The sequence below is a fragment of the Humidesulfovibrio idahonensis genome, from assembly GCF_054657715.1.
In genome coordinates this window covers 171,511-632,883 of record NZ_BAAHYE010000003.1, presented here as the reverse complement: position 1 = coordinate 632,883, position 461,373 = coordinate 171,511, and the positions used below count along the sequence as shown (strand labels likewise).

355 protein-coding genes, 9 tRNA genes, 1 pseudogene and 1 riboswitch (2 of these 366 cut by a window edge) are annotated in these 461,373 nt (G+C 66.2%); of the genes and pseudogenes, 213 read left to right on the top strand and 152 right to left on the bottom strand.

Going from position 1 to position 461,373, the window contains the following annotated elements; all coding sequences use genetic code 11:
- On the top strand, positions 1–940 hold the 3' portion of the coding sequence (locus ACYQ4W_RS09345) for a tyrosine-type recombinase/integrase (protein ID WP_459855641.1). Its footprint begins 131 nt before the window's first position; the window shows 940 of its 1,071 coding nt (coding positions 132–1,071); the start codon falls outside the window, past its left edge; the stop codon is at positions 938–940.
- A 286-nt stretch (positions 941–1,226) separates the two neighbouring features.
- Here the strand turns inward: ACYQ4W_RS09345 and ACYQ4W_RS09340 are convergent.
- A tRNA-Ala gene (locus tag ACYQ4W_RS09340) sits at positions 1,227–1,302 on the bottom strand.
- A gap of 173 nt (positions 1,303–1,475) precedes the next feature.
- Here ACYQ4W_RS09340 and ACYQ4W_RS09335 point away from each other — a divergent pair.
- The 6 genes from ACYQ4W_RS09335 to ACYQ4W_RS09310 all read left to right on the top strand — a co-directional run bounded on the left by ACYQ4W_RS09335 (position 1,476) and on the right by ACYQ4W_RS09310 (position 7,043).
- Positions 1,476–2,546: an ABC transporter permease gene (locus ACYQ4W_RS09335; RefSeq protein WP_459855639.1), complete on the top strand. Its 1,071-nt coding sequence runs from the start codon at positions 1,476–1,478 to the stop codon at positions 2,544–2,546.
- A complete protein-coding gene (locus ACYQ4W_RS09330; protein WP_459855637.1) occupies positions 2,543–3,403 on the top strand; it encodes an ABC transporter permease in 861 nt (286 codons plus the stop codon). The genes ACYQ4W_RS09335 and ACYQ4W_RS09330 overlap by 4 nt, the downstream gene beginning before the upstream one ends.
- 3 nt (positions 3,404–3,406) lie before the next feature.
- Positions 3,407–4,045, top strand: coding sequence for a YkgJ family cysteine cluster protein (locus ACYQ4W_RS09325; protein ID WP_459855634.1), 639 nt, complete (start codon positions 3,407–3,409; stop codon positions 4,043–4,045).
- Positions 4,038–5,684 carry a DNA repair protein RecN gene (locus tag ACYQ4W_RS09320; RefSeq protein ID WP_459855632.1) on the top strand — a complete coding sequence of 549 codons (1,647 nt, stop codon included), beginning with the start codon at positions 4,038–4,040 and terminating at the stop codon, positions 5,682–5,684. The genes ACYQ4W_RS09325 and ACYQ4W_RS09320 overlap by 8 nt, the downstream gene beginning before the upstream one ends.
- Positions 5,685–5,770: 86 nt before the next feature.
- Positions 5,771–6,565, top strand: coding sequence for a M48 family metallopeptidase (locus ACYQ4W_RS09315; RefSeq protein WP_459855630.1), 795 nt, complete (start codon positions 5,771–5,773; stop codon positions 6,563–6,565).
- 13 nt (positions 6,566–6,578) lie between these two features.
- The gene (locus ACYQ4W_RS09310; RefSeq protein ID WP_459855628.1) at positions 6,579–7,043 is read left to right on the top strand and encodes a hypothetical protein; all 465 of its coding nucleotides are present in this window, start codon (positions 6,579–6,581) and stop codon (positions 7,041–7,043) included.
- Positions 7,044–7,493: 450 nt separating this feature from the next.
- Here ACYQ4W_RS09310 and ACYQ4W_RS09305 read toward each other — a convergent pair whose 3' ends face one another.
- On the bottom strand, positions 7,494–8,018 hold the full coding sequence (locus tag ACYQ4W_RS09305) for a DUF2059 domain-containing protein (protein WP_459855626.1): 525 nt from the start codon (positions 8,016–8,018) through the stop codon (positions 7,494–7,496).
- A gap of 297 nt (positions 8,019–8,315) precedes the next feature.
- Here ACYQ4W_RS09305 and ACYQ4W_RS09300 point away from each other — a divergent pair, with 297 nt between their 5' ends.
- Positions 8,316–10,433 (top strand): YfhO family protein, encoded by a 2,118-nt coding sequence (locus ACYQ4W_RS09300; protein WP_459855623.1) that lies wholly within the window; start codon positions 8,316–8,318, stop codon positions 10,431–10,433.
- A gap of 425 nt (positions 10,434–10,858) precedes the next feature.
- On the opposite strand, the gene ACYQ4W_RS09295 is transcribed toward ACYQ4W_RS09300, so the two are convergent.
- Complete coding sequence (locus ACYQ4W_RS09295; RefSeq protein ID WP_459855621.1) at positions 10,859–11,383, bottom strand: GNAT family N-acetyltransferase; 525 nt, start codon at positions 11,381–11,383, stop codon at positions 10,859–10,861.
- 24 nt (positions 11,384–11,407) lie between these two features.
- Positions 11,408–12,295 carry a PilZ domain-containing protein gene (locus ACYQ4W_RS09290; protein ID WP_459855619.1) on the bottom strand — a complete coding sequence of 296 codons (888 nt, stop codon included), beginning with the start codon at positions 12,293–12,295 and terminating at the stop codon, positions 11,408–11,410.
- Positions 12,296–12,786: 491 nt separating this feature from the next.
- Here ACYQ4W_RS09290 and ACYQ4W_RS09285 point away from each other — a divergent pair, with 491 nt between their 5' ends.
- The 3 genes from ACYQ4W_RS09285 to ACYQ4W_RS09275 all read left to right on the top strand — a co-directional run bounded on the left by ACYQ4W_RS09285 (position 12,787) and on the right by ACYQ4W_RS09275 (position 14,049).
- Entirely contained in the window at positions 12,787–13,266 is a 480-nt protein-coding gene (locus ACYQ4W_RS09285; protein ID WP_459855616.1) for an Hsp20/alpha crystallin family protein, read from the top strand.
- 151 nt (positions 13,267–13,417) lie between these two features.
- Complete coding sequence (locus tag ACYQ4W_RS09280) at positions 13,418–13,582, top strand: hypothetical protein (protein WP_459855613.1); 165 nt, start codon at positions 13,418–13,420, stop codon at positions 13,580–13,582.
- A gap of 50 nt (positions 13,583–13,632) precedes the next feature.
- Positions 13,633–14,049 (top strand): universal stress protein, encoded by a 417-nt coding sequence (locus ACYQ4W_RS09275; protein ID WP_459855611.1) that lies wholly within the window; start codon positions 13,633–13,635, stop codon positions 14,047–14,049.
- A gap of 113 nt (positions 14,050–14,162) precedes the next feature.
- Here ACYQ4W_RS09275 and ACYQ4W_RS09270 read toward each other — a convergent pair.
- Positions 14,163–14,249 (bottom strand) — tRNA-Leu (locus tag ACYQ4W_RS09270).
- Between the two features lie 102 nt (positions 14,250–14,351).
- Positions 14,352–15,641, bottom strand: coding sequence for a citrate synthase (locus ACYQ4W_RS09265; RefSeq protein WP_459855609.1), 1,290 nt, complete (start codon positions 15,639–15,641; stop codon positions 14,352–14,354).
- 258 nt (positions 15,642–15,899) lie between these two features.
- Between ACYQ4W_RS09265 and ACYQ4W_RS09260 the strand changes: the two genes are divergently transcribed.
- Together ACYQ4W_RS09260 and ACYQ4W_RS09255 are read left to right on the top strand one after the other, a co-directional pair.
- Positions 15,900–16,940, top strand: a complete 1,041-nt coding sequence (locus ACYQ4W_RS09260) for a 4Fe-4S dicluster domain-containing protein (protein ID WP_459855606.1) — start codon at positions 15,900–15,902, stop codon at positions 16,938–16,940.
- Positions 16,940–17,452 (top strand): hypothetical protein, encoded by a 513-nt coding sequence (locus ACYQ4W_RS09255; protein WP_459855603.1) that lies wholly within the window; start codon positions 16,940–16,942, stop codon positions 17,450–17,452. Before ACYQ4W_RS09260 ends, ACYQ4W_RS09255 begins: the two co-directional genes overlap by 1 nt.
- A gap of 88 nt (positions 17,453–17,540) precedes the next feature.
- Here ACYQ4W_RS09255 and ACYQ4W_RS09250 read toward each other — a convergent pair whose 3' ends face one another.
- The 4 genes from ACYQ4W_RS09250 to ACYQ4W_RS09235 form a co-directional block, all read right to left on the bottom strand.
- A complete protein-coding gene (locus ACYQ4W_RS09250) occupies positions 17,541–17,804 on the bottom strand; it encodes a HypC/HybG/HupF family hydrogenase formation chaperone (RefSeq protein ID WP_459855601.1) in 264 nt (87 codons plus the stop codon).
- Positions 17,795–18,328, bottom strand: a complete 534-nt coding sequence (locus ACYQ4W_RS09245) for a HyaD/HybD family hydrogenase maturation endopeptidase (RefSeq protein ID WP_459855599.1) — start codon at positions 18,326–18,328, stop codon at positions 17,795–17,797. The genes ACYQ4W_RS09250 and ACYQ4W_RS09245 overlap by 10 nt, the downstream gene beginning before the upstream one ends.
- Positions 18,329–18,403: 75 nt before the next feature.
- Positions 18,404–20,104: a nickel-dependent hydrogenase large subunit gene (locus ACYQ4W_RS09240; RefSeq protein ID WP_459855597.1), complete on the bottom strand. Its 1,701-nt coding sequence runs from the start codon at positions 20,102–20,104 to the stop codon at positions 18,404–18,406.
- A 70-nt stretch (positions 20,105–20,174) separates the two neighbouring features.
- On the bottom strand, positions 20,175–21,152 hold the full coding sequence (locus ACYQ4W_RS09235; protein ID WP_459855595.1) for a hydrogenase small subunit: 978 nt from the start codon (positions 21,150–21,152) through the stop codon (positions 20,175–20,177).
- Between the two features lie 370 nt (positions 21,153–21,522).
- Between ACYQ4W_RS09235 and ACYQ4W_RS09230 the strand changes: the two genes are divergently transcribed.
- Both ACYQ4W_RS09230 and ACYQ4W_RS09225 read left to right on the top strand, forming a co-directional pair.
- Positions 21,523–21,837, top strand: coding sequence for an MTH1187 family thiamine-binding protein (locus tag ACYQ4W_RS09230; protein ID WP_459855593.1), 315 nt, complete (start codon positions 21,523–21,525; stop codon positions 21,835–21,837).
- Positions 21,834–22,451 (top strand): flavodoxin family protein, encoded by a 618-nt coding sequence (locus ACYQ4W_RS09225; RefSeq protein ID WP_459855591.1) that lies wholly within the window; start codon positions 21,834–21,836, stop codon positions 22,449–22,451. The genes ACYQ4W_RS09230 and ACYQ4W_RS09225 overlap by 4 nt, the downstream gene beginning before the upstream one ends.
- Here ACYQ4W_RS09225 and ACYQ4W_RS09220 read toward each other — a convergent pair.
- Positions 22,448–22,981, bottom strand: a complete 534-nt coding sequence (locus ACYQ4W_RS09220; RefSeq protein ID WP_459855589.1) for a hypothetical protein — start codon at positions 22,979–22,981, stop codon at positions 22,448–22,450. The two genes, ACYQ4W_RS09225 and ACYQ4W_RS09220, sit on opposite strands and share 4 nt — an antisense overlap.
- A 390-nt stretch (positions 22,982–23,371) precedes the next feature.
- Here ACYQ4W_RS09220 and ACYQ4W_RS09215 point away from each other — a divergent pair, with 390 nt between their 5' ends.
- The 3 genes from ACYQ4W_RS09215 (at position 23,372) to ACYQ4W_RS09205 (ending at position 26,161) form a co-directional block, all read left to right on the top strand.
- Positions 23,372–24,922, top strand: coding sequence for an L-lactate permease (locus ACYQ4W_RS09215; RefSeq protein WP_459855587.1), 1,551 nt, complete (start codon positions 23,372–23,374; stop codon positions 24,920–24,922).
- A 112-nt stretch (positions 24,923–25,034) separates the two neighbouring features.
- Positions 25,035–25,262, top strand: a complete 228-nt coding sequence (locus ACYQ4W_RS09210; protein WP_459855585.1) for a MoaD/ThiS family protein — start codon at positions 25,035–25,037, stop codon at positions 25,260–25,262.
- 2 nt (positions 25,263–25,264) lie between these two features.
- Entirely contained in the window at positions 25,265–26,161 is an 897-nt protein-coding gene (locus tag ACYQ4W_RS09205) for a HesA/MoeB/ThiF family protein (protein ID WP_459855582.1), read from the top strand.
- On the opposite strand, the gene ACYQ4W_RS09200 is transcribed toward ACYQ4W_RS09205, so the two are convergent.
- Positions 26,162–27,382: an HD domain-containing phosphohydrolase gene (locus ACYQ4W_RS09200; RefSeq protein WP_459855580.1), complete on the bottom strand. Its 1,221-nt coding sequence runs from the start codon at positions 27,380–27,382 to the stop codon at positions 26,162–26,164. It lies immediately after the preceding gene.
- Between the two features lie 75 nt (positions 27,383–27,457).
- Between ACYQ4W_RS09200 and ACYQ4W_RS09195 the strand changes: the two genes are divergently transcribed.
- From ACYQ4W_RS09195 to ACYQ4W_RS09185, 3 genes are all read left to right on the top strand, one after another.
- Entirely contained in the window at positions 27,458–28,186 is a 729-nt protein-coding gene (locus tag ACYQ4W_RS09195) for a phosphoribosylanthranilate isomerase (RefSeq protein ID WP_459855578.1), read from the top strand.
- 81 nt (positions 28,187–28,267) lie between these two features.
- Entirely contained in the window at positions 28,268–28,486 is a 219-nt protein-coding gene (gene infA, locus ACYQ4W_RS09190) for a translation initiation factor IF-1 (protein ID WP_089272379.1), read from the top strand.
- Positions 28,487–28,731: 245 nt separating this feature from the next.
- On the top strand, positions 28,732–28,968 hold the full coding sequence (locus tag ACYQ4W_RS09185; RefSeq protein ID WP_459855575.1) for a cold-shock protein: 237 nt from the start codon (positions 28,732–28,734) through the stop codon (positions 28,966–28,968).
- A gap of 72 nt (positions 28,969–29,040) precedes the next feature.
- Here ACYQ4W_RS09185 and ACYQ4W_RS09180 read toward each other — a convergent pair whose 3' ends face one another.
- From ACYQ4W_RS09180 to lpxB, 4 genes are all read right to left on the bottom strand, one after another.
- Positions 29,041–29,238 (bottom strand): hypothetical protein, encoded by a 198-nt coding sequence (locus ACYQ4W_RS09180; RefSeq protein ID WP_459855573.1) that lies wholly within the window; start codon positions 29,236–29,238, stop codon positions 29,041–29,043.
- Positions 29,239–29,347: 109 nt separating this feature from the next.
- The gene (locus tag ACYQ4W_RS09175) at positions 29,348–29,746 is read right to left on the bottom strand and encodes a YccF domain-containing protein (RefSeq protein ID WP_459855571.1); all 399 of its coding nucleotides are present in this window, start codon (positions 29,744–29,746) and stop codon (positions 29,348–29,350) included.
- Between the two features lie 21 nt (positions 29,747–29,767).
- Positions 29,768–30,076 carry a hypothetical protein gene (locus tag ACYQ4W_RS09170; protein ID WP_459855569.1) on the bottom strand — a complete coding sequence of 103 codons (309 nt, stop codon included), beginning with the start codon at positions 30,074–30,076 and terminating at the stop codon, positions 29,768–29,770.
- Positions 30,076–31,239, bottom strand: coding sequence for a lipid-A-disaccharide synthase (gene lpxB, locus ACYQ4W_RS09165; RefSeq protein WP_459855567.1), 1,164 nt, complete (start codon positions 31,237–31,239; stop codon positions 30,076–30,078). The genes ACYQ4W_RS09170 and lpxB overlap by 1 nt, the downstream gene beginning before the upstream one ends.
- 254 nt (positions 31,240–31,493) lie before the next feature.
- On the opposite strand from lpxB, the gene ACYQ4W_RS09160 reads away from it, so the two are divergent.
- Positions 31,494–32,411, top strand: a complete 918-nt coding sequence (locus ACYQ4W_RS09160; RefSeq protein ID WP_459855565.1) for a Gfo/Idh/MocA family oxidoreductase — start codon at positions 31,494–31,496, stop codon at positions 32,409–32,411.
- Between the two features lie 187 nt (positions 32,412–32,598).
- Here the strand turns inward: ACYQ4W_RS09160 and ACYQ4W_RS09155 are convergent, their stop codons facing one another.
- The 4 genes from ACYQ4W_RS09155 to ACYQ4W_RS09140 all read right to left on the bottom strand — a co-directional run bounded on the left by ACYQ4W_RS09155 (position 32,599) and on the right by ACYQ4W_RS09140 (position 37,592).
- Entirely contained in the window at positions 32,599–33,201 is a 603-nt protein-coding gene (locus ACYQ4W_RS09155; protein WP_459855562.1) for a BON domain-containing protein, read from the bottom strand.
- Between the two features lie 128 nt (positions 33,202–33,329).
- Positions 33,330–35,003 (bottom strand): ArnT family glycosyltransferase, encoded by a 1,674-nt coding sequence (locus ACYQ4W_RS09150; protein ID WP_459855559.1) that lies wholly within the window; start codon positions 35,001–35,003, stop codon positions 33,330–33,332.
- Positions 35,003–35,683 carry a phosphatase PAP2 family protein gene (locus ACYQ4W_RS09145; RefSeq protein WP_459855557.1) on the bottom strand — a complete coding sequence of 227 codons (681 nt, stop codon included), beginning with the start codon at positions 35,681–35,683 and terminating at the stop codon, positions 35,003–35,005. Before ACYQ4W_RS09145 ends, ACYQ4W_RS09150 begins: the two co-directional genes overlap by 1 nt.
- A gap of 142 nt (positions 35,684–35,825) precedes the next feature.
- Positions 35,826–37,592, bottom strand: coding sequence for a motility associated factor glycosyltransferase family protein (locus tag ACYQ4W_RS09140; RefSeq protein ID WP_459855555.1), 1,767 nt, complete (start codon positions 37,590–37,592; stop codon positions 35,826–35,828).
- 91 nt (positions 37,593–37,683) lie between these two features.
- On the opposite strand from ACYQ4W_RS09140, the gene ACYQ4W_RS09135 reads away from it, so the two are divergent.
- The 3 genes from ACYQ4W_RS09135 (at position 37,684) to ACYQ4W_RS09125 (ending at position 41,441) form a co-directional block, all read left to right on the top strand.
- Positions 37,684–40,056: a cysteine synthase gene (locus tag ACYQ4W_RS09135; RefSeq protein ID WP_459855553.1), complete on the top strand. Its 2,373-nt coding sequence runs from the start codon at positions 37,684–37,686 to the stop codon at positions 40,054–40,056.
- On the top strand, positions 40,057–40,464 hold the full coding sequence (locus tag ACYQ4W_RS09130) for a hypothetical protein (protein ID WP_459855548.1): 408 nt from the start codon (positions 40,057–40,059) through the stop codon (positions 40,462–40,464). It begins immediately after the preceding gene.
- A 134-nt stretch (positions 40,465–40,598) separates the two neighbouring features.
- Positions 40,599–41,441, top strand: coding sequence for an alpha/beta hydrolase (locus ACYQ4W_RS09125; RefSeq protein WP_459855544.1), 843 nt, complete (start codon positions 40,599–40,601; stop codon positions 41,439–41,441).
- A gap of 3 nt (positions 41,442–41,444) precedes the next feature.
- Here ACYQ4W_RS09125 and ACYQ4W_RS09120 read toward each other — a convergent pair whose 3' ends face one another.
- From ACYQ4W_RS09120 to ACYQ4W_RS09030, 19 genes are all read right to left on the bottom strand, one after another.
- Complete coding sequence (locus ACYQ4W_RS09120; protein ID WP_459855542.1) at positions 41,445–42,842, bottom strand: sigma-54-dependent transcriptional regulator; 1,398 nt, start codon at positions 42,840–42,842, stop codon at positions 41,445–41,447.
- On the bottom strand, positions 42,826–44,811 hold the full coding sequence (locus tag ACYQ4W_RS09115; RefSeq protein WP_459855540.1) for a two-component system sensor histidine kinase NtrB: 1,986 nt from the start codon (positions 44,809–44,811) through the stop codon (positions 42,826–42,828). The genes ACYQ4W_RS09120 and ACYQ4W_RS09115 overlap by 17 nt, the downstream gene beginning before the upstream one ends.
- Before the next feature lie 237 nt (positions 44,812–45,048).
- Entirely contained in the window at positions 45,049–45,531 is a 483-nt protein-coding gene (locus ACYQ4W_RS09110) for a Spy/CpxP family protein refolding chaperone (protein ID WP_459855537.1), read from the bottom strand.
- Positions 45,532–45,804: 273 nt separating this feature from the next.
- Positions 45,805–47,517, bottom strand: a complete 1,713-nt coding sequence (locus ACYQ4W_RS09105; protein WP_459855535.1) for a radical SAM protein — start codon at positions 47,515–47,517, stop codon at positions 45,805–45,807.
- Between the two features lie 6 nt (positions 47,518–47,523).
- Positions 47,524–48,753 carry a cell division protein FtsZ gene (gene ftsZ, locus ACYQ4W_RS09100; protein ID WP_459855533.1) on the bottom strand — a complete coding sequence of 410 codons (1,230 nt, stop codon included), beginning with the start codon at positions 48,751–48,753 and terminating at the stop codon, positions 47,524–47,526.
- A 62-nt stretch (positions 48,754–48,815) separates the two neighbouring features.
- Positions 48,816–50,063: a cell division protein FtsA gene (gene ftsA / locus ACYQ4W_RS09095; RefSeq protein WP_459855531.1), complete on the bottom strand. Its 1,248-nt coding sequence runs from the start codon at positions 50,061–50,063 to the stop codon at positions 48,816–48,818.
- Positions 50,064–50,117: 54 nt separating this feature from the next.
- Entirely contained in the window at positions 50,118–50,948 is an 831-nt protein-coding gene (locus tag ACYQ4W_RS09090) for a cell division protein FtsQ/DivIB (protein ID WP_459855529.1), read from the bottom strand.
- A 20-nt stretch (positions 50,949–50,968) separates the two neighbouring features.
- The gene (gene murB, locus ACYQ4W_RS09085; RefSeq protein ID WP_459855527.1) at positions 50,969–51,856 is read right to left on the bottom strand and encodes a UDP-N-acetylmuramate dehydrogenase; all 888 of its coding nucleotides are present in this window, start codon (positions 51,854–51,856) and stop codon (positions 50,969–50,971) included.
- Between the two features lie 22 nt (positions 51,857–51,878).
- The gene (murC, locus tag ACYQ4W_RS09080) at positions 51,879–53,258 is read right to left on the bottom strand and encodes a UDP-N-acetylmuramate--L-alanine ligase (protein ID WP_459858523.1); all 1,380 of its coding nucleotides are present in this window, start codon (positions 53,256–53,258) and stop codon (positions 51,879–51,881) included.
- A gap of 88 nt (positions 53,259–53,346) precedes the next feature.
- Positions 53,347–54,420 (bottom strand): undecaprenyldiphospho-muramoylpentapeptide beta-N-acetylglucosaminyltransferase, encoded by a 1,074-nt coding sequence (gene murG / locus ACYQ4W_RS09075; protein ID WP_459858520.1) that lies wholly within the window; start codon positions 54,418–54,420, stop codon positions 53,347–53,349.
- 14 nt (positions 54,421–54,434) lie between these two features.
- A complete protein-coding gene (gene ftsW, locus ACYQ4W_RS09070; RefSeq protein WP_459855525.1) occupies positions 54,435–55,544 on the bottom strand; it encodes a putative lipid II flippase FtsW in 1,110 nt (369 codons plus the stop codon).
- Entirely contained in the window at positions 55,541–56,881 is a 1,341-nt protein-coding gene (gene murD, locus ACYQ4W_RS09065; RefSeq protein WP_459855523.1) for a UDP-N-acetylmuramoyl-L-alanine--D-glutamate ligase, read from the bottom strand. The genes ftsW and murD overlap by 4 nt, the downstream gene beginning before the upstream one ends.
- Positions 56,882–56,890: 9 nt before the next feature.
- Entirely contained in the window at positions 56,891–57,967 is a 1,077-nt protein-coding gene (gene mraY / locus ACYQ4W_RS09060; RefSeq protein ID WP_459855521.1) for a phospho-N-acetylmuramoyl-pentapeptide-transferase, read from the bottom strand.
- The gene (locus ACYQ4W_RS09055; RefSeq protein WP_459855518.1) at positions 57,964–59,358 is read right to left on the bottom strand and encodes a UDP-N-acetylmuramoyl-tripeptide--D-alanyl-D-alanine ligase; all 1,395 of its coding nucleotides are present in this window, start codon (positions 59,356–59,358) and stop codon (positions 57,964–57,966) included. Before ACYQ4W_RS09055 ends, mraY begins: the two co-directional genes overlap by 4 nt.
- On the bottom strand, positions 59,355–60,761 hold the full coding sequence (locus ACYQ4W_RS09050; RefSeq protein ID WP_459858518.1) for a UDP-N-acetylmuramoyl-L-alanyl-D-glutamate--2,6-diaminopimelate ligase: 1,407 nt from the start codon (positions 60,759–60,761) through the stop codon (positions 59,355–59,357). Before ACYQ4W_RS09050 ends, ACYQ4W_RS09055 begins: the two co-directional genes overlap by 4 nt.
- A gap of 47 nt (positions 60,762–60,808) precedes the next feature.
- Positions 60,809–62,812 carry a penicillin-binding transpeptidase domain-containing protein gene (locus tag ACYQ4W_RS09045; protein ID WP_459855516.1) on the bottom strand — a complete coding sequence of 668 codons (2,004 nt, stop codon included), beginning with the start codon at positions 62,810–62,812 and terminating at the stop codon, positions 60,809–60,811.
- 17 nt (positions 62,813–62,829) lie between these two features.
- Positions 62,830–63,126, bottom strand: coding sequence for a hypothetical protein (locus tag ACYQ4W_RS09040; RefSeq protein WP_459855513.1), 297 nt, complete (start codon positions 63,124–63,126; stop codon positions 62,830–62,832).
- Complete coding sequence (gene rsmH / locus ACYQ4W_RS09035) at positions 63,123–64,097, bottom strand: 16S rRNA (cytosine(1402)-N(4))-methyltransferase RsmH (protein ID WP_459855510.1); 975 nt, start codon at positions 64,095–64,097, stop codon at positions 63,123–63,125. Before rsmH ends, ACYQ4W_RS09040 begins: the two co-directional genes overlap by 4 nt.
- 14 nt (positions 64,098–64,111) lie before the next feature.
- Positions 64,112–64,564: a division/cell wall cluster transcriptional repressor MraZ gene (locus ACYQ4W_RS09030; protein ID WP_459855507.1), complete on the bottom strand. Its 453-nt coding sequence runs from the start codon at positions 64,562–64,564 to the stop codon at positions 64,112–64,114.
- 345 nt (positions 64,565–64,909) lie between these two features.
- On the opposite strand from ACYQ4W_RS09030, the gene ACYQ4W_RS09025 reads away from it, so the two are divergent.
- Both ACYQ4W_RS09025 and ACYQ4W_RS09020 read left to right on the top strand, forming a co-directional pair.
- The gene (locus tag ACYQ4W_RS09025; protein ID WP_459855502.1) at positions 64,910–65,932 is read left to right on the top strand and encodes an HD-GYP domain-containing protein; all 1,023 of its coding nucleotides are present in this window, start codon (positions 64,910–64,912) and stop codon (positions 65,930–65,932) included.
- A gap of 337 nt (positions 65,933–66,269) precedes the next feature.
- Positions 66,270–66,959, top strand: a complete 690-nt coding sequence (locus ACYQ4W_RS09020) for a PilZ domain-containing protein (RefSeq protein WP_459855500.1) — start codon at positions 66,270–66,272, stop codon at positions 66,957–66,959.
- A gap of 81 nt (positions 66,960–67,040) precedes the next feature.
- Here the strand turns inward: ACYQ4W_RS09020 and ACYQ4W_RS09015 are convergent, their stop codons facing one another.
- Positions 67,041–70,508: a bifunctional diguanylate cyclase/phosphodiesterase gene (locus tag ACYQ4W_RS09015; protein WP_459855497.1), complete on the bottom strand. Its 3,468-nt coding sequence runs from the start codon at positions 70,506–70,508 to the stop codon at positions 67,041–67,043.
- A 215-nt stretch (positions 70,509–70,723) separates the two neighbouring features.
- On the opposite strand from ACYQ4W_RS09015, the gene ACYQ4W_RS09010 reads away from it, so the two are divergent.
- The gene (locus tag ACYQ4W_RS09010) at positions 70,724–71,893 is read left to right on the top strand and encodes a S1C family serine protease (protein ID WP_459855494.1); all 1,170 of its coding nucleotides are present in this window, start codon (positions 70,724–70,726) and stop codon (positions 71,891–71,893) included.
- A 123-nt stretch (positions 71,894–72,016) separates the two neighbouring features.
- Here the strand turns inward: ACYQ4W_RS09010 and pyk are convergent, their stop codons facing one another.
- From pyk to ACYQ4W_RS08995, 3 genes are all read right to left on the bottom strand, one after another.
- Entirely contained in the window at positions 72,017–73,438 is a 1,422-nt protein-coding gene (pyk, locus tag ACYQ4W_RS09005; RefSeq protein ID WP_459855491.1) for a pyruvate kinase, read from the bottom strand.
- Between the two features lie 100 nt (positions 73,439–73,538).
- On the bottom strand, positions 73,539–77,327 hold the full coding sequence (locus ACYQ4W_RS09000; protein ID WP_459855488.1) for a PAS domain S-box protein: 3,789 nt from the start codon (positions 77,325–77,327) through the stop codon (positions 73,539–73,541).
- Complete coding sequence (locus ACYQ4W_RS08995; RefSeq protein ID WP_459855486.1) at positions 77,324–78,205, bottom strand: transporter substrate-binding domain-containing protein; 882 nt, start codon at positions 78,203–78,205, stop codon at positions 77,324–77,326. The genes ACYQ4W_RS09000 and ACYQ4W_RS08995 overlap by 4 nt, the downstream gene beginning before the upstream one ends.
- Before the next feature lie 273 nt (positions 78,206–78,478).
- On the opposite strand from ACYQ4W_RS08995, the gene mdh reads away from it, so the two are divergent.
- The gene (gene mdh / locus ACYQ4W_RS08990) at positions 78,479–79,408 is read left to right on the top strand and encodes a malate dehydrogenase (RefSeq protein WP_459855484.1); all 930 of its coding nucleotides are present in this window, start codon (positions 78,479–78,481) and stop codon (positions 79,406–79,408) included.
- A gap of 81 nt (positions 79,409–79,489) precedes the next feature.
- On the opposite strand, the gene ACYQ4W_RS08985 is transcribed toward mdh, so the two are convergent.
- From ACYQ4W_RS08985 to ACYQ4W_RS08960, 6 genes are all read right to left on the bottom strand, one after another.
- Positions 79,490–86,677 carry a PAS domain S-box protein gene (locus tag ACYQ4W_RS08985; RefSeq protein ID WP_459855482.1) on the bottom strand — a complete coding sequence of 2,396 codons (7,188 nt, stop codon included), beginning with the start codon at positions 86,675–86,677 and terminating at the stop codon, positions 79,490–79,492.
- A gap of 307 nt (positions 86,678–86,984) precedes the next feature.
- The gene (locus ACYQ4W_RS08980) at positions 86,985–87,794 is read right to left on the bottom strand and encodes a DmsC/YnfH family molybdoenzyme membrane anchor subunit (RefSeq protein ID WP_459855479.1); all 810 of its coding nucleotides are present in this window, start codon (positions 87,792–87,794) and stop codon (positions 86,985–86,987) included.
- The gene (locus ACYQ4W_RS08975; protein ID WP_459855477.1) at positions 87,791–88,360 is read right to left on the bottom strand and encodes a 4Fe-4S dicluster domain-containing protein; all 570 of its coding nucleotides are present in this window, start codon (positions 88,358–88,360) and stop codon (positions 87,791–87,793) included. Before ACYQ4W_RS08975 ends, ACYQ4W_RS08980 begins: the two co-directional genes overlap by 4 nt.
- 12 nt (positions 88,361–88,372) lie before the next feature.
- Positions 88,373–90,646: a molybdopterin-dependent oxidoreductase gene (locus ACYQ4W_RS08970; RefSeq protein WP_459855473.1), complete on the bottom strand. Its 2,274-nt coding sequence runs from the start codon at positions 90,644–90,646 to the stop codon at positions 88,373–88,375.
- Complete coding sequence (locus ACYQ4W_RS08965) at positions 90,643–91,248, bottom strand: TorD/DmsD family molecular chaperone (RefSeq protein ID WP_459855470.1); 606 nt, start codon at positions 91,246–91,248, stop codon at positions 90,643–90,645. The genes ACYQ4W_RS08970 and ACYQ4W_RS08965 overlap by 4 nt, the downstream gene beginning before the upstream one ends.
- A gap of 108 nt (positions 91,249–91,356) precedes the next feature.
- Positions 91,357–92,676, bottom strand: a complete 1,320-nt coding sequence (locus ACYQ4W_RS08960; RefSeq protein ID WP_459855469.1) for a helix-turn-helix transcriptional regulator — start codon at positions 92,674–92,676, stop codon at positions 91,357–91,359.
- Between the two features lie 297 nt (positions 92,677–92,973).
- Here ACYQ4W_RS08960 and ACYQ4W_RS08955 point away from each other — a divergent pair, with 297 nt between their 5' ends.
- The 3 genes from ACYQ4W_RS08955 (at position 92,974) to ACYQ4W_RS08945 (ending at position 97,812) form a co-directional block, all read left to right on the top strand.
- Complete coding sequence (locus ACYQ4W_RS08955) at positions 92,974–93,339, top strand: hypothetical protein (RefSeq protein ID WP_459855466.1); 366 nt, start codon at positions 92,974–92,976, stop codon at positions 93,337–93,339.
- A 174-nt stretch (positions 93,340–93,513) separates the two neighbouring features.
- Entirely contained in the window at positions 93,514–95,649 is a 2,136-nt protein-coding gene (locus ACYQ4W_RS08950) for a Tex family protein (protein ID WP_459855464.1), read from the top strand.
- A 351-nt stretch (positions 95,650–96,000) separates the two neighbouring features.
- On the top strand, positions 96,001–97,812 hold the full coding sequence (locus ACYQ4W_RS08945; protein WP_459855462.1) for an ABC transporter ATP-binding protein/permease: 1,812 nt from the start codon (positions 96,001–96,003) through the stop codon (positions 97,810–97,812).
- Here ACYQ4W_RS08945 and ACYQ4W_RS08940 read toward each other — a convergent pair.
- Positions 97,809–98,930 (bottom strand): glycoside hydrolase family 5 protein, encoded by a 1,122-nt coding sequence (locus tag ACYQ4W_RS08940; protein WP_459855460.1) that lies wholly within the window; start codon positions 98,928–98,930, stop codon positions 97,809–97,811. The genes ACYQ4W_RS08945 and ACYQ4W_RS08940 overlap by 4 nt on opposite strands.
- 605 nt (positions 98,931–99,535) lie before the next feature.
- On the opposite strand from ACYQ4W_RS08940, the gene ACYQ4W_RS08935 reads away from it, so the two are divergent.
- The 4 genes from ACYQ4W_RS08935 (at position 99,536) to ACYQ4W_RS08920 (ending at position 106,048) form a co-directional block, all read left to right on the top strand.
- The gene (locus ACYQ4W_RS08935) at positions 99,536–100,114 is read left to right on the top strand and encodes a hypothetical protein (RefSeq protein WP_459855458.1); all 579 of its coding nucleotides are present in this window, start codon (positions 99,536–99,538) and stop codon (positions 100,112–100,114) included.
- A 277-nt stretch (positions 100,115–100,391) separates the two neighbouring features.
- Positions 100,392–102,305 carry an ankyrin repeat domain-containing protein gene (locus ACYQ4W_RS08930; protein ID WP_459855456.1) on the top strand — a complete coding sequence of 638 codons (1,914 nt, stop codon included), beginning with the start codon at positions 100,392–100,394 and terminating at the stop codon, positions 102,303–102,305.
- 230 nt (positions 102,306–102,535) lie between these two features.
- Positions 102,536–103,339, top strand: coding sequence for a substrate-binding periplasmic protein (locus ACYQ4W_RS08925; RefSeq protein ID WP_459855453.1), 804 nt, complete (start codon positions 102,536–102,538; stop codon positions 103,337–103,339).
- Positions 103,340–103,402: 63 nt separating this feature from the next.
- Complete coding sequence (locus ACYQ4W_RS08920) at positions 103,403–106,048, top strand: PAS domain S-box protein (protein ID WP_459855451.1); 2,646 nt, start codon at positions 103,403–103,405, stop codon at positions 106,046–106,048.
- Positions 106,049–106,157: 109 nt separating this feature from the next.
- Here the strand turns inward: ACYQ4W_RS08920 and mgtA are convergent, their stop codons facing one another.
- The 8 genes from mgtA to ACYQ4W_RS08880 form a co-directional block, all read right to left on the bottom strand.
- Entirely contained in the window at positions 106,158–109,106 is a 2,949-nt protein-coding gene (gene mgtA, locus ACYQ4W_RS08915; RefSeq protein WP_459855448.1) for a magnesium-translocating P-type ATPase, read from the bottom strand.
- A 440-nt stretch (positions 109,107–109,546) separates the two neighbouring features.
- Positions 109,547–110,215 carry a response regulator gene (locus ACYQ4W_RS08910; protein WP_459855445.1) on the bottom strand — a complete coding sequence of 223 codons (669 nt, stop codon included), beginning with the start codon at positions 110,213–110,215 and terminating at the stop codon, positions 109,547–109,549.
- A complete protein-coding gene (locus ACYQ4W_RS08905; RefSeq protein WP_459855442.1) occupies positions 110,205–111,443 on the bottom strand; it encodes a sensor histidine kinase in 1,239 nt (412 codons plus the stop codon). Before ACYQ4W_RS08905 ends, ACYQ4W_RS08910 begins: the two co-directional genes overlap by 11 nt.
- 119 nt (positions 111,444–111,562) lie before the next feature.
- Positions 111,563–113,203, bottom strand: a complete 1,641-nt coding sequence (locus ACYQ4W_RS08900) for a glutamate synthase-related protein (RefSeq protein ID WP_459855440.1) — start codon at positions 113,201–113,203, stop codon at positions 111,563–111,565.
- A gap of 112 nt (positions 113,204–113,315) precedes the next feature.
- The gene (locus tag ACYQ4W_RS08895) at positions 113,316–113,510 is read right to left on the bottom strand and encodes a hypothetical protein (RefSeq protein WP_459855437.1); all 195 of its coding nucleotides are present in this window, start codon (positions 113,508–113,510) and stop codon (positions 113,316–113,318) included.
- Positions 113,511–113,790: 280 nt separating this feature from the next.
- Positions 113,791–115,440, bottom strand: coding sequence for a nickel-dependent hydrogenase large subunit (locus ACYQ4W_RS08890; RefSeq protein WP_459855434.1), 1,650 nt, complete (start codon positions 115,438–115,440; stop codon positions 113,791–113,793).
- 12 nt (positions 115,441–115,452) lie between these two features.
- Complete coding sequence (locus ACYQ4W_RS08885; protein ID WP_459855431.1) at positions 115,453–116,427, bottom strand: hydrogenase small subunit; 975 nt, start codon at positions 116,425–116,427, stop codon at positions 115,453–115,455.
- Between the two features lie 12 nt (positions 116,428–116,439).
- Positions 116,440–116,838 carry a cytochrome c3 family protein gene (locus ACYQ4W_RS08880; RefSeq protein ID WP_459855429.1) on the bottom strand — a complete coding sequence of 133 codons (399 nt, stop codon included), beginning with the start codon at positions 116,836–116,838 and terminating at the stop codon, positions 116,440–116,442.
- 705 nt (positions 116,839–117,543) lie between these two features.
- Between ACYQ4W_RS08880 and ACYQ4W_RS08875 the strand changes: the two genes are divergently transcribed.
- Positions 117,544–117,795: a helix-turn-helix domain-containing protein gene (locus ACYQ4W_RS08875; RefSeq protein ID WP_459855426.1), complete on the top strand. Its 252-nt coding sequence runs from the start codon at positions 117,544–117,546 to the stop codon at positions 117,793–117,795.
- A 61-nt stretch (positions 117,796–117,856) separates the two neighbouring features.
- On the opposite strand, the gene ACYQ4W_RS08870 is transcribed toward ACYQ4W_RS08875, so the two are convergent.
- Both ACYQ4W_RS08870 and ACYQ4W_RS08865 read right to left on the bottom strand, forming a co-directional pair.
- Positions 117,857–119,110, bottom strand: a complete 1,254-nt coding sequence (locus tag ACYQ4W_RS08870; protein ID WP_459855424.1) for a type II toxin-antitoxin system HipA family toxin — start codon at positions 119,108–119,110, stop codon at positions 117,857–117,859.
- 11 nt (positions 119,111–119,121) lie between these two features.
- Positions 119,122–119,463 carry a helix-turn-helix transcriptional regulator gene (locus ACYQ4W_RS08865; protein ID WP_459855421.1) on the bottom strand — a complete coding sequence of 114 codons (342 nt, stop codon included), beginning with the start codon at positions 119,461–119,463 and terminating at the stop codon, positions 119,122–119,124.
- Between the two features lie 285 nt (positions 119,464–119,748).
- Here ACYQ4W_RS08865 and ACYQ4W_RS08860 point away from each other — a divergent pair, with 285 nt between their 5' ends.
- Together ACYQ4W_RS08860 and ACYQ4W_RS08855 are read left to right on the top strand one after the other, a co-directional pair.
- A complete protein-coding gene (locus tag ACYQ4W_RS08860) occupies positions 119,749–120,096 on the top strand; it encodes a helix-turn-helix domain-containing protein (RefSeq protein WP_459855418.1) in 348 nt (115 codons plus the stop codon).
- 18 nt (positions 120,097–120,114) lie between these two features.
- Positions 120,115–121,374, top strand: coding sequence for a type II toxin-antitoxin system HipA family toxin (locus ACYQ4W_RS08855; protein WP_459855414.1), 1,260 nt, complete (start codon positions 120,115–120,117; stop codon positions 121,372–121,374).
- A 227-nt stretch (positions 121,375–121,601) separates the two neighbouring features.
- On the opposite strand, the gene ACYQ4W_RS08850 is transcribed toward ACYQ4W_RS08855, so the two are convergent.
- The 6 genes from ACYQ4W_RS08850 to ACYQ4W_RS08825 all read right to left on the bottom strand — a co-directional run bounded on the left by ACYQ4W_RS08850 (position 121,602) and on the right by ACYQ4W_RS08825 (position 127,116).
- Positions 121,602–122,648 carry a hypothetical protein gene (locus ACYQ4W_RS08850; protein ID WP_459855411.1) on the bottom strand — a complete coding sequence of 349 codons (1,047 nt, stop codon included), beginning with the start codon at positions 122,646–122,648 and terminating at the stop codon, positions 121,602–121,604.
- Between the two features lie 1,078 nt (positions 122,649–123,726).
- Positions 123,727–124,161 carry a toprim domain-containing protein gene (locus ACYQ4W_RS08845; RefSeq protein WP_459855409.1) on the bottom strand — a complete coding sequence of 145 codons (435 nt, stop codon included), beginning with the start codon at positions 124,159–124,161 and terminating at the stop codon, positions 123,727–123,729.
- 999 nt (positions 124,162–125,160) lie between these two features.
- Positions 125,161–125,373, bottom strand: a complete 213-nt coding sequence (locus ACYQ4W_RS08840; RefSeq protein WP_459855406.1) for a helix-turn-helix transcriptional regulator — start codon at positions 125,371–125,373, stop codon at positions 125,161–125,163.
- Between the two features lie 354 nt (positions 125,374–125,727).
- On the bottom strand, positions 125,728–126,675 hold the full coding sequence (locus ACYQ4W_RS08835) for a tyrosine-type recombinase/integrase (RefSeq protein ID WP_459855403.1): 948 nt from the start codon (positions 126,673–126,675) through the stop codon (positions 125,728–125,730).
- Between the two features lie 19 nt (positions 126,676–126,694).
- A complete protein-coding gene (locus ACYQ4W_RS08830; RefSeq protein WP_459858516.1) occupies positions 126,695–126,811 on the bottom strand; it encodes a hypothetical protein in 117 nt (38 codons plus the stop codon).
- Positions 126,812–127,022: 211 nt separating this feature from the next.
- Positions 127,023–127,116: transfer RNA gene (locus ACYQ4W_RS08825), tRNA-Ser, on the bottom strand.
- Between the two features lie 190 nt (positions 127,117–127,306).
- Between ACYQ4W_RS08825 and ACYQ4W_RS08820 the strand changes: the two genes are divergently transcribed.
- Positions 127,307–127,726, top strand: a complete 420-nt coding sequence (locus ACYQ4W_RS08820) for a GNAT family N-acetyltransferase (protein WP_459855401.1) — start codon at positions 127,307–127,309, stop codon at positions 127,724–127,726.
- Between the two features lie 14 nt (positions 127,727–127,740).
- On the opposite strand, the gene ACYQ4W_RS08815 is transcribed toward ACYQ4W_RS08820, so the two are convergent.
- Positions 127,741–128,508: a Smr/MutS family protein gene (locus tag ACYQ4W_RS08815; protein ID WP_459855398.1), complete on the bottom strand. Its 768-nt coding sequence runs from the start codon at positions 128,506–128,508 to the stop codon at positions 127,741–127,743.
- A gap of 182 nt (positions 128,509–128,690) precedes the next feature.
- Here ACYQ4W_RS08815 and ACYQ4W_RS08810 point away from each other — a divergent pair, with 182 nt between their 5' ends.
- The 7 genes from ACYQ4W_RS08810 (at position 128,691) to ACYQ4W_RS08780 (ending at position 135,148) form a co-directional block, all read left to right on the top strand.
- The gene (locus tag ACYQ4W_RS08810; RefSeq protein ID WP_459855395.1) at positions 128,691–129,476 is read left to right on the top strand and encodes an ABC transporter ATP-binding protein; all 786 of its coding nucleotides are present in this window, start codon (positions 128,691–128,693) and stop codon (positions 129,474–129,476) included.
- 9 nt (positions 129,477–129,485) lie between these two features.
- Positions 129,486–130,643: a SufB/SufD family protein gene (locus ACYQ4W_RS08805; protein WP_459855393.1), complete on the top strand. Its 1,158-nt coding sequence runs from the start codon at positions 129,486–129,488 to the stop codon at positions 130,641–130,643.
- Positions 130,644–131,162: 519 nt separating this feature from the next.
- Entirely contained in the window at positions 131,163–131,624 is a 462-nt protein-coding gene (nrfH, locus tag ACYQ4W_RS08800; RefSeq protein WP_459855391.1) for a cytochrome c nitrite reductase small subunit, read from the top strand.
- Between the two features lie 86 nt (positions 131,625–131,710).
- Complete coding sequence (locus ACYQ4W_RS08795; RefSeq protein WP_459855389.1) at positions 131,711–133,183, top strand: ammonia-forming cytochrome c nitrite reductase subunit c552; 1,473 nt, start codon at positions 131,711–131,713, stop codon at positions 133,181–133,183.
- Between the two features lie 105 nt (positions 133,184–133,288).
- A complete protein-coding gene (locus ACYQ4W_RS08790) occupies positions 133,289–134,008 on the top strand; it encodes a hypothetical protein (protein ID WP_459855387.1) in 720 nt (239 codons plus the stop codon).
- A gap of 114 nt (positions 134,009–134,122) precedes the next feature.
- Positions 134,123–134,431 carry a hypothetical protein gene (locus ACYQ4W_RS08785; RefSeq protein ID WP_459855385.1) on the top strand — a complete coding sequence of 103 codons (309 nt, stop codon included), beginning with the start codon at positions 134,123–134,125 and terminating at the stop codon, positions 134,429–134,431.
- A gap of 30 nt (positions 134,432–134,461) precedes the next feature.
- Positions 134,462–135,148 (top strand): tetratricopeptide repeat protein, encoded by a 687-nt coding sequence (locus ACYQ4W_RS08780; protein WP_459855383.1) that lies wholly within the window; start codon positions 134,462–134,464, stop codon positions 135,146–135,148.
- Between the two features lie 301 nt (positions 135,149–135,449).
- Here the strand turns inward: ACYQ4W_RS08780 and tsaA are convergent, their stop codons facing one another.
- The 4 genes from tsaA to ACYQ4W_RS08760 are packed head-to-tail and all read right to left on the bottom strand — an operon-like array spanning position 135,450 to position 138,245.
- Positions 135,450–135,866 (bottom strand): tRNA (N6-threonylcarbamoyladenosine(37)-N6)-methyltransferase TrmO, encoded by a 417-nt coding sequence (gene tsaA, locus ACYQ4W_RS08775; protein ID WP_459855381.1) that lies wholly within the window; start codon positions 135,864–135,866, stop codon positions 135,450–135,452.
- 28 nt (positions 135,867–135,894) lie between these two features.
- Positions 135,895–136,878 carry a thiamine-phosphate kinase gene (gene thiL / locus ACYQ4W_RS08770; protein ID WP_459855379.1) on the bottom strand — a complete coding sequence of 328 codons (984 nt, stop codon included), beginning with the start codon at positions 136,876–136,878 and terminating at the stop codon, positions 135,895–135,897.
- Positions 136,879–136,923: 45 nt separating this feature from the next.
- Positions 136,924–137,841 carry a radical SAM protein gene (locus ACYQ4W_RS08765; protein WP_459855377.1) on the bottom strand — a complete coding sequence of 306 codons (918 nt, stop codon included), beginning with the start codon at positions 137,839–137,841 and terminating at the stop codon, positions 136,924–136,926.
- On the bottom strand, positions 137,838–138,245 hold the full coding sequence (locus ACYQ4W_RS08760; RefSeq protein WP_459855375.1) for a GIY-YIG nuclease family protein: 408 nt from the start codon (positions 138,243–138,245) through the stop codon (positions 137,838–137,840). The genes ACYQ4W_RS08765 and ACYQ4W_RS08760 overlap by 4 nt, the downstream gene beginning before the upstream one ends.
- Before the next feature lie 207 nt (positions 138,246–138,452).
- Between ACYQ4W_RS08760 and ACYQ4W_RS08755 the strand changes: the two genes are divergently transcribed.
- From ACYQ4W_RS08755 to ACYQ4W_RS08730, 6 genes are all read left to right on the top strand, one after another.
- Positions 138,453–140,498 (top strand): ABC-F family ATP-binding cassette domain-containing protein, encoded by a 2,046-nt coding sequence (locus ACYQ4W_RS08755; RefSeq protein WP_459855373.1) that lies wholly within the window; start codon positions 138,453–138,455, stop codon positions 140,496–140,498.
- Positions 140,488–141,015, top strand: a complete 528-nt coding sequence (locus ACYQ4W_RS08750; RefSeq protein WP_459855371.1) for a (deoxy)nucleoside triphosphate pyrophosphohydrolase — start codon at positions 140,488–140,490, stop codon at positions 141,013–141,015. Before ACYQ4W_RS08755 ends, ACYQ4W_RS08750 begins: the two co-directional genes overlap by 11 nt.
- Positions 141,016–141,708: 693 nt before the next feature.
- Positions 141,709–142,584 (top strand): methylenetetrahydrofolate reductase, encoded by an 876-nt coding sequence (locus ACYQ4W_RS08745; RefSeq protein ID WP_459855369.1) that lies wholly within the window; start codon positions 141,709–141,711, stop codon positions 142,582–142,584.
- 12 nt (positions 142,585–142,596) lie between these two features.
- Positions 142,597–143,628, top strand: a complete 1,032-nt coding sequence (locus ACYQ4W_RS08740; RefSeq protein ID WP_459855367.1) for an aspartate-semialdehyde dehydrogenase — start codon at positions 142,597–142,599, stop codon at positions 143,626–143,628.
- A gap of 18 nt (positions 143,629–143,646) precedes the next feature.
- Positions 143,647–144,585 (top strand): aminotransferase class IV, encoded by a 939-nt coding sequence (locus tag ACYQ4W_RS08735; protein ID WP_459855365.1) that lies wholly within the window; start codon positions 143,647–143,649, stop codon positions 144,583–144,585.
- 135 nt (positions 144,586–144,720) lie between these two features.
- Positions 144,721–144,806, top strand: a riboswitch (ZMP/ZTP riboswitch).
- Positions 144,807–144,874: 68 nt separating this feature from the next.
- Entirely contained in the window at positions 144,875–146,134 is a 1,260-nt protein-coding gene (locus ACYQ4W_RS08730; protein ID WP_459855363.1) for a benzoate/H(+) symporter BenE family transporter, read from the top strand.
- An 89-nt stretch (positions 146,135–146,223) separates the two neighbouring features.
- Here the strand turns inward: ACYQ4W_RS08730 and ACYQ4W_RS08725 are convergent, their stop codons facing one another.
- Complete coding sequence (locus ACYQ4W_RS08725) at positions 146,224–146,469, bottom strand: hypothetical protein (protein ID WP_459855361.1); 246 nt, start codon at positions 146,467–146,469, stop codon at positions 146,224–146,226.
- Positions 146,470–146,658: 189 nt separating this feature from the next.
- Between ACYQ4W_RS08725 and ACYQ4W_RS08720 the strand changes: the two genes are divergently transcribed.
- The 5 genes from ACYQ4W_RS08720 (at position 146,659) to ACYQ4W_RS08700 (ending at position 153,741) form a co-directional block, all read left to right on the top strand.
- Positions 146,659–147,801: a metallophosphoesterase gene (locus ACYQ4W_RS08720; RefSeq protein ID WP_459855359.1), complete on the top strand. Its 1,143-nt coding sequence runs from the start codon at positions 146,659–146,661 to the stop codon at positions 147,799–147,801.
- Positions 147,802–147,866: 65 nt separating this feature from the next.
- Positions 147,867–149,303: a sensor histidine kinase gene (locus ACYQ4W_RS08715; protein WP_459855357.1), complete on the top strand. Its 1,437-nt coding sequence runs from the start codon at positions 147,867–147,869 to the stop codon at positions 149,301–149,303.
- A gap of 144 nt (positions 149,304–149,447) precedes the next feature.
- Positions 149,448–149,966, top strand: a complete 519-nt coding sequence (locus ACYQ4W_RS08710; RefSeq protein WP_459855355.1) for a hypothetical protein — start codon at positions 149,448–149,450, stop codon at positions 149,964–149,966.
- Between the two features lie 13 nt (positions 149,967–149,979).
- Positions 149,980–151,401, top strand: coding sequence for a sigma-54-dependent transcriptional regulator (locus ACYQ4W_RS08705; RefSeq protein ID WP_459855353.1), 1,422 nt, complete (start codon positions 149,980–149,982; stop codon positions 151,399–151,401).
- Positions 151,402–151,710: 309 nt separating this feature from the next.
- Positions 151,711–153,741 carry a methyl-accepting chemotaxis protein gene (locus ACYQ4W_RS08700; protein WP_459855351.1) on the top strand — a complete coding sequence of 677 codons (2,031 nt, stop codon included), beginning with the start codon at positions 151,711–151,713 and terminating at the stop codon, positions 153,739–153,741.
- Between the two features lie 483 nt (positions 153,742–154,224).
- On the opposite strand, the gene ACYQ4W_RS08695 is transcribed toward ACYQ4W_RS08700, so the two are convergent.
- The 8 genes from ACYQ4W_RS08695 to asnB (ACYQ4W_RS08660) all read right to left on the bottom strand — a co-directional run bounded on the left by ACYQ4W_RS08695 (position 154,225) and on the right by asnB (ACYQ4W_RS08660) (position 163,965).
- Positions 154,225–156,120 carry a polysaccharide biosynthesis protein gene (locus ACYQ4W_RS08695; RefSeq protein ID WP_459855349.1) on the bottom strand — a complete coding sequence of 632 codons (1,896 nt, stop codon included), beginning with the start codon at positions 156,118–156,120 and terminating at the stop codon, positions 154,225–154,227.
- On the bottom strand, positions 156,120–157,310 hold the full coding sequence (locus ACYQ4W_RS08690) for a DegT/DnrJ/EryC1/StrS family aminotransferase (protein WP_459855346.1): 1,191 nt from the start codon (positions 157,308–157,310) through the stop codon (positions 156,120–156,122). The genes ACYQ4W_RS08695 and ACYQ4W_RS08690 overlap by 1 nt, the downstream gene beginning before the upstream one ends.
- 5 nt (positions 157,311–157,315) lie before the next feature.
- A complete protein-coding gene (locus ACYQ4W_RS08685) occupies positions 157,316–157,945 on the bottom strand; it encodes an acetyltransferase (protein WP_459855344.1) in 630 nt (209 codons plus the stop codon).
- Between the two features lie 68 nt (positions 157,946–158,013).
- The gene (locus ACYQ4W_RS08680; RefSeq protein ID WP_459855342.1) at positions 158,014–158,862 is read right to left on the bottom strand and encodes a hypothetical protein; all 849 of its coding nucleotides are present in this window, start codon (positions 158,860–158,862) and stop codon (positions 158,014–158,016) included.
- Positions 158,863–160,053 (bottom strand): DegT/DnrJ/EryC1/StrS family aminotransferase, encoded by a 1,191-nt coding sequence (locus ACYQ4W_RS08675; RefSeq protein WP_459855340.1) that lies wholly within the window; start codon positions 160,051–160,053, stop codon positions 158,863–158,865.
- A gap of 67 nt (positions 160,054–160,120) precedes the next feature.
- The gene (locus tag ACYQ4W_RS08670) at positions 160,121–160,723 is read right to left on the bottom strand and encodes a sugar transferase (RefSeq protein WP_459855338.1); all 603 of its coding nucleotides are present in this window, start codon (positions 160,721–160,723) and stop codon (positions 160,121–160,123) included.
- Positions 160,720–161,946, bottom strand: coding sequence for a glycosyltransferase family 4 protein (locus tag ACYQ4W_RS08665; RefSeq protein WP_459855336.1), 1,227 nt, complete (start codon positions 161,944–161,946; stop codon positions 160,720–160,722). Before ACYQ4W_RS08665 ends, ACYQ4W_RS08670 begins: the two co-directional genes overlap by 4 nt.
- 9 nt (positions 161,947–161,955) lie before the next feature.
- Positions 161,956–163,965 carry an asparagine synthase (glutamine-hydrolyzing) gene (gene asnB / locus ACYQ4W_RS08660; protein ID WP_459855334.1) on the bottom strand — a complete coding sequence of 670 codons (2,010 nt, stop codon included), beginning with the start codon at positions 163,963–163,965 and terminating at the stop codon, positions 161,956–161,958.
- 189 nt (positions 163,966–164,154) lie between these two features.
- Here asnB (ACYQ4W_RS08660) and ACYQ4W_RS08655 point away from each other — a divergent pair, with 189 nt between their 5' ends.
- From ACYQ4W_RS08655 to ACYQ4W_RS08595, 13 genes are all read left to right on the top strand, one after another.
- The gene (locus ACYQ4W_RS08655; RefSeq protein ID WP_459855332.1) at positions 164,155–164,973 is read left to right on the top strand and encodes a sulfite exporter TauE/SafE family protein; all 819 of its coding nucleotides are present in this window, start codon (positions 164,155–164,157) and stop codon (positions 164,971–164,973) included.
- Between the two features lie 837 nt (positions 164,974–165,810).
- On the top strand, positions 165,811–169,068 hold the full coding sequence (gene fabD / locus ACYQ4W_RS08650) for an ACP S-malonyltransferase (RefSeq protein WP_459855330.1): 3,258 nt from the start codon (positions 165,811–165,813) through the stop codon (positions 169,066–169,068).
- A 53-nt stretch (positions 169,069–169,121) separates the two neighbouring features.
- Positions 169,122–169,373, top strand: a complete 252-nt coding sequence (locus tag ACYQ4W_RS08645; RefSeq protein WP_459855328.1) for an acyl carrier protein — start codon at positions 169,122–169,124, stop codon at positions 169,371–169,373.
- Between the two features lie 17 nt (positions 169,374–169,390).
- Positions 169,391–171,379, top strand: a complete 1,989-nt coding sequence (asnB, locus tag ACYQ4W_RS08640) for an asparagine synthase (glutamine-hydrolyzing) (RefSeq protein ID WP_459855326.1) — start codon at positions 169,391–169,393, stop codon at positions 171,377–171,379.
- Positions 171,376–179,997 (top strand): SDR family NAD(P)-dependent oxidoreductase, encoded by an 8,622-nt coding sequence (locus ACYQ4W_RS08635; protein ID WP_459855323.1) that lies wholly within the window; start codon positions 171,376–171,378, stop codon positions 179,995–179,997. The genes asnB (ACYQ4W_RS08640) and ACYQ4W_RS08635 overlap by 4 nt, the downstream gene beginning before the upstream one ends.
- A gap of 260 nt (positions 179,998–180,257) precedes the next feature.
- Positions 180,258–199,655, top strand: a complete 19,398-nt coding sequence (locus tag ACYQ4W_RS08630) for an SDR family NAD(P)-dependent oxidoreductase (RefSeq protein WP_459855320.1) — start codon at positions 180,258–180,260, stop codon at positions 199,653–199,655.
- 74 nt (positions 199,656–199,729) lie between these two features.
- Positions 199,730–200,437 (top strand): HAD family hydrolase, encoded by a 708-nt coding sequence (locus tag ACYQ4W_RS08625; protein ID WP_459855317.1) that lies wholly within the window; start codon positions 199,730–199,732, stop codon positions 200,435–200,437.
- Between the two features lie 4 nt (positions 200,438–200,441).
- On the top strand, positions 200,442–202,064 hold the full coding sequence (locus ACYQ4W_RS08620; protein WP_459855314.1) for a cyclic peptide export ABC transporter: 1,623 nt from the start codon (positions 200,442–200,444) through the stop codon (positions 202,062–202,064).
- Between the two features lie 41 nt (positions 202,065–202,105).
- Positions 202,106–202,720, top strand: coding sequence for a YcjF family protein (locus ACYQ4W_RS08615; protein WP_459855311.1), 615 nt, complete (start codon positions 202,106–202,108; stop codon positions 202,718–202,720).
- Between the two features lie 89 nt (positions 202,721–202,809).
- Entirely contained in the window at positions 202,810–203,673 is an 864-nt protein-coding gene (locus ACYQ4W_RS08610) for a prohibitin family protein (RefSeq protein ID WP_459855308.1), read from the top strand.
- Positions 203,674–203,713: 40 nt separating this feature from the next.
- Positions 203,714–205,054, top strand: a complete 1,341-nt coding sequence (locus ACYQ4W_RS08605) for an ABC transporter substrate-binding protein (protein ID WP_459855305.1) — start codon at positions 203,714–203,716, stop codon at positions 205,052–205,054.
- Positions 205,055–205,074: 20 nt separating this feature from the next.
- Positions 205,075–205,248, top strand: a complete 174-nt coding sequence (locus ACYQ4W_RS08600) for a hypothetical protein (protein WP_459855302.1) — start codon at positions 205,075–205,077, stop codon at positions 205,246–205,248.
- A 135-nt stretch (positions 205,249–205,383) separates the two neighbouring features.
- Positions 205,384–205,974 (top strand): 4'-phosphopantetheinyl transferase family protein, encoded by a 591-nt coding sequence (locus tag ACYQ4W_RS08595; protein WP_459855300.1) that lies wholly within the window; start codon positions 205,384–205,386, stop codon positions 205,972–205,974.
- 787 nt (positions 205,975–206,761) lie between these two features.
- Here ACYQ4W_RS08595 and ACYQ4W_RS08590 read toward each other — a convergent pair.
- From ACYQ4W_RS08590 to ACYQ4W_RS08575, 4 genes are all read right to left on the bottom strand, one after another.
- Positions 206,762–208,672, bottom strand: coding sequence for a SurA N-terminal domain-containing protein (locus ACYQ4W_RS08590; RefSeq protein WP_459855297.1), 1,911 nt, complete (start codon positions 208,670–208,672; stop codon positions 206,762–206,764).
- 69 nt (positions 208,673–208,741) lie between these two features.
- Positions 208,742–210,664: an aconitate hydratase gene (locus ACYQ4W_RS08585; protein ID WP_459855295.1), complete on the bottom strand. Its 1,923-nt coding sequence runs from the start codon at positions 210,662–210,664 to the stop codon at positions 208,742–208,744.
- A gap of 39 nt (positions 210,665–210,703) precedes the next feature.
- Positions 210,704–211,012, bottom strand: coding sequence for a hypothetical protein (locus ACYQ4W_RS08580; protein WP_459855292.1), 309 nt, complete (start codon positions 211,010–211,012; stop codon positions 210,704–210,706).
- Positions 210,975–212,633 carry a hypothetical protein gene (locus tag ACYQ4W_RS08575; protein ID WP_459855289.1) on the bottom strand — a complete coding sequence of 553 codons (1,659 nt, stop codon included), beginning with the start codon at positions 212,631–212,633 and terminating at the stop codon, positions 210,975–210,977. The genes ACYQ4W_RS08580 and ACYQ4W_RS08575 overlap by 38 nt, the downstream gene beginning before the upstream one ends.
- A gap of 244 nt (positions 212,634–212,877) precedes the next feature.
- Here ACYQ4W_RS08575 and ACYQ4W_RS08570 point away from each other — a divergent pair, with 244 nt between their 5' ends.
- From ACYQ4W_RS08570 to ACYQ4W_RS08540, 7 genes are all read left to right on the top strand, one after another.
- Entirely contained in the window at positions 212,878–213,642 is a 765-nt protein-coding gene (locus ACYQ4W_RS08570; RefSeq protein ID WP_459855286.1) for an ABC transporter ATP-binding protein, read from the top strand.
- Positions 213,643–213,657: 15 nt separating this feature from the next.
- The gene (locus tag ACYQ4W_RS08565) at positions 213,658–214,818 is read left to right on the top strand and encodes a branched-chain amino acid ABC transporter substrate-binding protein (protein ID WP_459855284.1); all 1,161 of its coding nucleotides are present in this window, start codon (positions 213,658–213,660) and stop codon (positions 214,816–214,818) included.
- An 80-nt stretch (positions 214,819–214,898) separates the two neighbouring features.
- On the top strand, positions 214,899–215,801 hold the full coding sequence (locus ACYQ4W_RS08560; protein WP_459855280.1) for a branched-chain amino acid ABC transporter permease: 903 nt from the start codon (positions 214,899–214,901) through the stop codon (positions 215,799–215,801).
- Complete coding sequence (gene livM, locus ACYQ4W_RS08555; protein WP_459855277.1) at positions 215,782–216,993, top strand: high-affinity branched-chain amino acid ABC transporter permease LivM; 1,212 nt, start codon at positions 215,782–215,784, stop codon at positions 216,991–216,993. The genes ACYQ4W_RS08560 and livM overlap by 20 nt, the downstream gene beginning before the upstream one ends.
- Positions 216,994–216,996: 3 nt before the next feature.
- The gene (locus tag ACYQ4W_RS08550) at positions 216,997–217,719 is read left to right on the top strand and encodes an ABC transporter ATP-binding protein (RefSeq protein ID WP_459855275.1); all 723 of its coding nucleotides are present in this window, start codon (positions 216,997–216,999) and stop codon (positions 217,717–217,719) included.
- Positions 217,720–217,850: 131 nt separating this feature from the next.
- On the top strand, positions 217,851–218,297 hold the full coding sequence (locus ACYQ4W_RS08545) for a LexA family protein (protein ID WP_459855273.1): 447 nt from the start codon (positions 217,851–217,853) through the stop codon (positions 218,295–218,297).
- A 5-nt stretch (positions 218,298–218,302) separates the two neighbouring features.
- Positions 218,303–219,577 (top strand): Y-family DNA polymerase, encoded by a 1,275-nt coding sequence (locus ACYQ4W_RS08540; RefSeq protein ID WP_459855271.1) that lies wholly within the window; start codon positions 218,303–218,305, stop codon positions 219,575–219,577.
- 183 nt (positions 219,578–219,760) lie between these two features.
- On the opposite strand, the gene uraA is transcribed toward ACYQ4W_RS08540, so the two are convergent.
- Positions 219,761–221,050 (bottom strand): uracil permease, encoded by a 1,290-nt coding sequence (gene uraA / locus ACYQ4W_RS08535; RefSeq protein ID WP_459855269.1) that lies wholly within the window; start codon positions 221,048–221,050, stop codon positions 219,761–219,763.
- 119 nt (positions 221,051–221,169) lie between these two features.
- Positions 221,170–221,796 carry a uracil phosphoribosyltransferase gene (gene upp, locus ACYQ4W_RS08530; RefSeq protein ID WP_459855267.1) on the bottom strand — a complete coding sequence of 209 codons (627 nt, stop codon included), beginning with the start codon at positions 221,794–221,796 and terminating at the stop codon, positions 221,170–221,172.
- A 300-nt stretch (positions 221,797–222,096) separates the two neighbouring features.
- On the opposite strand from upp, the gene ACYQ4W_RS08525 reads away from it, so the two are divergent.
- The 10 genes from ACYQ4W_RS08525 (at position 222,097) to ACYQ4W_RS08480 (ending at position 232,308) form a co-directional block, all read left to right on the top strand.
- Positions 222,097–224,130: a bifunctional lysophospholipid acyltransferase family protein/GNAT family N-acetyltransferase gene (locus tag ACYQ4W_RS08525; RefSeq protein ID WP_459855265.1), complete on the top strand. Its 2,034-nt coding sequence runs from the start codon at positions 222,097–222,099 to the stop codon at positions 224,128–224,130.
- Between the two features lie 113 nt (positions 224,131–224,243).
- Positions 224,244–224,783 carry a GAK system XXXCH domain-containing protein gene (locus ACYQ4W_RS08520; RefSeq protein WP_459855262.1) on the top strand — a complete coding sequence of 180 codons (540 nt, stop codon included), beginning with the start codon at positions 224,244–224,246 and terminating at the stop codon, positions 224,781–224,783.
- Between the two features lie 16 nt (positions 224,784–224,799).
- Entirely contained in the window at positions 224,800–225,945 is a 1,146-nt protein-coding gene (locus ACYQ4W_RS08515; RefSeq protein WP_459855260.1) for a hypothetical protein, read from the top strand.
- A 24-nt stretch (positions 225,946–225,969) separates the two neighbouring features.
- A complete protein-coding gene (locus ACYQ4W_RS08510; protein ID WP_459855258.1) occupies positions 225,970–226,242 on the top strand; it encodes an amphi-Trp domain-containing protein in 273 nt (90 codons plus the stop codon).
- A 10-nt stretch (positions 226,243–226,252) separates the two neighbouring features.
- Positions 226,253–227,929, top strand: coding sequence for a phosphate signaling complex PhoU family protein (locus ACYQ4W_RS08505; protein WP_459855255.1), 1,677 nt, complete (start codon positions 226,253–226,255; stop codon positions 227,927–227,929).
- Positions 227,930–227,941: 12 nt separating this feature from the next.
- Positions 227,942–228,844, top strand: a complete 903-nt coding sequence (locus ACYQ4W_RS08500; protein WP_459855253.1) for a GAK system ATP-grasp enzyme — start codon at positions 227,942–227,944, stop codon at positions 228,842–228,844.
- Positions 228,841–229,956 carry an HprK-related kinase B gene (locus ACYQ4W_RS08495; protein WP_459855250.1) on the top strand — a complete coding sequence of 372 codons (1,116 nt, stop codon included), beginning with the start codon at positions 228,841–228,843 and terminating at the stop codon, positions 229,954–229,956. The genes ACYQ4W_RS08500 and ACYQ4W_RS08495 overlap by 4 nt, the downstream gene beginning before the upstream one ends.
- A 21-nt stretch (positions 229,957–229,977) precedes the next feature.
- A complete protein-coding gene (locus ACYQ4W_RS08490) occupies positions 229,978–231,189 on the top strand; it encodes a GAK system CofD-like protein (RefSeq protein ID WP_459855247.1) in 1,212 nt (403 codons plus the stop codon).
- A 45-nt stretch (positions 231,190–231,234) separates the two neighbouring features.
- The gene (locus tag ACYQ4W_RS08485) at positions 231,235–231,726 is read left to right on the top strand and encodes an amphi-Trp domain-containing protein (RefSeq protein ID WP_459855244.1); all 492 of its coding nucleotides are present in this window, start codon (positions 231,235–231,237) and stop codon (positions 231,724–231,726) included.
- Between the two features lie 342 nt (positions 231,727–232,068).
- Positions 232,069–232,308, top strand: coding sequence for an HU family DNA-binding protein (locus ACYQ4W_RS08480; RefSeq protein WP_459855242.1), 240 nt, complete (start codon positions 232,069–232,071; stop codon positions 232,306–232,308).
- A gap of 160 nt (positions 232,309–232,468) precedes the next feature.
- On the opposite strand, the gene ACYQ4W_RS08475 is transcribed toward ACYQ4W_RS08480, so the two are convergent.
- From ACYQ4W_RS08475 to ACYQ4W_RS08465, 3 genes are all read right to left on the bottom strand, one after another.
- Entirely contained in the window at positions 232,469–235,060 is a 2,592-nt protein-coding gene (locus tag ACYQ4W_RS08475) for a glycosyltransferase (protein WP_459855239.1), read from the bottom strand.
- Between the two features lie 31 nt (positions 235,061–235,091).
- Positions 235,092–235,445: a TraR/DksA family transcriptional regulator gene (locus tag ACYQ4W_RS08470; protein WP_459855236.1), complete on the bottom strand. Its 354-nt coding sequence runs from the start codon at positions 235,443–235,445 to the stop codon at positions 235,092–235,094.
- A gap of 194 nt (positions 235,446–235,639) precedes the next feature.
- The gene (locus ACYQ4W_RS08465; protein WP_459855233.1) at positions 235,640–236,326 is read right to left on the bottom strand and encodes a response regulator; all 687 of its coding nucleotides are present in this window, start codon (positions 236,324–236,326) and stop codon (positions 235,640–235,642) included.
- A 393-nt stretch (positions 236,327–236,719) separates the two neighbouring features.
- Here ACYQ4W_RS08465 and lon point away from each other — a divergent pair.
- Positions 236,720–239,191: pseudogene (gene lon, locus ACYQ4W_RS08460) on the top strand (endopeptidase La); the annotation flags it as partial.
- A 328-nt stretch (positions 239,192–239,519) separates the two neighbouring features.
- Here lon and ACYQ4W_RS08455 read toward each other — a convergent pair.
- Positions 239,520–241,271, bottom strand: coding sequence for a methyl-accepting chemotaxis protein (locus ACYQ4W_RS08455; protein WP_459855231.1), 1,752 nt, complete (start codon positions 241,269–241,271; stop codon positions 239,520–239,522).
- Between the two features lie 333 nt (positions 241,272–241,604).
- Here ACYQ4W_RS08455 and ACYQ4W_RS08450 point away from each other — a divergent pair, with 333 nt between their 5' ends.
- From ACYQ4W_RS08450 to ACYQ4W_RS08440, 3 genes are read left to right on the top strand one after another with little or no spacing between them, the layout of a single operon-like run.
- The gene (locus tag ACYQ4W_RS08450) at positions 241,605–241,850 is read left to right on the top strand and encodes an FmdB family zinc ribbon protein (protein WP_459855228.1); all 246 of its coding nucleotides are present in this window, start codon (positions 241,605–241,607) and stop codon (positions 241,848–241,850) included.
- 11 nt (positions 241,851–241,861) lie between these two features.
- The gene (hemC, locus tag ACYQ4W_RS08445; protein WP_459855226.1) at positions 241,862–242,791 is read left to right on the top strand and encodes a hydroxymethylbilane synthase; all 930 of its coding nucleotides are present in this window, start codon (positions 241,862–241,864) and stop codon (positions 242,789–242,791) included.
- A gap of 3 nt (positions 242,792–242,794) precedes the next feature.
- Positions 242,795–243,079: a helix-hairpin-helix domain-containing protein gene (locus ACYQ4W_RS08440; RefSeq protein WP_459855224.1), complete on the top strand. Its 285-nt coding sequence runs from the start codon at positions 242,795–242,797 to the stop codon at positions 243,077–243,079.
- Positions 243,080–243,409: 330 nt separating this feature from the next.
- Here the strand turns inward: ACYQ4W_RS08440 and ACYQ4W_RS08435 are convergent, their stop codons facing one another.
- Both ACYQ4W_RS08435 and ACYQ4W_RS08430 read right to left on the bottom strand, forming a co-directional pair.
- Complete coding sequence (locus ACYQ4W_RS08435; RefSeq protein WP_459855221.1) at positions 243,410–245,227, bottom strand: methyl-accepting chemotaxis protein; 1,818 nt, start codon at positions 245,225–245,227, stop codon at positions 243,410–243,412.
- Between the two features lie 297 nt (positions 245,228–245,524).
- A complete protein-coding gene (locus tag ACYQ4W_RS08430) occupies positions 245,525–246,757 on the bottom strand; it encodes an EAL domain-containing protein (RefSeq protein WP_459855219.1) in 1,233 nt (410 codons plus the stop codon).
- Positions 246,758–247,203: 446 nt separating this feature from the next.
- Between ACYQ4W_RS08430 and ACYQ4W_RS08425 the strand changes: the two genes are divergently transcribed.
- The 12 genes from ACYQ4W_RS08425 to trpA all read left to right on the top strand — a co-directional run bounded on the left by ACYQ4W_RS08425 (position 247,204) and on the right by trpA (position 258,849).
- Positions 247,204–248,007 (top strand): 2-amino-3,7-dideoxy-D-threo-hept-6-ulosonate synthase, encoded by an 804-nt coding sequence (locus ACYQ4W_RS08425; protein ID WP_459855216.1) that lies wholly within the window; start codon positions 247,204–247,206, stop codon positions 248,005–248,007.
- A 5-nt stretch (positions 248,008–248,012) separates the two neighbouring features.
- The gene (locus ACYQ4W_RS08420) at positions 248,013–248,999 is read left to right on the top strand and encodes a 3-dehydroquinate synthase II family protein (protein ID WP_459855214.1); all 987 of its coding nucleotides are present in this window, start codon (positions 248,013–248,015) and stop codon (positions 248,997–248,999) included.
- A 2-nt stretch (positions 249,000–249,001) separates the two neighbouring features.
- Positions 249,002–250,117 carry a prephenate dehydratase gene (gene pheA / locus ACYQ4W_RS08415; RefSeq protein ID WP_459855212.1) on the top strand — a complete coding sequence of 372 codons (1,116 nt, stop codon included), beginning with the start codon at positions 249,002–249,004 and terminating at the stop codon, positions 250,115–250,117.
- A complete protein-coding gene (aroA, locus tag ACYQ4W_RS08410) occupies positions 250,117–251,508 on the top strand; it encodes a 3-phosphoshikimate 1-carboxyvinyltransferase (RefSeq protein WP_459855210.1) in 1,392 nt (463 codons plus the stop codon). Before pheA ends, aroA begins: the two co-directional genes overlap by 1 nt.
- Positions 251,505–252,263: a prephenate dehydrogenase/arogenate dehydrogenase family protein gene (locus tag ACYQ4W_RS08405; RefSeq protein ID WP_459855208.1), complete on the top strand. Its 759-nt coding sequence runs from the start codon at positions 251,505–251,507 to the stop codon at positions 252,261–252,263. The genes aroA and ACYQ4W_RS08405 overlap by 4 nt, the downstream gene beginning before the upstream one ends.
- Positions 252,264–252,359: 96 nt before the next feature.
- Positions 252,360–253,772, top strand: coding sequence for an anthranilate synthase component I family protein (locus ACYQ4W_RS08400; RefSeq protein ID WP_459855207.1), 1,413 nt, complete (start codon positions 252,360–252,362; stop codon positions 253,770–253,772).
- Positions 253,753–254,337, top strand: a complete 585-nt coding sequence (locus tag ACYQ4W_RS08395) for an anthranilate synthase component II (RefSeq protein WP_459855205.1) — start codon at positions 253,753–253,755, stop codon at positions 254,335–254,337. The genes ACYQ4W_RS08400 and ACYQ4W_RS08395 overlap by 20 nt, the downstream gene beginning before the upstream one ends.
- 15 nt (positions 254,338–254,352) lie before the next feature.
- Positions 254,353–255,378 carry an anthranilate phosphoribosyltransferase gene (gene trpD, locus ACYQ4W_RS08390; protein WP_459855204.1) on the top strand — a complete coding sequence of 342 codons (1,026 nt, stop codon included), beginning with the start codon at positions 254,353–254,355 and terminating at the stop codon, positions 255,376–255,378.
- Between the two features lie 10 nt (positions 255,379–255,388).
- Positions 255,389–256,216, top strand: coding sequence for an indole-3-glycerol-phosphate synthase (locus tag ACYQ4W_RS08385; RefSeq protein ID WP_459858514.1), 828 nt, complete (start codon positions 255,389–255,391; stop codon positions 256,214–256,216).
- Between the two features lie 2 nt (positions 256,217–256,218).
- Positions 256,219–256,884 carry a phosphoribosylanthranilate isomerase gene (locus ACYQ4W_RS08380; RefSeq protein ID WP_459855203.1) on the top strand — a complete coding sequence of 222 codons (666 nt, stop codon included), beginning with the start codon at positions 256,219–256,221 and terminating at the stop codon, positions 256,882–256,884.
- Entirely contained in the window at positions 256,881–258,059 is a 1,179-nt protein-coding gene (gene trpB, locus ACYQ4W_RS08375; protein ID WP_459855201.1) for a tryptophan synthase subunit beta, read from the top strand. The genes ACYQ4W_RS08380 and trpB overlap by 4 nt, the downstream gene beginning before the upstream one ends.
- 10 nt (positions 258,060–258,069) lie before the next feature.
- Positions 258,070–258,849, top strand: coding sequence for a tryptophan synthase subunit alpha (trpA, locus tag ACYQ4W_RS08370; protein WP_459855200.1), 780 nt, complete (start codon positions 258,070–258,072; stop codon positions 258,847–258,849).
- A gap of 348 nt (positions 258,850–259,197) precedes the next feature.
- Here the strand turns inward: trpA and dinB are convergent, their stop codons facing one another.
- Positions 259,198–260,418: a DNA polymerase IV gene (dinB, locus tag ACYQ4W_RS08365; protein ID WP_459855198.1), complete on the bottom strand. Its 1,221-nt coding sequence runs from the start codon at positions 260,416–260,418 to the stop codon at positions 259,198–259,200.
- Between the two features lie 210 nt (positions 260,419–260,628).
- Here dinB and ACYQ4W_RS08360 point away from each other — a divergent pair, with 210 nt between their 5' ends.
- Entirely contained in the window at positions 260,629–260,994 is a 366-nt protein-coding gene (locus ACYQ4W_RS08360) for a hypothetical protein (protein WP_459855197.1), read from the top strand.
- Positions 260,995–261,067: 73 nt separating this feature from the next.
- On the opposite strand, the gene ACYQ4W_RS08355 is transcribed toward ACYQ4W_RS08360, so the two are convergent.
- Positions 261,068–261,967 carry a formate dehydrogenase accessory protein FdhE gene (locus tag ACYQ4W_RS08355; RefSeq protein WP_459855196.1) on the bottom strand — a complete coding sequence of 300 codons (900 nt, stop codon included), beginning with the start codon at positions 261,965–261,967 and terminating at the stop codon, positions 261,068–261,070.
- A 227-nt stretch (positions 261,968–262,194) separates the two neighbouring features.
- On the opposite strand from ACYQ4W_RS08355, the gene ACYQ4W_RS08350 reads away from it, so the two are divergent.
- Positions 262,195–262,638: a hypothetical protein gene (locus tag ACYQ4W_RS08350; protein WP_459855194.1), complete on the top strand. Its 444-nt coding sequence runs from the start codon at positions 262,195–262,197 to the stop codon at positions 262,636–262,638.
- Positions 262,639–262,697: 59 nt separating this feature from the next.
- Here ACYQ4W_RS08350 and icd read toward each other — a convergent pair whose 3' ends face one another.
- A complete protein-coding gene (icd, locus tag ACYQ4W_RS08345; RefSeq protein ID WP_459855191.1) occupies positions 262,698–263,852 on the bottom strand; it encodes an NADP-dependent isocitrate dehydrogenase in 1,155 nt (384 codons plus the stop codon).
- 377 nt (positions 263,853–264,229) lie between these two features.
- Here icd and ACYQ4W_RS08340 point away from each other — a divergent pair, with 377 nt between their 5' ends.
- The 3 genes from ACYQ4W_RS08340 (at position 264,230) to ACYQ4W_RS08330 (ending at position 268,524) form a co-directional block, all read left to right on the top strand.
- The gene (locus tag ACYQ4W_RS08340) at positions 264,230–265,576 is read left to right on the top strand and encodes a TrpB-like pyridoxal phosphate-dependent enzyme (protein ID WP_459855189.1); all 1,347 of its coding nucleotides are present in this window, start codon (positions 264,230–264,232) and stop codon (positions 265,574–265,576) included.
- Positions 265,577–265,702: 126 nt separating this feature from the next.
- A complete protein-coding gene (locus ACYQ4W_RS08335; RefSeq protein WP_459855186.1) occupies positions 265,703–267,742 on the top strand; it encodes a monovalent cation:proton antiporter family protein in 2,040 nt (679 codons plus the stop codon).
- A gap of 71 nt (positions 267,743–267,813) precedes the next feature.
- Positions 267,814–268,524, top strand: coding sequence for a superoxide dismutase (locus ACYQ4W_RS08330; RefSeq protein ID WP_459855183.1), 711 nt, complete (start codon positions 267,814–267,816; stop codon positions 268,522–268,524).
- Positions 268,525–268,593: 69 nt separating this feature from the next.
- Here the strand turns inward: ACYQ4W_RS08330 and ACYQ4W_RS08325 are convergent, their stop codons facing one another.
- The 10 genes from ACYQ4W_RS08325 to ACYQ4W_RS08280 all read right to left on the bottom strand — a co-directional run bounded on the left by ACYQ4W_RS08325 (position 268,594) and on the right by ACYQ4W_RS08280 (position 283,447).
- Positions 268,594–268,896 carry a YciI family protein gene (locus ACYQ4W_RS08325; RefSeq protein WP_459855181.1) on the bottom strand — a complete coding sequence of 101 codons (303 nt, stop codon included), beginning with the start codon at positions 268,894–268,896 and terminating at the stop codon, positions 268,594–268,596.
- An 86-nt stretch (positions 268,897–268,982) separates the two neighbouring features.
- The gene (locus tag ACYQ4W_RS08320; RefSeq protein WP_459855178.1) at positions 268,983–270,809 is read right to left on the bottom strand and encodes a tetratricopeptide repeat protein; all 1,827 of its coding nucleotides are present in this window, start codon (positions 270,807–270,809) and stop codon (positions 268,983–268,985) included.
- 22 nt (positions 270,810–270,831) lie between these two features.
- Positions 270,832–272,157 (bottom strand): glycoside hydrolase family 3 protein, encoded by a 1,326-nt coding sequence (locus tag ACYQ4W_RS08315; protein WP_459855176.1) that lies wholly within the window; start codon positions 272,155–272,157, stop codon positions 270,832–270,834.
- Between the two features lie 49 nt (positions 272,158–272,206).
- Positions 272,207–272,491, bottom strand: a complete 285-nt coding sequence (locus ACYQ4W_RS08310; RefSeq protein ID WP_459855174.1) for an Lrp/AsnC family transcriptional regulator — start codon at positions 272,489–272,491, stop codon at positions 272,207–272,209.
- Between the two features lie 149 nt (positions 272,492–272,640).
- Positions 272,641–274,452, bottom strand: a complete 1,812-nt coding sequence (locus ACYQ4W_RS08305; protein WP_459855171.1) for a carbon starvation CstA family protein — start codon at positions 274,450–274,452, stop codon at positions 272,641–272,643.
- A 590-nt stretch (positions 274,453–275,042) separates the two neighbouring features.
- On the bottom strand, positions 275,043–276,755 hold the full coding sequence (locus tag ACYQ4W_RS08300) for a LytS/YhcK type 5TM receptor domain-containing protein (protein ID WP_459855169.1): 1,713 nt from the start codon (positions 276,753–276,755) through the stop codon (positions 275,043–275,045).
- Entirely contained in the window at positions 276,752–277,531 is a 780-nt protein-coding gene (locus ACYQ4W_RS08295; RefSeq protein WP_459855166.1) for a LytR/AlgR family response regulator transcription factor, read from the bottom strand. Before ACYQ4W_RS08295 ends, ACYQ4W_RS08300 begins: the two co-directional genes overlap by 4 nt.
- 664 nt (positions 277,532–278,195) lie before the next feature.
- Positions 278,196–279,386 (bottom strand): THUMP domain-containing class I SAM-dependent RNA methyltransferase, encoded by a 1,191-nt coding sequence (locus tag ACYQ4W_RS08290; RefSeq protein ID WP_459855163.1) that lies wholly within the window; start codon positions 279,384–279,386, stop codon positions 278,196–278,198.
- Positions 279,387–279,407: 21 nt separating this feature from the next.
- On the bottom strand, positions 279,408–282,554 hold the full coding sequence (locus ACYQ4W_RS08285) for a bifunctional diguanylate cyclase/phosphodiesterase (protein ID WP_459855160.1): 3,147 nt from the start codon (positions 282,552–282,554) through the stop codon (positions 279,408–279,410).
- 146 nt (positions 282,555–282,700) lie between these two features.
- Entirely contained in the window at positions 282,701–283,447 is a 747-nt protein-coding gene (locus ACYQ4W_RS08280; protein ID WP_459855158.1) for a molybdopterin-dependent oxidoreductase, read from the bottom strand.
- A 146-nt stretch (positions 283,448–283,593) separates the two neighbouring features.
- On the opposite strand from ACYQ4W_RS08280, the gene ACYQ4W_RS08275 reads away from it, so the two are divergent.
- From ACYQ4W_RS08275 to proB, 8 genes are all read left to right on the top strand, one after another.
- Positions 283,594–284,220 (top strand): MBL fold metallo-hydrolase, encoded by a 627-nt coding sequence (locus tag ACYQ4W_RS08275; protein ID WP_459855155.1) that lies wholly within the window; start codon positions 283,594–283,596, stop codon positions 284,218–284,220.
- A 507-nt stretch (positions 284,221–284,727) separates the two neighbouring features.
- On the top strand, positions 284,728–285,093 hold the full coding sequence (locus ACYQ4W_RS08270) for a hypothetical protein (RefSeq protein ID WP_459855153.1): 366 nt from the start codon (positions 284,728–284,730) through the stop codon (positions 285,091–285,093).
- Positions 285,093–285,731, top strand: a complete 639-nt coding sequence (locus tag ACYQ4W_RS08265; protein WP_459855151.1) for a flavodoxin family protein — start codon at positions 285,093–285,095, stop codon at positions 285,729–285,731. The genes ACYQ4W_RS08270 and ACYQ4W_RS08265 overlap by 1 nt, the downstream gene beginning before the upstream one ends.
- Positions 285,724–286,521 carry a ComF family protein gene (locus ACYQ4W_RS08260; protein ID WP_459855148.1) on the top strand — a complete coding sequence of 266 codons (798 nt, stop codon included), beginning with the start codon at positions 285,724–285,726 and terminating at the stop codon, positions 286,519–286,521. The genes ACYQ4W_RS08265 and ACYQ4W_RS08260 overlap by 8 nt, the downstream gene beginning before the upstream one ends.
- Positions 286,522–286,617: 96 nt before the next feature.
- Positions 286,618–286,929, top strand: coding sequence for a 50S ribosomal protein L21 (gene rplU, locus ACYQ4W_RS08255; RefSeq protein ID WP_459855146.1), 312 nt, complete (start codon positions 286,618–286,620; stop codon positions 286,927–286,929).
- A gap of 18 nt (positions 286,930–286,947) precedes the next feature.
- Positions 286,948–287,223 carry a 50S ribosomal protein L27 gene (rpmA, locus tag ACYQ4W_RS08250; protein WP_459855143.1) on the top strand — a complete coding sequence of 92 codons (276 nt, stop codon included), beginning with the start codon at positions 286,948–286,950 and terminating at the stop codon, positions 287,221–287,223.
- An 85-nt stretch (positions 287,224–287,308) separates the two neighbouring features.
- Positions 287,309–288,394, top strand: coding sequence for a GTPase ObgE (gene obgE / locus ACYQ4W_RS08245; protein ID WP_459855141.1), 1,086 nt, complete (start codon positions 287,309–287,311; stop codon positions 288,392–288,394).
- Positions 288,391–289,557, top strand: coding sequence for a glutamate 5-kinase (gene proB, locus ACYQ4W_RS08240; RefSeq protein WP_459855139.1), 1,167 nt, complete (start codon positions 288,391–288,393; stop codon positions 289,555–289,557). Before obgE ends, proB begins: the two co-directional genes overlap by 4 nt.
- 88 nt (positions 289,558–289,645) lie before the next feature.
- On the opposite strand, the gene map (ACYQ4W_RS08235) is transcribed toward proB, so the two are convergent.
- Together map (ACYQ4W_RS08235) and ACYQ4W_RS08230 are read right to left on the bottom strand one after the other, a co-directional pair.
- On the bottom strand, positions 289,646–290,389 hold the full coding sequence (gene map, locus ACYQ4W_RS08235) for a type I methionyl aminopeptidase (RefSeq protein WP_459855137.1): 744 nt from the start codon (positions 290,387–290,389) through the stop codon (positions 289,646–289,648).
- A gap of 256 nt (positions 290,390–290,645) precedes the next feature.
- Complete coding sequence (locus ACYQ4W_RS08230; RefSeq protein ID WP_459855134.1) at positions 290,646–290,909, bottom strand: hypothetical protein; 264 nt, start codon at positions 290,907–290,909, stop codon at positions 290,646–290,648.
- Here ACYQ4W_RS08230 and ACYQ4W_RS08225 point away from each other — a divergent pair.
- From ACYQ4W_RS08225 to ACYQ4W_RS08170, 12 genes are all read left to right on the top strand, one after another.
- A complete protein-coding gene (locus ACYQ4W_RS08225; RefSeq protein ID WP_459855132.1) occupies positions 290,908–291,579 on the top strand; it encodes an anaerobic ribonucleoside-triphosphate reductase activating protein in 672 nt (223 codons plus the stop codon). The genes ACYQ4W_RS08230 and ACYQ4W_RS08225 overlap by 2 nt on opposite strands.
- Positions 291,527–293,587, top strand: a complete 2,061-nt coding sequence (locus ACYQ4W_RS08220; protein WP_459855129.1) for a ribonucleoside triphosphate reductase — start codon at positions 291,527–291,529, stop codon at positions 293,585–293,587. Before ACYQ4W_RS08225 ends, ACYQ4W_RS08220 begins: the two co-directional genes overlap by 53 nt.
- A gap of 734 nt (positions 293,588–294,321) precedes the next feature.
- Entirely contained in the window at positions 294,322–294,999 is a 678-nt protein-coding gene (locus ACYQ4W_RS08215) for a Crp/Fnr family transcriptional regulator (protein ID WP_459855127.1), read from the top strand.
- A gap of 311 nt (positions 295,000–295,310) precedes the next feature.
- A complete protein-coding gene (locus ACYQ4W_RS08210) occupies positions 295,311–299,066 on the top strand; it encodes a proton-conducting transporter transmembrane domain-containing protein (RefSeq protein WP_459855125.1) in 3,756 nt (1,251 codons plus the stop codon).
- The gene (locus tag ACYQ4W_RS08205; protein WP_459855123.1) at positions 299,059–300,018 is read left to right on the top strand and encodes a respiratory chain complex I subunit 1 family protein; all 960 of its coding nucleotides are present in this window, start codon (positions 299,059–299,061) and stop codon (positions 300,016–300,018) included. Before ACYQ4W_RS08210 ends, ACYQ4W_RS08205 begins: the two co-directional genes overlap by 8 nt.
- A 12-nt stretch (positions 300,019–300,030) precedes the next feature.
- On the top strand, positions 300,031–300,486 hold the full coding sequence (locus ACYQ4W_RS08200) for an NADH-quinone oxidoreductase subunit B family protein (protein WP_459855121.1): 456 nt from the start codon (positions 300,031–300,033) through the stop codon (positions 300,484–300,486).
- Positions 300,471–301,010, top strand: a complete 540-nt coding sequence (locus ACYQ4W_RS08195) for a 4Fe-4S binding protein (RefSeq protein WP_459855119.1) — start codon at positions 300,471–300,473, stop codon at positions 301,008–301,010. The genes ACYQ4W_RS08200 and ACYQ4W_RS08195 overlap by 16 nt, the downstream gene beginning before the upstream one ends.
- On the top strand, positions 301,007–301,558 hold the full coding sequence (locus ACYQ4W_RS08190) for an NADH-quinone oxidoreductase subunit C (RefSeq protein ID WP_459855116.1): 552 nt from the start codon (positions 301,007–301,009) through the stop codon (positions 301,556–301,558). The genes ACYQ4W_RS08195 and ACYQ4W_RS08190 overlap by 4 nt, the downstream gene beginning before the upstream one ends.
- Positions 301,558–302,658 carry a hydrogenase large subunit gene (locus tag ACYQ4W_RS08185; RefSeq protein ID WP_459855114.1) on the top strand — a complete coding sequence of 367 codons (1,101 nt, stop codon included), beginning with the start codon at positions 301,558–301,560 and terminating at the stop codon, positions 302,656–302,658. Before ACYQ4W_RS08190 ends, ACYQ4W_RS08185 begins: the two co-directional genes overlap by 1 nt.
- 145 nt (positions 302,659–302,803) lie before the next feature.
- Positions 302,804–303,190: a hydrogenase maturation nickel metallochaperone HypA gene (hypA, locus tag ACYQ4W_RS08180; protein ID WP_459855112.1), complete on the top strand. Its 387-nt coding sequence runs from the start codon at positions 302,804–302,806 to the stop codon at positions 303,188–303,190.
- Positions 303,174–303,785 carry a 4Fe-4S dicluster domain-containing protein gene (locus ACYQ4W_RS08175; RefSeq protein WP_459855110.1) on the top strand — a complete coding sequence of 204 codons (612 nt, stop codon included), beginning with the start codon at positions 303,174–303,176 and terminating at the stop codon, positions 303,783–303,785. The genes hypA and ACYQ4W_RS08175 overlap by 17 nt, the downstream gene beginning before the upstream one ends.
- A gap of 66 nt (positions 303,786–303,851) precedes the next feature.
- Entirely contained in the window at positions 303,852–304,448 is a 597-nt protein-coding gene (locus ACYQ4W_RS08170; protein ID WP_459855107.1) for a hypothetical protein, read from the top strand.
- Positions 304,449–304,734: 286 nt separating this feature from the next.
- Here the strand turns inward: ACYQ4W_RS08170 and ACYQ4W_RS08165 are convergent, their stop codons facing one another.
- Positions 304,735–305,517 carry a nitroreductase family protein gene (locus tag ACYQ4W_RS08165; RefSeq protein WP_459855105.1) on the bottom strand — a complete coding sequence of 261 codons (783 nt, stop codon included), beginning with the start codon at positions 305,515–305,517 and terminating at the stop codon, positions 304,735–304,737.
- A gap of 270 nt (positions 305,518–305,787) precedes the next feature.
- On the opposite strand from ACYQ4W_RS08165, the gene ACYQ4W_RS08160 reads away from it, so the two are divergent.
- Complete coding sequence (locus ACYQ4W_RS08160) at positions 305,788–306,168, top strand: winged helix-turn-helix transcriptional regulator (protein WP_459855103.1); 381 nt, start codon at positions 305,788–305,790, stop codon at positions 306,166–306,168.
- Between the two features lie 432 nt (positions 306,169–306,600).
- Here ACYQ4W_RS08160 and ACYQ4W_RS08155 read toward each other — a convergent pair whose 3' ends face one another.
- Complete coding sequence (locus tag ACYQ4W_RS08155) at positions 306,601–308,202, bottom strand: methyl-accepting chemotaxis protein (RefSeq protein ID WP_459855100.1); 1,602 nt, start codon at positions 308,200–308,202, stop codon at positions 306,601–306,603.
- A 106-nt stretch (positions 308,203–308,308) separates the two neighbouring features.
- Complete coding sequence (locus ACYQ4W_RS08150) at positions 308,309–309,178, bottom strand: GGDEF domain-containing protein (RefSeq protein ID WP_459855098.1); 870 nt, start codon at positions 309,176–309,178, stop codon at positions 308,309–308,311.
- A 139-nt stretch (positions 309,179–309,317) separates the two neighbouring features.
- Between ACYQ4W_RS08150 and ACYQ4W_RS08145 the strand changes: the two genes are divergently transcribed.
- A complete protein-coding gene (locus ACYQ4W_RS08145) occupies positions 309,318–311,612 on the top strand; it encodes an SLC26A/SulP transporter family protein (RefSeq protein ID WP_459855095.1) in 2,295 nt (764 codons plus the stop codon).
- A gap of 276 nt (positions 311,613–311,888) precedes the next feature.
- Positions 311,889–312,152 (top strand): hypothetical protein, encoded by a 264-nt coding sequence (locus ACYQ4W_RS08140; RefSeq protein WP_459855093.1) that lies wholly within the window; start codon positions 311,889–311,891, stop codon positions 312,150–312,152.
- 374 nt (positions 312,153–312,526) lie between these two features.
- On the opposite strand, the gene ACYQ4W_RS08135 is transcribed toward ACYQ4W_RS08140, so the two are convergent.
- A complete protein-coding gene (locus ACYQ4W_RS08135; protein WP_459855090.1) occupies positions 312,527–312,685 on the bottom strand; it encodes a hypothetical protein in 159 nt (52 codons plus the stop codon).
- A gap of 277 nt (positions 312,686–312,962) precedes the next feature.
- Positions 312,963–313,049, bottom strand: a tRNA-Leu gene (locus ACYQ4W_RS08130).
- A 151-nt stretch (positions 313,050–313,200) separates the two neighbouring features.
- Here ACYQ4W_RS08130 and ACYQ4W_RS08125 point away from each other — a divergent pair.
- The gene (locus tag ACYQ4W_RS08125) at positions 313,201–314,304 is read left to right on the top strand and encodes a BMP family ABC transporter substrate-binding protein (protein ID WP_459855087.1); all 1,104 of its coding nucleotides are present in this window, start codon (positions 313,201–313,203) and stop codon (positions 314,302–314,304) included.
- A 96-nt stretch (positions 314,305–314,400) separates the two neighbouring features.
- Here ACYQ4W_RS08125 and ACYQ4W_RS08120 read toward each other — a convergent pair whose 3' ends face one another.
- From ACYQ4W_RS08120 to ACYQ4W_RS08085, 8 genes are all read right to left on the bottom strand, one after another.
- Positions 314,401–316,095: a YcaO-like family protein gene (locus ACYQ4W_RS08120; protein WP_459855084.1), complete on the bottom strand. Its 1,695-nt coding sequence runs from the start codon at positions 316,093–316,095 to the stop codon at positions 314,401–314,403.
- 115 nt (positions 316,096–316,210) lie between these two features.
- A complete protein-coding gene (locus ACYQ4W_RS08115; protein WP_459855082.1) occupies positions 316,211–317,200 on the bottom strand; it encodes a 4Fe-4S binding protein in 990 nt (329 codons plus the stop codon).
- Between the two features lie 17 nt (positions 317,201–317,217).
- The gene (locus tag ACYQ4W_RS08110) at positions 317,218–317,673 is read right to left on the bottom strand and encodes a MarR family winged helix-turn-helix transcriptional regulator (RefSeq protein WP_459855080.1); all 456 of its coding nucleotides are present in this window, start codon (positions 317,671–317,673) and stop codon (positions 317,218–317,220) included.
- A 116-nt stretch (positions 317,674–317,789) separates the two neighbouring features.
- Positions 317,790–318,683, bottom strand: a complete 894-nt coding sequence (locus tag ACYQ4W_RS08105; protein ID WP_459855077.1) for a GGDEF domain-containing protein — start codon at positions 318,681–318,683, stop codon at positions 317,790–317,792.
- A gap of 121 nt (positions 318,684–318,804) precedes the next feature.
- The gene (locus tag ACYQ4W_RS08100; RefSeq protein WP_459855074.1) at positions 318,805–319,452 is read right to left on the bottom strand and encodes a hypothetical protein; all 648 of its coding nucleotides are present in this window, start codon (positions 319,450–319,452) and stop codon (positions 318,805–318,807) included.
- Positions 319,453–319,504: 52 nt separating this feature from the next.
- Positions 319,505–321,169, bottom strand: coding sequence for a putative nucleotidyltransferase substrate binding domain-containing protein (locus tag ACYQ4W_RS08095; RefSeq protein ID WP_459855071.1), 1,665 nt, complete (start codon positions 321,167–321,169; stop codon positions 319,505–319,507).
- Positions 321,170–321,383: 214 nt separating this feature from the next.
- The gene (locus tag ACYQ4W_RS08090; protein ID WP_459855069.1) at positions 321,384–322,931 is read right to left on the bottom strand and encodes a sodium:solute symporter family transporter; all 1,548 of its coding nucleotides are present in this window, start codon (positions 322,929–322,931) and stop codon (positions 321,384–321,386) included.
- Positions 322,931–323,239, bottom strand: a complete 309-nt coding sequence (locus ACYQ4W_RS08085) for a DUF485 domain-containing protein (protein ID WP_459855066.1) — start codon at positions 323,237–323,239, stop codon at positions 322,931–322,933. The genes ACYQ4W_RS08090 and ACYQ4W_RS08085 overlap by 1 nt, the downstream gene beginning before the upstream one ends.
- 337 nt (positions 323,240–323,576) lie before the next feature.
- Between ACYQ4W_RS08085 and ACYQ4W_RS08080 the strand changes: the two genes are divergently transcribed.
- The 3 genes from ACYQ4W_RS08080 (at position 323,577) to ACYQ4W_RS08070 (ending at position 326,230) form a co-directional block, all read left to right on the top strand.
- Positions 323,577–325,187, top strand: a complete 1,611-nt coding sequence (locus tag ACYQ4W_RS08080; RefSeq protein ID WP_459855064.1) for a glycosyltransferase family 9 protein — start codon at positions 323,577–323,579, stop codon at positions 325,185–325,187.
- 66 nt (positions 325,188–325,253) lie between these two features.
- Positions 325,254–325,859: a DUF8043 domain-containing protein gene (locus tag ACYQ4W_RS08075; RefSeq protein ID WP_459855062.1), complete on the top strand. Its 606-nt coding sequence runs from the start codon at positions 325,254–325,256 to the stop codon at positions 325,857–325,859.
- A gap of 2 nt (positions 325,860–325,861) precedes the next feature.
- A complete protein-coding gene (locus ACYQ4W_RS08070) occupies positions 325,862–326,230 on the top strand; it encodes a hypothetical protein (protein WP_459855059.1) in 369 nt (122 codons plus the stop codon).
- Here the strand turns inward: ACYQ4W_RS08070 and ACYQ4W_RS08065 are convergent.
- Positions 326,227–327,993: an ABC transporter ATP-binding protein gene (locus ACYQ4W_RS08065; RefSeq protein WP_459855056.1), complete on the bottom strand. Its 1,767-nt coding sequence runs from the start codon at positions 327,991–327,993 to the stop codon at positions 326,227–326,229. The two genes, ACYQ4W_RS08070 and ACYQ4W_RS08065, sit on opposite strands and share 4 nt — an antisense overlap.
- Positions 327,994–328,125: 132 nt before the next feature.
- Between ACYQ4W_RS08065 and ACYQ4W_RS08060 the strand changes: the two genes are divergently transcribed.
- The 4 genes from ACYQ4W_RS08060 to ACYQ4W_RS08045 all read left to right on the top strand — a co-directional run bounded on the left by ACYQ4W_RS08060 (position 328,126) and on the right by ACYQ4W_RS08045 (position 333,176).
- Positions 328,126–329,097 carry a DUF362 domain-containing protein gene (locus ACYQ4W_RS08060; RefSeq protein ID WP_459855053.1) on the top strand — a complete coding sequence of 324 codons (972 nt, stop codon included), beginning with the start codon at positions 328,126–328,128 and terminating at the stop codon, positions 329,095–329,097.
- Positions 329,098–329,191: 94 nt separating this feature from the next.
- On the top strand, positions 329,192–331,621 hold the full coding sequence (hypF, locus tag ACYQ4W_RS08055; RefSeq protein ID WP_459855050.1) for a carbamoyltransferase HypF: 2,430 nt from the start codon (positions 329,192–329,194) through the stop codon (positions 331,619–331,621).
- Positions 331,618–332,844 carry a class I SAM-dependent rRNA methyltransferase gene (locus ACYQ4W_RS08050; RefSeq protein WP_459855048.1) on the top strand — a complete coding sequence of 409 codons (1,227 nt, stop codon included), beginning with the start codon at positions 331,618–331,620 and terminating at the stop codon, positions 332,842–332,844. Before hypF ends, ACYQ4W_RS08050 begins: the two co-directional genes overlap by 4 nt.
- Before the next feature lie 29 nt (positions 332,845–332,873).
- The gene (locus ACYQ4W_RS08045; protein WP_459855046.1) at positions 332,874–333,176 is read left to right on the top strand and encodes a hypothetical protein; all 303 of its coding nucleotides are present in this window, start codon (positions 332,874–332,876) and stop codon (positions 333,174–333,176) included.
- A 17-nt stretch (positions 333,177–333,193) separates the two neighbouring features.
- On the opposite strand, the gene ACYQ4W_RS08040 is transcribed toward ACYQ4W_RS08045, so the two are convergent.
- On the bottom strand, positions 333,194–334,183 hold the full coding sequence (locus tag ACYQ4W_RS08040; RefSeq protein ID WP_459855044.1) for a 4Fe-4S binding protein: 990 nt from the start codon (positions 334,181–334,183) through the stop codon (positions 333,194–333,196).
- Between the two features lie 19 nt (positions 334,184–334,202).
- Positions 334,203–334,577, bottom strand: coding sequence for a hypothetical protein (locus ACYQ4W_RS08035; RefSeq protein ID WP_459855042.1), 375 nt, complete (start codon positions 334,575–334,577; stop codon positions 334,203–334,205).
- Positions 334,578–334,741: 164 nt separating this feature from the next.
- Here ACYQ4W_RS08035 and ACYQ4W_RS08030 point away from each other — a divergent pair, with 164 nt between their 5' ends.
- The 3 genes from ACYQ4W_RS08030 to ACYQ4W_RS08020 are packed head-to-tail and all read left to right on the top strand — an operon-like array spanning position 334,742 to position 336,538.
- Positions 334,742–335,356, top strand: coding sequence for a hypothetical protein (locus ACYQ4W_RS08030; protein WP_459855039.1), 615 nt, complete (start codon positions 334,742–334,744; stop codon positions 335,354–335,356).
- A gap of 12 nt (positions 335,357–335,368) precedes the next feature.
- A complete protein-coding gene (locus tag ACYQ4W_RS08025; protein WP_459855037.1) occupies positions 335,369–335,893 on the top strand; it encodes a hypothetical protein in 525 nt (174 codons plus the stop codon).
- Between the two features lie 6 nt (positions 335,894–335,899).
- Positions 335,900–336,538 (top strand): GDSL-type esterase/lipase family protein, encoded by a 639-nt coding sequence (locus ACYQ4W_RS08020; protein WP_459855034.1) that lies wholly within the window; start codon positions 335,900–335,902, stop codon positions 336,536–336,538.
- Here the strand turns inward: ACYQ4W_RS08020 and ACYQ4W_RS08015 are convergent, their stop codons facing one another.
- Positions 336,539–338,281, bottom strand: coding sequence for a glycosyltransferase family protein (locus ACYQ4W_RS08015; RefSeq protein ID WP_459855032.1), 1,743 nt, complete (start codon positions 338,279–338,281; stop codon positions 336,539–336,541).
- Between the two features lie 107 nt (positions 338,282–338,388).
- Between ACYQ4W_RS08015 and ACYQ4W_RS08010 the strand changes: the two genes are divergently transcribed.
- The 8 genes from ACYQ4W_RS08010 to ACYQ4W_RS07975 all read left to right on the top strand — a co-directional run bounded on the left by ACYQ4W_RS08010 (position 338,389) and on the right by ACYQ4W_RS07975 (position 345,209).
- Positions 338,389–338,988 (top strand): RlmE family RNA methyltransferase, encoded by a 600-nt coding sequence (locus ACYQ4W_RS08010; protein ID WP_459855029.1) that lies wholly within the window; start codon positions 338,389–338,391, stop codon positions 338,986–338,988.
- A 52-nt stretch (positions 338,989–339,040) separates the two neighbouring features.
- On the top strand, positions 339,041–339,784 hold the full coding sequence (locus ACYQ4W_RS08005) for a YebC/PmpR family DNA-binding transcriptional regulator (RefSeq protein WP_459855027.1): 744 nt from the start codon (positions 339,041–339,043) through the stop codon (positions 339,782–339,784).
- Position 339,785: 1 nt separating this feature from the next.
- On the top strand, positions 339,786–340,289 hold the full coding sequence (gene ruvC / locus ACYQ4W_RS08000; RefSeq protein ID WP_459855024.1) for a crossover junction endodeoxyribonuclease RuvC: 504 nt from the start codon (positions 339,786–339,788) through the stop codon (positions 340,287–340,289).
- 10 nt (positions 340,290–340,299) lie between these two features.
- Positions 340,300–340,911 carry a Holliday junction branch migration protein RuvA gene (gene ruvA / locus ACYQ4W_RS07995; protein ID WP_459855021.1) on the top strand — a complete coding sequence of 204 codons (612 nt, stop codon included), beginning with the start codon at positions 340,300–340,302 and terminating at the stop codon, positions 340,909–340,911.
- A gap of 13 nt (positions 340,912–340,924) precedes the next feature.
- The gene (gene ruvB, locus ACYQ4W_RS07990; protein ID WP_459855018.1) at positions 340,925–341,923 is read left to right on the top strand and encodes a Holliday junction branch migration DNA helicase RuvB; all 999 of its coding nucleotides are present in this window, start codon (positions 340,925–340,927) and stop codon (positions 341,921–341,923) included.
- Positions 341,924–342,285: 362 nt separating this feature from the next.
- Positions 342,286–342,483, top strand: coding sequence for a twin-arginine translocase TatA/TatE family subunit (tatA, locus tag ACYQ4W_RS07985; RefSeq protein ID WP_459855016.1), 198 nt, complete (start codon positions 342,286–342,288; stop codon positions 342,481–342,483).
- A gap of 143 nt (positions 342,484–342,626) precedes the next feature.
- The gene (locus tag ACYQ4W_RS07980) at positions 342,627–343,904 is read left to right on the top strand and encodes a magnesium transporter MgtE N-terminal domain-containing protein (RefSeq protein WP_459855013.1); all 1,278 of its coding nucleotides are present in this window, start codon (positions 342,627–342,629) and stop codon (positions 343,902–343,904) included.
- An 18-nt stretch (positions 343,905–343,922) separates the two neighbouring features.
- Positions 343,923–345,209, top strand: coding sequence for an Nramp family divalent metal transporter (locus ACYQ4W_RS07975; RefSeq protein WP_459855010.1), 1,287 nt, complete (start codon positions 343,923–343,925; stop codon positions 345,207–345,209).
- Between the two features lie 91 nt (positions 345,210–345,300).
- On the opposite strand, the gene ACYQ4W_RS07970 is transcribed toward ACYQ4W_RS07975, so the two are convergent.
- The 3 genes from ACYQ4W_RS07970 to ACYQ4W_RS07960 form a co-directional block, all read right to left on the bottom strand.
- A complete protein-coding gene (locus tag ACYQ4W_RS07970; protein WP_459855008.1) occupies positions 345,301–346,272 on the bottom strand; it encodes a chemotaxis protein in 972 nt (323 codons plus the stop codon).
- A gap of 29 nt (positions 346,273–346,301) precedes the next feature.
- A complete protein-coding gene (gene ispH, locus ACYQ4W_RS07965) occupies positions 346,302–347,150 on the bottom strand; it encodes a 4-hydroxy-3-methylbut-2-enyl diphosphate reductase (RefSeq protein ID WP_459855006.1) in 849 nt (282 codons plus the stop codon).
- Between the two features lie 103 nt (positions 347,151–347,253).
- Positions 347,254–348,285: a tRNA dihydrouridine synthase gene (locus tag ACYQ4W_RS07960; protein WP_459855004.1), complete on the bottom strand. Its 1,032-nt coding sequence runs from the start codon at positions 348,283–348,285 to the stop codon at positions 347,254–347,256.
- A gap of 221 nt (positions 348,286–348,506) precedes the next feature.
- Between ACYQ4W_RS07960 and ACYQ4W_RS07955 the strand changes: the two genes are divergently transcribed.
- From ACYQ4W_RS07955 to ACYQ4W_RS07720, 48 genes are all read left to right on the top strand, one after another.
- Positions 348,507–348,581 (top strand) — tRNA-Thr (locus ACYQ4W_RS07955).
- A 7-nt stretch (positions 348,582–348,588) separates the two neighbouring features.
- A tRNA-Tyr gene (locus tag ACYQ4W_RS07950) sits at positions 348,589–348,674 on the top strand.
- A gap of 68 nt (positions 348,675–348,742) precedes the next feature.
- Positions 348,743–348,819 (top strand) — tRNA-Gly (locus ACYQ4W_RS07945).
- 37 nt (positions 348,820–348,856) lie between these two features.
- Positions 348,857–348,932 (top strand) — tRNA-Thr (locus tag ACYQ4W_RS07940).
- A 43-nt stretch (positions 348,933–348,975) separates the two neighbouring features.
- A complete protein-coding gene (gene tuf, locus ACYQ4W_RS07935) occupies positions 348,976–350,169 on the top strand; it encodes an elongation factor Tu (RefSeq protein ID WP_459855001.1) in 1,194 nt (397 codons plus the stop codon).
- A 3-nt stretch (positions 350,170–350,172) separates the two neighbouring features.
- On the top strand, positions 350,173–350,322 hold the full coding sequence (gene rpmG, locus ACYQ4W_RS07930; protein ID WP_459854998.1) for a 50S ribosomal protein L33: 150 nt from the start codon (positions 350,173–350,175) through the stop codon (positions 350,320–350,322).
- Positions 350,323–350,331: 9 nt separating this feature from the next.
- Positions 350,332–350,407, top strand: a tRNA-Trp gene (locus ACYQ4W_RS07925).
- 23 nt (positions 350,408–350,430) lie between these two features.
- Complete coding sequence (secE, locus tag ACYQ4W_RS07920) at positions 350,431–350,691, top strand: preprotein translocase subunit SecE (protein WP_459854995.1); 261 nt, start codon at positions 350,431–350,433, stop codon at positions 350,689–350,691.
- A gap of 22 nt (positions 350,692–350,713) precedes the next feature.
- The gene (gene nusG, locus ACYQ4W_RS07915; protein ID WP_459854993.1) at positions 350,714–351,274 is read left to right on the top strand and encodes a transcription termination/antitermination protein NusG; all 561 of its coding nucleotides are present in this window, start codon (positions 350,714–350,716) and stop codon (positions 351,272–351,274) included.
- Positions 351,275–351,326: 52 nt separating this feature from the next.
- Positions 351,327–351,752: a 50S ribosomal protein L11 gene (gene rplK, locus ACYQ4W_RS07910; RefSeq protein ID WP_459854990.1), complete on the top strand. Its 426-nt coding sequence runs from the start codon at positions 351,327–351,329 to the stop codon at positions 351,750–351,752.
- A gap of 12 nt (positions 351,753–351,764) precedes the next feature.
- The gene (gene rplA, locus ACYQ4W_RS07905; RefSeq protein WP_459854987.1) at positions 351,765–352,472 is read left to right on the top strand and encodes a 50S ribosomal protein L1; all 708 of its coding nucleotides are present in this window, start codon (positions 351,765–351,767) and stop codon (positions 352,470–352,472) included.
- 150 nt (positions 352,473–352,622) lie between these two features.
- A complete protein-coding gene (rplJ, locus tag ACYQ4W_RS07900) occupies positions 352,623–353,150 on the top strand; it encodes a 50S ribosomal protein L10 (protein WP_459854985.1) in 528 nt (175 codons plus the stop codon).
- 60 nt (positions 353,151–353,210) lie between these two features.
- Positions 353,211–353,594: a 50S ribosomal protein L7/L12 gene (gene rplL / locus ACYQ4W_RS07895; protein ID WP_459854983.1), complete on the top strand. Its 384-nt coding sequence runs from the start codon at positions 353,211–353,213 to the stop codon at positions 353,592–353,594.
- A gap of 340 nt (positions 353,595–353,934) precedes the next feature.
- A complete protein-coding gene (gene rpoB, locus ACYQ4W_RS07890) occupies positions 353,935–358,035 on the top strand; it encodes a DNA-directed RNA polymerase subunit beta (RefSeq protein WP_459854980.1) in 4,101 nt (1,366 codons plus the stop codon).
- Between the two features lie 84 nt (positions 358,036–358,119).
- Positions 358,120–362,277: a DNA-directed RNA polymerase subunit beta' gene (rpoC, locus tag ACYQ4W_RS07885; RefSeq protein ID WP_459854978.1), complete on the top strand. Its 4,158-nt coding sequence runs from the start codon at positions 358,120–358,122 to the stop codon at positions 362,275–362,277.
- Positions 362,278–362,440: 163 nt separating this feature from the next.
- A complete protein-coding gene (rpsL, locus tag ACYQ4W_RS07880) occupies positions 362,441–362,812 on the top strand; it encodes a 30S ribosomal protein S12 (RefSeq protein ID WP_305570669.1) in 372 nt (123 codons plus the stop codon).
- A 22-nt stretch (positions 362,813–362,834) separates the two neighbouring features.
- The gene (rpsG, locus tag ACYQ4W_RS07875; protein ID WP_459854974.1) at positions 362,835–363,305 is read left to right on the top strand and encodes a 30S ribosomal protein S7; all 471 of its coding nucleotides are present in this window, start codon (positions 362,835–362,837) and stop codon (positions 363,303–363,305) included.
- A 15-nt stretch (positions 363,306–363,320) separates the two neighbouring features.
- Positions 363,321–365,396 (top strand): elongation factor G, encoded by a 2,076-nt coding sequence (fusA, locus tag ACYQ4W_RS07870; protein ID WP_459854972.1) that lies wholly within the window; start codon positions 363,321–363,323, stop codon positions 365,394–365,396.
- A 208-nt stretch (positions 365,397–365,604) separates the two neighbouring features.
- The gene (rpsJ, locus tag ACYQ4W_RS07865) at positions 365,605–365,922 is read left to right on the top strand and encodes a 30S ribosomal protein S10 (RefSeq protein WP_089271660.1); all 318 of its coding nucleotides are present in this window, start codon (positions 365,605–365,607) and stop codon (positions 365,920–365,922) included.
- Positions 365,923–365,935: 13 nt separating this feature from the next.
- Positions 365,936–366,568: a 50S ribosomal protein L3 gene (rplC, locus tag ACYQ4W_RS07860; RefSeq protein WP_459854970.1), complete on the top strand. Its 633-nt coding sequence runs from the start codon at positions 365,936–365,938 to the stop codon at positions 366,566–366,568.
- A gap of 15 nt (positions 366,569–366,583) precedes the next feature.
- Complete coding sequence (gene rplD / locus ACYQ4W_RS07855) at positions 366,584–367,204, top strand: 50S ribosomal protein L4 (protein ID WP_459854967.1); 621 nt, start codon at positions 366,584–366,586, stop codon at positions 367,202–367,204.
- A 1-nt stretch (position 367,205) separates the two neighbouring features.
- The gene (rplW, locus tag ACYQ4W_RS07850) at positions 367,206–367,496 is read left to right on the top strand and encodes a 50S ribosomal protein L23 (protein WP_459854965.1); all 291 of its coding nucleotides are present in this window, start codon (positions 367,206–367,208) and stop codon (positions 367,494–367,496) included.
- Positions 367,497–367,499: 3 nt separating this feature from the next.
- Positions 367,500–368,330, top strand: coding sequence for a 50S ribosomal protein L2 (gene rplB / locus ACYQ4W_RS07845; protein WP_459854963.1), 831 nt, complete (start codon positions 367,500–367,502; stop codon positions 368,328–368,330).
- 9 nt (positions 368,331–368,339) lie between these two features.
- A complete protein-coding gene (rpsS, locus tag ACYQ4W_RS07840; protein ID WP_305570686.1) occupies positions 368,340–368,618 on the top strand; it encodes a 30S ribosomal protein S19 in 279 nt (92 codons plus the stop codon).
- Positions 368,619–368,629: 11 nt separating this feature from the next.
- A complete protein-coding gene (gene rplV, locus ACYQ4W_RS07835) occupies positions 368,630–368,962 on the top strand; it encodes a 50S ribosomal protein L22 (protein WP_459854960.1) in 333 nt (110 codons plus the stop codon).
- A 9-nt stretch (positions 368,963–368,971) separates the two neighbouring features.
- Entirely contained in the window at positions 368,972–369,610 is a 639-nt protein-coding gene (gene rpsC, locus ACYQ4W_RS07830) for a 30S ribosomal protein S3 (protein ID WP_459854956.1), read from the top strand.
- The gene (gene rplP / locus ACYQ4W_RS07825; protein WP_459854953.1) at positions 369,610–370,026 is read left to right on the top strand and encodes a 50S ribosomal protein L16; all 417 of its coding nucleotides are present in this window, start codon (positions 369,610–369,612) and stop codon (positions 370,024–370,026) included. The genes rpsC and rplP overlap by 1 nt, the downstream gene beginning before the upstream one ends.
- Positions 370,026–370,220 carry a 50S ribosomal protein L29 gene (gene rpmC / locus ACYQ4W_RS07820; RefSeq protein WP_459854950.1) on the top strand — a complete coding sequence of 65 codons (195 nt, stop codon included), beginning with the start codon at positions 370,026–370,028 and terminating at the stop codon, positions 370,218–370,220. The genes rplP and rpmC overlap by 1 nt, the downstream gene beginning before the upstream one ends.
- A 4-nt stretch (positions 370,221–370,224) precedes the next feature.
- A complete protein-coding gene (gene rpsQ / locus ACYQ4W_RS07815; RefSeq protein WP_459854948.1) occupies positions 370,225–370,491 on the top strand; it encodes a 30S ribosomal protein S17 in 267 nt (88 codons plus the stop codon).
- An 8-nt stretch (positions 370,492–370,499) separates the two neighbouring features.
- Entirely contained in the window at positions 370,500–370,868 is a 369-nt protein-coding gene (gene rplN, locus ACYQ4W_RS07810; protein ID WP_459854946.1) for a 50S ribosomal protein L14, read from the top strand.
- A gap of 31 nt (positions 370,869–370,899) precedes the next feature.
- On the top strand, positions 370,900–371,220 hold the full coding sequence (gene rplX, locus ACYQ4W_RS07805; RefSeq protein ID WP_459854943.1) for a 50S ribosomal protein L24: 321 nt from the start codon (positions 370,900–370,902) through the stop codon (positions 371,218–371,220).
- A gap of 9 nt (positions 371,221–371,229) precedes the next feature.
- Complete coding sequence (gene rplE, locus ACYQ4W_RS07800) at positions 371,230–371,769, top strand: 50S ribosomal protein L5 (protein ID WP_459854941.1); 540 nt, start codon at positions 371,230–371,232, stop codon at positions 371,767–371,769.
- Positions 371,770–371,781: 12 nt separating this feature from the next.
- A complete protein-coding gene (locus ACYQ4W_RS07795; protein WP_305570703.1) occupies positions 371,782–371,967 on the top strand; it encodes a type Z 30S ribosomal protein S14 in 186 nt (61 codons plus the stop codon).
- A gap of 18 nt (positions 371,968–371,985) precedes the next feature.
- Positions 371,986–372,369, top strand: a complete 384-nt coding sequence (rpsH, locus tag ACYQ4W_RS07790; RefSeq protein ID WP_459854938.1) for a 30S ribosomal protein S8 — start codon at positions 371,986–371,988, stop codon at positions 372,367–372,369.
- A 12-nt stretch (positions 372,370–372,381) separates the two neighbouring features.
- Positions 372,382–372,921, top strand: coding sequence for a 50S ribosomal protein L6 (gene rplF, locus ACYQ4W_RS07785; RefSeq protein ID WP_459854935.1), 540 nt, complete (start codon positions 372,382–372,384; stop codon positions 372,919–372,921).
- A 12-nt stretch (positions 372,922–372,933) separates the two neighbouring features.
- Positions 372,934–373,293 carry a 50S ribosomal protein L18 gene (rplR, locus tag ACYQ4W_RS07780; RefSeq protein WP_459854932.1) on the top strand — a complete coding sequence of 120 codons (360 nt, stop codon included), beginning with the start codon at positions 372,934–372,936 and terminating at the stop codon, positions 373,291–373,293.
- An 11-nt stretch (positions 373,294–373,304) separates the two neighbouring features.
- Positions 373,305–373,796 carry a 30S ribosomal protein S5 gene (gene rpsE, locus ACYQ4W_RS07775; RefSeq protein ID WP_459854929.1) on the top strand — a complete coding sequence of 164 codons (492 nt, stop codon included), beginning with the start codon at positions 373,305–373,307 and terminating at the stop codon, positions 373,794–373,796.
- A 30-nt stretch (positions 373,797–373,826) separates the two neighbouring features.
- Positions 373,827–374,000, top strand: coding sequence for a 50S ribosomal protein L30 (gene rpmD, locus ACYQ4W_RS07770; RefSeq protein WP_459854926.1), 174 nt, complete (start codon positions 373,827–373,829; stop codon positions 373,998–374,000).
- Positions 373,997–374,443 (top strand): 50S ribosomal protein L15, encoded by a 447-nt coding sequence (gene rplO, locus ACYQ4W_RS07765; protein ID WP_459854924.1) that lies wholly within the window; start codon positions 373,997–373,999, stop codon positions 374,441–374,443. The genes rpmD and rplO overlap by 4 nt, the downstream gene beginning before the upstream one ends.
- 6 nt (positions 374,444–374,449) lie before the next feature.
- The gene (gene secY / locus ACYQ4W_RS07760) at positions 374,450–375,769 is read left to right on the top strand and encodes a preprotein translocase subunit SecY (RefSeq protein WP_459854921.1); all 1,320 of its coding nucleotides are present in this window, start codon (positions 374,450–374,452) and stop codon (positions 375,767–375,769) included.
- A 3-nt stretch (positions 375,770–375,772) separates the two neighbouring features.
- Positions 375,773–376,543 carry a type I methionyl aminopeptidase gene (map, locus tag ACYQ4W_RS07755; RefSeq protein WP_459854918.1) on the top strand — a complete coding sequence of 257 codons (771 nt, stop codon included), beginning with the start codon at positions 375,773–375,775 and terminating at the stop codon, positions 376,541–376,543.
- A gap of 135 nt (positions 376,544–376,678) precedes the next feature.
- On the top strand, positions 376,679–376,792 hold the full coding sequence (rpmJ, locus tag ACYQ4W_RS07750) for a 50S ribosomal protein L36 (RefSeq protein ID WP_089271614.1): 114 nt from the start codon (positions 376,679–376,681) through the stop codon (positions 376,790–376,792).
- Positions 376,793–376,810: 18 nt separating this feature from the next.
- Positions 376,811–377,191, top strand: coding sequence for a 30S ribosomal protein S13 (gene rpsM, locus ACYQ4W_RS07745; RefSeq protein WP_305570727.1), 381 nt, complete (start codon positions 376,811–376,813; stop codon positions 377,189–377,191).
- A gap of 111 nt (positions 377,192–377,302) precedes the next feature.
- Entirely contained in the window at positions 377,303–377,689 is a 387-nt protein-coding gene (gene rpsK / locus ACYQ4W_RS07740; RefSeq protein WP_459854914.1) for a 30S ribosomal protein S11, read from the top strand.
- 17 nt (positions 377,690–377,706) lie between these two features.
- The gene (rpsD, locus tag ACYQ4W_RS07735; RefSeq protein WP_459854911.1) at positions 377,707–378,333 is read left to right on the top strand and encodes a 30S ribosomal protein S4; all 627 of its coding nucleotides are present in this window, start codon (positions 377,707–377,709) and stop codon (positions 378,331–378,333) included.
- Positions 378,334–378,345: 12 nt separating this feature from the next.
- The gene (locus tag ACYQ4W_RS07730; protein ID WP_459854908.1) at positions 378,346–379,386 is read left to right on the top strand and encodes a DNA-directed RNA polymerase subunit alpha; all 1,041 of its coding nucleotides are present in this window, start codon (positions 378,346–378,348) and stop codon (positions 379,384–379,386) included.
- Complete coding sequence (gene rplQ / locus ACYQ4W_RS07725) at positions 379,376–379,795, top strand: 50S ribosomal protein L17 (protein WP_459854905.1); 420 nt, start codon at positions 379,376–379,378, stop codon at positions 379,793–379,795. Before ACYQ4W_RS07730 ends, rplQ begins: the two co-directional genes overlap by 11 nt.
- Positions 379,796–379,923: 128 nt before the next feature.
- Positions 379,924–380,820 (top strand): selenium metabolism-associated LysR family transcriptional regulator, encoded by an 897-nt coding sequence (locus ACYQ4W_RS07720; protein ID WP_459854903.1) that lies wholly within the window; start codon positions 379,924–379,926, stop codon positions 380,818–380,820.
- 14 nt (positions 380,821–380,834) lie between these two features.
- On the opposite strand, the gene ACYQ4W_RS07715 is transcribed toward ACYQ4W_RS07720, so the two are convergent.
- Genes ACYQ4W_RS07715 through ACYQ4W_RS07705 form a run of 3 tightly spaced genes read right to left on the bottom strand, consistent with a single transcriptional unit; the run spans position 380,835 to position 384,608 of the window.
- Positions 380,835–381,674: a menaquinone biosynthetic enzyme MqnA/MqnD family protein gene (locus ACYQ4W_RS07715; protein ID WP_459854900.1), complete on the bottom strand. Its 840-nt coding sequence runs from the start codon at positions 381,672–381,674 to the stop codon at positions 380,835–380,837.
- Positions 381,674–383,944 carry a cyclic dehypoxanthinyl futalosine synthase gene (gene mqnC / locus ACYQ4W_RS07710; protein WP_459854898.1) on the bottom strand — a complete coding sequence of 757 codons (2,271 nt, stop codon included), beginning with the start codon at positions 383,942–383,944 and terminating at the stop codon, positions 381,674–381,676. The genes ACYQ4W_RS07715 and mqnC overlap by 1 nt, the downstream gene beginning before the upstream one ends.
- The gene (locus ACYQ4W_RS07705; protein ID WP_459854895.1) at positions 383,925–384,608 is read right to left on the bottom strand and encodes a TetR/AcrR family transcriptional regulator; all 684 of its coding nucleotides are present in this window, start codon (positions 384,606–384,608) and stop codon (positions 383,925–383,927) included. The genes mqnC and ACYQ4W_RS07705 overlap by 20 nt, the downstream gene beginning before the upstream one ends.
- 131 nt (positions 384,609–384,739) lie before the next feature.
- On the opposite strand from ACYQ4W_RS07705, the gene ACYQ4W_RS07700 reads away from it, so the two are divergent.
- Positions 384,740–385,588 (top strand): 1,4-dihydroxy-6-naphtoate synthase, encoded by an 849-nt coding sequence (locus ACYQ4W_RS07700; RefSeq protein ID WP_459854893.1) that lies wholly within the window; start codon positions 384,740–384,742, stop codon positions 385,586–385,588.
- A 334-nt stretch (positions 385,589–385,922) separates the two neighbouring features.
- Complete coding sequence (locus tag ACYQ4W_RS07695; RefSeq protein ID WP_459854890.1) at positions 385,923–386,576, top strand: metallophosphoesterase; 654 nt, start codon at positions 385,923–385,925, stop codon at positions 386,574–386,576.
- Between the two features lie 9 nt (positions 386,577–386,585).
- Here ACYQ4W_RS07695 and ACYQ4W_RS07690 read toward each other — a convergent pair whose 3' ends face one another.
- From ACYQ4W_RS07690 to ACYQ4W_RS07665, 6 genes are read right to left on the bottom strand one after another with little or no spacing between them, the layout of a single operon-like run.
- On the bottom strand, positions 386,586–389,417 hold the full coding sequence (locus ACYQ4W_RS07690) for a PEP/pyruvate-binding domain-containing protein (protein ID WP_459854887.1): 2,832 nt from the start codon (positions 389,415–389,417) through the stop codon (positions 386,586–386,588).
- Positions 389,414–392,230 (bottom strand): PEP-utilizing enzyme, encoded by a 2,817-nt coding sequence (locus tag ACYQ4W_RS07685; protein WP_459854884.1) that lies wholly within the window; start codon positions 392,228–392,230, stop codon positions 389,414–389,416. Before ACYQ4W_RS07685 ends, ACYQ4W_RS07690 begins: the two co-directional genes overlap by 4 nt.
- Before the next feature lie 20 nt (positions 392,231–392,250).
- On the bottom strand, positions 392,251–392,697 hold the full coding sequence (locus ACYQ4W_RS07680) for a response regulator (RefSeq protein WP_459854881.1): 447 nt from the start codon (positions 392,695–392,697) through the stop codon (positions 392,251–392,253).
- Positions 392,694–395,282 (bottom strand): PEP/pyruvate-binding domain-containing protein, encoded by a 2,589-nt coding sequence (locus ACYQ4W_RS07675; protein ID WP_459854879.1) that lies wholly within the window; start codon positions 395,280–395,282, stop codon positions 392,694–392,696. Before ACYQ4W_RS07675 ends, ACYQ4W_RS07680 begins: the two co-directional genes overlap by 4 nt.
- 7 nt (positions 395,283–395,289) lie before the next feature.
- Positions 395,290–396,039: a TIGR02186 family protein gene (locus ACYQ4W_RS07670; RefSeq protein ID WP_459854876.1), complete on the bottom strand. Its 750-nt coding sequence runs from the start codon at positions 396,037–396,039 to the stop codon at positions 395,290–395,292.
- Position 396,040: 1 nt separating this feature from the next.
- A complete protein-coding gene (locus ACYQ4W_RS07665) occupies positions 396,041–396,982 on the bottom strand; it encodes a sulfite exporter TauE/SafE family protein (protein ID WP_459854874.1) in 942 nt (313 codons plus the stop codon).
- 409 nt (positions 396,983–397,391) lie between these two features.
- Between ACYQ4W_RS07665 and ACYQ4W_RS07660 the strand changes: the two genes are divergently transcribed.
- From ACYQ4W_RS07660 to ACYQ4W_RS07645, 4 genes are all read left to right on the top strand, one after another.
- A complete protein-coding gene (locus tag ACYQ4W_RS07660) occupies positions 397,392–398,852 on the top strand; it encodes a sensor histidine kinase (RefSeq protein ID WP_459854872.1) in 1,461 nt (486 codons plus the stop codon).
- Positions 398,842–400,185: a sigma-54-dependent transcriptional regulator gene (locus ACYQ4W_RS07655; protein ID WP_459854870.1), complete on the top strand. Its 1,344-nt coding sequence runs from the start codon at positions 398,842–398,844 to the stop codon at positions 400,183–400,185. The genes ACYQ4W_RS07660 and ACYQ4W_RS07655 overlap by 11 nt, the downstream gene beginning before the upstream one ends.
- 436 nt (positions 400,186–400,621) lie before the next feature.
- Positions 400,622–401,572, top strand: coding sequence for a sigma 54-interacting transcriptional regulator (locus tag ACYQ4W_RS07650; protein ID WP_459854868.1), 951 nt, complete (start codon positions 400,622–400,624; stop codon positions 401,570–401,572).
- A 359-nt stretch (positions 401,573–401,931) separates the two neighbouring features.
- Positions 401,932–403,026, top strand: a complete 1,095-nt coding sequence (locus ACYQ4W_RS07645) for an ABC transporter substrate binding protein (protein ID WP_459854866.1) — start codon at positions 401,932–401,934, stop codon at positions 403,024–403,026.
- A gap of 171 nt (positions 403,027–403,197) precedes the next feature.
- Here the strand turns inward: ACYQ4W_RS07645 and ACYQ4W_RS07640 are convergent, their stop codons facing one another.
- From ACYQ4W_RS07640 to ACYQ4W_RS07605, 8 genes are all read right to left on the bottom strand, one after another.
- A complete protein-coding gene (locus tag ACYQ4W_RS07640) occupies positions 403,198–403,377 on the bottom strand; it encodes a hypothetical protein (protein WP_459854863.1) in 180 nt (59 codons plus the stop codon).
- Complete coding sequence (locus ACYQ4W_RS07635; protein WP_459854860.1) at positions 403,374–404,453, bottom strand: prohibitin family protein; 1,080 nt, start codon at positions 404,451–404,453, stop codon at positions 403,374–403,376. Before ACYQ4W_RS07635 ends, ACYQ4W_RS07640 begins: the two co-directional genes overlap by 4 nt.
- A gap of 19 nt (positions 404,454–404,472) precedes the next feature.
- Complete coding sequence (locus tag ACYQ4W_RS07630) at positions 404,473–405,000, bottom strand: hypothetical protein (protein WP_459854857.1); 528 nt, start codon at positions 404,998–405,000, stop codon at positions 404,473–404,475.
- A gap of 30 nt (positions 405,001–405,030) precedes the next feature.
- Positions 405,031–405,624, bottom strand: coding sequence for a YcjF family protein (locus ACYQ4W_RS07625; RefSeq protein ID WP_459854855.1), 594 nt, complete (start codon positions 405,622–405,624; stop codon positions 405,031–405,033).
- 368 nt (positions 405,625–405,992) lie between these two features.
- Positions 405,993–407,669 carry a cyclic peptide export ABC transporter gene (locus ACYQ4W_RS07620; RefSeq protein ID WP_459854853.1) on the bottom strand — a complete coding sequence of 559 codons (1,677 nt, stop codon included), beginning with the start codon at positions 407,667–407,669 and terminating at the stop codon, positions 405,993–405,995.
- 140 nt (positions 407,670–407,809) lie between these two features.
- Positions 407,810–408,928: a serine hydrolase domain-containing protein gene (locus ACYQ4W_RS07615; protein ID WP_459854850.1), complete on the bottom strand. Its 1,119-nt coding sequence runs from the start codon at positions 408,926–408,928 to the stop codon at positions 407,810–407,812.
- A 25-nt stretch (positions 408,929–408,953) separates the two neighbouring features.
- Positions 408,954–412,367 carry an alpha/beta fold hydrolase gene (locus ACYQ4W_RS07610; protein ID WP_459854847.1) on the bottom strand — a complete coding sequence of 1,138 codons (3,414 nt, stop codon included), beginning with the start codon at positions 412,365–412,367 and terminating at the stop codon, positions 408,954–408,956.
- Positions 412,367–428,878, bottom strand: a complete 16,512-nt coding sequence (locus ACYQ4W_RS07605) for an amino acid adenylation domain-containing protein (RefSeq protein WP_459854844.1) — start codon at positions 428,876–428,878, stop codon at positions 412,367–412,369. The genes ACYQ4W_RS07610 and ACYQ4W_RS07605 overlap by 1 nt, the downstream gene beginning before the upstream one ends.
- Positions 428,879–429,351: 473 nt before the next feature.
- Between ACYQ4W_RS07605 and ACYQ4W_RS07600 the strand changes: the two genes are divergently transcribed.
- The 3 genes from ACYQ4W_RS07600 to ACYQ4W_RS07590 are packed head-to-tail and all read left to right on the top strand — an operon-like array spanning position 429,352 to position 432,196.
- The gene (locus ACYQ4W_RS07600) at positions 429,352–430,488 is read left to right on the top strand and encodes a KamA family radical SAM protein (protein WP_459854842.1); all 1,137 of its coding nucleotides are present in this window, start codon (positions 429,352–429,354) and stop codon (positions 430,486–430,488) included.
- 43 nt (positions 430,489–430,531) lie between these two features.
- Positions 430,532–431,368, top strand: coding sequence for a thioesterase II family protein (locus ACYQ4W_RS07595; RefSeq protein ID WP_459854839.1), 837 nt, complete (start codon positions 430,532–430,534; stop codon positions 431,366–431,368).
- A gap of 3 nt (positions 431,369–431,371) precedes the next feature.
- A complete protein-coding gene (locus tag ACYQ4W_RS07590) occupies positions 431,372–432,196 on the top strand; it encodes a 4'-phosphopantetheinyl transferase family protein (RefSeq protein WP_459854836.1) in 825 nt (274 codons plus the stop codon).
- A 468-nt stretch (positions 432,197–432,664) separates the two neighbouring features.
- Here ACYQ4W_RS07590 and ACYQ4W_RS07585 read toward each other — a convergent pair whose 3' ends face one another.
- The 4 genes from ACYQ4W_RS07585 to ACYQ4W_RS07570 form a co-directional block, all read right to left on the bottom strand.
- Positions 432,665–434,701, bottom strand: coding sequence for a methyl-accepting chemotaxis protein (locus ACYQ4W_RS07585; protein WP_459854833.1), 2,037 nt, complete (start codon positions 434,699–434,701; stop codon positions 432,665–432,667).
- A 508-nt stretch (positions 434,702–435,209) separates the two neighbouring features.
- Complete coding sequence (locus ACYQ4W_RS07580) at positions 435,210–435,635, bottom strand: DUF3783 domain-containing protein (RefSeq protein ID WP_459854831.1); 426 nt, start codon at positions 435,633–435,635, stop codon at positions 435,210–435,212.
- On the bottom strand, positions 435,608–436,492 hold the full coding sequence (locus ACYQ4W_RS07575) for a hypothetical protein (protein WP_459854829.1): 885 nt from the start codon (positions 436,490–436,492) through the stop codon (positions 435,608–435,610). The genes ACYQ4W_RS07580 and ACYQ4W_RS07575 overlap by 28 nt, the downstream gene beginning before the upstream one ends.
- Before the next feature lie 26 nt (positions 436,493–436,518).
- Positions 436,519–439,731 (bottom strand): SNF2-related protein, encoded by a 3,213-nt coding sequence (locus ACYQ4W_RS07570; RefSeq protein WP_459854826.1) that lies wholly within the window; start codon positions 439,729–439,731, stop codon positions 436,519–436,521.
- A gap of 211 nt (positions 439,732–439,942) precedes the next feature.
- Between ACYQ4W_RS07570 and ACYQ4W_RS07565 the strand changes: the two genes are divergently transcribed.
- Genes ACYQ4W_RS07565 through ACYQ4W_RS07555 form a run of 3 tightly spaced genes read left to right on the top strand, consistent with a single transcriptional unit; the run spans position 439,943 to position 444,118 of the window.
- The gene (locus tag ACYQ4W_RS07565; protein ID WP_459858512.1) at positions 439,943–441,598 is read left to right on the top strand and encodes a peptide-binding protein; all 1,656 of its coding nucleotides are present in this window, start codon (positions 439,943–439,945) and stop codon (positions 441,596–441,598) included.
- Entirely contained in the window at positions 441,598–443,769 is a 2,172-nt protein-coding gene (locus ACYQ4W_RS07560; RefSeq protein ID WP_459854823.1) for a RelA/SpoT family protein, read from the top strand. Before ACYQ4W_RS07565 ends, ACYQ4W_RS07560 begins: the two co-directional genes overlap by 1 nt.
- A 10-nt stretch (positions 443,770–443,779) precedes the next feature.
- Entirely contained in the window at positions 443,780–444,118 is a 339-nt protein-coding gene (locus ACYQ4W_RS07555) for a hypothetical protein (RefSeq protein ID WP_459854821.1), read from the top strand.
- Between the two features lie 13 nt (positions 444,119–444,131).
- Here ACYQ4W_RS07555 and ACYQ4W_RS07550 read toward each other — a convergent pair whose 3' ends face one another.
- Genes ACYQ4W_RS07550 through ACYQ4W_RS07540 form a run of 3 tightly spaced genes read right to left on the bottom strand, consistent with a single transcriptional unit; the run spans position 444,132 to position 457,314 of the window.
- Positions 444,132–452,780 carry a CHAT domain-containing protein gene (locus ACYQ4W_RS07550; protein WP_459854819.1) on the bottom strand — a complete coding sequence of 2,883 codons (8,649 nt, stop codon included), beginning with the start codon at positions 452,778–452,780 and terminating at the stop codon, positions 444,132–444,134.
- Positions 452,777–453,361, bottom strand: a complete 585-nt coding sequence (locus ACYQ4W_RS07545) for a DUF1318 domain-containing protein (protein WP_459854817.1) — start codon at positions 453,359–453,361, stop codon at positions 452,777–452,779. The genes ACYQ4W_RS07550 and ACYQ4W_RS07545 overlap by 4 nt, the downstream gene beginning before the upstream one ends.
- The gene (locus ACYQ4W_RS07540) at positions 453,358–457,314 is read right to left on the bottom strand and encodes a hypothetical protein (protein ID WP_459854814.1); all 3,957 of its coding nucleotides are present in this window, start codon (positions 457,312–457,314) and stop codon (positions 453,358–453,360) included. The genes ACYQ4W_RS07545 and ACYQ4W_RS07540 overlap by 4 nt, the downstream gene beginning before the upstream one ends.
- Before the next feature lie 509 nt (positions 457,315–457,823).
- Between ACYQ4W_RS07540 and ACYQ4W_RS07535 the strand changes: the two genes are divergently transcribed.
- Positions 457,824–459,263 carry a methyl-accepting chemotaxis protein gene (locus tag ACYQ4W_RS07535; RefSeq protein WP_459854811.1) on the top strand — a complete coding sequence of 480 codons (1,440 nt, stop codon included), beginning with the start codon at positions 457,824–457,826 and terminating at the stop codon, positions 459,261–459,263.
- A 276-nt stretch (positions 459,264–459,539) separates the two neighbouring features.
- Here ACYQ4W_RS07535 and ACYQ4W_RS07530 read toward each other — a convergent pair whose 3' ends face one another.
- Positions 459,540–460,070 carry a superoxide dismutase family protein gene (locus tag ACYQ4W_RS07530; RefSeq protein WP_459854808.1) on the bottom strand — a complete coding sequence of 177 codons (531 nt, stop codon included), beginning with the start codon at positions 460,068–460,070 and terminating at the stop codon, positions 459,540–459,542.
- A gap of 692 nt (positions 460,071–460,762) precedes the next feature.
- Here ACYQ4W_RS07530 and ACYQ4W_RS07525 point away from each other — a divergent pair.
- Positions 460,763–461,373 carry the 5' portion of a 4Fe-4S dicluster domain-containing protein gene (locus ACYQ4W_RS07525; protein WP_459854806.1) on the top strand. Its footprint extends 151 nt past the window's final position, so the window shows 611 of its 762 coding nt (coding positions 1–611); its start codon is at positions 460,763–460,765; the stop codon falls past the right edge of the window.

Below are 461,373 nucleotides of genomic sequence, written 5' to 3'. Positions count from 1 at the left end.
AAAACGCAAAGCGCTGCGAGAAGAGCTCGTCGATGCGCAGCCCCAGGTAGTCTACTTGCAAGACCTCGTGGAGTCGTGGGTCATTGCGAAGAAGGCAAACGGACTCAAACAGTGGGTTCGGGACTGGGTGTCCGTGTTCAACGCCGTGTTCCTCCCCGCGCTCGGCAGGGCGCCAGTTCACCTGCTCACGCAAGACGCAATCCTGGATGTCGTCAACGAGCACTACGCACTCAAAGCCCAGGCGACACGCAACCGCTACATCGGCTACATCAAGACCGCACTGAACATCGGCGTTGACCGCAAAATCATTGTTGAGAACCCACTTTCAAAATTCAAGATGGGAGAAGAGAAGAGGCACAAATCTCCACTCACGTTAGAAGGCCTGGATCTCATCATGGCAAATGCGCCGAAGCACCTCGCTTGGGCGATCCAAGTGGCGTGGAACATCCCCTGTCGCCCTGGACAAGATCTCTACTCGCTCACATTCTCGGAGAACGTGAAGTGGGGACGCGGCGGGGTGGAGGTTTTCCACCGGAAGGTCGAGAAATGGGTGTTCGTCCGGTGTTCGGACGAATTTATGCAGGCGCTGGAGGCGCGGCGCCATTTGCACAAGAGCGACTATCTCATCGAGTACAAAGGCCGACCGGTCGCGGACATCGGCACGGCCTTCAGCAACGCCGCCGAGCGCGCCGGGCTGAAGTACAGTGTCTGCCCGTACGACATCCGGCACCTGTGGATTACCACCATGCTCGACAAGCAGGTGGAGATTTCCGCCATCGCCCACTTGGCTGGCACCAGTGTGCGCATGATCATTAAAAACTACTACGAACCTCATTCCTCGGAGACGGAAAAGGCGGCTGCGTTGCTGCCGAAGCTCGGAACCGCGCAGGAGACGCCGTTGCGGTTGGTTGATCGTGTCAGGCCGGTTCAGGTGGCGTGAGGATTTGACACGGCAATAATGAAGGGGCTTGCCTTTGCGGAGGCAAGCCCCTTCATTTTTCTCGTGGGCATGCCATGCTTCTAGCGGCGCGGCACGGCCTGCGTTCTCAAATGAGGTGGCTGGGGTTCGCAGCTTGAAAGCGCGGTTGCATGGGCCGGTCAGTGCCAAATCGCGCGCGCGTTTGCCCTTGGCCGTTTCCGCTCGCGCGCAGAATGCAGTGCGAGGCTGCCGCGCCAAAACGAAAAAGGGCCTGCGATTCGCATCGCAAGCCCTTGATCTATCGAAGTGGTGGAGCTGGAGGGAATTGAACCCACGGCCTCTTGAATGCCATTCAAGCGCTCTCCCAACTGAGCTACAGCCCCACGTCGTTGGGAAGGCATGTTTAGCGAAGAGGGCCGGGTGTTGTCAACGGAGAAATAAAAAAAGTTGAAAAAAATGCCGGGGCTTCCGCGCGGCGTTGCTTCCGGGCCGTGTTTGGCGTAATTGTCCGCAAGTCCGGCAGCGCCCGGAACACCGCGAACCCCGGACCAAACACATGACCAGGACGCTTCTTCGTATCGCAGCCAAGCTCGCCTGGGTGGCCGTGGTCTTCTTCGGCATCACCGTCATCAGCTTCTGGGTCATCCACCTGGCCCCGGGCAAGCCCACCGATCTGCAGACGACGCTGAACCCCGGCGCCTCCGCAGTGGCGCGCGAGCGTTTGGAAAAGATCTACGGCCTGGACCAGCCCATCCACGTGCAATACGGCCAGTGGGTCACGCGCATGGCCCGGCTGGACTTCGGCCGCTCCATGTCCGGCGACAGCCGCCCCGTGTGGGACAAGATCGCGGAGCGCCTGCCCCTCACCTTCGGCATGAACATCGTCTCCTTATTTTTGACGCTTGCCGTGGCCATTCCCATAGGCGTGGCCTCGGCGTGGCGGCAGGGCGGCGCGTTCGACCGCCTCTCCACCGTCGTCGTGTTCGTGGGCTTCGCCATGCCGAGCTTCTGGCTGGCCCTGCTGCTCATGCGGCAGTTCGGCATCGTCTGGCCGGTGCTGCCCATTTCCGGCCTCACCAGCCTGGGCTTCGCCAAGCTGGGCTTTTGGGGCAAGACCTGGGACTTGTGCCGCCACCTGGCCCTGCCGGTGTTCCTGTACACCTTCGGCAGCCTGGCGGGCATGTCGCGCTTCATGCGCACCAGCATGCTCGAGGTGTTGCGCCAGGACTATATCCTTACCGCACGGGCCAAGGGCCTGCCCGCGCGCACGGTCATCTTCCGCCACGCCATGCGCAACGCGCTGTTGCCGGTCATCACCATCCTGGGCCTTTCCGTGCCGGGGCTCATCGGCGGCAGCGTCATCATCGAGTCCATCTTCTCCCTGCCGGGCCTGGGCCAGCTTTTCTACCAGGCGGTCATGAGCCGCGACTATCCGCTCATCATGGGCAGCCTGGTGCTGGGCGCGGTGCTTACGCTGGCCGGCAACCTGCTGGCCGACGCGGGCTACGGCCTGGCCGATCCGCGCATCCGCCAGTCCGGCGGCGGAGCCGGGGCGCAGTCCGGCGCGCAGCCTGAAGCGGCACCCGACGTTCCTTCCGCCGCGGCATCCGGCAAGGAGAGCGCATGAGCGCGCGCTCCGTCAGGAAACGCAAGCCCCTTGCGCCGCCCAGCTGGCTGGAGCGCTACGGCATGCTGGGCCTGGGCCTGCTGCTTGTGGGCGGCATGAGCCTGGCCGCGCTGCTGGCGCCCTGGATCGCCCCCTTTGACCCCAACGCCATCAACGTGGACGCGCTGCTGCTCACGCCGTCCTTTGCGCATCCGCTGGGCACGGACGCCCTGGGGCGCGACGTGTTCTCGCGCATTCTGTTCGGCGGCCGCGTGTCGCTGTGGGTGGGCTTTGTGGCCGTGGGCATCTCCACGGGCATCGGCCTGGCCCTGGGGCTCATTGCCGGCTACTTCGGCGGGCTCATCGACGAAATCATCATGCGCCTGGTGGACGTGATGCTCTGCTTCCCGTCCTTTTTCCTCATTCTGGCGGTCATCGCCTTTCTTGAGCCCAGCCTCACGAACATCATGGCCGTCATCGGCCTCACCTCGTGGATGGGCGTGGCCAGGCTTGTGCGCGCGGAGACGCTTTCCCTGCGCGGGCGCGACTTCGTGCTGGCGGCCAAGGTGGCCGGGGCCGGACCCGTGCGCATCATCGTGCGCCACATTTTGCCCAACGCGCTGGCCCCGGTGCTGGTTTCCGCAACCCTGGGCGTGGCCGGGGCCATTCTGGTGGAGTCGTCGCTCTCGTTTTTGGGCCTGGGCGTGCAGCCGCCGGACGCCAGCTGGGGCAACATGCTCATGGACGGCAAGGAAGTGCTGGAGATCGCCTCCTGGCTCTCGGTGTATCCGGGCCTGGCCATTCTTCTCACCGTGCTGGGCTACAACCTCCTGGGCGAGAGCCTGCGCGACATCCTCGACCCGCGCCTGCGGAGGTGAGCCATGGATGCGCAGAGCAGCGAACGCGTCCGCTACCCGGAGTTCGAAGCCAAGCACCCCTGGCTGGTGCGGCTTTTGGACGCCTATCATCTTTCCGACGAGGCCGTGCGCAAGGACCTGGCCGAGCAGACCGCCCTGCGCGGGCACGGCGTCGCCTGCGGTCCGGGCTGCCGCAACTGCTGCGTGGACCAGGTCATCCCGGTGTCGGAGTTCGAGGTGCTGGGCTTGTGGTGGTACGCCTCCGAGATTTTGGAAGGCCCAGTGCAGGACGAGCTGAAAGAGCGCCTGCTGGGCTACGGCGAGGTGGGCGAGTGCGCCTTTCTTGTGGGCGGGCGCTGCTCCATCTACCCCCTGCGGCCCTTTGTGTGCAGGCAGTATTATGTGTTCAACAAGCCCTGCGACCCCGGCGAGAACGTTTACGACACGCGGCGCAAGGACGCCTACCGCGCCGGGCTGGACAGCGCGCGCGACCTGGCCTGGCAGCTCATTCCCCTGTACGGCGTGGCCGAGGAAAACGTTGATTGGCTCTTCGAGAGCGGCTATATCACTCGAAAAGGAAAGCACCTGCACACCTTGCCCCTGGACAACATCGTCATGCACATGAAGACCACCGCACACCGCCGCAAGGCCCGCAATGCTTGAGCTGTTGCGCATCCGCGACCTGGCCCTCATTGAGGACGCCGAGCTGGAGTTCGGCCCCGGCATGAACGCGCTCACCGGCGAAACCGGCGCGGGCAAGAGCTTCATCGTGCGCGCCATAGATTTCTTGACCGGCGAGCCCATGAGCGCCGACCTGGTGCGGCCCGGCAAGGAAAAGGCCGTGGTCGAGGCCGTGTTCGTGATGCAGAATGGCGACGCCCCGGCAGAGGAGTTCATCCTGCGGCGCGAGCTCATCGCCGGAACAGGGCGCAGCCGCGTGTACGTGAACGACCGCCTGGGCTCCCTTGAGACCCTGCGCGACCTGCGCGCCGGGCTTGTGCTGCACACCAGCCAGCACGGCCAGCAGAAGCTTTTGCAGCCCGCGTTCCAGGGGCGCATCCTCGACAGCTTTCTGGCCGAGCCGGGCCTCTTGCCGGAGCGCGACGCAGCCCTGGCCGCGGTGAAGGCCGTGCAGGCCGCCCGCGCCGACTTGGCCGCCCGCGTGGCCGATCTTTCGCGCCAGCGCGAATTCTTGGAGTTCCAGCGGGCGGAGATCGCCAAGGTGAACCCCCAGCCCGGCGAGGAGGACGACCTGCTGGTGCGCAAGGCGGGCCTGAAGGACCGCGAGCGCCTGGACGAGGCCAAGGCGGCCGCCTTGAACGCCCTCTTGGGCGAGGCCCCCCTGGCCCTGCTCACGGGCGAGCTTTCCCGCGCGCTGCTGACGCTCATCCCCTTTGACGAATCCTTCAGCGCGGACAGGGACGCGGCAGAGGACTTCCGCCATCTGCTGGCCAATCTGGAGTCGCGCATCCGCCGCCTTTCGGTGGAGGACGAGAACGGCGACGACATCGAGGCCATCGAGTCCCGGCTGTTCGAACTGGCCAAGCTCAAGCGCAAGCTGAACAAGGGCCTGGACGAGATTGTCGACCTGGGCAGGCAGGTGGAGGAGAATCTTTCGTTCCTCGACTCCTGCGCGCTGGATGCGGGGCGCTTGGAGCGCGAGGAAGCCGAGGCCGCCAAGAAGCTGGGCGCCGTGCTCGCCCGGCTCAACGCCGCCCGGCGCGAGGCCTCGGAACGGCTGTGCGCCCGCCTGGGGCAAGAGCTTGCGGGCCTGGGCTTCTCGGAGCACGCCCGCGTGGAGTTCGCCTTTGAGCCCTTCACCGTCTATTCCGGCCCGGCTTCTGGCCCGATATCGGGTCCGGAATCTGGCCAGGCGTCTGGCGATAACGGCGCGGAATCCTCCGGCCTGACCGAACTGCGCGGCAGGCTCTTCTGGGTGCCCAACCCCGGCCAGCCGCCCCGGCCCCTGGACAAGATCGCCTCCGGCGGCGAGCTTTCGCGCTTTTTGCTCGCCCTCACCGGCCTGCAGGCCGAGAGCGCCCGGCCCACGCTCATTTTCGACGAAGTGGACGCTGGCATCGGCGGCCACACCCTCACCCGCGTGGGCGAACGCCTGCGCGCCCTGGCCAGCCGCCAGCAAATGATCCTCATCACCCACTGGCCGCAGCTGGCCAAATTGGCGGAGCGTCATTTCCAGGTGCGCAAAGAGGTCGTGGACGGCCTCACCTTCACCGGGTGCGCAAGGCTCGACGCCGCGGCCATCGAGGCCGAGCTGGCGCGCATGTCCGGCGGCGCCGCCTGATCCAGGCCCCTTGAGTCTCCGCAGCGCGCGGGGTATAAGGCGTGCGGTAACCGGGAGCCGACCACCCCGGCCAAGGAGATTCCCTCATGTTCCGCCGATTCGCCTGGGTGCTGTGCGCCCTTGCCGCAACGCTGCTCATGGCCTGCGCCCACGCGGCCTATACCAACAGAAGCCAGTTCATGATGGTGAGCGAGGGGCAGGAAGTGGCCCTGGGCCTTCAGGGCGCGCAGGACGTGCTCAAGAAGGAGAAGGAAAGCCACGACCAGTTCCAGACCGAGCGCATCAGGCGCATTGGCTGGCGCATAGCCGCCGCCGCCAACAAGCCGGAATACAAGTGGGAGTTCCATCTCATCGAGAAGGACACGGTGAACGCCTTTTGCCTGCCGGGCGGCAAGGTCTTTGTGTACACCGGCATCCTGAACCTCACCACGTCCAACGACGAGCTCGCCGCCGTCATGGGGCACGAGATCGCCCACGCTCTTTTGCGCCATAGCGGCGAGCGCATGAGCACGGCCCTGGCCGCCCAGGCAGTCGGGCAGGCCGGTTCCATCGCCATCGGCTCGACCGTGAGCCCGGGCGCGAGCCAGGTCTTCGGCCAGCTGTACGGCTTTGGCGCGCAGGTGGGGGTGCTTTTGCCCCACAGCCGCACCCAGGAGTCCGAGGCCGACGAGGTGGGCATGATTCTGGCGGCCAAGGCCGGGTACGAACCCGCCGGGGCGTTGAAGTTGTGGCACAAGATGGACGCCTACGCCAAGAGCAAGGGCCAGAACGTGCCGGGCTGGATGTCCACCCACCCCACCACGGAGGACCGCATCGCGGCCATACAGGCCAAGATGGGACCCATCCGCGCCAAGTATTTCCAGCAGGCGGCTCTGCGCTAGTGGCCGGGGCCGCATGATCGTTTGCACCGGCTGCGGCACGCGCAACGCCGATGCCGCGCAGAACTGCGCCACCTGCGGCCGCAAGCTGCAATCGCGCTGGGCCGTGGGAGCGCCCGCTCCGGATGGCAACGGCGCTCTCGGAGCGGCTGGCGGCCCGGCAGCGAATGCGGCGGGCGGCGGGGCGGACGCCTGGCCCGTGCCCGGCAGCGCAGCCAGTCCGCTGGACCTGGACGCCCTGGGCGGTCGGGCCGGCCTCAGCCCCACAGGCATGGACGGCGGCGCATGGGAATCCCTGGCGCCCGCCCAGCACACCCTGGACCCCCATGCCTCGCGCCTGGTGCGCGCCTGCGCCGAAACCTGGACCTACGCCCTCATGCTCGTGGCCGGAGCCGTCACCACCGCCATCCTCGAAGACTGGCGCTACCTCGCCGGAGCCATCGTGGTTGCGGGCGGCCTGGCCTGGGCCAGGAAGATTTGAGGGGAAGCGAGGTTAGTTACCGCAAGTCTTGGAAACGTTCGCGGAGACAAGTGGTTCCCCGCTGTCGAAAGTGTCGATGCGTGAATTACAGGCTGGGCAGAGGGGGATTATGTATGTGTCCCTATCAGAACTTCCTGATTTTATAACATGCCCACCTAGCTCAGCAAATTTAGAACAGTCAAGAGCTGCACACAGCGTTGCCTTTTTCCCTGCCCCATTTTCCCAGTGATCCAACCAACTGTCGCATTTGCACTTGTTTGTGCTTGTTCCATTGAGATTTTTGACCTTCATGATGGAGCCTCCTGTGTTTTGATTGAGCAGACAGGAGGAACGGTACTCGAAGATGAATATCATGTAAAGAATAACTTGCATGGTATAATTCGATGGATTATCCGCAAAACAAAAAACCAACCGCGGCATGGGCGAGTGCCTGAGCGGCAAGCTCAGCCCCTAGTCCGGCAGCCTGTCCAGCACCACCGCTTCCTTGGAGAGCGCCTCCACCAGACGCCGCTTGAGTTCCGGGCCCATCTCCTTGGCCAGGTCCATGCCGATCTTCTGTCCGCTGCGCATGAGGCCGGGCATGGCGGTCGTGATCTTTCTGCCCGCGGGCGAGCGGTAGAAGGCCAAAATCTCGCGGATCTCCTGATGGCTGAAGGTGTTGGCGTACAGCGGCACGATGCGGTCGATGAGCCCGCCGGGCGCGTCCACCTTCTCTGCAATGATCTCCGTGGTCACCCGCTCCACAACGGCCAGCACGCGCGGCGGAATGTCGGGCCTGGTCCGGCGCAGCACGGCCGTGTACTGCTGCGTCATGGCGGCGGCCAGCTGCCTGCCCATGGTCTGCGCACCGGAAAGCTCGATCATCTGGCGGATGTCCGCTTGCTTCTCCAGGGTCATCTCCTCGGCCTGGGCGCGGGCGGCGGGCAGAAGCAACAGCAGCGTGAGCGTCAGCGTGAAGACGAGGCGGTTTGGCATGGGGGCTCCCCTGGCAAGGGCTGAGGTGGATGGTGCGCCCGACGCTACCAGTCCCGAACGCGGAGCACAACGGCTGCGGCGCACGGCGTTGACAGGCCCTTGCCTATGCGGCACACCGCGCCTGAGGATGCTTTGCGCCGAGCCGTCCCGCGCCTTCTCCATTCCTGCAACGCCAGCCACGCCGCCCGCAAGGGCGAGGGAGCACTGCCCTTGTTCGCACATCCGCCCGATGCACATCCCCAGAATATGCCCGCAGAGCCGCTTTTGCAGGACGGCTGCCTCCGCAATGCAGCGTTGTTGCGCTGCGCGCCGTTTCTGCTGCTCGCCGGACTGTTCGCCGCATATTATCAGCTGGGCATCTTTGTGCGCGGTGATTCGTTTCAGAATTACGCGACCTTCAACTACGCCTACTGGAACATGCTGACCGCCGGGGAGTTTCCGCAGTGGTTCCCCTATGCCGCCTATGGCAGCCCTTCGGAAGGGTACATGATGACCTTCTTCGGGCCGTTCCAACTGCTGGCGGTGCTGTGCGGGGCGGCGCTGCACGTGCAGAACGTGTGGCTCCTGTTCTGCGTCTCGATCTTTGCGGAATCCATGGTGTATGTCTCCGGCGCGTATCTGCTCGGGTTGTATTTGTACAAAAGCGAATTCGTTGCCTGCGCCGTGGCCTGCTGGATAGCCGCCTCCCTGTACTGGAACGTGCAGGTGTTCTGGCCGCATCGGGCGTTGCTGTACATTCCCTTCATGGTGTTGTTCACCCTGCGCTTCCACAAGGACGGCGACCTGCGCGATCTGCTGCGCCTGGGGCTCGCGCTCGGCGTGTCCGTCATGGGCAACAACATTTACACCGGCCCGGTGTATGCGCTTTTCGCCTGCGTATTCTTCCTGGCGCTGCGCGTGTTCGACCGCAAGGGCGGCTTTGCGCGGCTGGCGCGGCCCGGGCTGGCGGCCCTGGTGGAACTCGGTCTTTTGGCGCTGCTTGGCGGGCTCTTTCTCTTTCTCTTCCTCAAGGCCCTGGACGGAGCCGCCTTCACCGCGCCCGGCCGGGACCCCGTGACCGGCGCGTCAGACATCACGACATTCCTGAACTATGGCGGCTCGGCCCTGGGCAAGCTGCCGGAGTTCGTGCTGGGCCGCAGCACCATGCACGCGGAGTATTTCTTCTACCTGGGCCTCGGGGCCACGGGGCTTGTGCTGTATGCCCTGCGCCGGGTGCGCGCCGGGGTGTTCCTGGCCCTGGTCTGCGCCACGCTGCTGCTGTTTCTGCTCAGCCTGGGGCCCACCGGACTGGTGGCTTACGGCGCGTATTGGTTTCCGGGCATGAACCGTTTCCGGCACCTCTCCTACCTGCTGCCCATGGTGCGTCTGCTGCTGTTCTTTCTGGCCGGATATGGCCTGGACCACGCACTGGAAATGCCGCGCCAGCGACGCGCAGAGGTCTTCCTCTGGCTCATGCTGGGCGCGCTCGGCATCCTTATGGCCAAGGACGTGTGGCTGGTCTGGAGCGGCATGGTGCCCGAGCTGGGCTTTGGACTGCTTGTTGTGGTGTGCCTGGCGTGCGGCCTGCTGGAGCGCCGCTGGCCGCGCGGTCTGGGCGTCGGCCTGGGCTTGGGCCTGGCGCTTTTGGGCATTCTGGAGCTTGGCTTCGCCCACGACCGCCTGCTGCACAGCACCGACACCATCTGCACCTGGGAGCAGCGCCATGCGGTGGGCGGCACTTTGGACGCCACGCTCCCGCAGCCGCAGCCCTTTCTGGCTGGCCGCCCCGCTTATCTTGGCGCGCATCCGCAAGCCCAGGCCCTGGTTGAGTTGTGCATCCGCCAGGCGGTGAACAACTACAGCATGCTGCACTTCACCGGCGGCGATTTTTGTGCGCCCGGCGTGCGCATCGACTACGCCATGCCGGCCGTGCTGGAGCTGCTGGAGCGCGCCGCACCCGGCGCTTTGGCGCGCATCAACGAGGAGCGCGACCTGAACAAGGCCCTGGGCTTCGTCTACTGGCTGCCGGCCCTTGCCCAACCCTGGTTCCGCGAGGCCCTGGGGGGCGATGGCAACCGGCTGGTGCTGGAGACGCCGCAGGGCGAACGGCGCGACGCATCGCCCGGCGTGCGGCGCTTTTCCGCCAACCATCTGGTGGTGGATGTGGACGCGGGACCCGAAGGCGGCGCGCTCTATTACGCCGATGCGTACCATCCCGGCTGGCGGGCGCTGGTGGACGGCCAGTCCGCGCCGGTGGAGCGCTCGCACGGGGCGTTCAAGGCCGTGGCCCTGCAACCGGGGGCGCATCGGGTGGAGCTTTCGTTCTACCTGCCCGCGCGCGAGTGGGCCCGGCGGGCGCTTGGCCTCACCGCTGTGCTGGCTCTGGGGCTGCTTGCGCTCACGGCGTGGCGCGGGCGTCCGCAAACCGGCTGCTGAAGCGATCTGGCGGCGTGCGCCCGGCTGAAGGCCGGGGCTGTGGCGGCTGCCGATGGGCATTGAGCCGGGGAGAAGACCGGGTTCGGCAGACGTTTGTCCCGATGTTGCCTGCTGGGCCTGACGGACGGCCATAAAGCGGGAAGGATGCGGGAGCAGGGCAGGCGGCCTGCTTCGGTCAGCGCTTGCCACAACCAGATGGCTGGACGCCGCTTTGGCGCAGCACTGGTGCCGAAGTGTTATTTGCCCCGCATTATGTGCCGGGTGCGGCCGATTCCGTTGCTGTTGCCCGGGCCCAAGGCGGCTCCCTCATCACGGGTGCCGGTGTTGGGCTTCGGCGTGGCAGGCGGGTTGCTGCCGGCAAGGGCGACAGGGGTGGAGCTTGGCGACAGGAAGGAAAGGGGCGACAGAAGCGTCGCGGGCTGTTCTCAGCGCGCGTCCAGGCGCAGGGTGAGGAAGGTGAGGTCGAGCCACTGGCCGAACTTCTGGCCGACCTCCTTCAAGGTGCCGGTCTGCTCGAAGCCCAGATCTTGGTGCAGCCGGAGCGAGGCCTCGTTGCCCGCTTCGACGCCCGCCACCATCACATGCTTGCCCAGGCCGCGCGCGCGCTCGATGAGGCGCCGCATGAGGGCCTTGCCGATGCCGGCGCCGCGGTGCCCCTGACGCACGTAGACGGAATGCTCCACAGTGTGCCGGTAGCCGTCAAAGGCCCGCCAGTCCCCAAAGGACGCATAGCCGAGGACCTGTCCGGCGGCCTCGCTGCCTGCGCCGTTTTCTGCGGCGATGGCGACGAGGACCGGGTAGCCCTGCCGCTGCCGCTCGGCCAGCCACTGGGCGCGGTTGGCCGCATCGACCGTCACCTCGTTCCAGATGGCCGTGGTGTTGGCCACAGCGTCGTTGTAAATGGCCAGAATGCCTTCGATGTCACCCTCGTGGGCGTCCCGTATCAACATGCGTCCTCCCGGGGCGGTTTCCCGCTACCCTTCGTCCACGCGCTTGTCGCGGTAGAAATCCAGCAGGTTCCACTTGAAGATGAACGGGCTCAGGTCGCCCAGTTCGTTCGCCTTGAGGGGCGACCAGACCAGGCGCTTGTTTTTGTCCAGCCTGCCCTGGTCCGTGTACTCGAAGCCGAGGGAGGTCTCGCCCTTTTGCGGATCGCTGAAAATGTTTCGCAGCACGGCGTTGACCATGAACGGCCTGGCCGGTGTTTCCGGCTCGGCGATGGCTTTGAAATAGAAGGAGAACGTGAAGCCGGGCTCTTTTTTGGGCAGCACGTCGTTGATGATCTCGTTCTGCACGACCAGGCGCAGGCCGCACGACGAGATGTTTTCGACCTTGAAGGGCTGCTGGGTTCCGGCCTTGCTGCACAAAAGCGGAGGCGTCTCGGAGATCAGGGCGCCGGCGGGCAGTTCGTGCCAGGCGAAAAAGAGCGGCATGCGCTCCTGGTCGACGCCCACGCGGACGCTGCGCCGCTGCTGGGCCGGGGCCAGCTCCGCGGGCGCGGGCAGGGCGAAGGCCACCACGCCGTTGGGCTGCGTCTGCACGGACTGGATGTGGCTGACGAAGGTGTAGAAGTTCGAAATCGAGCTGTCCGTCTTGTCGCGCACCATGAAATAGCAGGAGACGGAGACCCCGACGAAAGCCTGCGAGGCCTTCTTCAGCGTCGAGACCTCCAAGAGGATGCGCGAATTGTTGAAGCTGACGAAAGAGGCGGAAATGTCCTTGAGGCTGGTCGTGGTGTCCGCAAAGGCGAGCCTGACTTTGGCCCGCTGGTCCAGGGCGTCCGTGAGGATGCCGGAAACGAGCTGGCGATTGCGCTTGGCAGCGTCTTGGCCTTGTTTGGCGAGGTTCCAGAGTGCGCACATAGTTGGTGGTGGTGGCTTGCGGTTGATGGGGCGACGGTGTCGTGTCGAGCACCATTACCGGGGCCCAACCGGCTTGTAAAGCGGCTGGGGCCTCCCCCTGCCGGAAGCATGTAGCGTGATGTTTCCAACATGCCGGAAGCAAAGCACAAGCAGCGCTGGCGGGCGGCAAAGAAAACCGCAATTGCGGCCCACGTGGCTTGGATCAACTTATGCTGCTGAAAATACGGCAATAATTCTGATCTCTCCTCTTTGCGCTGATATGATTGCGTTAATTTTTATGCAGCGCACTTGTCCGATTCCATTGTATTATTTTTCGTCAATGTTGAGCCTGGCTGGAGTAAATCAATTTGTTATTGCATTTTTTTGTAGAGTGAATATTTTCACATAGCATCCCTCTCGTGCATCTGATTGTCCTGCCAAAGAGGTTTTGTCGCAAGGGCAAGACAAAACATAAGACCCCGGTCTGAACACAATCGACAGGAGGAATAGTCATGTTGAAGCACTGGCTTCCCACACTGCGCAAGAGTTCAGAAGAGACGATGCGTCCGGTGAGCATTGCGAACCTCATGGAGGAATTTTGGCGCAACCCCTTTGGCGTGGGCCTGGTGCCCGAGGGATTCTCCAAGAGTTTCTTCGGCGCAGAGGCCTACCCCGTGGTCAATGTGTTGGAGACGGACAAGGAAATCGCCGTGGACGCCGAGCTGCCCGGCCTCGAGGCCAAGGATGTCGACGTGAGCTTGCAGAATGACGCCCTGGTCATCACGGGCGAAAAGAAGTTTGAGGGCGAAGAGAAGAAGGACAACTACCACCGCATCGAACGCAGCTACGGCAAGTTCACGCGCGCCGTGCCCCTGCCCGCCAAGGTGAACGTCAAGGGCATCAAGGCGCGCTTTGAGAAGGGCGTGCTCCATGTTGCCCTGCCCAAGGCGGAGCCGTCCGCCCCGGCGCAGAAGATCAAGGTCGAAGGCTAGCCGACAACGAGTCTACACAAGGGGGGAGACGACAATGCGAGGGACATCCAGAGACAACGAGCGGTCCGCAGGCTCCGGTACGGCCAAAAGCACCGCAAAGCGCCAGAAGGCTTCGGGAGGCGGGACGCCGAAACAGGCCAGGGCGACGCCCATGGGCTTGACGGAAACCGTGCTGGCGCGTGTTGAGACGGTGCGCCTGGCGCAGCGCCAGGAAGGCAGCTTCGATTGCTTCGCCACGGCGAGGCAGGGGTACTGCGACCAGGGACAGTGCCTGTATCGCAACGAGTGCCTGGATTATTCACAACGGGTGCGCTGAACACCTTTGCCCTTTGCGAAGGACAGCTCCAACAACTCAAAGGAGGCGGCATGAAGATCCTCGTGGCGGTGGAAGATTCCCAGTATTCGACCAAGGCCCTTGAGTACGCGGTGGGACTGGCAAAAAAGGAAGGCGCCGACTTGACGGCGGTGAGCATCGCCGAACTGATGGTCGGGATGGTGGAGGTATTTCCGGATGCGTCCGTGGAGGAAGCGCTCTTGAAGCACGCCGCCATGACGGCGGAAAGGGCCAAGGAATACGCGAGCGGCAAGGGGGTCGCCCTCAAGACGGTCATCGAGAGCAGCGCATCCGCGGCGGAAAGCATCCTCGAAACGGCCGAAAAGCTGGGCGCGGACCTCATTGTCCTGGGAAGCCGGGGCAAGAAGGGCGTCGAGCGGTTTCTGCTGGGCAGCGTGGCCACGAAGGTCGCCGCCCATGCGCGCTGTTCCGTCTTGATCGTCCGGTAGCGTGCTGCGCGTTTGAGCCGCCGCCGTCATTGCGGCGCGGCATCCGCCCTGCCGACGTTTCACAGGCGCAAGAAAAAGGCGCTTCAGCTGTTCGCTGAAGCGCCTGTCTTTTTTGGTGCCGAAGGGGAGACTCGAACTCCCATGGCCTTGCGACCACTAGACCCTGAACCTAGCGTGTCTACCAATTCCACCACTTCGGCATTTCGCGGGCGGCTTGCGCTGCACCGTTGTTGCGAAGGAAGCATTTAGCTGCATCGCGGAATAATGGCAAGTGTTTTTTGCCAGTGCCCCGCAAATTTTTCCTAGCGCGGGCTGCGCTCGTCAATGGGCACATAGTCGCGCAGCACCTGCCCGGTGTAAATCTGCCGGGGGCGGTGGATCTTGCTCTTGTGCTCCAGGTGCTCCTCGTACCAGTGGGCTATCCAGCCGGGCATGCGGCCGATGGCGAACATCACCGGGAACATCTGCACGGGAATGTTGAGCGCGCGCAGGATGATGCCGGAGTAAAAGTCCACGTTGGGGTACAGCTTGCGCTCGATGAAGTACGGATCGGCCAGGGCGGCGGCCTCCAGCTCCATGCCGATGTCCATGAGCTCGTCGGGCTGGCCGAGTTTGAAGAGCAGCTCGTGGGCGGCCTTCTTCAATATGACGGCGCGGGGGTCGTAGCTCTTGTAGATGCGGTGGCCGAAGCCCATGAGCCGGAACTTCTTTTGCTTGGCCAGTTCCAGCACTTCGCGCGGGGTGCGCTGGCCGTCGCGGATCTGCTCCAGCATGGAGACCACGCCCGCGTTGGCGCCGCCGTGCAGCCGGCCCCACAGGGCGCAAATGCCGGCCGAGACCGAGGCGAAGAGGTTGGCCTGGCTGGAGCCCACCATGCGCACGGTGGAGGTGGAGCAGTTCTGCTCGTGGTCCGCATGCAGGGTGAGGAAAAGCGAAAGGGCCCGCACTGCCTCCGGGGAGGGATCGTAGTGCTGGTGCGGGATGGAGAACATCATGTGCAGGAAGTTGCGGCAATAGCTGAGGGCCGGGTTGGGGTACATGAACGGCAGGCCCATGCTCTTGCGATAGCTGAAGGCGGCGATGGTGCGCACCTTGCTGATGATCTTCGAGGCGGCGAGGTAGAACTCGCCCTTGCTCTCGATGTCGAGCAGGTCGCGGTGATAGCAGCCCAGGGAGTTGACGATGGCCGAGAGCATGGCCATGGGGTGTCCGTTGGGCGGAAAGCCTTCGAAATGATGCTTCACGTCCTCGTGCAGCAGTTCCTCCGCGCACAGGCCGGCGGAAAAGCGGGAAAGCTGGTCGCGCGTGGGCAGCTCGCCGAAAATGAGCAGCCAGGCCGTCTCCGTGAAGGAGCCGCGCTCGGCGATCTGGTCGATGGGGTAGCCCCGGTAGCGCAGCACGCCGTTTTCGCCATCAACAAAGGTGATGGAGCTTTTGCAGGGGCCGGTGTTCATGTAGCCCGGGTCGTAGGTGATGCAACCCGTTTGCGAGCGCAGGCGGGTGATGTCGAGGGCGCGGTCGCCCTGGGTGCCTTCGACGATGGGCAGCTCGATGGTCTTGCCGTCGATGATGAGTTGCGCGGTCTTGGTCATGGTCTGTCCACTTGTAGCCGGTGTGCGTGTAGCCGGGTTGCCGAATAATCTTCTGCTGTGCGCGGGCAAGGAGCCCGCAATCCAACGTGCTGCCTAACCGGATTCGCTCCGGTTGTCCAGCGAGCAGGTGCCAGCCCCCGAACCGCATACCCTGCGCCCGGCAGCGGGAAACCACCCCCGCGCATCGGTTGCTTCCCGAAGCAAAAGGATTATACTGCCGCGCATCGCAAAGAATGAACGTGAACTGGAGCATTTCTGGTGAGCAAAGACCCGTCCCGTCATGTGGACATTTCACGCAGGCGTTTTCTCACCGGGTTGGGAGCGACCAGCTTGAGCCTGCTGCTGCCTGGCGCGGCGCAGGCCGCCAAGGGCAAGGAGGGCGAAGAGCTCGCCACCCTGCACGACCTTTCCAAGTGCGTGGGTTGCGGCGCATGCGTCGCCGCCTGCCGCGAGGCCAACGCCCACAAGTTCCCCGAGCCGCAAAAGCCCTTTCCCGAAATGAGCCCGGCCACGGTCAAGGCCGAGGACTGGTCCACACGGCGCGCCGTGACGGACCGGCTTTCCCCCTACAACTGGCTGTATATCCAGACCGCGCGGGGGCAGTTTCAGGGCCAGAGCTTCGAGGTGCACATTCCCCGGCGCTGCATGCACTGCCAGAATCCGCCCTGCGCCAACCTGTGCCCCTGGGGCGCGGCCGCGCGCGAGGACAACGGCATCGTGCGCATCGACCCGGACATCTGCCTGGGCGGGGCCAAGTGCAAAACCGTGTGCCCCTGGCAGATTCCCATGCGCCAAACCGGCGTGGGCCTCTACCTCAAAATCATGCCGCGCTACATGGGCAACGGCGTCATGTTCAAGTGCGACCGCTGCGCCGACCGCGTGAGCGTGGGCGGCAAGCCCGCCTGCATCGAGGCCTGCCCGTATGAGGTGCAGGACATAGGCCCGCGCTCCGACATGGTGGCCAAGGCCCACGCCCTGGCCCGCAACATCGGCGGCTTTGTCTACGGCGAGACGGAGAACGGCGGCACCAACTCCCTGTATGTTTCTCCCGTGCCCTTCGATATTTTGGACGCGGCGGTGACCACGGGCGCGGGCAAGCCGCACCTGTCCACCGTGCGCGACATGATGGCCGACGAGGACAAGCTGGCCTACGCTGCGCTTTTCGCTCCGGTGGTGGGCGTCATTGCCGGGGCCTTGCGCCTTGGCTCGCGCCTGGGGGGCGGCAAAGCCCCGGAACCCCCGCGCAAGGCCGACGCCGGCGGCCCGGACGAGCCGGACAGCGGCAAGGGGCGGTCCTGATGCGCGCGCCCATTTCGCGCCGCGTGGCGCTGGCCTATGTCCTGTTCGTCTGCGTGCTGGCCGTCAGCGGCACCATGCAGATGCCCATCGCCAGCCGCTACCGCATCGTGGCCGTGCCCGGCCTGGCCTGGCTGGGCGACTTCTGGCTGACGCACAAGCTGCATTACCTTGGCGCCGTGGGCCTGCTCATGCTCACGGGCTATGTGACCACGCGCTGGGTGCTGGAGTGGCGGCGCGACTATTCCCTGTCCGCCCTTGGCTGGGCGCGCGCGGGCATCCTCGGCCTGCTGCTTCTGACGGGCGCGGTGCGCGTGCTCAAGAATCTGCCCTCGGTGTCGTTTTCGCCCGCGCCAACCATGCTTGTGGACTGGGCCCACCTGGGTCTGGCCTTCCTGCTGGGGCTTTTGGCCCTGCTGCGGCTCAGCTTTCGGGGGGCGTACTGGCAGGCCAAAGACGCTGCCCGCGCCGAGACGACGCGCCCCCGCACCCCGCGAGGCGGGGCGGTTTCCTGAAGAATCCCGGGCCGTGGGCTCCGGCAATGCAAAAGGCCATGCCGACAAACGTCGGCATGGCCTTTTTTTGCGTGCGCGGCAAAACCGGCTAAATCACGACGCAGTCCTGCTTGATGCCCGCTTCCTCGGCCGCGGCCATGACGTCGCGCAGGATCTTGAGCGTCTCCTGGGCCTCCACGGGGTCGAGCTTGCGGATGGCGAAGCCCGCGTGGATGATGAGGAAGTCACCAGGTTTGATGTCTTCGTCCAGCACCATGAGCGAAGCGGTGACGGTGGTTTCGCCCTCGCCCACGCGGCAGGTGGCGACCTGATCCTCGATGGAGATGACTTCAGCGGGAACGGCTAGGCACATGGCTCTCTCTCCTGTGTGGTGGGGCCGGGCACGGCCCTCTTGGTGAACGACCCGCCGGCCTTGGCGATTTCATCCAGCACGAAATCCATGAGGGGCTCCTGCCGGCTTTTGGTCGCGGGCGAAAGCTCCAAGGCCATGGTGTGGTAGTCGAAGGGCTCCATGCCGATGATGACGGCCTCCGGCCTGTTGCCCACAATCTCGCACATGATGAGCGTGTCCACAAGGTCGGTCTGGTGCATGGAATCTTTGAAGGCCAGGCTCTTGCGCAGGTCTTCGCCCGTCAGGCGGTAGATGCTGCCGGGCTCGCCATCGCCCAGCACGGCGTCGATGACGATGAGCAGATCGCAGTTCATGATGGGGTCCATGAGCCGGGTGCCCAGGGTGCCGCCATCCATCAGGGTCACGTTGTCGCTCATGTCGTAAAGGCGTTCCAGCTCCTCAACCGCGCGCACGCCTATGCCCTCGTCGGTGAAGAGGATGTTGCCCACGCCAAGGACCAGGATGCGTTTTTGCGTGTCGGTCATGAACCCTCGTTTGCTAGAAAAAGGACGGGAACCCGGTTGCCCGGATTCCCGTCCATTACAGGAAGCGTAGACGGTTTACAACACCTTGAAGCTGGCGGTCTGGCCGGTCTTGGCGTCGAGGACGTGCACGCCGCAGGCGATGCAGGGGTCGAAGCTGTGGACCGTGCGCAGGATCTCGACCGGACGGGTCGGGTCGAAGATCGGGGTGCCCATCAGGGCCTCTTCCACGGGGCCGAGCTTGCCGGCGGCGCAGCGGGGGCCAAGGCTCCAGGTGGAGGGCACCACGAGCTGGAAGTTGTCGATCTTGCCCTTCTTGATCTTGATCCAGTGGGACAGCATGCCGCGGGGAGCCTGCACGAAGCCGACGCCTTCAGCTTCCTGGGGCATCTTCCACGGAGTGTACAGCTCGTTGTCGCCGCTCTTCACGTTGCTGACCAGGGCGTCGAGCATGGCCGGGATCTGGTTGGCGATGACCAGGCACTCGATGCCGCGGGCGGCGGTGCGGCCCAGGGTGGAGAACAGGGCGTCGGGGCCCACGTTCAGGGACTTGAGCACGAAGTTGACGGCGTCAACCGTGGGCTTGTGGCCCCTGGCGAAGGCAACCAGCACCGTGGCCAAGGGACCGGTCTCCATGGCTTCGCCATTGTAGCGGGGAGCCTTCATCCAGGAGTAGCGGTCCTTGTCCTGCAGGTTGGTGTACTTGGGCTCGGTCACGCCCTCGTAGGGGTGCAGGGCCTTGTCGCCCACGTACCAGCTGTGGGCCACGTGCTCTTTGATGGCCTTGGGATCGAAGTTGCCGATCTTTCCCAGGTCACGGTTCATGATGACACCCTGGGGCAGGAAGCGCGAATCCAGGTTGTACTCGTCGGTCGGGAACTCGCCGCAGCTGAAGAAGTTGGTGGTGCCGCCAATCTTGCTCCAGTCCTTGTAGAAGCCGGCGACGGCCAACAGGTCGGGGATGTAGAAGTCTTTGATGAAGGCGGTGACTTCGTCGGTCAGGGCCTTGTACTCGGCGATGCGCTCGGGCTTGAGGGCGTCGTAGTTGGTGGTGCCGCCCACAACCGTGAACTGGGTGTGCGGGTTCTTGGCGCCGAAGATGGCCATGGCGCGCGCGGCCTTGACCTGAACGTGCAGGGCCTTCAGGTAGTGGGCGGTGGCCATGAGGTCGGCCTCGGCGGGCAGGTAGTAGGCCTCGTTCTTCTTTTCGCCCAGGAAGTAGGCGTTGGTGAAGATGCCGAGCTTGCCGGAGGCGACCAGGGCGCCGACCTTGTCCTGCACGGCTTTGAAGTCGGCAGCGGTCTCTTTGCGGTTGGGGGAGAGGCTGTTGGACAGCGCGGCGGTCTTGGCCGGGTCGGCCTTGAGCGCGTTGGCCACGTTGACCCAGTCAAGGGCGTGCAGGTGATAGAAGTGCACCAGGTGGTCATGCAGGAACTGGGAAGCCATGACCAGGTTGCGCATGATGGTGGCGTTTTTCGGAATCTTCACGCCCACGGCGTTGTCGACCGCGCGGGTGCTGGCCAGGGCGTGCACGTAGGTGCAAACGCCGCAGGAGCGCTGGGTGAAGTGCTGGGCGTCGCGGGGGTCGCGGCCCTTCAGGATGATTTCGAGGCCGCGGAACAGCTGCGAGCTGCTGCGCACATCGACGATCTTGCCGTTCTCGACGGTGGCGTCGATGCGCAGGTGACCTTCGATGCGGGTGACCGGGTCGACAATGACCGGGCCAGAGAAGTTGCTCTTCGGCGTGACCGGGATGGCCTGAGGTTTGGAACCAGACATATTCTGTCCTCCTATAGGGAGTTAAAGTCGCTTGTAAGTGCCTTAATCAACCGGGGTCTGTCCGGTTCGCCTACTTCTGCTCTTCGTAGAAGGGGCTCATGGTATCCCAGAACTTGGGCTCGCTGCAGCCGATGCAGGGGTGGCCGGCCTGAACGGGCCAGTTGACGCCGACGCCCTTGTCCAGGGGATTGAACTTCTTGGTCGGGCAGTTGTTGTAGGTGTAAGGGCCCTTGCAGCCGAGCTTGAACAGGCAGTAGCCTTTCTTGGCCTCGGGCGAATTGAAGGAGGGAGCGAACTCGTCCTTCTCGAAGTGGGGCAGACGCTCGCACTTGTCATGCACGGTCTCGCCGAAGAACACCACGGGGCGCTTCAGGTCGTCCAGCTTGGGCAGGGGCTTCTTGTTCACCACGGTGTCGATGGCGGCGATGACGGTGCCGACCAGGTTGGCCGGGTTGGGCGGGCAGCCGGGCACGTTGATGACGGTGGCCTTGGGGAAAACTTCGTCCACACCCTTGGTGCCGGTGGGGTTCGGTTTGGCGGCCTGCACGCCGCCGTAGGTGGCGCAGGTGCCGTAGGCGATGGTCGCCAGGGCGCCGGGGATGACCTTCTTGCAGATGTCGAGCATGGTGTGACCGCCGACCATGCCGTAGACGCCGCCGTCCTTCAGGGGAATGCCGCCCTCAACCACGCAGAGGTAGGGCTTCTTCATGGCGTCGTGCAGGGCCTTCTCGGCCATTTCGCCGGCGGCGGCCATGATGGTCTCCTGGTATTCCAGGGAGATGACATCGAGGATCAGGGCGTCGATGTACGGAGCGGCAGTGCGCAGGATGGACTCGGAGCAGCCCGTGCATTCGGCGTTGTGCAGCCAAATGACGGAGGGACGGTTGTCGGCGGTGAGAGCGGCGGCGATTTTGGGCGCAAACGCCGGACCCATGCCCATGGCTGCAGCGATGGTGCCGCAGAATTTCATGAAGTCGCGCCGGGAAATCCCACGCTCTTCAAGGCGTTTTTCGGCGCCGCTCAAGCCATGTCCTACGGAAACCTTCATACAACACCTCCAGATTAGGTAAAACGTGACGGGTACGCCTGTAAAACTCGCTGTCTTGGGCACGTGCCACGAAAGCTGATTACGTGGCACGTATGTCATACGATTTATAAAAAAATATACAACCAAATCAGCGGGTTAGCTGTGCATCCACTACACCGACAGGCGCACAATGGCAAGGGGATGATTGAAAAAAACTGGAAAGGGAAAAGGGGCGTTCTGTATTGCTGTACACGTAATATGCCGTCGTTGTTTTAAAATAACGCGCGAAACCCGCGTTGACGGCTGCGCAGTCTGTGGACCATAATCTCTTGTGCGCGTGGCGCGGGAGCGGCACTTTCGCCCCCCGGCAACGCGAAAAGGAAGGTCCGCCGTGAGCGTCATCGTTGAATTGTCACTCTTTCCAATGGATAAGGGGCAGAGCGTGAGCGCCTTTGTGGCGCGCGCGGTGGGCATAATCCGCGCAAGCGGCCTGGCGCACCAGCTAACGCCCATGGGCACCTGCATGGAAGGCGAATGGGAGCAGGTGCTGCCCGTGGTGGACGCCTGCTTCAAGGCCCTGGCCGCGGAGAGCGACCGCGTGTACCTGACCATGCACGCCGACTGGCGCCGCGGCCGCGCGGACGGGCTCGCCGGCAAGACCGCCTCGGTGGAGGCCAAGCTCGCGGACCGCAAGGGGGGCTCATGAAGCGCATCGTCTGCCTGCTGGGAAGCCCCCGGCCCAAGGGCAACAGCGCGGCCATGGCCGCAGCCGTGTGCAGTGCGGCGGCAGAGGCCGGGGCCGAGGTGACGACCTTTGCCCTTAACGCCCTGGACTATCGGGGCTGCCAGGGCTGCCTGGCCTGCAAGAAGAAGGCGGAGGCCTGCGTGCTGCAGGACGGCCTGACCCCGGTGCTGGCCGCCGTGGCCGCGTGCGACGCCCTTGTGCTGGCCACGCCGGTGTACTTCGGCGAGGTCACGTCCCAGCTCAAGGCCTTCATCGACCGCACCTACAGCTTTTTGACCCCGGATTATGCCCTGAACAAGGCGCACCGCACGCGCCTTGCCCCGGGCAAGACCCTGGCCTTCGTCATCGCCCAGGGACACCCGCGCGAGGACCTGTTCACGGATATCTTCCCGCGCTATGCCTATTTCTTCAATTGGCTCGGCTTTACGCACAGCCGCCTGCTGCGCGAGTGCAGGATTCTTGATCCTGGCGCGGCCGAGGCGCGGGCCGGACTCATCGAGCGGGCCGAGGCCTTGGGGCGCGATCTGGCGCTGGGGCGGGGCGAGCCGGATTGGCGGCCGCCGGCGCGGGGCTAGGGGGCTTTCGGGGCGGTTGTCTGCGTGTCCGCGGGCTGCGCGGGCGCGGCCTGGCCGTTGGCGGTCTGGCCCGGGCAGTTCACGCCGTCGAGGCAAAAGAAGCGCACCTGCTCGCGGTTGTATATGGCGCGCAGGTACTTGGGATCAGAGAAGCCGAGCCGGGTGCCGCTGGCGCACTGGGTGACGTGCCGCGCCTCCTGGGCGTGCACCTTGCGCGGCAGCCCCTCCACCACGAAACGCGCCAGCAGGTAGTCGCGCACCACGTCGCGCTGGGCCAGCTTGAGCCCGGCCTCGCTCACGCCGCGGCAGTTGGCGGCGACGTCGATGTCGCACAGCGCCTCCACAATGACCTTGCCGTCCTTTTCCTCATGGCTCGACCACGTGATGGACTTGAAGTACGGATAGCGCTCCAGGGCCTGGGCCACAGTGACGCTCTCGTCCGGGGCGATGCGCGCCTGCTTGGCCGTCTCCACCGCGTCGGAGCAGCCGCAGAGCAGGGCCAGGGCCGCGCAGAAAAGCGTAACCGTCATGCGTCTCAATATCATTTGGCGATGGTGGCATAGCCGCGCCTTGATTGCAATCCATAGGCTGCGTGAATGGCGCATAGGGGTTGCATTGCGCCGGGCAAACGCATATGCCACACTGGACAGCTGTAGCCGGACGCCCGTTGTGCGGCCCGGGGCCGCTTCCGCACCGCATTCCGAGCCAATTTTCCGCAGCCGCAGGCTGCTTTTGCCCTGGCGCGCCATTGACCATTGCACGCGCCTGTGCGTAAGTAAAACCCCGGATGCGGGCACTCACTTGCGCTTTGGCGGGAAGGGTGCGCGCCCGGCGGAGTGTTGCGGCGAATGGGGCGTGCAGGCCCCGGCAAGGCGTTTCAGGCTCTGATTCATCATTTTGAGGGAGGGAGAGAAAACCCAATGGAAATGGTTTCGGTACTGCTCGCGTTTTTCCCGGTCATCGCCATCTTCTTTCTGCTGCTGGTCTACCGCGTCGCCGCGGACACGGCCGGGTACATAGGCTGGCTGGTGGCGGCCCTGGTGGCCTGGCTGTATTTCGGCACGCCCGTTTCGGTGGTGCTCACCGCCTCCGTGGCCGGCCTTGTGGCCTCGCTGCCCATCGCCCTGGTCATGGCCGCCAGCATCATGCAGATCACCCTCATGCAGGAGACCGGAGCCGTGGCCCGCGTGGTGGCGCTCATGAAGACCATCGCGCCCGGCCAGCACGCCGTGCAGATCATGATCATCAACGTGGGCTTCGGCATTCTGCTCACCAGCCTGGGCGCGGTCACCGTGTCCATCCTGCCCCCGATCATGCTCGCGCTGGGCTATTCCACCTTCGCGGCCATCCTTCTGCCCGCCATCGGCTACGACGCCCTGTGCACCTATGCGCTTTTGGGCATCCCCGCCGTGGTCTTCGCCCAGTTCGTGGGCAAGCCCGTGCAGGAGGTGGGCATGTACTTCGCCTACTACATGCCGGTCATCAGCACCTGCATCGCCCTAGGCATGCTGCAGCTCACCGGCGGCACGCAGATGGTCAAGAAGGGCTTCATCCCCGCGCTCATCGCGGGCGGCACCGCGGGCGGCATCGCCATCCTCATGGCCAACGTGGGCCTGGTGACCATAACCGGCATCGCCGCCGGCCTGGGCGTCATTCTGGCCCTGGTCGTTTACGTGAAGCTGACCGGCAAGGAGCTTCAGGACCGCAGCCTGCTGAACGAAAAGGACATCGCGGCCGAGGCGCGCATCTCGCTGCCGCGCGCCGTTTCGCCCTGGGTCATCCTCACCGTGTTCTCGCTCATTCTGAACGCACCGTTTTTGCCGTTCTTCAAGCTCACCTTCGTGGACTACGCCATGCCGCTGGAGATCATTCCCGGCAGCCCGGAAAAGCTGCGCGTGCTGTGGCAGGCTTACTTCTGGGTGGTGGTGTGCACCTTCCTGGCCCTGCCCATCATGCGCGCCACGGGCGAGCAGGTGCGCCGGGGCCTCAAGACCTCGGCCAAGCGCGCCATGCGGCCCATCATGTCCGCCTCGGTGTTCTTCGCCATCGCCTATGTCATGAACCACTCGGGCAAGGGCGTGGACTGGAAGCTGGCCGTGCCCACCCAGAACATGATCTACGTCATGGCCGACGCCTCGGCCGGGGCCTTTGGCCGCTTCTACGCGGCTGTGGCGCCGTTCCTGGGCCTGCTCGGCGGGTTCATCTCCGGGTCGGAAACCTCGTCCATCGCCATGCTGACCAAGCTGCACCTGTCCACGGCGGACAAGATCGGCGCCTCGGGCGTGGTGGTGGCCGCGGGCAGCGCCATCGGCGGCGGCCTGGCCAGCGTCATCTCGCCCGCCAAGCTGCAGAACGCCGCCTCCAGCATCGACAAGATCCGCGAGGCCAGCACGGCCATCCGTCCGGCCTTCGTGGTGTCCATGCTCATCACCTCCGTGTGCGCGGTGATGACCATGCTCTGGGCCTACTAGGTCCCGCTTCAAAGCGTCCCTTGCGCGGGGCCGGGGGCATTGCGCCCTTGGCCCCGCGTTGCGTTTGGGCGCCGCTGTTGACCGCCAGATTGCTTCCATATACAGGGCGGATATGCACATCACGCTCAAATGCTTCGCCACCCTCTCGCGCTTCAGCCCGGCAAACGCCGAGGCCTACGACGTCAACGCGGGCGACACCGTCGCCGCCGTTGTGGCCCGGCTCGGCATACCGGAGGAGGAGCTCAAGCTGGTGTTCGTCAACGGCGTGCACGCCCCACTTTCCACCCCCTTGGCCGAGGGCGACCGCCTGGGCCTTTTTCCCGCTGTTGGAGGCGGCTAGCCATGCCTGCGACCCAAGCGTCCACCCGCGCCCTTCTTGAGGAGCGCATCCGCGGCTTTACCCAGAACACGCGCCTGGGCGACGGCCGGGAGCTGCCCACGCTGCCGTTTTTCTTCGTGCAGGACTTGGCGCGCGCCCTTGGGCGCAGCAAAAGCCTCAAGGAGACGCATCCGCGCGGGCACGCCGTGGCCCTGGTGGAGCGCACGGCGCTGGCCATGGGCGTTTGCCCGGAGCGCTACCTGCGCAACCACGACGCCTACAGCCTGGCGGAGCAGCTGCGGCTCCTGGAAAGCTCCGCCGCCCTGGTGGGCCTGGGCGGGTTGGGGGGCTACACGCTGGAGCTGCTGGCCCGCGCCGGAGTCGGGCGCATCCACGCGGCCGATGGCGACGAGTTCGTGGCCTCGAACCTGAACCGCCAGCTGTATTCCACCCGGCGCAGCCTGGGCGGCTACAAGGCCGCGGCCGCGGCGGCGCGCATGCGGCTGGTCAATCCGGCCGTGGACTTCGAGCCCGTGGCCCTGTTTCTGGCCGAGGAGGACATGGGGCGCTTTCTTGGCGAAGCGCAGGTGTGCCTCGACGCCCTTGGCGGCCTGAAGGACCGGGGCGCGCTCATGCGGCAGGCGGCGGCGCTGAAGATTCCGCTGGTGACGGCGGCTGTTGCGGGCGCAAGCGGCTACGTGGCCACTGTGCTGCCGGGCGAGAAGGGCCCTGCCGATTTTCTGGGCGCGGGCGCGGGCGCGGAAGACACGCAAGGCACGCCGGCGCCGGCGGTGGCCATGGCGGCTTCGCTCATGGCCGGCGAGGCGCTGGGCATCCTGTGCGGGCGCGGCCCCCGGCTGGCTGGCAAAATGCTGGTGTTCGACCTGAACCAGATGAGCTTCGAGACCGTGACGCTCTAGCTATCCCTGGTACTTGTGGCGGATGGCGCGGATGGTGTCCTGAATCTGCATGAAGGCGTCCACCACTTCGGGGTCGAACTGCACGCCCCGGTTCCGCACAATCTCGGCGATGACTTCTTCCTCCGGCCAGGCGTCCTTGTACACGCGTGTGGAGATGAGCGCGTCGTACACATCGGCCAGGGCGGTTATGCGCGCGCCCACCGGGATCTCCTCGCCGGTCACGGGCTCTGCGCACAGCTCCCGCACCTGCGAGAGGTCCTGGGGCAGTTTGCCGGGGTAGCCGGCGCCGTCCCAGCGCTCGTGGTGGCCCTGGATGACGTCGCGGCAAAGCCTGTCCAGCTCGGATGTGGTGTTGGCGAACAGCGCCGCGCCGTACACGGAATGCCAGCGCATGATGGCCGCCTCGTGGGGCTCGAACCGCCCCGGCTTGCGCAAAATCACGTCGGAGATGCCGACCTTGCCCACGTCGTGCAGCATGGCCGCCAGCCGCAGCATGTCCTTGCGGCGCTTGATGGTCAGCTCGTCGATGCCGCGGTTGAGCGCCCACTGCTGGTAGATCTCCGCCGAATAGGCGCCCACGCGCTGCACGTGCGCCCCGGTTTCCTTGGGGTCGCGCATTTCGGCCATCTTCATCATGCGCAGCATCAGCTCGCGGGTCATTATGCCGCGCTCTATGGTCACCGAGGCGGAATTGGCGAACAGCGGGGCGTAGTGGATGTCGTATTCCGTGAAGGGGCGCACCCGGCCGCCGCATTCCGTAGCGTTGATGAGCTGCATGACGCCCACGACCTTGCCCTGAAAGGTGCGCAGGGGGATGGTGAGCATGGAGCTGGTGCGGTAGCCGGTGTCTTCGTCGAATTTCTTGTTGAACGAATACGGCTCGTCGCCGTTGAGCCTGTAGGCGTCTTCAATGGCCAGGGTTTCGCCGCTCATGGCGACGTAGCCCACGATGGATTGCTCATTGATGGGCACGGTGTAGTCGGTGTAGAGGTGCTTGCTCGAATCCGGCCCCCTGAACAGGGTGTCGTTGTGCACGTAGCTGAAGCGCAAGGTGTTGCCTTCGATGAGATAAATGGAGCCTGCATCGGCGTGGGTCATGCTGCGCGCCTCGGCCAGGACCTTGTCGAGGATGGCGTCGACGTCCTTGAGGGTGTTGAGTTCCTCAATGACCTTGAGAATGTCCCGAACGATGTCGAAAGGCTGTCGATCCTTGCACTCCACGGGAATCTCCGCTGTTTTTGGGTAGGTTGCATCTCCCCTATAGCCGCTTCGTAGTCTGAAATCCAGGGGGCAGTTATGTCAATTTTGCATGAAATGATTCAGGCCGCCGGCGCGCGTTCTGTCGACGAGGCGCTCATGCTCGCGGCCTGCGGCGTGACGCACGTCGGCCTGCCTCTGCGCCTGGCCGTGCACAAACCGGACGTTTCCGAGGAGCAGGCGCACGACATTGTGGCCGCGCTCAAGGGCCGGGCGCAAACCGTGTGTATTACATATTTGAAAAATGCCGCGGAGGCCATAGCCCTGTGCCGATATCTCGGCGTCGACGGTCTGCAGCTGCACGGCCACATGCCCCTTGCCCAGGTGCGGGCCTTGCGCGCCGCCGCGCCGGATCTCTTCGTCATCAAGAGCCTGGTGGTGGGCACCGCGTCCGAGCAGGACATTTTGGCCGCGGCCCAGGCCCATGCGCCCTTTGTGGACGCCTACCTGACCGATTCGTATGACCCGGCCAGCGGCGCCACCGGGGCCACGGGCCGCGTGCACGACTGGGCCGTGAGCGCCAGGCTGGCCGCCGCGCTGCCGCGACCGCTCATTTTGGCCGGCGGCCTCAACCCCTGCAACGTGGCCGAGGCAGTGCTCGCAGTAAACCCCAAAGGGGTAGACGCGCATACCGGGCTTGAGGATACACACGGATTCAAGGATGCGGCCCTGGTGCGCCGCTTCGTGGACGAGTCGCGCCGGGCCTTCGCCAGCCTGAAAAGCGGCGGCGTGGGCGCGGGACTTGCCAAACCTTGCGAATCGAAGTAAGAAGCGGCACCTTTCAAGAGCCTTTGAAGCCGGACCGTTGCCTACAGCGGACGGCGCAGAGGTCGCAATCGAGGAGACTGCATGTCCAAAGAAGAAGCCATTGAGGTCGAGGGCGTCATCCAGGAAGCCCTGCCGAACGCCATGTTCCGTGTGGAACTGCAAAACGGCCACAGCATCCTGGGTCACATCTCCGGCAAAATGCGCAAGCATTACATCCGCATTCTGCCTGGCGACAAAGTTAAGGTGGAACTCTCGCCCTACGATCTGACGCGCGGCCGCATCACCTTCCGCTTGCGCTAATTTTCCCCCCGCACCGCAACGCATGATGAGCCCGCCTCTGGCGGGCTTTTTGTGTTTTCCGCGCCGTGCCTCCGGGTTTGGACAATGCGCCGTCGTTTCCACGGCCGCGCATTGCCAGGGCCGGGCCGGGTGGGCTATGGTCGCGCCCAGGGCTTGGCCAAAGCCGCGTCAGGACCATTGCGCCTTGCGTTTGGCCGTGCCCCAGGCATCCGCCGCACGCACAGATTGCGCCTCAGGAGACCGCCATGCAGCGACACACCGGCACCGTGAGCTATTTCGACGAGCGCAAAGGCTTCGGCTTTCTGACCGACGAGGCCGGGCGCGACGTGTTCGTGCACTACGCGGAGATCCAGCGCGACGGGTTCCAGACCCTGGCGCCGGGCGAGCGCGTGCTGTTCGACCTCGCCGAGGGCGGCGACGCCTTGCGGGCCGTCAACGTGGTGGTGCAGGAAGCGCCGAAGGTCGGCGCGCGGCGGGGGTAGGCGGGGGGCAAAAAAGGAAATGAAGAAGGGGCCGGGTGGCCCCTTTTTTCTGTCGACGCTCGATAATTTTGACTATTTTTTCTTTTTTTCGCCTTCGAGCTCCATGAAGCTGGCAAAGCGCTCAAGGTTGACACCATACCAGTCTTTGCCATTCTTGGGCGACCAGTGAATTCCGCTTGGTTTGACGCGGATATGGCCAACAATTTTCCCGTCCCCATCAACGATGACGTGGTCGACATATTTCTTAGGTTCGAATGAATTAGTTGCCATCTATCCCCCCTTGCTAGAAAATAAGTAAAAAAATTACGCTAACAAGGCACAATGCAGAAGGCAATAAAAAAGATTTGATGACCAGTGTGGTCACCTCGCAGCGTATCCCCTACCCCCGCACCACCACCATCTTCCCAATGGGCGCAAGGGTGGCTTCGGCCAGCTTCAAGTGCTGGAGCCCGAAGGGGATGCCGATGATGGTGATGAAGCAGAGCAGGGCCGAGCACAAATGCCCGATGCCCAGCCACACTCCCGCCACCACGAACCAGATGATGTTGCCCACAAGCCCCAGCGCGCCGGTGCCCACGTCGTCCACGCCCGTGACGAGCCTGCGGCTCACCACCTCCCGCCCGAAGGGCCAGAGGCAGAAGCCGCCCAGCATGAAGCAGGCGCGCCCCCAGGGAATGCCGAGGATCGAGGCGAACATGAGCAGGCCGAGCAGAAACCAGCCGAGCCCCATGACCAGCCCGCCGAAAATGAACCAGATGAGATTGCCGATGAGCCGCATGCGCGCCGCCTTTGGTGTCTGCTAGTTCATCCCTTCCATCACGTTGTCCACCAGCACTTCCGTGGCCTTCCATCCGCCCTTTTTGATGACGTAGCGCGTCAGGGCGTAGTCGATCTGGTCGATGTAATCGAGCTTGCCCCAGCCGTCCTCGTCCATGAGCCGCGCCACGTCGTTGAGGAAGGGCTCCACATCGATGTAGCAGCCCTCGAAGTCCACGTTCAGGATGCGGTCCTTGTATACCGCCTGGTCAAAGGGCATGGTCTGGCGGATCTCGGCAAAGGCCTCGGGCGAAAGCCCGTGGACATCGGCATACACGCGCACGGCTTCCATCACGCCTCCTGGTTATTGGCGGGCAAGGCGCGCAAGTCGTTCAGGATGATCCCCGCGGCGCGTCCGGCGGCGCCGGGGCCGCCGACCTTTTGGCGCAGGCCCGCAAGGTCGGCGCGGGCAACGGCCAGGGCGGACTCGTCCGCAAGCCAGGGCAACAGCCGCTCGGCGAAAAGCTCGGCCCGGGCCTTGTCCTGCAGCAGCTCGGGGAAAATCTCGCGGCCCATGATGAGATTGGCCAGGCTGGCGTACTTCACCTGCACCACGGCCTTGCCGATGGCGAAGCTCAAGGCCGAGAGCTTGTAGGCCACAACCGTGGGCGTGCCGATGAGCGCGGCCTCCAGGGTCACCGTGCCGCTGGCGGCCAACAGCGCGCGGCTCTGGCGCATCATGCGGTAGCGGTCCTCCGGGCCGTAGATGGTCACGGGCAGCTGCGGCGGCAGGAACTGGCGCAGAAAGGCCTCGTCCACGCCCGGAGCGCGGGCCAGGGCCAGGCGCAGGTGGGGCAGCCGTTTTTGCAGCAGGGCGGCCGCGCCGGCGAACTCCGTCAGCAGCGTGGCGATTTCCTTGCGACGGCTGCCGGGCAGCAGGCCCAGCAGATTCGGGTCCGGGGTCAGGGCGTCCAGCTCGGCCAGGGGAATCTGGTCCATGAGCGGGTGCCCCACGTAGTCCACGTCCATGCCGCGCGCGGCGTAAAAGTCCTTTTCAAACGGCAGGATGCACAGCACACGCCGCGTGAAGCGGCGCAGAAACTCCACCCGGCCGGAGCGCCAGGCCCACACCTGCGGGCTCACGTAATAATAGACCGGGATGCCGAGCTTTTTGGCGATGCGCGCCACACGGAAGTGGAAGTCCGGACAGTCGATGAGGATGACCGCGCGCGGCCGCGAGGCCTGAAGCGTGCGCTTCACCTCGCCCAGCAGCTTCAAAATGCGCGGCAGGCCGGAGAGCACCTCGGTGAGGCCCACCAGGGAGATGAGGCGCATGGGGAAGCGCACGTCGAGCCCGGCCGCGGCCAGGGCCTCGCCGCCCATGCCCAGCGCGGTCAGACCGGGTTCGCGCGCGCGCAGGGCGTCCAACAGGGAGGCGGCGTGGATGTCGCCGGAGGCCTCGCCCGCGCTGATCCAGAGGGGGCCCGCCAAGGGGGGTGTGTCGTGTGTGCTCATGGCCGGGAAATAGCGTGAATCAAGGCCTGGCGCAAGGCGGCGCGCCGGCGCGCGCCCATTGGCCCTGGGCGTTGTTCCGCGCCCATTGGACTGCGCCTATTGCCCCGTGTCCGTTGTTCCCCGCCTGGGCCGATTTTCACGCGCGGCGCGACCACGTTGCAATGCCCGGCCCGAGCATGTAGGGAAAGGCTGCCCGCGCGGCCCGGATTCTCCAGGCGGCAGGCGGGTCAGAAACCCCAATCTGGGAGATTCTCATGCAGAAAGTCGGCGTTATCGGCCTTGGCTCCATGGGCAAGATACATCTGCGCAATTACTGCGAAATGCCGGACGTCCAGGTGGTCGGCGTCATGGACGTGGCGCAGGCGAACCTCGACGACGCGCGCCAGCGCTTCGGCGTGCCGGGCTTTACGGACTTGGCGGGGCTTTTGGCCCTTGAGCTGGACGCGGTGAGCATCAGCGTGCCCACGGTGCTGCACTTCGAGGTGGCCATGCAGGTCATCGAGCGCGGCGTGGCCCTGCTGGTGGAAAAACCGCTGGCCGCCACGGCGGAGCAGGGGCGCAAGCTTGTGGAGGCGGCGCGGGCCAAGGACGTGCCGCTCATGGTCGGCCACATCGAGCGCTTCAACCCGGCCGTGCAGCGGGTCAAGGAGCTTGCGGGCGACGACCTCATCTCCCTGTCCATCGAGCGCGTGGGGCCGTTCCCCGTGCGCATCCAGGACGTCGGCGTCATCCGCGACCTGGGCTCCCACGACATCGACCTGCTGCGCTACCTGACCGGCTCGAACTTCGCCAGCGTGTCCGGCGTGTTCTCCACCAGCCAGGGCAAGCACGAGGACAGCGCGCTCATCACCGCCAAGATGGAGAACGGCGTGCTGGGGCACATCACCACCAACTGGGTCACGCCGTTCCGCTCGCGCAAGATCCGCGCGGCGTGCAAAAGCCGCTTCATCGAGGCCAACCTCATGACTCAGGAAGTGCGGGAGTACAGCCCCTTTTCCAACGAGGAGAAGACCTACGGCGTGCGCGAGTGGCCCGCCATGCACCGCGAGCAGATGCGCGAGGAGCTGACGCAGTTCCTGGCCGCCGTGCGCGACAAGACCCCGGTGCCCATCACGGGCGAGGACGGGCTTGAGGTGCTCAAGGTCATCGAGAAGGTTCTGGGCGAGGCCTAGGCCGTATCGGAAGGATGCTTGTTCGGGCGGCTCGTCGGGAAACCGGCGGGCCGCTTTTTTGCGGGCATTGATGTTGCCGCGGTGCGCCGTTATGGCGCCGTTGTTTCGCTGGAATTGCGCCGTAATCGCGCGTTGCCGATGCGCGCCCTGCCGCCAGCAGGGAAGACGCGGCCCCGCCCCGGCCGCGCTACTTGGCGGCCATGAGCCGCACGTAGTTGCGCACGGTGGCCGCGCCGGCTATGCGCGCGCTGTCCTGCAACTGCGTCTGCTCGGCCTTGGTGCGCACCAGGCCGATGAGCACGGCGTTGCCCTCCACCACATGCACGCGCACGTCGTTTGTGCGCAGGCCCGCCAGACGCACGATGTTGTCGCGGATCTCGCCGTCGGTGTTGCCCAGCGGCGGGCGCGAGCCGAAGGGGAACAGGCACAGCGTCGTTTCGGTGACGCCCTGGATGCTGCGAACGGCCTTGCGCGCCCTCTCCAGCTCTTGGGGCGAGCCATAGGTGCCCACCACGTAGGCCCGGCCCTGGGTGACCACGGGAACCGCGAAGCGCAGCAGGCCGCCTTGGGCGTCCAGCGCGGCGCGCAGCCGCGCCACGGCCTGGGTGTCGGGGCTGGTGTCCTGCGCCAGGGTGCGGCGCGAGCTCAAGCCCGTGGCCATGTCGTAGCCCGTCTTGCCCGTCTCGGCCACGTTCATCACGTCCATGGCCGCAAGAAACGGCATGGACGCGCAGCCGACCGTCAAAAAAACGAGCAGGCTGATGGACGCAAGCAGGCGGACGATGCGCACTGAAACCTCCGGCGACACCACGTCCGCGTTGTGCGAAGGCACAGGGCGCGGGCGCAAACGGGTTCACGGCCGCGCAAAGGATGGGGAAAGGCGGCCCGTGTTTCAAACCGCCTTTGCAAAGATCGCGCCTAGGGCGCTGGAGGAAGATTGTGCAGGACCGGAATCTCGCCGTCCCTGCGGCTGACGGCCACATAATAGGGCTGTCCGGCCAGCCATTGCTCGTAGATTTTGACCACGCCGGCCGGCCTTGTGGTCCAGGCGTCCCACTTCTTTTTCTTGATGACCAGCACGACGTCGCGCGCGGCCAGCTCCTGGTCCAGCGCGTCGAAGGCGGCGACCTCGCGGATGGGCCCGCCATAGTAATACGAGTAGATGCCGGAGTACACGTCCACGGAGACCGGGGTGTAGCCGTCGGCCGCGCAGGCCTTGAGCACAAGGGCCTGGGGCTTGGGGCTCATGATGGCGTCCAGGGCCGGGGCCATGGTTTGCGCGGCGGCCTGCACCCACAGGGCGGTGCACAGGGCCAGGGCCATGAGCACCACGCGGGCGTCCTTGCCGCGCAGGGCTATGAGCGCCAGCCCGCAGGCGGCGAAGCCCGCGGCCACGGCGTAGGCGCCGGGCAGGGAGCCGTCGGCGGCGATCTGCGCGGGCAGAAAGCGCGCGGCCTGGGAGGTGACCGCGGCCAGGGCCAGGAACAGCAGCCCGGCGGCCAGCCACAGCCTGCGCCAGGGCAGGCGGGAGTCGAGCAGGCCCAGGGCCAGCAAAAGGGCCAGGGGCGCCAGCTGCGGCAGCAGGTACACAACCACCTTGCCGCTCAGGATCGAGAGCAGGGCCAGGCCGCTGATGGCGGAGATCCACAGCCAGGCGCGCGCGTCCGACTCGGGCGCGGCCGTCTTGCGCGCTTTGACGAGCCCGCGCCAGTACGCGCCCTGGAAAAGCCGCCCCAGGGGCAGGGCCAGGGGCGCCAGCATCCAGGGCAGCCAGCAGGGCGGAAAGGCGATGGCGTAGAAGTACCAGGGCTCGGCGTGGTGGAAGGTGTGCGTGGCGCGCAGGAAGATCTGCTCCACGAAGATATGGTACAGGAATCGCGGCCCTTCCATGAAATACGCCGCCACGACCCAGGAGAAGACCACGGCCAGCAGCACGCCCAGGCCGGGCAGCATGGCGGCGCGGAAGAACTCCCGCGCGCGGCCGCGCCAGGCCAGGTAGAGCAGGGTGGTCAGCACGGGGAAGAGCAGTCCCAGCGGCCCCTTGGTCAGCGTGGCCAAGGCCGCCAGGAACAGCGCCAGGGCGGCCATGGATGCGCGTCGTTTTTCGTCGCCGGGGCGGAAGGCCAAGCAGAACGCGGCCTGCGCGGCGGTGATGAGCGCGGTGAAGAGCAGGTCCATGCGCGAGTAATGCAGCAGCCCGGCAAAGAACAGGGTGGTCAAAAGCACCAGCCCGGCCAGGGGCCCGGCGTCGGCGGGCAGGCGCAGGGCCTTGGCCCACAGCATGACGGCGAAGAGCACCAGCAGGCCGCTGACGGCCGTGCCCAGAAAGAACACCGCCGGGTCGTGGACGCCGGTCAGGGCGTCCAGGGCGCGCAGCAGCCAGAAGTACAGGGGCGGTTTGTCCGGGTAGGCCACGCCGTTCAGGTTCAGCACCAGCCAGTGCCCGCGCAGCAGCCCGGCGTAGGCGTCGGCGTAGCGCACTTCATCCGAGAACCACAGGGCCCGGGTGGAGAAGGTGAAGGCCGTCTGCAGGGCGGCGAAGGCGGTGAGCGCGAGCCAGGGCCAGCGGCGGACGAGGTTCCAAAGGGGCATCAGCGCCTTCCTTTCGGGTCGGTGGTGGTGGAGCGGAAGCGGGCCAGCAGGGGCGCCGCCCAGACGGCAAGGCGCGGGGTGAGGCGCTTGGTCACCACGCCGCCCAGGCTGCCCAGCGCCAGGCCGGCCAAAAGGTCCGTGGGGTGGTGCGCGCCCATCATCAGGCGGCTCAGGCCCATGAGCCCAAGCGAGACGCCCAGCAGCAGCGGCAGGGCCAGCGACCGGGAGAACAGCGCCAGCGAGGCGGTCTGCACGGTCATGTCCGTGGTGTGGCCCGAGGGCAGGGAATTGTGCGCGGCGTCGAAGGACAGCGGGACAAGAGGCCCGCCCACGCCGGGCCGGGGCCTGCCGATGCCGATCTTCAGCACGCGTTCGATGGCCAGGGACACGAGCAGCTGCGCCGCCAGATAGGCCAGGGCGCGCGCGGTCAAATCCGCACGGCCGCGCCATATGCCCAGGGCGAACATGCCTGCGAACACGAGATACAGGGCCGGGTTGCCCCAGTCGGTGTAGAAGCGCACCAGGGGCACCAGGCCGGGGTTGGCCGCGCGCCAGGCGCTGAAGTGCGCGGCCACGGCGGCCTCGTCGCCGATGCGGATGAACACGGCCGCCACCACAAGCAGCAGCGGCAGCGAAAGGGCCGTCCAGATGGCCAGGGGCGAGGGCTCTTTATTCGGCATGCGGCCTTATAGGTCGAAACCTCCCCGCGCGCAACAGATGCGGCGGGTTTGAAACGCCCGTGCCGCGCCTTGCGGCGCAAGGCAAAGCGCCCGCCGGGATTGCTCCGGGCGGGCGCCTTCGTGGGTCAGGTTATTCCGAGATTCAGGCCGCGGTCTTGTCCTGGGGGGCCACGCAGCGGTCCACCTCGCGCACCTTGTTGAGGATGCTCTTGCCGATGCGCTTGAACTCCGAGAGGTCGGCCGGGTGGTACGAGCGCCTGGTTTTGGCCAGGCCGGCCAGGTCGATGGTCTCGTTGAACAGGTACGGCAGGTAGAGCGGGTCCTGGCGGACGAAGAACAGCGCCTGCTCGAGCAGGGTGTGGATTTCCTGCTGGCTCTGCCCGCACTGGCGGAAGAGCTTCTGCATGCGCCGCTCCATGCCGCGGATGGAGCTGGTCCAGATGTGGCTGCGGGGCTCGAAACGCAGCTGCTTGCCGTGGGTGCGCGCCTGGTTCAGGATGTTCAGGAAGCGCTCGCGGCTGCCGGGCGCGCAGGAGAGGAAGCCGCCCTCGCGCGCTTCCTCAAGGTTCACGGCGGGCGCGCCGTCGATGACCACGCCGCCGCCGTACAGGTTGCTGATGCGGAAGGGCACCTTCTTGAGGTCGGCCTCAAGGTCGCGCTTGCTGGTCATGTACTGGATGCTCGAAATGATGTCCTCGCCCCAGAGGTTCTTGAGGCGCTGGTGCATGTTCGGGTCGAACTGCACATCGCCGCCGGCGGCGTGGTGGCCGGCCGCATGGGTGCTGCCGCCCTTCCAGGCGAAGTCCTGGCCCACCAGCAGCAGGCTCGAAACGCCCATCCAACGCAGCAAACGCACCAGGGTCAGGCTGACGTTGCCGCCCGCGTCCAGCACGAACTCGCGGTCCTGCAGCACGAAGGTGGCCAGGCCGCCCATGGTCCACATGGGCAGGGTGGGGCCGGGGTAGCGGTTCACCAGCTCCGGGTTGACCTTGGTGGAGTAGATGAGCGGGATGTCCTTGGCCCATTCCATGTCCAGCTTGTCGTACACGGAGAGCATGCTGCCGTCGTAGTCGAGGGCCAGGCAGAAGTGGGGCTTCAGCCCGTGGATCTGCAACGCGGGCAGGGTTTGCAGGGCCGTGGCGTACAGGGCGTAGCCGGGATTCTTGGCCAGCTCCGGGGCGAAGGTGGCCAGCGAGGGGCCGGCGCCCAAAATGACCGCGCCGACGCCGCGTCCGCCGTCCTGCATGCACTGGAGGCTGCCATCGGTCTGGGCGCGGCGGTAGTTCTTCAGCTCGTTGCCCACCATGACGTCCTGGCGGCAGCGCAGGGTGATCATCTCCACGCTGAAATTCTCCAGGCGGTTCTTCACGGTGGTCATCCAGCGGGCGTATTCCGGTCCCAACTGGCGGCTGGGCACGTCCGAGCGCAGGTAAATTTTGCCGTACACGTACTGCAGGTCGAGGTTCTTTATGTACTCCATCAGGTGGTCTTCGTCCGGCGTCACGAAGTGGAGCTTCTTGTTCTCAAAAAACGGGCGGTAGTCGGTTTGGCCGAGGCAGGCCAAGAGCAGCGCGGGGTTGGGTTCAACCACAAGAATCTTGTGGGAGTCCGGTGTGTTGACGAGGGTGTGGTTCAGACCGTAGCCCACGTTGCAGCCCACGATGATGCTGGCCGAGAGCTCGACCTTTTCCATGTCGGTCCATTCGCGGTACAACATGCCCGGCGGCAAGGACTCGAAAAGCCCCTGGCCCGACTCCATGCGCCAGTCAATGATTCCCCATCTGTTGACAAACACGCTCGTTTTCATGGACTGTTCGTCGAAGGTGCTGGTGGAGAGCCACCGATAGAGCTTCGGGTTGGCCTTTTCCAGTGCGGTGATGTTGTCTTTCAGGAAAGGATACATGGTCATATTGCCGACCTCGCTGGTTTGGGGTCGGCTTTGCAAATCACGGGCCAGGGTCTGCCGCAAAACGGGCGGACCCGCCGGACAGGGGCAGCAGATGGAGCGCACGGATATTTTGAGGCTGGTCGGCAACACTCCCCTGGTGGAGATTCGCCGCCTGAACCCCCACCCGAACGTCAAAATCATGGCGAAGGTGGAGAGCATGAACCCCGGCGGGTCCATCAAGGACCGCGTGGCCGTGGCCATGATAGCCGCCGCGGAAAAAAGCGGCGAGCTGACGCCGGACAAGACCATCATCGAGGCCACCAGCGGCAACACGGGCATCGGCCTGGCCATGGTGGCGGCCATCAAGGGCTACAAGATGACCCTCATCATGCCCGACTCCGCGAGCGAGGAACGGCGGCGCATCATGCGCGCCTACGGGGCCGAGATACGCCTCACCCCCGGCCGCCTCGGCACCGACGGTGCCATCGAGCTGGCCTACCGCCTGGCCCGCACCGAGCCGGACAAGTACGTGCTCATGGACCAGTTCAACAATCCCGCCAGCATAGCCGCCCACTACGACGGCACCGGCCTGGAGATTTGGAACCAGACCGGCGGCGCGGTGACGCACGTGGTGGCCACCCTGGGCACCTCGGGCACGGCCATGGGCTTGGCCAAGCGCCTGCACGAGTATCCGGGCGTCAGGGTCGTGGCCGTGGAGCCCTTTGCCGGGCACAAAATCCAGGGCCTCAAGAACATGCACGAGTCCTATCCGCCGGGCATATACAACAAGAAGACCCTGGACCAGATTTTGCGCGTGGAGGACGAGGAGGCTTTCGAGGCCTGCCGTCAGCTGGCCCGGTCCGAGGGGCTCTTCGTCGGCATGAGCTCCGGCGCGGCCCTGGCCGGCGCGCTCAAGCTCGCCGCGGTCATCGAGGCCGAGGGCAAGAGCGGCTACATCGTGGTCATCTTCCCCGATGGCGGCGAGCGCTACCTCTCCACCGCGCTTTTTGCGCCCAAGGCCCAGGACGGCCTGAAGCTCCTGAACCTGGCCACCGGGGCCAAGGCCCACCTGGACGCCACGGCGCCGCTCAACATCTACACCATCGGGCCCAGCCTGGACGAGCCCGACGACCCGGACGCCTGGCGCCGGCTGGTGCTCGCCGACGTTTTGGCGCGGCACCTGAGCGCGCGCGGCTCCAAGGTGCGCCTGGCCGTGGGCCTTACCGACCTGGACGACCGCACCCTGGCCGCAGCCCGCGCGGCCGGGCTTTCCCGCGCGGACTACGCCGCAAGCATCCTGGAGCGCATCCGGGCCCGCGCCAAGGCCATGGGCCTGCTGCCGGAGACCATCTTCGAGCCCGCCTCGGCCTCGGTGCCGCAGGCCCTGGAGATCTGCAAAAAGCTCATGGGCAAGGGCCTGGCCTACGAGAAGCTCCGCAGCGTGTACTTCGACGTGCGCCGCGACAAGCGCTACGGAGCCATGAAGCTCATGGACATGGACGGCCTCTCCGTGGGCAAGACCGTGGATTTGGGCGACTACGTGAAGGACAACCCCCTGGACTTCACCCTGCTCAAGCGCGCCACCCTGCAGGATTTGAAGCTGGGCGACATCGTGGAGACCGAGTGGGGCAACGTGCGGCCCAGCTGGTTCGTGCAGGTGGCCGTGGCCGGGCTTTCCGCCCTGGGCCGCGTGGACGTGCTCGTGGCCGGAGAGGACCATCAGTTCCCCCACCTGGAGAATCTGCGCGCCATTTGGAGCGCAGCGGGCGTGGAGCCCAAGGCCTGGCTGGCCGACCGCAAGATCGCCCGTGGCGACGAGCCGGAACAGGCCGGTCCCCTCGACCTGCCCGCCCTGCTCGACATGGCCGGGGGCGCGGCGGCGCTGCGTTTGTGGCTGTTGTCCGTCTCGTACCGCAAGTCTTTGGCCGCCACCACCCAGAGCCTGTCCATGTGGTCGCGCAACTGGCACAAGGTGCAGGAGGCGGCCTGCGGCCTGCGTCTGGCCCTGGACGGCGTCACCTCCGGGGCCAAGCCCGCGGGCGAATTGCCGGACGACGTGGAGCAGGCCGTGTTCGACCTCAAGGCCGGGCTTACCGCCGCCGTGGAGGACGACCTGTCCCTGCACCGCTACTGGTCCAAGCTGTTCACTTTCGTGAAGCGCGTCAACGCCTGGCTGACCACGGGCAAGATGAGCGAAGCCGCCGCCGCCGCCTGCCTGAAGCAGCTTGAGGCCGCGGACGCCGTGCTGGGCATTCTCGACGTGAGCCAGATGCCCGTTGCCCGCGCCAGCCTGCCCGCAAACGTGCAGGCCCTGGTGGGCCGGCGCGAGGACGCCCGCAAGGCCAAGGACTTCGCCGCCTCCGACGCGCTGCGCGACACCCTGGGCGAGGCGGGCTACCGCGTGGAGGACACCCCGCAAGGGCCGCGCGTGTATGTGAAGGGCAACGCAGCGGCAACCGCCGCCGCCACAGAAGGCAAGGCTTAGATGAACCACGCCGCGCTGCTGTGGGCCCTGGCCTTTTGCGCCTGGATAGGTTTCGCGGGCATCGCCATCCTGTGCGGGGCCCTGCGGGTGAAGCTGCTCGAACCGCGCCTGGGCGAGCCCGTGGCCCATGTGGTGGGCACAATCATCGCCTGCCTGGGCATCATGGCGGCCATTCAGCTCTTCGTGGCCGCCTCCGGGCTCAAGGACACCTGGCCGCTCATGCGCATCGGGGCCTTTTGGACCGCGCTCACCATCTGCTTCGAGTTCGCCTTTGGGCGCTTGGTGCTCAAAAAAAGCTATGAGGAGCTGTTCGCGGACTATAACTTCTTCAAGGGACGCGTGTGGCTGCTGGTGCTTGTCACCACCTTCTACGGCCCGGTCATCGCCGGAATGCTGCGCGCGGGGTGAACGCGCGGGATTGGCGCGCGGAACGTTCGCTGCAAGGCGACGCCAATGCTGACGCCTACCGGCGGCCGCGCCAGGAATGACTTCGGAAAACGCACAGCACCTCGACAGGAGAGCACCTCTACAGGAGCAGCGCCATGCTTCGACGTCGCCTCGCCATTCTTGCCGCTTCCGTCTGTCTCTGCCTTGCCGCGCCGCTCCGGGCGCAGGGGGCTGACCTGCCCGAAACCTACCTCGCCTTGCCCACGCGGCCGGGCGTGGTGCTGCCCATTGCCGTGGTGGTGCCGGAACATCCGCGCGCCGTGGTGATTCTGTTGGCCGGGGGCAAGGGCAAGCTTGGCCTTGCGGAGCAGGACGGCAGCGTTGTGGTGAAAATCGGCGGGAACTTCTTGGTGCGCTCGCGCCAGCTCTTTGCCGCCCAGGGGCTGGCCGTGCTGGTGCTCGACACGCCCTCGGACCAGCCGGAGGGCCTGAGCGCGGCGTTCCGCTTTTCCGCGTCGCATGTGGAGGATCTTCGTCAGGCCGCGGCGTACGCGCGGAGCCATTGGGGGCTCAAGCCCTGGCTCGTGGGCACCAGCATGGGGACGTTGTCCGCGGCCTGGGGCGCTGCGAACCTGCCGCCGGATGAGCTTGGCGGGGTGGTTCTGACCTCGACCATCGCCAAGGCGGCCAAGCGCTGGGACCTGTCCGCAAACCGGCAGCGCGGCGCACTGGACGCCCAGCTTGGGACCATCCGCGTACCCGCGCTGGTGGTGCGCCACAAGGACGACGGCTGCGCCTTCAGCGCGCCGGAGGCCGCGCCCCGGCTGCTCGACGGCCTAACCGCCGCGCCGCGCAAGGCGCTGCTGACGTTCGAGGGGGGCGCGCCCGCGCAGTCGGACGCCTGCGAGGCCAAAAGCCCGCATGGCTATTTCGGAATAGAGCCGGAGGCTGTGGCGGGCATTGCGGCGTTCATTCTTGAGGCCGCGCCCGCTCGCTGACGCCTATCTGCGCGTCAAACCATACTTCTTGAGCTTGTATTGCAGCGTGCGGCGGCTGATGCCAAGGGCGTCGGCGGTTTTTTCGCGGTGCCCGCCGGAGGCGTCCAGGGCCAGGCGCAGGGCCTCGCGCTCGGCGTCCTCCATGGCGCCCGGCAGCCCGGCGGACAAGTCCACGGCCTGGGCGGTCTCGCCCTCGGGCAGCGCGCCGCCGGAAATCAGCCCGGCGATCTGCGGGGGCAGAAGCTCCGGCCCCAGGGTGTCGCTGCGGGCCAGGATGAGCGCGCGCTCCAGCACGTTTTCCAGCTCGCGCACATTGCCCGGCCAGTTGTAGCGCGAGAGCCCCTCGGCAAAGGCCGGGGCGATGGAGCGGATCTCCTTGTGATTCTTGGCGCCCAGCTTGCGCAGCAGGTGCCCGGCCAAGAGCGGCAAATCGCCGATGCGGTCGCGCAGGGGCGGAATCTGAATCTCCAGCACGGCCAGACGGTAGAACAAATCCTCGCGGAAGCGCCCCGCTGCCACGTCCGTGCGCAGGTCGCGGTTGGTGGCGGCCAGGATGCGCACGTCGGTCTCCACGGCCTTCACCGAGCCCAGGGGCTCGACGATCTTCTCCTGCAGGGCGCGCAGCAGCTTGGCCTGCAATGAGGCGGGCATGTCGCCGATCTCGTCCAAAAAGAGCGTGCCGCCGCTGGCCAGCTGGAAGCGCCCTGGCTTGTCCTTCACCGCGCCGGTGAAGGCGCCCTTCACGTAGCCGAAAAGTTCGCTCTCCAAGAGGTCCGCTGGCAGCGCCGCGCAGTTCACCTTGATGAGCGGCTTGCGGGCGCGGGCGCTGGCGCGGTGCAGTCCATCGGCCACCAGCTCCTTGCCGGTGCCGCTTTCGCCCAGGATCAGCACCGTGGCCTCGCTCGGCCCGGCCTGTTCTATGAGCTCGCGCACGCGCAGGATGCCGGGGCTCGCGCCCACCATGACTTCGCTCAGGCCGCCGTTGAGCTCGGAGCGCAGGCGCGCGTTTTCTTCCAAAAGCCGCCGGTACTCGTAGCTTTTCTCCAGCACAGCGGTCAGTTCGTCGTTGTCCGCCGGCTTGGTGAGGTAGTCGAAGGCGCCCTGCTTCATGGCCTCCACGGCGGAGCCCACGCTGCCGAAGGCGGTGAGCAGCACCACGGGCAAGAGCGGCATGCGGGCGTGCAGCTCGCGCATCAGGGTCAGGCCGTCCATGCCGGGCATCTTCATGTCCACAAGGGCCACGTGGGGCTGGGCCTTGTCGAGTATGGCCAGGGCGGCCTCGCCGCTGGGGGCGTCGGCCACGCGCCAGCCCGCGTCCTCCAACACGGCGCGCACAAGCATGCGGTGGCCGGGTTCGTCGTCCACCACCAGCGCGGAGCGTTGATCAGTCTGCTGCGCCATTATCGTTGCCTCCGCCGCTTTCGCGGCCATCGGAATCGGGGAAGAACAGGCGCACGGAAGCGCCGGAGCCGGGGCAGGAGTCGATGACCGCGCGGCCCCGGTGCCCGCGCATGATGCCTTGGACAATAGCCAGCCCCAGGCCCGTGCCCTGGCGCTTGTCGGTGAAGAACGGCTCGAAGGCCTTGGCGCGCACGGTTTCGTCCATGCCGCAGCCGTTGTCGGACACGCTGATCCAGACGCCGCCGGGCGCGTCGCCGTTGCCTTCTGCGCGGGTGGCGGCGATGGTCAGCTGGCCGCCTGTTTCGGGCAGGGCGTCCAGGGCGTTGACCAGCAGGTTCAAGAGCGCCTGCCGCAGCGCGTCCTCGTCGGCGAACACAGTCTCGGACGCCAGATCCACCGCCGGGGTTACGCCCTTGTGCTCCAAATCGAAGCGCAGCAGGCCCCGCAGGCTCTCGATGAGGCGCGGCAGGTCCACCTCGGTGGGGGCGAGGTCGCGCGGGCGGGCCAGAAAGAGCAGGTCCGTGACCACGCGGTTCAGGCGGTCGGCCTCCTGAACCATGGTGCTGGCATACGATGCCAGCGGCTCCTGGCCCTTCAGCTTGGTGGCGAAGAGCTGGGCGAAGCCGCGCAGGGACGAGAGCGGATTTCGTATCTCGTGCGCCACGCCGGCCGCCAGGGAGCCGATGGCCGCCAGGCGCTTGGCTTCGGCCAGGTCTTCCTCAAGGTTCTTGAGCCGGGTGCGGTCGCGCAGCAGCACCAGGCGCTCGCCGCCGGCGCCCTCGGAGGACGCGTCGGCCTGCAGGGGCAGGCAGAGGATCTCCAGCACCCGCCCGGCGTGCTCGAACTGCCGCCACTGGTAGGGCTTGCTCTGCTCCGCGTTGGTGGAAAGTTCGGCAAAGGGGAACTCGGACCAGTTGCGGCCCAAAAGATCGCCCACGCCTTGCTTGGCCGCTTCGGGCGCTGTGGGTGCGTCTTCGGTCATGAGCAGCCGCGCGGCCGAGCCGTTGGCCGAGAGGATGGACCCGTCCGCGGCCAGGGTCACCAGGCCGTCGGGCATGTTGTCCAGAAGTTTGGATTGGAAGCGCTCCAGCCTGCCGGCCTTGAGGGCCTGCTCGCGGCGGCGCAGATAGGCGAAGGCCAGCACCCACAGCAGGCTGGCCGCGCCGAACACATAGCCCGCCTGGAGCATGGCCGCGCGGCGGTACGCCTGGAACGAGTCCAGGTGGCGCTGGGGGTTCAGGCCCGTCATGAGGAACATGGAGGGCAGCTCGGGCGAGCGGCGCATGGCGTGGCCATCGCGCGCGGGCAGGCCGTCCTGGTCCATGTCCGCGTCCGGGGGGCCCATGTCGGGCATTCCGGCCAGGGGGCCGCGGATTCCCTCGCTCCGTCTTTCCGCGTTGCGCAGGCCTTCGCCACGGGGACCGTCGTCGCGCGGGCCGAAGACATGCTCCGGCGGCAGGGGCAGGCCCAGGCGCACGCCCTCGCTCAGCACCGAGAGGCTGGGCCGGGCGCGCACGGCGGAGAAGATGGCGCGCTTGTCCTTGTACACCAGCGGCCCGGACCAATGTCCCTGCACCTCGAGGGAGGCGATGATGACCTCGGGCAGGACGAGCTGCTCCTTCTCGTCGCTCTCGGAGGAGGAGACCACGAGGCGGCCGTCCTCGTCGAAGATGCCCACGAAGACCACTTCGCCGGAGGCCGTCATTTCCTTGAAGAGCTCGCGGATGCTGGGGAAGAATCTGCTGGCCGCGTCGGGCGAGCGCCGCAGGCTGTGCATGACGCGCATGAGGTTGGCCTCGACCCCGTGCACCACGGCGGCCCCGGCCAGCTCCATGTGCTGGTCCACAAGGTCGCGCTGGCGGCGGATATTTTGCCACGTGAGGAACATGCTGCCCAGGCCAAGGACGAGCAGGGCGGCCACCGCCGCCAGGACCGGTCCCTTGTCCTGTTTGAAGGTGCGCAGTTCCATCCGTGTATCCTCAATTTCCGCCAGAGGGGTGAGCATTGCCAGTGCTAGGCTGGTTCCGGGCCGGGTGTCAACACTGCCGCCCGGAAGCATCGGGGCGGTCCGGCCTGTCGTGTGACTGGTCCGGGCCGCCCCGCGTTCGTCTTCATCGCGTATTTGGCTTCATCACATGTCCGGCTTCAACGCGAATCCGGCTTCAATGCGTGTCCGGGTGCGGATGGGCCGCACCGCCAGGGAGGTCTAGTTGCAGTTGCCGCCGATGCAGGAGCCCGCGCCGCGGCCGAAGCCGCTGCCTTGGCCGCCGCCGGGGCAGCCGGTGCCGTCGCCGTAGCCCATCATGCCGTGGTGGAAGCCGCCGGGGCCGAAGGCCTTGATGCCGGTCTCCTTCTCGATTTCGTTCTTCAGGGCCAGGCGCTCCTTGTGCATGTCGGCGCGCAGCTTGGAGATGTCGGCCACGAGGCCCTGGATGTCGCTCTTTTCGGCCTTGCCGGAGTTGGAGAGCGCCTGCAGCTCGGCCTGCTTGGCCCAGATCTTCTCGCGCAGGTCGTAGAGCTTCTCCTGGTGCGCATCCAGAATCTTCTGCACGGCCGCGCGCTTTTCCGGAGTCAGGCCGTTGTAGGCGCCGCCGACGTTGCCCTTGCCGCCTCTGGGCCCGGCAAAGGCGAAGGCGGACAGGGAAACCAGCGCCACCACGGTGAAAAGGGTGATCAGTGTCTTTTTCATGTTCAGGTCCTCCAAATACAGGGTGTCTGTCTCGCCATGTGCGGGCGCAGGGGGATGCGCGCCGCGTTGATTGAAACACCCTGAAGCATGCATTGTGCCAAACGTGAAACGCAAATATTCCGGAATGATAAAATGTCGTGCCGTGCAGCGTTGTGCATGCCGCTGCACAACGCTTGCACAAAATGCGGGGTGCGCGGTCTGCACAAGCGCCAACCGGCCGCACCGTGGCGGCGCAACGTCATGGGTGAAATCCGGGCGTCGCGCCCGGCCGGATCACGTCTTGGGCGCGTCCTTGAGCCACTCGTCCATGCCGCACAGACCGCATTGGTCGCAGCCCTTGGGTGAACAGCCGGGGCTGTGCAGGGCGCGCGCGCCGCGCTCATACTCGCGCCACAGCGAATCGCGCCGCACACCGACATCCACGACCTCCCAGGGGAAGGGCTCGTCCTGACCGCGCTCGCGGTCCAGTATGTCCGCGGTCTGCGCCTCGTAGCGGCGCATGGCCTTTTTCCAGCCGCCAAGCTCCGCGGCCAGGCGCACCAGTTCAAAGGCCTCCGCCCCCCCGCGGGAGAGCACGCCCTGCAACCGCGCCTGGAAGGGCGCGTCCACGTTGAGGGTCATGCCCCGGTGGCGCTTGACCATCTCGGCCAGGCGTTTTTGCGCGGCGATGAGCTTCGCCTCGCCCATCATGGGCGCCCACTGCATGGGGGTGAAGGGCTTGGGCACCAGCGAGCTGGCCCCCAGGGTGATGCGCATGAACTCGCGCGTCTTGGCGCCGTGGCCCCGGTCGCGGGCGTCCACAATGCGCGCCAGGAAGCCCTCCAACTCGTCATAGTCCTCCGGTCCCTCCCAGGGCCAGCCGAGGATGAGGTACACGCGCAGGTGGTTCACCCCCAGGCGCGCGGCGCGCTCCACGGCGGCCAGGAACACCTCGGGGTCGAGCTTCTTGTTGGCGGCGCGGCGCAGGCGTTCGCTCGCGCCCTCCAGCGCCAGGGTGATGGTGCGGATGCCGCACTGGCGCAGAAAGCCCAGCAGCTCTTCGGTCAGGCCGTCGGCCCGGAGCGAGGACAGGGAAAATTTTGTTTTGCGCGCGGCCAGCCAGTGCAGAAAGGGCAGCAGGTCCGGCCAGTCGGTGAGGGCCGTGCCCACCAGACCCACCTTGGGCGGGTCGGCCGCCTCCACCAGCTTGATGAGGTCGTCCATGTGCGCGTGGCGCGGCGGACGGTACACGAAGCCCGCGGCGCAGAAACGGCAGGCGTGCGGGCAGCCCCGGTTGATCTCCAGCAGCATGGCGTCGGGAAAGGCCGCGGTCGGGCCGGTGAAGCCGGACACGGCCGGGCAGTCGAGGAGGGTGGTGGTGGGATTGAGCGCCACCACCCGGCGCACCGGGATTTTGGAGAGGCCCGGCACGTACAGCCCGGGCATGTCCTTCACGGATTCAAGAAACGCCTGCTTGGGCACGCCTTCGAACACGGCGCGCTTCATGGCCAGGCAAAAGTCCGCAAGCCCGGCCTCTGCCTCGCCGACCCAGAAGGCGTCGGCCAGGGGCGCAAGGGGCGCGGGGTTCAAAAAGGCGATGGGTCCTCCCACCAGCACAAGCGGATAATCCGGGCGTTCCGCCTTTTCAGACGGAACGCCCGCTGCGATGAGCGCCCTGAGGAGGGGGAGGAAGTCCTCCTCGAAAGAGACGCTCGCCGCCATCAAGGGGAAGAGCTTGAGGCTTTTGCCACTGTCCTCTGATTCAGGCGCGTTGAAGCCCTTGCCGAGGAAGAATCGTTCCACGGCTATTTCCGGCTCCCGGGCAAGCAGGCGATGCACCACCTGCCAGCCCAGGGCCGAGAGACCCATGCCCTCGTCGCCGGGAATCAACAGCGCCGCAGGAAGACGGCCGCCGTGGTCCGGTGGCTGGGAACGGGCCGCTCCGGGTCGGGGGATGCGCTCGCGCCCTGAATGGCGTTTGCGCTCCGCCCCGGAAGGGCGTTTCATGCCTGCCTAGTCCGCGTTGCGGCGGATGAAGGCGGGCGTGTCGAGCGCCTCGTCCTCGAACAGGAACTCCTCTTCACCGGGAGCTCCCATGGCGCGCAGGGCGTGGCCCTGACGTTCCTCTCCGTTTTTGCTGGCGCCAAAGCGCACATAGGCGGGGAGGTCGCGGTTGGAGCTTGCGATGACGCTGGAGATGGTGCTGCGGCGCGTGGCGGCGCGGGGGGCCACAGGCACCGGGTTCAGTATGGATTTGGTCTCGTTCTTGGGCTGCGGGGCGGCCTCGCGCTGGTCGATGCTAGTGGCGATGACGGTGACGCACATCTCCTCGCCGCAGTTGGGGTCGGCCACCACGCCGAAGACGATGTTGGCGTCCTCGTGGGCTTCCTTGCTGATGAGGTCGGACACTTCCTGGATCTCGTCGGTGCTCATGTCCTCGCTGGCGGTGATGTTGAACAGCACGCCGCGGGCGCCGGCGATGGAGACGTCCTCGAGCAGCGGGCTGGTGATGGCCTTGAGGGCCGCCTCGCGCGCGCGGTTTTCGCCGCTGGCGATGCCCGTGCCCATGAGGGCCAGGCCGGAGTTGGTCATGATGGCCTTCACGTCCGCGAAGTCGAGGTTGATGAGGCCGTGCACGGTGATGAGGTCCGCGATGCCTTTGACCGCGTAGTAGAGCACTTCATCGGCCTTTTTCAGCATGACGCCGAACCCGGCCTTTTTGGCCGCCATCTGCAACAGGCGGTCGTTGGGAATGGTGATGATGGAGTCCACCACCTGGCGCAGTTCGCTGATGCCTTTGTCGGCCTGCTGCATGCGGCGGCGGCCTTCAAAGTAGAAGGGCTTGGTGACGACGGCCACGGTGAGCGCGCCAGCTTCCTTGGCAGCCTGGGCGATGACCGGAGCCGCGCCGGTGCCGGTGCCGCCGCCCATGCCCGCGGTGATGAAGACCATGTCGGTGTTCTGCAACAGGTCGCGGATCTGGTCGATGCTTTCAAGCGCGGCGTTGCGGCCCACTTCCGGGTTGGCGCCGGCGCCAAGGCCCTTGGTCAGCTTGCCGCCCAGCTGAATGGTGTGGTCGGCCAGGGATTTCTCGATGTCCTGCGCGTCGGTGTTGGCGGCGATGAAGCTCACGCCGGTCAAACGCGACTGGATCATGTTGTTGATGGCGTTGCCGCCGCCGCCGCCGCAGCCGATGACCTTGATTTTCGCGCTCATGTCGTTTTCGATTTCGAAATGTGCCATGGATTCCTCCTCCCTGAACATTGGCTAAAGTGCTAAGATCTTCCCCAAGATCGAAACGCCTCTTAGGCGATGTCGACGAACCATTTCTTCATGCGGCCCAGAATCCTGTTGAAGACGTTGTCCTCGCGGATTCTGAAATCCCCGCCGCCGCCGCCGCCGGGCGTGGTCATGCGCTTCTCGGCTCCGTAGAGCAGAAGGCCGACGGCCGTGGCGTACTTGGGATTGTTGACCATGTCGTAAAGGCCGCCCACATACTCGGGGTAGCCAATGCGCACCGGCAGGTCGAACACCTGTTCGGCCAGGTCCTGCATGCCGTGAATGAGCGATGTGCCGCCGGTCAAAACCACGCCGGCGGCTATCTGGTTCTTGTACCCGCTCTTGATGAGCTCCTGGTCCACCAGGGCAAGAATCTCCTCGCACCGGGGCTCGCAAATCTCGGCCAGAACACGCTTGCTCATGGCGCGCGACTCGCGTCCGCCGACGGAGGGCACTTCGATGCTCTCATCGACCTGGACCATTTCGGCCAGGGCGCACCCGTGGTCGATCTTGATTTTCTCGGCCGAGGTCATGGGCGTGCGCAGGCCGAAGGCAATGTCGTTGGTGAGGTTGTTGCCGCCAAGGGCCAGCACCGCGGTGTGCTTGATGCTGTCCTTGGAGAAGATGGCGATGTCCGTGGTGCCGCCGCCCAGGTCCACCAGGCACACGCCGATCTCGCGCTCCTCGGAGGAGAGCACGGCCTTGCTGGAGGCCAGCGACTCGAGCACGATGTCGGCCACGTCGAGGCCCGAGCGGTGGCACGAGCGCACGATGTTCTGGGCGCTTGTGACCGCGCCGGTGACGATGTGCACCTTGACCTCAAGGCGCACGCCGGCCATGCCGAGAGGATCGGCGATGCCGCGCTGGTCGTCGACGATGAATTCCTGGGGCAGAGTGTGGATCACCTCGCGGTCCAGGGGAATGGCCACGGCCTTGGCGGCCTCGATGACGCGGTCCACGTCCTTCTGGGTCACCTCGCCGCCCTTGACGGCGATGACTCCGTGGCTGTTGAAACCCTTGATGTGGCTGCCGGCAATGCCCGCGTAGACCGAGTGGATCTCGCAGCCGGCCATCAATTCCGCCTCCTCCAAGGCTTTCTTGATGGACTGCACGGTCTGTTCGATGTTCACCACCACGCCCCGGCGCAGTCCCGTCGAGGGGCTGGTGCCGATGCCGATGATGTCCACCAGGCCGTCGTCCTTGGCTTCGCCCACCACAGCGCAAATCTTTGTGGTGCCGATGTCCAGGCCGACGATGATGTCGCTCTTGGCCATGTTTTCCTCCCTTGTTTAACTCGCCAACTTCCGGGTCTTCCCTATTCTTCCCCGTCAGGAAGGCCCGGGCTTCTGCCTCTTCTCAACCCAAATCTTTCCACCGCTGGCCTCTATGGCCGCAACCTGCCCGGATTCCCCGCGCAGCTTGAGATCGCGCCAGACCGTCTCGATGCGGTTGAAATGCGTTTCCCAGTCCGAGAGCTGGGCGCGCACCCGCAGGCGCAGCGCATCCAGGTACAGCTCCACCTGACCGGACTCCGAAATTTTCACCCAGGCCATCTGCCCCAGGGCGAAGGGCAGGTCCTGGCGGTTCATGCGCGCCACCATGGCCGCCACCACGGCCTGCTGGTCGCCCAGCTCCGGGGCCACCTCGAGCAGCGGCAGCGAGGCGGAGTCGCCCGGGGAAAGCTGGGTGATGATCTTGCCCTCGGCATCCGCGAAATACAGCTGGCCGTCCTGGCGCACCCAGAAGGAGGGCTGCCGTTCGACCATGGTGATGAACAGCTTGTCCGGCAGCTCGCGCCGCACGGTGACGAACGACACCCACGGATTCTGCGAGAGCGCGGCCTCCACGCGGGTCACGTTGACGCCCAGGCTGTTCTGTCCCAGGCGCAGCCCCGCGATCTCGAGCACCTGCCCGTAGGCCAGGCGCTGGTTGCCGGAGACGCTGATCTCCGTGAGCCCCAGGGCCGGAGTGGTGGTGACGAGCCGGTAGCTGTAGATCAACCCGGTGCCGAGCAGCCCAAGCACCAGCACCGAGGCCAGAAAGAGCATCATGCCCTTGACCGCGCCGCCCGGATTGAGCGGCAGCGAGGGACCGGAGTCCCTGCGGGGACGGTTGATGCGCACCGGGGCCTTGCGGGCCGGCTGGGTTCTGCGCTGCATGCCGCTGCCGCCAGGACGGATCATTTGAGCACCACCACTTCGGTTTCAAGCTCCACGCCGAAGCGCGCCCGCACGGCGTTTTTGCCAAAGTCCATCAGCTCCAGGGCCTGGGCCGTTGTGCCGCCGCCCAGGTTCACCAGAAAATTCGCGTGCAGCTCGGAGAAGGCCATGTGCCCCAGGCGTTTGCCGCGCATGCCGCTTTCGTCGAGCATTTTGCCCGCGCTCATGCCCGCGCCAACAGGGTTCTTGAACACGCAGCCCGCGCTTTTGGCGGTCACGGGCTGGCTGGCCTTCTTCTTGGCGTACACGGCCTCCATGCGCGCGCGCACGGCCTGGGCGTCGTCCTGGGCAAGCTTGAACTCCGCCTCCCACACCAGGCAGAACCCGCTCACGCCCGGGTTGAAATGCCGGTAGCCGAACTCGCAGGCCGAGACCGCGCGCCACACAAGGCCGCCCTCGGGCGTCCACAGGCGCACGCGGGTGAGCGCCGCGCCCGTCTCGACTCCGTATGAACCGGCGTTCATGGCCACTGCGCCGCCAACCTTGCCGGGAATGCCGGTAAGGCCCTCCAGCCCGGTGAGGCCCAGACGCTGGCAAAAGCCCAGCAGCCGCGGCAGACCGAAGCCGGCGCCGGCGCGCACCAGCACCGCGCCCTGGGCCTTGGCCTCGATGACCGGGACCTCGTCGTTGGCGGGGCGCACCAGCACCAGTTGGTGGGGGCCGTCCGCCGCGAGGAGATTGCTGCCCGCTCCCAGCGCCAGGGGATGACCACCGAGGGCGGGCAGCACTTCAGACAGCTGGTCCAGATCGGCCTCAACACGCGCCACGGCCTCGGCCAGGGCGGGGCCGCCCAGGTGGAGCGTGGTGCGCTCGGAGAAGCGCGGATTCCGGATCACTGTCAGAGTCATGCAAATACCTTTTGTTTCGCCGTTACTTGGCTTCGTCGTGGGTGGGGTTGAGCCATTCCTCGCCGATCTTCCAAATGCTGCCCGCGCCCAGGGTCAAAAACAGGTCGCCGGGCTTCAGGATGTCGTTCAGCTGGCGCTGGATTCCCGCAAAGTCCGGGAAGAAGCGCACCTTGGTCTTGCTCACCTGCTTGATGCCCTGGGCCAGGCTCATGCCGTTGACGCCGGGGATGGGGGCCTCGCTGGCCGGGTAGATCTCGGTCAACAGCAGCAGGTCCGTCTGGGCGAACACGGTGCAGAAGTCGCCGAAGAGCGCCTGGGTGCGGGTGAAGCGGTGCGGCTGGAAGGCCACGACCAGGCGGCGGTCCGGGAAGCAGGCCCGCGCGGTGTCGAGGGTGGCCTTGATCTCCGCCGGGTGATGGCCGTAGTCGTCGACAACCAGCACGCCGCCGCGCTCGCCCTTGCGCTCGAAGCGTCGGCCAACGCCGCCGAAGTTGGCCAGGCCTTGCAGGATGGCGTCCTTGGGCAGACCGGCCTCCAGGGCCACGCCGATTGCGCCCAGGGAGTTCAGCACGTTGTGGATGCCAGGATGCGCCAGGGTGACCTGCGCCCAGGGCTCGCCGTCCAGGGTCACGTCGAAGATGCTGCGCAGGCTGGTGGCCAGAACATGGCCGCGCAGGCGGTTCTTGGGGCCCAGGCCGTAGGTCATGCACGGGCGCTTGATGGCGGGCAGCAGGCGCTGCACGCCGGGATCGTCGCCGCAGACCACGTTGACGCCATAGAAGGGTATGGAGTTCAGGAACGTGGTGAAGGATTTGTCGATGGCGTCCAGGTCGTGGTAAAAATCCAGGTGGTCGCGGTCCACGTTGGTCACCACGGTCATGATGGGCGAGAGGCACAGGAAGGAGCCGTCGCTCTCGTCCGCCTCGGCGATCAAAAATTCGCCCTCGCCCAGGCGCGCGTTGCTGCCGTAGGTGTTCAGCCGGCCGCCGATGATCACCGTGGGGTCCAGGCCCGCCTCGGTGAAGATGGTGGCCAACAGGGACGTGGTGGTGGTTTTGCCGTGGGTGCCCGCAACGGCGATGCCCGTGCGCATGCGCATGAGCTCGGCCAGCATCTCCGCCCGGGGAATGATGGGGATGGAAAGCTCGCGGGCGCGCACCAGCTCGGGGTTCGTGTCCTGAATGGCCGTGGACTTGACCACGACGTCGGCCTTGCCGATGTTTTCCGCCCCGTGGCCGATGAACACGGTTGCGCCCAGCTTCTTCAAGCGGTGCACGGCGCTGCCCGCGGCCATGTCCGAGCCGGTGACGGTGAAGCCCATGTTCAGGAGCACCTCGGCTATACCGCTCATGCCGGCGCCGCCAATGCCCACCATGTGCACGGTGCTCACCCGGCTGTACATTGCCGGGCTGGCGCTGCGGCCGGGAACCGCCACTCGTTTGGTCTGCTGCAATTCATCCATGTCCGTTTCCTTTTCCTTCCGCCGGGGCTTACGCCGCCTCGCGGCAGAGTTCTTCCAGCCCGTCGGCGATGAGGGACGCCGCCTCGGGCCGGGCAAAGGTCCTGGCCGCGCGGCCCATGGCGGCCAGCCGGGCCGTGTCGCCCAGAAGCCCGGGCACAAGCTCGGCCAGGGCGTGGGCGGAAAGATCCTTCTGATGCACCAGAACGGCCGCGCCAAGGTCGGCCAGGTGCTGCGCGTTGACGCGCTGGTGGTCGTGCGCGGCAAAGGGGAAGGGCACCAGCACGCTGGGGGTTCCCGTGGCCGCCAGCTCGAACACCGTGGAGGCGCCGGAGCGGCACAGGGCCAAATCGGCCCAGGCATAGGCTCCGCTCATGCCCTCGATGAAGCCGAACACGTTGGTCGGGTCGGCACCGGCCTTGGCGTAGGCTTCGCGGATGCGCGCCTCGTCGGCCGCGCCGGTTTGGTGCAGAATGTTCACGCGGGCGGCCATGAGCTCCGGCAGGGCGGCCACGATGGCGTCGTTGAGGGCCTTGGCCCCCTGGCTGCCGCCCAGCACCAGCAGGTTGCGGCGGTCGCCCAGCTGCGTGCGGTGCATGGCGGCTATCTCCGCGCGCACCGGGTTGCCCGTGCGGGTCACCTTCACGGCCGGGAAGTGGCCCAGGCGGTCGTCGAAGGACACGAACACGCGCTTGACCAGCTTGCCCAGCACCCGGTTGGTGACGCCGGGAACGGAGTTCTGCTCGTGCACGGCGCTGGGGATGCGCAGAAGCGCCGCGGCCAGCACCGGGCAGAAGCCCGCGTACCCGCCGAAGCCGATGACGGCCTCCGGCGCGAAGCGGCGCAGGGCGCGGGTGGCCAAAATGACGCCCCGGCTGACCCAGATGATGGAGAGCAGGCTCTTGGCGCCCTTGCCCAGCACGCCGCTGGCGGGCAGGGCCTTGAAATCGAGCCCGGCCTTGCGCGCCAGGTCGCCCTCCGGACCGGCGCCGCCCAGGAACAGGATGCGCGCGTCGGGGTTGCGGCGCTTCACCTCCGCCGCAACGGCAAGGGCGGGGAAGATGTGCCCGCCGGTGCCGCCGGTGGTGACCACCAGGCGGGAGATTGGCTTGCGCGCGCTCATGAGCGGCTCCTCGAAAGATTCAGCAGCACGCCGACGCAGATGAACGAGGCGATGAGCGAACTGCCGCCGTAGCTGATGAAGGGCATGGGCACGCCCTTGGGCGGCACGGTGCCCAGCACCACCGCCAGGTTGAGGCAGAAGCCCAGGGCCAGGATCACGCTCATGCCGAAGGCCGTGAAGCGGTCCATCATGTCCTCCTGCATGAAGGCCACGCGGAAGGCGCGCACCATGAGGAAGGCCACCAGCAGAAACACCAGGGTGATGCCGAAGAAGCCCAGCTCCTCGCCCACCACGGCCATGATGAAGTCGTTGTGGGCCTCGGGCAGGAAGAACAGCTTCTGCTTGCCCGCGCCAAGGCCGGTGCCGAAGAATTTGCCGGAGCCGAAGGCGTACAGCGATTGCACCAGCTGGTAGCCCTCGTCCTTGGCCACGGCGAAGGGATCGAGGAAGGCGGTCCAGCGCTTGAGCCGGTACGGGGCGGAGGAGATGAGCATCCAGCCCGCCAGCACGCCGATGATGGCGGAGCCTGCCAGATAGATGACCCGCGTGCCGCCCACCAGGCACATGCAGAACAGGATGAAGCACAAGAAGGCCGTGCCGCCGAAGTCCGGCTGCAGCATGAGCAGCGCGGCCATGATGCCCGTGACCAAGAACGGCGGCACAACGCCCACGGAGAAGGTTCTGGTCTGCACCAGCTCCTGCTTTTTGGCGAAGAAGAAGGCCAGGTAGAACACCAAGGCGATTTTGGCGAACTCCAGGGGCTGCAGCGAAACCGGGCCCAGGTGGATCCAGCGCTTGCCGCCGCCGACCGTGGCGCCCATGAGCTTGGTCAGAATGAGCAGCACGATGACCCCGAAGACCCAGAAGTACGTGAGGTCGTAGAAGAACTTGCGGTTCACCCGCGCGCAGAAGATCATCACCGCCGTGCCCACGACGGCGAAGATCGCCTGCTTTTTGAAGAACAGGTATTTGTCGTTGTAGAAGCGCTCGGCCATGATGCCGGAGCTGGAGAAGACCATGATGAGCCCGACCCCGGCCAAAAGCAGCGCGGAGAAGAGCAGCCAGTAGTCCATGGGATAGTACTGCACGTTGCGGCGCTGGTTCATTCGCCCACCCCCGCGGTTTCGGCCTTAAGGGCCTGGGCCACGCGCGCGAAGTCGCGGCCGCGTTCGGCATAGCCCTTGTAGGCGTCGAAGCTGGCCGTGGCGGGCGAGAGCAGGATGGCGTCGCCGGGCTTGGCCAGGGCGAACTGGCGGCGCACGGCGGCCTCCAGGGTCTGGTCCCACGCGGTGGGGAAGTGCGGGGCCAGCACGGGTTCAAAAATCTCGCGCGCGGCGCCGAAAAGTCCGATGGAAACCACGCGGCCCGTGAGCGCGGGCAGCAGGGTGGCCACGTCGCCGCCCTTGAACACGCCGCCCAAGAGCAGGCGCACGGGGCGCTCGAAGCTCTTGACCGCCGCGCAGACGCTCTCCAGGGTCGTGGCCTTGGAGTCGTCGACGAACAGCACGCCGGCCGCCTCGCACACGGGCTCGATGCGGTGCGGCAGGGCGTTGAAGCCCAGAATGGCGGCGCGGGCCTGGTCCTCGGTGACGCCGAAGGGCCGCACCATGCGCCAGGCCGCGGCGATGTTCTCGCGGTTGTGGCTGCCGGGCAGGCCCGGGCACTCGAAGACCGTGTCGGCCGTGAAGTAGTCGCGGCGGGCTTTGCTGAAGGCGCGCGCCTCCAGCTCATTGCGCATGGAAGCGGGCGCGATGGCGAGGCAGCCGTGGTCCTGCCGGGCGAAGAGCTGCAGCTTGGCCGAGAGGTACTCCTCCATGTCCAGGTGGTAGTCCAGGTGGTTGGCGGAGAAATTGAGCAGCGCGGCCACGCGCGGCTTGAAGGTGCGGCAGTTCTGGAGCTGGAAGCTCGAAATCTCGATGACCAGCACGTCGGCCTGCTTTTCGGCCATGAGGTAGTCGCACAGGGGCGTGCCGATGTTGCCGCCGACGAAGGTGGACAGCCCGGCCTTTTCCAGAATGTGCCCAACCAGGGTCGTGGTGGTGGTTTTGCCGTTGGTGCCGGTGATGGCGATGACCGGCTCCGTGAGGAACCAGGAGGCGAACTCCATCTCGGCCACGACGCGCTTTGGGTCCACATCGGCCAGCACGTGCGCGAGCTTCTTCACCGGCACGCCGGGAGAGAGCACGATGAGGTCGGCATCGGCGAACTGGGCCGGAATGTGCGTGCCGGCTTCAAGGGTCAGGCCCACGGAGGCCGGGTCGGCATGGACCTTCAGCAGCACGTCCTGGGACAGGTCGGCCTTGGCGTCCACCAGGCGCACGCGCGCGCCGAGGGACAAAAGGAAACGGCACGCGGCAAGGCCGGAGACCCCGGCGCCCACCACAACAGCCTGTTTGCTCTGGAAAATCTTTAGACTTTGGAAAATGAGTACTGTCCTGTCCATGCCTGCCACCTAGCGAAGCTTCAGGGTGCTCAGGGCCATAAGGGCCATGAGGATGGAAAGGATCCAGAACCTGATGATGATTTTGGATTCCGGGATGCCTTTGAGCTCAAAGTGATGGTGCAGCGGGGCCATGCGGAACATGCGCCGTCCGCCGGTCATCTTGAAGTAGCCCACCTGCAGAATGACCGAGAGGGTCTCGAACACGAACACGCCGCCAACCAAGGCCAGGATGAGCTCCTGCTTGGCCAGCACGGCGATGAAGCCGAGGATGCCGCCGAGGCTGAGCGAACCCACGTCGCCCATGAACACCTGCGCCGGGTAGGCGTTGAACCAGAGGAAGCCCAGGCCCGCGCCCACAAGCGCGCCGCACACCACGGTCACCTCGCCCACGCCGGGCACCGGGGTGATGTTGAGGTACTGGGCGATGACCGCGTTGCCCGCCGCGTAGATGAACAGGGCGAAGCAGGCCGCGCTGACCACCAGCGGACCGATGGCCAGGCCGTCCAGGCCGTCGGTAAGGTTCACGGCGTTGGAGGCCGCCACCAGGATGAACACGGCGAAGGGCACGTAGAAGAGCCCCAGGTCCGGGTGGATGTTCTTGAAGAACGGCACCGCCAGCTGGGTGGAGTAGGCGGGCTGGAAAATGAGCAGGGTGATGGCCGCCGCGGCCACGGCGAGCTGTCCCGCCAGCTTGGCCCGGGGCGAAATGCCCTTGTTCTGCTTCTTGACCACCTTGGTGTAGTCGTCCCAGAAGCCCACGGCCCCAAAGCCCACAAAGACCAGCAGCGAGAGCCAGATGTACACGTTGGTCAAATCGGCCCAGAGCAGCACGCTGGCGATGAGCGACACGCCGATGAGCAGGCCGCCCATGGTCGGGGTGCCTTCCTTGGCCTGGTGGCAGGTCACTTCCTCCAAAATGTGCTGGCGGCAGCGCAGGGCGTTCAACCACTCGATGAGCTTGGGGCCCAGCAGGATGGAGATGACCAGCGCGGTCAGCAGCGCGTACACGCTGCGGAACGTGATGTACCGGAAGACGTTGAAGACCGTGAATTTGGCCGCGAGGGGGTAGAAAAGATGGTAGATCATGCCGCCCCCTCTTCCTTGTCGCACAAGGCGGCCACAAGGGCCTTGGCGTAGCGCTCCATGCGGCAGGAGCGCGATCCCTTGACCAGCACGGTCGCGCCTGCAAGGCCGGACATTTGCGCCAGCACCTGGGCGGGGTCGTCCACGCTGGTGACGGCGACCGAGGCGCCGGCGCCGCGCGCCACATCCGCCGCGTGCTCGCCCTGGAAGAACACCGCTTCGGCCTTGGCCGCGGCAACGACTGCGCCCAGGTCCTGGTGGGCCTTGGCCGCATCCGCGCCCAGCTCCTTCATGTCGCCCAGCACCAGCACAAGCCTGCCCTCGCCCGCCATGAGGCGCGTGGCCTCTATGCTGCGGCGCATGGACAGGGGGTTGGCGTTGTATGTGTCGTCGATGATGCGCCAGGCGCCGGCCTCGCGGCAGCAGAAGCGCTGGTCCGGCAGCGTCGCGCCGGAAAGGCCGCGCACGATCTGCTCCGGCGAGAGGCCCAGCATGTGGCAGGCACCGGCAACGGCGGCGGCGTTTTCGGCAAAGTGCGCGCCGCAGGCGGGCAGCTCGGCCCAGAAGGCCTGACCGTCCACGATGATTTCATAGAGCCCGCGACCCTGGGGCAGGGCTTCCTCGAAGCGCGCGTAGTAGCGGGCAAAGGCGTTCTTGGCCGAGAAGCCCAGCACCGTGGGCAGCACGCGCTTGGCCTCGTCCCACAGCTCCGGGTAGTCCATGCTGCACAGGCCGCGTCCGCCGGGTTTTATGTGCGTCAAGAGCGCGGCCTTGGCCCGGGCCACGCCCGCGATGTCGCCAAGACCCTCCAGATGGGCGGGGCCGATGTTCAGCACGATGGCCAGGTCCGGCGCGATGATGACGCCAAGTTCCGCCATGTCGCCCGGCTTGCTGATGCCCGCCTCCATGACCCAGATGTCCTCTTTGCCGGTGGCGGCCAGCATGGACAGGGGCAGGCCGACCTGATTGTTGAAATTCTTGTGGTTCTTGGCCACCCGCAGCACGGAGCCCAGGGTCTGGGCCAAGAGCTCCTTGGCCGTGGTCTTGCCCGCGGTGCCGGTGATGGCGATGACCTTGGCCGTGACGCTGTCGCGCCAGTGGCGGGCAAGGTCGCCCAGGGCCTTTTGCGTGTCGGGCACGAGGATGACCGGGCAGGGCAGCCCGGAAAGTTCCGGCAACTCGCGGCTGGCCACGATGGCGCAGGCGCCCGCGGCCGCCACCTGCGCGGCGTAGTCGTGGGCGTCGTGGCACTCGCCCTTGAGGCAGAAGAACAGGTCGCCGGGAGCGACCTCGCGGCTGTCCGTGCGCACGGTGGTGACCGCCAGATCCGCCTCGGGACCGGTGAGCACACTGCCGTTCAGGCACTGGGCGATGTCGCGCAGGGTCAAGTTCATCCGAGAACCTCGCGGATGGCGCGGCCAACGGCCTCGACATCGGAGAAGGGGTGCTTCACGCCGTTGATGAGCTGATAGGGCTCGTGGCCTTTGCCCGCCACAAGCAGGGCGTCGCCCGGCTGCAGCAGGGCCACGGCCTTGCACAGGGCGGCGTAGCGGTCAGGGTCCTCCACCACCTGCTTGGCGTTCGCCAGGCCGGGGCGCACGTCGCTTATGATCTCCAGCGGATCCTCGAAGCGCGGGTTGTCCGAGGTCAGCACGGCCACGTCCGAAAGCTCGGCCACGGCCTTGCCCATGAGCGGACGCTTGGTGCGGTCGCGGTTGCCGCCGCAGCCGAACACCGTGACGAGGCGCTTGAAGCCCGCGTCGCGCAGGGCGCGCTGCACGTTGAGCAGGGCGTCCGGGGTGTGCGCGTAGTCGACGAAAATATCCAGGTCGCGCTCGTTGTGCACGCGCTGCAGCCTGCCCGGCACGCCGGTGAAGGGAGCCAGGGGCTGCATGTCGGCCGGCCCCAGGCCCAGGCCCAGGGCGGCGGCCTGCGCGGCCAGCAGGTTGCTGGCGTTGTGCGCGCCCACCAGGCCCGACTTGAGGCTCCAGCACTTGCCTTCAAACTCCATGCGCAGGGTCATGCCCTTGGGGGTGCATTCCACCAGGTCGCCGCGCAGCATCTGGTTGCCCTTGGGCGCCTGCGCGCCCTTGAGGGTGAAGCCGATGGCGTCGGGGTATTCGGAAAGCAGGCGCAGGCCGTAGGCGTCGTCGGCGTTGGCGGCCTTGTGCTTGTCCAGGCGCGGATAGGTGCCGAACAGCAGGTTCTTGGCCTGATAGTACGACTCGAAATCACCGTGGTAGTCCAGGTGGTCCTGGGTCAGGTTCGTCAGCACGGCGGCGTCGAACTCGAGCCCGGCCACGCGCTTTTGCTGCAGGGCGTGGGAGCTGGTCTCCATGACCACGGTGTCCACGCCGGCCTCGCTCATCTGGGCGAAGAGCTCGTGCAGACGCCAGCAGCCGGGGGTGGTCAGGTTGGCCTCGATGCTCGTGCCCGGCCAGCGGTAGGCCACGGTGCCCAGCACGCCGACATTGCGGCCGCAGGCGGAGAGCAGACCCTCCAAAAGATAGGTGATGGTGGTTTTGCCGTTGGTGCCGGTGACGGCGACAACCTGCATGGCCTGCTCGCGTGTGCGGAAGTGCGCCTCGGCCAGGGTGCCCAGAGCCTCGGCGGTGTCGTCCACGCGCACAAGGGCGGCACGCATGCTCTCGGGCGCGGGCTCGTCGTGGTTCAGCACAACCCAGGCCGCGCCGTGGGCCAGGGCATCGGCCAAAAACGCGGCGGACTTGTCCGCGGCGGCGGGCATAAGCACAAAGGCCTCGCCGGGCTTCACCTGGCGGGAGTCGGTCTGGACCATCAGGCCCCTGCTGACGAGCGCCAGCAGTTCATTAAAGCGCGGGCCGTTCACTGCTTCCTCTCCTTCTCCGCATGGCCCAGCCAGAGGACGAATCCCTCGCCTTTGCCGGCGTCGCCGCCTTCCGGCCAGGGTTCGCCCGGAGCGGGCTTCTGATTGGTGATCTCCATGCCGCCGCCCTTGAGCGAAGGCACGATGCCGCGTTTGCCCAGCACCTCAAGAGCGCGGCGCACGGACAGGCCGACGAGGTTGGGCACGCTTGCCCCGCCGCCTTCGGCCGTGGGCGAGTGCAGGGCCCGGGCCGTCATGCTGTTCTCCGTGGCGTTGCTTTCGGGAGCGCCCTTGGCCTCGGGCAGGCGGCCGAAGTACGAAAGCGTCTTGATGGCGATGTCGCGCACGGCGGGCGCGGCCACAACGCCGCCAAAGCTCACGGGCGTGGGTTCGTCCACCGCGACCATGAACAGAAATTCCGGCTTGTCCGCGGGCACAAGGCCCACAAAGGAAGCCACGATGCCGTCGCCATAGCCCTTGCCGGCGGCGCCGCCGACCTTCTGCGCCGTGCCGGTCTTGCCGGCCATGGGCACGCCGGGAATGCGCGCCACCTTGCCGGTGCCGTCCTCCTCCACAACCTCGCGCATCATGGAGAGCACTGTGTCCGCGGTCTGCGTGCTGAACACGCGCACGGACTCCTGCTCCGGCTCCTGCGGCGGGTCGAGCACCAGGCGCAGGGGCTTGCTCACGCCCCGGTTGGCCAGGGTGAGGTAGGCCTTGGCCATTTGCAGACCGGTGACGCCGATGCCCTGGCCGAAGGAGATGGTCGCCAGGTCGAACTCGGACCATTCCTTGGGCTGGCGCAGCATGCCGGGCGACTCGCTGGGCAGGGAAAGCCCCGGGCGTTCGCCGAAGCCGAGCTTGCGCAGATAGCCGTACAAGGGCTGTGCGCCGAGGGAGAGGCCGATCTTGGCCGAGCCGATGTTGCTGGAGTAGCGCAGCACGCGGTTGGCCGGCAGCCAGCGGTACGGGTGGGTGTCGCGGATGGTTTTGCCGCGCAGGTTCCACTTGCCGTTTTCGCAGTCAAAGATCTTGTTCTGGTCGATGACCTTCTGCTCCAGCGCGGCGGCGAAGGTGAAGGGCTTCATGGTCGAGCCCGGCTCGAAGATGTCGGTGGCGGCGCGGTCTCTGCGCGCGGAGGCCTTGGACTCCGAGGGGTTGTTCGAGTTGAAGTACGGGTAGTGGGCCAGGGCCAGAATCTCGCCCGTGGCCACGCGCACCACGATGGCCATGCCGGAGCGGCCGTTGTAGCGGTTCACGGCCTCGGCCACGGCCTGTTCGGCGGCGTCCTGCACCACGGTGTCGATGGTCAGGCGCACGTCCTGGCCGCGGATGTTCATTTCCTTGCCCTGGGCGTCCAGGTACAGCCTGCGGCCGGAGGCGTCGCGCTGGACCACGAACTTGGCGCGGCCGCCGGCCATGCGCTCGTCGAAAAGTCCCTCGATGCCCTCCAGGCCCTTGCCGTCCACGTCCACAAAGCCCAGCACCTGCCCGGCCAGGTGCCGGTTGGGGTACATGCGGCGGTATTCGCTGGTCAGATGCACGCCGGCCAGATTGGCCTTCTGCAGCTCCTGGGCCTCGCGGTCCTCAATCTGACGCTTGATCCAGACAAAACCCTTGCTCGACGCGAGCTCGCGCTCCAGATTCTTCTTCGGCGCGCCGAGAATCTGGGCCAGGGTTTGGGCCGTCTGGGCCGGGTTCTGAATTTCAACCGGCGAAGCGTACACGCTCTTGCTCTCCACACTGGTGGCTAAAATGGCGTTGTTGCTGGCGTAGATGCGCCCGCGCTCTCCCAGCTCGAACTCCGTGGCCAGGTTCTGCTTGCCCGCGGCGTCGGAAAGCTTCGGGCCCAGAAATATCTGCACATAGGCGGCGCGTCCCCACAGGACCACCCAAATGAGCGCGAAAATCAGCGCAACGCCAGCGAGCTTCGCTCTGCCGGAGTCCGATTTGCTGCGCGCCTCTTTGGGCCGCTTGCGCTCTATGCGGCTTTGTATCGCCATTCCCCATATCCCTGCCGCTATTTGGTCTGGCCCTTGTCCTGGCCCGTCATGATGCGCATTTGCCCCGGCCCGACGGGCACGAGCCCGTACATGGAAGCCAACCGCTTGAGCCGGTAGGGCGAAATGAGATTGTTGCGTTCGAGCTCCAGCTTGGAGGCCAGCGAGGTGCGGGCCGCCAGCTCCTTTTCGAGCTTGTTCAAGTCGTAGGCCAGGTCCATGCGCTCAATGTTCAGCCACACGCTGGAAAGACCCAGCAGCAGCGAACCGGCGATGGCGCACACGAACGCCAGCACAAAGCCCTTCATGCGGCTCATTTGGCCTCCCCGGCGGGAGCCAGCCGCTCGGCCACGCGCAGTTTGGCGCTGCGGCTGCGGGGATTGCGGTCCATTTCAAGCTGCGTGGGCAGCTGGGGCTTCTTGGTCAAAATGCGTAAAAGCGGCGTGCGGTCGCAGGTGCAGAAGGCCTGCTCCAGCGGGCAGCGGCAGCCCTTGGCCCAATAGCGGAAGCTTTCCTTCACCTCGCGGTCTTCGGCGGAGTGGAAGGAGATGATGGCCACGCGGGCGCCGGGCTTCAGGTATCGCACAATGCGCTCCAAAAACGTCTTCAATTCCTCGATTTCCTGGTTCACCGCCATGCGCAGGGCCATGAACGTGCGGGTGGCCGGGTGGTTTCTGGCCTCCCGGCGGCGGTCGGGGGGGTACGCCCTGGACACGATTTCCGCAAGTCTTGACGTGGTGGTTATCTCGGCCTGCTCGCGCGCGCGCACGATGGCCCGGGCGATCTTGCCGCCCAGGGGCTCGCCGCCCAGGTCGCGGATGATGCGCTTGAGCTCCTCGAAATGTTCGCAATTCACCAGCGTGTGCGCCGAGTCCATGCCGCTCGTGGCGTCCATGCGCATGTCCAGCGGGCCGTCGGCCATGAAGCTGAAGCCGCGCTCGGCCTCGTCGAGCTGCAGGGAGCTGACGCCCAGGTCCAGCACGGCGCCGTCGATGCTGTCCCAGCCGGCTTCGGCCAGGGCGGACTCGAATTCGCTGAAGGGCGAATAGAACGTCTGCGCCCGGCCGGGAAATTCCTCCAGGCGCTTGCGCGCAAGGGCCAAGGCTTCCTCGTCGCGGTCCAGGCACACGAGGTTCGCCTCGCCGCCGCTGGCCCGCAAAAGCCCAAGGCTGTGCCCGGCCAGGCCCAGGGTGCCGTCCAAATAACGGCCGCCGGGCTTGGGCGAAAGGTAGCCCACCACCTCGTCCAGCATGACTGGTACGTGGGGAACGGCTTCTTCTGCGGGCATTCTTGCTCTCCCTCTTAGAACGGCAGCTTGATGTCTGCCCGGGCCAGTTCTGCGGAGACGTCCTCGTTGTTCTGCTCAAGCAGTGCCTCGAAGCGCTCCTTGTCCCAAATTTCGAAGCAGCGGCCCACGCCCACCAGCACCACGTCGCGCTCCAGCCTTCCGCTTTTGCGCAGGTGCGTGGGCAGCTGGATGCGGCCCTGCTTGTCCAAAATAACTTCCGAGTAGCCGGCAAAAGCCACGCGGCGGATGTGCTGCAAAGTGGTGGAGGGTGCGCTCAGCTTCTCTTCCATCTCGGCCACGAACACGTCCCACTGCGCGGGGGTGATGCCGATGATCTGACCCTGGTAGATGGTCAGAACCAGCCGCCCGTCTGGAGATTCCGCCAAAAATTGGTCGCGGAACTCCGGGGTCAGCATGAGCCGGCCCTTGGGATCGAGACTGCGGTGAGCATGGCCTAGAAGTCGCACTTATTTCCCTCTCCAAACCACTATTTACCACGAATTACCACTTCGACCCACCTTTTTATGAAATCCAAGGGAAAGTCAACACAAAAAACATTTGCATCCCTAAGAAATGCGGTTAGTAATCGAACCAGTTCTGGGGCGGGTGAGTGCTTCCCGTAGAACAGCAAATAATGTTGGAATGTTGGACTCTATCAAGGCGGCGGCGGCGTAAAGCCGGCACGGGGGATAAATGCGGGGAGAGCAGGGCATGCACACCGGAATGAACGCCGTTTTTGCGGCCAGCGAGACCAGCCTCGCCCAAGGCGGCCAGGGCTCCAGGAGCCGCATGACCGGGGCGGGCGCGTAAAAATGGCCGCAACGGAAAAAAAGGCGAGCATTGCCGATGCCCTGGACGAGCAGTTCTATCAGATCAACCTGGATATTCTGGAGAGCTTCAGCAAATACCGGCCGCCCCTGGACCTGTTTCGGTTCAAGGAGGACGTGGCCCGCGTGCTGCCCTACTGCAAGGCCGGCGAGCGCCTGACCAACGAAAAGGTTGAGGAACTGGCCCAGCTTGTGGATGAGGGCGTGGTCTTCGTCTCCCGCGCGGACCACCCCGTCTACGTCAAGCACATCAGCTACCAGCTCGATCTGGTGCTGGTGGACAAGAACCTGCACGAGACCGAAATCGCCGACATCTTCGCCCAGGCCCTGACGCGCCGCCTGGCGGAGTTCTTCGACCAGCCCGTGGCGCCCGTGTTCGCCAAGCTGTGGACCGACCTCATGGTCTTCACCGAGTATCTTTCCCAGGACCCGCACCGCATCCGCGCGCTGACCAAGCGGCTGCACCAGGAGCACAGCCTGGAGAACCACTCCTTCAACTGCGGCGTTTTGGGCCTGGCCGTGCACATAAAGGCCCACACCACCCAGTACGAGGCGGGCGACATCAAGCGCAAGTTCCTGAACCACCTCACCACCGGGCTGTTTCTGCACGACATGGGCATGAGCAAGGTCCCGGCCTTCATCCGCGACAAGGACAAGCCCCTGACGCCGGACGAACGCGGCAAGGTGCAGCGCCACCCCCAGTCCGGCTACGAAATGCTGACCAAGCTCGACCTGCGCTTCCCCGAAGTGGAGGAGTGCGTGCAGGACCACCACGAGCGCGTCAACGGCTCCGGCTACCCGCAGAAGAAATCCGGCGCGGCCATTGGCACCCTGGCCCGGCTGTGCGCCGTGGTCGATTCCTACTGCGCCATGACCGTGAAGCGCTCTTTTGCCCCGGCCATGGAGCCCATGAAGGCCACGGCCGCGCTGACCCAGGACCCCGGCTACGACCCGGAGTGGGCGCGCGTGCTGCAGGCCCTGGTGCTGACCCATACGAAGATCAAGTAGGCGTCCGCTCCGGCCTTGCGCTGCCGGCCTTGCGCCGGTCCAGTCTTCCCGCCCCATTTCCCCGGCGTGATTCCCGCGCGTTCTTCCGCGCGGGGGGGTACGTGCTGCCGTAAAGAACGTTTGGGCTATTGCCTGAATCCGCACCGCACGGTGCGCGGTTCTTGCCCCGCGCCCGCCTTGCCGGCGATGAACCGGCCTGCCGCAAAATACGTAGTCTCCGCCGCTCTTGATGGAAACAATATCCAGCAGGGGGGCGAAGTTCACGCCATGCTTGCGCGCGTTTGAAAAAATGCTATACGTGGTGGCAATCGGCACTCTATTGCACTTGGAGGCTCCCATGCGCGCAACGGACTATTCCTCCGTGGATCTGGATGACGCCCTGACGCGTCCTGTTCTGGTTTTGACCAAGCACCCGGAGGACTACAGGCAGACGCTCCAGGCCTCCGGGCTGACGCCCGTGTTCGCGGCGGACATGCGGGAGCTGGGACAGCGCTTGCAGGATCAGGCTGTGAGCGGTTTTGTGCTGGAGTTTGACGCGGTGTGGCAGACCCGCGGCTTGCAGCGCGAGCATCTTTTCCAGTTGGCCGAGGCCTTTCCGCTTCTGCGCGTGCACCGCGCGCATGCGAACGACGCTCTTGAATTCATGGACAAGCCCCAGGACTTCGTCTCCCAGGTGCTGCGGTTTTTCCCGCGCCGGGCGCGTCTTGCGCCGCGCGCGCCGGTGGTGCTCCAGGCCTTGCTGGCCAACGCCAACGATCCGGGCTTCAACGCCGCGAGCCAGGCGACGATCCTTGATGTTTCCACCAATGGCGGGCTGGTGCTCGGCGCAGAGTCCTTCAGCAAGGGCGATCTGTTGAATCTGCGCATCGGCGGGCTTTCGGACCCGGCGCCCATAACCGCGGGCGTGTGCTGGCGGGGCAAGCACGGCCAGCAGGGCAGAAGCCGCCATTGCGCGGGGCTGCGCTTCATGGGCCTTACGCCAGGGCAGGCGGAGGAGATTGAGACGCGGCTTTTGGCCGGGGCTTAGCATCCGGCCCGCGGAGTGCCGCCAACCGGTCGGCTGGGAGAAAAGCTGGGGACGGTTGCGGCGCGTGATGCGCCCGGCGGCCTAGCCTGGCGTGCCTGGCGTGCTGCACACGGCCTGGTTGATGACGCGCAGGGAGTCTTCCAGGGGCACCGCCTCGGCGCAGAGGTAGCCCTGGCCCAGCTCGCAGCCCAGGTCCTCCAGGGTTTGACGCTGGGCCTCGGTCTCTATGCCCTCGGCCACGGTGCCCAAATGCAGGCTTGCCGCCAGGGTGATGATGGCGCGGACGATCTCGCGGTCTTCCGCGCTTTCCGTTATGCGCGCCACAAAGCTGCGGTCGATCTTGAGGCAGTTGAGCGGCAGATGCTGCAGCGCGCTCATGGAGGAATAGCCGGTGCCGAAGTCGTCGATGGCGATGCCCACCCCGCGCGCCTTGATGCGCGAGAGGATGTTGGCCGAGGCCTCGGGGTGCTTCATGATCGACGACTCGGTTATTTCGAGCATGAGGCACCGGGGCGGCAGGCCGGAGGCCGCCAGGGTGCGGTCTATCTGCTCCGCCAGGCCCTGGCGCGAGAACTGCCGGGGCGAGAGGTTGACGGACAGGGTCAGCGGCCCGGCTTCCGGCGTGGCGCGCAGAAATTCGGCCATTTCGCGGCAGGCGCGGTCCAGGGCGAAGCTGCCCAGCTCGAAGATGGACCCGGACTCCTCGGCCACGGGGATGAACTCCGTGGGACCCACCATGCCCCGCGAGGGGTGCCGCCAGCGCAGCAGCGCCTCGAAGCCCCGCAGGGAGCGTTTTTGCAGGTCGAAGGTGGGCTGGTAGAGCATGTAGAATTCGCCGTTGGCCAGGCCCCGGCGGATGTCGTTCTCCATGCTCATGACCTCTATGGCCGCCTCGTGCATGCTTTGCTTGTACACCACCACGCGGTTGCGGCCCAGGTGCTTGGCCCGGTGCAGCGCTATGTTGGCGTTGCGCAGAATGTCCTCCGGCCCGATGGGCTCGTTCGGGGGGTAGGCCACGCCGAAGCTGGCCTCCACCTGGATGCTGTGCCCGCCGATGTCCATGGGGTCCTTCAAGCTTTGGCGGATGCGCCGCAGGGTGCGCAGCACCTCGCGCTGGGTCAGCTCCTCCAGCACCAGGGCGAACTCGTCGCCGCCGTAGCGGCACACGGTGTCCATGCGCCGTGTGCAGGCCAGAAGCCTGCTCGCCACCTCGCGCAGCAGCATGTCTCCCGCCTCGTGGCCCAGGCTGTCGTTGATGACCTTGAAGCGGTCCAGGTCCATGAACACCACGGCGAAGCGCATGCCGGGCCTGCGCTGGGCGCGCTCGTTGGCCAGGGCTATGCGGTCCAGGCACAGGGTGCGGTTGGCCAGGCCGGTCAGGGGATCGTGCAGGGCGCGGTAGCGCAGCTGGCTCTCCATCTGCTTGCGCTCGGTGATGTCCACGACGATGGCCGCAAAGCCTCCGTCCACCCAAGGCACGGCGGAGTGGGCCAGGTGCTTGCCCAGGGGCTGGTACAGGGACTCGACGTGGGCGTTTTCGCCCGTGTCCACCACCTGGCTGAGCTCCGCCAGGTAGGGCGGCTCCGGCAGGGAGAATATCTCCGTCACCAAGCGGCCAAGCGCATCCGCCGCCTTGATGTTGAAGATTTCCTCGTAGCTGCGGTTCACCGCCTCGAAACGGTAGTTGACGGCCTTGCCCTTTTCGTCGCGCACCAGAGTGCACAGGGCCACGCCCTCGGCCATGTTGTCGAAGAGCGAGTGGAAGCGGCGCGCGCTTTCCTCCAGGGCGGCCTGGTCGCGCATGCGCTGGGTGATGTCCTCGAAGATGGCCGCGAAGCCCCCGTCCACCCAGGGCACGGCGGAAAGGGCCACATGCTTGCCAAGCGGCTGCAGCATGGTCTCGACGCGGTACGGGTGGCCGTATTCGACCACATCGATCATCTCGGCCAGGAAGGGCGGCTCGGGCAGGGAGAAGGCCTCCACGACCGTGTGGCCCACCGCGTCCTCGGCCTTGATGTTGAAGATCTCCTCGTAGCTGCGGTTTACCGCCTCGAAGCGGTAGTTGACGATCGTGCCCTTTTCGTCGCGCAGCAGGGTGCACAGGGCCACGCCCTCGGCCATGTTGTCGAAGAGCGAGTGGAAGCGGCGCGCGCTTTCCTCCAGGGCGGCCTGGTCGCGCTTGCGCTGGGTGATGTCGCGGAAGGTGCCCTCCACGCCCAGCACCTCCCCGTTCTTGTCGTGGTAGAAGCTGGAGGACGTGGCCACATGGACGGCCTTGCCGTCCTTGGTCATCAGCTCCACTTCGAAATCGCGCACGGAGCCGCTCTTGCGCAGCTCCGCCAGCAACCGTTCGCGCTCGGCCGGGTTGCGCCAGAAGGCCGCGCTGGGCCGGCCCAGAATCTCCTCCTCGGAGTCGTAGCCGGCCAGGGCCACGCCGGAGGGGCTGACCATGATCAGGTGACCGAGGGCGTCGGTGCGGTAGAACACGTCGGAGATGTTCTCGATGACCGAGCGGTAGCGTTCTTCGCTTTCGCGCAGGGCGGCTTCGGTCATGCGGCGGCGCACTATTTCCTTTTCCTGCACAAAGTGCTGCAGGCCAAGGCCCACGCCAAGGGCCGTGAACAAGAGCACCAATGTGCCCAGGGGCAGCAGGTACAGGCCGAAACGCTCCAGCGTGGCCAGAATTTCGGATTCCGGCGTGGTGACGCACACGGACCAGAAGGTGTCGCCCAGCTTGACGGGCATGAACGCGGCGTGCTTGCGCACCACCTCCGGGGCATGGTCGCGCACGCGGTCGAAGGTGAAGCTCGCCGTGCCGGATTCTCCCGCCAGCATGCGCTCCACCACGGCCCGCAGCTCCGGAAAGCTCTTCGTCACTTCAGAGTAATGCTTGGTGGCAATGCCCGGCACCGGGCTGTAGATGAGGATGCCCTTCTGGCTGTAGACGAAGGCGTAGCCGGTTTCGGCCACGCGCACGCCCTCCAGGTAGCGCCGGGCAATGGCGTCGAAGTTGAGCAGCAGGCCCAGGGTGCCGCGGAACTCCTCGCCCTTGAACACGGGCACATGCAGGATGACGGAGCGGTACCCCTGGGTGGAGGTGACGACATCGCTGACGACCGGGCTGTGCGACGAGAGGATGCGCGCCACGTGTTCCTGGTCGGCGATGCTGCGCCCGGCTACGCTGTTGTCCGGCGTGGAGAACTGGATGACGCCCTCCGCGGTGACGCGCGAGATGCCGAGGACCTCGTGGTTGTTTTCGCGCAGGACGGTGAGGAGGTACTTTTCGCCCTCGTCGTCCAGCTTCACCACGTGGGTGTTTTGCGCCACGGACCAGGCCAGATTCCTGATGTTGGAGAAGTAGTCCTGAATGCCCTGGGCTGCTTGCCGGGCAAGGATGATCTGCTGGGCGTTCAGATTCTCCAGGGCCTCTTGCCGGGCCACGGTATACGCGCCGTAGAGCAGGCCGCCGCACGCAAGAGCCCCGCAAAGCAGGCTGATCAAAAGAAGACGGGTCGGCAGGGGCAAACGGCGCATTTCTTGAGGATACATCAGTATAGCCGATAGGTAAAGTGATGAAGCCTGTCCTTTTCGGCCTCTGGCGGCGTCTGGGCCGATCCGGCGGAAGGCTTCTTCCTTTCCGGAATCCGGGGGGCTGTTGGCCACTTGAAAATCTTGACGGAAACAGTACAAAACGGGCGGCGGCGGTTGGGCGCCCGCCTTGCGCGGACCGACTACCGCAAAATACTCAGGCCTTGGGGGCGTGCATGGAAACGAAAACTGGCGGCGACACCTTTCTGCGGCGGCTCAAGTGGATCACTCTGGCCGCCATCGTCGTGATCGCGGTGTGGAACGCCGCGCCCTACGTGCTGCGCATGCTGGGCCGAGAGAACGCCGCGCCCCGCGCCGTGACCCCGCGCGGCGAGCTTGCGGCCGACGAAAAGGGCACCATCGAGCTCTTCGAGCGCTCGCGCGATTCCGTGGTGTTCATCACCACCACCCAGCGCGTCATGGAGTTCTGGACCCGCGACGTCATGACCATTCCGCGTGGCGCGGGCTCCGGCTTCGTGTGGGACGACAAGGGCCACATCATCACCAATTTCCACGTCGTGGCCGGCGCCGCGGAGGCCCGCGTGCGCTTCTCCGACGGCAAGGAGTTCACGGCCACCCTGGTGGGCGCAAGCCCCCTGCACGACCTCGCGGTGCTGCGCATCGACTCCGCGGGCAAGCGCCAGCCCCTGCCCCTGGGCACCTCGGCCGACCTCAAGGTGGGGCAAAAGGTCTTCGCCATCGGCAATCCCTTCGGGCTCGACTGGACGCTCACCACGGGCATCGTCTCCGCCCTGGACCGCTCGCTCAAGAGCGAGGATGCCGGCGGCGTGGAGCATCTCATCCAGACCGACGCGGCCATCAATCCCGGCAATTCCGGCGGCCCGCTGCTCGACTCCGCCGGGCGGCTCATCGGCGTGAACACCGCCATTTACAGCCCCTCGGGGGGCTCGGCGGGCGTGGGCTTCGCCGTGCCGGTGGACACGGTGAACCGCGTGGTGCCGCAGCTCATCAGCAAGGGCAAGTACGTGCGCCCGGCCCTGGGCATAGAGGTGGACCAGCGCACCAACGACATGGCCGCCATGCACCTGGGGCTCAAGGGCGTGCTGGTGCTGCGCGTGCTGCCCAACTCCGCGGCGGCCGCGGCCGGGCTGGAGGGCGCGCGCTTCGCCCAGGACGGCTCCTTTGTCCCGGGCGACGTCATCACCGCCGTGGAGGGCAAGGGTGTGGACAGCGTGGCCGCGCTGCTTTCCCGCCTGGACGATTTCAAGATCGGCGAGCAGGTGCGCCTGACCGTGAAGCGCGACGGCAAGGAGCGTGAGGTGCGCGCCACCCTGCAGGCCGAGGGCCAGAGCACCCGGCCCATCGAGCCGGGCCTGGGGCAGTAGCGGCGCCGCGCCGCCTCCCCTTGTGCGAAAGCACAACGACAAGCCAAACAAAAGGCCCCGTGAGCATTCTCGCGGGGCCTTTTTCGTTGTGCGGCGGCGGTTGCCGGCTGGCGGCGCGGGCCGCTATTTGTAATAGACCTTGAGCTCGTTGGTGTGGGCCTCCACCTGGCCCGGCGTGGGCTGCCCGGCGATGAGGATGGCGCTTTTGCCCGGCGTGAACTTGGGCGACTCGTGCACGTACTTTTCCGCGCGCTGCACGTGGTTCTCCAGGCGGGTGTCCACCAAACGCGGTTCCACGCCCCAGAAGAAGTTCAGGTGCTTCACCGTGGGCTGGTTCGGGGTCAGGGCGTGGATCATGTGCTCCGGCCGGCGGGAAGACAGGAAGCGCGCCGTGGAGCCGGACTCCGTGTGCGCCACCAGGCCTTCGCTCTCCGCGTTTTGCGCCAGCAGGCAGGCGGCGTAGGCCAGGTACTTGGCCGGGTTCTTCTCGATCTTGGGGGCGAAGGGGCCCTTCATGCGCTCGATGTAATACGGCTCGGCGTTCTCGGCGATCTCGCTCATGAACTTCACGGCCTCGACCGGGTAGTTGCCCATGGCCGTCTCCTCGGAGAGCATGACGCAGTCCGCGCCGTCGAGCATGGCGTTGGCCACGTCCGCGGCCTCGGCCCTGGTGGGCAGCGGGTTGTTGACCATGGAGAGCAGCATCTGCGTGGCCACGATGACGGACTTCTGCGCGTGGCGGCAGGCGCGGATGATGCGCTTCTGGATCACGGGCACGGCGGAGAGCGGGCACTCCAGGCCCAGGTCGCCGCGCGCCACCATCACCGCGTCAGTGAGGCTCAGGATGGACTCCAGATTGTCCACGGCGTTCTGCCGCTCGATCTTGGCCACCACGGGAATGAAGCGCCCGTGCTTGTCTATCTCCGCGCGGATGTCGCGGATGTCGTCCAGGGTCTGCACGAAGGAGAGGGCCACGGCGTCCAGGCCTATGTCCATGCCCTCGTGCAGGTCGCGGCGGTCCTTGGCGGTCAGCGCGGGCAGGGGGTGGAACTTGCCGGGGAAGGCGATGCCTTTTTTGGAGGTCAGCACGCCGCTGTTCTTCGACTGCATGACGAAGAGCTTGTCGGCTTTGCGCACCTCGGTGACGGTGAACTGGAGCATGCCGTCGGACAGGGACACGGGCATGCCCGCGGCCAGGCCCAGCAGAAGTTCGGGCATGTCCAGGCTCACAAAGGGCATGTCGGGTATGGCGCCGCGCTCGTCGGGCAGGCCCAGGGCCAGGCGCTGGCCTTTGGTGATCTGCAGGGGCGAGTTGTCCACGTCGCCGATGCGCACCTTGGGGCCGCACAGGTCGCCCATGATGGTCAAGGGCTGGTCCAGGTCGGTCTCCAGCTTGCGGATGAGCTGGACCGTGGGCAGGAAGGTGGCGGCGTCGGAGTGGGAGAAGTTCAGGCGGAAGATGCGCGCGCCATACCCCACCATGGCCTTCATGGTTTCGTAGTTGTTGGAGGCTGGCCCAAGGGTGGCGACGATTTTTGTGTGCATGTCTCTTCCTCGCAGCGGTGCAAAAGTTGTGAAGCAATACCCGTTGTCTATGCCGTAATGGCCGCGGGCTCAAGGAAAATGACCACCCCCGCGCGCGGGCCTACTGCATCAGCTTGCGCTTGATGCGGCCCAGGGCGGCCTCCAGTTCGTCCTGCTGCACGGGCTTGGCCACGTGGTCGTCCATGCCCGCGGCGAGGAAGCGTTCGCGGTCGCCCTCCATGGCATGGGCGGTGAGGGCGATGACGGGCACCTTGGCGCGCTCGCCCAGCTCCGGCATGGCGCGGATGATCTGCACCGCCTCCACGCCGTCCATGTCCGGCATCTGCACGTCCATGAGCACACAGTCGAAGTCCTCGCGCTCCAGGGCCTCTATGGCCTCGCGTCCGTTGGCCGCGGCCACGCACACGTGGCCCATGCGCCGCAGCATCACCTGGGTGGAGAGCAGGCTTATCTCGTCGTCCTCCGCCACCAGGATGCGCAGGCCGGGAGCGGGCGCGTGGGGCACGGCGAACCGGGGCGCCGTCTGCGTCGCGGCCTGCTTGAGCGCGGCTAGAGCCGGCGCGATGGTCATGGGCAGGGCCACATGGACGGTGGTGCCCGCGCCCAGGTCGCTCTCCACGCAGAGGCTGCCGTCCATGAGCGAGACGATGCGCTTGACGATGGCCAGGCCCAGGCCCGCGCCCTCGTAGCGCCGCGCGTAGGAGGCGTCGCTCTGGGTGAAGCGCTCGAACAGGTAGCCGATCTTCTCGTCCTCAATGCCCACGCCGGTGTCGCTCACCCACAAATGCAGGTGCGAGATCTGCGGATTGGTGGCGCATGGCCTGGCCCAGGCTCCGATGCGGATGAAGCCCGCCGGGGTGAACTTGATGGAGTTGCCCACGAGGTTGAAAAGGATTTGGCGCAGGCGGGCCTCGTCGCCCACAAAGAACTCGGGCACGGAGTCGTCCATGTCGCTGCGCAGCGAGAGCCCCTTGCTGCGGCTGACGAACCCAAGCACGTTGACCACGCCCGCGCAGACCTCCCGCAGTTGGAAGGGCTCCCGCGCGAGCACGGTGCCGCCAGCCTCCAGGCGGGAGAAGTCCAGAATGTCGTTCAAAAGGTCGAGCAGCCTGCGGCCGGCGTCCAGGGCCATGCCCACAAAGCGCGTCTGCTCCTCCGGCGTGGCGCCGCCCTTGAGCAGTTGCAGCATGCCCAGCACGCCATTGAGCGGCGTGCGGATCTCGTGGCTCATGTTGGCCAGAAACTCGCTTTTGGCCTTGGTCGCGGCCTCGGCCAGCTCCTTGCTGCGCACCAGGGCCGTCTGGGCGCGTTCGCGGTTCGCCACCTCCCAGGCCATGCCCGCCAGGGTGGCCAGGGTGTCCGCATCGCGCTCGTCGTAGTCCAGGGGCTTGTTGCCCACGGCCATGCAGGCCACCAGGCGGCCCTTTTCGCGCACGGGCACCAGCAGCTCACGCGTCAGGGGCACGTGGCCCGGCGGCAGGTCGTTGGGAAGGCTCTCCGGTGTGTTTCGCATGACGGGCTTGCTGGAGCGCATGCCCTTGGCCCAGCCGCGCATGCCCTCGCCTTCGGCTTGGCACTGGGCCTTGGTGCGGGTGGACCAGTGCAGGGGCAGGGGCTTGCCGTCCTCGTCCGAAAGGTAGAAGAAGCCGACCGTGCTGCCGGTGATGGCCTCGGCCTGGTCCAGGGCGGTGGTGAGGGCGGCGTCCAGCCCTTCCTCCTGGGCGGCGCGGGCCAGTTCCAGGCGCGTTTCCAAAATGCGCTGCACGCGCTTGCTTTCGGTGATGTCGGCGCACATGCCGAAGCTGCCGCCGAACGCGCCGTCCGGTCCGATGATGGCGCTTGCGCTCACCAGGACCCAGATTTCGGCGCCGTTCTTTGCGCGCAGGCGCCGCTCGTAGCGTTCGGACTGGCCGCTGTGTCGTGCGCGCATGTGGTTTTTGTAGTCCTTGTGGTCCTCGGGGTACATGAAGTCGGTCATGGGCCGGCCCATGGCCTCCTCCACCTCGCAGCCCAGCAGGGCGGCCATGGTGGGGTTCATGTAGCTGGTGCTGTCGTCCGGCCCCAGGGTCCATATGCCTTCGTTGGCGGTCTCCACAATGCGCCGGAAGCGCGCCTCGCTCTCCTCCAGGGCCTGGGCCACGGCCTTGCGTTCGGAGATGTCCTCCTTCACCGCGATGACGTGGGTGATCGTGCCGTTGGCGTCGCGCAGGGGGGAAAGGCTGGCGGCGGCCCAGTACGGCTCGCCGTTCTTGCGCCTGTTGCGGAATTCGCCGTGCCAGTCCGTGCCGGAGACGATGCCTTGCCAAAAGCCCCCGGCGAGCTCCGGCGCGAGGTCCTGCAGCTCCAGGAAATGGGCGCGTGCGCCCATGGCCTCCGCGGCGGTGAAGCCGGTGATGTGCTCGTAGGCCGGGTTCATGTACTCGATGCGGCCGTCGAGGTCGGTGATGACGATGGCCGCGGGGCTTTGCTCCACCGCGCGCGAGAGCTTGCGCAGGCGGTCTTCGGCGCGCTTGCTCTCGTGGATGTCCAGGCAGTGGCCGATGTAGCCCGTGAAGACACCGTCGCTGTCGTAGCGCGGGGTGCCCTGGTCCACAATCCAGCGGTATTCGCCGCTGGCGTGGCGCAGGCGGTATTCCATGCTGAAGCGCTCGCGCCGGTCAAAGGCGGTGACGTAGATCTGCAGGCAGCGGTCGAAGTCGTCCGGGTGCACGCCCTCGGCCCAGCCGTTGCCCAGCTCCTTTTCCAGCGGTCTGCCGGTGAAGGTGAGCCAGGGCTCGTTGAAGTAGTTGCAGAGCTTGTCGAGCCCGGCTGTCCAGATGAGGGCCTGGCCGTTGTCGGCCAGGGTGCGGTAGTGGTGCTCGCTTTCCCGAAGGGCCTGCCTGAAGGTGTGCTCATGGGACTGGTCGCGGAACACCAGCACCGCGCCGATGACAGCTCCGTCTTCGTCCTTGATGGGCGCGGCGCTGTCTGAAACGGGCCGGTGCTCTCCGCTTTTGGCGAGCAGCAGCGTGCCGTTGGCCAACTCCACCTGGACGCCGTCGCGCAGCACCTGGGCCACGGGGTTGGGCACGTTTTGGCGTGTGCGTTCGTTGATGATGCTGAACACCTGGCTCACCGGCGCGCCGCGCGCCTCGGCGTCGGTCCAGCCGGTCAGCTGCTCGGCCACGGGGTTCAGCAGCTCCACGCGGCCCTGTTCGTCGGTGACGATGACGCCGTCGCCGATGCTGCGCAGGGTGGTCTCGTGGCGCTTGGCCTGGGCCCGGCGCAGCGCCTCGGCGCTCTCACGCGCGCGCGTGGCGAACAGCAGCACGATGCCGCCGCCGCAGAGCAGCATGGCCGCAAACAGCAGCGCCAAGCCGTATTCCCGCGCCAGGTCCTCGTGCAGGCGCATCATGTCCTGGCGCGTGTCCGCGTCCAGGCGCTCGGCTTGTTGCTCCAGTTCGTGGAAGGCTATGCGCAGAGTCGCGGCCTTGTCCGCGCGGGTGTTGCGCAATTCGCCCATGCCGGCCAAGGCGTTCTGGAAGGCGCGGGCGCTTTGCTGGAAATGCGCTGCGGAGGCGGCGTCCGTGGTGTTCCGCGCGGTGAGGGATTCCTGAAATGACCGCAGCGACTGGTCGATGAGCGCCATGCCCTGGTCGCGCTGGTAGGGGGAGTCGGCTCCTCCGGCCAGGCTCAGGGCGAGCAGGCCCCTGGCGAGCTCCACCCGGGCCTGGCGCAGGGCGTCCTGCCGCTGGGTGGCCTCGGTGAGCCGCTCCTGGTGCGCCAGGTGTACCCAGGCCACAAGTCCGCAGACCAGGAGAGACAGGCCGATGATGCCCCATATCTCCCAATGGCCTTGGCGGGGTTTGCGCTCCGCGGGGCGAAGGTGTGTCTGGTCCGCGGGCGTCATGGCGCGAGTATCTCCTTGGCGCTGAGCGCGCCGGGATAGTCCTCCGGCGTGAAGCCGAACTCCTGCATCAGCGCCGCGTAGGCGGCGCTGGCGAGGACCTGCTTTTGCGCGGCGTTCCACGCGCCGAGGAGCTTCGCGTCCTTCTTGCGGAAGGCGAAGGCCCCGTAGCCCGCGCGGCGCATGAGCTTCGGGTCGGGCTGCTCAAAGGGCCGGGCCTTTTCCGTGCGGCCCAGCTGGTCGTGCCGGATCATCCATTCGATGGTGGGCGAGGAGAGGGCCAGGGCATCGGCCATGCCCGTCTCCACGGCGACACGCCCGGTCTGCGCGTCGGGCACCGGCACAAGCTGCGTGCCCGGCAGGCCTATGCGCCGCAGGAGCAGCTCCTCCACCGCGCCGGAGAGCACGGCCACGCGCACGCGCGGCTTGCCCAGGGCGTCCTGGTAGGAGCCCAGCTTGTGCGGGTTGCCCGCGGCCACCAAAAGCCCTTGGGAAACGTGGAAGATGGGCTCGGAGAAGTTGGCGCGCTGGGCGCGTTCCGGCGTGATGAACATGCCCGCGGCGATGACGTCGATGCGCCCCTGCTCCAGTTCGTCCAGAAGCGCGCCGAACTCGGCCATGCGCCACTCGACGCGCGCGATGCCCAGGCGGTCCGCCACGAGCCGGGCCGTCTCCGGCGACTGGCCCGTGACCTGCCCGCCGGGCTTGAGAAAGGCGTGGGGCGCTTCCACCGCGTAGCCGATGCGCAACACGCCGCCGCGCAGGGCCCCGCCGAAAGGATCATCTTGCGGGCCGGTCGCGCCGCGCATGACGGTGAGCACAAGCACGAAGGCGAGCAATATGCCCGCGGCGGCAGTGGCGAGTAAGGCTGTTCTGCTCATGAACGGCACCAGGTCCAGAAGGGTGAGCCCGCGTCCGAAAGGGGGAACTCCGGCGTATGCGGCGCAAGTTGCGTAACAAATGAGGGTCCCAGATATTTTTCTATACCTCCCTAGCGCGAAAGGAGTCAACACGAACGCCGGAAATGTTTGCCCCGCATGCGGATTATGTCTCTGGGCGGGAGCCTTGGCCGGGCCGGATGTTTGACAACCAGCCCCGACTGCGCCATGAATATTGAGGAACCAGGTCCCTGATTGAAAACGGAGGGCGCGGAAATGAACGGCAAGATCACGGTGTTTGGCGCGGGCAACGTCGGCGGGGCGGTCACGCGCAGGCTCATTGAACGCAAGCTGTGCAAAAGCGTGGTGCTGGTGGACAAGGCGCCCGGCAAGGCCGAGGGCATCGCTTTGGACATCCTCGAGGCCAGCCCCATCGACCTGCTGGAGCCCGCCTGCATTTCCGGCGACAACCTGGAGGAGACCCGCAACTCCGACGTTGTGGTCATAACCGCCGGGGCCACGCGCAAAGAAGGCATGACCCGCGACGACCTGCTCAAGATCAACGCCAAGATCGTGGGCGAGTGCGTGGCCAACGCGGCCAAATACAGCCCCTACGCCTTCTACATCATCGTCAGCAATCCGCTGAACGTCATGTGCCACGTGGCCATGCGCGCGGGCCAGCTGCCGCGCACGCGCGTCTCCGGCATGGCGGGCATCCTCGACTCCTGCCGCTTCCAATACTTCATCGCCAAAGAGCTCGGCGTCAGCGTGGAGAACGTGCAGGCCATGGTCCTGGGCGAGCACGGCGAGGACATGGTGCCCATTCCCCGCTACTCCACCGTGGCCGGCATTCCCGTCACCGAGCTGCTGCCGCCCGACAAGCTGGAGACGCTCATCCAGCGCACGCGCGACGGCGGGGCCGAGATCATCCGCCTCATGCAGACCAGCGCGTTCTACGCTCCGGCCTCGGCCGTGACGCAGATGGTGGCCGCCGTGATCATGAACAAGCGCAAGATTCTGCCCTGCGCCACCTACCTCACAGGCGAGTACGGCATCAAGGACGCCTTTGTGGGCGTGCCCGTGAAGCTTGGTGCCAACGGCGTGGAGGAAGTGCTGCAGATTGAGCTGACCGACGAGGAGCGCGCCAAGCTGCTGCACAGCGCGGAAAAGATCCACAAGCAGTTGCAGGTGCTGGACGAGGCCTAACGGCGACGCGTCCGCTGATTTGTCCGAGGGGGTCCGGGGGGAATCATTCCCCCCGGCGGGTCAAGGGCGGAGCCCTTGGTTCTATTCTTCTCTCCCGTCCCCATCCCCGTCCCCATCCTCGCCGCGCCGCATGACGCGCTCCAGGGCCTCGCGCAGCTGTTCCTCCTGCACGGGCTTGCTGATGTAGTCGTCGAGCCCGGCGGCCAGGAACTTCTCCTTGTCGCCGGTCAGGGCGTAGGCGGTGAGGGCGATGATCCGCACAGCCGCGTGCTCCGGCCCGAGCTTGCGTATCTGCTCCGTGGCCTCCACGCCGTTCATCTCCGGCATCTGGATGTCCATGAGCACGCAGTCGAAGCGCTGGCGCAGCACCGCCTCCACGGCCTCGCGGCCGTTGCCGACGCAGACGGCCTCGTGCCCCATGCGGGTTATGAGCGTCTTGAGGGCCAGTTGGCTGATGGTCTCGTCTTCGGCGATGAGGATGCTGAGTTTGCGGGCCGGTGTGCTGGAGTCGTCCAGGGCCGAGGCGGAAAGCGCGGTCGGCCGCTGCTCGAGCCGCAGCGGCAGGTGCAGGTAGATGGCGGTGCCCAGGCCTATGGCGCTGTCCACGGCGATGTCGCCGCCCATGACGTGCATGAGGCGCTTGACGATGGCCAGGCCAAGGCCCGCGCCCTCGTACTGCCGCGTGTAGGAGGCGTCCGTCTGGGTGAAGCGCTGGAACACATGGTCGATCTTGTCGTCGGGAATGCCGATGCCCGTGTCGCTGACGCAGATGTACAGGTGCGCGCGGCCGGGATCTTGGGCATGGGGCCGGGCCCAGGCGTGTACGCGCACGAATCCGGCCGGGGTGAACTTTATGGCGTTGCCCACGAGGTTGAAGAGGATCTGGCGGATGCGTGCCTCGTCGCCGATGAACCGGCCGGGCATGCCCGTCTCGGCCTCGCACGAGAGCTCCAGCCGCTTGGACATGCTGGCCAGCTTGAACACGTTGGTCACGGAGTCGAAAATGTCCTTGAGCTGGAAGGGCTCGCTGGTGAGGGTGATGCGCCCCGCCTCCATGCGCGAGAAGTCCAGAATGTCGTTCAGCAGCGAGAGCAGCCTGCGCGCGGCGTCGAACGCCATGCGGGAGTAGAGCACCTGCTCGGAGGGCGAGGCGCCGTCGCGCAGGAGCTGCAGCATGCCCAGCACGCCGTTGAGCGGAGTGCGTATCTCGTGGCTCATGTTGGCCAAGAACTCGCTCTTGGCGCGGTTGGCGGCTTCGGCCGCCTCCTTGGCGGCAAGCATGGCCAGCTGGGCATTTTTGCGCTCGGTCACGTCCATGCCGTAGATGTTGACGTAGTCCTTGTCGGCTATGGGCACCGCGGCCATGTCCAGAATGGTGTTGTGCAACACCACTTCAAAGGTCGCGCGCCGGTGATGGCCGACGGCCTCGGATATGTGCTGACGTAAAGGCTGCGGGAAAATGTCTCCCGGGTCGATGCCGAAGTATTCAAGGAACGCTTCGCTGGCCTTGTTGGCATGGGTTATGCGCATGTCCGGGCCCAGGCGCAGCACGAGCGAGGGGTTCTCCTGCGGGAACTTGGCCCAGCTTTGGGCCTCCAGCTCGGCCAGCTTGCGGTCGGTTATGTCGCGGTTGCTTATGCGCCGGCCCAGGGCCTGCCCGTCGTCCGAGCGGATGTCCACGCAGTGGTGGCTTATCCAGACGATGTGCCCGTCCTTGTGGATGATGCGGAAGTCGAGGCTGGTGCCCTTGGAGCGGTCGATGTCTGTATCGCGCAGGTGCTCCTCGTAGAGAATCCTGTCCTCGGGGTGGATGATTCTGACGATATGCTCGGCGTCGGTGAGGAATTCCTCCGCGTTGTAGCCGGTCACCCGCGCGCACGAGGGCGAGACCCAGACCAGCTTGCCCTTGGCGTCGCGCCAGTATTCCCAGTCGTAGGTGTAGTCGGCCACGGTGCGGAACTTGAGCTCGCTTTTGCGCACGGCGTCCTCGGCCGCGCGGCGCTCGCTGATGTCGAAGAAGGTGGCCATGAAGCCGTCGGCCACGGGGATGCCGGAGACGATGACGGTGCGCACCTCGCCGTTCTTGCAGGTGACGCGGTATTCCTCTGGGGCGATGTCGGTGTGGTTCCGGGCGGCGTCGCCCAGGGCGGCGTCCCAGGTCTTGAGCACCCATTCGCGGTACTCGGGGTCGGGGTAGGCGGCGCGCCACCACTCGTCCAGGGTCGGCACGTCGCGCAGCTCGTAGCCGAAGGTGGAGGTGAAGCGCGCGTTCAGGTCGAGGATGCGTCCCTCGCGGTCGACAAAGGACAGCGGCACCGGCGAGAAATTGAACAGGTCGCGGAAGCGCTGCTCGCTCGTGCGGACGTTGTCCTCGGCCTTTTTGCGGTCCGTTATGTCGATGACGATGCCGTGGAAGCGCTTGACGCGGCCCTTGACCACAAGCTGCGGTTGCCCACGGGTGAGCAGCCAGTGCAGGGTGCCGTCCGCCGCCAGGACGCGGTACTCCATGGAGAGCGGCCCCGCGGCCTCTACCGCGGCCTGCACGGCCTGCACGGCGGCCTCGCGGTCGTCCAGATACACGGACTCGCGCCAGGCGTCATAGCAGGCCTGCTTCTGCGTGGGGTCGACGTTGTACAGGCGGAACAGCTCCTCGGACCAGATGTTCTCGTTGGTCTCGACATCCCATTCCCAGGTGCCGGCGTTGGCTGCCTCAAGGGCCAGGCCCAGGCGGCGCGAGGTCTCCAGAAGCGCTTCGTCGGCCTGCTTCTGCTGGGTCACGTCCTGGAAGATGACCGCGAAGGTGCCCTTTTGCGCCGGGAAGGCCGAGACGCGGAAGTGCTTCTTCAGCTCCGGCACGTAGCTTTCGAAGGAGACCGGTTCGCCCGTGTCCACGAGCTTGGTGTAGGTCTCCAGGTCCGGCGCTTTCTTGAGGCCGAAAATCTGCGTGACCCGGCGGTCGAGGATGTCCTCGCGCCGGACGCCCATGATGCGCTCGTACGCGGGGTTCACGTCGCGCACGGTGTAGTCGACGGCCTCGCCCTTGGCGTTGCGGTATAGCTCCAGCACGCACAGGCCTTCGATCATGGACTCGAAGAGCGTGCGGAAGCGCTGCTCGCTTGTGCGCAGCACCTCGCTCGCCAGGTGCCGCTCCGTCACCTCGAAGGCCAGGACGAGGATTTGGGCCACCTTGCCCGCGGCGTTCCGCAGGGGAATGTAGTCCGCGTCCCACCACGTCTGCCTGTCGCCTATGGGCACGGGGAAGTCGCGCACGTTCGTGGGCTCGCCCGTGTTGTAGACGTGGTCGAACAGGGCCGTCACCTGTGCGGAGACCTCGGGGAAGAGTTCGGCGATGGTGCTGCCCACCACAGGGCGCGACTTGTCCGCCGGAACGGTCTCGTACACCGGGTTGGCCAGGACGAAACGGTGCTCCGGGCCTTCCACCACGCCGATGAGAATGGGCGCGTGCCGGATGAGGTTTTCCAGAAACGCCTTTTGGCGCTCAACCTCGCCGAAGTAGGCGGCGCGCTCGGTTTCAAGGCGCTTGCGCTCGGTGATGTCCTGCACGGTGCCGTGAAGGCCCGTAACCTGGCCCGCGCCGTCGCAGAGCACCTCGCAGCGGGTGTTGATCCAGATGGGACGGCCCTGGCGCAAGGCCGTGACCTCCAGCTCATAGCCCACGCCTGTGCGCACCGATTCCTGCACGGCGGCGTTGATGCGCTCCCAGCTGTCCTCGGGGTAGAGGGTGCCCTTCTGGTCCGCAAAGTCGGGCATGGCTCCCGCGGGGTCCAAACCGTAAATGCGCAGCAACTCTTCGGTTCCTGTGGTGGCGTCGGTGGCGGCGTCCCAGTGCCACGAGCCGATGTGCGCGATGCGCTGGGCCTCGCGCAGGTCCTGCTCCTGGTCGCGCAGGGTCTTTTCCGCCCGCTTGCGCTCGGTGATGTCCAGGGCGTAGGCCACGCGCGAAACCGACCGGCCCTGATCGTCCTTGAGGATGGTGAGTTCGAGCAGCACGGGGAAGGTGCTGCCGTCGCGCCGCTGGTGCGCGGATTCGAACACGCCGTGCCCCACGGCCTCCAGGGCCTTGAGCCGCTCGAACAGCGCTGTGCGCTCCTCCGGCGGGAACAGTTCGGCCACGGGCAGGCCCGTCAGCTCCTCTTGCGTGTAGCCGCGCTCCTTGGCGAAGGAGGGGTTCACGGAGGTGAGGGTGTTTGTGGCGACGTTCGAGATGGCGATGCCGAACTCGGCCCTTTCGAACACGTGCTGCCAGCGCTGGGCCTCTGTCTGGGCGCGTTTCAGGTCGGTGATGTCGAGGAAGGCGCCCACCGCGCCGGAGACGTCGCCCAGGAAATTGCGCAGGGGCGCGGCATTGCCCAGGATGGTGCGGGGATTGCCGTCGGCGAAGACCAAGTCGAGTTCCAGGCCGGCCACAAGCTCGCCGCGCGCGGCCACGCGCATGGGCAGCTCGTCGTAGGTCAGCTCCTTGCCGTGGCTCCAGAACGTGTAGGGCAGCTGGTCTTGCGATTTGCTGACATTGACCCCAGGCGGCATGCGCAGCAGGCGGTAGCTGGCCTGGTTGCCGATGATGGTACGCGCCTCTGTGTCGCGGGTTATCCAGACCGCGGCCGGCACCTGCTCCATGATGGCCTCAAGTTCTGCGGCGCGCCGCTCGGACTCCTTGCGGGCCAGATCGAGTTCCCGGGTGCGGGCGGCCACAAGCCCTTCCAACTCCTCGTTGTTCAGGCGCAGCACTTCTTCCGCGGCCTTGAGCCTGGTCACGTCCGTGTAGGTCATGACCAGCCCTTCCACATCGGCGCGGGGGCTGCGGTAGGGGAAGGCGCGCTTGATGAAGCTGCGGCCTTCGCGGTCGTGCACCTCGCGTTCCATTTCGCGGCATTCGGCCAGAACCCGTTTGGCGTCGGCCACCAGGTGCTCGTCCAGCACGCGCGGCTTCACATCCGCAATGCTCCGGCCCTGGTCCGTCACCGCAAGGTGGAAGATCTCCGTGGCCGTGGGGGTGGTGCGCACTACGCGCAGCTCGTTGTCCAAAAACACAGTGGGCACGTTGGTGCTGCGCAGCAGGTTCTCCACAAAGCCGTGGGCCTGGGCCAGCTCCTCCACCTTGACGGAAAGCTCTTCGTTCAGCGACTGCAGCTCCTCGCGCGAGGCGTCCATCTCCTCGTTGGAGGACTGCAGCTCCTCGTTCATGCTGATGAGCTCCTCGTTGGAGGCGCGCAGCTCCTCGTTGAGCTTCTCGTATTCCTCCACGGCCTTTTGCAGCTGCTCCTGGGTCAGCTGCAGCTCGTCCTCGTAGCGCTGCACCAGGCCGGACTCCGTGAGCCGCTCCATGTCGCGCCAGCCGGCCTGGGCCTCGAGGCTGGGGCTTGGCTCAAACACCACCAGCAGCGAGGTGAGCATGCCCGCCTCGTCCAAAACCGGGTCCACGCACAGGTCCACCTTGCGGGTGGGCTCGCCCGAGAGGCGCAGGCCCGGCGCGCGGGTTTTCTGACCAGTGGCGGCGGCATTTTGCAGCGCGCCGCGCAGGGCAAGGCGCAGGTCCTTGCGCACAAGCTTGAGCATGTGCAGGCTGGGCGCGCCCGGGGTGAGGGAAAGATAGGGCGCTGTGTCGCCGCTTAGGTGCAGCACGTTGAATTCCGGGCTCACCAGCACGGCCGGAGGATCATAATGGCGCAAGAGCGCCTCGGCCGCGATGGTGGCGGAGCTTTTGGACCGGGCGCCTCCGGCGGGTTCCTGCTGCTCCGGCATGGCGGGCGCGCGGCGCAGGCCCAGCACCTTGTGCAGGCTTGGGCGCTCCGTGGTGGCCCGGTTGCGGAACAGCCGCCATTTCTTGTCCAGGGGCTCCAACTGCAGCAGGGTCGTGTCCGCGTTCTCCGCCGAGCCCAGGAACAGGTAGCCGCCGGGGTTGAGCGCCCCGGTGAGCAGCGTCAGGGCTTTCTCCTGCAGTTGGGCCGTCAGGTAGATGAGCAGGTTGCGGCACAGAACAAGGTCCATGTGCAGGAAGGGCGGGTCTTGCAGCAGGTTGTGGTGCACGAAGACGATGCGCTCGCGCAGGCGCTGGCGCACGGTGCACTCGCGGCTGTTGCAGTGGAAGTGCCGCTCCAGGCTCTGCGCCGGAACGTGCTGCATGGCGCGCTGGGAGTATGCGCCCCGGCGCGCGGCGTCCACGGCGGTCTGGTCGATGTCGGTGGCGAAGATTTTGACGGCGCAGGCTTGCCCGGTGCTTTCCATGTAGTCGTCTATGAGCATGGCCACGGAATAGGCTTCCTCGCCCGTGGAGCATCCGGCTATCCAGACCCGCACCGGGTCGTCGCCGCAGCGCCCGGCGAAGATGCCCGGCAGGACCTTGTCGCGCAGCAGGTCGAAGGCCTCCGGGTCGCGGAAGAACGAGGTGACCCCGATGAGGAGGCTTTTGAAGAGTTGGAGGCGTTCCTCCGGGTTGTTCTCCAGCTCCTCCAGGTAGGCGTCCAGCCTGCTGTGGCCCGTCAAGAGCCTGCGCTTGTTGATGCGCCGGACGATGGTGCTTTGCCGGTAGCCGGAAAAGTCCTGGCCGGTCTGCTGGCGCAGCAAGGCCAGCACCTTCTGTATCTGGGCCGTCCTGTCCGCGCCGCGCGGGTTGGCGTGGATGAGCAGCCTGGGCAGGCGCTCGCCCAGGTCCTCAAGGCTGAGCACGGCGTCGGCCACGCCCGATTCCAGAACGCTGGCCGGCATGCCGGCATGGATGGCCGTGGCGGGGTCCTGCACCAGCACCAGGCCGCCGGCCTTGGCCAGATGCACCGCGCCCCGGGTGCCGTCCGTGCCGGAGCCGGAGAGGATGACGCATATGGCGTTCGCGCCCTGGTCTTTGGCCAGCGCGTCCAGAAAACGGTCGATGATGCGGTAGCCCAGGTCGTGTCCGGGCGGCAGCAGCCTAAGCACGCCGCTCTCGATGCCCAGGTCCCAGCCGGAGGGCACGGTGTAGAGATGGCCGGGCCTGAGGGGCGTGACTTCCCGCACCACCACGACGGGGATGGCGGTGAAGCTCGCCAGCACCTCGGACATGTGGCTTTTCTTGTCCGCCGGCAGGTGGGTGATGACCACCAGCGCGGCTTGCGGGGTTTCTTTCAGATTGTGCAGCAGGATGCGCAGGGCCTCAATGCCGCCGGCCGATGCGCCCAGCGCCACCACGGGGAAGGGCAGGGGCGTGCGGGGTCTGGCCGCGTCCGCGTCCTGAGGCCCGCCTGGTGCGGGTTCTGGCGGCTTCCGTCCGCTCATGGGGCTCCTTCTAAAGCGGAGGGCTGGCCTGGCTGGCGCGGCAGAGACAACGATATGGATTCATAGTTAGTCTCTACCTCCGGTGTCCGGATTATTCAACACAAAAAGAGAAAAAGCGGTGACGGCGCACATGCGCGCGGCAGGGTGCAGGGCAGGGCGCAGGGCAGGGCGCGCGGCAAGGGCGGAAAGAAAAGCCCGGCCGGGACGCGTGGTCCTGGCCGGGCAGAGGGAAGGCCGCCCCAGGCGGGCCTGCAAGCGGGGAAGGCCGTGGCAAGGCGGGGCGGATGGACCGCCCGGCGTTGCGGGTTTAGTACAGTCCGCCCATGTTCACGGCGGTGTGCACGGTTTCAAGGTAGAACACGATGCGGCCGCACAGGGCGCCCAGCATCAGGGCCCAGGGCAGCCACGCCGGAATGGTCCTGGTCCGCGTCACCACGGCCAGCGGCAGGGCCAGGCCGATGACGATGTGCGCCCAGTAGAGCGGCGAGCTCAAGTAGGCTTGGGCTGTCAGGCGCGTCACCGTGCCGCCCGTGAGCCAGATGCTCGGCGCCAGCAGGTGCACGCAAAGGGCCACCCACAAGGCCGGGACAAGCACACGCGCCAGGGCGGGCTTGGCGTCCTCCGGCGCGAACATGCTTGCCGCGCCGGCGCCCAGCACCAGCGCGCTCAGCAGGAACAGCGCAAAGGGCAGGCCGTTGTCCACGGCGGGGAAGCTCGGCGGGGCGTAGGTCATGCCCTGGATGAACAGGGCGGCGAGCCCGAGCGCGGCGCTCAGACGCACCAGGATCGCGGGCAGGCCCTTGAGTGCGGTGACGGCGACGAGGGCGGTGAGCAGGCCGAAGGCCAGCGCCTCACGCGAGAGCCAGGAGGTGGACAGGTGCTTGAGCGCGGTGATGGAATCCAGCGGGTGGCCCAGGTGGAACAGCGAAAGCAGCAGGCCCAGCGCCAGCATGCCCGCGGCGGTCAGCCACAGCTTGCGGTCGGGATCGGCGGCGGGGGCTTGTGCGTCCGCGCCGGCCAGGCTCCAGCGGCGCGCGCCGGAGAGCAGCGTCAGGCCGATGGCCGTTTGGCTGAGCAGCGTGAAGAACACAAGGGGCAGCTCCATGCTCGGTTTCATATGTCCTCCCTCCTCTGGATCTTGGGCAGCTCCGCCTGGCGGAAGCGCGTGGACGGGTTGAGCTTCTCCATTTTTGGGTAGCCCGGGGGATATTGCACGGCGTTGGTTTCGCCAAAGGTCGCCAGGTCGATGAGCGTCAGCGCGTTGACCGGGCAGCTCTGCACGCAGGCGGGCTTGAGCCCGGCGTCCAGGCGCTGCCAGCACAGGCTGCACTTCTCGGCCCGCTTCTCCACGGGGTTGTAGTGCGGCGCGCCATACGGGCAGGAGCGCACGCAGTTGCCGCAGCCGATGCATTTCTCCTGCTCGTGCACCACCACGCCGTCCTTCTCGCGCTTGTAGTAGGCCTCCACAGGGCAGGCCTCCAGGCACACGGGTTTTTCGCAGTGGTTGCAGGCCAGCGAGTAGAACGCGCGCTCATGGTGCGGGTAGATGTCCTCCTTGAGGGGATGCACCTGCCGCCAGGCCACGCCCTGCTCGGTCTGATACTGGTTCTTGCAGGCCATGGCGCAGGTGAAGCAGCCGATGCAGCGCTTGGCGTCGACGTAGAAGGCGAGTTGCTTTTTCATGGTGCGGTCCTCCTATGCCCGCGCGATGTCGGCGAATTGGTCGTGGATGGCCACGCCGGGCGCGCCGGTCTTGAACTTGCCCATGTCCGACGAGGTGTCGTCCACCAGATTTTGGCAGTTGAAGCCCAGGCCCCGGAACCAGGCCTCGTAGAGCAGCAGGGTGTCCGCCGGGACGTTGGCGGTGAGCTTGGCCTTGAGCCGCACCTCGCCGGTCTTGTTGAACACCTTGACCAGGTCGCCGTCCTTGATGGACCGCGCCTTGGCCGCGGCGGGGTTGATGTACACGATGGGCTCGTTGTTGAAGTCCATCATCCAGTCCAGGTTCTGGAACTGCGAGTGCAGGCTGAACTTGCTGTGCGGGGTCAGCACGCGCAGCTTGTCGTAGGGCTTGCGGCCTTCCACGAACACGGGCAGGGCGTTGTTGCCGTTTTTCTCGCACAGCTCGGACTTGAACTCGTACTTCTTGGAGGGCGTGGCGAACTTGAGATCGCTCCAGGCGGCCTGCGGCATCTTGGCCTTCACCGGGCCCTTGCGCAGCTCCTCCCAGCTCTCGATGCCGAAGAGGTCGTAGATCTTCTTGTTGAACTCCTTCTCCATCCACTCCTTGGTGTCCAGCTCGGTGGGATAGGTGCAGGAGCCCGCTTCCAGCTCGTTCATGCGCTTGGAAAGCGCCGCCGCGATTTCGATGTTGCTCTTGCTCTCGAACAGCGGCTTCACCGCCTGCTCGTTGATGGACAGCCAGTAGTGCCAGTACGAGACGTTGACGGTCCATTCCTCGAACAGGCTGGTGACGGGCAGCACGATGTCGGCCTGCTCCACGGTCTGGTTGAAGAAATGGTCCACAACCACCACAAGCTCCAGCTTCTTGAAGGCCTCCAGGAGCTTCATGCGGTCGAAGTCCTGGGAGAGCACGTTCTTGCACGAGACCCAGAGCATGCGGATGGCCGGGTCCTTGGCGTCCAGAATCTCCTGGGCGGTCTTGTTGATGTTCAGGGCCCGGTCCGTGTAGGTGGGGGCCTTTGCGCCGCCGCCGAAGTCGAATTCGCCCTTGGGCCCGGCCGCGCCCACAAAGCCCTTGCTGCCCTCGGGCGGCTTGCGGATCATGGCGTTGTAGTTGAATCCCCAGGTCTGCAGGTGGCCGTAGCGCGCGCCGCCGCCCACCTTGCCCACGTTGCCGGTCATGGCCACCAGGGCGTCTATGGAGCGGACCATGGCCCCGCCGTTGGTGTGGCGCTGCATGCCATAGCCGATCCAGATGGTGGCGGGCTTGGCCTGGGCGAATTCCTCGGCGATGGCGCGGATGCGCCCGGCCGGAACCCCGCTGACCTTGGCCGCCCACTCCACGGTGACTTCCCTGCGCAGATAGGCCGCGAACTCCTCAAAACCCACGGAGTTGGCTGCAACCCAGGCCTTGTCGTACATCTCCTTGTCCAGCAGGTGCCGGCACATGCCCAGCGCCAGGGCGCCGTCGCCCCCGGCGGCCACCTGCAGGTACTCGTCGGCCTTGGCCGCGGTCTGTGTGAACACGGGGTCGATGACCACCAGCTTGGCTCCGGCGTCCTGCGCGGCGTAGAGGTATTTCATGCTGTGCACGGAGCACCAGGCCGGGTTGCCGCCCCACACGATGATGTAGCGGCTCTTGTCCATGTCCTCGGGGTCGTTGCACCACATGTTGCCCAGGTCATAGTTCTGGGCGTCTATGCCCGCGGGCCAGCAGGGGGTGCCCACCAGGCGCGTGGTGTAGCCCAGGGACGACATGAGCCCCTCCACGCCGTAGTTGGTGATGCCGAAGTTGCCGGAATATTTGGTGAGCGCCAGGCCCAGCAGCGAGCCGTCCTGCTTCTTGAGCTCCAGAATCTTTTTGGCGATGCGGTCCATGGCCTCGTCCCAGCTGATGCGCCGCCACTTGCCCGTGCCCCGGCCCTCCTGCAGCATGGGGTACTTGATGCGGTCCGGGCTGTAGGCATAGCGCACGTAGGAGTTGCCCTTCACGCACAGGCCGCCGTTGGTGAAGGTGGATTCCGGCGCGCCCTCCACGAAGCGCACCACGCCGTCCTTGACGAAGCTCTTGATGGAGCAGGTGTCGTAGCAGTTGCGCGGGCAGGCGTTGCGGAACACCTGGTAGCCCTGCTCGAAGTTCTGGTTGGCGTCCGCGTCGCGCGCGCGCAGCATCAGGCAGGGGGCCAGCGCGGCCGCGCCGCCCAGGGCCAGGCCCTTCAGAAAGTTCCGCCGCGAGATGCCGCAGGCCAGAACCTTCTCCATCTTGTGTTTGTCCCATCCGCTCATGAGCATTCTCCTTCTGTTGCCGGTTGGGTGTCGTCGCCATAGGGCGGCAGAACGGCCTTCTCCGCCCGGAGCCACTTTTCCAGTTTGCGCACGGCGAAGCCGATGACCGCCGGGGTTGCCGGAGAGCGCAGCACCCGGTCCGCGAACACGGGAATCCAGGCGTCCATGTGCTCGGCCACGAAATAGCGCCGCAGCGCGCGCAGGTTTTCATCGTTTGGCGCGGCCTCTTGGCGGGCGCGCAGGGCAAGGGCCGTGTCGATCTCCACCGAGAGGTGGTCGTCGGGCGCGCCGCAGCCGCGCACCGTGGCCTCCAGGCCGAGGATCTCGTGCACGGCCCGGACCATCTCCGTGGCGCGGCCCAGCAGCCTGGGCTCAGGGTCCAGATAGACCGAGGAATAGGGCGGGGCCACAAGGGCGCCCGGCCCCACGAAGAGACGGTTGAAGGCGTATTCCGTCTCCAGCCAGGAGACTGGCTCCGGCGGGGCCGCGCCCCCGGCCGCTATGCCGGCGTAGGCCCGCGCCAGGCCGGCCGCGTCGGCCGCGGCGAAGAAATCGCGCAGGGCCTGGGCCAGCCGGATGCTCTCAGCTGGATTCTCGTTCATGATTGCTCCTTCTCGCCACATGTTGCTGCCATGATGCGAAAGTGAAGGAATCGTGACTGGAATCAAAGAGGAGAAAATGGGGAGATAATGGGTATACCCATCTCCCCATTATTCGTCGGCGGGCGAGTGCTTGCGCGTGCGCAGGAAGGAAAAGAGATTGGCGTTGCCGCCCTTGAGGTTCAGCTTCTTTCGGATATTCTTGCGGTGGGTCTGCACGGTCTCCACCGAGAGCTTGAGCGCCTCGGAGATGTCCTTGGTGCGCTTGCCCGCCTGTATGAACTGGCAGACCTTGAGCTCCATGGGCGAGAGCCTGAGCAGCCTGGCGTCGTCGTCCGCGCTTTGGCCGCTGCACAGGCGCAAAAGCTGGTCGCCCAGCAGGTCGGCGTAGGCGCTGCGCACCGCCGGGGCCTCCTCCCGCTGGAAGCGGGCCAGGGTGGGCATGAACACCTGGCGCACCGTGCGGGCCAGCTCCTCGTGGAACTCCTCGCGCTCGCGCTTGATGGAGCTTATGACATTCCTGAGGGTGATGTTCATCTCCACCAGCCGGGCCTTTTCCGTCTCCAGCTCGGCCGTGCGCTCCTGCACCTTCTGCACCAGCACCTCGCGGTGGCGCACATGGGCGGTGATGTTCATGAGCAGGAACAGGTAGCCCTTGGAGGCCAGGCTCACGTCGCGCAGGGGGGCGATGTTCAGCTCGAAGTAGTAGATGTCGTCGTAGATGCCGATTTCGTGCTGGGCGCTGGGCGGATAATAGGCCAGCACCTCGCCGATGGACGAGCCCTCCAGGCCGAGGACCGACCACACGGGCTGGCCCACGCACAGAAGCTCGCCCAGCAGCCGTTGCGCCGTGGCGTTGGCCTCGGTTATGATGCCTGCGGCGTCCGTGGCCAGCACCAGGTCGGAGGTGCAGGCGAAGATGTTCTCGAACTTGTTCTTTTCAAGGGTGAGCTGCCGGTTGGAGGCGTCGAGCCGGGCCTTGTTCTCGTCGCTGCCCATGAGCACCGTATCGGCCACCAGCAGGGTGACGGCGGCGTCGGCATGGCGGTGGATGATGCGCACGGCCGCAAGCGTGCGCGGCCCCTCGGCGTCCATTTCCTCGAGGATGTCCTCCACCGCCTGCACCAGGGTGGTGAAGCAGCCGATGAACATCTCCGGGGTGACGCCGCGCAGGCGGTGCCGGTGCGACATCTGGATGAGCCCGTCGGCCCAGCCGCCGCTGTTCTGGATCAGCGCGGGAAAGTCCTCCAGGGGCAGCCCGCGCTCCAGCCGCTCCCAAAGGGGCTCGAGGAAGCCGTTGTACGAGCGGATGCAGTCCTCGCGCTTGGCCGTGGTGCTTTGCAGATATCCGGCCAGGGCCATGCCGCGCTCCCATTTGTCGAGGAACGCGGGCACGGTGCGGCGCAGGTCGAGGATGAGTTGTTCAGGCATGGCGCGCAAACCCGTGTTGGCATGAAACAAGGAGGCTTTGCATTGCTCTCCATACGAAGGTCGCGGAGCGTTGGCAACTGGTTCCGGGGGCTGGCGCTCGGTCTTGCTGCGCTGCTGGCCCTGCCGTGCGGGGTCTCCCTCGGGGCCGCGCGCGGGGCGGAGGCCTCGGCGGATGTCCTGGCGGATGTTCCGGAGAACGGTCCTGCGGATGCCCCGTCTGCCGGCACATCCGCGCGCCCATCTGTCCGCCCTCCGGCCCGCCCAGTTGTGCGGACGTCAGCCGGTCCGGCCGTCCGGGTGGCGGAGAGGGCCGCGGCGCGCCCGGCGGACGCCGCCTGTCCGCTCACCACGCCGGTGTTCACGGCCCGGCTCGACGCCCGGCGCTATGCCGCCAGCGCGGGCAGCCCGGCGCACCTGCGCGTGCGGCTCACCCCGGCGCGCGTGCCCGAGGGCTTCTTCGTCACCTGCATCATCGACGTGCTTTCCGGCCCGTCCGGCCGCAAGCCCGCCATTCTCACCGGCTATCCGGTGAGCGACGTGACCGCGTACGAGCCAGGAGAATACCGCCTGCGCGTGCTGGTGAACCTCATCGCCAAGTCCAGCTGCGGCGGGGTCAAGGCCGTCACCCTGCTCGACCGGGAGGTGGCCCTGCGCGTGCAGTGAGCGGCGCTTGCCGCGCCTGCCCATGTGCCGTCTTTCGCGCTGCGCACTTTCAGGCCGCGGCATTCTCGTGTAGTTCCCCCGGTGGCGTGAGCACACGCCAAGACAGGGCCGCGCCGGCCGCGACAATTTCAATGATCCGCCAGCGCGGCATCCACCACAGCAAGGAAGCGCCCAGTGAACGAAGCATACTCCCCCCGCATCGCCGGGGAATTGTCCCTTTCCGCCGCCCAGGTGGCCGCCGTGGCCAAGCTGGTGGAGGAGGGCGCCACAGTCCCCTTCATCGCCCGTTACCGCAAGGAGGCCACCGGCTCCCTGGACGAGGTGGCCGTGGCCGCCATCCGTGACCGCCTGGCCGAGCTGGCCGAGCTGGACAAGCGGCGCGAGGTCATCCTGGCGTCCCTCGACGAGCGCGGGCTGCTCACGGCGGAGCTCAAGGCCGCAGTGGAAAAGGCCCCGGACAAGGCCCGCCTGGAGGACGTGTACCTGCCGTACCGCCCCAAGCGCCGCACCCGCGCCATGATGGCCCGCGAAAAGGGCCTGGAGCCCCTGGCCAAGGCGCTCATGCTCCAGCAGGGGCGCGACCCCAAGGCCCTGGCCCGGCCCTTTGTGGACGAGGCCAAGGGCGTGCCCGACGTGGACACAGCCCTTGCCGGCGCGCGCGACATTTTGGCCGAGGCCATGGCCGAGGAGCCCCGCCTGCGCGCAACCGTGCGCGATTTGTTCGCGCGCCGTGGCCGTTTCCAGTCCAAGGTGGTCAAGGGCAAGGAGCAGGCCGGGGCCACGTACCGCGACTGGTTCGCCTGGGACGAGCCCCTGCGCGCCATTCCCGGGCACCGCGCCCTGGCCATGTTCCGGGGCGAGGCCGAGGGCTTTTTGTCGCTTTGCCTGCGCCCGGCCGAGGAGGAAGTCTTTGAGCTGGCCCGCCGGGCCTATGTGCGCGGTCGCGGCCCGGATTCCCTGGAGGTGGAGGCGGCCCTGGCCGACGGCTGCAAGCGCCTGCTCGCGCCATCGCTGGAGAACGAGCTGCGGGCCGAGGTGAAGGCCAGGGCCGATGCCGAGGCCATACGCGTGTTCGCCTCCAACCTGCGCGGGCTGCTGCTGGCCCCGCCCCTGGGGCAGAAGCGCGTGCTGGCCCTCGATCCCGGCTTCCGCACCGGGGCCAAGCTGGCCGTGCTGGACGCCCAGGGCGCGCTGCTGCACCACGCGACCATCTACCCCACCACCTCGCCAAGCCAGCGCCAGGCCGCCGCTGCTACCCTCAAGGAGCTCTGCTCCCGGCACAAGGTCGAGGCCATCGGCATCGGCAACGGCACTGCCGGGCGCGAGACCGAAGCCTTTGTGCGCGAGCTGGATCTCGGCATTCCCGTGGCGCTGGTGAACGAGGCCGGGGCGTCCATCTATTCCGCGTCCGAGACGGCCCGGCGGGAGTTCCCCGACCTGGACCTCACCGTGCGCGGGGCGGTCAGCATCGGACGCAGGCTCATGGACCCCCTGGCCGAGCTGGTGAAGCTCGACCCCAAAAGCATCGGCGTGGGCCAGTACCAGCACGACGTGGACCAGGCGGGCCTGCGCAAGGCCCTGGACGACGTGGTCATGAGCTGCGTCAACGCCGTGGGCGTGGACGTGAACACGGCCAGCCAGGAGCTGCTGGCCTTTGTTTCCGGCCTTGGCCCGGCCTTGGCCAAAAACGTGGTGGCCCACCGCGACGAGAACGGCCCCTTCGCCACCCGCGACGCCCTGCGCAAGGTCAAGCGCCTGGGCCCCAAGGCCTACGAGCAGGCGGCGGGCTTCTTGCGCGTGCGCGGGGCGGAGCCCCTGGACTTAAGCGCCGTGCATCCGGAGCGCTACGCCCTGGTCAAGCGCATGGCCAAAGACGCCAAGTGCGCGGTGCCGGAGCTGCTGGCCAGCGCGGAGGCACGCTCGCGCGTGCGCCTGGCGGACTACGTGGCCGAGGACATCGGCCTGCCCACGCTCAACGACATCATGGCCGAGCTGGAGAAGCCCGGCCGCGACCCGCGCGCGGCCTTCAGCGCCTTCGCCTTCGCCGAGGGCGTCAACCGCATCGAGGACCTGGAGCAGGGCATGGAGCTGCCGGGCATCGTCACCAACGTGACCAAGTTCGGGGCCTTTGTGGACATAGGCGTGCACCGCGACGGCATGGTGCATGTGAGCCAGCTGGCGGACCGCTTTGTGGCCGATCCCGCGCAGGTGGTGCACGTGGGCCAGGAGGTGCTGGTGCGCGTGACCGAGGTCGACTTGCAGCGCGGGCGCATCGCCCTCAGCATGCGCACGGCGGGCGCGGCAGGCTAGGCCGCGCGGAGCGGCGGCGCGCCGCCTCCGGGCCAGCGCGGCGGCTAACCGACCGGGAACGCATGCTTCTTGACATTGTCACGAGAATCTCGCGCATGGTTCAACCTCCGCCGGGGCCGTGGCCGCCACGCGGAGCCGCGCGCGTCGCCATGCGCTATTTCGTCCCAAGGATGATTGCGGACCAAGGCGATGCGTGGAATACTGGCGTCTTGGGGAGGAGCGCCTCCCAGCTTTTGCTTGTGGTTCAAGGCGACTTGCCGGTATATCGGAGCGTCAAGCGTTCGTGCGTCCTTGCCGGGGCCGGCCGCGCCAAGGCCTGTAACATCATCCGCAGCGTGAAATTGAAGAACAATGACTGACCCGACCCCAGTTCAAACACCCGCGCCGTCCGCACCCGCGCCCGCCGCGCCAGGCGTCATCGGCTCCCAAACGCGTTTCATCCGGCTGGTGCTGCGCCTTGCCGGCCCCTACTGGAACTGCGAGCACCGCATGAAGGTGCGCGGCGCCACGCTGCTGCTTTTGCTGCTCACCATGGGGCAGGTGGCCCTGAGCGTTTGGGGCAACTACTGGAACCGCGCGCTGTACGACGCGCTGGAGCAGCATTCCGTGCGCCGCGTGCTGGTCCAGGTGGCGGTGTTCGGCGTCATTCTGGCGTCGTCCCTTGGTGTGACGGCCGCGCATCTCATGGTCAAACGCTGGCTGCAAATCGACTGGCGCGCCTGGCTCACCGAGCGGCTGGTCGAGATATGGATGGGCGACGCCCACCACTACCGGCTGCTCTTCACCGCGGGCGAGCACGACAACCCCGACCAGCGCATCGCCGAGGACATCCGCATCGCCACGGAAAGCGCCATCGGCCTGGCCCATTCCCTGACCTTCAGCCTGCTGACCCTGGGGCTTTTCATCAATATTTTGTGGTCCATCTCCGGCGCCATGGACGTGCCGGGCACCAACGTGCACGTGCCGGGCTACATGGTGCCCCTGGCCTTTTTGTACGCCATTCTGGGCAGCGTGTTCGGCTGGACCTTCGGCAGGCCGCTGGTGCGCACCACAAACGCCCTGCAGACCGCGGAGGCGACCTTCCGCTTCGGCCTTTCCCGCGCGCGGGAGCACACCGAGGCCATTGCGCTCATCCGGGGCGAGGCGCAGGAACGCGCCGGGTCCTCGTCGCGCTTCCGCCAGGTCATGCACGACTGGACCAGACAGTCTTTGGCCTACATGGGCCTGGTCTCCTTCGGCACGGTCTACGGCTCGCTCCTGCCGGTGCTGCCTATTCTGGTCGCCGCGCCGCAGTACATCGCCGGGGCCATGACCCTGGGTGCGCTCATGCAGGCGGCGCAGGCCTTCCAGCAGCTCACCTCCGCGCTCTCCTGGCCGGTGGACAGCATCGGCGAGATAGCCCGCTGCCGCGCCTCCGCCGACCGCGTGCTCTCGCTCTACGAGGACATGCAGAACCTGGACGCCAAGACCCAGGCCTCGGACAAGCCGCAAATCCAGCTGGAGCGCTCGCAGCAGGCCAGCCTGACGATACAGGACCTGTGCATAGCCGAACCCTCGGGCCGCGTGCTCATCGAGAATTTCAACGTGGAGATCCGTCGCGGCGAACGGGTGCTCATCTCGGGCGACCCGGCCGTGACCGGCAGCCTGTTCAAGGTGGTGGGCGGGCTCTGGCCCTGGGGCAGCGGGCGCGTCAGCCTGCCGGGCGATGGCGAGATGCTGTTTCTTGCGCAGCGGCCGTTCTTGCCCGAGGGCAAGCTGCACGACGCCATTTGCTACCCGCGCCCGCCGGAGGCTTTTTCCGCCGCAGCCATTTTGCGCGCGCTGGAAAGCGTCGGCCTTGGGCGGCTGGCCCAGCGCCTGGACGAGACCGACAACTGGGAACAGGTGCTGCCGCCGCGCGCCCTGCAGCAGTTGGGTTTTGTGCGCGTGCTGCTCCAGCAGCCGGCCTGGATCTTTTTGGAGGAAGCCACCGACGCCTTTGACCCCGAAGGCGAACGGCAGATACTTGAGATGCTCTGCCGCGAGCTGCCCCACGCCACCTTGCTGAACATCAGCTTCCACGCGGATCTGGGCAAACTGCACGGCCGCACCCTGGTCCTGAACCGCGTCGGCGAGACGAAGCTCTTGTTCGGCCAGCGGCGCGAGAGCAACGGCTACCACTAGAAGCGCGGCGGCAGCCAGCCCCTTTCCACGCATTCGCGGAAACACCATTCCGGCGTGGTTTCCGTGCGGTAGCTCCAGAAGAACCAGCCCCTGTACAGCTCGTTGGTCAACAGCTGCGCGGCCCCGTAGGCCCGGTAGGACACGTCCTTGCGGAACTCGTCCATGTTGGTCAGGGCGTAGTCGTACGGGCCCTCGGCCCAGAGCGAAACCACCTCGAGATTGAGCCCCAGGCTCCATTCGCCCACAATCGCGGGCAGCTTCAACTCGTCGGCTATGTCGTGGGCCTCCTGCCGCCACAGGTTTCCGGCCTTGTGCACATGGCCGTGGATGTCCATGTCCAGGTCCTCGCGGCTGAAGCACTGGTAGCGGTGGATGTCGAAGATGACGTTCTGGTGCTGCGGCGGTTGCAGAAAGCCCAGGTACTCGGTGTGCGAGCGGAAGCCGTCGTGGAAGACAATGGCCACGCGCTCCGGCGGGCAGTGGGCGCGTATGGCCTCGCAGGCGCGCAGGTAAAAGCCCTTGAGCAGCTCCGTCGGCACGTCCCAGCGCGGCTCGTTCAAAAGCTCTATGCCGTAGAGCATGGGCTGGCCGCGGTAGCGCTGCGCCAGCCGCCCCAGCACGTAAACGGAGTGCGCCAGATATTCCTCCTTGGTGTGCCACTCCACAACGTTCATGATGCCGCCGTTGTCGAAGCCGTTTTGGCAGCCGGGCGCGGCGTGCAGGTCGATGATGACGCGCAGGCCGAACTCGCTTGCCCAGGCAAAGGCCCGGTCCAGCACGTCTATGCCGCCGGTGACGAAGGGATGCGGATTCGCGCCGTATTTCTCATGAAAGGGGTACGGCGGGCCGAAGACCCAGTGCCCGACCGGGATGCGCACCGCGTTGATGCCGACGCCCGCGAGCCAGGCGAAGTCCTCGCGCGTGATGAAGCTGTCCCAGTGGGCGCGCAGCGTTGCGGCCGCCTTCGGCCCCAGTTCCGCGCACCAGGTGGTCTCGTCCGTGGCCTCCAGCCCTTCGAACAGGCTCGGCGTCATCCATTTTTCCAGCACCAGCCAGCCGCCAAGGTTGACGCCGCGCAGGTGGGCAGGGTGGGGGGAGGGCAGGGAAGTCTCCGGCATGGCGGTTGCTCGCAGTTCCATCGGCGCGTTGAGGAGAGCTTGCCGGCCCGTCGATGGATGCGGGCCTGCTCATGGGTGGACTGACAGTCTTGCCGCATGATTATAAAAAAGCACGGCGATGGCAAGGGCGGCGGCTCCGCCAGCTTCCCCCTTGCCCCCGGCGGAAACACCGGCTAACCAAGACAAAACTGCGTGGGCTTCATGGCCGCGAGGTCCCTGTGAGGGCGTGGTCAGCGCAACCGGGAGACGCGCCGCGCACGCGACGGCCATGGCAACGCACACCCGGCCACACAAGGCGCGATGCGCGCCCGGCCGACGCAGCCCGGCCGACGCAGCCCGGCCGAAGCAGCCCGGCCGAAGCAGCCCGGCCGAAGCAGCCCGGCCGAAGCAGCCCGGCCGAAGCAGCCCGGCCGAAGCAGCCCGGCCAGAGCAGCCGACGCAGACGGACTATGTAGGCAGGCCAGGCCAGAGCAGACAAGCCAGACCAGAGAGGTCAGGGCAGATAGGCCAGGGCACAGGCCAGCGCAGCCCGGCCAGCGGGCACAGACCAGAGCGCCGGTCAGGCCAGAGCATGACGGCACGCGACAGACCGGGAGGGACAGCCCATGCGAAACATCTATGCCCAGGGCGATTTTGACGGCGCCTGCTTCTTGTACAGCATCGTCAACGCATACGTTGCGCTGCAGGGGCGTTCGCCGGAGTTCGGCGCGGTGTGCGCGGCCTTTGGCCTGGTGGACCACCCCGGCGATTTCCTCAACGGCTGCGTGGGCACCACCGGCGCATACGACAAGGACTACGGCCTGCTTGCGGCGAACATCTCGCGGGTGCTTGCGGCCCTGGGCGGCGGCCCTTTCGCCGTGCGGCGCGTTCCCGGCCCCTTTGCCGAAAGCGCCCTGGCGGAGCTGCTCAGCGAGCGCAGCGTCGTGCTTCTGCGCTACATGGGCAGCTCGCGGCACGCGGCGGGCATGGACCACTGGGTTTGCGCCGTGGACTATGACGCCGAAAGGGGCGAGGCGCATGTGGCGTGCTCGGTGCGCTTCAACCATGCTTGCGATGACCCCGCCTGCGCCTACGCCGAGACCCGGTGCCCGCGCTTCGGCCGGTGGGCCAACGACATCCTTTCCGCCGCGGACGCGCACACCATCGTCGAGGGCGAGGTGTTCGTGATCTCCATGCCCGCATAGAAAAGAGCCGGGACGGGGCGACGCCCGCGGAGCACGCCCTGTCCGCCCTCTGGGTCCGCCGGGCCGGAATGCCGTCCCCGGGCCCTCGTCAGCCCTTTCGGTCCGCACCGCCGCAATGCCGACCGGACTTGCCGGCCGGGTTTGCCGGCTGGACTTGCCGGCTGGGTTTGATGACGGGCCTTGCTCGATGGGCGTCGCCCCTGCCGGAGGCGTTTCGCGTTTGTTCCCGCCCGCCTTGGGCGTCCCGGCCAAAGCGCCAAACCAGGAGAATCCTCACGTGAACGCACTGCGCGCCCTTGCCCTGTTCCTTGTGCTGGTCCTTGGGGCGTCGTCCCCGCTTTGCGCCTGGCCGTGGGACTCCGCCCCCCCCAAGCCCGAACTCATGGCCGCCATCAGCAAGGGCGACCTGGCCCGGGTCCGGGCAGCCATCGACGGCGGCGCGGACGTCAACGCCGTGTACGACCGGGACACCATGCTCTGCTGGGCCATTCGCGAAAAGAACACGGAAGTGGCCAGGCTTCTTTTGCAGTCGCCCCGGCTGGACGTGAACAAGCGGGGCATCCTCTACGACTCCTTCGGCAGCATCTGGGAGCGCACGCCGCTGATCCAGGCCGCGCACATGGGCCAGGCGGACATCGTGGCCCTGCTGCTTGGGCGCGGGGCTAACCCCAACGCCCGCGACCGCACGGACACTGTGCCCGAGGCGCGCGGAAACACCGCGCTCATCAAGGCCGCGCAGCGCGACCACACCGAGGTCATCCGGGTGCTCGTCACCCAGGCCAGGGGCATCCTCGTCGATGCGCAGACCCCCGAGGGCGAGACGCCGCTCTCGCTGGTGGTCGCGGCCGAGGACCTGGAAGCGGTGAAGCTGCTGCACGCCCACGGGGCCAGGATCAACCACCAGAACAACATCGGCGCCTCCATGCTTGTGGGCACGGTGCTGCATAAGAAGTTCGAGGTGCTCGAATATCTCGTGGCCAATGGCGCGGATATCAACATGCCGGACAATAATGGCCAGTCGCCGTTGATGCAGGCCATTATGGTCAACAACAAGGAACTGAAGAAGATCGGCACGTGGCTGGAGAAATTCATCACCTGCAAGCCCAAGCTGGATTTCGAGCAGCTCAGGGGCGAGGGCGGCTACTCCGCCATGCACTTGGCCGCCCGCTTCGGGTATGTGGACATCGGCAAGCTTTTGCTGGACAGCGGCGCCACCCTCGACATCAAGAGCCTGCTCACCGGCGGCACGCCCCTGCACACCGCCGCCAGCGCGCATCAGATCGATTTCGCCAAGATGCTCATCAAGCGCAAGGCCAACCTGGAGATCGTGGACAAGCTCGGCTCCACGCCGCTTTTGACCGCCGCCGTGCGCGTCGACCCGGACATGGTGGAGGTGCTGGCGGACGCGGGCGCGAACGTCAACGTGAAGTCGAGCGTCAATCCCCTCGTCACGCCCATGGTCTTTGCCGCGGGCAATCCCAATCCCTTGGAGCACAGGAAGAACGTCGCCATCATCAAGTGCCTGCTGGACCACAAGGGCGACATCGACTTCCCCTCCGCCAACGGCACCACCCCGCTCATGGCCGCTGCGCAAAAGTCCGACGCGTCGGACGGGTACGACCGCGCGGCGCTGCTCATCGGCCGGGGGGCGCGGCTCGACATGGCCAACGACAAGGGCGAAACCGCGCTCATGCTGGCCGCGGGCGCGGGCAACGAGAAGCTGGTGAAGCTTCTTGTGGACAAGGGCGCGGACGTGAACAAGAAGAACGGCGCGGGCGAAACGGTCGTCAACTACGCTGGCCGCGCCGGCGGCAAAAACACCGCCAGCCTGCTCGAGGCGAAGGGCGCCAAGGCCGGGGCGGCCATCACCACCGGCAGCGGCGCGGGCGGCGGCGCCCTGGCGGGCACCTGGCAGGGCTTTCACGACGGGCTACCCCAGGCCCTGTATACCGTCGTGCTGAACAAGAACGGCAGCTTCGACTTCAATTCGCGCTTCACGGCCGAGGCCTTGAAGCAGCTCCCCAAGGGCTCCGTGAATCCGGTCATCGCCAAGCAGAAGGGAACCTACGTGCTCAACGGCGACACCATGATCTGGAACCTGGTGGGCGCGCCGCCGACCTCCATGAAGTGGAAGCTTGAGAACGGCATGCTCATCCTCGACGGCAAGATCCGCCTGAAGAAAGCGCAGTGAAGAAACCCTGCGGATGCAAGGCCGCAGGGCCTTGCGCCAACGCCCGCCCGCCGGGAGCTGGAGGGAAAACGGGAAAAGGCTTGCATTGCTGTTGCGGCAGGACGTATCGTGTAAACAATTTCCCCCCAGGGTGTGAGGTGTGACGGCAACGGACCGATTGTCGAAAGGGAGGGGGCTCGGCGGCATCCAAGCGCGCGGAGGGGCCTTTCGATCACGACCGAGGTGGAGCCATGCGAATACCCGTCCGCCGGATGCTGCCGGTCTTGCTGCTGTTCGCCGCGCTGGCCGCGCAGCCTTCCTTCGCCGTTGCGGCGGGCCAGTGCCGTGAGCTGACCTATTCGACCAATCCCAATTATCCCCCCTACGACTGGGCCGTGAGCGAGAGCGCCTTTGACGGGGCGAGCATCGAGCTGCTGCGCATGGCCGCCCCGCCGGGAGTGGCGCTCAAGCCCGCTGTGCTGCCCTGGCCGCGCGCCTTGGAATTGGCCAAGACCGGGAAGATAGACCTCTTGGTGAGCCTGCGCGTCACCCCGGAGCGCTCCGCGTTTCTTCTGTTCACCAGGCACCGCGCCTTTCCCAATCCCATCGTGGTCTTCGTCCGCAAGGACCGGGCCTTTCCCTTCAAGTCCTGGGCCGACCTGAAGGGCCGGCGCGGCGGCGTTAGCCTCGGCGACACCTTTGGCGGCGGCTTCGATGAATACAGTCGCCGCGAGCTGAGCCTCGAGGAATCGCCGACCATGGAGAACAACTTCAAGAAGCTCGACGCCGGGCGCATCGACTACTTCATCACCAGCAGGTACGTGGGCGAGGCCTACGCCGCCAGCCACCGCCTGACCCACGAGTTCGTCACGTTGAGCCCGGCCATCTCGGAGATGGACATCCATTTCGGCTTCAGCCGGGTTTCGCCCTGCGCCGGTCTTGTGGAGCAGATGAGCCGCAGACTGGAGGAGCTTGATCGCAAGGGCGTGCCGGAACAGCTGTTGCGCAAGCATCTGCGCCGCATTCAGGAGAAGACCGCGACCCTGCCCGAGTAGGCGGGGCGGTCCAAGGGGAAAAGCCATGCCGAAACGGCGGAACCAGCCAGCGGAGCGCGGGCGATGAACGAAGACTTTCTGGCCGTGCGCTCGCCCCTGACCGTGCGCCTTTTGCGGCGCATGCTGCTGTGCAGCGCGGCCTTCATCGTGCTGCTGGCGGCGGGGCGGCTCTGGTGGGAGTACCGCGCCGCGGTGCAGGCCGTGCAGGAGGTGTTCGCGGTCATCGGCGAAACCGCGACCAAGGGCATGAGCGCCTCGCTTTGGGACTTCGACCGCAAGCAGCTCCACCTCCAGGTGGAGAGCGTGCGCCACTTCCGCTACATCACCTATGCCGCCGTGAACGACGCCTCTGGCGTGGTGGACGCCTCCGGCCAGAGCCGGACCGACGACGTGCTGAACCGCGAGTTCCCGCTCTCCGTGCCGTGGAGGGGCCACACCGAAAACGTGGGCGCGCTCCATGTGCAGGCCGACCTCGGCGCGGTCAAGCGCCAGGCCTTGTCGGCGGCGCTGAGCGGGCTCGCCTTCAACGCCGTGCTCGTGTTCCTGGTGATGGGGCTGCTGTTCGCCCTGACCAGAAGCATGATCTCCCGGCATCTTGCCGCGGTGGCCACGCATCTGGGCGGCCTCAGCCTCAAGGACGGCCGGAAGCGCCTGCATTTGGACAAGAGCGCGGACGGCGACGAGCTGGACGTGCTGGCCCAGGCCATCAACGTCATGCAGGACAGGCTCGCGTCCTCGTACAGCCAGGTGCTGGCGACCCAGGAGGCCCTGCGCGAAAGCAGCGAGCGCTACCGCTCGGTGATTGAGAACATGCAGGACGTGTATTACCGCACCGACGCCCAGGGGCGCATCGTCATGATGAGCCCTTCCGCCCTGCAGCTTTTGGGCTGCGCGTCCATGGACGAGCTTTTGGGCCGGCCCATCGCGTCCTTGTACCTCGCCGAGGCGGAGCACCAGGACTTTCTGACCAAGATAACCCGCCAGGGCGTGGTGCGCGACCACGAGATAACCCTGAAGCGCAAGAACGGCACGCCCCTGGCCGCGGCCGCCACCAGCACCCTGTACCGCGACGAGACGGGCAATGTTCTGGGCGTGGAGGGCATCTTCCGCGACGTCACCGTGCGCAAGTCGCTGGAGCTGCGTCTGGCCGAGCAGCTGGCCTTCCAGCAAACGCTCATCGACACCATTCCCCATGCCATCTTCTACAAGGGCAGCGACACGCGGTTCCTGGGCTTCAACAAGGCCTACGAGGAATGTTTCGGCGTCCGGCGCGAGTCGCTCATAGGCCGGCGCGTGCTGGACCTGGAATACCTCTCGCCGGAGGACCGCCGGAACTACCAGGCCGAGGACGAGGCGGTCATCGCCCGTGTTGGCCAGGTGCGCAAAGAGATGCCCATTCCCTTCGCCGACGGCCAGGTGCACCAAACGCTTTACTCCGTCACGGGCTTCCGCCTGATGGACGGCAGCCCCGGCGGGCTCATCGGCATCATCGTGGATATTTCGGAGCGCAAGCTGGCCGAGGAGCAGCTGCGCCAGAGCGAGGAAAAGTTCTCGCGCATCTTCGAAATGGCTCCGGAGAGCATCAGCTTCGTGCGCCTCAAGGATTCCGTGCGCATCGCGGCCAACGCGGCCTTCGAGACCATCACCGGCTACAGCCGGGAGCAGGCCATCGGCCGCTCGATCCAGGAACTGAACGTCTGGGAGGAGCCCCCCCAGCGCGAGGAGTTCCTGAAGCAGCTGCAGACGAACAGGAATGTCAGGGATTTTGAGTTCATGCTGCGGCGCAAGGACGGCACGCTGCGGCGTGTTGTCAGCTCGGCCAGGCTCTTGTCCATCGCCGGCGAGGACTGCTACGTGAGCATCATCCACGACATCACCGACGAGCACCGGATGCAGGAGCTGCTCATCCAGTCGGAGAAGATGATGTCCGTGGGCAGCCTGGCCGCGGGCATCGCGCACGAGATCAACAATCCCCTGGGCATTGTGCACCAGGCCGTGCAGAACCTCATGCAGCGCATCAACCCGGAGCAGAAGAAGAACCTGGAGACGGCCGCCAGGCTGGGCCTGGACATGCCGCTGCTCCAGCAATACGTGCGGGAGCGCAAGCTCGACGTGTTCCTGCACGACATTCAGGACGCGGCCCTGCGCGCCTCGGACATCATCCGCAACATGCTCAACTTCAGCCGCCGCAGCGAATCCAGGCGGCAGGCCTGCGACCTGACGCACATCATCCGGCAGTCCATGTTCCTGGCCTCTTCGGATTATGATCTCAAGAAGGCGTACGACTTCAAGCGCATAGAGATAGTGCTGAACCTTGCGGAGAACCTGCCCGCCTGCATGTGCACGGAGACGGAAATAGAGCAGGTGCTCTTGAATCTTTTGCGCAACGCGGCCCAGGCCATGTCCATGGCCCAGCCGCCCACGCCGAACCCGAGAATCGAAATCCGCCTGCGCGCCGGGGAGGGCTGCGTGCGCATAGAGGTGGCGGACAACGGCCCCGGCATGGACCCGAAGATCCAGCACAAGGCCTTTGATCCCTTCTTCACCACCAAGCCGCCGGGCGTGGGCACCGGCCTTGGGCTCTCCGTGTCGTACTTCATCATCACCAAGAGCCACGCGGGCAGAATGTGGTTCGACTCCGCCCCGGGCAAAGGCATGACCTTTTTCATCGAGCTGCCCACCGAACCTGTGGGGGCGGCGCCGGTCTGAGCCGAAGCGCTTTTGCCTTGGTCCGTCTTGTGGGGTGCGTAAGCCCTCCGTGCGGAGAGGCGACGGCATGGCCGCCTCTCCGCACGGGCGCGGGCACGGCTCCCCGCGGCTATTCGATGTTGAAGCGCTTGAGCAGCCAGAACTTCACGGTCTGGGTCAGGGCCGCGTAGCAGAAGAGCATGCCGAGCAGAAGCGGCCAGTAGGCGGCGGGCAGACCCACCAGGCCCAGCTGCGCCGCCACGGGCGAGAAGGGCAGCCACAGCCCCACAAGACACACCAGCCCCGTGGTCAGCATCAGCGGCACGCTGGCCCGGCTTTGCACGAACGGAATCCTGTTGGTGCGGATGACGTGCACGATCATGGTCTGCGAGAGCAGCGACTCCACGAACCAGCCGGTCTGGAACAGGGCCGGGGAGTCCCAGGCGTTGAAGACGTAGAGCATCATGAAGAAGGTGCCGTAGTCGAAGACGGAGCTGATGGGCCCCACGCAGAGGATGAAGCGCTTGATGTCCTCGATGCCCCAGCGTTTGGGCTTGGCCACGAAGTCGTCGTCCACGTTGTCCGTGGGAATGGCCGTTTGCGAGAAGTCGTACAGCAGGTTGTTCACCAGAATCTGCAGCGGCAGCATGGGCAAAAAGGGCAAAAAGGCGCTGGCGCCCAGCACGCTGAACATGTTGCCGAAGTTGGAGCTGGCCCCCATCTTGACGTACTTGGTGATGTTGTTGAAGACCTTGCGGCCCTCGATGACGCCTTCCTCCAGCACCAGCAGGCTTTTCTCCAGCAGGATGATGTCGGCGGACTCTTTGGCGATGTCCACGGCGCTGTCCACGGAGATGCCCACGTCCGCGGCGCGCAGGGCCGGGGCGTCGTTGATGCCGTCGCCCAAAAAGCCCACCACGTGGCCGTTCCGGCGCAGGGCCGTCACCAGGCGCTGCTTTTGCGCCGGCTCCAGCTTGGCGAAGACCGTGGCCTTCTCGGCCAGGACGGACAGCTCCTGGTCGGAGAGCCGGTCCAGCTCCTCGCCCAGGACGATGCGGTCGCCATAGTCCAGCCCCACGGCGCGGCAGGTGCGGGCCGTGACGATGTTGTTGTCGCCGGTGAGGATCTTGACTCCCACGCCGTGCTTGGCCAGGGCCGCTATGGCCTGGGCCGCCGTCTCCTTGGGCGGGTCGAGGAAGGCCAGGTATCCGGCCAGGGTCAGGCCGGTCTCATCCGCGCTGCCGAAGTCGCGCCGGGTGCCGTCCACCGCCTTGTAGCCCAGGGCCACCACGCGGAAGCCGTCCTCGTTCAGCTCGCGCACCACGTCGGTCATGCGCTGGCGGAAGCTTTCGTCCAGGGGAATGGTCCTGCCGTGAGACAGGCAGGTTTCGCAGCTGGCGAAGACCTCCTCCACCGCCCCCTTGCAGATGAGCAGGCTCAGGTCGGCCTCGGTGTCGTGCACCACCACGCTCATGCGCCTGCGCACGAAGTCGAAGGGCACCTCGTCGACCTTCTCGTACTTCTCCGGGTGGATGGCCTCGGCGTGCTCGTCGCCCGAGTGCAGCACGGCGCGGTCCAGGGCGCTCTTGAGCCCGGTCTGGTGCAGGCTGTTGACGTAGGCGTATTCCAGAATGCCGTCGTCCTCGTCGCCGTACACGTCCAGGTGCTTTTCCAGAATGATCTGGTCCTGGGTCAGGGTGCCGGTCTTGTCGGTGCACAGCACGTCGATGGCCCCGAAGTTCTGGATGGCCGAGAGCCGCTTGACGATGACCTTGCGCTTGGACATGGCCAGCGCGCCCTTGGACAGGCACACGGTGACGATCATGGGCAGCATCTCGGGCGTCAGGCCCACGGCCACCGCCAGGGCGAACATGAAGGCCTCGCTCCAGTCGTGTTTCATCACCCCGTTGACCACGAAGACGATGGGCACCATGACCAGCATGAAGCGGATCATGAGCCAGGTGAACTTGTTGATGCCCAGGTCGAAGCTGGTGGCGGCGCGCGGCTGGGCCATGCTGCCGGCCAAACCGCCGAAGTAGGTCTTTGTCCCGGTGGTGATGACCACGGCCGTGGCCGAGCCGCTTTCCACGTTGGTGCCCATGAGGCAGATGTTGGGGCGCTCCAGGGTGGGGCCGGCGTTCTCCATCTCCAGCCCGGCGCCGGCGGCGTATTTCTCCACCGGCATGGCCTCGCCCGTGAGCATGGCCTGGTTCACGAAAAGATCCTTGGACGCGGTGAGCTGCACGTCGGCCGGAACCATGTCGCCCGCGGACAGGAAAACCACGTCGCCGGGGACGAGGTGCTTGAGGGGAACCTCCTGCCGCACGCCGTCGCGCAGGGCCGTGGCCGTGGTGTGGACCATGGCCTGAAGCTGCTCCGCCGCGTTGTCGGCCTTGGTTTCCTGAATGACCCGCAGGGCCACGCTCAAAAAGGCCATGGCCGAGATGACCACGGTGGCCCGCATGTCGTCGGACAGATAGGAGACCGTGGCCAGGGCCAGCAGCAACAGCACCAGCGGGTTCTTGAACGCGGAGACGAGCCGCGCAAGCACTCCCGCCTTCTTTTCGTGGGCCACCTCGTTCAGGCCGTGCTTCTCCAGGCGTTCCTCGGCCTCAACGCTGGTCAGCCCCTCCAGGGCCGACTTCACGACCTCGGGAATTTCCTCCAGGGCCTGGCCCAGTTCGGCTATCTGCCGCCAGAGCGCCTCCAGGTCGAGAAAGGCCTGCCGCGCGGGCAGCTTCTTGTTGATGGCCAGGGAGGCCAGCACGTGGGCGCGCTGGGAAAAGTGCTGGAGCTGGTAGCCGAACTCCGTGGCCGGGGTGGGCATGGGCGGTGGTCCGCCAGCGTTTGCGGGAGGTTCTGCCGCCGAGCCCGTGGCCTGCCCCACGGAGAAGAAGGTGTGGCGCAGGGCCGCCCAGGGGCGGGGGGTGTTTGCTGGATATGGCCCGCCCGGCTGTGCGGTCGAATGGGCGCCGGCAAAGGCGGCGGAAAGGGCGGGGCCGTTGCGGAGGGCGCTTCCGGCGCAGCACGCGCCAAGGAAGACCTTGAGCCGGAAAAAAGCTTGGGAGAAGAAGTGCATGTCGCCTCCGTTGTCCACCGTGCCAGACGGCACGGCCCGGAGGCGTTCTTGACCGGAGGTGTGGCTACCTGGGGAAGAACGGCCCGCTGGAGCGGAGCGCCTGGAAAACGATGGGATGATCGGTTTCAGGTCGAGGGGTACTGTCGCCAGCGTCCATGATGTCCTCAGGTTGAAGGGTTGCAGAAACGTGTGTCACAACGGCGTCTCCAATGTGTCAATACGGGAAAAAAGTCAAGCTTTCGTCTGCCCGCGGGTTGTGCTGCCCCGGACATGGCTACAGTGCTGGGCCGCAGTGCTTGTGCGCCACGCGGGGGCACGCGTTTGCGCGGATCAGCACGAGCAGGCCCGGGCGGGCTCGGCAGCGGGCCGGAGGCGGGCCAGCGAACGCGCCGGGAAATGTGCCGGATCCCGGCGGGCCAGCGCGCCCCTGGCCCGGCCGCTCAGGCCTCCAGATCGATGAGGCCCATGCGCGCGGCGTAGCGCACCAGCTCCACGGGGCTGTTGATGCCGAGCTTGTGCTGTAGGTTGGTGCGGTGGTTCTCCACCGTCTTGCGCGAGATGAACAGCCGCTCCGCGATGGCCGCGGGGGCCATGCCCTCGGCCAGCAGCCGGAGCACCTGCTGCTCCCGGCGGGAGAGCGTTGCGTAGGAAGCGTCGGCCATGCGCATCTCCGAGCCGGGCCGCGCGAGCAGCTCGCTCAACACGCGCGGAGAGAGCGCCCCGTCCAAATACTGCTTGCCGGCCAGCACCGCGTCCAGTGCCTGCAGCAGCTGGTCGCGGCTGGAGTCCTTGGCGAGAAAGGCGGAGGCTCCGGCCTGGAAGGCCGAGATGATGAAGTCGACCTTGGAGTGCATGCTGAGCATGACCACCCGGGCGTTGGGGGCGTAGGAAAGGATGCTGCGCGCCAGGTCGATGCCGTTGCCGTCGGGCAGGGAGATGTCGATGATGACGATGTCCGGCTGGAGGCTTCTGGCCTGGGCCAGGCCCTCGGCGCAGGTGCCCGCCTCGGCGGCGATCTCAAAGGCCGGGTTGGACCGGAGGATGGTCTTGACCCCGTCGCGGAACATGGGGTGGTCGTCGACGATGAGCAGCTTGTGCTTAGACTTCATTACTTTTTGTCTCCACGGGTATCTCGATGTGGATGCGCATGCCCTTGCCCGGACTGGAGCGCAGGGAGATGCGCCCGCCCAGGAGCCGTGAGCGTTCGCGCATGCCCCATATGCCCATTTTTTTGGCTTGGTAGAATTCGTCCAGCCGGTGTTCCAGGTCCACGCCACGGCCGTCGTCCTCGATGCGGACGATGACGCTTGGGTGCGAGCCGATGACGCGCACCGTGGCGCTCTCCGCCTGGGCGTGCTTGCGCGTGTTGTTCAAGGCTTCCTGCACCATGCGGTAGATGTTGATCTGCGTCTCGAAGGACAGGCGCACGCCGTCCATGCCGTCCGCGAAAAAGTCCACCGCCAGCCCGCTGCGGTTGGCGAAGTCCGCGCAGTAGCGCGCCAGGGTGCGCACAAGGCCCAAGTCCTCCAGTCCCGGCGGCAGCAGGTCGTAGGCGAGGTCGCGCGTGCAGGTTATGGCCCGGGAGAGCCCCTCCATCAATTCGGCCACGCGCTGCCGCTGGCCGGGCGTGGCGTTCTCCGCGCCGTCTCTCGCGTCATCTTTGGCGCCGTCCTTCGCGCCGTCCTTCGCGTCATCCGCCGCGTCATCCAGGGGCTCATCCAACAGGCCGCCCAGGTCCAGCTTCAGCGTGGCCAAGTCCTGGGCCAAATGGTCGTGCAGCTCCGTGGCGATGCGCAGGCGCTCGGTCTCCTGGGCCTTTATGAGCTCGCGCGAGAGCACGCGCAGATGGGCCTCGGTGCGGTTGGCCTGCACCAGGCGGCCCAGCTGGTCGGCCACGGTGTCGAGGAGATGGCGCTCTTCCTGAAGAAAAGGCCCCTCGTCGCAGTCGGGCCGCTCTTCCAGGTAGCGCACCTCGATTTCGCCCAGCAGCTCCTCCTGGATGAAGATCTGGCTCGACTGGAGCCAGGGGCTGGACCTGAAATTGCGGGTGGTCATGTCCAGCGCGCCGATGCGTATGCGCGCGCAGGCGATCTCCGGGTGCTGCCAGGAGGCGCAGACCAGCTCGGCCACCTGCCGGATGAGCTCCGCCAGGGAGAGCTCGCGGTTTTGCGCCAGGTGCGAAATGCCGTACAGACAGTTCAGTTCCTTCACGCGCTCGCGCAGGGCGCGTTCGATGCGCTCGCGCTCGCTCGCTGGCGCGCTGGCGCGCTCCTCGCTGGCGCGCAGCCGCCGGAGCTCCTCGATGAGCTGGGCTTTGGTCCTGCGCATGTCCTGCATGGGTTCCGCCTGGGCCTGTTCGGTTTGCGAAGCGTGTTCTTGCGTACCATGCCCGCACGCCCCAGCCAAGCCCGGGCGGAAGGCCCCTTCCCGCCACCTGGAAAGGGGCCTTCCCGGGATCAGGCCCCCAGAATCTTTCTGGCGGTCTCGTCCTGAATGTCGGTGATGAAGGGAATGCCGGTCTCGTGCGCGGTTTCGCGGTTGGCGGCGGCGATGTCGTTGCGGCACAGTTCGGCGAGGTTGAACCGGCGCGCCCCGGCGAGCAGCTGCTGCAGCCCGGCGGAGAGCTTGTCGGCCAGGGTGACGAAGGCGATGGCTCCGTAGGGGATGTTCTTCATCTCCTTGGCGCCCACGCGCTTCTTCACGTCCTCGTAGCAGGCGAAGATCTGCTCCGGCGAGGTACCGAGCTCGCTCACGGTCTTGGGCAGGGCGTCCCAGTTGCCGTGCACCGTGTCCCTGCGGCCGGGATTGAGGGCGCCTTCGATGTTCGCGCCCAGGAAGCCGGGAATCATGATGGCGCGGCCCATGCAAATGAGCTTGGTGAACGGCGCGCCCAGGGCCATGGCCTTGAAGATGTGGTCCTCGCGGGCAAAGCCGCCGGCGAAGGACATGTCGACCACCTTTTGGCCGCGGGCGGCGAGCAGGGCGGCGTACTCGCGCGCCTTGGCGTGCAGCAGGATGCTCGGCACGCCCCAGGTCTCCATCATGTTCCAGGGGCTCATGCCCGTGCCGCCGCCGGAGCCGTCGATGGTCAAGAGGTCGAGCTTGGCGTCGCTGGCGTACTTGATGCTCATGGCCAGCGCCTCCATGCCGTAGGAGCCGGTCTTGAGCGAGATGCGCTTGAAGCCCAGCTTGCGCAGGTAGGCCACGGCCTCCATGAAGTTCTCGCGCACTTGGGCTTCGGTGGAGAGGTCGGTGTAGCCCAGGCGGCTGTGCCGGGCGAAGCCGTGGATGGCGCCGCTCTTGAAGGCGTCCTGGACCTTCTTGTCCTCGGGGTCCGGGTCCACCAGGTAGCCGCGCTTTTTCAGGAACAAGGCGTAGTCCAGGCTCTTGACCTCGATCTCGCCGCCGATGTTCTTGGCGCCCTGGCCCCACTTGAGCTCCAGGCAGACCTTGTCGCCGTATTTGCCGATGACGTACTCGGCCACGCCGTTGCGCGTGTCCTCCACGTTCATCTGCACGATGATGGCGCCGTACCCGTCGTTGTAGCGCAGGTAGGTCTCCACGCGGCGGTCCAGCTCCGGGGCCTTGGTGATCTTCTTGCCGGTGAGCTTGCTCTCGCGGTCCACGCCGACGACGTTCTCGCCCACGACCACGGGAATGCCCACCAGCGAGCCGCCGATGGCGAAGGAGTCCCAGTATTTCGCGGCGATGAAGGTGGAGCCCAGGGCTCCGGTCATGAGCGGCAGGCGGCACTTCACCGGGCTTTCGTTGCCGAAGCTGGTCTCCAGGTTGACCTTGGTGAACAGGCAGTTGTCCGGCGAGCTGGACACGCCCCCCGCCAGGCCCTCGGCGCCGTAGTTGTAGCCCTGGATGCGCAGGGCGTTGTAGTTCACGCCCACGTGGGTGGTGTTGCCGCTGCCGGCGGTGACGGTGCCGAAGTCGCGCGGGTAGAGCAGGCTGCGGCCCTTGAGGCTGGAGAGCCAGGTTTCGCACTTGCCGCCGCAGTCGGCGCGGCACAGGGTGCACAGGCCGGATTCACAAGGGTTGCCCCGGTTCACCGTATTCAGAACATCGTTGCTTTTGGACCACTGAGACATGTTTCCTCCCGTTGCATTGATTCCAACAACTGACCCCTCACGACCTTGAATCGCGCATCCTGTCCATCCGCGTCGGCAAGGGTCCGGGGACTCTGCCGGGAGTGCCGCTTGCTCAGGAATACCCGCGCTTGTTCTCTCCAATGATCTTTCGCGTCGAAAGCTCCGCGGAGAGGCTGGAAATTTTCTCCTCCAGGGCCCGGACCTTCTTGCGCAGCGTGCGCAGCTCGTGGTCCACCTGTTCGCTTTTGGCCCTCTCGGCCTTGGCCGCGTGGAATTGCCTTTGCGCGTATTCCGAATCGCCAGACATGCGGGTCCCTCCATGGGGGCGCACCCGCTGCAACGAATTGGGCGGATGCGGCCAGAGCGTTAGGTGAAATCCCTATGCTGGAATCATTTATGTGTGGGCGCTTGGCGGGTAAATAGGGAAACGGCCGGATGCCCTGCGGAGAATGGCGGGTCTTTCCTGGGGGGCACCCCCAAAAGCGGGAGAATCTCCCGGCCGCGCCTGGCGGCATGACGCGGCGGAACGCAAAAGGCCCGCCCCGGCAGATGGCGCGGGACGGGCCTTGCTTGTCGGTTGGCCGGGTTTACAGCACCTTGAAGGTCTTGCTGCCGCCGGCGTGGATCACGTGCACGGCGCAGGCGATGCACGGGTCGAAGGAGTGCACCGTGCGCAGTATCTCCACCGGACGGTCAGGATCGGCCACGGGCACCCCGACCAGCGACTCCTCCACGGGCGAGAGCTTGCCCGCGGCGCAGCGCGGCCCAAGGTTCCAGGTGCTCGGCACCACCATCTGGTAGTTGGCCGTCTTGCCGCCCTCGATGCGGATCCAGTGGGACAAGCCGCCGCGCGTCACCGCGCAGTAGCCCACGCCCTTGGCCTTGTCGGGCATTTTCCAGGGCCTGTAGATCTCGACATCGGGGTGCTTGGCGCGCGCGGCCAGGTCGTCCAGCCAGCCGCCCAGGCGGTTCATGAGCACCACGGCCTCCACCATGCGCGCGGCCGTGCGGCCCATGGTCGAGAACAGGTTTTCCGGCTTGAGCCCGCAGGCGGAGAACCAGGCGTCCAGCCGCGTCACGGTCTCCTTTTCGCCCCGGGCGTAGGCCATGGCGCGGCGGGCCAGGGGGCCGGTCTCCATGGGCTCGCCCTTGTAGCGCGGCGCCTTGGCCCAGGAGTACTTTCCGTTGGGATCGAAGCCGGAGTATTCGGGGTCGGTGACGCCCTCGTACGGGTGCTTCGGCGCGGAATTCTTGTACCAGCCGCGGGTCACGTCCTCCTTCAAAGCGTTGGGGTCGAACTCCTCCACCTGCTTCAGGTTGCGCTTCCACATGACTCCGCCCCTGATGAAGGGGTTCTTGCCCGTTTCCGGGTCGTAGAAGTCGGAGAAGTCGAAGAAGTTGGTGGTGCGCCCGTAGGCGGCCACCTCCGGGTAGCGGCGGCCCAGAATCGTCAGGTCGCCCACGTAGTTGTGGTTCAGGAAGGGCAGGCATTCCTCGTACAGGGCCTTGAACTCCGCAAGGCGTTCCGGCCTCAGGCTCTCGTAGCAGGTCACGCCGCCCACCTGCATGGTCTGGGCGTGGGGGTTCTTGCCGCTGAAGATGGCCATGGCCCGCGCCAGCTTGAGCTGCACGCGCAGCCCCTCCAGATAGTTGGCGGCCAGGATGAGGTTTTCCTCGGGCGTCAGCCTGTAGGAGGGGTGCCCGCCCAGGAAGTAGGCGTTGGTGAGCCAGCCCAGCTGGCCGCTCTCCACGAATTTCTTGAGCCTGGCCTGAACCATGTAATAGTCGCCGGGCTGGGCCTCGCGTCCGGAGACCTGGGTGGCCAGCTTGGCCGCGGCCACGGGGTCGGCCTTGAGCGCTGCGGCCATGTCGAAGAAGTCCAGCGCGTGCAGGTGGTAGAAGTGCACCAGGTGGTCGTGCACGTCGAGGACGCCCAGGATGAGCAGGCGCACCAGCTCCGCCGCTGGCGGGGCCTTGAAGTTCATGGCGTTTTCCACGGCGCGGATGCTGACCAGGGCGTGTGAGGTGGTGCACACGCCGCAGGCGCGCTGCACGTAGTTGTGCACGTCCTCGGGCGGGCGGCCCAGGACGATCATTTCGAGTCCCCGGAAGAGCTGCGTGCTGGACCAGGCGTTGCTGATGACCCCGTCCTTCACCTCCACGTCGATCTTGAGGTGTCCTTCGATGCGGGTGATGGGGTCGACCGTGATGCGGCCGGTGTATGCTTTTTCAGCCATGACAGCGCCTCCTTAGGCCTTCTCGCCCTTCATGAGGACGTCGCGGTTGAACGGGGCGTACTGGTCCCAGAAGCCGGGCTCGCTGCAGCCGATGCAGGGCGCGCCGGCGCGCACGGGCCAGTTGGTCTGGTTGAACTGTGCGGTGGGGCAGTTGTTGTAGGTGTATGGTCCGCGGCAGCCGAGCAAATGCAGGCACCAGCCCGCCCGCGCCTCCTTGGACTGGAAGCTCGGGGCGAACTCGCCCGCGTCGAAATGCTTGCGGCGCTGGCACTTGTCGTGGACCGTGGAGCCGAAGAACATCTTGGGCCGGCCCACGGCGTCAAGGTCGGGCATGCCCTTGGTGAGCAGGTGGACGACTGTGCCGATGTAGTTGACCGGATTGGGCGGGCAGCCGGAGATGTTGATGGGCTTGATGCCCATGGCGGCCAGCGCCTCGCCCACGCCCACCGCGCCGCTTGGGTTCGGCGCCGCGGCTTGAATGCCGCCGTAGCAGGCGCAGGTGCCCATGGCGATGACGCCCTTGGCCTTGCCCGCCACGCGGGCGAAGAGCGAGAGCATGGTCTCGCCGCCCACCTTGCCCCAAACGCCGCCATCGCGGAGCGGTATGGCTCCCTCGATGGTGCAGTAGTAACCCTCGGGGTTCATCATGGCCTTTTCCAGGGCCTGCTCGGCCGCGTGCCCGGCGGCGGCCATGATGGTCTCGCAGTAGTCCAGCGAGATCACTTCCATGATGAGCGTGTCGATGTAGGGATCGACGGCGCGCAGCAGGGCCTCGGTGCAGCCTGTGCACTCGGCCCCGTGCATGTAGATGACGCTGGGGCGCTTCTTCGTCTCCAGCGCCTGGGCCACATCGGCCGCGAACGCGGGCGGCATGCCCATGGCCGCGGCCACGATGCCGCAGAATTTCATGAAGTCGCGGCGGGACATGCGCCCGCCCTCAAGCTGCCGGTCGAGCAGTTTGGCAGAGATGCGTGAACTCGAACTCATGGTGGCCCTCCTTTACTGCTTCTTGTGGCAGCCGCGTGTGCAGGAGATGGGTGGCGTGCCCTGCTTGGTCAGGCGCTTTTGCTTGTGGCAGCCAAGACAACTGGTGGGGCTGGAGTTGTGGAAGGCCCGGTAGAAGCCTGTCGGCTCATCCTGGCCGGACTTTACATGGCACTGGGTGCAGGGGAGGAATTGCCCCAGCGAGCGGTCGGATTCCTCATGATGGCAAGCTTTGCAGTTGTTGTACACGGCGTGAAAGCCGTGGGGAAATTTGACCTGGCCGATCCAGGTCGATTGCTGCGGCGTTTTTTCCGGCCGCTTAATGATGAGGTCCTTGGGCACCTCGTAGGCCGACGCCAGGCTGGGGAGCGTCAATATCGCCATTGCCGTCATAATGCAGAGCAGTTTCCTCATTGCCTCCTCCCGAAGTAAGGATATCAGACATATGGCACAATACATAATATCGGATGCTGGTCAAGAACAATGGAGCGGATTTGGCGGCTTGAATCCCGGCCGGGCGTGTGCGTTGAAGGCCTGCGGAGGGGGGCGCGGCGGTGGACCCTGCGATCGTGTCTGGAAGGATGCGGGCGGGCCGCTTCTTGATGAACACGGGCCTCGGCATGGGCAAGCGCGTTGCGCGGCCTACGCGGAAGTGCTGCGCAGCCTGCGAGCCTGGGCGGCGGTGGAGGAATTTGTGGCCTTTGTCACGGCGAGGGCGGTGGCCAGCCCGGTGGGGTAATGCGCTGGCATCTGGTGCAATAAAATGGGGCGGAAATTTTCGCCCCTTTTTCGGGAAGCAGGTCATTTCAGCTTTTGCGGAACCGGGCCTGTTGGCTAGACCTTCGCGAGATTTTTCAAACCTGTGCTCTTTGTGGCCAGCAGATGCTGCCATGGACAACAAACCGGACAGGTTGACTTGGCTACTCATGTCATCCTTTGCGATAACAAATTGTTGCTAGGTTTGAGCGACTGACGGGCCAACATTCGAACCTCTCCGGACACCGGCTTCTGCCAGATGACGCCCCCCTAAGTTGTCTCCCGCATGATCCTCCTCCCTATCTGTGACAAAAATATTATTCAAATATCGATGTTAGGTTTGCTTTGAATAGTATTTTGTTCATGAGTCAGATAGGAAAAGCCATAGCTCGTCTCCGTCGTGCCAAGGGCTTGAACCAGACGGAGCTCGCCAATCAGGCAGGGGGTTCGCGGCCTCTTGTGAGTGCTTTGGAACGAGGGGGTGCCGTTGGAGCTGGCCTGCAGAAGGTTGAACGGATTCTCGCGGCATTGGGACACGAACTCGCCGTGGTCCCCAAGGCGAGTCCCCCAACGCTTGAGGACCTTCAGAAGATGAACGAGGGAGCCTGGGAGTAGGCCAGTGAGGGGGGACAACGTCGAGCCCCTCGTGCGTATTGGACGCTAGCCTCTGGAACGACTAATGTTCCGCGGCAAGCCGGAAGACGCTGCGCAACTCCGGGAAGTCCTTGGCCGGGACTTCCTCCGCATGAAAAGAATCCTCCCAGCGGCGCATCCTGCCGCGCACCCGCTCAATAATCTCGTTTGCCGCATCTCGGGTAAGCCCGAAGTGCTGACAGCCTGCCAGGGCATTCCCATATGTCGCGAAGGGACCTTCAGGCCCAACGCCTAGAGCCAGTCGGCCCGGCTGATCCGGCTCAAACACCGGCTGCGGCACGATGTCGTAGGCAGGCGCCAGCCGCCAGCCCTCTTCGTCCCAAAGGAAGCCATGATTGCGCAAGTGGTCGTCTGTATTGTGGCAGGCCACATTGAAGACCATGCGGCAAAACAGCTCCCGGAGATCCTCCTGTAGATGCCTGGCAGAGCAATGGACGCGCATCGCCTCGGCGATGTCCCGGTAGGTGGCGCCAGTGGTCGCGTCGTCAGCCATGCCGAGCAATGTCGCTGCCGAGATGAAGTGCCTGTGACGCAATACGCCATCACGGCTTAGCCGACGATCGAACCGCTCCACAAGCAGCACGTCGCGTTTGCCGGGAATCGTCACGGTCATGGCCCAAGGCGTGCGTATGCCGCACTCTTTGGCGAGAGCTAGCGTGGCGAGCTCAATGCGGGGAGTATTCCAGGCTTCTCGCTCCCTCCCGAACTTGGCGATGCAGTGCTTGCCTTCCCATATCGTGGGAGCCTTGGGCGTCGCCCCGCCCAGGGAGGAGCCGCGCACGAGGAAACGCCGGTGCCGCGCATCGAGTTCCTCATGACGTTCAACCTGATCAGCTGCGTGGAGCATCTCCTCAAGATTCAAATCCTCGCCATCCAGACGCTCGTTTTTCATCCACTCAGGCAGCACCCGCCCGGGGCCAGAGAGATCCGGGCCGAAGGCGAGTGCTCCAATGCGGTCCTGGTGAGCCATCAAGAGGTAATCGATGGCCCGGAGTCTGACTCCGTGCGTCTGCGCCAACGTGTCCAAGAGGTGCCGCCCCCAGGCATCCGGTGCGGCGTCACGGATGGCGCCGTACAGCGGCGAGCCGAGCGGAGAGACATGAGGCGCTGTGATCAACGGCCGCGAGGGATCCAAGGGGACGGGAGCCTTCCCCTGCAGATACGCTCGGCCATAGACGAACTCCGCGAATCCGCCTTGCTCCTCGTGGATAGAGAGAAGGCCAGTCGGGACAAAACCCTCCCCTAGATCCATGTAGACATAGCAGCGCTCTGGCATTCAGCTCTCTCCTAGAATCCCGGATCCAACGTCCGCTTCCGGGACACGCGGTTCACGCCGCGGGCAAGCTCCAGTTGCATGCCGATGGTGTCCCTCTCCGGTGAAGCCAAGGCTGCGAGCTCGGGGATGAGTTGCAGGACGAACAGCACCTGGGCAAGGACGCCCACGCTGACGGCTTCTGGCGTGCGTTCAAGCCGGATGATCGTGCCGACGGATACCAGCACCTTCTGGGCCAGTTGGGCTTGAGTCATCTTGCGCCGCTGCCTGGCGAGCTTGATATTGCCGCCTAGGCGCTGGAGAGCGTCTCTTGCCGGGAGCGGAAGGGCACTATGTGCGAGTGAATCTTTGGACATCTTGGCCTCAAGTATTGCATAAAAAGATTTTAAATGCCAGTTAGCAGCGTATATATGCAATATTTATGTCTTGGTCAAGGGCGACCGTCCTGGGAGGGGAGGGCGTATGATGCTTCGCCTATTCCTGCGCGGGAGTGTCGACTGCTCGGCTGGTGCCTCAGCGTGTCAGTGGTTAAGCTCAAGGATATCAGATGTCGCCACAGGATGGCGGAGACCGCTTGGTCATGTGTTGACGTAGTGAATGTGGTCATATATTACCGGTTAAACCAGTCTTGGAGGTCATATATGCCCAAAAGTACGCTCTCCGGGATCGGGCTGCCGGATTCGCAGCAGACCGCTTTGGCGAACCTGGGCGAGCGCATCCGGATCGCTCGTAAGCGGCGTGGCATTACGATCGCCGAGCTTGCCGGCCGGATGCTCGTGTCGGAGAAGACCCTGCGGAGGCTGGAGAAGGGCGACCCGGGCACGAGCTTGGCTGTGCTGGTGTCGGCACTGTTCTGTCTGGAGCTCTCCGACGGTTTGGGGCAAGTGGCCTCAATGGAGCAAGACCAGCTTGGGCTGTTTCTTGAGCGTCAGCGGCTTGCGCAGATGCCCAGTGTGCGCCGCCGCAAGAATTCCAAGCTGGACTTCTAGCCCACGAGGTGACCCGCCATGGACATCTACGTCTTTGTCTACCCGCCGGGAGAGGCCGTCGCTGTGCCGGCCGGACTGTTCACGTATGATGCGCAGCGTCGGCAAGGGCGCTTCGAGTATGGCCGACTGTATCAGGAGCGTCCTGGCGCTCTGCCCGCCGACCCTGTTTCCCTGCCGCTCGGACGCCCTGGGCAACTGATCGAGACCAACGGTGGCCTGTATGGTGCGTTTCGCGATGCCTCGCCAGACCGTTGGGGGCGTCTCGTGATCGCGCATCGGTTGGGCGTGCCTCCCGAAACGTTGAACGAGGGAGAGCTGCTGCTGAGCCCGAACGCCTTGCGGATCGGGAACCTCGACTTTCGAGCCAGCCTTGAGGCCCCGGAGCCGGTTCCTGCTCCCCCGGGGTTCCACCAGATTGAGGAGATCATGGACGTCGCCTCGCGCATTGATGCTGGCGAGGCGCTGGATAGGCCCGGACAAGGGGATATCGCCCAACTGCTGGAGCAGGGCTCCAGTCTTGGCGGAGCCCGTCCGAAGTGCACCATTGAGCACGAGGGGGCCTACTGGGTGGCCAAGTTCCCGGCAGCCGGCGATCCATGGAACAACCCGAGGGTCGAGTGGGCCACCATGCGGTTGGCTGCGCGTTGCGGCATCACGATCCCGGAGATGCGTCTTGAAACGGTGGGGACGCGGGACGTGCTGCTGCTGAAGCGGTTCGACAGGCGGCCAAGTGCCGCAGGCGCCGTCACGCGCTTGGGATACCTGAGCGCCTTGTCGGTGCTCCAACTGGACGAAGGCGACCGTCAAGGCTTCAGCTATCTGCGGCTGGCCGATGCGTTCCGGGAGAAGGGAATCGGCGACAGGGCAAGCCTTGAGCAGCTCTTCCGGCGAATGGTGTTCAACATCATGTGCCGCAACACGGACGACCATCCCAGGAATCACGGGGTGCTCTTCGACGGCGCACAGGGCGACCTGTCTCCGGCCTTTGACATCACGCCGGCCGTGGCGCGCCGCGGCGTGGCCGAGGAGTTCTCCCTGGCCATGACTGTCGGCCAGCAGGGACGTGCCGCGACAATCGGGAACGCGCTGAGCGCGGCCGCCCGTTTCGGTCTGACCGCTGCCGCAGCGGCCAATGTCGTCGCAGGCATGGCGGCCGAGGTTGCGCAGTGGCGTGGTCTTTTCCGAGAAGACGGCGTCTCGGACCGTGACCTCGGCTTGTTGGAGCCCAGCTTCCAGGAACGCCACCTGCCGGACGCCCAACAGACGGCACCACGGTGATTGGCTCCCTTTGAGCCCTCAAGGGGAATCAGTGAGGGCGCAGTGGCTATCCCGGTTGCACTGTGTGTAGATGTTTTAGCCTGATTATTTGGTCGCAAACGATTGTCTAGACGCGTGCGGAACTCTTGCTCACGAGGGCGGACGCTACAGGGCAGACCTTCGTAGGGTTCGTTTCAGCAAGGCTAGCAGTTCCTTAGACCTTTGCGCCTATCCCTCCTGACTTCGAGCTAAAATTCTTGCAGGGGGACACCCTTGTACTCGGTACCCCCCGTGTTTTGTACCTCAGAGGCTCTCGCGCATGCAAACAGCAGGCGCGTAATCTGGAATCGATCGTTGAAGAAGAGGTCGAAGTCGGGGTACATGACCAACTGGATCATACGGGTGCCGCCGAACTTTGACGGGACATCGTAATCCCGACCATGGCCCATGGGGCGCCGCCAGCACTTCATCAGGGTCGTGATATGCTCCACGATCTGTTCGTCCGTGCGGTCGCCGTCAGCGCGGAGTTCGGTCAGGTACTTCTTCATCTGACCGATCGTCTTCCCTGTCACCTTCTCCACAAAATGCTCGCTCACGTGGTCCTGGGCCAACTTCTCCCACCAGGCCAAGCCCGCACGCCCGTTGGGCTTGCCTGCCTTGTTAAAGAGCGGCTCCGTCCTCAATTTGTTGCGCTTTGACGCAGTCGGCTCATCTATGCGGGGCGTTGCCTTGGTCGTGCTTTCATCTGGTCCGTTCACCACGGTCTCAACTCTCTTCGAGACATTCTGTGTCACCGCCGTTACTGTATTGCGTGCAATCTCAGTGAACTGTGCCGCAATAGTACGGATGCCAGCGATGATTTCCTTACTGTTGCGGCCGGTCACCTGGGCGAACGCCAATATCTTCTGGCCCAATTTCTCAAGAACATGCAGGTACGGAGTGACTTTTTCAGTCCACATGCTGTGAAGATATCGCGCGTCATTAGATTCGTCGACTTTGCGCTCCGCGAGCATCTTTTGAATAAAAGCAACGATGCGCTCCGGGGCGAGGCCATAGAGGATACTCTCACCAGAACGGGCAAGTCGATGCACCAAGCCAGACGCACATAACGTTTTCATGTCCCGACTAATCTGCCGAACGCATGTGCCAGTACCAGTCTGGAACAAGCTGGGCGTCCCCTGGCGCAGTCGATGAAAATCAAGTTCCTCATACGGCTTTCCAAACTGTAAGGTGGTCGCCGCGATCTGCGTGCAGAGCGTGCCCAGTCCAGTTTTGGTAGCTTGTTTTCGCGGCAACAGAAGAGCATCATCCCGCCCCAACTCAGAATGTCACCCAGGCCGCGAAGGAGTTCTTTTTCCTCGTCGGTGCATGTGTCAGAAATTGCGCGGGAAGTCGCGTAAGCGGGCTTTTGGGGGGAAGGAAGGCAGTTGACTTGTGGGGGTGAGGGGAGAGTCAGCGTTCTCCGCTGTGATTCCTGTGGCGCACATTAGGGGTCTCGTTTGGTTCAGGGTTGCCGAAGGAACCTCGTCCAACGCGCCATTATTCGCGTTGGTGGGACCCTCTGGAGGGAACAGTCATCTCCGCCTGAGGACTTACTTCTCTTCTTTGAGATTCAAAGAGGTTTTCTTCTAAGAGCTTATGGCGGAAAAAATGTCATGGGTTACCCCCGGTCATGATGTCCGGGGTATCCCCAGACAAAATGTCATGGGGTGCCGTTCTTCTGCGTAATCTGCGCAACCATTGAATGGCGTGTCGCTGTGATTGATCTAATCATTATGGATTTACGCTGAGCACGATTTGATGTATCTTGAATCTGCTGGATGAATTTTCCTGAGAACGAGTGGCCGCTCACCATTCGACCAGACAAACTCTGAGGTTCCGGCAGGGGAACCAATCTAGTTCGCTGACCATTATCAGCGGCACCTGCACTTGCAGGCTTTCAAATGAGTACCCACAGCAGCTTGTTGTGGATACTCCTGCTTTAAAAGTACGTTGCTGTATTGCTCTGTTGTGCCAGTCTGAAGCATCACCACAGCAAGTATCAGGCCGTATTATGCTCGTTCTTCTCACGCTAACGCCAGCGGAATACCGTCGCGTCGCCCAGATCAACACCAACGGGCAACCACCCTCCAGAATTGAGTGATCCGAAGAAACCCGGCGGGTCATGCGCCCGTTTCTTCACTGTGGATGCACCCTGGGGCGTCTCGTCTGCATCGTGTGCCAGTAGCGTAGAACAATCTGGACCAGCAGCGGGCTTATGCGGAAGATTCTCCCTGTCGCTAATCCCTCGGAAGAGCCGCGAGGTGGGAAACGGCCAGAACGTGACGGGATACATCATGTCCTGGCCGAGAGGGCTTGTTCTTAGTCAGCGTGTCAGGACTTCATCAGGGCGATCCGCTCGTCGAAGATGATGCGGAACTGCGTCAGGTTTTCCAGGTCGAGAGGCCCATGGAGATGCTGCCCCGCGGAATTCCTAGCCACGTACCACCGGAGGAGGACGCTCTGCGGTCGCTTGAGCAGGCGGAAGGCCCTGCGAGTAAGCGCGGATCCCTGCTCCGAGTCGTCGAACGCCAAATACACGCAAGGGAAGGCCTCAAGGTCCGTCAGGTCCAGATTGCCAGAGGTCGTCGTGCCCACCACGTTCTTGAACCCGAGCGTCTCCAGCCTGAGTGCGGCGAGGGGGGGCTGGACCAGAATGACCGAGGCGTCTGGCTCAAGCCGCTCCAGGCCAAACAGGGGGTGGGGCCGATTCGAGGGCTGGCTGCCGTATGAAGAGGGGAAGACCTGCCGCCCCGAGTTCGAGTCCATGGGCCACCCCCACAATTCCGTGGGGTGATTCCCTCCCGGGCCAAAGACGGGGATCGCCCCCCCCGGGTTCCTTGGTGATCTGGTCGTAGTAGAGGCGCAACTGGGCGCGCCGGATAACGCCAGGGCTGATGCGCCAGTGGGTGCGGAGCCACTTGATGACCAGCTCAGAGTCGCGCTGGTCCAGGCGGATCAGCAGGGGAAACAGATCCAGCGCCTCCGTGTCGATCGGATCGTATGTCCGGAAGGGAGGGCAAAGCACTTCCGGCGGCGGCAGGTCGACACGAATCCTCCGCGGACCGTGCCCCTTCTTCCAAGGATCCTCCGCCTCCCACTGCGCAAGCAGCGAAGTCGCTTCGGGGTAAAGCTCCGTCGAGAGGGTCTGAAGCTCGTGGAGGAGGTCGGTCAGGCTCCCGCGCGCCCCGCAGACCGAACAGTGAAAGCGGGGCTCCTGCTGCGATTCGTACATGCGGACCAAGAGGTTCTGCATCTTGGGGTCGGAAGGCCGGTGCAGCCATCTTGCCAGCGGACATGAAGACTGCACTATCTTCTTGCCCTCCCTGATCGTGGCGTCGTCTGCCCCGAGCAGGATCAGGAATTCAACGACAAGGGAAGCGTGCATACGTATTCTGGATCTCCTGATGTTGAAGTTCCAACCACGTTATGTTGGTTGAACTTTTTTTATGCCAGGAGACGCGCGGAATACAATGATTGTATGACAGGGAAATCACGTTCTTTCACTGTTTCTATATGCGATGATAATGTAAATGCTTGGCGCTAAGAATGGACTTCTGGGGTGATGGCGAAGCCCAGAGGCGTGAATCATCATACCAAGATGCAAAGACTTCGAATCGGTGGTGATGGTCTGTAGATACGAGTTCGGTAGATGAATAGATGGCTGGCAGTATGGCGGGAGCCAGACGCCTTAACGCCTGACTCCCGGTTGTGGCAGCTGTAATGGTAGTTCGTCGCAAACCGTGTACAGATCGACGCTGGTTGTGTTCATTGCGGGTACTCCACCTTCCCCTGGTGCAGCCGCACGATGAGTTTCTTGATCTCGGATTCGAGCCAGGCGGAGGTCCGCGGAGCCAACCGCACGGGAGCCGGATACACCCCCTTCCTGATACCATCGTACCAGGTCGTCTTCGAGACGGGGATCCGCTCCAGCACCTGGCTGATGCGCAGCAGCCTCCCATGATTGCCAGTCGCCTGCATAGTTTCCTCCTCCTGCTTTGTGAATTTTCCCCTACGGGCCTGAGGCCTGCCTGCCTGTATCTCCTTCTCGCCACATGCCTGGTGGTGTGACCTCTGCCGACCATCTGGCTGAGGGGGATCTTGTGTGTATAGCACAGTGGAAAAATGATTGCATGTCGCTGCCAAACAGATCGAGCACCCGAGCAGAAAGTCAAGGGCGGCCGAACTCGTTCTTTGGCAAACGCTCACATTTATGGGCATAGAAAGGCTGTGGAGGGCACCGCATGCGCTGGTGCAATCGATTGCAATGTGAAATCGCGTGCTGTATAGAACTGTAGCCGGAAAAGATTCGTCGCTGAGCGAAGCCCGTCAGCTCTATCCCGCCTGAAAAATGGGCACGACCTTCCCGCCTTCGCGCAAGGCGTCCAGATAGTCGGCCCAGGCCTGCATCATGCGCCTGCGCTCGGGAAGGTGCTGGGCGAAGTTGTAGCTCGTCCGGATCTTGTTCCTGTCGCCGTGGGCCAACTGCCGCTCAATGACCTCGGAGGGCCAGCCCTGCTCGTGCAGGATGGTGCTGGCCATGCTCCGGAACCCGTGGCCGGTCATCTCGCCCTTGTCGTAGCCCAGGCGGCGCAGGGCAGCGAGCACCGTATTCTCGGACATAGGGCGAGCATAGGAGCGCTCCCCAGGGAACACGTAGCGTCCCGTCCCGGTCGGGGGGAAGAGTTCCCGGAGCACTGCCTGAGCCTGGGTGGACAGGGGGACGATGTGCTTCTCCTTCATCTTCATCCTGGCGGCGGGGATGCGCCACTCGCTGTTCTCCAGGTCGATCTCCGACCACTCGGCATGCCGCAACTCTCCGGGGCGGACAAAGGTCAGCGGAGCCAGCTTGAGGGCGCAGCGGGTGACGAAGCTCCCCTTGTAGCCGTCAATGGCCCGCAGAAGTTCACCGATGATCTTCGGTTCGTGGATGCTGGCAAAGTGCCGTTTGGCAGGAGGGGCGATGGCACCGCGCAGGTCGGCGGCCACGTCGCGTTCCGCACGTCCGGTGGCGACGGCATACCGGAAAATCTGGCCGCATTTCTGGAGGTCCCGGCGGGAGGTTTCCACGGCGCCGCGGCTCTCGATGCGCCGAAGCACGGCGAGCAACTCAGGAGCCGTAATCTCGCGGATCGGTCGACCGCCAATGAACGGGAAGATGTCCTTGCGCAGGCGTTCGATGATGGTTTTGGCCGTGTTCGCGGTCCAGGTATGCTGGAACTTTTCGAACCACTCCTCGGCGATGATCTGGAAGGTCTCCTGATCGGCGTTGACGCTGCTCAACTGGGCGTTGCGCGCCTCGTCACGTCGTTCGCAGGCTTCCTTGAGGGTGATGTCCGGGTAGACGCCGAGCGAGAGCCGGTTCTCTGCCCTTGAACCAGTACCGCAACCGCCACCATTTGCCCCCCGCAGGGGATATCTCGAGGTAGAGGCCCCGCTCGTCTTTGAGGCGGATGGTTTTGGAGTTGTCCGGTGCAAGTTGTCCGGGTGGCCCTTGCTGTCCGGTATGCTATCCGGTGGCTTGTCCGGTTGTCGACGCACGTAACCGGTCTATCTCGGACTGAAATCCGAGATATTCCTTTGAATTTTTAGCTGTTTTTGACTTGCTCGGAGGGGGCTGGATTTAATGATGGCGGAGAGGGTGGGATTCGAACCCACGTACGGATTATTAGTCCGTAACCCGATTTCGAGTCGGGCGCGGTACGGCCACTTCGCTACCTCTCCGCACTTTTGAAGGCGGGTGTGATGCCGTTTCGAGAGGGGGGATATACATTGTGCCGGGGGCGCTGGCAAGGGGGATTGCGGGCGAGGAAACGCGCGGCGTCTGCGTCTTGCCATCAATCTGCTTGTGGTATAGCGGGGCAGGCCAAACTGCGGGCCACTCCGGGCCGCACGGGACAGGAGGACGCGGCGCATGCTGGTGAGGAAGAATGACTGCTCGCTGACGGATTGGGCGCAGGTTGCGGATGTCTTGAAGCGCGTGGGCATGGCGCATTTCGCCCCCGATGCCCACAGGCGCGCGTTTACGGCCAGCCACACCACGGTGTTCGTGTACGATGACGCCCAGCTTGCGGGCTTCGGCCGGGCCATTTCCGACGGCGTGTACCAGGCCGCCATATATGATGTCGCGGTTGTGCCGGAATTTCAGGGGCGGGGTGTCGGGCGCTTGATCGTCCAGACGATTCTGGACGCGCTGCCGGGCTGCAACGTCATCTTGTACGCCTCGCCCGGCAAGGAGGACTTCTACCGCAAGCTCGGCTTCCGGGTCATGAAGACGGGCATGGCGGCGTTTGTGAAAGCCGACGCCATGGCGGAGAAAGGCTTTACGGAGTAGCCCGGGCCCGGGCGCTAACGCTCCAAATCCTCCCAGTTCATCTGCTTGTCCCAGGCGACCTTGCCCTGGCTCTTCTTCATCTTGCGCAGCAGGATGTAGACGGCTCCGGTGCCGCCGTCCCTCGGCTGGGCCGTGCAAAAAGCCAGCACGATGCGCCGGAGCGGCTCGCGCGTGAGCCAGGTTTGCAGCTCCTGGCGGAGGACGCCCAGGCCGCGCGGGGAGTTTTTGCCCCGGCCGGGAATGACCAGCACCATGCGCCGGCCGGAAAGATAGCTCTCGCGCATGAAGAACAGGAGCGAGTCCAGCGCCTGGTCCGCGTTCTGGCCGTGCAGGTCCAGGTGGCCCTCCGCGCTCAGGCGTCCGGCCTTGAGCTGCTGGAAGATCTTGGAGTCGAGCCCGCGCACGAAGCCGTGCATGTACTCCTCGGAAAGCTCCAGCTCAAAGTCCACATCGCCCTGCATGGCCTGACGCATGAGCTTGGCCTCGGGGTCGGTGTCGTCCTGGGGCAGCTCCGGCGTCGGGGGCGGGGGCGGCTGGATTTGCCTGCCTGCGCCGCCAATTTGGGCCACGCCCTGCATGGCGCTGAAGAACAGCGAGTCGTCCTGGGCCGTGTCGTCATCGGCCGGCAGCGGCGCTTCAGGCTTGGCCTTGGGCTTGGTCGGGGCCACGTGGCCCTTCTTGCCCTGGCGCAGGGCTTCCTTGGCCTGGGCCAGCAGGCTCGGCTTGGCGTTTTCCAGCTTCAGTTCGGCCAGCGCGTCCAGTGAGTTGAGCTTCTTCTTCATGAGGTGCCTCGCTCGCGTCAGTCTACATGAAAGCCCTTGCGGAGCAAAGCGTCGGGAGGGGGCGCCATCCAGCGGGAACCCGGCTGGACTTCAGCCGCCAAAATCGGTAGGAATCGTTCCCCCAGCCCGCTGTCTCCCGCATCCGCGGGACCGAAATTCAGGCGGGGCAAAGCGAGGCGTCCATGCTCAAAATCGAGGATCTGCGCGTCAGCATAGGCGACAAGGAAGTGCTGCGCGGCATCAATCTGCACATCCGCGAGGGCGAGACCTTCATCCTCTTCGGACCCAACGGCTCCGGCAAGACGTCGCTGCTCATGACGCTGATGGGCTTTTCCGGCTACAACGTCACCGGCGGCCGCATTCTCTTCCGCGGCACCGACATCACCCATATGCCCATGTTTGAGCGCGCCCGCCTGGGCATCGGCATGAGCTTCCAGCGCCCGCCCACCATCCACGGGCTCAAGACCCGCGACCTGGTGCAGCGCTGCGCGCGCGGCCGCGAGATCGACCCCGAGGCCATGGCCCGCAAGGTCAACTTCGAGGAGTTCCTGGAGCGCGACATCAACGCGGGCTTTTCCGGCGGCGAGATCAAGCGCTCCGAGCTTTTGCAGCTCATGGCCCAAAAGCCCAGCTTCGTGCTCTTCGACGAGCCGGAGAGCGGCGTGGACCTGGAGAACATGCAGCTCATCGGCAAGGTGGTGCGCCGCCTGCTGGACGGCGAGGTGGACCTGCCTCCCGGCGCCTGCGCCAAGCCGCTCAAGTGCAAGGTGCGCACAAGCGGGCTCATCATCACCCACACGGGCTACATTCTGGACTACATCAACGCCGACCGCGGCCAGGTGCTCTACCAGGGCCACCTGTGCTGCGAGGCGCGCCCCCGCGACATCCTGGAGCACATCCGCAGCTACGGCTACCAGGAATGCATCAAATGTCTCGACGAGCCCGTGCCCGGGCAGATCGTGCTTTAGGGAGAGGCCATGAAAGAAGTTACGCTTTCCAACTACGCCTTCACCGGCATTGAGCACGGCGAGATAGCCGACCTGCGCACCCTGGACGCCAACGACAAGAACCGCATCCTCTACGCCGGCGTCGACCTGGACGCGGGCGACGGCAGCGCGCTGTTCATGCACATGGACCAGAGCACCGTGCACTGCGAATCGCGCGATCCAGGCCTGGAGCTCTTGGACATCAAGGCGGCCATGAAACGCTACGACGGCCTGCCGGAATACGCCTGGAAGCTGGTCGACCGCGACAAGGACGAGTTTACCAAGAGCGTGGCCGAGAACACCCACGGCGGCTACTTCATCCGCACCAAGCCGGGCGCCGTCATCAAGAAGCCCGTGCAGTCGTGCCTGTTCCTCAAGGCCGATGGCGCGGGGCAGAACGTGCACAACATCGTGGTTGTTGAGGAAGGCAGCGAGGTCCACATCATGACCGGCTGCTCCACGGCCCACGGCAGCACCCACGCCGCGCACCTGGGCATCACCGAATATTACGTCAAGAAGGGCGGCAAGCTCACCTTCACCATGATCCACAACTGGGGCGAGAACGCCACTGTGCGCCCGCGCTCCGTCGGCGTGGTGGAGGAGGGCGGCGTGTTTCAGAGCAACTACGTGCTCTTGAACACCGTGGGCACCCTGCAAATGTACCCGGCCATCCATTTGAACGGCAGCGGCGGCATCGCCCGCTTCAACTCCGTCATCGTCACGCCCGAGGGCTCCAACGTGGATTGCGGCAACCGCGTCATCATGAACGCGCCCAACACCCGCTGCGAGATCATCTCCCGCACCATCACCACCGGCGGCGTGAACATCGCCCGCGGGCACATAGCCGGCAACGCCGTGCCCTGCCGGGGCCACCTGGAGTGCAAGGGCCTCATCCTGGGTGGCGGGCAGATGCTGGCCGTGCCGGAGCTGGACGCCACAGTCGAGGGCGTGGACCTCTCGCACGAGGCCGCTGTGGGCAAAATCGCCCAGGACGAGATCGAGTACCTCATGGCGCGCGGCATGGACGAGGCCGAGGCCACCTCGACCATCGTGCGCGGCTTTTTGAACGTGGACATCATGGGCCTGGAAGGCCCCCTGGCCAAGGCCATTCAGGAGCAGGTGGACAAGATCGACGCGAACGCCATGTAGCCGCCGCAGTCTGGAACTTCAGCGCCCCCGCAGGTCATGGACTTGCGGGGGCGTTTTCGTTTGCGCATCGGCATCGCCGCCGCCCTGGGCTGCAAAATCACCCTTGCGGGGCGCTTTCGTTTGCGCCCTCGTTTGCGGCGACATCTGTGCCCCTCCGTCATGGGCTTCAAGCATCACTCTGCATCGCCGCCCGTTGCGCCCAGGGAATCGGGGGCGGTGGAGCTGCCAGTGGAGAAGGGGCATCTCGGCCAGCGCTACGCCTCGCGCAGACGGCCGGTACGCGCCTCTCGCGGCGCAGGCCGATGGAATTGTTCGCGTCATCGCTGTGCCGCCCGTTCACGGGCATCTCTTGCTTTCCCTCCCCTTCCTTGACCTAAGTCAATTCTTTCGGCACAGAATGGGATAAGGCTACATATATGTATGCTGTGCAAAGGGTGGGTGGCCCGGCGCGCGGCAAAGTGTTTGCCGGTCGGGACGCGTCCCGGCGGGCCTCACGTCTCAAGCAAGGTGGTGGGGTTGATGAATGAAACAACGCGAAGACGGCTGAAGTACGGCCTGCTGGGGGGGCTTGTGACCCTGGCGGCGGCGCTTTTCCTCATGGTGGGGCCGCCCAAGCTGCTGGCGAAATCGGAGACGCCGGAGTTCTGCGCCTCGTGCCACATCCACGAGTCGCACTACGAGGCCTGGTTCCACCAGGGTGCGCACCGCAGAAAGGCCTGCGTGGACTGCCACTTGCCCAACGAAAACATGCCCGTGCACTATGCCTGGAAGTCCATTGACGGCATGAAGGATCTGGTGCTGTTCAACGCCGGCCACGTGCCGGACGACATCCGCATCACCGAGCATGGCCGCAAAGTGGTGCAGGCCAATTGCATCCGCTGCCACTCGGAAACGGTCTCCATGATCAACCAGGAGCGCCCGTGCACGGACTGCCACCGGCGCATCATGCACAAGCGCAGCGGGGCAATTGAAACCCAGTAGTCGCGGCGGCCCCTCATGCGGGCCAAAAGAATCGCATACGAATTTCTCCGTTGCAGGGGAACAACGCATTTCATGGGAGGAGCGAGATGGCATTGCGAAACAAGAGAACCCTGTTCATCGTCGTCATGGCCCTGGCCCTGGCGTCTCTCATCATCCCGTACGGCTGCGCGCCGGGCAAGCCCGAGATGGTCAAAACCGTCACCATTCCCGATGGCGAAGTGGACCCGGAGCTGTGGGGCAAGGCCTATCCGGAAGAATTTGAGACCTGGAAGAAGACCAATGAGCCCGAGCCAGCGGGCAAGAGCAAGTACAAGCGCGGCTTCGACGCCGACCACCTGACCTACGACAAGCTGGCCGAGTATCCGTACATGGCCCTCTTGTTCAACGGCTGGGGCTTCGGCGTGGAGTACAACGAGCCCAAGGGCCACTCGCGCATGCTGCGCGACCAGCTCGATGTCGACGCCTCGCGCCTCAAGGCCGGCGGCGTGTGCCTGAGCTGCAAGACGCCCTACGCCCCGGAGCTGCAGAAGAAGCTTGGCGTCGACTACTACGCCAAGCCCTACAAGGAAATCCTGGCCATGATCCCGGAGAAGAACCGGGAGCTCGGCGTGGCCTGCATCGACTGCCACGACAACAAGGACATGGGCCTCAAGCTCTCTCGCGGGTTCACCCTTGGCGCGGCCCTTGGCGCCATGAAGGTGGAGGAGAAGAACCTCACCCGCCAGGAGAAGCGCAGCGCCGTGTGCGCCCAGTGCCACGTCACCTACAACATCCCCAAGGATAAGGAGATGCACTCCACCGGCCTGTTCTTCCCCTGGCAGGGCAGCAAGTGGGGCGCCATCACCATCGAGAACATAATCAAGGTCATCCGTTCCGACGACTCGTACCGCGAGTGGAAGCAGAACGTCACCGGCTTCAAGATGGGCTTCATCCGCCATCCGGAGTTCGAGCTGTTCAGCAACAACAGCGTGCACTGGAAGGCCGGGGCGGCCTGCGCGGACTGCCACATGCCCTACACCAAGGTGGGTGTGAAGAAGATCAGCGACCACCGCGTCATGAGCCCGCTGAAGAACGACATGAAGGCCTGCATGCAGTGCCACACCGAAACCGCGGCCTGGCTCAAGGAGCAGGTGACCGCCATTCAGGACCGCACCGTTTCCTTGCAGATTCGCGCCGGCAACGTCACCGCCGGTTTGGCCAAGCTGTTTGAGATGGCCCACAAGGCCCAGGCCGAGGGCAAGGTCATCGACAAGGCCCTGTATGACAAGGCGCGCGACTACTACGAGGAGGCCTTCTACCGCTCGCTGTTCATCGGCGCGGAGAACTCCATCGGCTTCCACAACCCCACCGAGGCCATGCGTGTGCTGGGCGATTCCGTCGCCTTCGCCACCAAGGGCGAGGGCTACCTGCGCCAGGCGCTCACCAAGGCGGGCGTGAACGTGCCGATCAAGATCGACCTGGAGATCGCCAAGTACCTGGACAACCGCGGCGACAAGAAGATCAAGTGGGACAAGAACGTGGAGTTCAAGGACCCCAGCGGCGTGCAGGACATGTTCTAGGTCCGACCCCGCAGAGTTGAGGCAAAACAGAGGCCCGTCGCGCAAGCGGCGGGCCTTTTGGGGCGCCGTTATTGACTTTGCAAGGGGGGTGAGCAAGAAAGACACATGCCTGAAAATAAATGCTGGATTTGTGGTGGCCAAGCTAGCTCGGGTGAGCACTTCATCAAGGCTTCTGATTTGCGCTCGGTGTTTGGTAAGGTCTCCTTGAAACGCCTCCTATTTAAAAAGGTAAAAGGTCAGAGTGTCAAAATTCCTGGGGTGAAATCAGATAAGCTAAAATACAATGTCAAGCTGTGTCAGAATTGCAATAACAGCTTAACTCAGCGCTATGACAAAGCTTGGGAGCAGTTGTCTCTACATTTACGTGAACGCCGTCCAAATGTTGTCGTAAATTCAATTGTAAATCTGCAGAATGTATTCCCTGGGAACGTTAAACAATCTATGCTTTATGTACATCTTTTTTTCGTGAAACAGTTTGGATGTAAAATTAATGATTGCTGCGCTCCGATAGATACTTCTGAGATTGCAGCATGTTTAAGGAATTGTGCAGCACATCCGCACGTGTGGTTGACATTTTGTGGTGGTGTTGGTGACACAGTTGTTCATCGTGCGGATAATGGGCCAATAAATCTGAATGCTATGGGGGATGACGTTACTTTTGCAACTTGGTTTTATCGCATAGGTTCGATTAGTGTCGTATTGGCCTATGCCCCGCATGGGGTGGGGAATGGTGATCTGAAGCACGCTTGGCACCCTCTGTTTGTTGGAAATAAAATTAGAATTGTTGAAAAGCCACAAACGGAGCTCACCCCTCCCCCATATTGACAAACCCCGCCCCAGGAGCGAAGCAGGGCAACGTGCGGCGCGAGTCGATCCCGCGCGTGCGCCGCGCAGGCAACCCGCCCGCAGCCAACCCGCCCCAAGCCCCAAGGTGACCCCATGGCCATGAAGAAAGAAGCCGTGAAGAAAGAAGTGGACATTGAGGCGCTCAAGCTCAAGCGCAAGACGCTTTCCGGCCGTGTGGCGGTCTGCGAGGGCAAGATCAAGAATCTGATGCGCGAGATGGACGAGGAGAAGGCCAAGCCCTCCTTCAAGACCAGCAAGGACCCCCGGCACGCCAAGTACCAGGAGGCCGCCCGGCGCAAGCTGGAGGAGCTCCAGCGCCGCATCGACGATTACGGGAAGGAGCGCGCGGCCCTCAACGCCGACGTGAAGAAGCTGAGCCTCATCATTAAGGGCCAGGCGTAGGCCGCAGGCCGCGCCATAAGGAGCGAGAGAATGTTGAAACGCGCCGCGTTGATCGCCGTTCTGTCCATGTTCTGCGCCACCGCCGCCTTTGCGGCCCCGGCGGACAACACCCAGCCCTTTTATGGCGGCGGCGAGAGGACCCCGGCCCAGCTCCAGGCGGACAAGGTCTTCATCGAGGAGCTCACAAAGAAAGCCGGTTCGCGCGAGGCGGCGGCGAAGAACGTTTTGCTGCGCGGGTGGGAGCTTCTCAAGAGCGGCGACGCCACCACGGCGATGAAGCGTTTCAACCAGGCCTGGCTGCTGGCGCCCAACGATCCCGACGTGCTGTGGGGCTTTGCCTCGGCACAATGCAACCTGGGCAAGTTCGACGTCGGCCTGCCGCTGTTCGAGCGCGCCAACGCGCAGATGCCCGGCAACGGTTCGCTGGTGTCCGACTACGCCTACGCGTACATCAGCAAGGCCGCCACCATCGACGACACCCCGGCCCAACGCGAGGTCTCCTTCGGGCGCGCCCTTTCGCTGCTGGACCAGGCCGAGGCGCTGCAACCCGCGAACCCGATGATCCACAGCAACCGCGCCATCATCCGTTTCTTCCAGGGGCGCTACGCCGAAGCCTGGCAGGGCGTGGAAAAGGCGGAGAAGCTGGCTCCGGGCAGCGTGGACCAGCGCTTTCTGCGCGACCTTTCGGCCAAGATGCCGCGCCCTCAGGCCAAGTAGGGCAGCAGGCCCGGCAGGCCAAGCAAGCTCAGCAGGTCCGACAGGCCAAACACGCTCGACAGGCCCACAGGCCAAGCCGTCGAGGTCAATCAAGCCCGTCTGGCCAAGCAAGCCAGTCAGGTCGGTCAGGCCAAGCAAGCTAAGCAGGCCCGACAGGCCAAGCAAGCTCAGCAGGTCCGATCAGGCCAAGCAAGCCAGTCACCCCACACCGGTCCATCAAGCCACGCAGGCCCGACAGGCCAAGTGGGCCAAGCAAGTCCGTCAGACCAAACCGGCCAAGCGGTGCGGCAATCGGCGCGGCTTACGGCTTCCAGTCCATGCTTTTGATGTCCACCACGGGCGTGCCGTCGATGGCCTCCAGCGGGCCCACGCGCAGGCGCGCCGGGGCGGCGATCTCGAGAATTTCCACTTCATGCAGGCCGAGGGGATTGGGCCGGTCCGGGGAGCGGGTGGAGAACACCCCGCGCTTGGGCTTGGTCTTGTCGCCGCGCGGGTGGCACTGCAAGGTGGTGCGGTCGCCCTGGTGCAGCCAGGTGACGAGCAGCACGCGCTGGCTCGGCGCAAGGCCGGCCAGGGCCGGGGCGTAAAAATCGTCCAGCTCGATCCAGGCTTCGGGCGCGCCCTCGGCTCCCTGCTTGGGGGCCTCGTCGCGTTCGGTGAGGCTGGAGCGCACATAGCCCAGAATGGTCAGACGCGGAACAGGGGGCAGCATGTCCATGGGCGGCTCCTTTGACGGTTGGGGGGAATCAGCCCTCGCCGGGTTTGGCGAAATGATCGAAGCCCTGGCGCAGCACCACGCCGCTGTTCAGACGCAGGCCCGGCTCCGCGCACACGCGGCCGATGACGCGGGCCTGCGGCAGGGCGGCCAGCACCAGCGGCAGCCGCTTCTGCGTCGCGCTGGCGATGAGCGCGTAATCCTCGCCGCCAAGCACGGCGGCCTCCACCGGGTCCTCGCCGTGGGCGGTGAAGAACGCCGCCACCTCGGCGTGCAGGTCCTCGCGGCCCAGGGTCAGCTCCGCGCCGTATTGCCCCAAAAAACGCGGCAGGTCGCGCGCAAGCCCGTCGGAAACATCCATGAGCCCGCTGACGGCCGGTCCGTCGGGCGCGGCTATCTGCGCCAGGGCCAGGCCTTCGGCGATGCGCGGCATGGGGCGCAGGTGTGCGGCCACGGCGCCGGGCCACTGGCGGGCCTCGTCGCAGGCCATGTGCTCCAGCTCCATGAGCCCCGCGCGGGCAAGGCCTATGTCGCCCAGCAGCAGCAGGGCGTCGCCGGGCTGGGCCGCGTTGCGCCGCAAGAGCCGCCCGCCGGGACCGGGCTTGCCGAAGACGACCACATCGAGCGCCAGCTTGGGGCCACGGCTCAGGTCGCCGCCCACCAGCGGCATCTCCAGGCTGTTGGCCAGCGCGGCCATGCCGCCCAGCATCTGATTCAGGAATTCGTCGCCCACGTCGTCGGGCAGCATCAGCGAAAGGGCGAAGCCCACGGGCTGCGCGGCCATGCCGGCAAGGTCGCTGGCCGCCGCGGCCAGGGCCTTGTGGCCGATGTCGGCCGCGGAGAAGTACGCGCGGCGGAAGTGCACGTCCTCGACGAAGATGTCGGTGCTGAGGCACAGCGGCCCGCCGGAGTCGATGATGGCGCAGTCGTCGCCGCGGCCAAGCAGCACGCCGGAGCCGTGGTTCGGGAAGTGGCGGTCGATGACGCGGAGGAATTCCTGTTCTGATGTCGGCATGGAACCACCGTAGCAAGACTTGCGGAGTTCGTCGAGGTCCGGGCTCTATTTTTGCGTAAAGTCCGGCGTGTAGTCCGCGCTGGAGCCCACCTGCTGCACAAAGCCCCGCGTGAAGCCCAGCTCGTCCATGTGCGCCAGCACCGCGGCGTATTCCTCCGGCGTCACCCCGCGATTGATCTCCGGAAATTCCTGCGCCCGATGGGTGGGGTAGTACTGGCCCATGAGGCTCACCGCCGTGCGCGTGCCCAGGGTGTCGGCTATCCAGTCCAGGGCCAGGTCGGTGCGGCCAGCGTTGCCCGGCAGCACCAGCAGGCGGATGATGAGCCCGCGCCGCGCAAGGCCGGTGCCCCCCGGCGCATCGTCCACCACCAGGCCGCCCACCTGGCGGCGCATTTCGCAAATGGCGTAGGTGGCGACCTTGGGATAGTCCGGCGCGGCCGAGTAGCGGGCGGCGGCGCGCGCGTCCATGTAGCGCAGGTCCGGCAGGTAGATGTCCACCAGCCCCTCCAGGCTGCGCAGGGTGGCGACGCTCTCGTAGCCGCTGGAGTTCCACACCACGGGCACGGTCAGGCCGTTGGCCTTGGCCTGCGCCAGGGCCTGGCGCACCTGCGGCGCGTAGTGCCCGGCGGTGACGAGATTGATGTTGTACGCCCCTGCGAGTTGCAGCTCCAGCATCATGGCGGTCAGGTCGTCCACGTTCATGTCGTGGCCCGCGTTGCCCATGCTGATGTCGTGGTTCTGGCAGTACACGCAGCGCAGGGCGCAGCCGGAGAAGAAGATGGTGCCGCTGCCGCCGCGCGCGGGATCGACTCCGCTCAAAACCGGCTCCTCGCCATGGTGCAGCTGGGCCAGGGCCACGCGCAGGCGCGACCCCGCGCCGCAAAAGCCGGGAGCCTTGGCGCGGATGGCCTTGCAGCCGCGCGGGCACAGGGTGCAGGGCAGGGTGGGGTTGAAACTCGTCATGCCGCGCCGCCTTCGGTCAACGCAGCGGCGCGGATGTCGGCTTTGTCAGCGGTCAGCGCATCGGCCGCTTGCCAGGCCGCCGTGTTGGCCGCCGCCTGAAGCGGCTCGGCGGGGCGCTTCTCCGCGGACGGGTCGCCCGCCGTCGCGTCCGGCTGTGCCAGAAGATAGTCCAGCTTGGCCGCGCGCGGGCGTTTCTTGACCGCCAGCTCCAGGCGCAGGGCGGCGGACTTGTCCGCGCAGGGCGCGTGGGCCGCCAGCGCGACAGGTCTGCGCGCACGGGTGTACTTGGCGCCCGCGCCGGAAGGCCCGCCGTTGTGCTCGGCCAGGCGGCGCGCCAGGTCGCTGGTGACGCCGCAGTACAGGGTGCCGTCGGCGCAGGTGAGGAGATACACGTGCCAGGACATGCCCCGCAGCATAGCCGCCAAGCCCGTCCTTGCCAAGGGCCCGGCTCCGAGGCCCTGCGCGCGCTTCGCCCCGCCCTTGCCGCGAATCGCCGCCGGCTTTCCGGCATTCTGGAGCGGGCGGGCACTTGCCAAGTCCGCGGGGGGCGATATATCAGCACAGCGCCGCCCCGTGTCCAAACCGCCGGGACGAGCCCATCGGAGGTCCCTTTGTCCAAGATCACCGTCCAGAACATCGAGAAGTCCTACGGCGGCGAGACGCTCTTCAGCGGCCTGTCCTTCGAGGCCCTGCCGGGCATGCGCCTGGCCGTGGCCGGTTCCAACGGCTCGGGCAAAAGTACGCTGCTGCGCATTCTGGCCTCCCGCACGGAACCGGAATCCGGCAGCGTGGTCATGAGCAAGGGCGCGCGCGTGGGCTATGTGGCCCAGGAGCTTTCCGGCGCGGACCTCTCCGAGCCGCTGCTGGGCTGGGTGCTTTCGGCCCTGCCCTCCTGGCGCGACTTCTGGCGCGAGTGGGAGGAGGCGGTGAACGCCCGCGACGAGGCCAAACTGCACCGCCTGAGCGAACGCCAGGCCCGTTTCGAGGCGCAGTACGGCTACCACCCGGAGCACAAGGCCAGGGCCATCCTCTCCGGCCTGGGCTTCCGCGACGATGATCTTTCGCGCAAGCTGGAGCACCTTTCCGGCGGCTGGCGCGAGCGCGCCAAGCTGGCCCGCGTGCTGCTGCAGGGCGCGGACATCCTGCTGCTCGACGAGCCCACCAACCACCTGGACCTGGAAGCCGTGCAGTGGCTGGAGGACTACCTTCTGGCCTTCAAGGGCACGCTGATCTTCGTGGCCCACGACCGCGTCTTTCTGGAGCGCGTGGGGTCGCATGTGCTGGTGTTGGGCGGGGCCAAGCCCATTTTGCGCAGCGGGTCCTTCAGCGATTTTCTGGCCTGGATGGAGGAGAACGCCGAGCAGCGCGAACGCGAGGCCGCAAAGATTTCCGCGCGCATCGACCACGAGCAGGACTTCATCCGCCGCTTCCGCGTCAAGGCGCGCAAGGCCGCCCAGGCCCAAAGCAAGCTCAAGAAGGTGGAGAAACTGCAAGGCGAGCTCTCGCGCCTCAAGGGCGACCAACTGGCCGCCCGGCCCGGGCGCAGGCTGTCCTTCCGCCTGCCGGAGCCCGTGCGCGGCGACAAGGTGGCCGTGAACGTCGTCGACCTGGAGTTCCAGTACGCCAAGGAGGCCGGGCGCAGCGGCAAGCAGCTGTGGCCGCGCCTCAACTTCCAGATCTTCCGCGGGCGCAAGATCGCGCTGGTGGCGCCCAACGGCGCGGGCAAGTCCACGCTGCTCAAGGTGCTCACCGGAGCGCTCACCCCCACCCACGGCTACGCCAAGCTGGGCAACAGCACCCAGCTGGCCTACTTCAGCCAGCACCAGACCGAGATTCTGCGGCCCACGGGCACGGTCATTGGCGAGATGCGCCGCCTGTGCGACCCCAAGTGCACGGAAGAACAGCTCATGGGCGTGCTGGGCCTGTTCCTGCTGGGCGAGAGCTATTTCGAACGCCCGGTGGCCGCGCTCTCCGGCGGCGAGAAAAGCCGGCTCGTCATGGCCAGCCTGTTTCTGGGCCGGTCCAACCTGCTCATCCTCGACGAGCCCACCAACCACCTGGACCTGGAAAGCCGCGAGGGCCTTGTGGCCGCGCTGAAGGACTACGAGGGCACGCTCTTCATGGTCGCGCACGACCGCTACCTCATGGGCGAGGTGGCCGAGGAGATCTGGACCCTTGGCCCGGAGGGGCTGGAGCAGCATCACGAGGGCTTTGAGGACTACGACGCCAAGCGCCGCGCCGCGCTCATCGAGGCCAAGCAGGGCGCCAAGCGCGAGGCGAAGAAGGCGGAATGCGCGCCCGCGTCCCCGGTCGGCGAGTCCGAAGACGAGGAGACCGCGGGCTCCAAACGTTTGACCAAGGAAGAAAAGCGCAAGCTGGCCGAGCAGCGCAACGCCCTTTCCCGCGCGCTCAAACCCCTGCGCGAGGAATACGCCAAGTGCGAGAAGGACCTGGAGCGCGTGCTCTTGGAGCAGGGCGAGCTGGAGGCCAAGATGAACGACCCCGCCACGTACGAAAGCGCGGGCGAGGCCCTCACCGTGAACAACCAGTACCGCGAGGTCTCCGACTGGGCCGAGACGCTCATGGAGCGCATGGGCGTGCTGGAGGAGAAGATGGCGGCGATTCAGACCGACATGGGGTTCTGCCTTGACGCCTAAGCGGGACCGCGGACAATTGGCCGGGCTGTCGGACGGCCCGAGCTGCGCCGCGAGCGCTGCCCCAGGCGCTTCATCCGTCGTTGCTCCGGGCGCGGCCTCGGGCGTTGCTCCGGTTGTCGATGCGGCAGGCGCGCTGCTCGTGGTGGCGGGCATCGTCTGGAAGGACGGCCTGTTCCTCGGCGTGGAGCGGCCCAAGGGCAAGGCCCACGCGGGCTGGTGGGAGTTCCCCGGCGGCAAGGTGGAGCAGGGCGAGAGCCTTAAGGCCGCGCTCATCCGCGAACTTGAGGAGGAGCTTGCCTTCACCTCGACGCGGCTGGTCTTCTGGCGGGAGAAGCGCTTCGTCTATCCCCAGGGGGCAGTGCACCTCAACTTCTTCCACGTCACGGCCTTCGAGGGCGAGGTTATTCCCCAGGAGGGCCAGCGCTTCGCCTGGTTCAAACCGGGCGAGGCCGACGTGTCCCTCTTTCTGCCCGCCAACGCGGACATCGTGCCCGCGCTCTCCTGGCCGCTGCCGTAGACGCCGGGCGCCGGTTCCGCTCCCCCCGCCACGCGGCCGTTTTCGGCAATAAGGACGCCGATGGGGTGCGGGGCGTCGTCCGTCCCGCGTCCCTGTTCCCCGCCGCCGCTCCCGCCAGCCTCGCCGTCTTGCCTCGCCGTCCTGCGCGTACATCCAGATCGTTCCGTCGCGCAGGGACACAGCGCCGCCCTGCGCGCCGACATTGGGCCCGGTGTAGCGGCCGTGGGCGTCATAGGCCTGCGGCTTGCGCCCCGCGCCGGTCTTCATGCCGCTGCCGCCCGGCCCAGCGTTGCTCCCCGCGTTTGCCCCTCCGAGATCGGGAGAATCGACATCCACGCCGCCCGCTCCGCCCGCACCGATGCCGCGTCCGTCTTCATTCCATGGCCGTTTGCCGTTTCTGCTTGCGAACATAAAGAACCGCCAGTGTATTTGCAATAAAGTATAGTTTGCTCGTTTTGCGGTGGACACAAAGGCGGCCTTTTGGTCGGTGAAAAGACAAAAATAGCGGGTTGACAGCATGTTGCGGCAAGGGGCTGACGGCGGCGCGTAGTGACGGGCATCGCCGCTTCCGGCGCTTCGCCAGGGTGGGCGCAAGACGTTGCGGCCCGCGTGAAGAAAGAGTAAGGCTGTTTTTTCTGCGCCCAACCCCGGATGTCCCTCCCTGGCGCGGCAACCTTGAAGGAGCCTAGACGCTTGCGCATCGCGGATCTGATCCCCACACGCCGTCCCTTCCTGTCGCTGGAGTTTTTTCCGCCCAAGGAAAGGGACACCTGGCCTAAGTTTTTCGCCGAGGTCGAGAAGCTCAAGGCCCTCGACCCCCTGTTCGTGTCCGTCACGTACGGCGCGGGTGGCGGCACCCAGGCCAACACCCTGGATGTGGTTACCCACCTGAAGTGCGAGATGGGCCTTGAGCCCATGGCGCATCTCACCTGCGTGGGCGCGTCCTCACAGGCTTTGCACGGTTTTTTGTCCGCCATCTCCAAGGCGGGCATACAGAACGTGCTGGCCCTGCGCGGCGACCCGCCCAAGGGCGTGGCCGACTTCCGCTTCGAGGACCAGGAATTCCAGCACGCCTCGGACCTGGTGCGCTTCATCCGCGCCAACTTCCCGGACATGGGCATCGGCGTGGCGGGTATTCCCACCATGCACCCGGAATCGGCCACGCTGGACGATGACCTGAAGTGGCTCAAACACAAGGTGGACGCGGGCGGACAGTTCGTGGTCACCCAGCTCTTTTTCGAGAACGCCCTGTACCTGAACTACGTTGCGCGCCTGCGCGAGCAGGGCGTCAACGTGCCCGTGCTGCCGGGCATCATGCCCATATTGAGCATGAAGAGCGCGGAGTTCATTGCCTCCTTGAACGGCCGGGCCGTGTTCGGCGGGTTCTACGAGACCCTGGAGGCCGCCTTCGCCAAGGGCGGCGACACCGCCGTGCGCGAACTGGGCCTGGCCCACGCCACCCGGCAGGTGCAGGGCCTTGTGGACGCTGGCGTGCCCGGGGTGCACCTGTACACCCTGAACCGCGCCGAGGCCTGCCTTGAAATCATCAACAACATCAAACTGCGATAAGCGGAGAATATCATGAGCGCGAAGAATCCCAGAGTGGCAGTTGTGGGCGCAACGGGCGCCGTTGGCCGTGAAATGCTTGAAGTGCTGGCCCAGCGCGATTTCCCCGCGTCCGAGGTCGTGCCCTTCGCCTCCGCCCGCTCCGCCGGCACCAAAGTGGAGTTCAAGGGCGGCGAGCTCACCGTGCGCGAGCTGAAGGAAGACTCCTTCGAGGGCTTCGACCTGGCGCTGTTCTCCGCCGGCGGCTCCACCTCCGAGAAATTCGCGCCCCTGGCCGCCAAGGCCGGCTGCGTCGTGGTCGACAACTCCAGCGCCTGGCGCATGGACCCCAAGTGCCCGCTGGTGGTGCCCGAGGTGAACCCGAGCGACCTTTCCTGGCACAAGGGCATCATCGCCAACCCCAACTGCTCCACCATCCAGATGGTGGTGGCCCTGAAGCCCCTGCACGACGCGGCCAAGATCAAGCGCATCGTGGTCTCCACCTATCAGGCCGTTTCCGGCACGGGGCAGAAGGCCATCACCGAGCTGGAAACCCAGGTGGCCAAGCTCATGAACGGCAAGGAGATCGAGCCCAAGGTCTACCCCTACCAGATCGCGTTCAACTGCCTGCCGCAGATCGACGTGTTTTTGGACAACGGGTACACCAAGGAAGAAATGAAGATGGTCAACGAGACCAAGAAGATCATGGGCGACGACTCCATCCGCGTCACCGCCACCACGGTGCGCGTGCCCGTGTTCTACAGCCACTCCGAGTCCGTGAACATCGAGACGGAGAGGAAGCTCACGGTGGAGGAGGTGCGCCAGATTCTGGCCAATGCCCCCGGCATCGTGGTGGAGGACTTCCCCGAGAAGCAGATCTACCCGCTGGCCATCAACGCCGCCGGGCAGGACGACGTGTTCGTGGGCCGCATCCGCGAGGACGAGTCCATCGAGAACGGCATCAACCTGTGGATCGTCTCCGACAACATCCGCAAGGGCGCCGCGCTCAACGCCGTGCAGATCGGCGAGGAGCTTCTTCGCCGCAACCTGCTGCGCGTGCCGAAGTAACAGAACGAGGAGAACGCCATGCGCGTCGCCGGTTCACAGGAATATCTTGAAGCCCTGCTTGAGGCCATACGGCCCGGCACGGAAGAGGTGCTGGCCTTTTACGACCACCGCGTGGGCGTCATCGGCACGGACCCGAAGCTCATGCTCATGCCCTGGGACGACCACCTCGTCCACCGGGGCGACGGCGTGTTCGAGTCCCTCAAGTACGAGGGCCGCAAGCTCTATCAGCTCGACGCGCACCTGAGGCGCATGCGCCTGTCCTGCCAGACGATTCACCTGGAGCCGCCGTGCTCCTGGGCGGAGCTCAAGGAGTACATCATCGAGGTGGCGCGCGCGGGCAACGAGCCGGACGGGCTCATCCGCGTGCTTCTGGGCCGCGGTCCCGGCGGTTTCGGCATCAACCCGTACGACAGCCCGGTGCCGAGCCTGTACCTGGTGGCCTACCGCCTGCACCTGCGCCCGGAAAGCGCCTTTGAAAAGGGCGTTACGGCCATGCGCACCAGCATTCCGGCCAAGCAGCCCTGGATGGCCACGGTGAAGACCACCAACTACCTGCCCAACGTGCTGATGAAGCGCGAGGCCGTGAACAACCGCGTGGACTTCCCGTTCTGCTTCGACGACAACGACTTCTTGGCCGAGAGCGCCACGGAGAACGTGGCCCTTGTGGACGAGGCGGGCAGGCTGGTCATTCCGGAGTTCACCAACGCCCTGGCCGGCACCACGCTCATGCGCGCCGTGGACCTGGTGAAGAACGACATGGACATCATCTTCAAGGGCGTCACAGAGACCGAGATCCTCAACGCCCGCGAGGTCATGATGCTGGGCACCAGCTTCGACGCCATCGGCGTGGTGCGCTACAACGGCAAGCCCATCTTCGACGCCCGGCCCGGCCCGGTGACCAAGAAGATCCGCGCGCTGCTCAAGGACGATCTGCAGAAGACCGGCCTGGTCTTCTAGGCCCGTCCGCACACGGCAACAGCCCGACCGCGCCCGGTTCCTGCAAAGGGGCCGGGCGCTTTTTCGTGCCGAGTGGTTGCGGAAAGAGGCAAAGCTTGACGCCGGGCAGGCTGCGAATATACACCGGCATCTTGTTCGGGACCGCGTGACTGGCGAAACGTGGAGTTCACCACGAGGAAGCGCGAAACGTCCCCATCCTGCCGCTCGCCTGGGCCGCACCTTGCCATTGCTTGGCGTGGTGTGTGACCGATACCCTTCCCCGACGTGGAAGGCATTTTCGGAGGCGCCCATGCCCAGCGATTCCCCACGAGCCCTCTCCCTTGCAAAGGCCGTCAACCTGGCCGACCTGCGCCGCGACTTCTCCCTCTCCGCCGCCGTGGCCGGGGTCGTCGCGGTGATGGTCTCCTATGGCGGTCCTGCGGCCATCATCTTCCAGGCGGCCAAACTCGCCGGGCTCAGCTCCGGGCAGCTCACCAGCTGGATCTGGGCCATCTCCATCGGCTCCGGCCTGGCCGGGCTCGTGTTGAGCCTGGTGTACCGCGCTCCGGTCATCATCGCCTGGTCCACGCCCGGCGCGGCGCTGCTCGCCGCGGGCTGGGCCGCGTACCCCTATCCGGAGGCCATCGGGGCCTTTGTCTTCGCCGCCGCGGCCATCACCGTGTTCGGGGCCACAGGACTTTTCGGCTCGCTCATGGCGCGCATTCCCGGCGCCGTGGTGGCGGCCATGCTGGCGGGCATCCTGTTCCGCTTCGGGGTGGAGGTGTTTACGGCCATGCGCGCCACGCCGCTGTTGGTCGCGCCCATGCTGGCGGCCTATCTGGGCATGAAGCGCCTTGTGCCGCGCTACGCCATCGTGGCCACGCTCTTGACCGGCCTGGTTGCGGCCGCGACCTTGGGCCTGCTCGATTTCTCCCTTGTGGACGCGAACCTGGCCCGGCCGGAGCTCACCTCGCCCGTGTTCAGCCTGGGCGCGCTCATCGGGCTCGGCGTGCCGCTGTTCCTCGTCACCATGACCGGGCAGAACGCCACGGGCCTGGGCGTTTTGCGCACGGCGGGCTACAAGACCCCGGGCGGGCCGCTGGTTGCCGCCACTGGCTTTCTGTCCGTGCTGCTCGCGCCCTTCGGCTCCCACGGCATCAATCTGGCGGCCATCACCGCGGCCATCTGCACCGGTCCGGAGGCGAACAGCGACCCGGACAAGCGGTACGTGGCCGGCGTGGTCTGCGGGCTGGCCTATCTGGTGGTGGGGCTTTTCGGCGCCACGCTGGTGGGGCTGTTCACGGCGCTGCCGCCGGGACTCATCGCGGCCATCAGCGGGCTGGCGCTTTTCGGCGCGCTGCAAAGCGGGCTCACCCAGGCCATGGCCGACGAATCCCGGCGCGAGGCCGCGCTGGTGACCTTCCTCGTCACCGTGTCGGGCGTGTCCATCGCGGGCGTCGGGTCGGCCTTCTGGGGGCTTTTGGGCGGCGTGCTGGCCAACGCCGCGCTTTCCGGCAGTTGGCGGCGCAAGACGCTGGTCATCGAGGGGGCGGACGGCGAGACGGAATAGAACGATGCGGCCGTTTTAAAGAGCACCAAAGCCGCAACGCGGACGAATCAAGCGATGAGGCCCGGGCGCACAGCCGGGCCTCGCGCCGTTTAATAGGGCATGGAGCGGGAATCCGCCGGGGCGATCTCTTCCCAGTCGGCGGCCGAGGCCTGGTCCTGGGGCACGAAGGCCCAGCGTTCGCCCTCGCGCAGGGCGTTCTCCGGGGCGTCGTCGTTGATGAGCTGGTTGAGGGCCTTCTCCGCGCTCAGACGGTCGCTCTCGTCCAGGGCCATGATGGTTTCCGGGTGCTGGGTGCCGTCGGGCATGATGCGGTACACGAGATACAGTTGGCGCATGGGGCCTCCCCTTGGCTGTTTGCGGCATGATGCCCCAGGCCGGGGCCGGAAGTAAAGCGGCGCGGGGCCTCCCGCCGCCTGCATGGCCTTCCGGTCCTGACGTGCAGGTCTTGACGGGCAGGCCTTGGCGCTTTTACTGTGTGCCGCATTTCCTGAGGCCCGCCTCCCCCCAACCCCGGAGTTCCCTCCATGCGTTTTTACGTCATCTTCACGGTCGTCTTCATGTTCATGCTGGCCGTCACCCTTGTGCAGGTGGGCAGGCAGATCCATCTGCACCGCCACGCCTCCTGGGGGCTTTTGGCGCTGGGCCTGGCCGTGAGCGCCGTGCTGGCCTCCACGCGGCTCATGCCCGAGTCCTGGTCCATGAGCGTGGCCACGCCCGTGTGGTGGGTGGGCTACAGCATCTTCGCCCTGGTGGCGTACCTGTTCCTGTTCCAGGTCATGCTCTTCGTGGCGGAGATGTTTGCCCGCGTGGCGCTGCCGGGCTTTGCGCCGGCGCTGTGCTCGCCCCGCGCCCTGGTGGGCGTGGTGCTGCTCACCGGCCTGGTGGTGGGCTACGGCACGCGCGAGCTGGACAACGTGCGCGTGCTCAAGCGCACGGTCGTCTCGGACAAGATTTCGCAGCCCGTGCGCCTGGTGGCCGTAAGCGACCTGCACCTGGGAGCCATGACCCTACCCAGGCGCGTGGACGCCCTTGTGGCGCTCATCAACGCGCAAAAGCCGGACGCCCTGCTCCTGGTGGGCGACATCGTCAACGACCACCCCGAGGCGCTCAAGCCCCTGGCCTCCAAGCTCGCGGCCGCGCGGCCCCGGTTTGGCACCTTTGGCGTTTTTGGCAACCACGAGCGCTACGAGGGCGACGAAAAGAGCGCGGCCGTGTTCCGCTGGGCCGGAGCCGAGCTCTTGCGCAACCGCGTTGCCCCCCTGCCCGAGGCGGGCATCCAGATCCTCGGCGTGGACGACCCCGGCCGCGCGGGCAACGTCACGGCCACCCTGGCCGAGGAGATACGCTCCCTTGCGCCGGATCTGGACCCCAAGCGCGTGAGCGTGCTGCTGAACCACCGGCCCCAGGCCTGGCGCGAGGCGGCCAAGCCCCTGGGCATCGAGGTCATGCTCTCCGGCCACACCCACCGGGGGCAGCTGTATCCGTTTTACCTGGTGGTGAGCTTGAGCTACGAGTTCATGGGCGGGTTCTACGAGGAGGACGGCAAGCTGCTCGGCGTCAGCGCCGGCGCCGGGTTCTGGGGGCCGCCCCTGCGGGTGCTGGCCACGCCGGACATCCTCGTGGTGGATCTGCTGCCCCAAAGCGCGGCGGACAAACTGTCGTTCTGAGCATGGACCAAAGCCGCGAACTCGTATAGGCCTTGGCCACAAGCTTTCAGGCAAAGGACGCGCGCGTGGACAGAAATTCGCCCCGTCGGCTCGGCATAACCGCCAAGCTGCTCCTCTGGTGCATGGTGCTGGTGGGCATCTTTTACGCCACCACCAGCGTGCTCATTCTGCGCATCCAAAGCCTGGTGGATGTTTCGAGCGCCATCGTCAACGTGAACTACGACGTGGACCTCTCGGCCCAGCGCATGATCCAGCAGCTGCTCTCCCTTGAGGAAAACCGCAAGCGCTACGAGATCCTCCAGAAAGACGCGTACATGGACGCGTTTGTTTCAGACCTGGAGGACTTCGGCAAGACCCTGACCTCGGTTCTGGCGCACCATCCGGAGTACAAGGAGTCGTGGGCCGTGCTCACGCGGGAGTACGCGGAACTGCTGGCCCGCAGCCACGACACCGGGCCAAAGGTCCTGCCGGACAAGACCGTCACCCGCTGGCTCGACATTCTTTCCGAGGCGCGGCAGACCAACCAGCAGGAGATGGAGGCCCGCCTGAACGAGCTGGCCGACAAGAGCCGCGCGGCGGAGCGCCTGGGCTTTTTCGGCCTGGTGGCGAGCATCGCCTTCGGGGTTCTGGGCAGCGTGTTCATAGCCTACCGCCTGAACCTCTCCCTGTCCGAGATCCGCCGCGGCATCCGCGAGCTGGGCAGCGGCGAACCCGCAAAGCCGGTGCGCGTCACCACCCACGACGAACTGGGCGAGCTGGCCCAGGCCTTCAACAGCATGACCGCCCGGCTGACCGAGGAAGAGCGCATGCGCCAGGACTTCATCGCCATGCTCTCCCACGAGATCCGCACGCCGCTCACCAGCATCCGCGAATCCGTGGACCTCGTGGCCGACGGTGTGTTCGGCGACGTGAACGAGAAGCAGCGCCACTTCCTGGATATCTCGCGCCAGGAGGCCTTACGGCTGACGCACCTTCTGGAGCGGCTCATGAAGGTCTCGAGCCTGGAGGCCCAGCGCCTCAAGCTGAACACCGAGCCCCTGGACGCCGCGGCCCTGGCGCGCCAGGCGCTGGACAGGCTTCAGTCCATGGCCCTGGCCAAGAACATCGAGCTCATGGCCGAGCTGCCCCAGGACTTCGTCTTTGTGGAGGCGGACCAGGAGCACATAACCCAGGTGCTGGTGAACCTGCTGGGCAACGCCATCAAGTTTTCGCCGCCGGAGAGCGTGGTGCGCATCAGCGTCACCCCGGAGCCGGCTGGCAAGTCCGTCATCTTCTGCGTTGTGGACGAAGGCCCGGGCATCGCTCCGGAGGAACAGGAGCGCATCTTCCTCAAGTATTACCGCGAACCCTCGGTGCGCGGCAGCGTGGACGGCCTGGGGCTCGGGCTCTCCATCGCCCGCGGCATAGTGGAGGCCCACGGCGGCGCGCTTTGGCTCAACAGTGCGCCGGGCCGCGGCTCCAGCTTCTGCTTTTCCCTTCCCAAGCCCAAGACGATGGTATAGAAAATGCGCATGACACAGCACACTTCGCGGCTCCGGAGCGCATCTGCAAAGATGGCGCCTTCGGCTTTTGCCGTTTTTTCGGTTTGTTGCCTCCTTGCCGCCTCCACGCTTTCGGGGTGCGCCTTGTTCTCGCGCGGGGGCGACATGGTCCCGCCGGACAAGGACCCGCGCTCGGCGTACATTCTGGCGGTGGACTCCTATTTGGCGGGACAGTACGAGAAGGCCACGAGCATCTTCCAGCGCCTGTCCGGCAACAGCTCCGACCCCGTTGTGGCCCGCAAGGCCTATTACGGGTTGGCCTGCGCCCGCCTGGCCACGGCCAAGACCCCGGTGGAGCTGCACGAGGCCCTGAGCATTTGGAACACCTGGGTGCAGATGACACCCGAGGGCCTGCCGAGCGAGGACCCGCGCCTCATCACGCCGCTGTTGCCCCGGCTTGCGCCCTCCGGCAGCAGCGTGGAGAGCCCGCCCATGCTCACGGACGAGGAGATCGACCGCGAGCTGGCCCGCACCAAGCGCCTGGCCGGCTGCCAGGAGGAGACGGGCAAGGTGCGCGAGGCCCTGCGCAAGAAGACCGCCGAGGCCGAGGCACTGCGCAGCCAGTTGAACGCCCTGGAGCGTCTGCACCAGGAAATCAGCATCAAGAAAAAGGGCCTGGAGTAGGGTCCGCGCGCCTATGGAAAACACCACCCGCGAGCACGCCACCATCCTCATGGTGGACGACGACAAGAACATTTTGCAGGTGCTGGAGGCGCGGCTTTCCTTCGCCCACTACAAGACCCTTACCGCCAGAAGCGCGGAGGAGGCCGTGGAGGTGCTGGCCCAGCACCCGGTCGACCTCGTGGTCTCGGACGTGAAGATGCCCGGCATGGGCGGCGTGGGCCTGCTGCACGAGATCCTCGTCCAGTGGCCGCACATCCCCGTCATTCTGCTCACGGCCTATGGCAGCATCCCCGACGCCGTGTCCACCATCCGCTCCGGCGCGGCGGACTACCTCACCAAGCCCTTTGACGGCCACCAGCTGCTGCAGAAGATAGCCACCCTGCTGGGCCGCGTGCACGAGACCGAGCCCAAGCGCACGCCCGTGAGCAAGGGCAAGAACGTCAGCGACGTCATTTGGGGCGGCAAAAGCCCGGTGATGCGCGACTTCTATGCCGTGCTGGAGCGCGTGGCCCCAACCGACGTGGCCGTGCTCATCCTGGGCGAAAGCGGCACCGGCAAAGAGATGGTCGCGCGCATGCTGCACGACCTTTCGCCGCGCGCCAAGGGGCCTTTCGTCATCGTTGACTGCGGCTCCACCCAGCCCACGCTGCTGGAAAGCGAGCTCTTCGGCCACGTGAAGGGTTCCTTCACCCATGCCGTGCGCGACAAGAAGGGGCTCATGGAGGAGGCCGAGGGCGGCACGCTGTTCCTCGACGAGATCGGCAACATCAGCCCCGAGATGCAGACCCGCCTGCTGCGTTTTCTGCAGGAGCGCACCATCCGCCGCGTGGGCGACACCCGCGCCATTCCCGTCAACTGCCGGGTGGTGGCCGCCACCAACGCCGACCTGCCCTCGCTGGTCAAAAAGGGCGAGTTCCGCGAGGACCTCTATTTCCGTCTCAAGGTGGTGACCCTGAAGGTGCCGCCCCTGCGCGACCGCAAAGAGGACATTCCCCTCTTGACCGAGCGCTTCCTCGAAACCTTCAGCGTTGACCAGCACCGCCCCAAGGTGACGGCTTCGCCCGAGACCCTGCGCCTGCTCATGGCCCACAGCTGGCCGGGCAACGTGCGCGAGCTGCGGCACGCGCTTGAGGGCGGCGTGGTGTTCTGCACCGGCACGGTGCTGGAGCCGCGCGACGTGCAGCTGGAGCAGGCCCAGAGCCTGCACGCGGAAGCGGCCCCGGCCGTCGTCTCGGCCCCTGGCGAGCCCAAGGCCGCCACGCCGGATTCCCTCTCCCTGGAGGAAAACGAGCACCAGGCCATTCTCCGCGCCCTGGAGCGCACGGCCTGGGTCAAAAAGACCGCCGCCGACCTGCTCGGCATCAGCCGCCGGGCCATCCATTACAAGATCAAAAAATACAACATCCAGATTCCAGGCAAGGACCAGGACGAATAGCCCCGCATCCGCCAGCCCTTGAATTGAAACCGCCGCGCCGCTTTATGACGGTGCGGCGGTTTTGTAATTGTGTGATTTGATAGGACTACGTATATTTCGCATGCCCGGCTATTTTTCGTTTCATTTTCTATTGGGCTGCGATAATCCTGCCGATAAGTGATGAAAATGTCAGGCGTGTGGCACGTTGCGTCGTCGGCGTTACGAGACGCAGACGGGCCCCGCAAGTGAAATTCATCACGAGCGTGCTGACAATTGTCGTCGGCAGCTTGTTGCGGGCGGGGCGCCCGCATTCCCCCCAGGAGGCCCCTCATGCGCGTTACCTTGCTCACCAAAATCATCGGGCTGGTTTTCGTTTCCGTCGTCCTTGTCGGGGGCGGAAACTACTTCGCCAACCGGTACTTCCTCACCAACACCCTCGACGAGCAAAACATCCACGAAGTCGGCATCCGGGCCGACGTGGTGAGCCACCAGTTCGAAGAACAGAAAAAAAGCCTCATCGCCACCGGCTTCCTCATGGCCTCCAATCCGCAGGTGGCCAGCCACATAGCCGATGCCGACACGCCCTGGCTGCAGGCCTACGCCAAGAAGGTCATGGCCGAGACCGGGCTTGAGTCCATCACCATTTCCGACCGCGAGGGCAAATGCATCGCCCGCGGCCACTCCGACAAGGTCGGCGACAGCGTCGCCAAGCAGTTCAATGTGCAGAAGGCGCTCAAGGGCGAAACCATCGTCGGCGTGGAGCAGGGCACCGTGGTGAAGTTCTCGCTGCGCGCCGGCTACCCCGTGAAGAAGGGCGACGAGATCGTGGGCGTCATCACCCCGGGCTTCACCCTTTCCAGCGACCGCTTCGTTGACCAAATAAAAAAGAACCTGGGGCTGGAGTGCACGCTGTTCCAGGGCGACACGCGCATCTCCACCACCATCATGAAGGACGCGAACCAGCGGGCCATAGGCACCAAGCTGGACAATGCGGCCGTCATTGAGACCGTGCTCAAGAAGGGCCAGCGCTACCTGGGCCACAACGTCATTCTGGGCGTGGCCTACAACACCGCCTATTGGCCCATCAAGGACGTGAACGACCAGATCGCGGGCATGTTCTTCATCGGCCAGAAGCGCGCGTTCATAGAGCGCGTGCTCACCGAGACGCACCTCTCAAGCCTGGCGTCGACCGTCGTCGTAGGCCTGCTCATGCTCACCTTCGGTTTCTTCTTCTCCAAGGCTCTCGTGCGGCCTATTCTGCGCACCATCGACTTCGCCAACCATGTGGCCGCCGGCAACCTCGACGGCGAGCTGGTGGTGACCTCCAATGACGAGACGCACACCTTGGCCGAGAGCCTGCGCACCATGAGCGCCAACCTCAAGGTCAAGATCCAGGAGGCCGAGGCCAGCACAAAGGCCGCGGACTCCAAGGCCCATGAAGCCGAAATAGCCACCCAGCAAGCGCTGGAAGCCAAGCAACAGGCCGAGAGCGCCAAGCGCGAAGGCATGCTCGACGCGGCGAACAAGCTTGAGGAGATCGTGGAGCGCATCACCTCCAGCTCCGAGGAACTCTCCGCCCAGGTGGAGCTGATGAGCAGGGGCATGGACCTCCAGCGCGACCGCGTGGCCGAGACCGCCAGCGCCATGGAGCAGATGAACTCCTCGGTCATCTCCGTGGCCCGCCAGGCGGGCGAGGTGGCCACCTCCGCCGACATGGCCAAGAGCAAGGCCTCCGGCGGCTCGGAGGTCGTCCGCCGCTCCCAGCAGGCCATCAGCCACGTGAACGACATCGCCACCCAGCTCAAGACCAACATGGAGCAGCTGGGCAAGCAGGCCGAGGCCATCGGGCAGGTCATGAACGTCATCAACGACATTGCCGACCAGACCAACCTTCTCGCCTTGAACGCCGCCATCGAGGCGGCCCGCGCGGGCGACGCCGGGCGCGGCTTCGCCGTCGTTGCCGACGAGGTGCGCAAGCTGGCCGAAAAGACCATGGGCGCCACCAAGGAAGTGGGCGAGAACATCCGCGCCATTCAAGAGTCCAGCCGCAAGAACATCGGCAGCATGGACAAGGCCACCGAGGCCATAGGCGAGGCCACCAGCCACTCCAACGAGTCCGCCCAGGCCTTGGAGGAGATCGTCGTCATCTCCAAGAGCAACGCCGACCAGGTGCAGGGCATCGCCGGCGCGGCCGAGGAGCAGTCCGGCGTGTCCGAGAAGATCAGCTCGGCCATCGAGGAAGTGAACCGCGTGGCCTCCGAGACCGCCGAGGGCATGAGCCAGTCCGTGGCCGCCATCGGAGAGCTGGCGCGCATGGCCGCAGAACTGCGGCAGCTCATCGGCGATTTGAAGGAATCGTAACCAAGCGCGATAAAAGGGACACGGGGCTTTGCCTCATGTTCCGGCCGGGGAGTCTGATTCCCCCTGGCCCTGCCCATGATCCGAAAAGAGCCTCTTCCAGCGTTTTCGCGCCGGAAGAGGCTCTTTCCATTTTCGTTGCCCGGGCCCAGACCGCCTGCGGGGAGTCGCTTGGGCCGCCTTCCGCAGGATGGCCGTGCCGCTCTCACCATTCGCTTTCAGCTCTTTGGCTAGCCTTCAGCGCCGGGGCTTTGTCCGGGCGTCTGCCTGGGCGAAGCTCCGGAGCTGAAACCGAGGGGGCTTGGGGGAAATCATTTCCCCCAACGGGGTCAAGGGGCGGCGCCCCTTGATTCTCCCGGCGCTGCCGACGTGTGGCGCAAAGATGCCTCCGGCGGCCGGGGCTGACCGCCCCCGGACCCGGCGAAATGGGGAGCAGGATTGTTCTGCTGACCGGCTTTGAGGCTTGGGCTTTTCCGACGCAGGCGGCTATTGCAGCGGCGTGGCCGGCTCCTGCGTCAGCTCCAGGGCATGCTCCGGCACCAGCGCCGCCAAAAGCGCGCGTATGGCCGGGGCGTTCTGCGCCTCCGCCGCCAGGGCCAGTTGCGCCAGCTGGGCGTCCAGCCATGCGGCGGCGCTTAATGGGGCGGCATCGGGCGCGCCGCCGAGCACCATGATCTTCTCATGCTCCGTGCGCAGCACGCCTTCGTCGGCGGTGAGGAGCTCCTCGACGATCTTCTCGCCCGGGCGCAGGCCGGTGAACACGATGTCCACGTCAACGCCGGGCTCCTTGCCGGAGAGCCGGATGAGGTCGCGCGCGAGGTCCACGATGCGCACGGGCTCGCCCATCTTGAGCACGAAGATTTCGCCGCCGCGCCCCATGGCCCCGGCCTGCAGGATGAGCTGGCAGGCCTCGGCGATGCTCATGAAGTAGCGCGTCATGTCCGGGTGGGTCACAGTGACCGGGCCGCCGCGCTCTATTTGCCGCCGGAACAGCGGCACCACCGAGCCGGAGGAGCCGACCACGTTGCCGAAGCGCACGGCCATGAAGCGCGTGCCGCCCCCCGCGTCCGTGCCGGTGAAGCAGGCCATGAGCCGCTCCGTGACGCGCTTGCTGGCGCCCATGACGCTGGTGGGCTTGACGGCCTTGTCGGTGGAGACAAGGACGAAGCGCGCCACGTTGTGCCGGGCCGCCGCGCGCATGAGCACGCGGGTGCCCAGGACGTTGTTCGTCACCGCCGCCCAGGGGCAGGCCTCCAGCATGGGCACGTGCTTGTAGGCCGCCGCGTGCAGCACCAGCTCCGGCCGGTGCGCGGCGAACACGCTCTCCATCAGGGTTTCGTCGGCCACGCTGCCCAGAATGGTGACGAAGTCGGTGAAGCGCAGGTCGTCGGCCAGCTCGCCCGCTATGGCGTAGAGATTGAACTCGCTCTGGTCCACCAGCACCAGCAGGCCGGGGTGAAAGCGCGCCACCTGGCGGCACAGCTCGGAGCCGATGGACCCGCCGCAGCCCGTGACCAGCACCACGCGGCCGTGCAGCAGCTCGGCTATGCCGTCCTGGTCCAGGGCCACCTCGGAGCGGCCCAGCAGGTCCTGGTAGTCCACGGGGCGCAGGGTGAGCACGGCCTTGCCGTCGAGCAGCTGGCTGGTGGCGGGCAGAATGCGGTGGGGCAGGCCGGAATCCTTGCACAGGGTGACGATGCGGCGCATTTGGCCCGCGCTGGCGCGCGAGACGGCGATGAGCGCTTCCTCGGCCCGGTGCTGCGCCGCTAGGGCCGAAAGCTCGGATACCGGGCCGAGCACCTCGCGCCCGTGCAGGGAGCGCCCCAGTTTGGCCGGGTCGTCGTCCACAAAGCCGACCACGTGGTAGTTCAGCTCCGGACTGGTGGCTATTTCGCGCAAAAGCCGCTCGCCCAGGTTGCCCGCGCCGATGACCAGCACGCGCCGGGGCGGGGTTTTGGGGCGCGCCGGCGCGCCGTCGCCGCGGGCGTACAGCACGCGTATGCCCAGGCGCAGGCCCGTGGTGAGGAGCAGGGTGAGCAGGCCGTCCATGGCCAGCACCGAGCGCGAGAAGCCGGTGAAGCCATAGCGGAAGGCCACAAAGGCGATGAACAGGGCCGAGGAGAGCACCACGGCCTCCACCAGGCGCTTGAAGTCGAGCAGGCTGGTGTAGCGCCACATGCCCCGGTACAGCCCCAGGGCCAGGAACACGCCGAGCTTGAGCGGCAGCACGTACTTGAACATGGCGCGCAGTTGCAGGGCATAGGGCTCGGGCAGGCTGAAGTCGAAGCGCAGCAGATAGCTCAGGCTCAGGGCGGCGGCGAAGCAGGCGGCCTCGGCCGCGAGCATGAAGTAGAAATGGCGGTTCTTGGGGTTGCAGAGCATCAGGCCCGGCTCCCCTTTGCGCGGCTGGGTGCGGCGAGGATGACGGCGCACACGCGGTCCACGTCCTCGCGCGTCATGGCCGTGCCCGAGGGCAGGCAGAGCCCGCGGGCGAAAAGCTCCTCGGCCACGTGGCCGCCAAAGGCGCGGCATCCCGCGAACACGGGCTGCATGTGCATGGGCTTCCACACCGGGCGGGATTCGATGTTCTCCGCCTCCAGGGCCAGACGCAGGGTTTCCGGTCCGGCGCCGAAGGCCATGGTGTCCACCTGCAGCACCGTGAGCCAGCGGTTGGCCTTGCCCGTGGGGGCCTCGGGCATGAAGGACAGGCCGGGTGCGCCGCCCAGGGCCTCGCGGTACCAGCGGAAGATCTGCCGCCGCTTGGCCACGCGCGCCTCCAGCACCTCCAGCTGCCCCAGGCCGATGCCCGCCAGGATGTTGCTCAGGCGGTAGTTGTAGCCCAGCTCCGCGTGCTCGTAGTGGGGCGCGTTCTCCCGCGCCTGCTGCGAGAGCTTGCGTGCATGGGCGATGAGTTCCGCGTCCTCGGAGGCCAGCATGCCCCCGCCGGAGGTGGTGATGATCTTGTTGCCGTTGAAGGAGAAGATGCTGGCGGCGAGCCCCGGCCAGGCTCCGGCGTGGCGGCTCGCGTCGTCCTCGGCCAGGTCCGCGCCGCAGCGCGCGCCCATGCTCTCCGCGCTGTCCGCCACAACGGGCGCGCCAAAGGGCGCGCACACGTCCAGAATGCGCGCATAGTCCGCGCACTGGCCGTACAGGTCCGTGGGGATGACGGCCTTGATGCGCCGGCCTTCGGCGCTGAGCACGGTCAGGGCCTCGCGCAGGCGCTCCGGGTCCATGTTCCAGGTGCCGGGGCTGGCGTCCACGAAGGCGGCCTGCGCTCCCAATTGCAGGGCCGGGCTCACGGAGGCGATGAAGGTCAGGCTCGAGGCCACCACCAGGTCGCCCGGCCCCACGCCCAGGCAGCGCAGGGCAAGATGCGTGGCCGCGGTGCCGCTGGACACGGCCAGACAGTGCGCAATGCCCGTGTGTTCGGCGAAGGCCGCCTCAAAGGCGTCCACCTGGGGGCCCAGGGGGGCGATGTAGTTGCTGGCGAAGGCCTCGGCCACGCGGGCCTGCTCCCGGCCGCCCATGTGCGGGGGGGAGAGGAACAGGCGCGGCGGCTTCTGCGCGCTCATGACGTTTACGCCAGGGGCTTGGCGGGCACGCCGCCCACGGTGGTTTTCTCCGCCACGTCCTGGGTGACGGCGGCTCCTGCGCCGATGACGCTCCACGCGCCGATGCGCACGCCGGGCACCGCGCAGGACCCGATGCCGACGAAGGCGCCCTCGCCCACGCGGACGTTGCCCGCCAGGTGCGCGCCGGGCGCAATGTGCGCGTGCGCGCAAAGCTCGCAGTGGTGGTCGATGCTGGCGCAGGTGTTCAAAATGGCGTTCTCGCCTATCCGCGCGCCGGGGTTGGCCACGGCTCCGGCGGCCAGCACCGCGCCCGCGCCCACGATGACGTCCGGGGCCAGCACTGCCGAGGGGTGGATGGCGGTGACGAAGCGTTTGCGGGCCTGGGTCAGCTCCGCGTAGACGCGGGCGCGCGCGGCGTTGTCGCCGATGCCGAGGGCCAGGCAGTCATGCGGGGTGGCGGCAAGGTCGGCAAAGCAGCCAAGCACCGGCAGACCGAGAATGCGCGAGCCTTTGAGCTTCGGGTCGTCGTCCAGAAAGCCCACAATCTCCATCTCGCGGCCCTTGGTCCACATCTGGAAGAGAATGTCGGCCACAACCTGCCCGTGTCCGCTCGCGCCCATGACGATGATCTTCATTGCTGCCTCCGGCGGGTGCGCCGCCGCGTTGTGGTTCGCCCTCGCCCAACGAGGGTACTGCCTCGTGTCTACTTGCCCTCGGCGGCGGTGAGGAGCTTTGAAAGCAGCTCGGAAAAACCGGCGCGCGCCGCTTCCTGCTTCGGCTCCCACTCCACGCGCGGGAGGAACTTCGGCGTGTAGTCCTTGTCGCTGCGCAGCACCATCTGCCTGCCGATCTGGCCCGGTTGCGCGGGAACTTCCTCATAGGCCTTGTCGCCGTATTTCTTGGAGGTATCCATGTGTTCCTGCAGGCCGAAGCGGCACAGATACTTGTCGTCCGCGCGCTGGGCGGCGAGCTTGCGCTCCATGGCGACGGCCGTGTCGAGGACCACCTGCTTCTGCTTGTCCGTAAGCTTCGCCGCGTGCTGGAACTGGCGCTTGTAGCCTTGCAGGATGCTGGTGACGTGATGCTCCGGGGCGGACTTGTCCGCGCATTTGGGCGCATCCGCTATGGCCGCCAGCAGCCCGTACATGGCCATGAGATCGGAGGTTTGCCGCATGAAGTCGTAGTCCGGGTTCATTTCCGCCGCCTTCCACAAAAGGGCGGAGTAGGTGAGCGGCGCGAGTATGGCGCCGCCGTCGAGGGTCCGCGCCCTGCCCCAGTCCAGGGCGGCGGAGAGGTGCGGCCCGTCGTTGGTGTTGGCCAGGGCTTCCCGGAATTTCACGTAGTCCTGCGCCGCAAGCAGTTTGTCCAGGCTGTCCATGTACGCTTTCTGTTCGGGCGTGTAGGTGCGCGCCTCGGGCTGCTTGGGCGCGCCGGCCTCGGCCGCGTAAAGGTCCGCCGCGGAAAGGAAGACGACGCCCGCCGCCAGCAGAAGCGGCAAGGCTTTGAACCTCAGGGCGCGCCATGCGGCGGCGCTGCCGTGTCGAAGCTCCATCTACTCCGCTCCCAGCACCCGGCGCACGGCGGTGATGACGTCGCTGACGTCCTGGTCCACCAAACGGGCGGAGATGGGCAGGCTGACGATCTGCCGGCCGATGCGCGCGGCCTCGGGGTAGTGCTCCGGCTTCCAGCCCAGGCGGTCCTGATAGTACGGGTGCTCCGGCAGGGAGAGGTAGTGCACGCCCACGCCGATGCCCTGCCTGGTCATGGCCATGAGGAAGTCGTCGCGCTCGATGCCGCTCGTGTCCTTGTCCACCAGCACGGTGAACAGGTGCCTGGCGTGCAGGGTGTCCGGCTCCTGGGGGCTGGGCAGGCCCAGGCGCTTGCCCCGGGGCAGGGTGGCGAAGTCCGCCATGTAGCGGCCCCAGACGATTTCGCGCTTGGCGTGATAGGCGTCCACGCGGGGCAGCTGGTGGATGCCCAGCGCCGCCTGCAGGTCCATCATGTTGTATTTGAACCCGGCCTCGACCACGGCGTAGTGCTTGTAGCCCTCGTCGCCGAAGCGCTTCCAGGCGTCGGCGCTCATGCCGTGCAGCCCCAGCACCTTGATGCGCGCCAGGTCCTCCGGCTTTTTGGCGATGACCATGCCGCCCTCGCCGGTGATGATGTTCTTGGTGACGTAGAAGCTGAAGCAGCCGAAGTCGCCCAGGGTGCCCGCGTGCCTGCCGTGGTACAGGGTCTCGATGGCGTGGGCGCAGTCCTCGATGACGGCGAGGCCGTGCTCCTTTGCGATGGCGATGAGCGCGTCCATGTCGCAGGGGCGGCCGGCGAAGTGCACGGGCAGAATGGCGCGCGTGCGCGGGGTGATCTTCTCCCGCACCTTTTCAGGATCGATGTTCAGGGTGGCGGGGTTCACATCGGCCAAAACCGGCGTGCCGCCCGCGTGCAGAATGGCGTTCACCGTGGCGCAGAAGGTCAAGGGCGTGGTGATGACCTCGTCGCCGGGCTTGAGGTTCAGGGCCACCATGGCCAGGTGCAGGGCCGCCGTGCACGAGTGCAGGGCCACGGCCGCGGGCACGCCCTTGTACGCGGCGAAGTCGCGCTCGAACTGGGCCGTGCGCGGGCCGGTGCCGATCCAGCGGCTTTTGAGGCAGGCGACGACCTCGTCGATTTCTTCCTGCTCCAACGCCGGGGAGCCGAATACGAGAAAATCTTCCTTGCTGCGGACGGGGGGACGCTCGGACATTGCTTTTCCTTGTTGCTATTGTGGGCCGCTCCAACGCCTTTCGGGGTAGCAGATGCGGTCGGGATGTTCAATCGCGGCCGGTCGGGCCGTGTTTCTTGCCGCCTTCAAACTCCGCCATGCTCACGTCGCCGCTGGCGTTGATGCCTTGGCGCCGCAGCACGGCGGCCACTGTGCGCGCCAGAATGCGGATGTCCAGGCCGAGGGAGCGGTTGTCCACGTACCACACGTCGAGGGCGAAGCGCTCCTCCCAGGAGATGGCGTTGCGGCCGTTCACCTGCGCCCAGCCGGTTATGCCGGGCGGCACCTCGTGGCGGCGGGCCTGCTCCGGGCTGTAGAGCGGCAGGTAGGACATGAGCAGCGGGCGCGGCCCCACCAGGCTCATGTCGCCGCGGATGACGTTCCACAGCTCAGGCAGCTCGTCCAGCGAGGTGCTGCGCAGCAGGCGGCCAAAGGGCGTCAGGCGCTCCGCGTCGCTGCCCGGGCTGTCGGTCATGGTGCGGAACTTCAGGATGAAGAAGGGCTTGCCGTGCAGGCCGGGGCGCAGTTGGCGGAAGAAGACGCCAGGCCCCAGAGCCGCGCGCACGGCCAACGCGGTCAAGAGCATCAGGGGAGAAAGGACGAGGAGACCCGGCACGGCCAGGGCCAGATCCAGCAGACGCTTGGCCGTCACCGGGGCTCCCGGCCTGCCGCGGCCGCGGGCGCTGCGGCCTGCGCGTGCTGGGCGTTTTCCGGCAGGGGCAGCGCGGCGAGCATGTCCGCCGTCACCGCGCGCACGTCGAAACGCTCCTCGGCCAAACGGCGCGAGGCCTGGCCCATCTGGCCGATGAGCTCCGGATTGAGCACATAGCGCTCCATGGCGCGGGAAAGTTCGCCGGGCTCAAAGGGCGGCACGAGGAAGCCGGTCACGCCGTCCTCCACGGTCTGCCTGCAGCCGGGCACATCGGTGGTGATGACGGGCCGGGCCATGGCCATGGCCTCCAGGCTGGAGCGCGGCGCGCCCTCCCTGTAGCTTGGCAGCACAAAAACGCTGGCCGCGGCCAGATGCGGCCGCACGTCGTCCACGGCGTCGATGATCTCCACCACGCGGTCCTCGCGCCAGCGGCGGAGCATCTCGGCGGGCACGGCGTCGGGCACGTCGTCCATGGGGCCAAGCAGGCGGCACACCACATGCGGGTGGTGGCGCTTGAGCATGCGGCAGGCCTCCACGAACACGCCCACGCCCTTGGCCCACAAGAGCCGCGCCACGCAGAGGAATACCGGCGCGCCGGTCTCCGGGTGGGCCAAAACCGGCGGCGCGGGTGCAAAATGCTCCAGGTCGACCCCGCTGCCGCCCACCACGGCCACGCGCTGGCCGGAAGAAATGATGCCCAGACGCTCGAACAGCTCCCGGTCGTCCGGGTTCTGGAAGATGACGCTCTGGTTGCGCTCCAGGGCCTTGGCGTACAGGCGCACCACAAAATCCGTGAGGCAGCGGCGCGACAGGGTGCTGGGCGCGCCCGGCAGCTGGCTGCCCAGTCCGCCGAAGGCATAGCCAAGGCCGGTGATGAGCGAGGCCACGCGGGGCACGCCGGCCCAGCGCGCGGCCAGGGAGGCGTAAATCACGGGCTTGATGGTGTAGGGCAGCACGAGGTCGGGTTGCAGGGCCAGGAACTTCTGGCGCAGGACGAAGATGGTCTTGGCGTCGCGCACGGGGTTCACGCCGCCGCGGTCCAGCGGGTAGCGCAGAAGCTCCACCCCCAGGCCGCGCAGGGCGCTTGCCGTGCCCGCGCCGCCGCCCGGCTCCGGCGGGGCAAGCGCGATGACCTTATGGCCGCGCGCGGCCAGGGCGGCCAGCAGCGGAGCCCGGAAATTCAGCAAAGAGGGAGCGTGGCCAGCTACGACGATGATGCGCATGGCTTTCCTCTACCCCGAAATCCCCGCGCTTTCCAGCCATGATTGGAACATGAGAATGGGCCAGAGGCGATACTGGCGGTTGAAGCGGCCGGACTGGTGCTCGGCCCAGGCGCGGGCCACGGGCGCGGGCTCGAAGTAGCCCTCGCAGGCCAGTCGCTCCGGGTCGATGAGCGCCGCGGCCCAGTCCTTGAGCGGTCCGCGCAGCCAAAGGTCCAGCGGCACGCCGAAGCCCATCTTGGGCCGGTCCCACAGCTCGCGCGGGACATAGCGGGAAAGCAGCTGGCGCAAGGCCCACTTGCCCTGGCCGCCGCGCACGCGCATGTCCGGGGGCAGGCTCCAGGCAAAGGCCGCCACGCGGTGGTCCAGGTAGGGCGCGCGCGATTCCAGCCCAACGCTCATGGCGGCGCGGTCCACCTTGGTCAAAATGTCGCCCGGCAGGTACCAGGCCGTGTCCAGGTACTGCATCCAGGCCGTGCTGCCCTCCGGGCACAGGCCGGGCGCGGGCCAGGTGGCGCGGTGGCGCAGGGGCCAGCTGGCCTCGGCCGCGCCGGGCACCACGAGGCCGGGGTCGGGCCAGGCGGAGACGAGCGAGGCGTAAAAGGCCGGGGCCACGCGCACGGACATGGCCTGGGCCAGCTTGTGGATCTTCTCGCCCGGCAGACGCATGTGCGCGCTTTTGGGCAGCAGCGGGCCAAGAATGCGCAGGATGCGGTCCCAGGCGCGGGGCGAAAGGCTCTGCAACAGTCCGGCGGCGGCGCCGCGCAGACCAGGCGAGACCCCGGCCAGCTGCGCCCACAGGGCCGCGCCCTGCACGTGCCGGTTGTACCCGGCGAAAAGTTCGTCGCCGCCATCGCCCGTGAGGCAGACCTTGACCTGCGTGCGCGTGAGGCGCGACACAAGGAGCATGGGCAAGAGCGAGGCGTCGGCAAAGGGCTCGCCCGCGATCTGCGCCAGCTTCGGCGCCAGGGCCAGGGCGTCCTCGGCGCGGAAGGCCAGGCTCGTGTGCTCCGTGCCCAGATGCCTGGCCACGGCCTGCGCCTGGGCGGATTCGTCGTAGGCGGCGTCCGCGCCCTCGTAGCCGATGGTGAAGGTGCGCACCGGCCCGTTGCCCAGGCCCGCCTCGGCCATCAGGGCCGTGATGAGCGAGGAGTCGATGCCGCCGGACAAGAGCGCGCCCAGGGGCACGTCGGCCAGCATCTGGCCGCGCACGCTTTGGCGCAGGCGGTCCAGCAGGGCGTCCAGGGTCTCGGCCTCGGAGCCGGCAAAGGGCACGGCCAGTCCGGTTTCGGCAACGGTCTTGAGGGACCAGAAGGGCTTGGGTTCGGGCAGGGCGGTCAGGTCCTGGCCGCGCAGGGTCAGCACGCAGCCGGGCGGCAGCTTGCGCACGCCGGCAAGGATGCAGTGGGGCGCGGGGATGCAGGACAGGCGCAGGAACAACGCCAGGGCGCTCTTGTCCACGCCGGGCGAAAAATCAAGGGCGGCGGTGAGGCCGGGCAGCTCGGACGCGAAAAGCAGCCGCCCGCGCCGCGCGGCGTAGTAGAGGGGCTTTTCGCCCATGCGGTCGCGCGCGAGGGTGAGGATCTTGTCGCGCCGGTCCCACAGGGCCAGGGCGAACATGCCCGCCGCGCGCGTGAGGCCTTCCTCCACGCCCCACAGGGCCAGGGCCTCCAGCAGGGTCTCGGAGTCGCTGCGCCCGCGCCAAGCTATTGCCGGGCGGCCGGAATAGGCCCGCGCGGCGTCGACTTGCCGACGCAGGTCCGCATGGTTGTAGATTTCGCCATTGTAGCAGAGCACGAACCGGCCGCAGTGGCTCGCCATGGGCTGGGCCCCGGCGTCCGTGAGCTCCAGCACGGCCAGCCGCCTGTGGCCCAGGGCCAGCCCGCCGTCCGGGTCGGCGTAGACGCCGCGGCCGTCCGGCCCTCGGTGGGCCTGCATGTCGGCCATGCGTCCGGCGGTGTCCGCCAGCTCGGAAACGGAGCGCGTCCCCGTGGGGTCCAGTATGCCAGCAATTCCGCACATGATGAGCCTTTTAGCAGGTCCGCGCGAGGGTGGCAATGCGGCGCCATGCCTTTCCTTGGCGGCTGTTGACATTTGAGCTTCTTTACAAGCGCTTGCGCGAAACGTAAGGCTTTTGCTTTCTGACAGCATAGCGCCCGCAAAGCGGCCCAGCCGCGCTTCGCCGGCGTGCAACCCCCCGGAGGTCATCGCATGCTCACCGCCTGGCTTTTGTACATAGCCACCGGCGCCCTGGCCGGAATCCTGGCCGGTCTTTTGGGCATCGGCGGCGGGCTGGTCATCGTGCCCATCCTGAACCTGGCCTTCACCGCGCAGGGGCTGCCGGGAGACTACATCCAGCATCTCGCCCTCGGCACGTCGCTGGCCACCATCATCTTCACCGCGGTTTCGTCCATGCGCGCGCACGACAAGCGCGGGGCGCTGCTGTGGCCCGTGTTCAAGGCCATCACTCCAGGCATTCTGATCGGCACTTTCCTCGGCTCCAAGGTGGCGGCGCACCTCTCCACGCGCTTTCTCTCCGGCTTCTTCGTGGTCTTTTTGTATTATGTGGCCGTGCAGATGCTTCTCAACATCAAGCCCAAGGCCGCGCGCGAGATTCCCGGCACCGCCGGCATGCTTGGCGCGGGCGGCGTCATCGGGGGGGTCTCGAGCCTGGTGGGCATTGGCGGGGGCACGCTTTCCGTGCCGTTTCTGACCTGGTGCAACGTGCCGCTGCACACCTGCATCGGCACAAGCGCGGCCATCGGGCTGCCCATCGCCGTGGCCGGCGCGGCCGGCTACATCCTCAACGGCATGGACGCCGCTTTGCCCGGTATTTCCGAGGGCTACCTGGGCTTCGTGTATCTGCCCGCGCTGGTCGGCGTGGCCCTGGCGAGCATCGTCACGGCTCCGCTTGGGGCCAAGCTCGCGCACAGCCTGCCCGTCAGCAAGCTCAAGAAGATCTTCGCCTGCCTGCTTGTGGTGGTGGCCACGCGCATGCTCTGGGCCCTTGTGGCGCATTATTTCGCTTAGGCCGCGAACTCGCCGCCGTGGCGTTCGGCGTACACATCCAGCGCGTGGGAGAGCTTCGTGAGCGCGGAAATTTCGCGCTCAATGGTCTGGAACGAGCCGCCAGCATCGCGCAGCGCCTGTCCACGGTCTGCGATGTACGTGCGGACAAACTTGGAGACGCGCTGGGCCTGGCGCAGGTCGTGAAGGGCCGCGCGCTGCAGGAATTCGATGAACCGGTGAATGTCACTCCGGCAGATGCCCCAGGTGCCAATGCCCCGGATGAAGCGCCCAACAACGCTTCTCTGTCTTGCGCCCGATGGCGCGGATGCCGCCGGGCAGCGCCTCGGCTTGTGAGTGCAGCGATTACAGCCATCTGTTTGTTCTCATCTACTTATCCTTCCTTCTGCTCTGATCCGTTCCGCCGCCAGGTCCGTTGAGTCGTGTGCTGTTTCTACAGGCTGGGCCTGCGTGCCAAGCTTGTCGGCCTGTGCGCCAGGAATTGTCCTTGCGCCAGCGGCGGCTTCGCCCGTCAGATCGGATGGGAAGGGTGTTCGCGCCGGTGCGCGGTCATGGTGCGTGGTCATGGTGCGCGCACGAGAAGTGCGCCTTTCCGCTCTGGCCCTGGGGTGCGTCGGCGCTCAGCGTGCTCCTGCCAGGTACACACAACGTCGCCCCGGCTGTAAGGTGTGGAAATGGCCAGAAGCACGCCTAAAATATTTTCCGCTTGATATTGCCGTATGGACTTGATTGTGCAAGTATTATTTAATATAAATTATTATCATCGTGGTTGCATCCGAATGTCCGAGGCAGTCAAAACCCACTGTGTTGGCTATTTTGAATGTTTCAAAGGCGGGTGGAATGGGCGGACGCGTTGTGTATCTCCTCTCCGGGCAGGGCGGGCAGCACCGGCAGATGGGCCGGGCGCTCTATGACACTGACGCCACCTTCCGCGACAGCATGCGCGAACTCGACGCCCTGGCCGAGTCCATGGGCGCGCCGGTGCTGGATGAACTCTATGGCCCGCAAGCCCGCAAGTCCGACCCCTTTGTGCGCACGCTCCTCACGCACCCGGCCATCTTCATGCTGGAGGTGTCGGCAGCCCGCGCGCTTGCGGCTCAGAACCTGCGCCCCGCTGCGCTTCTCGGCAGCAGCCTGGGCGAGTTCTCCGCCGCGGCCATCGCCGGGGCGGCCGACGCCGGAGAGATGCTCGCGGCCCTCATCGCCTGCGCCCGCGCCGTGGAGCAGCTCTGCCCCCAGGGGGCCATGCTGGCGGCGCTGGGACCGCTGGCCGCCTTTGCCGACGATCCTGAGATGGGCCGCGAGGTCACGCTGGCGTGCGTCAATTCCGAGAACCACTTCGTGCTTTCCGGCAACCCCGCAGCCATAGCCGATGCCCGCAAACGCTTGGAGGCGCGCGGCCTGACAACCGCCCCGGTCGCCGTGTCCCACGCTTTTCACTCCCCGGACATGGACGCCTGCGCCGATGCCGTGCGCCAGGCCTTCGCGGGCGTGCGCTGGCGCACCCCAGAAATTCCCATCATTTCTTGTCGACTCGGAGGCATTCTGCCCGAAATGGATGCTGCGTCCATGGGCGAGCACTTTGCCGCCGTGGGCCGCGAGGTCGTCCATTTCGACGCGGCTCTGGAGGCCGCCCGCACGATCTTCGCCCCGGACACGGCCTTTGTGGACATCGGCCCCTCGGGCACGCTGGCCGGATTGGCCCGGCAGACCCTGAGGACAAAGGGCCTGGACCGTTGTTTCGTCTTGTTCTCCCCCTTTGCGGACGGCACGGCGGACTTTGACCGCGCCGCGGCCCTGGCCCGAAAGGATGCCTGCAACGCCAAGGCCACCCCCCCGGCGACCGGCCCCCTCACGGCCTGCATCTTTCCTGGCCAGGGCGCGCAGGAAAAGGGCATGGGCGCGGCGCTGTTTCCGCGTCACCCGGAGCTCATGCACCAGGCAGACGCCATCCTGGGCTGGTCCGTGGAGGAGCTCTGCCGCGATGACCCAGGCGGCAACCTGCGCCAGACCCGCTACACCCAGCCCTGTCTGTTCGTGGTCAACGCCCTGATCTGGCTGGACCGCCAGGCACGCGGCCTGCCGGACCCCGCGTTTCTGGCCGGGCACAGCCTGGGCGAATTTTGCGCCCTGTTCGCCGCCGGGGTTCTGGATTTCCAGACCGGGCTCCGGCTTGTGGCGCGGCGCGCGGAGCTCATGGCCCAGGCCCCGGCGGGCGGCATGGCCGCGGTCATCGGGTTGGCGCCGGAGACCATCGCCGAGGCCCTCCGGCGCGCGGGCCTGGACCGGGTGGAGGTGGCCAACCGCAACACGCCCACGCAGGTGGTGGTGTCCGGAGACGCCGGGCAGATCGCCAGGGCCGAGGAGCCGTTGCGGCAGGCTGGCTGCGTGGCCTACATCCCGCTCAAGGTGAGCGGGGCCTTCCACTCGCGCTTCATGGCCGAGCCCGCCCAGGCCTTCCGCGAGGAGCTGTCTCGTTGCCGGTTCTCCGAACCGCGCATCCCTGTGGTGTCCAACGTCACCGCACGTCCTCACGAGCCGGAAACCGTGGCCGAACTGTTGGCCCTGCAGATGACCAACCCGGTGGACTGGCTGGGCAGCGTGCGCTACCTTTTGGACTGCGGGGTGGAGCGGTTCGAGGAACTGGGACCGAGGCCGGTGCTTTCGCCTCTGATTCTGGAGATCCGTTCGGGCCAGCCCCCCGCCGCCCCCACAGCAAAAACTCCGGCCAAGCCCCGCACCGCGCCAGCCCTCTTGGCAGTGATCGAGCCGGAGCGGCTGGGCGCGGAGTCCTTCCGTCAAGAGCATGGCGTGCGCCTGGCATGCGTCTGCGGCGGCATGGCCCAAGGCATCTCCTCGGTGGCCATGGTGGAGCGCTGCGCCCGCGCAGGCGTACTCAGCTTTTTCGGAACAGGCGGGCTCGGGCCTGAGCGCGCGCGCGAGGCCGTCGCAGACCTGAGCCGTCGCCTGCCGGCGGGGACCCCCTGGGGCGTGAACCTCCTGGCAGGATCGCGGGAGGCCGCCGTGGTGGACCTGTGCCTGGAGCACGGGGTGCGCCGGGTGGAGGCCTCGGCCTTTGTGCGCATGACGCCGGATCTGGTGCGCTACCGCCTGCTCGGCCTGGAACGCGACGGCACCGGCGTGGCTGCGCGCAACCGCATTATGGCCAAGCTTTCGCGCCCGGAGGTGGCGCGCGATTTTTTGGCCCCGCCTCCAGAAGAGATCGTTCAGAACCTGTTGCAGCACGGCCTGGTGACCCCGGAACAGGCGCAGCTGGCCCGGCGCGTGCCCATGGCCGACGACATCTGCGTGGAGGGCGACTCCGGCGGGCACACCGACCAGGGTTCCCTGGGCACGCTTTTGCCGCCCATCATCCGCATGCGGGACAAGGCCGCGCGGGAGCTTGCCACTGCCAAGCCGGTGCACATCGGGGCCGGGGGCGGGCTGGGCACGCCGGAGGCCATGCTGGCGGCCCTGACCCTGGGCGCGGACTTCCTGGTCACGGGCTCCGTGAACCAGTGCAGTGTGGAGGCCGGCACCAGCGACCTGGTCAAGGACATGTTGGCGGACATGGAGGTTCAGGACACCGCCTACGCCCCGGCCGGAGACATGTTCGAGCTGGGCGCGCGGGTGCAGGTGCTGCGGCGCGGGGTGTTCTTTCCGGCCAGGGCCAACCAGCTCTACGATCTCTACAGGCTGCACGCCTCACTGGACGACATCCCGGCGGCGGAGCGCACGCGCTTGGAGTCGCGCTATTTCCACCGCAGCTTCGACGAGGTGTGGGAGGAGTGCTGCGCCCGCAACGGCTCCGGCCGCACGACACCCGACGCCGACCCCAAGCGGCGCATGGCCCAGGTGTTCCGCTGGTACTTCGGGCAGTCCACGCGCCTGGCCATCCAGGGCGTGGCGGAACGCAAGGTGGACTTCCAGATCTGGTGCGGCCCGGCCCTGGGAGCCTTCAACCAGTGGGTGGCCGGGACGGACCTGGCCCCCTGGCGTTCGCGCCACGCGGACGACTTGGCCCTGCGGCTCATGACCGCCACGGCGGAGCGGCTGGGCCGCTTCGTGGGGGGCTGGAGCGGGGCAAGTGGCGTTTAAAGTCAAACTTTGCGGCGGAAGCATTGGACAAAAACACGCCGGCAGGAGCATGAATGATGCAGGTAGCAAAAATCAGAGCCTTCATGGAGGAGACCTTCCTGTTCTCCTTCGGCAATGGCGTGGACGACGACACCAACCTGTTCCAGGCCGGGATCATGGATTCCTTCGGCTATGTGCGGCTCATCGGCTTTCTGCGCAGCGAGTTCGGGGCGGAGTACAGCGACGAGGACATGCTTACGGACATCCTGGTGAGCTTCAACAAAATACGCGACTCACTCCAGGCCAAGCTGGGCCAGAGCGTCTGACGGGGAGACAGTCAGCCATGTGCGGCATCGCCGGATATATCGCCTTGGGCCCGGGGGCCACGCCGCCCGGACCGCAGGACATGGTGGAGATGCTCGCGCGTCTCGGCCATCGCGGCCCCGACGAGGCCGGGTATCTGGTCGACGACGGCGCGGCTCTGGGCAGCGTGCGCCTGCGCATCATCGACATCGCCACCGGCGCGCAGCCCATGTGCGACCCCACTCGGCGGCACTGGATCGTTTACAACGGCGAGGTCTACAACTACCTGGAACTGCGCCGGGAGCTGGAAGCGCTGGGCGAGACCTTCGCCACCCGCAGCGACACCGAGGTCGTCCTGCGGGCCTGGCTGGTCTGGGGCGTGGCTGGTTTGACGCGGCTGAACGGCCCCTTCGCCTTCGCCGTCTACGATACGAAAACCCGACGCTGCCTGCTGGCCCGCGACCGCTTCGGCAAGCGGCCCCTGTACTTCACCCGCCACGACGGCGGGCTGGCCTTCGCCTCCGAGTCCAAGGCCTTTGCGGCCCTGCCCGGCTTCCGCTTCGAACTCGACCCCGCCGCCGTGGCCGGAGCCTTTGCCCAGTGGACCGCGCTGCCGCACCAGTCGGCCTTTCTGGGCGTGGAGCAACTGCCCTTGGGCGGCTGGCTGGAGGTGGGCGAAGGCCTGTGGCGCTCCGGCATTTTTGCCGCGTGGCCGCCCGAGGCCCTGGCCGTCCCAAACTGCCCGGACACCCCGGCCGAGGCCGCCAGAACGCTGCGCGAAACCTTGCGCCAAAGCGTGGAGCTGCGCCTGCGCAGCGACGTCGAGGTGGGCTTGTACCTCTCCGGCGGCCTGGACTCCACCATCACCGGAGTGCTGGCCAGCGAGGTCTCGGGGCGCGTGCCGCGCACCTTCTCCGTGGCCTTCGAGGACCCGGAGCTGGACGAGTCGCGCTACCAGGCCCTGGCCTGTCGCCACCTGGGCTCGCAGCACACCACCCTGAACATCACCGGCCGCGACATCGCCGAGGCCTTTCCCAAGGCCGTGCTCCACGCCGAGGTCCCGGTGTTCCGCACGGCGCTGGTGCCCATGCTCCTGCTCTCCGACGCGGTGCGCGGGGCCGGAATCAAGACCATCCTCTCCGGCGAGGGCGCAGACGAAATCTTCCTGGGCTACGGCCTCTTCCGCGAGACGCTGCTGCGCCGCCGCTGGGAGGAGTTGGACACGGACACGCGCAAGGACTGGATCGCCCGCTCCAATCCCTACCTGGGGCACTACAGCCAGGAACATCACGGCCCACTGCTCGGTATGTACCGGCAGTACCTTGAGGAGCGCATCCCGGGGCTTTATTCCCACGAACTGCGGCTGCAGAACGGCCGTTTCGCCCTGCGGCTGCTGCGCGGCGCGCCGGATCCGCTGTCCGCGCTCTCTGCATACGCATTCGGGCAGCCAGGCTTCGCAGCACTGGGCGCAGTGGAAAAGGCCCAGTGGCTGGAGCTGCACACCCTGTTGCCCGGGTACCTGCTCTCCAGCCAGGGCGAGCGCATGGGCATGGCTCACGGGGTGGAGAACCGCTGCCCGTTCCTGGACCCGGCCGTGGCCGCAGCCGCGCGCGTGGCGAACCCGCTGTTCCCCGAGGGCGGGCTGGACAAGGCGGCCCTCAAGGCGGCCTTCGCCGCCGACCTGCCGCAGGAAATACTGCTCCGGCACAAGCACCCTTACCGCGCCCCGGACAGCGCCTCCTTCGTGGCCCACAGGCCGGACTATCTGGAAGCCTTGCTCTCGGAGGCCGAGCTGGCCAAGGTGCCGCTCATCGAGCCGGGCTTCGCCGCCGCGCTCACGCGCAAGATTCTTACCCAGGCTCCGGAGACCATCAGCGTACGCGAGAACCAGGCCTTCATACTCATGCTTTCCCTGGCGCTTTTGCACCGGCAGTTCTGCCAAGGCCCAGTCCCCTGCGCCTCTGGCGCGGGCGCGGCCATTCTGGCGCGACTCACTGTGGCCCAGGACCTGCGGACGGAGGCGGCATGACGAAGCCAAGTCCACGCAGCAAGGTTCCGGCACCCCCGGCAAAGACACCGGTCGGGTCAACCTCCGCAGCCCCGGTGGCGGTCATCGGCCTGGCCCTGCGCCTGCCCGGCGCAAACGACCTGCACGCCTTCTGGAAAAACCTGCGCCAGGGCCGCTGCCATATCACGCCCATGTCCGAGGCCCGGCGTCGGCTCATGGGGCCGGAAGCTCGGGCCCGGGTCGAGGGGCAGCCGCTCTGGGGCGCGTACCTGGACGACGTGGACCGCTTCGACGCGGGCCTTTTCCGCATCTCCCCGCGCGAGGCCCGCACCATGGACCCGCAGCAGCGCTTGGCCCTGGAGCTCTCCCGTTCGGCCATGGAAGACGCCGGCCTGGCCCCGTCGTCCCTGGCGGGCTCACGCACGGGCGTATTCATGGGCGTGTGCCACTGGGACCACGCGGAACTCTTCGAACACTCCGGCCAGCCTGCGGACGCCTATCTGCCCACCGGCTTGGCCTATGCGCTCATCGCCAACCGCGTGTCCTTCGCTTTCGACCTCACCGGGCCAAGCGTTGTCAACGACACCGCCTGCGCAGCCTCCCTGGTGTCCGTGTGTCAGGCTGTGGACGCCCTGCGCTCCGGCCAGTGCGAGCTGGCCCTGGCCGGCGGGGTCAACGTCATCAGCGCGCCCAACCATTTTCTGGCCTTCGCCAAGAACGGCATGCTCTCCAAAACGGGCAGCTCCCTGGCCTTTGACAGTAAGGCCGATGGCTATGTGCGCGGCGAGGGTGGGGCGGTGCTGCTGCTCAAGCCGCTGATCCGGGCCCTGGCCGATGGCGACCCCATCCATGCGGTGATTCGGGGCCATGGGGTCAATCACGGCGGTCGCACCAGCGCGCTCACCGTCACCAATCCCCGCGCCCAGGCGCGGGTCATTGCCGAGGCCCACCGCCAGGCGGGCGGCGATCCGCAGAGCGTGGGCTTCATCGAGGCGCACGGCCCGGGCACCCCCGTGGGCGACCCCATCGAAGTCCTCGGGCTCAAGCTGGCCTTTGCCGAACTGTACCGCGAGGCCGGGACCGAGCCCCTGCCGGGGTCCTGCGGGCTCGGCTCGGTGAAGACGAACATCGGGCACCTGGAAGGCGCTGCGGGCGTGGCGGGGCTGGTCAAAGTCATCGCCGCCATGCACCACGGGCAGTTGCCGCCCAATGCCGGTTTTGCCGAGGAGAACGCCCTGCTCAAGCTCGCGGGCGGCCCCTTCCACGTGCTGGACAGGCTGCGCCCCTGGCCGCGCGGCAAGACCCCGCGCAGGGCTGGCGTCAGCGCCTTCGGATTTGGCGGAGTCAATGCCCACGTGGTGTTGGAGGAGCCCCCGCGCCGTCGCAGCAGCACAGCCAAGAAACCTGCCGGGCTGGAGCTGATCTGCCTTTCCGCCCGCGACCCGGAGCGCTTGGCCGAGGCCGCGCTGGCGCTGGCGTCGGAGCTAGGACGGCGCGGCCTGGACGTGGACCTGCGCGCCCTGGCCCGCACTCTGCATTTGGGGCGCGACGCCATGGAGGCCCGTCTGGCCATTGTCGCCGCCGGCATCGGGCAATTGCGCCGGACGCTGACCGACTGGCGCGAGGGCCGCAATCCTCCCGGCTCCTTCGACGGCGTCTCGGCTGGACAAGCCGCGCCCTCATCCTCAGAACTGTCAGACTGGCTGGCCGGAAGAGAGCTTGCCCGCCTGGCCGAGGCCTGGGCCGGGGGCGCGACGGTGGACTGGCTGCCGCTCTACGGGGGCAAGCCTGCGGAGCGCCTGCGCCTTCCAACGTATCCATACGCCCGCGAACGGCATTGGCTTTTCGAAGACGATGCCGCGATCAACCCAACCGTCGATCTACAGAGCGGCACAATCCCCAAGACGCAGCCCACACACCATGAAGGCGCGCAGCAGACGCATTTCGCCCCGGACAACCCCCTGCTGGCCCAACATGAGATCGACGGCCTGCGCACCCTGCCGGGCACGGTCGGCCTGGCCCTGGTTTGCGCGGCCCTGACGGCGCGCGCACAAATGGGCGACTCGCATCCCGTGCGCTTGAGCGATGTCCTCTGGCTGAGCCCGCTCCAGGCCGGGCCCCAAGGGCTGGACCTGAGTCTGACGCTTTCAACTGTGGACGCACGCGGCGCACGCTTCGCCCTGGTTGCGGCGGCGGAGCCGGGCATCGAGCGCTGCCGTGGCCTGGCCGAACATCTGCAATCCGGCACGTTGGAGCTGCCCCATGTCCCGCTTACGGAGGCCTTCCCAAGGCAATCCAGCATCGCGGCACTGTACGACCGGCTGCGGCTCGCGGGCATCGCGCACGGCCCGGCCTTCCACGCCGTGCGGGAGTTGCGCCTGGGTAAAAATATGGCTCTGGCCCGGCTGCGCCTGCCTGACGACTGGCGCGGTGTTGCCGGTCCCGGCCCCCTGGCCGTGTTGCTGGACGCCGCCATCCAGGCCGGGGCGGCCCTGCCGCCGGCGGGGGAGACGCCAGGCGTGCCCTTCGCCCTGGAGCGCGCCGACCTCCTGCGTGACCCCGGCCTTGAGGCCACGGCAGTCATCCGTTTCGCCTCCACCGAGTCCGGCTCGCACCGCCTGGACATCGACATCTTCGACGCTTCGGACCGCTGCTGCGCCCTGTTGCGCGGGTTGACCACCCGGCCCGCGAAGCGTTCCGCCCCGGCGCTGTTCCTGGCTGTGCCGGTCTGGACGCCTCGGCCTGCGGCGCAGCAGTCGCAACGCGTCGTCCGCCTGCTTTGGGGCGGGGATTTGTCTCCTCCCGCCGGGTTGGCGGCCCTGCTTAACGCCACTGTCGAGCCCCTTTCCCTGCCCCAAGACCCCCAGGACGCGGCAGGCTGCCGCGCCATGCTCTGGACCGTGGCCCACGCCGCCCGAGAAATGCTGGAACGCCCGGAGCCCAGCCGCCTGATCGTTGCGCTTCAGGGCGAAGCCGAGGCCTTCTGGCTGCCGTCCCTGGCCGCGCTTCTGGGCAGCCTTGGGCTGGAAAGCTCGCGGGCTGACGGCCGTGTCGTCCTGCTGCCCACTCCTTTCGTGATGGATGCCGAAGCCCTGGCCAACTTGCTGGGGCCTGAGCTGCACTCGGCGGATCATGCCCCGGCCGTGTCCCTCCTGGCCGATGGGCAGCGTCTTGTCCGCGCCTACTCGCCGCGCCAAGCCGAGAAGGCTCCGGCGCCGGCGCTCTGGCCGTCGGACGGCGTGGTCTGGATCACCGGCGGCGCAGGCGGGCTGGGGCGGCTGTTCGTGGAGCGGTTGGCAAAGGCCGGCGCCAAGGACGGGGCGGCAGCCGTGGCCGTGAGCGGACGCTCCCCGCATGAGGCGGCAGACCCGCTGTTGCGCCGGTGGGCCCAGGCTGGCATCCGCGCCGAATACATCCAGCTCGATGTGACCGACGCTCAGGCGGTGCAAAGGGCGGCGGCGGGATTGCGTCAACGCCATGGGCGCATCACGGGGGTGCTGCACTGCGCCGGGGTGCTGCGGGATTCCTTGCTGCGCAGCAAGGTCGAGGCGGATTTCCAGGCCGTGCTGGCCCCCAAGGTGGACGGCGCCGTGCATCTGGACGCGGCCACTGCCGCAGATCCTCTGGACTTTTTTCTCATGTGCTCCTCCGTGGCCTCGCTGTTCGGCAACGCCGGCCAGAGCGACTACGCCGCCGCCAACGGTTTTCTGGACGCCTTTGCGGCTTGGCGCGCTGGGGAAGTTCTGGCGGGCCGCCGCTCCGGGCGCAGCCTGGCCGTGTGCTGGCCCTTGTGGGAATCCGGCGGCATGCGCCTGTCCCCGGCCATACGGGAGACGGTGTCCAGGCGCATGGGCATGGCCGCTTTGCCCACGGAGACCGGGCTCAGCGCTCTGCAAAGCGCTTTGAACGGCCATGCAGGAGCCGGATCGGCTCAGGTGGCCGTGGGCTACGGCGACGCTCTGGCCATGACGCGTTTTTATGCCCTGGGCAGCGCCCAGAGCGAGCCCCCGGGGGGCCGCAGCGATTCGGCCGGGGCAAAGGCCGCCACCTCTGGCTCGGACTCCCTGGCGGGTCGGCTCCTGCCCCGGCTGCGCGAACTTTTGCGCGGGCTGCTGGGGCGAGTGCTGTCCCTGCCTGCGGCCTCCATCCGGGCCGACGCGCCCATGTCCGCTTACGGCTTCGACTCCATCGTGGCCGTGGAGATGACCGCAGAGCTGGAGAAATCCTTCGGCACCCTGCCCAAGACGCTTTTCTTCGAGCACACCAACCTGGACGGCGTGGCCCGCTGGCTCCTGGCCGAACGCCCCGGAGCTTGTCTCGACGACGGCTGCCGGAATGGCAGCAGTCAGGATGACGACCCGCCTTCCGCCCCCTCGCCATTGCTTGCCGCCGAAACGATCCTGGACGCGCCTGCTCGCAGCCAGGACGCTGCCCCACCCCAGAGCATCCACACAGGGGACCGCCACGCGGACGACCGGCACGACATCGCCATCATCGGCCTGGGCGGGCGCTATCCCGGTGCGGCAAACCTGGACGACTTCTGGGAGAACATCTTGTCCGGGCGGCACGCCTTCCGACCGGTGCCGGGAGAGCGCTGGGACCACAGCGCCATCTACCACCCCGAGCGCGATGTCCTGGGCAAGTCCACCATCCGCACCGGCACCTTCCTGGACGGCATCGACCGGTTTGACCCGCGCTATTTCAACATCTCCCAGCGCGAGGCCGAACTCATGTCGCCGGAGGTCCGCCTGTTCCTGGAAGTGGCGGTGGAGACCTTTGAGGACGCGGGCTACTCGCGGGAGACCATGCAGCGGCGCTACGGCGGGGATGTGGCCGTGCTGGCCGGAACCATGAGCAACCACTACAACCTGTATGGCTTCCAGAACATGCTCACGCGCGGAGCCAGGGCCAGCGGCAGCTACACCGGCGCGTTGCCGAACATGGTCTCCTACTTTTACGGCCTCACCGGACCCTCCATGTTCGTGGACACCATGTGCTCCACCGCTTCGGTCTGCATCGACATGGCCGTGCGCATGCTGCGCACGGGGCAGACGCGCATGGCCCTGGCCGGAGCCGTGAACCTGCTGCTGCATCCCTACAATATGATTTCAAGCTCTCAGGAGCACTTCACCACCAAGACCGGCGAGGTTATCCGCAGCTTTGGGCTGGGCGCGGACGGAACCATCCTGGGCGAGGGCGTGGGCGCGGTGCTGCTCAAGCCCCTGGCCGACGCCCTGCGCGACGGCGACGCCATCCGCGCGGTGATCCGGGGCACGGCGGTGACCAACGCCGGGGTACGCAACGGCTTCACCGTGCCCACTCCCGCCATGCAGGCCAAGGCCGTGCGCGTGGCCCTGGATGACGCCGGCGTGGACGCGCGCACCATAAGCTACGTGGAGGGCCATGGCTCGGGCACCAGCCTGGGCGATCCCATCGAGATATCGGCCCTGGCCAGCGCCTACCGGCCCGACACCAATGACCGCGGCTTCTGCGCCATCGGTTCGGTGAAGTCCAACGTGGGGCATTTGCTGGCCGCAGCGGGCATGGCCGGCCTGACCAAGGTGCTGTTCCAAATGCGCCACGGCCTGCTGGCCCCCTCGCTTAACGCCGAGACGCTCAATCCGGCCATCGACTTTGAGGCCACGCCGTTCGTGGTGCAGCGCAGCGCAGCTGCTTGGCCGCGGCCCGGAGCCTCCCCCCGCCGGGCCGGGCTCACCTCCATCGGCGCAGGCGGCGTCAACGCGCACATGATTCTGGAAGAGCACGAACCGGGTCCGGAGCCCTTTGTGCCGCCAGGCCCGAGGCTGCTGGTGGTCTCGGCCATGCGCCGCCAAGGCTTGGAGGCATTGCTCCTGCGGCTGCTGGCCTGGCTGGACCGCAACCCGGACAGCGATTTGGCGCGGCTCGCCTATACCTTGCAGGCCGGGCGCACGGCGTTGCCCTGCCGCCTGGCCTTTGTGGCCGAAACCCTGGCCGAGGCCCGCGCCGGATTCGAGGCGGCCCTGGCCGGAGCAGTCCCCCGAGGCGGCGTGTTCACGCCCAATGTTCTGGCTGTGGAGGCCACGCCCGAGCTGGCCGAACCCGAAGCCCTGGTTCGGCTGCTGGACTCGGGGGATTTGGACGCCCTGGCGCGGGCCTTCGCCGCCGGGGCCGACCTGGACTGGGACCGCCTCTGGGCCACCGGCAGGCCGCGCCCGCTGCCCCTGCCCGCATATCCCTTCGAAAAGACGCGCTGCTGGTACGAGGTGGACCCCGACGCTCCGGATGTGCTTCGGCCAGGGGCCTTTCGGCACAGGCCGCACGCCCTGCTCGGAGGCAACGAGCCCGACCTCACCGGCGTGAGCCTGGACCGGGCCGCTTCCGAGAAGGCCGCCGAGGACGATCCCCCGCCCCAGGCGCCCGATCACGGGCCGGGGGCAAATCTGCGGTCCTCGCTGCGCAAGGTGATGGCGGAGATTTTGAAGTTCGCGCCTGAGGATATCGACCCGCGCTCCAGCTTTCAGTCCCTGGGGTTCGATTCCATCAGCCTGGCGGAGCTGGCCCGGCGCGTGGGCGACGTGTGCGGCCTGGCCCTGAGCCCGGCGGTATTTTATGAGGCCCCGACCCTGGAGCGGTTGACCCGGCTGCTGCACGGCAAGGGCGCGCGGCCGCGCCAGCCCCAGACGACGCAACCCGCCGCGCAGGCCCCTGCGCCCGTGGCCGTCGGCGCCGCCACGCCCGTGGCCATTATCGGCGCGGCTTGCCGCCTGCCCGGCGCACCGGATTTGGACGCCTACTGGCAGCTGCTGGTGGATGGCCGGGAGGGCCTCGGCCCGCTGCCTCTGGAGCGATACGGCGCGGATTACGCGGCGCGCATGGCAGCCGCGCCCTTTCCGCAGCGCGGAGGCTTTTTGGAGGATGCGGCGCGATTCGACGCGGACTTCTTTGCCCTGTCCCCGGTGGAGGCCCTGCGCATGGACCCCCAGCACCGCCTGTTCCTGGAGACCGCCTGGCTGGCCCTGGAAAGCGCGGGCCTGCGCCCGGTGGACCTGCCCAGGGAGACCGGCGTGTTTGCCGGCGTGTCGGGCATGGACTACGCCGAACTGCTGCGCGCCCACGGCATTGAGGCCGATGCCCACACCGCCACGGGCAACTCCCACGCCATGCTCACGAACCGGCTGTCCTTCCTGCTGGACCTGCACGGCCCCAGCGAGGCCATCGACACGGCCTGCTCCAGCTCCCTCGTAGCCGTAACGCGGGCCGTGGAGGCCATCCGCTCCGGCCGCTGCCCTGCGGCATTTGCCGGGGGCGTCAACATGGCCCTGAGCCTGGAGTCCTTTATGGGACCGCATCAAGCGGGCATGCTCAGCCCCGAGGGCCGCTGCAAGACCTTTGGCAGCGATGCCGACGGCTATGTGCGCGGCGAGGGCGCGGGCGTGGTGCTGCTCAAGCCGCTGGAGGCCGCCCTGCGCGACGGCGACCCGGTGCTCGGCGTCATCGCCGGGGCCGCGGAGAACCACGGAGGACGGGCCGGGTCCCTTACCGCGCCGAACACCTTGGCCCAGGCCGAGGTCATCGTGCGGGCCATGGCCGGCATCGACCCGGCCACGGTGGTCTGCGTGGAGACCCACGGCACAGGCACGCGCCTGGGCGATCCGGTGGAGGTGGAGGCGCTCAAGCTGGCCTACTCCCGGCTGGCCGACTCCGCGCGACCGGTGCTGCCCCCCGGCAGCGTGCCCCTGGCCTCGGTCAAGACGAACATCGGTCATCTGGAGGCCGCCGCGGGCATCGCCGGGCTGCTCAAGGCCATGCTGTCCCTGCGCCACGGACTGTTCCCGGCGGGCCGCAACCAGGTCCGGCTCAACCCCTACCTGGATTTCTCCGGCGGGCCGTTCTTCGTGGCGGAACATCACCAGCCGTTAACACGCGCGCCAAGGCAGGACGCCGCGCCGCTGCACGCCGGGGTAAGCAGCTTCGGCTTCGGCGGCTCCAACGCCCATGTGGTGCTGGAGGCCTTTGCCGCGCCACCGTCCGCCGCAACCCCGCAGACGCCCCAGCCAGAGGCCGTCATTCTTTCCGCGCGTACCCCCCAGGCCCTGCGCGCCCGCGCCGAAGCCCTGCTGGCGGCGCTTCCGGACCTTGCCCAGACTGGCGCGGACCTCGCCGGCATTGCCCACACCCTGCAAACCGGGCGCGAGCCCATGGAGCAGCGGCTGGCATTCCTGGCGCACTCCCTGGATGACGTGGCCGCGGCCCTGCGCGACTTTCTGGCGGGCAAAACCGGAGCTGCGCTCTCCGGACGGGCTCGGCTGGCTGGGGGCTTCCCTGATTTTTCCAGTGAGACGGCGCCGGCGGATCCCCCAACGTCCATGGACGAATGGCGGGCGCTGCTGTCGGCCTGGGTCGAGGGTCGGGCCGAGGGGAACATGGATTGGAAGGCGCGGCGGCATGGCCCGGCACCGCGCCGCGTGGTCCTGCCGGGCTATGCCTTCGGCGGGGAGCGACACTGGCCGCCCCTTGATCCGCCCGAGCGTGCCCAGACCTCAGACGTGGCGGATGCGCCGCGCGCTGGTCGCGCCGAAGCCCTGCTGACCGCCCTCGCGGCTGGCCGGAAGGACCTGGACGAGGCCGCGCTGGAAGTGGAGGGATGGGCACAATGAACCGCCAAATCCCACCCGAACTTGCGTTGCTGCGCCCAGCGTGGCGGCCGGTGGAGAGCGTCGCGCCCGCCCCCAAGGCTCCTCCGGCGACAACCCGGAGCAGGGTGCTCCTGGCGGCGGCCCCCCTGGTCCACCTCCTGGGCGGGGCGGCAATCCCGCTGCCCTGGAGCCAAGCGCCCTGGACCGCGCAGGAAGCCCTGAAACTGGCACGTACGGTGTTGGCGCACGTCCAGCAAGCCGTGCGCGGCCATGAGCGGACGTTGATCCAGATTGCCGCGCCCCTGGCCGACGACGAGTCGCCGCTGTTGGCGCTGGCCGCTCTTTTGCGCTCCGCGGAGGCCGAATGCCCCCAGGTGCGTGGACAGGTTGTGGCCCTGGATGCCGAGCGCCAGGCCTTGCCGCCCACACGGCTGTCCGCCCTGCTGGAAGCCGAGTCCCTGCGGCCCGAAGACCGCCTGGTGCGCCACCGCTCCGGCATCCGGGAGGTCCACCGCCTGGAGGATGTGCGGCCGGATGCTCCGCCGCCCTCGCCTTGGCGTGACGGAGGCGTGTACCTTTTCTCCGGCGGAGCAGGCGGCCTGGGGCGCATCTTCGCCCGTCACATCGCCAGCCAGGTGCAGCGGCCGACGCTGCTGCTCCTTGGCCGCTCGCAGGAGGGCGCGAGCCAGCGCGGCATCCGTGCCGAGCTTGAGGGCCTGGGCGCCAGGGTCGAATACCATGCCGTGGATGTGGCCGACGCCGGAGCCCTGACAGCCCTCGTCCGTGACGCTGTCGCGCGTCTTGGCGGTCTCGCGGGCGTGCTGCATGCCGCCGGGGTGCTGCGCGACGCATACCTGTTGCGCAAGGACACCGCCGACCTCGATATCGTGCTGGCCCCAAAGATCGCCGGAGCCCTAGCCCTGGACGAGGCCACCCGTGATATGGACCTGGATTTCTTCGCGCTCTTCTCCTCACTGGCGGGCGTCATGGGCGGCGCAGGCCAAGCGGATTACGCCTTTGCCAACGCCTGGCTGGACGGTTTGGCCGGGCGACGCGCCAATCTCGTCTCCCAAGGTCTGCGCCGGGGCCGCACCCTGGCCATGGACTGGCCGCTTTGGGCCGACGGGGGAATGGCTGTGGACGAGGCGGCCCTGACCCTGTTGCGCCGCGAGTCAGGCATGGTCCCCATGCCCGCCAGGGCTGGCCTCGACGCCTTCCACACGGCCTTGGCCTCGGGACATGCGCAGGTGCTGGCGGCCTGGGGCGAACGCCAGGCCATGCTGAACCGCCTGCGCGGCGTTGCACCAGAAATTCTGACGGGCAAGACGACGGGCGCAACCGGCGCACCAGGCGCCGGACTGCGGCGGGCCGTACTGGAGACCCTGCGCCAGACCTTCGCCGAGATTACGGGCCGGGCCGCCGCCGCCATTGACGCCGGAGAGCGGCTGGAAGCCTACGGCCTGGACTCCATTCTGGTGGGACGCATGAACGAGCGGCTTTCGCGGCACATCCCGCGCCTGTCCCGCACCGTCTTGTATGAATACAACACCCTGGACAGCCTTGCCGGGCACCTGCTGGACACCAACGCCCCTGCCTGCGCCGCCTGGTGCGGGCTGGAGCAAGCGTCCCCCGCGCCTCCACTCGCACAACCGCCTCCCGCCCCCAGGCTCCCTGCCCACGCGAGGCATCAGGCCCCCCTGGCGGAGCCCGTGGCCATCATCGGCGCGGCCTGCCAGTTCCCCCAGGCGCCGAACCTGGAAACGTTCTTCGCCAACATGGAGGCCGGGCGGGATTGCGTGGGGCAGATCCCCGCCGAGCGTTGGTCCCTGGTCGATTTTTTTGAGCCCGACAGGACCCGGGCCGCGTGCGAGGGGCGCAGCTACTCCAAGTGGGGCGCGTTCCTGGATGGCTTTGCGGACTTCGACCCGCTGTTCTTCGGCATCTCCCCGCGCGAGGCCATGTGCATGGACCCCCAGGAGCGGCTGTTCCTCACGGTCTGCTGGCGGGCGCTGGAAGACGCTGGGCTCACCCGCGAGAGATTGGCGAAGGACCACAAGGGCCGCGTCGGCGTGTTCGCAGGCATCACCAAGACCGGATACGAGCGCCACGCCGCCGCCCTGAAGCTCGCCGGTTCAGACATCCGGCCGCGCACCTCCTTCGCCGCCGCCGCCAACCGCGTGTCGCACTTTCTTGACATCCACGGCCCCAGCCAGCCGGTGGACACCATGTGCTCCTCCTCGCTCACGGCCATCCACCAGGCCTGCCAGTCCCTGCGCCAGGGTGAATGCTCCCTGGCCCTGGCGGGCGGCGTGAACCTGTACCTGCACCCGTCCAATTACGTGGACCTCTGCGCCACAGGCATGCTCTCCCATGACGGGCGCTGCCGCAGCTTCGGGCAGGGCGGCTCGGGCTTCGTGCCCGGCGAGGGCGCGGGCGTTGTGGCGCTCAAGCTTTTGTCCCGGGCCGAGGCCGACGGAGACCGCATCCTGGCGCTGCTGCGCGCCACGGCGGTGAACCACGGCGGCCACGCGGGCGGCTTCACCGTGCCAAACCCGGCGGCGCAGGCCGCGCTCATCCGCGCGGTGCTCAATGATGCGGGCGCGCCCCCGGCGAGCATCTCCTGCGTGGAGGCCCACGGCACGGGAACAGAGCTGGGCGACCCCATCGAGGCCCAGGGGCTGGCCCTGGCCTTGGGGCCGCGGGCGACTCCGGGCCGCATCGCCCTGGGCTCGGCAAAATCGGCCATCGGACACCTGGAGGCCGCCGCCGGAGTGGCCGGGGTCATCAAGGTGCTGGGGCAGTTGCGCCGCGGCGTGCTGGCTCCGACCCTGCACGCCGATGAGCCAAACCAGAACATCGACTGGACCAGGAGCCCGTTGCGGCTCATCCACCGGGCGGAACCCTGGCTGCCCCCGGATGGCGGCCCCAGACGGGCGCTGGTGAACTCCTTCGGCGCGGGCGGGGCCAACGCCTGCGTTCTCGTGGAGGAGTATCCGCAGCCAACCCAGACCATTGCCGCACGCGGCCCTTGGCCCGTGGTGCTTTCGGCGCGCTCGGACGAGGCCTTGCGACGCGCCGCCGAGGCGCTCCTGGCTTGGCTTTCGCCCGCGCCCCGCCCAGAAGCGGACCAGAAGGAAATTGCGGCTGTTCTTGAAGCGCTGGGCCAGGTCCTGGGCCTGTCGGTTTCGGAGTTGGAGCCCGACGTCCCACTCCTGCACTATGGCCTGGATGCCCTGGGGCTGCGCCGCCTGGGCCTGGACCTGGGCTGCGGCGAGGGGTTGGACCTGGGCCTGAGCGCGCGCGATCTGGCCGCGCGGCAGACCGGCGCACGGGCATCCCTTGCCGCGCCCGCCGTGGACATGGCGGCCCTGGCCGCGACCCTGCAAACCGGGCGCGAAGCCATGGACCACCGCCTGGGGCTGCTGGCCCGCGATGCCGCGCATCTGGCTGAATTGCTGGACCGCTTTCTAGCCGGTACCCATCCAGATGGCGGGATTTGGACCGGCATCGTCAGCGCCCGGCTGGAGAGCAGAAACGCCCTGGCCGCCTCGGAGGACCTGCAACAGGCAACGGCTGGCTGGGTTGAGCGCGGGCGCTTTGCGGACGTGCTGGCCCTATGGGTGCGCGGCGTGCCCATCCCCTGGCCGCGCAGGCCGGAGCTGACCGCGCGCCGTCCTCTGGGGCTTCCGGGACATCCCCTGGCCAAGCGCCGGTTCTGGGTGGGCGACCTGCTGCAAGCTTCGCCGCAGTCTTTTGAACCGTTTCCGGTGGGGTCCAACGCGCCGCAGCACCAGCCCATGTCGAGCCGCCAGGCCCCGGCGGCCACAGAAGACAACGTGCGCGCCAAAGTGGCAGAGGAGTTGTGCCGCCGCCTGGACCTGCTGCCCGCGGACATCGCTCCGAGCCGCCCCTTTGCCGACTACGGCCTGGACTCCATTCTTTGCGTCGGGCTGGTGGAGGGCCTTAACGCCAGCTTGGGTACGGGGCTCACCGTCACCGATATTTTCGACCACAGCACCCTGGACCGGCTGGCTGGGCATATCCTGTCGCAAGGCCCAAGCCTGGGCTCGCAGCCGTCGCAGCCATCGCACCTGTCGCACCTGTCGCACTTGTCGCAGCCGGCCGCGTCCAGCGCCGGATGTTCCGGCCCTGACCATCGCAGCGGCCTGGAGCCCATCGCGGTCATCGGCATGAGCGGGCGGTACCCCGGCGCGCCGGACTTGAACACATTGTGGGAACATATCCGGGCGGGCCGGGAGCTCATGGAGCCGGTGACCCGCTGGCCGCTGGAACCCGGCCTGTGCCCACGCGGCGGGTTCCTGGACGGCATCGACCGCTTCGACGCCTTGTTCTTCAACATCTCAGGAATCGAGGCAGCCTCCATGGACCCGCAGCAGCGGGTGTTTTTGGAGCAGTGCTGGGCCGCCCTGGAAGACGCCGGGCATGCCGGTCCGGCTCTGGCCGGGCGGCGCTGCGGGGTCTACGCCGGGTGTTGCTCCGGCGATTATCAGGACCTCGCGCCCGGCGCGGCCACGGCTCAGTCCCTGTGCGGCAACATGGCCTCGCTGACTCCGGCGCGCATCGCCTACCTGCTGGACCTGAAGGGCCCGGCTCTGGCCGTGGATACGGCCTGCTCCAGCTCCCTGGCGGCCATCCACCAAGCCTGCCAGGCGCTGCGCCAGGGCGAAACGGACCTGGCCCTGGCGGGGGGGGTGTTCATCCAATCCACCCCGCGCCTGTACCGGACCGCCGGACTTGCCGGGATGCTTTCGCCCACGGGCCGCTGCCGCTCCTTCGACCAGCGCGCCGACGGCTTCGTTCCCGGCGAAGGGGCCGGGGCACTGGTGCTGCGCCGTCTGGCCGACGCGCTGGCTGACGGCGACCACATCCACGGCTTGATCCTGGCCTCGGGCATGAACCATGACGGAACCACCAACGGCATCACCGCACCCAGCGCCCGCTCGCAGGAGACGCTGCTGCGCGACGTGCATGCGCGCTCAGGCGTGCTTCCCGGCACCATTGGCCTCTTGGAGGCCCACGGCACGGGCACGGCCCTGGGCGACCCCATCGAGTTCCGGGCTCTGAGCGCGGCTTTCTCCGGGCCGGCGGCAACGCCTGGCGGGTGCTCCCTGGGCTCGATCAAGGCCAACATCGGCCATGCCCAATACGCCGCCGGAGTCGCCGGTGTACTGAAGGCGCTTTTGTGCCTGCGCAACGGGGAAACCGTGCCCCTGGCCGGATTCGAGCACCTTAATCCCGGCATGTCCCTGAAGGGCGGACCGTTCCGCATCGACACGGCCCCGCAGCCCTGGCGAGCCGCCAGCGGCCTGCCGCGTAGGGCTGCGGTGAGCGCCTTTGGGGCAAGCGGGACCAACGTGCACCTCGTGCTGGAGGAGGCCCCGACACCTGCGCCCCGGCTCCACGCCAGCACAGCGCTGCTCTTCGCGCTCTCGGCGCGCAGGGCCGAGGCTCTGCCCCTGCTGGCCCGGCGGCTGGCGCTGCATTTGCGCGCCCACCCCGGTCTGGACCTGGCCGACGTCTCCTTCACCCTGCTGACCGGGCGGGGACATTTCGAGCACCGCCTCGCCTTTGTGGCCCAGGACCACGCGGCGCTGGTCAGGGCGCTGGATGAATTCGCCGTTGGGCAAGCCGTGCCCGGACTGCACTGCGCCGAGCTGCTCCCCGGCGCGCCGTCTGCTTCGGCTCCCGCGAAGCGACATGACCGCCAGGAGTACGTCGAGGCCTGGGCCAAAGCTTACGTGGCCGGGGCCGCGCCGGACGTGACCGCCCTGTTCCCCGCCACCATTCACGAAGGCCGCCCACGCCGCGTGCCGCTGCCGACCTATCCCTTTGCCCAAACCAGGCACTGGATCGTCCCCAAGCCCGATGCCGTGGCCGCCCGAACCGGCTTCGTCGGGAACGTGGCCGCTTTCCGTCTGCGCCGCCTGGCTGAACAAGAGGAGCAGGCCAGACAGAATGGGCAGGGCGGACAGGCCGTCTTCGTCGTGGAGATAGACGCCGCATGCCCGCTCTTGGCCGACCACCATGTCTCGGGCCAGGCGGTGCTGCCGGGCATGATGGCGGTGGAGCTGTTCCACGCCGCCCTGGAACAGTCTGGCCTGGCCTCCAGCATGTCAGCCCCTTGGGATCTGACCCTACGCGACCTGACTTGGCTGCGGCCCATGCAGGCGGACGAAAATGGCCTGACCCTGCGCCTGACCCTGACCCGCAGGCCGGAGGGCGGCTTCGACGCCCGTCTTGACCAGGAGGGCGCGCCGGCACCTTGCTGCCAGGCCGTGCTCCTGTCCGGCGCAGCGGAGCCCCTGAGCCTGTCGGCCAGGCTGAGTCCAGCTCCCGCAGCGAGCGTCAACCTGTCCGCAGAGGCCGCCTACGACATGCTGCGCACAGCGGGCATCGCACATGGCCCCCGCCTGCGCCCGCTAGCGGCGCTGCGCGTGGCTGCAGGGCAGGTGTGGGCTGAGTTGCGCCAGCCCGAGGGGGCGCCCAATGCCGCCCCTGGCGGGCTCGACACCATCCTCATGGACGGCGCGGTGCAGGCCGTGGCGGGGTTCATGGTCGGCCGGGCGTCCGTCTCCGCAACGTCCGTACCCTTTGGCATTGAGCACGCGAGCTTTTCTGGCCCTCTCACCTGGCCCGCCCAAGCCGTGCTTTCCCAGGTCGAGCGTGCCCCGGACGGGAGCCTGCGCCGGGTGGATGTGGATATATTTGACGACCAGGGCGTGCCGCGCGCACGGATCAAGGGCATGCGCTTCCGCCCGCTGCCGGAGCAGACGGTGACCACAGGGCATACGAACCAGGCCGAGCTGTTGGTTCCGGTCTGGGAACCCCTGACCGGGGACGCCCTCGTGCCGCAACGGCTTTCCGGAGCCGCGCTGGTCCTGGCCCTGGCAGCGCCGGATTCCGCCCGGCTGGAAGGTCTGCGGCACATTTGGTCGGAGATGCGGGTTTTTCCCGTTGATGCGGAGGAGTTGCAGGAGTCGGTGGTCGAACGGCTGGCCGCTGCCGGAGCGCCAAGGCACATGGTGCTGGACGCCCGCGCCGTGACAGCCGCACCGGATGATCACGTCCACGCCGCTGCAGCCGACCAGGATGATGCCGAGCAGCTCCGTCAGGCCAAGGCCTGGCCCCGCATCGTGGCCCGCGTTGTGCGCGCCCTGACTGCCCTGGGCTGGGAGGGCCAACCGCTGGACTGGACCGTGCTCACAGCCGGAGCCCTCTGCGTCGATCAGAGCGAGTCCTGCCGGGTGGAGGGCGCCGCCCTGCACGGCCTGCTGGGCAGCCTCGCCAAGGAGTATCCGCACTGGTCCGTGCGTCTGGCGGACTTTTCGGCGGATTCGCCCTGGCCTCCGTCCGCGCTGGCCGAGGTCCCCGGCCTGCCCGGCGACACAGGCGGAGCGAGCTTTGCGCACCGCCACGGGTTCTGGCACCGCCACACGCTGGCGCGCCTGGCCCGGCAGTCCCAACCGCCTCCCTTGGCCGGCCGCGAGGGCGGGGTCTATCTCGTTGTGGGCGGGGCAGGGGGCCTGGGCCGCGTCTGGTCCGAGGCCATGTTGCGCCGCCGCAGGGCGCAGGTGGTCTGGCTCGGGCGGCGGTCTTTCAATGCCTCCATCGAGGCGCACATTGAGACTCTGGCGGCCTTGGGACCGCGCCCGGTGTATATCCAGGCCGACGCCAGCGACCGCGCCGCCCTGGGCCGGGTGCGCGAGGCCGTGCAGGAGCGGTTCGGCAGGCTGGACGGCATCGTCCTCGCGGCCATCGATCTGCGCGATATGACCGTGGCCCGGCTGACGGACGAAGCCCTGGACGCTTCGCTGCGCGCCAAGGCCGACGTGGCGCTGCTTCTTGGACAGGTTTTCGACCTCGCCGCGCTGGACTTTGTGCTGATTTTTTCGTCCCTGCAATCCTTCGCCCGCATGCCTGGGCAGGGGGCATACGCCGCCGGGTGCACCCTCGGCGACGCCCTGGCGCACAACCTGCGCCACGCCAAGGGGGCCCGGACGGCCGTCATGCACTGGGGCTACTGGGCCGAGGTGGGCGCGGTGGCTACCCAGGAGCACCGGGAGCGCATGGCCCGGCTGGGGCTGGCTGGCATCGATCATGCGCAAGGCGTGGCCGCCCTGGACACCCTGCTCACGGGAAGGCTGGAGAGCATGGCCTGCGCGGCCCTTGCTCCCGGGGCAGGAGAATCCGGCGTGACGGGCCTGCGCGGAGATGTGGAGGTTTTGGCGCACGAACCGGCGCTGCCGCCCATGGCCGCAACGGCGGCGCAGGGCGTCGGTCCGCAGGAGGAGCCCTCCTGCCGGCTGGCCCTCCTGGTGGGCGGCCAGATGAGCGATCTGGACGCGGACATGGGCCGGTTCCTGTACGCCCAACTTCAAGACGCAGGAATATTCGCGGGCGCGCCGCTGGACCTTGCCTCCATGGCCGCGCGCATCCCGGCTTATCTTGAGCGCTGGCTTGAAGAATCCCTGCATGCGCTGGCCCGGCTTGGGCTGGTGGAGCGTATGAAGGACGGACGCTGGCGGCCCGTGGCCGAGGCGCCGGGCCCGCAGCGGGCCGCAGCGGATTGGGACCGGGCCCTTAAGCCCTGGCGGGAAGATCCGCACCGCCGCCACCACATCAGGCTGGCCGAGGCCACGCTTATGGCCCTGCCGGACATTTTGGCGGGCAAGCGCAAGACCACGGAGATCATCTTTCCCGGCGCCTCCCTGAGGCTGGTTCAGGGGGTTTACAGCGACAACGCCGTGGCCGACCACTTCAACGACCGGCTCTGCGACGCCCTGGTTGCGGCGGTTAACGAGCGCCTGCGCCTGGACCCCGGCGCGCGGCTGCGCCTGCTTGAAGTGGGCGCGGGCACCGGCGGCACCACCCGCCGGATTCTGTCCCGGCTTTCGCCCTATGCCGCGTCCATGGCCGAATACGCCTTCACCGATCTGTCCAAGGCCTTCTTGCTGCAAGCGCAGCGGGAACTCCAGCCCGGGGCGGCGTATTTGACCCCGCGCCTGTTCGACGTGTCGCGCCCGCTGCAAGGCCAGGACATCGAACCCGGCGGGTACGACATGGTCATCGCCACCAACGTGCTGCACGCCACGCGCGACATCCGCCAGAGCCTGCGCAACGTCAAGGCCGTGCTCAAGGGCGGCGGGCTGCTCATGCTCAACGAGCTTTCGGCCAACGTGCTCTTCAGCCACGTGACCTTCGGACTGCTGGAGGGCTGGTGGTTGTATTCCGACCCGGCCCTGCGCCTGCCGGGCACCCCGGCCCTGGCCCCGGAGACCTGGGCGCGGGTGCTTGCCGACGAAGGCTTCACGGGCGTCACTTTTCCTGCCTCCCCAGCCCACGGGCTGGGCCAGCAGATCATCCTGGCCGACAGCGACGGCCTGGCGCTTCAGGAGGTCAAGCGGCAGCCCGTGCCCCTTGCGGCGGCTGCCGCATCGCCCGCGGCGTCGCTCTCCACGCCATTAGGACCATCGTCCCCTCTGTCATCCGGCCCGCACGCCCGGACGCTTCCGCCCCACACGGGCCCAATGGAGATTCCCATGGACACCGCCCGCCGCTTCCTGCGAAATCTGGTGGCCCAGGCCATCCAAGTTCCCGAGGCGGACATAGCCTTTGGCGCGCCCCTGGAACGCTATGGCGTGGACTCCATTCTCGTCCTTCGGATCACGAGCCTCCTGCGTCGGCATTTCCCGGAGGTGTCCTCCACACTGCTGTTCGAGGCCAACACTGTGGACGCCCTGACCCGACATGTCCGCCAGCACTGGCCCGAGGCCCTGGCCCAGGCCCTGGGCGCACAGCAGCCGGAGCAAACGGCGCAGCCTGCCCCCCACGCACCGCAGCCCTTGCCCGAGCCACGCCCGCCCGTCCGACCGGCAAGAACGGCCCACGGTCGCGACATCGCCATCGTCGGGCTGTCGCTGCGCGCGCCGGACGCGCCGGACGCCCAGACCTTCTGGGCCAACCTGCTGGCCGGGCGCGACAGCATCCGCGAGATTCCGGCCGAGCGTTTCGACTGGCGAGCGCACTACGACCCCAGGCCGGGCTTGGCCGGGCGCATCTGCTCCCAGGTCGGCGGGTTCATGGACAAGGTGGACTGTTTCGAGCCCTTGTTCTTCCACATCTCGCCAGCCGAAGCCTTGCGCATGGACCCGCAGGAACGGCTGTTTCTGGAAGAATGCTACAAGGCCCTTGAGGATGCCGGATTCGCGCCCTCCACTGTGGGAGCCCGGCACAAGGTGGGCGTGTTCGCCGGGGCCATGAACGCCCACTATCCCACCGGCGCGGCCTTCTGGTCCATAGCCAACCGCGTCTCCTACCTGCTCGACCTGAAAGGCCCCAGTCTGGCGGTGGACACGGCCTGCTCCTCGTCGCTCACGGCCATCCATCTGGCCGTGCAGTCCCTGCGTGGCGGCGAGTGCGACATGGCCCTGGCCGGCGGGGTCAACGTCATCGCGCATCCCAGGCACATGGCCGCGCTTTCGGAGCTGTCCATCCTCTCTCCTGGCGGCCCGTGCCGGTCCTTTGGCGCCGGGGCCGACGGCATAGCCGTGGGCGAGGCCGTGGCGGCCCTGGTGCTGCGCCCCCTGGACGACGCCGAAGCCGACGGCGACGCCATTTACGGTGTCATCGCGGGCACGGCCCTGAACGCTGGCGGGCGCACCTCCAGCTATACCGCTCCGAGCCCCTCGGCACAGGCCGCCCTGGTGCGCGACGCCTGGCGGGACGCCGGAATAGCGCCCTCGGACATCGGCTGCATCGGCTGCATCGAGGCCCACGGCACCGGCACGGAGCTTGGCGACCCCATCGAGGTGGAGGCCCTGACGCGCGCCTTCGGGCAGGGGAGCATGGGATCGGGCTGCGCCCTAGGCTCGGTGAAGTCCAACATCGGACATTGCGAGAGCGCCGCCGGGGCAGTCGGTCTGGCCAAGGTCCTGCTGCAACTGGCCCACGGAGTCATTGCACCCAGCCTGCATTGCAGCGAGACCAACCCGCACATCGATTTCGCGGCCAGCCCTTTCTTCGTGCCAGGTCAACCCACGCCCTGGCCCAGGCCCGAAAGCGGCCCGCGTCTGGCCGGGGTCAGCTCCTTCGGGGCCGGAGGCGCCGGGGCGCATGTTCTGGTGCGCGAATTCGCCCAGCAGACGGCAGAGGGGCGCAACACACCCCCCGCCGAAGTGCTGCTGGTCCTTTCCGCGCGGACGCCAGAGCGGCTTCGGATTATGGCCGGGCGTCTGGCGGAGCGTTTGCGCGCCCGCCCGCTCGACGCGGCGGCCCTGGCCGATTTGGCCTGGACCCTGCAAGACGGTCGGGAGGCCATGGAACACCGTTTGGCCTTGGCGGCTTCCAATGCGTTGGAGGCGGCCGCGATGCTTGAGGCCTTCGCCCTTGCAGGAAACAGCGCCGAGGCTGTGACCGGCAATGCGGAAGGCGGCCTGGACGACCTCTCGGCGGACCATGACTTTGCGTCCATGACGGCGGCTTTGGCCCGGCGCGGCGAATTGCGGCGGTTGGGGGCGTTGTGGACGCGCGGCGCCACCCTGGACTGGCTCTTGCTGACCCCCGGATTCCGCCCGCGCAGGACTCATGCCCCGACGTACCCCTTTGCCGGGAAGCGCTACTGGCTGCAACCCGTTGAGACTGCTCTTGCGCCTGCGGCCACCAGCGGCCTCGCGCCCAGCCCTGCCGCGCCGGAACCCCAGCCCGTCCCTGTCGCTGTCCCCGCCGCCACAGATGCCGCCACAGGTGCCGCGACAGATGCCGCCACAGATGCCGGCTCGGCCATGCTGGCCCTGCTCGAAGATCTGCTCTGCCGCCACCTGGGGTTAGAGGCCCAGGACATCGAGAGCGACCACCCCCTTGAGGAATATGGCCTTGACTCCGTGCGCGTGCTTCAGGTGCTGCGCGAACTGGAAGAACGCCTGGGACCGGTCCCCCTCACCGTATTCTACGAGCACCGCACCCTGGGCGATCTGGCCGCGCACCTCGCGGTTCTGCACCCGTCCAGCTCCGGCACCGAGACCATCATTGACCAGGCCGCTTCCGCGCCGAGGCCTGTGGCATCCGCCGCCCCCGCGCCGCGGTCCTCCACCGGACGCCATGAGGACATGGACATCGCCATCGTCGGCGTGGCCGGACGCTACCCCATGGCCAAGGACATCGACGAATACTGGGATAATCTGCGCCAAGGCCGCGACTGCCTCAGCGATGTCCCAACGGACCGCTGGGATCACGGGATGCTCTACGACCCCGACCGCGCCGCCCCCGGCTCCACGCGCTGCCGACGGGGCGGATTCCTGGACGGAGTGGACCTCTTCGACGCCGCGTTTTTCAGCATCCTGCCCTCCGTGGCCGAGACCACCGACCCGCAGGAACGTCTGTTCCTGGAGTGCGCCTACCATGCCATGGAGAACGCCGGGCACCACCGCGACAGCCTGGACCCGGCCGAGGACGGACGGCCCGGCCGCGAGGTGGGCGTGTTCGTGGGCGTGATGTACGAGGACTATCCGCTGCACGGCGTGGAGGAGACAATGCGCGGCAGGCCCTTGGCCTTGTCCGGCTCCCCGGCCTCCGTGGCTAACCGTGTGTCATACTCCTTCGACTTTCGGGGGCCCAGCCTGGGGGTGGACACCATGTGCTCCTCCTCGCACATGGCCATCCACCTGGCCTGCCAGTCGCTGCGCCTGGGCGAATGCCGCGCCGCCCTGGCCGGTGGGGTAAACCTGTCGCTGCACCCCAACAAGTACCGCATACTCGGGCACGGCTCCTTCGAGTCCGCCGCAGGACGTTGCGCGGCCTTCGGGGACGGTGCCGACGGATATGTACCCTCGGAGGGCGTGGGCGTGGTGGTGCTGCGCCCCCTGGACGCCGCCCTGCGCGACGGCGACCGCATCCTGGCCGTTCTGCGCGGCTCCGCCGTGAACCACGGCGGCCATACCAACGGCTACACCGTGCCCGACCCCTCGGCCCAGGCCAGGGTCATCGTCTCTGCGCTGTCGCGTTCCGGCCTGGACCCGGACACTGTGAGCTATGTGGAGACCCACGGCACGGGCACGAGCCTGGGCGACCCCATCGAGATCGCGGGGTTGATGCGGGCCTATGGCAAAAATCCGCGTCGCGCGCCCTTGCCCATCGGCTCGGCCAAGTCGGCCATCGGCCACTGTGAAAGCGCGGCAGGCATCGCCAGCGTGACCAAGGTGCTGTTGCAGATGAAGCACGGCGAGCTTGCGCCAACGCTCCACGCCGACCCGCCCAACCGGCACATCGATTTCGCCGCCACGCCCTTTGTGGTGCAGAAGACCCTCGGCTCCTGGCCACGGCTCACGCAGAACGGCAGGGAATTGCCACGCCGGGCGGGCATCAGCAGCTACGGCGCGGGCGGGGCCAATGCCCATCTTGTGCTGGAGGAGCGCATCGAGCCGCCCCGGCACGAAGACCAAAACGCCGGACCGCAGGCGCTGGTGCTCTCCGCCCGCACGGCCACGGCCCTGGCTGCGCGCGTGAGCGACCTGCGCCGCGCCCTGGACCGCATGGCCGGGGCGGGACAGGCAGAACCGCTGGCGGACATCGCCTTCACCCTGCAAATGGGCCGGGAGGCCATGGCCGAACGCCTGGGCTTCGTGGCCGCAAGCCTGGACGAAGCCCGCGACGTGCTCGCCGCCCTGGCCGAAGGCCGACCCCACGCTGTTTCCGTCACCCGTGGCTTGGTGCGCGGCAGCGGAGCCCGTGGCGCGTCCGTGGTGCCGGCTTCGGCCGAGGCGGCTGTGACAGCCTTTGTGGAGGGGCGGGCCGTGGACTGGAAGGCCCTGCATTCTGGTCTGCCCCGACGCCGCGTTGCTCTGCCGGGCTATCCTTTCGAACGCAAGTCCTACTGGGCGCCCCAGGCCTTGCCCGGCACAGGGCTGCAAGGCGTGGGCGAACACGACGCCCTGTTCTGCATGGCTCCGCTGTGGCTGGATGCTCCGGCCCAGAAGGGAATGCGGCCGACCTCGCGGCGCGTGGTCCTGACCTTGGGCCTGCGGCCGGGCGCGGCTGAAGAGCTGGCCCAGACCTTCAACGCACAGATGGGGTTGCAGCCGGGATCACAGGGAGACAGACACACCGATGTCCGCGAACTGGGGGCCGACCCCCTGGACGGCGCCAATGCAGTCGCCAATGCCCAGGCGCTGCAACGCGCAGCTCAAGCCGCCCTCGCCACACTTAAGGACCTTGCGCAAGGGCTTGCGAGAGGCAAGTCGCGCGCGCCGCTCACCGTGCAGTTCGCCGTGGCCGAAAGCCTCCCAGCGGCCTTGGCTCTGAACGGTCTGGCGGGCACCGCAGCCCAGGAATCCCCACTGCTCCAGACGCAGACGGTGTTTTTCCAAGAAACGGTTCCCGCCGCTCGCATGGCGGCGCTGCTTGATGCCGCCGCCGCCACCCCTAAGGAAACACTCTTCCTCCACCGGGGCGGCCTGCTACAGGTGCGGGGCTTGGCTGAGGCCGCCACCGGGCCGTCCATGTCGCGGAAGGGCGACGAGTCGCCGAGGCCATGGACGGATGGCGGCGTATATCTTCTCACCGGCGGGGCAGGGGGCCTTGGCTTGCTCTTCGCCCAGGAGATCGCCGCGAAAACGCGGGACTCCGCCGTGGTGCTGGCAGGCCGCTCGCCACTGGACGACAAGCGCCGCGCCACCCTGGAGACGCTGCGCGCCTTGGGCTTACGGGCGGAGTACCACGCCGTGGACGTCTCCGACATCGAGGCCGGGACCGCACTGGTGGCCGGAATTCTTGAGCGGCATGGCCGCCTGGACGGGGTGCTGCACGGGGCAGGAGTGCTGCGCGACGGGCTGCTGCTGACCAAGAGCCCGGCGGCCTTGGACGCCGTGCTGGCGCCCAAGGTCCTTGGCGCGGCGGTGCTGGACGAGGCCACGCGCAACCTCGACCTCGACTTTTTCGCCTGCTTCGCCTCCCTGGCCGGAGTGAAGGGCAATGCCGGTCAGGCGGACTACGCCCTGGCCAACGGCTGGCTCGACGGGTTCGCTGCCTGGCGCAACGGGCTTGTGGCGCAAGGTTTGCGGCGCGGCCGGACAGTGTCCTTGGACTGGCCGCTGTGGGCGGGCGGGGGCATGACCCTGGACGAGAAGACCCAGGCCCAGATACGCCGGTCCTACGGCCTTGCCACGCTCCCCGCAGCCGAGGGCATGCGCGCCTTCGCCCTGGCCCTGGCCTCGGATCATGACCAGATGCTGGTGGCCTATGGCGACGTCGCGGTTCTGCGCCGCAAACTGCTCGGCGGAGTGGTCCAGACCCCGCAACCGACCGCAGCCAAACAGGTTGCCCCGGAGCGCGCGCCCGCAGCGGCCAGGCTCGAAACCGCGCAGCCAGCGCGACCTGCGGACCAACACGCCGCAGGCCTCGCCAGCCGGCTCTCCGAAATGGTGGCAGGCATCCTGCGGGTGTCCCCGGCGGATGTGGCCACGGACAGCCCCCTGGGCGAGTACGGCTTCGACTCCATCACCTTCACGCAGTTGGCCAAGAATATAGAGGACAAGCTCGGAGCGCCCGTGACTCCGTCGTTGTTCTTCGTGCACCAGAGCATCGATGCCCTGGCCGCGCATTTTGCCACCAACCCAGACTTCGCGCCGGTCCAGGCATCCGTGGAGACCTCGTCCTCACCCGCACCCGCCGCGCCCATGCCGCGAGAAGACGCGCACACTTGGCGCATCCGGCTGACGGGCGACGACCCCTTCCTGCGCGACCATCGCATTGGCGGGGTTCCGGTGCTGCCCGGCGCGGCGTATCTGGATCTGGCCCTGAAGGCCGCCGCAGCCTGCGACCCGGCCCACGGGGCACGCCTGGCCGAGGTGCGTTGGGAAAGCCCCTTCCGTGTGGACGCAGATGCCAGAGAACTCGTGTTTTCGCTGGAGCAACGGCCCGGCGGGGTGCTGGCCTTCGAGGCGGCCAGCCATGACGGACGCGGCGGCGTGACAAAGCGCACGGTGCATGCGCGTGGCCTCTCCCTCCCCGGCGCACCGCAGCAGCAGCCTCGGACCGGGCTTGCGGCGGCGTTGCAGCGCACGGGCGGGCTCCGGGCGGACGGCGCGCGCTGCCGCGAGGTACTCTCCACCCTCGGCCTGGATTACGGTCCCTCCCACCAGGGGCTTGTCCGCGTCCAACTCGACGGAACGGAACTTCTGGGTGAGCTGTCCCGCCCGGCAGGGGCCGCGTCCGGCTCCTGGCGACTCGATCCAGGGCTCATGGACGCGGCCTTCCAGGCAACTCTGGGCCTGCTGCTCCAGGCCGACGGCGACTTCGGCGTGGTGCCCGCCGAGGTGCCCTTCGAACTCGCCGGGCTGGAAGTGTTTGGCCTGCTGCCGGACCATGTCTTCGTCCTGGCCGCCAAGGGGCCCGCGCGCACGGACATCAGCCTGTGCGCCCCGGACGGGACGCTGTTGGCCGCGGCGCGGGGTTTTCTGACCTTCGCCATGGCCCGGCCCCAGGCCGCCATTCCAGCGCATCAACCCGCACTTCGGCCCGTCCGGCACGAGGCTCGGCACGAAGCACAGCCCGGGGAGCCCGTGGCCATCATCGGCATGAGCGGAGCCTTCCCCCAAGCCCCGGATCTGGACGCGTTTTGGTCCAACCTGTTGGCCGGGCGCGACTGCATCGGCGAGATCCCGCCCGACCGCTGGGACTGGCGCGCCATCCACGGCGACCCGAGCCTGGAGCCCGGCCGCACGGACATCATCTGGGGCGGGTTCATGGACGACATCGATCGTTTCGACCCGGAGTTCTTTGGACTTTCGCGCCGGGAGGCCCTGTGCATGGACCCCGGCCAGCGCCTCACCATGCTCCATTCCGTGCGCGCTCTGGAGGACGCGGGAATCGCGCCGCACGCCCTCAACGACAGCGATACGGGGCTGTTCATCGGCACCGCCACCAGCGGCTACGACCAGCGGCTGCGGGCTGCGGGCATGCCGCTCGACGCCCTGTCCGCCACCGGCGGGGTCGGGTCGCTTGGGCCCAATCGGGTGAGCCATTTCCTGGGCCTGCATGGCCCCAGCGAACCGGTTGAAACCGCCTGCTCCAGCTCCCTGGTGGCGCTGCACCGCGCAGTGCGCGCATTGCAAGGCGGAGAATGCGGCCTGGCCCTGGCTGGCGGGCTTAATGTCATTCCCACGGCGCAGGGGCACATCTCCCTTTCCCAGGCAGGTCTCTTGAGCCGCACCGGACGCTGCCGCGCCTTTTCCAGCCAGGCCGACGGATATGTGCGCGGCGAGGGCGCAGGCCTGCTCGTGCTCAAGCCCCTGTCGCGGGCCGAGGCCGACGGCGACCCCATCCACGGGCTGATCCTGGCCACGGGCGTCAACCACGGAGGCCGCGCGCACTCCCTTACCGCTCCCAATGCCAAGGCCCAGGCGGCGCTTATTGCCGAGGTCCACGCCAGGGCCGGCATCGACCCGCGCACCGTTGGGTTTATCGAGGCCCACGGCACCGGCACGCGCCTGGGCGATCCGGCGGAGATCGAGGGCCTGCGGATGGCCTTCGAGATACTCTTCCAGCGCTTTGGTGCAACGCCGGAAGCAGGGCGCATCGCCATCGCCAGCCTCAAGACGCACATCGGACATCTGGAGCTGGCCTCGGGCGTGGCCTCGGTCATCAAGACCCTGCTGCAAATGCGCCACCGCACGCTCATCGGCAACCTGCACGCGGGCAGCCCCAATCCGCTCATCCGGCTCGCTGGCGGTCCGTTCTACCTGTTGGACCACACCGCCCCATGGACTTCCGCCACGGACAGCCGGGGGCAGGCCGCGCCATTGCGTGCCGGGGTCAGCTCCTTCGGCTTCGGCGGGGTCAACGCCCACATCGTGCTGGAAGACTATCAGCGGGCCAGGGCCCCCCGGAACTCGTTCCAGGCCGGACCGGACGCCGCCCAGACCATCGTGCTCTCCGCCCCTGACCGCATGCGTCTGGACGCGGTGTGCCACGACCTGCTGTCATGGCTGGCCCGGCAGAAGCCGGAGGCCTGGGCCGAGGGTTTGTTCGCCTCCATGGCCTGGACGCTGCAAACCGGCCGGGACGCCCACGCCGAACGCCTGGCCTTTGTGGCCAAGGACCACCGGCACGCGGCGGACATGCTGCGCCGAGCACTGTCCGGAGAGCAGACGCCGGGAGTCCGCAGGGGCCGCGTTCAGCGCGCCGCGCCTGTGGAGGTTGTGGCGGTCGGCTCCCTGGAGGAGGCCGCCCTGGCCTTTGTCCAGGGCCAAGGCGTGGACTGGGCGGGCTTAGCCGGTTTAGAGCAAACAGGTCTGGACCTGGCGGTCGGCATGCAACGCACGCACCTGCCGCCGTTGCGCTTCGCCCTGGAACGGTTCTGGGTGGAGAGTCCCGCGCCGCAGAACCTCGCAAGCGAGCCCACGGAAAGACCAGCCGCCGGGACTCCCGATCCGTCCACCCGGCAAAGCGATGAGCCTGCCGCCAATGCCAGGGCCAATACCAGCGCCCAGGCTGGCGCGCAGGACCCGGCCGAGGCGCTGCGGTGTTTCGCCGCCGAGCTCTGCGGCATGCCCGCGGAGGAGGTGGACCTGGACACCGGGCTGCGCGAGCTCGGGCTCGACTCCATCGCCGCCATGCGTTTGGCCTCGCGCCTCAAGACCCTGATCCCCGGCCTGGACCTTGACACCATCGGTGACGCGCTGCTGGGGGCGGGAACCCTGGCGGACATGCTGCGGGCGGCCACCGGCGGCTCCGGCCCGGCCCAGGCAGGGCCCCAGGCCTTGGCCCTGGCCTGGAAGTCGGACCCGGCCAACCAGGCGATGCAGGACCCGCGCCTGCTCTCGCGCACGCCCCTGGCGGCGGAGGCGCGCCTGCTGGTGAACCAGGGCCACCCCTTCTTCTTCGACCATGCCCTGGACCACGTTTCGGGGCTGCACCTGGCCGAGGCCATGGCCGCCACGGCCAAAGCGGCCTTCCTGGCCGGACGCGGCCTGCCCCCGGAGACGCCGCTGTTCCTGTCCGAGCTGACCCTGGCCTTCCCCGGCATGTGCGCCCTGGAGCCGGCGGCACGCGTGGAGGCCCGCTGCGAGGCCCCACAGGAAACCCCCTCCCTGTTCCTGGCCCACGTGGAGCAGGAGGGGCACGCTGTGGCCACGGCTTCCCTCCGGCTGGAGCCGCTTGCGCCCTGCGCGGTGGTGACCTCCCTGCACACGGCCAATCCGAAGCCCCTGGCGTGTGAAGCCGTGAACAAGGCGCGACCGGAAAACGTGCTGCTCTCGTCTCCGCGCCGGGACAGCAACGGACGGCTGCGTTTCGCCTTGCTATTGCCGGCCATGTGCACCTGGGCCGCGGATTTCCCCGGCAACTGCGTGGATGCTGTGGTCCTGGCCGAAGCCGCGCGCCAGACCCTGCGGGCTGGGCCCGCCATGGATATTGCCGGCGGCGTGGCCGCAATGCCCACGCCGGGGGTCACCGGGCTGTTGCGGGGCATCGAGGTGCGGCTGACGCGGCCCTTGCAGCGCACCGAGGCGACGGAGCTGGTGCTCGACGACCTGGAGGTCTTGGCTGTCGGCGCCACGCAGCATGTGCGCACGGCCGGACGCGTCCTGGTCAGCGGCAGCGAGGCCGGGACCTTCTCGGCCAGCGCCCTGGCCGTTTCCAGCGCGGTGCACCAAGCTTGGCGGTAAACTGGACATTGGACGAATACTGTGGGATGAATAATGGTCTGAAAAAGGATGTTGCTGTGCGCCATGTAACGCTGATGGCCTTAGACCTGGACGGGACGTTGCTCACGGACACGTTTTCTCCCGTGCTGCGCCGTGTGTGCTCCCATTACGGATGGGAGTACACCGAGGCGTTTGAGCGCAACACCTTTTCCCAGCCGCGCGAGAAAGCCGCGGCCTACATCCGGGACAACTACGGAGACCTCTTTGGGCCAGAGGGGGCTGAAAAACCCCTGGCGGACATGGTGCAGAATTTTTTCCGCTTCCGAAGTGAGCACGTGAAGGAACACCCGGTGCGCCTGCAGCCCGGGGCCGAGGCCCTGCTGAAGCGCCTTGCCGGCTTGGATGTCAGGCTGGTCTGCTACGGAGGCATGGAGGAGGACCATATGCGCAGCGAACTGGGCCCGCTGGCCGGGGTGTTCGAGCGCTACGTGTGCACCAACGACATCCGCCCGGGCGTCCGCCACATCGTCGACGAATTCTGCCCGGCGGACCCCAGCCGCGCCCTGTTCCTGGACGACGTGTTCAGCGCCGGGGTCGAGGCGCGGAACATCCGTGCGGGGTTCATCGGCACCCCCTCCGCCGACCCGCAGTGCCACCAGCGGCGCATCATGGAAACAGAAGGCTTGCCCCGCTTGGTGGACGAGCTTTCAATGATCGACGCGGCGCTTTTGGCCGAGGTGGATGCGCGCTTGGCCGCCGGAACCTTTTGGAGCCCAACCAGGGCCGAAGCGAACCAGGGCTAGGCGCATGGAACTGCTTCGCCTGCTGTATGCCCGGTCGCCAAGGCCGATGCGCCAGATTTTGATCCTGACGCTCATCTCCGGCGCGGCCAACGCCGGGCTGGTGGCGCTCATCAACGCTGGCGCGGCCGCGGTTTCTTCCAGAAGCACTGCCACCCGTGAATTCATCATGTTTCTTGTGGGGCTGGCCCTGTTCCTGACCAGCAAATCCTTTGCCGAGTTGCAAGGCAAGCAGCTCATCGAGCAGACGGTTTCGGAACAGCGCCTGCGTTTGTTCCGCAAGATTTCCGAGGCTCGCGTGGCCCGCATCGAGGCCATGAGCCAGGGCGAGATGATCGCTAAAACGACCCGCATTTTCAGCAGCATTCTCCAGGCCTCCAACCATCTGGCCTATGGCCTGCAATCGCTGATCATGCTCTTCTTCTGCATGCTGTACCTCTTGTGGCTCTCCATCCCGGCATTTTTGGTGGTTTTGACGGGCGGCGCGGCTCTGGGCCTGGCCCGGCATCTGCGCAATCAGTTCGGGAGAGCCAGCCAGACCGAGGTCGTCCAGCGCGAAGGGCTGCAATCCGAATACCTCACCAGCCTGTTTCAGGGCTTCAAGGAGATCAAGATTAACCGGGCCAAGCGCGAGGCCCTGTCCCACGACTACGAGGAACTGGTGAACGAGACCAGCGACCTCGGCGTGCATGCGGCGCGCAAGATGGTGCAGGGCCGGGCCGTCGCCCAGGCCACGTTCTTCATCACCCTGGGAGTGGTGGTTTTTGTCGTGCCGCGCTTCAGCTCCACCTACACCTTCCGCGTGCTGGAGATCACTGCGGTGGTGCTGTTCATCGTCGGGTACATGTCCGGCTTTCTGGAGGTGCTCCCGGTATTCGCCAGCTCCAACGCCTCACTGGCGAGCCTGAACAAGATCGAAGCCGTGCTCGATGCCGCGCACGAGGACGTGGCCCCGGTGGGCGAAGAGCTGCGCCAGCGCTTCGCGGACTTCCAGACCATCAGCGCTCGTGGCCTGAGCTTCAGCTATGATGCGGCGGAAGGCGAGACGCCTTTTCGTTTCGGTCCGGTGGACCTTGACCTGAAGCGGGGCGAGACGGTGTTTCTTGTGGGTGGCAACGGCAGCGGCAAGTCCACCCTGGTGAAGTTGCTCACCGGCATGTACGCGCCGGAGGGTGGCGCCCTGGAGGTGGACGGCACATCCGTGGGGCCGCAGAACATTGTGGCCCTGCGAGAGGCCTGCGCGGTAATTATGAGCGATTTCCACCTTTTTGGCCGCTTCTACGGCTACGACCACGTGGACGCGGAAGCGGTGAACGCGCTCATCAACGACATGCGCCTGACGGGTAAGGTCACCTACGCCGAGGGCAGGTTCTCGACCCTGAACCTGTCCACCGGCCAGCGCAAACGTTTGGCGATGATCGTGGCCCTCATCGAGGACAAGTCGCTCTATGTCTTTGACGAATGGGCGGCGGACCAGGACAGCCACTTCCGCAGGCACTTCTACGAGCAAGTGCTGCCGGAACTCAAGCGGCGCGGCAAGACCGTGCTGGCCGTAACGCACGATGAATTGTATTGGGATAGGGCGGACCGCTTGATCCGCCTGGAGTACGGCAAAATGGCCGGAAGCTGACCGGAAATGGATCACAACCCGCAGCCACGGAGGACAGCCCCATGAACGCGACAAAGGATGACCCCCAGAACCAGAAGGCCGAAGAGACCCAGGAAGCTCCGGGCGCCAGCGCCACGCTGGAGGGCGAGGTCATCGACCCCGAGCCCACTGAGCAGCGCACCATCAAGGCCCTCAAGGTCAGCAAAACCATCGACAATCATGTCCTGGGAGCAATGGGCGTCGGCGTCGTGCCCATCCCCCTGGTGGACCTGCTGGGCGTTGCCGGACTGCAGCTGCACCTGTTGAACAAGATCGCCGACATCTACGGGATCAGCTACTCCTCTGAAATGGGCAAGAAGCTCATCGCCTCCGTCACCGGCGGCGTTGTCTCCGCCTATGCGGCGTATCCCCTGTCCATGCTTCTGCGCAGCATCCCCGTGGTGGGCTGGACCTTGGGCGCGGGCAGCCGCTCCATCCTGGCGGGGGCCACCACCTACGCCATCGGCCACGTGTTCGCCCAGCATTTCGACCGGGGCGGCAGCATGCTGGACCTCGACCTGGACAAGGCCAAGGCCAGCTTCAAGGACCAGTACGAGAAGGGCAAGAAGTGGTGCTCCACCTTTGGCAGGAAATCGGCGACGACCGAGCCCACGGCCGAGGCCACGACCACGGCCTGAAGCGGACCGACGTCAACAGAGACGCCTGACGGCCTTTGCGCCGGGGCGGCATAACGCGCGGGCCTGCCCGCGAATGATGAGGTATGCGCATGGCGCAGGAAGCCACCGAGGCCACCCTCCCCAATCCAGGCAAGAAGAAAATCTTGCGCTACCCTCAGGTCATTGTCGGCTTTCTGCTGACCTTGCTCTTGTTCATCTATTTCATACCGGAAATCTTCGTCAACGTGGGTGCGGGCGAGGCCGGGGTGATGTGGTACCGCTTCTTCGGCGGCACAGAGGTGGACAAAGTCTATGGCGAGGGCCTGCATGTCATCTGCCCCTGGGACAAAATGTACATCTACGACGTGCGCGTGCAGGAGCGTCCCCGCGAGATAGCGGTGCTGACCAAGGAGGGCCTCACCGCGTCGCTTTCCGTGTCCATCCGCTTCTACCCGGAGTATGCGCTCCTGGGCGTTCTGCACAAGAAGGTCGGGCCGGAGTACGTGGAGAAGATCGTCATCCCCGAGGTGGACTCCGCGTTGCGCACAGCCATCGGCAAGCTCACCGCCGAGGACCTCTACTCCTCCCGCCTCGACATCGTGACCCGCGTGGTGAGCGAGTCCGTGGAGCAGGTGGCCAACAACTATATAGCCATCAACGACGTCATCATCCGCAGCATAACCCTGCCCGCCCTGGTGCGGGAGGCCATTGAAACCAAGATCCAGCAGAAGCACCTCGCCGACTCCTTCGTCTTCCGCATCCAGGCGGCGAAGCAGGAGGCGCAGCGCAAGACCATTGAGGCAGGCGGACTCGCCAGCTACAACGACATCGTGAACAAAAGCCTCTCCGACAAGGTGCTGCGCTGGGAGGGCGTGCAGGCCACCAAGGCCCTGTCCACCTCCAACAACGCCAAGGTCGTCATCGTGGGCAACAACAAGAGCGAGCTTCCGGTCATCCTGGGCGGCGACAAATGATCCTGCCGACGCCGACATCTGAACCCCGGAGCGGCGCCCCGTGCTGAAGTTCATCTACCTCGCCTATGGCGTCTTCTCGTTGCTGTGCCTGGTGCTCGGCCTCAACGCCATCCACGCCTGGATGCGCGGCCGGCCGCTGACGCGCTGGCCGTACTGGTGGCTGGCTGGGTTTGTGGCCATCGCCCTGGGCTACTATTTTTGGGGCGCCTCGTCTGAGTATTCCGGCGCGGCCCGGCACCGCCAGGAAACCCTCATGGCGCAAGAGGGCCCGATCGTCATCGCCGCCGTATGGCCCGCGCGGGACGACGGATTCTTCCATGGGGCCGAGTTGGCCGTGCGCCACGTCAACCAAGGAGGCGGCGTCCAGGTCATGGGCCCCGATGCGCAACTGATCTGGCGCAAGCTTGAACTCAAACCCGTCCTGGAGCGCCAGGAGGAAGTGGACAGGTCTGCTTACTCTTCCGTGGTATTTGACACCAAAGTCCTGTTTGCCGTGGGCCACGCGTATGCGCCGCAGGCCATTTCCGCATCCATCGCCTACGATGATGCGGGCGTGCTCTACCTCGCCAGTTCCGTGAGCGACCCTTTTCTGACCATCCACGGATTCTCCAGGGTCCTGCGGACCATCTCCAACGACCGCGATTCCATGTTCGCACTGGCTGCCGCGTGCCAGCACCTGGGGCTGAAGCGGATCATCGTGCTCAAGGCCCGCTCCATGTATTGGGAGACTGTGGGGCGGCAGTTTGCCGACGCGCTGAGCACCCTGGCCGTGCCGGCCCCGTCACCCGCCGCGGAGATGGAATTTCCGCGTGTGATGGCGGTGCGTTCCTACCCCACAAATGACCCGGACTTCATTGCCCTGCTGTCGGACATCGCGACCATGGATTTCGATGCGGTGATGCTCGCCGACGAGTTCCCTCGCGCCGCGGGCTTCATTCGCGCCATGCGCGAACGGGGAATGAACCAGCCCATACTCGGCCCGCATGGCCTGGAGGACACAGCTCTGTTCAAGCTGGCCGATGGCTGGGCAACTGACATCTACATCGTGACCAACCACGCGGGCCAGGCGGCGGTCCGCGAGTCGACGATCATGGCCAAGCCTTTCTACGACGACTACACCAAGACCTACGGGCAAAGGCCGGACGCAGCTTCGACAGAGGCCTATGAGACCATCCGGCTTCTGGCCCAGGGCATAGCCGCGGCCAGGACCGTCAACCCCGCTGTGGTGGCGAGCAAGCTGCGCTCCCAGGATGACTGGCAGGGGCTCTACGGGACCATCGGTTTCGACCACAGGGGCGACGCCACCAACCGCAAGCTCTTCCTGAAGCGTTCTGCCCAAGGGACTTTTGTTCTGGCCGACCCTGAGGACATGATCAAATAGGAAAGTGGAGGCAGCAGGCCATGCATATCTTTATTCTTGCCTATCTGGCGATCTGTTGGTTGATCGGCATATGGGGGTCCAACCGCCGCATGGGCTTCTGGGGATATTTCTTCGGCTCCATCCTGCTGACGCCGGTTTTTGGCCTGCTGCACATTCTGGTGACCGAGCCAAGGCCGAAAACGGTCAAGGGCTAGCCTGTGGCAGACCTCCGACTCGGGGACCTTCTGGCCCGCCCGGAGGCTCTGCCGCCCTGCGCGCCCGGACACGTGAGCCTGTGGAGTCTGCAATACGCGCTTACGTCCCCTCTTCCAGAATATCTCCTTCCCCTGTTGGACCAAGCCGAAGCCAAGCGGGCCGCTGCCTTCGTGCGCGAGGTCGATCGCAGGCGCTTCGTGCTGGCCCACGCAGCCTTGCGGATCATTCTCGCCGCTCAGACCAAGACGACGCCGGCGCGCATCGCCTATCGCTTCAATGCGCATGGCAAACCCAGCTTGGTCCAAGGCGGATCGGAGTTCAACCTGAGCCACGCGGGAGACTGGATTCTTGTGGCGGTGAGTGTGAGCGGGCCTGTGGGCATTGACGTTGAACCGCTGCGGGTGCTGCCGGACGCCGACGCGTTGGTGGAGAGATTCTTCGCGCCAGAGGAGCGCAGCGCCTACCTGGCCTGCTCGGAGCCCGACCGCGCCAGGGCGTTTTTTACCCTCTGGACGCGCAAAGAGGCCTATGCCAAGGCCCTTGGCCAGGGTTTGGGCCTGGGGTTCGACGCCTTCGCCGTAGGGCTGGACAGCCCGGCTCGAGTGTTGCGCCCGCATGTCTCTTCGCCGGACCTGGACCTCTGGGACATCCCTGCCCCAAAAGGCTATGTCGGTGCTCTGGCCGGGAAGACAGACGGAATCGCCGTCTATGAGCTCTCCCCATGATTCGCCGCCCCGGCCGCACGTTCAGGGAAAGTGACGGGAGTGGGCAGTCTCTGGGGCTTAACGCATGATGGACGATATTGGAGAGATGGCATCGCCTGTGGGTAATTCGGCAGCGTAGAATGCTGCCCCAACCGCTCCAGGCGCTAAAGTCCGCAGTCTGCGCCTTCAACCTAAGACATGGAAAGTAATAGGTTTTGCCACTTTGTATTGCACTACAAAGGACAATATCTTGGCGCTACAAATCCGCATTGCAAAAGTCCCGGAAGGTCGTGTTTGGGAGTGCAGGAACACTTTTGTACCATGATTCCTGAGCATTCGCGTCACGCTGTTTGAGTGGCATTCAAACGGGCACGGCCTTCGCTGACAGAGGTTGGCCGGGGAGATCTGTCCGTCCGGTTCGGGGGGGACATTGCTTCTCTTGACCGGGGCCAAGGGGCAGAGCTCCTGGATTCCTTAGCCGACGCCAGCGGAGTGCATGGAGACGCCTCCGGCGGCCGGGGGCTGGCCGCCCCCGGACCCGGCGAAGTGGGGGAATGAAATTGCTCTCTTGGCTGAGGTGCAGGCACGGAGCCACGTTGTTTTCTCCCCTTCTGTCCGTCCAGACCTTTTGCCCCGCCTCTTTCTTCCCTTCGCCCGCGCCGATGCGCAGCAACTCGTCCCGGCAGGCGGTGCGACACGGCGAGCGTCGATGTTGGCGCATATGCAGGGCCTTCACCAGCGGGCGGACGCAAAAAAAAGGGGGGCAGCCTTGGCCGTCCCCCTTTCGTTTCGCAGATGCTTGCGTGCGTTAGTTCAGCAGATCCTGGCGCACGATTTCGACCTTGGTGGTGGCGCGCAGGTTCTTGAGCAGAGCCTCGAAGACCTCCTGGCGGAAGGCTGCGGCGCCCTGGCCGAGCCAGCCGCGCTTTTCCTTCTCCCAGGTCTCCTCGGGCGCGGGGATGCGTTCGTTGATGCGGGCGAGGACGACGGCCTCGGGCAGCTCGTAGGGCTGCTTGAGCCAATTCTTGTCTGCGGCGGCGAAGACATCCTGCAACATTTGCGGGTTGCCGCCGGTCTGTGCGATGGCGTTCTGGCGGTCCAGGGGGCCGCTGGTCTTAAAGTCGGCCTTGTACTGGGCAAGCACCTTGGCCTGGGCGTCCGGGCTCTGCAGCTCGGCCAGCACGGCCTTGGCCTTTTCCAGGGCCTGCTTGCGGCCTTCCTCGCGCTTCACCTCGGCCGTAACCTTGTCCTTGACCTTGTCGAGGGGCAGGATGGTTTCGGGCGTGCCTTCGATCTTTTCCGCCAGCAGGTAGCCGCGCGCGGGCTCCATGGACAGCGGGGTCTTGGCGCCCGCGCCGTTGGCCAGGGCGAAGAGGGTCTCGGCGGCTTCCTTCTTGAGGCCGAACACGGCCTGCACGGTCTGCATGTCGAGCATGTCGCTCTTCTTGGTCTCAAGGCCCAGGCCCTGGGCGATCTTGGCCAGCTTCACGCCGGCGGCGATCTGGTCCATGCTCTGGTCGAGCAGTTCATTGATCTTTTCGCTGGCCTTTTCCTCGGCCAGGCGCTTCTTGATTTCGGGAGCGGCCTCGTCGAAGGGCACCTTGCCGGCGGGGCGCACGGCCTCCACCTTGATGAGGTGCCAGCCGTACTGGGTACGCACGGGCTCGCTGATCTGGCCGGGCTTGAGGGCCAGGGCGGCGTCCTCAAAGGGCTTGACCATGGCGCCCTGGGCGAACCAGGGCAGCTCGCCGCCCTTGGTGGCGCTGCCGGGGTCCTGCGAGAACTTCTTGGCCAGGGCCTCGAAGCTCGCGCCCTTCTTGAGCTGCGCCTGGATGGTCTTCATCTGCGCCAGGGCCTTGTCCGCGGCCTCCTGCGGGGCCGAGGCGGGCACCAGCAGCAGAATGTGCCGGGCGTGGACCTGGGAAGGGTGCTTGTAGGTCTCGGCGCCGGCCTCGTACTGCTTCTTCACGTCGTCGTCGCTGACCTTCTGCGCGGAGGCGAGGTCGGACACGGTGATGGGCAGGTACTCCAGGCGGATGCGCGCGGGCTCCTTGAAGCGGTCCTTGTTCTGGTCGTAATAGGCGGTCAGCTGGGCGTCCGTGGGCTTCACCTGATCGGCGAAGGTCTTCACGGGGAAGCTCAGGGTGTCCAGGCGCACGGTCTCGCGCGCCCACTGGAACAGGCCCTTGGCCTCGGACTCGCTGACCATGGCGGAAACGGCGGTGTAGCCCTGCAGCTTCTGGATGATCTGGTTGCTGCGGAGTTCCTCCTCGAAGCGCGCCGGAGTGGTGTGGTTCTGCAGCAGGGCGTTCTTATACACGGCGGCGTCAAACGCGCCGTTCGGACCCTGGAACGCTGGAATGCTGCTGATGACGGAGCGCAGTTCCGCCGGGGAGACGGTGATGCCCATCTTCTTGGCCGCGCCCAAAAGCAGCTTGGTGTTCACCAACTGGGTGAGCACGGCCTGCTTGAACTGCGGGGTGTTCAGCTCCTCGGCGCTGGCGCCGGGATTCTGGCGGCGCATGGCCGTGACGGCGTCTTCATAGGCCTTCTGGAACTCACGCGCGGAGATGGCGTCTCCACCGACATAGGCCACCACGGGTTCTTTTTTCTCCGTGAAGTTGCCCATGCCGAAATAGAAGACGAAGACCACGATGATGATGGCGAAGGCGATTTTAATGCCCCAGCTCTCGGCGTTCTGGCGTAACCTTTCGAGCATGTTGTCTCCGATGCTTAGCGGACTGAAGTGCTGCCTTGACGCGTGCGGGTTTTCCCGGCCCTGCGGGCGCTAGGAAATGCGCACGGTATTGAGCAGTCCGCCCGATTGGATAATCTCCAGTTCCTTGGCCGTCAAATCATTTGTAACCGAAACCTTGGCGCCGCCGGCCACCTGGATGTCGATGGGCTTGCCTGGCTTGATGTCGCTTGCCGGGATGGTGAGCTGCGCGCCCTGGGCCAGGGTGTCGTAGTCGTCCTTGTTGACGAGCAAAAGCGGCAGGATGCCGAAGTTGACCAGATTGGCGCGGTGGATGCGCGCCAGGCTCTTCACGATGACCGCGCGCACGCCCAGGTGGCGGGGAGCCAGCGCCGCGTGCTCGCGGCTGGAGCCCTGGCCGTAGTTCTCGCCGCCGAGGATGAACCCGCCGCCGAGGCTGCGGATGCGCGCCACGAACTCCGGGTCCACCTTGGTGAACACGTGCTCGGAGATGGCGGGGATGTTGGACCGCAGGGCCATGATGGCCGCGCCCGCGGGCATGATGTGGTCGGTGGTGATGTTGTCGCCCACCTTGAGGGCGATCTGCCCCTCGAGGTTGCCGGTGAAGCCGCTGAAGCGCTCCAGGGCCACGATGTTCGGTCCGCGCAGCACTTCCACCTGGGCGCCGTCTTCCTCGGGGAAGATGAACAGCTGGCGGATGCTGGGCACGCGCTTGGGCAGCTCGGCCTTGGCGGGCGGGGTGCCCCAGGTGGCGGGGTCGGTGAACTTGCCGTTCAGGGCCGCGTGGACGGCGGTCAGCGGGCTCACCAGATACACCTGGGCGTCCTGGGTGCCGCTGCGGCCTTCAAAGTTGCGGTTGAAGGTGCGGGCGCACACGCCCTTGCTGACAGGCGAGCCGCCGATGCCGATGCAGGGGCCGCAGGCGCATTCGAGGATGCGCGCGCCGGCGTCCAGCAGGGGATCGAGCAGGCCCTCGGCCGTGAGCAGCTTGAGCACCTGCTTGGAGCCCGGGGCGATGAGCAGGTCGGTGCCGGGGTCGATGCGCTTGCCTTTGAGGATCTGCGCCGTGGCCTTGAGGTCGGTGTACGAGGAGTTGGTGCAGGAGCCGATGGCGGCCTGGTCGACCTTCATGCCGTCCAGGTCCTTGATGCGCACCATGCGGTCGGGCATGTGCGGCGCGGCGGCCAGGGGCTCCAGGGCGCAGAGGTCGATCTCGACCTCCTCGTCATAGGTGGCCTTGGGGTCCGCCGCCATGGCGACGAAGTCCTCGGGGCGGCCCATGCGCGACAAAAACTTCTTGGTCTGGCCGTCGCTGGGGAAAATGCTCGTGGTGGCGCCCAGCTCCGCGCCCATGTTGGTGATTGTGGCGCGCTCCGGCACGGTCAGCGTGGCCACGCCGGGACCGGTGAACTCCATGACCTTGCCCACGCCGCCCTTGACGGTGAGCATGCCCAGCAGGTGCAGAATGACGTCCTTGGCGCTGGCCCAGCCGGTCAGCTGGCCGGTCAGGTTCACGCGCACAACCTTGGGCATGGGCAGCATGTAAGGCTGGCCCGCCATGGCCAGAGCCACGGAAAGGCCGCCCGCGCCAATGGCCAGGGCGCCCACGCCGCCGGCGGTGGGGGTGTGCGAGTCGGAGCCGATGAGCGTCTTGCCGGGCTTGGCGAAGTTTTCCAGGTGCAGCTGGTGGCAAATGCCGGTGCCCGTGGGCGAGTACACGATGCCGTACTTGGCGGCGATGGTGCGCAGGTAGCGGTGGTCGTCCGGATTGCGGAAGCCGGTCTGCAGGGTGTTGTGGTCCACGTAGCTCACGGAAAGCTCCGTGCGCACGCGGGGAATGCCGATGGCCTCGAACTGGAGGTAGGCCATGGTGCCCGTGGCGTCCTGGGTCAGGGTCTGGTCTATGCGCAGGCCGATTTCGCTGCCGGGGTTCATCTTCCCCGAAACGAGATGATGGGCGATGATTTTTTGCGTGAGGTTGCGTGCTTTGGCCATGCGGGTCGCTCCTTCTGATGCGTGATTTCTTGTGCTGGGCTAGAACGGCATGCCGCCCGGACCGGGGACCGACGTGTCCTCCATGCCCAGGCGGATGCGATTGATTTTCTTGCGCCGGAACTCCATCTCCACCTCAAGGCGCAGCTTGTCCTGCTTCAGGCGGAAGATCTCGGCCGCGTGGAAAACGCCAGCGGCCGGGTCTTCGGCGGCGATGAGCTCGTTGCAGCGCGCAACGCAGGCGTCGCGCTCCGCGGCGAAACCGGCCATCTCCGCCTCGGCGCGGGCAATGGCTTCGGCGTCGGTCGTTTCGCTAGACCTTGACGCGTCGATTTTTGGGCTTTGTGTCATGCTTCTCTGGCTCCTTGGGGGCGGGCGCCATGTCGCGCACCATGGGCATGGCGTTGAACAGGGCCCAGAACCTGGGCCACAGCGCGGCCAGGCCGCCCGGGTTGTCGAGGGAGATTCCGGGCCGGATGAAGGACAAAAGCGCCAGGGCCAGGGTGCACCAGGGGTCCGGGGTGGTCCACACGCCTTCCCAGGCGCGGGTGGGGCCGCTGGTGATGACGAGCTCTTCGCGCGGGGTCTCGTCCGTGTCCTCGTAGCCTGCGCCCAGGCGGTCCAGCAGGTCCATGGCCCAGGCGCGGGAAACGGGGCCTTCGGCTCCGGCGGGCAGGGCCACGCGGGCGCCGCCGGCGCGCACGGCCAGGGCCAGGGCCAGGGGCAGGAACTTGGGCGTGCGGCCCATGACCAGGGTCTGGCCGGCGTTCAGCGGCGCGTTGCGGCAGGTGGCCGCGCCGCCGTCGAAGCCGGGCTCCAGGCCCAGGGCCTTGAAGTCGGCCAGCACGTCCTGGGGCATCTCAAGCTTGCCGGAAAGCCGGGCGAAACCGCCGGCCATGGCGGGCATGGCCAGAATGTACGAGGAGAGGGCGGGGTCCAGCGGCAGGGCCGGAGCCTTGGGCAGCTTGGGCTTGCCGGCCGGAATGACGTATTCCTGGCCTTTGCGCTCGGCCTTCACCTGGCAAAGGTTCAGCACGGTCAGCACTTCGTCCAGCGCATCGGCCTGGGCGCTTGCGGCGCGCGGGTCGGAGGAAAGGGCCAGACGCAGGCCTTCCGGGTAGCTCCAGGCGGCCAGGGCCACAGCCTGGGCGAACAGCGGCGGGGTCTCCGGTCCAAGCTCCAGGCGCGAGGCCATGCGGCCGCCGGACTCGAGCCGGGCTGGCAGGCCGCGCGTGCGCGGATTCATGGGGGCCAGGCGCGCGCCGAGCACGGGCAGCAGGGCGTCGAGCTGGCGCAGGTCAAGGGCCTTCAGGCTCGCGCCGCCGGCGAACTTGCTGCGGCCCACATCGCGCAGGGCAAAGGCCAGCAGCACATAAAGGGTGAACGGCTCCTCGCCCGCAAACACGAGGACGTCCTCGAAGCGCAGGGGGAAATCGTCGGTGAATTTCTCGGGCGAACTGGCGTCCAGGCTGTCTTCCGTCCACGAAAGGTGCGCGCCGCACTGGTTGAGCGCCTTCACCAGCTCGATGAGCGGGTCGGACAGGACGACGCCGGAAAGGCGCACGCTCTGGTTCGTGGCCGCGGCCAGCACGGCCAGCATGCGGGTCTGCGTGCGCGAGCGCGGGCCGGTGATGTCGATGTCCGCCGCTTCGGAGCGGGGAATGAGGGTGAAGGGCTTGTCCGCCGCGCGGCGGGAGTTTTGTCCCTCCAGGCCGAAGCTGCCGAGGAGCGCGAAGAGCTGGCGCGTCAGGCGCGGATCCAGGCCCTGCTGGCGGCTCAGCTGGTCAAAGGCGCTCCAAAGCTGTTTCTCGATCTCGCGGTCGAGCACCTGGCGGCCCTTGGCAGCGCGCTGCACAAGCTTCATCCGGCGGGCCACCTGCGAAAGCAGGCGGGCGTCAATATCAAGCAAATCCGCCAGAATGGAGGTTCCGGGGCGCGGTCCTTTGTCGAAGGTGATGGGACGGTCGGTCATGGAGTCTCTTTTTAGGATTGGTGTAAAAAAGGGACTCATAGCCGGAATTCACGCCACGGGCAAGTGCGCACGGGGTGGCGAAAACACGAGCGTTCAGCCTTCCGTTTTCAGAATATTATTCTGCATATTGCGTACATTCGTGAGATATTCATTGATACCCGCCGTTTTTCGCGTGCGCTGACAATTTTTGTAAATCTACACACTTGATTTTAATTGCTAGGCGTCTGTATAGTGGGCGGCACCTATGGCAACTTTGGAACTCTCCGAAATCAGTGTCCGCTTCGGCGGGCTGCAGGCTCTGACCGATGTGTCCTTTCGCGTCCGCGAGGGGGACATCGTCGGTCTCATTGGGCCTAATGGCGCAGGCAAGACCACGGTTTTCAACGTCATTACGGGCGTATACCAGACCTCTGCCGGGCAGGTGAGCTACGACGGAACGCCGTTGCGCTCCCTGCGTCCGCACAAGATTCTGGCCCTCGGCGTGGCGCGGACCTTTCAGAACATACGCCTCTTTCAGAACATGACGGCCCTTGAAAACGTCATGGTGGCGCAACACTGCCGCACCCGCACCGGCGTCTTGGGGGCCATATTGCGCTCTCCTGCGCAAAAGCGGGAGGAAGCGGTCATCCGCGAGAAATCGTTGCAGGCCCTCGAGTTCATGGGTCTGGGCGAGTTCGCCGGCGAGCTGGCCTCGAACCTGGCCTACGGCCTGCAGCGCAGGCTTGAGATAGCCCGCGCCCTGGCCACGGAGCCCAAGACGATTCTTCTCGACGAGCCCGCTGCGGGGCTGAACCCGGCGGAAAGCCGCGAGCTCATGCACACCATCGGGCGCATCAGCGAACGCGGCATCAACATTCTCATGGTGGAGCACGACATGAAGGTGGTCATGGGCATTTGCCGCCACATCGTCGTTCTTGATCACGGCGTGATGATCGCCGAGGGCAAGCCTGAAGAGATTCAGCGCGATCCGCGGGTCATCGAGGCGTATCTTGGCAATGAACTTAATTAAAGGGGGATTAACGAGATGAAACGCGCATTGTACCTGCTTTCCGTGCTGCTCCTCGCGTCGTTCGTGGTTGCGGGCTGCGGCAAGAAGGAAGAAAAGACCGCAGAGGCTCCCAAGGCCGGCATCAAGATCGGCAGCCTGGGCCCCCTGACCGGCCAGTACGCCGCCGACGGCAACGACATCAAGAACGGCGTCATGGCCGCCATCGAGGTCATGGGACCGGAGATGGGCGCCCTGGGCCCCATCACCCTGCAGGCCGAAGACGACGCCTGCGACCCGCGCCAGGCCGTTGCCGCCGCCAACAAGCTCATCAACGAGAAAGCCACCGCCGTCATCGGCGCGTACTGCTCCAGCGCCACCATCCCGGCCTCCGAGCCGCTCACCGCCGCCAAGATTTTCATGATCACCCCGGCCTCCACCAATGAGAAGGTCACCGAGCGCGGCATGCCGTACATGTTCCGCACCTGCGGCCGCGACGACGACCAGAGCAAGGCCGCCGTGAAGTTCATGACCGACCACCTGAAGGCCAAGGGCGTCTACATCGTGGACGACAAGACCACCTATTCCCAGGGCTTGGCCGACAACGTCGAGAAGCTGGCCGCCAGCTCCGGCCTCAAGGTGCTTGGCCACGAGCACGTGAACCAGGGCGACAAGGACTACTCCGCCGTTCTGACCAAGGTGAAGGCCGCCAAGCCCGACGTCTTCTACGTCAGCCTGCAGAACAGCGCCTCCGCCGCCCCCATGCTCATCCAGATCGCGCGCATGGGCATCAAGACCAAGATCCTCGCCCAGGACGCCGTGTACCATCCGCAGCTGATGGAGCTGGCCAAGAAGGACGCCGAGGGCGTGTACCTGACCTTCGGCTACACCGACAAGGAAACCCCGGCCTACAAGAAGTTCTATGACGCCTACAAGGCCAAGAGCGGCGAGCCCGGCGCGTATTCCGCCTACTCCTACGACTCCACCGTCGCCTACCTGAAGGCCGTGAAGGCCGCCGGCTCCACCGACCCGGAGAAGGTCAAGGCCGAGATGATGAAGCTCGACTTCGACGGCGCCTCCAAGCACATCAAGTACAAGGAGAACGGCGATTCCGGCTCCAACTACGTCATCCAGGTCGTGAAGGACGGCAAGTTCGAGAACTTCTGGAACCCCGAGAACGGCGAGCTGTACAAGAAGTAGTCTCCCGCTTCCCGCGAGAACAAGCGAACACACGGCGGAGGCCCGATAAGGGCCTCCGCTTTTAAAAGGCGCAAACACACGTGGAATTCTTTCTCCAGCAGCTCGTGAACGGCATCACCCTGGGCGGGGTGTACGCCCTGGTGGCGCTCGGCTACACCATGGTCTACGGCATCATCCAGCTCATCAACTTCGCCCATGGCGAGATTTACGCCGCCGGCGGCTACATGGGGGTCATCCTCATCAGCTGGCTGTTCGCCCAGGGCTTTCCGCCCTTTGTGTGCCTGGGCGCGGCCCTTGTGCTGGCCATGGGTTACTGCGCGCTTTTGGCCATGGCGGTTGAGAAGCTGGCCTACAAGCCCCTGCGCCAATCCTCCCGGCTGTCCGTGCTGCTTTCCGCGCTCGGCATGTCCATTTTTCTGCAAAACGGCCTCATGCTCACCCAGGGCGTTTACGACCGGGCCTACCCCGGCGAGATGGTCCAGGGCGGCTTCGAGCTCGGCGGCGTGATGCTCTCCTACATGCAGCTCATCATCGTGGGCGTCACCGCGCTGCTTTTGGTGGCCCTGAACATCCTGGTCTACAAGACCCGCATCGGCAAGGCCATGCGCGCCACCGCCCAGGACAAGACCATGAGCGCCCTGGTCGGCATCAACTCCAACCGCATCATCAGCATCACCTTCGCCATCGGCGCCGGGCTGGCCGCGGCCGCGGGCATCATGGTCGGCCTGTACTACGGCTCCGTGCGCTACGACATGGGCTTCGTGCCCGGCATCAAGGCCTTCTCCGCCGCCGTTCTGGGCGGCATCGGCAACATCACCGGCGCCATGCTGGGCGGGCTCATCATCGGCATGATCGAAGTCTTCGCCGCAGGATACATCTCCAGCGAATACAAAGATGTGTTCGCCTTCATCATCCTCATCGCCGTACTGTATTTCATGCCCACCGGAATCATGGGAGAGAACGTTGACGATACGCGCGTCTAAGCTCTGGTTTGGCTACGCCATCGCCATGGCGTGGTTTTATGTGCTGCTTTGGCCGCTTTTGGGCATAAAAGCCCAGGGGCTGGAGTTCGCCGCGAGTTTTGCCATTTGGGCCAAGGTGGCCGCCGCCGCCGCGATCCTTCTGGTGTTGTACCAGCTGAAGCAGGCCGGAGTTTTCGGCTTTGCGGCCAAACCGGCCGAGGCCCTGGGCAAAGCGGCCGCCGCCGTGTCCGCCCGGGTGCCCACCTGGCTTGCGCTCACCCTGGTTATGGCCGTTGCCGTGGCCTTTCCGTTCTTTACGGAGCGCTACGCGCACGACGTGGCCATCAGCGTCCTGGTGTACATCATCCTGGGCCTGGGCCTGAACGTCGTGGTCGGCCTGGCCGGCCTGCTCGACCTCGGCTACATCGCCTTTTTCGGCGTTGGCGCTTACACCTATGCGCTGCTCTCCATCCATTTCGGCATATCCTTCTGGCTCTGCCTGCCCATCGCGGCCTGCTTCTCGGCCCTGGCCGGGTGCCTCATCGGCTACCCCACGCTGCGCATGCGCGGCGACTACCTGGCCATCGTGACGCTTGGCTTCGGCGAAATCGTGCGCATCGTCATCAACAACTGGATGAGCCTGACCAACGGCCCCAACGGCATCCTGGGCATCCAGGCGCCGGGGATATACTGGTGGAACGGCACCGGGTTCGAGCACATGTGGCTCAACAGCCTGGAGCAGCTCTACTACATCATCCTGGCCCTGGCGGTGTTCACGGTGCTCGCCGTGTACCGCCTCAACCACTCGCGCATCGGGCGCGCGTTCGAGGCCGTGCGCGAGGACCAGACCGCGGCCGAACTCATGGGCGTCAACACCCTGCGCATCAAGCTTTTGGCCTACGCCCTGGGCGCGGTGTTCGGCGGCCTTGCCGGCACCTTCTTCGCCGCGCGCATGAAGTTCGTCAGCCCGGAGTCCTTCACCTTCATCGAGTCGGCCATGGTGCTGGCCATGGTGGTGCTGGGCGGCATGGGCTCCATTCCCGGCGTCATCCTGGGCTCCGTGGCGCTCATCGCCCTGCCGGAGATGTTCCGCGGCTTCGAGCTGTACCGCATGTTCGTGTTCGGCGGCGTCATGGCCGTCATGATGATCTTCCGCCCCAAGGGGCTTTGGCCCGCCAAGCGTTTGGGCGTGCGCAGCGAGGAGAGGGATTAATCCATGGACCAGCAGCCCATCCTCGAACTGAAAAACATCACCAGCGCCTACGGCCGCATCAAGGCCATCCGCGACGTGTCGCTCAAGGTCTACCCCGGCGAGGTCGTCAGCATCATCGGCGCCAACGGCGCGGGCAAGAGCACCACGCTCATGAGCATCTGCGGCGTCATCAAGCCGGAAGAGGGCGAGGTCTGGTACGACGGCGCGCGCATCGACGGCCTTGCCGCCGATCTGCTGCCCTCGCGCGGGCTGTGCCAGGTGCCGGAGGGCCGGCGCATCTTCCCCCGGCTCACCGTGGAGGAGAACCTGGACATGGGCGCGTTCTTCCGCAACGACCCGGACGGCATAGAGCGCGACAAGAACCGCGTGTTCCAAATGTTCCCCATTTTGCTGGAGCGCCGCAAGCAGCACGGCGGCACCCTCTCCGGCGGCGAACAGCAGATGCTGGCCATGGGCCGCGCGCTCATGAGCCGCCCGCGCCTGCTGTTGCTCGACGAGCCCAGCCTCGGCCTTGCGCCGCTCATCGTGCAGCAGATCTTCCGCATCATCCGCGAGATCAACGAGACCGACGGCGTGACCGTGGTGCTGGTGGAGCAGAACGCCAATCTGGCGCTCAAGAGCTCCAGCCGGGGCTACGTGCTCGAGACCGGCAGCGTGGTCATGGAGGACTCGGCGGACGCGCTCCTCGCCAACCCGGCCATCCGCGCGGCGTACCTGGGCGAGTAGCCTCGGCGAAAGGGCCCATTTCCACAGTTTTGTTCAAACGACCTCAGCCCCTGGCGTTAGCGACGCGCCAGGGGCTTTTTCATTCCCTTTGACGCCTTGACCAGCGCCCCGCGCTCCCGTAGCCTGCGCCCATGAAACTCCGCACCAACGGCCTGGAACTCCTCGGCCCCATCGATATGGACACCGCGCCGAAGATGCTTCTGCCCCTGCTGCTCGCCGGGGTGCAGGCCGGTTTTCCCTCCCCGGCCGACGACTTCATCGACAAGCGCCTGGACCTGAACGAGCATTTGATTGCGCACCCTGCGGCCACGTTCTTCGTGCGCGCCGTGGGCGACTCCATGCTGGGCGCGGGCATCCACGACGGCGACCTGCTGGTGGTGGACCGCGCCGTGGAGCCCAGCGCCGGCCGTGTGGTCATGGCGGCCATTGGCGGCGAGCTGACCGTGAAGCGCCTGGAGCGCAAGGGTGAGCGCCTGTTTTTGGCCCCGGCCAACCCGGACTATCCGAGCTTCGACGTCACCGCGCGCGAGGATTTCGAGATCTGGGGCGTGGTCTGCCACGTCATCCACAAGGTGTAGCCGCCATGCCGCTTTACGCCCTGGTGGACTGCAACAATTTCTACGCCTCCTGCGAACGGCTCTTCCGGCCGGAGCTCAAGGGCAAGCCCGTGGTCGTGCTTTCGAACAACGACGGCTGCGTCATTGCGCGCTCCAACGAGGCCAAGGCCGTGGGCATCCCCATGGGCGCGCCCGCCTACCAGTGGGAGCACGCGTTCCGCAAGCACGGCGTGGCCGTGTTTTCCAGCAATTACGCGCTCTACGGCGACCTTTCCGGCCGCGTCATGAGCCTCCTTGAGGACATGGCCCCGCGCGTGGAGGTCTACTCCATCGACGAGGCCTTTCTGGACCTCACGGGCGTGGCCGAGCCCTTGGCCCTGTGCCGCGCTGTGCGCGAGCGGGTGACGCGCCACACGGGCATTCCGGTGTCCATCGGCCTGGCGCGCACCAAGACCCTGGCCAAGCTGGCGGCGCGCCGCGCCAAGAAGGATGCGAGTCTGTGCGGCGTGTTCGATCTTGCCGCCGCCAGCGCCGCCGAAGCGGAAGCGATTCTGCGCGGGACGGAAGTTGGCGACGTGTGGGGCATCGGCTTCCGCCACGCCAAACGCTTGCTTGCGCGCGGGGTGCGCACGGCCCTTGATTTTTCGCGCCTGCCCGCCGACTGGGTGCGCAAGGAGATGACCGTGGTGGGCCTGCAAACCCAGCTGGAGCTCAAGGGCGTCTCGTGCCTGAGCGTGGCCAGCGCCCCGGCCGCGCGGCGCTCCGTGCTGTGCTCGCGGTCCTTTGGCCAGCTTGTGGAGGACAAGGAGCACCTGCGCGAGGCCGTGTGCGCCTTTGCCGCGCGCGCGGCCGAGAAGCTGCGCGTGGAAGGGCTGGAGGCCCAGGCCCTGCAAGTGTTCACCCTTACGCCGCGCCATCGCCAGGAGCTGCCCCAGCACCAGGGGCAAGCCACGGTGACGCTGCCCGGGCCGACGAATTTTACGCCCGACATTGTGGCCGCAGCCCTGCGCGCCCTCGACGAGGCCTTCCGCCCGGGCTTCGCCTACCAAAAGGCCGGAGTGCTGCTTCTGGGGCTGGCCTCGGCCACGGGGCGGCAGCGGTCGCTCCTCGACCTGCCGCCGGAGGAGCGCCAACGCAAGCGCGCGCTCATGAACGTGCTGGACAGCGTGAACCGCCGCCACGGCCGGGGAGCGCTGCGCCTGGCCATTTCCAGCGCGCCGGACCGGCCCTGGCACATGCGCCAGCACCGGCGTTCGCCGCGCTACACCACGAACTGGGACGAGCTGCTGCGCATCGGGTAGGGGGGATTGTCCTGGCGTGCGCGGATCTTCGCCGCGTCGCGACTTTCTTGCGCTACGGCGCGGGCTGGCCGGTCGGGCAATGGCTGGTTTCTTCCGTTTTTCCTGTCCCCACGCGCCAGCAAGTCTTTAGCCAAAAAAAAGGGACGCCGGAGCGTCCCTTTTGCTTTTGCCTGGTGCGGCGGGCTAGATGTCCGTCTGCTCGTTGGTCAGACCGGTGCGCTCCAGCACGCGGAACACGATGGACAGGAGCATGCCGACCACGGTGGCCAGGGCCATGCCCTTGAGCTGCACGGTGCCGATCTTGATGGCCGCGCCGCTGATGCCCACGATGAGCGTGATGGCGGTGAGGGAGAGGTTCACGGGCTTGGAGTAGTCCACCTTGGCCTCCACCAGCATGCGGATGCCCGAGGCGGCGATGACGCCGAAGAGCAGGATGCACACGCCGCCCATGACCGGCGCGGGAATGGACTGGATGAAGCTGGAAAGCTTGCCCACGAAGGCGAGGCAGATGGAGATGACCGCGGCCCCGCCGATGACCCACACGGAGTACACGCGGGTGATGGCCATGACGCCGATGTTTTCGCCGTAGGTGGTGGTGGGCACGGAGCCGCAGAAGCCGGAAAGCATGGTGGACACGCCGTCGCCCATGAGCGAGCGGTGCAGGCCCGGGTCCTTGGTCAGGTCGCGTCCGACGATGTTGCCCGTGACCACGAGGTGGCCGATGTGCTCGCTGATGACCACCAGCGCCGCGGGGATGATGATGATGATGGCGTTGATGTCGAACACCGGAGTGTAGATGGTGGGCATGGCCAGCACCGGGGCGGCCAGCACGGCGTCGAACTTCACCACGCCCATGCCCAGCGCGGTGCCGTAGCCCACCAGAATGCCGATGAGCACCGGGATGATGGCCATGAAGCCGCGGAAGATGACCGAGCCGAAGGCTATGGTCAGAAGCGTCACCATGGAGATGATGATGGCGTTCATGTCGTAGCCGCCGGTCTTGGCGTCGGGCATGATGCCCGCCATGCCGGTGGCCACGCCCGCCAGCTCAAGGCCGATGAGCGCCACGATGGCGCCCATGGTGGCCGGGGGCAGCACGAAGCTGATCCAGCCGGGTCCGAAGCGCCAGATGATGAGGGCCACGGCCACGAAGATGAGGCCGGAGGCGATGAAGCCGCCCAGGGCCATGGGGTAGTTCGCGCCCCAGAAGGCCTTGTCCGCGCCGAGCACCACGAACACCGGGGAAAGGAAGGCGAAGCTGGAGCCCAAAAAGGCCGGTGCCTTGCCCTTGCAGAGCACCAGGTAGATGAGGGTGCCGATGCCGTTCATCAACAGCACGATGGCCGGGTCGATCTTGAACAGGGTGGGCACCAGCACGGAAGCGCCGAACATGGCGAAAAGGTGCTGGAAGCTCAAGGGAATGCCCTGCAAGAAGGGTACTTTCTCCTCTACCTGGATGGTCTTTCTGCTCATCGCGCGTCTCCCTCTTTATGGTTCTCGAACCGCATGTCGGTTCCGTTGACCGTACCGGCGCCCGCCAAAGCCGCATGCCGTGCGCGGGCCGAAAAAAGGGGGGCTTGCGCCCCCCGTGCTCACTTGGTGCCGAAGATCTTGTCGCCCGCGTCGCCCAGGCCTGGAAGTATGTAGCCCTTCTCGTTCAGGCGTTCGTCCACGGCCGCGCAGTAGATGTCCACGTCCGGGTACTTGTCGGTGATGCGTTTTATGCCCTCTGGCGCGGCCACCAGGAACAGGCCGCGGATCTGCGTGCAGCCGGCGTTCTTGAGCAGCTCGATGGTGGCGTCCAGGGTGCCGCCGGTGGCCAGCATGGGGTCGAGGATGAGGGCCATGCGCGCCTTGATGTCGCGCGCGAGCTTCACGTAATATTTGACAGGCTTGAGGGTTTCCTCGTTGCGGTAAAAGCCCACCACGCTGACCTTGGCGCCGGGCACCATGTCGAGCACGCCGTCCATCATGCCCAGGCCCGCGCGCAAAATGGGCACCACGGTGATCTTTTTGCCCTTGATGCGCTCGATTTCGACCTCGCCGGCCCAGCCCTTGATGGTCTTCTTTTCCGTCTCCAGGTCCTTGGTGGCCTCGTAGGTGAGAAGCCTGGCGATCTCCTGGGTCACGTCGCGGAACAGGCTGGTGGTGATGTCGTGTTTGCGCAAAAGGCCGAGCTTGTGCTTGACCAGGGGGTGCTGGGCCACGTGAACGGCCATGTATGTCTCCTTGTGGTTGGGCGGTGAGCGGAACAAATCCCCTTCTTCTAAAAAGGCAGGCATGTGAGGTCAAGGGAATAACGGGGCACTCGGTCGGCTTTTTGACGTAAAGTGCAAAAGAAGAGGCAAAATCGGCGTGTTGAACCGAAAAATATCCGGGCGGGGCAGGGGAGCGGCTCCGTAATATTCACAGCGCCGTCACAGTGCGGACACCCAGGCGTGGGGCAAGGGGCTTAGGTTTGCCGCACTGCGGTAAGCCATAGCGGCGACCGCCAACCCCACAAGCCAGGGAGAACGCTCATGCCAGAACCCAGGCCCAGCCTCGAACAGCCCTTCCGGTTCACGCCAACCACCAACTCCGCCTTTAAAAACGTCCTGCTCTCCGCCATCAGCAAGCCGCTGGCCAAAGTGCTCCGCCTGGACACCCTGAACAGCATGTACGCCCGCGCCCACACCCCCATGCCTGAAGCGCCCGGCCAGCCCGGCAGCCAGCCCAGCTGTCAGCCCAGCTGTCAGTCGGACGGTCCGGCTTTCAGGCTTTCTGGCGATTTGCCTGGCGATTGCGCGGGCGGCCCGGTCTGCGGCCCCCCGGAAGTGCCCGGCGAAGCGGACCGGCGCGCCGCCCTGGCCCGCACCGGCGAGTTTCTGGACCGCGCCCTTGCGGAGCTGCGCGTCGGATCGGACATCGCCGAGGCCGACCTCAAGCATGTGCCCGCCAGCGGGCCGCTCGTGGTGGTGTCCAACCATCCCTTCGGCGTGGTGGAGGGCCTGGTGCTGGCCAAGCTGCTGCTCACCATCCGGCCGGATGTGAAGATCCTGGCCAATCATCTGCTGTCGGCCATTCCGGAAATGCGGCCCATGCTCATCGAGATAGACGCCTTTGGCGGCCAGGGAGCCAGGACCCGCAACATGGCGGGCCTGCGCGCCGCGCTTTCGTGGCTCAAAAAGGGCGGGGTCATCGTGGCCTTTCCGGCCGGGGAGGTCGCCAGCCTGGCCCTGGCCAAGCGCATGGTGGCCGATCCGCCCTGGCAGCGCGGCGTGGCCGCCTTGGTGCGCAAAGCGGGCGCGCCCGTGCTGCCGGTGTTTTTCGAGGGCCGCAACGGCGCGCTGTTTCAGGCCGCCGGACTGGTGCACCCGCGCCTGCGCACGCTGCTTTTGCCGCGCGAGAACCTGGGCCAGTGCGGCCACAGCCTGCGCCTGGCCATGGGCGCGCCCATAGCGCCGGAAAAGCTTGCGGCCATCGCCACGGACGAGGAGGCCTCGGCCTACATGCGCTTCCGCTGTCATTTGCTGCGCAGCCGCGAGCAGAAGCAGGCCCGCCGCGCCGAACCCCGCGCCAAGGGCTGGGTGGCGGGCAGGCTTTCGGGCAAGGCGCCGCGCCCGCAAAAGGCCCTGGCCGCCCCGCGTCCCCAGGAGCTGCGCCTGCGCGAGATAGAGAACCTGCGGCCGGAACAGATCCTGGTCGCCAGCGCGCCGTTCATGGTCTTTGAGGCCACCGCGGCGGAGATTCCGGCCATACTGCACGAGGTCGCCCGCCTGCGCGAGAGCACCTTCCGCAGCGTGGGCGAGGGCACGGGCGAGTCCTTGGACACGGACGCCTACGATGCCCGCTACCGGCACCTCATCCTCTGGAACACCCAGGACCAGGAGCTTGCCGGGGCCTACCGCTTCGCCGGCACGGACGAGATCATCCGCGCGCACGGCGCGGCCGGGCTGTATACCGCCAGCCAGTTCCGCATCAAGGCGACCTTTTGGAACCGGCTGGGTCCGGCCCTTGAGCTGGGCCGCTCCTTTGTGCGCACCCGCTACCAGAAGTCCTACCAGCCGCTGCTGCTCTTGTGGAAGGGCCTGGCCGAATACGTGTCGCGCAATCCGCGCTACCGCGTGCTCTTCGGCTGCGTCAGCATCTCCGGCGATTACAGCCCGCTGGCGCGGGAGCTCATGATGCAGTTTTTGCGGCGCCACAGCTTCGACGCGGGCCTGGCGCGGCTGGTCAAGCCCACGCGCCCCCCGCGCGAGCGTCAGCTCTCGCGCCTGGACGTGTGCGTGCCCGAAACGGTGTTCCGCGACCCCGGCGACCTGAACGATCTGGTGGCCGAGGTGGAGAAGGGCCGGGGCATTCCCGTGCTGCTGCGGCAGTACCTCAAGCTCGGCGGGCGCATCGCCGCCTTCAACCTGGACCCGGAGTTCGGCGACTGCCTGGACGGGCTCATCTGCGTGGACCTGGCCCAAACGGACGAGCGGACCCTGGCGCGCTTCATGGGGCAGGAGAACGCCCGGCGGTTCCTGGCCCGGCATGTGGCCGCGCGGATCATCTCGCCCCGCGCGGCGTGAAGGGGCGCATCTTCAGCAGACATTCACCACGGCGTGACGCTGCCGTAACACTTGTCCACGCAACTTCAGCTACTTGGAACCTGCGGATACGAAACGAACCAAAGGAGCGCCCCATGGGAAGCGACGACATGAAGATCGAGATCATTCTCCAGGCCGACGAGGTCGCGCTGGTGCTGAAGGCCCTGGCCGGCGGCTTTCGCCACGCCGTGGAGCCGGAGGCTCTGAAGGCCTTTGCTCCGCACCTGGAGACCTGCACCAAGCTCGAGCTCTCCATCAAGCAGGTGGGCGGCATGGCGGAGATGAAGCTCAAGGTGAAGGGCATCGCCCTGCCGGGAGAGGGCGCGGACGCCGTGCTTGGCCCCGCGGGCACCTCCTACAAGTCCATCAAGAAGCGCATGAAGACCAGCTTCAAGTTCTTGCAGCACAGCATCAACGCCCTCACCCTGCCCCCCGCGGAGATCGTGGACGCCTTCCTCAAGGACTCTCTGGCCATGTGCGCCCACCCGGACCGCGGCCCGGCGGACTATGGCCCGTACATGGAGGTGCTGAACGCCTTCAAGACCGCCTACGACAACAAGGACCGCGCCGCCCTGGCCGCCACGCTGGAGGCCCTGAACGCCTCCAAGAAATCCTGCCACGCGCAGTCCAAGTAACGGGGGCGAACGCACAATGAAGCAGCACAAGCACGCGGCCGCGCCCCTGGACCCCGCCGCCGCGGCCGATGCCCCAACCGAAGAGGACGAGCGCGCGTTCTTCGCCATCACCGCCACAAGGCTCACCCCGCAGGAGGAGGAGCTCATCGCCGCCCCGGCCGAGGTGCTGCCCCGGCAGGAGCGCGTGCTGGCCCTGCACTGGCACCCGGAATACGTGCCCATGCCGCTCATCAAGCGGCGCATCGAGGCCACCTTTCCCGCCTGTGCGCAAAGCCTCATCATCCCCACCCAGCACAACGAGATCGTCACCTACGGCGACTATGCCGGGGTGGAGGTGGACTGCTACTCCAGCGGCTTCAACCAGAAGGTGCAGCTGCTCATTCACTTCCGCGCCGAGCGCCTGGAGCGCGCCGGAGTGCTGGCCGCCATGCTGGCCCACACCGCGCGCTACCGCGCAAGCCAGCTCTTTGAATTTCTGAACGTGCTCTCCGGCCGGGACGAGGAGCGGCTTTCCGCCGTCGCGGCCGATACCGGCGCGGCCGAGGAGACCATCCGCTTCGCCCGGATGCACGCGCTCAAGCTGCTGGCCCTTTTGGACAAGCACATGGGCGCGCTGCCGCTGGACGCCCTGAAGAACAAGCTTGTGCGCGGCTTTCTGGACGCCCAGCGCCCGCGCTACGGCGAACGCCTGGTGACCCGCGTGCAGGCCTTTGCCCAGGCGGTGAAGCTGCGGGTGAAGGCCCAGTTCCCCATGCAGTACTTCTATCGCGCCAGCGAGGTCATCGAGGAGGCGCGGGGCTTTGGCGCGGGCATCGTCATTCCGCACCCGGAGCAGTTTTGGCCCGTGCTGCTGGCCGACTACGACGTGGATGGCTGCGAGGTGTGGAACCCGCAATCGCAACGCTACACCGAATTTCTCATCGACACCCTGGCGCGCAAGAACCGCAAGGGCTGGACCGAGCGCCGGCAGCTCGTGTTCATGGGCGACGACACCCACATGAGCGAAAAGATCAGAAACCCGGACAAGACCTCCGACAAGGTCCTGCGCGAAATCGGCGTGCAGCCCGCGTGGGAGGACATCGGCATCCGCAAGCGCCTGCTGGCCAGCGGCATGGACCGCGCTTGCGTCATAAACGAGTACACCGCCCGCCTTTCCGCCTAGGCCGGGCACTACAAGGAGACCGCCATGTCAAACGACGGCAAGTTCGAGTTCGATTCCGTGCAGGACGAGAAGAGCATCCAGGCCTTTCTGGCCGCCCTCACCGAGGGCTTTGGCAAAGGCCGCGTGGTGCTGCGCAGCGAGGCCGAGGAGATAACCCTGGCCCCGGGCGCGCTCATGAGCTTCGCCGTCAAGGCCAAGCGCAAGGACGGCGAGAGCAAGATGACCATCAAGATCGCCTGGAAGGACGCCAAGAGCCCCATCGCCACGGGCGAGCGCACCATCCGGGTTGAAGCGTAGGGCGCGGCGGATGATCACCTTCGAGGGCCTTGAGGAGAACTTCACCTTCATGGTGGCCGAGGTGGAGCGCCAGGTGCGCGCCACCCTGAACTTTCTCGACGCGCCCAGCCACAGCCTCTACGATCATATCGTCGGCCGCGACGACTACATCGACAACCTCAAGACGGTCATAGAGAACAAGTGCTACGGCCACTTCCACGAGACCGAGGCCGGCCGCGTGCTGGACAAGACCACGGGCAACCGCGTGCGCGCCATCCAGGTCATGTGCGTGAACCTGGAGCGCGTGGCCGACTTCTGCGTCAACGTGGTGCAGCAGACCAACTACCTGACCGACCACACCTTCCTTTCCAGCTACGCCTACCGCGAGATGTTTCAGGAGATCGAGTCCTGCATCGCGGGGGTGCTGCCCGCCTTCCAAAAGGCGGACATCTCCGGGGCGCTTTCCGTGTGCCGGGCCGAGTACTCCCTGGACCGCATGTACAAGGTGGGCTTCGACCGCATCATGGGCGAGCTGCGCACGGGCAAGAACGTGCAGAACCTCATCACCGTGCTGTTCATCTTCCGCTACCTGGAGCGCATAGGCGACGCGCTCTTGAACGTTGGCGAAGCGCTCATCTTCTCCATCCTGGGCGAGCGCATCAAGATCGAGCAGTTCGAGGCCCTGCAGCAAACCCTCACCAAGACAGGCTTTGCGGGCGGGCTCACCAGCGTGGACTTCAAGGCCATCTGGGGCACGCGCAGCGGCTGCCGCATCGGCCGCGTGGACTCCAAGGTTTTGGCGGGCGAGGGCGACACCGGCGGCCCCGGCGTGGATCCTTTGGGCAGCATCTACAAAGAGGGCGCGCGCAGCAAGATACTGGCCGAGAAAGAAGGCCTGGAGCTCTGGGCCAAGACCTACCCCGGACTTGTGGCCGGGGTTTTCGGCTATCACGAGGACAACGACAAGGCCTCGCTTCTGGTGGAGTTCTTGCCCGGGTGCAACCTGGACGAGGTGCTGCTTACCGCCGGCGAGGACGTGCTGCAGAACGCCGTGTTCATCATGACCCAGACCGTGCAGGACATTTGGGAGACCACGCGCACCAATGAGCCCGTGCCCGCGGCCTTCATGACCCAGGTGGCCTCGCGGCTGGATTCGGTGCTGCAGATCCACCCCGGGTTCCTGCGGCCGGAGAAGACCATCTGCGGCCACCGCGCGCCCGCCACGGAAGAGCTGCTCACGGTTTGCGGCGGCATTGAAAAGGATCTCGCCGCGCCGTTCTCGGTGCTCATCCACGGCGACTTCAACGTCAACAACCTGGTTTACAACCACCAGACCCAGCGCCTGCACTACCTGGACGTGCACCGCTCCAGGCCCTCGGACTACGTGCAGGACGTGAGCGTGTTCCTGGTGTCGAACTACCGCATGCCGGTGTTCGAGTCGCACCTGCGCGCGCGCATCCACTGGATCATGGGCGAGTTCTTGGCCTTTGCCCGCACCTTTGCCCAAAGCAGCGGCGACACGGCCTTTGAGGCGCGCATGGCTTTGGCCTTGGCACGCTCGCTCTTCACCTCCACACGCTTTGAACTCAACCCGGCCTTCTCGCGCGGCATGTGCCAGCGGGCGCACTACCTGCTGGAGCGCGTGGCCGAACACCGGGGCCGGCCCTGGCGGGATTTCGTCCTGCCGGAGCAGGTGCTCTTTTCCTGAGGACGGGAACCAATGACGCAGACGAACACGAAAGCCGTTCCGCCCCTGGGCGTGGTGGGCGTGCGCGGGGGGTGGTCCTCCGAGCTTCTGGCCCGGCGCGCGGCCGAGGCCTGCGGGGCAGAGCCCCTGCTCATCGAGCTGGACCGGCTGAGCCTGGATCTGGACACGGGCCGGGCCTTGTACGAGGGGCAGGACATCTCGCAGTGCCGGGGCCTGCTCCTTAAGAAACTGGGGCCGGAGTATGCGCCGGGCTTGCTCGACCGCCTGGAGATGCTGCGCTTTCTGGAAGGGCGCGGCGTGGCCATGTTCTCCCGTCCTGGCGCGGTGATGGGCCTGCTGGACCGGCTCTCCTGCACCACGACCCTGGCCCTTGGCGGCATGCCCATGCCGCCCACCACGGTGACCGAGGACCTGGACGCGGCGTTTGCGGCTGTTTCAGGCTACGGCGAGGCCATCGTGAAGCCGCTGTTCTCCACCAAGGCGCGCGGCATGCGCATCCTCAAGCCCGGTCCGGAGCTGCGCGAGGCACTTGCGGAATACCAGCGCGAGCACGGCCTGTTCTACATCCAGAAGACCATCGCCCTGGGCGACCGCGACCTGGGCGTGGTGTTTCTGGGCGGCGAGTACCTGACCACCTACGCCCGCTGCCGCAAGCCCGGCGCGTGGAACACCACCACGGCCTCGGGCGGGCGCTACGCCCCCTTCGACCCGCCGCAGGACGTCATCGACCTGGCCTGGCGCGCCCAGGATCTGTTCAAGCTGGACTTCACCTGCGTGGATGTGGCCCTGACCGACGACGGCCCGCGGATCTTCGAGGTTTCGGCCTTCGGCGGATTCCGGGGCATTCAGGAGGCCAGGGGCATCGACGCCGCCAAGCTGTACGCGGACTACGCCGCGAGGAGGATTGAAGCATGAGCCGCCACGGTTATGTCATGAGTTCCCTGGCCGAGATGCTGGGCGGCGACGCGCCGGCCCCGCACGCCCTGTACCTTGATCTGGGCGACTGCCGCATCGAGGTTCGCTCCAACTCCGAGGCCCTGCTGGCCGAGCTGGACGCCTACTTCGGCGGATTCGTGGCCGCCAAAAGCCCGGTGGACGTGAGCGTCACGGCCCTGGAAGGTCCGGCCCCGTCCATTCCCCTCGACCTGGCGGCCAAGGCCCCGGACCCCGGCAAGAGCAAGGTCAAGGAGGAGTACGTGGATGTGCCCGGCGGACGCCTGGTGCGCAAGGTGCTCACCGGTATGGTGTTTCTCTTCGGGCACGGGCGCAACCTGGCCATCGGCCCCTGCCTCAAGAACGCCAATCAGGTCATCAATTTCGTCAACAACCGCTACATCGAGCACAAGCTGCACCAGGGCTGCCTGCTGGGCCACGCCGCCGCCGTGGGGCACCTCATGGCCGATAGCGGCGGCGGACGTCTGCGCGGGCTTGGCCTGTGCGGCTTTTCCGGCGCGGGCAAAAGCACCCTGGCCATGCACGTCATGAGCCGGGGCGCGCTCTTCGTCAGCAACGACCGGCTGCTGGTGGCGGCGGACGACACCGGCAAGGGCCTGTGCATGTGCGGCGTGCCCAAGCTGCCGCGCATCAACCCCGGCACGGCGCTGAACAACCCCAATCTGTCCGGGGTGGTGCCCCTGGCCGACCGCGAGCGCTTCCTCGAAATGGACGTGGACCACCTGTGGCACCTGGAGCACAAGTACGACGTCTATCTGGACAAATGCTTCGGCGAGGGGCGCTTCGTGCTCCAGGCGCCCATGCGCGGGCTTGTGGTGCTGAACTGGAAGCGCGGCGCGGGCGAGACGGACATCCGCTTCGTGAAGGCGGCCGAGCGGCCGGACCTGCTGCCCGCGTTCATGAAGGCGGCCGGGCTCTTTTCCCTGCCGAGAAACGGCGACAGCCAGTGGCAGGACCCGGAGGCCGCAGAATACGCGGAGCTGCTGGCCCGCTGCGACATGGTCGAAATCACCGGCGGCGTGGACTTTGAGCGCGCCGCGGACTTCTGCATCGAATATCTGGTGCACGGCTGAGCCTTGCGAGGAGAAACAACGGTGGCCAAGACCTGGATTCGCCGCGAGGTGGAGATTCCCAATCACATGGCCCTGGCGCGGCTGGAGAAGTGCCCGGAGCTGGGGCCGAAGCTGCTGTTCTTCAGCGGCGGCACGGCCCTTAAGCGCGCCAGCGCGCGGCTGGTGAACTACACCCACAACTCCGTGCACGTCATCACGCCCTTCGACTCCGGCGGCAGCTCGGCCAAACTGCGGCTGGCCTTCAACATGCCCGCCGTGGGCGACATACGGAACCGGCTCATGGCCCTGGCCGACCAGAGCCTGCGCGGCAACCCGGAGATCTTCGCGCTCTTCGCCCACCGCCTGCCCGCCGGCCCCGCTGGACAGAATGGGCAGGATGGCCCGGACCAGGGCGCCCTGCGCCACACCCTGGACCACATGGTGCGCGGCAAGAACGAGCTTGTGGCGCGCATCCCCGACCCCATGCGCAAGATCGTGCGCAACCACCTGGCCATGTTTCAGCAAAACATGCCCGATGACTTCGACCTGCGCGGCGCAAGCATAGGCAACCTGGTGCTGGCGGGCGGCTACCTGGCCAACCGCAGGCACCTGGACCCGGTGATCTTCATGTTCTCCAACCTGGTGCAGGTGCGCGGCACAGTGCGCCCGGTGGTGAACAAGAACCTGCACCTCGCGGCGGAGCTGGCCGACGGCAGCCTCGTGGTGGGCCAGCACCGCATGACCGGCAAGGAGACGGCCAAGCTCGCCTCGCCCATCACCCGGCTGTACTTGTCCGATGACACCGGCCGCACGGTGGAGCAGCCCATCCGCGACAAGATGCGCACGCTCATCCAGGGCGCGGAGCTCATCTGCTACCCCATGGGCAGCTTCCACTCCAGCGTGCTGGCGAACCTGCTGCCGCGCGGCGTGGGCCAGGCCGTGGCCCAGGCCACCTGTCCCAAGGTCTATGTGCCCTCCACCGGGGTGGACCCGGAGTGCCTGGGCTTAAGCGTGGCGGACCAGGTGGAGCGTCTGGCCGGGGTGCTCATGAACGACGCGCCGGGCATAGCCCTGTGCGACGTGCTGCACTTCGTCCTGGTCGACACCGCCCACGGCCAGTACCCCGGCGGGCTCGACCTTGCGCGCATCCGCAACCTCGGGGTCGAGGTCATCGACTGTCCGCTCATCGGCTACGGGCACAGCCCGGACATCGACGACCGTTTTCTCGTGCCCATTCTGCTTTCCCTTGCGTAACCCGCCTTGAATCGCCCCCAACCGACGAACATAACGGAGGTTCACATGGACAAGGACAAGATCGAGATGAAGACGCTCATGGAGAGCGCCGCCGTGGCCGAGTACCTGACCCAGCTCGCCGAAGGCTTCAAGAGCGGCGTCATCGTGGTGGAGAAGGACGGCGAGAGCCTGACCCTGAACCCCACGGAGACCGCCGAGGTTGAGGTGGAGGCCCGCGTGAAGAAGGACAAGGCGCGCTTCAGCCTTGAGGTTTCCTGGCGCACCGCGCAGGCCATGGACGAGCCGTCCAGCCTCAAGATCTCCGCCGAGACGGCCGAGTCCGCCAAGGCCGCCAAGTGCGGCGACAAGCTGTGCGGCGGCAAGCCCGCGGATGTGTCCGGCGCGAAGCCCGCCGAGAAAAAGGACGAGAAGAAGCCCGTCGTTCCCGTTGCCGCCAAGCCCGCCACAGAGGCGGTGAAGCCCGCCGCATCCGCTCCCGCGTCCGTTTCGGTGGTCAAGCCCGCCGCGCCCGCCGATTCCAAGAACGCGTCCAAGTAAGCCCCCCGCGTTTTCGCCTGCCCTCGCCCCGCGCCCGGAACCGACCGGACGCGGGGTTCTTTTTGGGCATGCCTGCAGCTATGCCTCCATGCACTTTGCTACGCCTGCACGTTGTTTAGATTTGCACAACTGTGTATTGTTTCGATTCCTGTGATGATTTTCTTCATTCCGCCTTGGTCTGTCGATTGTGAATGAATGAATTATTCATAACGCATTGACACGGTGTATGCAGGCATTACTTTCATTTCCTGAAATACAACATGAGAATGGCGTCGTTGTCGATGCTGAACAGGCCCGACCCGCCGTTGTTCCGGCACATTGCCGGATATGAAGGAGAAACATATGATCGACCGCAACACATACGTGAACGCGCTTATGGATGCGCTGCCCGACGTGATCTCCAGCCAAGAGCTCGCGGGGCAGATCGTGGACGTGGTGTTCTCGGTGCCGACCAGGGCGCTGGAGAACGGAAACGAGGTGGAGCTGCCCGGACTGGGGTCCATCTCCCTCGACAGGAGCAGAGGGGCGGGCTGTCTCAGCTACTCCTCGGCCGGGGCGCACATGCAGTGCTCCGTGCAGTAGCTTGCTGCGCCGGGCGGATTCCGGCAGGCGTAAGCCGCTGGCCCGCCGCCCGCCCTTGAACGGGCAGCAGCCTCGTCAAGAGGACGCTCCCGTCCCCAAAATAAAGCCCCCGCATCCGACCAGGACGCGGGGGCTTTTGTTTGCTTTGCGCCTGCGCGGGCTATGCGGCCTTGGCTTGGCCGCGCGGGCTGTCGCTGCCGCAGGAATCGCCGCCGCCTCCCGCGTCCGGTCCGCTTGCGCCCGGACGTGGCGTGTTCGGGGCCCCCGCGCCCAGGGCCGCGGCGGCCGCGTTATGCCCGCGCACGATGCCCGCGTAAATGTCCCAGGTTCTGAGGAAGGCCTGGTCGAAGGAGGTTTGCGCCGCGAACTTGCGCGCCAGCCCGGCCATGCTCGCCAGGCGCTCGCGGTCCAGCATCAGGTCGAGCACGCTCATGGCCAGGGCTTGCGGGTCGTACGGCGCCACCACAAGGCCGGTGCGGCCGGGCTGCATGGCCTCGCGCGGGCCGCCTGCGCTCGTCACCACCACTGGCAGGCCGCTGGCCTGGGCCTCCAGCACCACGTTGCCGAAGGTGTCCGTGGCGCTGGGGAACACGAAGAGATCCGCCCCGGCGTAGGCGCTGGTGAGGGCCTCGCCCTGCAGGTAGCCGGTGAAGACCACGGGCAGGTCCGCCGTCTGGGCGCGCATCTCCTCCAGGTACGGGCCGTCGCCCACGATGACCAGCCGCGCGTCCGGCCTGTGCTTGTGCACCTGGCGGAAGGCGTCGGCCAGGACATCGAGGCTCTTCTCGCGCGAGACGCGGCCCACATAGAGTATCTTGAACTGCCGGGCCAGGCCCAGGTCGGCGAAGAACCGGCCCTGGCTGTCCGGGTGGAAGCGCTCCGCATCCACGCCGCGCGGGTGCACCACGATGCGCTCGGCCTTGATGCCGCGCTCGGCCAGGTCCTGGGCCGTGGAGCGGCTGGGGGCGTAGATGGTGTCCATCTGCCCGTAGAACCAGCGCATGTAGCGCCAGGCCGCGTCCTCCATGGCCGGATCCTCGGTGAACATGCGCACGTACTGGGGGAAGGCCGTGTGATAGGTGCCGTGCACCGGAATTTTGAGGATGCGCGCAATGGCCAGCCCGGCCAGTCCCATGGGGCCGGGAGTGGCGGTCAGAATGCAGTCGAAGTCCTGCTCCGCGCACCAGGCCAGCAGCTTGAGGAAGGGCGGATAGTGCAGGGTTATCTCCGGATATTCCGGCATGCTGAAGGACCCCACCGGGGCGAAGCGCGCCGCGCCCTTGGCGATGTCGTCGCGCTCCAGGCCCTCGGTGCAGGTGACCACGGTCATGTCCTTGCCGTGCTTGCCCGCAAGCTCGATCTGCTGCTGGATGGTGCGCGCCACGCCGTTGACCTCGGCGAAGGTGTCGGTGAAGTGCGCGATTTTGAGTTCGCTCGTCCGGCTCCGCGGGGCCGTGAGGCCGAAGCGGTCCAGGCACTGGCGGGCGAAGGCGCGCTCGCTGGCGAACAGCTCGCAGGCCAGGAAGAAGGGCGAGAGCATGGCGTAGAGCGACCCGGCCGAGGCCACCTCGTGGAACAGGCCGAAGATGTCCGCGCTTTGCACGGCGGCGAGGGTGCGCCCGGCGAAACGCGCCAGCAGCCGGTCGGACACGCGGGAGACGAAGCGCCGCCAGGTGTCCTCGGGCGCGGCTCCGGTGTCGCGTCCGCGGGCCGCGTCCATCATGTTCGCGTCGGCGCGGATGACTTGGCTGGCCTCGGCCAGGAGCATGGCGCTGGTGGCGTTCTTGTCCGCGACCAGGGAGTAGAGCCCCAGGCGCGCCCGGTCGGAGATGGCGCGCAGGGAGGACCGCAGGTTCCGTTTGCGCGGCGCGGCCGGGTCCAGCAGGGCGTCGGCGAAGCGCACGCAGAGGTGGCTTTCCGGCAGGCGGCCGCTGCGGCTCTTGTAGAACTGGAAGGCGATGCCGCACAGGTTGTGGGCCATGTTCCAGGGGCTGGCCGGTTCGCCCTCGATGCGCCCCTGCCCGGCGGGGATGGCCGCAAGCAGATGGGCCACAGTGGCCGGACCGCTGAAGCGCGTGTGCATGCGCGCAATGCCCAGCGACGAGTGGTCGTCGCTGCCGGCCACCAGCGCCTTGAGCCAGGGCGCGCCGCCAAAGGGATCTATGCCGTGCTTGTCCGCCAGGCGCTCCAGAACCTCCGGCGTCAGCGCGGCGGCTATCTGCCGCAGGGCGCTGTTCTGGAAGGCGTCGCGCGAGCCGTTCAGCTCCAGGGTGTTGAAGAGCAAGAGCGCCTGCTCGAAGTGCTCCGGCGTGAGCTTGCCGTTGACCGCGAAGAGCGGGTGGGCCAGCACATGCACGATGCCCTCGGCCCGCAGGTAGGGCACGAGTTCGAAGACGTTGTCGCGCAGGCGCTGGAACTCCGCGTGGTGTGCCTCGGTGATGTTGTAGGCCAGGACGTGGAGCTTGCAGCGGTCCTCGGGAAAGTAGGTGGTGATCTCCTCGCTCACGAAGGCCCCGGGCAAATGCGCTATCTCCAGGGCTCCGGCGATGGTGTTGTGGTCGGTTATGGTGACGAGATTCATGCCGCGCGCGCGGGCGATGTCGTAGATCATGCGCGGCTTGGTGAAGCTTTCCGGGCAGCCCATGCGCTGGAGCACCCACTGGGAGGGCCGGGTGGAGTGGCGCGAGTGCACGTGCAGGTCGATGGCGAAGGTGTCCGGGGGTAGCATGAGATCTTTCGCGTTGCCGTTCATAAAGCCTCCCGCGGTGGCGTTTTGAACCATGTTACGCGCACCGGAGGTAGGGCGAGCTTTCGCGGTCGCTTTGGCAGTGCACGCACAGCCGGGCCGTGGGGTTGGCCAAAAGCCGCGCCGGGGCGATGTCGTCGCCGCAGTCCTCGCACACGCCGTACACGGCGGCGTCCATGCGTGCGAGGGCTTCCTCGATTTCCGCGCGGCGGGCCTCCATGCGGCGGCGCAGGGCCAGCTGCATGCCCACCTCCACCACGCGCGAGGCGTATTCGTTTTCGTCCGCGCAGGCGTCCAGGCGCGGGGTGTCGTCCATTTCGGCATCGGGGCAAACGGGCGGGGTCAGGCCGGTCAACGCGTTCAACAACTGCTGGCGCAAGGTTCCGTGCATGCTGTCCTCCAGAGGTGTGGCCCCGGCGGCGCAGCCGCTCCGGGGCGGAAGACCATGGCGCGGATGATTCCTGCCGGGCCTTCCGGGTTTGGTTGGGCAAACCTAGCATGGCCAGCAACGGCGTGGGTTACCGGGGTGTGACGGCAGTGGAACAAGTGCGCAAGCGCCGGGGCGATAGCGGGGCTGCCTTGACCCTAGGCGCGGAAGCGGTACCCAACGCCGCGCACGGTCTCGATGCAGTCGGCGTAGCGGTCGAGCTTGGCGCGCAGGCGGCGCATGTGCGTGTCCACCGTGCGCGAGGCGCCCTCGAAGTCCGTGTTCCACACGGTGTCGAGCAGGCGGTCGCGCGAGAGCACGCGGCCGCGCGCCTGCACCAGCTCCTTCAAGAGCCGGTGTTCCGTGGCGGTGAGCTGGCGCTTTTCGCCGTCCACGTCCATCTCGTGCGCGGCGAAGTTCACCACCAGGCCTTCGTGGCGCCACACGTCGTCCACCGCGGCGGGCTCGCCTCCGGCGCGGCGCAGGGCGTTCTTGATCCGCAAAAGCAGCTCGCGCGGGCTGAAGGGCTTGACCACGTAGTCCTCGGCGCCGAGCTCCAAGCCAACCACGCGGTCCACCTCGTCGCCGCGCGCCGTGAGCATGATGACCGGCACGGCCCGCAAAGTGGGCAGCTGCTTGAGCCTGCGGCACACCTCCAGCCCGTCCATCTCCGGCAGCATGATGTCGAGCAGCACCAGGTCCGGCCGCCAGCGGCTCATGGCGTCGAGCCCCTGCTCGCCCGCGCCGGCCGTGCGCACGTCGTAGCCCGCGGCCGTGAGGTTGTATTGCAGCAGTTCTCTCGTCTGGGCGTGGTCTTCAACCACCATGATGCGGCGTTGTTCCATGCGCTTGCGCTCCCTTGGGCGTGTCCGGCGCGGCCTTGGCGCGCCGATGTTCGGCGCGACCGCACCGCCGGTTGCCGGTTGACCCTAGCGTGACCTGCTGGCTTGATTGTTACTGCCCGGTGACGGGCCGGAAAAGGTTGCGAAACAGGGCAAAAGTGAGCCAAAGCAGAGTTCTGGGCGCTTAATTGCGCCGTTCGCCCTTGCCTCCCGCGAAAGCGGCATTAGAATAAACAGGCTCGGTATCGTGGACTCCTGTCCCCGGTGCACGCCAGAGGGCAAGGAGACGTGAATTTGAAACGCAAGAAAGCCCCAACCAAACCGGTCCGCCTGCGCCGTCGAAAGGACGCCCCCACAGCGGCGAAGCGCATGGCCCAGGCGGCCAATGGAAAACATATGAACGACAAGAAATTCCTGCACTTGGCCGGTGACCCCGGCGATTCGGGGATCCCCGTCGGCGGCCCCGGCGGCCCCGAGGGAGACGCGGCCCAGCGGCCGGAGATCCCCTCGGTGATGCCCGTGCTGCCCGTGCGCGACATCGTGGTCTTCAACTACATGATCCTGCCCCTGTTCGTGGGGCGCGAGAAGAGCGTCAAGGCCGTGGACGCGGCCCTTTCCGGCGACCGCTACATCCTCATCCTTTCGCAGAAGGACGAGACCGTCGACAACCCCGGCCCGGACGACATGTACCAGGTGGGCACGGTGGGCATGATCATGCGCATGCTGAAAATGCCCGACGGCCGCCTGAAGGTGCTTGTGCAGGGCCTTTCCCGCGCCAAGGTGAAGCGCTTCGTCACCGACGAGCCCTTCCACCTGGCCGAGGTGGAGCCCCTGGCCGAGGCCGAGCCCGTTGAACTGACTCCGGAGCAGGAGGCGCTCGTGCGCTCCTCCCGCGAGCTTTCCGAAAAGATTCTGACCCTGCGCGGCATCTCCCCCGCGGACATCATGGGCGTGCTGAACTCCGTGGCCGAGCCCGGCCGCCTGGCCGATCTCATCGCCAGCAACCTGCGCATGAAGGTCGTCGACGCCCAGGGCATCCTCGAGTGCGAGGACCCCTTGGAGCGCCTGCGCCTGGTGAACGGCCAGCTGGTGAAGGAGGCCGAGGTCGCCTCCATGCAGAACAAGATCCAGTCCATGGCGCGAGAGGGCATGGACAAGGCCCAGCGCGACTTCTTCCTGCGCGAGCAGATGAAGGCCATCAAGCGCGAGCTGGGCGACGCCGAGGGCGAGGACGAGGAGATCGAGAACCTCAAGAAGGCCATCGAGAAGATCGGCATGCCCAAGGACGTGAAGAAGGAGGCGCTCAAGCAGTTGAACCGCCTCGAGTCCATGCATCCGGACTCCTCCGAGGCCACGGTCATCCGCACCTACCTCGACTGGATGACCGAGCTGCCCTGGAAAAAGCAGTCCAAGGACCGGCTCGACGTGAAGGCCGCCAAGGAGATTCTGGACGAGGACCACTTCGACCTGGAGAAGGTCAAGGAGCGCATCCTCGAATACCTCTCCGTGCGGCAGCTGAACCCGAAGATGAAGGGCCCCATCTTGTGCTTCGTGGGGCCTCCGGGCGTGGGCAAGACCAGCCTGGGCCGTTCCATCGCCCGCAGCCTGGGCCGCAAGTTCCATCGCCTGAGCCTGGGCGGCATGCGCGACGAGGCCGAGATCCGCGGCCACAGGCGCACGTACATCGGCGCCATGCCCGGCCGCATCATCCAGGGCATAAAGGGCTGCGGCACGAAGAACCCGGTCATCATGCTCGACGAAGTGGACAAGCTCGGAACGGACTTCCGGGGCGATCCTTCCTCCGCGCTTTTGGAGGTGCTGGACCCGGAGCAGAACTTCAGCTTCACCGACCACTACCTGAACGTGCCCTTCGACCTGTCGTCGGTCATGTTCATCTGCACGGCGAACACGCTCGACACCATTCCCGGCCCGCTTTTGGACCGCATGGAGGTCATCCGCATTCCCGGCTACACCGAGCAGGAGAAGGTCAAGATCGCCCGGCGCTTTGTTTTGCCGCGCCAGGCCAAGGACAACGGCCTGAAGGAAACCGAGGTGAAGCTTGGCGACGAGGTGCTGGCGCAGATAGTGCGCGAGTACACCCGCGAGGCGGGCCTGCGCAACCTGGAGCGCGAGATTGGCTCCGTGTGCCGCAAGCTGGCGCGCAAGAAGGCCGAGGGCGAAAAGGGCCCCTTCACCGTGACGGACAAGAACCTGCACAAGTACCTGGGCGTGCCGCGTTTTCTTGAGGACGAAAAGGAGAACACCCTGCCGCCGGGAGTGGTCACAGGCCTGGCCTGGACCCCATACGGCGGCGAGATCCTGCACATCGAGGTGAGCACCATGCCCGGCACGGGCAAGCTCATCCTCACGGGCAAGCTGGGCGATGTCATGAAGGAGTCGGCCCAGGCGGCGGTCTCCCTCTGCCGCGTCATGGCCGGCAAGTACGGCATCGCGCCGGACTTCCACGAGAAGCGCGACATCCACATCCACGTGCCCGCCGGCGCCACGCCCAAGGACGGCCCCTCGGCCGGCGTCACGCTGGTCACGGCGCTCATCAGCGCCCTGACGGGCAAGGCCGTGAGCGCGGACACCTGCATGACCGGCGAGATAAGCCTGCGCGGCCGCGTGCTGCCCGTGGGCGGCATCAAGGAGAAGATCCTGGCGGCCGTGTCCCTGGGCATGAAGCGCGTCATCATCCCGGCCCAGAACAAGAAGGATCTGCAGGACATTCCCGAGGACCTGCGCAAGAAGATCATCGTCAAGTTCGTGGAGCGCGTGGACGAGGTGTGGCCGTTGGTGATGGGCGGCAAGGGCGCCAAGGGCGAGCCCGCCACTTCCGCCAAGGTGGAAGCGAAGGTGGAAACCAAGGCGGAAGCCAAGTCCGAGGTCAAGCCGGAGGCAGGAAAGCCCGCCGCCGCCAAGGCTTCGGCCAAAACGGCCGCCAAGACCGTGACCCCGCCCCCTGCGCCGAAGGGTGCTGCGCCGAAGAAGTCGGCGGCTCCAAAGCCCGCTCCGAAGAAGCCCGCTCCGAAGAAGCCTGCTTCGAAGAAGGCCGCGGCCAAGGCTCCGGCCAAAAAGACCGGGCCCAAGGGCAAGTAGCCCCGCGCGGCAGCGCGCAGGATGCGTCAAAAAGCCAAACGAAAGGCGGCCAGGGTGATTGCCCCGGCCGCCTTTTTTGTTTTGTGGCGTGCGGTCGCTAGCGGGTGTGCAGGCGGGAGATGAGCCCCTTGAGTTCGCCCGCCATGCCGGCCAGGTCGCGCACGGCGCGCTCGGACTGGCTCATGCCGATGCTCGACTCCGAGGCCACGCGGCTCACGTCCTCGATGGCCTGGGTGATTTGCTCCGAGGCGGCGGACTGCTCGCGCGCGGCCGTGGCGATGCTCTCCACCTGCGAGGAGCTGGAGGTCGCCAGATGCACGATCTCCTGCAGGGAGCTGCCGGAGCGGGTGGAAAGCTCCGAGGCGGCCTGCACGGCCTCGGTTGCGTGGTCCATGCTCTCCAGGTTCTTGCGGGCCGATTCCTGGATGGAGCCGATGATGGAGCCGACCTCGCTCGTTGCGCCCATGGTCTTTTCGGCCAGCTTGCGCACTTCGTCGGCCACCACGGCAAAACCGCGTCCGGCATCGCCCGCGCGGGCCGCCTCGATGGCGGCGTTCAAGGCCAGCAGGTTGGTCTGGTCGGCAATGTCGCTGATGACGCTCATGACCTGACCGATGGCCTGTGTTTGCTGGCCCAGGCTCTGCATGTTCTCGCGCAGGGTCTGGGAGACGCTGCTCACCTGCTCGATGGCGGCCACGCTCTCGCGCACCACCTCGAAACCCGTGGCCGCCATGCCCTGGGTTTCGGCGGCGCTGTCCGAGGCGCCCTGTGCGCTTTTCGCCACGTCTTCGACGGAGGCGCTCATCTGCTGCATGGCGATGGCCGTCTCGCTCATGCGCTGCTTCTGCACCTCGGTCCCGCGGGAAACCTGCTCCACCTGGGCGGAAAGCTCGTCGGCCGAGGAGGACAGACGCTCGGCGATGTGCGCGGCGTCCGCGGCGATCTCCTTCATCTGGACCATGAGCTCCTTGCTCTGGGCCTCGCTCGCGGCGGCCTGGCCCATGGCCTCGTGCGCGTTCCTGGCCTGTTCCGCGGCCTCGGCGCTCTTTTGGTCCGCCTCGGCTATCTTGGTTTGCAGCACCTTGACCATTTCGCGGATGGCGCGGGCCAGCACGCCCACCTCGTCCGCCTGGCGCACGGGAATTTCGGCGTCCAGGTTGCCGCCGCTCACTTCGTCGGCGTAGTCCACGGTGGCCTTGAGCGGCCGGGCTATGGCCCGGATGACCAGGAGGCTCAACAGCAGGCCGAGAAGAATGCTGGTGCCGGCCGCGCACAGGATGATGATGCGCGAGAGCTGCGCATCGGCGAGCATCCGCTTGCTCGTGGCGTCGGCCTTGTCGTTGCTGAGCGTGCGCATTTCGCCCAACAGTTCCTGCACGGCCTTGAGCTGCGTCAGGCTCTCGGTCTCGTAGATCTGCCTGGCCTTGGCGTTGTCGCCCGCGGCGCGCAGTGTGGCGATTTCCACCGCCGTGGCGTGCAGCTTTTTGTGGGGTTCGTCGATTTTCTCCAGCATGGGGCGCAGGTCCGGAAAGAGCACTTCCGTCTGCTTGCGCTCGTCTCCGTTGAACCATTGTCCGAAGGCGCACTTGGTGTCGTCGGTCTGGACCTTCAGCTCCGAGGCTTTCTCATCGTTGACGAAAAGGCTCACGTTTTGCGCCCATTTCAGGTGATCGATCTCGCGCTGCAGCAGATTCATCTGCAATTTGCGGGTCAATTCAAGTTCCGTGGATTTGTTCGTCATGGTGCCCATGGACATGTACGCCCAAAGCGCCACGATGCAGAACAACAGCAAGATGGGCATGATTGCCGCGATGATTTTTTTGCTTAGGCTTGCATCCTTCCAACTCATGAGATGGCTCCTTAACGAAAGTAAATTAAAAAATTGAATACAAAAATTATCCCAAAAAGGTTAATCCAATAACACTGCTGGCGCAACACCGTATTTTATAAGCAGCGGCATCACCATCGGAAGAACAATTCCGTTTCAAGAGATGCCGAGTGCGTTCCCCGAAACAATCGTGGAAATAGGCCGTGGCTGCGGGGCATGCGCGAAGACGCCCGCGAGAGCGGCGCCCGACAGTCTCCTTGTTGGCGCGTTGCCAGCGGGGCCGAATTGCGCTACAAAAAACGCTTGCGAAACCCGCCGCGCCGCGCGGCCGGAATAACTCAAGAGGTGAGCGCCATGCCCATATTCGAATATACCTGCCGTGATTGCGGCAAACCCTTTGAGGAGCTGGTTCTTGGTCAGGACGAGACGGTCGTCTGCCCGCACTGCGGCTCCGCCAAGACCGAAAAGCTCATGAGCTGCTGCCGCAGCAAGGTCGGCGGCGGCTCCGATGCCGGCGACTCCATCGGCAGCGCCGCGCCCGCGCCTTCGGGCGGCGGCTGCGCCGGCTGTTCCGGCGGCTCCTGCTCCTCTTGCCACTAGGCCCGGCGACAATGAAGAAAGTCACCATAGCCACACGCGGCAGCCAGCTGGCCCTCTGGCAGGCGGAACACATCTCCTCCCTCTTGCGCGAGCGTTATGACGGCCTTGAGGTCGAGCTGCTCAAGATCAAGACCACGGGCGACAAGATCCTCGACGTGCCCCTGGCGAAAGTGGGCGGCAAGGGCCTTTTCGTGAAGGAGATCGAGGAAGCGCTTTTGGACGGCCGCGCCGACCTTGCCGTGCACAGCATGAAGGACGTGCCCACCGAGCTGCCGCCCGAGCTGGTGGTGGGGGTGAACCCCGTCCGCGAAGCGCCCACGGACAGCCTGCTTTCGGTCCAGTACAACGGTCTGGACGCCCTGCCCAAGGGGGCCAAGGTGGGCACCAGCAGCCTGCGCCGCCAGGCCCAGCTCATGACCTTGCGCCCGGATCTCGTCATCGAGAGCCTGCGCGGCAACCTGGACACCCGCGTGCGCAAGCTTCTGGAAGGGCAGTTCGACGCCATTGTGGTTGCCACCGCCGGGTTGAACCGCTTGGGCCTCACCGCGCCCAAGGTCGAAATCCTTGGCCCGCCGCGCTTTTTGCCCGCCGTGGCCCAGGGCGCCCTTGGCATAGAATACCGCAAGGACCGGCCGGAAATGGCCGAACTGCTGGCCTTTCTGAATCACCCGGAGACCGCCGCCCAGGTGGCCGCGGAGCGCGGCTTCCTTACCGGGCTCGACGGCGGGTGCCAGGTGCCCATCGCCGCCTGGAGCCAGCTTGAGGGCGACAGCCTGACCCTGACCGGCTTTGTGGCCGGCGTAAACGGCGAGAACCCCATCCGCATCAGCGCCAGCGGGACCACGGCCAAGGCCTGGGACCTGGGCGCGGAGCTTGCACGGCAGGTGCTGCGCGCGGGCGGCAAGGCCATTCTGGACGAAGTGTACGCGAGGAACAGCTAGGCCGTGGACGCGCGCAGCGCGGCAGCTCCAGATCCGTTGGTTCTGAAGGACCTGCGGCGCATTCCCGGCGTGGGCAAGACCATCGCCGTGGACCTCTGGAACCTCGGCCTGCGCTCGGTGGAAGACCTGCGCGGCCGCGACCCGGAAGTCCTTTACGCCAGCCTGGAAGCCCTGGCCGGGCAGCATGTTGACCGCTGCATGCTCTACACCCTGCGCTGCGCGGTGTACTTTGCACAGACCCCGTCCCCGGACCCGGCGCGCCTGAAGTGGTGGGCCTGGAAGGACTAGGGCAGGGCAGGGCGCGCCGCCGCTTCCCGACAGTTTGGCTTCTCCCGGCGGGGCCTGCCGATGGGCACGCCCTGGGCCGACAGGCTCTGGCTGCCGCGCTCTGGCTGCCGCGCTCTGGCTGCCGCGCCCTGGCCCGGCCACCCAGGCGGACGCGCCCTGGCGGAGTTGCGACGAACCTCATGCGAAATGAAAGCCCCGACGTGGTTGCTACCGCGCCGGGGCTTTTTATCGTTCAACAGTCCGAGGCTGATGCTGCGCGCTTGATGCCGCGCCTGCTCACCGTTTCACCGGCATTCCCGTCAGCTGGCCTCTCTCCACGCGAGCTTTGTCCTACGATTGCCCTTCGCGCTTCAGGTCGGCCACCAGGGCGCGCAGGTTCTCGGCCTGCTCCGCCAGTTCGTGGATGGCGATGGTGGTCTGCTGCATGCTTGAGGCGGTCTCGCTGGCGATGTCGTTGATCTGATCCACGGCCTGATTGATCTCCTCGCTCGCGGCGCTTTGCTCCTCCGCCGCGGTGGCGATGCTCTGCACCTGCAGGGCCGTGGATTCGCTCATGCGCACGATCTCGTCCAGGGCCTCGCCCGACTGGCGCACCAGCGCCGTGGAGTCGGCTATGGCCCGGCCGGCCTCGTCCATGCCGTGGATGTTGCTGGCCGAAACCTCCTGGATGCCGCGCACGGTTTCGCCCACTTCCTTGGTGGCGGTCATGGTCTTTTCGGCCAGCTTGCGCACTTCGTCGGCCACCACGGCAAAGCCGCGTCCGGCATCGCCCGCGCGGGCCGCCTCGATGGCGGCGTTCAGGGCCAGCAGGTTGGTCTGGTCGGCTATGTCATTGATGACGCTCATGATCTTGCTGATATCCTGGGCGCGCTGGCCCAGGATGTCCATGTTGCCCTTGAGCCGGGTGGACAGGGCGAGCAGGGCCTCCATGGCGGCCACGGACTTGCCGACAACGGCGTTGCCCTCGGTGGCGCGGGTGCGGGCGGTGTCCGCCCCGTCGGAAGCCTGGGTGGCGTTCTTGGCCACCTCGAGCACCGTGGCGTTCATTTCTTCCATGGCCGTGGCGGTTTCGGTGATGCGGCTCTTCTGCACATCCGTGGAGCGGCCGATGTTCTCGGCCTGGCCGGAGATCTCCTCCGACGCGGAGGAGAGGCGCTCCACCACGGCCTCCAGGCGGTTGGCCGCCATGAGCAGGCCCTCCTGGCGGGCGCGTATGGCTTCGGCCTTGGCCTCGTTGGCCTGGACCGTCGCTTCCTCGGCCGCGTGGGCCTTGTCCTCGGCCTCCTTGGTCTTGGCGGTAATCTCGGCCATGTTGCGCCGCAGGGTCGCCACCATGGTGTTCAGAGAGGTCTCAAGCTTGGTGATCTCGTCGCGTCCGGCGGTGGTGAGGGCGACGTTCAGATTGCCTGCGGCCACGTCCTCGGCGGCCTTGGTGGCGGCGGTGAGGGGCCGCACGATGCTGCGGAGGATAAGCAAGGAGAGCGGCAGCACGCCGATGGCCAAGAGGCAGAGCACCACGATGGCGATGAGCATCGTCGCCTTTTGGACCATGGTGGAGATGGCGGCGTCGATGGCGGCCTTTTCGGCGTCGATGCTGTCGATGTAGGCGCCGGTGCCGATCCAGAACTTGGTGCCGGGAATGAGCGTGGCGTAGCTCAGCTTGGGCTGCACGCCCTTGCCCGGCTTGTCGAAGACGTACTCGACGAAGCCGCCGCCCTTCTCGGCCGCGTCGCGCAGGGCCTTGACGAAGGCGACGCCGTTCTTGTCCGCCAGGCCGCCAAGATCCTTGCCCTGGTTTTCGGGCTTGATGGGCATGGAGACGCAGGTTGTGCCCTCATAGATGAAGAAGTATCCGGACTGGTCCTCCTCATAACGGATGGGGTAGGTGTCCTGGCGCAAGGCCGCGAGCTGGATGTTCCTGTCGGGCGGCAGAGCCTTGACTGTTTCGCCCAGGGACGTGGCGAGGGAATCCACGGCGAGCTTGAGCCGGTCCTTGTCGCCGGCGAGCATCACGTCCTGGGTTTGGCGGATGGAGAAGCCCTTGAGCTGTTGCAGCTCATAGTAGAAACCGGCGCCGACGATTCCGGCAAAAGCCACGGCAATGGCGATGAGCAAGATGATGCGGGTGCGGATGGTGATGTTGCGCATGGTCCCTCCTCCTGGAACGCGGCTGGGGGGCAGCGGGCATCCAGAATGCTAATGGTGCATATGAATACTATCGGATATGCCGGCCATAATGCAAGAAAGAATGCGAGTATCCGCTTACATTGTTGCGGGCGTGTTGCGGCGTCATCCGCTGCGTTGATGCGGGCTATAGGCGAAGGGAATGCATGGGGGCGCCGCGGCCCTTGCAGAAGGCGGAGCCGGCGTGGCAGCGGTTGCCGGAGGCTGGGGATTGGGGAGGTCGTGCGCGGCTTGGGGCTGCGTCTTCTGAAAGCTTCGGGGCTAGTTGTCCTGCTGGTCGTCGATGTCGGCGCAGAGGATGCACGAGCGGTTGTCGCGGTCCTTGTAGGAGGCGGAGATGGTGATGCAGCGGTTGCCGGAGGCCAGCGATATGTAAGGCTGGGTGGTGAATTTGGGCAGGCCCGCGCGCAGGGGCAGGTAGTATTCCTTCAGCGAATGGTCCGCGCCCACGCGGGCGGGCTCGTAGATGAAGCGCTTGCGCTTGCGCAGCTTTCCCGGATTGCACACCGTGCCGGAAAGCTGCACGCCCTTGGCGCTCAGCACATACAGGCACTCTATCTGTTCCCATTCGTCGATGAAGCCCGTGAGCGCCTGGTCGAGCCCGGTGGAGCCCAGCTCCGAAAGTCGCTCGCACAGGGTGAACACCAGGGCGTCGTGCCTGGCGTACAGCGCCTTCTGCGTGGCGAAGCGCTCCGTGGCGCACACGCGGAACTTTCGCGCCAGGTACTCGATGCGCTCGGCGATGGTTTCGTTGTCTGGCATTTGCCGGGCCGGCTTGCCGAAGTAGAAGCCCTGGAACACGTCGACGCCGACCTCGAGCAGGCGCAGAATGTCCTCCTGGCGCTCCACGCCTTCGGCCAAGGCCAGGGAGCCCAGGCGCGAGGCCATCTGCACGAAGCTCTTGACGACCTCAAGCCGGGTCATGTGCCCGGCCACGCCGGAGACCAGGCTGCGGTCGAGCTTCAGCACATCGGGCCGCAGCAGGGGAATGCGGTCCAGGTTGGAATGGCCCACGCCCACATCGTCCAGGGCGATCAAAAAGCCGTTCTTGCGGTAATAGCTGACGAAATCGGCCAGGGCTTTCGTGTCGCGCGCGCGCGACTCCACAATCTCGATGAGCACGTTGTTCGGGTTGACGCCGTGCTCCTTCACCACGCGCAGCAAGTAGCCGGAGCGCGCCACGTCGGAGTCGATGGCGTGGCCGTCGACGTTGAGCGACAGGATGAGCCCGCGGTTCTTGGCATGGATGGGGGCAAAGGCCTCCACGGCCTTTTTGCGGCACAGGCGGTCCAACTCCAGCAGGCAACCGGCCTCGGCGGCCATCTGGAACAGGTCCAGGGGCGGAATGTCCTCGCCGGGGGCAGTGCAGCGCGTCAGCGCCTCAACGCCGAGCAGCGCCTTGCGTTTGATGGAAACCAGAGAATGAAACGCGGTGCTGATCCACTCGTGTTCGATGATCTCGTGGATCGTGACGGCTTCCGCAGAATTTTCCATAGTGTGGGCATCCTGTGAGCAAGACTCGAGCCAGCACCGCAACGCTCTGGTTTTGATTGTTTTTGATCTTTTTATCGCCTGGTGCAATATGATTTATGCACAAAAATGTGGAACACCCCGCGCCTCTCTATACATAAATGGACAAGCGCGAAAAGTCGCTGATACTTGAAAAAAGTGTTGACAGCCAGAAAGGCCGCGAGTAAACACTCTCTTCATGAACCTCTCCTTCGCCAACAATACCTCCTTTTCCTTTAGCCAGTACTGGTATTATTGGTTTAGCTGCGCCTGCGGCCAGGGAGAGGTTTGTTGACGGAGACAGGACGTTAACCAAAGCCTCTTCAGGAAGGGCCGCAGGCGAAAGCCGGCGGCCCTTTTTTAATGTTTTCCGCCGGCTAACGCCACTCAGTTCCGCTTGACGAGACGCAACCAGTCCATTGGAGGACGCCATGCACATCGGAAAAGCAATTCGCCTGGAACGCATTTTCAACCGCGACACGAAACGCACCATCATCGTGCCCATGGACCACGGCACCACGGTCGGGCCCATTCCCGGCATCGTGGACATGCGCGAGGCCGTCGGGGCGGTGGTCGCGGGCGGGGCCAACGCCGTGCTCATGCACAAGGGCCTTGTGCGCTGCGGCCACAGAAGCCAGGGCAAAGACATCGGCCTCATCGTCCACCTCTCCGCCAGCACCACCCTCTCTCCCTTCCCCAACGCCAAAACTCTCGTCGGAACCGTTGAAGACGCCATCCGCCTCGGCGCGGACGCCGTGAGCGTGCACGTGAACCTGGGTGACGAGACCGAGGCCAAGATGCTGTCCGACTTCGGCCAGGTGACGAGCACCGCGCAGAGCTGGGGCATTCCCGTTCTGGCCATGGTGTACGCCCGCGGCCCCAAGGTGCGCAGCGAGTTCGACCCCGAGATCGTGGCCCACTGCGCCCGCGTGGGCGTGGAGCTCGGCGCCGACGTGGTCAAGGTTCCCTACACCGGCGATGTGGACACCTTCGGCCATGTGGTGGACTCCTGCTGCGTGCCCGTGGTCATCGCCGGCGGCCCCAAGCTCGACAGCACCCGCGCCTTTTTGCAAATGGTCCACGACTCCATCAGCGCGGGCGGCTCCGGCTTGTCCGTTGGCCGCAACGTGTTCCAGCACAAGAACCCGGCCATTTTGTGCCAGGCGCTCTCCAAGGTCGTGCACGAGGACGTGGAAGTGGAAGAAGCCTTGGAAATGCTTGCGGGCAAGGAATAGACACAATGAAGAAGATCATCTTCAAGGCCGTGCCGTTCCAGAAGGAACTGGTGACCCTGGCCCTCGAATCCGGCGTGGACGCCGTGCTCACCGAACCCGCCAAGGCCGACGCCGTGCGCGCCCTGGGCCGTGTGGAGGTGCTGACCGAGGCCGAGCTGCCCACCTTGCCGCTGGACTCCAAGGCCGACGAGGAAGCCGCCACGGCCAGGCTCGTGGCCGGGCAGCAGGTCTCGCTGGCCAAGGGCTGGGAGATCATCCCGGTGGAGAACATTCTGGCCCAGGCCTCCGGTTTGGGGCTGGAGTGCGAGAGCTTCGACCGGGCCGTGCTGGCCGCCGGCATTCTGGAGCGCGGCGCCGACATGATCGTCGTGCTGCCCGAGGCTGCGGCCGACCTCAAGGCCATCGTGGCCGAGCTCAAGCTCTCCCAGGGGCGCATCGACCTGCAGCGGGCCGAGGTGACGGAGATCGTCTCCGCCGGCCTGGGCCACCGCGTCTGCGTGGACACCATTTCCATGCTCAAGCGCGGGCAGGGCATGCTCATTGGCAACTCCAGCGCCTTCACCTTCCTGGTGCACGCGGAAACCGAGTCCAATCCCTATGTGGCCGCGCGGCCGTTCCGCGTCAACGCGGGGGCTGTGCACGCCTACGCCGTGCTCCCCGGCGACAAGACCTGCTACCTGGAGGAGCTTTCCGCCGGGCGCGAGGTGCTCATCGTCGGAGCCGACGGCAAGACCAGCCTCACCGCCGTGGGCCGCGTCAAGGTCGAGATCCGGCCCATGCTCAAAATCACCGCCAAGGTGCAAACGGCCGACGGCTGCGACGTCACCGGCCAGGTGTTTTTGCAGAACGCGGAAACCATCCGCGTCACCGGCGTGGACGGCAAGCCCATCAGCGTGGTGAACCTGAAGCCCGGCGACGAGATCCTTTGCCGCACCGATGTCGCGGGCCGTCACTTCGGCATGCGCATCTGCGAAGACATCAAGGAGGGCTAGGCGTGAGCGACACCAAAACGCCGGCGCAGGAGCTCGGCTCCCTCCGGGCGGAGATAGACCGCCTGGACGACGGCATCCTCGACCTGCTGAACCGCCGCGCCATCATCAGCATCGGCGTGGGCCGGGCCAAGAAGGACTCGCCGGACTCGGTGTTCAAGCCCTTCCGCGAAAAGGAAGTGATGGACCGGCTGGCCAAGCGCAATCCCGGCCCCCTGCCGGACAGCCACCTGCACGCCATCTACCGCGAGATCATGAGCTCCTCGCGCCGGTTGCAGCGCCCGGAGCGCGTGGTCTACCTGGGACCGGAGGGCACCTTCAGCTACTTTGCCGGGCTGGAATACATGGGCCGCAGCGCGGAGCTGACGCCCAAGGCCAACTTCGAGGAGATCTTCCGCTCCGTGGTCGACGGCGAGGCCGAACTCGGCGTCATCCCCCTGGAGAATTCGCTCCAGGGCACGGTGGGCCAGGTGGTCGACCTGTTCATGCTCTTCCCGGTCTACGTGCAGGCGGAGCTGTTCTGCCGCATCACCCATTGCCTTATGGGCAAGGCCAAGACCCAGGCCGAGGTGAAGGAGGTGCACTCGCACCCGCAGCCGCTGGACCAGTGTTCCGACTGGCTCAAGAACAACCTGCCCGGCCGCACCCTGGTGCCCTCGAGCAGCACGGCGGCCGCGGCGGAGATAGCGGCGGCGCGCGGCCCGGAGGTCGCCACCATCGGACACATCAGTCTGGCCGAACGCTACGGGCTGAACATCCTGGCCGCGCACATCGAGGACCTGCCCGACAACTGGACGCGTTTTCTGGTCATCGGCCCGCGCGTGAGCGAGGGCGGCAACCGCGACAAGACCTCGCTGCTCTTCACCGTGCCGGACAAGCCAGGCGCGTTGGCGGGCGTGCTCGAAACCTTCGCGGGCCGGGCCATCAACATCACCAAGCTGGAAAGCCGCCCCCTGCGCGGCGAGAAGTGGAAGTACGTGTTCTTCACCGACCTTGAGTGCGACCTCTCGCGCATGGAGTACGACAGCTTCCTGGCCGAGCTGCGCGAGAAGTGCCACACCTTGCGCATCCTTGGCTCGTACCCCTCCGGCCCGCACCTGAACGCCACGGGGAGGCAGTAATGCCCAAGGCTGCGGTCCGCGTCCAGGCTCCGGCCTCCAAGTCCCTGTCGCACCGCGCGCTCATCGGCGCGGCCCTGGCGAACGGGGAAAGCCGCCTCAGCGGCGTGCTGGAGAGCCAGGACACGGCCCGGACCATGGACTGCCTGACGGCTTGCGGCGCGGGCTTCATCCGCGTCGCGGCTGGCGGGTATGTGGTGACCGGCATGCCCGCCGGTCCAGTGGGCGGTCCCGTTGGCGGTCCTGCGGGCGCTGGCGACGGCGCGCCCGCCGACCTCAACGTGGGCGAGAGCGGCACCACCTGCCGCCTGCTGGCCGGGGTCGTGGCCGCTGGGCAGGGCAGTTTCCGCATCCACGGCGAGGGCCGCATGCACCAGCGGCCCCTGGGCGAGCCCGCCCGCGCCCTCTCGCCCCTGGGCGTGCGCTACCGCTTTGAGGAAAAGCCCGGCTATCCGCCCGTGGTGGTCGAAACCTCCGGCCTGCCCGGCGGCGCCATCGACGTGCGCCTGGAGGAGAGCAGCCAGTACCTTTCGGGCGTGCTGCTCGCCGCGCCCCTGGCGCGCGGCCCGCTGACCATCAACATCAGCGGCGAAAAGGCCGTGAGCTGGCCCTATGTCTCCCTCACGCTGCAGGCCATGGCCGACTTCGGCGTGCCCGCGGTGGTGGAGGTTCTGCGCGAGGGCCGCTTCCAGGCCGTGGACCACGCCAGCGTGGCCAGCGCCGCGCCCGGCCAGCTGCGCTTCAAGGTGGAGCCCGGCCGCTACCAGCCGCGCAACCTCCATGTGGAGGGCGACTGGAGCAACGCCTCCTACTTTTTGGCGGCGGGAGCCGTGGGCGCGCATCCCGTGTGCGTCACCGGCCTGCGCCAGGGTTCGCTCCAGGGCGACCGCGCCATTCTGGACATTCTTTCCGCCATGGGCGCGCAGGTTGCCTGGACCACGGACCAGGGCGTGGAGGCCGTGACCGTCCGCGCCCCGGAGGGCGGACGGCTGCGCGGCGTGCACGTGGACATGGGCGCTTGCCCAGATCTTGTGCCAACCGTGGCCGTGGCCGCCTGCTTTGCGGATTCGCCCACCACCATCGTCAACGTGGCGCATTTGCGCATCAAGGAAAGCGACCGCCTGCAGGCCCTGGCCACGGAGATCGCCAAGACCGGCTGCGGCACCGAGATCCTGCCCGACGGATTGATCGTCACGCCCGCGCCGCTCCAGGCCGGGCGGCGCATCGAATTCTGCGCCTACTCCGACCATCGCCTGGTCATGGGGCCGTCGCTGTTCGCCTTGGCGGGCATCGAGGCGGTGTTCGACAACCCCGGCTGCGTGGCCAAGAGCTTTCCCGGTTTCTGGGACGCCTTTGCGCCCATTGCCGCCGCGGCCAAAGAGGCCGGGAAATGAGCGCGCCCGTCCGCACCATCGCGATCGTCGGCGCGCGCGGCCAGATGGGGGCGCTCTTTGTGCGCGCCTTCCACAAGGCCGGGTATGCGGTGACCACCCTGGACCGCCCCTATGCGGACGAGGCCATCACGGCGGCTCTGGCCGGGGCGGAGCTGGTGCTCATCTCCGTGCCCGTCACCGCCACGCGCGCCGTGGCCGAGCGCCTGGCCCCGTTCATGCCCGCCGGGGCCATCCTCTGCGACGTGTGCTCGGTGAAGGTGAACCCCCTGGCCCAGATGCTGGAGGCCTACGCCGGACCCGTGGTGGGCACGCATCCCTTGTTCGGGCCGGTGATTCCCGAGGGCTTTGAGCCGCGCGTGGCCGTGACCCCCGGACGTGGAGACGGCGCGGCCGAGGCCGTGAGCGACGTGTTCGCCCGCGCGGGCTTCACGCCCTTCGCCAGCACGGCCGAGGAGCACGACCGGGCCATGGCCGTGGTGCAGGGGCTCAATTTCATCACCACCGTGGCCTACCTGGCCGCCGCCCGGCAGACCCCTGGCATAGAGAATTTCCGCGTGCCCTCCTTCGAGCGCAGGCTTGAGGCGGCGCGCAAAATGCTGACGAAAGACCGCGAGCTGTTCCAGCTCATCGCCGAGGACAACCCCTTTTTGCAGGAGACCGTGCGCCAGTTCACGGCCTACCTGGACCTGGCCGCCGGGGGCGATCTCGACCTGCTCTCCGCCAGGGCTTCCTGGTGGTGGCGCGACATGGCATAGGGACGCGGCTTTCGCCTGAGGGCGAAGACGGACGGTAAGTGTTGGCCGCGTCCCAAGGTGGGGTGCGGCCATTTTTTTTACGAAACGGAGGAATCCATGGATATTCATCTGAAACATTACGGGAAGTGGCTCCCGGCCGACGTGCAGACGCCCATCAGCCTGTACCTGGGCCTTGTGGGCGACCAGCCCGGCATCCTGCTCGAAAGCGCCGAGGTCGACGGCCGTTTGGGACGTTACAGCCTGATCGCCTGGGACTTCCGGCTCATCGCCACTCAGAAGGACGGCAACCTCGCGCTCGACATCCGCGACGAGCGTCTGGCGGGCCTGCAGCCCCTGGCCGGAATGCCGTTCATGGAAGGCCTGCGCAAGTTGCTGCCCCAGGTGGAGATTGAGCAGCCTGCCCTCAAGGAGCCGCTGCCCGCGCTGACCCGCGCACTGTACGGCTACCTGGGCTACAGCGTTGGCGGCATGCTGGAGCCGAAACTGCTCAAGGCCCTGCCGCCCAAGGACGCCGAGGTGCGCCTGGTGCTGCCCGGCCAGACCGTGCTGTACGACCATCTGCGCCATCGCTGCTGCTACCTTTCCCTCGACGACAACGGCGGCCCGACGCCCGCCAAACTCGGCGATCTGGGCTCCTTTGAGCTTGTGACCCAGGAGCCCACGGCCGTGCCCGGACGCGAGGAATACATGGAGCAGGTGCGCGAGGCCAAGCGCCTCATCACCGAGGGCGAAGGCATCCAGCTCGTGTTCTCCGTGCGCTTCAAGACGCCCTTCAAGGGCCAGCCCTTCGGCGTGTATCGCCGCCTGCGCCAGGCCAATCCCTCGCCGTTCATGTTCTTCATGCGCTTCGAGGAGGAGACCGTCCTCGGCAGTTCGCCGGAGATGATGGTCAACTGCCAGGCGGGCAAGCTCGAGGTCCGGCCCATTGCCGGCACCCGGCCCCGCGGCGGCACCGAGGCGCAGGACGCGGCCTTTGAGCGCGAGCTTTTGGCCGACCCCAAGGAGCGCGCCGAGCACGTGATGCTGGTGGACCTGGGCCGCAACGATTTGGGCCGCATCGCCAAATCCGGCAGTGTGGAGGTCGCCAAGTTCATGCAGGTGGAGCGCTTTTCCCACGTCATGCACCTGACGAGCTACGTGGAGGCCGACCTGCGCGACGACCTGGACGCCATCGACGTGTTGACCGCCACCTTCCCGGCGGGCACGGTGAGCGGAGCGCCCAAGATCTGGGCCATGGAGACCATCGCCCGGGTGGAGCAGCAGGAGCGCGGACCATACGCGGGCGCGCTGGGCTGGCTGGGACTGGGCAAAGGCCCTGTGCACCTGGGCACGGGCATCACCATCCGCAGCATGTGGTTCCGCGACGGCGTGTGCAACTGGCAGGCCGGCGCCGGGCTGGTCTACGATTCCGACCCGGAAAAGGAATGGCAGGAGTGCAACAACAAGGCCCGCATCATTAAAGAGATTCTCTCCTCCAAGGGGGTTGGCGATGTTTTTGCTGATCGATAACTTCGACTCCTTCACGTTCAACCTCGTGCAGGCCTTCCAGCAGCTGGGGGCAGAGCCCGTGGTGCTGCGCAACGATCGCGCCGAGCTGCTTGACCCCGCCTTCGTGGCGGGCCTGACGCGCGTGTGCCTTTCGCCCGGGCCCAGCCGCCCGGAAAACGCGGGCAACTGCCTCAAGTTCCTGGCCCTGCTGGAAAAGACCGGCATGCAGGTGCCAACCTTGGGCGTGTGCCTGGGCCATCAGACCCTGGGGCACTTCGCCGGGGCCAGCGTGGTCCGGGCCGACCGAATCATGCACGGCAAAACCAGCCCGGTTGAGCACGACGGCACGGACATCTTCGCCGGTCTGCCCAATCCCTTTGAAGTGTGCCGCTACCATTCGCTCATCGTCCTGGCGCACGAGGCCCCGGAAAAGCTGCGCGTCACCGCCAAAACGGCCGAGGGCGAGGTCATGGGCATGTGCTACACCGACCGCCCGTGGAGCGGGGTGCAGTTCCACCCGGAGTCCATTTTGACACCGGACGGCCCGAAACTTCTGGCCAATTTCCTTGGCCGCGCCAAGGCATAACGGAGGCTTAGCGTCATGACCGAGAACATGCGTGACATTCTGGACACCCTGGGCAACGGGGGCAACCTGTCCGTCAAACAGGCGGCCCACGCCTTCGGCCAGCTCTTCGAGGGGCTCTTGACCCCGGCCCAGGCCGGGGCGCTGCTCATGGGCCTGCGCGCCAAGGGCGAAACCCCGGTGGAGCTGGCCGAGGCCGCCCGCGCCGGTCTGGCCAAGGCCCGGCTGGTGCGCGACCTGCCCACGGACAAGCCCGTTCTGGACATTGTGGGCACCGGCGGCGACCGCACCTCAAGCTTCAACTGCTCCTCGGCCGTGTCGCTCTATTTGGCGGCTTTGGGCCACCGGGTGGTGAAGCACGGCAACAGGGCCGTGTCGTCCTCCAGCGGCAGCGCCGACGCCCTGGAGGGCCTGGGCATCTCGCTCTCCACCGGGCCGGACCAGGTGGCGGAGGAACTGGCGAAAACAGGCTTCGTGTTTTTGTTCGCGCCGAACTACCACCCGTCCTTCGCATACATCGCCCCGGTGCGGCGCGAGCTCGGCATACGCACGCTGTTCAATCTCATGGGCCCGCTCTTGAACCCGGCGCGGCCCAGCCACCAGCTGCTCGGCGTGGGCACAGCCGCATCCCTGCCGCTCATGGCCGACACCCTGGCGCTCATCGCGCCCACGGTCACGGCCCTGGTCATACATGGTTCGGATGGCGGCACGGGCGGCTTCGACGAGTTGACGCCCTTCGGCCCCACCACCGGCTTTGCCGTGGCCGGCGGCGGCGTGTCGCCCTTCCGCCTGAATCCCGCGGACTACGGTCTGGCCGGATTTTCCACGGAGGACGTGCGCGTGGCCGACAAGCCCGCGGCCCTGGCGGCCATCAAGGCCGTGCTTTCCGGCCGGGGCAACGCGGCCATGCAGGCCATGACCGCCCTGAACCTGGGCGCGGCCCTGCACCTGGCCACGGGCAAGGACATGGCCCTGTGCATGACTGAGGCCAAGGACGCCGTCGCCGATGGCGCGGCCAGGAGGTTTGCCGGGCATGACGCATAACATGGGAAAAATGCTCGCCCGTTTCCGCGAGGCGCAGCTGCCGGGCATCTTGCGCTTGCGCAAACTGGCCGAGGCCGGAGAAATGCCGGCGCCGTGGATCTTTCCGGGCCGGGGCGAACGGCCCCTGTTCAGCCGGGCCCTGCGCGGCGCGGGCGCTCCGGCGGTCATCGCCGAGTACAAGCGCGCCTCGCCCTCGCGCGGGGTCATCAACCTGGACCTGACCCCGGCGGACGTGGCCCGCATGTATGCGGCAAACGGCGCGGCGGCCTTTTCTGTCCTGACGGAGCAGGCGCACTTCCAGGGCAACCTGGACTTTCTGGAGGCCATGGCCTTTGCCGGCAAGCCCATGCTGCGCAAGGACTTCCTCCTCGACCCCGCGCAGGTGCTGGAGACGGCGGCCACCCCGGCCTCCGCGCTTTTGCTCATCATGCGCATGTTCCCCGGCGCGGACGAGGTGCGGGAGATGCTCGAACTCTGCGCCGAACATGGCCTGGAGGCCGTGTGCGAGGTCTTTGACGAGGCGGACCTGGACATGGCCCGCTGGGCCGGGGCGTCCATCATCCAGGTGAACAACCGCGACCTGGACACCCTGACCACGGACCTGGCCGTTTCGCGGCGGTTGGCGCGCACCAGGGGCGACGGCGAGGTCTGGATCAGCGCCAGCGGCCTGGAGACCCCGGACCAGCTGCACGAAATGGCCGACCTGGGCTTCGACGCCGTGCTCATCGGCACCTCGCTCATGAGCCGGCCCGACCCCGGCGCGGCCCTGGCCGAGCTGACGGGCGTGGCCCAGGCCCGGCGCGCGGCGCTGGAGCTGGCGAAGAAAGAGGGCGCATAGCCATGAGCCGCCTGTTGGTGAAGATCTGCGGCAACACGAGGCCCGAGGACGCGCGGCTCGCCGCGGCTCTGGGCGCGGACATGCTCGGCTTCATCTTCCACCCCAAGAGCCCGCGCAACGTGGACCCGGCGTTTCCGGCCGGGCTCGACCGCGCCACGGACCTCATGGGCGCGCTCAAGGTGGGTGTGTTTGTGGGGCAGGGCGTGGACGAAACGCGGGCGCTCATGGACGCGGGCAGGCTTGATCTGGCGCAGCTGCACGGCGGGCAGGACGAGGCTTTCTGCACAAGCATGGGCCCGGAGCGCGTGATCAAGGTGCTCTGGCCCGAGAGGGCCGCAAATGTTGAGACCTTTCAAGCCGAGGTGGACCGCTTCGCCTCCTTCTGCCGCCTGTTCCTGGTGGACGCGGGCAGCGGCGGCGGCGGGCATGGACGGGAAATAGAGCGGAACGCGGCGGAGATTCTGGCCGCGACGCGCTTTCCCCGGCCCTGGCTGCTCGCCGGGGGCGTCGGCCCATCGGCCATCGGCCCTTTGCTGGCCCGGTTCCGGCCGGCTGGCCTGGACATGAACTCCGGCGTGGAGAGCGCGCCGGGCATAAAAGACAAAACGAAGCTGCGCGAGGCGTTCAACGTTCTCCGCGCGGCCCAAACGAAAGGGGAGAACCCGTGAAAAAAGGTTACTTCGGCGATTTCGGCGGGCAGTTCGTGCCCGAGCTGCTCATGCCGCCGCTGCTTGAGCTTGAGGAGGCCATGGAGCGCATCCTGCCCTCCAAGGAGTTCCAGGACGAGCTGGCGAGCGAGCTCAAGCACTTCGTGGGCCGGCCCACCGCGCTCACCTTCTGCCCCAACCTTTCGGCCAAGCTGGGCGTCAAGCTCTGGCTCAAGCGCGAGGACCTGGCCCACGGCGGCGCGCACAAGGTGAACAACACCATCGGCCAGGCCTTGCTGGCCAAGAAGCTGGGCAAGACGCGGCTGCTCGCCGAGACCGGCGCGGGCCAGCACGGCGTGGCCTCGGCCCTGGCCGCCGCCCGCCTGGGCCTGGAGTGCACCATCTACATGGGCGCCCTTGATGTGGAGCGGCAAAGCCTCAACGTGCGTCGCATGCGGCTTTTCGGCGCGGAGGTCGTCTCGGTGGATTCCGGCACAAAAACCCTGAAGGACGCCATCAACGCCGCCCTGCGCGCCTGGATTGCCGAGCAGGAGACCACCCACTACTGCTTCGGCACGGCGGCCGGGCCGCATCCCTTCCCGCTTCTGGTGCGCGAGCTGCAGGCCGTCATCAGCCGCGAGGCGCGGGCGCAAATGCTCGACCAGGCGGGCGCGCTGCCCGATTACGTCGTGGCCTGCGTGGGCGGCGGCAGCAACGCCATCGGCGCGTTCCACGAGTTCGTGCCCGACGCCTCGGTGCAGCTCATCGGCGTGGAGGCCGCAGGTTCCGGCAAGCCGGGCGACTGGCACTCCGCGCCCCTGTCCAAGCAGGGCAGCCCCGGCGTGCTGCACGGCATGCACACCCAGCTCATCCAGACCGATGAAGGCCAGATCCTGCCCTCGCACTCCATCGCCCCCGGCCTGGACTACCCCGGCGTCGGCCCGGAGCACGCGGCCTATCAGGCCAGCGGACGCGCCCGGTACGTGTCGGTCACGGACGACGTCGCCCTCGACGCCTTTGTGGACCTCTCCCGGCACGAGGGCATCATGCCCGCGCTGGAAAGCTCGCACGCGCTGGGCTGGGTGCTCAAGAACGCCGGCAGCCTGAAGCCCGGCGCCAACGTGGTGGTCTGCCTCTCCGGCCGCGGCGACAAGGACCTGGACATCGTGAACGATTACCTGGCGCACAAGGCCTAAGGGGGCGAACGTGAGCACCAACATATTGACCAAACGCATCGAGGCCGCCCGCGCCAAGGGCCGCCTGGCCCTCATTCCCTTTCTGCCCGCTGGCTACCCGGACAGAAAGCGCTTCTGGGACGAGATAGAGGCCCTGGACGTGAGCGGCGCGGACATCATCGAGATCGGCATGCCGTTTTCCGACCCCGTGGCCGACGGGCCGGTTGTGGAGCACGCCTCCCTCAAGTGCCTGGACGATGGCGTGAACCTGAAGTGGATTTTGGGCGAGCTGGCCGCGCGCAAGGGCCGCTTCCAGGCCGGGCTGGTCCTTATGGGCTACCTGAACCCGGTGCTGCAATACGGCCTGGAGTCCTTCGCCCGCGACGCGGCTTCGGCCGGGGTGCATGGCGTCATCCTGGCCGACGTGCCCTTCGAGGAGGCGGGCTTCATCCACGCGGCCTTTGATCCGCAGGGTTTGACGCTCATTCCCCTGGTGGGCCTGAACACCACGCCGGAGCGCATGGCGCTTTACGGCGCAAAGGCCAAGGGCTTCGCCTACTTCGTGTCCGTGCTGGGCACCACGGGCGTGCGCGCCAGCTTCGACACCGGGTTGCCCGCGCACCTGAAGCAGGGCCTGCAGGCCGCCAAGGCCGCCTTCCCGGTGCCGGTGGCCCTGGGCTTCGGCCTCAAGCACCCGGACCAGCTGAAGGACCTGACCGGTCTGGTGGACGCGGCCGTGTTCGGCAGCGCGCTCATCCGCCACCTGGACGCGGGCGGCGACGCCAAGGGATTCATGCAAATATGGAAGTAGCCCGGCGCGGCCGGGTTTGAAAGGGACGGCGGGCTTCGGCTCGCCGTCTTTTTTTGTGTGGAGGAGGCTTTGTGCGCGGGGACGTTTCGAGGTGAGGCTTGTCCCGGCGTTCGACGCTGTTTGCCAGGGCGGAAGCAGGCGCGCGAACCGGCTGGCCTTTCGCCCTCCCGGCGCCACGCGGTTGCCGCTCGTCGCCGCCTCATCGCCGTCCGGTCGTCATCCAGACGCCGGGCGCTCGCCCTTCATTCGCCGCCTCATCGCCGTCCAGTCGTCGTCCTGGCGCTGCCTGGCCGCCGGGGAGTCGTCGCAATTCAGGAGGGCGCCTTCCGCTCGCAGTCCCGTCGCCGCCTAGTCGTCGAAGTCCAGCAAATCGCCGCGCACGATGGCGCCCTTGCCGAAGCGCCCGCGCACCGTGTCGAGGGCCTGGTCCAGCGCGCCCTTGGGCTTGGCCTTGATCGTGGCCGTGGGCCGGTCCTGCTCGGCCGCGAGGTCCAAGAGCGACAGCTGGCGGGCGGGCCGCTCGCCGAACTGGCTCACCCCCACGCCGATGAGCCGCAGGTCCTTCTTCGGGTTCAGCTCGGCCAGCAAGGCCAGCGCGGTGTCGAAGATGCTCTGGAAGTCGTTCACGGGCTCGGCCAGCGTGCGTGAGCGCGTCACCTGGGTGAAGTCCGCGAACTTGGCCTTGAGCGTCACCGTGCGGCCGCGCACGCCCTGGGCGCGCAGGTCCGCTCCCACGCGCTCGCTTTGCAGCAGCAGCCAGCGCCGCAGCACCGCGGCGTCGCGGGTGTCTTTGCTGAAGGTGTTTTCCGCGCTGGAGCTTTTGGGCGGGGTGAAGGGCGTCACGGGGCGGTCGTCGCGGCCCTGGGCCAGGGCGTGCAGCCACAGGCCGCGTTCGCCCAGGTGGCGCTTCCAGAATTCGGGCGGGTGGTTGAGCACATCGCCCGCGCGCTGCACGCCCAGGGCGTTCAGCGTTTCCAGGGTGCGCCCGCCCACGCCGGGGATCTTTCGCACCGGCAGGACGTCGAGGAACGCGCGCACGTCCTCCGGCCGGATGATGGTCACGCCGTCGGGCTTGTGGAAATCCGAGGCGATCTTGGCCAGAAAGCGCACCGGCGCAATGCCCACGGAGCAGGTGAGGCCGGTTTCGGCCTTGACCGCGGCGCGCAGGCTTTCCGCAAATTCCTCCGGCGGGCCGAACAGGCGCTCCAGCCCCGTGGCGTCAAGGTAGGCCTCGTCCACGCTGGCCTGCTCCACCAGGGGCGAAAAGCGCTGCAGCACGGCCATGACCCGGCGCGAGATCTCCTTGTAGCGCCACATGCGCACGGGCACGAAGAGTCCATGCGGACACAGCTTTTTGGCCTGCTGCACGGGCATGGCCGAGTGCACGCCAAAGGCGCGGATCTCGTAGCTGGCGGCGGAGACCACCGAGCGCGGACCATCGCCCACGGCCAGCGGCTTGCCGCGCCACTCCGGGTGGTCCAGCTGCTCCACGGAAGCGAAGAACGCGTCCATGTCGATGTGCGCGATGCGCCGCTGCGCGCCCGGTGCCATGTTTGCCGCCTCGTCCATGTGCTCCTGGTACGACAGACCGGGCCATATGGAAAGAGGGCGCGGCTGGCCATCGTTTCGCCATCGTTTCGCCATTGGCCCGCCGCGTGCGCCTTGTGCCTGTGGACAATGCATTTTAAACAACGGGAACCGTTTACATAAAAATTCAGCGAGGGTATGGAGGGGCCGTTTGGGTGGGCTGGAAACCAGACCAGCAAGGAGAGGTTCCCGATGGACGAAGTGAAGCAGCACGTGTTGGATTCGTTTCACCTGATGTGGGACATGTTCCCCGGACCCGTGATGCTGGTGCACGCCAGCAGGACGATTCTGGCCGTGAACCAGGTTGCGGCCGGGCTCGGCATCTGCGCCGGGGTCACCTGCCATTCGCTCAACGCCAGCGACGCGCCCTGCAAGGGCTGTCTGGCCGCAAAGGCCCTGCGTCAGGGGTCGGGCGTGCGCAGCACTGCCTGGTCGCAAAAGTCGCGCAAGTTCATGGACGCCTTCTGGAGCCCTGTCGCGGGCGAAAAGGACGTCTACGTCCACTTCGGCAACGACATAACGGAATTTGTGCGCGCGGAGCTGCTGCCCCAAGAATAGCGGATGACCGTGTCTTGACACGGTTCAGGGCGCGCTCCTCGCCGGGGCGCGCCCTTTTTTGTTTGCGCGGGCCTTAAAAGCCCCAGGCGGAAAGGGTGGGGCGCTTGTAGCCCTGCTGCTGGGCCAGAATGTCCAGCGCAACGCTGGCCATGTCGTCCAGGGCGGGCAGATGCCGCTTGTCCAAATCGCGGAAGTCCAGGGTCTTGATGTACATGTTGCAGGTCTCGCACACGTCCACGCGCACGCCGGGGTATTCGGCCACGCGGAAGAGCTTGAGCTTGCCCTGGTCGCTCTCGTCGCAGTAGGCGCAGGCGATGCGCCGGATGTGGTGCTCGAACCCGCAGAAGGAGCACACGCCGAAGCGCTGGCCTTCTTTCTCCTTCAGCAGCGAAACATAGGGCAGGCTGCCGCACAGCGGGCAGTGGCCGTGCTCGTGGGGCAGGTTCTCCGGCAGGTAGGCGGCCAGCCCCTGCGCCGCAACTGCCAGGCTGGGGGAGAGTGCGGTGGTGATGACGAAGTCCAGGGCCCGGGGGCTGTCGGAGAGCTCCTTGCGCCAGTGGGCGAAAAGGGCGTCGTCGCCCTTGGGCAGGGCGAGAAGCGCGGCCTTGGCGTCCAGCGCGCCCGATTCCAAGGCCTGGCGCAGGGCTTGGGCGGCCTTGGCCGCATCGTCGCCCGTGGCGGCCAGGATGTCGAGCAGGGCCGGAACAAGCGCCAGCGCCTGGTCCATGTCGAAAGGAAAGTCTTGGCGCAGCAAGAGCGGGCTGCCGGCGAACATGGCTTCGTCTGAGGCGCAGGCCGCACGCGCGGGCAGCGCGATCTTGGCTTCGGCCATGGCCCGGCGCGTCAGGGGCAGCACCTGCTCCACCAGGCCGATGAGCCCCTCGGGCAGAATCTCCTGGGAGCGTATCTCCGCGAAGCGTGCGGTCATGGTCCGGGCGTCAATCTCATCCTCAACCTGATTGGCAATGTGCATTCAGTCATCCTTCAGAGGTGGTTCGCCCTCAGGGTATTTTGCAGGCGGGCTGCTTGCTTGGCTAGCGAATCCGCGTTTTCAACCATACCTGCTGCCGCCGGCGGATGCAACCGGGAACGGCGCTTTCATGGTCTGGACCCCGGAATTTCCATATTCCTCTTGCGGCTGTGCTTACGGCAGTATACGATAAGTAGGAGTTGGAGAATTTTGCAAGCGTATGGTGGTGTATGGAAAAGACCTTTGTGGCGACCGGAATCAACCTGTCGAGCCTTGAGGAAGCCTTTGCCGGGAGCGAGGATGTGCTTTCGCAGATGCTGGCCCTGTTTCAGGTGCAGGCTGCGGAGCGCGTGCAGCAGTTGAGCACGCACCTGGCCGATTGGGACGAGCTGGGCGCGCGGACCGTGCTGCATTCCCTTGTGAACATTGCCGGGGCCGTGCGCGCCTACGGCATGAGTGACCTCGCCAAATCCGTGGGCGACGCGGTGAAGCGGGGCGACCGGGCCAAGGCCCAGGCCATTGCCCGCTGCCTGGTGCGCGAAAGCGTTTTTGTGCTGGCCCAGGTGCGCCTGTTGCTGGAGGCCGCCCAGCAAGGTCCGCGCGAACTGTGGACCGTGGACATCACGCCCGACACTGTGTCCGACGCGTCGTCGGAGCCTCTGCCCAACGCATAGAAAAAGGCCGCCCGCCCAGAAGATCCGGAGGGACGGCCCGTCTTCGTCTTGCCGAATCCTTACAGATTGGCCTGGAGAATCTCGCCGAACTCCTTGCAGCCCACGGCCTTGGCGCCCTCGATCTGGGAAGCCAGGTCCACGGTGACCTTGCGCGCGGCGATGGCCTTGGCCACGGAAGCGTGCACCAGCTGGGCGGCCTCAAACCAGCCCAGGTGCTCCAGCATCATGGTGCCGGAGAGGATGAGGCTGCCGGGGTTGGCCATGTCCTTGCCGGCAATGGTCGGGGCGGTGCCGTGGGTGGCCTCGAAAAAGGCCAGGGTGTCGCTCATGTTCACGCCCGGGGCCAGGCCAAGCCCGCCCACCTGCGCGGCCAGCGCGTCGGAGATGTAGTCGCCGTTCAGGTTGGTGGTGGCCACCACGCTGTATTTTTCGGGGCGGATGAGCGCCTCCTGGAACATGGCGTCGGCGATGCGGTCGTTGATGACCACGGGCTTCTTCATGCCCTCGGCGGCCTCGGCCTCGGTCATGGTGAACTCGCCGAACTCGGCCGCGGCCATCTCGTAGCCCCAGGCGCGGAACCCGCCCTCGGTGTACTTCATGATGTTGCCCTTGTGCACCAGGGTGACGCTGCCGCGCTTCTGGTCGATGGCGAACTTCACCGCGCGCCGGGCCAGGCGCTTGCAGCCCTTTTCCGTCATGGGCTTGATGCCGATGGCGCAATCGTCGGTGAGCTTGGCGCCCATTTCATCGCGCAGGAAGGCCACCACGCGTTTGGCCTCGGGCGTGCCCGCGGCCCACTCGATGCCCGCGTACACGTCCTCGGTGTTCTCGCGGAAGATGACCATGTCCACGCGCTCGGGGTGCTTCACTGGGCTTTCGATGCCGGGGAAGTACTTGATGGGGCGGATGCAGGCGTAAAGGTCGAACATTTGGCGCAGGGTGACGTTGAGGCTGCGGAAGCCCTTGCCCACCGGCGTGCCCAGCGGGCCCTTCATGGCCAGCTCCGCGCCCTTGAGCGCGTCCAGCGTGGCCTGGGGCAGGTTCTCGCCCGTTTCGCGCAGGGCCTTTTCGCCCGCCAAAAGCTCCTTCCACACGAGCTTCTTGGAATCGCCGTAGGCCTTCTTGATCGCCGCTTCGAGCACGGGACGGCCAGCCGCCCAAACCTCGGGGCCGATGCCGTCGCCCTCAATAAAATAAACGACCTTTTCCACCATGATGCCTCCCGAACAAAATTCGCGGTCCCGCGCCGTATCGCTGCGGCGTCCGCGTGCCACCCCTGATAGCCGGGCTTCGGCCGCAAGGCAAGTGCCCGCGGCTCAGGCGGGGCCAAGGCGCCGTCCCGGCGGCTTGACAATTGCGGCCGGGCCAAGTAACCACAAATCATGCGTAAAAGTATTGCTCATATTTCCAGCAAGGGCTGGTGGCTCTGGTGGCATAGGCAATGAAGCCGCCGGCTTGACGGATGCTCTACTCAAGGGCCGCGGACTTCACAGGACCGTGGCCCTTTTTTTGCGCCGGATGCGCGATGGGGCGGTTCCTGGCTGCGGGCTCAAACACTCTGCGACGGAAGACACTTCCGAGGAGGACACGGATGGAAACCAGAATCAACCTGCCCCAGAACGAGATGCCGAGCGCCTGGTACAACGCCCTGCCGGACCTGCCCACCCCGCTGGCCCCGCCCCTGGATCCGCAGACCCACGAGATAATGACCCCGGACAAGCTGTCCGTCATCTTCCCGGAATCGCTCATTGAGCAGGAGATGAGCCCCAAGCGCTTCATCGAGATTCCCGAGGAAGTGAAGGACATCTACCGCCTGTTCCGCCCCACGCCGCTGGTGCGCGCCAAACGGCTGGAGGAGGCCATCGGCTCCAAGTGCCGCATCTACTACAAGAACGAATCCGTCTCGCCGTCGGGCTCGCACAAGACCAACACCAGCGTGCCCCAGGTGTTCTACAACAAGCGCGAGGGCGTGCGCAGGCTCTCCACCGAGACCGGCGCGGGCCAGTGGGGCACGGCGCTCTCCTTCGCGTGCAGCATGTTCGACATGCAGTGCACGGTCTACATGGTCAAGGTGAGCTACGAGCAGAAGCCCTACCGCAAGATCCTCATCAACGCCTACGGCGGCGAGATCTTCCCCTCGCCCTCCGAGCAGACCAACGCCGGACGCGCCATGCTGGCCAAGGACCCCGGCTGCAAGGGCAGCCTCGGCCTGGCCATAAGCGAGGCCGTGGAGGACGCCGCCACCCACGACGACACCAAGTACACCCTGGGCAGCGTGCTGAACCACGTGCTGCTGCACCAGTCCATTGTGGGCCTGGAGACGGAGCTGCAGCTGAAAATGGCGGGCGAGAAGCCCGACTATCTCATCGGCTGCGTGGGCGGCGGCTCGAACTTCGGCGGGCTGGTGCTGCCTTTTTTGCCGCGCAAGCTGGCGGGAGAGAACATCACCTTCGTGGCCGCGGAGCCCAAGGCCTGCCCGAGCCTGACGCGCGGCGCCTACCGCTACGACTACGGCGACATGGCCCGGCTGACCCCGCTGATGAAGATGCACACCCTGGGTCACGCCTTCATGCCCGCGCCCATCCACGCGGGCGGCCTGCGCTACCACGGCGACGCGCCCATCGTGTGCAACCTCATGGCCGAGGGACTGGTGGACGCGCGCGCCTATTATCAGGGCGAGTGCTTCGAGGCCGCGCAGCTGTTCCTCAAGACCGAGGGTTTTTTGCCCGCGCCCGAAACCTCCCACGCCATCAAGAGCGCCATCGAGATCGCCAAGGAGGCCAAGCCCGGCTCCTGCGTGGTCTTCCTTTACTCCGGCCACGGCATGCTCGACCTGGCCAGCTACGACGCCTTTTTGCGCGGCGAGCTGACCAACTACGAGCTGCCCCAGGAGTGCATCGACGAGGCCCTGTCCGTGTGCCCCACCATCAAGGGCTAAGAAGACTCAAAGCCCACCAGGGCTCGCAAACGAGGGGGGGGCCGGCCGGTCCCCCCTTTTGTTTGAAGCGCGGCCGAAAGCCGCTTGCGTATTGACCTCTTGGAATTGATCGTCCACATAAGAACGATGGATCTGACACTCTTTTCGCAAATACTCACTGTCTTCGGCCTTTCCGTGGCCGTCATCTACCTGTGCCACAAGGTGCGCATACCGCCCATCGTGGGTTTCCTCATCACCGGCGTGCTGGCCGGACCTTACGGCCTGGGGCTTGTCAGCGCCGTGCACGAGGTCGAGGTCATGGCTGAGGTGGGCGTGGTGCTGCTGCTGTTCACCATCGGCCTGGAGCTTTCCATCGGCGAGCTTGTGCGCCTGAAGAAGAGCGTGATGCTTGGCGGCGGCGGGCAGGTGCTGTTCACCATCGCCGCCTTTGGCGCCCTGGCCTACGGCCTGGGGCAGAGCGTCTCCCACTCGGTCTTCATCGGCTTTTTGGCCGCGCTGTCGTCCACGGCCATCGTGCTCAAGATTTTGCAGCAGCGCGCGGAAATGGACTCGGTCCACGGCCGCATCAGCCTGTCCGTCCTCATTTTTCAAGACCTCGCCGTTGTGCCCATGATGCTCGTCATCCCCTTTTTGGCCGGCGGCATGGGCGGGGAGGGCGGCTCCGGCCTGTCGTTTCTGTGGCCCACGGTAAAGGGCATCGGCATGGTCGGGCTGGTGTTTTTTCTGGCGCGCAAGGTGGTGCCGCCGCTTTTGCACCGCATCGTGCAAACGCGCAGCCGCGAGCTGTTTCTCATCAGCACTCTGGCCATGTGCCTGGCCACGGCCTTTCTCACCTCGCAGGTGGGGCTGTCGCTTTCCCTGGGCGCGTTTCTGGCCGGGCTCATCATCTCGGAATCCGAGTACAGCCTGAGCGCGCTGGAGGGCATCATGCCCTTCCGCGACGTGTTCACCAGCCTGTTCTTCATCTCCGTCGGCATGCTGCTCGACGTGAACTATCTGGTGAACCACCTGCCGCCGGTCATTGGGGCCACGGGCGCGGTGCTGGTGCTCAAGGCCCTCATGGCGGCCTTGGCCGCCTTCATGCTGGGCTTTCCCGTGCGGCCGGCGGTCATGGTCGGCCTGGCGCTGTGCCAGGTGGGCGAGTTCTCCTTCGTGCTGGCCAAGGTGGGGCTCGCCCACGGGCTCATGGACGCCGAGGACTACCAGCTGTTCCTGGCCGCCAGCATCATGACCATGGCCCTCACCCCGCCGCTCATCGGGCTTTCGCCCCGGGTGGCGGAATGGGTGCGCGGGCTGCCGTTCTTTTCGCGCATGCGCAAGCGCCCCTTTGAGCAGGAGATGGACGCCGCCTGCTCCGGCCACGCCTGCGTGGCGGACCATCTGGTCATTGTGGGCTTCGGCGTGGGCGGCAAGCACCTGGCGCGCGCGGCCAAAAGCTTCGGCATCGCCTACCGCGTGGTGGAGATGAACCCGGACACGGTGCGCACCAGCGCGGCCGCGGGCGAGCCCATCATCTACGGCGACGCCAGCCAGACCGCGGTGCTGGAGTACGTCGGCGTGCCGGACGCCCGCGTGCTGGCCGTGGTCGTCAGCGACCCCGTTTCCGTGCGGGGCATCACCGACGCCGCGCGCAAGATGAACCCCGGTCTGCACATCATCACGCGCACGCGTTTTTTGAGCGAGATAGAGCCCTTGGTGGAGCTTGGCGCAAGCGATGTCATCCCCGAGGAGTTCGAGACCAGCGTGGAGATCTTCACCCGGGTGATGATGCGCTACCTGGTGCCGCGCGGCGACATCGAACGCTTCACCGAGGAGGTGCGCTCCGAGGGCTACGAGATGCTGCGCAGCACGGAGGTGCGGGGCGAGTCGTTCTGCACCTTGAACCGGCAGTTCCCCGGCATGGACGTCAGCGCCCTCACCGTGGAGCTCGGGTCCATCCTCGACGGCCAGACGTTGCTTGAGGCCGACCTGCGCAAGACCCACGGGCTGACCATAGTGGCCGTGGGACGCGAGGGCGAGGTGATGGCCAACCCGGACGGCACGCTGAGGCTCATGGCGGGCGATGTGGCCTATGTCTTCGGTCCCCATGCGGACATCAAGGCCAAGGCCGGGCTGTTCACCGGGCGCGTGCGCCCCTGGGAGAGGACGGAGCCGATGCCCGCTTGACAGATCGGGGCCTTTGGGCGGAGAGAATAGGAATGACTCCCATCTTTACCCCAATCCACAAGGAGAGCCCCATGAGTGAGACCAAAGACGCCGCGACCGGACTGAACCGCCGTGAATTCATGACCTTGGCCGGAGTTGCCGGAGTGGGGCTGCTGGCCCCGACGCTGTTCCCCTTCTCCTCGGCCTTTGCGGCCGACTCCTTGGACCAGGCTCCGCTGCCCTACGCCATGGGCGCGCTGGACCCGGTCATCTCCGCCCGCACGCTGGAGTTCCATTACGGCAAGCACCACGCGGCCTATGTGGGCAACGTGAAGAAGATGCTGCCGGGCTCCGGCCTGGAGGGCAAATCCCTGGAAGACATCATCAAGGCCACGGCGGCCAAGGGCGGCGGGCTGTTCAACAACGCGGCCCAGTCCTACAACCACGCCTTTTATTGGAAGTGCATGAAGCCCGGCGGAGGCGGCATGCCCAAAGGCAAGCTGATGGAGGCCATCATGGGCTCGTTTGGCGGGTACGACGCCTTCCGCAAGGCCTTTGTGGACGCCTCGGTGGGGCAGTTCGGCAGCGGCTGGGGCTGGCTGGCGCAGGAGGGCGGCAAGCTCAAGGTGGTGGCCACGTCCAACGCCGACACGCCCCTGGCCCACGGCGCAACGCCGCTTCTGGTGGTGGACGTGTGGGAGCACGCCTACTATCTGGACTACCAGAACCGCAGGGCGGACTATGTGAACGCCTTCATGGACAAGCTGGTGAACTGGGACTTCGTGGCCGCGAATTTGAAATAGCGGCCTTCGGAATCGAGCATCAGGCAAGGGCTGCGGCGACGAACCGCAGCCCTTTTTTGCGTCCGGCGTCTACTGCTGGCATTCGCCGTCGAGCAGAAAGCGTATGGCCTTGCCCGTGCGCGTGGCCTTGAACTCGATGATCTCGTAAGTGGCCGCGCCCTCGGTGACAAAGGGGTCCTGCTCCAGCACGGCGGCCAGCTCCCAGCGGCTGCCGGCCTGGGCCATGATGATGCCGCCGTTGCGCGGCTCGCGCGGGCCGGAGAGCAGGAACAGCCCGGCCTGGTAATTGGCCTCCAGGAACTTCCTGTGGGCGGGCAGCAGTTCATCGATGACGGACAGGGGCTTCACGTAATTCATGAGCACGAGGTACATTGGATCTCCTGGGTTGAATGGAAGTGGTCGTTATTCTGCCAAGCCGTTGTGTGCTGTTGCCGGGTGCGCCGGAGCCTGTGGGCGGCTCAGGGAGCGGCCTTGGCCCGCGCCAGATTGCCCTGGGCCACCACGTAGCCGGGGTCAAGGCGCAGCGCCTTCTCGAAGTAGCCTATGGCCTGCTCGCGCCGGCCCTGGGCCTGGGCGATGTTGCCCAGGTCGTTGTACGCTTGCGGATAGTCCGGCCGGAGCTGCAGGGCCTTCTGGTAATGCTCCTTGGCTTCGTCGTAGCGGCCCAGCTGCGCCAGGCAGAAGCCCATGCCGTAGTGGTCCTCGTAAGCCTCGCCGCCGAGCCGTTCATCTTCCTGCAGGGCGCTGGCGAAGAATTGCATGGCCAGGGCGAACTTGCCCTGCGAGGTGTAGAGGATGCCGAGGTTGCCCAGGGCCTTGCCGAAGCCTGGCCGCACGGTGATGGACCTGCGGAACCATTTCTCCGCCGCGTCGCCGTCGCCCGCGTGCATGCGCAGCACGCCGTAATTGTTCATGATGAAATAATTGTCCTCGGTGACGGCCAGGGCGCGCTCGTACAGGCTGGAAGCGTTGCGCCACCAGCCGAGCTGCAGGGAGGACACGGTGCCCAGCACGACCAGCAAAATGCCCGCTGCGGCCAGGGCCACGCGCTTGCGCAGGGCTTCGTCGGCCATGCGCAAGAGCCCCTCCCGCGCAAGCAGGGCCAGGGCCAGGTACAGGCCCAGGAACGGAAAGTAGGTCCAGCGGTCGGCGTAGGGCGTGTGCATGCCCACCTTGGGGGAGATGAGCACCGGCGTCAGGGTGCCGATGAACCAGAGCCAGCCGGCCAGCAGGTACGGGCGGCGGCGGGCCTGGCGCAGGGCGGCCCAGGCGATGCCCGGCACAAGCAGCAGCGCGGCGCAGAGCTTGGCCAGGGGGATGCTCTGCGGATAGGGGTAGAACGCCGCAAGCCCCGCCGGGAACACCAGCAGGCGCAGGTAGTCCACATACGCGGCCGCGCCCACGGCCAGCCTGTGCCCCAGGCCCGGATTGAAGGAGTCGTAATTGGCCGGGTGCGACGAGAGCGTGAGCAGGGCCATTGCCGCCGCGAGCAGCAGGAAGGGCAGCTTTTCCAGCAGCAGGGCGGGCAGGCCCGGCGCGCCGGGGGCATCGTCTTTGCGCTGGAAGCGCCCCAAGGGCCAGAAGTCGAGCACCAGGAGCAGGGCGGGCAGGGTGGCCAGCATGGGCTTGGCGGCCAGGCTCGCGGCATAGGCCAGCAGCGCGGGCCACAGATCGAGCAGGCCGCCTTGTCCCTGGGCCCGCTTGCGCGCGTAGATGGTGTAGCTGCGCAAGGCCAGCAGTCCGAAGAACATGAACAGCACGTCCTTGCGCTCCGTCACCCAGGCCACGGACTCCACATGCACGGGGTGCAGGCCGAAAAGCAGGGCCACCGCGAACGCGGGCCACTTGAGGCCGGTCCAGCGCAGCACCAGGCCGTAGAGCAGGGCCACGTTGGCGCAGTGCAGGGCCAGGCTCGTCAGGTGGAAGCCGCCCGGCCAGTTTTCGTACAGGCTGCTGTCCAGCATGAGCGAAAGCCACGTGAGGGGCTGCCAGTAGTTGAGTTCGTTCAGGCCGAAGGCCCAGCGGATGTTCTCCCAGCTGAGCCCGGTCATGACGTGCTTGTTGTCGAAGATGAAGGCGGAGTCGTCCAGGTTCACGAACTCGAAGCCCGCCACACGCGCATACAGCGCGGCCACAAGCACCACGGCCACGGCGGCCAGGGCCCAGGGCGGCGCGGCCAGAAGCCCGGCAACACCGGGCACGCCGCCGCGCATGTCTGTGCGCGGGCGCTGGTCCGTTGCCGCTGCCTGGCGGACGGGGGCGGAAGTCTTGCGGGGCCTGCTCACGATCGGTCCTTCACGGGTTGCCTTACTGCCCGGCCGGAGCTGCGGCAGCGGGCTTGAGCCCGGAGCTCTTGGTTTCGGGCGACGGGGTGCGGACCGGCTCGGGCGCAATCGGCAGCGCGGTCGGCAGCGCGGTCGGCAACGTCATCTTGAGCGAAAGGATGCGCGCGTAGGATTCACGGATGCGCGCGGCCGGGACCTTGCCCTCCGCAACCAGCGCCATGAGCGCGTCCAGCGCCTTTTGCCCTATCGCGTCATCGTACTCCAGATTGTTGCCGATGAGCAAGACATCGGCCCCGGCGTTGACCGCCAGCCCAAGGGCCTCCTTGAAGCCGTAGGCGCTCGTCACCGCGCGCATCTGCAAATCGTCGGTCACCACCACGCCGGAGTAGCCCAGCTTGCCGCGCAGCAGGCCGGTTATGACCGCGCGCGACAGGGTGGCCGGACGCTTGGGGTCCAGGCGCGCGTTGTACACGTGGGCGGTCATGACCATGTCCGCGAGATTCTCGCGCATCAGCGCGGCAAAGGGCAAAAGCTCGGTCTCGGTCCAGGTGCCGGTGACGTCGGTGAAGCCCAGATGGCTGTCTGAGGTGCTTGAGCCATGGCCGGGAAAATGCTTGGCCGCGGTGAGCACGCCCTGGCTTTTGAGCCCGCGCGCAAAAGACGCCGCGCACATGCCCGCGCGCAGCGGATCAGCCGCGAAGCTGCGGCCCAGGCCGCCGATGACCGGGTTTTGCGGGTTCACGTTCACGTCGCACACGGGCGCGAAGTCCAGGTTCAGGCCCGCGTCGCGCAGCATGCGGCCCGTGGCCTGGCCCGCGTTGAACGCTGGACTTGCGGCGAGGACCGGCCCTGCGCCGCCGCCTGCACTGGCGGGCGTACTGGCGGGCGCATTGGTGTTCGGGCTGGAGGGCGGGCTTGCCGCGTCGCTCGGGCCGGGGGCGCCGTCCGGGCAAAGCTCGGCGGCGGCGGGAGAGTCCGGGAAACCGTAAACGGGCTTGAGCCGCTGCACCCGGCCGCCTTCCTGGTCGACCGCGATGAACAGCGGCGGCAGGTTGGCCTCCGCGGCGGCGCGGGCAAGGGCGGCGGTGAGGCGGGAGAGCTGTGCCGGGCTTTGGACGTTGCGCCCGCCCGATCCCAAAACCGCGTCGCGGTCGAACAGGATGACGCCGCCGAGGTTTTGTTCGGCCACCTGGCGCAAAATGGGCAGAGGCGCGCCGTTCTGGTCCGCCGGTTCCGCACCGCGGAAGCCGATGAGCAGCATCTGGCCGGCCATGCGCCGCAATTCCGGCGTGGGCTGCTTGTGGCGGACGAGGGCGCAGCCCTGGAGCAGGGCGAAAAGCGCCAGCACAAGCGCGGGCCAATGACGCCGCGCCGCGCCGGAGCCGTGGCGCGCGGGCCTAAGGCCGCTCGCTGCCCAGAGAGAAGGTGCTTTCAAGGTCGTAGCTGGAGATGACGCGGTAGGAGATGAGCGTCTCCGTGCCGGTGATGCCCTGGATGAGCAGCATCTTTTCCGTAACGATGGTGGCCAGGTCCTCGTTGTCCTTGGCGCGGATGATGGCCACCAGATCGTAGCGGCCCCCCACGGAGTGGACTTCGCTGATGCCGTCGATGGCGACGAGTTTTTGGGCCACCACGTTGATGGCAGTGGGCTGCACGTGCATGAGCACAATGGCGTTGGTCATGGCGTTCCTCCGTTGGCCGTTCATAGCGTGTTGCGCGCCCCGGGTCAAAGGGCTGTGGCGGGTCAAGGCGCTTTGCGGGCGAAAAAAAGGCCCCCGGACGTTGGTCCAGGGGCCTTGCCGCAACGCGGCGCATTGTTGTTTTGCGCTTGTTATTCCTCGGCCAGGGCGACAACGGTCTCGCCGTACTCGTCCTTCACCGTGGTCTTTATGGCCAAAAGCTCCATCCAGCGGCGGATGGCGCCCACGAACACGAAGACCATGAGCACCATGACCAGCCCGCCGAGACCGGCCAGCAGGTACTTGCCGGCGGGCAGGTAGTTGTTGAAGATGTTCAGATAGCCGGCGTACATGGTGATGAAGGCCATGGCCACGCCCGGCACTGCGGTGATCCAGGCATAACGGGCCTTGCCCATGCGGATGATCATGGTGGTGCCGATGATCAGCGCGCAGGAGGCCAGCAGCTGGTTGCTCATGCCGAACAGGGGCCAGATGGTGGAGATGTCGCCGGTGTAGACCAGGTAGCCCCAGGAAACCGTGAACAGGGCGCTGGTGGAGATGACGCCGGGCCACCACCGCTTGTCGTCGAACTTCGGAATCACTGTGCCGATCATCTCCTGCAGGAAGAAGCGGCCCACGCGGGTGCCGGTGTCGACTGCGGTGAGGATGAACACGGCCTCGAACATGATGGCGAAGTGGTACCAGTAGCTCATCAGGTGCTGCATGAACGGCACCTTGGCGAAGATGTGGGCCATGCCCACGGCCAGGGAGACCGCGCCGCCGGGACGGCCCTGGATGTTCTCCTGCACGGCCGCGGCCAGGGCGGGCAGATCCTGCACCGGCATGCCAAGCTTGGCGAAGGCGGCCGGGGTTGCGTTGATGGCGAAGTAGTCGGCCGGGACCAGGGTGCAGGCGGCGATGAGGGCCATGATGGCCACAAAGCCTTCCACAAGCATGGCGCCGAAGCCGACGAACAGGATGTCGCGCTCGTTGCCGATCATCTTTGGCGTGGTGCCGGTGCCGATGATGGCGTGGAATCCGGACAGCGCGCCGCAGGCGATGGTGATGAAGATGAAGGGGAACACGGGGCCGGGAATGACCGGTCCGCCGCCGTTCATGAACTGGGTGAAGGCCGGCATCTGCATGGTGGGCTGCACGAAGATGATGCCCGCAGCCAGCATGACGATGGTGCCGATCTTAAGATACGTGGACAGGTAGTCGCGCGGGCACAAGAGCAGCCACACGGGCAGCACCGAGGCCACGAAGCCGTAGACCGGGATGGTCAGCGCGATGGTCTTCTTGCTCATGTTGAAGAAGGGCCCCAGGGTGGGGTCGGCCACGACGTACGGGCCGGCGATGATGGCCAGGAACAGCAGCACAACGCCGATGATGGAGGCGCCGGTGACGTCGTTTTCGCGCCAGACGTGCAGGTAAACGCCCATCAAAAGCGCGATGGGAATGGTGGCGAACACGGTGAAGGTGCCCCAGGCGCTTTCAGCCATGGCGTTCACCACGGCGATGGAGAGCCCGGCCAGGGTCAGGATGAGGATGAACAGCACCGCCCACGAGGCCACGTGGCCCGTCACCTTGCCGATCTCGCTGTCGGCGATCTTGCCCAGGCTGTGGCCCTTGTGCCGCACGGAGGCGAAGAGCACCACCATGTCGTGCACGGCGCCGGCCATAACGCAGCCGATGATGATCCACAGCGTGCCCGGCATGTAGCCGAACTGCGCCGCCAGCACCGGTCCGAGCAGCGGTCCGGCCGCGGCGATGGCCGCGAAGTGGTGTCCAAAGAGCACGAACTTGTTCGTCTTCACGTAGTCGCGGCCGTCGGCCATTTTAATGGCCGGGGTCACGCGCTCGGCCTTCAGCCCCAACACCTTGTTGGCGATGAACAGGCCGTAGAACCTGTAGCCGATGGCGAAGACGCACAGTGAGACGAATACTAGTGTCAACGCATTCATGCAGTCCTCCTTGCTTTTGGCAATTGTGAGAACAATCTGGCAGTTGCCCCCTGGTTATGCAATGCCCTGTGGGCGAAAAGGCGCATATGGGGGATGAAGCGTCGGAATGGCGGGTTGAAATGCATCGCCGCGCCGGGGCGGATCCACGGCGTGCCGGGCATGAAGCCGAACTGCGCCGTCGGCACCGGTCCGGGCACCGTTTCGACCAACGTTCACGGCACCCTTGCGGGGACCGGTATGGCCCGGGCGATGGCCGCGAGGGGGGCTATGGGCACGCCCCGGGACAGGTTTGCGGCCCCCTGTGGGCAGGCCCGCTCGGTCGGCAGGCCCGCTCGGCAGGCTCGGTCCGTCGGCCAGTCGGCGAGCTGCTTTCGTCCGGTCGGGGGCGCAGTCTGTATACGGTCAGCGGCCCGGTGCCCGTGTGCGGGGCGGTCTGGTGCGCATCCGCGTGTTGGCCAGCCGGTTCGCTAAAGTCCGTCCGCGAAAGTCCGTCCGTCAAAATCCGGCCGCCCAAATGCGTCCGCCAAAATCCGGCCGCCCGAATCCGGCCCTTTGCAGGCCTGAAAAGCTGCAGGGCCGCTTGGCGGGCCTTATTGGGGAATGCGCAGGGTGATGCTCGTGCCCTCACCCGGCGAGCTCATGACCAGCATGCCGTAGGCCGGGCCGTACAACTGCACCAGCCGCTGGTTGGAGTTGCGCGCGCCAATGCCCTCGGTGAGCGACTCCAGCTCCACCGCGGCGGTTATGGCCCGCACCTGCTCCGGCGGCATGCCCACGCCGTCGTCGTGCACCTCCACCAGCAGGTGGCCGTCCTCGCGCCAGGCGGTCAGCTTGACCACGCCGCCCTCGGGCCGGGGCAAAATGCCGTGGCGCACGGCGTTTTCCACCAGTGGTTGGATGATGAGCGGCGGGGTGACGCAGTCCTCGGCCAGGGGGCCTATGTCCAGCTCGGCCTTGATGCGCAAGCCGAAGCGGGCCTGCTCGATGGCCAGATAGGCGGCCGTCTGCTCGATTTCCTCCGAGAGCTTGATGAGCCCCCGGCTGGAGTCGAGGTTGCGGCGCATGTAGCGCGAGAGGTCGAGCAGCAGCTCCCGCGCCTGGTTTGGGGCCGTGCGGCAGAAGCTGGCAATGGTGTTCAGCGAGTTGAACAAAAAGTGCGGGTTGATCTGGGCCTGCAGGCGGCGGATTTCCGCGTGGGCCAAAAGCTGGTTCTTTATGCCGATGTTCTCCAGCTCCAGCTGGGTGGAGAAGAGGTCTGCCAGGCCCTTGGCCAGGGCGAACAGGGTCTCGTCCAGGGGGCGGCGGCGCGTGCCGTAGAGCTTCAGGCAGCCCTGGATGGCCTCGCCCTTGCGCAGGGGCACGATGATGGCCTCGGTGAGGGGGCAGGTGGGTTCGGAGCAGCAAATCTCGGACTTTTCCCGCACGAAGAGCGGCACGCCGGTCTCGATGACCTTGAGGGTGGCCTTGGTGCGCACCTCGCCCCCGGCCCGGTGGTGGTCCTCGCCCTCGCCCAAATGGGCCAGAATGGTCTGCCCGCTGGTGACGGCCACGGCCGGAACCTGCGCCTCGCGCATGATGATGGCCGCCGTGGCGTGGGCCGAGGTCTGGTTCAGCCCGGCGCGCAGGTGGGCCAGGGTCTGGTTGGCGATGGAGAGGATCTGCCGGGCCAGGTCGCGGTTCTGGGCCTCGCGGAAGCTCATTTGCAGGTTGAGCGCCTGGACGAACAGCGCCGCGCCGATGGAGTTGAAGACGATCATGGGCAGGGCGATGACCTGCACCACGGCCGCGGCGGTGATGAAGGGCTTGGAAAGGCCGAGCACCAGGCCCTGGTGCATTATCTCGCCCCCCAGGCACAAGAAGAACGCCAGCCGCCAGTCCAGGCTGTTGCCGTGGTAGCGCCGGGCGATGATTCCGGCCGCCGTGCCCTCGATGAGCGTGGCCAGGCCGCAGGGCAGGGCGGAAAAGCCGCCGATGTCCATGAGGTAGCGGTGCCCGCCCGCGATGAGCGCGCTGCCGAAACCCACCAACGGCCCGCCGAAGAGCCCGGCGGTGATGACCACCATGCCGCGCAGGTTGGCGAAGGACTGGAACACCACGTTGCCGGAATAGGTGCCGAGCACGCCGAACACGCCGAACATGAAGATGAGCAGCACCGTGGCCCACAGGGGGCGGTCGCGCCTTGGCCCCAGCTTGTCGATGCTGGTGACGGTCATGATGGCGAAGCCGCCCGCCAAAAGCAGGCCGAAGCGCTGCGAGAGGTTCAGGAACAGCTCCGGCACCTGGGGATTGAAGAAGTCGTTCATAGAATGCCGAGCCCTTCCTTGAAGGCGCGCACCCGGTTGCGGCTCACCGTCACCTCGGTGCGGGCCGGGTCGGCCATGACCACGCAGTATTTGCCGCCATACCAGGGCGCGAACTCGGCTATGCGCTCCATGTTGATGAGCTGGGCGCGGTTGGCCTGGAAAAAGGGCAGCCCGGCCAGACGTTCGGCCGCTTTGGCCAGGGTGGCCAGACCGTGGCAGGGCAGGCGCTCCTCGTTGGTGATGGCGAGCAGGCGCTTCTCCTCGGCCTCGATGAGCACGATGTCGGAGGTGGGAATGAGCCCGATGCGCCCGCCTTGCTCCACGGCCAGCCGGCCCAGGGGCTTTGCGCCCAGGCCCCCGGCGGAGGACAACAGCCGCGTGAGCGCGCTGCTCAAAAGCGGGGGCGCGGGCTCGGCCAGCAGCTTGCGCACGCGCTCCAGGCTTTTGGCCAGCCTGTCCGGCGAAACGGGCTTGAGCAGATAATCCGCGGCGTTTTCCTCAAAGGCGCGTATGGCGTGGGTGTCGAAGGCGGTGACGAAGACGAAGACGGGCGGGCGCTCCAGCTCCTGGGCTCCGGCCAGCACGTGGAAGCCGTCCTGTCCTGGCATCTGGATGTCTTGGAACACCAGATCCGTGTCGTCTTGGGCGATGATGGCGAGCGCGGCCTCGGCCGTGTCGGCCTGGGCGCATTCTATGTCCGGGTGGGCTTGCAGAAGATAGAGCAGCTCGTCCCTGGCCGGAGCCTCGTCGTCCACGATGAGCGCGCGTATGGGCATTGTCGCCTAACTCCCGGCTGCGTGCGGATGGAACAGCCGCTCCTGTCCTGTCCATTCCGGCCTTGGCCATTCGGTCTTGTCCGCACCGGCCCTGGTCTGTCTGATCCGGGTCGGTTTTGGCTGCGCTTTTGGGGCGGTCCAATGCGGACGTTGCCTTTCTTGCGGGCAGGCCCTTGCGCTGTGGCGGACGCATGAAGCTCGCGTGTGTTTACCTGAAAGTATTCACGTTGCGAAACTACGCGTGGGGAACAAGCCTGTCAACGCGGCGGGGCGCAGGGCGGGCAGGGGAGCGCTTCGGTCCGCAGTTTTGGCCCGTCGCTGTGCCTCGCCGTTTTTCTCTGCGCTGGCGAAGCGCGCGGCCGGGTAACAGCGCCAGCCTCTGGATGAGGCGCAAGCTTGCCGCTGCGGCGCATGCAAGCGTGACAGCGAGAAACTCCGCCGGTGCGCATGGGCGAAAGCCTTCAAGGGGATGCCGGCATGCTTGGGTTCACAAGCCTGCAACCCTCAAGCCTGTACGGCAGGCAGGAGTCTGGCGGCGCGCATGTCCTTTGGCGCGCATGTCCTGCGGCGTGCCGAAGCCTGAAGCGTGCGGGCGTATGCCGGTGCGCCGGGTGCGAACCCGGCAGGGAGCGGGCAGGCGCGTTTGCGCACGGGGTCCGCCTGCTCAGGCCTTGGCGTCGGCGTCCTTGGGGAACACCCGGCGCGTGCCCTGGTACATCTCGTATTCCAGCAGGCGGCATTCGATCTTGGCGTTGAACAGCGGGGTGCGGCGGCGGGGCTTGAGCCCCACGCGTTTGGCCAGCTCCGGATTGCCCGTGAAGAGAAAGCCGCGCCAGCCGGGCAGCCGCTGCTTGAAGAAATCGCCGATGGCCGCGTAGATGGGCTCCAGCCGGGGCGTGTCGCCCAGGCGCGCGCCGTATTCCGGGTTCAGCACGCACACGCCGACGCCTTCCTCCGGCACCAGGCTCTCGCGGAAGTCCGCCACCTGGAACTCGATGTGCCCCTCCACGCCTGCCGTGCGGGCGTTTTGCTGCGCCGCGACCAGTGCCTCGGGGTCTATGTCGCTGGCGATGATGCGCCCGGCGTACTGCTTTTTCGCGGCCTGGTTGGCCTCGCGCCGGAGTTCGGCGTAGCGCGCGGCGTCGAAGCCCAGCAGGTGCTCGAAGGCGAAGCCGGTGCGCAAGAGCCCGGGCGCGCGGTTCAGCGCTATGAGCGCGGCCTCGATGGCCAGGGTGCCGCTGCCGCACATGGGAGAGAGGAAATGCCCGCCGCTTTCGCCAAAGCCCGTGGCCAGCACGATGCCCGCGGCCAGGGTCTCCTGCAGGGGGGCCTTGTGCGGCATCTTGCGGTAGCCCCGGCGCGAGAGGGGCGCGCCCGTGGTGTCGATGTACACGGTGACGGCGTCCTCGCGCCAGTGCAGAAACACCGAGGCGCCCACTGGGTCCGGGCCGGAGTCCGGCCTTCTGCCCTTGCGCGAAAGGATGCGGTCCACGATGGCGTCCTTGGCCTTCTGGTTGGCGAAGCGCGAGTCGCGCACGTATTCGTTCTGCACCGAGGAATCCACGGTGATGTGCCCGTCGGCCGGAACGATGTCCTCCCAGGGCAGGCGGCCCAGCTCCTCGGCCAGGGCGGCCGGATCCGCGGCCTCCAGGCGGTCCAGCTCCAAAAGCACGCGGTGCCCGGTGCGCAGGTGCAGGTTCAGGCGCATGCAGTCGGCCATGTCGCCCTCGGTCAGCACCCCGGCGGCCAGCTCGCGTCCGGCCAGGCCCAGGGCTGCGGTTTCGCGGGCGAGGAAAGGCGGCAGGGCCTTGGGGCACGTGACGAGAATGGGGCGCTTTTGGGCGAAGAGGGACATGGATGGTCCTTTATGGGGGGCTTATGTTGCGGGGGCGAAGGGGCTCACTTGGTCCAGAAGCTTGCCCATGTCAAGGCCGGGCAGGGGCCTGCTGAAGTAATAGCCCTGGAATTCCGGGCAGCCCAGCCGCAGCAGAAAGTCGAGCTGCTCGGCGCTCTCCACGCCCTCGGCCACCACGCGCAGCTCCAGGTTCCTGGCCATGGAGAGGATGGACTGGACGATGGCCGCGTCGTCCTCGTCGTGCGGCAGCTCGTCGATGAACGAGCGGTCGATCTTGATGGCCTGGATGGGCAGCTTCTTGATGTAGCTCAGCGACGAGTATTCCTTGCCGAAATCGTCGAGCACGATGGCCGAGCCCATGGCCCGCAGGGCGTGCAGGGTGTCCAGGGTCTCGGGCCGGATGTCGAGCAGCAGGTTCTCGGTGATCTCGAACTCCAAAGCCTCTGGCGGGGTGCCGGTTTCGGCCATGATGTCCTTGATGCGCTGGGCGAGCCCGGGCTGTGAGAACTGCCGCGGCGAGAGGTTCACGGCCACGACGAGGTCCCTGTACGCGCCCTTGCGCCACAGGGCCGCTTTTTGGCAGGCGTCGCGCAGCACGATGTCCGAGAGGGCCATGATGAGCCCGGTGTTCTCGGCCACGGCGATGAACTCCACCGGGGGAACCAGGGTGCCGTCCTCGCGCCGCCAGCGCACAAGGGCCTCGGCCCCGACGATGCGGCGGTCCGCGCCAACCTTGGGCTGGTAGAACACCTCTATGCCGCCGGCGGCCAGGGCCCGGCGCAGGCCGGCCTCCACGTCCAGGCGGCGCACCACCTGGTCGTTGAGCTCCTTGGTGAAGAACTCGTAGGTGTTGCGGCCGCGTTCCTTGGCCCGGTACATGGCCAGATCCGCGTTCTTCAAAAGCACTTCCGGGGTCTCGCCCTTGCCGGTGAACAGGGCGATGCCGATGGACAGCCGCACATGCAGGTGGTGGCCGTCCAGCTCAAAGGGCGCGGCGAAGCAGTCCAGCACGTGGCGGGCCACCATGCCCGCGGCGGCCTCGCCGGCCGGACCGTCCACCACCACAACGAATTCGTCGCCGCCGAAACGGGCCACGGTGTCGCTGCGGCGCACGGCCTTGTCCAGCCGCGCGGCCACGAGCTTGAGCAGGCGGTCGCCCGCGGAGTGCCCCAGGGAGTCGTTCACGTCCTTGAAGCGGTCCAGGTCCATGAGCAGCACCGCCACTTCCTCGCCCTCGCGCCGGGCGGACTCCACGCTGCGGCCCAGGCGGTCGAGCAGCAGCTGGCGGTTGGGCAGGCCGGTCAGGGTGTCGTGGAAGGCCTGATGGCGCAGCTCCTCCTCGGCGTCCTTGCGCTCGGTGATGTCCTCTATGGAGACCACGCTGGTCTTGGTGTCGGGAATCATGCCCACGGTGAGCAGCACGACGCGCACCTCGCCGCGGCTGTTGAGGAAATGCGCCTCGTAGTTGCGCGGGGCCAGGTCGGGCGACTGGCGGCGCTTGGCATGGTGCCGCAGCATCCATTCCACATCCTCCGGCACGAAGAACTCCGTCCAGCGCCGCTTGCCTTCCACATCCTCACGCTGGTGGCCGGAAAGGTGCTCGAACTCCTGGTTGATGAGCGTGATGGTCGTGTCCGCCTCCACGAGCAGGGTGGCCGTGCCCGTGTTCATGAACACCGCGCGGTAGTTCTCCTCCGAGCGCTTCAGGGCCTCCTGCGCGTTTTGCAGATCGGTCACGTTGATGAAGGTCTCCAGCAAAAGCGGCTGGCCCGCGCGCTCGATGCGCGAAACGCTCTTGAGCACCGGCATGGACGTGCCGTCGGTGCGGGGCAGCTTGTCCATGGTCTGGCCGCCGGGCAGGCCGTGGTCCAGCACCGGGCAGTCGCCCTGTTCGTTGGGGCAGACGAAGCCGTGGCACAGCCGACCGACGATTTCCTCGCGCGTGCGGCCCGCGCTGGCGGCGGCGAAGGCGTTGACCTCGCGGATGAGCCGCGTGTCCGGGTCCACAAGAATGACCCCGGCCTGGATGGAGTCCAAAAGCTGCTGGAGGTAGCTCTCCTGCTCCAGGGTCATGACGCACTGGGTGGAAAGGTTCTGGCGCGAGCGCTCCAGTTCGGCCAGGGTCTCGTTGATGCGCCGCGCCAGGGCGGAGAGTTCGTCGCCGCCGGGCATGGCGACGCGCAGGGGAACAGGCTGGCTTTGCCCGGGCGAAAAAGGCTCGTTCACCGCGGCGCCCACGGTCTCCACCTGGTCCTTGAGCCGGGCCAGCCGGCGCAGCACCCGCAGTTCCAAAAAGCCGATGAGCATGACCAGGAACACCAGCGCCCCGGCCGTGGCCCACAGGTGCGACTGTGCAAGGGCGCTGTCGCCCCGGTTCTTGATGTCGCGCGTGTCGCGCAGGACCAGCCGCAGGGCCGGTTTGCCCAGAATATCCGGCAGCACCTGCACGCCGCCGTACAAGGAATTCGAAAGGGGGCCGAGGGCCATGCCGTTTGCGTCCGGCGCCGGCAGGGCGGCCAGGTCCGCGTCCATGGGATGGGAGGCGCGCTCAAAGGAGATCGGCAGCCGCAGACGTTCGGCAATGGCCGCCGACTCACGCTCGCCCAGGGCCCGCGCCATGATCAGCGTGCCGGAGGGCGTGCCCACGCTCTCGCTGTTGGTGATGGGGCAGCTGGCGATGAGCAGGAGGCCTTGGGGCAGCAGGACCAGTCCCTTTTTCCGGTCCTCCGGGAATTGTGCCGAAAGCAGAGGGGACCCGGGCCGCAGCAGCGCCAAAAGTTCGGCCGGCACGGGCATTCCGGTGTCCTGCCTGGGGTCGAAGGCCCGCATCCACACCGGTTTTCCCGCGCGGTCCATGAAAAGGATGGCGGCCAAATGCAGGGAAACAAGGGTGCGGTCGTTCAGGGACGATTCTTCGAAACTGCGCGAGCCGTGGAGCATGTAATTGTTCGCGTCGTCCCAAATGGCCCAGTCCTGGAGAATGGTGTCGAGCTTGTCCAGCTCATCGGCCACGGCGTTGCGCGCGCGCTCCATGTTGTCCAGGGCCTGGTCGCGCTCCATGTCGGCGAAGCTGGCGTCGATGGTGACGTGCGTGATGACGGCCACCGCGAGCATGAGCGCGAAGGACCCCAGGCAGGTCAGCATGATGGTGGCTTTGCGGAGCGTCATGGTGTCTCGGCCGCGAGCGTTTGCTCCTTGCACCCCGCGCGCGGGAGGCGGCGGGGTGGAGTTTTCGGACTCTACCGTCCTTTGAAATTAATGAAAAGGCAGGAAACAAGACGATTGCTGATGTTGCCAAAAATGTGCAGGACAGCTCAGCGCCGCGCGCGGCGCGGGTCCGGCGTCCGCAGCCGCTCGGGCTGCACAGGCGCGTTCACGGGGTAGATGGGATTGGCGCGGGTCCACCAGCCCTCCACGGGCGCGGCGGTGAACTCCGCCCGGGTGACGAACTTGATGTTCTTGTACGCCAGGTCGAAGGGGCTGACCACGCGGGCGGGCGCGCCGCGCGCATCGGGCAGGGGCGCCCCCTCCATGTCCAGCGCCAGCAGGCTGCCCAGGGCCGGGTCCAGCAGGTCGGCCAGGGGAAAGCTCTCCACATAGTGCGACAACCCGCCCACGCGCTCGGTCTGCCCCAGGGAGTGGAACACCACGTACCGGGCCGCGGGCTTGATGCGCACGCGCGAGAACAGCGCGCGGAACTCCACGCCGCCCCAGGGCGCGTCCTTCACGCTCCAGCCCTCCACGCAATGGAAGTCCGCCGTGCGGCGAACCTGCGGCAAGGCGCGCAAGTCCGCATACGAAAGCCGCGCCGGAGCCTCCACCAGGCCGTCCAGAACCAGGGCGTACGGCTCCCTGCGGCCGCCTTGCCACACCACCTCGCCGCGCGCGGGATCGAAGCGGAACGTGCCGCGCTCCACCGTGCGCGTGGGAAAGGTGTCGGCGAAGGCCGCGCGGGCCTTTTCCGGCAGCAGGCCCCACAAGGCGGCTCCAGCCGTCAAAAGCAGAGCGGGTATGGCCTTGAGCACTGTGCGTCGCGTGGCGTCCGGGGTGCGTTCCTTCATGGCGGCCTCCTGGGCTATCCTCATACATAAGATGCCCCGCGCCGTTTGTGAAGCCTGCCCGCGCAACTGGCCTCCGCCCTTTGCCCTTGCCAATTCGCCTGCCCGTGGCTACCGTCCGGACAACACATACCCCGGAGGCCCACACCATGCGCATCACGTCCTATCCGCTGGGACCCCTCGACACCAACTGCCACATCCTCGACCACCAGGGCCAGGCCCTGGCCGTCGACCCCGGCGGCGACCCGGCGGACGTGCTGGAGTTCCTCCAGGCCGAAAAGCTCACCCTGGCGCATATCCTCATCACGCACCTGCACTTCGACCACATCTACGGCTGCGCGGCGTTGAGCAAGGCCACGGGCGCGCCCGTCCTGGCTCCCGCGGCGGACGCCTACCTGCTCGACACGGAGCTTGGCCGGGGCGGCGTGTACGGCTTTCCCGTGGTGGAGCCCTTTGACTACGCGCCCCTGGCGGAAGGGCCTGCGCGGTTCCTCGGCCTTGAATGCCGATGCCTGGCCACGCCCGGCCACACGCCCGGCAGCTTTAGCTTCTACTTCCCCGCAGCCAAGGCCGCCTTTGTGGGCGATCTCATCTTCTACCGCTCCGTGGGCCGCACCGACTTTCCCGGCGGCAGCAGCGACGACCTGAAGAAGTCCGTGCAGGAAAAGATCTTTACCCTGCCCGGCGAGACCGCGCTCTACTCCGGCCATGGGTTGGATACGAGCGTGGCCGATGAGAAGACGCATAACCCGTTCTTTTTGAACGATATGTTTTGAAGGGTTGCACGGGCGCAGTCCTTGGCCTTTGGCCGGGGGAACAAGCGGCTTTCCCTTTCGCCGGGGCCGGGGTGGGCAGCCTCCGGCCGGCGGTGGCGTCTCCCTGCTCCCCGCCGGCGTCGGCTGGAGAATCCAGGGGCGCCGCCCCTGGAACCCCGCCAGAGGGCACGAGGCCCTCTGGACTCCCCATGCGCCGTGCCTCCTGGTCCGCAAAGCCGGACCGGCAGGCCCGGCGAAAACGGCTGGCGCAAGCAGGGAACTGGCGTGTCGGCTGCCAAAAGCCGGGTGGCGCGTCTGGAGGCGTATGACCGCTGGGGGAGTACGCAAAACGGCCCGGCAATGCCAGGTGGGGACAAGAGACCAGAGGGCGCGCCGGTCATGGCGCGGCGCTTCGAGAATGGTTCTGGGGCAGCGGTGTGAATTCACTGGGACTGCCGGAGATATCGGCATTCAAGCTGGAGCGTTATGACGACGGTTGATCTGCGCGACAAGTGCTGAGGCGTGGGCATGGAGGTGGGATGGCACCTCCGTTTCACCCGCGAGGACGCGCTCGTGTTCCTCGTCCAGCCCAAGCTTGCGCCCAATGTGGAGGACGCGGTGTTCGTCGCTGGCGGCTGGCTGCTGGAGTGGAACCGGGACCACGAGGCCTGCGCGGATCGTGGAGTCGGCGCGTCCGCTGCGGTGCATGACGTGGATGAGCGGCGAGCGCCGGAACGGTCCGGCGGGTTTGCCGTGCCGGGCGAAGCTGGTGTGCCCGAAGCGTCTTGCGCGGCTGGCGGATGCGGAGAGCCCGGAGAGTCCGGCATCGGGCCTGCTGGCGGGCCAGGGGGCTGGTTGCAGGCCACGGTGCGGCGCAAGGCCAAGGAGGGCTGATGTTCGAGAGCGTGAAGCATGAGGTGGCGGTATTCGCGTGCAGCCATCGTGGCGGCGGCAACTCCGACGCGGCGGCCGCGCTCATCGCCCGCGGCGTGCGCGAGGCCGGAGCCCCGGCCCGGATCATTGAGCTGCGCCGGTTCCGCGTGCTGCAATGTCTGGCCTGCCGGGCCTGCGCGGGCGAGGCTCAGTCCCGCTGCGTGCTGCGCGAGAAGGACGAGGCCGAGGTGCTGTTCGGGGTGCTCATGGCCGCGCCGGCCGTCGTGTTCGCCTCGCCCATCTATTTTTATGCGCTGCCCTCGCTGTGCAAGACCTGGATAGACCGCTCCCAGCGCTTTTGGGAGGCGCGGCGCAAGCAGGACCCCTGGATCATGGCCCTGGCGCGGCGCCCGGCCTTTGCCTGCTTTGTGGCGGGCCAGCCCGCCGGAGCCAAGCTGTTCGACGGCGCGCGGCTGACCCTCAAGTATTTCCTGGTGAACTTCGGGCTGACCCTGGCCGAGCCCTTGGGCTTGCGCGGCATGGACGCGGCGGGAGATCTTTTGTCCTCGTCGGAGAACGCGCGCGCCGTGCTGGAGCTGGGCCGCGCCGCTGGCCGCGAGGCTCTATCGGGCAAGGCGGGCGTGGAAGCGGATGCGTGAGGGCCCGCGGCATAAGAGTTTGCTGCGGCTGGCGGGCCGCACGCTTTCAGCCCTGTTCTTGACCGAGGGGCGTTGCCCCGCGTGCGGCCGCGTGGCCGAGAGCGCCGAGGAAGCGGGAGAGGGCGGGCCGGGCGCATCCGCCCTGTGCCGCGCGTGCCGGATGCTGGACGAACGGCGCGAGGCTGTCGATTGCGGCGCGCCATGTCCCGGCTGCGGGGAATACCCGTCCGCGCCGCAGGCGCAGCCCCTGCTGTGCGGGCGCTGCCGCGCGCAGCCCCGGCCCTGGGGGCGCGTGCTGGTGCACGGCCCGTACGACGCCGAATTGCGCGACATGATTCTGGCGTACAAGTTCGAGCATCGGCTGGACCTTGGTCGGCGGCTCATGGAATACGCCCTTGAGGCCTTTGAGTGCGGCGTTGCGGCGTTCCCGGAGGTCGCCGCGTGCCAGGGCATAGTGCCTGTGCCGCTGCACACGCGGCGGCTGCTCTCGCGCGGGTTCAACCAGAGCCGGGAGCTCGCCCGGCTGCTTTCCGCGCGGCGCGGGCTGCCCATCTGGCAGAACGCCCTGACCCGCGTGCGGCGCACGGTGCCCCAGGTGGAGCTTGCGCGTGAGGCGCGCGCCGAGAACATCCGGGGCGCCTTTGCCGCAGATGAAAGAATTTTGGCCGGGCGCTCCGTGCTGTTGGTCGACGACATCATGACCACGGGCTCGACGCTGGAGGAATGCGCCCGCGCCATGCTGGCGGCCGGGGCTTTGCGCGTCGACGTGCTGGTGCTGGCCAGGGCCTGAGTTTTGGGGTAGCATGAAAAATATGGGGCCCGGAGCTTGACTTTCCTTCCCGGACCAAGCTAAGAGATCGCCTCTTACGCGATGGAGGTATTCGCAATGTTCGCAATTATCGAGACCGGCGGTAAGCAGTACCGCGTGGAACAGGGACTCGAGTTCAAGGTGGAGCTTCTTCAGGCTGAGCCCGGAACCGAGCTGGATCTGGACAAGGTGCTTTTGGTGGCCGATGGCGGTCAGACCAAAATCGGCGCCCCTTACCTCGAAGGCGCCAAAGTCGCCTGTGAGGTCCTCGGCCATGGCCGTGGCGAGAAGATCATCATCTTCAAGAAGAAGCGCCGCAACGACTTCCATAAGAAGACGGGCCACAGGCAGGATTACACCAGCCTGAAGGTCAAAACCATCCAGGCCTAGCGGGCAAGGAGGGATAACATGGCTCACAAGAAAGCAGGCGGCAGCTCCAGAAACGGACGCGACAGCGCCGGGCAGCATCGTGGCGTGAAGCGGTTTGGCGGTCAGAAAGTTCTGGCCGGCAACATCCTCGTCCGCCAGGTTGGTTCGTCCATCCACGCCGGCAAGAATGTCGGCGTCGGCAAGGACTGGACCCTGTTCGCCCTGATCGACGGCGAGGTGAAGTACGAGAAGTACACCCGCAACAACAAGGTCAAGACCCGGGTCCATATCATGCCCGTGAGCGCCGAAGCTTAGTCGGCGGCTCCTCGAAAGATCCATAACGCGGGCAGGAGCGGCTTAACGGCGGCTCCTGCCCGTTTTTTATCTGGGGTACAGCCACATGCGATTCGTTGACGAAGCCAGCATCACGGTGCGGTCCGGCAGGGGCGGCAGGGGCAGCGCTTCGCTCAAGCGCGCCAAGAACATGCCCAAGGGCGGCCCAGACGGCGGCGACGGCGGCAAGGGCGGCGACATCATCTTCCGCGCCAGCCCGCGCCTTTTGACCTTGTACGACTTCCGCGCCCAGCGCCTGTTCGAGGCCGAGAACGGCGTCAACGGCAGCGGCCAGGACAAGTACGGCCGCAACGGCGACGACCTCTACATCGACGTGCCCGTGGGCACCCAGGTGTTTTTGGAGAACGAGGGCGGCGACGGCTACACCCTGCTGGCCGACCTGCGGCGCATCGCCCAGGAGTTCACCGCCTGCCCCGGCGGCGAGGGCGGCCGCGGCAACCTGCATTTCAAGACCTCCGTGAACCGCGCGCCCAAGCGGGCCGAACCCGGCCTGCCCGGCCAGGAAAAGCGCCTGCGCCTGGAACTCAAGGTCATTGCCGACGCGGGCCTGCTCGGCCTGCCCAACGCGGGCAAGTCCACCTTTCTTTCCGCCGTTTCCGCGGCGCGGCCAAAAATCGCCTCGTACCCCTTCACCACGCTCACGCCGAACCTGGGCGTCGTGGAAGGCCCGGACGCCCGTCGCCTCATCATCGCCGACATTCCCGGCCTCATCGAGGGCGCGAGCGAGGGCCTGGGCCTGGGGCACAAGTTCCTCAAGCATGTGGAGCGCACGCGCTTCCTGGTGCATATCTTGAGCGGCGAGGACGCGGACCCGGAGAACCCGGCCGAGGGTTACGCCATGCTGAACGAGGAGCTGCGCGCCTTTGACCCCGAACTGGCGGAGAAGCCGCAGATCCGCGTCATCAACAAGATCGACATTTTGCCTGCGGAGCGCCTGGCCGCCCTGCGCGCCAATGCGCCCCAGGACGTCATCTTCGTCTCCGCGCTGACCGGCGAGGGCCTGCCCGAACTGCTGGCCGAGATGTGGAGCCGCATGGGCGAGGCGGAACCCGAGGGCGACGGCGAAGACGACGTGACCACGCCTGGCCACGTGCTGGGCTATGTGGACGATACGGAGGAGGATGAGGCATGAGCGCCTCGGCGACTGAGCTGCGCGCCGACATTTTGGGCCGTGCGCGCACTGTTGTTGTGAAGGTGGGCAGCGCGGTTCTGACCTCGGCCGACGGGCTGGAGGCCGCCACGGTGCACCGTCTGGTGGAACAGCTTTCCGCCTTGCTCGATCGCGGCCTCAAGGTCGTGCTGGTCAGCTCCGGCGCGGTGGCCGCGGGGCGCATGCGCATCCGCAAAAGCGTGCCCGGCGCGGAGTCCATCGATTTTTCCGAACTGCCCGCGCGTCAGGCCGCCTCGGCCATCGGCCAAAGCCGCCTCATGCACGAGTACGACGAGTGCTTCGGCCTCGTGGGCAAGACCGTGGCCCAGATTCTGCTGACGCGCGAGGACCTGAAAAGCCGCTCGCGCTTCCTGAACGCCCGCAACACCATGCAGCGCCTGCTCGACTGGGGCGTCATTCCCATCGTGAACGAGAACGACACCGTGGCCGTGGCCGAGCTGGAGTTCGGCGACAACGACACCCTGGCCAGCCTCATGGTCGACCTTGTGGGCGCGGATCTTTTTGTGAACATCACCAGCGCCGGCGGCGTGTTCGACAAGAACCCGGACAAGCACCCGGACGCCTGCTGTCTGCCCGTCATCGATGACGTGGAGGGGCTGGACATAGAGGGCATGTGCGACGGCAAGACCAGTGTGGGCTCCGGCGGCATGTACTCCAAGCTGCGCGCCGCGCGCCGGGCCGCCCAACTGGGCGTGGCCACGCTCATCGTCTCCGGCAAGACCGAGATTCCCCTTGATCGCATCTTCGGCGGCGAGGATCTGGGCACCCTGGTGCTGCCCTGCAAGCGCACGGTCTCGCACCGCAAATTCTGGCTGGCCTATCACGACAACCCGGCGGGCGGCATCAGCGTGGACGCGGGCGCGGCAAGCGCCCTGCGCGAGCACGGCAAGAGCCTGCTGCCTGCGGGCATCCGCGCGGTGGAGGGACGCTTCGCCCGGGGCGCGCTGGTGCGCATCATCGACGCGGCCGGCTCCACCGTGGGCGTGGGCCTGTCCAACTATTCCGCTGGCGAGCTGCGGCGCATCATGGGCCGCAAAAGCGGGGAACTGGCGTCCGTGCTGGGCCAGGCGCCCTTTGCCGAGGCCATCCACCGCGACAACCTGCTGCTGGACGCCGCCCTGTAGCACGCCCTTTACGCCCTTGCGCCTTGCACATTTTGAAGCGGGCCGCTCTTCCCATGGGGAGGGCGGCCCCTTTGTTTCCTCGCCCGGTCTACGCCGCGGTGACCAGGATGGGCCTGCCGCTGGTGATGACCAGGGTGTGCTCGTAATGGGCGGAAAGGCTGTGGTCCGTGGTGCGGTAGGTCCATTTGTCGGGCTGCAGCGCAATGCTTCCGGCCCCGGCGGCGATGATGGGCTCGATGGTGATGACCAGCCCCTCCTTGAGCCGCATGCGGAAGCGTGGATCGAAGTGGTTCGGCACCGTGGGCTCCTCGTGGATGGCGCGCCCCACGCCGTGGCCGCACAGGTCCTTGATGACGCTGAAGCCGCCGCGCCGGACCTCTTTGCTCACCGCGCGGCCGATGTCGTTGACGCGGTTGCCGGCCTTGGCCGCGTCCAGGGCATGGTAGAAGGCGCTTTCGGCGCATTGCGCCAGGGATTCCGCAACGGCGGAGACCGCGCCGACCCTGACGGTCACTGCGGAATCGGCGACAAAGCCGTTCTTTTCGGCCGTGAGGTCCAGCTTCACCAAATCGCCGTGGCGCACCGCGCGGCCGCCGGGTATGCCGTGCACGGCCTCGTCGTTCACGCTGATGCACGCCGTGCCGGGGAAGTTGTAGGCCTTGGGCGGGGAGGATTCCGCGCCGTGACGCGCCAGCGCGGCCGCGCCCACGGCGTCGATCTCCGCGGTGGTGATGCCGGGTTCGACCGCGGCGGACATATCCTCCAAGGTCTGGCGCACTATTTGTCCAATGGCCCGCAGCTGGTCCAGCTCGGCCTGTGATTTGACCGTCATCGTCTCTCCTTTTGATCCCGCCTGGCGTCTGGGCGGGCTGTGCTCAGAACCGGCGCGGTTATCCGGCCGTGTGGCCAATGACGCGAGCTTAGTCGGAACACGCGCCGAGTCAAGGACCGCGCAGCAGGCGCGAGCCCCCTGTGGAGGCGGGTGCGCCCAGGCGGCGGCACCAATGCGGATTTCCCTTCGCCTTAGCGCGGCGCAGGTGTCGAAAACCCGCACGCGCCAAGGCCAGAAAAAATCTTCTACACGATCTCTAGAATATTCCATGAATATTGCCATATTCAGAATGTTCATTAGCTGTGGAAAACAGATAATTTTCAAGCGTAATCGGCAGCAATGTGCTGTAATCGCGAAATTCGGTAAAGGTGTCGTGGGCAGACGGCGCGGGCACCTGTACAGAAAAATGGGCTTGGGGTAGGGTGGCTCCTGTCGTGCCGCCCGGGCTTGCCGTTGCAGCGGCTGGGCCCGGCCAGCGTCTGGCGCGGCGCAAATTTCCAAGGGAGCATCCGCCGACCATGACCCAAACCGCCTGGAACCACGTGCGGGGCCTTGAGCCCATGAGCCTGTGCGACTGGCCGGGGCGCCCCTGCGCGGTGCTGTTTCTGGGCGGCTGCAACCTGCGCTGCCCCACCTGCCACAACGCGGACCTGGCCTGGAACATGGAGAGCCTGCCCGTGGTGACGCAGGCCAGCCTGCGCGCCCTTCTTTCCAAGCGTTCGCGCTGGCTTTCCGGCGTCACGGTGACGGGCGGCGAGCCCACGGCCGTGCCCGGGGTGGGGGCCATTCTGCACGAGGTTGCGCAAAGCGGCCTGCCCATCAAGGTCGACACCAACGGCATGCTGCCCGAGGCCGTGGAGCTCATGCTGGCCGAGGGCCTTGTCTCGCAGTTCTTCGTCGACGTGAAGGGGCCCTTTGAGAAATACCCGGCGCTTACCGGCGGCGCGGTCTCGGAGTACGACGCCCGGCGCAATCTTTCGCGCATGTTCGCCCTGGCCGAAGCCCGGCCCGGGGCTTTTTTGTTCCGCACCACCCTGGTGCCGTTGTTGGACGATGCTGACGTTAAGACCGTGCGCGGCCTGCTGCCGCACGGTTTTGCCCTGACCACGCAAGACTATAAGCCCCCAAGGAGGCCCCATGCCCTCACAGATTCTGAAGCGCGACGGACGGCTGGAAACCTGGTCGACTGACCGCATCGCCAAGGCCATCTTCAAGGCCCTTTCCGCCAGCGGCATCAAGGATCCGCTTCTTGGCCGCCGCCTGGCCCAGAAGGTGGAGGCGAAACTCGCGGATGTGGAAATCCCCGAGCAGGAGCACGTGCAGGACATGGTGGAGCTGGTGCTCATGGAGATGCGCCAGTTCAGCGTTGCGCGCAAATACATCGTCTACCGCGAAAAGCGCCGCCAGCTGCGCAACCAGCGCGAGGCCTTCCTGGACATCAAGGAGACCATCGACGACTATTTGGACAAGAGCGACTGGCGCGTGGCCGAGAACTCCAACATGAGCCACAGCTTCCAGGGGCTCATGCTGCATCTTTCCGGCACGGTGCAGGCGCGCTACGCCCTGGAGAAGTACCCGGAGGAGATCCGGCAGGCGCACGAGCACGGCTACTTCCACATCCACGACCTTTCCTTCGGCCTGGCCGGGTATTGCGCGGGCTGGAGCCTGCGCGACCTGCTGCTGGAGGGCTTCAACCTGGAGGGCCGCTCCTGCGCCGGCCCGGCCCGGCACTTCGACTCCGCCCTGGGGCAGATGGTGAATTTCCTGGGCACGTTGCAGAACGAATGGGCGGGCGCCCAGGCCTTCAACAACGTGGACACGTACCTTGCGCCGTTCATCCGGCACGACGGCCTCCCCTATGAGAAGGTGCGCCAGGCCGTGCAGAAGTTCGTATTCAACCTGAACACCACCAGCCGCTGGGGCGGGCAGTCGCCCTTCACAAACCTGACGCTGGACCTGACCCCGCCCAAGCACATCGCCAAGGAGGCGATCATCATCGGCGGCGAGTTGCAGGACTCCACCTATGGCGAGTACGCTGCCGAGATGGAGATGTTCAACCGCGCCTTCCTCGAGGTCATGCTCGACGGCGACTACGCCGGGCAGATCTTCTCGTTCCCCATCCCGACGTACAACGTCACCGAGGACTTCCCCTGGGAGTCGCCCATCGGCGAGCTGCTGCTCCAGCTGACGGCCAAATACGGCGCGCCGTATTTCCAGAACTTCATCAACTCCGACCTCTCGCCCGAGGACGTGCGCAGCATGTGCTGCCGCCTCAAAATGGACCTGCGCGAGCTGCGCAACAAGGTGGGCGGGCTTTTCGGCGCGGGCGATCTCACCGGCTCCATCGGCGTGGTGACCCTGAACCTGCCCAAGCTGGCGTACCTGTCCCAGGGCGAGGACGAGTTTTTGACCCTGGTGGAGGAGTACGCCACCATGGCCAAGGACTCCCTTGAGTTCAAACGCAAGCTCATCACCGACAATCTGGAACGCGGCATGTTCCCCTGGACGCGCCGCTACCTCAAAAACGCCTTCCGCGGGCACTTCTCCACCATCGGCCTGCTCGGCGGGCACGAGGCCTGCCTGAACCTCATCGGCAAGGGCATTGAGACCGAGAACGGCACGCGGCTCATGGCCCGCACGTTAAACCGCCTGCGCGAGATCACCAGCCGCTTCCAGGAAGAAACCGGCAACATGTACAACCTGGAGGCCACCCCGGCCGAGGGCACCAGCTACCGCCTGGCCAAGATCGACCGGAACCTCTACGCGGACATCATCACCAGCGGCAACGGCACGCCGTACTACACCAACTCCACCTGCCTGCCCGTGGGCTACTCCACGGACGTGGTGGCCTGCCTGGAGCACCAGGACCAGTTGCAGCCGCTGTATACCGGCGGCACGGTGTTCCATACCTTCCTGGGCGAAAGCGTGGCCGACGTGGCGAGCTTGCGCGAGTTCATCGTCAAAAGCTTCCGCAACACCAAGCTGCCGTTTTTGTCCATCACGCCCACGTTCTCCGTGTGCAAGGACCACGGCTACATCCACGGCGAGCACGAGACCTGCCCCACCTGCGGCGCGGACGCCGAGGTGTACACGCGCATCGTGGGCTACTACCGCCCGGTTTCGCGCTGGAACAAGGGCAAGCAGGCCGAGTATGTGGATCGCGTGGTCTATTCGAGCATCTGCGGCTGCGACAGGTAGCAGCGCACGGCACAGGGGCTCCGCCCCGGAACCTGCCAAGGGACAATCGCGTTCCCCACTGCGCCGGGTCCGGGGGCGGCCAGCCCCCGGCCGCCGGAGGCAGATCCATGCACCTCACTGGCTGTGGTGGAAAATCCAGGGGCTCCGCCCCCGGCACCCCCGCCAAAGGGCATTCGCCCTCTGGACTCCCGCTGACGCGAAAGGGCTTCTTCCAGCGGTTGCGCCGGAAGAAGCCCTTTCACGTTGGAGCGGACTCGATACTTCCCTCGTGATTGCTGCCTGCATGCGGGGGGCTCTGCACGGGAGCATCGCATAGAACCGCCTGAAGCCCCGTGCTCCGGCGGTTCCTCTGTTTTGCGTGGGGCGCTGGGTCGGATTGCGCAGGGCAGGGCGGAGATTCGCCCGCGGCATCCGCTTTACGTTCTCGCCGTTCGCCGCGGGCAGCACGCCATGTCGGTGTCTGATATAGTTCGTTGCGGCGAAAAATGGCGTGCGCAATTTCGTTGACCGATCAGAAAAGATACTCTAGCCTTTTAGTCGGTGAGGTTCACAAGGGACCTTCCGGCGTGTGGGGCGATGGGAAGTGCAGGCGTAAGTGCCTGGCGTTCCAAGACAGGTTGCCAAAAACATTGCATCAGCCAAGATTGTCATCTTGGTCGGAGGCTTGCCAGCTTATAAGCATGGTTGAACGGATTCTCTTCAACTTACTGTAACGTCAATGAGAGGAACATTGCATGGCCGGTCACCCGTCAGGCAAGGTAAGATCAAGTCTTATTGAAGTTTTATCTAAGGATGAAGAAAGCAAGTCCATTCTGGCTCAGCTCAGCGAACGCCGTTACAACAAGAGAAGCATCCTGTTTATGCCCTTCCATAAGGAAGATCTTATTTTTATTGTCAAACAGGGCAAGCTGCGCGTGTACCTGGGGCTGCACGGCAAAGAGATATCCCTCGCGTTTCTCGGTCCGGGCAGCGTTTACAGCACGCATACACGGGCCGTCGTGGAGGCTGTGGAGGACACGACGATCCTGGCCGGTCCCACCGACGTCTTCATCAATCTCGCCAGCCAACAGCAGGCGTTCATCAGCGCCTTGATGGGCTCGGTCGGCTGCCTCATGACCGGGGCCATCAGCATCATCGAAAACCTCTATTTCAACTGCACCGACAAGCGCGTGGCCGTGTTCTTCTATGAGCAGGCAATGACCTCCGGCAAGGAGATCAAAGAGGGCATCTACTTGAAGGTGGGGCTGACGGTTGAGAGCATCGCCAAGGTTGTCGGCTCCTCCCGGCAGACGGTCTCCACCCTCATCTCGTCCATGGAAAAGGGCGGGATACTGCAAAAGATAGCGCGCGGAGAGTACATCATCAGAGACATGCGAGAATTGTATCTTCTTGCCCATTCCTGCTCGGAATAATCCCCCGCCCATCCTTGCCGTCCGGGCCCCGGGGTGCTGCGCCAGCCCGGGCGGCAGGGCCGCGGATTGCGGAACGCCCCGGCCGTGGGGCCTGCCCGCGTCCGCTCTTTTGCTCATCTTTCCTTTCTGTCACCGGCCGTTGCGAAAGCGCAGGGCTAAGGCCCGCTCGTGCCTGTCGGGGCCAGTCGCGGCCTTGTCGTTGTTGCGCAATCAAGAAAAAACGTGTTGCTTCCGCAAAATTTCGGAACTGTCGTCTTTGCGACAGATCTGTTCATTTGCCTGGGCTAATCGTGGACTCAAAGGAGACCCGCATGATAATGCCCACCCAGTTTGCAATGCTTGCTGGTGCCATGCTCGCTCTCATGTGCGAAATACTGGCGCTTCAGTCGCTGAAGGACCTGAAAAGGCTCACCGCATATTCCGCACTTGCCCAGATTGGGTACGCGATGGCGGGTTTTTATGCGGGCGAGCCTGGGGGCGCGGTGGGAGCCGCACTGCACCTGCTCTACCAGGCCGTGGCCAGAACCCTGTGGTATCTTTGTTTGCGGCGCATGGCCGCAGAGCACGGCGGCTATTCGCTCTCGGCGCTGGGCAAGGCTGGCGGCCGCCAGCCGGGAGCCGCCCTGCTGCTGGCCTTCGCCATGTTCACGGCCATCGGCCTTTCCCCGTTCACCGCCCCTCCGGGCAAGGAAATTCTGCTGTTCTCGCTGGCGAAGGGCGGCAACCTTCTGGCCGCGTTCGTCCTGGCCGTTTCGGGCATCCTCGCCGCGGTCTACACCGTGCGCGTTGTGCACAACGTATGCCTGAAGCAGGACGAGGAGACGGAGCCCAGGCCCGCATACTTTGCCGGTGTCGGCGCGGGCGGCTTTATTCTGGCCGGGGCGCTGGCCCTGGCGTGCCTCTTTTCCGGGCAGCTGGTGCAACTGCTGGAAGGTTGGCTGGCGGCTGCCGGCGGCATGGCCGGACATCCTGGTGAAGAAAGCGCTTGGCCGAACTCGGTCTTGATCGCCTATTTCGGCGCGTTCGCCATGGTCGCAATCGGCCGCGTTGCGCCGCGGCTGCGCGGTCTTGCCGCGCTGGCCCTTGCCGCAGCCACGCTTGGCGCTGTCTGGGCCGAGCCGGCCGTTGATCCGCTGCGGCACTTGTTCACCATGCTCTTCGCCCTGGGCGGCGGTCTGATCGTCGTCTATTCCATCGGTTACATCGGCGGCCACAAGGGCGCCGACCGCTACTTCTTCTTCCTGTTCCTCATGCTCGCCTCGCTGATCGGCCTGGCGTCGGCTCAAAGCAGCGGCGCGTTCTACAGCTGCTTCGAAATCATGACGTTCTCCTCGTACATGCTCGTGGTGCACAAGCGCTCCGACGAATCCCTCGCGGCAGGCGCCAAGTATCTGGTGATGTGCGTGGGCGGCGCCAATGTCATGCAGGTGGGTCTGCTGGCCCTTGCCGCCACGGGCGCTCCCGGCGGCCTCGATCACATGGCCGGAGCCCTTGCGGCGTACAGCCCCATCGCCGCCGCAGGCGTGGCGCTCATGGTGCTGGCCGGCTTCACCGTCAAGGCAGGCTTCTTCCCGCTGCACTCCTGGCTGCCCGCGGCCCATCCCGTCGCGCCCTCGTCCATCTCCGCGCCGCTGTCCGGCCTGCTGACCAAGGTCGGCGTGTTCGGCGTGGCCGTGGTGGTGGCCGCGCTGGCCGGCGCGCCCCATGAGGGCGGCTATGGCCAATGGATACTGTGGCTCCTGACCGGCATGGCCGCCGCGACCTTCATCATCGGCGAGGTGATGGCGCTGCTCCAGCAGGACATCAAGCGCATGCTCGCCTATTCCACCCTGGCGCAGATTGGCGAAATAGGCCTGGTGCTGAGCCTGGGCACCTTTGCCGCCACGTCCGGCGCGCTGGTCCATGTGCTGAACCACGCGGTGATGAAGGATCTGCTCTTCCTCGCCGCCGGCGGCATCATCCTGCGCGCGGGCAGCCAGCGCCTCGGCGATCTCGCCGGCATGGGCAAGGCCATGCCCTTCACCGGCGCGTGCATGGCCGTCGGCCTGGTGTCGATCATGGGCCTGCCGCCCATGGGCGGATTCTTCAGCAAGTTCCTTATGCTCAAGGCCGCGCTGGATGCCGGCCAGCTTTGGATCGCCGCGCTGATCCTGATCGGCGGGTTGATCGGCTGCGTGTACTACGGCCGCATCATCAAGGTGTTGTTCTTCAGCAAGTACGAGGGCGCAGAGGTGGCGCGGCTGCCGTTCTCCATGCAGCTGAGCATCGGCGTCCTCGCCGTCCTGGCGTTGTGCTCCGGCGTGTTCTCCGCGCAGTGGGCGGCCCTGGTCCTGCCCGCGGCCACGGCCCTTTATCCCGCTGGCGGCACCCTGCCGGACATCGCCATCAACTGGCCGCCCATCGCGGTGGTGCCGCTCATCGGCGCGGTGCTCGCGGTGGTGCTGCGCCGCAACCTGAAGCTGTGCGGCGCCGCGGCCACGCTGAGCCTTGTGCTGGCGCTCGGGCTGGCGATTGCCGGAACCGGATTCCCGACGGAATTGCAGCGCTACTTCGCGCTGCTGGTGCTGGCCCTCGGCGTGCTCAACGTCGCGTACTCCGCGGGCTACATGTCCCACAGCCACACCGCCTGGCGCTTTTTCGCGGTCTTTCTGACCATGATAAGCGGCCTGGTGGGCATGACGACCGTCAGCTCGCTCGTGGCCTTCTTCTGCTTCTGGGAGATCATGAGCAGTTGGGCGCTGTTCTTCGCCATCATTCACGAGGAGACGCCCGCGGCCCTCAAGGAAGGCACCAAGTACTTCCTGTTCAACATCGCCGGGGCGTCGTTCCTGTTCCTGGGCGTGCTGGCCCTTGGGCACGCCTGCGGCGGCTACGGCTTCGACGTCGTGGCCAAGGCCATTCCCACCTTGCCCGCCAGCGTTTGGCTGCCCGGCGTTTGCCTCATGGGCGTGGGCATGCTGATGAAGGCGGCCATGCTGCCGGTGCGCATCGATTGGCAGATGCATCCGCCAACCGCGCCCACCCCGGTGAGCGGCTACATCTCGGCCATGCTGCTGAAGAGCGGCCCCTTCGGCATCATGCTCCTGCGCTTCGTTTTGGCCCAGGGCGTCGCGGGCGACGCGGCCCAGGCCCTGGACACGGCCATGTACGTGGGCGCGTGGATCGGCGGCATCACGATTCTGTACGCGGGCATCCAGGCCCTGCTGCAGACCGGCATCAAGGAGATGCTCATCTACTCCACGGTGAGTCAGCTGGGCTACATCGTGCTCGGCATCTGCCTGGGCACGTCCCTTGGGGTCACCGGCGGCCTGCTGCACCTGTTCAACCACATGCTCTTCAAGGACCTTGCGTTCCTGTGCGCCGGCGCGCTCATGTTCGCCAGCCACGCCCATAACCTTGAGGAGCTCGGCGGCATGGGGCGCAAGATGCCGGTCACGTTCCTGTGCTTCAGCGTGGCCCTGTTCTCGGCCGCGGGCATGCCGCCCTTCAACGGCTTCAACTCCAAGCTGATCATCTACTACGCCCTGATCGGACGCGGCGAGATCATCCTAGCCATCATCGCCATCCTTTCGAGCGTGATCACCCTGGCGTACTTCCTCAAGTTCATGCACGGCGCGTTCTTCGGCCAGCTCTCGGCCGCGGCGGAGCGGTCGAGCGAAGTCGGCCTGGCCATGCGGATTCCGATCATCGTCCTGGCGGGGCTGTGCCTGGTCACCGGCGTATACCCGGGCCTGGCGCTCATTCCCATTGCCGGGTTGGAGCAGACCCTGGGCATTGCGGCGCCGCCGGTCGCCCTCAGCGGCATCGTCTCCGGTCCCGGCGCCTGCGACATGACGCTGCTCAGCTTCATGCTCATTCTCGTGGGCGGCGGCGTGTGGCTGGGCGTCTCCCGTCTCACCAGCCACAGGGTGCGCCGCACGGCCATCCATACCTGCGGCGAGGTCAGTGTCGACCAGCGTCTGACCAGCGTTGGCGCGGGCAATCTGTACGCCGCGCCCATCCAGCTGCTGGCCGGAATGTCCAAGGGCTACTTCTCGCTCAAGCGCCTGGGAGGACAGCATGAATAACATTCTGGAAGCGGCGTTCGCCACCGTGATATTCCCGGGCGGGCTTTTCGCCCTGGCCCTGGGGCTGTTCCTCAAGGGGGCGGACAGAAAAATGCTGGCGCGGCTGCAGCGCCGGGTGGGGCCGCCCCTGTACCAGCCCGTGCTCGACATCATCAAGCTGATGACCAAGGAAACGCTCATTCCGAACACGGCCAACGAGGCGGCCTTCCGGCTGGCGCCTGTTCTGGGCCTGACCGGCATGCTCGTGACCGCGGCGGTGATGCCCATCGGCGGCGTGTGGAACGGCGTGAGCGGGCTTGGCGATCTGCTGGTCCTGCTCTACCTGCTGCCCATTCCGGCCATGGCGCTGATGCTTGCCGGCGGCGCCTCCAGCTCGCCTTACGGCTCTCTGGGCTTCTCGCGCGAGATGTGCCTGATGTTCGCCTACGAGATGCCGCTGATCGCCTCCTTCCTGGCGGTTTCGGTGCGCGTGGGCGGCACCGCCGGTTCCGTCTTCTCGCTCGACGCCATTATGAACTACCAGCTCCAGAACGGCCCGCTGCTGTTTGACCCGATCATGCTGCCCGCAGCGCTGGCCCTGCTGATCTTCATTCCCGGCACCATGGGCCACGGGCTGTTCGACATCCCCGAGGCCGAAACGGAAGTGCTGGAAGGACCGCTGCTCGAATATTCCGGCCCCCTGCTTGCGGTGTTCAACCTCATGAGCGCCGTGAAGCTGGTGGTGGTGCTGGAGCTGGCCGTGGCCCTCTTCTGCCCCAATCCCATCGGCGGGGGCATTGTGGGGAATCTCGCCTGGCATGTCTGCAAGTGTCTGGTGCTGCTCATGTTGTCCGTAACCTGTTTCCGGGCGGCCACGGGGCGGCTGCGTCTGGACCAAGGCTTTTCCTTTTTCGTGAAATACACCTCCCCGTTGGCGCTCGTCAGCCTCGGGCTGGCGGTCATGCTGCGCTAAAAAGGAGACCCGATGCTTCAATTCCTCAGCAAACTCGCTCCGCGTTCCCCCTGGATCTATCGGATCAACGCGGGCTCGTGCAACGGCTGCGATGTGGAGATGGCCACGGCCGCGCTCATTCCCCGCTATGATGTGGAGCGGCTGGGCTGCAAGTACTGCGGCAGCCCGCGCCACGCCGACGTGGTGCTCATTTCCGGGCCGCTCACCATGCGCGTGCGCGACAGGGTCCTGCGGGTCTTCGACGAGATTCCGTACCCCAAGGTCACCGTGGCGGTGGGCGTGTGCCCGGTCTCCGGCGGCTGCTTCCGCGACGGCTATTCCGTGGGTTCGAACATCGACCACTACATCCCGTTGGACGTCATTGTTCCGGGCTGCCCGCCAAGGCCGCAAGCCATCATGGAGGGCGTCTTGAAGGCCGTGGAGGTTTGGCGCGCCAGACTTGAGGAGGGTGTATGCTCCCATTCCTGAAGATCATGGTCCGAAACCTGATTCTCGGACCGTCGACCGATCCCTTTCCCTTTGCGCCGGCAAAGACCCCGGACAAGTTCCGCGGCTGCGCCGAGCACGATCCGCAGAAGTGCATCCTGTGCGGCATTTGCCGTCATGTCTGCGCTCCTGGCGCCATCCAGATCCGCGTGAACGAGGACGGCACCGGGATGAATTTCGTGCTGTGGCACAACTCCTGCGTTTTTTGCGGCATGTGCGCCCATTACTGCCCAACCGGCGCGCTGACCATGTCCAACAACTGGCACCTTTCCCACCTGGGCGAGGATAAGTTCTCCAATTGCATCGACAGCTTCATTCCCTTTGGTGAATGCGCGCAGTGCGGCGCCAAGATCCAGCCTCGTCCACAGGCCATCATCGACAAGCTTGGCCAGCGCCAGCCGGATCGCTTCCTGCTTTGCCCACAGTGCAAGCGTGAAAGCATTGCCAAGCATGTTGCCCACGTCCACCACATCACCACTCAGGAAGCACCGCAGGAAACACCATGAACGAGATAACCAAGCAAGCAGCGGAAAATGCCGTGGCCAAGGTTCTTGGCGCGGGGTTTGTGCACTGGACCTTCGATGCGAACGGCAACGCCTTCGGCTGGGTCAAGCTGTGCGACCCCAAGACCCTGCGCGGCATTGCCCCCAACCTGGCCGAGGCCGGCGCGCGTCTTATGACCATAACCGCCTACCGGAACGACAAGTTCGGCCGCATGGAGGGACACGAGATCGCCTACCACTTCGACCTTGACGGCGTGGTCGTCACCGTGACGACCTGCCTGAACGACGTCGCGCCCATGGTGCCGTCCATCACCCCGTGGTTCCGCAACGCGGACTGGCACGAGCGCGAATTCGGCGAGCTTTACGGAATCGCGGTGGAAGACCACCCCAATCCGCGCCGCCTGTTCCTCGACAAGGATCTCGACGCGGGCATCCTCGACCGGATGATCCCGCTCTCCACCCTCATGAACGGCGCCTCGACCACCACCTTGTGGGAAAAGGTCTTTGCGGGCAAGCAATTGCCAGAATGGGCCAAGGGAGAACAAAACTGATGTCCACCACACCGACCAGATCCACGTATACCTTGCCGGTGGGGCCGATGCATGTGGCCCTGGAAGAACCCATGTACTTCGACATCCAGGTCGAGGGCGAAACCGTGCGCGGCGTGGAGCTCGCCGCCGGGCACGTGCACCGCGGCATGGAAGCCCTGGCCATGCAGCGCAACTATTTTCAGAACATCACCCTGACCGAGCGCGTCTGCTCGCTGTGCTCCAACAGCCACCCCGAGACCTACTGCATGGCCGTGGAGAACCTGAGCGGCATCCTCGTGCCGGAGCGCGCCCAGCATCTGCGCGTCATCGCCGACGAAGTGAAGCGCATCGCCTCGCACCTGTTCAACGTCGGCATCATGGCGCACCTGACGGGATTCGATTCCCTGTTCATGCACGCCATGGAGATCCGGGAAATCATGCAGGACGCCAAGGAAGGCGTGTACGGCAACCGCATGAACCTGGGGCAGTGCGTCATCGGCGGCTGCCGCTGCGACATCGACGAGTCCTCGGCCAAGTTTCTTCTCGGCCAGCTGGAGCTGCTCAAGCCCCAGTTGGCGGAGCTTTACGGCGTGTTCGACCGCGATCCGCTCATCTGCAAGCGGACCAAGGGCATAGGCATTCTGCCCATGGCAGAGGCCAAGCGGTATGCGGTGGTCGGCCCGGTGGCCCGGGCTTCCGGCGTGGCCTATGACGTGCGCCGCAAGACGCCGTACGCGGTCTACGCGGATCTCGATTTCGAGGTTCAGACCGACACCAGGGGCGACGTGCATTCGCGGGCGATGCTGCGCCTGCGCGAGGCGGTCGAATCCGTGAAGATCATTGAACAGTGCCTGCGCCAAATGGCTCCCGGTCCTATCTGCACCGAAGACATGGTGGCGGTGCCCGCGGGCGAGGCCGTGGCCCGCAGCGAGGCCCCCCGCGGCGAACTCATCTACTATCTGCGTTCCGACGGCACGGACACGCCCCAGCGGCTCAAGTGGCGCGTGCCGACCTACATGAACTGGGAAGCGCTGCAGGTCATGATGGCCAACTGCCAAGTGGCCGACATCGCACTCATCGTCAACAGCGTCGATCCCTGCATCTCTTGCACTGAGCGTTAGAGCGCCCATTTGCCGACCATTCAAAGGCCGCTTCGGCGGCCTTTATTTTTTGTGATTTTTTTAACAAGCGTCGTCTGCCTGACAGTCATCTTTCACAGATCGGGTATTTCTGTAGCCGTGCACATGGTGACCCCCCTGACGCGAGATGACCGATATGCATGAATCCTCGATGGCCATAAGCATTCTCGATATCGTGATCGACGAGGCTCAAAGGGCCTGCGTGGAGGCTGTGCGGCGGGTGACCCTGTGCATCGGCGAACTGGCCGGAGTGGAGGCCACGACTCTCTCGGCCTGTTTCGAGATGTTGTCCGAGGGAACGATCGTTGACAAGGCGAAGCTGGTGATCAAGCGCATTCCGGTAACCGGAACGTGCATGGTTTGTGGAGCGACGGTGTGCAAACAGGGCAGGGTCCTGCGCTGCCCAGCGTGCAAGACGAGTTCAGTGAAACTCGCCACCGGAAGGGAATTGTACGTGGAAAGCATTGAAGTCGAATCAACTCATCGAGGCGACAACCATGTCAAATCTTCATGAAAAGCACATGATCTACGCGAACCCGGAGAAGTGCATTGGCTGCAAGAAGTGCGAGATGGCCTGCGTCAGCGCGCACATCAACCTGCCCTACAAGGAAGCCAAGAAGCGCGGCCTCCCGGTCATCTCCCGCATCAAGGTGGTCAAGGTCGACAGCTTCAAGTACCCCATCCAGTGCCACCACTGTGAGGACGCGCCTTGCGCCAACGCCTGCCCCTTCGGGGCGATCCAGCACGTCGACGGCGTGGTCAGGGTCAGCGAGGCGCTGTGCGTGGGCTGCAAGATGTGCGTCATGGCCTGCCCCTTCGGCGCCATAGAGGTCGGCGTGGAAGGCGAGCTGTCCTTCAACGGCCGCAAGAACCAGGGCTCTGCCAAGAAGTGCGACCTGTGCCAGGCCTGGCGCGCCAGCAACGGCAAGGAAGTCTGCGCCTGCGTCGAGGCTTGCCCGAAGCATGCGCTCGAAATCGTGGACATGGATGCCTACATCGAACAGACCGCTGTGGCCAGCGCCGCACGGCTCCTGGGAATCCGCGAGATGCATGCGGAGCTTGTGGTGCCGCCGGCGCCGACAGCGCCGCCGACAATGTCCGCGGACTAGAGCAGGGCGGCAGCGCGCGATTGGGCGCTGCCCGAGAGAAAACACGTCATTTCAAGGAAGAATACGATGGAACTCGTCATCACACTCACCGGCAAGCGTTGCGACTTGGCGCTACACCCGATCTCCTCCCATTCCGCCGAGATCATCCGCAGGCTTGGACGGAAGTTTTACACGAAGAAGTATCTCGAGTGGTGGCGGCAAGGCAACACCTGTACCTGCGGCGTGAAGTACGACGACGGCTGCGCCCTCCAGGTGCGCCTGGGCGACGACACCATCCCCTTTGACGCCTCGGTCATTCCAGACTCGGCGATGCTGTCTCCCCGCCGTCATTTTCTCGATAGCAAGGTCCACTACCTTGCCTTGCTCGGATACGACGACGAGTTTTGCCAGACGACCTGGCGGTGGCAGAACGTCGAGAGCTTCGAGCCCGGCAAGCTGGAGTTCCAGGTCCACCGCTGGGACCGTATCCTGGGCGCCCATGATTACTTGATCGTCGAGGACCTGCGCTACGACGGCAGGTATGCCGACAAGGAATACCGCGGCAAGAGCTACGGATTCAACCTGGTCGATCCCAGGGTCATCGATCTCGACGAGGTTCGCCAGGAGTTGGGCATGCCGGTGCCCACCATCCGTGGCGAGAAGAGCATGTACCAATTGGCCTGATTGCCCCTGGGCCGCCTCTTCCGGGCCGGAGCAAGGCCCGCGGGCGGCTCGCGGCGTGGCTTCGGCCACGTGAGCTTGCACCGACACGGGACCGCTGGTCCCAAAGGGCGCTTCTCCTCGCCTGGCGGGACCGCGGTCCTTATTTCGGCCGCAGGGCCATCGCGTCACGTCCGTCTGATCGGACTGGGCGCTCATGAAACAACGCCTCCCGCCTCATCGCAACAAAAAGGACCGCCGAAGCCCAGTGCTCCGGCGGTCCTTTCTCGTTGAGGGGACGCGGCGAGGGCTACAGCCAGCTCACCGGAGCCGGATTGCGGGGAGGAACCAGAGCGTAGCGGTACTTGGGCACGCCGAGCATCAGCGCGCCGCAGACCTTTTTGTTTTCCGGCACGCCGATGGAAGCGGCCAGCTCCGCGTTGAGGTCCAGCGCTCTGTGGACGATGCCCGCCCAGCACACGCCCAGTCCGTGGGCGGCGGCCGCCAGCTCCAGGTAGCTCAGGGCGATGCCCGCGTCGGTGAGGCCCCAGTCGCTGCCCGCGTCGGCCAGGGCGACGACCAGGTGCGGCGCCCCGCGCATGACGAAGTCATTGCCCAGGGCATTGAGCTTCGCGTAGCGCTCCATGCCGGGCTTGGGCAGCATCCACTGGGCGATGGCCGCGCCCAGGGTCTTGGTGCGCTCCGGGTCGGCGGTGACGATGTAGCTGATCTGCTGGGTGTTCTTGGCCGTGGGGGCGAAGCGTGCGACGTCGAGCAATTCGGCCAGGGTTTCGCGCGGCACGGGCTTGTTTTTGAACTCGCGCACGGAGCGGCGGTCCTTCATCAGCCCGGCGGTGGCCTCAAAGCTGGCGCGCTCGCGCGGGGCGGGCAGAAAGTTCTGCATGGGCAGTTTGTTGTTCTGCATGGCCCCGTGCGGGCAAATGGCCACGCAGTGTCCGCATTCGATGCAGACCGGATCGGCGGTGGCGACCGGATAGCCGTCGGCGTCGGCCGTGAGGCACCCGAGGGGGCAGGACTCGATGCAGATGCCGTCGCGTCTGCACATTTCCTTATCAACGCTGAAAAGTTCCATTCCGTGTCTCCTTGTTGCGATGGGGGTGGACAGCCAATGCTGTCTTTTGAGACTGTATGGCGCATAATGCAAGTAGGCACGTTGTCGTGCAATAGCCACCTCGTGGATACTGACGAACATGCGCAGCCTGGATGACAGGGCGAGGTTGCCAGCGCCGGGGATACTTGGTATCTTTTTGGTCGGTACAGGTCGATAGGAGCGCGCTTGGCAATGGCCCGACGGAACGAAGCCGGGCGGCGAAATACACGGCCGCGCCCCAAGGAGCACCTTATGGATGAAACGGCCGCACACGCCGAATGCCCGCAGCGCTGCTGCGCTGGCCGGCATTATTTCTGCTCCGTGGAGCTTGCGCTGCAGGTCATTGGCGGCAAGTGGAAGCCGATCATTTTGTGGCACCTGCGGGGCGGCGACCGCAGGCGTTTTGGCGAACTCAAACGGCACATGCCCAACGTGACCCAGAAGATGCTGACCCAGCAATTGCGCGAGCTGGAGTCCGACGGCCTCATCGACCGCAAGGTCTACGCCCAGATTCCGCCCAAGGTGGAGTATTCCCTCACCGAACTGGGGCACAGCGTGCTGCCTGTGCTGGACCAGCTGAGCCAGTGGGGCACGCTGTTCGAGGGCGAGATGCGCGGCCGCTCCGTGGCGTAGATTCCCCATGTCCGCGCGGCCCCGGTTCGATGAGCCGCGACCGTTGACTCGAGCCCGTTGCGCCAGCCCATCGCGCCAGCCCATTGCGCCAGACTGTCGCGCTTGCCCGTTAAGCAAGGCGGTTGCCAAGGCCTCGCTGGGCCACATGCGCTGATTTGAAGCGGCCCGAACCCTCCATCGGCCTGCTGCGTCGGGCTGCTGCTGAGCCCTGCCATGCTGCCCGGTTTTGCCGAGGAGATGTTGCGAGTTGCCGTGCGGTGTGGGGAAGCGGACCGTGTCCGTGGCCGGTGGATTGCTTGGGGCTGGCATGCGCCGTCGAGCGGGCCAGCAACGCCGTCCAACCTCCACGGCTTTTGACGCAAAAAGAACCGCCGAAGCCGCATGCTCCGGCGGTTCATTTCGTCTGGCGCGCGCGGTTCAGTCTGGGGCGGTTCAGTAGCGGGGCAGGCCGTCGTCGCTGTCGTCGTCAACGCCGCCTTCGCCGCCGCCGGATTCCACCCCGGAGAGGCGCAGCAGTCCGGGCGCAGCGCAGCTGTTCCCGTATCCTTCTTCAAGCTTGAAGAAGCCCACTGTGGCGAGCAGCTGCTCGGCCTGGCCGGAAAGCTCGGCCGAGGTGGAGGCCATCTGCTCCGAGGCCGAGGCGTTCCGCTGCACCACCTGGTCCAGCTGCTGCACGGCCTTGTTGATCTGCGCCGCGCCGGTGCTTTGCTCCTGCGAGGAGGCCGCGATCTCCTGCACCAGCTCCGCCGTGTGCTGAATATTGGGCACGATGGCCGCCAGGGTCTGCCCGCTGCGCTCGGCCACGGCCACGGACTGCGTGGACAGGGTGGAGATTTCCGCTGCGGCCTGGCCGCTGCGCTCCGCCAGCTTGCGCACCTCCGCCGCCACCACGGCGAAGCCCTTGCCGTGCTCGCCCGCGCGCGCCGCCTCGATGGCTGCGTTGAGCGCCAGCAGGTTGGTTTGCCGCGCTATCTCCTCGACAATGCCGATCTTCTCGGCGATCTGCTTCATGGCGCTGACCGTGCGCGCCACTTCGCGCCCGCCTTCCTCCGTGTCGCCGGAGGCCTTGGCGGCCATGCTTCCGGTCAGGCGGGCGTTCTCGGCATTGCGCTGAATGGTCGCGGTCATCTGCTCCATGGAGGACGAGATTTCCTCTACGCTGGCGGCCTGCTCCGAAGCGCCCTGGGCCACGGAGCCGGAGGTGGCGGAAAGCTGTTGCGCGCCGGTGGCCACGCTGTCCGCGCCGGAGATGACGCAGGACAAGGTGCTCTCCATGTGGCGGATCATGTTTTGCGCCGCCGAGGCCAGCTGCTTGATTTCTTGCGGAAAGCGCGAGGCGTCGACCTTGGCTGTCAGGTCGCCCTGGGCGATTTTGCCTATCTGCGTCTGCACCGCGCGCATGGGCCCGCCTATGCGCCCCCAGGTGACCAGCAGCAGAACGTTGGTGCCCACCAGCAGAATGAGCGCCGCGCCGAGGGTGAGCATGTTGGCCTGGCCGAGGCGCTCGCTGTTGTCCGCAAGCCCCTTGGCGCTTTGGGTGGAGATCAGCTCGATGCGCTTGAGGATGCGACCTTTGATTTCGCGCCAGATGGCCGTCTCCTTGGTGTTCATCACCTCGGCCGCGCCGGGCAGGTCCTTGTCCACAGCCAGGCGCTGGGCCTCCAGCCGCAGGGCGTGGGCCTTGTCCCACTGGGCGGCGATGTCGTCGTACTGGGCCTTGGCGTCGGCATCGAGCCCCTTGGCGCGCTCAAGGGCGGCGCTGAAGTCCTTGTTGGCGGCCTGATAGTTGGCCACGGCCTTCTTGTCCTCGGGATTCAGGATGATGTTGCGCGTGGCCTGCTCGGTCTGCAGGCCGTGGGCCCACATCTCGTGCAGGGCGGTGAGCAGGGGCATGTCGTGCTGGCTGATGCTGCGGAACATGCCCGTGGCGTTTTGCCCGCTCAGGTAGACGACGGTCATGTTTGCCACCAGCAAAACGCTGATGATGGCGGACATGGCCAGAAACAGGGCCTTGAGGGACAGATTCTTCAGCATGAAGGCTCTCCTCGTCTGGGGCTGGCGCTGCGCCTCCTGGCGCGTGGATGGTGGGCGCCGCTGGAACATTTCGGCGCAGCCGTGGGCGCGCCTTCCTGACTGGTGGTCAGCATTCGGAATTGACGAAGACGACGCCGCCGCCGGCCGCGTAGGCCTTGTGCATGGCGCCCGTGGCTTCCGCCAGCATCTGCTCGTACTCCGCAGCGAGGTGCGTGCAGCACATGGCCCCGATGCAGAAGCCGAGTTCGAGCTTCATGGAGCGCATGGCGGCCAGCAGCGCCGCCTCCATGGCCAGGGCCGAGGCCTTGACCGCTGCCGGGTCCTGGTCGTGCAGCATCACGGCGAACTTGTCGCCCTCAAGCCTGCCGACCATGTCCGCTCGGTGCGCAGCGGCCTGGAGCGTGCGGGCCACGACGTTGAGGACCTTGTCTCCGGCGTCGCGGCCAAAGGCGTCGTTCACCAGGCGGAAGTCGCGGCAGTCCACCAGCACCAGGCTGAACGGCGCGGCGTTCTGCCTGCAACGCTCCATCTCCTCCTGGGCGTGCTCCTCCAGGCGTTTGCGGTTGGCTATGCCCGTAAGCTCGTCCTCGCGGCTGAAGAGCACCTCGCGGCGCAGGGCGGAGCACAGGGCGCCCGTGAGCAGCGTGAACAGCGCGTAGAAACAGGCGTAGGCCAGCACGTCGAAAAGCATGTAGGTCCGCTGTGAGTATTCCTTGCCGCCATAGATGTCTGAAACGATGACAAACACGGCGCAGACGACGCTGAGGGCGAGCCCGGAGCCCTGCCCGGCGGCGATGGTGACGAGCAGGATGGGCAGGGGGTACAGAAAGGCGAAGTTCAGCTCATAGGGCGTCAGCGTATCAAGGGCGAGAATGCCCGCCGTGAGGATGAGCCCCAGGACGACGTACGCGCCGCGGCGTTCGCGCCCGGCTCCGGTGACGAGATATTTAAGCACGTTCTCCAGCTCGCGGGCCATGCAAGTCCTCCTGGTGCGGCAGTGAAGGCATCGTGTTGCGCCTTGTCTTAAGCTGTAGCCGATGCACATAAGACCTGCAACCGAGGCGGCCGCGCGGCGCGCATATTGCCAGACAGTTTTCACTAAGGTATTGGGGCTGATGCTGAACAACAACCTGAAGGAACTGTTGCACGACGCAGCCACGCCGCAGCGCTTCATCCCGGCGTTGAGCTCAGGCTTCGTCGTCGGACTGCTGATCGTCGTCGTCGAGCTTTCCCTGGCCTCGCTCATCTTCTCCGGCCCCTTGGCCGGCTTTGCCCCAAGGGCCGCGGGGCTCATGCTCTTCGGCGGGTTCGCCATGTGTCTGGTCGTGGCCCTTGGCAGCGGCTTCCCCTCGTCCGTGTGCCTGCCCGAGGACGCTCCCGCGGCCATCATGGCCTCGGTGGCCGGGGGCATCGCCGCCGGTCTGGCCGGGTCGGCCAGCCCGCACGAAACCGCCGTCACCGTGGGCGCGGCCCTGGCTTTGTCCACCCTGGCCTCCGGCGTCATCTTCCTCATCCTTGGGCGTTTCGGCCTGGGCAACCTCATGCGCTACATGCCGTACCCTGTGGTGGGCGGCTTCATGGCGGGCATCGGCTGGCTGCTGGTCCAGGGCAGCGTGCCCATCATCACCGGCGTGGCCCTCAATCTGCACGACCTGCCGCTGCTTTTGACCGCCGAAAAGCTGCTGCGCCTGCTGCCCGGGGTGGCGCTGACCGTGACCCTGCTTTGGGCGCTGCGGCGCTGGAGCAGCGTGTTCATTCTGCCCGGCGTTCTGGCGCTGTCCCTGGGGGCCTTCGCCCTGTACCTCGGCGTCACGGGGCAATCCCTGGCCGAAGCCGGACAGGCCGGGCACCTGCTGGGCGGCATGCCCGAGGGCTCCATGCTCTGGCCCGTGTTCAGCCTGGCGGACCTTTCGCTCATCCGCTGGGACGCGCTCGTGGAGCAGATTCCCCAACTGTGCACCATTCCGCTCGTTTCGGCCATATCCTTTCTGCTCATCGCCAGCGGGCTTGAAACCGCGGCGCGCCGCGACCTGGACCTGAAGCACGAGCTCTACCTCAACGCCGTGGCCAATTTCATCGCCGGTCCGGGCGGCTCGCACGCTGGGTACACGGCGCTCAGCTTTTCGATGCTGGGTCCAAAAACCGGCTCGGACTCCCGGCTGGTAGGCGTTTCCGCCGCGCTTTTGACCGGCGTCGCGACGTTCTTCGGCGCGGCCGTGCTGGGCTATGTCCCGCGCTTCGTCCTTGGCGGCATGGTGCTGTTTCTGGGCGTGGCCACCATGCTCGATTGGGTCGTGGCCGTGCGCAGGCAGGTCTCCCGGCTGGAGTACGCCCTGATCTGGGCCATCCTGTTCGCCATCGGACTGTTCGGCTTCCTCACCGGCGTGGGCTTCGGCCTAGTCATGGCCGCCGTGGTCTTCGTCATCAAGTACAGCCGCCTGCCCGTGCTGCGCCAGGACGCGGACATGTCCGCGCTGCCCAGCACCAAAAAGCGCTCCGTGCCGGACCGGCACATCCTGCGCGAGCACGGGGCCAGCGTGCGCGTCCTGCGCGTCACGGGCTACCTGTTCTTCGGCTCGGCCAATCTGTTGAGCCGCAGCGTGGCCGCGCACCTCGCGCCCGATGCGGACCAGCCTCATGCGGACCAGCCCCATGCTGATCGGCCCCAGGCCGGACCGGGGCCGAGCCACCTGATTCTGGACTTCGCCGATGTGGACGGCTTCGACTCCTCGGCCATCAACTGCTTTTTGCGCATGCTGCAACGGTGTTCCGCCGCCGGCTGCCAGGTGGTTTTCGCCTCCTCGCCGCCGACGCTTCAGGAGCAGCTGCACCGGAGCTCGCCGCTGGAAACAGCCGGGGCGCGGTTCCTGCCGGATCTGGACCGGGCCCTGGAGTGGTGCGAAGACGCCGTGCTGGCGCGCGAGCAGGCCCGCCTGGAGTCCCAGCGGGACGCGGCCGGGCGCGACAAGTTGTTCGATCTCGCCGTGGACGACATGCTGCAGCGGCTGGAGGAGGAAGAGCGCTTCGAAGCGCTGGTGGAGCGCCTTGGGCCGTATCTCGACACCCGGCAGGCCGCCGCCGGCGAGGTCATGGTGCGCCAGGGCGAGCGCCCGGACGGCGTTTGGCTCCTGCTCTCCGGCCAGGCGGAGGAGGTGGCCCGCTCAGGCGCCGGAACCTCAGTCCGTCTGCGCACCCTGGGCCCAGGAGGCATCGCCGGGCATGCGGCCGCCGGGCAGGCCAACCCGGCTCCGGGCGACATCGTGACGCTCACGGACTGCGCCCTAGCGTTTCTGCCTGCGTCTGCCCTGCGCCGACTGGAGCTTGAGGACCAGGCCACGGCTCTGGCCTTCTACAGCCTTTTTGCCGCCTCCCTGGAGTCGCGGCTGGCCGGAGACGCCAGCCCCAGCTAGGCGCGCCGCCGCCTGGAATTGTTTGCCCCATGCGTGCCGGACGGGCGTGTTTGTCCAGCGCGCCTGTCCAGAGCGACTGCCTGAAGTGCCTGACCGGCGTGTCTGTCCGGCGTGCCTGTCCGGTGGGATTGTTCCGAGGGAATGCTGTGCAAGCCCGGATGACGGCGCAGGGTGGACCCGCCCCAAATATGGGAGAGGCATCGGTCAGAGCGGGATTGTCTTGCGCCGGTCCGCCAGAACCGGCAGAAGGGCGAAGAGAAAAACAAGCGAGGTCCCATGACGATCTATACGCTGAGAATGCCCAAGGTGCCGGCTCCAGGGGCCAAGTCGCATGTGTTCGAGGCCAAGCCCGGCGCGGGCAAGGGCTGCATCTGCCTGCCCAAGTCGTTGTGCCAAAAGGTGGCCACGGCGCAGACAGTCGGCGTGGAGGGCTACATGTGCCTGAGCGGCGAACGGATGTGGGCCAAGACCTTGGGCTATGGCGGGGATGTTTGCGACGAGTGCCTGGCCCTGCTCTCCGGCTACGGCAAGAAGGCCTAGCCGGGGCCTGAGCCACGCGCGGCCTGCAGCGCGCAAGCCGTCTTGTCCGCAGGCGCGACTCGGGGCTCGTTCCGGCGCGGCAGGCGCGGGGAGCGGCTTGCGGCCGCGATTGCGGCAAGGTCGGCGCGCGGTTCGAGACTCATTCCGCGAGACGTCTGCGCCTGCTGAACGCCGGAGACGGCACTGCGCTCACCGGTATTTCGATGACGATTTCTGCCGTTGCCCCCGCTGTCCACAGGCCGCAACACAAAGAGCCCCCGCAAGGGGGCTTTTCTTTGGCCGCGAGGAGCGGCGCAGTGCCCTCGTTTGGCTGCCCGCTTGGTCTGCGGGCAGCGCCCGGGCGATGCCGATCTGTTGTCGGTGAGGCGCCGCGGCTAGCCCACAGGCTTGATGCGCCACATCTTGGGCGCGAACTCCACGATCTGGAACTTCTGCGTGGCCTTGCACTTGGGGCATTCCACGGAAACGACGGGCGCGAGGGGATAGTCTTCCATCACGTTTTTGCAGCTGCACGTGAAAATGGGACGCAGCATTCCTTTTCCGCCAGGCACCAATGATCCGGTTATTGTTTTCATGCGCAGGGCGTAGCAGCGGCGTGTGCAGAAGTCCAGAAGCGGTGTCGTGGGATCGCCGTCCATCGCGGCGTATTGCCGTCGATGTGCAAGCCCCGGAGTTTCCTTGTTTCCTCCGCATTGTGCCCAAATGAATGCCTCCCCACTATGGCTACAGCCCGTGGAGCAAGGTTGGATCCGCATGGCAAGAAAAAGGACGGCGGATGGTCCGTCGTCCTCTTAACTCATTGAAACTATTTGGTGCCCAGGACGGGGGTCGAACCCGTATAACCCGAAGGTTGAGGGATTTTAAGTCCCTTGCGTCTACCAGTTTCGCCACCCGGGCAGCCGTGGATTGATAGCATCGGCTTTCGCCGCGCGCAACAGCAACCCGTTGGCGCGATGCGCGTTCTTGCGCCGGGCTTGCCCGACGTGGTATGCACGCGGACCGTTCGACATGGACCAAACAGCCCCCAACGTGCAGAGAGGAATGAGTCATGCGCAAAATCACCGTTCTTGCCGCCTTGCTGGCCATGCTGCTTGTGACCGCGGCGGTGTTGCCCGCCCAGGCCGCGGGAGGCAAGACCCGCGTCGCCTTTGTGCTTCTTGGCAATATTGATGACCAGGGGTGGAACACGGCCCAGTACGAGGGCATTCAGGCGCTGAAAAAGCAGCTGGGCCGGCGGGTGTCCGTTGCCATCACCCAGAACGTGTCCGATCCGGCCCAGGCCGAGGCGGTCTTTCGCGACTACGCGCGCAAGGGCTATGACATGATTTTCGGCACAACCTTTTCGCACGGGGAGCCCATGCTCAAGGTGGCGGCGGAGTTCCCTCATGTCCGGTTCATGCATTGCGCGGGCGACAAGACCCTGCCCAACATGGGCGTGTACATGGTGCGCATAGAGCAGGGCGACTACCTTGCGGGCTACACCGCCGGGCTCATGGGCTACCGCAACGTGGGCACCGTGGCCACCCAGCCCTTGCCGGAAGTGGCGCGCGGCATCAACGCCTTCACCCTGGGCCTGGCGCGCGGCCTGGCCGAGAGCGGCACAGGCTTTGACCCCGCCAGCATCAACACCGTGGTCTGGCTGAACTCCTGGCGCGACGCCGCGCAGGAAAAAGCCCTGGCCGAGGAGCTGGCCGCGGGCGGACATGACCTCATCCGCGCCATGGCCGACACCTCCGATTCCTCCAAGGCTGCCTGCGCCAAGGGCGTGGCCGCCATCGGCTATGGCACCGATTCCGTCCGCCACGGCGCGGCCTGCGCCCTCACCTCCACCACCTTCGAGTGGGGGCCGGTGTACGTCGGCATCGTCCGGCAGGTCATGGCCGGAACCTGGAAGAGCGGCGAGACGTTCACGGGGTTCGAGGCCGGCGGCGTGGGGCTGGCGCCGTTCGGCAAGAGCGTGCCGAAGGCCGTGCGGGCCAAGGTGCTGGCGCTCAAGGCCAAGATGGCCAAGGGCGAGGACATGAGCTTTGCCGGGCCGATCCTGGATCAGGCCGGAGCGCTGCGCGTGCCCAAGGGCGCAAAGGCCACGGACAAGGAGCTGCTGTCCATGGACTGGCTGGTCATGGGCGTTCGCGGCGCGCTGCCCAAGTAAGCGCCGGGCCGTGGACGAAGCCGGATGGGCCGCGCATGGGCAGGAATGCTTGCCGGGCGTGCCGGGGCCGCTGATTTTTAGAGGTCCGCTGTGGCGCTACAGCGCGCCGAACTGCCGCAGGTAGTTGGCGTAAAGCCTGGGCGGCAGGCGCGAGAAGCGGTCGAAGTCCGAAACCCACTCCAGCCCCGGCACCAGGGCGCGCACGGCGGGTATGCCCAGGTCCGCGCGCGTCAGGTCCACGTAGACCGGCGCGTGGCCGTTGGCCAGCAGGGTCTCCTCCAGCACCAGCAGGTCGCCCTCGGCGCTGCCGGTGGAGAAGTCCGGCAGATCCTCCAGCCTGCGCACGGGCAGGCCCGCGGGCGCCGGGCTCGTGGCCGGGCCGGGGAAGGGATAGGGGATCTCCGTCATGGCCGAAATGGCCGCGCGCGGGCCGCACAACCCCGCGCCCATGCCCTTGTTCACGTCGCCCTGCCTGCCGGTGACGATGGCCTTGTAGCAGGGCACGCCGAACTCCGGGGTGCAGTCCATGAACCACACGTGCATGTTGCAGTCTTCATAGTCGCGCAGCAGCTTGGCCACGCGCTCGTCGGCGGCCGTAAGGCGGAAGCAGCGCGAAAGGTCGAAGGGCGTCACGGCCTCGGCGTCGCGTTCGATGACCTCGCCCAGCGCGTGCACCTTGGCCTCGCTCATGGTGTTGCCCGAGGCGAGCCCCGTGGAGCCCAGGGCGCTGAACAGGCTCTGCTCCTCCATGTTGGCGAAGAGATACACGAACTGCACAGGGGCCAGGCTTTCGCGCAGGCCGCCCGCATAACGCTCCTGGGCGGGCATCCAGTACAGCTTCTGCCCGGCGTAGGGCACCTCCAGGCGCACGTCGTCCGGGTTCAGGGCGCGGCCCCGGGCCGAGACTTCGGCGTAGGTTCCGTGCACCAGAGGGCAGGGCTTGGCCAGACCCATGACGCCGCGCGCGCCGATGCTGGCGTAGGAGCTCACGCGTTCGGCCACCTCCATGCTGTACGAGGCCCGGGCCGAGTCCATGTCGAGCCCGCGGCCGTAGCTGGTCTGCATGCCGGAGAGGCTGTAGCCCATGGCGCCGCTCTTGACGGAAATATCCACCAGCCAGTGGCGCAGGAGCGCAATGGGCGAGAGCGAGGCCTTGTGCGCCATCTCCGGTCCGATGAACACGTTCTTGGCCTCAAGCTGCTTGATGGCGTTGGCGTAGGTTTCGGGTGCGGGGCGGCGTGGATTGGCCGGGGGCAGGGCGTCCTTCAGGCGTGCGCGCGTTTGCGCGGCGGTGACGGCCTCGCCTTGTGGCAGCTGGTCCTTGGCGTACAGCGGCTCAAGGCCGATGGCATCCGGCGCGGGCAGGGGCTCGTGCGCCACGATGTTCATCTGCATGCGCATGGTCCAGGCGTTGTGCCGGGGCTGGTCGGCCAAGAGATACGAGCGCAGGTGCAGGGCCGGGGTGTGGCGCGAAAGCTCGGCCACGTCGAGCCCGGCCATGCGCGGCAGCAGGTGGGCGAAGCGCTCGTGCCCCAGGCACGACTCGAACAGAAGCGCGGCCAGCACGGGGTCGGTGATGCGGCCGTTCTCCTGCACCTCTTCCATGAGCTTCTCCACCTTTCTGGTGCGGTGCTCGCCCATCTTGAACAGCAGGTGCTGGTGCATGAAGTCGTCCAGCGGGTGCTGGCGCAGGTGCTCCACCATCTCGGCAAAACTGAGGTTCGGGCCAGGGTGGGCGGCAAAACAGCCCACGCCGGACAAGGTGTCCATGAGGCGGAGTTCGTAGCGCATGGGGGGCTCCCGAAATGGTGGCGTTCAATTCAGACAAAAAGAGGCGGTTACTCCGCCTGGGCTGACAGTAGGACATCAGGCGGCTGTGCGCAAGGCGGGAGGAGCGGAATGTCCGCTAGGCTCTGCGCTCCACCTTGGGCGCCACGCGGCGCACTTGCTTGTTCGGGTTTTTTGACGCGCGTTCCTCGGCGGTGGAGCCCGCGATCACGTAGATCTCCTCGTGGCGGTCCCTGAGCGGGCGGAAGACCTCAGCCATGTAGGTCTTGCGGTCGCCCGCGTAGTCCGCGCCGCCGGGCAGGCCCGCCGGGCACACGGCCATGCAGTAGCCGCAACGGTAGTTCATCTTGTACATCAGCGACTGCCACAGGGAGGCGGTCTCACGGTCCATGAAGCGCTGGCGGAAGGCGGTCAGATCCGGCGCGGAAGTCACGGAGTCGATGAAGTCGAGGAAGCCCACGATGTTGTCGCGGTAAGCGTGCACCATGCAGGTGGTGAGATCGAAGGAGCCGTCGCGCCGAACGGCGCCGACCGGGCACACTGCGGCGCACAGACCGCAGCCGATGCAGGGCGAGTCCTTGAGGGGCGCGCCGTGGACGTCCACTTCCGCGTCCACCAGCAGGGTGGTGAGCCGGATGAAACTGCCCAGGCGCGGGTGCAGCACCAGGCGGTTCAGACCCATGTGCCCAAGCCCGGCCTCCACGGCCACGATTTTGTGGCTCACATGCCATATTTTACCGGGAAAGCGACCCATATCCATAGGGAAGTCCGCAGGGACGGCCACACCGCGCACGCCTTGGGCGTTCAGCCTGCGGAGGATGCGCCGTTCGGCCCGGGCGGACTCGTCCGAGACCTCGTGCAACTCCGACGAGGACATGTTGCGCACAGAGCTGCGCATGTTTTCAGGGTTAAGGGCGAAGGCCAGCGCGATGAGCGTCTTCGTGCGCGGATAGACTTCGATGATGTCCTGGCGCTCGAAGTCGAGTGCCGGCCGGGAGAGTTCCACGAATCCGCAGTCGGCCGCTCCGGCCTCCATGCAGATTTCGCGCAGCTCGTCGGCGGTCAGGACAGGGGACGCTTTGGCCATGGCGGAATTCAGTTTGTCCAAGGAATTCTCCTTGCTGTTCAGCTTCGGGCTGCTTCGGTCAACTGACGAAGCTCATGTAGGATTTTAGCCATGGGGTCCTGCCCAAGTCGGGTGGCCATGGTCTCCTGCGCCTTGCGCCAGTATGGCCGCGCAGCCACGAGGGCCGCGCCACCGGCATCGGTAATGGCGATCGAGTGCTCGCGGCGATCTTGTCCTGGTTCGCTGCGGACAAAACCCTTGTCTTCCAACAGGCGCAGGTTGCGCGTCAGGGTCGTTCGCTCCTGGGCGAGCGCTTCCGCAAGCCTGCCTAGCGTGACGGGACCTCGCGCCTGCGCCGCCGCAAGAATGGAGAATTGCGTGGCGCGCAGGCCGCTTGGGGCCAGTTGGGCATCGTAAAGGCGTGTCATGGCGCGCGCCGCGCGCCGCAGGTTGTGGCAGAGACAGGTCTGCCCGATAGTCTCTCCGGATAGTTCGCCGCCGTTTTTCGCTGGCATTGCTGTTTCCTCCTTGTCGGCCCGACCGCGGCTCGACCGCGGCTCGTCCGTGCCGATATGTGTATATACACCCATATTGGTTGTCAAGGATGGTCTGGGGCAGGCGGGTCGGGCGATCAGGGGCAGTGGATGGGGCTGTCGGGGAAAGGCCAGGACTCCACGCGGTTTCTGCCGCATTCCTTGGCCCGGTACAGGGCCTTGTCGGCCTTTTCGATCATGTCCTCAAGGATGTTGGAGCCGAACTGCGGCTCCGGGTCGTATTCGGCCACGCCGATGCTGATGGTGTTGTTGACGGTGATGGCGCCGATCTTCAGCGGAGTGGAGGCGACGATTTCGCGGATGCGCTCCGCCAGCATGCGGGCCTCCGGCAGGGAGGCGTTGGGGGCCAGCACGACGAATTCCTCGCCGCCGAAGCGCGCCGCCATGTCCGACTCGCGCACGGCGGAGATGATGCACCCGGCGATGTGGATGAGGAACTTGTCGCCCACGGGGTGGCCGTGGGTGTCGTTCACATCCTTGAAGTGGTCGATGTCGATCATGAGGCAGGAGCAGGGGCTGCCGCCGCGCAGCGCCACGCCGAGGATGCGGTAGCCCTCGGCCATGAGGTGCCTGCGGTTGCACATGCCGGTGAGCTGGTCCGTGCGCGAGGTGGTCTGGATGGTCTCCACGTGCTGCTGCACTGTGGTGGACATGCGGTTGAAGGCGCGCATGAGCTGCTTGAATTCCGTGGGGGCGTCCGCGGCATCGGCCAGGTTGATGACGTGCCCGTAGTCTCCGTCCTGGATCTTTTCCGCCCCCAGGACCAGCATCCGCAGGGGATCCAGAACCGTGCGCGCCATGGCGTGTCCCAAAAGAGCGGAGGCCGCGACGACCAGCGCGATGCAGATGAACATGAGCCAGTCGAGGGAGAGCGGCAGCGTCTCCATGCTGGAGGCGATCCAATACAGGGACAGGGGCAGAACAGGCAAAAGCAGAAGCAGCACGCTGTACAGGCGCAGCAGTCCAAGCACTCCCAGTCCCTTTAGGCGCAGGAGGGGAAAATGGTCGCGGATGTCCAAATGTGTGGTTCCTTTGGCTGTTCTGATCGTGAATACTACTTAGTATCAGCAATCAGCAACAAGCGCAAGGCGGTCAATGCGTGACGGCGGGTGGCGTGAAATCTTGCTGGGTGCGGCGGGTCTTGAAGTCGCGCAGGCGGTTGCGAAGGTGCTCGGCCGCGGCCGCGGCCTTGTCGCCCTGGCCGGTGTACGAGATGCTCTCGCCCGAGGCCGTGGTCATGGTGAGCACCTTGCCCGCGAGCTCAACCGTGGTGATGTCCGCGTAGAACACGTCGCGGGTGCCCGCGTCCTCGGTCTGGTAGGCCACGGGGAAGTACGACTTGAGCGGGAAGATGCGGCCCTTGCGGTCGGCCAGCACCACCAGGTCGTCCTTGGGCGCCATGATGGTGAAGCGCACATCGGCCTTCAGGTCCTTGAGCATCCAGTGGCCAATGGCCCCGGTGATTTCGTGGAAGGGGTAGTGGGGCTGGGTTTTGTCGATGTCGCAGGCGCGCAGGCATTCCTTCTCCAGGTTCTCCAGCACGTCTTCCTGAAAGGCCTTGTGGTTGTCCTTGACCAGGAAGGCTCCGTACACATCAAGCCCCAGGGGAATGAGCAGGAAGACGAAGCCCTGAAAGCCCCCGGCGAACAGGGTGATGAGGATGAGCGCGAGGGCGTAGGCCAGGACCTTGGCCTTGGGCGTCGAGCAGAAGAGGATGGGGAGGGCTTCGCGCAGGTCCATGTCCCTACACGTAGGCAAAGCACGGCGAAATGGCAAGCCCGGGCGGAGCCGTCTAGCCCAGCAGGTGCAGCGCGTACTTGGCGGAAAGCAGGTCCTGCAGCTCGGCCACGAGCTTGAAGGCGCCGCGCAGGCCCTCGCGCTCCAGCGCGCCCAGGGTGTCGGGCCGCAGCTCGTTGTCCGGGGCCGCGCCCAAGACAAGGGCCTCGGCCTGGGCGCGCATGCGCAGGGTTTGCAGCAACGAAAGAGCCTCGCACAAGCCGTCCGCCAGGGGCTGCTCAAACACTCCCAAGCCCTTCAGCGCGCGCAGGCGGCTCAGGGTGCCGGTTTCGGGCAAATGATGCTCCAGAGCCAGCACCTTCACGCCTTGGGTGATGGGGAACACGCCGCCGCGCTTGACGTTCAGGCTGCCGCGCCCCTCCGCGTCCTTTTTGAGGCTGAAGCCCCGGAACAGGCCCAGGGGCGGGGCGAAGCGCACGGCCTCCATGGCCATGAGCTTGAGCAGCAGCGCGCTGCCGGAGAGGCGTGCGGTCATGGCTGCGCGCAGACCGCGGCCCAGTCCGGGGTCGGCCGGGCCCGCCTCGACCAGACCTTGTTCCGCAAAGCCCGGCCCAGTCCTGCCCGCCAATGCCTCGGTCTGCGATTCGGGCTGTGCCCCGGCCCTTTGCCCGGCCAGGGGCGCTGGCGGAGGAACTGCCAGAGAAATTGGCAGAGGAGCTGGCAGGGGGCGCATGTCGACCAGCAGCGAGGCCAGGACAACGGGGTTCGTGGCCTCCGGCGCGGCGGGTTGGCCTTCGGCGCGGTCCGGCGACGCATTCTGCCCGGGATCGTCCGCCAGGGCCTGGGCCAGGTCCAGCCAGCCCTGCACGCTGCGCCGCCACGCCGGGTTGTTCAGCATGATGCGCTTGGGGCAGGGCGGGAAGCCGGTCTCCAGCAGCATGGCCGTGAGCTCCTCGCCCAGGTGGGCGAACCAGACCTCGGCCCCGGGCGCGGATGCATAGACCAGCGCCAGGTCCTGGTCCGTGGCCAGGTACTGCTCGCGCCGGGCCTGGCTGCCCAGCACCAGCACCGCGTGGGGCGCGGGCGCCGGACCGTGCGTCTCCGCTGTTTTCGTCAAGGCCAGGGCCCAGGCGCGGGACATGATGCGGTCGTGCATCTCGCTGATGAGCCTGCCCACAGGCTCGCTGCCCAGCCCCTCGGCCACGCAACGGGCGGCCAGCCGGGCCAGCCGGGCGAAGACGCGGGCCAGCGCTGCCGCGTTTGTTGCGGCGGCTATCTCTCCGGCCAGGGCCAGGGGGCTTTCTCCGCGCGCGGCCAGAATGTCGCCCTCGCCCAGCAGGCCCACGGGTCGGCCGGAGGCGTCGAGCAGGGCCAGGCGGCGCACCCCGTGGCGCACCATGAGCGAAAAGGCCTCGATGAGCAGTTCGTCCGGATGCACGGCGATGAGCCCCGGCGTCATGACCTCGCCCACGGTGAGGCTGCCCGCGTCGCGTCCCGCGGCCACCACCCGCGCCAGCACGTCGCGCTCCGTGAGGATGCCGGACACCGGGCCGTGTTCCTGCTCGCGCACCAGGGCCGCCGTGGCGCGGGCCTCGGCCATGCGCGCCGCCGCGCTGGTCACGCTGTCGTCCGGGCGCACAAACACCGGGGCCGGGCAGGCGATGTCGCCCGCGCGCATGCGCAGGAAGGGGTCGGGCAGGATCTGGAGGGCGTCGGTCATGGCGGGGTCCCCCGTTGCGTTGCCCGCCCCGGCGCAGTGGCGCGCCGGGGCGGGGCGTCAGTCTAAGTCAATGGTCTGAATCAAGAGGCTGAATCAATGCGCCGCGCCGTCGATTGACGTGTTTCGGTCCGGGGGCGTGCTCCGGTCCGGCCGGGTGCGGCGGCCTCCCCTGGCGGGGGCTTGTTTAGTCGTTCGCCAACCTATTCGCCCAGGGCTACTCCACGCTGATGCCCAGGTAGTTGCGGACCTTCTGTTCCGCATAGCGCGCTTCGGCGGTTTCGTCACCCTTGATGAGCGAACCGATGTACCCGGCCAGGAAGGACCCGGCGATGGAGATGAGCGCCGGATTCTTGAGCGGGAAGATGGCCGTGGGGTTCTTCAAGATGTCCACCCACACGGTGGGGCTGATGATGATGAGGGCCACGGCCAAGGTGGTGCCGGTGACGATGGAGCACACCGCGCCGAAGGTGCTGAACCTGCGCCAGGTGATGGACAAAAGCAGGGCCGGGAAGTTGGCGCTGGCGGCGATGGCGAAGGCCAGCCCCACCATGAAGGCCACGTTCTGACCCTTGAAGGCCAGGCCCAAGGCCACGGCGAGCACGCCAAGGCCCAGGGTGGCGATCTTGGCCACGCGCACTTCCTCCTGCTCGGCCGCGCGGCCGCCCCGGAACACGTTCACGTACAGGTCGTGGGAGAGGGTGGTGGCCCCGGCGAGGGTGAGGCCCGCCACCACGGCCAGGATGGTGGCGAAGGCCACGGCAGCGATGAAGCCGAGGAACATGGTGCCGCCGGTCACCTCGGCCAAGAGCAGGGCCGCCATGTTGCCGCCCTTGTCGATGCCGGTGATGACGTCCTGTCCCACGAGCACCATGGCGCCGAAGCCGATGATGAAGGTGAGGATGTAGAAGAAGGCGATGAAGCCGGTGGCCACGAACACGCTTTTGCGCGCGGCCTTGGCGTCGGGCACGGTGTAGAAGCGCATGAGGATGTGCGGCAGGCCTGCCGTGCCGAACATGAGCGCGAGGCCGAGGGACACGGCGTCCCAGGGGTTTGACACGAGCCCGCCCGGAGCGAGCACCTTGGCCCCATACTTGGCCTGGGCCGCGGCGAAGAGATTCACCGGGTTCATGCCGAACTTGGAGAGCACCATGATGACGAGCACCGTGGCCCCGCCGAGAAGCAGCACGGCCTTGATGATCTGCACCCAGGTGGTGGCGAGCATGCCGCCGAAGAGCACGTACCCGATCATCACCGCGCCCACGAACACGATGGCCACCTCATAGGGCAGACCGAACATCATCTTGATGAGCGAGCCGGAGCCCACCATCTGCGCGATGAGATAAAAGCACACGGTCATGAGCGAGCCCACGCTGGCCGCGATGCGGATGGGCTTTTGCGACAGGCGGTAGGCCACAACGTCGGCGAAGGTATACTTGCCCAGGTTGCGCAAGGGCTCCGCGATGAGGAACATGATGAGCGGCCAGCCCACGAGAAAGCCGATGGAGTAGATGAGGCCGTCGTAGCCCTTGAGCGACACGAGCCCCGCGATGCCGAGAAAGCTTGCCGCGCTCATGTAGTCGCCCGCCAGGGCCAGGCCGTTCTGGAAGCCGGAGATGCCGCCGCCCGCGGTGTAGAACTCCGCCGTGGTCTTGGTGCGTTTGGCGGCGAAGTAGGTGATGCCGATGGTGACCGAGATGAACACGATGAAGAACAGGATGCTGGTGAGGTTCGGCTGCCCGATGGTGGTGGTGAACTGGTCCATTATTCGTTCCTCCCCAATCCCTTGCGGATTTCGTTCACGGCATTGTCGTATGCGTTGTTGGCCCAGTAGACGTAGATCCCGGTGAGCGCCCAGGCCAGAAGGATGATGGCCAGCCCGATGGGAATGCCCACGCTCAGGCCGTCGGTAATCAGGTTGGAGAGCAGCTCTTTGCCAAAGGCCAGCACCAGGATGAAGCCGAAGTACGCCCCCAGCATGACCACCGTCAGAACCGCCGAGACGAGCCCCTTGCGTGCCACCAGGGCCTTGAATTCCGGCGATGCGATGATTGTCCGCGCGTCTCTTTTCATGTCGCTTCCTCCTGCTGTTGGTTCCAGTGCGCTTGCGTTGCGGCGGCTTCACGCGTCGCGGTCCATCCGGGTGGCGCGCGCCGTCCTCACGAACCAGCTGTAAAGGGCTTTTTCCAGGCCAGACAGCTTCTTTCGTTCAACGGCGGGTTTGCGCCGGTGAGCAGGCGTTTGCGCCGGTTGAACACTCACCCGCGATTTTGCGCCGTTCGCCGCAGGCCAGCGGTCGCATCCGCCGGGCGGGCTCCGGTGAGTGGTTAGGCAGGGGGCAGGGTGGAAGAATGCGTGTGCGGCAGGGTTCTTGCTTAACCGGTAAAGAGAAATAACTGCAGGAGCGCGCATGAATGTCCTTGTGTTGAACCTGACCCGCCTCGGTGATCTGCTCCAGTCACAGCCTGCCATTGCGGACCTGAAGGCCGCGGGACACCGCGTTGGGCTGGTCTGCCTGGACAATTTCGCCTCGGCCACGGCGCTCATGCAGGGTGTCGACGCCGTGTTCACCCTGCCGGGCGCGCGGCTTTTGGCCCGGCTCGACAAGGACTGGCGCGCGGCGCTCATGGTGCACCGCCAGCTTTTGGACACGGTGCGGCAAGAGTTCGCGCCAGACGCCGTCATCAATCTGACGCCCTCGGAACCGGCGCGGCTGCTGGCCATGAGCCTCTGCCCCGGCCAGGTCGTCGGCTTCGCTCTGGACGAGCACGGCTTCAACGCCGACACCAGCCTCTGGGCGGCCTTTCTGCAGCTTGCCGCCACCTCGCGCGGGGCGAGCCCCTTCAACATCGTGGACATGTTCCGGCGCATCGCCGGGGGCGCGGACCTTGCCGCCAAGGCGGCGCCGGGCTTCGGCCTGCGCGGACCGTCCCGGGTGGAAAAGGCCCACGCCCGGGAGCGGCTTTTGGAGCTGGCTCCCGCGCCCAGGCGCGGCTACGTGGCCGTGCAGCTTGGCGCCAGCGCCGAGCACCGCCGCTGGCCCGTGGCCCGTTTCGCCCAGGTGGCGCGCGGACTTGCGCAGGCCGGGTACACCCCCGTGCTGGTGGGAACGCAATCGGAGCGGCCCCTGGCCGAGCGCATGAAGGCAGCGGCCGGAGTTCCCTGCGCCGATCTCGTCGGCGGCACCAACCTGGGCGAGCTGGCCGCCGCGCTGTGCGCCTGCGCCCTGCTCATCACCAACGACACGGGCACCATGCACCTGGCCGCGGGCCTTGGCGTGCCCTGCGTGGCGATCTTTCTGGCCACGGCCCAGCCCTGGGACACCGGGCCGTATCTGCCCGGCTGCCTGTGCCTGGAACCGGACATGCCCTGCCATCCCTGCGGCTTCGGCACCGAGTGCCCAAGCAATCACGCCTGCCGCCAGGCCATCGACCCGGACGGCGTGCTTGTGCTGGCCTTTCTGCTGCTCGACGGCGCGCGCTTCCGGTCCGTCTTTGCGCCGGGCGCGCGGGTGTGGCGCACAAGCATGGGAGCCGACGGCCTGATGGATCTGGAAAGTCTTTCCGGCCACGAGGACGAGGACCGCACGCGCTTCATCCGCCTGCAGCGCAGGCTATACCGCCCGTACCTCGACGGAATGGACATCGAGCGCCGGGACGACGCGAAGAATGGCGCGGATGCCGGCGGGCCTGAACTGTCCGGCCTGAGCCCCGAGGCGGCCCGGCCGCTGGTCCAGGCGCTTGAGGAGACCGCGAGCCTGCTGAACCTGCTGCGCAGGCAGGGGGAGCTTCTTGCCCGCGACCCCATGCCGGCCATGAAGACGAAGTTTCTTGCCACCTGGCAGCGCGTGCGCGCCACCCTGGAAGCCCAGGAACGCCTGGCCCTGCTGGCCGCGCTATGGACGTTCGAGGCCGAGCGCTCCGGCCAGGATCTTGCCGGTATTTTGGCGCTGGCCGCGCGCTTCAACGTGCTTTTGGAACAAATGCTTCATGATATGAATATTGGCATAAGCGTTGCATAAAATTCAGCGGCGCTACCGCCTAGCAATTTTGACCGCCACGGAACCGCCCAAGGAGGGGGGAACACAATGATCCTTATCGATGGACAGAAACAAGACCTGGATATCTCCGGCTTCGAGAACCTGGATCAGATCTTCGCCAAGGTCATGGCCGACGGTTCCCTGGAAGACCGGGTGGTGACGGACGTGTTCGTCAACGAGAAGCCGTTCTCCGAGATCTATCCGCACCAGGCCGAGGACATCGACCTGAGCGACGTGCAGAGCGTGGAGATACGCACCCTGGGCGTGGCCGAAGTGGCGGTGGAGATCACCCGCGAACTTTACAAGGTCGTCACCCTGATGGGCGAGGGCGCCACCCGCGTGGCCGAGATGTTCCGCCAGGCCGACGACGCCGAGGCTCTGGAGACATACCAGGACCTGCTCGACGTGACCCGCGACTTCATCGGCATGGTCAGCGTGCTGCGCGGCGAGTTCGCCCTGAAGGACCACAAGGAGTTTCTGGAGGCCAGCGACCAGCTGTCCAGCCTGTTCTCCGAGATGACCGAAGTGCTGGCCAACGAGGACTGGATTCTTCTGGCCGACCTGCTGGAATATGAATTCATGCCTGCGGTGAACCGCTGGAAGAAGGTCGTCGCCCTGCTGCGCGAGGACGTCCGGACCTCCGGAAAGGATTAGCCATGCAACCCGCGCTCACGCTGCTGGACAAGGCCATAGAGATGGGCCGCCGCGAGCTGGCCCACCTTGCCGCGGGCGAGGTGGATCAGGCCGGGGAACTGGCCGTGGGACGCGACAGCATGCTGGACGAGGCCCTTTCCGACGAGTGCCTGTCCGAGCCGGCGGCGAACAATCAGGACACCCTGATGGCCAAGCTGCTGGAGCTCAAGGACCTGCAGTCGCAGATCATCGACGAGGCGAGCCGGCTGCGCCAGGACGTGGCCGAGCAGCTGCGCCGCACCAGCCAGGAGCAAAAGCGCCACACGGGCTACGGACGCTCCACCCGCCCGGTGCCCCGCGTCCAGAGCCGCTTCATCAGCCGCAACAGCTAGATTTTTCGGGCGCAGGCGGTTCGTTTGACACGGGCCGCCTGCCACTGCCCATAGTCCGCCCTGCCGCCGCAAAACGCCACCTTCCCCGCTTCCATCACCAGCACATGGGCAATCTGCTCCGGCAGGTCGCGCTCGTGGTGCGTCACCATCACCAGCGGAACGCCCGCCGCGGCCACGCGCCCCAGCAGCTCGCGCGCCGCGCGCCGCGCCCGCGTGTCCAGACCGGCCATGGGTTCGTCGAGCAGCAGCAGGGCCGGGCCTTCGGCCTCGTAGCCCATGAGCGCCCGCGCCAGCATGACGCGCCGGAGCTGCCCGCGTGAAAGGGTCAGGATGCGCCGCGCGGCAAGCCCGCCGAGTCCGAAGAAATCCATGAGCCGCAGCGCGCGGGTCTTGGCCTTGCCGCCGGCCTCGGCGTACAGGCCGATGCTGCCCAGCGCGCCGGACCACACGGTTTCGTCCACGCGCAGGTTCCAGCCGTAGTCGCGGTCCAACGCCGCCGAAACCCGGCCCACCCGCCGCCGCGTGTCGTCCAGGGTCTCTTCCGCGCGGGCGAAGCCGTACTCCACGCGTCCGGGCTCGCCCTCCAGGGCGGAGGGCCAGATCTCTCCGGCCAACAGCGACAGCAGCGTGCTTTTGCCTGCACCGTTTTTGCCCAGCACGGCCCAGTTCTCGCCGAGGCGGATGGTCCAGTCGACGTCGTGCAGGATGTGCGCGCCGCCCATGATGACATCCGCGCCGGTGATGCGCAGGAGATAATCGCCCTGGACCGGCTGCGGTGCCAGGACGAGGCCCGCGTCGGCAAAGCCGTCGCCGGACGCGCCAGCCCCAATCAGATCAGCGCTGGACACGCCGGAATCGGACGAGCCGGAATCGGACGAGCCGGAACCGGACACGCCGGAACCGGCCAGACCGGGATGAGCCGTGCCGGAAGCTTCGGACGTCTGCTGCCCGGACGTGGCCGAAGCCGCGGCGCGCTGCCGCGCCACCTCGGCCAGCAGCTCGGCCCGCAACTCGGCCAGGGGGCCGCTGGCGCGCACGCGGCCGGACTCCAGCACCAGCGCGCTTTCGATGCAGGCGGGCAGCTCGTCCGTCCGGTGGCTGCAAAAGAGCAGGGCCAGATCCGCGTCCGCCTGGGCCGCGCGGTCAAGGGCGTCCAGAAATTCCCGACGGGCCGGCACGTCCAGCCCCTCCAGACATTCGTCGAGCAAGAGGGCCGCAGGACGGCAGGCCAGGGCGCGGGCCAGCAGCACGGCGCGGCCCTGCCCCGAGGACAGCGTGGCCATGCGCCGGTCCGCCAGGTGCGCGAGGCCGAGAACCTCAAGCGTGGCGCGGGCGATCTGCCGTTCATCGGGCGTGGGCTCGGAGTAAAGCAGGGGCGTGTCGTAGAAGCCGGTGAGCACGGCCTCCAGGGCGGTGACGGCCCATTCGTTTTTGGCGTAGAGGTCCTGCATGTCGCCGGAGACCAGGCCCAGACGCTGACGCAGGCCCAGGGGCGTTGTCTGCGGGCCGTCATGCTCGCCCGTGGGGCCGGGCAGGTCATACACGCGCACGGGCGCCCCATCTGTGGCGTCAGGCGAAATGTCGCCGCGCAGCAGGCGCAGAAAGGTCGTCTTGCCCGCGCCGTTTTCGCCCAGCACGGCCCAGCGCGCTCCGGGCAGGAGTTGGAAGCGCACGGCGTCCAGCAGCAGGGCTCCGCCCCGCGTGACGCTCGCCCCGTCAAGGCGCACCAAGGGCGCCGCCTGTGTCTTGTGTGTCGTGGTCATTAGGCCTCCGGGGCGCATATTGCTCCGCCGTCGTTGCAGACGCAAGCATGGCCGCAGGCATGGCCGCGCTTATGTCTGCGCGCATGCCCGCAAGCTCTTGCGCGCCCGCTGCAATCAGGCTAGCGATGAGCCATGCCCGAATATCCACGTCCGCCCGCCGACCCATCCGCCACGGCCAATGCGCCCGCCATCCCCGTGGCCTTGCTGCGCCAGGGCGGGTACGCCCGCGCCGGGCTGCAGGACGCTGTGGAGCGTCTGTTCGCGGCCAGCGGCATCAGCTTCTCGCCAGGCGAGCGCGTGCTGGTGAAGCCGAATCTCGTGTCGCGCGCCAATGCGCGGCTTTCCTGCACGCACCCGGAGGTGGTGCGCGCCGTGTGCGCCCATGTGCTGGACTGCGGCGCCACGCCCCGCGTGGCCGACTCTCCGGCCTTTGGCGGCGCCGTTCGCGTGGCCGCGGCCTGCGGCCTGGACGTGGCCGTGGCGTCCCTTGGCCTGCGGGTGACGAACCTGGGGCGTCCCGCGCCCCTGCGGCTGGGCCAGGGCGGCAGCATCGGCCTCTCGCGCGACGCCCTGGACGCCGACCGCATCGTGAGCGTGGCGCGGCTCAAGGCCCACGGCCAGTTCCGCGTCACGGCCAGCGTCAAGAACCTTTTCGGCTGCGTGTGCGGCTGCCGCAAGGCCCTTGCCCATATGCGCCTGGGCGAAACGCCGGGAGCCATGGAGTCCATGGTGCTCGACGTGGCCGCGGCCCTGCCGCCCACGGTTGCAGTGGTGGACGGCATCGTCTGCCTGCACAAGGGCGGCCCGGTGCGCGGCGAGGCCTTCAACCTGGGGCTGCTCGGCGCATCGGCCACGCCGCTGGCCCTGGACGCCGTGCTCTTCGGCCTGCTGGGGCAAACGCCCGGCAGCGTGCCCTTGTGGGCCGAGGCGCTCCGGCGCGGACTGCCCGGGGCGCGGCCGGGCGATGCCGCCTTCCCCCTTGCCGCTCCCGCTTCCTTCGACGCCACGGGCTTCGTCATCGCCGCCGCCCTGGACCCCATGCGCTTCGAGCCGCTGCGCTTTGTGCGCGGCCGGGTGAGGAGCCTGCTGGACAGGCTCGGCTGAGGCGCGGGCAAGAAGGCGCGCCGCGTTTCAAAGCCTTGCATCATTCCCCGGCCTTGGCTATCACCACAGAACGTTTGAAGGGCAAGGAGCACGCATGTCCAACGCCGATATACGCCGTCGTCTTGTCATCACCGGCCAGGTGCAGGGCGTTGGCTTTCGTCCGTTCATCTTCCGCCTGGCCGAGGAGCTGCAGCTCGCCGGCACCGTGCGCAACGCGCCCGAGGGCGTGGTCATAGAGGTGCAGGGGCCGCCCAAGCTGGTGGACCAGTTCGCCCGGCGCGTGGAGCGCGAGCAGCCGCCCCTGGCGCGCATCCTGCGGGTCACGGTGCAGGACCTTCCGCCCGAGGCCGGAGCCGCGGGCTTCAGCATCCGCAAAAGCAGCGCGGGCGTGGGCAACAACGTGCTCATCAGCCCGGACACGGCCACCTGCCCGGACTGCGAGGCCGAACTTTTCGACAAGGCCAATCGCCGCTTCCTGTATCCGTTCATCAACTGCACCAACTGCGGGCCGCGTTTCACCATCACCCGCAGCGTGCCCTATGACCGCCCCAACACGTCCATGGGCTGCTTTCCCCTGTGCCCGGACTGCCAGCGCGAGTACGACAACCCGCGCGACCGGCGCTTCCACGCCCAGCCCAACGCCTGCCCCGTGTGCGGGCCCAAGGTGTGGCTGGCGGACCGCTCCGGCATGGTGGTGGCCCGGCGCGACGAGGCCATGCGCAAGCTTGCGGCCATCCTCATGCAGGGAGGCATCGCCGCGGTGAAGGGCCTGGGCGGCTTCCACCTGGTGTGCGACGCCACCAGCCAGGAGGCCGTGCGCGAGCTGCGCCGCCGCAAGCGCCGCCCGCACAAGCCGCTGGCCGTCATGGTGCCGAATCTGGAAACCGCGCGCGCCCTGGCCCAGGTGACCAAGGCCGAGGAGGAGCTGCTCTCCGGGCGGCAGCGGCCCATCGTGCTGTGCTCCAAGGTGCGCGGCGCGCCCCTGGCCGAGTCCGTGGCGCCGGATGTGGACCACGTGGGGCTCATGCTGCCGTACACGCCCCTGCATCTGGTGCTGTTCCAGCGTTACGGCAGGCTCTTGTCGCAAGAGCGGCAGAACATGCCCGCCGCGCTGGTCATGACCTCCGGCAACGTCAGCGACGAGCCCATCTGCCTGGGCAACCGCGAGGCCCTCGGCCGCCTCAGCGAGATCGCGGACATCTTCATGTTCCACAACCGCGACATCCTCATCCGCTGCGACGACTCCGTGTTGCGCGTGCTGCCCGGAACCGACGAGGTGCAGTTCCTGCGCCGGGCGCGGGGCTTTGTGCCGCAGCCGGTGTTCTTGGCCGAAAGCGGGCCGAGCGTCATGGGCCTTGGGCCGGAGCTCAAGTGCACCCTCACCCTCACCAAGGGCGACCAGGCCTTTGTGAGCCAGCACCTGGGCGACATGGAGAACATCGAGACCCTGGGCTTCCATCATGAAATTTCGGAGCATTTTCAGGATATTCTGGAGGTGCAGCCAGAGCTTGTGGTGCGCGACCAGCACCCGAACTTTTTGACCACCAGCGTGGCCCAGGACATGGCCCGCAAGACCGGCGTGGCCACGGCCATCTTGCAGCACCACTTCGCCCACGCCCACGCGGTGCTGGCCGAGAACAAGCATCAGGGTCCGGCCCTGTGCCTGGCCCTCGACGGCACGGGCTTCGGCACCAGCCAGCCCAACCTCGGCGGGGCCACCTGGTCCATCTGGGGCGGGGAGTGCCTGCTGGTGGACACCCTGACCCTGCGCCAGGAGCGCCTGGCCCACTTGGCGGAATTCAGCCTGCCCGGCGGCGAGGCCGCGGTGCACGAGCCGTGGCGTCTGGCCCAGGCCATGCTCTGGGAGCTGGATGTCGAGGCCAGCGGCGTGGGCGGCACGCCTCCCTGGCCCTGGCTGCCGGAGTACGAGCAGGCCAGCCGCTTTTTGCCGCAGATCCTGCGCAAGAACCTCAACTGCCCCCTGACCTCCAGCTGCGGGCGGCTCTTCGACGCGGTTTCGAGCATGCTGGGCCTGTGCCAGCGCATGACCTACGAAGGCCAGGCGGCCATCATGCTGGAGCGCGCCCAGGACATGTCCATTCCCCTGCGCGACGCCGCCACCTATCCCTGCCGGCTGATCAAGAACACCGGCGGGGAGCGGTTGGAAGCGGACAAGGCCCCGCGCGAGCTGGACACCTACAGCCTGTTCCGCGAGCTCCTGCGCGACCTCGCCTCCGGGGTGCCTGTGCCGGTCATCGCCCGGCGCTTCCACGCCAGCCTCATCACGGGCCTGGCGAACCTGGCCCTTCACTTTGCCAAAATTCACGGAATCGAGCACGTGGCTCTTTCCGGAGGGGTAATGCAGAATATGACCTTCGCCCTGGAGCTGCCCGCGGAGCTCATCTCTCGCGGCCTGATTCCCCTGATGCACAAAGAGCTGCCGCCGAACGACGGCTGCGTCTCCCTTGGCCAGGCGGCCTACGGCCAGCGCCTGCTGACCTTGCGCGGGTCGTGCCCGGTATGAGCACCCACAAGGAGCAGCCGGGCCTGCGCACCCTGACCCTGCGCAAGAACGAAGACCGCCGCCTGCTTGCCGGTCACCTGTGGATCTTCAGCAACGAGGTGGACGTGGCCAAGACGCCGCTCACGGGCTTTGCGCCCGGCGAGTGCGCGCGGGTGGAGTCCTCGCAGGGGCGGCCCCTCGGCTCGGCCTACATCAACCCCGCCGCGCTCATCGCGGGGCGCGTGTACTGCCAGGACGCCACGCGGCCCCTGGACGCCGAACTTTTGCGCGCCCGGCTCGGCGCTGCCCTCGCCCTGCGGCGCGATCTTTACGCCGCACCGTATTACCGGCTGGTGTTCGGCGAGGCCGACATGCTGCCCGGCCTCGTGGTGGACCGCTTCGGCGACGTGCTGGCGGTGCAGATAGGCACCGCGGGCATGGAGCGTCTGCGTCAGGAGATCGTGGACGCCCTGGCCGAGCTTGTGGCCCCGCGCGGCATTCTGCTCAAGAACGATCTGCCCGGCCGCGAGCTGGAGGGCTTGGCGCGCGGCGTCGAGCTGGCCTTTGGCGAGGCCCCGGACGAGGCGGAGATCGAGGAGAACGGCTGCCGCTTTGTTTTCCCGCTGGCTGGCGGGCAAAAGACCGGCTGGTTCTACGACATGCGCGAAACGCGCGCCTTGGCCGCTTCGCTGGCCAAGGGCAGGCAGGTGCTGGATGTGTTTTCCTACGCCGGGGGCCTGGGCATAGCCTGCGCCAAGGCCGGGGCCAGCGGCGTGGTCTGCCTGGACGCTTCCGCCGTGGCGCTTTCTTACGCCGCCAAGAGCGCGGAGCTCTCCGGCGTGGCCGACCGTGTGGAGATTTTGGAGGCCGATGCCTTGGCGGGCCTGAAGGAACTGCGCGCCGAGGGCCGCCGCTTTGGCTTGGTGAGCGTGGACCCGCCTGCCTTCGTCAAGCGCCGCAAGGACATGGAGAAGGGGCTTGCCGCCTATCGCACGGCCAACCGGCTGGCGCTGGAGCTGGTGGAGGACGGCGGATTCTTCATCGCCTGCTCGTGCTCGCAGCACGTGGGACGCGACGACCTGCGCAAGGTGCTGGCCGGTGCCGCCCGCGACGCCGGGGTGCGGCTGGCCATTGTGCGCCAGTGCCACCAGGCCGCGGACCATCCCATCCATCCGTCCATGCCGGAAACCGAGTACCTCAAGGGCTTTTTGTGCCGTGTGGCGCGGCCGGGCCGGGGGCTCTGATGCCGGAAGCAAATACGGGAACACAGACGATGAGCGGAACCGCAAAAGAAGAAGTCTTCACGGACAAGCCCGCGGCCAGGGCGACCATCGACCTGCGCCACGTGTGCTGCGGGCTGGTGCCCGCCATTTTGGACGAGCTGAAGCGTTTTCCCGGCGACGAGGTGGACGTGCTCATCCGCGCGGGCATCGAGCCGGAGATCATCAGCGGCTTCGGCACCGGCGGGGACTGGGCCTTCCAGTTTCAGCCGAGCTTCGGGCACGGGCTGGCGCGCTTCACGCGCCGTCCGCCCGACCCGGCCCGGCGCGTGCGCCTGGACACCCTCGATTATTGATCGACGCTTCGCCTTGCCTAGAAATCAGCCATGCCGCCGAACATGAGCATGTGCATGCGCCTGGCCATCTGCGGCGGCACGGGCGACTGCCAGTAGCCCAGCATGTCGGCCAGCAGCGATGCCCCGATGATGACCGCGAGGCAGCCCAGGGCGATGCTCCACCAGGGGATGCGCCGGCCCGCCGCGCCGAGGCCCAGGCAGCCCTTCACCGGGCATGCGCCCACGCATTCCGCGCAGCCCTGGCAATCGGGCGAGGTGACGCGCTTCACCGTGTCCACCGGCAGGCCCACGGGGCAGGCCTTGGCGCAGCGCCCGCAGGAAACGCAGGCGTCCGCGTCGCGGTTCACGGCCACGGGCGACAGCCAGGACAGCACGCCGAGCAGCGCGCCGTAAGGGCACAGCGCCCGGCACCAAAAGGCCGGAATGATGACGGAAAGGGCCGCCAGCGCGCCCACCACGGCCAGCGTCGTGGCCGAGGGGTGCTGGAAGAAGAGCAGCATCTTCGTGTCGGCCACCATGTTGAAGGGCGCGCGCAGAAACTGCTCCGAGTCCTCGGCATTCATGCTCACCGCCACCCAACAAAAAGCCAGCAGCAGCAGATACTTGGGAATCGTCAGCAGGCGGCGGCCTCTTTGCCCCGGCTGCCAGGTTATGCCCAGCCTGCGGCCCAGGCGCTCCAGCAGGTTCGAGGCGAAGCCCACGGGGCAGAGCTGGCCGCAGAAGCCTTTGCGCAGCAGCAGGCTCATGCCGAGGATGGCCAGAAAGATGACCAGTCCGGCCGGGTGCACGGGGTCCCATGCGCCGGTGAACAGCAGGCGCTTGGCCGCAATGAGCGCGCTGATGGGCAGGAAGCCCTCCACTGCGGGCGGCTTGGGAGTGAAGGTTTCTGTCAGGCCCATGGCCCAGTCCGCATGGGCCAGAAAGCGCACGCAGGTCCAGGCCAAAAACAAAGCGAAGCCGCCCTGCACCAGAAGGCGCAGGCGCGTGGGGGTGAGCTGTTTGCGCATGGGGAATTTTTCTGGGGGGTTAGGCCCAGGCGCGGACCTCCGCCGCGAAAAGCTCCAGGTTGTTCGGCTCGCCCGGCTTGTGGTCGTCCGGGTAGAGCAGGGCGGACATGTAGAACACGCTGCCGATGCGCAGCGCGTTGGCCGCGTTGCCGGAGAATTCCTCCAGGCGCGCACCCGCCTCGTCGTCCCTTGAGCCGGGCAGGGCGTCCACAAGGGCGGCCGCATCGTCGGACAGGGCCGCAAGCAGTTCGGCCTTCTGGCGCATCAGGGTCTGGTAGCCGGTCTGGTCGCCCTTGCCGAGCAGAATGGCCTGGGCCTGGGCTTCGATGTCCTTTATCTCGTTCACCTTTCCGTCAAGATAATCCGCCAGGGCGGCGGTTGGTGTCGTGGTCATGGGACGTGTCCTCCTTTGCTGGGACGTGTGGCGTGAAGGTAAGCCCGCCCGGTCGCCCTGGCAAGTGCCGGGGCAGAGGCCTTGCCGGACTGTCTGGACACGGGGCCGCTTTCCCGGTACCCACAGGACCTCGCAGCAGTTGAAACCCGTTCAAGGAGGCAGACGTGTCCATACTTTCCACAAGCCTGGGAATCACCCGCTACCGCGTGGTGGAGGAAATTCCCGACTCGCTCTGGCGCGAGGTGCCCAAACGCCTGACGGACAACGCCTTCCGCGACATCGACGCCACAGTGGACGAGCGTTCCTGGGGCTGGTGCAACATCGACAACATGCTCGACATGGACTGGGCCGACTCCCCGCCGGAGAAGGGCCACTTCATGTGCTTCAGCCTCCGGCTCGACACCCGGCGCATTCCGCCCGCCGTGTTCAAAAAGCACTGCATGATCGCGCTGGCCACGGAGCTGACCCAGGCCAAGGCCGAGGGCAAGAGCTTCATCTCCAAGGACCGTCGCCGCGAGATCAAGGACCAGGTGATGCTGCGCCTGCGGGCGCGCAGCCTGCCGGTGCCCGCGGTGTTCGACGCCGTGTGGAACACCCAGAGCGGCCGCGTGCTTTTCTGCGGCACCAACGCCAAGGCCAAGACCCTGTTCGAGGACCATTTCAACCTGTCCTTCGGGCTGACCCTGGAGCCGCTCACGCCGTTCTTCCTGGCCATGGACATGCTGGGCGAGGCCGCGGCCTCCCGCCTGGAAACCCTTGAACCCACGTCCTTCATCTAGGGAGAGGCAGTAATGGATCTCGCACTCGCAGAACGCGAAAACACCATCCTGGGGCAGGATTTCCTGACCTGGCTGTGGCACGTCACCGAGGCCCGGGGCGGCGTTTTCAAGGATAGGGACGGCCGTGAATTCCACCTGCGCATGGAAGAGCGCCTGAGCGTGCAGGGCGGCGACGGCGAAGGTTTGGAGTCGGCCAGCGTGAAGAGCCCCAGCGGCGAACTCACCGAGGCCAGAAGCGGCCTGCGCACGGGCAAGAAGGTCAGCCGGGCGCAACTGCGCTTCGACCGCGATCCCGAAGCCTGGCAGGTGACGGTGAAGGACTCAGACTTCGCCCTCTCCGGCCTCAAAACGCCCAAGGTGGAGACCAGCGACCGCGAGGACGACGACCCGGACGCCCGCGTGCTGGAGAAGCTCTTCCTCGTGGAGCAGTGCCTGGAGCTTTTCGACGGTGTGTACCAGGAGTTTTTGACCGTGCGCCTTTCGGCCAAATGGGCCGAGGAGACGCGCACCGTGGCCACCTGGATCGCCAAGGGGTAGGGAGCGATGAAGCCCGCGCGCGAAGAACACCACGACCCCCGTCCGGTTTTTGCCGCCTATGGCGACAGCCTTGTGGCCGGCTGGGGCGTGGAGGACAGCGAGGCCTTGCCCGCGCAGTTGGAGAAGGAATTCCTCAAGGCCGGGAAGGACTGGCGCGTGCTGAACTTCGGCGTGTCCGGCGACACCTCCGTGGACGGGCTGGAGCGCCTGCCCGAGGTGCTGGAGGCCAAGCCCCAGGCCGCGCTTTTGGAGTTCGGCGCCAACGACTGCTACCAGGGCCTGCCGCTGGATGAGACCCGTGACGCCCTGTACAAGATGATCAGCGCCCTGCGCGCGGAGAATATCGCCGTATTCCTGGCGGGCTGGCGCACCAGCATGGATCTCTTCAAGCCTTACGACGACCCGGAGCTGGCCGGTCTTATTCCGCTGGCCCCGCCCCTGTACACCGCCGAATACGTGGAGCGCTTCAACCGCATGCATGCGGAGCTGGCGCGCCGCCTGAACGTGCCCTTCATGGAGCACATCCTCGATCCCCTGGCCGGGGTGCCCGGCTGCTACCAGGCCGACGGCGTGCATCCCAGCGCCAAGGGCGCGCGGCTTTTGGCCGAGGGCCTGGCCCCGATGCTGTTGCCGCTCTTGGCCTAGCTAAAGGCCGACGGCCTCCAGCACGGTCCGCACGCGGTGCGCATAGGTGTGCGCCCGCGCCAGCTCCTGGCGCCACGCTGTTTTGAGATCCTCGGCGGCCGAGGCCGACGCCCGGAGCGCTTTGAAGCGCGGGGCGATGTCCTGCGGGGCGCGGAAGGTGACGGGCCGCGTCAGTTCGTCGGGAAACAGCGCCAGTCCTGGCGTGGCGTCCGTCAGCAGCAGGCCGCCGAAGGCCCAGGCGTCGAAGTGCCGCTGGGTCAGCCCGTGGGGCAGCAGCGGGCTGGTGCAGTTGAGGCAGGCCCCTGCAGCGGCGCAGATGTCCGGCAGGGCCGCGTAGTAGTCCACCGGGCCGCGCAGGTCCGCCCCCTGGGGCAGCAGCTCTTGCCAGCCCTCGTCCCCGAAAATCGTCAGCGCGCCGGCCGAATCCTTGTGCGCAGCATTCAGGCAATCCGCGCGCCAGGCCTTGCCGGTCTCCTCGGCGCAGAAGCCCGCCTTGCGCACCTGTGCGCCGGGCCATAGCGCGCCGATGCCCAGCCGCGCCAGCCACCAGCCGAAGTCCGGCCTGCCGCCGCCCTCCATGAGCCGCCGGGCCTCGGTCCAGGCCGCGTCCGGCACTCTGCAGCCGGCGAAGAAATCCGCCTTGCCGGGAAAGGCGCTGCGGCCCACGAACACCAGCCGCTGCGCCAAATCCGCATGGGCCGGGCAGGGCGGCCGCGCCGGACCGTGCAGATCCTTCTCCCGCGCGGCCAGGGGCAGGTGGCGGACATTTGCCGCGCCGAGCCGGCAAAGCGGCCCCATGAACCAGTCGTCGGTGACGAAGAGCGGCAGCCCTGTCCAAAAGCGCGACTTGAGGCCCGAGAGCAGGTGCAGGGGATTGTCCACGCACCACACGGCCACGCGCGCCCCTGCCGCTTGCAGCAGGTGCGCGGCCTCGCCAAGGGCGTCGAGCCCCCGGAAGTTGACGGAAAGATACAGCGCCGGGCATTCGCCCTGGGCGAGCAGGGCGCGCAGGCTGCCTTCGTCCTGCAGCTCGCGCACGCGGAAGCCCTGGGCCTCGAAGGCCTCGCGCAGCTCCACGCGCAAGAGGTCGCCCTCGCCGCCGGGCAGCCAGACCAGCTTCGGGTCCGCCGCGGGCGGCTGCGGCAAGTGCGCGACCTGCAGCCGGGCCAAAAGCGGTCCCCAAAAGCTGGGGAACAGGCGCGGGCCGGGCCGGTACAGCATCACCCGCGCGCCTGTGGAAGCCGCGCCGACCGGTTTTGCTCCGGTGGCAGCCGAGGCGCTGAAGGCCTGACTGGTGGACGCCGGACTGATGAAATTCGGGCTGTTGGAAGCCGCGTTGTTGGAAGCCGCGTCGTTGGCAGCCGAGCCGATGGAAGTCGAGCCGCTGGAAGTCGAGCCGATGGAAGTCGAGCCGCTGGCAGTCATGCCGGGGGCTGCGGCGGACAAAAGCTCTTCCGCTGGCAGTTCCTCGAACCAGGATGGGATGCGCCCGCGCCACTCCGGTCCCAGCTGCGCGGCCATGTCCGGCGCTTCGATGTAGCGCACGCGCCCAGCCGCGCCGCCAGGCAGGTCAAGAAGCTCCGGCAGGCGCTCAGGCTCCGGGCCAAGGCCCAGCAGCAGCACGTCCGGCCCACGACCCAGCAGGGGCAGAAAGTCTTGTCCGCCGGCGGGCAGGCTCTTGGGCAGCGCCAACTCGTCGAAAACGCGCGCGCGCCTGGGGCGGGTGTCGGCCTGGTCGGGCATGGGGCTCCTTGTCTGCGTCCTTGGCAAGCTGTGCGGATTACGCTAGGGGTCCTTCAAACACGGCTGACGGCCCCATGGCCGGTCGGCGATGTCGAACGGGACGGTCCATGAAACAATATCGCGACCATTATTTCAAGCGCGCCAAGGCGGAAAACTATCCTGCCCGCAGCGTGTACAAGCTGCAAGAGCTGGACGCCAAGTTCGCGCTCCTTTCTCCCGGCTTCAAGGTGCTCGACCTTGGCGCCGCGCCGGGTTCTTGGACGCTTTTTGCGGCCAAGAAGGTCGGTCCTTCCGGCCGGGTGCTGGCGCTGGACATCCAGACCACGGAGCAGGAATTCCCGGACAACGTGCGGTTTTTGGTGCACGACGCCTTCGCGGACTCGCCTGAGCTTTTGGCGCTCATGGAGCCGCTCTTGCCCTTCGACTTCGTCATGAGCGACATGGCCCCCAAAACAACGGGCGTCAAGTTTACGGACCAGGCCCGCAGCGTGGAGCTGTGCGAGCGCGCCCGCGACGTGGCTCTGCGGCGGCTCAAGCCGGGCGGAAACTTTGTGGCGAAAATTTTCGAAGGGCCCGACGCCAAGGATTTCCAGGAATCGCTGCGCCCGCATTTTGAAAAGGTCCGTGGTTTCAAGCCCAAAAGCTCCCGGGCGGAAAGCAAGGAGACCTTCATCGTGGGACTTGGCTTTCGGGGCGAGGTTCTGTAAAGTATCCTGTTTCGCAGCCGCAGGGCATTATATTATTTCTTTTGGAGGATTCATGTCCGGACATAGCAAATGGGCCACCATCAAGCGCTCCAAGGCCAAGACCGACGCCAAGAAAGGCGCGGTTTTCACCAAGGTCACCAAGGATATCATCCTGGCGGCCAAGGGTGGCGGCGATCCCAATATGAACGCCCGCCTGCGCGCGGTCATCGCCAAGGCCAAGTCCGCCAACATGCCCAACGACAAGATCGAGCAGGCCATCAAGAAGGGCACGGGCGAACTTGCGGGCGGCGAAATTTTCGAAATGATGTACGAGGGCTACGCCTCCGGCGGCGTCGCCATGCTGGTCGAGGTGGCCACGGACAACAAGAACCGCACCATTGCGGAAGTGCGCCACATCATCAGCAAGGGCGGCGGAAACATGGGCGAGCCCGGTTCCGTGGCCTGGATGTTCGACAAGCGCGGCGTGCTCTCCTTCGACCCCGCCAAGTACACCGAGGACCAGATCATGGAAGTGGCCCTGGAGGCCGGCGCCGACGACGTGGTGGCCGAAGAGGGCACCCTTGAGGTCCGCGTGGCCCCGGAGAACTACTCCGCCGTCGAAAAGGCCTTTGAGGACGCGGGCATTGCGGTGGAAAGCTCCGAGCTGACCATGCTGCCCAAGAACCTGACCCCGGTGGACGCCTCCACGGCCCGCAAGGTCATGAACCTCATGGAGAACCTGGAAGACAACGAGGACGTGCAGAACGTGTACGTCACCGCCGACTTCACGGATGAAATCATGGAAGAGCTGGGGTAGCATGGCCGAGCCCGTCACGGTGCTGGGTTTGGACCCCGGAAGCCAGGTGACCGGCTACGGGGTTGTGCGCGAGGCCTCCGGCCGCGCCGAACTCGTGGCCGTGGGCACCATCCGCACCCCTTCCGGGGGGGACATGGCCGAGAGGCTCGGCGTCATCTATACGCGCGTGGCCGAGATCATCCGTCTCAACGCCCCGCACGAGGCCGCCATCGAGAGCGTGTTCGTGTCCAAGAACAGCGCCTCGGCCATCAAGCTGGGCCAGGCGCGCGGCGCGGCCATGGCCGCCTGCGCCGTGGCCGGCCTCTCCGTCGCCGGGTACCCGCCCACCATGGTGAAGAAAAGCCTGGTGGGCGTGGGCCGGGCGGAAAAGGAGCAGGTGGCCTTCATGGTGGCGCAGATCCTGGGCGTGAAGAAGCCCGACTGGGCTCTCGACGCCAGCGACGCCCTTGCCGTGGCCATCTGCCACCTGAACGAACGCCGCATGCGCAAGCTGACCGGCAGCTGAGGGAGGCCCCATGATCGCCTACATCGAGGGACGTCTGCTTGAAATCACCGGCAAGGGCTGCGTGGTGGTGACGCCCGGCGGCGTGGGCTACGAGCTGGCCCTGCCCACCACGGCGCTGGTCGCCCTGCCGCAAAAGGGCGGCGAGGTGCAGCTCTTCACGCACATGATCGTGCGTGAGGATGCCCTCGACCTATACGGCTTCATCACCCGCGACGACCGCGACGTCTTCCGCCTGCTCATCGGCATCGACAAGCTGGGGCCGAAGAAGGCCCTGTCCATCCTCTCCCATTTCAAGCCCGAGCACCTGCGCGAGATCGTCCTGCGCGAGGACGCCGACATGCTGGCCACGGTGCCCGGCATCGGCCCCAAGTCCGCGCGCGAGATCATGTGGAAGCTCAAGGACAAGGTGGCGGGCATCAAGAGCGGCCCCACCCTGGCGCCCACCCCGCAGGATGCGCCCCAGGGCGAGTATTTCGACGCGCTCATGGGCATGAAGGCCCTGGGCTACACCGAGGACGAGGCGCGGCCCATGGTCCGCGAGATTTTCGAGGCCGAGCCGGACATCGACGCCAGCGCCGCCATCCGCCTGGCCTTGAAGAAGATCGCCCAGGCGCGGTCCTAACCCGGGGGGGAGCATGAGCGAAGACCTTGCCGACAAGAACCCCCAGGTGGACGACACCGTCCGGCCGCAGCGCCTGTCCGACTTCATCGGCCAGGCCGACGTGCGCTCGAACCTTTCCGTGTTCATCCAGGCGGCCAAGGAGCGCGGTCGCGCCCTGGACCACACGCTGTTTTCCGGCAATCCTGGCCTGGGCAAAACCACCCTGGCGCAGATCATGGCCAGCGAACTCGGCGTCAACATGGTCTCCACCAGCGGCCCCGTGCTGGAGCGCGTGGGCGACCTGGCGGCCATTCTGACCAACCTTTCGCGCCACGACATCCTGTTCATCGACGAGATCCACCGCATGCCCGCCACGGTGGAGGAGATTTTGTATCCCGCCATGGAGGACTACAAGATCGACCTGATCATCGGCCAGGGGCCGGGCGCGCGCACGGTCAAAATCGACCTGGAGCCCTTCACCCTGGTGGGCGCCACCACGCGCGTGGGCCTGCTCACCTCGCCCCTGCGCGACCGCTTCGGCTGCGTGTTCCGCCTGGAGTTCTACTCGCCGGAGGAACTGGCGCGCATCGTCCTGCGCGCGGCCGACATCCTGCGCATCAACGTGACCGAGGAGGGCGCCTGGGCCATCGGCCGGCGTTCGCGCGGCACGCCACGCATCGCCGGGCGGCTCTTGCGCCGCATCCGCGACTACGCCGTGGTCTCCGGCCAGGGCGTGGTGGACAAGCAGCTGGCCGAGGAATCCCTGGACAGGCTCGACGTGGACCCGCACGGCCTGGACCAGATGGACCGCAAGATCCTGTCGCTCATCGTGAACCAGTTCAGCGGCGGGCCGGTTGGCGTCAAGACCATCGCCGTGGCCTGCTCCGAGGAAGCCCGCACCATCGAGGACATATACGAGCCCTTCCTCATCCAGTGCGGGTTCATCAAGCGCACGCCGCGCGGCCGCGTGGCCACGGCCAAGGCCTACCAGCACCTCAAGATGCGCATGGACGGCGAGGGCGGGCTTTCGTAAGCCTCCTGCCGCGCCTCGCTCCGCCTTTGGGCCCGTCTCCGGTATTGCGGGGATGCCTGGGGACAGTTTTCCTTCTCGGATTGAGACGAATTCCTAAACCCCTGAAATGTTGTCATGCGGCTGTTTTCGTGCCCGGCAACGGACAGAAGTGTCTTGACGGCGATGATGAACCCATGTAAGGGCCTGATGAGTTTGTGACAGCCCGGTTACTTTTCGGCTGCACGGCGCATTGTTGGTTTACTGTTTGTTATTTTCGGATAACGTCCCGAACTGGATGACGCCGGAGAACCGGCGCAAGACCCTCCCCTGGACCTGGATGCGACTTTGGGCCGCCCGCTCCATGGGAACACGGAGGAAACGTCATGTTCGGACAGCTTTTACAGCCCATGCACCTGTTGTTGATTCTCGGCATCGCCCTGCTTGTGTTCGGCCCCGGCAAACTGCCGCAGCTTGGCGCAAGCATTGGCAAGAGCATCCGCGAACTGCGCAAAGGCCTGGACGGCACCGAAGCCCCCAGCCAACCCGCCCAGCCCACCCAGAGTACCGATACACGAAAATAGCGCGCCGCCGCGCCTGACCGGTTTTTTTGACCGGTGCTAATGCCCGGCGGCTGCGAGCCAACCGGAGTCTGCTTCATTGCGGCCTTCCGGGGTTTCGTGTTGCTGTATTCGATTGGCGCGCAAGCGCCTGGGGGGAGGCTGTCATGTCCCAGCATGCCAATGACATTTTCTTGAGCGCGGTTCTGGACCGGCCGGTCATCAGCCAGTCCGGCCGCGAGGTCGGCAAACTGCTCGACGTGGCCATGAGCCCCGGCGACCCCTTGCCCATTGTGCACCATGTGCTGGTGAAGACGCCGCGCGGCACGCGGCGCGTGGCCTTCAGCGATCTGGCCCTGTTCAACCAGGTCATCGTCTCCCTGAAGCGCGAACCCGAGGTGCTGCCCGACCTGCCCGAGGCCGAGAACGAGGTGCTCATGCGCCGCGACATCCTCGACCGGCAGATCGTCGATGTGGACGGCGCCAAGGTGGTGCGCGTGAACGACCTGAAGCTCGCCCTCACGGGTGATGGCCTGTGCCTCTCCGCGGTCGATGTGGGCTTCCGGGGCATTCTGCGCCGGCTGGGCTACCTCAAGGCCTGGGATTTTCTGGGCGGGGCGCTGCACCGCAAGCTCGCCCCCAAAGAGATCGACTGGCTTCTCGTGGCCCCGCTGGAAGCCAACCTCTCGCAGCTCACCCTCACCGTCACGCGCGACAAGCTCTCCGACATGCACCCGGCCGACCTTGCGAACATCATCGCCCAGCTGCCGCACAGAAACGTCTCCGCCGTGCTGAACTCCATCGACATGGAGGCCGCGGGCGAGGCCATCGGCGAGATGGAGCCCGAAGTTTCGAGCCGCGTCATTTCGCAGTTGGAGAGCTCGCACGCGGCGGACGTGCTGGAGGAGATGCCCCCTGACGAGGCGGCGGACGTTCTGGCCGAGCTTTCCGACGAGAAGGCCAAGGAACTGCTGGCCCAGATGGACCCCGAGGACGCCGAGAAGGTGCAGGAGCTGCTGGAGCACGAGGACGACACGGCCGGCGGCCTGATGAACAACGAGTACATTTACGTGCACCCGGACGCCACGGTTGCCGACGCCCTTGCCCAGGTGCGGCTCATGGGCGCCGAGGTCGACACCATCTATTACATCTACGTGCTCGACCAGGAGGAACGGCTGCACGGCGTGGCGAGCCTCAAGCGGCTGCTGCTGGCCGAGGGCGACGAGCCCATCGCCGCGGTCATGAGCCGTAACCCCAAGACCGTGCAGGTGGACTCGAACCTGGAAGACGTGCTGGAGCTGGTGGTGCAGTACAAGTTCGCCGCGGTTCCCGTGCTGGAGGACGACGGCTGCATGGCTGGCATCGTCTCCGCCGACGACATCATGGAGCATTTTCTGCCCTTCGCCTTGCGGTGGAAGCAGTACAAGGCCCTGCGCAACTTCTAGCCCCCCAAGGTGAATGCAATGAGCCTCACTTCTGTTTTTGCGCCCTTGGGCAAGCTGAACCGCCGGAATCTCATGATGTTTCTGGCCCTGCTGGGACCTGGCATCATCACCGCCAACGTGGACAACGACGCGGGCGGCATCACCACCTATTCCCTGGCCGGCGCGCAGTTCGGGCTCTCCCTCTTGTGGATGATGCTGCCGACCACCGTCGCCCTGGTGGTGGTGCAGGAGATGTGCGCGCGCATGGGCGCGGTGACGGGCAAGGGGCTCTCCGACCTCATCCGCGAGAGCTTCGGCGTCAAGATCACCTTCTACGTCATGGTGGCGCTGCTGCTCACCAATCTGGGCAACACCGTGAGCGAGTTCGCGGGCATTGCGGCCAGCATGGAGCTTTTCGGCGTCAGCAAATACATCTCCGTGCCGCTGGCCTCGGTGGCCGTGTGGCTGCTCATCGTCAAAGGCTCGTACCGCATTGTCGAAAAGGTCTTCCTCGTGGCCTGTGTCGTGTACGTGGCCTATCCCATTGCGGCGTTCATGTCCGGGCCGGACTGGGGCGAGGTCATGAAGGCCTCCGTGGTGCCGGACTTCAAGATCACCCCGGACTCCGTGACCATGATGATCGGCGTGGTGGGCACCACCATCGCCCCCTGGATGCAGTTCTACCAGCAGGCGAGCGTGGTGGAGAAGGGCATCACCAAGGAGAACTACAACTTCTCCCGGCTCGACGTCATCGTGGGCTGCGTCATGGCCATCATCGTGGCCTTCTTCATCGTGGTGGCCTGCGCGGGCACCATCTTCACCGCGGGCATCAAGATCGAAACCGCGGCCGACGCGGCCATGGCCCTGACGCCGCTTGTGGGCGGCTACGCCACGGGGCTTTTCGCCGTGGGCCTGTTCAACGCCTCGCTTTTCGCGGCCTGCGTGCTGCCCCTTTCCACGTCCTATTACATTTGCGAGGGCATGGGCTGGGAGCTCGGCGTGGACAAGGACTTCCGCGAGGCGCCGCAGTTCTTCTGGCTCTTCACGCTGCTCATCGCCGTGTCTGCGGGCATCATCCTCGTGCCCGACGCCCCGCTCATCGCCATCATGTACATTTCGCAGGTGGTGAACGGCGCGGTGCTGCCCTTTGTGCTCATCTTCATGCTCCGGCTCATCAACGACAAGCGCCTCATGGGCGACTTCGTCAACGGTCCGGTGTTCAACATCATCGCCTGGGCAACCGTGGTCATCGTCATGGCGCTCACCATCGTCATGACCGTGGACATCGCCATTCCCGGCACCATAGCCAAGCTCATGGGCCGCTGAGCCGGAGAGCCTGGTTTACCGCGGCTGCAACGAAAAGCGCCCGGCCCCTTGCAGAAGGAGCCGGGCGCTTTCGCGTCGGTGCGGGCGGCCTCTACACTTCGGATGCGGCGGCGATGCGGCTCTTGATGAGGTCCACGGCGCGCTTGGCCACGTGGGTGATCTCCGGCTTGCTGATCTGGTCGTCCGCGCCCACGGCCTCGCCCTTGTGGCGCAGCTTGTCGGTGATGATGGACGAGAAGAGGATGACCGGCAGGTCGCGCAGCATGGGGTCTTCCTTGATGCGCTTGGTCAGGTTGTGGCCGTCCATGTTGGGCATCTCGATGTCGGAGATGACCACCTGCACGTAGTCGGTCACGGGGCGGCCTTCGCTCTCGGCGATCTTCTTGATCTGCTGCAGGCGGTCCCAGCATTCGCCGCCGTGGTTGGTCTTTTCCACCAGGAAGTTGGCGCGGTGCAGCAGGTCGCCAATCATTTCGCGGATGAGGGTGGAGTCGTCGGCGATGAGGGCGCGGTACTGGGTGTCCGCCTCCCACACGACGTTCTCCTCGAAGCGCATGCCCAGCTCCGGGTTCAGCTCGGCCACGATCTTTTCCAGGTCGAGCAGGAAGATGATGCGGCCTTCAAGGCGCACCACGCCGGTGATGGAGTTGGACGCCAGCGACGACATGTACTTGTTGGGCGCCTCCACTTCCTCCCAGCTGATGCGGTGGATGCGGTTGACGCCGGAGACGAGAAAGGCCGTGGTGACGTTGTTGAACTCGCACACGATGACCTTGGGCGGCTCGGCGTCGTGGCGGTCTTTTTTCAGCCACACGCCAAGGTCCACCAGGGGGATGATCTGGTCGCGCAGGTTGAAGGCGCCCAGCACCGAGGGATGCGAGACCTGCGGCATCTCGGTGATGCGCGGCATGCGGATGATCTCCAGCACCTTGGCGACGTTGACGCCGTAGTAGCCGCGGTAGGGTTCGCCCCCGGCGGGATTCGGCTCCTCCAGGTAGAACTCCACGATTTCAAGTTCGTTGGTTCCGGCCTCAAGGAGGATGTTGGTCATATTCGTGCTCATGGCGGCTCCGTGCGTGGGCGGTTCGGTCTCTACAGGGCCCGCAGAAAGGCCTCGATCTCATCAATGATGCTTTTCGGCGTGGATGCTCCAGCAGTTAAGCCCACCCGACCATATTGTGTTAAATCAACGCCGCGCAAGTCGTCAACGGTTTCCACAAGAACTGTGGGCGCTCCCGCGGCTTCGATCACTTGGGCGAGCCTGCGCGTGTTGCCGCTGGCCTTGCCGCCAACGACCACGGCGCAGTCGGCCTTGCCGGCAAGGCGTATGGCTTCGTCCTGGCGCAGGCGCGTGGCGTCGCAGATGGTTTCCAGCGCGGGCACGCCGCCGGGCAGGCGCGCGGCCAGGTCTGCCTGGATTTGATGGAAGCCCTGGCGGTCCTGGGTGGTTTGCGCGGCCAGCACATAGGCCGTTGCGGGGTCCAGCGGGTGCGCGGCAAGCTCCTCGGGCGTCTCGAACACAAAGGCGTCCGGCCCGGCATAGCTCAAAAGCCCGCGCACCTCCGGGTGGTCGTCCTCGCCGAAGAGCAGCAGCTTGCGGCCGCTCTCGGCCTGCTCGCTGATGAGCAGCTGCGCGCGTTTGACCTTGGGGCAGGTGGCGTCGACCACATCCACCCCGCGCGAGAGCAAGGATTCTTCCTCGTGCCTGGGAATGCCGTGGGCGCGTATGACCACGCGGCTGCCCGCGGGCAGTTCGCTGGCCGACTGTGCCAGGCCCACGCCGCGCCGGGCATAGCACTCCAGCACCTGCGGATTGTGGATGATGGGGCCGAGCATGTAGATGGGGCGGCTGTCGCCGTCATCAACCAGGGCGTCGAGCTTCTTCAAGGCCAGGCCCACGCCCATGCAAAAGCCCGCAAGGCGTGCGCGGACAATCTCCATTCAAGCCTCGTTTGCGCGGCCGCGGTGGTTTGAGGGAGGAGGAGGCGCGGCGCGTCTACGCATAGTGTCCCAGGCAGGGCCGGGAGTCAACAGAAGAAGGCGGTTAGCACTCCAGGGCCAAGCTCTCCGCGTCGTTTTCTACGCAGTCTTCGCCGCAGGGCTCCGCAGCCAACTGGGCGATGCTTCCGGCCATGGCCTCAAGCTCGTCCCAGTTGCGGCAGGTGAGCAGGGCCTGGCGCAGGGCCCGGATGCCGCTGAAGCCTTTGGCGTAGCGGGGCAGAAAGGCCCGGATGGCCCGGAAGGCGTGCGGGGTGCCGTCCAACTCGCGGCAGAAGCGTATGTGCATGAGGGCTGCGTCGGCCAGGCCCGCAGCGGTGCGCGGCGCTGGCTCGCGCCCGGCCAGGATGTCCCGCAGGCGCTGGAAGATCATGGGATCGGTGAGGGCGCCACGGGCGAACATGACGCCCGCCGCGCCTGTTTCGGCCAGGCAGCGCGCCGCGTCCTCGGCGAAGAAGAGATCGCCGCTGGCGAGAACGGGAATGTCCACCGCACTCGCCAGCTCGCCCACGGCCTGCCAGCGGGCGGTGCCGCCAAAGAGCTGCTTGCCCGTGCGCGGGTGCAGGGTCAGCCAGCCCACGCCCAGATCCTCGAGCCTGCGGCCGAGGTCGAGGAAGTTCTCGTCGTCCGGGGTGAAGCCCAGGCGCATTTTGACCCCGACGTTGCCGGGCCCGGCCGCGCGCAGCATGACCTCGACGATGCGCAGCAGGAGCTCCGGCCGCGTCATCAGGGCCGAGCCGGAGCCGCTCTTGTTCACCTTGCGCACGGAGCAGCCGCAGTTGAGGTCGAAATGGGCGAACCCGCGATCTATTAGTATGGGCATGGCGCGTTCAAAGATTTCCGGCTCCGCGCCGAAGAGCTGGACCACCAATGGGGCGTCCTCGGCCGTGGTGCCCAGCAGGCGCTCCGTGCCGTAGCCGCCGAAGACAAGGCCCTTGGCGCTGACCATTTCCGTTTCGGAGCAGGCCGCGCCGTAATGGCGGCACAACGTTCGGAAGGGCAGATCGGAATATCCCGCCAGGGGGGCGAGCCAGGGAGCATCGGGCGCGAAGGGGAGTATGGCGTGGTTTTTCGTCATGGCAGGGGGGAAATAGGGTGAAACAGAGCGTTCGTCAAAGGGAAGAAGCGTCAATTTGAAATTTATTTGCAGACGTGAAAGAAAATGTGTTGACAAGAAGGGCCATTTCAAAATAGTCAGAACGCCCTTGGAAACGAGGGGATTGCAGACTGCCCTGCGCCATCGGGGAACAAAAGTCCTTGCAATCCGCGGACGGGAAGCGTATGCATTCTCGTTCATGCGCTGGCGTAGCTCAATGGCAGAGCAGCTGATTTGTAATCAGCAGGTTGCGGGTTCAAGTCCCATCGCCAGCTCCAGTGAAAAGGTGGGGTTCCCGAGTGGCCAAAGGGAACAGACTGTAAATCTGTCGGCGTCAGCCTTCGGAGGTTCAAATCCTCCCCCCACCACCACTTTCGCGGCAAGCATCGTTGTAGGAGGCAGGGCGTGTCCCCGGCCGAAGGGACTACAGTTACTATGCGCGGGAATAGCTCAATTGGCTAGAGCATCAGCCTTCCAAGCTGAGGGTTGCGAGTTCGAGTCTCGTTTCCCGCTCCAGTCAACGCCATTTGCGTTCTCCTAAAACGAAGCTTAAGCCCATGTAGCTCAGTCGGTAGAGCACTTCCTTGGTAAGGAAGAGGTCAACGGTTCAATTCCGTTCATGGGCTCCACATCTTTTCTCGACAACCGAAGACCAGAACCAGGGGGTTGAACATGGGCAAGGCTAAATTCGAGCGCAAGAAGCCTCACGTTAACATCGGCACCATCGGCCACATCGACCACGGCAAGACCACCCTCACCGCCGCCATCACCAAGACGGCGTCCCTGATGGGCAAAGGCACCTACGTGGCCTTCGACCAGATCGACAAGGCTCCGGAAGAAAAAGAGCGCGGCATCACCATCGCCACCGCGCACGTCGAGTACGAGACGGACACCCGTCACTATGCTCACGTGGACTGCCCGGGCCACGCCGACTACATCAAAAACATGATCACCGGCGCCGCCCAGATGGACGGCGCGATCCTCGTCGTCGCCGCGACCGACGGCCCCATGCCCCAGACCCGTGAGCACATCCTGCTCGCCCGTCAGGTCGGCGTGCCTCACATGGTCGTTTTCATGAACAAGTGCGACATGGTCGACGACGCCGAACTGCTCGAGCTCGTTGAGCTCGAAATGCGCGAGCTGCTGACCAAGTACGGCTACCCCGGCGACGAGATCCCCATCATCAAGGGTTCCGCCCTGAAGGCTCTTGAGAGCGACGATCCGAAGAGCGAAGAGTGCAAGTGCATCGCCGAGCTTCTGGCCGCCTGCGACTCCTACATTCCCGAGCCCAAGCGCGACATCGACAAGCCCTTCCTGATGCCCATCGAAGACGTGTTCTCCATCTCCGGCCGCGGCACCGTCGTGACCGGTCGTGTCGAGCGCGGCATCATCACCGTCGGTGACGAAGTCGAAATCGTCGGCATCAAAGACACCGTGAAGAGCACCTGCACCGGTGTTGAAATGTTCCGCAAGATCCTTGACCAGGGTCAGGCTGGCGACAACGTCGGCGTGCTCCTGCGCGGCATCAAGCGTGAAGACGTTGAGCGCGGCCAGGTTCTGGCAAAGCCCAAGAGCATTCCGCCCCACCGCAAGTTCAAGGCCGAAGTTTACGTTCTGTCCAAGGACGAGGGCGGCCGTCACACTCCGTTCTTCTCCGGCTACCGTCCGCAGTTCTACTTCCGCACCACCGACATCACCGGCGTGGTGACCTTGGAAGAAGGCGTTGAAATGGTTATGCCTGGTGACAATGCGACCTTCATCGTTGACATGATCCACCCCATCGCCATGGAGCAGGGCCTGCGCTTCGCCATTCGCGAAGGCGGCCGCACTGTCGGCGCGGGTGTTGTCACCGAGATTCTGGAGTAATACATGCGCGTCAACATTCAGCTTGCTTGCACCGAGTGCAAGCGGCGCAATTACTCGACGGAAAAAAACAAGAAGAATACTACGGGTCGTCTCGAGGTAAGCAAGTACTGTCCCTTCGATAAGAAGCACACAGTCCACCGCGAGACCAAATAGTGCTCGCGCAGGCCAGTAGCTCTAACGGTAGAGCGCCGGTCTCCAAAACCGGATGCTGGGGGTTCGAATCCCTCCTGGCCTGCCACTTACCCCCCGATGGGGAGAACAATGGCTAAAAATACAGCGAAAGGCTCCAGCGGCCAGCAAGGCGAAGAAACCCCGGAACAGACCGGGGTGGTTGCCAAGGCGCAGGAACTCAAGGTTTTCTTCGAGGAAGCCCAGGTTGAACTCAAAAAGATCACCTGGCCGACCCGAAAGGAGACCGTGACGACGTGCGTTGCGGTCATGATCCTTGTTGCGGTCATGTCGCTGTTCCTGGGCATCGTCGATCTCGGCCTGTCCAAGATCGTCGAGACCGTGCTGTCCTAATCCCTGGCATAGGTGAGCGCACGTGACTGAAGAAAGCGCCGTTGGCGGGGAAAAACCGGCCCGCTGGTATATCGTCCACACCTACTCGGGTTTCGAGCAGCGTGTGCAGTTGACCATCAACGAAATGATGCGCACTGGCCAGGACCATGGCCAGGTGCTCGAAGTCGTTGTCCCCACCGAGAAGGTGGTGGAGATGGTCAAGGGCGAGCGCCGGACTTCCACCAGGAAGTTTTATCCGGGTTATGTGATGGTGAAGATGTTGCTCACGGACGATTCGTGGCACCTCATCCAATCCATCCCGCGCGTTACAGGCTTCGTGGGCGGCAAAAACCGTCCCACGCCCATGCGCGACAGCGAGGCCCAGACCATCCTCTCCATGATGGAGAGCAGGCAGGAACAGCCCCGGCCCAAGTTCCACTTCGAGCGTGGCGACGAGGTTCGGGTAATCGACGGCCCCTTCAGCGGCTTCAACGGCGTCGTCGAGGACGTGAATTACGACAAGGGCAAGCTCCGCGTGGCTGTCTCCATTTTCGGGCGTCAAACCCCGGTGGAGCTCGACTTCGTCCAGGTGACGAAGGGCTAAGACGGACCCTTGATCGACTGCGGCGGGAAACCGCCTGCGAGGATATAAAAAAATGGCCAAGAAAATCACAGGTAAAGTCAAGCTGCAGATTCCTGCCGGCGTGGCCAATCCGTCCCCTCCCGTGGGTCCGGCTCTGGGTCAGCATGGCGTCAACATCATGGAGTTCTGCAAGGCCTTCAACGCGAAGACCCAGGACCAGAAGGGCATGATCATTCCGGTGATCATCACCGTTTATGCCGACCGCACCTTCTCCTTCATCACCAAGACGCCTCCGGCGCCGGTGCTGCTTTTGAAGGCCGCCAAGCTCGAGAAGGGCTCCGGCGAACCCAACAAGACCAAGGTCGGCAAGGTCACCATGGCTCAGGTGGAAGAAATCGCCAAGCTGAAGACTCCGGATCTGACGGCCAAGTCCCTTGAGGCCGCCAAGAATTGCGTCATCGGCACCGCCCGCAGCATGGGCCTCGAAGTCATAGGGTAGCGAGGGATAGTCATGCCGAAACACGGAAAAAACTACAACAAGGGCGCTGAAGCCATCGACAAGGCTGAACGCTACGCCGTTGCCGAGGCCGTGAAGCTCGCCCTTGACGGCTCATTCGCCAAGTTCGACGAGACCGTCGACGTGGCCATCAACCTGGGCGTTGATCCCAAGTACTCCGACCAGATGGTGCGCGGCGCCGTGCCCCTGCCGAACGGCCTGGGCAAAACCGCCCGCGTCATCGTCTTCTGCAAGACCGACAAGGAAGCCGAGGCCAAAGAGGCCGGAGCCGACGAGTGCGGCGGCGACGAGCTGGTCGAGAAGATCAAGAACGGCTGGCTCGAGTTCGACAACGCCGTGGCCACCCCGGACATGATGGCCAAGGTCGGCCAGATTGGCCGCATGCTTGGCCCCCGCGGCCTCATGCCCAACGCCAAGACCGGCACAGTCACCTTCAACGTGGGCGACGCCGTTCGCGAGCTGAAGGCTGGCCGTGTGGAGTTCAAGGTCGACAAGGCGGGCATCCTGCACGCCCCCATCGGCAAGAAGTCCTTCGGCGCCGAGAAGCTCTGTCAGAACCTCTCTGCCTTGCTCGAGGCTGTGAACCGGCTGAAGCCGGCCACCTCCAAGGGCACGTACCTGAAGGCCATGGCCGTGGCGACCACCATGGGCCCCGGCGTCCGGGTCGATACGCAGACCATTCGGAAGTTTTTGGAAGGCTAATACTGGTGCGGGCGGAATGGCCGCCTGATCCAGATGGAATAGATAGCACGGGAAGTTTAAGTCGAAGAAAGCAGGTGGGGGTAGCCCCTTAATACCCTGCCGAGACTGACTTTGCTTTCCGGGCCAATGAACGACGAGGAGCGAGACACGGTGAACAGGCAAGAAAAAGCCCAGATCATCGAGCAGCTGCATGACAAGGCTGCACGCGCGAGCATCGCTGTCGTCACCGACTTCAAGGGCATGGGCGTGGAGGAGATGACTCTCCTGCGTGTCAAGCTGCGCGAAGCCGGAGTCGATTACCAAGTCGTCAAGAACACCCTGGCCCGGTTGGCGCTCAAAGAGACATCCCACGATGTTCTCAATGATCGTCTGAAAGAAAACTGCGCGGTCGCTTTGGGCTACGAAGATCCCGTAGCCCTGGCCAAGGCTCTGTCCGAATTCGTTAAGGGGAGCAAGAAGCTCACCATGCGTTACGGCAGCCTTGAAGGGAAGTTCCTTGACGAGGAGGGCGTGAAGCAGCTTGCAACGCTGCCCAGCAAGCCCGAACTGTTGGCCAAGTTGCTCGGCACCATGAATGCGGTGCCCACCAACTTCGTGAATGTGTTTGCGGCTGTGCTCCGCAACTTCCTGTATGCCTTGAATGCAATCAAGGACCAGAAGGAAGGCGGAGCCGCTTAATCAAGGCCCCTTTTCCCACAGTCAACCAAAGCAAACGTAACTTTCCAGGAGGAATATATCATGTCCGTGACCAAAGAGCAGGTTGTTGAGTTCATCTCCAACATGACCGTTCTCGAGCTGGCCGAATTCATCAAGGAACTTGAAGAGAAGTTCGGCGTTTCCGCCGCCGCTCCCGTGGCCGCCTTCGCCGCCGCCCCCGCTGGTGGCGCCCCGGCCGAGGCCGCTGAAGAGAAGACCGAGTTCGACGTCATCCTGAAGGAAGCCGGCGCCAACAAGATCGGCGTCATCAAGGTCGTCCGCGCCCTCACCGGCCTGGGCCTGAAGGAAGCCAAGGACAAGGTTGATGGCGCTCCCCAGGTCATCAAGGAAGGCGTTTCCAAGGCTGATGCCGAGGACGCCAAGAAGCAGCTGACCGAAGCCGGCGCTGTCTGCGAAGTGAAGTAGTTTTTGCTTCACGATTAAGAGTATTCCGGTCAAAGGACGCTCTCCGGATGGGGAGCGTCCTTTGATCCGTCTTGCTTTTCCAAGACCCGTTGCCGCCACTGGCGGTGCGGGTTGCGTTGCGCCGGAAGGGTTCGGTGCAAGGGAACCGCTGCCGTAATGGCGCGATCCGAAACAAATTTTTCCTGCCCCCCTGCGGAGATCTGATTCCATTTGGGGAAGTAAGCGTGACGCAAAGTTACCCGCATTAAGATTTTGGATGTTGCCAACGATCCAAGGGCGCAGTGCGCCTTTGGTTTTGCATTTGCCGTGAATACCAACCGTATCGCCCGATGAGGTGACAATGGCCCAACTCACGAAACATTTCGGAAAAATCGCCAACAGCCTGCCCATTCCGCACCTGTTGGAGCTGCAGGTCGATTCGTACCTGAAATTTTTGCAGCGCGATGTCCCCCCGGCGAGCCGCTCGGACTTCGGCCTTGAGGCCGTGTTCCGTTCGGTCTTCCCGATCGAGGACTTCAACAAGACTGCCAGCCTTGAATATGTCAGCTACATCATTCAAGATCCCAAGTACGACGAGGACGAGTGCCTGGCCAAGGGCCTGACCTATGAAACGCCCCTGCGCCTCATTGTGCGCCTGGTCGTTTTCGATGTCGACGAGGAGTCCGGCTCCCGCACCATCCGCGACATCAAAGAGCAGGACATTTATTTCGGCACCCTGCCGCTGATGACCGAGAAGGGCACCTTCATCATCAACGGCACCGAGCGCGTCATCGTCAACCAGCTCCAGCGCTCGCCCGGCATCATCTTCGAGCACGACTCGGGCAAGACCCATTCGAGCCGCAAGGTTTTGTACTCCTGCCGCATCATCCCCATGCGCGGCTCCTGGCTCGACTTCGACTTCGACCACAAGGACATCCTGTACGTCCGCATCGACCGCCGCCGGAAAATGCCCGCCACCATCCTGTTCAAGGCCATGGGCATGACCAAGACGGACATTCTGGACTACTTCTACGACCACGAAGAATACGTCTTCGAGGGAACCAAGGTCATGCGCAAAATGCGCGAGGACCAGTTCCGCAAGGAAGACGCCTATGTGGACGTCGTGCTTTCCGATGGCAAGGTGCTGGTGAAGCAGGGCCGCCCCATCGCCAAGGCCGCCTGGCGCAAGATGATCAAGGACGGGCAGACCACCATCGAGGTCGCGCCCGATTCCCTGCTTGGCCAGTATCTGGCGCACGACATCGTGGACCAGAACACCGGAGAGGTCATCGCCGAGGCCGCCCAGGAGCTCTCCGCCGACATGATCGAGAAGGTGCGCGCCCAGGGCGTGCATGAGATCAGCCTGCTGTTCACCAAGGGCGTGGACGTGTCCTCGTCCATGCGCGACACCCTGGCCGCCGACAAGACCACGGACCTGGCCAGCGCGCAGATCGAGATCTACCGCCGCCTGCGCCCCAGCTCTCCGCCCACCGCGGAGATCGCGGCCAGCTTCTTCGAGAACCTGTTCCGCAACCCGGACTACTACGACCTGTCCACCGTGGGCCGCTACAAGCTGAACACCCGCATGGACATCAACGAGTCCCTTGAGCTGCGCACCCTGACCAACGAGGACATCCTCAAGGCCGTGCGCGTGCTGGTCAAGTTGAAGGACTCCCACGGCCCCGCCGACGACATCGACCATTTGGGCAACCGCCGCGTGCGTCCCGTGGGCGAGCTGGTTGAAAACCAGTACCGCATCGGCCTCGTCCGCATGGAACGCGCCATCAAGGAGCGCATGAGCCTGCAGGAAGTGTCCACGCTCATGCCGCACGACCTCATCAATCCCAAGCCCGTGGCCGCGGTGCTGAAGGAATTCTTCGGAACCAGCCAGCTCTCGCAGTTCATGGACCAGACCAACGCCCTGTCCGAAGTGACGCACAAGCGCCGCCTCTCGGCCCTGGGACCCGGCGGTCTGACCCGCGAGCGCGCGGGCTTTGAGGTGCGCGACGTGCACACCTCCCACTACGGCCGCATCTGCCCCATTGAAACGCCCGAAGGACCGAACATCGGCCTCATCGTTTCCTTGACCACCTACGCCCGCGTCAACGACTACGGCTTCATCGAGACTCCGTTCCGCGTGGTCCAGGACGGCCGCGCCGGCGACGAGATCGTGTGGATGGACGCCAGCCGCGAGTCGGGCGAGTCCGTCGCGCAGGCCAGCCTGCCCCTGGACGAGAACAAGAACATCATCCCCTCCCTGGTGCAGGCGCGCCAGGCGGGCGACCCCAACTTCGTGCCCAAGGAGCAGGTCACGCTCATGGACATTAGTCCGAGCCAGATCGTGTCCATCTCCGCGGCGCTCATTCCCTTCCTGGAGCACGACGACGCCAACCGCGCGCTCATGGGCTCCAACATGCAGCGCCAGGCCGTGCCTCTGCTCAAGTGCGAAGTGCCCCTCGTCGGCACCGGCATGGAAGGCGTTGTGGCCCGCGACTCCGGCGCGTGCATTCTGGCCAAGGGCGACGGCGTGGTCCACTTCGCCGACGCCGAGCGCCTCATCGTGAACTACGACGTGTCCGTGGCGCCCAATACCGGCGGCACCGTGCACTACGAACTGCAGAAGTGGCACAAGTCGAACCAGAACTCCTGCTTCGGCCAGCGCCCCTGCGTGCAGGTGGGCCAGAAGGTCAAGAAGGGCGAGGTCATGGCCGACGGTCCCGGCATCCGCGACGGCGAGCTGGCCCTGGGCAAGAACCTCCTCGTGGCCTTCACCCCCTGGTGCGGCTACAACTACGAAGACTCCATCCTCATCAGCGAACGCGTGGTGAAGGAGGACGTCTACACCTCCGTGCACATTGAAGAGTTCGAGGTTGTCGCCCGCGACACCAAGCTCGGACCCGAGGAAATCACCCGCGACATCCCGAACGTTTCCGAGGAAATGCTCAGAAACCTCGACGATTGCGGCATCATCCGCCTGGGCGCGAAGGTCGTGCCTGACGATATCCTGGTGGGCAAGATCACCCCCAAGGGCGAGACGCAGCTCACGCCTGAAGAAAAGCTGCTGCGCGCCATCTTCGGCGACAAGGCGCGCGACGTGAAGAACACCTCCCTCAAGGTTCCGCCTGGAATCGAGGGCACGGTTGTCGACGTGAAGGTCTTCAACCGCCGCTCCGGCGAAAAGGACGACCGCACCCTGGCCATCGAGCAGGGCGCGCTCTCCGACTTCGACATGAAGGAGATGAAGCACGTGGCCGCGCTGACGGACAACATCCGCGAGCGCATCTGGGAGATCGCCGAGAAGAAGCAGATCGCCCAGCCCGTCATGGGCAAGAAGAAGGGCGAGGTACTCATCGACGCCGGCCGTCCGCTGACGCGCGAGGTGCTCGACGAGCTGCCGCTCAAGAAGCTTGCCGGCCTGTTCGCCTCCAAAGAGGTCAACGACGCCATCCGCACCTTCCTGACGGACTACGAGAACCAGATCCGCTTCATCAAGGGCGTGTACGACAACAAGCGCGAGAAAGTGACCGAGGGCGACGATCTGCCGCCGGGCGTCATCAAGATGGTCAAGGTCTACGTCGCCGTGAAGCGTAAGCTTTCCGTGGGCGACAAGATGGCCGGCCGTCACGGCAACAAGGGCGTCGTGTCCTGCATCCTGCCCGAGGAAGACATGCCGTTCTTCGCGTCCGGCACGCCCATGGACATCGTGCTGAACCCGCTGGGCGTTCCTTCGCGCATGAACATCGGCCAGATCATGGAGACCCACCTTGGTTGGGCCGCCCGTGAACTGGGCGCGCAGATCGCCGAGATGGTCGAATCCGGCGAGGCCATGCAGTCCGTGCGCAAGGACATCGCCGCCGTGTTCAAGTCCAAGGAGATCGAAGACCTCATCGCCAGCCTGGACGACGAGGAATTGAAGAAGATCGCCAAATCCGTGAAGCACGGCATCATCACCAAGACCCCGGTGTTCGACGGCGCGGACGAGGACGAGATCTGGGGCTGGCTGGAACACGCCGGCCTGCCCGACGACGGCAAGATCACCCTGTACGACGGCCGCACTGGCGAGCCGTTCCACAACCGCGTCACCGTGGGCGTGATGTACATGCTGAAGTTGCACCACTTGGTTGACGAAAAGATTCACGCCCGCTCCACCGGCCCATACTCCCTGGTGACCCAGCAGCCCCTTGGCGGCAAGGCCCAGTTCGGCGGCCAGCGTTTGGGCGAAATGGAAGTTTGGGCGCTTGAGGCGTATGGCGCCGCGTACCTGCTGCAGGAGTTCCTCACGGTCAAGAGCGACGACGTTGCCGGCCGTGTGAAGATGTACGAGAAGATCGTGAAGGGCGACAACTTCTTGGAGGCCGGTCTGCCCGAGTCCTTCAACGTGCTCATCAAGGAGTTGATGTCCCTTGGCCTGGACGTGAACCTCATCCAGGACGAGAAGAAGAAGCCTACCAGACGGCAGTAGGGCAGGGGACTCACCCCTGTCCGTTGGTGGGCTGGCCCGGATTTCCGGGTTTTATGCGAACTGTCAAACTTACGAGGGAACTTCATGAGCTTGGACGAACTGTTCACCATGCGTGGAGCGCCGAGCCTGGGCATTGCCGGACGCAATCTCAAGGCCATTCAGATATCCATCGCCTCCCCGGAGAAAATCCGGGAGTGGTCCTTCGGCGAAGTCAAGAAGCCGGAGACCATCAATTACCGCACCTTCAAGCCGGAGCGCGACGGCCTTTTCTGCGCCAAGATCTTCGGCCCCGTTAAGGACTACGAGTGCAACTGCGGCAAGTACAAGCGCATGAAGCACCGCGGCATCGTGTGCGAAAAGTGCGGCGTCGAGGTCATCGCCTCCAAGGTCCGCCGCGAGCGCATGGGCCACATCGAACTGGCGGCGCCCGTTGCGCACATCTGGTTCCTCAAGACCCTGCCGTCCAAGATCGGCACGCTGCTCGACATCACCATGGCCGATCTGGAGAAGGTGCTGTACTTCGACTCCTACATCGTGCTTGACCCGGGCGACACGAGCCTGAAGCGCCTGCAGGTGCTGGGCGAAGACCAGTATCTCCAGGTCATTGACCACTACGGCGAGGACGCCGTGGAAGTGGGCATGGGCGCGGAGACCGTGCGCAAGCTGCTCGAGGCCATCAACCTCGAGGAACTGCGCGCCACCCTGCGTGAGGAATCCGCCACCACGCGCTCGCAGACCAAGAAGAAGAAGATCACCAAGCGCCTCAAGATCGTCGAGGCCTTCATCGAGTCCGGCAACAAGCCGGAATGGATGATCATGGAAGTGGTGCCGGTCATTCCGCCCGAACTGCGCCCCCTGGTGCCGCTCGACGGCGGCCGTTTCGCCACCTCCGACCTGAACGACCTGTACCGCCGCGTCATCAACCGCAACAACCGCCTGAAGCGGCTGCTTGAGCTTGGCGCGCCGGACATCATCATCCGCAACGAAAAGCGCATGCTGCAGGAAGCCGTCGACGCCCTGTTCGACAACGGCCGCCGCGGCCGCGCCATCACCGGCACCAACGGCCGCCCGCTCAAGAGCCTGTCCGACATGATCAAGGGCAAGCAGGGCCGCTTCCGCCAGAACCTGCTCGGCAAGCGCGTCGACTACTCCGGCCGTTCGGTCATCGTCTGCGGCCCGAACCTGAAGCTGCACCAGTGCGGCCTGCCCAAGAAGATGGCCCTCGAGCTGTTCAAGCCCTTCATCTACTCCGAGCTTGAAAAACGCGAGATCGCCACCACCATCAAGAGCGCCAAGAAGATGGTCGAGCGCGAAGACCTGGTCGTGTGGGACATTCTGGAGAACGTGGTGCGCGAGTACCCCATTCTTCTGAACCGCGCGCCGACCCTGCACAGGCTCGGCATCCAGGCCTTTGAACCGCTCCTGGTCGAAGGCAAGGCCATCCAGCTGCACCCGCTCGTCTGCGCGGCCTACAACGCCGACTTCGACGGTGACCAGATGGCTGTCCACGTGCCCCTCTCGGTCGAGGCGCAGATCGAATGCCGCGTGCTCATGATGAGCTCGAACAACATCCTTTCGCCCGCAAACGGCTCGCCGGTCATCAACCCCAGCCAGGACATCGTTCTGGGCCTGTACTACCTGACCACCGCGCGCAGCTTTGAAAAGGGCGAGGGCATGATCTTCACAGAGGCCTGGGAGGTCATTGCCGCCCACCACGCCGGTCACTTGGGGCTGCATGCCCGCATCAAGTGCCGGGTGCGCGGCGTGCTCACCGAGACCACCTGCGGCCGCATCATCGCTGGCGAGCTTCTGCCCTCGAACCTCGGGTTCGAGAACGTGAACCTCGTGCTGAACAAAAAGAACATCGGCCGCCTTGTGGCCATGGCCTACCGCACCGCGGGCACCAAGGCCACGGTCATCCTGTGCGACAAGCTGAAAAGCCTCGGCTACGAGTACGCCACCCGCGCCGGCATCACCATCGGCGTCAAGGACCTCAAGATCCCGGACGAGAAGCCCAGACTCATCAAGGCCGCCCAGGACGAGGTCGAGGACATCGAGGCCCAGTACCGCGAGGGCATCATCACCCGCACGGAGAAGTACAACAAGGTCGTCGACGTTTGGACCAAGACCACCAATGAGGTCTCCCTGCAGATGATGGAGGAGATCTCGCGCGACACGGTCATCGACGCCAAGACGGGCGAGGCCGAGGTCAACGCGAGCTTCAACCCCATCTACATGATGGCGACCTCCGGCGCTCGAGGCAACCAGGACCAGATGCGCCAGTTGGCCGGCATGCGCGGCCTGATGGCCAAGCCCTCGGGCGAAATCATCGAAACGCCCATCACGGCGAGCTTCCGTGAAGGCCTTTCGGTTCTGCAGTACTTCAACTCCACCCACGGCGCTCGTAAGGGTCTCGCGGATACGGCGCTCAAGACGGCCAACTCCGGTTACCTCACCCGCCGCCTGGTCGACGTCGTTCAGGACGTGACCATCAGCGAGATTGACTGCGGCACCGTGGACGGCCTGGAGCTGACCCACTACATCAAGGACGGCGAGATCAAGCAGCGCCTGGCCGAGCGCGTTCTTGGCCGCACCACCATGTTCCCGGTGTTCAATGAAGACACCGGCGAGCTCATCGTGGAAGGCAACACGCTCATCGACGAGGCCATTGCGGAGAAGATCGACCAGTCCGGCATCAACTCCATCACCATCCGCTCGGGCCTGACCTGCAGAAGCCCCATCGGCATCTGCGCCGCGTGCTACGGCCGCGACCTTGCCCGCGGGCATGTGGTCAACGTGGGCGAAACCGTCGGCATCATCGCCGCGCAGTCCATCGGCGAGCCGGGCACCCAGCTCACCATGCGCACCTTCCACATCGGCGGCACGGCATCGCGCGAAATCGAGCAGTCGAGCGTCGAAGCCCAGCACAACGGCCGCATCGTGTTCTCGCGCATGAGAAACGTCACCAACTCCGAAGGCCAGACCATGGTCCTCGGCAAGAGCTGCCAGGTCAGCGTGGTGGACGAACAGGGCCGCGAGCGCGAGAAGTACACCCTGCCTTCCGGCGCGCGTCTGCTCGTCACCGAGGGCCAGGACATCCGCAAGGGCAATCCCATCGCCGAATGGGACCCGTTCAACGAGCCCTTCATCGCGGACGTCAACGGTATCGTGCACTTCAAGGACATCATTGAAGGCAAGACGTATCAGGAGCGCATCGACGACATGACGCAGCGCGCCACCTATACGATCATCGAGTACCGCACCACCAACTTCAAGCCCATGCTGTCCATTCAGGACGAGAAGGGCCATGTGGTTCCCCGCCCGGGCAGCGCGCTCAAGGCCGAGTTCCCCATGCCCGTGGGCGCCATTCTGATGATCAAGGACGGCGACGAGATCAAGGCCGGCGACATCGTCGCCCGCCGTCCCCGCGAATCCTCGAAGACCAAGGACATCGTCGGCGGTCTGCCGCGCGTCGCCGAGCTCTTCGAAGTCCGCAAGCCCAAGGAGCAGGCCGTCGTTTCCGAAATCGACGGTTTGGTCACCTACGGCGCGGAAAGCAAAGGCAAGCGCAAGATCGTGGTCGTTCCGGAAACGGGCGACAGCAAGGAATACCTCATTCCCAAGGGCAAGCACATCACCGTCCAGGAAGGCGACTTCGTGGAGGCGGGCGACCTCTTGACCGAAGGGTATCCGGAGCTGCACGACATCTTGAAGATCAAGGGCGAGAAGCATCTTGCCCGCTACCTGGTGGAAGAGATCCAGAACGTCTACCGGGTGCAGAGCGTTAACATCAACGACAAGCACATCGAGATCATTGTCCGCCAGATGCTCAAGAAGGTGAGCATCCTCGATCCGGGCGACACCGGCTTCCTCATCGGGGAACAGGTGGACAAGGTTCGCTTTATGGAGGAGAACAACGCCGTCATCGCCAAGAGCGGCGTGCCGGCCACTGCGGAAACGCTGGTTCTGGGCATCACCCAGGCCTCGCTGTCCACGGACTCCTTCATCTCGGCGGCCTCCTTCCAGGAGACCACCAAGGTCTTGACGGAGGCCTCGCTCTCCGGCAAGTCCGACTCGCTGCGCGGACTGAAGGAAAACGTCATTGTCGGTCGACTCATCCCGGCGGGCACCGGCTATCGCCAGTATGCCGATGCGGAGATTTCCGTGCCCGACCAGCCCGAGCGGCCCGACAAGTTTTTGGAGGATCTTGAGGAAGATCCCCTGCTCATTGAACCAATTTAACTGCGCCGCCTAAGCGGAGCAAAAGCATACAAAGGGCGGGGCCTGTAGGGGCGCCCGCCCATTTCCCCCTAAAGGGGAGAGTGGTGAGGGGCTTGACATCAGGCCGCTTCCGGCATAAGAGCGGTCCTCTTGCTTTATTTTAGCACTTTTTCTCGGAGGGTTCATGCCTACTATCAGCCAGTTGATCCGCAAGTCGCGCAAGAAGATCGGCAAGCGCAAGAAGACCCCGGCACTGTTGGAATGCCCGCAGCGCCGCGGTGTTTGCACCCGCGTGTACACCACCACGCCCAAAAAGCCGAACTCGGCCTTGCGTAAGGTTGCCCGCGTGCGCCTGACCAACGGCATCGAGGTTACTGCGTACATCCCCGGTGAGGGTCACAACCTTCAGGAGCACTCGGTTGTGCTCATTCGCGGCGGCCGCGTGAAGGACCTTCCCGGTGTCCGTTACCACATCATCCGCGGCACGCTGGACACCGCTGGCGTGTCTGATCGTCGCCAGGGCCGTTCCAAGTACGGCGCCAAGCGTCCGAAGTAACGCGAAGGGAAGGAGAATACTCATGCCCCGCAAAGGTCCAGTCACCAAGCGTCAGGTCCTGCCTGATCCGGTTTACGGCAGCCGCATGGCCGCCAAGTTCATCAATCGCCTCATGTTCGACGGCAAGAAGAGCACCGCTGAGCGCATCTTCTACGACGCCCTCGAGGCCCTTGGCGAAAAGAGCAAGGAAGATCCCATCCGCGCCTTTGAAAAGGCCCTGGACAACGTTCGCCCCCACACCGAGGTCAAAAGCCGTCGTGTCGGTGGCGCCACCTATCAGGTGCCCATGGAAGTGCGTCCCGATCGCCAGAGCGCTCTCGCCATCCGTTGGGTCATCAGCTACTCCCGCGGGCGCGGCGAAAAGGGCATGGTGGACCGTCTGTCCGCCGAGCTCCTCGACGCCTTCAACAACCGCGGCGGTGCAGTGAAGAAGAAAGAAGAAACCCACAAGATGGCCGAGGCGAACAAGGCCTTTGCCCACTACCGCTGGTAGTCACGGAGAGAGCACGTGTCCAAAGCAGTCCCCAGCGAGAGACAGCGCAATATCGGCATCATGGCCCACATTGATGCCGGTAAGACCACGACCACTGAGCGCATCCTCTATTATACCGGCGTGTCCCATAAGATCGGCGAAGTTCATGACGGCAATGCCACCATGGACTGGATGGTTCAGGAACAGGAGCGCGGCATCACGATCACCAGTGCCGCCACCACCTGTTTTTGGCGCGATCACCGTATCAACATCATCGACACCCCAGGCCACGTCGACTTCACCATGGAAGTCGAACGTTCCCTGCGCGTGCTCGACGGCGCCGTGGCCGTGTTCGACGCGGTGGCCGGCGTTGAGCCCCAGTCGGAAACCGTCTGGCGCCAGGCCGACCGCTACAATGTCCCCCGCATCGCCTTCGTGAACAAGATGGACCGCGTTGGCGCGGACTACTTCCGTTGCGTGGACATGATCAAGACCCGCCTCGGCGCCAAGCCTGTGCCCCTGCACATCCCCATCGGCTCCGAAGACACCTATAACGGCATGGTGGACCTGGTGCGCGGCAACGCCGTCATATACGGCGACGCCACGGACAAGGGCGTGAGCTTCGACATCGTCGAGGTGCCCGCCGACCTGAAGGCCAAGTACGACGAACTGCGCCACGAGATGCTCGAGGCCGTTGTCGAGGAAGACGAGGCCATGATGGAGAAGTATCTCGCCGGTGAGGAACTCACCGAGGAAGAGATCATCCTTGGCATCCGCAAGGCCACCATCGCCATGAAGATCTGCCCGGTGCTCTGCGGCACCGCGTTCCGCAACAAGGGCGTGCAGCCCCTGCTCGACGCCGTCATCGACTACCTGCCCTCTCCGCTGGATATTCCGGCCATGGTCGGCAGCAACCCCGATAACGTCGAAGAAAAGATCGAGTGCCCCTGCGACGACACCAAGCCGCTGGCGGCCCTCGCCTTCAAGCTCATGACCGACCCCTTTGTCGGCCACCTGACCTTCCTGCGCATCTACTCCGGGCGCATCGAGTCCGGCGCCACCGTGGTCAACGCGGGCAATGGCAAGAAGGAGCGCATCGGCCGTCTGCTCAAGATGCACGCCAACAAGCGTGAAGAAATCAAAGAAGCCCTGGCGGGCGACATCGTGGCCGCCGTCGGCCTCAAGAGCGTGTCCACCGGCGACACCCTGGCCGATCTGCGCGCCCCGGTGCTGCTCGAGTCCCTGGACATTCCCGAACCGGTCATCGAAGTCGCCATCGAGCCCAAGACCAAGGCCGACCGCGACCTGCTCTCCCAGAGCCTGGCCAAGCTGACCAAGGAAGACCCCTCGTTCCGCGTCAAGGGCGACGAGGAGACCGGTCAGACCCTGATCGCCGGCATGGGCGAGCTGCACCTGGAAATCATCGTTGACCGCCTGCTGCGCGAGTTCAACGTCAACGCCAACGTGGGCGCGCCCCGCGTCGCCTACCGCGAGACCATCACCAAGCCTGCCAAGGTGGACATGAAGCACGCCAAGCAGACCGGTGGTCGCGGCCAGTACGGCCACGTCGTCATCGAGATCGAGCCCAACCCGGCGGGCGGCTACGTTTTCGAGGACGAGATCAAGGGCGGCATCATCCCGAAGGAATACATCGCGCCGGTTGGCCGCGGTATCGAAGACGCCCTGAAGAACGGCATTCTCGCCGGCTTCCCCGCCGTCGATATCAAGGTCAAGCTGGTCTACGGCTCCTACCACGAGGTCGACTCCAGCGAGCAGGCGTTCTACGTCGCCGGCTCCATGGCGATCAAGGAAGGCTGCCAGAAGGCCGGTCCGGTTCTGCTCGAGCCCATCATGGACGTCGAAGTCGTCACCCCCGAGGAATACCTCGGCGACGTCATGGGCGACCTGAATGGACGCCGCGGCCGCGTGAGCAGCCTGGAGGCCCGTGTCTCCTCGCAGGTCATCCGCGCCCAGGTGCCCCTGTCCAACATGTTCGGCTACGCCACGGACCTGCGTTCGCGCACCCAGGGCCGCGCCACCTTCACCATGCAGTTTGATCACTACGAGCAGGTGCCCAACAGCATCGCCGATGAGATCATCAAGAAGAAATAGACGGATTCATGCCGCGCTCCGCTTTTTTCCTTGACAGGAGAAGAGCGGAGCGCGTAAGGCATCCTTCCGCTGTTTAGAAAATATCCGGGGGACGTCTCCGGGAATCAGTGTCGAGAACCAGTTAACCCCCAGCATTTCCGCAGAGCTGCCAGCGCATGGGCGCAGGCGGCGAGGGACGAAGGTCGCCCCCGGAAACGAAGGAGAGTTTATGGCTGCGATGACGAGCGATCGTATTCGGATCAAGCTCAAGGCCTACGATTACCGCATCCTTGATAAAGCGGTGACGGAAATCGTTGATACCGCCCGGAATACCGGTGCGGCTATCGCCGGCCCTGTGCCCCTTCCCACCAACTTCCACAAGACCACTGTTCAGCGCTCCGTTCACGTGGACAAAAAGTCCCGTGAGCAGTTCGAGATGCGCATTCATAAGCGCCTGCTCGATATCCTGGAGCCCACCCAGCAGACCGTTGACGCTTTGGGCAAGCTTTCGCTTCCCGCCGGTGTCGACGTTGAGATCAAGCTGTAGGGAGGTGCGGGATATGGCAAAAACTCTCGGACTTCTTGGACGCAAGCTGGGCATGACGCGCATCTTTGCCGATGACGGCACGGTTGTGCCCGTGACCCTTATTTCTGCTGGACCCTGCCCCGTTCTCCAGGTCAAGACCTCGGAGAAAGAGGGCTACAACGCTTTGCAGGTTGGTTTCGACGCCGTGCCCGAGCGCAAGCTCACCAAGCCGGACAAGGGCCATCAGGCGAAGGCCGCCAAGGGCTTCTACCGTCATCTGAAGGAATTCCCTTTGGATGTGGTTGACGGCTACGAGGTCGGTCAGGACATCACCGTTTCCATCTTCGAGCCTGGCGAGAAGGTCAAGGTTACCGGCTCCTCCAAGGGCAAAGGCTTCCAGGGCGTCATGAAGCGTTACAACTTCAAGGGCCTCAAAGCCACCCACGGCGCGGAGAAAGTCCACCGTTCCGGCGGTTCCATCGGCACCAACACCGAGCCGTCGCGCGTCTTCAAGGGCAAGAAGATGCCCGGTCACATGGGTGACGAGCGCGTCACGCTGCCTGCCGTTGAGATCGTTGATGTCCGCCCCGAGGAGAACATCATCGTAGTCAAGGGCCAGGTGCCCGGCTGCAAAAACGGCTTGGTCATGATCCGCAAGGCCGGGTAGGGAAGGTATACACACATGGCAACCGTTACCGTGTTCGACCAATTGAAGAAGGAAGTGGGCAGCCTCGATCTGTCCCCTGAGGTCTACGAGGTGGAGGTCCGCCCCGAGATCCTGCACCTTGTTGTGCGCGCCCAGCTGGCCGCGAAACGTGTCGGTACCCATTCCGTCAAGACTCGCGCTTTCGTTTCCGGCGGCGGCAAGAAGCCCTGGAAGCAGAAGGGCACGGGCCACGCCCGCGCCGGCTCCAACCGTTCGCCCGTGTGGCGCGGCGGTGCGGTCATCTTCGGACCCCAGCCCCGCAGCTACGAGTTCAAGGTGAACCGCAAGGTGCGCCGCCTGGCTCTGAAGATGGCGCTGTCCTCCCGGCTTGCCGAGGACAACATGCTTGTGCTCAAGGGCATCGACCTGCCGGAGATCAAGACCAAGCGTTTCGCCGAAGTGGCCAAGGCCCTCGGTTTGGAAAAGGCCTTGATTGTTTTTAAGGAAGTGGATAATAACCTGCTTCTTTCAGCTCGCAACCTGCCCGGCATCAAGCTGCTTCCGGCCGACAAACTCAACGCATACGATGTGTTGTTGTACCCGAAGCTGGTCATGCTCGAGAGCGCGGCTGTTTCTGTTCAGGAGAGGTTGAAGTAGTATGGACTACACGAAAATCATCATTCGGCCCGTCATCACGGAAAAGGCCAACCTCGCGAAGGAAAACCTGAATCAGGTCTCCTTCATCGTTGCTCCCAGCAGCAACAAGATCGAGGTCAAGCGCGCTGTCGAAGCCGCTTTCGGCGTCCATGTGGAGGCTGTCAATATCGTTCGCAGGCGTCCCTCTCGCCGACTCCGCCATGGGCGGGTCATCGGCAAGGTTGCGGGGTTCAAGAAGGCCTTCGTCACCCTGGCAGAGGGCGACAAAATCGAGTTCTTCGAGGGAGTCTAAGCCATGTCCATCCGCAAGGTAAAACCCACTTCGGCTGGACGCCGCTTCCAGACCATTTCCACGTTTGAGGAAATCACCCGGAGCACCTCCGAGCCGAGCCTCACCGTTGGTCTTTCGAAGAAGTCCGGTCGCAACCACTTTGGTCGCATCACTTCCCGTCGCCGCGGCGGCGGGCACAAGCGTTCGTACCGCATCATCGACTTCCGTCGCGACAAGACCGGCATTCCGGCCAAGGTCGCGTTCGTGGAGTACGATCCGAACCGCAGCGCGCGCATCGCCCTTCTGCATTACGCCGATGGCGAGAAGCGTTACATTCTGGCTCCCCTGGGCCTTTCCGTGGGCGACCAGATTCTCGCTGGCGACACTGCGGACATCAAGCCCGGCAACGCGCTGACCCTGTCCCGCATCCCCGTGGGCACGGTCATCCACAATGTCGAGCTGCACCCCGGCCGTGGCGGCCAGTTCTGCCGCGCTGCCGGCTCCTACGCCCAGTTGGTGGCCAAAGAGGGCGCCTACGCCCTTCTTCGCCTCCCTTCCGGCGAGGTCCGCAAGGTGCTTTCCCACTGCATGGCCACCATCGGCCAGGTGGGCAACATCCATCACGAGAAGGTCACCCTGGGCAAGGCCGGCCGCAACCGCTGGATGGGCAAGCGCCCGGAAGTGCGCGGCGTGGCCATGAACCCCGTTGACCATCCTCTTGGCGGCGGCGAAGGCAGAAGCTCCGGCGGCCGGCATCCCGTGTCCCCGTGGGGCATGCCGAGCAAGGGTTACAAGACCCGCAAGCCGAAGAAGTCGTCCACGAAGCTCATCGTCAAGCGCCGCGGGCAGAAGTAGGAGTATAACATGGCCAGATCTATCAAAAAAGGTCCCTTCGTGGACGGTCATCTTCAGAAGAAGATCGAGACCTCTACCGAGAACAAGGACCGCCGCGTTATCAAGACTTGGTCCCGCCGGTCCACCATACTGCCGGAAATGGTCGGGCTTACCTTTGCCGTCCACAATGGCCGGAAGTTCATCCCCGTGTTCGTCACCGAGAACATGGTCGGGCATAAGCTGGGCGAATTTTCGCCCACCCGCACCTTCTTCGGTCACGCTGCGGACAAGAAAGCCAAGGGCAAGTAGGGAGTTCACCAATGGAAGCCAAAGCTATCGCCAAGTATCTGCGCGTTTCCCCGCGCAAGGTGCGCATTGTGGCGGAGAACATCAAGGGCAAGCCCGTTGAGGATGCGCTGAACATCCTGAAGTTCACGCCCAAGAAATCGGCTCAGCTCATCAGCAAAGTGTTGTATTCGGCTATCGCCAACGCCGGTCAGATTCCTGGCTGTGACGTGGACGCCCTCGTGGTCGGGAATGTGATGGTGAACGAAGGTCCGACGCAGAAGCGCATTATGCCCCGCGCCATGGGCCGCGCTTACCGGATTCACAAGCCCACCAGCCACATAACTGTCATTGTGAAGGAAAAGTAGGGGGGCGCCATGGGTCAGAAAGTCCATCCGATCGGGTTCCGCCTGGGATACAATAAGAACTGGCTTTCGCGCTGGTTCAGCAAGAAGGAATATCCTGCCTTCGTGCTCCAGGACGACCAGCTGCGTAAGTACGTTAAAAAGAAGCTCTTCCACGCCGGCCTCGCCAAGATCGAGATCGAGCGCGCTGGCGGCAAGGTTCGCCTTGTGCTGCACACCGCTCGCCCGGGCATCGTCATCGGCCGCAAAGGCGCCGAGATCGAGAAGCTGCGCGAGGACCTCAAGAAAGAGTTCGGCTGTGACATCACCATCGAGGTGAATGAAATCCGCCGTCCCGAAGTTGAGGCTCAGCTTGTGGCCGAGAGCATCGCCACCCAGTTGGAGCGCCGCGTGGCCTTCCGCCGCGCCATGAAGCGCACCGTTGCCCTTTCCCGCAAGTTCGGGGCCGAGGGCATCAAGGTCGCTTGTGCCGGCCGCCTGGCCGGTGCGGAAATCGCCCGCTCCGAGTGGTACCGTGACGGTCGTGTGCCCCTGCACACGCTGCGCGCGGATATCGACTACGGCTATGCCACCGCCAAAACCACCTACGGCGTCATCGGCGTCCGGGTGTGGATCTTCAAGGGTGAGATTCTCGACGAGAGAGGTAAGTAATGCTCGCGCCAAAGAAACTGAAATACCGGAAGAAGCAAAAGGGCCGGATCAAGGGGCCTGCCGTCAAAGGCAGCAGCATCGCCTTCGGTGATGTCGCCCTGAAGACTCTGGAGCCCGGCAAGATATCGAGCCAGCAGATCGAGGCCGCCCGTATCGCCATCATGCGCCACATCAAGCGCGGCGGTAAGGTCTGGATCCGCATGTTCCCGGACTACCCGGTGACCAAGAAACCCGCTGAAACCCGCATGGGTTCCGGTAAGGGCGCTCCTGAGGGCTGGGCCGCTCCCGTGCGCGCCGGCCGCATCCTTTACGAAGTGAAGGGTGTTGAGCTTGAGGTGGCCAAGGTTGCGCTTACCCGCGCCATGCACAAGCTGCCCGTGAAGACCGTCATCGTGGTCAAGGAGGGGGCTGAGTAATGAACGCAAAAGAATTGCGCGCCCTGGACGCCGCCGAGCTGTCCACGAAACTGGCCGAGTTCCGCAAGGAGCTCTTTAACCTGCGCTTCCAGCACGCCACGGCGCAGCTGGAGAACACCCAGCGCATTCCCGCAGTCAAGAAAGTCATCGCGCGCATCATGACCATCCAGCGTCAGCGCGAACTGGGAGCATAAGGCAATGGCTGATACCATCCACGGAAGCAACCGGCGCATCCTGACCGGCGTTGTGGTGAGCGACAAGGGTGACAAGACGATCGTCGTCAGCGTCGCCACGCTCGTGAAGCACCCGCTGTTCAAGAAGTACATCCGTCGCCGTAAGAAGTTCATGGCCCATGACCCCAACAACGACTGCGGCATCGGTGACACCGTCACCATCGTGGAGCATCGCCCCATGAGCGCGCGCAAGCGTTGGCATTTGTCGAAAATCGTTGAGAAAGCGGTGTAGGTGCTGCCATGATCCAGAGCGAAACCAATCTCGATGTCGCCGACAACTCCGGCGCCAAGCTGGTGTGCTGCATCAAGGTGCTTGGCGGCAGTAAGCGTCGCTACGCCTCGGTGGGCGACATTATCGTCGTGAGCATTAAAGACGCCATTCCTCACTCCAAGGTGAAGAAAGGCGCAGTGATGAAGGCTGTTGTGGTGCGCACCAGGAAGGAAGTCGGCCGCCCCGATGGCTCCTTCATCAAGTTCGACAACAATTCCGCCGTTCTTCTGAACAACGCCAACGAGCCCCTGGGCACCCGCATCTTCGGACCCGTTGCTCGCGAGCTGCGCCAGAAGAACTTCATGAAGATCGTCTCCCTGGCCCCGGAAGTCCTGTAGGCTTCCGGTATTGGGACGAAAGGATAGAATCATGAACTGTAAGATCCGTAAAGACGACAAGGTGATGATCCTTGCCGGCAAGGACAAAGGCAAGATCGGCAAGGTGCTCAAGATCCTTCGCAAGAAGGACCGCATCTTGGTCGAAGGCGCCAACAAGGTCAGCCGTCACACCAAGGCCAATCCGTACGCCAATCAGCCTGGCGGGATTGTGGAAAAGGAATCCCCGATCCACGTTTCGAACGTGGCCGTGGTCTGCAACGCCTGCGCCAAAGCCACCCGCATCGGTTATCGGGTGAACGAGGACGGCAAGAAAGTTCGCTTCTGCAAGAAGTGCAACGAAACCATCCAGTAGGTGTGCGCCATGAGACGGCTTGAAAAGATTTACAACGACCGGGTTGTCGCTGAACTCAAGAAAGAGTTCGGCTACAAGAGCTGCATGGAGATCCCCCGCGTCGAGAAGATCTCCTTGAACATTGGCCTGGGCGAAGCCAGCCAGAACGCGAAGCTCATCGACGAGGCCGTGATCGAACTGACCAAGATTTCCGGCCAGAAGGCTGTTGTCACCCGCGCGAAGAAGTCCATTGCGGCTTTCAAACTGCGTGAAGGACAGCCGGTCGGTTGCCGTGTTACCCTGCGCGGCGACACCATGTGGGACTTCTATGACAAACTGGTGTCCTTCGCTCTTCCGCGTGTCCGCGACTTCCGCGGCATTCCGGATCGCGGCTTTGACGGCCGCGGCAACTTCACCATGGGCATTAAAGAGCACACGATCTTCTTCGAACTGGAGATCGACAAGGTGGAGAAGGTCAAGGGCATGAACATCACCATCTCCACCACCGCGAAGACGGACAAGGAAGGAAAGCTTCTGCTCGACCTCCTTGGCATGCCTTTCAAAAAATAGGAGGAAACCGGTTTGGCCAGGACAAGTCTCAGGGTGAAAGCCCAACGCAAACCGAAGTTCAAGGTCCGGGCGTATAATCGCTGTCCCATTTGCGGACGTTCCAGGGCGTTTTTGCGCAAGTACGGCTGCTGCCGCATCTGTTTCCGCAACAAGTCCCTGGCTGGCGAACTCCCCGGCGTGCGCAAAGCCAGCTGGTAAGTCCAAGGAGTACTGACAATGTCTGTCGTTGATCCCATTGCCGACATGCTCACGCGCATCCGCAACGCCCATGGCGCCTTCCACCAGAACGTGGAGATGCCTGGTTCCAAGATGAAGGCGGCCATCGCCGAAATTCTGAAGAACGAAGGCTACATTGCTGACTGTGCGAGTGCTGAAAATTCGCTCAAGCTGACTCTCAAGTATGCCTCCGGCAAGCCCGCCATCAACGGGCTCAAGAAGGTCAGCACCCCGGGACGCCGCGTTTACGTTGGCGTCGAGGACATCCCCAAAGTCCAGAATGGTCTGGGGATCTGCATCCTGTCCACCTCCCGCGGCTTGCTCGTGGGCGGACAGGCCGTTACCGAGAAAATCGGTGGCGAACTTCTGTGTGAAATCTGGTAAAAGAGGTCAGTCATGTCTCGTATCGGGAAAAAACCTGTTCCCATCCCTGCCGGGGTGGAGGTGAAAGTCGGCGCTGAAGCCGTGCAGATCAAGGGCCCCAAGGGTTCCTTGTCCACCCCCGTGCATCCGAGCGTCACCTACGTGGTGGAAGGCTCCGAGATCACGGTCAACCGAGTGGATGATTCCCGTCTGGCTTGCAGCCAGCACGGGCTGCGCCGCACCCTTCTCGCCAACTGCATTGAAGGTGTCACCAAGGGCTTCGCGAAGACCCTTGAGGTCATCGGCGTTGGCTACAAGGTCGCTGTCCAGGGCAAGAAAGTGGTGCTCACGGTTGGGTTCTCCCATCCCGTTGAGTTCCCCTTGCCGCAGGGCGTTGATGCGGCGGTTGACGGTAACAAGCTGAACTTGACCGCCATGGACAAGCAGCTTGTGGGCGAAGTGGCCGCGCAGATCCGTCGCGTGCGCCCGCCCGAGCCGTATAAGGGCAAGGGCATCAAGTACGCGGAAGAACACATCAGGCGTAAGGCCGGCAAGTCCGGTTCCAAAAAATAGCGGAGTGCGGCTATGAAGATGACCAAAGAACAAGCGCGGGCTCGCAGAAAGCTGCGCATCCGCAAGAAGGTGAACGGCACCGAGCTGAAACCGCGTCTGGTGGTTTTCCGTTCGAACGTGCACATTTACGCCCAGCTGGTGGACGACGAGACCGGTTCCACGCTGGCGAGTTCTTCGACGCTCATCCTGTCCCGTGCGGGACAGGCTACCCGGGCCAACCGCGAGGGCGCGGCCAGTGTTGGCAAGGATATTGCCGAAAAGGCCAAAGCCAAGAATATTGAAGCCGTGGTGTTTGACCGCAACGGCTACATCTACCACGGCCGTATCAAGGCCCTTGCCGATGGCGCCCGCGAGGGCGGCCTCAAATTCTAGGGTGGGTTGACATGGAACAGAACGATTCCGGTTTCATCGAAAAGATCGTGTACTTGAACCGCGTTGCCAAGGTCGTCAAGGGCGGCCGCCGGTTCAGCTTCAGCTGCCTGGTTGTCGTCGGCGACGGACAGGGCAAGGTGGGCTACGGTTTGGGCAAGGCCAACGAAGTGCCTGAAGCCATCCGCAAAGCCACCGACCGCGCCCGCAAGGACATGATCGTCGTCCCCGTGCTTGACGGCACGCTGCCCTACGAGGTCCTTGGACGCTTTGGCGCTGGTCGCGTCATGCTGAAGCCCGCCAGCCGCGGTACCGGCATCATCGCCGGCGGCCCGGTGCGCGCAGTCATGGAGGCCGTGGGCATCCACGACATCCTGACCAAGGCGATTGGCACCTGCAACCCGCACAACGTGCTTCGCGCCACCATGTGCGGCCTTGCCTCCCTGCGCAGCGCTGATAGCGTTTCCGAAGTGCGCGGCAAGACGCTGTCCACCCCCAGGAAGTAAACCCGTAAGGGTTTAAATACGAGGTTTGCCGTGTATACTGTTAAACTCCTTCGCAGCCGCATCGGTTGTTCGCCCGCACAGCGCAGAACGCTGGACGCCATGGGCCTCAAGCGCATCCGGCAGGAAAATACGTTTGAGGAAGTCCCGTCCGTTACGGGAATGATCGAGAAAGTGAAGCACCTGATTGAGGTGACCAAGTCATGAGACTGCACGAACTGTTTCCCTTTCCGGAAGAATACGCCCAGCGCAAGCGCGTTGGCCGTGGTCCCGGTTCCGGCTCCGGCTGCACCTCCGGTCGCGGCAACAAAGGCCAGAACTCCCGTTCCGGCGGCGGACGTCCGGCTTGGTTTGAAGGCGGCCAGATGCCTCTGGCGCGCCGTCTGCCCAAGCGCGGCTTCAAGAACATCCACCGCGTGGAATACACCGCCATCAACCTGGACTACTTGCTGTCTGCCTTCCCCGACGCCACCGAGATCACCATCGAGGCGATCTACGAGCGTGGGCTGTGCAAGACCGGTTCGCCGCTCAAGATTCTGTCTCGCGGCGAAGTGACCACCAAAGTCAGCGTCGAAGCCCATCGCTTCAGCGCCGCCGCGGTGGACAAGATCACCAAGGCCGGCGGAACCGTTAAGGCTTTGGAAGGTTAACCCGCTGTGGCGCTCTCCGGTGTTGAAAACCTCGCCCGCTTGCCCGAGCTGAAGAAAAAGCTCCTTTGGACCTTCGTTCTTCTGGCCGTGTACCGCCTCGGGATTCACATCCCGGTGCCGGGCGTGGACAGCCATGCGTTGACCGAGTTCTTCAACAGCGCTTCGAACACCCTGTTCGGCCTGTTTGACATGTTCTCCGGCGGCGGCCTGAAAAAGCTGTCCATTTTCGCACTGGGCATCATGCCTTACATCTCCGCGTCCATCATCCTTCAGCTTTTGACCGTCGTGAGCCCCGAGCTCAAGCGGCTTTCGAAGGAAGATGGCGCGGAGGGCCGCAAAAAGATCACTCAGTACACGCGGTATGGAACCGTGCTCATCACATGCATCCAGGGTCTCGGCGTCGCCGTGGGCCTGGAGAGCATGTCCAGCCCGACGGGCCAGTCATTGGTCCTGTTCTCCGGCTGGGGCTTCCGCCTGGTGACCATGGTTACCCTTACCGCGGGCACCGTGTTCCTCATGTGGCTTGGTGAGCAGATGACCCAGAAGGGCATCGGCAACGGCATCTCCATGATCATCTTCGCCGGTATCGTGGCCGGGTTGCCTTCGGCGCTCACGAACACGTTCCGGCTTGTCAGCGCGGGCGAGCTTTCGCTCATCGTGCTCCTCCTGATCCTTGTGCTCATGGGAGCAGTGCTCGCGTTCATCGTCTTCGTGGAGCGCGGCCAGCGCCGCATCCCCATCCACTACGCCAAGCGCATGCTCGGCCGAAAGATGGTTGGCGGCCAGACCACGCATCTGCCCCTGCGAATCAATGTGGCGGGTGTCATCCCTCCCATCTTCGCTTCCAGCATCCTGCTCTTCCCCGCGACCCTGGCGAACTTCTCCAGCGTGGCGTGGCTGCAGCAGATTTCGCAGTACATGAGCCCCTCGTCGGTCTTCTACAATGTGGCCTTCATCGCGCTCATTTTGTTCTTCGCCTACTTCTACACGGCCATTCTCTTCGATCCCAAGGGCATCTCGGAGAATATCCAGAAGCAGGGCGGTTTCATTCCCGGCATCCGGCCCGGTGCAAAGACAAGAGAGTACATCGACCGCGTTCTTTCCCGCATCACCTTGTGGGGCGCGCTGTACATGTCTCTCATCTGCGTACTGCCCATGCTTCTCATCAGCCAATTCAACATTCCCTTCTACTTTGGCGGCACCAGCCTGCTTATTGTGGTGGGTGTGGCCATGGACTTCATGGGCAAGATTGAGTCTTACCTGATCTCCCGCCAGTATGAAGGCCTCATGGGCGGTGGAAAGGCCCGTCTTAAGGGTAGGCAATAGGTTGTGAAAAAGGCTCGCGGCATCTTTCTCAAGAACGAGAAAGAGCTCGGTTACATGCGTGAAGCTGGTCGAATCGTATCGCGTATACTGGATGCAATTGGCGAGGCTGTTAAGCCAGGCGTCACGACCATGCTCTTTGAAGAAATCGCCCTCAGGATGTGCGATGAATACAAGGTCAAGCCTTCTTTTCTGGGCTACCTTGGCTTCCCGTACGCCACATGCTGCTCCGTGAACGAAGTCATCGTGCACGGGTTTCCCAACAAAGAGCGCGCGCTCAAAGAGGGAGACATCGTCAGCGTGGACATGGGCGTCATTTACCAGGGGTTCCATGGCGATTCCGCGCGCACCTTCGCTGTCGGCGAGGTGAGCCCGGTAGCCAGGCGCCTAATGGACGTGACCAGAGAATCCCTTGACCTGGGCATCAAGCAGGTGCGCAACGGGGGCAACCTCTTTGACATCTCCGCTGCAGTGCAGAAGCACTGCGAGGATGCTGGGTTCGGCATCGTGCGCCGCTTCGTGGGGCATGGTGTCGGGGTCAAGCTGCACGAGAAGCCGGAAATACCGAACTTCGTGCCGCGTGGCCTGCCTGGAGTGACTTTGAAGCCGGGCATGTGCCTGGCCATCGAACCCATGGTCACCGAGGGCAGCTATGATGTGGATATTCTGGAAGATCGCTGGACTGCGGTGACCAAAGACCGCAAACTGGCCGCCCATTTTGAGCATACTGTGGCGGTGACGGTGGATGGCCCTGTTATTTTGACATCAAGTGAGTAGAAAAAGCTTGCTTTCTGTTGACAAGGCATATATTTTCCTCCGTCTCAAGAATGTGCGTTAACGCCTGGCAAAAGGCCGGGCATACTGTGACGAACGGCGCTCTAGAGTAGGGCTCCGGGCAAAGTGGAGTAGGGCATGAAAGTTCGGCCTTCCGTGAAGAAGATGTGTCCCAAGTGCAAAATCATCCGTCGGCGCGGCGTTTTGCGGGTTATCTGCGAGGATCCCCGGCACAAGCAGCGCCAGGGTTAATCAGAGAGGGGTACAAGAGTGGCTCGCATTGCTGGCGTTGATCTGCCCAGAAACAAGCGGCTGGACATCGCGCTGACGTATATTTTCGGCATTGGCCGGACGACAGCGCTTTCGATTCTCGACACTGTTGGGATCGATTGGACTAAGAATACCGACGGTCTCTCCAATGAGGAAGTTAACCTCATTCGCGTAGAGATCGAGGCCAACCACAAGGTCGAAGGTGACCTGCGCCGCGACGTGACGCAGAACATCAAACGACTTATGGACATCGGCTGCTACCGTGGGTTGCGCCACCGCAAGGGGCTTCCCGTGCGTGGACAGCGCAGCCACACCAATGCGCGCACCCGCAAGGGACCGCGCCGCACGGTGATGGGCAAGAAGAAGTCTCCCGCCAAATAGGCGTGAGGTTTACTCCCACGGGAACAAGTTCTCGGACGCCATGAGCAATCATGGTGTCCGTGCTTTTCCGAATGTTTGATATTATCGCCTGCGGGCGAAGCGAGGACAGACATGGCTAAACCCCGTCGCACAGGTAAAAAGAAAGAGAAGAAGAGCATTCCCGTGGGCCTTGCCCACGTGCATGCCAGCTTCAACAATACCATCATCTCCTTCACCGACCTGAAGGGGAATGTGGTGAGCTGGGCCAGCGCCGGCGCCTCCTTCAAGGGCTCCCGCAAGAGCACCCCGTTTGCTGCGCAGATCGCGGCTGAAACCGCTGCCCGCAAGGCCCAGGATTGCGGTATGCGTTTGGTCGGCATCTTCGTCAAGGGCCCCGGCTCCGGACGTGAGGCCGCCATGCGCGCCATCAACAACGTGGGCTTCAAGGTCAGCTTCATCCGCGACGTGACCCCCATCCCGCACAACGGCTGCCGGCCTCCCAAGCGCCGTCGCGTCTAAGACCAAGGAGGAACAACTTGGCTCGTTATACTGAAGCGAAATGCAGACTCTGCCGCCGTGAAGGCCAGAAGCTTTTCCTCAAAGGTGACCGCTGCTTTACGGACAAGTGCGCCTACGAGCGCCGTCCGTACGCTCCGGGCTTTGCCGGAAAGCTGCGCAAGAAGCTCACCGATTACGCCGTGCAGCTCCGCGAGAAGCAGCGCGTGCGTCGCATGTACGGCATCCTTGAAGGTCAGTTCCGCAATTACTTCAAGCGCGCCGAGGCCCAGAAGGGTGTCACCGGCGCCAACCTGCTGATCCTTCTGGAGCGCCGCTTGGACAACGTGATCTACCGCCTTGGTTTCGCCAATTCCCGCGACCAGGCCCGCCAGATGGTGCGCCACGGGCTCTTCGTGCTCAATGGCCGCAAGGTGAACGTTCCGTCTCTGCTCGTGCGCCCCACCGACACCATCGAGGTGCGTGAGAAGAGCCGCAAGGTCCCCGTTATCACCGAGGCACAGGAAGTTATTGCCCGCCGTGGCTGCCCCTCCTGGCTCGAGAGCGACGGCGCCGCTTTCAAAGGCGTTGTGAAGGCTCTGCCGACCCGGGAAGACATCCAGTTCCCGATCAATGAGCAGCTCATCGTCGAACTGTACTCCAAATAAGCAGGTGTAGGCATGCTTATTCAAAACGGCGACAAGCTTATAAATACACGCAATTGGTCCGAGCTGGTGAGGCCGGAGCAACTCGCGCGCGATCCCAAATCAAATGATATGTATGGGAAATTCGTGTGCGAGCCCCTGGAGCGCGGTTTTGCCACGACCATTGGCAACTCGCTTCGGCGCGTGCTGCTTTCTTCGCTGCAGGGTGCGGCCATTGTCGCCGTGCGCATCGAAGGCGTGCAGCACGAATTCACCACCATCAAGGGCGTGCTTGAGGATGTCACCGAGATCATCCTCAACCTCAAGCAGGTCCGCCTGGCCATGACGAGCGTTGAGCCCCAGAAGCTGGTGCTTGAGGCTAAGAAGAAAGGCCCTGTGACCGCCGCCAACATCAAAGAGAATCAGAACGTCCGCACCTTGAATCCCGAGCAGCACATCTGCACCCTCTCCGAGGACCGCGAGCTGCGCATGGAGATCGAAGTGCGTATGGGCAAGGGCTATGTGCCCAACGAAATGCACGAAGGTCTGGAAGACGAGATCGGCCTCATCGTCATGGACGCCAGCTTTTCGCCTGTGCGTAAAGTTGCCTACATGGTGGAGCAGGCCCGCGTCGGCCAGATGACCAACTACGACAAGCTTCTGCTTGAGGTCTGGACTGACGGCTCCCTGTCCCCTGAGGACGCGGTTGCCTACAGCGCCAAGATTCTGAAGGATCAGCTCTCCGTGTTCATCAACTTCGATGAGCAGTCCTCGGACAAGAAGAAGAGCGCTGACCTCGACATGGACCTCAATCCCAATCTGCTCAAGAGCATTGACGAGCTTGAGCTGTCTGTGCGCGCCACCAACTGCCTCAAGGCCGCCAACATCACGTATGTGGGCGAGCTGGTGCAGCGCACCGAGGCGGCTATGCTCAAGACCAAGAACTTTGGCCGCAAGTCCCTGGATGAGATCCGTCGCGTTCTGGAGAGCATGGACCTGCGCTTTGGCATGACCGACGAGGTCGTCGAGAAAAAATTCCAGGAACTGCTCAAGAGGAAAGAAAGAAATGAGGCATAACAAGTCCGGGCGCAAGCTCAACCGCAATAGCTCTCACCGCAGCGCCATGTTCAAGAACATGGCCCGTGCCGTGTTCACCTACGAAACCATCCGCACCACCGAGGCCAAGGCCAAGGAACTGCGCGGCGTGGTGGACGGCCTCATCACTCTGGCCCTCAAGGACGACCTTCCGGCTCGTCGCCAGGCCTTCAAGGTCCTTGGCAACCACCAGCTGGTCAAGCGCCTGTTTGATGAAGTCGGCCCCCGTTACGCTGGCGGCGTCGGCGGCTACACCCGCATCGTGAAGCTCTCCCAGCCCCGCATCGGCGACTGCGCCCCCATGGTCATCTTCGAGCTGACCAAGCTGGCTGAGAAGAAGGTCGAAGCGCCTGCCGCCGCCCCCAAGGCCGAGGATAAGGCTGCCGAATAGACTCCGGCGGTTTTTTCCGCTGCAAGTTCGCGCTAGTGAAGTTGAAAAAAGGACGGTTCGCCGTCCTTTTTTTTTCTTGCGCTATAGGCGACACAAATGCTATCGCTCCCCGATATCGGAGGTGGTTAATGGATTTCCGAAAACTCGAAGCCTTTTGCAAGGTCTATGAACTGAAAAGCTTTTCCAAGGCCGGGCTTGAGCTGCAGCTCTCCCAGCCGACCATCAGCGCGCACGTGGCCAATCTTGAGGAAGAATTGGGCGTGCCGCTTTTTGACCGGCTTGGCCGTACCGTGCTTGCCACCCAGGCGGGCGAGGTGCTCTACCGTGGCGCCAAGCAGGTGTTTCAGCAGGTTGGCCGCATCAACTCCGAGATCGGACTTCTGCGCGACATGGTCGTGGGCGACTTGCTGCTTGGCGGCAGCACCATCCCGGCCAACTACATCCTTCCGGGACTGCTCAAGACCTTCCTCGCGCTGTATCCTTCGCTGCGCGTGCATATGACCATCGGCGACACGGACTCCATCATCCGTCAGGTGGGGCAGGGCAGGCTCGAACTCGGCATCGTGGGCTCGCAGCCGGAACAGCAGGGCATCGTTTCCTACCCGCTGCAGCACGACGAGCTCGTGCTCGTCGCGGCGCCCTGCCTGCGCGAGGGCCGCGTGGAGCCCAAGAACCTGCGCGACCTGCGCGCCTGGCCCTGGATTCTGCGCGAGCGCGGCTCCGGCACGCGGCGCTTCATGGAAACGCTGCTCAAGGCCGCCGGCATCTCCATCGGCGACCTCAAGGTGAGCCTCTGGGCCGAGAGCACCGAGGCTGCCATCCAGTGCGTGCGCGCGGGGCTTGGCGTCAGCGTCGTTTCGCGGCTGGCCGCGCAGAACTATATCGACCGCGGCGACATTCAGTGCCTGGACATCATGTCCCAGCGGCTGGAGCGCTCCTTCTTCCTCATTCAGAGGCAGGGACGCGAGCTTTTGCCCGCGGCGTCACTCTTCATCGAACACGTGCGCAACTCCAGCAAGGAGTAACGCCGCAAGCCGCCCTACAGCGGCAAAAACGCGAGTTCTGGCGGGGCCGGGATCACCCCGGCTTCGGCCAGGCGCTCGTAGAACAAACGCAGCCCCGCCAGCTCCTCCAGCCCAAGATCATACACAAGCCCCGCAAAGTACGAGCGCATCTCCTCCTCGCTCAGGATGCTGTCTTTGGCCGCCACGGCCGAAATGAGGTCCAGGTGCCCCTGCCCCCACTTCTTGGCCTCGATGAGCAGCCGCGCCCCGGCCTTGACCTCCTCGCGCCTTGTGCAGGCCGCCTCGCGGCTGGCTATCCACAAGCCGAAGATGAAGGGCATGCCGGTCCATTGCCGCCAAGCCTCGCCCAGGTCCATGCGGTGCGGATAGTCCGGGTGCCTGCGCAGGTTGAGCGCTTCGTCGCCGATGCACAGGATGGCCGCCGGCCTTTCCCCGGCCTTCAACAGCGCCGTGGCATCGCCTGTGCGGTATTTCGGCGTCACGCCGACATGCTGCTTGAGCAGCAGGTCCACCAAGGCGGCAGAGGTATGCGACTGCGCGCTCACAAGGATGGTCGCGCCGTCCAAGTCTTCCGGCTTCGTGCGGCAGATCAGCAGCACGCTTTGCACCGGTCCGCGGCTGCCGATGGCCAGATCGGGCAGGATGAGGTACTTTTCCGGGTGGCGCGCGTACTCGATGCACGAGCAGCCGGAGATGTCCAATTCACCTGCGTCCATGCGGTTGTTCAGCTCGGCGGGGGGACCGGCGAGGAGCTTGAAGTCGCCGTGCAGAATGCCCTGCTCCAGCGGGTAGTGCAGGGGCAGCACGTTGAGATAGCCGATGCGGCCCAGACGGATGGGGGGATTGGTGCTCATCAGGCCTGTTCCTCCGCGGCGCTTTGCGGCACCAGGGTGTAGTTCATGCGCCGCTGCCGGGGCGTAAAGCCCGCCGCGCGCACCAGCGTGTCGATTTCCTCGCGCGAGAGCCGGAAGGTGATCCCGGCCGCGCGCACGACGTTCTCCTCGATCATGGTTGAACCGAAGTCGTTGCCGCCGAAGTACAGCGCAAGTTGCGCGATCTTCGGGCCCATGGTGACCCAGGACACCTGCACGTTGTCCACGTTGTCCAGCACCAGGCGCGAGAGCGCGAGCAGGCGCAGGTACTCCACGCTGGTCAGGGGCCGGGCGCTTATGGCCGTGTTGTCGGGCTGGAAGGTCCAGGGGATGAAGGCCGTGAAGCAGCCCGCGCCTTTTTCGAGGGACCGGTCCTGGCTGGCGCGCACGTTGAAGAGATGCTCCAGGCGCTCGTCCTGCGTCTCCTCGTGGCCGAACATCATGGTGGCCGTGGTGCGCAGGCCCTGGGCGTGGGCTTCCTCCATCACCGCCAGCCATTGCCCGGCCGGGCACTTGTTGGGCGAAACCTTGCGCCGCACGTTGTCCACCAAAATCTCCGCGCCGCCGCCGGGAATGGAGTCGAGCCCGGCCGCGTGCAAACGCGCGATGACCTGGGCCGTGGTGAGCCCGCTGATCTTGGCGAAGTGGACGATCTCCGGCGGGGAGAACGCATGCACGTGGATGGGGTAGTTGTCCTTGATGAAGGCCAGCATGTCCTCGTACCACGAGAGCGGCAGGTCCGGGTGGTGCCCGCCCTGCATGAGGATCTGCGTGCCGCCGAGGGCGATGGTCTCCTCGATCTTCTTGCCGATCTCCTCAAAGCTCAGCACGAAGCAGTCCTTGTCGCCCGGGGCGCGGAAATAGGCGCAGAAGCGGCAGGCGCAGACGCAGACGTTGCTGTAGTTGATGTTCCGGTCCACCACATAAGTGACCATGGGCTCCGGGTGCTTGCGCAGGCGCACCTTGTGCGCGGCGTGGCCCAGGGCGTGGAAGTCCGCGTAGCGGTACAGGGCGCGGGCGGTGTCGAAGTCCAGCCGCGACCCTGCGGCGGCGGCGTCCAGCAGGCCGCTCAAGGTCGCGGGCGAGGGCGCGTCGGTCCAGGCCTTGGCCGCGGCCTTGCCCTCGGCCAAGGGGGACACGATGGGATTGTAGTGCGCGTCGCGCTCCACAGGGGTGAGGCCCATGCCTCGGATCATGGATTCGAGCTGGCTCTTGGTCTGCCCCTGGGCGCTGGTGGCCCCGGCCATGTGCCCGATCTTCTCCTCCACCACGGTGCCGTCCAGGTCGTCGGCCCCGAAGAACAGCGCGGCCTGCGCCTGCTTCACCGTCAGCATGACCCAGTAGGACTTGATGTGCTCGATGTTGTCGAGCATCAGTCGGCTCACCGCGATGGTCTTGAGTTCGTCCACGCCGGTGAGCGGCCGCTCCACCTTGATGGCGCTGTTCTCGGTCTGGAACGAGAGCGGCACGAAGCAGGAGAAGCCCGCGGCCCCCATCTGCAGGGATTGGTCCTGCCGCTTGCGCAGCATGTCCAGATGGTTCAGCCGGTCGTCAATGCTCTCCAGGTGGCCAAAGAGCATGGTGCAGTTGGTGATGAGCCCCAGCTCGTGGGCCTCGCCGTGGATGCGCAGCCATTCCTCGGCCGTGGACTTCTTGGGGCAGATGCGGCGGCGCACCTTGGGCTCGAAGATCTCGGCCCCGCCGCCGGGCATCATGGCCAGGCCCGCCCCTTTCAGGGTGGAGAGGACTTCGCGTGTGCTGATGCCCTCGATCTCGGCAAAGTGGGCGATCTCCACCGCGGTGAAGCATTTGAGGGTGGCTTGCGGCAGGGCGCGCTGCACGCTTTGCAGCAGCTCCACAAAGAACGACAGGCGCAGATCCGGGTGGCAGCCGCCCACGATGTGCACCTCGCGCGGGGGCAGGGGCGCGTTTTTGAGCCGCTCCACGGCGTCGTCGATGCTGAGTTCGAAGCCGCCTTCCTCGCCCTTGTTGCGGTGATAGGCGCAGAAGGCGCAGCCGTTGATGCAGACGTTGGTGTAGTTGATGTGCCGGTTCACCACGTAGAAGGTCTTGTCGCCGTGCAGCCGGGTGCGCCGCAAGTGCGCCAGGGCGCCCACGGCGGTGACGTCCGGGCAGGCGTAAAGCTTGCGCCCGTCTTCGATGCTCAGCCGCGCGCCGGCCTCCACCTTGCGGGCGATTTCCAGCAGGCTCAGGTCGGCGTAGCGTTTTTCATCAATCTTGGTTGCGGCCATGGTCGTCTCCTTTGTGGGCCGCGGCGGCAAGGCCCCGGCACATGAGATCAGCCAGGGCGGTGAGGCCGCGCTGGCGGGTTGGTTCGTCATTTGAGGCGAGGCCGAAGCCCGCGTCCAAAAGTGCGGAGTCCTGGGCCGTCAGCGCCCGGTCGAGCACGGCCTCCATGAGAAACGCCGCGGCTTGCGGGTCCACGTCCGGCCGCACCTCGCCGCGTTTTTGGCCGCCCTCGATGAGTTCGCGGAAGTACGTCAAGGCTTCCTCGCGCACCTTGGTGAGCAGCGTCTCGCGCAGGGGAAAGTCGTCCTGGGTGGTCATGCGCCGGTACACGCGCCAAATGAGCGGATGCGAGCGGGCAAAGGCCGCGCCCGCCACAAAGACCCGGCGCAGGCGCTCCGGAAAGGGCTCGGCGCTGTCCGCGTCGCGGATGGCCTTGAGCGGGGCCTTGATTTCGTCGAGGGCGCGGGCGAACAGATGCTGGAACAGGCCTTCCTTGCTGCCGAAGTATTGGAACAGCGAGCCTTTGGCGATGCCCAGCCGCCCCACGATGCGGTTGACGCTGGCCTGATGGTAGCTGTTGTCCGCGAATTCGCGCAGGGATTCGTCCAGCACGCGGGCCTGCTTCTGCGGGTCCAGGTTGTCGAAGGTGGAGCGGGGGCTGTCCATGAGGCTTGCCTCTCCGGCCTTGGCCGGGTACTCTGCCCGGAGAAATGACCGGGTGGTCATTCCTATGCCGCAGCCCTGTGCGTGTCAACCGCCCGGCCCAGATACGCAACACAAAAGTCCGGAGGACTTCCATGCGCCCTGCCATTCGTCTTTCCCTGGCCTATTCCCCCTGCCCCAACGACACGTTCATCTTCCACGCCCTGGCCAGCGGTCTGGTGCGCGTGCCGGGCGCGGAGCTCGACATCACCCTGGCCGATGTGGAGCGCCTGAACGAGAGCGCGGCCGCGCACACTCCGGACATCTGCAAGGTCTCCGTGGCCGCGGCTGGCGCCGTGCTGGACGAATACCGCCTGTTGCGGGCGGGCGGTGCCCTTGGGCGCGGCGTGGGGCCGGTGCTTGTGACGCGCGACGCCACGCGCCTGGAGGACCTGGACGGCAAGCCCGTGGCCATTCCCGGTCGCCGCACCACGGCGGCGCTCATCTTCGGGCTGCTGTGCCGCGAGCGCGGCATTGCCCCGAAAATCGTGGAGCTGGTGTACGATGAAGTGATGCCCGCCGTGACAAGCGGCCAGTGCGCCGCGGGCGTGGTCATCCACGAGGGCCGCTTCACCTTTGCGGAGCACGGGCTTTCCCGTCTGCTGGATCTTGGCGCGTGGTGGGAGCAGGACCGGGGCCTGCCCATTCCCCTGGGCTGCATCGTCATGCGCCGCTCGCTTGGGCTCGACCTCGCCCGCACGGTCACAACGGCCATCCGCGAGAGCCTGACCCACGCGCGGCTGCACCCGGAGGCCGGCGCCCGGTACATCCGCGAGCACGCGCAAGAGATGGACCCCGGGGTCATCGCCCGGCACATCGCCACCTTCGTCACCGAGGCCAGCCACGACATCGGCCCCGAAGGCGAGGCAGCCACACTGGCCCTGCTGGCCGAGGCGCGCCGGGCCGAGGGACTTGGGGAACTTCCGGAGGACGTGTTCGCCTAGGGGGGGTAAGGCAAGCTGCTTCCCCGGGCCTCGTGCTCTTGGCCGGGCCGGGATCGCGTCATGGCCGAAGGGCCGCAGCCTCTTGAGCACGCATTGCCCGGCCATCGATGCTTGGAAGGGCGGCAGGCCCCTGCGGGAAAGGGTAGGGCGCGCTCAGGAAAACGCGCGGACGCAATGTCCATGACCCGTTCCAAGCAACAGCGCCTTGCGCGTCAAGCCGCCGTCATATACGTTGACCGCGCGATGGCGGACACATATGGGGGGCTGTTCCTCCCCTCGAAAGCCGCCTCGGCGAGCAAGGCGCGCAGACGATGAATCCAACCCGGCAGCACAAATGACAACACAACGCATCTTCGCCGTTGGCGACATCCACGGGCGCGCCGCGCAGCTGCGCGCTCTGCTGGGACGTCTGACCGCGCTGGACCCGGAGGCCCGGCTCGTGTTTTTGGGCGACTACATCGACCGGGGCGGGGAGTCGCGCCAGGTGGTGGACGCGCTTCTGGAGCTGCGGGCAAAACGGCCGGACACGGTCTTCCTCATGGGCAACCACGAGGCCGCCCTCAAACGCTTTGAAATCTCCTGTTCACCGGACGACCTGCGCGAGATGCGCGCCCTGGGCTTTCAGGCCACCCTCGACAGTTACGGCGTTTCACCCGGAGTCTGCGGCATAGGCTTCATGCCGCAAGCGCACCGCGATTTCTTCGCCGGGCTGACCCGCTGGTTCAGCGCCGGAAGCCACGTCTTCTGCCATTCGCCGATTCCTTATGGCCTGGACCCGGACCAGGCCGACGACTTTGCCCTGGACGGCCTGCTTTCCGGCAGGCGTGTGGACGCGGCAGGCTGGGCGGCCAGCGGCAAGACCCTCGTCTTTGGCCACGTGCCGCTGGAAACGCCCCTTGCGGCCCCGGGGCTCATCGGCGTGGACACGGGTGTGGGCCGGGCGCTGACGGCGGTCGAACTGCCGGACGTGCGTTTTCATCACGCCTGAACAACGCGCTCACTTCCTGCCGGAAACATCCACGGTCAGACCGTCCAGACCGTAATCGCCCGTGAGGAACGCCTCGGCCACGCGGCCCGGCATCTCGTCGGTGACCATGACGGCGTCGAGCAGGCGGCTGAAGCCGATGAAGCGGCCCAGCATCTCCAGCTTGGCCAGCATGGTCTCGCGTGAGCCCTCGTTCAGCACGCCCGTGACCATGTCGCCCTGGCGGGTGGTGAAGAACTCCTCACGCCGCAGCACCTCCTCCACGAACACGGCCCGGCGCTCGCGCTGAACGCGCGCCGTGCCGCCGCCCTTGAAGCGGAAGCGCACGGCGTTTTCGCGCGGGTTCGCGCCGCACACGCAGTCCACCAGCACAAAATGGTAGTCCACGCGCGCGTTCAGGTTCAGATAATCGCGCGCCACCAGGGCGTAGTTGGGGTTGCCCACGGGCCGCTCGCTGCGGGCGTCCAGAAAGCCCCGCGACATGAGCCCGGAAAGTCCGGCGATGGGCGGCGGCGCGCCCCAGCGCAGGTCCGGCGCGGACATGCCGCGGCACAGGGCGCTCAAGGGCGCGCTCAGAATGTCCGCCGGCACGATCTCCGTGGGGCGTCCGGGCGCGAGCCCGCCGCCCAGGTCGATGATGAGGAAGATCAGTCCGGCCGGGTCCTTCAAGCGGTGCACCAGGGAGAAGGTCTCCTCGGTTACGGCGTCGCCCGCCTCAAACAAGGCCATGACCGCCTTTTCGTGGGTGTAGCGCACCAAATCGTGCAGGCTTTTGGCCTCAAGGATGGAGAAGGTCGGGCCGTAGGCATCGGTGAGGTTGAGCGCCAGCACCAGGTCGCGCACGGCGCGGGCGGCGGCGTCCTGCGCGCGGGGCGGGCGGGGCGCGGGGCGCGGCGCATTTTGCCACAAAAGCGGGTCCACGGCGCGCACCAGCCCCTGGTCGGCGTCGGCCAGCACCCAGCTGCCGGGCGCAAGGTCCGTGGCCGCGCCCAGGCCGGTTATCATGGGGATGCCCAGCTCGCGCGCGAGCCCGGCCAGATGGTCCAGGGGGTTGCCCATGTCCACCAGGAGAGCGGCGGCCTCCGGCACCAGCGAGGCCGCGTCCACCAGGCTTTGATGCAGGGCCAACACCACGGGCCGGGCAGCCGTGGCCGCGGCGTCCAGGTCCGCGCGGGAGCGCACCACGGCCAGCCGCCCCGCGGCCTTGCCGGGCGAGGCGCCGACCCCGCCGGAAAGCAGCACCGCGCCGCCAGCTCCAGACGAATCCCTGGCGGTGTGGCTGACGGAGGCGATTTGGTTTGCCGCCTGGCCGCTGTGTGGGCCTCCGACCTGACCGCCCGCCTGCTCAGAGGGTTGTCCTGCGGCCTGTCCCGTGACCTTTCCTGCGGTCTTCTCGGCAACGGAGCCAGACGAGGGGACAGCGGCCGGGCCAGAAGCGAGGCCAGCAATCGGGCCAGAAGCCTTTTCGGAAATACGGCTGGGGTTCGGTGTGGCCGGGCGCGCCAGCCGGGCAGGGCGGGCTTGCAGAATCCAGACCCGCCCCTCGCGGTCGACGCTCCACTCAATATCCTGCGGCTGGCCCGCCAGGGCTTCGATGCGCAGGGCGTGGTCGCGCAGGGTCGCAATTTCGGCGGGTGTCAACAGCGGCGCCGCGCGCTCCGGCCCGTGCACCTCCACCAGCATAAGCCCGCCCTCCGGGGCCTGCTCCTCGCGCACGGTCTTGTCGGCGATTTCCGCCGGAGTGTTGGCGATGTCCTCTCCGCGCGGGTCGCGGCCGGGGCGGAACACATCCGCCGGAGCCCGGCCGGAAACGGCCTGGGTGCCCAGCCCCGGCACGGCGGTGAGCAGCATGCGCCCTGCGCCGGGCTGCGTGGGATCGACCGTGAACAGCACGCCCGATGTCCGCGCGTCGACCATGCGCTGGCACAGCACGGCCATGTCCAGCCCCTCGCCCGCGGTCCCTGCGCCGCTGCGGTTGGCGCGCGCGCGGTAGGCCAGGGCCCGCGCGGAAAAAGCGCTGGCGAGCACGGTCTTGAAGGCCTCGACAAAGGCTTCCTGGCTGCGCACGCCGAGCACGCTGGCATACTGGCCGGCGTAGGAATGCTCGCCGCCGTCCTCGGAGGACGCGCTGCTGCGCACGGAAACACCCAAGGGCGCGTCCGCGGCCAAATGGTCCCAGGCGGCGCGCAGTTCCGCCGCGGCCTCGGCGTCCGGTTCGGATGCGGCGATCATGGTCCTCGCCCGCGCGGCCAGGGCGTTCAGGTCCGGGCCGCCTTCCGCCTGTGCGCCAGCGGTCCGTGAACCCGCAGCCTCGCGCAGGATGGCGTTGAGGCGTTCCTCCAGCCGGGCCCGGCGCAGATACTCGCGGCAAAAACGTCGCGTCAGGCACACGCCCGCGGGCACGGGCAGCCCGGCGCGCAAGAGTCCGCCCAGGGGCTGGGCCTTGCCTCCGGCCTGCTCGCGCATGTCCGGGCGCACCTCCTCGAGTGTGAGCCACTTGCGGCGCGGCGCGTTGGCATAGCCTTCAAGGGCGGCGTCCAAAGCGCGTTCGATCTGCCCCAGCCGGGAGTACAGCCCGGCGTGCGCGTTGCCGGTGAGCCGGTTCAGGCCGTCGACAAGCTCCAGCACCGTGTCGCGCAGGTCCGTCATGGTCGCGGGCAGGCGGGAGGGTTCGTTTTCGCACAGCAGCCGGTCGGCCTCGGCCAATGCTTCCAAGGCGCGCTCATTGTTGGCCAGCAGCACACGGAAGACATGGTAGCGGGCCTTGATCCAGTCGAGGGCGGCCTCTTGGCGGCGTTTGCCGCGGTTGCGCCAGATTTGGACAAGACGGGCGAACAGGTTCATGCGCCGCCCTCCTTTTGGCCTTGCGTGTTCTGGTCCGGCGCATTTTGGTCTGGAGTGCCCTGGCCCTGCGTGCTCCGGGCACTTACTTGGCTGGTTGTCTGATTGGATGTCTGCCCGGTTGCCTGCCTCGGTGTATGGTCGGTCCCTTCCCGATCGAGCGCAACTGGATGCGGCGCACCCTGGGCGTGCGGCTCAGCCCGCTGCTCCATTGCCGGCAGGTCCGCCAGGTCCTGGGTGCTCCAAAGGCCAGTCAGCCCTGCCGCATGCAGGAATCCGGCGGCGAAGCGCTCCACGTCCGCGTCGTCCGCCAGCTCCACATCCAACTGCCGCGTGTAGGCGGAGAGCGCGCCCAAAAGCCGCAGGGTCGTGAACGCCTCGGTCTGCTCCAGCATCTTGCGCTTGCCCACCACCAGGTCGCCCTTGCGCGAGGCCCGGAAGCCCAGCCGCTCCAGCACGCGCAGAATGAGCCCGGCCCGGCGGGCGCGCCTGTCGCCGCTGGCAAAGCCGCCCGCAAAGCGGAAATACACGAAGGTCTGCTCCGGCTTGTCCGCCACGACCGCGTCCACCACGCTGAAATGATAGCCCAGGCGCAGGGTGATGTTGGCGTAGTCGCGTCCGGCCAGGGCCAGGTTCAGTCCCGTGCCGCCGGCCGGGGCGGAGAGAGCCTGCCCGGTGCGGCCCATGCCCGAAAAAATGTCGCCGAGAGCCATGCGGGCCGGGCCTTCGCGCCGGGCCTCGCGCAGCAGCAGGCCGTCCAGAAACGCGCGCAGGGGCAGGCTGGCGATGTCCGCCAGAGCCACGTCGTCGCCAGCGGCTTCGCCCTTGCGCCCGCTGCTCTCCTTCAGGCCGCCGCCCACGTCGACCACGCGCAGCTCAAAGGGTGAGTCCTCGCGCAGGCGCCGGGGCGCGCCCAGGCCGCCGCGCCGCGTGGGGTCGATGGAGACCAGCAGCTCCACGGCGCGCTCATGGGCGAAGTGGATGATGTCGTGGCAGGTGCGGCAGTTTTCCGGCCGGAAGTTCTCCGCCGTGGGGTCCACAAGGTTCAGCGGGCGGATGTGCCGCAAAAGCCGCCGCAGCACCAGGAACTCCGGTTCCGCGCTCATGCGTTCGCGCTGCATGGCGGCCTGGCGCAGCAGGCCTTCGGCCACGCCCCGGTACACGGCGGCCTGTTCGGCGTCCACGGTGACCATGGCGCCTGTGGCCAGGCTGGCCGCGCCCTTGAGTCCGAAAACGGCGGGCACGCGGTTCTCCCGCGTCACTGTGGCCAAATGGCTGGCCGCGGTGCCCACTTCCGTCAAAAGCGCGCCCAGCCGGGGCACGATGCGCGACAAGGCCGGAACGGCGGCGCGGGCAACGCCCACGGAGCCCAGCGGCACGGACTCGGGCAGGGTGTCGTCGTCGAGAAACAAGACAGGCCCCGCCCCCACGCCGCTGCAGGCGATCTGCCCGCCGTGCAGGAGCAGATCCTCCTCGCCGGGGCAGGCCGAGGCCGTGTCGCAGACATCCTCCGGCCAGTCGGGAAAGGCCGCTTCCGCTGGTTCGAGGCCGGTGAGCAGCAGACCGCCTTCCTCGGTGAGCACCCAGGAGATCAGGCAGGGGCCGTCCAGGGCGCGCTCCGCCGCAAGACCCAGCTGGGCCAGCAGGGCGGCCTGCTCCGGCAGCAGCCAGGCCGAGCCGCGCAGCATGCGTCCGTGCGAGGGATCCAGGGCCTGGCCGCCAGGCAGCTGCGCGTCCAGCGGCTTTTCCGCCACGCGGGTGCGCAGGGGCATGTGCGGCGCCGTGCGCGCGAGCCAGTAGCGGTCGGACAGCGCGGCGGAAGAGGAGCCGGGAGAAACGTTGACAAGGGCACCGGACGAAGAGTCTGCAGGGGGACTGTGCAAGCCGCCCGGCCGCCCGCCGAAACCCGTCTCCGGCGGTTCGGCCACGACCAGCATGGCCGGCGGCAGGCTTGGATCGTGGGCCAGGGTTTGCAGCGTGCCGCGGGCCACGCCGCTTTGATGGGGCCGCACGCAGGCGGCCACGGGGCCGGCGTCTGCGTGCTCGCGGCCAAAGCGCGCCAGCGCCTGGACGGTCGCCTCGGCCGTTTCCGCATGGGCTTCACCCAGCATGCGCCCGGCTCCGGCTGCGCCCGCGGCCACAAAGGAGATCTCCAGCCTGCGCGGACCGCCCAGCCGGGCAAACAGCGTTTCCACGGCGCGGAGAGTCTCGTCGCCTGTGTCGCGGGCCGCTTGGCTGTTCTGCGCGCCGTCATGCGCGCCGTCATGCGTGTCGCCATGCGTGCCGGGCGTGGAGGGGGGGGTTCCGGGGCCGGATTCCTCGGCTTGCCCCTGTGAAAAGTCGTGCATGCCCGTCACGGTCACGGCGAAACCGTCCGGCGCGGGCAGGCCCATCTTGCGGCCCAACACGGCCAAGCCCACGCTGCAAAGCCCGGCCAGCGGCTCCAGCTCCCAGCCTATCTCCGCAAAGGGCAGCACCCTGCGGCCGGCCAATGGTCCCATGCCGCCCGCCAGAATGTCCTCAAGGGCGTCCTTGACCGCCAGGGAGGCGTCGTACAGGGCCACATGGGTCTCGCCCGCCATGCCGTTCAGGTGATAGGCCACAAGGTGCGTCAGGCGGCACACGTCGCGCACGGAGCTTTCCAGAAAGGCCTTGTCGAAGACGTACTCGCCGCCAAGGGCGCGGTCCATTTGGGCCATGCGCTCCAAGACCTGTGTGTTCAGCCCCAGAATGCGCTTGAACGTGCGGAAGAGAAACCGGACTCCGCCCGGTTCCATGCCGTCCTGCCGTATTCCGCTTCCCTGCGCGTCGGCCATGGGCCCTCCTTCCAATGCGTTCAGGACGCCAGGCCCCGCTCCTTCTCAATGCGCCGCACGCCGTCCAGCAGCTCCGCCAGCTTGAAGGGCTTGGCCACGCAGTCGAACACGCCCTTGCGGAAGGACTGCCGCGCCGTCTCCATGGTGGCGAACCCGGTGATGAGGATGACGTCCGTGTCCGGGTGCAGGCTCTTCACCTTGCCCAAAAACGACAGGCCGTCCAGCCCCTCCATCTTGAGGTCGGTGATGACCACGTCGAAGCGCTTGGCCTCGATGCGCGCCAGGGCCTCCAGCGGCTGGTTGAAGGCCTCCACCTCGTAGCCCGCCTTCTGGAAGAAGGGTTTGAGCCGCTTGCACACGATGGGCTCGTCGTCGAGCACCAGAATGCTGGTTCTGCGTCGGGCCGTCTCACCGCCTGGAGCCTCTGCCGGGATGCTGGCCGGGTTCTCGATGGCGTCGGGTGTCATTCTCGCGTCTCCCTTAGTGCTGTGATCCGTTGAAGAAATATATCCAGATGCCGGTTCAGGGCGGCATCGGAGTCGAGCTTTGCGTCGAGCTGGCGCGTGTAGCCGATGAGACAACCGAGCAGGAACATCTTGTCCAGCATGATCCGCGTGGGGTGCTTCTTGATGCGCCCCGTGACCATGTCGCCCTTGACCTCCACCAGAAAGTCGGAGCGCTCCAGTATGGCCGCCACCAGCGCGGCCCGGCGCGAGCGCCTGGTCAGGTCCGTCACCCCGCCCATGAAGCGGAAGGCGATGGCGTTGTCGTTCACCGAGCCGCCCAGAAAGGCGTCCACCACGGTGAAATGATACCCCAGGCGCAGGTGCAGGTTCAAATACTCCCGCGAGATGACCGCCAGGTTGCGCCCCATGCGCGAGGGGTGGGCGGCCTCGGCCCCGAAGGTGCGCGTGACGCTGGACATGAAGCTGCCCATGTCCACGGCCACGGGGCTTGTTTCCCACATGCCGGCGATGTTGAGCCCCTCCATGAGGGCCTTGAGCGGACGGCAGCGGATGTCCCGCTCGTCCGGCTCCTCGCCCGCGGCGGCGTCCAGGCCGCCTTCCACGTCGATGACCGTGAGCCCCAGCGGCAGCCGGGTGACGAGCCTGCGGGGCGCCCGCTCGCGGATGTCCTGGTGCGTCTCGGCCAGGGAGGTCAGCTTGTCCACGGCGCGCTGGTGCACGTAGCGGGCGATGTCGTGAAAGGTGCGGCACGACTCCGGCGCGAAGGCGTCGCTCTTGGGGTCCAGCAGGGTCAGCGGGCTGATGTGCTTGAGCACCCGCTTGAGCGTGCGGTACTCCCAGGATTCCTCGAACACGTCCTCGCGCACTAGCTCGAAGCGGCACAGGGCCTCCACCACGCCTTCGTAGACCACCTGATGGTCGGCGTCGAGGGTGATCTCCTGTCCTTCGCGCAGGGTGCGCGTGGCGCTGCCGGTCTGCACCAGGGTGGGCACGCGCAGCTCGCGGGCAATGGTCGCCATGTGCCCCGTGGCCGAGCCCACGTCCGTGATGATGCCCCGGCACTTGGGCATGACCTTGGCGAAGCGCGGCGAGGAATGCCGCGCCACCAGGATGGCTCCGTACGGGAAGGCGGACAGGTCCTCGCCCTCGGCCATGATGTGCACCGGGCCGGAGGACACGCCGCCCATGGCCGTGACGCCCCGGCCGGAAATGAGCATGGGCACGCCCTTGACCGCCTCGGCCGCGTCTTCGGTCTGGGCGCAGGCCCTGGGCCGGATGGAAAGGGGCCGGGCCTGAAGCACCACCAGCTCGCCCTGCGGCGTCATGGCCCATTCCACATCCAGCGGGCGCTTGAAAAAATGCTCCAGGGTCATGGCCGTTTTGGCCAAAAGCGCCAGCTGCGCGGCGCTCAGGCACGGCTGGGCGCGCTCGGCCTCGGGAACGGACTCCGTGCGGGTGCCTCCGCCAGCCGCAAGCACCAGGCGCGTGGTCTTGTCGGCGATGTCCGCGGAGAGCAGCTCGTGGGGCGGTTCGCGCCGCAGCAGGTAGGTGTCGGTCTCGGCGGTGCCGTCCACAATGGGCTTGCCCAGCCCCCAGGCCGCGCTGACCACCATGGCCTGGTCCTGCTCCTGCAACGGGGCGTAGGTGTACAGCCCGCCGCTCACCAGCGCGTCCACCATGGGCATGACGCCCACGGCCATGGCCGGTTCCTCGGCGCAGAGCCCGTGGTGCAGGCGGTAGCGCAGGGCTTCCTCGCAGAACAGGCTGGCCAGCACGCGGCGGTAGGCGGGCAGAATGTCCGCCGGGGCCACGCCCAGCACGGTCTCGTACATTCCGGCGAAGCTCGACTCGCTGTCCTCGTCCCAGGCGCTGGAGCGCACGGCCAGGAGCTGCGGCCCGCCAGAGGAAAGCTGGCCGGCCGCATGCTCGATGGCTTGGCGAAGCTCCCGCGGCAGGGGCATGTCCATGACGGCCTGGCGCAGGGTGCGTGATTGTTCCTCCAGCCCCTCGCCCTCGCTGGCGCAAAGGGCGCGGATGCTTTCGGCCACGGGCTTGCGCAGCTCCGCACGGGTCATGGTTTCGAAATAGGCCCCGGCGGTGATGACGAAACCGTCCGGGGTGTTGAAGCCGAGGATGTTCTTGATGTCGCCCAGGCTGGCCATTTTGTTGCCGCCCTCGTCCGCAAGGTCGTGGGTCAGCTCGGACAGGGGCAGGATGTGGTCCGTGCGGCTGAGCACCCGGCGGCCGGCCAATTCCTCGCGCACGCGCAGCTGAATGCGCTCGAAGGCCGTGAACAGCGCCACGTTCTTGCCCTGGCACAGCAGGTTCAGGTCGCTGATGAGCTTGAAGACCTGGTCGCCCAGCCGCTCGCACGAGTCGAGAATGTACTGCCGGTCGAAGATGTAGTCGCCGCCGAGCTTGTCGCCCATGTCGCCGATGAGCTCCAAGATGGCGTTGTGCCGCTCCAGAATGCCCTTGAACTTCTTGTAGAGCACGGAGAACGGCACAGGGGGCCTGCCCCTCAGCCGGGCCGCCAGGCTGGTCCACAGCCTGGCTATGATGTTCGTGAGACCCGGCAGCGCCATGGTGTGCCTAATGCGCCCCCTTGCTCTGGAACACCAGGCCGATGCCCAGGCCCGCGATGATGGCGATGATCGAGGCGAGCACGCCGTACCACACGGCGTGGTTGAAGGCCAAGTCGGCCAGGAAGGCTGGCGCGCCGATCATCTTGGCCGACATGGGCTGGGAGGACTGCGCCACGATGATCCCGTCCTTCACGGCGATGACCTCCACCGTGTACTCGCCGGGGGAAAGGCGCGAGGGGATGGCCAGCCTGGCGCTGAACTTCCGCTGCCCGCCAGCGCTTTCGCCCAGGGTCACCGCGCCGGTCCGCTCGCGGTAGAGCCCTTCGCTCTTCTTCAGCTTCACCAGCTCAGGCAGCAGCATGGCGCGGTCGGCCGTGGCGGGCTCTATGCCCACCTTGTCCGTCAGACCGTCCAGGCCAAGGGTGGGGCCGACGGCTCCCAGATCCTTCAAGGGCAGGGTGGACTCCACCAAAAACACCTTGGGCACGCCGTCAAAGTGCAGGGTGTTCATGTTCATCCACAGCAGGCCAAAGGCCTTGCCCTTCTGCTTCATGGCGACCTTTTCCGGCGCGCCGGAGAAGCGCACCACAAGGTCCGCGCCCTCGGGCGCCGCGCCTTCAATGGTCACGCTCGTGCCGTTGTAGAAGGTGTCGATGGTGATGCCCTGCGGCGCCACGCCGAAGTCGAGGTTCGCGGCCAGGGCAGCGCCCGGCAGGGCCAGCAGCAAAAACGAGAGCAGAATGATGACGCGCTTCATGCTAGTGGCCTCCGATGTAGGCCAGCAGCACGTCCGGCCTGGCAAGCAGTTCGTAGAGAATCTTGAACATCATCACGAGCACCAGCGAGGCCAGCAGGATCTTGAGCTGCTCGCCGCCGAGCTTCTTGCCCACCACGGCGCCCACCTGCGCGCCCAAGGACGAACCGATGAGCAGGATGAGCGCCAGCACGAAGTCGACGGTGTGGTTGGTCGAGGCCTGCATCACCGTGACGTTGACGCAGGTGAAAAGGATTTGGAACAGGCTGGTGCCCACCACCACGTGCATGGGCATGCGCAGCAGATAGACCATGACCGGCACCATGATGAACCCGCCGCCAACGCCCATGATGGCCGACAGCAGACCCACCAGCCCGCCGAGCAGAAGCGGCAGGATGGGCGACATGCGCACGCCGGAGCGCGTGAAGTCCATCTGCCAGGGCAGCATGCCCACCATGCGGGCAAAGGCGCTCGATTTGACGTGCTTCTCCGGTTCCTGTTTGGCCGGTGCCTTGGCTTTGCGCATGGCCTGCAGGCTCTCGATGAACATGTAGCCGCCCACCAGGCCAAGCATCAGCACATAGGTGATGTTGATGAGGAAATCCGCGTTGCCCATGGCCCGCAGCAGCTTGATGACCTGGACGCCCACGGATCCGCCAAGCACGCCGCCCACCAGCAGCAGCAAGCCCATCTTCACATCGACGTTGCCGAGCCGGAGGTGCGCCAAAGTGCCCGAGGTGGAAGCGCCCACGATCTGGTTGGAGTCGGTCGCCGCGGCAACGGTTGGCGGTATGCCCATCATGATCAGCAGCGGGGTCATGAGGAAGCCGCCGCCAACGCCGAATATGCCCGAGAGCAGGCCGACCGCCCCTCCCAGGCCGAAAACGGCCACGATGTTCACGCTGTTGCCCGCAATGGGCAGATACAGTTCCATGGGTATGCTCATGTCCGATCCTTCCTGGGTTCGGGGCGTGGCGTCCGGCCTGTGCCCCGCGCTCCCAATCCCTCTTGCCCCGCCGCCGGTCCGCGCCGCCGGCAAGGTCGTGTTCGCCGCCCCGCTTGCGCGGAGCCGCTCCGGAGCCATCCCCGGAAACGGCTCCGCGCGTGCACCAGACAATCAAGCGCGCCCGGCCCGCCGTTGCGGGTGCGTTTCGCGCCGTCGGGGCTTGCAAAGCAAATCAGGGGCCGCAATGATGAAACGTGGTTAACATGATGATTTTGTTGATTTTATGCGGCTGGTGTATGAGCCCGCGAGACCCTCCTGTGCCGAAATGAAACAAGGAACAGGGAAATGCCTTGTGCCAAAATGAAACGTTGATTAGGGTGCAGGTGCTTCGACGCGAAGGAGGAGGCAGATGAAGGACACGGCGCAACGGTTCAAGGTTTTCTTCAACTCCATCAAGGGCAAGATCCTCACGCTCTTTTTGGTGGCGTTTTTGGTGGCTTGCGGCCTCACCCTGCTCAATGTCTGGACCCTGGCCACCGTGCGTGAGCGCCTGAACCTCTCCGAACGCTACGACGACCTGTTCAACTCCATTCTGGAGGCCCGGCGGTTCGAAAAGAACCTGCTCATCTACGGCGGGGGCGAAAGCCAGCGCGAGGGCATGCTCTATCTGGACAAGGCGGACGTGGCCGTGGATGGTCTGGCCCAGGACATCAGCCGCCTGGCGGGGCCGGCCGCCCTCGACGGTTTCCGGAAAACCCTGGCCCAGTACCGGCGGGAGTTCGCGGCCATCGGCGACGCCAAGGCTCCGGAGCGGGAATATGTGCGCGGCACGGGCAAGCGCCTGGTGGACATGGCCGAGGATCTCATCGCCACCAAGCGCGAACGCATCCACAAAACAATCTTCCAGGTTTCGCTGCTGCCCTTCGCCTATCTGGGCATCTTCCTGGTGTTCATGGCCATCCTCATCAAGGTCATCGCCAACAGCCTGCTCAAGCCCCTGGGCATGATCGGCCAGATAACCGCGCGGGTGGCCAAGGGCGACTTCAGCCCCGTGGACAGCGGTGGGCATCATCACATCGAAGAAGTGGCGGGCCTGCTGGACGCCTTGAACCGCATGGCCCTTGAGCTGACCGCCAACCAGGAGAACCTGTTGCAGGCGCGCAAGATAGCCGCCCTGGGCACGCTGACCGCGGGCATCGCCCACGAGATAAACAACCCCATCAACAACATCATGATCTCCGCCGAGAGTCTGCTCGAGACCCATGGCGAGGCCATGGACGACGACGGGCGCGAGGTCGTGACCGATATTTTGAGCCAGGCCGAGCGCGCCGGCGAGATTGTGCGCAACCTGCTCGATTTCTCCCGCACGGAGAAGGCGGGCTTCAGCGCTTTGGCGCCGGATGTGGTGGTGCAAAGCACCCTGGCCTTGCTGAAGAACCAGCTGCTCGTTTCCGGCCTGGGCATGCGCGTGGAGGTGCCCCACGACCTGGAGCTGATTTCGGGCACACTGCGGCACTTGCAGCAGGTGTTCCTGAACCTGCTGCAAAACGCCATCGCCGCCACCCCGCCGGGCGGGACCATCGAGGTCACCGGCCAGGACGCGGGCGAGTTTGTGCGCCTCACCGTGCGCGACACGGGCTCGGGCATCGACAAGGAAACCTTGCCGCACATTTTCGAGCCCTTCTACACCACCAAGGAGGTGGGCAAAGGCACGGGCCTCGGTCTGGCCGTCACCTACTCCATCATCAAACGCCACAGCGGGCGCATAGAGGTGGAGAGCGAGCCGGGCAAGGGCACGGCCTTCCACGTGTTTTTGCCCAAGGCTCCGGCCGGGCCGGAAGCCCTGGAGGAGATAGGCCATGCAGGCTAGGCTCGCCGTGGTGGACGATGAATCCGCCGCCCGCAAGCGCCTGGGCGAGGCCTTCACGCGGGACGGCTACCAGGTGGAGACCTTTGGCGATGCGGAGAGTTTTTTGGCGCGGCAAGCGGAAGCGGCCTTCGACGCCGTGCTGCTGGACCTGCGTCTGCCGGGCCTGGACGGGCTGACCGCGCTGAAGCGCGTGAAGGCCATGGGCGGCGACACGGAAGTGGTGCTGGTGACGGGCTTTGGCGGGCTGGAGCCGGCCATAGAGGCCATCAAGCTCGGAGCCTATCATTTTGTGGCCAAGCCCGTGCGCCTGGCCGAAATCCGCAACCTCATCAAGGCCGCCTGCGACAAGGTGGCTCTGGGCCGCGCCAACCGCCAGCTGCGCCAGGCCCTGCGCGAGGAAACCGGGCTGGAGTCCATGATCGGGGCCAGCGCGGCCATGCGCGGCGTGTTCGAACTGGTGCGCAAGATAGCCCCGGTGAACTGCAACGTGCTCATCCAGGGCGCCAGCGGCACGGGCAAGGCCCTGGTGGCCAAGGCCATCCACAAGCTTTCGCCCCGCAAGAACCGCACCTTCGTGTCCTTCAACTGCGGCGGCTTCACGGAAGAACTCATCTCCAGCGAGCTCTTCGGCTACGAAAAGGGCGCGTTCACCGGCGCCGCGGCCACGCGCGCGGGCCTGCTCGAATCCGCCGGGGGCGGCACGGTGTTTTTGGACGAGATAGGCGAGATGCCGCCCTCCATGCAGGTCAAGCTGCTGCACGTCATCCAAGAGCGGCGCATTCTGCGCGTGGGCGGCACCAGGCCCATAGACCTGGACATCCGGGTCATTGCCGCCACCAACCGCGACCTGAAACAGGACGTGGCCGACGGCCTGTTCCGCGAGGATCTCTTCTACCGCCTGAACGTGGTGAACATTCACCTGCCGTCTCTGAGCGAGCGCAGGGAGGATATTCCCCTGCTCGCCCGGCACTTCATCGACAAGTACAGCCTGCTCTTCCACAAGGCCGTGCGCGAGGCCAGCCAGCAAGCCTTGCAGGCCCTGACGGACTATGCCTTTCCCGGCAACGTGCGCGAGCTGGAGAACATCATCGAGCGCGGCGTCGCCTTGTGCGAGGCCGAGACCTTCGGCGTGGAGGACCTGCCCCGCGAACTGTGGCAGCCGGCCGGGCCGGAAGTCCCAAGCGCCCCCCTGGTGAGCCTGGAGGAGCTGGAGCGCCAGCACATCGCCCGGGTGCTGCAGTCCACGGGACGCAACAAAAGTTTGGCCGCGCAGATCCTCGACGTGCCCCGCACCACCCTCTGGCGCAAGCTCAAGCAGTTCAATCTGGACTAGGCCGAACCGGCCGGGTTCGAAGTCCGGAGCCGAAATCCGGGGCTGCCGCACGCGTGGGCTCTGTCCTGGCGGGCGCGTATCCGCTCAAGCCGAATGCGTACATGGACTGGCCAGGGAGGGAAGGGCGGTGCCGTGCCCGGCCGGAGCCGAATCCGGTCCGCGCGATTGTCGGCCGTGACAAAACAGCTCTGACGCAATGGCGCTGACACATTGGGCTGGCACAATGGCGTTGGCACAATGGCGCTGGCACAATGGCGCTGGCGGTCTTCAGCGGTCATGTTTCAAAACGGAACGCCATCACCCCGCAACAAGGGCCAGCTCTGGCGCATGCCGGCACGGTGCGACATTTTAAAACGCAATCTCGGCATGTTGCGCGTTATATCGCGCCGCCGGGCACCCGCCTCACGTCTGGCACGCATCTTGTTATCCACGGGCCATGAAAAAAGCCCCCGCCCCTGAAAAAGTGTTCGAGGAAAACGACCCGTTTTTGAGCCTGCCCCAATGGTTCACCGAGCGTGAGGTCATCCCGCTGGAGGACCACCTGGCCCTTGTGGTGTGCCACGAGACCATGCGCGCCATCGTGGCCCTGTGCCGCGACATAGCCGACTCGCCCGCGCCCGTGCTGCTCACCGGCGAAACCGGCGTGGGCAAGAGCCTGCTCTGCCGCTTCATCCACGCCAGCGGCGACCCGTACGCGCCCTTTGTCCCGCTTCTCACGGCCGGGCTTGGCGAAAAAGTGCTTTTAGAGCGGCTCTTCGGCCTGCCTGGTGTGGTGGAAGACGATGCGCCGCAGCCGCTTGTGACGGAAGCGGCCGGAGGCACCCTGGTGCTGGAGGAGATGGGGGATTTGCCGCCGCAGGTGCAGGAGCGGCTCATGGCCTACTGGGATGCCGGAACAGGCGATGGGGAATGGGGGCAGCAGGAAGCTGACCAGACGGAGACGGGCCAGGCGGAAGCTGGCCGGAAGGAAGCGAGCGGGGAGGGGACCTGCCCGGCAATGGCACGGCGCGCCGGTCCCCTCCGCTTTTTGTGCACCACGAACACGCCCCCGGCGCGGCTCTTGGCGCCGGGAGCCTTGCTGCCCGCCTTTCTCGAACGCTTCCGGCGCATCCACGTGCCGCCCCTGCGCGAGCGCAAGGAGGACATCCCCGCCCTGGTGGCCTATTTCTCTCGCCTCAAGTCCTCCCGGGCGGAATCGCTCAAGGGGCTCAAAACATTGGCCACGCGTTTGGCGGACCACGCCTTTCCCGGCAATGTGCGCGAGCTGGAGTCGTTGATGGCGCTCGAAGCGGGCGGCCTGCCTTGGCGTTGGCGCATCACGGACGCAGGCAAGGGCGCCTGCGTGCAGGCAAAGCCGAGGACAACGCATGCCCAGGCCAAGGAATAAGCGCTGACAGGCTGATCCTGCCCAAATCCGGCCTCCCGGTTTTTCTTGTGCGGCTGATTCCGCCGCAGCCGCGTGCGGGATTGCTTCCCCGCCGTGTTTCGCTGCGGCGTCTGCTTGCCGGGTCGTCCTGCGGCCGCTGCGTTCAAAACCGCGTTCCGGGGCTCTCCAGGCACTCGCCATTCTCCGTGGCGAACACGGTTTTCGTTCGGGCAAAAGCCTCGGCGAGGGGGGAGCAGCCCTGGCGGAAGTTCAATAAAACTGCTAGGACAGGGCGGAACAGGACAGCCTCATGGCGCACCGCGTGCGTTGGCGTTTGCTGCCGGCCAGGCGGTGCGACGGACGCCGCACAGGGAGGGATGATGCTCAGGTTGAAACGGATTCTCGGGGTGCTTCTGGGGTGCGCCATTCTGCTGGCTGCCGCCGCGCAGCCCTTGCTCGCCGAGGGGCGGAAAACGCATGCCGGCTCCCAGCCCAAGGTGTACCGGGTCGCCATTTTGGAGGCCGGGACCAACTGGGTGCACGACAAAATGCTCACGGCCCTGCAGAACGCCCTTGCCGAAAAGGGCTGGGGCGACAAGGTCGTGTTCCCCAAGGATGCGCGCGCCATCGGCTCTTGGTCGACCATGGGCAAGGCCGGAACGCGCAGCAAGGCCATTGAGCTGATGCAGCGCAAGGACGTCGACCTCATCATCGGCATGGGAACCGGAGCCGCCCAGGCTCTGCTCGCCTGCAACAACGGCCACACCCCGATCGTGGCCATGACGCTTTCCGATCCCATCGGGGCCGGCGTGGTGAAAAGCGCCGAGGACTCCGGCGTGGACAACCTCACCACCTGCGTCGTGCCAGACCAGTGGCTGACCATGCTGCGCCTGTTCCACACCGTGGTCGGCTTCAAGAAGCTCGGCGTGCTGTATGAGGACACGGCGGCGGGCCGCACCTACACCAGCCTTGAGGACGCCCGCGACGTGGTCCGCGAAAAAGGCGCGCGCCTGATCGAATACCCGCATCTGCAAACCGGAGCGAACGTCCGCGCGTGCAAGGACGGGCTGGAGTGGCTGGTGAACAGCGGCGCCGATGCCGTGTACCTGCCCGACATCCCGTGCTTCGACTGGACCGTTGGCGATCCGCGCCCGCTGCTCGACTATCTTCGGGAGCACAAGGTCGCCACCTTCTCCCGCACGGGCACTCCCCTTGTGCAGCTTGGCGCGCTCATGGGCACATGCGACTTTGAGCTGAAGCCGCTGGGCAAGTTCCACGCCTCGCAGCTCATCAAAATCTTCCAGGGCACGCAGCCCCGCAAGCTCAAAATGACCATGCCCAACGCCATGGGCCTCTCCCTCAATCTCAAGACGGCGCGCATGATGGGGCACGACCTGAACCCGGACGTGCTTGTGAGCGCGGACGTCATCGTCTCGCGCGATCTCAGCCTGGACACGGTGCGCAAGGGCCGCTGACCGCGCAAAGGGGCTAGCGGTCCGCATGAGGTGCGGATAACAGGCTAACGGCACGCATGGTGCGGACAGCAGGGCACCGGCCTCACTGTGCGTACGGCAAGGGCCCGCAAGGCGGGTACTGCTATGCCGAGGCTTCGGCTATGGAGAGGTCCCGCCGCGCGGCTGGGCGGGTCACTGCCGCTGCACGGCGCATTTGCCCGGGCCGGCGACAACCAGCAGCAGCAGCCCGAACACCGGCGTGAGCAGAAGGCTGGCGAAGAAGAATCCCCAGAACCCGAGCCTTTTCCGGCGGCCAAAGAATCCTATGACGAGGCTGGAAAGGGCGATGATGAGGATGAGCGTCAGGTTCATTGCGCCTCCTGAGCCTGCTGGTTCTCGGCGGCGTCCGCGCCCCCGGCTTTTTCCTTCACGAGCGGATTGAACTTGCGGACCGCGTTCTGAATGTCCTCGTAGCGGGACTTGAGGGCCTGCCAGTCGGGCATGTCCATAGTGCCCCGGGAAGAGGCCTTTGTGCGGTCATGGCTCGAAAAGGTCTTGAGGTCTTCCTGCGGGGCGCGGCTTTGCTTGCCCTGCTGCCCCTTGGAATTGTCCGAGTCCGTGTTCAGAATCACCGGCAGGCCGTCGCGGCCGCCCATGATGACGAACTTGGAGTTGTTCGAGGCGGCCAGGGCCTTGGTGGCCTCGATGCCGGCCCAGCGCAGGTAGGCGTCGGTCATGCCGCCGTTGACGATGTTCTGGAACATCCGGATGCTTTCGGCGCGGATGTAGCTTTCCTTCATCTGCTCGCCGGCCTTGAGCAACACGTACTTGTAGCGCAGGTATTCCTGCTCCGCGGAAAATTTGAGGTCGATGGCCTGGTTCACCTGGTCCGGCAGCGACATGCCCCGCACCACGATGCTGTCGATGATGACGGGCTTTCTGGCCATCTGCTCCACGGCCTGCACCATGAGTTCGTCCTGCAGCTTGAGCGGCGCCGTGGTGTAGAGGTCTTCGGGCCAGTAGCTGCCGACAGTGTTGCGGATGGCCGAGGACACGATGGGCCGGATGAGGATGTCTTTGTAGTCGGGGCCTATGTCCTGGTGCAGTTCGGCCAAGCGCGCGGCGATGGGCGAAAAGTAGACCGAGACCTTCATGTCCACGGAAAGCCCGCCGCGGCTGAGCACGGGAATGTCGATGTCGTCGTGCTGCAGGCGCGTGTCGTAGCTGTACATGGTGTCCCAGGGAAAGAGCAGGTGCAGCCCCTCGCGGTAGGTCTTGTCCATCACCGTGCCGCCGGACAGCGGCGAGTATTTCACGCCGATCTGCCCGGACTGGATGGTGATGACCATGTACGGCCACAGAAGAATGATGAGGATCGCCAGTCCCAGCACATAGGCGAGGAGTCCGGTGCGCCTTTGGGCGAACCATTCCCTAGTGCGGCTGCGCATGGCGCCGGCCGGCTTCGGCTCAGTCCCGGGTGACATTTTCAGGCGAACCTCTCCAGTATTTGTCCAACGTCTTGTCGATGCACCGGCGTTCGTAGTCGATGCAATAGTCCTGCGAATTCATTTCGCCTATGCACATGTTGTACATGATGGGGCAGTACTGCACCTCTCGGACGAACAGGCCCATTTCCGGAACGGATTTGATGTTCTTCCGAGCGGCGTGGATGATCGCCTCGACGTAGGTGATGTTGCACGGCTTCTTGCGTTCAAGCGGGGTGGTCACCTGTTCGTAGCATTGCACCCTGGAGCGTATGACCTTGCGGAAGTCCTCGGCGCCGATGCGTGACGGCTTGACCTTGCCGACCAGCGCGTAGCTTTCCAGCGCCGCGTCGATGTGCGGCGTCGACGAGGACTTGTGCAGCGGGGGCCACGCCCACGCGTTGCCCGCGCCCGCTGCCGCGGCCAGGCCGAGGCAGAACATCAGCGCACGCCAAAACACGACCGCGCCGCCATGCGTCAGCATTCGATCGTGAAAAAAGCGGCGGAACAATGCATCTCCCCGGTATGGCGTGCTTGGCAGCTAGTTCGCGCTCGGCGCGGCAGCCGTGTCCTGCGGCGCGTCGGCTGCGGCGTCTTTCGCCTCGGGCGACTTCTTGCGCAGATTCTTCACGTATTCCTTGCCCTCGTTGTAATGCGCGCGGAAGCTGTCCTTGAGCTTTGCCGCTTCCATGTTCAACAGGGTGCCCCCGGAGGCGAAGTGGCGGCTGAACACGCGGCCGACCGCATAGGTGGAGGCTCCGCCCATGATGCACATGGTGGCGGCGCCAGCCGTCATTCCGATGAGCGGAATGGCCTTGAGCAGGCTGAAGGCGGCGGGCCCCAGGGCCACGGGCAACGCGCTGCCCAGAAGCGAGCCGATGAGGTTTTGGGTTTTGTCCTTGCTGAAGGCGACGTCGTATTTCTTTGCCAGGGCGTTCACCATTTCGACCTGAATGCCGAACAGGCCGACAAGGTCCAGCACGGCAACGGGGGCCAGTCCAAGCGCCATGGCTCCATAGACGCGTTTGCGGATGAGCAGGTCGATCTCTTCTTGAGAAACGAGAGGGGCTTCCTGCTCAAGCGTCTCGGCGGTGACATTCTGTGTGGTCTCAGGAGATCCCTCGATGGCGTTCACGTTGCCTCCTCAGTGGGTTGCGAGCGGCGGTCTCTGCAATGAATAAATGCCTGTTAATAAGCACGTTAAGGCTATGCGTTACGTCCTTACGCACTATGCGTCAAGAAGTAAGTCGACGCTGAAGTGTCCTTGTAACCAGGCGTCGGGGTTCCAGAAGATTCCCGGTCCTGATTCCCGCGTTGCGCGTGTGCCGCTTGTGGCCGTCCCGGCGGAGGCCCGTGCGGCAAGACAGAGGGCCTTGGCGCGCGCATCCGCCCGGAATCGTTTCGCCTCTTTCGTCCAGCGGGCGGGCTGCCGCGGGCATCGGCAAAGCTGGCGGCGCCACGGAACACCGTGCCTGGCCTGTTCCGCAGAGGCCGGGCAAAGGGTCAGCCGGCCGTCTGCGCGGACCCGGCCGAAGCGAAAGTGCCGTCGGCCATGTGGATGACCCTGTCTGCGCAGGAGAAGTATCTGTCGTCGTGCGAGACAGCGAGGATCGTCTTGCCCTGGTCGCGCAGCAGGGGGAGCATTTCCTCATAAAAATGGCGCCGGAACTCGGGGTCGAAGTCCGCGGCGACCTCGTCGAACAGGCAGACGTCCCTGTCTTCGAGCAGGGCGCAGACCAGGGCCAGGCGCTTGCGCTGCCCGGCCGAAAGGTTCCGGGTGGAGAAGGAGCCGTCCTCCGTAATGCCCACCTTGCCCTGAAGCCGCATCTGGTTCAGCAGCTCCTGCACACGCTGCGGCCCGCTGCGCAGGCCGAGGGCATGCTGGAACAGGTGGAAATCCGCCGGGACGACGGAAAACATGTTGCGGTATGCCTCCTGGCCGAACTCGCCCAAGGGGGCGCCGTTGACGGCGATTTCGCCGGTTTGCGGCGCGTAAAGGCCGCAGAGCACGCGCATGAAGGTGGTCTTTCCCGAGCCGTTGCCACCGCACAGGAACACGATCTCGCCGCGCTTGAGGTCGAATTCCGGTATGTCCACGGCAAAGAGCGGGGCGCCGGATTCTTCGCGGTACTCGAAGCGCACGTCGCGCAGGCGCAGACTTTCGAAAGCAACAGCCGGCAGCTCCGGCCCCTCCCACAGGGTCGCCACATGGCCGCTCTCGCAGGGTTCGACGCCCTCGTCCAGCTCCTGCTCCAGGGCGTCCAGCTCGCCGAGGTTCATCTCCACCTTGCTCAGCATGGGCACAAACCCCACCAGGCTCATCATGGGGCTTAGGCAGAACATGACCAGCACCAAGAGGGTGGTGACGGACTTTGAATCCACGGACAAAAGCCGCGGCATGAGGAACAGGATGAGCCCGAGAATGAGCAGGTGGAACACCGCGAAAAAGGATATTCCCAGGGCGTGCCGCTGTTCCGTGGCGTCGCGCGCGGCGGAGGCCCTGGCCAGTCCCGGCAGCAGCCAGCGCTGAAACAGGTCCACCGTCTTGCCCAGGTGCAGCTTCAGGTGCTGGAAGCCCTCTTGCAGATCGCGCAGGTCTGAGGCGAACTCCATCTCCGCCTGCCGGGCCGGCAGAATGAGGCTGTTGACGCTGCGCACGATCCAAAGGAAGGTGCCGAGCCCGGCGGCCATGACCAGCAGAACCCCGCAGGTTCCGGCGAAGGACGTGGCGAACATGCGGCCCACGGCCACCACCATCATCACCGAATTGGCCGCAGCGGCCATGAGCATGCGCGCGGCTTCGACCACCATCTCCTGCCCGTCGAGCAGCAGGGCCTGGGTGCGCTCGGTGCGCATCCGGCCGAAGCGCTCCATGGGGATGCCGCGCAGCTTGGCGGCCAGGCGGATGCGCTTTTCCATGACGCCGCGCAGGGCCAGCAGGGCGGCCTTGCCCGTGATGTAGTGGAAGAGGCGGTAGAAGGCGTAAAGGCACAGCACGAAGAGCAGGAACGTGCGGAACGAAACGCCGTCGCCGGAGAGCTCGTCTATGCCGGAAAGCACGCTGAATACCGTAAGCCCTTGGGCGATGCCGGCCCCCAGACAGGCGAGCATGAGTTTCCTGCCTTCCGGCCCGGCCTGTTGGCGCAGCAGCGTGATGAAGCGTGAATCCTGCAAGTTCATGCCGTGTCCTAGGAAGGTTTCGGGGCGGTTGGCGACGTTCCGATCACCGGGCGGCAACGGCCGGCCCGGCGGAAAAAATAACGCAAGGTAGCGAATCCATGCAACTTAGGCGAATAGCCACCTGGGGTCAATGAAGCACATCACTTGTGCGCGGCGCGCCCGTTGCGCAGCGCGTTCAGAATGTCCGCCCCAAGGGTGATGATGCGGGGGGAGGACCTCTCGTTGTTGACGCTGATGGCCACGGCGATTTTCGTCTGGCGGTCATAGAAATACACGGTCCCGAAGCCGGGAAACGATCCACGCTTGCCCACCAGCGTGATCTCCGGGGCATGGAACGCGAACAGCTCGCAGCCATCGAGCAGGCTGACGCTGAGGTCGTTCTTCGCGCTGCCCGCGGGGGCTTTCCACCCGCCCGGCAGCACAAGGGGCTCAAGCGCTGCACTCTCAAGAACGCTCTTCTTCAGCACGCGGTCCAGGTTGACCAGCCGCACCACATCGCTGGGCGCGGCCTCCAGGTTCCCCGTGCCCTTGGCCACGGCCAGGCTGGCCATCATGGGCAGGTCGAAGCCCCTTCCCGCCGCGTTGGTGTACCCGCAGGAAAGCTGAGGCACCACGGTTTGGTCGTTGCCCGCAAGTAGAGACGTCATTTTCAGCTTTTCCGTAAACGTGCTTCGCACCAGCGTATCGTAGCTTTGGCCGGAGAGCCTTTCGCAGATGACGGCCAGCATGAGAAAGCCGGTGTTGGAATAGGCCTGCTGCGTGCCGGGCCGGAATTGCAGGGGCTGCTCTCCGGCCATGGCGATGAGGATTTCCTGGTTCCAGTTCTTGGCCATGTTGTCGCGCACGGCGGCAAGGCTCAGCATGTCCACTATGCCGGAGCTGTGCTCCAGCAGGTTGCGCACAGTGATGGCCCCGCCATTGGGGAATCCGGGAAAGAACCGCGCGATGGGCGTGTCGTAGGCGATCTTGCCGTCCTCGATATAGCGGTGGATGAGCGCGGCGGTGAAGACCTTGGTCACCGACCCTATCTTGAATCTGGTTCCGGCGGTCATGGGCGTGGCGTTTTCAATGCATGCCGTGCCGAAGGCCGCCGTCACAGGCTCGTCGCCACCCTTTTGCAGCACGGCGATGGACAGGCCGGGAACTTCGGGGTCGGCCGCGGCCTTGGCGCCCAGCTCCGTAATGATCTGGCGCGCCCTTGCCGCGTCAAAGCGGGCTTGGGCGCCCTCCGGCGCCAGGAATACGGAAAGTGCGAGCAAGAAGAAAATTATAGAACGCAGGTTGTTACGCACTTTTGAGGTACTCCTGTATATGTTTTGCGACATTGCCGACAAGACCCGGAGAAAGCATGCCCTGGTGCGTTCCTTCTGTCCAATGCAGGGTGATGTTTTCCGGCTTGAGAAAACGGCTCCAGCCCTGGTAGTCGTCATCCGGAATGATCTGCGGGTTGCTCGCGAAGTCCAGCGCCCGCACCAGCAGAATCTTCATGTCGGAGGGCGTGGGGTGGTCGTAGCGCGCCGCGGCGATGGCGTTGCAGCGGTAAGTCCGCAGCAGGCTGTCCATTTGCGCGGGGGTGAACCCGGAGGGCAGCATCCCTGCGCGCGCGCCGCACTGGATGAGATACGTCAGCTTCTGCGCGCGGGGCAGCGACGACAGCGTCTTCGCGTCGAAAACATCGCCCAAAATGCTCTTGAGCAGGCTGATTTCATCCTGGGTCGCCATCTTCTTGGCCCTGCTGTTGTCGGCGACGGAATCCAGAATCAGCACGCCGCCCGGCCGCTTGCCCATGGCCGCGTAGCGGCAGGCGGTCTCGTATGCCAGCAGCCCGCCGAAGCTCCACCCGCCGAAGACCACGTCCTCGGTCGCGACTTTGAGGATCTCTCCCAGATAGTATTCGGCCAGGTCCTCCACCTGGTGGAGTTCGGTGTTGAGCGCCGTGCGCTCCGGCTGGAAGCCAGCCGCCTCCACCGCATACACCGTGCAGGACTGCGAAAGCATTTGGGCCAGCTGACTGTAGCAGAACACGCTGCCGCCCACGGGATGGAACAAAAAGACGGTGCGGCCCCCTTGGCACTGGCACAGCCTGATCACCGGGCCTGAATGCGTGTTCTTTTTTCCGGCGAGCAGCCCGGCCAGCCCGGCTATGCTCGGATGCGCGAACAGCTCGGTGACGGCTATGTGCGCCCCGAACTGCTTTTCGATCATGGCGGCGAGGCGGATGGCCATGATGCTGTTGCCGCCCAGATGGAAGAAGCTGGCATCGGCGTCCTGCGTCTCGAACCCGAGCAGACGCTTCCACATTCCGGCCAGCTGCTCCTCCAGGGGGCCGGCCAGCCTGCTCCCTCCGGTGGCCCGCTTGTCGGCCAGGGGGGAAGGCAGGGCCTTCTTGTCCACCTTTCTGTTGATGGAGAAGGGCAGCTCCACCATGGGCACGTAATAGGCGGGCACGCAGTACGAGGGCAGCAGTTGCTCAAGGTAGCTGCGCAGCTGGCCCGCTTCGACATTGCCGACCACGTATGCCGCCAGGCTCTTGCCTTCCTCGGCGCGGAAGGTGTCCGCGACGACGACCACCTGCCGCACCCCGGGGAATCCCGCTATGACGTTCTCCACCTCGCCCAGCTCCACGCGGTTGCCGCGGATCTTGACCTGCTGGTCCTCGCGGCCGGAGTAGAACAGCAGGCCGTCTTGCGCGTGGCCGTAGTCGCCGGTCCTGTAACAGGGCCTTCCGTCCGCCTCGACGAAGGCGCCGGGGCTTTCTCCGTTGAGGTACCCGCGCGAGACCCCGTTGCCGGAAATCCACAGCTCGCCGGTGTCGCCGTCCGGCAGCGCTTCGCCTTTTTTGCCGCGGATGGTGACGACGGCGCCTTCAAGGGGGGCGCCGATGGGATAGGCGGAGAATGCGGCGTGGTTGCCGTAATCGATGCGGAACGCGCTGGTGTCCACCGTGCATTCCGTGGGGCCGTACACGTTGAACAGCACCACCTGCCCGTTGCCGGGAATGGAGTAGAACTTGCGGATGGTGTCGGGGCGCAGCACCTCGCCCGCGAGCAGAATCCGCGCAACGGGCAGCGCGAGCCTGCGCTCGAACAGATGGTCCACCAGCACGTTGAAGAACGCCGGCGTCATGTCGCACAGGTCGATGGCGTGCCTGCGCACGCTTTCGCAGAACTGCTCCGGGCTCTTGCGGCCCGCGTCGGACATGATGTGCAGGGGCTTGCCGCAAAACAGCGACACGGCGATCTGCTGTATGGAGGCGTCGAAGGAGAGCGGCGCCACCAGGGCCACGCTCCGGCAGCCATCGGAAAAAGCGCGCAGCGCGCGGATGATGTGCAGCAGGTTGCGGTGCTCGACCACGACGCCCTTGGGCATTCCCGTGGAGCCGCTGGTATAGACGATATACGCTGCCTGCCGCGGTCCGCACGCGGGCAGGGGCCGCTGGGGCAGCGCCCGCGCGTCGGCGATGCCGAAGCGGGTTTGCGCTCCGGGCGTTGCGGGGCGCCGGACCTTGCGTATCGCCACATTGAGGCAATAGCGGGAGAGCTCCTGGTTCTCCAGACCTGGACGGAACACGGAGAACTCAACGGACAGGCCGCATTCCGCCGCCCATTCCGCAAAGAACCGCTCGGGAACGAACAGCTCCGCGCCGGCATCCAGGCGGAGCAGCCCTCCGTTTTCGCCGGTGCGCCGCGCGTGTTCCTTGAGCGCCGCGCGGAAGTCGTCCTTGCGGTCGAGATCGCGCACCGCGCCGACAAAGAGGACCCCGTCGTCCGCAAGCAGGCGCACGGCATGGTCCAGCACGTGCCGCAGGTAGTTGTACCCAGGAAAATATTCCACGACGCCGTTCAGGTTGATGAGGTCGTACCGTTCGCTGGTGAGGAAGCGGATGTCCACGGCCTCCATTTGGTGCATCTTGGGCGCGCAGGGGGAAGGCAGCCACTGCACGCGGTCCAGCTCGTTGCGCGCCAGCTCCACGGTGGTGTAGTGCTCCGCCGTTTTGGCCAGGGCTCTGGCGACAGCGCCGGAGCCGCTCCCGATGTCGAGCACCCTCCTGCGCGGACGCTCCGCGAGCCGCGTCGTGGCGAGAATGTCCGCCGCCATGGCCTCAAGCGCGTCCTCGGGCAGCGCCTTCCCGTCGAACCAGCCTTGCCAGCCCTGGTCGCTGCCGGCCTCGGTCAGGCTCTCCCAGTAGGCCGTGCTCGCAAGGGGGGAGCCTTTTTCCAGAAAACCGCCGCAATCCGGCGCGTCGATGCACAGGATGTGGCTGATGCCCGGATTCCGGTAGCGGAAGTACTCGGCTTCGCGCAGGCATTTGCGGTCCGTGATGATCAGCTTGACGGGCCGCAGCATGATCTCCTGCCGGGTCTGGGAAAGCTCCCGCTCCACCGGCAGGTAGACCGCGCCGGCCCGCAGCACGCCAAAGGCCGCCGCGATATAGGCCGCGCCTCTTTTGCACAAAACGCCCACAGCCGCCTGGTCGCCGTAGTTCCGCGATAGGATGAAGTTCGCCACGGCCGCGGAGAATTCGGCCAGCTCGCCGAAGGTCAGCGTCACGCTATCGTCGCTCAAGGCCACGGCTTCCGGGCGGCGGCCGGCGGCCTCGCGGAACATCTCCTCCATTGTGACCGCGTCCCGGCAGGCCGCCGCAGCCGGGGCCAGCGCCATGCCGGGGGCGTCAATGGCGAAGTCGGACAGTTTCATCAGTCGTTCCCCTTGGCTATTCCACTCAGGAATGTTCCGTAATATCCCAGCCAGTTTCCGGCCGCATCGGCGGAAAGGGCCCGTGTGTCGTGATCCAGGCGCACGCTCATGCCGCTTCCGTGATGCTCCACGCGGCAGGCGAGGTCGTGCGCCGCGTCGAGCCGCACCTCGGCCGAAGGAGACGCCGCGTCCGCGAAGGAGAACGCCGCGCGCAGCAGCGGCCCGCCGGTCGAGGCGTCCTCGGCCTGCGCTTCCGGTCCGGCCTGCGCTCCATGCTCGGCTTGCTCCAGGCGTTCGCTGGTCTGGCGCAGCAGGTCGTCGAACTCCGTGTCGTCGGTGACGGCGAAGCGGACCGGCCCGGCCGGGACAACGTCCACCGCGAAACGCTGCCGCGAGGTGACGCGGCTGAACAGCGCCGCGAAGGTCGCGAGCAGAACCGAGGCCGGGCTCACGCCCTTGCGCGCGGCCACGCGCCGGATGTCCTCGGCCAGCCCGACGCCAAGTTCGCGCCGCACCGAGCCGACGTCGCGCCGTGCCGGGGGCGAATAGGTGAAGGGCACCGGCTCCTCCGCGTCGCCCGTGGTCATAAGCTCCAGAATGCGCGTGAAGTCCTCGGCCATGCGCACCACGTCGGCATGGCTGAACAGGTCCGCGTAGTATTCCAGCGCGAAGCTGATGCCCTCGCCCGTATCGCTGGCGAAGATGGAGAGGTCCGTCTTGCTGGCGTGTTTGTCGAAGTGCAGCGGCTCGAAGAGCAGCGGCTCGCCCGAGGCGAACTCGAAGTTCATGTAGGAGAGGATGACCTCGGACAGCGGCGACCTGTCCAGGCACGCCGGCGGCTGCAGGTCGGCGAGCAGGTTGTTCAGGATGTACCCGCGGTGGCGCAGCGCCTCGTTGCTGGCCTTCTGGGTGTCCTTCAGCAGGGCGCGCAGGGGCGTGCCGCGTTTTGCTTCAAGGCGCAGGGGCAGCAGCGAGGCCAGCATGCCCGCCGTGTTCAGGTGCTCGTCGCGGCCGTCCACGGTGATGGCGATGACGAGATCGTCCTGCCCGGTGTAGGCGTGGGCCAAAAGGCTCCAGGCCGTGAGCGCGATGTGATAGTTGGTCACGCCTTCGCGCCGGGCCAGGCGCTTCATGCCCGCCACCAACTGCGCCGGGAGTGCGAATTCGTGCATGCCGCCGCGGCTGGTGTGCGCCAGCGGCCGCACATGGTCCGAGGGCAGGTCGAGCTTCGGCAGGTCGCCCTTGAAGAGGGCCAGCCAGTACTCCCTGTCTTCCGCGTTGGGCCGCGTGAACTGACGCCAGGCGAAATCCTTCTGCTGGGCGCCGACGGGATCAAGGGGCAGCCCGTGGTAGAGCCGGTAGAGCTCGGCGTTGAGCAGGGAGATGGTCCTGCCGTCTGCAAGGGCGTGGTGGACGTCGTAGAACAGAATGTTTTCGCCTGCGTCCGTCACCAGCAGCCGGACACGGAACCCGGCCTCCCGCTTCAGGTCGAAGGGGGTGATGAAGGATTCCTTGTGCGAAAGGTCCGCGATGCGCGACTCCGCCAGCCGGAACCCCGCGAACGGGTGGATGACCATGTTCGGGTGCGGCGCGTCGAAGTCGCAGAACGTCGTCCGCAGCACCTCGTGGCGCTGCACCAGCACGCCTATGGCCTCCTCCAGCCGCCCCTTGTCCAGGTCGCGCGGCAGCCTCAGGAAGGCCGGGAGGTTGAAGCCGAGGTGTCCTTCGCCCAGCATGTCCGCATAGAGGATGGACAGCTGCTCGCGGCCGACAGGGTACTTGTCCCGCACCGGGGCCGGCTCCAAGTCCGGACGAGCGGGCGCGTCCTTTTCGCGGTCCGCGAGCACCCGGTCCATGAAGCCGCCCAGCGTGTCGCTCTCCAGCAGATCCATGACGCTCGCCTTGACGCCCAGGGCCTGGTCGATGCGGCTGACGATGCGGGTTCCGGCGATGGAGTCGCCGCCCAGCTCGAAGAAATCGTCCTCGCGGGTCAGCGTCGTTTCGTAGCCCAGGCAGTCTCTGAATATTTCGAGCAATTCCGCTTCGATTGATTGGCCGGGCGTTTGCTGCCGCGGCCCGTTTGGCGCGGGGGGCGCGTAGGGCGCAGTTGGGCGGCGCGGCGCGAGATCCTCGCCGGACATGGCGACCACAGCCAGTTCGCTTCCGCTGGCAAGGGTCGCCGCAAGCACGCCTATGGCCTGCTCCGGGGCCAGGGTGAACCCGCCCTTGTCGGCCTGGCGGCGCGCGGCCATGCCCACTCCCGACCAGGTGTTCCAGCAGAGGGCGGCGGCAGGCAGCCCGAGCCCCCGGCGATGCTGCGCGAAGGCGTTCAAGAAGGCGTTGGCCGCAGTGTAGTCGCACTGGCCCGGAGCCCCGGTCAGCGACGTTCTGGACGACGCCAGCACGAAGAACCGCAGAGCGTCGTCGCGGGTCGCCTCGTGCAGGTTCCAGGTTCCGGCCACCTTGGGCGCCAGCACCGCCTCATAGGATTCCCGGCTCTTGGTCAGCAGGTAGCCGTCGCCCTCCACCCCGGCGGCATGGATGACGCCCTGGATGGGGCCGATCTCCCGGCGGATGACCGCAAGGGTCCGGGCCACCTGCGCGGCGTCGGCGACGTCGCAGCGGTAGCAGGCAAAGGGAATGTCCGGGGGCGATGCCGCCCTGCGGTGCAGCAGCGCCACGCGCACTCCGGTTGCGGCGGCAATTTGCCGCGCCAGCGTGAGCCCCATGCCGCCAAGGCCGCCGGTTATCACCACGCACCCGTCCGGCTGGATAGTGGTGGCGGCAGTGGCCGGGGCCGGCAGCGCGGCGAGTTGCCGCACGCGGACGCTTCCGTCCACGTCGATGGCGTACGGCCCGTCGATGCGGCCCAGGCTCTCCATGAACGCGCGCATGACCTTGGGGCCCTGCGAGGCCAGCTCCGCGTAGGCGCAGGAGATGAGCGGCTCCTCCTGCGGCAGGCACAAGAGCGGCCCGAGCAGCAGGGCGTGTTCGGGCGTGGGCGCGTCTCCCCGCAGCGCCCCGTGCCCCACGGCGGTGATGCGCAGGGGGTGCCGCAGCCGGGCCCGGCAAAGTTCCTGAAGCAGGCTGGGGAACGCCCAGGCGGAGTCCTCGGGCGCGGGCAGGTGGACGATGTGCCGGATGTCGCTGCGCAGGATCTCTTGGGCGAGGGCCTGCCGCTGCTCTGGCAGGGGCGGAAGCTCGCGCCGCAGGCTGGCGCGCGCCGCGAGCGCTTCGCCGGGTCCCGTGCCGCCGCGTCCCAGCAGCATGATGCCGCCGTTCTGCGCGGGCGGGGCATGCTGCAAATCGGCCGGAGCCCACTCCAGGGCGTAGAGCACGGGGGACGGCTTCGCCGCCTGCTCCGCGGAATTGGGTCTGGCCTGCCGCAGCGCCAGAAAGGTCAGGTCGTCCATCTCGACCAGCACGTTGCCGGAAAGGTCCGCGATGACGCAGCGCGCCGAAATCATGTCCTGCAGCCTGTGCGTGACGGTCACGTGGGCGAGGATCCGCGCGGGCAGGGGCCGGTGCAGCCGCACCTCGCCGCAGCTGGCCGGAACGAAGCCGTCCGCGCCGTGCAGGGCGAGACTCGCGGCCACGTCGGCCATGGCGGGGTGCCAGCGGAACGAATGCAGGTCGTGGCGGAACGCGTCCGGCAGGGCAATCTGCGCCAGCAGCCTGTCGCCTCCGTCCGCGATCCAGAGCCCCTCGCGGCATTGCCAGCGTTCGCTGACGCTGACGACCTGCGGCCCTCCCTGCGCCTCGAAGGGGTGCAGCCCCTGGCGCAAGGCCGCAAGGTCGAGCGCTTGGGGCGGCTGTGGCGCGTCGGGGCGCACGGTGGCGCTTGCCGCCACATTCCAGGCTCCATCCTGCAAATGATGCAGCTCCAGGGACCGCGCGCCGTCGCGCTCCTGCACGAGGAGGATGGCCCGGCTGCCCGTGGCGAGCGTCACGGGTCTGCGCCAGCGCAGCTTCTCGATGCGCAGCGGCAGCGGGCCCGCGGTCTTGCCGATCAGGTCCAGCATGGCCATGCCGACCAGCGTCGGCACGCCGTTGAGCCTGTGCTCCGCAACGGGCCAGAAGTCGGGCCGGTCGATGGCCACTTGATAGACCTCGCCCGTGGGCGTTTGCGTTGGCCCGGCCACATACTGCGCGGCGAAGCGCGGCCACAGCGGCACGCGGGAAAAGGGCGTGGCGGGCAGATGCAGCCTGTGCAGGGGGCGGCCGTCGGGCCAGTGGAGCGTCCGGCCGCTCAGAAAACCCTCGGCCGCGGCTTCGGCCTCGGCCCGCGAGGCGCAGACGGCCGACGCTCCGGCGGAATCGCGGTCCGTGCGGCCCTGCCGGTCGGCGCATGCGCATGCGACGCAGTCCCCTGCGAGGGCGTCCAGCAATTGCTGCCGGGATTGCGCGACAATGGCGGTGCGGACTTCGAGATGCTCCCTGCCCGCCGCCAGGGTGGCGGCGATGGCGTGCAGGGGCCAGGTTCCGTTGCGGCGCACTGCCTCGCGCAGGCGCTGGCGGTAGCCGCGCAGTCCGGCCTCGTCCGGGGCGGAAAGGGGCACGCAGAACCATGAGCCGTCGTCCGGCGGCAGGGCGGCCTGGGGCTGCTCCGCCAGGACCACATGCGCATTGACCCCGCTGAGGCCGAAGGAGCTGACGCCGCAGCGCCACAGCCTTGCAGCCTCGGGCAGCGGCTCCAGGGTCCGGGGCACCCGCACCGGGGCGGCGGCGAAATCAATGTGCGGATTGGGCTGCTCGAAATGGGGCTGCGGCGGCACAAAGCCCTTTTCGAGGCACAGCACGGCCTTGGCCAGCCCAACGGCTCCGGCCGCGGCGTCGAGGTGCCCCAGGTTGCCCTTCACGGAGCCGATGGGGGCCTTGCGCAGCACCTGCGCCCCCTCTTTGGCGAAGGCCCGGCTCAGGCCCTCGATCTCCACCGGATCGCCGAGGACCGTGGCCGTGCCGTGGGCTTCGAAAAAGCTGATGTCGGCCAGGGAGACGCCGGCGTTGCGCGCCGCCAGCGTGATGACCCCGGCCTGGGCCTGCGGATTGGGCGCGGCCATGCTGGACGACCTGCCGTCCTGGTTGACCGCGCTGCCCGCGATGACGGCGTGGATGGGGTCGTGGTCGCGCAGGGCCTGGTCGAGCAGCTTGAGCACGAACACCGCCGCGCCCTCGCCCGCGCCCACGCCGTCGGCGCCGGCGTCGAACGTCCGCGTCCGGCCGGAGGCTGCCTCGATGGTGAACGTCCTGTCTGCCTTGAGCGGCAGGTCGATGGTGTGGGCTCCGCCCGCCAGGGCCACGCAGCTTTCGCCCAGGCGCAGGCTGGCGCAGGCCTCGTGCACGGCCGTGAGCACAGAGGAGCAGGCGGTGTCGACGGTGGACGCCGGACCGCTCCAGTTCTTGAGGTAGCTCAAGCGCGCCACGACGTTGGAGGGCACGTTCAGCAGGTAGATCTGCTCCGACTGCTCGGGAAAGGCCCGGGTCGCCGCGTCTTGGAACAGCCGGTAGGGGCTCGCGCCCACAAAGGTCCCCACGTTTTTGTCCTTGAGCGCCGCGCCGCCGTAGCCCGCGTCGTCCAGGGCCAGCAGGGCCGTTTCGAGGAACACGCGCTGCCTGGGATCCAGCAGGGCCGCATCGCCGGGCGCGAGGCCGAAGCGCTTGTGGTCGAACGAGGAGATGTCGGAAAGATACGAGGCCTCGCGCAGCCGCGATTCATCGTAGGCGTAGCCCACGGCCTCGAAGATCTGCCGCACCTCGCGCCGGCGCTTTTCCGGCAGCGGCACGTTCTTGTCCGCGCCCAGGGCCAAATCCTCCCAGAAGCGCTCCGTGTCCTCGTAGTCCCCCACGCGCACGGCCATGCCGATGACGGCCACGGGGGCGTTGGGAGCCGCGACGGCGGCGTGCGGCTGCGAGAGCCCCCGCGCCTGCGCGATGAACCGCGCCTGGGCCCGGATGGTGCTCTCGGAGAACAGGCTGGCCAGCGAGAACACGCCCGGCCAGCGCTCCTCCAGCAGGGCGTGCAGCTGCACCAGCAGCAGCGAGTTGCCCCCGGCCTCGAAAAAACCCAGGTCTGCGGCGCGCACGTCCATTTCCGGCATCACCCGCTGCCAAAGGGCGCGCACGGCATCCTGCAGCGCGGATTGCGCAGCCTTGCCGCCGGCCGCGTCGGCCGCGCCCGGTTCGGCGGGCTCATCGGGCGCGAGCGGCACGCCCTTAAGGCGCTTGCGGTCCGCCTTGCCGGACGGGCTCAGGGGGATCTCCTCAACGGTGTGGAACAGCGCGGGAAGCATGTAGTCGGGCAGCAATACGGCCAGAGCGGCCCGGATGCTGCGCACGGACAGGGCGGCGCCGTCCCGTGGCAGCAGGAAGGCCTCCAGCGCGTCGTGCCCGCCGATGCGGCATGCCCGGACCACCGCCTGGGCGACGCCGTGGCAACGGCCCAGCGCCGCCTCCACTTCTCCAAGCTCGATGCGGTAGCCGCGGACCTTGACCTGGTCGTCGTTCCTGCCGAGATATTCGATGCTGCCATCGGGCAGCCAGCGGCCCAGGTCGCCGGTGCGGTACATGCGCCCGCCTGGGGTGGCGGGGTCGGGCACAAAATTCTGGGCCGTCAGCTCTGGCCGGTTCAAGTAGCCCCGGGCCACCTGCACGCCGCTGATCCAGATCTCTCCGGCCACGCCGATGGGCGCCTGCCCCTGCCGCGCATCGAGCACGTGCAGCCCGGTGTTGGCCACCGGCCGGCCGATGGGCACGGCGTGGGACGGCGTCTCAAGGCAGGGCTGCCAGGACACGTCCACTGTGGCCTCGGTGGGGCCGTATAGGTTGTGCAGCTCCGCGCGCAGCAGGGCGTTGAACCGGGAGACGAGCTCCCTGGGCAGCGCCTCGCCGCTGGTGAACACGTAGCGCAGCGAGGAAAGCTTGCGGACATCCTCCGGGCGGGCCTCCAGATGATCCAGAAAGACCCGCAGCATGGAGGGCACAAAGTGGACCACCGTGACGCGGCGCGCATGGACGGTCTCGATGATGCGGGCCGGGTTCTTTTCCCCCTCCGGCTCCAGCAGCGCAAGGCTGGCCCCGCACCACGACCACCAGAACAGCTCCCAGATGGAGACGTCGAAGGTCACGGTGGTTTTTTGGAGCAGCACGTCGTCCGCGCCGATGGGGAACTGGGACTGCATCCACAAGAGCCGGTTGCACAGGCTGCGCTGCTCTATCTGCACGCCCTTGGGCCGGCCCGTGGAGCCGGAGGTGAAGATGACGTACGCCACGTCGTCAGGGGCGATGCCGCCTTTGCCCTTTGCGCATGGGCCTTGCGCCTGCGGCAGGTTGCGCAGGTCCGGGGCGAGCACGCGCTGCCCGCACCCGGAGAAAAGCGCCGCGGACTCCGGCGCGCAGATGACCGTGCAGCGGCCAAGGTCCTCGAAGATGGAGCGCCGGCGCTCCTCCGGCAGGCTGGCGGCCAGGGGCACGTAGATGGCCCCCAGGCGCATCACGGCGAAGACGCAGGCCATCATGTCCAGCGACCGTTCGAAGCAGACCGCGGCGTAATCGCCCCGGGCAAGCCCGCCCGCGGCAAGGTGCTCCGCCAGGGCGGACACCATGGCGTCGAACGCCGCATATGTGCACGAGCGGCCGGAAGGCTCCAGTATGGCTGCGTGGCCGGGCGTTTTGCGGGCCTGTGCAAGGAACCAGCCGTCCGCATCCCGCTCCAGATCGAAGGGGGCGGCCGTGTCGTTGAAGCTCCGCAGCCGCGCAAGCTCCCTTTCGGGAAGGATGTCCAGGCCGGACAGCGGCGCGCCGTCCCGCGCGAGCACAGCCTCCACGAGCGTCGACAGGCGTCCGCACATGTCGCGGACGGTTTCCTTGCGGAAGAGCTCGGCGCAGTATTCCAGGTGCACCTCGAAAACATCGGGCGCGACCTCGCGGAAATAGAAGCTCAGGTCGAACTTGCTCCTGTCGTGGGGCAGGGCGATGGCCCGCATGCGCAGGGGCGGCTGGTCGTAATTCGTCCAGGCTGCGTCCTCCAGCGCCACGAACACGTCGAACAGCGGATTGCGCGAGGGGTCGCGCTCCACGCCGAGGGCGTCGATGATTTTTTCGAAGGGGCAGGACGCAGCGAGGGCGCGCCGCAGCGCGGCGTCCGCCGTGCGCACGAGTTCCGCAAAGTTCCGGTCCGGCTGCACTGGCGTGCGGAGGACCAGGGTGTTGACGAACAGGCCGATCATGTTGCCGGTTTGGTCCAGCCCGCGGTTGGCCGCGGGGCAGCCCAACAGCATGTCCTCCTGCCCGGTGTGGCGGTGCAGAAAGGCGCTGACGAGCGCCACCAGCACCGGGAATAACGTCACGCCCGCGCCGCGCGCATAGTCCTTCAGCCTTTCTCCCTGGCCGCGCTCCAGCCGGAACACCTCCACCCCGCCGGAAAAGCTCTGCATGGCAGGCCTGGGAAAGTCGAGGGGCAGGCGCAGCCGCTCCGGCAAAGGCAGCAGGGCGTCCTTCAGGGCGTCGATTCCGGCGGGCTCCTGCTGGCGCTCCCACGCGGCGTAGCTCAGGTAGTCGAGGTCAAGGGCGGGCCACGCCGGCGCGGCTTTGCGCAGCACGGCGTCATAGGCCTGGTTGAGCTCGCGGACGAAGATCTCCGCCGACCAGCCGTCGAACACGATATGGTGCGCGCTGAACAGCAAGACCGGGCCGTTGTCCGGTTCGTTGAACAGTGCGACACGGACCAGCGGATTGTCGAAGCCGAAGGCCATCGGCGCGGGGCGAAGCTCCAGCTCCGTGCAGGGGCCGTCGTGGCATTCAAGCTTCAAACCGCCCGGCGGAACGAGCCGCTGCACCGGCTTCTGCGCGGAAACGCGCAACCGCAGCGCGTCGTGCCGGGTTTCGAGCAGCAGCAGCGCCTGTTGCAGCGCGCCCTTGTCCACAGGCGCGCCCAGCCGGGCGGCGAAGGGTATCTGGTAGACGGTGGAGTCCTGGTGGAGGCGCTGCAAAAACCAGATGCGCTGCTGGCTTGCGGAGAGCTTGTGCTCCCCCTCCTGCGGAACGCGCGGAATGCGGACCGCCGGGGCCGAGGCGGAGCGGATGCGCGCCGCGAGCTTGCGGGGGCTCGGGTTGGCGAGAACGTCGTCGATGCCGAGCTTGACGGACAGGCGCTTGCCCACCTGCGCCATGACGCTCATGACGGAGAGGCTGTGCCCGCCCAGCAGGAAGAAATCCGCATCGGGCGAAGGATCGGGATAGCCGAGCACGGCGGCGTATATCTCGCGGACCACGTCCACCACGGCGGACTCGCTGTCTGCGGGCATCCGCGGCTCCGCCTGGGCCGGGGGCTCGTTCCGGTCCTGCCGCGCAGGGGCAAGCGGGGCGGAAACGGCCGGTGCGCCGGGGCCCGCGGCTGCGGCTTCCACCTCCCGGCAGGAGACCTGCCCGTCCTGCGTCGCCGCGCGCATGGCGGCGAGCAGCCTGTCCTGCAGCCCGGCCACCCGGGCGGAATCCAGGGCGGCGGGGTCGTACAGGAAGCGCAGCTGCAGCTTTTCTCCGGGAATGACCGTGATGCCGAGCGGGTACGGAATCTTTTCGTGGCCCCGGACGCTCTGAAGCCGTGGCCCGCCGTCGCCGAAGGGCATCTCGAAGGGATAGTTCTCAAAGACCATGAGATGGTCCAGCAGGTTCCTGCCGATGACCGCAAGAGGCAGATAGCCGTGCCGCATCTGCTGCAGGCTTTGCTCCTTCACGTCGGCCAGCAGCTCACCCAGGGAACTCGCCTCGGTCCAGCGCGCCCGCAGGGGCAGCGTCTGGATGAACAGCCCCACGGCCCGGTCCATGCCGGTCAGCTCGGCGGGGCGCCCGGAAGCCACGATGCCGAACACGACATCTCTTTGGCCGCCGTTCTCCGCGCCGAGGACGAACGCCCAGAGCGTTTGCAGCAAGACGGACAGGGTGACCGCGTGCGAGGTGGCGGCCGCGGCAAGCCGGTCGCTCAGCCCGGCATCCAGGGTCAGCGTCAGCGTTTCCGGGTCTGTTCCGCCGGGCGTTGCCGGCGTTTTGGCCACCCCCGTCATGGTGGCGAAGCCCTCCAGCAGCGAGGCCCAGTAGGCTTTGGCGGCCGGTTCGTCGAACCGGGAGCGCCACCGCTCGTATTCCGCAAGGGGAAAGGGCGCGGGAAGCGGCCTGGCGGGGCGGCCGGACAGGGCGTTGAACCTGGCGGAAAGCTCCTGCAGCAATATTCCGATGCACCATCCGTCCATGAGCAGATGGTGGAAGCACCAGCTCAGCACGACTGTGCCGCTGTCGATGCGGAAGAACTGCGCGCGCAGCAACGGCCCCCGGTCCAGGTCGAACCCCTTGCCGCGCTGGGCCAGCAGCAATGCGGCGGCCTCCGCGCGCGCGGCGTCTTGCGGCAGATGCGAAAGGTCGTGGTACTGTGTGCTCGTTCTGCCCTGGCGCAGAACCACGCGGTAGAATTCTCCGTTGTAGGGCATGGGGAACAGCGAACGCAGGCTCTCGTGCCGGGCGGCCACGTCGTTCCAGGCCTTCACGAGCAGGAATTCGTCGATGTCGCCGCTGAACTCGAATTCGATCTGCTGCGTGTAGACGCCGTTGTCGGCCGCAAGGTGCTGGTAGAGCATCGGCTCGTGGCAGGGCCCCGGGAGCTCCACCCGCTCGATGGCCTCGGCCGGGCACTGGCAGGCCGCGCGGATTGCGGCAAGCACATCTTCCGCAAGGGGCGGGCGGTAGGCGGGCAGCGTGCGCAGCGCCCCGGCCCAGCCCTCCAGCAGCCCGGAAACCCACGGTGCGGGCAGCACGCGGGGATCATGATAGGCCAGCAGCCACAGGTCGCCGGCCTCATCGAACCAGGAGGTCAGGTCCAGGGGGCAATCCGGCTCGAAGTCCGGGTGCACCATCTCCGGAATGTCCCCCGGAGCCGCCAGCGAAAGCTGCGCCAGCACGTCGCCCCCGGTCTTTTCGCCAAAGGCCCCGAAGTAGTTGAACCCTATCTGGGAGCGCAGGGCGAAGCGCTCCGGATCGCGTTCCCGCAGGTAGCCGAAGGCGTTGCACGCAAGGGGGGTGAAGGCGTCGCGCACAAAGGCGCGCACGGGCTCGTCCGCCTCTGCGCAGGTGGCCGCCGGAGCCAGCGGCATGGGGCACTCGGCCGTGAACCAGCCCAGGCTGCGGCTCATGTCCATGCCCGGAAGCAGCGTGTCGCGTCCGTGGCTTTTCAGGGTCAGAAGGATGGGCTCGCACTGCCCCGCGCCGCGCAGGGCGACGGCCAAGGCCGAGAGCAGGTCGGTGAAAACGGAGGACGAGAGGTCGGCCCGGAAGCCCTGCACCCGCACCCGCATGGTCGCCAGGGCGGACTGCGCGGCCTTGGCGCCAGTGAAGGCGGCGGGCGGCACGGACAGGCGCGCGGCGGGCGCGCCGCAGACGGACTCCCAGAGCAGCTCCTGCGCCCGCGTCGGAAACTCTCCCGCATCCACAAGCCGCTGCGTTTCCACGGCCCGGGTGGCCAGGCCGCAGTCTTCTCCGCTGGGCTCGCCGCGCAGAAACCTCGCCAAGTCTCCATGCAGAATGTCCAGAGAGAGCACGTCAAGGGTCAGGTGGTGCCCCACCACGGCGAGGATGCGCTCGGTGCCGATTGTGGCCAGCCCCGCGACCATGGTCCGCCCCGATTCCGGATCCACCTTCGGGGCAAGGTCGCGGGCCATGGCGCGCAACACGTCGGCGCGCGGCATGTCGGCCGGGAAGCTCAGGCGCGCCAGGGTCGGCTCCTGCCGCTGTTCAAGCATCACGGCCCCAGCCGGAGAAAAGGCCAGGCCCAGGGCCTGGAAGCGCCGCGGCAGGGCCTTGAGCCAAGCCTCCACCGCCGTGACCGGCACTGCGGATCCCAGCTGAAGCGGCAGAATCATGTGGAAAATCTTCCAATGCGCCGGGTGGTTCCGCAGCAGCGCGCTTTGCACGGGGAGCAGCGGCACAGCCTGGCCCGCAATGACCGGGGCGTAGGCGGCACCGCCGCCGGGCCGGACCATGTCGTCGCGTTCCATCAGGGCGCAGAGGTCCGCAAAGCCGGGAGTGCGCAGAAAATCCGGCGCGGACAGGGCCGTTATTCCGTTCCTGTGCAATATCCCCGTGATCTGGATGGCCTTGATGGAGTCGCCGCCGGCCCGGAAGAAGTCGTCATGTTCCCCGGCTTCTACGCGCAGAATCTCGGCCCAGGCGTCGGCCAGAACTTGGCGCGGGCTGCGCGGGCCGGCAAACCCGGCATGGGCGGGCGCGGCAAGCGCGGAGTCCTCGGCGCAGTCTGCGGGGCCTTCCGCGAGATCATGCAGGAGCTCCTCAAGAAACGCAGCGCCATCGGGGATGAACCCCGCGTCGTGCTCCAGGGTGATGCGGGGCTCGGCTCCGGTTTCCAGCGTGAAGCTGCCGGTGAACTTGCTGGCCCGGAGCGTGGGCGCCAGGCTGTGGAGGGACAGCCCCCCCTGGCAAAGGGACTCCGTGCGCGCGTGGGTGGCCAGAAAGTCCGGCACGGCCGGGGCGTCGCAGTAGCGGCTGTGCGCTATGGCCTCCCGCAGTCGGCCCGCCGCCGCTCCGGCGGCCGCGGCGGCATCCTCCTCCGCCTTTAGCCGCAGGGCCACTGTGTTCACGTAGAACCCCGCCGTGCGGAACTCCTCGCGGGTCTCGCGCAGGCCAACGGGCACGCCCAGGAGCAGCTCCCGGCGGCCGAGCTTGCGGCAAAGAAAGCGGGCCAGCAGCGCGGCGAAGCAGGCCAGGGCCGTTGCGCCGGACTGCCGGGCGACCTGATCGAGCCGGGCGACGACCTCTGGCGGCACGGGAGCGCTCGCCATGGCGCCCTTGCGCGCCGTTGCGGGATTGACGGACGGAACAGGCGGGGAGAACACATCCCGCCAATAGCGCGCATCCGCCCGGTAGGACTCCGACCGCAGGTAGTCCTCCTCCCTGCGGCAGAACTCCGCCTGCGTGGCCAGCGATCCTTTGTCCGGCTGCCTGCCGTCCAGGTATTCCAGGGCGTTCTTGAGCACCAGTTGCAGGGTTTCGCCGTCGCCGGCGATGTGATGCGCCAGCACGAGCACCTGCATGCGGTCCGCCAGCTTGGCCACGGCCAGACGCACGGGCGGCTCCTTGCGCAGGTCGAACGGCGTGTGGATCAGTTCGTCGAAATGCGCCATGGCCGCGTCCGCGTCCGCGAATTCCACGGTGGTCAGCGGGATGGCGGCGTCTTCGCGGCGGACGAAATGCGGGGCGTCGATGTCTCCGCCGATGGTGCAGCAAAAGAGCTCCTGGTCGCCCATGGCCCGGCGCAGGGCCGCAACGAAGCGCTCCGCGGCCTCGCCCCGCACCTCAAGCAGCAGGGGCATGTTGTAGTCTATGGTGTCCCCGTTGGCCTGCTGGTAGGCCCAGACGCGATACTGGGTGCGGCTCAGGGGCGCGGTGGAGAGACGCCTGGGGGCGGCCTTTTGCGGGCTTTTGCCCAGCAGGGCTTCGACATCGTGGAGATTCTGGCAGGCGACGAAGTGCCTGAAGGCCATGTCGACGGCATAGGTCTTGCGGATCTCGTGCAGCAGCGACATGGCCTTCAGGCTGTCGCCGCCCTGTTCGAAGAAGTTGGCCGAGGGATCGCAAGGACCGCCGAGGGCCCGCTCGCAGGCCTCGCGCAGCCGCGGGTCGAGGGCGCGCTCCTGATCTTTTGCCTGTGCCGGTTTCTGGGCGATGCGCAGCAGCTCCTCGCGGTCGATCTTGCCTGTGCGGGTGACGGGCATGGACGCGAGCACGTGCCAGGACGACGGAATCATGTAGGTGGGCAGATTGGTCCTGCTCCAGGCGGCCATGGCCTCCAGCGTGGTTTCGGGCCGCAAGAGAAGAAACGCCGCGAGCATCGGCTGGCCGGAGGCGTCCTTCATGGCGAGGACGGCCGCCTGGCGCACGCCCTCGCAGTTTTCCAGCAGGTGCGTTACCTCGCCAAGCTCCACGCGGTTGCCCCGGATCTTTACCTGGTCGTCGGCGCGGCCGACGAGAATCAGCTCGCCCGACGCGGACCAAAGGGCCAGATCGCCGGTGGCGTAGCCCTTCAGGCCATCCATGCCGGGCAGGGGGCGGAAGCGTTGCCGCGAAAGCGCCGCGTTTCCGTGGTAGCCCAGAGCCACGCTCGCCCCGCCTATCCACAGCTCGCCGACCATGCCCGCGGGCCGTGGCCTGCCGGCCTGGTCCGCTATGCGCGCCACGGCGTTGGGAATGGGCCGCCCGGAGCTGATGGGCAGGGTTTCCTCCGCCGAAACGCGCTTTATCGAGGCGCAGACGCAGGTCTCCGTGGGGCCGTAGGCGTTGAAGTAGCGCAACGCGCCCGCATAGTGCAGGGCATCTGCGGCCACGGGGGCTTCTCCGGCCGTGATGAGCACGCGCAGGGTCGGGAAGGGCTCCCGTTCGAACAGGCGCAGGTACGACGGCGGGAAGGTGACCGCGGTGACGCCGTTTTCCGTCATGTATTGCCGGAGCGACCAGGGCGCGTTGCGGCTTTCATCGCTCACCGGGCACAGGCAGGCGCCCGCGAAAAGGGCCATGAACATTTCCGAGAGGGACGCGTCGAAGATCGGCGGCGCGAACTGCAGCACGCGGTCCTCCGGCCCCATTCCGAAAACCTCGATCTGGCCCTGGATCATGTTCACGAAACCGCCGTGCGGCGCAAGAACGCCCTTGGGCTTGCCCGTGGAGCCGGAAGTGTAGATGAGGTAGGCGGCGTCTTCGGGGGCGGGTCCCTGCGGCAGTTCCGCAAGACTTGCGTCGGCGTGGGCGGGTGCGCCCGAGTCGAGCGTCAGCGCCGCGCCGGAATCGGCCAGGATGTAGGCGATGCGCTCGGCTGGGGCCTTGGGGTCAACGGGCAGGTACACCGCGCCCAGGCGCTGTATCCCCAGCACTATTTCCGGCAGGTGGAGCGTGCGCCGGGCCAGAACGGCGACCACGCCGCCCTTGCCCACGCCGCGCGCGGCCAGCCACGAGGCGCAGCGCAGGGAGTTCTCCCGCAGCTCGCCGTAGGTGAGCCGCGTCCCGTGCTCGTCGCGCACGGCCTCGCGCTGGGCGAAGGCGAGAACCTTTTCGTCGAAGAGCGCGGGCATGGACGCCACGGCATAGGACCGGGCCTCGCCCGGCTCCCAGCGGCCAAGCTCCTCCTTTTCCTCGTCGAGCAGATAGTCCAGCTCCGGCAGCTCGGTTCCCGCCGCCAGTTGGCGGATCAGCAGCTCCAGGCGCTTGACGTAGCGCTCCACGTCCCGCTCGGAGAGATGGTTGCGGCTGCTGCGCACGATCATGGCGTACTGCTGCGTCAGGCATTCCTCCATGACGAGGGCTCCGAGCAGCACCGGCTCCTTTTCGCTGTGGTTCTGGTCGATGTCGATGATGCGGAATTCCTCGGGGCCGAGGGGCCTGCCGGGAAGATAGTTGATGAACGTGTCGCCGATGTGCGCGAAATTTTTGTGGGGCAGCTGGCGCATGGCCGCCTGAAACGGCGTGCGCACATGGCGGAAGAAGTTCGCGCTTTGCAGGGCCACGTCCGCCAGCAGTTCGCCGAAGGTTGCGTGCCTGCGCAGTTCGAGCAGAACGGACGGCAGGGCTATGTAGGTTCCCTGGCGTTTGCTGCGGGCCTTGCGCTCCCCAAAGGCGATGGGGGTCTGGATGACGATGTCCTTCTCGTCGCACATGAAGGACACGGCCAGCGCGTGCAGGGCCGTGAACACCGTGGCGATGCTTGCGTTCTGCCGCTTGATGAGTTCGTCGATCCCGCGCGAGGCGGTTTCGGAGAGGACGTACTTCTTGTGCCGCGAGCACCCCAGCACGTCCGGGCAGCCGGGCCTGGCGCGGAAGATGCGCCGCTCGGGCAGCCGCTCCAGGTGCTCTTTCCAGAAGGCGATGTCCTTGACGAAGCGCTGCGACTGGCGGTGGGCCTCCTCGGCTTCGTAAAGCTGCCGGGCCGAGGGCGGCTCCGGGGCGGTGGGGGTCTCTCCGCGCGCAAGGGCCCCGTAAAGATCGAGCAGGAACCCGATGTGGAAGAAATAGCCGAGGCCGTCGAGGTAGAGATGGGAGCACTTGGCCAGAAACAGGCTTTGCTCCGCGCCCGTGCGGATGAGCGCATAGCGCAGGGAGCGGGTCTCGACCGGCTCCTCCATGAACGCATCGTAAAAGCGCTTGAGGGTGGCGTCCGCGTCCGGGTCGTTCCGCACGTCCAGAAACCTCAGGTCGATGTCCTCGGCCGCAGCGCCCATCACGAAGTGGGGCTCGTCCACGTCCAGACGCAGGGCGGCCCCCAGGAGCGGCGTGTACCGGAACGCCAGGCGGATGGCTTCGCGCAGGATCTCCGGCGAGACGGCGTTGCCGACGAGGAACCGGCCCCGGATGGAGACCTCGGCGTAATCCGTCAGCGACGTCTGGCAGGCGAGCCAGAGTTCTCTCTGGCCACTGGTGAGGGGAACTTTTTCCTGGAACTCGTCATCGGGCGCGGCGTCATTCATGACCGGTATCTTCATAGCGCGACAAATACCGCACCAGATGACAGGTTGGCAAGGCTAACTATCACTTTCGGCTGTACTTTTCTTACTTTCTGGGGTACAAAAACACAGGAATGGAAGGGTGCGGCCCTTTTCGGGGCATCCTTATCCGCAGGCGGAACAGCCGTCCTTGATTCCCGCGTGCGTGCCAAGGGGTGCTGCGCCAGCGGAAGAGTGCGGCGATGATCCGTGTTGAGATCGGCCTCATGGAGCACAGACGCCCGTTGACACTCCCCGCCACCGTTTCCCCAAGGACCATCCGCGCCGGATTGCCCCCGAGACCCTGGCAGAACGGCGTATTCCGCCGCGTGATGGGCGCCGGCATGATCCCTTGCCGCAACATTTTGCCGCATGGAGTCCTTTAGCGTTCCGGACGATCCTCGCAAGACAACCCCCCTGGCGCTGTGTCGGCACGCAGAGTAAAGGAGACAGCTGTGATGCATGGTGAAGCGGATTGGCCGCGGCTTGGCTGGGAAAAAGAGCTCGCCAACAATGTCGTGACCATTGACCAGCTCAAAGAGTACGCATCGTTTGAGCCGGACGAGGAGATGAAGCTGCGGGAGGTCGCCCAGGTCCATCCCATCAACATCCCTCGGTATTACCTGAGCCTCATCGACTGGGCTGACCCGGACGACCCCATCCGCCGCATGTGCTTTCCCGGCGTCGAGGAACTCGTGGTGGCCGGGGCCATGGGCGAAACCACCGCGGATCCCTACGGCGACGACAAGCACGACAAGGGCAACGGCGTGCTGCACAAGTACGACTACACCGCGCTCGTGGTCGTCACCGAATGCTGCGCCATGCATTGCCGCCACTGCTTCCGCAGAAGAATCGTGGGCAAGCCGGGCGGCCACACTCCGCGGGATTTCGCGGGCGCGCTGCATTACATCGCGCAACATACTGAAATCGACAACGTCATCCTGTCCGGCGGCGATCCGCTGATGCTCTCCACCCCGGCGCTGCGCACCATGCTGGAGGCCCTGGCCGAAATTGGGCATGTGGACTTCGTGCGCATCGGCTCGCGCGTTCCGGTCACCTATCCGCTGCGCCTTTTCGATGACGGACTCGTGGATTTGTTGCGCGCGTTCAATGAACGCAAGGCGCTGTACATCGCCACGCATTTCAACCATGTGCGCGAGATAACGCCCATGGCGACGGAGGCCATACGGCGGCTGCGGCTTTGCGGGGCCACGGTGAACAACCAGGCGGTGCTGCTGCGCGGGGTGAACGATACGGCGAAGGACATCGCCGCCCTGATGGAAGGGCTTTTGGCCATCGGCGTGAACCCGTATTACCTCTACCAGTGCATGCCCGTTTCCCGCGTGCGCCACCATTTTCAAATCCCGCTCAAGCAGGGCATCGACATAGTGGACCGGGCCCGGGCGAAGCTCAACGGCTACGGCAAGCGCTTCAAGTACATCATCGGGCACGACATCGGAAAGCTCGAGATCTGCGGCATGGCCGGCAACCAGATAGTGCTCAAGCAGATACATGCGCGCATCGGCCACCCGGAACAGGCGTCGCGCATCATCCTGAAGGACTTGGACGACAATGCCGGCTGGGTGACCGTGTGAAAGGGCAGGGGCCGCCACGCCCAGAAGCCGCGCGGAGCAGCGCATGACCAGTGATCGTCACGGGGCCGCGGGCCGGGGAGCCCCGGGTTCCGGCATGCGGCTGACCCGGTGCGTCCAGCCCGGCGCGGACCATGTCTGCGCGGACTATATCTGCGCGGACCAGGCGGAAGGCTCCGCCGCAACGCTCTTTTGCATTCCGCACGCGGGCGGCAATGCCGCATATTACGCGAAGCTCGGCAACTGCCTGCCCGCCTCGGTCGCCTTCCATCCCCTGGAATTGCCGGGGCGGGGCCGGCGCCATCAAGAGCCGCTGCGCACCAGCATGGAGTCCATGACGCAGGACTTGGCCGCGCACATGCTCCCCCTGGCGCGGAAGGGGCCCTATGCATTGTTCGGGCATAGCATGGGGGGCCTGCTGGCGCTGCTCTGCGCGGTCCACACGCAAAAGGGCGGCTTGCCCCTGCCGCGGGCGCTGTTCATTTCCGCCGCGGCCCCGCCCGCCAATGGGAGGGGTCCCTTCTTCGCCGCCGCCGCGGCGCGCGCGCCGGAGGATTTGTGGGACTATGTGACGGCGCTGGGCGGCGTGCCGCAGTGCGTGGCCGAATGCGCCGAGCTGCGCGGCTACATGGAGCCGATCCTGCGGGCGGACTTCACCGCCGTGGAAACCTGGCGGCCCGGGCCCATCGATCCGCTGCCGGTGCCCATCACCGTGTTCATGGGCGACCATGACCTCATCACCGAGCGGCAGGCGCGCGAGTGGGAGGGGCTGACCTCCGGAGCGTTCCGCATCCGCACCTTCGCTGGCAATCACTTCTATCTGCAGGACCACTGGCAGGACCTCGCCGACGAGATTGCGCGCGCGCTGCGCCTGGAGGCTTGAGCCATGGCGCTTGCGCAGGCCTTCTTCTCGCAACGTGCCCCCCTGGTGGACGAGGCTGCGCTTTTCTGCGTGGGCGTGCGGCTTGACGGGGACGCCGCTGATTGGACCGCCGCGGCCACGCCTTTTGTGACGCCGGGAGAAATGGCCCAGGCCCGGCGCTTTGTCCAGGCCAAGGACGCGGCCAGGCATCTGACCGGCAGGGCGCTTGTGCGGCGAGTGCTTGAGGCGGCGCTGGGGCGGCCGTTCCGCGCGGAGTTCGCGCGCGCCCCCTGGGGCAAGCCCGTCTGCCCTCAAAACGTGCCTTCCGGCGGAGGCGGGCTCGACTTTTCCATTTCGCACTCCGGCGACATGGTGTGGACGGCTTTTTGCCGGTCCGGATCCGTCGGCATCGACGTGGAGCGAACCACTCCCCTGCCGGATCTCCTTGAACTTGCGGAGCAGCTGCACCCGCGCGAATGCGAGGCGATCCGCTCCTTGCCGGCGGCGGAGCGCACAACGGCCTTTTACCGCTGCTGGACAAGGAAGGAGGCTGTGCTCAAGGCGCTGGGCAGAGGTCTGAACCAGCCGCTGCAAAGCTTCCAGGTGCTGCCGGTACCCCTGGCGCAAGGGTGGCTCGTGGCACTGCCTTTTGCGCCCACGCCCAGCCCGTCCCCGCTGTGTCTGGCGGAGGAGCCGCAGCATACGCTCCCAGCCGCGCCGGAGCAGGCGTGCGGCGCATGGACGACCCGCGACATCACCGTGGAGCCGGGCTACCAATGCAGCGTGGCGGCCAGCGCGCCGGGCCTGTCCCTTGCCGTTTATTTTGAAGGAAACGCCAGCGTTTGTTGAAGGCTGCCGCAGGGAGCGTTGACCGGGCGTTGCCCTGAGTTCGGGCGGATTCTCGAATAGTGAACATCGCCGTTGCGCGCCGTTGCGCCGGGCTTGCCCGGAGAGAGCCGGGCGCGTCGCCGCTTTGCGGCTGAAAGTGCCGACGCCTGGGCAAGGCAGCCCAGGATCGCAAGGCCGCCGCAAAGCGACCCCGGAAAGCGTAAGCATGCAATGGCGCAGCCAGGGCGGAAGCCTGCCCTGCGGCTTCTCCCCCGCGGGAACCCGGCGCACCAAATCCTCTCGACGAACGGGAGTCAATCTGGCTTGGCTTGGATGTTCACTCGGTCATCCTGTCGGCCGTTGCGTTCTCGCAAACCCAATTTGACCGATTTGGGCCGAGTGAACAACCTCCTCGAACTTCACGCCTTGCGCCCGCGGTTGCCGTAACGCGTCTTCGCCAGGCTGCGCCTCTGTGGGGCGAGCCTTTTGCTAGCCGCGTCCCTCCTGGTTCAGCTTCTCAATGAGCGCCTTGAGCATCTGCGCCTGCTCGGCCAGTTCGCCAACGGCCTTGGCCGCCTCGTTCATGGCCTGCGAGGTCTCGCTGGAGATGATGTTCACCTGCTCGATGGAGCGGTTGATCTCTTCGCTGGCGGCGCTTTGCTCTTCGCTTGCCGTGGCGATGGAGCGCACCTGGTCCGAGGCGGAGTCGACGAGATGCACGATCTCGCCCAGGGCCGCGCCCGAATCCTTGGCAAGGCCGGTGGCGGTCTCGATGAGGAGCACGGACTTCTCGACGTTCTCCACATTGAGCCTGGTGCTCTTTTGGATGACGCCGATAGCGTCGCCCACTTCCTTGGTGGCGCTCATGGTCTTCTCGGCCAGCTTGCGCACTTCGTCGGCCACGACGGCGAAGCCGCGTCCGGCGTCGCCCGCGCGGGCCGCCTCGATGGCGGCATTGAGCGCCAGGAGGTTGGTCTGGTCGGCGATGTCGGTGATGACGGTCATGATGCGGCCGATGTCCTCGGCCTGTTTGCCCAGCAGGGCCATGTCGGCCTTGAGCTGGTTGGTCTGCTTCTGCACGTCGTTCATGCCGGTGACGACCTTGCCCACCGTGCCCGCGCCGTCCTGGGCCTTTTCCCGCGCGGAGCCGGCTGTTTCCGCGGCCTGGCCGGCGTTTCTCGCCACCTCGATGACGGTTGCGGTCATTTCCTCCATGGCCGTGGCGGTCTCGCTCACGCGGGCGGCCTGGTTCTCGGCGCCGCGGCTTGATTCCTCGATTTGCGCGGAAAGCTCGGTGGAGGCGGAGGTGACCACCTCGACGATGGTCTCCAACTGCTGGGCGGCGTGCAGCATGCCCGCGCGCTTGGCGCTTTCGGCCTGGGCTTTGGCTTCCTCGGCCTCCGTGGTGGCTATGCGGGCCAGCGCCGTCTGCTCCTCGGCCTCCGTTGTTTTTTGCTGTGCGGTGCCGATCATGTCGCGCAGGCTGTTCACCATTTTGCGCAGCGAGTCCGCCAGGCGGCCCAGCTCGTCGTCGCGGGCGAGCTCGAGATTGTGGTCGAGGTTGCCGGTGGCCACGGTTTCGGAGAACTGCACGCAGTGGTTCAGGTCGCGCAGCACGTAGTTCAGGATGAGGATGATGGCCAGGCAGACCAGGACGATGCCCAGGCCGCCGAACATGGCGCTGTAGAGGCGCACATGCCCTGCCGCCTTGGCGATGTCGGCCGTGCTGACGGTGATGATGGAGACCCAGCCGGTTTCGGGGTCGCGGGCGAAGATGGCGGACTTGTCCACGCCGCCCTCCGTGTATTGCACCACGCCGTTTTCGCTGGTGAGCAGCGGCTTGGCCCATTCCACCTCAGACAGCTTGAGCTTTAAGATCTGCGCCTTGTCCGGGTGGCTGAAGACCACCCCGGCCTTGCTGGCCATGTAGGCGTAGCCGCTTTGGCCGACCTTGACCGGCGCCACGACGTTCTCGGAAAACTTGCCCAGGTCCAGCCGGGCGTAAATGACGCCGACGACCTGCTCGCCGGACTTGATGGGCGCGGCCACGATGCACACGGGCTTGTTGGTGGCGCGGCTCAAGAGCGGCTCGGAGACGTTGGGCTCTCCGGCCATGGCTTTTTTGAAGTACTCGCGGTCCGCGTAGTTGCCCTTGGCTTCGCCCGCGTCGGTGGCGACGACATCGCCCTTGGCCGAGAGGATGTTCGTGCCCTGGAGGGATTCGTCGAACTTGTTGAGGGCGATGAGCGCCTCGCGGGCTTCCTTCAGGCTTTCGGGCGTGCCTTCGGTGAGGGCGCGTTTGATCTTGCCGTTTTGGGCCTGCAGCACCACGGCGGCTTTCACATCGCCGCTGAAGGAGCCGACGCCGCTGGCAAGATTGCCCGCCAGGATTCGGGAGGAGTTCAGCAATTCGGCCCAGAGCTCTTCGGAGGCTTTGCGCGAGGAGAAATAGCTGGCCAAAGCCATGCTGACGACAACAGCGGCAATGGTGGGAAGGAGAAGTTTGGAACGCAGCCCGAGTTTCATGGTGCCTCCAACAGCGGCGGATTGATGGTAAAGAGCCAAATGCTGAACAAATAGGCTCGGTGTCTATATTCTGATTGTTAATACGCTACCATGCGCTTGGACATGATGCAACGGCTTGATGTATAAAATATGAATACAATCATGATAGATAAATAGCTGAACTGCATAGCGAAAGCTGATGGGCTATTGCATGGTCCAATGTAGGTATCGTTCTTGGCGCAGGTGCTGTGCGGAGGTTTTGCGTAATTCAGATCAGCGCAGTAGAGATTTTATAGTGTAATGAGAACGCAGTATTACGCAAAGACAGTCGTCCGGCTATGCATCGTAGAGGGTGAAGAGCGGAGGAAGGGAAGGGTCGGGGGGACTCCGGCGTGGCGAGCGCGCGGTATGCACTCGAGCTCACGGTCAGTGGAGGACCGGTGAGCCGGCCACCCGCCACAGTGGCGGACTGCTCCGGCGCGGCGGCGCCAAATGTTCCGGGATGAGGAAAAGAATGAAAAGTCGGTGTCTAAGACTTGGGAGAGAGCGCCACGCGCTCAAGGTCCAGTTCGGTCAAGAGGTCGATGAGCGGCCAGCCTTCCGATGTGGGGGTGAGGGTGGCCCAGTTCTGGCGCGGCAGGCCCAGGTGTTTCCAGGCGGCCATGATGGTGGACAGCTCCTTTTCCGTGACGCCGGAGAGCACCGTGGCGCGCGGCAGGGGGCTTTCCTCTCCGCGGCCGTGGCCGGGGGCGGAGGTCAGGATCTCGCCGACCGTGCGGTCCATGTCCGCCCCGGTGGCGAAGACCACGGGGATGTCCGCCAGGTGGAAGCGTTCCAGCATGGCCACGAACGCGTCCTGTTCCACGGGGGCATAGCCGGCGACCAGCGCGGCGCGCGGGCCGTAGAGGCGCTTTTTGGCGCTCTGGCCTACTTTCGAGAATCCGGAAGGAGACATGGCCCACCTGTTTGCGTGATGGCGTAGAAGCGGTTGGAGGCGTACGTGAGGCCCACGGCGAAGACCATGGCCCCGACGCCCATGATGACCGCGAGCATGGTGTCGGCGGTCAGGGCCATGCGGATGAACAACGTGGACAGCGCGAACCCGGAGTTGCGGAAGATGGCGTGGAATTCCGGCATGTAGCGCTGGGCTATGAGCACGATGAGAATGTCCGTGAAGATGAGCAGCGTGTAGAAGTCGTGGAAGATGTCGAAGGTGGGCTCGCCGCGCAGCAGCAGGTAGCCGTCGTACAGGCCCATGAACAGGAACGCGGCCAGCACGAGCAGGGCCACCAGCTTCTTGGCGGTGATGAACTTGGCCAGGATGGTGGGCGCCCAATGGCGCGGCGCGCAGCGCTGGGCGTATTTGTACGCGCCCAGCAGGGCGAACACGGTCAGCGCCCCGGCGCCGTCCAGGCCCAGGTTGATGAGCACGTCGGTGTGTCCGGTGAGCACGATGGGCACCGGCAGGTGCGTGAGCTCCTTGAAGGCGTTGCGGATGAGGATGAGGGCGAGGATTTCGAACTGCTTGCCCACCGAGCGTGAGGTGGACCGCGGCAGCGAGAACACCAGCTCGACGACCTCCAGCACCAGCACCAGGGTGAAGGTCTGGGTCACGGCGTCAAAGCGGTTCAGCGAGATGACCCGCGCCAGCGCCTCCGGCAACAGGCCCAGGCTGTTCAGCTCTATGAGTCCCAGGGAGGCCAGGAAAAAGAACACCAGCCCCTGGCCCACGCGGCGGTGCGTGTCTTCGGCCTCGGCGTACGCCTGAATCTGGTCGAAAAGCCGCACCAGCGGATACGTCAATCTATTCATCAAGGGTTCCGGGTCCCTGGCTGGGGCTAGATCTCAAAAAGCATTTCCAGGTCGTCGCGCGTGAGCGACTTGAAGGCCGACTGGCCGGGGATGATGGCCTCGGCGACGTCCTTCTTCATTTCCTGCAGCTTCAAGATCTTTTCCTCAACCGTGTTCTGGCAGATCATCTTGTACGCAAACACCTGACGCTTCTGGCCGATGCGGTGGGTGCGGTCCGTGGCCTGGTTCTCCACGGCCGGGTTCCACCACGGGTCATAGTGTATGACGTAGTCGGCGGACGTCAAGTTGAGTCCGGTGCCGCCAGCCTTGAGCGAAATGAGGAAGATCGGGATCTCCGGCGTGTCGTTGAACTTGTCCACCTGCTCGAAGCGGTCCTTGCTCGAACCGTCGAGGTAGGCGAAGGGCACCTCGCGGATCTGCAGCCAGGAGCGGATGATGTGCAGCATCTGCACGAACTGCGAGAACACGAGCACCTTGTGCCCGCCTTCCACGATGTCCGTCACGAGATCCTTGAAGGCGTCGAACTTGCCCGAGGGCAGGTTGGTGTTGATGCCGGGGATGTCGAGCTTCAAGAGGCGCGGGTGGCAGCAGATTTGGCGCAGCTTCAACAGCGCGTCCAGAATGGACATCTGGCTCTTGGCCAGGCCCTTCTCGTCCACGTCGCGCAGCACCTGCTCCTTCAGCTTGGCGGCCAGCGCGCCGTAGAGGTCGCGCTGTTCGTCGGCCAGTTCGCAGTAGTGCGTGGTCTCGATCTTGGGCGGCAGGTCCTTGGCGACCTCGCTCTTGGTGCGCCGCAGAATGAAGGGCTTCACGCGGCTGCGCAGGTATTCGAGCGTTTCCTCGTCGGCGTCCTTGATGGGCTTCACGATGCCGCGCTGGAAGGCGTGCTGCGAACCCAGGAAGCCGGGCATGAGGAATTCGAACAGGCTCCACAGCTCGAAGAGATTGTTCTCGATGGGCGTGCCCGAAAGGCACAGGCGCATGTCCGCGTCGAGGCGGCGCACGCTGCGTGCCGTGATGGTGTTGGGGTTCTTGATGTTCTGCGCTTCGTCGAGAATCACCACCGTGTACTTGTACTTGCACAGCTCTTCCAGGTCGCGGCGGAGCAGGGCGTAGGTGGTGATGATGATGTCCGAGTCCTTGATGCGCAGGAAAAGGTCGTCGCGCTTGGCGCCGTAGATGGTGAGCCGGCGCACGCTGGGCACGAATTTCGCGGCCTCGCGCTCCCAGTTGGGCAGCACGCTGGTGGGCACCACGATGAGGCACGGTCCCGTGGGGCCGCGCTCGATGAGCGAGAGCACGAAGGACAGGGTCTGCACGGTTTTGCCCAGGCCCATTTCGTCGGCCAGAATGCCGCCGAAGCCATACTCGCGCAGGAAGTTCAGGTACGAAAGGCCCATGACCTGGTACGGACGCAGGGTCGCGTTCAGCCCGCGCGGGGGCGGAATTTGGCGTATCTGCTGGAAGTTGCTGATCTTGTCGCGCAGCTTCACGAAGTAGGCGTCGGTGCGGGCGCCGGGCATGTCGTCCAGCAGGTTGTCCAGCACCGGGGCCTCGAACTGCTGGAACTTCTTCTGGGGCGGCTTCTCCGGGTCGAAGCCCAGGGCCTTGAGCTTATGGCCCAGCTTGCGCAGCCAGGCTTCGGGCAGGCTGGTGTACGAGCCGTCCTTGAGCTGCACGTAGCGCTTCTTCTGCACCCAGGCGCGCCAGATGTCCTCGATGGGCACCTTCTGGTCGTCGTACTGGATGGTGAGGTCGAGGGTGAACCACTTGTTCTCCTCGTCGCTCTTGACCTCGGCCACAATCTCCGGCTTGCTCAGGCGCACCTTGTAGCGCGTCAGGTTCTGCTCGCCGTAGACGCGGTAGCCCTCCACCAGCATGGGATAGAAGTCGAGCAGGAAATTGATGGCCGCTTCCTGCTCCATGAACCAGGTGTGGTTGCTGCGCGGCTGGAAGCCCATGTGCTGGAGTTCGGCGAAGAGCACGGCCTCCTCGTCCTGGGCGCGGCGGATGAGGTAGCTCTTGTCGGCGTAGCGGTAGCTGCCGGTCTGCAGATCCGGGTTGGGGCCGGGCAGGGTCACCTCGCCGTGCTCGGTTTCGTACACGCACTGGATTTTGAGCACCAGCAGGCTGCCTTCCTCGTCGAGGTACAGCTTGGGGTTGAACTCCGCGGGCTGGAAGATGGGCCCCATGCGCTCCAGGAAGTCCTCCTGGCCGTAGAGGTCGGAGACCGGGATCTTGGTCCACACGCGGTCCAGGTACTCGGAAATGTCGGCGTGGGGCACGATGGGCCCCTGCTCCACCATTTCTTGAATGAGCTCCGGGTCGAGCCCGGTCTGCACGGGGTGGAAGTTGCCCTTCCAGAACACCCAGAGCGGCATGCGCCCGTAAAAGAAAATCTCGTCTTCCTTGCGGATGGAGAAGGGCGGGCGGTCCTCGCGCGAGAGCATGAGGTCGAAGCCCAGGCCGTCCTCGGAAAGTTGCGGCGAAAGCTTCAGGTGCAGGGTCTTGGTCTCTATGCGCACGGGCGACTCGCTGTCGCGCAGGTACAGGTAGTACTCGTTCTTGATGGCGCGGAAGAACCAGGAGTGCAGGCCCGCGGGCAGCTCCACGCGGTGGCCCTGGTAGTCCAGGTGGTAGGCTATCATGCCGGCGATCTTGGGCAAACCGGGCGAAAGCTCGCACCAGTCCGGGTTCTTGATGATCTGCTCCAGGGTGATGTCCTGCTGCACGGCGGAGATGCCGCTCTTGTTCTGCCGCGCGCGGGAGAAGGACACCTGGAGCCGGCCGGGCTCCGGGTAGAAGCGGAACACGAAATAGTGCTTGCCCGGTTCGGGCTCAAGCTCGGTGGAGAAAAAGGCGCGGAAGGTTTGCCGCCAGTCCGTGCGGGGGCGGGGCAGGTCGGCCTTTTTCTTGTCGGTGGAGAGGCTTTTCAGCATCTTGAGCGCGGTTGCGCCCACGTGGCGGCACACGCCGGAGAATGATTCCGGGCAGTTGCAGTAAGAATTGATGGTGCCGTCGGCCAGGTTGATGCCAAGCTCGGAGGTGTAGATCTGGAAGTCCTCGCCCTGCACCTGCCCGTCCACGTCCATGAACTGGTCGCGCTGCTGGATGTCGAGCTTCTGCACTCCATCGGCCTCAAGGATGGAGGTAGCGTTCTCAATGATATAGTCCGGGATGGTCTCCCGGGTGAATCGGGTGAGGATTTCCCGAATCTTGGTTTCGTCGGCGATGGGCATGTCGTCGAAAACTCCCTGTAATCTTGGGTAAATGGAACGCTATGTGCGGGCCCAGAGGGTTATATCATACATAAGCAGGCAACAATAGTCACCATAAACGCAAGGGCGAGGGCCGCTTGGCTTTTGCCTGCGTCTGGGCCATAGTGTTTCCGCAAGGCGCTCTTCGCATATTATATGCGCAAAAATGAACGTTTTGGCAAGAGGATTGATGATGCGGGCGACCCTGCGCATACTGTTGTGTGGAATGCTTCTCCTGGCCGCCTGCGGCCGGGCCGACTCCGAGCGCCCGGCGTCCTCCTCCTCTGCCTCGGTCGCCGCCGCGCCCGCCGTTCCGGCCACGCCGGAGCCGGGCGGCCGTTTTGTGCAGGCCACCATCGGCGAGCCCAGCAACCTGATCCCCCCGCTGTCCACGGACGCGTCGTCCCACGAAATAGCCGATCTGCTCTATGTTGCGCCACTGAAGTACGACAAGAACATCAATCTTGTACCGCAGGCCGCGGAGTCCTTTGAGATTCTTGAAGATGGCCGGCTTTTGCGCTTCCGCCTGCGGCGGGACATCCGCTGGACCGACGGCGTGCCCCTCACCGCGCGCGATGTGGAGTTCACCTACAAGCTCATGATCGATCCCAAAACCCCCACGGCCTACGCGGAAGACTTTCTGGCCGTGAAGTCCTTCAAGTTGACGGGCGAGTACTCCTTCGAGGTGCGCTACGACAAGCCTTTCGCGCGCGCTCTCGTCACCTGGGCCAGCGCCATTTTGCCCCGGCACCTGCTGGAAGGCCAAGACCTGCTGAAGACGCCGTTCTCGCGCCACCCCATCGGCGCGGGGCCGTATGTTTTGAAGGAATGGACGGCCAGCAACAGGCTGGTGCTGGTGGCCAACCCGGACTACTTCGAGGGCCGGCCGTACATCGACGAAGTGGTGGTGCGCATCATCCCCGACCAGTCCACGCAGTTCATGGAGCTTAAAAGCGGCAACCTGGACGAAATAGGCCTTTCGCCCCAGCAGTACCTGTACCAGACGGAAGACGGCTGGGCGAAAAACTACCGCAAGTTCCAGTATGTGTCCTCCAGCTACACCTTCATGGCCTTCAACCTGAAGAGCCGGCTCTTTTCGGATGTGCGCGTGCGCTGGGCCATCACCCACGCCATCGACAAGGACGAGATAGTGCGCGGCGTGCTGGCCGGGCTGGGCATAGCCACCGGCGTGCCCTACAAACCCGGCACCTGGGCCTACGACGACAAGATCCCGGCCAACGAGTACGATCCGGCCAAGGCGAAGAAGCTGCTGGCCGAGGCGGGCTGGACCAGGCGCACGCCGGACGGCCCCCTGGTGGACGCCAAGGGCGCGCCCTTCGCCTTCACCATCTTGACCAACCAGGGCAACAGCCAGCGCATCAAGGCGGCCATCATCATCCAAAGCCGCCTCAAGGACCTGGGCATCAAGGTGGAGATCCGCACCGTGGAGTGGGCCGCGTTCCTCAAGGAGTTCGTGGACAAGGGCCGCTTTGACGCGATCCTCCTGGGCTGGACCATCACCCAGGACCCGGACATCTACGACGTGTGGCATTCCTCGCGCGCGGTGCCCGGCGGGCTCAACTTCGTGGGCTACAAGAACCCGGAGTTGGACGCGCTTCTGGAGCGCGGCCGCCGCCTGCTTGACCAGAAACAGCGCAAGCCCATCTACGACCGCATTCAGGAGATCCTGCACCAGGATCAGCCGTATTGCTTCCTTTACGTGCCCATGGCCCTGCCCATGGTCCACGCCCGGGTGCAGGGCATCGAGCCCGCGCCCGCCGGCATCGACTATAATTTCATCCGCTGGTGGATACCCAAGGTGAGCCAGGGCCCGGAGCTGACACAATAATGATCCGCATCAACGAGATCACCGACAAGGTCGCGAGCTACATTGAAAAGCCCGACCTGGAGCTTATCCAGAAAGCGTACATCTTCGCGGCCGAGGCCCACGCCGGCCAGACGCGCCTTTCCGGCGAGCCGTATCTCTCACACCCCATGAGCGTGGCCAAGGTCCTGGCGGACATGACCCTGGACGAGGCCACGGTGGCCGCGGGCCTGCTGCACGACACGGTGGAGGACACCAAGGCCACCATCGACGAGATCGAGGAGCTCTTTGGCGAGGAAGTGGCCGACATCGTCGACGGCGTGACCAAGATCAGCAAGATGCAGTTCGAGTCCAAGGCCGTGGCCCAGGCGGAGAACATCCGCAAAATGATTCTGGCCATGGCCGAGGACATCCGCGTGCTCATGGTGAAGCTGGCCGACCGCCTGCACAACATGCGCACCCTGGACTTCCAGAACTCCGTCAAGCAGCGGCTCATCAGCCAGGAGACGCTGGAGATCTACGCCCCGCTGGCCAACCGCCTGGGCCTGCACCGCACCAAGGTGGAGCTTGAGGACTTGTGCCTCAAGTACCTCAAGCCCGACGTGTACGAACAGATCGACCAGGGCGTGGCCGCGCACCACACCTCGGACAACGGCTACATCGACAAGGTCATCGGGCTCATCAACCAGATGCTGGACGAAAACAGCATCAAGGCCCGCGTGGCCGGGCGCACCAAGCACCGCTACAGCATCTACGCCAAGATGCAGCAGCAGGAGCTGGGCCTCGACCAGATCTTCGACCTCATCGCCTTCCGCATCATCGTGCCCAGCCTGAAGGACTGCTACGCGGTGCTGGGGCTCATCCACTCCATTTGGAAGCCGGTGACCGGCCGCTTCAAGGATTACATCTCCATCCCCAAGGCGAACATGTACCAAAGCCTCCACACCACGGTCATCGGGCCGGACGGGGAGCGCATCGAGATACAGATCCGCACCGAGGAGATGAACCGCGTGGCCGAGTACGGCGTGGCCGCGCACTGGCAATACAAGGAGCGCGGCAAGAAGGGCAGCAACCGCGACGCGGAGCGCTTCACCTGGCTCAGGCAGATTCTGGACTGGCAGCGCGACCTCAAGGACCCGCGCGAGTTCATGGCGAGCCTGCGCTTCGACCTGTTCCAGGACGAGGTGTACGTGTTCACCCCGCGGGGCGACATCAAGGAGCTGCCCGAGGGCGCCACGCCCGTGGACTTCGCCTACGCCGTGCACTCCAAGGTGGGCGACCACTGCGCCGGGGCCAAGGTCAACGGCCGGCTCGTCACCCTGGACACGCCGCTGAAGAACGGCGACCGCATCGAGATCATCAGCGACGCGCACCGCAACCCCAGCCGAGACTGGCTCAAGTTCGTCAAGACCGCGCGCGCCAGAACGCGCATCAAGCAGTACATCCGCACCGAGGAGCGCGCCCGCAGCATCAGCCTGGCCAAGGAGATGCTGGAGAAGGAAGGCCGCAAGCTGGGCATCAACGTGGCCAAGGCCGTCAAGGAAGGGCACATCCTGAAATTGGCGGAGGACCTGGGCTTTCCCAGCGTGGACGAGCTGCTTTCGCAGGTGGGCTATGCGCGCCTGACGCCGCGCAAGGTGCTGCAAAAGCTGTACGGCATGCTCCATGTGGGTGAAAAGCCCCTGGAGGACCCGCAGCAGCAGCGCAACAAGCAGGAGCCCGCGCCGACCCCGGCCGAGGCCGCCAAGCCGAAAAAGGGCGAGGGCATCAAGATCAGCGGCGTGGACGATGTTTTGGTGCGCTTCGCCAGCTGCTGCAACCCCCTGCCGGGCGAGCCCATCGTGGGCTACATCTCGCGCGGGCGCGGGGTCACCATCCACGCGGCGGACTGCGTGAACCTGAAGGACCTGGAGACCGAGCGGCTGGTCTCCGTCGCCTGGGACGGCGTTGAGGACAAGCCGTATCCGGCCAAGATCCGCATCGTGTGCCGCAACTTCAAGGGCGCGCTTTCACAGGTCACGGCGCTTTTGACCAGCGACGACGTGAACATCGACGCGGGCACCTTCCAGTCCAACGTGGACGGCAACGCGGTGATGGAGTTCACCGTGGAGGTGACCAACCTGACGCAGCTTTACGGCGTGCTGGACAAGATCCGCCACGTGGAGTCCGTCACCGAGGCCGTGCGCGTTTCCTAAGGAGTTTGCCATGAAGAGAATCGCACTCTGCGCGGCGCTGCTGCTCTGCGCGGCCCCGGCCCCTGCCCAGCAGCGCTACGAGGACCTGCCCACAAGCGCGGGCGTGGGCAAGTGGCAGCCCGCGCACAAGGCCCAGTCCTACAAGATCACCGTGGACGGGCAGGACATCTTCGTCAACGGCGTGCTCCAGAAGGCCCGCTTCGACCCGGACCAGGACATCGCCATCCGAAACGGCGAGGCCGTGCTGGTGCCGCGCGGCCAGGGCCTGACCCTCAAGGCCAGGACCGTCGAGGCCGGGCCTCTTGATCCCAGGCCTCTTGATCCAGGGCCCATGACGCCCAAGCCCTAGCGCTCCCCCCTTCCTACTTGTAGTCGCCCGTGAGGTTGAACGCGCCCCAGTAGCCGGGATGCGGGAAGCGCGTCTTCACGTGCAGCATGGCCCGGCGCAGGCTCTCGGCCTTGGGCCGGGTCTGGTACTCACGGTAGAACTGCTTCATGAGCATGGCCGTGGAGATGTCGCTGACGCGCCACAGGCTGGAGACGAGCGCGTGGGTGCCGGCATAGAGGAAGGCCTGATTCATGCCCTGCACCTCGTCGCCGCTGGTCACCTTGCCCAGGCCCGTTTGGCAGGCCGAAAGCACGATCAGGTCCGCCGTGATCGTGAGGTCGAAGATCTCCGCGGCCTCCAGGTCGCCGTCGGCGTTCTTCTTTGTGCCCGCCAGCTTGAGGGCCGAGAACAGCGGGTTCACCGGGTCGAACTCGCCGTGGGTGGCCAGGTGGATGATGCCGAACTCGGCTATGTGCCGGGAGATCCAGTCCTTGGTGGCCTTCTCGCGGGTCAGCGCGGTCATGTTGGGATAGTTCCAGGCCAGGGAGCCCACCTCGCGTTCGGCAAAGGGCAGCTCCAGGGACTGGTCCTTCAGGTCCGGGTTGCCCACGGCCAGCACCTTGGTGTTGCGCTCCGTCTTGCGGCGCTCCACAGTGAAGCGGTACACGCTGGCGCTCGGCAGTTCAAAGAGCGGGTAGCGGTCCACCAGATAGTTCTCGCCGTCGAAGAGCGTGGCGAAGGCCAGGGTGTGCAGGCTGTCGTGCGGGATGACGCCAAGGGTCGTGACGCCCTTGAGCTTGGGCAGCGTGGGCGCGATGAGCAGGGAATACAGCTCCTGGCCGTGCGTTTCCGCCGGCTCCAGGTTTTGGAGCATGCGCCGGTAGGTCAGCACCATCTTGCCCAGGCTCTCGCGTCCCAGGCGGGTGCGCGTCAGATCCACCTGCCCGGCCGTGACGGCCCAGCAGAGCACCTCGTCCTTGGTGACATAGTAAGTGAGCAGCCCCACGCCGGGCTCGAGCAGCTTCTGCACCTCGGCCAGGGTCAGCGGGTTCACGGAGACGAGGTTCGCGATGTCCGGGCGGTTGGCCTGCAGCTCCAGCAGCACGTCGCGGTATTCGTCCTGCATGCGCTTGACCCCGCGGCCGTAGACCTCGCGCTCGCCCGGGTTCTGGGCGTGGGCCAGCAGGGCCTCCTGCTCGCCAAGCTGCGTGCGCAGGGCGCTGATGCGCTCGTAAAGGGCCTTGTCCTCCTTGCGTTGGGGCGCGCGGCGCTTGTTGCCCAAGAGGTCGATCAGGTTGCGGGCGCGGGAGCGCTCGGCCGTGCGGAAGCTTTCGGCCGTTTCGCCCATGTCGGCCAGAAGCGTCACCAGATCCTCATACACCACGGCCTTGTCGGCGATGAAGCCGTCCTTCAGCTGATCCACCTTGAGTTCGGCGCGCATGCCCTCGATGACGCCCACGGCCTGCTCAAGCTTGGCGCGGGCTTCGCGCTGGCGCTTGGCGTTGATGTCCAGTCGGGCCAGCCCGTGCAGGGCGCGCCACTGGCTGTCGCGCAGGCCCATGGAGCGGGAGAGCTCGTCTGCCTGGGTGAAGGCGGCCTTGGCCTTTTCCGCGTTGCCGAGGGACAGCTCGGCCTCGCCCTGGGCCAGCAGTATCTTGGTCTGGTTGATGCGGTTGCCGGTTGCGGCCACGATGGAAAGGGCCTCGTCCAGCAGAGGCAGGGCCTTCTTGGCGTCGCCCATGCGGATGCGCGTCTGGGCGATGTTGCGCAGATCATAGGCGATGGCCCAGCGCGAGCGTATCTCGCGGTCGATGGCCAGGGCCTCGTTCAGGGTCCCCAGGGCCTTTTCCGGCTTGCCCATGTCGCGCTCCACCAGCCCCCGGTTGTTCAGGGTGGTGGCGACTTCGTCCTTGCGGATGCGCAGGCTTTGGGCCAGGGGCAGGGCGGCGTCGAGCTCGCGCACGGCGCGCTCGTGGTCGCCCAGGCTCCACCATAAGAGCCCGGCGGTGTTGTGGGCGATGACCTGCTCCAGCACCCAGCCGTTCAGCTCGGCGCTCTTGAGCACCTGCCGCTGCAAGTCGAAGGCCTGCTGGAAGCGCGCCTGGTACCAGGCGTTGCCCGCCTGCTCGATGACGATGCGGTCGCGCAGGCGTTCCTGCTCCTTGCCCGGCCCGGCGAGCTTGAGGGCCTCCTCGTACTTGGCCTCGGCTCCGGGGAAGTTGCCCAGGAGGCGTTCGCAGCGGCCCAGGTCGAGCAGGGCCTGGGCCATGTCGGCCTTGCGGCCGAGGGCCGTGTAGATGCGCAGCCCCTCGCCGTAGGCGGCCTTGGCCTGGGCGTATTGCGAAAGGCGCATGTCGTGGATGCGCCCGATGCTCATGTACTGCTTGGCCACCAGCTCCTGCGGGCCGGCCTTCTTCGAAAGCTTGGCCGCGCCCTCGAAGCGCGTCAGGGCGCGGTCGTACTGGATGGCGTTCTCCAGCACGGCGCCCAGGCTGGAAAGGGCCTCGATCTCCTTGGGCGCGAGCTCCAGGTTGGCCAGCATCTCCGTGGCCTGCTCCAGCGTGGGGACGGCCTGGGCGTACTGCTCCAGGCGCGCCTGCACCAGGCCAAGACGCAGCAGCGCCTCGGCATGGGCCGGGGTGTCCGGCTGGGCCTTGGCCACCAGGGCCACCAGCTCCTTGGCGAAGGCCAGGGACTTCTCATACTGCTCGGCCCCGTAGGCGCTCTCGCGTCCGTAGGAAAGCAGGTCCAGCAGATGCTTCCTGAACTGATCGGACGCCCGCGCCACGCGCAGAGCATTTTCAAATTGAGACAGGGCCTGGGCGTTCTTGCCCGCCTTGAAGGCGTCCATGCCGGTGCGCACGTAGCGGGCGAACTGTCCGGCGGCGAAGACTCCGGCTTCCTGGGCGTTCAGACCGGGATCGCCGAACAGCAGCCAGGGCGGGGCGTTCTCGCCTTGGGCGGCAGCCTGGGCCGTGGCCGTGGCGCTGGAGGCCGAGGCCTCGGCGTAGGCGCCGAGGAAGGGCTCGACAAAGCTTTTCGGCGCGGTGGGGCTTGCGCCCGCAGCCGTGACGGTGGGTTCGGCCAGCACCGAGGGCACGCCATAGAGCGCGAGCAATTGCGCCGTCAGGGCCAAATCCTGGGGCGCGGCCTGCGTCAGCACAGCCAGTGAGGCGTCCTGCAGGCGCGCGGCCATGTCGGCCAGGGCGCGGGGCTCGCTCTTGTCCGGCGTCAGTGCCAGGAAGCGCACCGGCAGCTCGTCCTGCCTGCTCGGCGCGGTCTGCGCGGCGCGCACGGGCGTGTTCGCCACCAGGGTGTGCGCCCCGGCCGCGGCCTCGGGCAGATCCGCGCGGGCCGGGTCAAGGCTGGCGGCCTGGAAGGCCTGCGGCGCGGCAAAGGCGGCTGGCGTGCCGGACACGAACACGAGATTGCGGCGGAAGGGCTTGCGCGCGGCCAGGCTGCGCCGCATGTGCGTGCCGGAAAGCCCCAGGGCCAGGGCGCTTTGCGCATCCCGCGGGGCCAGGATGGCCGGCTCGTCGATGAGCAGCAGGCGCTTTTCGTTCACGGCCAGGGGCGGCAGGGCCGGAGCCGCGCCATTGCCCAGGCTCACCGCGCGGATGGTGTCGGCGTCGATGCGGAAGCCTGTCCATGCATTGCCCGGCAGCAGGACCACGCGCAGGGCGCTGGTTCCCTTGGGCAGCGCCTCCATGAGGTCCATGGCCTCGCTGGGCGCGGCCAGCACAAGGCCCAGGGCTCCCGGGGCGTCCTGTCGGCCCAGGGTCTTTGCGGCCTCGGCCTTGAGGGCGGCCAAACGCGCGGCGAGGTCCGCGTGGCGGCGGCGCAGGGCGGTTCCCGCGGGGCTGTCTCCGGCGGCGATGGTCGTGTCCGCCGTGGCGGAAAGCTCGGCCGAAAGGCCGAAGAGAATGGTCAGCCAGTCCTGTTCGGCCGGGCTTGCGCCCAGGCGCGCCACACCGGGCAGGAACTCGCGCTCCGCGCCCAGGTCGCGCTTCAGAATCTCCTCTTCCTGGTCCACGCGGCGCGAGAGGTCCAAACGCTCCTGCCCGGCCGTGGCGGCCACGCGGGCCTTGAGGTCGCGCAGGGCCAGCAGGCGCGCCCCGCTGCGGCGCAGCAGGCCAAGCTCCGTGGCGCTGGGGCTGGGCACGCCCAGGCGTCCCATGCGGCCCACGCGCTCCAGCTCGGTCAGGCGCTCCTGCAGATTATAGGCGTCCTCGGTTTTGCCCGCGCTCAATTGCGCGGCCACCAGCGGCGCAAAGACGCGGGAGATCTCGCTCGGTCCGCAGGCCAGCTCGTCCACCGGCAGGGTCTCGACCACGCCAAGGGCCTCCTGCAACTGTCCAAGCCCGGCCAGTGCGCGCCAGCGCAAACCGGGCAGCAGGCCTCGGTCCGCCAGGACCAGGGCGCTTTGCAAACTCAAGGCGCGCTGCTTGTCCTCGCCCAGGCGCAGGGCCAAATCGGCCTGGTTGAGGCGCAGGGCGGCGTTGAGGGCGAAGCCCTGGCGCGTGGCGGGCGGGTTGGCGGCGAACCAGGCCAGACCGTCGGCCAGGCGCTGGCCCGCGCGGGAAAGGGAGTCCATGCGCAGGGCGGCGTTCGTGACGGCGTCCGCGCCAGTGGCCGGATTGGCGCTCAAATTGGCGCCCAGGCGGTCGGCCAGGGCCATGTCGTGGGCGGCCATGACGTTGTGGAAGGCTGCGGCGGCGAGGCTGTCCGCGCCGAGGGAGCTTTGGCGCAGGGCCTGGGCGGTCTGTTCCTCCAGGCGGCGCAGCTCGGCCAGACGCGCGGCGAAAGCGCCGGAGCCGGGCGCTTGCCCGGCGGGCATGGACATGAGCGCAGCGGCCATGTCGGCCACATTGAGGGACGCGCTGACCGGGTTCTTCATCTCCAGCGCCAGCTCGGCCGAGCGGCGGAAGCGCTCGTAAGCCTGGGCCTCGCGTCCGAGGGAGGTCTCCAGCAGACCGGCCCGGTGCAGCAACAGCGACGCGCCGAAGGCGTCCTGCTGGGCCACCGCGCCTTTTTCGAACTTTTCGGACTGGCGCTCCACAAGGCCGAGGGCCTCGCGCGGGCGGCCGCGCTCCGTGGCGATGCGCGAGAGGAAGGTCTCGGCCAGGCGCAGCTCCTGCGCGGCGCTGAAGCCATAGGTGGCCTGGGAGGCCGCGCCCTTGTCCAGCGCCACCTCGAACTCCAGGTTGATGAGCCCGCCCTTGCGGCCGCCGCCCCGCTTGTCCGCCACGCCGTATTTGCCCACCAGCTCCGGGATGCGGCGGAAGCCGTCCTCGGCCTGGGCGAGGAGCCTGTCGCGGTCCTGGCCGGTGCTGAGCCCGGCCTCCATGAAGGCGTTGTACGAAACGGAGCGTTGGTTGGCCGTCAGGTTCTGGTTCAAGCCCAGGGCCGTGTTCATGGCCAGGGCCTTTTCAAAGCACTCGCGCGCCTCTCGCCAGCGGCCGGTTTCCTGATAGGCCAGGCCCAGGCGGTCGTTCAGCTCCGCCCGCAGCTGGACGAAGCGCGGCGGAAAGCCCAGGGCCTCGCGCACCTTTCCGGCCATGACGGCGAGGGTCTGCATGTTCGCATCCGTGTTCTCGCGCATGAGCGGCGGCAGCTCGCGGATGATGCGCTCCTGCTCGGCCAGCAGGGACGTGACCGCGGCGACGTAGGTCTTCCAGGCCGGGTCCGGCGGCGGGCCGGCGGGCTTGATGCTGGCCTCGAAGAGCTGGTTGTTCAGCTCGCTTTGGCGCGTGGCCAGGGCCTTGGCCTTTTCGGCAACCTCCGCGTGCCCCAGGGCCGGGGTGAGCACGCGGTCGAACACGAACTTGTTGATGCGTCCGAAGACCTCTGACGCGTACTTGGGCTGGATGCGCTTCTCCACCAGCTCCAGGGACTTGGCGTAGGCCTGGATGGGCTTTTGCGGCTCCCGTGCCTGGAAGGCCGAGGCCCCGAAACGCTGGTAGAACAGGATCTCGGTCTCTTCATTGTCAAAGGGCACCTTGGAATCGAAGCGCTTGCCGTAGGACTCGAAGGCGCTGGCGTACTGGCCCAGCAAAAAGTGCACGTTGCCGATGTTCAGGTCGAGGTTGGCGGCGTTCTCCGGGTTCTGCTCGGCCGCGTTCAAAAAGCGCGCGCGCTGGTACGACTCGAGGGCGCCTTCCAACCTGCCGTTTTCATGGTGCACGGTCTCCAGCACCTCGTCGATGTAGCCCAGGGTCTGGTGGAAGTACTCCATCTGCCCGTTCTTCAAGATGGCCTGGCTGACGAGCCTGCGCGCATCGAGCAGGGCGGCCTTGCCGTCCAGATAGGTCATGGTCAGGCCCGTGGCGTAGAGCAGGGTGGCGTTGCCGGGCTTTGCCGCAAGTTTGGCGCGGTAGTCCGCCAAGGTGGCGGGGATGGTCCCCAGCGCCGCGCTGGCGCGGATGAGCCCCCGGTGCGCGGGCACGAAGTCCGGGTCGTCGCGCAGCAGGCCGCCGAAGATGGCGCGGGCCGAGGGCACCTCGCCGATGCGCAGCAGGTAGTCGCCCGCGGCCACGGATTTGCGCAGATGCGCGGCCTTGGCCAGGCGGTACAGGCGGTCCTCATAGGGGCGCGCGGCCATTTCGGTTTCGTAGAGGTCCAGGGCCTGGTGGAAGCGTTCCTCGCGGTACAGGATCTCGGCCAGGGCCAAACGCGCCGCTGCAAGCTGGGTGGCCACCTGCGGCGTCTCCCGCGCGGTGCTGATGGACTGCCGGTAGGCGTCCTTGGCCTTGGCCCATTCGTCGGCGGCGTAATACACGTCGCCCAGGCGGTTTTGCGCGCCCAGGGCCAGCTTGGGCAGGTCCTTGCGGTATTGCTCGGACAACAGCGCCAGGGCCTGGGCGCGGTCCTCGTACTTTTCGCCCGCGCTGGCCACTGTCTGGTCCACCACGCGCGACACGGCCTGATCGGCCCAGGGGCCGTCCTCCGGGTATTGGCGGATGACCTGGGCATAGAGCGGCAGCACGGACTGGATCTGCCCGATGCGGCCGAAGGTTTCGGCCTTGAGGTAGAGCGCCTCGGCGGACTGCTCCTTGTCGTGGCCCGTGGCCGCAAGCTGGCCGTCGAGGATGCGTATGGCCTCCATGAGGGTCTTGCTGTCCGCGCCATGCTGCATGAGCAGGCGCGCGCGCTCGATGTCCGCCTGGGCGGCGACGCGCGGGTCCGCGGACCGCAGGGCGGCGAGGGCGGATTGGGCGGCGGCGCCTGCCTGCGCGCGACCCTTGTCGTTCACAGCCTGGCGGCGTTCTGCGGCGGCGCTCAACAGTATGGCGCGGATGCGCGCATACCCGGACTGCGGCGCAACATCCAGGGCTGCGGCGGCGCGGTGCGCGGCCAGTGCTTCGGTTCCGAGGCCGAGGGATTCGTACTGGCGGCCCTGGGCATACAGCGCCTGGGCGGCCACGGGTCCTGTTCCGCCTGCGGCCTCGGCCGCGCGGCCATAGGCCAGAACGGTCAGGTTGCGGTCCACGGGAAGCTGCGCGGCCAGCGTGTCGCCCAGGGCGAGAAGCTCCGGGGCCGGGCGCGCGGGAATCTCGCCCTCCATGGGCAGGGACCAGAGATTTGCCGGGCCGTTTTTGGCGGTGAGGAAATAGAGCTTGTTGCCCGCGATGACGGGCTGGCTGTCCGCGTTTTGCGCCGAGGTCAGGAACAGGGGCGCGCCGCCGGGCTTGACGGCGTCCGCGCTGGCGATGACCGGCTTGAGCCCTGCTGGCGTGGCGGTTGCGGGCGCGTTGACGAAGTACACCTTGGTTCCGCCCGGGCTGAAGCGCGGCATGGACTCGTCGCCGCCGCCGCTTGTGAGGCGCGTGGCCGAAGCCGCCGGACCGGCGGGCAAGTCTTGCAGATAGACGCTGCGGCGGCCCTGGCGCGTGGAGACGAAGGCCAGCCTGCGGCCGTCCGGCGAAATGGCCGGTTCCGAGGCGTCGCCGCCTGTTGCGATGACCTTGGGCTCCGCCGTGGGCGTGGCCTGCGTGGTCAGGGCCTGTGCGCCCAGATCAACGGAAACGATGCGCCGGGCGCTCTCGCCGGGCAGGCGCTGGTGGAAGTACAGGGTGCGGCCGTCGGGCGAGAACACGGGCGCGCCGTCCTCGGTGTCGCGGCCGGTGAGCTTGACCGGCGCGGCCTCTGGACTGGTCAGGTCGAGCAGGTAGATGTCGCCCTTGACGTCGTCCTCCATGCCCACAAAGGCCAGACGCTTGCCATCGGCCGAAAGCGCGGGCGAGAGCCTGTCGGCCAGGGCCGGGGCCACCCGGCGCGGCAGCACGCTCACGGCGGGATCAAGGGTGCGCAGCCACAGCTCCGCATACCCGCCGGAAAGCCGGGACACGGCCAGCCACTTGCCGTCCGGGGTCACGTCCGCCTGCTGCACCGCGCCGGTTTCGAAGCTCACCTGCGTGGGCAGATTGACGTCCAGTTTGCGCGGGGCGATGCGTTGGGCCATGGGCCGCAGGGCGTCGTCCACCAAGGCCTTGACCGAGGCGGCCGGGTCGGGCGCGGGCGCGGCTTGCTTGGCCTGGGGCTTGGACTTGGCGCTTTTGCCGGTTGTGGCCGGGGGCTTGTCCATAGGCGCGGCTAAAAGCTGGTCGGGCCAGATGGTGCCGGGCAGCAGGCTCAAGGTGAGCGCCGTGCCTGCCAGGATGTCTCGCAGGGTGCGCGTGTTCATTTCTTCACCGTCCATGCGCCGTCGGCAAGCTGGAGCTTGTCGCCGGGCTTGGCCGTGTCCGCCGCGAGCTTGGCGAACACCGCGCGCACCTTGGGCATGTCGGCCGGGGTGAGGGCCGCGTTGGTCTCCACGGCGCGGCGCATGATGGCCTCGCGCGCGGCGTTGACCTCGGCCAGGACGCTGTTGAATTCCTTTTGCCCGTAGCGCGCGGCGAAGTCCTTCAGGTCGTCCGGGGCCTTGTCGCGCGCCATGCCCTGCGGCTTCAGGAGGCCCTGGTTGTCCTCGCCCACCCAGCCCAGGCGTTTGAAGGCGTCTACATCGTCGGCGTGGAACGAGAGCACCTGCATGGCCGTCACGGCGTCCTGCTGCTCCTGGCTCTTTTTCGCCGGGGTCTGGATGCGGCCCAGGGGATCGACCCCGCGCACGGAGGCCACGAGCAGGGTCTCCTCGGACAGGGAATTGTACGAGCCGAGGATCTGGTTCTCCAGCGAGGTGCGCTCGCTGGCCACGTTGACCTTCACCTGGGCCAGGGTGCAGCCGGAAAGGGCCACGGTCATGACGGCGGCGAGAAGGCGTTTCATCGTGTTGCTCCTTGCGTTGCGGCGGGTTGAACGATGCGCAGCGCGCCCTTGGCGTCGGCCGGATTGCGGCAGATGCGCGACCCGGACGCGGCGTCCAGGGCCTTGATGAGCGCGGGCACTGCGGCCAGCGGCTTGGTCAGTTGCTTGCGGATGGGCAGATTGGCGATGGCGAGGCGGTCCACCTGCGGCAGGTCGAGCTGGAAGCCCTTCACCTCCACCGCGCCGGAAACGCTGAGGTTGCCGTAGGCCGCGGCCACGCGCAGGTAGCGCGGGTAGCCGATGCCCATGAGGCGGCGCTGCTGCACGATGGTCTCGTTCTGCTCCTCCGGATCCAGGGCGTAAAGCATGCGCTCCAGCGTGCGCGGACCGATCCTGGTGATGTCCGCCTGGAGGCTGAGCCGTTGGAGCAGGGCTTCCGGGTCCGGGGTGAGCGGCACCTCAAGGCGCACGCGGCCGGAGGTCTCGGCCTGGGCCGCCGTGTCCTTGGGCCCCTTGGCCGGGAACAACCTGCCGGGGTCGATGCCGGTGAAGGCCAGGTCGGCGTTCAGGCTGTAACGCCCGGCGCTCTTGCGGATTTGCGCGCTGCCCAGCACGTTGCCGCCCAGCAGACCGGCGCGGAAGGAGCGCAGGCCGGGCACTGGGCCGCTGTCGTCCAGGCGCAGCTCCACGTCGCGGATGTCCAGGGGCAGGCCGCCGGACTTGAGCTTGAGGCGCGACAGGCCGAGGGACCCGCCGCTTGCGCCGGGCGTTGCGCCGCGCAGCAGCTGGCCCAGGGCCTCGCCCGCAGTTGGGGCGCTGGGCGTGGCGGGAAAGAGATCGAACACCTGCTCGGAAAGCGGCGTCAATTCCGCCTCGGCATCGCCGGGGCAGCGCAGGCCGGGGGCCAGGCTGTAACGCCGGGCGAAGCGCACGTTGCTCGTCAGGCCGCTGATGGCCATGTCCGGCCCAAGGTTCAGGTCCAGCCCCGGGCTCAGCAGCCGCACGGCCAGGGCCAGGCTTCTGCCGCCGGAGAGCTTCGCCTCGGCCCCGGCCTCCAGCCTGCCCTTGCCGGCGAGTTTCTTGTCCTTGGCCGCTGCCGTGGGCAGGGCCGTGGCCACGTTGTCGGCGGTGAGGCTGAAGGATATCTGCGCGTCCATCAGCTCCAGCGCGGCGGCCAGGCGGTCTGCGTCGCGGTCGAGCACCTTGTCCAGTTTGTCCGCCGTCAGCGAGAGGTTCTGGTCCAGGGCGTAGCCGTCCAGGTGCAGGACCTCGGAGAGCTGCACGGAGCGCGCGTCCTGCTGGGCCGCGTTGATGGTCAGCAGCCCGCGCAGGGGCTTGGAAAGCTTGCCCGCGCCCGGCAGGGACTCCATGGGGCCGAAGGCCAGGGAGCCCGCCAGGGTCGTCTCCCGCGCGCCGTCCCTGGTGCTCAAACGCAGGGGGCGCGGCGTGGAAAGCCCTCGCAGACGCAGCACCTCCGCGGGCTCGCCGGGCTTGGCCGCCAGGGGCCAGTCGAGGTTCAGCCCGGCAGGACTCTTGCCGCCGGAGGTCTGCTCGCCCAGACGCAGCACGGCCTCGGCCTGGGAGACGAAGCGCAGCTCCCGCACCAGCTGTGAAAGCTGCTTGGCCGCCGGAGCGCCTTGCGCGCCCGCCTTGGCCTGCTGCTCCGGCAGCGCCGCCGCGAGCTTCCAGTCCACGGAAAGCCCGCCCGAGGCCTTGGCCTGACCGGGCGCAAAGGGCGCGGCCAGGGCGAGGAGCTTGCCCGCGTCCAGGGTCATGCGGCCGTCGGTGCGCAGGTCGCGTCCTGCCGCGCCGGTGAGGCTGGCCTGAGCCGCCAGCCGCAGGGCAGCGCCCAGGTCCAGGTCCAGGTGCAGGGCCTGGACGGCCGGGACCATGGCGCCGGACGCCCCAGCGGAAAGCCGGATGTCCGGCGCGGCCGCATGCAAGGTCAGCGGGGCCTCCACCGGCTTTTTGCCGGGCATAAGCACGCGCACCACTGGCGCGGCGAGGTCGAGGGCTTCAAGGTTCAACGCGGCGGACTTCATGGCGGACGGTGCGGCGGCCTGTGCGGCGGCTTGTGCGGCGGGAAGGTCCGCGCGCAGGCGCAAGGCGGCGGAAAGCGCCGGAATCTGCGCCTTGCCTTGGACTTCAATGTCTTTGGCCTGGGCCTCCAGCGCAACCTGCGCCTTGCCCAGCACGCCGAAAAGCGCGGCAGCGGACTGGCTGAAGCCGTCCACGCGCACATTCAGGCGCGGCAGGTTGCATTCGCGCACGGTCACGGCCATTGCACCCGTGTTCCCGGCGTTCTTTCCGGCGCGGACCTGCGCCACCGGCTGCGGCGTGTCCGTTGTTTTATCCGTTGTTTTGCCCGTGCGCAGCGCCTTGCCTTGCGCGGCTCCGTTGGCGGATACGTTGGTAAATCCGTTGGCAAATCCATTGGCGGGCCCGGCGGATTGGCGCAGATCGCTGACGCGCAGGGAGAGATTGGCCTCGACCGTGCCGGGCTGGCCGGCTGCTTCCTCGCCGGGTTCGGCCTCCGGCCGCGAGCCGGGCAGGCTCACGCTGGCCGAGTCCACGCGCAGCCCCAGCCCGCCGATGCTGAGGGAGCCCTTGGCGTCGCGCCGGGCGATGCCGCTTGCGTCGAGAGCAAGGCCGCTCACGCGCGCCTCGATTTTGGGAAAGAGTCTGGGCGCGGGGATGTTCGCCGTGGCGTCGATGGACGCGGCGTCGAGGGTGGCCGAGCCGATGTTGACGCCCGGAGGCAAAAAGCCGCGCACGGCCGGAAGCTGTTCGCCCAGGGCCAGGTGCAGGGGCTTGATGGACAAGACGACGCGGGGCTTGCCCTCGGCTATGCCGGTGAGCTCCGCCAGCCAGTGCGCCTGGCTCGTGGGCTTGAGCTCCAGGCTGCCGGGCAGGCGCATGGTCTGCGCGGCGAGATCAAGCTCAGCCTCCTGTCGCAGGCTGAGGGAAAGCGGCCCGGCCGATTTGCCCTGCGCGCCGATGCCGCTTGCGCGCAGCGCGTCGGCGGAGATGAGCACGCTGGCGTTCAGTTTGTCCGCGGCGGGTTGGAAGAGGGAGAGACCGAGGGCCAGTTCGCCGCTTGCGCCGGGCAGGGGCGAGGGCGAAAAGGCCCGCGCCGCGTCCAGGGCCTTGTCCAGCTTGATGCGCAGATCGGCCTTGAGGGTCTTGGCCACGCTGCCGCTGGCGGAAAAATCAACGCCCGGCGCCTGGCCCTTGGCCGTGAGCACGGCCTGGGCCAAAGCGGCCTGGCCCGTCGCAGTCAGCAGCCCGGCTATGCTGGCCTCGAAGCGCACCGGGGCCGCGAGGCGCTGGTCCGCGTACACGTCGAGGCTTGCAGCCAGGGTCAGGGGGGCGCTGCGCAGGCCCGGCGCGTCGATGTTCACGCGCACGTTGCGCAGTTCCAGAGCCTTGCCGCCGGGCTTGGGCTCCAGGAACACGGTCATGTCCGAGAGGTCCACCTTCACGTGGGCGTCCAGCTTCACCTGCGTGGGGCTGAGTCCGGCGCGCAGCAGGGCGAAGACGTTTTGCAGAATCTCGGCCAGGGGCTTTTGCGGCGGCTCCGGCTTGGCGGGCACGCGGGCGCGCAGGCCCTTGAGTTCCAACAGAAGACGCGCATCGCCGCGCAGGGCGGCCAGGATGCCGACCTCGGCGTGCAGGCTTTCGAGGCTGACGAGGAATTCCGGGTCGGCTATTTCGCCGCTGCCGATGGCAAGGCCCTGCACGCGCAGGCCGTCGGACCAGCCGAGGGACAGGGCGTCGAGCCGGGCGGGCTTGCCCGTGGCCTTGGCCAGCTCGGCTACGAGGCGGGCGCGCACGAAGTCGGACGAGACAAGAGAGGGCAGCGCAAGCACAAGGGCCGCGCACAAAACCAGCAGCGCCGCCACACCCAGCAGCAGCCGGTACAAGACTTTGCGGGCGCGTTTGCGCAATCGCTTTGTGGACTTCTCGTCAGACATCCCCACTCCGATGCGTCGCTGTGGAATTGGCGGAATAACCCGAAGCGTATTTTGGGCTTACTGCGGAATTTTGCAAGAATCAGGCTCGGGTTGCAATGCTTTTTGTACAGCTTCAGCAGATGACGGCTGGCCGGGTTCTTGCTCCATGCGCGGGACTGGCAGCTTTTCATCAAGGAGTTCGGAACATCATGGATTCACGGCAGCACACGTTGAACATCTTGTTATCTTTGGTTGTTGCAGCTTTATCTCTGGGGGTTGTCCTCGCCTTTCCGGGTGCGGAGGCCTTGCCGTCCGCTTCTGATAAATTGACAAGTCTGCAAAGTATCGCGTTGGACTATGGCGGTATTGCCGCAAGCCTGCTTTTTCTTTTGAATGTGGGTATTTTGGTACGTATGTATCTAACAACACGGAATTATTTACAGTGCAAGCGCAATGGGCTGGCAAAAGCAAAGACTCCCGGTGGTTTGGCCGCACATTCCGGCGCCTCGGGCGAGCAGGACAATTTTGTCATGCTCGGCAATGAGATCGACAATATCGTCACCGAATATCAGCGTCTTGCACGGCGCGAGGCCGAACTGCTGGCCCAGGTGGACGAGGCGGCCCGGGCCGTGAGCAACGCCTGCGATGAAACGGTGACCGCGCGCGAAAACGCCGAGACCTCGCGGCGCGAGGGGCTCTTGTCCGCTTCGCGCACTCTGGGCGTGGCCATCCGCAGCATCCATTCCTCCTGCGAGGAGCTGCGTGGCCTGTCCGAGTCCGGCGGGGCCGGCGCGCAAAAGCAGCAGCAGCTCATGCGCGAGGCCGGCGGCGTCATGGATCGCCTGGACGAGGCCGTTGGGCAGATGGTGGCGCGGTCCACCAGCGCCGTGGACCAGGCCCAAACCGCGCAGGATAAGGCGCGCAGCGGGTCCGAGGCCGTGGAGGAAACCGTGGTCGCCATCCGCTCCGTGGAGCAGAAGGCCCAGGATCTGGCCTCCGTGGTGCGCGAGCTGGGCAGCCAGGCCCTGGCCGTGGAAAAGATCATGGACGTCATCACCGACATCGCCGACCAGACGAACCTGCTGGCGCTCAACGCGGCCATCGAGGCCGCGCGCGCCGGTGACGCAGGGCGCGGCTTCGCCGTTGTGGCCGACGAAGTGCGCAAGCTGGCGGAAAAGACCATGAGCGCCACCAAGGAAGTGGCGCAGCGCACCCTGGGCATTCAGCAGGGCGTGGAGCGCACCGAGCGCGACATGGAGGAGACGGCGGCCCGCGTGAACCGCGCCGTGGACCTGGCGCAGGGCTCCGGCGTCTCCTTGCGCGAAATCGTGGAGCTTGCGGGCGACACGGCCCGGCACATCCGCGACTTTGCCGAGGCCGCGGGCGAGCAGGCCGACACCAGCGGCCGCATCACCGACATTGTGCGCCAGGTGCGCGGCATCAGCGAGCAGAGCTTCGCCGGGGCCGAGGGCTCCATGACCGCCGTGGCCGGGCTGCTTGCACGCGTGGTGGAGCTGGAGAGCATGAACGCCGTGTTCCAGCTCATCGGCAGCGGCAGCGTGCAGACCATCGTCGAGGGGCTCGCGGCGGACAGCCGCATCCGCTCCCTGCGCCGTCAGGACCAGGAGTCGGCCATGCGCCAGGCCCTGAACCAGCAGCCGTCGCTGGAGCTTGTGTATCTTACCGACGCCAAGGGGCGGCAGACGGTGTCGAACATCGGGCGCGGCGCGGCCGGGCTGGTGGAAGATCCCACGACCGTGGGCCGCGACTGGTCCACGCGCCCCTGGTTCACCCAGCCGGCGCAGACGCGCAGCATGGCCGTGTCCGAGGTCTATGTCTCCAGCGCCACCAAGGAGAACTGCATCACGGTTTCCGCGCCCATCGTCTCGCCGGAGGGCGTGCTGCTTGGCGTGCTGGGCGTGGACGTGAACCTGGGCCGGGCCACGGCTGGCGGCGCCTCCGCCCGCTAGCTGCGAGGTCTGGGAGGCTGTTCATCCGGCCAGAATCGGTCCTGCCAGGGTTTGCGAGAACGCAACTGCCGACGGAGGACCGAGTGAACATCCATGCCAAAGCCGCGCTGACAGTCGCTCGTCGGGACGTGCCGGCGCGGCGGGTTGCGGCCGGGGAGCCCCTGTGATCCGGGCCTTCTCTGTTTGCCGCGCGGGCGGCAGGTGCGGCAGAAGCTCTTCGAATCTCGCTGCGCCTTGAGCCGTATGGACCTGCTGCGGTCGCCGGACCTTAAAGGTTTACTTGGGCCGGATCACGCCGCAGGCCGCTGCCGGGCCGGAGTTGCCGGCGGGCTGCGTGGTGCCGTCGTCCGGCCGGGCGGTGATGACGACGGTGCGGCCCAGGATGCCCGTGGGCGAGTCCTCCAGGCGCAGACCGGGCATGCGGGCCTGGAAGCGCGCCGTGCCGTCCTCTCCGGCCGTGAGCATGGGCAGATCGCCCAGGTGGTGCGAGGGACTGGCCGGATTGCCGTGGCGCGCGCCCGTGGGATTGAAGTGCCCGCCAGCATTGCGCGCGGCCGCGCCGCCGCAGTCGCCGCCCTCGTGGATGTGCAGCCCGTGCGCGCCGGGAGTGAGCCCGCTGAACGTGCCCTGGAGCAGCAGTTCCGCGCCCTGGACGCGCATGGTCATGAGCCCGCTGGCCGTATTGCCGCGCGTGGGGGAGAGGTGCGCCTCGGCGCTGTTTGGCGCAAAGGGGTGCCACTTGGCGCAGCCTCCAAGGGCGATGAGGACCGTCAGGGCCATGGGGGCGAGGGCGGAGCGCTTGCGCATTGGGGGATCTCCCGGCTTGAGTGTGGCGCGGCGCGCAGGGGTGCGCAACGCGGAAACGCAAGGAACACGGCGGCGGCAGGGGAACGGGCGAAGCGGCTCTGCCGCTGGATGCAACCGCCTGAATGGGGGGCTGCGGGCGGCTTGAGCGCCCGGCCTTCGGCGCCGCAGACCGGCTCGTTCCTTTCGGGCCTGCATGCTTCGCTGAAGCAGCGATGCCAGCCGCCCAACTGTCCGGCTTCGGTCTGTCGCCCAGGGCAACGGGCGTCTCCACTTCCGACGTCTCCATCTACTTCGCCGCGGGTGGGGCGTCAATGTGCCCCCGGCGCGCCGGTTCTTCCGCTGCCGGATTGCGCTTATTGCGGCCGTGGGGCCGGACAAGCCGCCTCGGTTCCTTCAGGCATCGTCAAGAAGACAGACCGCGCATGCAGCGCTCAACGCTCCCGTGCTGTCCACGGGAGAGGGGGGTGGCGCCCAAGGGGCCATCACCGGAGTGCTGTCGTCCGGCTGGCCTGCCGATGACGGGCCGACGACGGGCCGACGACGGGCTGGAGGCGGACCGACGGCCGATCGGAGGCCGATCGGAGGCCAAGCGGAGGCCAATCGGATTGACGCGCAAGGGACCACCGCGTATTTCACTCGCATATTCTCAGAGCAAGATTGGCCCCGCAGACATTCCCCTGCCAGGAGGACTCATGCAGCGCGAGACACATCCGGAATGGATCAACCTGGCGGCCGATGCCGCGGGAATGAAGGCCAGCCTTTCGCGGCGGGGCTTCCTCATGCTTTCGGCCTGCGCCGCATCGAGCCTGACGGCCCTTGGCCTGTGCGAGGCCCTTGGCGCCGCAGGCGCCCCGCTGGTGATCCTGGACAACGCCAAGGGCTTGATCCTGGCCGATCCTTCACGGTGCGTGGGCTGCCAGCGTTGCGAACTGGCCTGCACGGAGTTCAACGACGGCCGCGCCCAGCCCTCCCTGTCCCGCATCAAGATCGGCCGGACCCTGAACTTCGGGCCCGAGGGCCCCACCGGCGGGTCAGCAATGCAGGGAATCTGGGGCAATGGGCTGGTGGTTCAAAACGTGTGCCGCCAGTGCCCGCACCCCGTGCCCTGCGCCACGGCCTGTCCGGAGGACGCCATACAGGCCGATCCCAAGACCGGGGCGCGCGTGGTCAACGCCAAGCGCTGCGTGGGCTGCAGGCTGTGCCAGCGGGCCTGCCCCTGGGACATGATTTCTTTTGACGAGGAGCGCCAGAAGGCCTCCAAGTGCTTTTTGTGCAACGGCAAGCCCAAATGCGTGGAGGCCTG

Excerpts from the sequence above, each read along its gene's own strand:
- ACYQ4W_RS09335 (WP_459855639.1), top strand. The coding sequence starts at position 1,476 with ATGACCAGGACGCTTCTTCGTATCGCAGCCAAGCTCGCCTGGGTGGCC.
- ACYQ4W_RS09330 (WP_459855637.1), top strand. The coding sequence starts at position 2,543 with ATGAGCGCGCGCTCCGTCAGGAAACGCAAGCCCCTTGCGCCGCCCAGC.
- ACYQ4W_RS09325 (WP_459855634.1), top strand. The coding sequence starts at position 3,407 with ATGGATGCGCAGAGCAGCGAACGCGTCCGCTACCCGGAGTTCGAAGCC.
- ACYQ4W_RS09320 (WP_459855632.1), top strand. The coding sequence starts at position 4,038 with ATGCTTGAGCTGTTGCGCATCCGCGACCTGGCCCTCATTGAGGACGCC.
- ACYQ4W_RS09315 (WP_459855630.1), top strand. The coding sequence starts at position 5,771 with ATGTTCCGCCGATTCGCCTGGGTGCTGTGCGCCCTTGCCGCAACGCTG.
- ACYQ4W_RS09310 (WP_459855628.1), top strand. The coding sequence starts at position 6,579 with ATGATCGTTTGCACCGGCTGCGGCACGCGCAACGCCGATGCCGCGCAG.
- ACYQ4W_RS09305 (WP_459855626.1), bottom strand. The coding sequence starts at position 8,018 with ATGCCAAACCGCCTCGTCTTCACGCTGACGCTCACGCTGCTGTTGCTT.
- ACYQ4W_RS09295 (WP_459855621.1), bottom strand. The coding sequence starts at position 11,383 with ATGTTGATACGGGACGCCCACGAGGGTGACATCGAAGGCATTCTGGCC.
- ACYQ4W_RS09290 (WP_459855619.1), bottom strand. The coding sequence starts at position 12,295 with ATGTGCGCACTCTGGAACCTCGCCAAACAAGGCCAAGACGCTGCCAAG.
- ACYQ4W_RS09285 (WP_459855616.1), top strand. The coding sequence starts at position 12,787 with ATGTTGAAGCACTGGCTTCCCACACTGCGCAAGAGTTCAGAAGAGACG.
- ACYQ4W_RS09280 (WP_459855613.1), top strand. The coding sequence starts at position 13,418 with ATGGGCTTGACGGAAACCGTGCTGGCGCGTGTTGAGACGGTGCGCCTG.
- ACYQ4W_RS09275 (WP_459855611.1), top strand. The coding sequence starts at position 13,633 with ATGAAGATCCTCGTGGCGGTGGAAGATTCCCAGTATTCGACCAAGGCC.
- ACYQ4W_RS09265 (WP_459855609.1), bottom strand. The coding sequence starts at position 15,641 with ATGACCAAGACCGCGCAACTCATCATCGACGGCAAGACCATCGAGCTG.
- ACYQ4W_RS09255 (WP_459855603.1), top strand. The coding sequence starts at position 16,940 with ATGCGCGCGCCCATTTCGCGCCGCGTGGCGCTGGCCTATGTCCTGTTC.
- ACYQ4W_RS09250 (WP_459855601.1), bottom strand. The coding sequence starts at position 17,804 with ATGTGCCTAGCCGTTCCCGCTGAAGTCATCTCCATCGAGGATCAGGTC.
- ACYQ4W_RS09245 (WP_459855599.1), bottom strand. The coding sequence starts at position 18,328 with ATGACCGACACGCAAAAACGCATCCTGGTCCTTGGCGTGGGCAACATC.
- ACYQ4W_RS09240 (WP_459855597.1), bottom strand. The coding sequence starts at position 20,104 with ATGTCTGGTTCCAAACCTCAGGCCATCCCGGTCACGCCGAAGAGCAAC.
- ACYQ4W_RS09235 (WP_459855595.1), bottom strand. The coding sequence starts at position 21,152 with ATGAAGGTTTCCGTAGGACATGGCTTGAGCGGCGCCGAAAAACGCCTT.
- ACYQ4W_RS09225 (WP_459855591.1), top strand. The coding sequence starts at position 21,834 with ATGAAGCGCATCGTCTGCCTGCTGGGAAGCCCCCGGCCCAAGGGCAAC.
- ACYQ4W_RS09220 (WP_459855589.1), bottom strand. The coding sequence starts at position 22,981 with ATGACGGTTACGCTTTTCTGCGCGGCCCTGGCCCTGCTCTGCGGCTGC.
- ACYQ4W_RS09215 (WP_459855587.1), top strand. The coding sequence starts at position 23,372 with ATGGAAATGGTTTCGGTACTGCTCGCGTTTTTCCCGGTCATCGCCATC.
- ACYQ4W_RS09210 (WP_459855585.1), top strand. The coding sequence starts at position 25,035 with ATGCACATCACGCTCAAATGCTTCGCCACCCTCTCGCGCTTCAGCCCG.
- ACYQ4W_RS09205 (WP_459855582.1), top strand. The coding sequence starts at position 25,265 with ATGCCTGCGACCCAAGCGTCCACCCGCGCCCTTCTTGAGGAGCGCATC.
- ACYQ4W_RS09195 (WP_459855578.1), top strand. The coding sequence starts at position 27,458 with ATGTCAATTTTGCATGAAATGATTCAGGCCGCCGGCGCGCGTTCTGTC.
- infA (WP_089272379.1), top strand. The coding sequence starts at position 28,268 with ATGTCCAAAGAAGAAGCCATTGAGGTCGAGGGCGTCATCCAGGAAGCC.
- ACYQ4W_RS09185 (WP_459855575.1), top strand. The coding sequence starts at position 28,732 with ATGCAGCGACACACCGGCACCGTGAGCTATTTCGACGAGCGCAAAGGC.
- ACYQ4W_RS09180 (WP_459855573.1), bottom strand. The coding sequence starts at position 29,238 with ATGGCAACTAATTCATTCGAACCTAAGAAATATGTCGACCACGTCATC.
- ACYQ4W_RS09175 (WP_459855571.1), bottom strand. The coding sequence starts at position 29,746 with ATGCGGCTCATCGGCAATCTCATCTGGTTCATTTTCGGCGGGCTGGTC.
- ACYQ4W_RS09170 (WP_459855569.1), bottom strand. The coding sequence starts at position 30,076 with ATGGAAGCCGTGCGCGTGTATGCCGATGTCCACGGGCTTTCGCCCGAG.
- lpxB (WP_459855567.1), bottom strand. The coding sequence starts at position 31,239 with ATGAGCACACACGACACACCCCCCTTGGCGGGCCCCCTCTGGATCAGC.
- ACYQ4W_RS09160 (WP_459855565.1), top strand. The coding sequence starts at position 31,494 with ATGCAGAAAGTCGGCGTTATCGGCCTTGGCTCCATGGGCAAGATACAT.
- ACYQ4W_RS09150 (WP_459855559.1), bottom strand. The coding sequence starts at position 35,003 with ATGCCCCTTTGGAACCTCGTCCGCCGCTGGCCCTGGCTCGCGCTCACC.
- ACYQ4W_RS09145 (WP_459855557.1), bottom strand. The coding sequence starts at position 35,683 with ATGCCGAATAAAGAGCCCTCGCCCCTGGCCATCTGGACGGCCCTTTCG.
- ACYQ4W_RS09140 (WP_459855555.1), bottom strand. The coding sequence starts at position 37,592 with ATGACCATGTATCCTTTCCTGAAAGACAACATCACCGCACTGGAAAAG.
- ACYQ4W_RS09135 (WP_459855553.1), top strand. The coding sequence starts at position 37,684 with ATGGAGCGCACGGATATTTTGAGGCTGGTCGGCAACACTCCCCTGGTG.
- ACYQ4W_RS09130 (WP_459855548.1), top strand. The coding sequence starts at position 40,057 with ATGAACCACGCCGCGCTGCTGTGGGCCCTGGCCTTTTGCGCCTGGATA.
- ACYQ4W_RS09125 (WP_459855544.1), top strand. The coding sequence starts at position 40,599 with ATGCTTCGACGTCGCCTCGCCATTCTTGCCGCTTCCGTCTGTCTCTGC.
- ACYQ4W_RS09120 (WP_459855542.1), bottom strand. The coding sequence starts at position 42,842 with ATGGCGCAGCAGACTGATCAACGCTCCGCGCTGGTGGTGGACGACGAA.
- ACYQ4W_RS09115 (WP_459855540.1), bottom strand. The coding sequence starts at position 44,811 with ATGGAACTGCGCACCTTCAAACAGGACAAGGGACCGGTCCTGGCGGCG.
- ACYQ4W_RS09110 (WP_459855537.1), bottom strand. The coding sequence starts at position 45,531 with ATGAAAAAGACACTGATCACCCTTTTCACCGTGGTGGCGCTGGTTTCC.
- ACYQ4W_RS09105 (WP_459855535.1), bottom strand. The coding sequence starts at position 47,517 with ATGAAACGCCCTTCCGGGGCGGAGCGCAAACGCCATTCAGGGCGCGAG.
- ftsZ (WP_459855533.1), bottom strand. The coding sequence starts at position 48,753 with ATGGCACATTTCGAAATCGAAAACGACATGAGCGCGAAAATCAAGGTC.
- ftsA (WP_459855531.1), bottom strand. The coding sequence starts at position 50,063 with ATGGCCAAGAGCGACATCATCGTCGGCCTGGACATCGGCACCACAAAG.
- ACYQ4W_RS09090 (WP_459855529.1), bottom strand. The coding sequence starts at position 50,948 with ATGCAGCGCAGAACCCAGCCGGCCCGCAAGGCCCCGGTGCGCATCAAC.
- murB (WP_459855527.1), bottom strand. The coding sequence starts at position 51,856 with ATGACTCTGACAGTGATCCGGAATCCGCGCTTCTCCGAGCGCACCACG.
- murC (WP_459858523.1), bottom strand. The coding sequence starts at position 53,258 with ATGTACAGCCGGGTGAGCACCGTGCACATGGTGGGCATTGGCGGCGCC.
- ftsW (WP_459855525.1), bottom strand. The coding sequence starts at position 55,544 with ATGAACCAGCGCCGCAACGTGCAGTACTATCCCATGGACTACTGGCTG.
- murD (WP_459855523.1), bottom strand. The coding sequence starts at position 56,881 with ATGGACAGGACAGTACTCATTTTCCAAAGTCTAAAGATTTTCCAGAGC.
- mraY (WP_459855521.1), bottom strand. The coding sequence starts at position 57,967 with ATGATCTACCATCTTTTCTACCCCCTCGCGGCCAAATTCACGGTCTTC.
- ACYQ4W_RS09055 (WP_459855518.1), bottom strand. The coding sequence starts at position 59,358 with ATGAACTTGACCCTGCGCGACATCGCCCAGTGCCTGAACGGCAGTGTG.
- ACYQ4W_RS09050 (WP_459858518.1), bottom strand. The coding sequence starts at position 60,761 with ATGGTCCAGACCGACTCCCGCCAGGTGAAGCCCGGCGAGGCCTTTGTG.
- ACYQ4W_RS09045 (WP_459855516.1), bottom strand. The coding sequence starts at position 62,812 with ATGGCGATACAAAGCCGCATAGAGCGCAAGCGGCCCAAAGAGGCGCGC.
- ACYQ4W_RS09040 (WP_459855513.1), bottom strand. The coding sequence starts at position 63,126 with ATGAGCCGCATGAAGGGCTTTGTGCTGGCGTTCGTGTGCGCCATCGCC.
- rsmH (WP_459855510.1), bottom strand. The coding sequence starts at position 64,097 with ATGCCCGCAGAAGAAGCCGTTCCCCACGTACCAGTCATGCTGGACGAG.
- ACYQ4W_RS09025 (WP_459855502.1), top strand. The coding sequence starts at position 64,910 with ATGGCCGCAACGGAAAAAAAGGCGAGCATTGCCGATGCCCTGGACGAG.
- ACYQ4W_RS09020 (WP_459855500.1), top strand. The coding sequence starts at position 66,270 with ATGCGCGCAACGGACTATTCCTCCGTGGATCTGGATGACGCCCTGACG.
- ACYQ4W_RS09015 (WP_459855497.1), bottom strand. The coding sequence starts at position 70,508 with ATGTATCCTCAAGAAATGCGCCGTTTGCCCCTGCCGACCCGTCTTCTT.
- ACYQ4W_RS09010 (WP_459855494.1), top strand. The coding sequence starts at position 70,724 with ATGGAAACGAAAACTGGCGGCGACACCTTTCTGCGGCGGCTCAAGTGG.
- pyk (WP_459855491.1), bottom strand. The coding sequence starts at position 73,438 with ATGCACACAAAAATCGTCGCCACCCTTGGGCCAGCCTCCAACAACTAC.
- ACYQ4W_RS09000 (WP_459855488.1), bottom strand. The coding sequence starts at position 77,327 with ATGACGCCCGCGGACCAGACACACCTTCGCCCCGCGGAGCGCAAACCC.
- ACYQ4W_RS08995 (WP_459855486.1), bottom strand. The coding sequence starts at position 78,205 with ATGAGCAGAACAGCCTTACTCGCCACTGCCGCCGCGGGCATATTGCTC.
- mdh (WP_459855484.1), top strand. The coding sequence starts at position 78,479 with ATGAACGGCAAGATCACGGTGTTTGGCGCGGGCAACGTCGGCGGGGCG.
- ACYQ4W_RS08985 (WP_459855482.1), bottom strand. The coding sequence starts at position 86,677 with ATGAGCGGACGGAAGCCGCCAGAACCCGCACCAGGCGGGCCTCAGGAC.
- ACYQ4W_RS08980 (WP_459855479.1), bottom strand. The coding sequence starts at position 87,794 with ATGAAACCGAGCATGGAGCTGCCCCTTGTGTTCTTCACGCTGCTCAGC.
- ACYQ4W_RS08975 (WP_459855477.1), bottom strand. The coding sequence starts at position 88,360 with ATGAAAAAGCAACTCGCCTTCTACGTCGACGCCAAGCGCTGCATCGGC.
- ACYQ4W_RS08970 (WP_459855473.1), bottom strand. The coding sequence starts at position 90,646 with ATGAGCGGATGGGACAAACACAAGATGGAGAAGGTTCTGGCCTGCGGC.
- ACYQ4W_RS08965 (WP_459855470.1), bottom strand. The coding sequence starts at position 91,248 with ATGAACGAGAATCCAGCTGAGAGCATCCGGCTGGCCCAGGCCCTGCGC.
- ACYQ4W_RS08960 (WP_459855469.1), bottom strand. The coding sequence starts at position 92,676 with ATGCCTGAACAACTCATCCTCGACCTGCGCCGCACCGTGCCCGCGTTC.
- ACYQ4W_RS08945 (WP_459855462.1), top strand. The coding sequence starts at position 96,001 with ATGACTGACCCGACCCCAGTTCAAACACCCGCGCCGTCCGCACCCGCG.
- ACYQ4W_RS08940 (WP_459855460.1), bottom strand. The coding sequence starts at position 98,930 with ATGCCGGAGACTTCCCTGCCCTCCCCCCACCCTGCCCACCTGCGCGGC.
- ACYQ4W_RS08935 (WP_459855458.1), top strand. The coding sequence starts at position 99,536 with ATGCGAAACATCTATGCCCAGGGCGATTTTGACGGCGCCTGCTTCTTG.
- ACYQ4W_RS08925 (WP_459855453.1), top strand. The coding sequence starts at position 102,536 with ATGCGAATACCCGTCCGCCGGATGCTGCCGGTCTTGCTGCTGTTCGCC.
- ACYQ4W_RS08920 (WP_459855451.1), top strand. The coding sequence starts at position 103,403 with ATGAACGAAGACTTTCTGGCCGTGCGCTCGCCCCTGACCGTGCGCCTT.
- mgtA (WP_459855448.1), bottom strand. The coding sequence starts at position 109,106 with ATGCACTTCTTCTCCCAAGCTTTTTTCCGGCTCAAGGTCTTCCTTGGC.
- ACYQ4W_RS08910 (WP_459855445.1), bottom strand. The coding sequence starts at position 110,215 with ATGAAGTCTAAGCACAAGCTGCTCATCGTCGACGACCACCCCATGTTC.
- ACYQ4W_RS08905 (WP_459855442.1), bottom strand. The coding sequence starts at position 111,443 with ATGCAGGACATGCGCAGGACCAAAGCCCAGCTCATCGAGGAGCTCCGG.
- ACYQ4W_RS08900 (WP_459855440.1), bottom strand. The coding sequence starts at position 113,203 with ATGTCTCAGTGGTCCAAAAGCAACGATGTTCTGAATACGGTGAACCGG.
- ACYQ4W_RS08895 (WP_459855437.1), bottom strand. The coding sequence starts at position 113,510 with ATGTCTGGCGATTCGGAATACGCGCAAAGGCAATTCCACGCGGCCAAG.
- ACYQ4W_RS08890 (WP_459855434.1), bottom strand. The coding sequence starts at position 115,440 with ATGGCTGAAAAAGCATACACCGGCCGCATCACGGTCGACCCCATCACC.
- ACYQ4W_RS08885 (WP_459855431.1), bottom strand. The coding sequence starts at position 116,427 with ATGAGTTCGAGTTCACGCATCTCTGCCAAACTGCTCGACCGGCAGCTT.
- ACYQ4W_RS08880 (WP_459855429.1), bottom strand. The coding sequence starts at position 116,838 with ATGAGGAAACTGCTCTGCATTATGACGGCAATGGCGATATTGACGCTC.
- ACYQ4W_RS08875 (WP_459855426.1), top strand. The coding sequence starts at position 117,544 with ATGAGTCAGATAGGAAAAGCCATAGCTCGTCTCCGTCGTGCCAAGGGC.
- ACYQ4W_RS08870 (WP_459855424.1), bottom strand. The coding sequence starts at position 119,110 with ATGCCAGAGCGCTGCTATGTCTACATGGATCTAGGGGAGGGTTTTGTC.
- ACYQ4W_RS08865 (WP_459855421.1), bottom strand. The coding sequence starts at position 119,463 with ATGTCCAAAGATTCACTCGCACATAGTGCCCTTCCGCTCCCGGCAAGA.
- ACYQ4W_RS08860 (WP_459855418.1), top strand. The coding sequence starts at position 119,749 with ATGCCCAAAAGTACGCTCTCCGGGATCGGGCTGCCGGATTCGCAGCAG.
- ACYQ4W_RS08855 (WP_459855414.1), top strand. The coding sequence starts at position 120,115 with ATGGACATCTACGTCTTTGTCTACCCGCCGGGAGAGGCCGTCGCTGTG.
- ACYQ4W_RS08845 (WP_459855409.1), bottom strand. The coding sequence starts at position 124,161 with ATGGACTCGAACTCGGGGCGGCAGGTCTTCCCCTCTTCATACGGCAGC.
- ACYQ4W_RS08840 (WP_459855406.1), bottom strand. The coding sequence starts at position 125,373 with ATGCAGGCGACTGGCAATCATGGGAGGCTGCTGCGCATCAGCCAGGTG.
- ACYQ4W_RS08820 (WP_459855401.1), top strand. The coding sequence starts at position 127,307 with ATGCTGGTGAGGAAGAATGACTGCTCGCTGACGGATTGGGCGCAGGTT.
- ACYQ4W_RS08815 (WP_459855398.1), bottom strand. The coding sequence starts at position 128,508 with ATGAAGAAGAAGCTCAACTCACTGGACGCGCTGGCCGAACTGAAGCTG.
- ACYQ4W_RS08810 (WP_459855395.1), top strand. The coding sequence starts at position 128,691 with ATGCTCAAAATCGAGGATCTGCGCGTCAGCATAGGCGACAAGGAAGTG.
- ACYQ4W_RS08805 (WP_459855393.1), top strand. The coding sequence starts at position 129,486 with ATGAAAGAAGTTACGCTTTCCAACTACGCCTTCACCGGCATTGAGCAC.
- nrfH (WP_459855391.1), top strand. The coding sequence starts at position 131,163 with ATGAATGAAACAACGCGAAGACGGCTGAAGTACGGCCTGCTGGGGGGG.
- ACYQ4W_RS08795 (WP_459855389.1), top strand. The coding sequence starts at position 131,711 with ATGGCATTGCGAAACAAGAGAACCCTGTTCATCGTCGTCATGGCCCTG.
- ACYQ4W_RS08790 (WP_459855387.1), top strand. The coding sequence starts at position 133,289 with ATGCCTGAAAATAAATGCTGGATTTGTGGTGGCCAAGCTAGCTCGGGT.
- ACYQ4W_RS08785 (WP_459855385.1), top strand. The coding sequence starts at position 134,123 with ATGGCCATGAAGAAAGAAGCCGTGAAGAAAGAAGTGGACATTGAGGCG.
- ACYQ4W_RS08780 (WP_459855383.1), top strand. The coding sequence starts at position 134,462 with ATGTTGAAACGCGCCGCGTTGATCGCCGTTCTGTCCATGTTCTGCGCC.
- tsaA (WP_459855381.1), bottom strand. The coding sequence starts at position 135,866 with ATGGACATGCTGCCCCCTGTTCCGCGTCTGACCATTCTGGGCTATGTG.
- thiL (WP_459855379.1), bottom strand. The coding sequence starts at position 136,878 with ATGCCGACATCAGAACAGGAATTCCTCCGCGTCATCGACCGCCACTTC.
- ACYQ4W_RS08765 (WP_459855377.1), bottom strand. The coding sequence starts at position 137,841 with ATGACGAGTTTCAACCCCACCCTGCCCTGCACCCTGTGCCCGCGCGGC.
- ACYQ4W_RS08760 (WP_459855375.1), bottom strand. The coding sequence starts at position 138,245 with ATGTCCTGGCACGTGTATCTCCTCACCTGCGCCGACGGCACCCTGTAC.
- ACYQ4W_RS08740 (WP_459855367.1), top strand. The coding sequence starts at position 142,597 with ATGAGCGCGAAGAATCCCAGAGTGGCAGTTGTGGGCGCAACGGGCGCC.
- ACYQ4W_RS08735 (WP_459855365.1), top strand. The coding sequence starts at position 143,647 with ATGCGCGTCGCCGGTTCACAGGAATATCTTGAAGCCCTGCTTGAGGCC.
- ACYQ4W_RS08730 (WP_459855363.1), top strand. The coding sequence starts at position 144,875 with ATGCCCAGCGATTCCCCACGAGCCCTCTCCCTTGCAAAGGCCGTCAAC.
- ACYQ4W_RS08725 (WP_459855361.1), bottom strand. The coding sequence starts at position 146,469 with ATGCGCCAACTGTATCTCGTGTACCGCATCATGCCCGACGGCACCCAG.
- ACYQ4W_RS08720 (WP_459855359.1), top strand. The coding sequence starts at position 146,659 with ATGCGTTTTTACGTCATCTTCACGGTCGTCTTCATGTTCATGCTGGCC.
- ACYQ4W_RS08710 (WP_459855355.1), top strand. The coding sequence starts at position 149,448 with ATGGTCCCGCCGGACAAGGACCCGCGCTCGGCGTACATTCTGGCGGTG.
- ACYQ4W_RS08705 (WP_459855353.1), top strand. The coding sequence starts at position 149,980 with ATGGAAAACACCACCCGCGAGCACGCCACCATCCTCATGGTGGACGAC.
- ACYQ4W_RS08700 (WP_459855351.1), top strand. The coding sequence starts at position 151,711 with ATGCGCGTTACCTTGCTCACCAAAATCATCGGGCTGGTTTTCGTTTCC.
- ACYQ4W_RS08695 (WP_459855349.1), bottom strand. The coding sequence starts at position 156,120 with ATGCTCTGCAACCCCAAGAACCGCCATTTCTACTTCATGCTCGCGGCC.
- ACYQ4W_RS08690 (WP_459855346.1), bottom strand. The coding sequence starts at position 157,310 with ATGAGCGCGCAGAAGCCGCCGCGCCTGTTCCTCTCCCCCCCGCACATG.
- ACYQ4W_RS08685 (WP_459855344.1), bottom strand. The coding sequence starts at position 157,945 with ATGAAGATCATCGTCATGGGCGCGAGCGGACACGGGCAGGTTGTGGCC.
- ACYQ4W_RS08680 (WP_459855342.1), bottom strand. The coding sequence starts at position 158,862 with ATGGAGCTTCGACACGGCAGCGCCGCCGCATGGCGCGCCCTGAGGTTC.
- ACYQ4W_RS08675 (WP_459855340.1), bottom strand. The coding sequence starts at position 160,053 with ATGTCCGAGCGTCCCCCCGTCCGCAGCAAGGAAGATTTTCTCGTATTC.
- ACYQ4W_RS08665 (WP_459855336.1), bottom strand. The coding sequence starts at position 161,946 with ATGCGCATCATCGTCGTAGCTGGCCACGCTCCCTCTTTGCTGAATTTC.
- asnB (WP_459855334.1), bottom strand. The coding sequence starts at position 163,965 with ATGTGCGGAATTGCTGGCATACTGGACCCCACGGGGACGCGCTCCGTT.
- ACYQ4W_RS08655 (WP_459855332.1), top strand. The coding sequence starts at position 164,155 with ATGCTCACCGCCTGGCTTTTGTACATAGCCACCGGCGCCCTGGCCGGA.
- fabD (WP_459855330.1), top strand. The coding sequence starts at position 165,811 with ATGGGCGGACGCGTTGTGTATCTCCTCTCCGGGCAGGGCGGGCAGCAC.
- ACYQ4W_RS08645 (WP_459855328.1), top strand. The coding sequence starts at position 169,122 with ATGATGCAGGTAGCAAAAATCAGAGCCTTCATGGAGGAGACCTTCCTG.
- asnB (WP_459855326.1), top strand. The coding sequence starts at position 169,391 with ATGTGCGGCATCGCCGGATATATCGCCTTGGGCCCGGGGGCCACGCCG.
- ACYQ4W_RS08635 (WP_459855323.1), top strand. The coding sequence starts at position 171,376 with ATGACGAAGCCAAGTCCACGCAGCAAGGTTCCGGCACCCCCGGCAAAG.
- ACYQ4W_RS08625 (WP_459855317.1), top strand. The coding sequence starts at position 199,730 with ATGGCCTTAGACCTGGACGGGACGTTGCTCACGGACACGTTTTCTCCC.
- ACYQ4W_RS08620 (WP_459855314.1), top strand. The coding sequence starts at position 200,442 with ATGGAACTGCTTCGCCTGCTGTATGCCCGGTCGCCAAGGCCGATGCGC.
- ACYQ4W_RS08615 (WP_459855311.1), top strand. The coding sequence starts at position 202,106 with ATGAACGCGACAAAGGATGACCCCCAGAACCAGAAGGCCGAAGAGACC.
- ACYQ4W_RS08610 (WP_459855308.1), top strand. The coding sequence starts at position 202,810 with ATGGCGCAGGAAGCCACCGAGGCCACCCTCCCCAATCCAGGCAAGAAG.
- ACYQ4W_RS08600 (WP_459855302.1), top strand. The coding sequence starts at position 205,075 with ATGCATATCTTTATTCTTGCCTATCTGGCGATCTGTTGGTTGATCGGC.
- ACYQ4W_RS08590 (WP_459855297.1), bottom strand. The coding sequence starts at position 208,672 with ATGCTCGAAAGGTTACGCCAGAACGCCGAGAGCTGGGGCATTAAAATC.
- ACYQ4W_RS08585 (WP_459855295.1), bottom strand. The coding sequence starts at position 210,664 with ATGGCCAAAGCACGCAACCTCACGCAAAAAATCATCGCCCATCATCTC.
- ACYQ4W_RS08580 (WP_459855292.1), bottom strand. The coding sequence starts at position 211,012 with ATGACACAAAGCCCAAAAATCGACGCGTCAAGGTCTAGCGAAACGACC.
- ACYQ4W_RS08575 (WP_459855289.1), bottom strand. The coding sequence starts at position 212,633 with ATGACCGACCGTCCCATCACCTTCGACAAAGGACCGCGCCCCGGAACC.
- ACYQ4W_RS08570 (WP_459855286.1), top strand. The coding sequence starts at position 212,878 with ATGGCAACTTTGGAACTCTCCGAAATCAGTGTCCGCTTCGGCGGGCTG.
- ACYQ4W_RS08565 (WP_459855284.1), top strand. The coding sequence starts at position 213,658 with ATGAAACGCGCATTGTACCTGCTTTCCGTGCTGCTCCTCGCGTCGTTC.
- ACYQ4W_RS08550 (WP_459855275.1), top strand. The coding sequence starts at position 216,997 with ATGGACCAGCAGCCCATCCTCGAACTGAAAAACATCACCAGCGCCTAC.
- ACYQ4W_RS08545 (WP_459855273.1), top strand. The coding sequence starts at position 217,851 with ATGAAACTCCGCACCAACGGCCTGGAACTCCTCGGCCCCATCGATATG.
- ACYQ4W_RS08540 (WP_459855271.1), top strand. The coding sequence starts at position 218,303 with ATGCCGCTTTACGCCCTGGTGGACTGCAACAATTTCTACGCCTCCTGC.
- uraA (WP_459855269.1), bottom strand. The coding sequence starts at position 221,050 with ATGAGCAGAAAGACCATCCAGGTAGAGGAGAAAGTACCCTTCTTGCAG.
- upp (WP_459855267.1), bottom strand. The coding sequence starts at position 221,796 with ATGGCCGTTCACGTGGCCCAGCACCCCCTGGTCAAGCACAAGCTCGGC.
- ACYQ4W_RS08525 (WP_459855265.1), top strand. The coding sequence starts at position 222,097 with ATGCCAGAACCCAGGCCCAGCCTCGAACAGCCCTTCCGGTTCACGCCA.
- ACYQ4W_RS08520 (WP_459855262.1), top strand. The coding sequence starts at position 224,244 with ATGGGAAGCGACGACATGAAGATCGAGATCATTCTCCAGGCCGACGAG.
- ACYQ4W_RS08515 (WP_459855260.1), top strand. The coding sequence starts at position 224,800 with ATGAAGCAGCACAAGCACGCGGCCGCGCCCCTGGACCCCGCCGCCGCG.
- ACYQ4W_RS08510 (WP_459855258.1), top strand. The coding sequence starts at position 225,970 with ATGTCAAACGACGGCAAGTTCGAGTTCGATTCCGTGCAGGACGAGAAG.
- ACYQ4W_RS08505 (WP_459855255.1), top strand. The coding sequence starts at position 226,253 with ATGATCACCTTCGAGGGCCTTGAGGAGAACTTCACCTTCATGGTGGCC.
- ACYQ4W_RS08500 (WP_459855253.1), top strand. The coding sequence starts at position 227,942 with ATGACGCAGACGAACACGAAAGCCGTTCCGCCCCTGGGCGTGGTGGGC.
- ACYQ4W_RS08495 (WP_459855250.1), top strand. The coding sequence starts at position 228,841 with ATGAGCCGCCACGGTTATGTCATGAGTTCCCTGGCCGAGATGCTGGGC.
- ACYQ4W_RS08485 (WP_459855244.1), top strand. The coding sequence starts at position 231,235 with ATGGACAAGGACAAGATCGAGATGAAGACGCTCATGGAGAGCGCCGCC.
- ACYQ4W_RS08480 (WP_459855242.1), top strand. The coding sequence starts at position 232,069 with ATGATCGACCGCAACACATACGTGAACGCGCTTATGGATGCGCTGCCC.
- ACYQ4W_RS08475 (WP_459855239.1), bottom strand. The coding sequence starts at position 235,060 with ATGAACGGCAACGCGAAAGATCTCATGCTACCCCCGGACACCTTCGCC.
- ACYQ4W_RS08470 (WP_459855236.1), bottom strand. The coding sequence starts at position 235,445 with ATGCACGGAACCTTGCGCCAGCAGTTGTTGAACGCGTTGACCGGCCTG.
- ACYQ4W_RS08465 (WP_459855233.1), bottom strand. The coding sequence starts at position 236,326 with ATGGAACAACGCCGCATCATGGTGGTTGAAGACCACGCCCAGACGAGA.
- ACYQ4W_RS08455 (WP_459855231.1), bottom strand. The coding sequence starts at position 241,271 with ATGAGTTGGAAGGATGCAAGCCTAAGCAAAAAAATCATCGCGGCAATC.
- ACYQ4W_RS08450 (WP_459855228.1), top strand. The coding sequence starts at position 241,605 with ATGCCCATATTCGAATATACCTGCCGTGATTGCGGCAAACCCTTTGAG.
- hemC (WP_459855226.1), top strand. The coding sequence starts at position 241,862 with ATGAAGAAAGTCACCATAGCCACACGCGGCAGCCAGCTGGCCCTCTGG.
- ACYQ4W_RS08435 (WP_459855221.1), bottom strand. The coding sequence starts at position 245,227 with ATGCGCAACATCACCATCCGCACCCGCATCATCTTGCTCATCGCCATT.
- ACYQ4W_RS08430 (WP_459855219.1), bottom strand. The coding sequence starts at position 246,757 with ATGGAAAATTCTGCGGAAGCCGTCACGATCCACGAGATCATCGAACAC.
- ACYQ4W_RS08425 (WP_459855216.1), top strand. The coding sequence starts at position 247,204 with ATGCACATCGGAAAAGCAATTCGCCTGGAACGCATTTTCAACCGCGAC.
- ACYQ4W_RS08420 (WP_459855214.1), top strand. The coding sequence starts at position 248,013 with ATGAAGAAGATCATCTTCAAGGCCGTGCCGTTCCAGAAGGAACTGGTG.
- aroA (WP_459855210.1), top strand. The coding sequence starts at position 250,117 with ATGCCCAAGGCTGCGGTCCGCGTCCAGGCTCCGGCCTCCAAGTCCCTG.
- ACYQ4W_RS08405 (WP_459855208.1), top strand. The coding sequence starts at position 251,505 with ATGAGCGCGCCCGTCCGCACCATCGCGATCGTCGGCGCGCGCGGCCAG.
- ACYQ4W_RS08400 (WP_459855207.1), top strand. The coding sequence starts at position 252,360 with ATGGATATTCATCTGAAACATTACGGGAAGTGGCTCCCGGCCGACGTG.
- ACYQ4W_RS08395 (WP_459855205.1), top strand. The coding sequence starts at position 253,753 with ATGTTTTTGCTGATCGATAACTTCGACTCCTTCACGTTCAACCTCGTG.
- trpD (WP_459855204.1), top strand. The coding sequence starts at position 254,353 with ATGACCGAGAACATGCGTGACATTCTGGACACCCTGGGCAACGGGGGC.
- ACYQ4W_RS08385 (WP_459858514.1), top strand. The coding sequence starts at position 255,389 with ATGCTCGCCCGTTTCCGCGAGGCGCAGCTGCCGGGCATCTTGCGCTTG.
- ACYQ4W_RS08380 (WP_459855203.1), top strand. The coding sequence starts at position 256,219 with ATGAGCCGCCTGTTGGTGAAGATCTGCGGCAACACGAGGCCCGAGGAC.
- dinB (WP_459855198.1), bottom strand. The coding sequence starts at position 260,418 with ATGGACGAGGCGGCAAACATGGCACCGGGCGCGCAGCGGCGCATCGCG.
- ACYQ4W_RS08360 (WP_459855197.1), top strand. The coding sequence starts at position 260,629 with ATGGACGAAGTGAAGCAGCACGTGTTGGATTCGTTTCACCTGATGTGG.
- ACYQ4W_RS08355 (WP_459855196.1), bottom strand. The coding sequence starts at position 261,967 with ATGCACATTGCCAATCAGGTTGAGGATGAGATTGACGCCCGGACCATG.
- ACYQ4W_RS08350 (WP_459855194.1), top strand. The coding sequence starts at position 262,195 with ATGGAAAAGACCTTTGTGGCGACCGGAATCAACCTGTCGAGCCTTGAG.
- icd (WP_459855191.1), bottom strand. The coding sequence starts at position 263,852 with ATGGTGGAAAAGGTCGTTTATTTTATTGAGGGCGACGGCATCGGCCCC.
- ACYQ4W_RS08340 (WP_459855189.1), top strand. The coding sequence starts at position 264,230 with ATGGAAACCAGAATCAACCTGCCCCAGAACGAGATGCCGAGCGCCTGG.
- ACYQ4W_RS08335 (WP_459855186.1), top strand. The coding sequence starts at position 265,703 with ATGGATCTGACACTCTTTTCGCAAATACTCACTGTCTTCGGCCTTTCC.
- ACYQ4W_RS08330 (WP_459855183.1), top strand. The coding sequence starts at position 267,814 with ATGAGTGAGACCAAAGACGCCGCGACCGGACTGAACCGCCGTGAATTC.
- ACYQ4W_RS08325 (WP_459855181.1), bottom strand. The coding sequence starts at position 268,896 with ATGTACCTCGTGCTCATGAATTACGTGAAGCCCCTGTCCGTCATCGAT.
- ACYQ4W_RS08310 (WP_459855174.1), bottom strand. The coding sequence starts at position 272,491 with ATGACCAACGCCATTGTGCTCATGCACGTGCAGCCCACTGCCATCAAC.
- ACYQ4W_RS08305 (WP_459855171.1), bottom strand. The coding sequence starts at position 274,452 with ATGAATGCGTTGACACTAGTATTCGTCTCACTGTGCGTCTTCGCCATC.
- ACYQ4W_RS08300 (WP_459855169.1), bottom strand. The coding sequence starts at position 276,755 with ATGAACGACTTCTTCAATCCCCAGGTGCCGGAGCTGTTCCTGAACCTC.
- ACYQ4W_RS08295 (WP_459855166.1), bottom strand. The coding sequence starts at position 277,531 with ATGCCCATACGCGCGCTCATCGTGGACGACGAGGCTCCGGCCAGGGAC.
- ACYQ4W_RS08290 (WP_459855163.1), bottom strand. The coding sequence starts at position 279,386 with ATGTCCCTCTTCGCCCAAAAGCGCCCCATTCTCGTCACGTGCCCCAAG.
- ACYQ4W_RS08285 (WP_459855160.1), bottom strand. The coding sequence starts at position 282,554 with ATGACGCTCCGCAAAGCCACCATCATGCTGACCTGCCTGGGGTCCTTC.
- ACYQ4W_RS08280 (WP_459855158.1), bottom strand. The coding sequence starts at position 283,447 with ATGAAGGAACGCACCCCGGACGCCACGCGACGCACAGTGCTCAAGGCC.
- ACYQ4W_RS08275 (WP_459855155.1), top strand. The coding sequence starts at position 283,594 with ATGCGCATCACGTCCTATCCGCTGGGACCCCTCGACACCAACTGCCAC.
- ACYQ4W_RS08270 (WP_459855153.1), top strand. The coding sequence starts at position 284,728 with ATGGAGGTGGGATGGCACCTCCGTTTCACCCGCGAGGACGCGCTCGTG.
- ACYQ4W_RS08265 (WP_459855151.1), top strand. The coding sequence starts at position 285,093 with ATGTTCGAGAGCGTGAAGCATGAGGTGGCGGTATTCGCGTGCAGCCAT.
- ACYQ4W_RS08260 (WP_459855148.1), top strand. The coding sequence starts at position 285,724 with ATGCGTGAGGGCCCGCGGCATAAGAGTTTGCTGCGGCTGGCGGGCCGC.
- rplU (WP_459855146.1), top strand. The coding sequence starts at position 286,618 with ATGTTCGCAATTATCGAGACCGGCGGTAAGCAGTACCGCGTGGAACAG.
- rpmA (WP_459855143.1), top strand. The coding sequence starts at position 286,948 with ATGGCTCACAAGAAAGCAGGCGGCAGCTCCAGAAACGGACGCGACAGC.
- obgE (WP_459855141.1), top strand. The coding sequence starts at position 287,309 with ATGCGATTCGTTGACGAAGCCAGCATCACGGTGCGGTCCGGCAGGGGC.
- proB (WP_459855139.1), top strand. The coding sequence starts at position 288,391 with ATGAGCGCCTCGGCGACTGAGCTGCGCGCCGACATTTTGGGCCGTGCG.
- map (WP_459855137.1), bottom strand. The coding sequence starts at position 290,389 with ATGACGGTCAAATCACAGGCCGAGCTGGACCAGCTGCGGGCCATTGGA.
- ACYQ4W_RS08225 (WP_459855132.1), top strand. The coding sequence starts at position 290,908 with ATGACCCAAACCGCCTGGAACCACGTGCGGGGCCTTGAGCCCATGAGC.
- ACYQ4W_RS08230 (WP_459855134.1), bottom strand. The coding sequence starts at position 290,909 with ATGGTCGGCGGATGCTCCCTTGGAAATTTGCGCCGCGCCAGACGCTGG.
- ACYQ4W_RS08220 (WP_459855129.1), top strand. The coding sequence starts at position 291,527 with ATGCCCTCACAGATTCTGAAGCGCGACGGACGGCTGGAAACCTGGTCG.
- ACYQ4W_RS08215 (WP_459855127.1), top strand. The coding sequence starts at position 294,322 with ATGGCCGGTCACCCGTCAGGCAAGGTAAGATCAAGTCTTATTGAAGTT.
- ACYQ4W_RS08210 (WP_459855125.1), top strand. The coding sequence starts at position 295,311 with ATGATAATGCCCACCCAGTTTGCAATGCTTGCTGGTGCCATGCTCGCT.
- ACYQ4W_RS08205 (WP_459855123.1), top strand. The coding sequence starts at position 299,059 with ATGAATAACATTCTGGAAGCGGCGTTCGCCACCGTGATATTCCCGGGC.
- ACYQ4W_RS08200 (WP_459855121.1), top strand. The coding sequence starts at position 300,031 with ATGCTTCAATTCCTCAGCAAACTCGCTCCGCGTTCCCCCTGGATCTAT.
- ACYQ4W_RS08195 (WP_459855119.1), top strand. The coding sequence starts at position 300,471 with ATGCTCCCATTCCTGAAGATCATGGTCCGAAACCTGATTCTCGGACCG.
- ACYQ4W_RS08190 (WP_459855116.1), top strand. The coding sequence starts at position 301,007 with ATGAACGAGATAACCAAGCAAGCAGCGGAAAATGCCGTGGCCAAGGTT.
- ACYQ4W_RS08185 (WP_459855114.1), top strand. The coding sequence starts at position 301,558 with ATGTCCACCACACCGACCAGATCCACGTATACCTTGCCGGTGGGGCCG.
- hypA (WP_459855112.1), top strand. The coding sequence starts at position 302,804 with ATGACCGATATGCATGAATCCTCGATGGCCATAAGCATTCTCGATATC.
- ACYQ4W_RS08175 (WP_459855110.1), top strand. The coding sequence starts at position 303,174 with ATGTCAAATCTTCATGAAAAGCACATGATCTACGCGAACCCGGAGAAG.
- ACYQ4W_RS08170 (WP_459855107.1), top strand. The coding sequence starts at position 303,852 with ATGGAACTCGTCATCACACTCACCGGCAAGCGTTGCGACTTGGCGCTA.
- ACYQ4W_RS08165 (WP_459855105.1), bottom strand. The coding sequence starts at position 305,517 with ATGGAACTTTTCAGCGTTGATAAGGAAATGTGCAGACGCGACGGCATC.
- ACYQ4W_RS08160 (WP_459855103.1), top strand. The coding sequence starts at position 305,788 with ATGGATGAAACGGCCGCACACGCCGAATGCCCGCAGCGCTGCTGCGCT.
- ACYQ4W_RS08155 (WP_459855100.1), bottom strand. The coding sequence starts at position 308,202 with ATGCTGAAGAATCTGTCCCTCAAGGCCCTGTTTCTGGCCATGTCCGCC.
- ACYQ4W_RS08150 (WP_459855098.1), bottom strand. The coding sequence starts at position 309,178 with ATGGCCCGCGAGCTGGAGAACGTGCTTAAATATCTCGTCACCGGAGCC.
- ACYQ4W_RS08145 (WP_459855095.1), top strand. The coding sequence starts at position 309,318 with ATGCTGAACAACAACCTGAAGGAACTGTTGCACGACGCAGCCACGCCG.
- ACYQ4W_RS08140 (WP_459855093.1), top strand. The coding sequence starts at position 311,889 with ATGACGATCTATACGCTGAGAATGCCCAAGGTGCCGGCTCCAGGGGCC.
- ACYQ4W_RS08135 (WP_459855090.1), bottom strand. The coding sequence starts at position 312,685 with ATGCTGCGTCCCATTTTCACGTGCAGCTGCAAAAACGTGATGGAAGAC.
- ACYQ4W_RS08125 (WP_459855087.1), top strand. The coding sequence starts at position 313,201 with ATGCGCAAAATCACCGTTCTTGCCGCCTTGCTGGCCATGCTGCTTGTG.
- ACYQ4W_RS08120 (WP_459855084.1), bottom strand. The coding sequence starts at position 316,095 with ATGCGCTACGAACTCCGCCTCATGGACACCTTGTCCGGCGTGGGCTGT.
- ACYQ4W_RS08110 (WP_459855080.1), bottom strand. The coding sequence starts at position 317,673 with ATGCCAGCGAAAAACGGCGGCGAACTATCCGGAGAGACTATCGGGCAG.
- ACYQ4W_RS08100 (WP_459855074.1), bottom strand. The coding sequence starts at position 319,452 with ATGGACCTGCGCGAAGCCCTCCCCATCCTCTTCTGCTCGACGCCCAAG.
- ACYQ4W_RS08095 (WP_459855071.1), bottom strand. The coding sequence starts at position 321,169 with ATGACCGACGCCCTCCAGATCCTGCCCGACCCCTTCCTGCGCATGCGC.
- ACYQ4W_RS08090 (WP_459855069.1), bottom strand. The coding sequence starts at position 322,931 with ATGGACCAGTTCACCACCACCATCGGGCAGCCGAACCTCACCAGCATC.
- ACYQ4W_RS08085 (WP_459855066.1), bottom strand. The coding sequence starts at position 323,239 with ATGAAAAGAGACGCGCGGACAATCATCGCATCGCCGGAATTCAAGGCC.
- ACYQ4W_RS08080 (WP_459855064.1), top strand. The coding sequence starts at position 323,577 with ATGAATGTCCTTGTGTTGAACCTGACCCGCCTCGGTGATCTGCTCCAG.
- ACYQ4W_RS08075 (WP_459855062.1), top strand. The coding sequence starts at position 325,254 with ATGATCCTTATCGATGGACAGAAACAAGACCTGGATATCTCCGGCTTC.
- ACYQ4W_RS08070 (WP_459855059.1), top strand. The coding sequence starts at position 325,862 with ATGCAACCCGCGCTCACGCTGCTGGACAAGGCCATAGAGATGGGCCGC.
- ACYQ4W_RS08065 (WP_459855056.1), bottom strand. The coding sequence starts at position 327,993 with ATGACCACGACACACAAGACACAGGCGGCGCCCTTGGTGCGCCTTGAC.
- ACYQ4W_RS08060 (WP_459855053.1), top strand. The coding sequence starts at position 328,126 with ATGCCCGAATATCCACGTCCGCCCGCCGACCCATCCGCCACGGCCAAT.
- hypF (WP_459855050.1), top strand. The coding sequence starts at position 329,192 with ATGTCCAACGCCGATATACGCCGTCGTCTTGTCATCACCGGCCAGGTG.
- ACYQ4W_RS08050 (WP_459855048.1), top strand. The coding sequence starts at position 331,618 with ATGAGCACCCACAAGGAGCAGCCGGGCCTGCGCACCCTGACCCTGCGC.
- ACYQ4W_RS08045 (WP_459855046.1), top strand. The coding sequence starts at position 332,874 with ATGAGCGGAACCGCAAAAGAAGAAGTCTTCACGGACAAGCCCGCGGCC.
- ACYQ4W_RS08040 (WP_459855044.1), bottom strand. The coding sequence starts at position 334,183 with ATGCGCAAACAGCTCACCCCCACGCGCCTGCGCCTTCTGGTGCAGGGC.
- ACYQ4W_RS08035 (WP_459855042.1), bottom strand. The coding sequence starts at position 334,577 with ATGACCACGACACCAACCGCCGCCCTGGCGGATTATCTTGACGGAAAG.
- ACYQ4W_RS08025 (WP_459855037.1), top strand. The coding sequence starts at position 335,369 with ATGGATCTCGCACTCGCAGAACGCGAAAACACCATCCTGGGGCAGGAT.
- ACYQ4W_RS08020 (WP_459855034.1), top strand. The coding sequence starts at position 335,900 with ATGAAGCCCGCGCGCGAAGAACACCACGACCCCCGTCCGGTTTTTGCC.
- ACYQ4W_RS08015 (WP_459855032.1), bottom strand. The coding sequence starts at position 338,281 with ATGCCCGACCAGGCCGACACCCGCCCCAGGCGCGCGCGCGTTTTCGAC.
- ACYQ4W_RS08010 (WP_459855029.1), top strand. The coding sequence starts at position 338,389 with ATGAAACAATATCGCGACCATTATTTCAAGCGCGCCAAGGCGGAAAAC.
- ACYQ4W_RS08005 (WP_459855027.1), top strand. The coding sequence starts at position 339,041 with ATGTCCGGACATAGCAAATGGGCCACCATCAAGCGCTCCAAGGCCAAG.
- ruvC (WP_459855024.1), top strand. The coding sequence starts at position 339,786 with ATGGCCGAGCCCGTCACGGTGCTGGGTTTGGACCCCGGAAGCCAGGTG.
- ruvA (WP_459855021.1), top strand. The coding sequence starts at position 340,300 with ATGATCGCCTACATCGAGGGACGTCTGCTTGAAATCACCGGCAAGGGC.
- ruvB (WP_459855018.1), top strand. The coding sequence starts at position 340,925 with ATGAGCGAAGACCTTGCCGACAAGAACCCCCAGGTGGACGACACCGTC.
- tatA (WP_459855016.1), top strand. The coding sequence starts at position 342,286 with ATGTTCGGACAGCTTTTACAGCCCATGCACCTGTTGTTGATTCTCGGC.
- ACYQ4W_RS07980 (WP_459855013.1), top strand. The coding sequence starts at position 342,627 with ATGTCCCAGCATGCCAATGACATTTTCTTGAGCGCGGTTCTGGACCGG.
- ACYQ4W_RS07975 (WP_459855010.1), top strand. The coding sequence starts at position 343,923 with ATGAGCCTCACTTCTGTTTTTGCGCCCTTGGGCAAGCTGAACCGCCGG.
- ACYQ4W_RS07970 (WP_459855008.1), bottom strand. The coding sequence starts at position 346,272 with ATGAGCACGAATATGACCAACATCCTCCTTGAGGCCGGAACCAACGAA.
- ispH (WP_459855006.1), bottom strand. The coding sequence starts at position 347,150 with ATGGAGATTGTCCGCGCACGCCTTGCGGGCTTTTGCATGGGCGTGGGC.
- ACYQ4W_RS07960 (WP_459855004.1), bottom strand. The coding sequence starts at position 348,285 with ATGACGAAAAACCACGCCATACTCCCCTTCGCGCCCGATGCTCCCTGG.
- tuf (WP_459855001.1), top strand. The coding sequence starts at position 348,976 with ATGGGCAAGGCTAAATTCGAGCGCAAGAAGCCTCACGTTAACATCGGC.
- rpmG (WP_459854998.1), top strand. The coding sequence starts at position 350,173 with ATGCGCGTCAACATTCAGCTTGCTTGCACCGAGTGCAAGCGGCGCAAT.
- secE (WP_459854995.1), top strand. The coding sequence starts at position 350,431 with ATGGCTAAAAATACAGCGAAAGGCTCCAGCGGCCAGCAAGGCGAAGAA.
- rplK (WP_459854990.1), top strand. The coding sequence starts at position 351,327 with ATGGCCAAGAAAATCACAGGTAAAGTCAAGCTGCAGATTCCTGCCGGC.
- rplA (WP_459854987.1), top strand. The coding sequence starts at position 351,765 with ATGCCGAAACACGGAAAAAACTACAACAAGGGCGCTGAAGCCATCGAC.
- rplL (WP_459854983.1), top strand. The coding sequence starts at position 353,211 with ATGTCCGTGACCAAAGAGCAGGTTGTTGAGTTCATCTCCAACATGACC.
- rpoB (WP_459854980.1), top strand. The coding sequence starts at position 353,935 with ATGGCCCAACTCACGAAACATTTCGGAAAAATCGCCAACAGCCTGCCC.
- rpoC (WP_459854978.1), top strand. The coding sequence starts at position 358,120 with ATGAGCTTGGACGAACTGTTCACCATGCGTGGAGCGCCGAGCCTGGGC.
- rpsL (WP_305570669.1), top strand. The coding sequence starts at position 362,441 with ATGCCTACTATCAGCCAGTTGATCCGCAAGTCGCGCAAGAAGATCGGC.
- rpsG (WP_459854974.1), top strand. The coding sequence starts at position 362,835 with ATGCCCCGCAAAGGTCCAGTCACCAAGCGTCAGGTCCTGCCTGATCCG.
- rpsJ (WP_089271660.1), top strand. The coding sequence starts at position 365,605 with ATGGCTGCGATGACGAGCGATCGTATTCGGATCAAGCTCAAGGCCTAC.
- rplC (WP_459854970.1), top strand. The coding sequence starts at position 365,936 with ATGGCAAAAACTCTCGGACTTCTTGGACGCAAGCTGGGCATGACGCGC.
- rplD (WP_459854967.1), top strand. The coding sequence starts at position 366,584 with ATGGCAACCGTTACCGTGTTCGACCAATTGAAGAAGGAAGTGGGCAGC.
- rplW (WP_459854965.1), top strand. The coding sequence starts at position 367,206 with ATGGACTACACGAAAATCATCATTCGGCCCGTCATCACGGAAAAGGCC.
- rplB (WP_459854963.1), top strand. The coding sequence starts at position 367,500 with ATGTCCATCCGCAAGGTAAAACCCACTTCGGCTGGACGCCGCTTCCAG.
- rpsS (WP_305570686.1), top strand. The coding sequence starts at position 368,340 with ATGGCCAGATCTATCAAAAAAGGTCCCTTCGTGGACGGTCATCTTCAG.
- rplV (WP_459854960.1), top strand. The coding sequence starts at position 368,630 with ATGGAAGCCAAAGCTATCGCCAAGTATCTGCGCGTTTCCCCGCGCAAG.
- rpsC (WP_459854956.1), top strand. The coding sequence starts at position 368,972 with ATGGGTCAGAAAGTCCATCCGATCGGGTTCCGCCTGGGATACAATAAG.
- rplP (WP_459854953.1), top strand. The coding sequence starts at position 369,610 with ATGCTCGCGCCAAAGAAACTGAAATACCGGAAGAAGCAAAAGGGCCGG.
- rpmC (WP_459854950.1), top strand. The coding sequence starts at position 370,026 with ATGAACGCAAAAGAATTGCGCGCCCTGGACGCCGCCGAGCTGTCCACG.
- rpsQ (WP_459854948.1), top strand. The coding sequence starts at position 370,225 with ATGGCTGATACCATCCACGGAAGCAACCGGCGCATCCTGACCGGCGTT.
- rplN (WP_459854946.1), top strand. The coding sequence starts at position 370,500 with ATGATCCAGAGCGAAACCAATCTCGATGTCGCCGACAACTCCGGCGCC.
- rplX (WP_459854943.1), top strand. The coding sequence starts at position 370,900 with ATGAACTGTAAGATCCGTAAAGACGACAAGGTGATGATCCTTGCCGGC.
- rplE (WP_459854941.1), top strand. The coding sequence starts at position 371,230 with ATGAGACGGCTTGAAAAGATTTACAACGACCGGGTTGTCGCTGAACTC.
- rpsH (WP_459854938.1), top strand. The coding sequence starts at position 371,986 with ATGTCTGTCGTTGATCCCATTGCCGACATGCTCACGCGCATCCGCAAC.
- rplF (WP_459854935.1), top strand. The coding sequence starts at position 372,382 with ATGTCTCGTATCGGGAAAAAACCTGTTCCCATCCCTGCCGGGGTGGAG.
- rplR (WP_459854932.1), top strand. The coding sequence starts at position 372,934 with ATGAAGATGACCAAAGAACAAGCGCGGGCTCGCAGAAAGCTGCGCATC.
- rpsE (WP_459854929.1), top strand. The coding sequence starts at position 373,305 with ATGGAACAGAACGATTCCGGTTTCATCGAAAAGATCGTGTACTTGAAC.
- rplO (WP_459854924.1), top strand. The coding sequence starts at position 373,997 with ATGAGACTGCACGAACTGTTTCCCTTTCCGGAAGAATACGCCCAGCGC.
- rpmJ (WP_089271614.1), top strand. The coding sequence starts at position 376,679 with ATGAAAGTTCGGCCTTCCGTGAAGAAGATGTGTCCCAAGTGCAAAATC.
- rpsK (WP_459854914.1), top strand. The coding sequence starts at position 377,303 with ATGGCTAAACCCCGTCGCACAGGTAAAAAGAAAGAGAAGAAGAGCATT.
- ACYQ4W_RS07730 (WP_459854908.1), top strand. The coding sequence starts at position 378,346 with ATGCTTATTCAAAACGGCGACAAGCTTATAAATACACGCAATTGGTCC.
- rplQ (WP_459854905.1), top strand. The coding sequence starts at position 379,376 with ATGAGGCATAACAAGTCCGGGCGCAAGCTCAACCGCAATAGCTCTCAC.
- ACYQ4W_RS07720 (WP_459854903.1), top strand. The coding sequence starts at position 379,924 with ATGGATTTCCGAAAACTCGAAGCCTTTTGCAAGGTCTATGAACTGAAA.
- ACYQ4W_RS07715 (WP_459854900.1), bottom strand. The coding sequence starts at position 381,674 with ATGAGCACCAATCCCCCCATCCGTCTGGGCCGCATCGGCTATCTCAAC.
- mqnC (WP_459854898.1), bottom strand. The coding sequence starts at position 383,944 with ATGGCCGCAACCAAGATTGATGAAAAACGCTACGCCGACCTGAGCCTG.
- ACYQ4W_RS07705 (WP_459854895.1), bottom strand. The coding sequence starts at position 384,608 with ATGGACAGCCCCCGCTCCACCTTCGACAACCTGGACCCGCAGAAGCAG.
- ACYQ4W_RS07700 (WP_459854893.1), top strand. The coding sequence starts at position 384,740 with ATGCGCCCTGCCATTCGTCTTTCCCTGGCCTATTCCCCCTGCCCCAAC.
- ACYQ4W_RS07695 (WP_459854890.1), top strand. The coding sequence starts at position 385,923 with ATGACAACACAACGCATCTTCGCCGTTGGCGACATCCACGGGCGCGCC.
- ACYQ4W_RS07690 (WP_459854887.1), bottom strand. The coding sequence starts at position 389,417 with ATGAACCTGTTCGCCCGTCTTGTCCAAATCTGGCGCAACCGCGGCAAA.
- ACYQ4W_RS07685 (WP_459854884.1), bottom strand. The coding sequence starts at position 392,230 with ATGGCCGACGCGCAGGGAAGCGGAATACGGCAGGACGGCATGGAACCG.
- ACYQ4W_RS07680 (WP_459854881.1), bottom strand. The coding sequence starts at position 392,697 with ATGACACCCGACGCCATCGAGAACCCGGCCAGCATCCCGGCAGAGGCT.
- ACYQ4W_RS07675 (WP_459854879.1), bottom strand. The coding sequence starts at position 395,282 with ATGGCGCTGCCGGGTCTCACGAACATCATAGCCAGGCTGTGGACCAGC.
- ACYQ4W_RS07670 (WP_459854876.1), bottom strand. The coding sequence starts at position 396,039 with ATGAAGCGCGTCATCATTCTGCTCTCGTTTTTGCTGCTGGCCCTGCCG.
- ACYQ4W_RS07665 (WP_459854874.1), bottom strand. The coding sequence starts at position 396,982 with ATGAGCATACCCATGGAACTGTATCTGCCCATTGCGGGCAACAGCGTG.
- ACYQ4W_RS07660 (WP_459854872.1), top strand. The coding sequence starts at position 397,392 with ATGAAGGACACGGCGCAACGGTTCAAGGTTTTCTTCAACTCCATCAAG.
- ACYQ4W_RS07655 (WP_459854870.1), top strand. The coding sequence starts at position 398,842 with ATGCAGGCTAGGCTCGCCGTGGTGGACGATGAATCCGCCGCCCGCAAG.
- ACYQ4W_RS07650 (WP_459854868.1), top strand. The coding sequence starts at position 400,622 with ATGAAAAAAGCCCCCGCCCCTGAAAAAGTGTTCGAGGAAAACGACCCG.
- ACYQ4W_RS07645 (WP_459854866.1), top strand. The coding sequence starts at position 401,932 with ATGCTCAGGTTGAAACGGATTCTCGGGGTGCTTCTGGGGTGCGCCATT.
- ACYQ4W_RS07640 (WP_459854863.1), bottom strand. The coding sequence starts at position 403,377 with ATGAACCTGACGCTCATCCTCATCATCGCCCTTTCCAGCCTCGTCATA.
- ACYQ4W_RS07635 (WP_459854860.1), bottom strand. The coding sequence starts at position 404,453 with ATGCGCAGCCGCACTAGGGAATGGTTCGCCCAAAGGCGCACCGGACTC.
- ACYQ4W_RS07620 (WP_459854853.1), bottom strand. The coding sequence starts at position 407,669 with ATGAACTTGCAGGATTCACGCTTCATCACGCTGCTGCGCCAACAGGCC.
- ACYQ4W_RS07610 (WP_459854847.1), bottom strand. The coding sequence starts at position 412,367 with ATGAAACTGTCCGACTTCGCCATTGACGCCCCCGGCATGGCGCTGGCC.
- ACYQ4W_RS07605 (WP_459854844.1), bottom strand. The coding sequence starts at position 428,878 with ATGAATGACGCCGCGCCCGATGACGAGTTCCAGGAAAAAGTTCCCCTC.
- ACYQ4W_RS07600 (WP_459854842.1), top strand. The coding sequence starts at position 429,352 with ATGCATGGTGAAGCGGATTGGCCGCGGCTTGGCTGGGAAAAAGAGCTC.
- ACYQ4W_RS07595 (WP_459854839.1), top strand. The coding sequence starts at position 430,532 with ATGACCAGTGATCGTCACGGGGCCGCGGGCCGGGGAGCCCCGGGTTCC.
- ACYQ4W_RS07590 (WP_459854836.1), top strand. The coding sequence starts at position 431,372 with ATGGCGCTTGCGCAGGCCTTCTTCTCGCAACGTGCCCCCCTGGTGGAC.
- ACYQ4W_RS07585 (WP_459854833.1), bottom strand. The coding sequence starts at position 434,701 with ATGAAACTCGGGCTGCGTTCCAAACTTCTCCTTCCCACCATTGCCGCT.
- ACYQ4W_RS07580 (WP_459854831.1), bottom strand. The coding sequence starts at position 435,635 with ATGTCTCCTTCCGGATTCTCGAAAGTAGGCCAGAGCGCCAAAAAGCGC.
- ACYQ4W_RS07575 (WP_459854829.1), bottom strand. The coding sequence starts at position 436,492 with ATGAATAGATTGACGTATCCGCTGGTGCGGCTTTTCGACCAGATTCAG.
- ACYQ4W_RS07570 (WP_459854826.1), bottom strand. The coding sequence starts at position 439,731 with ATGCCCATCGCCGACGAAACCAAGATTCGGGAAATCCTCACCCGATTC.
- ACYQ4W_RS07565 (WP_459858512.1), top strand. The coding sequence starts at position 439,943 with ATGCGGGCGACCCTGCGCATACTGTTGTGTGGAATGCTTCTCCTGGCC.
- ACYQ4W_RS07560 (WP_459854823.1), top strand. The coding sequence starts at position 441,598 with ATGATCCGCATCAACGAGATCACCGACAAGGTCGCGAGCTACATTGAA.
- ACYQ4W_RS07555 (WP_459854821.1), top strand. The coding sequence starts at position 443,780 with ATGAAGAGAATCGCACTCTGCGCGGCGCTGCTGCTCTGCGCGGCCCCG.
- ACYQ4W_RS07550 (WP_459854819.1), bottom strand. The coding sequence starts at position 452,780 with ATGAACACGCGCACCCTGCGAGACATCCTGGCAGGCACGGCGCTCACC.
- ACYQ4W_RS07545 (WP_459854817.1), bottom strand. The coding sequence starts at position 453,361 with ATGAAACGCCTTCTCGCCGCCGTCATGACCGTGGCCCTTTCCGGCTGC.
- ACYQ4W_RS07540 (WP_459854814.1), bottom strand. The coding sequence starts at position 457,314 with ATGTCTGACGAGAAGTCCACAAAGCGATTGCGCAAACGCGCCCGCAAA.
- ACYQ4W_RS07535 (WP_459854811.1), top strand. The coding sequence starts at position 457,824 with ATGCTCGGCAATGAGATCGACAATATCGTCACCGAATATCAGCGTCTT.
- ACYQ4W_RS07530 (WP_459854808.1), bottom strand. The coding sequence starts at position 460,070 with ATGCGCAAGCGCTCCGCCCTCGCCCCCATGGCCCTGACGGTCCTCATC.